Annotated in this window: 406 protein-coding genes, 1 tRNA gene, 1 other RNA gene and 4 pseudogenes (2 of these 412 running past the window's edge); 277 read left to right on the top strand and 135 right to left on the bottom strand. The window is 32.6% G+C overall.

Translation table 11 applies throughout. The annotated features are described in order from the left end of the window. The 32 genes from AC2TDS_RS05425 to AC2TDS_RS05270 form a co-directional block, all read left to right on the top strand. Positions 1–284, top strand: the 3' portion of a protein-coding gene (locus AC2TDS_RS05425; RefSeq protein WP_484738103.1) for a hypothetical protein. The gene continues 214 nt to the left of window position 1, outside the view; only the last 284 of its 498 coding nucleotides appear in the window; the start codon falls outside the window, past its left edge; its stop codon occupies positions 282–284. A 2-nt stretch (positions 285–286) separates the two neighbouring features. Further along, entirely contained in the window at positions 287–1,015 is a 729-nt protein-coding gene (locus tag AC2TDS_RS05420) for a lambda exonuclease family protein (RefSeq protein WP_484738102.1), read from the top strand. Continuing rightward, positions 999–1,169 (top strand): hypothetical protein, encoded by a 171-nt coding sequence (locus AC2TDS_RS05415; protein ID WP_484738101.1) that lies wholly within the window; start codon positions 999–1,001, stop codon positions 1,167–1,169. The genes AC2TDS_RS05420 and AC2TDS_RS05415 overlap by 17 nt, the downstream gene beginning before the upstream one ends. Before the next feature lie 92 nt (positions 1,170–1,261). After that, a complete protein-coding gene (locus AC2TDS_RS05410; RefSeq protein WP_484738100.1) occupies positions 1,262–1,522 on the top strand; it encodes a hypothetical protein in 261 nt (86 codons plus the stop codon). Continuing rightward, positions 1,497–1,730, top strand: coding sequence for a hypothetical protein (locus AC2TDS_RS05405; protein WP_484738099.1), 234 nt, complete (start codon positions 1,497–1,499; stop codon positions 1,728–1,730). Before AC2TDS_RS05410 ends, AC2TDS_RS05405 begins: the two co-directional genes overlap by 26 nt. Then, complete coding sequence (locus AC2TDS_RS05400; RefSeq protein ID WP_484738098.1) at positions 1,717–2,496, top strand: hypothetical protein; 780 nt, start codon at positions 1,717–1,719, stop codon at positions 2,494–2,496. The genes AC2TDS_RS05405 and AC2TDS_RS05400 overlap by 14 nt, the downstream gene beginning before the upstream one ends. Further along, a complete protein-coding gene (locus tag AC2TDS_RS05395; RefSeq protein WP_484738097.1) occupies positions 2,489–3,022 on the top strand; it encodes a hypothetical protein in 534 nt (177 codons plus the stop codon). The genes AC2TDS_RS05400 and AC2TDS_RS05395 overlap by 8 nt, the downstream gene beginning before the upstream one ends. A 4-nt stretch (positions 3,023–3,026) precedes the next feature. Then, the gene (locus AC2TDS_RS05390; protein WP_484738096.1) at positions 3,027–3,965 is read left to right on the top strand and encodes a hypothetical protein; all 939 of its coding nucleotides are present in this window, start codon (positions 3,027–3,029) and stop codon (positions 3,963–3,965) included. A 246-nt stretch (positions 3,966–4,211) separates the two neighbouring features. Continuing rightward, positions 4,212–4,487: a hypothetical protein gene (locus AC2TDS_RS05385; protein WP_484738095.1), complete on the top strand. Its 276-nt coding sequence runs from the start codon at positions 4,212–4,214 to the stop codon at positions 4,485–4,487. Positions 4,488–4,499: 12 nt separating this feature from the next. After that, entirely contained in the window at positions 4,500–4,835 is a 336-nt protein-coding gene (locus tag AC2TDS_RS05380) for a hypothetical protein (protein WP_484738094.1), read from the top strand. Between the two features lie 12 nt (positions 4,836–4,847). Beyond that, the gene (locus AC2TDS_RS05375; protein WP_484738093.1) at positions 4,848–5,342 is read left to right on the top strand and encodes a hypothetical protein; all 495 of its coding nucleotides are present in this window, start codon (positions 4,848–4,850) and stop codon (positions 5,340–5,342) included. Between the two features lie 16 nt (positions 5,343–5,358). Further along, positions 5,359–5,727: a hypothetical protein gene (locus tag AC2TDS_RS05370; protein ID WP_484738092.1), complete on the top strand. Its 369-nt coding sequence runs from the start codon at positions 5,359–5,361 to the stop codon at positions 5,725–5,727. A gap of 361 nt (positions 5,728–6,088) precedes the next feature. Further along, positions 6,089–6,634, top strand: a complete 546-nt coding sequence (locus AC2TDS_RS05365; protein WP_484738091.1) for a hypothetical protein — start codon at positions 6,089–6,091, stop codon at positions 6,632–6,634. A gap of 150 nt (positions 6,635–6,784) precedes the next feature. After that, a complete protein-coding gene (locus AC2TDS_RS05360; RefSeq protein WP_484738090.1) occupies positions 6,785–7,672 on the top strand; it encodes an XAC2610-related protein in 888 nt (295 codons plus the stop codon). Positions 7,673–7,884: 212 nt separating this feature from the next. After that, positions 7,885–8,541, top strand: coding sequence for a hypothetical protein (locus AC2TDS_RS05355; protein ID WP_484738089.1), 657 nt, complete (start codon positions 7,885–7,887; stop codon positions 8,539–8,541). 149 nt (positions 8,542–8,690) lie between these two features. Beyond that, positions 8,691–9,065, top strand: coding sequence for a hypothetical protein (locus AC2TDS_RS05350; protein ID WP_484738088.1), 375 nt, complete (start codon positions 8,691–8,693; stop codon positions 9,063–9,065). A 154-nt stretch (positions 9,066–9,219) separates the two neighbouring features. Beyond that, positions 9,220–9,915 (top strand): DUF4240 domain-containing protein, encoded by a 696-nt coding sequence (locus tag AC2TDS_RS05345; RefSeq protein ID WP_484738087.1) that lies wholly within the window; start codon positions 9,220–9,222, stop codon positions 9,913–9,915. Between the two features lie 163 nt (positions 9,916–10,078). Then, positions 10,079–11,593: an IS1182 family transposase gene (locus tag AC2TDS_RS05340; RefSeq protein WP_484737691.1), complete on the top strand. Its 1,515-nt coding sequence runs from the start codon at positions 10,079–10,081 to the stop codon at positions 11,591–11,593. A gap of 81 nt (positions 11,594–11,674) precedes the next feature. Beyond that, on the top strand, positions 11,675–12,418 hold the full coding sequence (locus tag AC2TDS_RS05335) for a hypothetical protein (protein ID WP_484738086.1): 744 nt from the start codon (positions 11,675–11,677) through the stop codon (positions 12,416–12,418). 710 nt (positions 12,419–13,128) lie between these two features. Next, entirely contained in the window at positions 13,129–13,692 is a 564-nt protein-coding gene (locus AC2TDS_RS05330) for a terminase small subunit (protein WP_484738085.1), read from the top strand. Next, positions 13,689–15,158 carry a phage terminase large subunit gene (locus AC2TDS_RS05325; RefSeq protein ID WP_484738084.1) on the top strand — a complete coding sequence of 490 codons (1,470 nt, stop codon included), beginning with the start codon at positions 13,689–13,691 and terminating at the stop codon, positions 15,156–15,158. Before AC2TDS_RS05330 ends, AC2TDS_RS05325 begins: the two co-directional genes overlap by 4 nt. Next, positions 15,155–15,697 carry a hypothetical protein gene (locus AC2TDS_RS05320; protein WP_484738083.1) on the top strand — a complete coding sequence of 181 codons (543 nt, stop codon included), beginning with the start codon at positions 15,155–15,157 and terminating at the stop codon, positions 15,695–15,697. The genes AC2TDS_RS05325 and AC2TDS_RS05320 overlap by 4 nt, the downstream gene beginning before the upstream one ends. A 1-nt stretch (position 15,698) precedes the next feature. Continuing rightward, the gene (locus AC2TDS_RS05315) at positions 15,699–16,199 is read left to right on the top strand and encodes a hypothetical protein (RefSeq protein WP_484738082.1); all 501 of its coding nucleotides are present in this window, start codon (positions 15,699–15,701) and stop codon (positions 16,197–16,199) included. A gap of 13 nt (positions 16,200–16,212) precedes the next feature. Continuing rightward, complete coding sequence (locus AC2TDS_RS05310) at positions 16,213–16,668, top strand: hypothetical protein (RefSeq protein WP_484738081.1); 456 nt, start codon at positions 16,213–16,215, stop codon at positions 16,666–16,668. After that, positions 16,668–16,910 carry a hypothetical protein gene (locus tag AC2TDS_RS05305; protein ID WP_484738080.1) on the top strand — a complete coding sequence of 81 codons (243 nt, stop codon included), beginning with the start codon at positions 16,668–16,670 and terminating at the stop codon, positions 16,908–16,910. Before AC2TDS_RS05310 ends, AC2TDS_RS05305 begins: the two co-directional genes overlap by 1 nt. Continuing rightward, on the top strand, positions 16,900–17,901 hold the full coding sequence (locus AC2TDS_RS05300) for a PKD domain-containing protein (protein ID WP_484738079.1): 1,002 nt from the start codon (positions 16,900–16,902) through the stop codon (positions 17,899–17,901). Before AC2TDS_RS05305 ends, AC2TDS_RS05300 begins: the two co-directional genes overlap by 11 nt. Positions 17,902–17,904: 3 nt before the next feature. Continuing rightward, positions 17,905–18,798: a hypothetical protein gene (locus AC2TDS_RS05295; RefSeq protein ID WP_484738078.1), complete on the top strand. Its 894-nt coding sequence runs from the start codon at positions 17,905–17,907 to the stop codon at positions 18,796–18,798. Then, a complete protein-coding gene (locus tag AC2TDS_RS05290; RefSeq protein ID WP_484738077.1) occupies positions 18,798–20,690 on the top strand; it encodes a hypothetical protein in 1,893 nt (630 codons plus the stop codon). Before AC2TDS_RS05295 ends, AC2TDS_RS05290 begins: the two co-directional genes overlap by 1 nt. Positions 20,691–20,693: 3 nt before the next feature. Further along, positions 20,694–21,233 (top strand): hypothetical protein, encoded by a 540-nt coding sequence (locus tag AC2TDS_RS05285; protein ID WP_484738076.1) that lies wholly within the window; start codon positions 20,694–20,696, stop codon positions 21,231–21,233. Further along, entirely contained in the window at positions 21,233–21,613 is a 381-nt protein-coding gene (locus AC2TDS_RS05280) for a hypothetical protein (RefSeq protein ID WP_484738075.1), read from the top strand. Before AC2TDS_RS05285 ends, AC2TDS_RS05280 begins: the two co-directional genes overlap by 1 nt. Continuing rightward, entirely contained in the window at positions 21,610–24,507 is a 2,898-nt protein-coding gene (locus AC2TDS_RS05275) for a hypothetical protein (protein ID WP_484738074.1), read from the top strand. The genes AC2TDS_RS05280 and AC2TDS_RS05275 overlap by 4 nt, the downstream gene beginning before the upstream one ends. Before the next feature lie 3 nt (positions 24,508–24,510). Next, on the top strand, positions 24,511–24,816 hold the full coding sequence (locus tag AC2TDS_RS05270; RefSeq protein ID WP_484738073.1) for a hypothetical protein: 306 nt from the start codon (positions 24,511–24,513) through the stop codon (positions 24,814–24,816). Between the two features lie 231 nt (positions 24,817–25,047). On the opposite strand, the gene AC2TDS_RS05265 is transcribed toward AC2TDS_RS05270, so the two are convergent. Further along, a complete protein-coding gene (locus AC2TDS_RS05265; protein WP_484738072.1) occupies positions 25,048–25,320 on the bottom strand; it encodes a hypothetical protein in 273 nt (90 codons plus the stop codon). Positions 25,321–25,390: 70 nt separating this feature from the next. On the opposite strand from AC2TDS_RS05265, the gene AC2TDS_RS05260 reads away from it, so the two are divergent. From AC2TDS_RS05260 to AC2TDS_RS05205, 12 genes are all read left to right on the top strand, one after another. Beyond that, positions 25,391–26,476, top strand: a complete 1,086-nt coding sequence (locus tag AC2TDS_RS05260; RefSeq protein WP_484738071.1) for an ATP-dependent Clp protease proteolytic subunit — start codon at positions 25,391–25,393, stop codon at positions 26,474–26,476. Positions 26,477–26,488: 12 nt separating this feature from the next. After that, a complete protein-coding gene (locus AC2TDS_RS05255) occupies positions 26,489–27,583 on the top strand; it encodes a hypothetical protein (RefSeq protein WP_484738070.1) in 1,095 nt (364 codons plus the stop codon). Between the two features lie 13 nt (positions 27,584–27,596). After that, positions 27,597–28,196 (top strand): hypothetical protein, encoded by a 600-nt coding sequence (locus tag AC2TDS_RS05250; RefSeq protein WP_484738069.1) that lies wholly within the window; start codon positions 27,597–27,599, stop codon positions 28,194–28,196. Between the two features lie 26 nt (positions 28,197–28,222). Then, on the top strand, positions 28,223–28,852 hold the full coding sequence (locus tag AC2TDS_RS05245) for a hypothetical protein (RefSeq protein WP_484738068.1): 630 nt from the start codon (positions 28,223–28,225) through the stop codon (positions 28,850–28,852). Positions 28,853–28,859: 7 nt separating this feature from the next. Next, entirely contained in the window at positions 28,860–30,278 is a 1,419-nt protein-coding gene (locus AC2TDS_RS05240; RefSeq protein WP_484738067.1) for a hypothetical protein, read from the top strand. Continuing rightward, the gene (locus AC2TDS_RS05235; protein WP_484738066.1) at positions 30,271–30,903 is read left to right on the top strand and encodes a DUF6712 family protein; all 633 of its coding nucleotides are present in this window, start codon (positions 30,271–30,273) and stop codon (positions 30,901–30,903) included. The genes AC2TDS_RS05240 and AC2TDS_RS05235 overlap by 8 nt, the downstream gene beginning before the upstream one ends. After that, a complete protein-coding gene (locus AC2TDS_RS05230) occupies positions 30,833–32,380 on the top strand; it encodes a hypothetical protein (RefSeq protein ID WP_484738065.1) in 1,548 nt (515 codons plus the stop codon). Before AC2TDS_RS05235 ends, AC2TDS_RS05230 begins: the two co-directional genes overlap by 71 nt. A 17-nt stretch (positions 32,381–32,397) precedes the next feature. After that, positions 32,398–32,811, top strand: a complete 414-nt coding sequence (locus AC2TDS_RS05225) for a phage holin family protein, TcdE/UtxA-related (RefSeq protein ID WP_484738064.1) — start codon at positions 32,398–32,400, stop codon at positions 32,809–32,811. Beyond that, complete coding sequence (locus AC2TDS_RS05220) at positions 32,798–33,214, top strand: TIGR02594 family protein (RefSeq protein ID WP_484738063.1); 417 nt, start codon at positions 32,798–32,800, stop codon at positions 33,212–33,214. Before AC2TDS_RS05225 ends, AC2TDS_RS05220 begins: the two co-directional genes overlap by 14 nt. Then, positions 33,211–33,840 (top strand): hypothetical protein, encoded by a 630-nt coding sequence (locus AC2TDS_RS05215; protein WP_484738062.1) that lies wholly within the window; start codon positions 33,211–33,213, stop codon positions 33,838–33,840. Before AC2TDS_RS05220 ends, AC2TDS_RS05215 begins: the two co-directional genes overlap by 4 nt. A gap of 125 nt (positions 33,841–33,965) precedes the next feature. Continuing rightward, positions 33,966–35,813 carry a P-loop NTPase fold protein gene (locus tag AC2TDS_RS05210; protein ID WP_484738061.1) on the top strand — a complete coding sequence of 616 codons (1,848 nt, stop codon included), beginning with the start codon at positions 33,966–33,968 and terminating at the stop codon, positions 35,811–35,813. A 193-nt stretch (positions 35,814–36,006) separates the two neighbouring features. Next, complete coding sequence (locus AC2TDS_RS05205) at positions 36,007–36,774, top strand: hypothetical protein (RefSeq protein ID WP_484738060.1); 768 nt, start codon at positions 36,007–36,009, stop codon at positions 36,772–36,774. Positions 36,775–37,360: 586 nt separating this feature from the next. Here the strand turns inward: AC2TDS_RS05205 and relB (AC2TDS_RS05200) are convergent. Beyond that, positions 37,361–37,621, bottom strand: a complete 261-nt coding sequence (gene relB / locus AC2TDS_RS05200; RefSeq protein ID WP_484738059.1) for a type II toxin-antitoxin system RelB family anti-toxin — start codon at positions 37,619–37,621, stop codon at positions 37,361–37,363. A gap of 165 nt (positions 37,622–37,786) precedes the next feature. Between relB (AC2TDS_RS05200) and AC2TDS_RS05195 the strand changes: the two genes are divergently transcribed. From AC2TDS_RS05195 to AC2TDS_RS05170, 6 genes are all read left to right on the top strand, one after another. Then, complete coding sequence (locus AC2TDS_RS05195; RefSeq protein ID WP_484738058.1) at positions 37,787–38,035, top strand: hypothetical protein; 249 nt, start codon at positions 37,787–37,789, stop codon at positions 38,033–38,035. Positions 38,036–38,053: 18 nt separating this feature from the next. Beyond that, positions 38,054–38,377: an SH3 beta-barrel fold-containing protein gene (locus AC2TDS_RS05190; RefSeq protein ID WP_484738057.1), complete on the top strand. Its 324-nt coding sequence runs from the start codon at positions 38,054–38,056 to the stop codon at positions 38,375–38,377. 193 nt (positions 38,378–38,570) lie between these two features. Continuing rightward, the gene (ariS, locus tag AC2TDS_RS05185) at positions 38,571–39,191 is read left to right on the top strand and encodes a dual-function phage regulator AriS (protein ID WP_484738056.1); all 621 of its coding nucleotides are present in this window, start codon (positions 38,571–38,573) and stop codon (positions 39,189–39,191) included. 133 nt (positions 39,192–39,324) lie between these two features. Continuing rightward, a complete protein-coding gene (locus AC2TDS_RS05180; RefSeq protein ID WP_484738055.1) occupies positions 39,325–39,999 on the top strand; it encodes a response regulator in 675 nt (224 codons plus the stop codon). A gap of 45 nt (positions 40,000–40,044) precedes the next feature. Continuing rightward, the gene (locus AC2TDS_RS05175) at positions 40,045–40,209 is read left to right on the top strand and encodes a hypothetical protein (protein ID WP_484738054.1); all 165 of its coding nucleotides are present in this window, start codon (positions 40,045–40,047) and stop codon (positions 40,207–40,209) included. Positions 40,210–40,258: 49 nt separating this feature from the next. Then, the gene (locus tag AC2TDS_RS05170) at positions 40,259–40,864 is read left to right on the top strand and encodes a hypothetical protein (RefSeq protein WP_484738053.1); all 606 of its coding nucleotides are present in this window, start codon (positions 40,259–40,261) and stop codon (positions 40,862–40,864) included. Positions 40,865–41,104: 240 nt separating this feature from the next. Here the strand turns inward: AC2TDS_RS05170 and AC2TDS_RS05165 are convergent, their stop codons facing one another. Beyond that, entirely contained in the window at positions 41,105–42,304 is a 1,200-nt protein-coding gene (locus AC2TDS_RS05165; RefSeq protein ID WP_484738052.1) for a tyrosine-type recombinase/integrase, read from the bottom strand. Between the two features lie 45 nt (positions 42,305–42,349). Further along, positions 42,350–42,423: transfer RNA gene (locus AC2TDS_RS05160), tRNA-Met, on the bottom strand. 104 nt (positions 42,424–42,527) lie between these two features. Between AC2TDS_RS05160 and AC2TDS_RS05155 the strand changes: the two genes are divergently transcribed. Continuing rightward, a complete protein-coding gene (locus AC2TDS_RS05155) occupies positions 42,528–42,908 on the top strand; it encodes an START-like domain-containing protein (RefSeq protein WP_484738051.1) in 381 nt (126 codons plus the stop codon). A 98-nt stretch (positions 42,909–43,006) separates the two neighbouring features. Then, positions 43,007–43,846, top strand: coding sequence for an aminotransferase class IV (locus AC2TDS_RS05150; protein ID WP_484738050.1), 840 nt, complete (start codon positions 43,007–43,009; stop codon positions 43,844–43,846). Here AC2TDS_RS05150 and AC2TDS_RS05145 read toward each other — a convergent pair. The 9 genes from AC2TDS_RS05145 to AC2TDS_RS05105 form a co-directional block, all read right to left on the bottom strand. Next, the gene (locus AC2TDS_RS05145; protein WP_484738049.1) at positions 43,843–44,406 is read right to left on the bottom strand and encodes a YqgE/AlgH family protein; all 564 of its coding nucleotides are present in this window, start codon (positions 44,404–44,406) and stop codon (positions 43,843–43,845) included. The two genes, AC2TDS_RS05150 and AC2TDS_RS05145, sit on opposite strands and share 4 nt — an antisense overlap. A 72-nt stretch (positions 44,407–44,478) precedes the next feature. Next, on the bottom strand, positions 44,479–45,228 hold the full coding sequence (locus AC2TDS_RS05140; RefSeq protein WP_484738048.1) for a LytR/AlgR family response regulator transcription factor: 750 nt from the start codon (positions 45,226–45,228) through the stop codon (positions 44,479–44,481). A gap of 1 nt (position 45,229) precedes the next feature. Beyond that, complete coding sequence (locus AC2TDS_RS05135; RefSeq protein WP_484738047.1) at positions 45,230–47,287, bottom strand: sensor histidine kinase; 2,058 nt, start codon at positions 47,285–47,287, stop codon at positions 45,230–45,232. Positions 47,288–47,486: 199 nt separating this feature from the next. After that, positions 47,487–48,578 (bottom strand): hypothetical protein, encoded by a 1,092-nt coding sequence (locus AC2TDS_RS05130; RefSeq protein WP_484738046.1) that lies wholly within the window; start codon positions 48,576–48,578, stop codon positions 47,487–47,489. A 3-nt stretch (positions 48,579–48,581) separates the two neighbouring features. Further along, positions 48,582–48,797, bottom strand: coding sequence for a hypothetical protein (locus AC2TDS_RS05125; RefSeq protein WP_484738045.1), 216 nt, complete (start codon positions 48,795–48,797; stop codon positions 48,582–48,584). Between the two features lie 348 nt (positions 48,798–49,145). After that, positions 49,146–51,341 (bottom strand): PepSY domain-containing protein, encoded by a 2,196-nt coding sequence (locus AC2TDS_RS05120; protein ID WP_484738044.1) that lies wholly within the window; start codon positions 51,339–51,341, stop codon positions 49,146–49,148. Between the two features lie 12 nt (positions 51,342–51,353). Further along, complete coding sequence (locus AC2TDS_RS05115; protein WP_484738043.1) at positions 51,354–51,845, bottom strand: DUF2271 domain-containing protein; 492 nt, start codon at positions 51,843–51,845, stop codon at positions 51,354–51,356. A 3-nt stretch (positions 51,846–51,848) separates the two neighbouring features. Further along, entirely contained in the window at positions 51,849–53,342 is a 1,494-nt protein-coding gene (locus AC2TDS_RS05110) for an ankyrin repeat domain-containing protein (RefSeq protein ID WP_484738042.1), read from the bottom strand. Between the two features lie 48 nt (positions 53,343–53,390). Further along, positions 53,391–54,296, bottom strand: coding sequence for a DUF6607 family protein (locus AC2TDS_RS05105; RefSeq protein ID WP_484738041.1), 906 nt, complete (start codon positions 54,294–54,296; stop codon positions 53,391–53,393). 53 nt (positions 54,297–54,349) lie between these two features. On the opposite strand from AC2TDS_RS05105, the gene AC2TDS_RS05100 reads away from it, so the two are divergent. From AC2TDS_RS05100 to AC2TDS_RS05090, 3 genes are all read left to right on the top strand, one after another. Beyond that, complete coding sequence (locus tag AC2TDS_RS05100) at positions 54,350–56,455, top strand: TonB-dependent receptor plug domain-containing protein (protein ID WP_484738040.1); 2,106 nt, start codon at positions 54,350–54,352, stop codon at positions 56,453–56,455. Positions 56,456–56,470: 15 nt separating this feature from the next. Further along, complete coding sequence (locus tag AC2TDS_RS05095) at positions 56,471–57,097, top strand: HmuY family protein (RefSeq protein WP_484738039.1); 627 nt, start codon at positions 56,471–56,473, stop codon at positions 57,095–57,097. Positions 57,098–57,388: 291 nt separating this feature from the next. Then, entirely contained in the window at positions 57,389–57,859 is a 471-nt protein-coding gene (locus AC2TDS_RS05090) for a hypothetical protein (RefSeq protein WP_484738038.1), read from the top strand. 132 nt (positions 57,860–57,991) lie between these two features. Here AC2TDS_RS05090 and uvrA read toward each other — a convergent pair whose 3' ends face one another. From uvrA to AC2TDS_RS05075, 3 genes are all read right to left on the bottom strand, one after another. Beyond that, complete coding sequence (uvrA, locus tag AC2TDS_RS05085; protein WP_484738037.1) at positions 57,992–60,784, bottom strand: excinuclease ABC subunit UvrA; 2,793 nt, start codon at positions 60,782–60,784, stop codon at positions 57,992–57,994. 509 nt (positions 60,785–61,293) lie between these two features. Further along, positions 61,294–62,034 (bottom strand): hypothetical protein, encoded by a 741-nt coding sequence (locus AC2TDS_RS05080; RefSeq protein ID WP_484738036.1) that lies wholly within the window; start codon positions 62,032–62,034, stop codon positions 61,294–61,296. After that, on the bottom strand, positions 62,018–62,662 hold the full coding sequence (locus AC2TDS_RS05075) for a hypothetical protein (RefSeq protein ID WP_484738035.1): 645 nt from the start codon (positions 62,660–62,662) through the stop codon (positions 62,018–62,020). Before AC2TDS_RS05075 ends, AC2TDS_RS05080 begins: the two co-directional genes overlap by 17 nt. Positions 62,663–63,440: 778 nt before the next feature. Here AC2TDS_RS05075 and AC2TDS_RS05070 point away from each other — a divergent pair. Then, on the top strand, positions 63,441–64,025 hold the full coding sequence (locus tag AC2TDS_RS05070) for an RNA polymerase sigma factor (RefSeq protein WP_484738034.1): 585 nt from the start codon (positions 63,441–63,443) through the stop codon (positions 64,023–64,025). A 263-nt stretch (positions 64,026–64,288) separates the two neighbouring features. Here AC2TDS_RS05070 and AC2TDS_RS05065 read toward each other — a convergent pair whose 3' ends face one another. Continuing rightward, positions 64,289–64,924: an endonuclease III domain-containing protein gene (locus AC2TDS_RS05065; protein WP_484738033.1), complete on the bottom strand. Its 636-nt coding sequence runs from the start codon at positions 64,922–64,924 to the stop codon at positions 64,289–64,291. A gap of 113 nt (positions 64,925–65,037) precedes the next feature. Between AC2TDS_RS05065 and bcp the strand changes: the two genes are divergently transcribed. Further along, a complete protein-coding gene (gene bcp / locus AC2TDS_RS05060) occupies positions 65,038–65,490 on the top strand; it encodes a thioredoxin-dependent thiol peroxidase (RefSeq protein WP_484738032.1) in 453 nt (150 codons plus the stop codon). A gap of 394 nt (positions 65,491–65,884) precedes the next feature. Here bcp and AC2TDS_RS05055 read toward each other — a convergent pair whose 3' ends face one another. The 5 genes from AC2TDS_RS05055 to AC2TDS_RS05035 all read right to left on the bottom strand — a co-directional run bounded on the left by AC2TDS_RS05055 (position 65,885) and on the right by AC2TDS_RS05035 (position 72,355). Beyond that, a complete protein-coding gene (locus AC2TDS_RS05055) occupies positions 65,885–67,162 on the bottom strand; it encodes a hypothetical protein (protein WP_484738031.1) in 1,278 nt (425 codons plus the stop codon). A 1,004-nt stretch (positions 67,163–68,166) separates the two neighbouring features. Then, on the bottom strand, positions 68,167–68,805 hold the full coding sequence (locus AC2TDS_RS05050; protein WP_484738030.1) for an alpha/beta hydrolase: 639 nt from the start codon (positions 68,803–68,805) through the stop codon (positions 68,167–68,169). Positions 68,806–68,809: 4 nt separating this feature from the next. Next, positions 68,810–69,142: a DUF4870 domain-containing protein gene (locus AC2TDS_RS05045; RefSeq protein WP_484738029.1), complete on the bottom strand. Its 333-nt coding sequence runs from the start codon at positions 69,140–69,142 to the stop codon at positions 68,810–68,812. A gap of 10 nt (positions 69,143–69,152) precedes the next feature. Beyond that, the gene (locus tag AC2TDS_RS05040; RefSeq protein ID WP_484738028.1) at positions 69,153–70,412 is read right to left on the bottom strand and encodes a dihydroorotase; all 1,260 of its coding nucleotides are present in this window, start codon (positions 70,410–70,412) and stop codon (positions 69,153–69,155) included. Then, on the bottom strand, positions 70,409–72,355 hold the full coding sequence (locus tag AC2TDS_RS05035; RefSeq protein ID WP_484738027.1) for a BatA domain-containing protein: 1,947 nt from the start codon (positions 72,353–72,355) through the stop codon (positions 70,409–70,411). Before AC2TDS_RS05035 ends, AC2TDS_RS05040 begins: the two co-directional genes overlap by 4 nt. Before the next feature lie 282 nt (positions 72,356–72,637). Between AC2TDS_RS05035 and bshC the strand changes: the two genes are divergently transcribed. The 20 genes from bshC to AC2TDS_RS04935 all read left to right on the top strand — a co-directional run bounded on the left by bshC (position 72,638) and on the right by AC2TDS_RS04935 (position 94,041). After that, positions 72,638–74,233: a bacillithiol biosynthesis cysteine-adding enzyme BshC gene (gene bshC / locus AC2TDS_RS05030; RefSeq protein WP_484738026.1), complete on the top strand. Its 1,596-nt coding sequence runs from the start codon at positions 72,638–72,640 to the stop codon at positions 74,231–74,233. Between the two features lie 125 nt (positions 74,234–74,358). After that, entirely contained in the window at positions 74,359–75,204 is an 846-nt protein-coding gene (gene rlmF, locus AC2TDS_RS05025) for a 23S rRNA (adenine(1618)-N(6))-methyltransferase RlmF (protein WP_484738025.1), read from the top strand. A gap of 463 nt (positions 75,205–75,667) precedes the next feature. Then, positions 75,668–76,234: a hypothetical protein gene (locus AC2TDS_RS05020; protein WP_484738024.1), complete on the top strand. Its 567-nt coding sequence runs from the start codon at positions 75,668–75,670 to the stop codon at positions 76,232–76,234. Between the two features lie 91 nt (positions 76,235–76,325). Then, a complete protein-coding gene (locus AC2TDS_RS05015) occupies positions 76,326–76,901 on the top strand; it encodes a Crp/Fnr family transcriptional regulator (RefSeq protein WP_484738023.1) in 576 nt (191 codons plus the stop codon). Between the two features lie 73 nt (positions 76,902–76,974). Then, positions 76,975–77,829, top strand: a complete 855-nt coding sequence (gene hchA / locus AC2TDS_RS05010) for a glyoxalase III HchA (RefSeq protein WP_484738022.1) — start codon at positions 76,975–76,977, stop codon at positions 77,827–77,829. 8 nt (positions 77,830–77,837) lie between these two features. Beyond that, on the top strand, positions 77,838–78,470 hold the full coding sequence (locus AC2TDS_RS05005; protein WP_484738021.1) for a nitroreductase family protein: 633 nt from the start codon (positions 77,838–77,840) through the stop codon (positions 78,468–78,470). A gap of 509 nt (positions 78,471–78,979) precedes the next feature. Continuing rightward, positions 78,980–79,405, top strand: a complete 426-nt coding sequence (locus AC2TDS_RS05000) for a hypothetical protein (RefSeq protein ID WP_484738020.1) — start codon at positions 78,980–78,982, stop codon at positions 79,403–79,405. A 192-nt stretch (positions 79,406–79,597) separates the two neighbouring features. Further along, on the top strand, positions 79,598–79,876 hold the full coding sequence (locus AC2TDS_RS04995) for a hypothetical protein (RefSeq protein WP_484738019.1): 279 nt from the start codon (positions 79,598–79,600) through the stop codon (positions 79,874–79,876). After that, positions 79,873–80,256: a hypothetical protein gene (locus AC2TDS_RS04990; RefSeq protein ID WP_484738018.1), complete on the top strand. Its 384-nt coding sequence runs from the start codon at positions 79,873–79,875 to the stop codon at positions 80,254–80,256. The genes AC2TDS_RS04995 and AC2TDS_RS04990 overlap by 4 nt, the downstream gene beginning before the upstream one ends. Before the next feature lie 258 nt (positions 80,257–80,514). Next, positions 80,515–82,884, top strand: a complete 2,370-nt coding sequence (locus AC2TDS_RS04985; RefSeq protein WP_484738017.1) for a TonB-dependent receptor — start codon at positions 80,515–80,517, stop codon at positions 82,882–82,884. 229 nt (positions 82,885–83,113) lie between these two features. Further along, entirely contained in the window at positions 83,114–83,494 is a 381-nt protein-coding gene (locus AC2TDS_RS04980) for a DUF7668 domain-containing protein (protein WP_484738016.1), read from the top strand. 11 nt (positions 83,495–83,505) lie between these two features. After that, on the top strand, positions 83,506–83,853 hold the full coding sequence (locus AC2TDS_RS04975; RefSeq protein ID WP_100925489.1) for a hypothetical protein: 348 nt from the start codon (positions 83,506–83,508) through the stop codon (positions 83,851–83,853). Between the two features lie 620 nt (positions 83,854–84,473). Beyond that, positions 84,474–85,067 carry a toxin-antitoxin system YwqK family antitoxin gene (locus AC2TDS_RS04970; protein WP_484738015.1) on the top strand — a complete coding sequence of 198 codons (594 nt, stop codon included), beginning with the start codon at positions 84,474–84,476 and terminating at the stop codon, positions 85,065–85,067. Positions 85,068–85,281: 214 nt separating this feature from the next. Next, the gene (locus tag AC2TDS_RS04965) at positions 85,282–86,796 is read left to right on the top strand and encodes an IS1182 family transposase (protein ID WP_484737691.1); all 1,515 of its coding nucleotides are present in this window, start codon (positions 85,282–85,284) and stop codon (positions 86,794–86,796) included. Between the two features lie 83 nt (positions 86,797–86,879). Then, complete coding sequence (locus AC2TDS_RS04960; protein WP_484738014.1) at positions 86,880–87,494, top strand: hypothetical protein; 615 nt, start codon at positions 86,880–86,882, stop codon at positions 87,492–87,494. A 73-nt stretch (positions 87,495–87,567) separates the two neighbouring features. Beyond that, the gene (locus tag AC2TDS_RS04955) at positions 87,568–88,302 is read left to right on the top strand and encodes a DUF7003 family protein (RefSeq protein WP_484738013.1); all 735 of its coding nucleotides are present in this window, start codon (positions 87,568–87,570) and stop codon (positions 88,300–88,302) included. Positions 88,303–88,977: 675 nt separating this feature from the next. Beyond that, entirely contained in the window at positions 88,978–90,348 is a 1,371-nt protein-coding gene (gene ltrA / locus AC2TDS_RS04950) for a group II intron reverse transcriptase/maturase (protein WP_484738011.1), read from the top strand. 182 nt (positions 90,349–90,530) lie between these two features. Continuing rightward, positions 90,531–91,085, top strand: coding sequence for a hypothetical protein (locus AC2TDS_RS04945; RefSeq protein WP_484738012.1), 555 nt, complete (start codon positions 90,531–90,533; stop codon positions 91,083–91,085). Positions 91,086–91,687: 602 nt separating this feature from the next. Further along, on the top strand, positions 91,688–93,058 hold the full coding sequence (gene ltrA, locus AC2TDS_RS04940) for a group II intron reverse transcriptase/maturase (protein ID WP_484738011.1): 1,371 nt from the start codon (positions 91,688–91,690) through the stop codon (positions 93,056–93,058). Between the two features lie 218 nt (positions 93,059–93,276). Then, positions 93,277–94,041, top strand: a complete 765-nt coding sequence (locus tag AC2TDS_RS04935; protein ID WP_484738010.1) for an Eco47II family restriction endonuclease — start codon at positions 93,277–93,279, stop codon at positions 94,039–94,041. Here the strand turns inward: AC2TDS_RS04935 and dcm are convergent. Further along, positions 94,014–95,258 (bottom strand): DNA (cytosine-5-)-methyltransferase, encoded by a 1,245-nt coding sequence (gene dcm, locus AC2TDS_RS04930; protein WP_484738009.1) that lies wholly within the window; start codon positions 95,256–95,258, stop codon positions 94,014–94,016. The genes AC2TDS_RS04935 and dcm overlap by 28 nt on opposite strands. Positions 95,259–95,590: 332 nt before the next feature. On the opposite strand from dcm, the gene AC2TDS_RS04925 reads away from it, so the two are divergent. The 3 genes from AC2TDS_RS04925 to AC2TDS_RS04915 all read left to right on the top strand — a co-directional run bounded on the left by AC2TDS_RS04925 (position 95,591) and on the right by AC2TDS_RS04915 (position 98,841). Further along, positions 95,591–97,105 carry an IS1182 family transposase gene (locus tag AC2TDS_RS04925; RefSeq protein WP_484737691.1) on the top strand — a complete coding sequence of 505 codons (1,515 nt, stop codon included), beginning with the start codon at positions 95,591–95,593 and terminating at the stop codon, positions 97,103–97,105. A gap of 88 nt (positions 97,106–97,193) precedes the next feature. Then, positions 97,194–97,577, top strand: coding sequence for a hypothetical protein (locus tag AC2TDS_RS04920; protein ID WP_484738008.1), 384 nt, complete (start codon positions 97,194–97,196; stop codon positions 97,575–97,577). 151 nt (positions 97,578–97,728) lie between these two features. After that, positions 97,729–98,841 carry a hypothetical protein gene (locus AC2TDS_RS04915; protein WP_484738007.1) on the top strand — a complete coding sequence of 371 codons (1,113 nt, stop codon included), beginning with the start codon at positions 97,729–97,731 and terminating at the stop codon, positions 98,839–98,841. A gap of 284 nt (positions 98,842–99,125) precedes the next feature. Here the strand turns inward: AC2TDS_RS04915 and AC2TDS_RS04910 are convergent. Then, positions 99,126–99,698 (bottom strand): annotated as a pseudogene (locus tag AC2TDS_RS04910) (IS91 family transposase); the annotation flags it as partial. A gap of 75 nt (positions 99,699–99,773) precedes the next feature. On the opposite strand from AC2TDS_RS04910, the gene AC2TDS_RS04905 reads away from it, so the two are divergent. After that, positions 99,774–99,902, top strand: coding sequence for a hypothetical protein (locus AC2TDS_RS04905; RefSeq protein ID WP_484736659.1), 129 nt, complete (start codon positions 99,774–99,776; stop codon positions 99,900–99,902). A 163-nt stretch (positions 99,903–100,065) separates the two neighbouring features. Continuing rightward, on the top strand, positions 100,066–100,962 hold the full coding sequence (locus tag AC2TDS_RS04900) for a hypothetical protein (protein ID WP_484738006.1): 897 nt from the start codon (positions 100,066–100,068) through the stop codon (positions 100,960–100,962). Positions 100,963–101,249: 287 nt separating this feature from the next. On the opposite strand, the pseudogene AC2TDS_RS04895 reads toward AC2TDS_RS04900, so the two are convergent. Continuing rightward, a pseudogene (locus AC2TDS_RS04895) lies at positions 101,250–101,822 on the bottom strand (IS91 family transposase); the annotation flags it as partial. Positions 101,823–101,897: 75 nt separating this feature from the next. Here AC2TDS_RS04895 and AC2TDS_RS04890 point away from each other — a divergent pair. The 4 genes from AC2TDS_RS04890 to AC2TDS_RS04875 all read left to right on the top strand — a co-directional run bounded on the left by AC2TDS_RS04890 (position 101,898) and on the right by AC2TDS_RS04875 (position 104,181). Further along, the gene (locus tag AC2TDS_RS04890) at positions 101,898–102,026 is read left to right on the top strand and encodes a hypothetical protein (RefSeq protein ID WP_484738005.1); all 129 of its coding nucleotides are present in this window, start codon (positions 101,898–101,900) and stop codon (positions 102,024–102,026) included. 302 nt (positions 102,027–102,328) lie between these two features. Further along, entirely contained in the window at positions 102,329–102,529 is a 201-nt protein-coding gene (locus AC2TDS_RS04885; RefSeq protein ID WP_484738004.1) for a hypothetical protein, read from the top strand. A gap of 261 nt (positions 102,530–102,790) precedes the next feature. Next, a complete protein-coding gene (locus tag AC2TDS_RS04880; RefSeq protein ID WP_484738003.1) occupies positions 102,791–103,006 on the top strand; it encodes a hypothetical protein in 216 nt (71 codons plus the stop codon). A gap of 71 nt (positions 103,007–103,077) precedes the next feature. After that, on the top strand, positions 103,078–104,181 hold the full coding sequence (locus AC2TDS_RS04875) for a thioredoxin-like domain-containing protein (RefSeq protein ID WP_484738002.1): 1,104 nt from the start codon (positions 103,078–103,080) through the stop codon (positions 104,179–104,181). A gap of 768 nt (positions 104,182–104,949) precedes the next feature. Here the strand turns inward: AC2TDS_RS04875 and AC2TDS_RS04870 are convergent. Together AC2TDS_RS04870 and meaB are read right to left on the bottom strand one after the other, a co-directional pair. Then, positions 104,950–105,291 (bottom strand): tRNA-binding protein, encoded by a 342-nt coding sequence (locus AC2TDS_RS04870; RefSeq protein ID WP_484738001.1) that lies wholly within the window; start codon positions 105,289–105,291, stop codon positions 104,950–104,952. A 44-nt stretch (positions 105,292–105,335) separates the two neighbouring features. Beyond that, positions 105,336–106,406 carry a methylmalonyl Co-A mutase-associated GTPase MeaB gene (gene meaB / locus AC2TDS_RS04865; RefSeq protein ID WP_484738000.1) on the bottom strand — a complete coding sequence of 357 codons (1,071 nt, stop codon included), beginning with the start codon at positions 106,404–106,406 and terminating at the stop codon, positions 105,336–105,338. Positions 106,407–106,505: 99 nt separating this feature from the next. Between meaB and AC2TDS_RS04860 the strand changes: the two genes are divergently transcribed. The 7 genes from AC2TDS_RS04860 to AC2TDS_RS04830 all read left to right on the top strand — a co-directional run bounded on the left by AC2TDS_RS04860 (position 106,506) and on the right by AC2TDS_RS04830 (position 112,420). After that, on the top strand, positions 106,506–107,054 hold the full coding sequence (locus AC2TDS_RS04860; protein ID WP_484737999.1) for an RNA polymerase sigma factor: 549 nt from the start codon (positions 106,506–106,508) through the stop codon (positions 107,052–107,054). Then, positions 107,047–107,622 carry a hypothetical protein gene (locus AC2TDS_RS04855; protein WP_484737998.1) on the top strand — a complete coding sequence of 192 codons (576 nt, stop codon included), beginning with the start codon at positions 107,047–107,049 and terminating at the stop codon, positions 107,620–107,622. The genes AC2TDS_RS04860 and AC2TDS_RS04855 overlap by 8 nt, the downstream gene beginning before the upstream one ends. Further along, the gene (locus AC2TDS_RS04850; RefSeq protein WP_484737997.1) at positions 107,579–109,066 is read left to right on the top strand and encodes a hypothetical protein; all 1,488 of its coding nucleotides are present in this window, start codon (positions 107,579–107,581) and stop codon (positions 109,064–109,066) included. Before AC2TDS_RS04855 ends, AC2TDS_RS04850 begins: the two co-directional genes overlap by 44 nt. 104 nt (positions 109,067–109,170) lie before the next feature. Continuing rightward, positions 109,171–110,649: a cysteine--tRNA ligase gene (cysS, locus tag AC2TDS_RS04845; protein WP_484737996.1), complete on the top strand. Its 1,479-nt coding sequence runs from the start codon at positions 109,171–109,173 to the stop codon at positions 110,647–110,649. After that, positions 110,650–110,907: a membrane protein insertion efficiency factor YidD gene (yidD, locus tag AC2TDS_RS04840; protein WP_484737995.1), complete on the top strand. Its 258-nt coding sequence runs from the start codon at positions 110,650–110,652 to the stop codon at positions 110,905–110,907. A 74-nt stretch (positions 110,908–110,981) separates the two neighbouring features. Then, positions 110,982–111,845: a prolipoprotein diacylglyceryl transferase gene (gene lgt / locus AC2TDS_RS04835; RefSeq protein WP_484737994.1), complete on the top strand. Its 864-nt coding sequence runs from the start codon at positions 110,982–110,984 to the stop codon at positions 111,843–111,845. A 161-nt stretch (positions 111,846–112,006) separates the two neighbouring features. Then, entirely contained in the window at positions 112,007–112,420 is a 414-nt protein-coding gene (locus AC2TDS_RS04830; RefSeq protein WP_484737993.1) for a DUF2541 family protein, read from the top strand. Between the two features lie 382 nt (positions 112,421–112,802). Here the strand turns inward: AC2TDS_RS04830 and AC2TDS_RS04825 are convergent, their stop codons facing one another. Together AC2TDS_RS04825 and AC2TDS_RS04820 are read right to left on the bottom strand one after the other, a co-directional pair. After that, on the bottom strand, positions 112,803–115,250 hold the full coding sequence (locus AC2TDS_RS04825; protein ID WP_484737992.1) for a TonB-dependent receptor: 2,448 nt from the start codon (positions 115,248–115,250) through the stop codon (positions 112,803–112,805). A gap of 12 nt (positions 115,251–115,262) precedes the next feature. Then, a complete protein-coding gene (locus AC2TDS_RS04820; protein WP_484737991.1) occupies positions 115,263–116,954 on the bottom strand; it encodes a M23 family metallopeptidase in 1,692 nt (563 codons plus the stop codon). Positions 116,955–117,101: 147 nt separating this feature from the next. Here AC2TDS_RS04820 and AC2TDS_RS04815 point away from each other — a divergent pair, with 147 nt between their 5' ends. The 4 genes from AC2TDS_RS04815 to rny all read left to right on the top strand — a co-directional run bounded on the left by AC2TDS_RS04815 (position 117,102) and on the right by rny (position 119,476). Further along, positions 117,102–117,392: a coiled-coil domain-containing protein gene (locus AC2TDS_RS04815; protein ID WP_484737990.1), complete on the top strand. Its 291-nt coding sequence runs from the start codon at positions 117,102–117,104 to the stop codon at positions 117,390–117,392. Positions 117,393–117,403: 11 nt separating this feature from the next. Next, complete coding sequence (locus AC2TDS_RS04810; protein WP_484737989.1) at positions 117,404–117,691, top strand: cell division protein ZapA; 288 nt, start codon at positions 117,404–117,406, stop codon at positions 117,689–117,691. A 63-nt stretch (positions 117,692–117,754) separates the two neighbouring features. Then, a non-coding RNA gene (ssrS, locus tag AC2TDS_RS04805) (6S RNA) lies at positions 117,755–117,863 on the top strand. Positions 117,864–117,910: 47 nt separating this feature from the next. Next, positions 117,911–119,476, top strand: a complete 1,566-nt coding sequence (rny, locus tag AC2TDS_RS04800) for a ribonuclease Y (protein WP_484737988.1) — start codon at positions 117,911–117,913, stop codon at positions 119,474–119,476. Positions 119,477–119,577: 101 nt separating this feature from the next. On the opposite strand, the gene AC2TDS_RS04795 is transcribed toward rny, so the two are convergent. The 3 genes from AC2TDS_RS04795 to AC2TDS_RS04785 form a co-directional block, all read right to left on the bottom strand. Beyond that, positions 119,578–120,711 carry a trypsin-like serine peptidase gene (locus AC2TDS_RS04795; RefSeq protein ID WP_484737987.1) on the bottom strand — a complete coding sequence of 378 codons (1,134 nt, stop codon included), beginning with the start codon at positions 120,709–120,711 and terminating at the stop codon, positions 119,578–119,580. Then, positions 120,711–123,515, bottom strand: a complete 2,805-nt coding sequence (locus tag AC2TDS_RS04790) for a hypothetical protein (protein ID WP_484737986.1) — start codon at positions 123,513–123,515, stop codon at positions 120,711–120,713. The genes AC2TDS_RS04795 and AC2TDS_RS04790 overlap by 1 nt, the downstream gene beginning before the upstream one ends. Before the next feature lie 205 nt (positions 123,516–123,720). Next, entirely contained in the window at positions 123,721–124,455 is a 735-nt protein-coding gene (locus AC2TDS_RS04785; RefSeq protein ID WP_484737985.1) for a hypothetical protein, read from the bottom strand. 228 nt (positions 124,456–124,683) lie between these two features. Here AC2TDS_RS04785 and AC2TDS_RS04780 point away from each other — a divergent pair, with 228 nt between their 5' ends. Next, positions 124,684–125,193: a DinB family protein gene (locus AC2TDS_RS04780; protein ID WP_484737984.1), complete on the top strand. Its 510-nt coding sequence runs from the start codon at positions 124,684–124,686 to the stop codon at positions 125,191–125,193. 56 nt (positions 125,194–125,249) lie between these two features. Here the strand turns inward: AC2TDS_RS04780 and AC2TDS_RS04775 are convergent, their stop codons facing one another. The 10 genes from AC2TDS_RS04775 to murQ all read right to left on the bottom strand — a co-directional run bounded on the left by AC2TDS_RS04775 (position 125,250) and on the right by murQ (position 150,499). After that, entirely contained in the window at positions 125,250–126,419 is a 1,170-nt protein-coding gene (locus AC2TDS_RS04775; RefSeq protein WP_484737983.1) for a T9SS type B sorting domain-containing protein, read from the bottom strand. Positions 126,420–127,018: 599 nt separating this feature from the next. After that, positions 127,019–127,777: a hypothetical protein gene (locus AC2TDS_RS04770; protein WP_484737982.1), complete on the bottom strand. Its 759-nt coding sequence runs from the start codon at positions 127,775–127,777 to the stop codon at positions 127,019–127,021. A gap of 149 nt (positions 127,778–127,926) precedes the next feature. Continuing rightward, positions 127,927–128,796: a hypothetical protein gene (locus tag AC2TDS_RS04765; protein WP_484737981.1), complete on the bottom strand. Its 870-nt coding sequence runs from the start codon at positions 128,794–128,796 to the stop codon at positions 127,927–127,929. After that, positions 128,793–129,509 (bottom strand): hypothetical protein, encoded by a 717-nt coding sequence (locus AC2TDS_RS04760; RefSeq protein ID WP_484737980.1) that lies wholly within the window; start codon positions 129,507–129,509, stop codon positions 128,793–128,795. Before AC2TDS_RS04760 ends, AC2TDS_RS04765 begins: the two co-directional genes overlap by 4 nt. Continuing rightward, positions 129,506–130,216 carry a phage tail-like protein gene (locus AC2TDS_RS04755; protein ID WP_484737979.1) on the bottom strand — a complete coding sequence of 237 codons (711 nt, stop codon included), beginning with the start codon at positions 130,214–130,216 and terminating at the stop codon, positions 129,506–129,508. Before AC2TDS_RS04755 ends, AC2TDS_RS04760 begins: the two co-directional genes overlap by 4 nt. A 33-nt stretch (positions 130,217–130,249) precedes the next feature. Continuing rightward, entirely contained in the window at positions 130,250–130,912 is a 663-nt protein-coding gene (locus AC2TDS_RS04750) for a hypothetical protein (protein WP_484737978.1), read from the bottom strand. Between the two features lie 347 nt (positions 130,913–131,259). Further along, complete coding sequence (locus AC2TDS_RS04745) at positions 131,260–148,275, bottom strand: phage tail-like protein (RefSeq protein WP_484737977.1); 17,016 nt, start codon at positions 148,273–148,275, stop codon at positions 131,260–131,262. A gap of 103 nt (positions 148,276–148,378) precedes the next feature. Further along, positions 148,379–149,437 (bottom strand): ATP-grasp domain-containing protein, encoded by a 1,059-nt coding sequence (locus AC2TDS_RS04740; RefSeq protein WP_484737976.1) that lies wholly within the window; start codon positions 149,435–149,437, stop codon positions 148,379–148,381. A 3-nt stretch (positions 149,438–149,440) separates the two neighbouring features. Then, positions 149,441–149,680 (bottom strand): DUF6095 family protein, encoded by a 240-nt coding sequence (locus tag AC2TDS_RS04735; RefSeq protein ID WP_484737975.1) that lies wholly within the window; start codon positions 149,678–149,680, stop codon positions 149,441–149,443. Between the two features lie 3 nt (positions 149,681–149,683). Then, entirely contained in the window at positions 149,684–150,499 is an 816-nt protein-coding gene (gene murQ / locus AC2TDS_RS04730; protein ID WP_484737974.1) for an N-acetylmuramic acid 6-phosphate etherase, read from the bottom strand. Positions 150,500–151,369: 870 nt separating this feature from the next. Here murQ and AC2TDS_RS04725 point away from each other — a divergent pair. Continuing rightward, positions 151,370–151,498 (top strand): hypothetical protein, encoded by a 129-nt coding sequence (locus AC2TDS_RS04725; RefSeq protein WP_484737973.1) that lies wholly within the window; start codon positions 151,370–151,372, stop codon positions 151,496–151,498. Between the two features lie 168 nt (positions 151,499–151,666). Here AC2TDS_RS04725 and AC2TDS_RS04720 read toward each other — a convergent pair whose 3' ends face one another. Further along, a complete protein-coding gene (locus AC2TDS_RS04720) occupies positions 151,667–153,907 on the bottom strand; it encodes an NADP-dependent isocitrate dehydrogenase (protein ID WP_484737972.1) in 2,241 nt (746 codons plus the stop codon). Between the two features lie 554 nt (positions 153,908–154,461). Next, complete coding sequence (rplS, locus tag AC2TDS_RS04715; protein ID WP_484737971.1) at positions 154,462–154,812, bottom strand: 50S ribosomal protein L19; 351 nt, start codon at positions 154,810–154,812, stop codon at positions 154,462–154,464. A gap of 663 nt (positions 154,813–155,475) precedes the next feature. Here rplS and AC2TDS_RS04710 point away from each other — a divergent pair. Further along, a complete protein-coding gene (locus AC2TDS_RS04710) occupies positions 155,476–155,664 on the top strand; it encodes a phosphatase PAP2 family protein (RefSeq protein WP_484737970.1) in 189 nt (62 codons plus the stop codon). A gap of 95 nt (positions 155,665–155,759) precedes the next feature. On the opposite strand, the gene AC2TDS_RS04705 is transcribed toward AC2TDS_RS04710, so the two are convergent. The 6 genes from AC2TDS_RS04705 to AC2TDS_RS04680 form a co-directional block, all read right to left on the bottom strand. After that, positions 155,760–157,238, bottom strand: a complete 1,479-nt coding sequence (locus tag AC2TDS_RS04705; protein WP_484737969.1) for a glycosyltransferase family 39 protein — start codon at positions 157,236–157,238, stop codon at positions 155,760–155,762. A 49-nt stretch (positions 157,239–157,287) separates the two neighbouring features. Continuing rightward, entirely contained in the window at positions 157,288–157,965 is a 678-nt protein-coding gene (gene trmD / locus AC2TDS_RS04700) for a tRNA (guanosine(37)-N1)-methyltransferase TrmD (RefSeq protein ID WP_484737968.1), read from the bottom strand. 30 nt (positions 157,966–157,995) lie between these two features. After that, positions 157,996–158,856 (bottom strand): RluA family pseudouridine synthase, encoded by an 861-nt coding sequence (locus AC2TDS_RS04695; protein ID WP_484737967.1) that lies wholly within the window; start codon positions 158,854–158,856, stop codon positions 157,996–157,998. A gap of 201 nt (positions 158,857–159,057) precedes the next feature. Next, positions 159,058–160,749 carry a gamma-glutamyltransferase gene (gene ggt, locus AC2TDS_RS04690; RefSeq protein ID WP_484737966.1) on the bottom strand — a complete coding sequence of 564 codons (1,692 nt, stop codon included), beginning with the start codon at positions 160,747–160,749 and terminating at the stop codon, positions 159,058–159,060. 16 nt (positions 160,750–160,765) lie between these two features. Further along, positions 160,766–161,359 (bottom strand): acyl carrier protein phosphodiesterase, encoded by a 594-nt coding sequence (locus tag AC2TDS_RS04685; RefSeq protein WP_484737965.1) that lies wholly within the window; start codon positions 161,357–161,359, stop codon positions 160,766–160,768. 69 nt (positions 161,360–161,428) lie between these two features. After that, positions 161,429–162,892 carry an aminoacyl-histidine dipeptidase gene (locus tag AC2TDS_RS04680; protein ID WP_484737964.1) on the bottom strand — a complete coding sequence of 488 codons (1,464 nt, stop codon included), beginning with the start codon at positions 162,890–162,892 and terminating at the stop codon, positions 161,429–161,431. Between the two features lie 176 nt (positions 162,893–163,068). On the opposite strand from AC2TDS_RS04680, the gene recR reads away from it, so the two are divergent. Further along, a complete protein-coding gene (gene recR, locus AC2TDS_RS04675; RefSeq protein WP_484737963.1) occupies positions 163,069–163,689 on the top strand; it encodes a recombination mediator RecR in 621 nt (206 codons plus the stop codon). Between the two features lie 151 nt (positions 163,690–163,840). Here recR and AC2TDS_RS04670 read toward each other — a convergent pair whose 3' ends face one another. Then, positions 163,841–164,221: a Fur family transcriptional regulator gene (locus tag AC2TDS_RS04670; protein WP_484737962.1), complete on the bottom strand. Its 381-nt coding sequence runs from the start codon at positions 164,219–164,221 to the stop codon at positions 163,841–163,843. 82 nt (positions 164,222–164,303) lie between these two features. Between AC2TDS_RS04670 and AC2TDS_RS04665 the strand changes: the two genes are divergently transcribed. The 10 genes from AC2TDS_RS04665 to AC2TDS_RS04620 all read left to right on the top strand — a co-directional run bounded on the left by AC2TDS_RS04665 (position 164,304) and on the right by AC2TDS_RS04620 (position 176,181). Continuing rightward, complete coding sequence (locus tag AC2TDS_RS04665) at positions 164,304–164,708, top strand: MerC domain-containing protein (protein ID WP_484737961.1); 405 nt, start codon at positions 164,304–164,306, stop codon at positions 164,706–164,708. Between the two features lie 757 nt (positions 164,709–165,465). After that, entirely contained in the window at positions 165,466–166,194 is a 729-nt protein-coding gene (locus AC2TDS_RS04660) for an aspartyl/asparaginyl beta-hydroxylase domain-containing protein (RefSeq protein WP_484737960.1), read from the top strand. Between the two features lie 628 nt (positions 166,195–166,822). Then, on the top strand, positions 166,823–168,325 hold the full coding sequence (locus tag AC2TDS_RS04655; RefSeq protein WP_484737959.1) for a M61 metallopeptidase family protein: 1,503 nt from the start codon (positions 166,823–166,825) through the stop codon (positions 168,323–168,325). A 121-nt stretch (positions 168,326–168,446) separates the two neighbouring features. Beyond that, entirely contained in the window at positions 168,447–170,348 is a 1,902-nt protein-coding gene (locus AC2TDS_RS04650) for a M61 family metallopeptidase (protein ID WP_484737958.1), read from the top strand. 413 nt (positions 170,349–170,761) lie between these two features. Beyond that, positions 170,762–171,667: a helix-turn-helix domain-containing protein gene (locus AC2TDS_RS04645; protein WP_484737957.1), complete on the top strand. Its 906-nt coding sequence runs from the start codon at positions 170,762–170,764 to the stop codon at positions 171,665–171,667. A gap of 169 nt (positions 171,668–171,836) precedes the next feature. Next, positions 171,837–172,415 carry an OsmC family protein gene (locus AC2TDS_RS04640; protein WP_484737956.1) on the top strand — a complete coding sequence of 193 codons (579 nt, stop codon included), beginning with the start codon at positions 171,837–171,839 and terminating at the stop codon, positions 172,413–172,415. 11 nt (positions 172,416–172,426) lie between these two features. Further along, the gene (gene mddA, locus AC2TDS_RS04635; protein ID WP_484737955.1) at positions 172,427–173,158 is read left to right on the top strand and encodes a methanethiol S-methyltransferase; all 732 of its coding nucleotides are present in this window, start codon (positions 172,427–172,429) and stop codon (positions 173,156–173,158) included. 8 nt (positions 173,159–173,166) lie between these two features. Beyond that, positions 173,167–173,622 carry a RidA family protein gene (locus tag AC2TDS_RS04630; RefSeq protein ID WP_484737954.1) on the top strand — a complete coding sequence of 152 codons (456 nt, stop codon included), beginning with the start codon at positions 173,167–173,169 and terminating at the stop codon, positions 173,620–173,622. Between the two features lie 279 nt (positions 173,623–173,901). Continuing rightward, entirely contained in the window at positions 173,902–175,482 is a 1,581-nt protein-coding gene (locus AC2TDS_RS04625; RefSeq protein WP_484737953.1) for a phytoene desaturase family protein, read from the top strand. A 114-nt stretch (positions 175,483–175,596) separates the two neighbouring features. Further along, positions 175,597–176,181: a Crp/Fnr family transcriptional regulator gene (locus tag AC2TDS_RS04620; protein ID WP_484737952.1), complete on the top strand. Its 585-nt coding sequence runs from the start codon at positions 175,597–175,599 to the stop codon at positions 176,179–176,181. Between the two features lie 44 nt (positions 176,182–176,225). Here the strand turns inward: AC2TDS_RS04620 and AC2TDS_RS04615 are convergent, their stop codons facing one another. Continuing rightward, complete coding sequence (locus tag AC2TDS_RS04615) at positions 176,226–177,203, bottom strand: NAD(P)-dependent alcohol dehydrogenase (RefSeq protein WP_484737951.1); 978 nt, start codon at positions 177,201–177,203, stop codon at positions 176,226–176,228. 325 nt (positions 177,204–177,528) lie between these two features. Between AC2TDS_RS04615 and AC2TDS_RS04610 the strand changes: the two genes are divergently transcribed. Further along, entirely contained in the window at positions 177,529–177,969 is a 441-nt protein-coding gene (locus AC2TDS_RS04610) for a DUF1353 domain-containing protein (RefSeq protein ID WP_484737950.1), read from the top strand. A 501-nt stretch (positions 177,970–178,470) separates the two neighbouring features. Here AC2TDS_RS04610 and AC2TDS_RS04605 read toward each other — a convergent pair. Together AC2TDS_RS04605 and AC2TDS_RS04600 are read right to left on the bottom strand one after the other, a co-directional pair. After that, positions 178,471–178,893, bottom strand: a complete 423-nt coding sequence (locus AC2TDS_RS04605; protein ID WP_484737949.1) for a hypothetical protein — start codon at positions 178,891–178,893, stop codon at positions 178,471–178,473. Between the two features lie 543 nt (positions 178,894–179,436). Further along, complete coding sequence (locus tag AC2TDS_RS04600) at positions 179,437–179,919, bottom strand: hypothetical protein (protein ID WP_484737948.1); 483 nt, start codon at positions 179,917–179,919, stop codon at positions 179,437–179,439. Between the two features lie 360 nt (positions 179,920–180,279). Here AC2TDS_RS04600 and AC2TDS_RS04595 point away from each other — a divergent pair, with 360 nt between their 5' ends. Then, positions 180,280–182,277, top strand: coding sequence for an LruC domain-containing protein (locus tag AC2TDS_RS04595; RefSeq protein WP_484737947.1), 1,998 nt, complete (start codon positions 180,280–180,282; stop codon positions 182,275–182,277). A gap of 1,035 nt (positions 182,278–183,312) precedes the next feature. Then, positions 183,313–185,310, top strand: a complete 1,998-nt coding sequence (locus tag AC2TDS_RS04590) for an LruC domain-containing protein (protein ID WP_484737946.1) — start codon at positions 183,313–183,315, stop codon at positions 185,308–185,310. Between the two features lie 138 nt (positions 185,311–185,448). Here AC2TDS_RS04590 and AC2TDS_RS04585 read toward each other — a convergent pair whose 3' ends face one another. The 4 genes from AC2TDS_RS04585 to AC2TDS_RS04570 are packed head-to-tail and all read right to left on the bottom strand — an operon-like array spanning position 185,449 to position 188,542. Then, entirely contained in the window at positions 185,449–186,036 is a 588-nt protein-coding gene (locus AC2TDS_RS04585; protein WP_484737945.1) for a CopD family protein, read from the bottom strand. Between the two features lie 51 nt (positions 186,037–186,087). Beyond that, positions 186,088–187,113 (bottom strand): ferrochelatase, encoded by a 1,026-nt coding sequence (gene hemH / locus AC2TDS_RS04580; RefSeq protein ID WP_484737944.1) that lies wholly within the window; start codon positions 187,111–187,113, stop codon positions 186,088–186,090. 12 nt (positions 187,114–187,125) lie between these two features. Continuing rightward, entirely contained in the window at positions 187,126–187,638 is a 513-nt protein-coding gene (locus AC2TDS_RS04575) for a TrmH family RNA methyltransferase (RefSeq protein WP_484737943.1), read from the bottom strand. Positions 187,639–187,657: 19 nt separating this feature from the next. Beyond that, positions 187,658–188,542 (bottom strand): helix-turn-helix transcriptional regulator, encoded by an 885-nt coding sequence (locus AC2TDS_RS04570; protein ID WP_484737942.1) that lies wholly within the window; start codon positions 188,540–188,542, stop codon positions 187,658–187,660. Positions 188,543–188,753: 211 nt separating this feature from the next. On the opposite strand from AC2TDS_RS04570, the gene hemA reads away from it, so the two are divergent. From hemA to AC2TDS_RS04520, 10 genes are all read left to right on the top strand, one after another. Further along, complete coding sequence (hemA, locus tag AC2TDS_RS04565; RefSeq protein ID WP_484737941.1) at positions 188,754–190,019, top strand: glutamyl-tRNA reductase; 1,266 nt, start codon at positions 188,754–188,756, stop codon at positions 190,017–190,019. Next, the gene (gene hemC, locus AC2TDS_RS04560) at positions 190,003–191,592 is read left to right on the top strand and encodes a hydroxymethylbilane synthase (RefSeq protein ID WP_484737940.1); all 1,590 of its coding nucleotides are present in this window, start codon (positions 190,003–190,005) and stop codon (positions 191,590–191,592) included. Before hemA ends, hemC begins: the two co-directional genes overlap by 17 nt. Before the next feature lie 63 nt (positions 191,593–191,655). Next, positions 191,656–192,621: a porphobilinogen synthase gene (gene hemB, locus AC2TDS_RS04555; RefSeq protein WP_484737939.1), complete on the top strand. Its 966-nt coding sequence runs from the start codon at positions 191,656–191,658 to the stop codon at positions 192,619–192,621. Positions 192,622–192,728: 107 nt separating this feature from the next. Continuing rightward, a complete protein-coding gene (locus AC2TDS_RS04550; RefSeq protein WP_484737938.1) occupies positions 192,729–193,319 on the top strand; it encodes a glycosyltransferase family 39 protein in 591 nt (196 codons plus the stop codon). A 298-nt stretch (positions 193,320–193,617) separates the two neighbouring features. Beyond that, a complete protein-coding gene (gene hemL / locus AC2TDS_RS04545; protein WP_484737937.1) occupies positions 193,618–194,907 on the top strand; it encodes a glutamate-1-semialdehyde 2,1-aminomutase in 1,290 nt (429 codons plus the stop codon). An 88-nt stretch (positions 194,908–194,995) separates the two neighbouring features. Then, positions 194,996–196,021 carry a uroporphyrinogen decarboxylase gene (hemE, locus tag AC2TDS_RS04540; protein ID WP_484737936.1) on the top strand — a complete coding sequence of 342 codons (1,026 nt, stop codon included), beginning with the start codon at positions 194,996–194,998 and terminating at the stop codon, positions 196,019–196,021. A 30-nt stretch (positions 196,022–196,051) separates the two neighbouring features. Next, entirely contained in the window at positions 196,052–196,666 is a 615-nt protein-coding gene (locus AC2TDS_RS04535; RefSeq protein ID WP_484737935.1) for a TlpA family protein disulfide reductase, read from the top strand. Between the two features lie 84 nt (positions 196,667–196,750). Continuing rightward, positions 196,751–197,497 (top strand): EI24 domain-containing protein, encoded by a 747-nt coding sequence (locus AC2TDS_RS04530; protein ID WP_484737934.1) that lies wholly within the window; start codon positions 196,751–196,753, stop codon positions 197,495–197,497. 28 nt (positions 197,498–197,525) lie between these two features. Further along, on the top strand, positions 197,526–198,434 hold the full coding sequence (gene hemF, locus AC2TDS_RS04525) for an oxygen-dependent coproporphyrinogen oxidase (RefSeq protein WP_484737933.1): 909 nt from the start codon (positions 197,526–197,528) through the stop codon (positions 198,432–198,434). Positions 198,435–198,705: 271 nt separating this feature from the next. Continuing rightward, the gene (locus AC2TDS_RS04520; protein WP_484737932.1) at positions 198,706–200,013 is read left to right on the top strand and encodes a dihydrolipoamide acetyltransferase family protein; all 1,308 of its coding nucleotides are present in this window, start codon (positions 198,706–198,708) and stop codon (positions 200,011–200,013) included. Between the two features lie 114 nt (positions 200,014–200,127). Here AC2TDS_RS04520 and AC2TDS_RS04515 read toward each other — a convergent pair whose 3' ends face one another. Continuing rightward, complete coding sequence (locus AC2TDS_RS04515; protein WP_484738919.1) at positions 200,128–202,104, bottom strand: alpha-ketoacid dehydrogenase subunit alpha/beta; 1,977 nt, start codon at positions 202,102–202,104, stop codon at positions 200,128–200,130. A gap of 1,228 nt (positions 202,105–203,332) precedes the next feature. Here AC2TDS_RS04515 and AC2TDS_RS04510 point away from each other — a divergent pair. The 7 genes from AC2TDS_RS04510 (at position 203,333) to AC2TDS_RS04480 (ending at position 210,208) form a co-directional block, all read left to right on the top strand. Next, positions 203,333–205,084: an amidohydrolase gene (locus AC2TDS_RS04510; RefSeq protein WP_484737931.1), complete on the top strand. Its 1,752-nt coding sequence runs from the start codon at positions 203,333–203,335 to the stop codon at positions 205,082–205,084. Between the two features lie 10 nt (positions 205,085–205,094). Further along, positions 205,095–205,928 (top strand): tetratricopeptide repeat protein, encoded by an 834-nt coding sequence (locus AC2TDS_RS04505; protein ID WP_484737930.1) that lies wholly within the window; start codon positions 205,095–205,097, stop codon positions 205,926–205,928. Positions 205,929–205,941: 13 nt separating this feature from the next. Beyond that, positions 205,942–206,586: a YiaD family glycine zipper/OmpA-like lipoprotein gene (locus tag AC2TDS_RS04500; RefSeq protein ID WP_484737929.1), complete on the top strand. Its 645-nt coding sequence runs from the start codon at positions 205,942–205,944 to the stop codon at positions 206,584–206,586. Between the two features lie 90 nt (positions 206,587–206,676). Then, on the top strand, positions 206,677–206,826 hold the full coding sequence (locus tag AC2TDS_RS04495) for a hypothetical protein (protein WP_484737928.1): 150 nt from the start codon (positions 206,677–206,679) through the stop codon (positions 206,824–206,826). A gap of 33 nt (positions 206,827–206,859) precedes the next feature. After that, complete coding sequence (locus AC2TDS_RS04490) at positions 206,860–207,501, top strand: hypothetical protein (RefSeq protein WP_484737927.1); 642 nt, start codon at positions 206,860–206,862, stop codon at positions 207,499–207,501. A gap of 374 nt (positions 207,502–207,875) precedes the next feature. Further along, entirely contained in the window at positions 207,876–208,793 is a 918-nt protein-coding gene (locus AC2TDS_RS04485) for a helix-turn-helix domain-containing protein (protein ID WP_484737926.1), read from the top strand. A gap of 152 nt (positions 208,794–208,945) precedes the next feature. After that, positions 208,946–210,208 (top strand): nuclear transport factor 2 family protein, encoded by a 1,263-nt coding sequence (locus tag AC2TDS_RS04480; RefSeq protein ID WP_484737925.1) that lies wholly within the window; start codon positions 208,946–208,948, stop codon positions 210,206–210,208. A gap of 32 nt (positions 210,209–210,240) precedes the next feature. Here AC2TDS_RS04480 and AC2TDS_RS04475 read toward each other — a convergent pair whose 3' ends face one another. From AC2TDS_RS04475 to AC2TDS_RS04465, 3 genes are all read right to left on the bottom strand, one after another. After that, the gene (locus tag AC2TDS_RS04475; protein ID WP_484737924.1) at positions 210,241–211,137 is read right to left on the bottom strand and encodes a TIGR01777 family oxidoreductase; all 897 of its coding nucleotides are present in this window, start codon (positions 211,135–211,137) and stop codon (positions 210,241–210,243) included. A 107-nt stretch (positions 211,138–211,244) separates the two neighbouring features. Further along, complete coding sequence (locus AC2TDS_RS04470; protein WP_484737923.1) at positions 211,245–212,573, bottom strand: M28 family peptidase; 1,329 nt, start codon at positions 212,571–212,573, stop codon at positions 211,245–211,247. 300 nt (positions 212,574–212,873) lie between these two features. Then, positions 212,874–213,254, bottom strand: coding sequence for a DUF6249 domain-containing protein (locus tag AC2TDS_RS04465; RefSeq protein WP_484737922.1), 381 nt, complete (start codon positions 213,252–213,254; stop codon positions 212,874–212,876). A gap of 138 nt (positions 213,255–213,392) precedes the next feature. Here AC2TDS_RS04465 and AC2TDS_RS04460 point away from each other — a divergent pair, with 138 nt between their 5' ends. Next, on the top strand, positions 213,393–213,977 hold the full coding sequence (locus AC2TDS_RS04460) for an RNA polymerase sigma factor (protein ID WP_484737921.1): 585 nt from the start codon (positions 213,393–213,395) through the stop codon (positions 213,975–213,977). Beyond that, positions 213,964–214,377, top strand: coding sequence for a hypothetical protein (locus tag AC2TDS_RS04455; RefSeq protein ID WP_484737920.1), 414 nt, complete (start codon positions 213,964–213,966; stop codon positions 214,375–214,377). The genes AC2TDS_RS04460 and AC2TDS_RS04455 overlap by 14 nt, the downstream gene beginning before the upstream one ends. Before the next feature lie 397 nt (positions 214,378–214,774). Here the strand turns inward: AC2TDS_RS04455 and AC2TDS_RS04450 are convergent, their stop codons facing one another. From AC2TDS_RS04450 to AC2TDS_RS04435, 4 genes are all read right to left on the bottom strand, one after another. Next, positions 214,775–215,641, bottom strand: a complete 867-nt coding sequence (locus tag AC2TDS_RS04450) for a TolB-like translocation protein (RefSeq protein WP_484737919.1) — start codon at positions 215,639–215,641, stop codon at positions 214,775–214,777. 197 nt (positions 215,642–215,838) lie between these two features. Beyond that, positions 215,839–217,626: a DUF885 domain-containing protein gene (locus AC2TDS_RS04445; RefSeq protein WP_484737918.1), complete on the bottom strand. Its 1,788-nt coding sequence runs from the start codon at positions 217,624–217,626 to the stop codon at positions 215,839–215,841. Between the two features lie 147 nt (positions 217,627–217,773). Continuing rightward, the gene (locus tag AC2TDS_RS04440; RefSeq protein ID WP_484737917.1) at positions 217,774–218,403 is read right to left on the bottom strand and encodes a 7-carboxy-7-deazaguanine synthase QueE; all 630 of its coding nucleotides are present in this window, start codon (positions 218,401–218,403) and stop codon (positions 217,774–217,776) included. Next, positions 218,375–218,629, bottom strand: a complete 255-nt coding sequence (locus AC2TDS_RS04435) for a hypothetical protein (protein ID WP_484737916.1) — start codon at positions 218,627–218,629, stop codon at positions 218,375–218,377. Before AC2TDS_RS04435 ends, AC2TDS_RS04440 begins: the two co-directional genes overlap by 29 nt. Positions 218,630–218,820: 191 nt before the next feature. On the opposite strand from AC2TDS_RS04435, the gene AC2TDS_RS04430 reads away from it, so the two are divergent. From AC2TDS_RS04430 to AC2TDS_RS04420, 3 genes are read left to right on the top strand one after another with little or no spacing between them, the layout of a single operon-like run. Further along, positions 218,821–220,341: a helicase HerA-like domain-containing protein gene (locus AC2TDS_RS04430; RefSeq protein WP_484737915.1), complete on the top strand. Its 1,521-nt coding sequence runs from the start codon at positions 218,821–218,823 to the stop codon at positions 220,339–220,341. Between the two features lie 47 nt (positions 220,342–220,388). Continuing rightward, positions 220,389–220,949 (top strand): hypothetical protein, encoded by a 561-nt coding sequence (locus AC2TDS_RS04425; protein ID WP_484737914.1) that lies wholly within the window; start codon positions 220,389–220,391, stop codon positions 220,947–220,949. A 38-nt stretch (positions 220,950–220,987) separates the two neighbouring features. Then, positions 220,988–221,353, top strand: a complete 366-nt coding sequence (locus AC2TDS_RS04420) for a cupin domain-containing protein (RefSeq protein WP_484737913.1) — start codon at positions 220,988–220,990, stop codon at positions 221,351–221,353. Between the two features lie 199 nt (positions 221,354–221,552). On the opposite strand, the gene AC2TDS_RS04415 is transcribed toward AC2TDS_RS04420, so the two are convergent. Both AC2TDS_RS04415 and AC2TDS_RS04410 read right to left on the bottom strand, forming a co-directional pair. Then, positions 221,553–222,239 (bottom strand): ZIP family metal transporter, encoded by a 687-nt coding sequence (locus AC2TDS_RS04415; RefSeq protein ID WP_484737912.1) that lies wholly within the window; start codon positions 222,237–222,239, stop codon positions 221,553–221,555. Continuing rightward, complete coding sequence (locus AC2TDS_RS04410) at positions 222,236–222,964, bottom strand: class I SAM-dependent methyltransferase (RefSeq protein WP_484737911.1); 729 nt, start codon at positions 222,962–222,964, stop codon at positions 222,236–222,238. The genes AC2TDS_RS04415 and AC2TDS_RS04410 overlap by 4 nt, the downstream gene beginning before the upstream one ends. 112 nt (positions 222,965–223,076) lie before the next feature. Here AC2TDS_RS04410 and AC2TDS_RS04405 point away from each other — a divergent pair, with 112 nt between their 5' ends. Continuing rightward, a complete protein-coding gene (locus AC2TDS_RS04405) occupies positions 223,077–224,246 on the top strand; it encodes a THUMP domain-containing class I SAM-dependent RNA methyltransferase (RefSeq protein ID WP_484737910.1) in 1,170 nt (389 codons plus the stop codon). Positions 224,247–224,272: 26 nt separating this feature from the next. Here the strand turns inward: AC2TDS_RS04405 and AC2TDS_RS04400 are convergent, their stop codons facing one another. The 6 genes from AC2TDS_RS04400 to AC2TDS_RS04375 all read right to left on the bottom strand — a co-directional run bounded on the left by AC2TDS_RS04400 (position 224,273) and on the right by AC2TDS_RS04375 (position 230,131). Further along, on the bottom strand, positions 224,273–225,370 hold the full coding sequence (locus AC2TDS_RS04400; protein WP_484737909.1) for a serine hydrolase domain-containing protein: 1,098 nt from the start codon (positions 225,368–225,370) through the stop codon (positions 224,273–224,275). Between the two features lie 44 nt (positions 225,371–225,414). Continuing rightward, positions 225,415–226,188, bottom strand: a complete 774-nt coding sequence (locus AC2TDS_RS04395) for a pentapeptide repeat-containing protein (protein WP_484737908.1) — start codon at positions 226,186–226,188, stop codon at positions 225,415–225,417. A gap of 116 nt (positions 226,189–226,304) precedes the next feature. Next, positions 226,305–226,577, bottom strand: a complete 273-nt coding sequence (locus AC2TDS_RS04390; RefSeq protein WP_484737907.1) for an HU family DNA-binding protein — start codon at positions 226,575–226,577, stop codon at positions 226,305–226,307. Between the two features lie 185 nt (positions 226,578–226,762). Further along, the gene (gene fmt / locus AC2TDS_RS04385) at positions 226,763–227,707 is read right to left on the bottom strand and encodes a methionyl-tRNA formyltransferase (protein ID WP_484737906.1); all 945 of its coding nucleotides are present in this window, start codon (positions 227,705–227,707) and stop codon (positions 226,763–226,765) included. Next, complete coding sequence (locus AC2TDS_RS04380) at positions 227,707–229,596, bottom strand: RecQ family ATP-dependent DNA helicase (RefSeq protein ID WP_484737905.1); 1,890 nt, start codon at positions 229,594–229,596, stop codon at positions 227,707–227,709. Before AC2TDS_RS04380 ends, fmt begins: the two co-directional genes overlap by 1 nt. Then, positions 229,589–230,131 (bottom strand): AAA family ATPase, encoded by a 543-nt coding sequence (locus tag AC2TDS_RS04375; protein WP_484737904.1) that lies wholly within the window; start codon positions 230,129–230,131, stop codon positions 229,589–229,591. Before AC2TDS_RS04375 ends, AC2TDS_RS04380 begins: the two co-directional genes overlap by 8 nt. A gap of 106 nt (positions 230,132–230,237) precedes the next feature. Between AC2TDS_RS04375 and AC2TDS_RS04370 the strand changes: the two genes are divergently transcribed. The 8 genes from AC2TDS_RS04370 (at position 230,238) to AC2TDS_RS04335 (ending at position 239,853) form a co-directional block, all read left to right on the top strand. Next, positions 230,238–230,519, top strand: coding sequence for a DUF493 family protein (locus tag AC2TDS_RS04370; protein ID WP_484737903.1), 282 nt, complete (start codon positions 230,238–230,240; stop codon positions 230,517–230,519). Between the two features lie 11 nt (positions 230,520–230,530). Beyond that, positions 230,531–232,144: a peptidylprolyl isomerase gene (locus tag AC2TDS_RS04365; protein ID WP_484737902.1), complete on the top strand. Its 1,614-nt coding sequence runs from the start codon at positions 230,531–230,533 to the stop codon at positions 232,142–232,144. 4 nt (positions 232,145–232,148) lie between these two features. Continuing rightward, entirely contained in the window at positions 232,149–233,006 is an 858-nt protein-coding gene (locus AC2TDS_RS04360; RefSeq protein WP_484737901.1) for a hypothetical protein, read from the top strand. Beyond that, the gene (locus AC2TDS_RS04355) at positions 232,969–234,351 is read left to right on the top strand and encodes a peptidylprolyl isomerase (RefSeq protein ID WP_484737900.1); all 1,383 of its coding nucleotides are present in this window, start codon (positions 232,969–232,971) and stop codon (positions 234,349–234,351) included. Before AC2TDS_RS04360 ends, AC2TDS_RS04355 begins: the two co-directional genes overlap by 38 nt. Before the next feature lie 82 nt (positions 234,352–234,433). After that, on the top strand, positions 234,434–235,387 hold the full coding sequence (locus AC2TDS_RS04350) for an AAA family ATPase (RefSeq protein WP_484737899.1): 954 nt from the start codon (positions 234,434–234,436) through the stop codon (positions 235,385–235,387). A gap of 465 nt (positions 235,388–235,852) precedes the next feature. Further along, positions 235,853–238,879 (top strand): aminotransferase class III-fold pyridoxal phosphate-dependent enzyme, encoded by a 3,027-nt coding sequence (locus tag AC2TDS_RS04345; RefSeq protein WP_484737898.1) that lies wholly within the window; start codon positions 235,853–235,855, stop codon positions 238,877–238,879. Positions 238,880–238,899: 20 nt separating this feature from the next. Next, the gene (locus AC2TDS_RS04340; protein WP_484737897.1) at positions 238,900–239,397 is read left to right on the top strand and encodes a ClbS/DfsB family four-helix bundle protein; all 498 of its coding nucleotides are present in this window, start codon (positions 238,900–238,902) and stop codon (positions 239,395–239,397) included. Positions 239,398–239,406: 9 nt separating this feature from the next. After that, positions 239,407–239,853 carry a YybH family protein gene (locus tag AC2TDS_RS04335; RefSeq protein ID WP_484737896.1) on the top strand — a complete coding sequence of 149 codons (447 nt, stop codon included), beginning with the start codon at positions 239,407–239,409 and terminating at the stop codon, positions 239,851–239,853. A 78-nt stretch (positions 239,854–239,931) separates the two neighbouring features. Here the strand turns inward: AC2TDS_RS04335 and AC2TDS_RS04330 are convergent, their stop codons facing one another. From AC2TDS_RS04330 to AC2TDS_RS04320, 3 genes are all read right to left on the bottom strand, one after another. Next, entirely contained in the window at positions 239,932–241,716 is a 1,785-nt protein-coding gene (locus AC2TDS_RS04330) for an aminopeptidase P family protein (RefSeq protein ID WP_484737895.1), read from the bottom strand. Between the two features lie 20 nt (positions 241,717–241,736). Then, on the bottom strand, positions 241,737–242,624 hold the full coding sequence (locus AC2TDS_RS04325) for a 3-hydroxybutyryl-CoA dehydrogenase (RefSeq protein WP_484737894.1): 888 nt from the start codon (positions 242,622–242,624) through the stop codon (positions 241,737–241,739). A 105-nt stretch (positions 242,625–242,729) separates the two neighbouring features. Continuing rightward, a complete protein-coding gene (locus tag AC2TDS_RS04320; RefSeq protein ID WP_484737893.1) occupies positions 242,730–243,689 on the bottom strand; it encodes a Gfo/Idh/MocA family protein in 960 nt (319 codons plus the stop codon). Positions 243,690–243,876: 187 nt separating this feature from the next. Between AC2TDS_RS04320 and AC2TDS_RS04315 the strand changes: the two genes are divergently transcribed. Then, the gene (locus AC2TDS_RS04315) at positions 243,877–244,518 is read left to right on the top strand and encodes a protein-L-isoaspartate(D-aspartate) O-methyltransferase (RefSeq protein WP_484737892.1); all 642 of its coding nucleotides are present in this window, start codon (positions 243,877–243,879) and stop codon (positions 244,516–244,518) included. 825 nt (positions 244,519–245,343) lie between these two features. Here AC2TDS_RS04315 and AC2TDS_RS04310 read toward each other — a convergent pair. The 12 genes from AC2TDS_RS04310 to rlmD all read right to left on the bottom strand — a co-directional run bounded on the left by AC2TDS_RS04310 (position 245,344) and on the right by rlmD (position 256,509). Continuing rightward, positions 245,344–246,300 (bottom strand): Rossmann-fold NAD(P)-binding domain-containing protein, encoded by a 957-nt coding sequence (locus tag AC2TDS_RS04310; RefSeq protein WP_484737891.1) that lies wholly within the window; start codon positions 246,298–246,300, stop codon positions 245,344–245,346. A 6-nt stretch (positions 246,301–246,306) separates the two neighbouring features. Further along, the gene (locus AC2TDS_RS04305) at positions 246,307–247,251 is read right to left on the bottom strand and encodes a phosphotransferase (protein WP_484737890.1); all 945 of its coding nucleotides are present in this window, start codon (positions 247,249–247,251) and stop codon (positions 246,307–246,309) included. A 12-nt stretch (positions 247,252–247,263) separates the two neighbouring features. Continuing rightward, positions 247,264–248,712, bottom strand: coding sequence for a threonine synthase (gene thrC / locus AC2TDS_RS04300; protein WP_484737889.1), 1,449 nt, complete (start codon positions 248,710–248,712; stop codon positions 247,264–247,266). 803 nt (positions 248,713–249,515) lie between these two features. Beyond that, positions 249,516–249,677 carry a hypothetical protein gene (locus AC2TDS_RS04295; protein ID WP_484737888.1) on the bottom strand — a complete coding sequence of 54 codons (162 nt, stop codon included), beginning with the start codon at positions 249,675–249,677 and terminating at the stop codon, positions 249,516–249,518. Positions 249,678–249,695: 18 nt separating this feature from the next. Next, on the bottom strand, positions 249,696–250,556 hold the full coding sequence (locus tag AC2TDS_RS04290; RefSeq protein WP_484737887.1) for a substrate-binding domain-containing protein: 861 nt from the start codon (positions 250,554–250,556) through the stop codon (positions 249,696–249,698). Continuing rightward, positions 250,557–251,426, bottom strand: coding sequence for a nucleoside phosphorylase (locus AC2TDS_RS04285; RefSeq protein ID WP_484737886.1), 870 nt, complete (start codon positions 251,424–251,426; stop codon positions 250,557–250,559). It lies immediately after the preceding gene. Next, positions 251,427–252,371 carry a DUF1835 domain-containing protein gene (locus AC2TDS_RS04280; protein ID WP_484737885.1) on the bottom strand — a complete coding sequence of 315 codons (945 nt, stop codon included), beginning with the start codon at positions 252,369–252,371 and terminating at the stop codon, positions 251,427–251,429. 164 nt (positions 252,372–252,535) lie between these two features. Next, positions 252,536–252,859 (bottom strand): translation initiation factor, encoded by a 324-nt coding sequence (locus AC2TDS_RS04275; protein ID WP_484737884.1) that lies wholly within the window; start codon positions 252,857–252,859, stop codon positions 252,536–252,538. Position 252,860: 1 nt separating this feature from the next. Continuing rightward, positions 252,861–253,808 carry an isopenicillin N synthase family dioxygenase gene (locus AC2TDS_RS04270; protein ID WP_484737883.1) on the bottom strand — a complete coding sequence of 316 codons (948 nt, stop codon included), beginning with the start codon at positions 253,806–253,808 and terminating at the stop codon, positions 252,861–252,863. A gap of 60 nt (positions 253,809–253,868) precedes the next feature. Next, the gene (locus AC2TDS_RS04265; protein WP_484737882.1) at positions 253,869–254,585 is read right to left on the bottom strand and encodes a DUF6048 family protein; all 717 of its coding nucleotides are present in this window, start codon (positions 254,583–254,585) and stop codon (positions 253,869–253,871) included. Then, complete coding sequence (locus AC2TDS_RS04260) at positions 254,566–255,051, bottom strand: DUF6452 family protein (protein ID WP_484737881.1); 486 nt, start codon at positions 255,049–255,051, stop codon at positions 254,566–254,568. The genes AC2TDS_RS04265 and AC2TDS_RS04260 overlap by 20 nt, the downstream gene beginning before the upstream one ends. 6 nt (positions 255,052–255,057) lie before the next feature. Further along, positions 255,058–256,509, bottom strand: coding sequence for a 23S rRNA (uracil(1939)-C(5))-methyltransferase RlmD (gene rlmD / locus AC2TDS_RS04255; RefSeq protein WP_484737880.1), 1,452 nt, complete (start codon positions 256,507–256,509; stop codon positions 255,058–255,060). 350 nt (positions 256,510–256,859) lie between these two features. Between rlmD and AC2TDS_RS04250 the strand changes: the two genes are divergently transcribed. From AC2TDS_RS04250 to rocD, 3 genes are all read left to right on the top strand, one after another. Continuing rightward, positions 256,860–260,534, top strand: a complete 3,675-nt coding sequence (locus AC2TDS_RS04250; RefSeq protein WP_484737879.1) for a zinc-dependent metalloprotease — start codon at positions 256,860–256,862, stop codon at positions 260,532–260,534. A 649-nt stretch (positions 260,535–261,183) separates the two neighbouring features. After that, a complete protein-coding gene (locus tag AC2TDS_RS04245; protein WP_484737878.1) occupies positions 261,184–261,678 on the top strand; it encodes a hypothetical protein in 495 nt (164 codons plus the stop codon). Between the two features lie 504 nt (positions 261,679–262,182). Next, complete coding sequence (rocD, locus tag AC2TDS_RS04240) at positions 262,183–263,427, top strand: ornithine--oxo-acid transaminase (RefSeq protein WP_484737877.1); 1,245 nt, start codon at positions 262,183–262,185, stop codon at positions 263,425–263,427. A 92-nt stretch (positions 263,428–263,519) separates the two neighbouring features. Here rocD and AC2TDS_RS04235 read toward each other — a convergent pair whose 3' ends face one another. The 4 genes from AC2TDS_RS04235 to AC2TDS_RS04220 form a co-directional block, all read right to left on the bottom strand. Further along, positions 263,520–266,492, bottom strand: a complete 2,973-nt coding sequence (locus AC2TDS_RS04235; RefSeq protein ID WP_484737876.1) for a DEAD/DEAH box helicase — start codon at positions 266,490–266,492, stop codon at positions 263,520–263,522. A 230-nt stretch (positions 266,493–266,722) separates the two neighbouring features. Further along, the gene (locus tag AC2TDS_RS04230) at positions 266,723–267,043 is read right to left on the bottom strand and encodes a CCC motif membrane protein (RefSeq protein ID WP_484737875.1); all 321 of its coding nucleotides are present in this window, start codon (positions 267,041–267,043) and stop codon (positions 266,723–266,725) included. Positions 267,044–267,046: 3 nt separating this feature from the next. Continuing rightward, the gene (locus AC2TDS_RS04225; protein WP_484738918.1) at positions 267,047–267,307 is read right to left on the bottom strand and encodes a DUF2752 domain-containing protein; all 261 of its coding nucleotides are present in this window, start codon (positions 267,305–267,307) and stop codon (positions 267,047–267,049) included. 30 nt (positions 267,308–267,337) lie between these two features. Further along, positions 267,338–267,661, bottom strand: a complete 324-nt coding sequence (locus AC2TDS_RS04220) for a YbaB/EbfC family nucleoid-associated protein (RefSeq protein WP_484737874.1) — start codon at positions 267,659–267,661, stop codon at positions 267,338–267,340. A 139-nt stretch (positions 267,662–267,800) separates the two neighbouring features. Here AC2TDS_RS04220 and AC2TDS_RS04215 point away from each other — a divergent pair, with 139 nt between their 5' ends. Both AC2TDS_RS04215 and capA read left to right on the top strand, forming a co-directional pair. Next, positions 267,801–269,897: a S9 family peptidase gene (locus AC2TDS_RS04215; protein ID WP_484737873.1), complete on the top strand. Its 2,097-nt coding sequence runs from the start codon at positions 267,801–267,803 to the stop codon at positions 269,895–269,897. Positions 269,898–270,006: 109 nt separating this feature from the next. After that, positions 270,007–270,999 (top strand): cysteate synthase, encoded by a 993-nt coding sequence (capA, locus tag AC2TDS_RS04210; protein WP_484737872.1) that lies wholly within the window; start codon positions 270,007–270,009, stop codon positions 270,997–270,999. 75 nt (positions 271,000–271,074) lie between these two features. On the opposite strand, the gene clpB is transcribed toward capA, so the two are convergent. Further along, positions 271,075–273,681, bottom strand: a complete 2,607-nt coding sequence (clpB, locus tag AC2TDS_RS04205) for an ATP-dependent chaperone ClpB (protein WP_484737871.1) — start codon at positions 273,679–273,681, stop codon at positions 271,075–271,077. A gap of 438 nt (positions 273,682–274,119) precedes the next feature. On the opposite strand from clpB, the gene ytxJ reads away from it, so the two are divergent. Both ytxJ and AC2TDS_RS04195 read left to right on the top strand, forming a co-directional pair. Continuing rightward, complete coding sequence (gene ytxJ / locus AC2TDS_RS04200) at positions 274,120–274,524, top strand: bacillithiol system redox-active protein YtxJ (protein WP_484737870.1); 405 nt, start codon at positions 274,120–274,122, stop codon at positions 274,522–274,524. Positions 274,525–274,582: 58 nt separating this feature from the next. Then, positions 274,583–276,139 carry a DEAD/DEAH box helicase gene (locus AC2TDS_RS04195; protein WP_484737869.1) on the top strand — a complete coding sequence of 519 codons (1,557 nt, stop codon included), beginning with the start codon at positions 274,583–274,585 and terminating at the stop codon, positions 276,137–276,139. Positions 276,140–276,309: 170 nt separating this feature from the next. Here the strand turns inward: AC2TDS_RS04195 and fahA are convergent, their stop codons facing one another. Continuing rightward, entirely contained in the window at positions 276,310–277,590 is a 1,281-nt protein-coding gene (gene fahA / locus AC2TDS_RS04190; protein WP_484738917.1) for a fumarylacetoacetase, read from the bottom strand. 203 nt (positions 277,591–277,793) lie between these two features. Between fahA and glyA the strand changes: the two genes are divergently transcribed. The 3 genes and pseudogenes from glyA to AC2TDS_RS04175 form a co-directional block, all read left to right on the top strand. Continuing rightward, positions 277,794–279,068, top strand: coding sequence for a serine hydroxymethyltransferase (gene glyA, locus AC2TDS_RS04185; protein ID WP_484737868.1), 1,275 nt, complete (start codon positions 277,794–277,796; stop codon positions 279,066–279,068). Between the two features lie 312 nt (positions 279,069–279,380). Then, positions 279,381–280,199, top strand: coding sequence for a transposase (locus AC2TDS_RS04180; RefSeq protein ID WP_484737867.1), 819 nt, complete (start codon positions 279,381–279,383; stop codon positions 280,197–280,199). 15 nt (positions 280,200–280,214) lie between these two features. Beyond that, a pseudogene (locus AC2TDS_RS04175) lies at positions 280,215–280,469 on the top strand (IS4 family transposase); the annotation flags it as partial. A 52-nt stretch (positions 280,470–280,521) separates the two neighbouring features. On the opposite strand, the gene AC2TDS_RS04170 reads toward AC2TDS_RS04175, so the two are convergent. Beyond that, positions 280,522–281,898 (bottom strand): DNA recombination protein RmuC, encoded by a 1,377-nt coding sequence (locus AC2TDS_RS04170; RefSeq protein ID WP_484737866.1) that lies wholly within the window; start codon positions 281,896–281,898, stop codon positions 280,522–280,524. A gap of 105 nt (positions 281,899–282,003) precedes the next feature. Here AC2TDS_RS04170 and AC2TDS_RS04165 point away from each other — a divergent pair, with 105 nt between their 5' ends. From AC2TDS_RS04165 to AC2TDS_RS04155, 3 genes are all read left to right on the top strand, one after another. Further along, the gene (locus AC2TDS_RS04165; protein WP_484737865.1) at positions 282,004–282,537 is read left to right on the top strand and encodes a 1-acyl-sn-glycerol-3-phosphate acyltransferase; all 534 of its coding nucleotides are present in this window, start codon (positions 282,004–282,006) and stop codon (positions 282,535–282,537) included. A 13-nt stretch (positions 282,538–282,550) separates the two neighbouring features. Beyond that, positions 282,551–283,498, top strand: coding sequence for an MBL fold metallo-hydrolase (locus tag AC2TDS_RS04160; protein ID WP_484737864.1), 948 nt, complete (start codon positions 282,551–282,553; stop codon positions 283,496–283,498). Positions 283,499–284,185: 687 nt separating this feature from the next. Further along, positions 284,186–284,428, top strand: coding sequence for a hypothetical protein (locus AC2TDS_RS04155; protein WP_484737863.1), 243 nt, complete (start codon positions 284,186–284,188; stop codon positions 284,426–284,428). Positions 284,429–284,529: 101 nt separating this feature from the next. Here AC2TDS_RS04155 and AC2TDS_RS04150 read toward each other — a convergent pair whose 3' ends face one another. The 4 genes from AC2TDS_RS04150 to AC2TDS_RS04135 all read right to left on the bottom strand — a co-directional run bounded on the left by AC2TDS_RS04150 (position 284,530) and on the right by AC2TDS_RS04135 (position 291,910). After that, positions 284,530–287,190: a TonB-dependent receptor gene (locus AC2TDS_RS04150; RefSeq protein ID WP_484737862.1), complete on the bottom strand. Its 2,661-nt coding sequence runs from the start codon at positions 287,188–287,190 to the stop codon at positions 284,530–284,532. A 122-nt stretch (positions 287,191–287,312) separates the two neighbouring features. After that, positions 287,313–290,240 (bottom strand): TonB-dependent receptor plug domain-containing protein, encoded by a 2,928-nt coding sequence (locus tag AC2TDS_RS04145; RefSeq protein WP_484737861.1) that lies wholly within the window; start codon positions 290,238–290,240, stop codon positions 287,313–287,315. A 17-nt stretch (positions 290,241–290,257) separates the two neighbouring features. After that, positions 290,258–291,259, bottom strand: a complete 1,002-nt coding sequence (locus AC2TDS_RS04140) for a FecR family protein (RefSeq protein WP_484737860.1) — start codon at positions 291,257–291,259, stop codon at positions 290,258–290,260. An 87-nt stretch (positions 291,260–291,346) separates the two neighbouring features. Then, on the bottom strand, positions 291,347–291,910 hold the full coding sequence (locus tag AC2TDS_RS04135; protein ID WP_484737859.1) for an RNA polymerase sigma factor: 564 nt from the start codon (positions 291,908–291,910) through the stop codon (positions 291,347–291,349). A gap of 153 nt (positions 291,911–292,063) precedes the next feature. On the opposite strand from AC2TDS_RS04135, the gene ychF reads away from it, so the two are divergent. Both ychF and AC2TDS_RS04125 read left to right on the top strand, forming a co-directional pair. Further along, positions 292,064–293,155 carry a redox-regulated ATPase YchF gene (gene ychF, locus AC2TDS_RS04130; protein ID WP_484737858.1) on the top strand — a complete coding sequence of 364 codons (1,092 nt, stop codon included), beginning with the start codon at positions 292,064–292,066 and terminating at the stop codon, positions 293,153–293,155. Positions 293,156–293,257: 102 nt separating this feature from the next. Beyond that, the gene (locus AC2TDS_RS04125) at positions 293,258–293,929 is read left to right on the top strand and encodes a DUF2461 domain-containing protein (protein WP_484737857.1); all 672 of its coding nucleotides are present in this window, start codon (positions 293,258–293,260) and stop codon (positions 293,927–293,929) included. A 261-nt stretch (positions 293,930–294,190) separates the two neighbouring features. Here the strand turns inward: AC2TDS_RS04125 and AC2TDS_RS04120 are convergent, their stop codons facing one another. Next, complete coding sequence (locus AC2TDS_RS04120) at positions 294,191–295,522, bottom strand: MATE family efflux transporter (protein ID WP_484737856.1); 1,332 nt, start codon at positions 295,520–295,522, stop codon at positions 294,191–294,193. Between the two features lie 108 nt (positions 295,523–295,630). Here AC2TDS_RS04120 and AC2TDS_RS04115 point away from each other — a divergent pair, with 108 nt between their 5' ends. The 5 genes from AC2TDS_RS04115 (at position 295,631) to AC2TDS_RS04095 (ending at position 303,155) form a co-directional block, all read left to right on the top strand. Beyond that, positions 295,631–296,023, top strand: coding sequence for an acyl-CoA thioesterase (locus AC2TDS_RS04115; protein WP_484737855.1), 393 nt, complete (start codon positions 295,631–295,633; stop codon positions 296,021–296,023). Positions 296,024–296,053: 30 nt separating this feature from the next. Further along, positions 296,054–297,172: a DEAD/DEAH box helicase gene (locus AC2TDS_RS04110; protein WP_484737854.1), complete on the top strand. Its 1,119-nt coding sequence runs from the start codon at positions 296,054–296,056 to the stop codon at positions 297,170–297,172. 1 nt (position 297,173) lies between these two features. After that, positions 297,174–297,809 carry a trimeric intracellular cation channel family protein gene (locus AC2TDS_RS04105; protein WP_484737853.1) on the top strand — a complete coding sequence of 212 codons (636 nt, stop codon included), beginning with the start codon at positions 297,174–297,176 and terminating at the stop codon, positions 297,807–297,809. A 249-nt stretch (positions 297,810–298,058) separates the two neighbouring features. Further along, positions 298,059–302,390, top strand: coding sequence for a glycosyl hydrolase family 18 protein (locus AC2TDS_RS04100; RefSeq protein WP_484737852.1), 4,332 nt, complete (start codon positions 298,059–298,061; stop codon positions 302,388–302,390). Positions 302,391–302,603: 213 nt separating this feature from the next. Beyond that, the gene (locus AC2TDS_RS04095; protein ID WP_484737851.1) at positions 302,604–303,155 is read left to right on the top strand and encodes a LysM peptidoglycan-binding domain-containing protein; all 552 of its coding nucleotides are present in this window, start codon (positions 302,604–302,606) and stop codon (positions 303,153–303,155) included. Between the two features lie 315 nt (positions 303,156–303,470). On the opposite strand, the gene AC2TDS_RS04090 is transcribed toward AC2TDS_RS04095, so the two are convergent. Beyond that, positions 303,471–304,529, bottom strand: a complete 1,059-nt coding sequence (locus AC2TDS_RS04090) for an endonuclease (RefSeq protein ID WP_484737850.1) — start codon at positions 304,527–304,529, stop codon at positions 303,471–303,473. Positions 304,530–304,555: 26 nt separating this feature from the next. Further along, on the bottom strand, positions 304,556–305,767 hold the full coding sequence (locus tag AC2TDS_RS04085) for an RsmB/NOP family class I SAM-dependent RNA methyltransferase (RefSeq protein WP_484737849.1): 1,212 nt from the start codon (positions 305,765–305,767) through the stop codon (positions 304,556–304,558). A gap of 430 nt (positions 305,768–306,197) precedes the next feature. On the opposite strand from AC2TDS_RS04085, the gene recG reads away from it, so the two are divergent. Together recG and AC2TDS_RS04075 are read left to right on the top strand one after the other, a co-directional pair. Then, on the top strand, positions 306,198–308,315 hold the full coding sequence (gene recG / locus AC2TDS_RS04080) for an ATP-dependent DNA helicase RecG (protein WP_484737848.1): 2,118 nt from the start codon (positions 306,198–306,200) through the stop codon (positions 308,313–308,315). Between the two features lie 875 nt (positions 308,316–309,190). Continuing rightward, positions 309,191–310,150 (top strand): hypothetical protein, encoded by a 960-nt coding sequence (locus AC2TDS_RS04075; protein ID WP_484737847.1) that lies wholly within the window; start codon positions 309,191–309,193, stop codon positions 310,148–310,150. Between the two features lie 1,214 nt (positions 310,151–311,364). On the opposite strand, the gene AC2TDS_RS04070 is transcribed toward AC2TDS_RS04075, so the two are convergent. Next, on the bottom strand, positions 311,365–313,833 hold the full coding sequence (locus tag AC2TDS_RS04070) for a TonB-dependent receptor (RefSeq protein ID WP_484737846.1): 2,469 nt from the start codon (positions 313,831–313,833) through the stop codon (positions 311,365–311,367). 695 nt (positions 313,834–314,528) lie between these two features. On the opposite strand from AC2TDS_RS04070, the gene AC2TDS_RS04065 reads away from it, so the two are divergent. The 28 genes and pseudogenes from AC2TDS_RS04065 to AC2TDS_RS03930 all read left to right on the top strand — a co-directional run bounded on the left by AC2TDS_RS04065 (position 314,529) and on the right by AC2TDS_RS03930 (position 339,315). Next, a complete protein-coding gene (locus tag AC2TDS_RS04065; RefSeq protein WP_484737845.1) occupies positions 314,529–314,708 on the top strand; it encodes a hypothetical protein in 180 nt (59 codons plus the stop codon). Continuing rightward, on the top strand, positions 314,705–315,199 hold the full coding sequence (locus tag AC2TDS_RS04060; protein WP_484737844.1) for a hypothetical protein: 495 nt from the start codon (positions 314,705–314,707) through the stop codon (positions 315,197–315,199). The genes AC2TDS_RS04065 and AC2TDS_RS04060 overlap by 4 nt, the downstream gene beginning before the upstream one ends. Positions 315,200–315,347: 148 nt before the next feature. Then, positions 315,348–315,845, top strand: a complete 498-nt coding sequence (locus AC2TDS_RS04055) for a hypothetical protein (protein ID WP_484737843.1) — start codon at positions 315,348–315,350, stop codon at positions 315,843–315,845. A gap of 267 nt (positions 315,846–316,112) precedes the next feature. Beyond that, the gene (locus tag AC2TDS_RS04050) at positions 316,113–317,294 is read left to right on the top strand and encodes an RHS repeat-associated core domain-containing protein (protein ID WP_484737842.1); all 1,182 of its coding nucleotides are present in this window, start codon (positions 316,113–316,115) and stop codon (positions 317,292–317,294) included. A 10-nt stretch (positions 317,295–317,304) separates the two neighbouring features. Continuing rightward, positions 317,305–318,033 (top strand): hypothetical protein, encoded by a 729-nt coding sequence (locus AC2TDS_RS04045; RefSeq protein ID WP_484737841.1) that lies wholly within the window; start codon positions 317,305–317,307, stop codon positions 318,031–318,033. Positions 318,034–318,168: 135 nt separating this feature from the next. Beyond that, complete coding sequence (locus AC2TDS_RS04040) at positions 318,169–319,032, top strand: RHS repeat domain-containing protein (protein ID WP_484737840.1); 864 nt, start codon at positions 318,169–318,171, stop codon at positions 319,030–319,032. Positions 319,033–319,228: 196 nt separating this feature from the next. Further along, positions 319,229–319,735, top strand: a complete 507-nt coding sequence (locus AC2TDS_RS04035; RefSeq protein WP_484737829.1) for a hypothetical protein — start codon at positions 319,229–319,231, stop codon at positions 319,733–319,735. 572 nt (positions 319,736–320,307) lie between these two features. Beyond that, positions 320,308–320,640, top strand: a pseudogene (locus tag AC2TDS_RS04030) (transposase); the annotation flags it as partial. Further along, complete coding sequence (locus AC2TDS_RS04025) at positions 320,633–321,352, top strand: hypothetical protein (protein ID WP_484737839.1); 720 nt, start codon at positions 320,633–320,635, stop codon at positions 321,350–321,352. The pseudogene AC2TDS_RS04030 and the gene AC2TDS_RS04025, both read left to right, overlap by 8 nt. Before the next feature lie 4 nt (positions 321,353–321,356). Next, positions 321,357–321,992: a hypothetical protein gene (locus AC2TDS_RS04020; RefSeq protein WP_484737838.1), complete on the top strand. Its 636-nt coding sequence runs from the start codon at positions 321,357–321,359 to the stop codon at positions 321,990–321,992. 159 nt (positions 321,993–322,151) lie between these two features. Then, positions 322,152–323,219, top strand: coding sequence for an RHS repeat-associated core domain-containing protein (locus AC2TDS_RS04015; protein WP_484737837.1), 1,068 nt, complete (start codon positions 322,152–322,154; stop codon positions 323,217–323,219). 568 nt (positions 323,220–323,787) lie between these two features. Continuing rightward, on the top strand, positions 323,788–324,903 hold the full coding sequence (locus AC2TDS_RS04010) for an RHS repeat domain-containing protein (RefSeq protein WP_484737836.1): 1,116 nt from the start codon (positions 323,788–323,790) through the stop codon (positions 324,901–324,903). A gap of 191 nt (positions 324,904–325,094) precedes the next feature. Beyond that, entirely contained in the window at positions 325,095–325,406 is a 312-nt protein-coding gene (locus AC2TDS_RS04005; protein ID WP_484737835.1) for a hypothetical protein, read from the top strand. Between the two features lie 173 nt (positions 325,407–325,579). Next, positions 325,580–326,623 (top strand): RHS repeat domain-containing protein, encoded by a 1,044-nt coding sequence (locus AC2TDS_RS04000; protein ID WP_484737834.1) that lies wholly within the window; start codon positions 325,580–325,582, stop codon positions 326,621–326,623. Beyond that, the gene (locus AC2TDS_RS03995) at positions 326,623–326,928 is read left to right on the top strand and encodes a hypothetical protein (protein WP_484737833.1); all 306 of its coding nucleotides are present in this window, start codon (positions 326,623–326,625) and stop codon (positions 326,926–326,928) included. The genes AC2TDS_RS04000 and AC2TDS_RS03995 overlap by 1 nt, the downstream gene beginning before the upstream one ends. A gap of 426 nt (positions 326,929–327,354) precedes the next feature. Then, positions 327,355–328,494, top strand: coding sequence for an RHS repeat protein (locus AC2TDS_RS03990; RefSeq protein WP_484737832.1), 1,140 nt, complete (start codon positions 327,355–327,357; stop codon positions 328,492–328,494). 2 nt (positions 328,495–328,496) lie between these two features. Further along, a complete protein-coding gene (locus AC2TDS_RS03985; RefSeq protein WP_484737831.1) occupies positions 328,497–329,102 on the top strand; it encodes a hypothetical protein in 606 nt (201 codons plus the stop codon). A 585-nt stretch (positions 329,103–329,687) separates the two neighbouring features. Then, entirely contained in the window at positions 329,688–330,746 is a 1,059-nt protein-coding gene (locus tag AC2TDS_RS03980) for an RHS repeat domain-containing protein (protein WP_484737830.1), read from the top strand. Next, positions 330,747–331,253, top strand: a complete 507-nt coding sequence (locus AC2TDS_RS03975) for a hypothetical protein (RefSeq protein ID WP_484737829.1) — start codon at positions 330,747–330,749, stop codon at positions 331,251–331,253. Between the two features lie 580 nt (positions 331,254–331,833). Next, a complete protein-coding gene (locus tag AC2TDS_RS03970) occupies positions 331,834–332,052 on the top strand; it encodes an addiction module protein (protein WP_484737828.1) in 219 nt (72 codons plus the stop codon). Next, positions 332,053–332,358, top strand: a complete 306-nt coding sequence (locus AC2TDS_RS03965; RefSeq protein ID WP_484737827.1) for a type II toxin-antitoxin system RelE/ParE family toxin — start codon at positions 332,053–332,055, stop codon at positions 332,356–332,358. Positions 332,359–332,546: 188 nt separating this feature from the next. Next, positions 332,547–333,512 carry a hypothetical protein gene (locus AC2TDS_RS03960; protein ID WP_484737826.1) on the top strand — a complete coding sequence of 322 codons (966 nt, stop codon included), beginning with the start codon at positions 332,547–332,549 and terminating at the stop codon, positions 333,510–333,512. Between the two features lie 4 nt (positions 333,513–333,516). After that, positions 333,517–334,101, top strand: a complete 585-nt coding sequence (locus AC2TDS_RS03955; RefSeq protein ID WP_484737825.1) for a hypothetical protein — start codon at positions 333,517–333,519, stop codon at positions 334,099–334,101. 425 nt (positions 334,102–334,526) lie between these two features. After that, positions 334,527–335,555, top strand: coding sequence for an RHS repeat domain-containing protein (locus AC2TDS_RS03950; RefSeq protein ID WP_484737824.1), 1,029 nt, complete (start codon positions 334,527–334,529; stop codon positions 335,553–335,555). A 63-nt stretch (positions 335,556–335,618) separates the two neighbouring features. Continuing rightward, complete coding sequence (locus tag AC2TDS_RS03945) at positions 335,619–336,152, top strand: hypothetical protein (protein WP_484737823.1); 534 nt, start codon at positions 335,619–335,621, stop codon at positions 336,150–336,152. Between the two features lie 243 nt (positions 336,153–336,395). After that, positions 336,396–336,827, top strand: a complete 432-nt coding sequence (locus AC2TDS_RS03940) for a hypothetical protein (RefSeq protein ID WP_484737822.1) — start codon at positions 336,396–336,398, stop codon at positions 336,825–336,827. Between the two features lie 168 nt (positions 336,828–336,995). After that, positions 336,996–337,817 carry an alpha/beta fold hydrolase gene (locus AC2TDS_RS03935; protein WP_484737821.1) on the top strand — a complete coding sequence of 274 codons (822 nt, stop codon included), beginning with the start codon at positions 336,996–336,998 and terminating at the stop codon, positions 337,815–337,817. Positions 337,818–338,322: 505 nt separating this feature from the next. Then, positions 338,323–339,315 carry a DUF1028 domain-containing protein gene (locus AC2TDS_RS03930; RefSeq protein WP_484737820.1) on the top strand — a complete coding sequence of 331 codons (993 nt, stop codon included), beginning with the start codon at positions 338,323–338,325 and terminating at the stop codon, positions 339,313–339,315. Positions 339,316–339,654: 339 nt separating this feature from the next. On the opposite strand, the gene yidC is transcribed toward AC2TDS_RS03930, so the two are convergent. Both yidC and pyrG read right to left on the bottom strand, forming a co-directional pair. After that, a complete protein-coding gene (gene yidC, locus AC2TDS_RS03925) occupies positions 339,655–341,544 on the bottom strand; it encodes a membrane protein insertase YidC (RefSeq protein ID WP_484737819.1) in 1,890 nt (629 codons plus the stop codon). 185 nt (positions 341,545–341,729) lie between these two features. Next, complete coding sequence (gene pyrG / locus AC2TDS_RS03920; RefSeq protein WP_484737818.1) at positions 341,730–343,343, bottom strand: CTP synthase; 1,614 nt, start codon at positions 343,341–343,343, stop codon at positions 341,730–341,732. Between the two features lie 216 nt (positions 343,344–343,559). Here pyrG and rpmH point away from each other — a divergent pair, with 216 nt between their 5' ends. The 4 genes from rpmH to AC2TDS_RS03900 all read left to right on the top strand — a co-directional run bounded on the left by rpmH (position 343,560) and on the right by AC2TDS_RS03900 (position 347,786). Continuing rightward, on the top strand, positions 343,560–343,721 hold the full coding sequence (gene rpmH / locus AC2TDS_RS03915) for a 50S ribosomal protein L34 (protein WP_105003207.1): 162 nt from the start codon (positions 343,560–343,562) through the stop codon (positions 343,719–343,721). 103 nt (positions 343,722–343,824) lie between these two features. Further along, positions 343,825–346,677, top strand: coding sequence for a carbamoyl-phosphate synthase large subunit (gene carB / locus AC2TDS_RS03910; protein ID WP_484737817.1), 2,853 nt, complete (start codon positions 343,825–343,827; stop codon positions 346,675–346,677). Between the two features lie 43 nt (positions 346,678–346,720). After that, positions 346,721–346,849, top strand: coding sequence for a hypothetical protein (locus AC2TDS_RS03905; RefSeq protein ID WP_484737816.1), 129 nt, complete (start codon positions 346,721–346,723; stop codon positions 346,847–346,849). A gap of 280 nt (positions 346,850–347,129) precedes the next feature. Further along, positions 347,130–347,786 (top strand): phage tail-like protein, encoded by a 657-nt coding sequence (locus tag AC2TDS_RS03900; RefSeq protein WP_484737815.1) that lies wholly within the window; start codon positions 347,130–347,132, stop codon positions 347,784–347,786. Between the two features lie 184 nt (positions 347,787–347,970). Here the strand turns inward: AC2TDS_RS03900 and AC2TDS_RS03895 are convergent, their stop codons facing one another. The 6 genes from AC2TDS_RS03895 to AC2TDS_RS03870 form a co-directional block, all read right to left on the bottom strand. Continuing rightward, positions 347,971–349,077: an exonuclease domain-containing protein gene (locus AC2TDS_RS03895; RefSeq protein ID WP_484737814.1), complete on the bottom strand. Its 1,107-nt coding sequence runs from the start codon at positions 349,075–349,077 to the stop codon at positions 347,971–347,973. A 37-nt stretch (positions 349,078–349,114) separates the two neighbouring features. Further along, positions 349,115–349,774 (bottom strand): YggS family pyridoxal phosphate-dependent enzyme, encoded by a 660-nt coding sequence (locus tag AC2TDS_RS03890; RefSeq protein WP_484737813.1) that lies wholly within the window; start codon positions 349,772–349,774, stop codon positions 349,115–349,117. Positions 349,775–349,784: 10 nt separating this feature from the next. Next, positions 349,785–351,026, bottom strand: coding sequence for a DUF1015 domain-containing protein (locus tag AC2TDS_RS03885; protein WP_484737812.1), 1,242 nt, complete (start codon positions 351,024–351,026; stop codon positions 349,785–349,787). Between the two features lie 9 nt (positions 351,027–351,035). Continuing rightward, the gene (locus AC2TDS_RS03880) at positions 351,036–351,989 is read right to left on the bottom strand and encodes a D-2-hydroxyacid dehydrogenase (RefSeq protein ID WP_484737811.1); all 954 of its coding nucleotides are present in this window, start codon (positions 351,987–351,989) and stop codon (positions 351,036–351,038) included. A 68-nt stretch (positions 351,990–352,057) separates the two neighbouring features. Next, positions 352,058–353,122 carry a 3-phosphoserine/phosphohydroxythreonine transaminase gene (serC, locus tag AC2TDS_RS03875; protein ID WP_484737810.1) on the bottom strand — a complete coding sequence of 355 codons (1,065 nt, stop codon included), beginning with the start codon at positions 353,120–353,122 and terminating at the stop codon, positions 352,058–352,060. A 49-nt stretch (positions 353,123–353,171) separates the two neighbouring features. Further along, a complete protein-coding gene (locus AC2TDS_RS03870; protein ID WP_484737809.1) occupies positions 353,172–354,233 on the bottom strand; it encodes an acyl-CoA reductase in 1,062 nt (353 codons plus the stop codon). Positions 354,234–354,304: 71 nt separating this feature from the next. On the opposite strand from AC2TDS_RS03870, the gene AC2TDS_RS03865 reads away from it, so the two are divergent. From AC2TDS_RS03865 to AC2TDS_RS03710, 32 genes are all read left to right on the top strand, one after another. Next, the gene (locus AC2TDS_RS03865) at positions 354,305–354,655 is read left to right on the top strand and encodes a 4Fe-4S dicluster domain-containing protein (protein WP_484737808.1); all 351 of its coding nucleotides are present in this window, start codon (positions 354,305–354,307) and stop codon (positions 354,653–354,655) included. Between the two features lie 249 nt (positions 354,656–354,904). Further along, complete coding sequence (locus AC2TDS_RS03860; protein ID WP_484737807.1) at positions 354,905–355,666, top strand: DUF6503 family protein; 762 nt, start codon at positions 354,905–354,907, stop codon at positions 355,664–355,666. A 119-nt stretch (positions 355,667–355,785) separates the two neighbouring features. Further along, positions 355,786–357,639: a sodium:solute symporter family protein gene (locus AC2TDS_RS03855; RefSeq protein WP_484737806.1), complete on the top strand. Its 1,854-nt coding sequence runs from the start codon at positions 355,786–355,788 to the stop codon at positions 357,637–357,639. Further along, a complete protein-coding gene (locus AC2TDS_RS03850; protein ID WP_484737805.1) occupies positions 357,626–358,093 on the top strand; it encodes a GNAT family N-acetyltransferase in 468 nt (155 codons plus the stop codon). The genes AC2TDS_RS03855 and AC2TDS_RS03850 overlap by 14 nt, the downstream gene beginning before the upstream one ends. A gap of 536 nt (positions 358,094–358,629) precedes the next feature. After that, entirely contained in the window at positions 358,630–358,818 is a 189-nt protein-coding gene (gene relB, locus AC2TDS_RS03845) for a type II toxin-antitoxin system RelB family anti-toxin (protein ID WP_484737804.1), read from the top strand. Further along, positions 358,812–359,192 (top strand): DUF4870 domain-containing protein, encoded by a 381-nt coding sequence (locus tag AC2TDS_RS03840; RefSeq protein ID WP_484738916.1) that lies wholly within the window; start codon positions 358,812–358,814, stop codon positions 359,190–359,192. The genes relB (AC2TDS_RS03845) and AC2TDS_RS03840 overlap by 7 nt, the downstream gene beginning before the upstream one ends. An 801-nt stretch (positions 359,193–359,993) precedes the next feature. Next, positions 359,994–360,182, top strand: coding sequence for a bacteriocin (locus tag AC2TDS_RS03835; RefSeq protein WP_484737803.1), 189 nt, complete (start codon positions 359,994–359,996; stop codon positions 360,180–360,182). A gap of 23 nt (positions 360,183–360,205) precedes the next feature. Continuing rightward, positions 360,206–360,382, top strand: coding sequence for a hypothetical protein (locus AC2TDS_RS03830; RefSeq protein WP_484737802.1), 177 nt, complete (start codon positions 360,206–360,208; stop codon positions 360,380–360,382). Positions 360,383–360,556: 174 nt separating this feature from the next. Continuing rightward, positions 360,557–360,811 (top strand): hypothetical protein, encoded by a 255-nt coding sequence (locus tag AC2TDS_RS03825; RefSeq protein WP_484737801.1) that lies wholly within the window; start codon positions 360,557–360,559, stop codon positions 360,809–360,811. A gap of 564 nt (positions 360,812–361,375) precedes the next feature. After that, complete coding sequence (locus AC2TDS_RS03820) at positions 361,376–362,101, top strand: YqjF family protein (RefSeq protein ID WP_484737800.1); 726 nt, start codon at positions 361,376–361,378, stop codon at positions 362,099–362,101. A gap of 365 nt (positions 362,102–362,466) precedes the next feature. Further along, the gene (locus AC2TDS_RS03815) at positions 362,467–365,184 is read left to right on the top strand and encodes a hypothetical protein (RefSeq protein ID WP_484737799.1); all 2,718 of its coding nucleotides are present in this window, start codon (positions 362,467–362,469) and stop codon (positions 365,182–365,184) included. Positions 365,185–365,192: 8 nt separating this feature from the next. Next, a complete protein-coding gene (locus AC2TDS_RS03810; RefSeq protein WP_484737798.1) occupies positions 365,193–366,194 on the top strand; it encodes an NAD(P)/FAD-dependent oxidoreductase in 1,002 nt (333 codons plus the stop codon). A gap of 386 nt (positions 366,195–366,580) precedes the next feature. Then, a complete protein-coding gene (locus tag AC2TDS_RS03805) occupies positions 366,581–367,219 on the top strand; it encodes a class I SAM-dependent DNA methyltransferase (RefSeq protein WP_484737797.1) in 639 nt (212 codons plus the stop codon). A 474-nt stretch (positions 367,220–367,693) separates the two neighbouring features. Further along, complete coding sequence (locus AC2TDS_RS03800) at positions 367,694–367,888, top strand: cold-shock protein (RefSeq protein WP_484737796.1); 195 nt, start codon at positions 367,694–367,696, stop codon at positions 367,886–367,888. Positions 367,889–368,758: 870 nt separating this feature from the next. Then, positions 368,759–369,919: an HlyD family secretion protein gene (locus tag AC2TDS_RS03795; protein WP_484737795.1), complete on the top strand. Its 1,161-nt coding sequence runs from the start codon at positions 368,759–368,761 to the stop codon at positions 369,917–369,919. Between the two features lie 58 nt (positions 369,920–369,977). Beyond that, a complete protein-coding gene (locus tag AC2TDS_RS03790) occupies positions 369,978–370,286 on the top strand; it encodes an HTH domain-containing protein (protein WP_484737794.1) in 309 nt (102 codons plus the stop codon). A 158-nt stretch (positions 370,287–370,444) separates the two neighbouring features. Further along, positions 370,445–370,582 (top strand): hypothetical protein, encoded by a 138-nt coding sequence (locus AC2TDS_RS03785; RefSeq protein WP_484737793.1) that lies wholly within the window; start codon positions 370,445–370,447, stop codon positions 370,580–370,582. A gap of 806 nt (positions 370,583–371,388) precedes the next feature. Beyond that, positions 371,389–371,526 carry a hypothetical protein gene (locus AC2TDS_RS03780; protein WP_484737792.1) on the top strand — a complete coding sequence of 46 codons (138 nt, stop codon included), beginning with the start codon at positions 371,389–371,391 and terminating at the stop codon, positions 371,524–371,526. Between the two features lie 199 nt (positions 371,527–371,725). Next, positions 371,726–371,866 carry a hypothetical protein gene (locus tag AC2TDS_RS03775; protein ID WP_484737791.1) on the top strand — a complete coding sequence of 47 codons (141 nt, stop codon included), beginning with the start codon at positions 371,726–371,728 and terminating at the stop codon, positions 371,864–371,866. A gap of 44 nt (positions 371,867–371,910) precedes the next feature. Beyond that, complete coding sequence (locus AC2TDS_RS03770) at positions 371,911–372,090, top strand: hypothetical protein (RefSeq protein WP_484737790.1); 180 nt, start codon at positions 371,911–371,913, stop codon at positions 372,088–372,090. Positions 372,091–372,572: 482 nt separating this feature from the next. Further along, the gene (locus AC2TDS_RS03765; protein ID WP_484737789.1) at positions 372,573–374,729 is read left to right on the top strand and encodes a peptidase domain-containing ABC transporter; all 2,157 of its coding nucleotides are present in this window, start codon (positions 372,573–372,575) and stop codon (positions 374,727–374,729) included. 996 nt (positions 374,730–375,725) lie between these two features. After that, positions 375,726–376,328 (top strand): hypothetical protein, encoded by a 603-nt coding sequence (locus AC2TDS_RS03760; protein WP_484737788.1) that lies wholly within the window; start codon positions 375,726–375,728, stop codon positions 376,326–376,328. A gap of 20 nt (positions 376,329–376,348) precedes the next feature. Further along, a complete protein-coding gene (locus tag AC2TDS_RS03755; protein ID WP_484737787.1) occupies positions 376,349–377,155 on the top strand; it encodes a CPBP family intramembrane glutamic endopeptidase in 807 nt (268 codons plus the stop codon). Between the two features lie 73 nt (positions 377,156–377,228). Further along, complete coding sequence (locus AC2TDS_RS03750; protein WP_484737786.1) at positions 377,229–377,384, top strand: transposase; 156 nt, start codon at positions 377,229–377,231, stop codon at positions 377,382–377,384. A gap of 205 nt (positions 377,385–377,589) precedes the next feature. Then, positions 377,590–378,054 carry an IS3 family transposase gene (locus tag AC2TDS_RS03745; protein WP_484737785.1) on the top strand — a complete coding sequence of 155 codons (465 nt, stop codon included), beginning with the start codon at positions 377,590–377,592 and terminating at the stop codon, positions 378,052–378,054. Between the two features lie 27 nt (positions 378,055–378,081). After that, positions 378,082–378,435, top strand: a complete 354-nt coding sequence (locus AC2TDS_RS03740) for an integrase core domain-containing protein (protein ID WP_484737784.1) — start codon at positions 378,082–378,084, stop codon at positions 378,433–378,435. A 28-nt stretch (positions 378,436–378,463) separates the two neighbouring features. Next, positions 378,464–379,036: a transposase gene (locus AC2TDS_RS03735; RefSeq protein ID WP_484737783.1), complete on the top strand. Its 573-nt coding sequence runs from the start codon at positions 378,464–378,466 to the stop codon at positions 379,034–379,036. A 184-nt stretch (positions 379,037–379,220) separates the two neighbouring features. Continuing rightward, complete coding sequence (locus AC2TDS_RS03730; protein ID WP_484737782.1) at positions 379,221–380,600, top strand: S41 family peptidase; 1,380 nt, start codon at positions 379,221–379,223, stop codon at positions 380,598–380,600. Positions 380,601–380,803: 203 nt separating this feature from the next. Continuing rightward, positions 380,804–381,448: an HAD family hydrolase gene (locus AC2TDS_RS03725; RefSeq protein WP_484737781.1), complete on the top strand. Its 645-nt coding sequence runs from the start codon at positions 380,804–380,806 to the stop codon at positions 381,446–381,448. A gap of 190 nt (positions 381,449–381,638) precedes the next feature. Next, on the top strand, positions 381,639–382,868 hold the full coding sequence (locus AC2TDS_RS03720) for an RNA methylase (protein ID WP_484737780.1): 1,230 nt from the start codon (positions 381,639–381,641) through the stop codon (positions 382,866–382,868). A 256-nt stretch (positions 382,869–383,124) separates the two neighbouring features. Continuing rightward, a complete protein-coding gene (locus tag AC2TDS_RS03715; RefSeq protein WP_484737779.1) occupies positions 383,125–383,343 on the top strand; it encodes a hypothetical protein in 219 nt (72 codons plus the stop codon). A gap of 14 nt (positions 383,344–383,357) precedes the next feature. Next, positions 383,358–383,909 carry a class I SAM-dependent methyltransferase gene (locus tag AC2TDS_RS03710; RefSeq protein WP_484737778.1) on the top strand — a complete coding sequence of 184 codons (552 nt, stop codon included), beginning with the start codon at positions 383,358–383,360 and terminating at the stop codon, positions 383,907–383,909. Positions 383,910–384,229: 320 nt separating this feature from the next. On the opposite strand, the gene AC2TDS_RS03705 is transcribed toward AC2TDS_RS03710, so the two are convergent. Next, complete coding sequence (locus tag AC2TDS_RS03705; RefSeq protein ID WP_484737777.1) at positions 384,230–385,072, bottom strand: DUF2911 domain-containing protein; 843 nt, start codon at positions 385,070–385,072, stop codon at positions 384,230–384,232. Between the two features lie 443 nt (positions 385,073–385,515). Further along, entirely contained in the window at positions 385,516–386,328 is an 813-nt protein-coding gene (locus AC2TDS_RS03700; RefSeq protein ID WP_484737776.1) for a DUF2911 domain-containing protein, read from the bottom strand. Between the two features lie 144 nt (positions 386,329–386,472). Here AC2TDS_RS03700 and AC2TDS_RS03695 point away from each other — a divergent pair, with 144 nt between their 5' ends. Then, positions 386,473–387,138: an aquaporin gene (locus AC2TDS_RS03695; protein ID WP_484737775.1), complete on the top strand. Its 666-nt coding sequence runs from the start codon at positions 386,473–386,475 to the stop codon at positions 387,136–387,138. A gap of 5 nt (positions 387,139–387,143) precedes the next feature. On the opposite strand, the gene gldG is transcribed toward AC2TDS_RS03695, so the two are convergent. From gldG to AC2TDS_RS03670, 5 genes are read right to left on the bottom strand one after another with little or no spacing between them, the layout of a single operon-like run. Next, positions 387,144–388,784, bottom strand: coding sequence for a gliding motility-associated ABC transporter substrate-binding protein GldG (gene gldG, locus AC2TDS_RS03690; protein WP_484737774.1), 1,641 nt, complete (start codon positions 388,782–388,784; stop codon positions 387,144–387,146). Then, complete coding sequence (gene gldF / locus AC2TDS_RS03685; protein WP_484737773.1) at positions 388,777–389,496, bottom strand: gliding motility-associated ABC transporter permease subunit GldF; 720 nt, start codon at positions 389,494–389,496, stop codon at positions 388,777–388,779. Before gldF ends, gldG begins: the two co-directional genes overlap by 8 nt. Before the next feature lie 6 nt (positions 389,497–389,502). Next, complete coding sequence (locus AC2TDS_RS03680; protein ID WP_484737772.1) at positions 389,503–390,033, bottom strand: GNAT family N-acetyltransferase; 531 nt, start codon at positions 390,031–390,033, stop codon at positions 389,503–389,505. Then, positions 390,033–390,329, bottom strand: a complete 297-nt coding sequence (locus tag AC2TDS_RS03675; protein ID WP_484737771.1) for a putative quinol monooxygenase — start codon at positions 390,327–390,329, stop codon at positions 390,033–390,035. The genes AC2TDS_RS03680 and AC2TDS_RS03675 overlap by 1 nt, the downstream gene beginning before the upstream one ends. Before the next feature lie 8 nt (positions 390,330–390,337). Continuing rightward, positions 390,338–391,204, bottom strand: a complete 867-nt coding sequence (locus tag AC2TDS_RS03670; protein WP_484737770.1) for an SAM hydrolase/SAM-dependent halogenase family protein — start codon at positions 391,202–391,204, stop codon at positions 390,338–390,340. Positions 391,205–391,323: 119 nt separating this feature from the next. Between AC2TDS_RS03670 and AC2TDS_RS03665 the strand changes: the two genes are divergently transcribed. The 9 genes from AC2TDS_RS03665 to AC2TDS_RS03625 all read left to right on the top strand — a co-directional run bounded on the left by AC2TDS_RS03665 (position 391,324) and on the right by AC2TDS_RS03625 (position 403,065). Beyond that, complete coding sequence (locus tag AC2TDS_RS03665; RefSeq protein WP_484737769.1) at positions 391,324–392,277, top strand: PhoH family protein; 954 nt, start codon at positions 391,324–391,326, stop codon at positions 392,275–392,277. Between the two features lie 426 nt (positions 392,278–392,703). Continuing rightward, the gene (locus tag AC2TDS_RS03660; RefSeq protein ID WP_484737768.1) at positions 392,704–393,654 is read left to right on the top strand and encodes a phosphoribosylaminoimidazolesuccinocarboxamide synthase; all 951 of its coding nucleotides are present in this window, start codon (positions 392,704–392,706) and stop codon (positions 393,652–393,654) included. 909 nt (positions 393,655–394,563) lie between these two features. Continuing rightward, positions 394,564–398,016, top strand: coding sequence for a pyruvate carboxylase (locus AC2TDS_RS03655; protein WP_484737767.1), 3,453 nt, complete (start codon positions 394,564–394,566; stop codon positions 398,014–398,016). Between the two features lie 74 nt (positions 398,017–398,090). Further along, positions 398,091–399,347, top strand: coding sequence for an aminotransferase class I/II-fold pyridoxal phosphate-dependent enzyme (locus tag AC2TDS_RS03650; protein ID WP_484737766.1), 1,257 nt, complete (start codon positions 398,091–398,093; stop codon positions 399,345–399,347). A 143-nt stretch (positions 399,348–399,490) separates the two neighbouring features. Beyond that, positions 399,491–399,949 carry an SsrA-binding protein SmpB gene (gene smpB / locus AC2TDS_RS03645; protein ID WP_484737765.1) on the top strand — a complete coding sequence of 153 codons (459 nt, stop codon included), beginning with the start codon at positions 399,491–399,493 and terminating at the stop codon, positions 399,947–399,949. A 131-nt stretch (positions 399,950–400,080) separates the two neighbouring features. Beyond that, entirely contained in the window at positions 400,081–400,845 is a 765-nt protein-coding gene (locus AC2TDS_RS03640; RefSeq protein ID WP_484737764.1) for a UbiA family prenyltransferase, read from the top strand. After that, on the top strand, positions 400,835–401,407 hold the full coding sequence (locus AC2TDS_RS03635; RefSeq protein WP_484737763.1) for a Maf family nucleotide pyrophosphatase: 573 nt from the start codon (positions 400,835–400,837) through the stop codon (positions 401,405–401,407). The genes AC2TDS_RS03640 and AC2TDS_RS03635 overlap by 11 nt, the downstream gene beginning before the upstream one ends. Before the next feature lie 52 nt (positions 401,408–401,459). Beyond that, entirely contained in the window at positions 401,460–402,410 is a 951-nt protein-coding gene (locus AC2TDS_RS03630; protein ID WP_484737762.1) for a transketolase family protein, read from the top strand. A gap of 49 nt (positions 402,411–402,459) precedes the next feature. Beyond that, positions 402,460–403,065 (top strand): porin family protein, encoded by a 606-nt coding sequence (locus AC2TDS_RS03625; protein WP_484737761.1) that lies wholly within the window; start codon positions 402,460–402,462, stop codon positions 403,063–403,065. A 135-nt stretch (positions 403,066–403,200) separates the two neighbouring features. Here the strand turns inward: AC2TDS_RS03625 and AC2TDS_RS03620 are convergent, their stop codons facing one another. After that, positions 403,201–404,103, bottom strand: coding sequence for a lysophospholipid acyltransferase family protein (locus AC2TDS_RS03620; protein WP_484737760.1), 903 nt, complete (start codon positions 404,101–404,103; stop codon positions 403,201–403,203). Between the two features lie 705 nt (positions 404,104–404,808). On the opposite strand from AC2TDS_RS03620, the gene AC2TDS_RS03615 reads away from it, so the two are divergent. Then, positions 404,809–404,949 (top strand): hypothetical protein, encoded by a 141-nt coding sequence (locus AC2TDS_RS03615; RefSeq protein WP_484737759.1) that lies wholly within the window; start codon positions 404,809–404,811, stop codon positions 404,947–404,949. A 194-nt stretch (positions 404,950–405,143) separates the two neighbouring features. Beyond that, positions 405,144–408,302 (top strand): TonB-dependent receptor, encoded by a 3,159-nt coding sequence (locus tag AC2TDS_RS03610; protein ID WP_484737758.1) that lies wholly within the window; start codon positions 405,144–405,146, stop codon positions 408,300–408,302. 146 nt (positions 408,303–408,448) lie between these two features. Here the strand turns inward: AC2TDS_RS03610 and pepT are convergent, their stop codons facing one another. The 3 genes from pepT to AC2TDS_RS03595 all read right to left on the bottom strand — a co-directional run bounded on the left by pepT (position 408,449) and on the right by AC2TDS_RS03595 (position 411,487). Further along, on the bottom strand, positions 408,449–409,687 hold the full coding sequence (pepT, locus tag AC2TDS_RS03605) for a peptidase T (protein WP_484737757.1): 1,239 nt from the start codon (positions 409,685–409,687) through the stop codon (positions 408,449–408,451). A gap of 134 nt (positions 409,688–409,821) precedes the next feature. Continuing rightward, complete coding sequence (locus AC2TDS_RS03600) at positions 409,822–410,376, bottom strand: hypothetical protein (protein WP_484737756.1); 555 nt, start codon at positions 410,374–410,376, stop codon at positions 409,822–409,824. A gap of 46 nt (positions 410,377–410,422) precedes the next feature. Beyond that, on the bottom strand, positions 410,423–411,487 hold the full coding sequence (locus AC2TDS_RS03595) for a DUF3810 domain-containing protein (RefSeq protein WP_484737755.1): 1,065 nt from the start codon (positions 411,485–411,487) through the stop codon (positions 410,423–410,425). 127 nt (positions 411,488–411,614) lie between these two features. Between AC2TDS_RS03595 and dnaB the strand changes: the two genes are divergently transcribed. After that, positions 411,615–413,141: a replicative DNA helicase gene (gene dnaB / locus AC2TDS_RS03590; protein WP_484737754.1), complete on the top strand. Its 1,527-nt coding sequence runs from the start codon at positions 411,615–411,617 to the stop codon at positions 413,139–413,141. 71 nt (positions 413,142–413,212) lie between these two features. Continuing rightward, positions 413,213–414,472: an asparagine synthetase B gene (locus AC2TDS_RS03585; RefSeq protein ID WP_484737753.1), complete on the top strand. Its 1,260-nt coding sequence runs from the start codon at positions 413,213–413,215 to the stop codon at positions 414,470–414,472. 247 nt (positions 414,473–414,719) lie between these two features. On the opposite strand, the gene AC2TDS_RS03580 is transcribed toward AC2TDS_RS03585, so the two are convergent. After that, complete coding sequence (locus AC2TDS_RS03580; protein WP_484737752.1) at positions 414,720–416,360, bottom strand: helix-turn-helix domain-containing protein; 1,641 nt, start codon at positions 416,358–416,360, stop codon at positions 414,720–414,722. 424 nt (positions 416,361–416,784) lie between these two features. On the opposite strand from AC2TDS_RS03580, the gene AC2TDS_RS03575 reads away from it, so the two are divergent. From AC2TDS_RS03575 to AC2TDS_RS03555, 5 genes are all read left to right on the top strand, one after another. Beyond that, positions 416,785–417,630, top strand: a complete 846-nt coding sequence (locus AC2TDS_RS03575) for a transketolase (protein WP_484737751.1) — start codon at positions 416,785–416,787, stop codon at positions 417,628–417,630. A 193-nt stretch (positions 417,631–417,823) separates the two neighbouring features. Further along, positions 417,824–418,954, top strand: a complete 1,131-nt coding sequence (bshA, locus tag AC2TDS_RS03570; RefSeq protein ID WP_484737750.1) for an N-acetyl-alpha-D-glucosaminyl L-malate synthase BshA — start codon at positions 417,824–417,826, stop codon at positions 418,952–418,954. Positions 418,955–418,965: 11 nt separating this feature from the next. Further along, complete coding sequence (locus tag AC2TDS_RS03565; RefSeq protein WP_484737749.1) at positions 418,966–419,535, top strand: sigma factor; 570 nt, start codon at positions 418,966–418,968, stop codon at positions 419,533–419,535. A 49-nt stretch (positions 419,536–419,584) separates the two neighbouring features. Continuing rightward, positions 419,585–420,496 (top strand): sterol desaturase family protein, encoded by a 912-nt coding sequence (locus AC2TDS_RS03560; protein ID WP_484737748.1) that lies wholly within the window; start codon positions 419,585–419,587, stop codon positions 420,494–420,496. Positions 420,497–420,542: 46 nt separating this feature from the next. Then, on the top strand, positions 420,543–420,668 hold the full coding sequence (locus AC2TDS_RS03555; protein ID WP_484737747.1) for a hypothetical protein: 126 nt from the start codon (positions 420,543–420,545) through the stop codon (positions 420,666–420,668). 37 nt (positions 420,669–420,705) lie between these two features. Here AC2TDS_RS03555 and aroB read toward each other — a convergent pair whose 3' ends face one another. After that, positions 420,706–421,764 carry a 3-dehydroquinate synthase gene (gene aroB, locus AC2TDS_RS03550; protein WP_484737746.1) on the bottom strand — a complete coding sequence of 353 codons (1,059 nt, stop codon included), beginning with the start codon at positions 421,762–421,764 and terminating at the stop codon, positions 420,706–420,708. A 105-nt stretch (positions 421,765–421,869) separates the two neighbouring features. Between aroB and AC2TDS_RS03545 the strand changes: the two genes are divergently transcribed. The 3 genes from AC2TDS_RS03545 (at position 421,870) to typA (ending at position 425,242) form a co-directional block, all read left to right on the top strand. After that, positions 421,870–423,033 (top strand): proline dehydrogenase family protein, encoded by a 1,164-nt coding sequence (locus tag AC2TDS_RS03545; RefSeq protein WP_484737745.1) that lies wholly within the window; start codon positions 421,870–421,872, stop codon positions 423,031–423,033. Beyond that, entirely contained in the window at positions 423,033–423,329 is a 297-nt protein-coding gene (locus AC2TDS_RS03540) for an LETM1 domain-containing protein (protein WP_484737744.1), read from the top strand. Before AC2TDS_RS03545 ends, AC2TDS_RS03540 begins: the two co-directional genes overlap by 1 nt. A 140-nt stretch (positions 423,330–423,469) precedes the next feature. Beyond that, on the top strand, positions 423,470–425,242 hold the full coding sequence (gene typA / locus AC2TDS_RS03535) for a translational GTPase TypA (protein ID WP_484737743.1): 1,773 nt from the start codon (positions 423,470–423,472) through the stop codon (positions 425,240–425,242). A gap of 152 nt (positions 425,243–425,394) precedes the next feature. Here typA and AC2TDS_RS03530 read toward each other — a convergent pair whose 3' ends face one another. Then, on the bottom strand, positions 425,395–426,423 hold the full coding sequence (locus AC2TDS_RS03530; protein WP_484737742.1) for a proline and serine-rich protein 1 family protein: 1,029 nt from the start codon (positions 426,421–426,423) through the stop codon (positions 425,395–425,397). A 901-nt stretch (positions 426,424–427,324) separates the two neighbouring features. Between AC2TDS_RS03530 and AC2TDS_RS03525 the strand changes: the two genes are divergently transcribed. The 11 genes from AC2TDS_RS03525 to AC2TDS_RS03475 all read left to right on the top strand — a co-directional run bounded on the left by AC2TDS_RS03525 (position 427,325) and on the right by AC2TDS_RS03475 (position 439,058). Continuing rightward, the gene (locus AC2TDS_RS03525; protein ID WP_484737741.1) at positions 427,325–428,854 is read left to right on the top strand and encodes a tetratricopeptide repeat protein; all 1,530 of its coding nucleotides are present in this window, start codon (positions 427,325–427,327) and stop codon (positions 428,852–428,854) included. A gap of 358 nt (positions 428,855–429,212) precedes the next feature. Beyond that, complete coding sequence (gene hisG / locus AC2TDS_RS03520) at positions 429,213–430,070, top strand: ATP phosphoribosyltransferase (protein WP_484737740.1); 858 nt, start codon at positions 429,213–429,215, stop codon at positions 430,068–430,070. A 15-nt stretch (positions 430,071–430,085) separates the two neighbouring features. Next, a complete protein-coding gene (gene hisD, locus AC2TDS_RS03515; RefSeq protein ID WP_484737739.1) occupies positions 430,086–431,375 on the top strand; it encodes a histidinol dehydrogenase in 1,290 nt (429 codons plus the stop codon). Next, a complete protein-coding gene (hisC, locus tag AC2TDS_RS03510; RefSeq protein ID WP_484737738.1) occupies positions 431,368–432,420 on the top strand; it encodes a histidinol-phosphate transaminase in 1,053 nt (350 codons plus the stop codon). Before hisD ends, hisC begins: the two co-directional genes overlap by 8 nt. A gap of 3 nt (positions 432,421–432,423) precedes the next feature. Beyond that, entirely contained in the window at positions 432,424–433,560 is a 1,137-nt protein-coding gene (gene hisB / locus AC2TDS_RS03505; protein ID WP_484737737.1) for a bifunctional histidinol-phosphatase/imidazoleglycerol-phosphate dehydratase HisB, read from the top strand. A 291-nt stretch (positions 433,561–433,851) separates the two neighbouring features. After that, positions 433,852–434,433 carry an imidazole glycerol phosphate synthase subunit HisH gene (gene hisH / locus AC2TDS_RS03500; protein WP_484737736.1) on the top strand — a complete coding sequence of 194 codons (582 nt, stop codon included), beginning with the start codon at positions 433,852–433,854 and terminating at the stop codon, positions 434,431–434,433. An 11-nt stretch (positions 434,434–434,444) separates the two neighbouring features. Beyond that, positions 434,445–435,158 (top strand): 1-(5-phosphoribosyl)-5-[(5-phosphoribosylamino)methylideneamino]imidazole-4-carboxamide isomerase, encoded by a 714-nt coding sequence (hisA, locus tag AC2TDS_RS03495; protein ID WP_484737735.1) that lies wholly within the window; start codon positions 434,445–434,447, stop codon positions 435,156–435,158. Beyond that, a complete protein-coding gene (hisF, locus tag AC2TDS_RS03490; protein WP_484737734.1) occupies positions 435,152–435,904 on the top strand; it encodes an imidazole glycerol phosphate synthase subunit HisF in 753 nt (250 codons plus the stop codon). The genes hisA and hisF overlap by 7 nt, the downstream gene beginning before the upstream one ends. Further along, positions 435,901–436,485, top strand: a complete 585-nt coding sequence (hisIE, locus tag AC2TDS_RS03485; RefSeq protein ID WP_484737733.1) for a bifunctional phosphoribosyl-AMP cyclohydrolase/phosphoribosyl-ATP diphosphatase HisIE — start codon at positions 435,901–435,903, stop codon at positions 436,483–436,485. Before hisF ends, hisIE begins: the two co-directional genes overlap by 4 nt. Before the next feature lie 198 nt (positions 436,486–436,683). Next, positions 436,684–437,652 carry a fasciclin domain-containing protein gene (locus tag AC2TDS_RS03480; RefSeq protein WP_484737732.1) on the top strand — a complete coding sequence of 323 codons (969 nt, stop codon included), beginning with the start codon at positions 436,684–436,686 and terminating at the stop codon, positions 437,650–437,652. Between the two features lie 251 nt (positions 437,653–437,903). Then, positions 437,904–439,058, top strand: coding sequence for a class I SAM-dependent methyltransferase (locus AC2TDS_RS03475; protein ID WP_484737731.1), 1,155 nt, complete (start codon positions 437,904–437,906; stop codon positions 439,056–439,058). A gap of 148 nt (positions 439,059–439,206) precedes the next feature. Here AC2TDS_RS03475 and AC2TDS_RS03470 read toward each other — a convergent pair whose 3' ends face one another. Next, on the bottom strand, positions 439,207–440,721 hold the full coding sequence (locus AC2TDS_RS03470) for a hypothetical protein (protein ID WP_484737730.1): 1,515 nt from the start codon (positions 440,719–440,721) through the stop codon (positions 439,207–439,209). A gap of 146 nt (positions 440,722–440,867) precedes the next feature. On the opposite strand from AC2TDS_RS03470, the gene yiaA reads away from it, so the two are divergent. Together yiaA and AC2TDS_RS03460 are read left to right on the top strand one after the other, a co-directional pair. After that, positions 440,868–441,359, top strand: coding sequence for an inner membrane protein YiaA (gene yiaA, locus AC2TDS_RS03465; protein ID WP_484737729.1), 492 nt, complete (start codon positions 440,868–440,870; stop codon positions 441,357–441,359). 153 nt (positions 441,360–441,512) lie between these two features. Beyond that, positions 441,513–442,436, top strand: coding sequence for an EamA family transporter (locus AC2TDS_RS03460; RefSeq protein ID WP_484737728.1), 924 nt, complete (start codon positions 441,513–441,515; stop codon positions 442,434–442,436). Here AC2TDS_RS03460 and AC2TDS_RS03455 read toward each other — a convergent pair. The 5 genes from AC2TDS_RS03455 to AC2TDS_RS03435 form a co-directional block, all read right to left on the bottom strand. Beyond that, positions 442,411–443,226: a DUF1853 family protein gene (locus AC2TDS_RS03455; protein WP_484737727.1), complete on the bottom strand. Its 816-nt coding sequence runs from the start codon at positions 443,224–443,226 to the stop codon at positions 442,411–442,413. The genes AC2TDS_RS03460 and AC2TDS_RS03455 overlap by 26 nt on opposite strands. A gap of 11 nt (positions 443,227–443,237) precedes the next feature. After that, positions 443,238–443,741, bottom strand: a complete 504-nt coding sequence (locus AC2TDS_RS03450; RefSeq protein ID WP_484737726.1) for an OmpH/Skp family outer membrane protein — start codon at positions 443,739–443,741, stop codon at positions 443,238–443,240. Positions 443,742–443,888: 147 nt separating this feature from the next. Then, positions 443,889–444,803 carry a tRNA (adenosine(37)-N6)-dimethylallyltransferase MiaA gene (gene miaA / locus AC2TDS_RS03445; RefSeq protein WP_484737725.1) on the bottom strand — a complete coding sequence of 305 codons (915 nt, stop codon included), beginning with the start codon at positions 444,801–444,803 and terminating at the stop codon, positions 443,889–443,891. Then, a complete protein-coding gene (locus AC2TDS_RS03440; RefSeq protein ID WP_484737724.1) occupies positions 444,800–445,621 on the bottom strand; it encodes an ion transporter in 822 nt (273 codons plus the stop codon). Before AC2TDS_RS03440 ends, miaA begins: the two co-directional genes overlap by 4 nt. A 418-nt stretch (positions 445,622–446,039) precedes the next feature. Beyond that, positions 446,040–446,444 (bottom strand): hypothetical protein, encoded by a 405-nt coding sequence (locus tag AC2TDS_RS03435; protein WP_484737723.1) that lies wholly within the window; start codon positions 446,442–446,444, stop codon positions 446,040–446,042. A gap of 82 nt (positions 446,445–446,526) precedes the next feature. Here AC2TDS_RS03435 and AC2TDS_RS03430 point away from each other — a divergent pair, with 82 nt between their 5' ends. From AC2TDS_RS03430 to AC2TDS_RS03385, 10 genes are all read left to right on the top strand, one after another. After that, on the top strand, positions 446,527–447,408 hold the full coding sequence (locus AC2TDS_RS03430) for a tyrosine-type recombinase/integrase (RefSeq protein ID WP_484737722.1): 882 nt from the start codon (positions 446,527–446,529) through the stop codon (positions 447,406–447,408). A 71-nt stretch (positions 447,409–447,479) separates the two neighbouring features. After that, positions 447,480–448,286: a hypothetical protein gene (locus AC2TDS_RS03425; RefSeq protein ID WP_484737721.1), complete on the top strand. Its 807-nt coding sequence runs from the start codon at positions 447,480–447,482 to the stop codon at positions 448,284–448,286. A 241-nt stretch (positions 448,287–448,527) separates the two neighbouring features. After that, positions 448,528–448,803, top strand: coding sequence for a hypothetical protein (locus AC2TDS_RS03420; protein ID WP_484737720.1), 276 nt, complete (start codon positions 448,528–448,530; stop codon positions 448,801–448,803). Between the two features lie 984 nt (positions 448,804–449,787). Further along, complete coding sequence (locus AC2TDS_RS03415) at positions 449,788–450,510, top strand: hypothetical protein (RefSeq protein WP_484737719.1); 723 nt, start codon at positions 449,788–449,790, stop codon at positions 450,508–450,510. Between the two features lie 85 nt (positions 450,511–450,595). Beyond that, complete coding sequence (locus tag AC2TDS_RS03410; protein WP_484737718.1) at positions 450,596–451,090, top strand: hypothetical protein; 495 nt, start codon at positions 450,596–450,598, stop codon at positions 451,088–451,090. 278 nt (positions 451,091–451,368) lie between these two features. Next, the gene (locus tag AC2TDS_RS03405; RefSeq protein WP_484737691.1) at positions 451,369–452,883 is read left to right on the top strand and encodes an IS1182 family transposase; all 1,515 of its coding nucleotides are present in this window, start codon (positions 451,369–451,371) and stop codon (positions 452,881–452,883) included. Positions 452,884–453,107: 224 nt separating this feature from the next. Beyond that, entirely contained in the window at positions 453,108–453,308 is a 201-nt protein-coding gene (locus AC2TDS_RS03400; RefSeq protein WP_484737717.1) for a helix-turn-helix domain-containing protein, read from the top strand. Beyond that, a complete protein-coding gene (locus AC2TDS_RS03395) occupies positions 453,305–455,113 on the top strand; it encodes a type I restriction-modification system subunit M (RefSeq protein ID WP_484737716.1) in 1,809 nt (602 codons plus the stop codon). Before AC2TDS_RS03400 ends, AC2TDS_RS03395 begins: the two co-directional genes overlap by 4 nt. Next, the gene (locus tag AC2TDS_RS03390; RefSeq protein WP_484737715.1) at positions 455,113–456,480 is read left to right on the top strand and encodes a restriction endonuclease subunit S; all 1,368 of its coding nucleotides are present in this window, start codon (positions 455,113–455,115) and stop codon (positions 456,478–456,480) included. Before AC2TDS_RS03395 ends, AC2TDS_RS03390 begins: the two co-directional genes overlap by 1 nt. A gap of 2 nt (positions 456,481–456,482) precedes the next feature. Beyond that, positions 456,483–459,488, top strand: a complete 3,006-nt coding sequence (locus AC2TDS_RS03385; RefSeq protein ID WP_484737714.1) for a type I restriction endonuclease subunit R — start codon at positions 456,483–456,485, stop codon at positions 459,486–459,488. Positions 459,489–459,872: 384 nt separating this feature from the next. Here AC2TDS_RS03385 and AC2TDS_RS03380 read toward each other — a convergent pair whose 3' ends face one another. The 3 genes in view from AC2TDS_RS03380 to AC2TDS_RS03370 are tightly spaced (at most 5 nt apart) and all read right to left on the bottom strand, a layout consistent with a single transcriptional unit that may run on beyond the window. Then, positions 459,873–461,021, bottom strand: coding sequence for an IS91 family transposase (locus AC2TDS_RS03380; RefSeq protein ID WP_484737696.1), 1,149 nt, complete (start codon positions 461,019–461,021; stop codon positions 459,873–459,875). A 5-nt stretch (positions 461,022–461,026) separates the two neighbouring features. Continuing rightward, the gene (locus AC2TDS_RS03375) at positions 461,027–461,365 is read right to left on the bottom strand and encodes a tyrosine-type recombinase/integrase (protein WP_484737695.1); all 339 of its coding nucleotides are present in this window, start codon (positions 461,363–461,365) and stop codon (positions 461,027–461,029) included. A gap of 5 nt (positions 461,366–461,370) precedes the next feature. After that, positions 461,371–461,373 carry the 3' end of a tyrosine-type recombinase/integrase gene (locus tag AC2TDS_RS03370; protein ID WP_484737694.1) on the bottom strand. Its footprint extends 414 nt past the window's final position, so the window shows 3 of its 417 coding nt (coding positions 415–417); its start codon lies off the right edge, out of view; it ends in the stop codon at positions 461,371–461,373.

The raw sequence follows: 461,373 nt of genomic DNA, 5'->3' as shown, positions 1-461,373 counted from the left end.
TTGAGCAAGTAGGAGAACCTAAAATACTAGGCAATAGCGTAGTAATAAGTGTTAATCTTAAAGTGTTTCACCCTCTGTTAAATCAGTGGCTTAATTACGCAGGAGTTGGCGCAGTACCTGTGGAAGTTAAAAGTGGAGCTCATCCAACTGACTGGACAAAGATAAATCCTAAAGCACTTCATAAAAACGTACCCGCTGCTTTAAGTTTTGCGGTAAGCAATGCTGCAAAGAAAATTGGAAAAATATTCGGAAGCCACCTAAACTCAAATGAAACAATGTACTAGTTATGGATTGGATTGATAATATAGGAAAGGATTTACCTCACGAAGATTTTACAGATGTTGTTAGTGTAGAAGATAATGAACTTAATTGGAGAAAAGACAGACTAGGGATGATAACTGGTTCAAACTTCGGCAAGCTAATAGTGAGAACCAGGGATAAAAAAGGATTTGAGCTATCTAAAGGACAGACAGCAGAGAAATTAATATACAAAATAGCGTGGGAGCGACTTCTACTAAGTGGAAATATTTCGGATGGTTTAGGGAGATTGAACATATCGAGTCGTGAAATGCAACATGGTAATGATTTTGAAGCTCCAGCGATACTGAGGTATGAAAAAGAAGAGGGGGTTACTGTAACTCGTTCACAAAGCTTCATAAAACACGATGAATTTGTAGGAGGTACGCCAGATGGCTTTGTTGGGGATGATGGGTTAATAGAAGTTAAGTGTCCTTTTAATGGCGGAAACCATTTAAAATCTCTTTTAACAGGTGAGATTTACAACAAGGAGTATGTCTATCAGATACAGGGTTATTTATGGGTTACAAAAAGAAAATGGTGCGACTTTGTCACCTACGATCCTGATTTAGTAGAAGGACTCCAAATAAACATTATAAGAGTAGAAAGAGATAACGAGACAATTGAAGCTATTGAACTGATAATGGAAAGCGTAAAGAAACGAATCGAGGAAATAATCAATAACGAAAAATTAAAAATAAATGATGAAACAAGGTAGAAACAGAACAATGAGTATTTGTTTATCGGATATTCCAAAAGACAAGCTTATAAATGATTTTAATCTAAATCTAAGCAGTCTTACTGAAGAGCTTGTAAAGAACGAGTTAAGCAAGATAAAAAAGGAAATAGAAATGTTAACTAAAATATTATGAAAGGAGGTGAGAAAATGTAAGAAAACAAAAGCTACGCCCTAAAAAGGCTAAGAAACTTATACAAATTTAATGTGCAAATGGTGATAAAATAAATGCGATTATACGTAGGTAAAATAACTCAGATAAGATATAGGAAACCATCTAAAGTTGAAATAAAGATCCTTGAAGAAAATGAGGATAGCTGGTGGATAGAGTTAAGGGGTAAGCTAATCGCTAAAGCAAAAGATTTAAAGGAAATGGACAAGGTAATTGTAAACGCTAAAGCAAAAGCATTAGAAACAGAAACAATGAAATTTAACAACTTAATAGCTAAAGATATTTTCACCTATGATTCCGCTTTTTACAACAGTTGAAGACTTTCAAATAACAAAAGTTTACTACGCTGCTCTAAAAGATTTTATAGCCCAAGGTGTACTAGAAAAGAGTTTAAAAGAAAAGGAGTTAATGCGTTTAGAAAAGGAAAAAGAGAGGTTAGAACAAGAAATTAAAAACAATTTGAAAGGAGGTGGTAGTTATAACCTTTTAAAGGTTTACTCAGGATTAAACTATGGCAAGAGATGATAGAGGTTTTATAGGACTTAACAGAAAGTTCTTCGATAATGAATACTGGCAACAGGAACGTACTTACAGTAAAGCTGAAGCGTGGATCGATTTAATACAATTAGCACGATTTGAAGCAGACCCACAAAATAAATTACTTTCTAACGGGAGAAGGATAACGGTCAAACGAGGCGAAATTCACGCAAGCTTGCGATACTTATCTAAACGTTGGAAGTGGAGTACGGGAAAGGTAAAAAGCTTTGTAGATTATCATAAGAAAAAAAAGGAAATAGAACACCGAATGGAACAGGGGGAATCGTTGCTTATGCTTTGTAAATACAGGGATTACAATACTTTGAAAAACAAAAATGAAACACCGATTGATACACCGACAGAACACCGACAGAACACCGACGAAACACCCATCGATACAAATACTAAGAAAGAAAAGAATAATAAAAAAACAAGCAAAAAAGATTTTGCGTTTGTTGATTTGAAATTTTACAATGAGATTTTAGAGTTCTTTTCGATAACCAGTGAAAGTCACAAGCAGAACGTTTATAAAACTCTGGTGCACAAAAATACACAAAATTGCATTGAAGATTTTAAACAACAAACGCAAGCGATGATGACTTGGAAGAAGAAAAACCCAAAGGAAAAGCGGTATCAAAAATGGAGCAGTTATGTATACGATTACGATTCAGGGGATTCTACTGATTGGGTAGGAAAGGTGAACCCGCCTAAAAAAACAATTATAACTCCTAAACAAAATATTCGATATGTCTGAAAAAAAAACAATGTTTAACGAACCATTATACCGAAACCACGGAGTCAAAGTACCGTTAGAGTTCGATATAAAAAAAGCAATAGAGCGTTTAATTTGGCGATTCAGAAAGAACGATGACGCTGGTAAAACAAAGCCTGTCTATCCTAACCATAACGATAGAAAAGCTTTGGAAGTAGTAGTTAACTGGATCGATAGGCAAAAGCAAGAGGCGCTAAAAAACAACCAGTTATTTGCGAAGCTTTACATTTATTTCCTAAATCAATCGATTAGATATTATGAGACTGATTTTTTAGATAACATAGCTCAGAAAGAGTTGTCTAGATTACTGGACATGCCGTTGGAGAGTTATTATAAAGCATTTGAAACAGAGATACGATCTGCTCAAATATCAAAATTATGTGAGCGATTAAAAGATGGCGAAGGGAAAGCAATATCTATCGAAGATTTTAATGCAAATTATGATTTTAAGTTTATAGAATCTAACTTAAATCACATGATTACAGAGGCTTTAAATAGATTTAGTTAAAAAGATGATTGATTTATTAGACCCTCTTTCTGAGTTCGACGATAAAGAAGATTTTGATTACAAGAAATATATCATAAGTCATGATAAAATAGACAAAGCGATTGAGGATTTTTTGAGCGGTAAAATCCCTAGGGGTTTTAAAATAGGGGTCTCTGCTTTAGATGATTATTTCGTTTGTAAAAAGAATGCTTTTTATGTTCTAACTGGAAAAAAAGGACAGGGCAAAACAACTATAAATCAAGCTTTGCAATTAATGTTTAGTATCGTAAATGGTTTAATATGGGTGGTTGCTTTTCAAGAGAATGACGAAATGAGTATGAAACTAAATTATGTAAGTTATTTGTTAGGGGATTACGCAAAAGATGTACGAAAAAGAAGTCCTCACTTATATCAAAAAGCCTTGAAATGGGTTGAGCTTCATTTTATTTTCTTAAAAGTGAGAGATATAAAAACAGCCACAGATGTGACCAAGTGTTTGATTGAGGAAGGTATTGATGTACACGCTCTATTATTAGACCCTATAAACTCTTTTAGCAGCGGTTGGCAAACTACAGGTAACAATTATGTTGACAGTAATGTAGCGGCGGAAGAGTTGCTTGATTTCAGTAAAAAGTACTGTTCAGTACACTTGTCGCAACACCCAATTATGAGTGCCCAAAGACAAGCAGGAATAGTAAGTGGTGCAGATGGTGAAGGGGGTTATTACTACAATAAAGCCTCATTCACTTACAGCATAAACAGAGAGAAAGGAAGTAATCAAAATGAGCTTACCGTTGGGAATGTTAGAAACAAACATACAGGGGGGATGGAAACAGATGTAGAGAACCCTGTTATAATCCATTGGAGTCCAACGAAAATAGATATAGAAACTAAGAACATGGGAAACATAGAGCGTGATGTAATAGGTAAGCTTAGAGATTTTTACAAACCTCTAAATAATTAAACAAAATCTAAAGAACAATATCAGTTTATAAAAAACTAACACATACGTTATTATGACACTAGAAAACAAAGAGAAAATATACTTTGAAAGCCTAACAGATTTGACGGACTTTTTTAAGGAGAAAGAACATCAGTGCCTGAATTATAATATAGAGTGTAAAATAGTTTTTGTGCTAACAAAACGGTAGTTACTCAACTATAAATCAAAATTAAATTAATCGGCCACATGGCCATAAAAAGTTAAAACATGAAAGAATTACAAACAAGCAGATTTACTGAGCAAATGGAAGGTATTTTAAATAGTGAGTTTTCACAAAAATTAGTTTTCAATAAGGAAATTGTAACATCGGCCAAGGTTAACACTAAGTCAAAATTAACAACTCCAAAGATTAATGCTTTAATGGCAATGTCCGAAAGTTGGGATTTTGATAAGGTAGAAATATCACGTTCAGGAGCAGGGTTAAAAATTGAGTTTTTAGACTACAATAAATCTAAGGCTGCTTCAAAGGCAATTGTTAATTAACCTGTAGAAATAATGACTACCAAAGAGAAAGTAATTCGAGAGAGTATTAAAAGAATAACGAAGAAATTGAATACTCTTGAAGATATACAAAATGCAAGTCCAGCAGTTGATTTAATGGGTGTTAGAAAAGAAGCACATCAACTATTAGAGAATAATAAGGGTATTGAAAAAAGAACTTCAAAATCTTTCATCGATAAAATGGAAGCTTTGTCTAAACGTGAAAAAGAATGTTGGAAAATGATCAATCGACAAAAGAAATGGCAAGAGGATTCCGATAAAATGGTGCGATTACAATCTGAATTATCAGACTTAAAAACTGAACTTTTTTATATAGAAAGAAATCAATAAACCTGTAGGATTATGAATAGAACTTTAAAAGCATATAAATGTGTTTTTCCTGACTTATTTATAGATGCGTACACGTATGATATGTGGGAAGACCCAAAACAATTTGAAGTAATATATGGTAAAAGCCAAAAGGAAGCTGTTAATGATAAATGTATGAATGATGAATGCTATCCGTTCTTTGAATTGAAGAAACATATTAGGACTAGAAGATTTCCAGAGGGAGATTTATATAGCCATGAAAAGAGTGTTTTGTTAAATGATTTATCAGAAAAGCAAATACACCATTTAACTCACTCTTTAGGTGTAAGAATAGGTCAAGTTTGCCCAGAGGATTTTTACAGAAACTATTCTTCTTATAGATCAAAAAACGAAAACTGTGAAAAGCTTGTTGATCTAGGTTTAATGGAGAATTACAAGAAGTTTAATAACCAAATATATTCAGTAACTGAAAAAGGAATTGAAGTGGTTAAAACACTTCTATTAACGACAAAACCAATATTAAACTAACAGTAAATAAACGGATATGAGAGAAATTAAAGACAAATACCCAGATTTAACCAAATTTGATATTTCTGAACAATTTGATGAAGTTAAACCACCAAAAGAAATGGTTGAACTTATTAAAGAATGGATACCTATCCATGCTTGTGTAGGAACTGTTTGGGGTAAAACTAAACCAATAGAACAAAGAGAACAAACCGAAGATTTAAGTGATAAGTGTAAACAGTTAAAAAAACGAATTTTTGAATTTGATTTTTATGGAAGTATAACTTTTGTGGTAAATGGAATTCCAGTTATACTACAAATTTACTTTGACGAAGATTTTCAAGAGAAAGATTACAAGTGGGTTGAAACAACTGTTGTCAATCTTGATTTTAAATGGATAAAATAAGTGTAGGTTCTTCGACACCTTAAAATCGGAAAAGTTCTTTGACATAATTGTGGTAAGTAAATTACAATAAGCGTTTATAGACGTTTATAAACGTCTATAAACGTTTATAAAACGGTTATTTGTAAACATATTATTATCTTTTAACATGATAAATTCTTTGGGATGATATTCATGTTTATTTCATATAGAAGTATAAATACTTGGAAATCAATGAAATTTTAGTAATTAGATGTTAAACTTAAACCTAGATATACAATCAACCCTAAAAACAATTTTAATCTCAGTCCTATTTACTTATATTTGAAAGGTAGATATGCGCAATTGTGCATATACACTAGTTACAAAAAATAGCTTATAGAAAATGAAACGTTTTAACATTCTCATATATCTCAGTATAGTTGGAGGACTTGGTGTTTATCAATTTTTTCCATTTCTCGAGTATTACTCAATTGGTTTGATAAATACAATTTATTTTTTGGGTTTATTAATATTATATATATGCTTGTTTCTTTATGAACGGTATTTAAATAAAGATGAAGTAAAATATGAGAAAAAGAAATTTGATAAATCATCAACTTGGCTAACTTTAATTTTATTTATTATATTAATTGTATTTAAAAATATAGAAATCTTTGAATCTGAAACCATTTTAAAAGCCGAAGAACTGAATAATCAAACACGTAAAGGTATATTAAATTTGAAAAGGAATGGAAAATATAAGTTAATTATGGATGCTAATTATGATGTTCATTTTTACAAAGGTAAATACTTACTAAATAATGATACTCTAGTCCTTTATGAAAATAAAAAATTAGCGATTAATGATTTTATTGACACTCTTTACGTTATTAAAAAGGATACTCTTATTCCAATTAATCATAAAATGAAATTTACAATTATAAAATAATTACGCTACATTTTGTAACAAAATGTATAATTAATTGCTGAGTTTAGGTTACTTCAGAAAGTGTTCGTTGAAACCAAAAACAATAATATTTGCTTAAATTTGGTAAAAAAATTCGCAACTAATCATACACAAAACGTTAGCGGTAACCGCATGAAGACGACAGTATACATATTAGCATTAGTAATTTTTACGATATTTTTTTCGTGCGAACAACCAAACGGAAAGAAGGAAAATACTATTGTCACCTCTGACACTTTACAGACAACTCTCGACAAAAAAGAGCAGAAACGTTTAAAGAAAAGGAGGAAAATTGAAGCGCAAGACTATGCAGACAGTTTAAGACTTGACAAGGTTCTACAAAAGGCTTTAAAAATTGCAAATCAAAATATCAATAAGGACAGGTTTATTGAGAAGTATGAAATTTCACCTGACAGTATTTCGGTGAGTGTGGAAATTAATTTAGGCTATCACTTTACAAATGCAAACCCTCACCTCATAATACGGAGATACGAACCAAGTGCCATTTATATTGACATCTATTCAAAAGTTGACAGTAAATTTGAAAAAGTAGTTTCTCATGAACAATGGACTATGACTTATGTAAATGACACAATAAAAGATATTAACGGTGATGGACTTAATGACTTTGTTGTTAATTGGTATGGTTCTAATGGCTGCTGCTTAAAAGCATTCAGCAATGTTTATCTGCTACGACAAGACAAAAAAACATTTTCAGAGAACTTTGAATTTATTAATCCAACCTTTTCACCAAAAGAAAAAATAATTAGAGGTATATGTTATGGTCATCCGGGCGAAACCGAGTTGTATAAGTATAAATGGAATGGAGAACAAATAGACACTTTGGAATATGTTTCTTACGAGAAAAATGACAAGGGTGTAAAGACAGGTAAGATTTTAATATCAACGGACATACCATTTGGCGACAAATTCAAAACATTAAAAGTTCTAAGTTCAGTCCCGACAGAATACAAAGTAATTCAAGGCTACGACTGGTTTACTGGAATGGGATATGAATAAAGGTATACCGCTAACACTGTATATAGCAAATAGGGCGTTCGGTGGTTTACGAAAGATCAGTGGTTATTTGAAACACCGCCAAATCGTTGATTTGGCTTTTAAGAATGAATAAAATAAAAACAAAATACAACGTTTTGGCTCAGTGCAAACTTGAAAGTTTATCGCTTTCTACTGCCCTACTTGCCATATACTAAACGTTACCTGCAAGCTAAATGAACAACAAGCTGAAAAAAATAACGCCATTTCTGATTTTATCAATTGCATCTATTGTATATGCGATTGTTATAGTGATAAAAGAAAGGAATTTAAGCTGGGGAATTTTTGTTGTTGTTGGATTAATAGTAATCGGAATTTTACTGTTTGGAATTGACTTTGGACTAAAAAAGTGGCTCAATAATTACAAAAAAATATTCCTGACTGAAATAGCATTAGCCCTGTTGGTAATAATAATCTATGGTTATAAGTTCAATCGGACTAAAACACTCATTATTCCAACTGAATTTAACGAAAGTTATGTGACAATAATTTATGGAGTTGAAAACTCGAAAGATTTGTCAATATCAGCTTTGACTTGGAATAAAAGCATAGAAATACCAAAAAGCGGAATTTTATTAACGTCTTCTGACTTTAATGAAAACCTTCGAGAAACAGAAATAAAAATGAATTCTGGAATTTTTTTAGGCTCTGACGAAACAGAAAAGGGATTTGTTAGAATGACAGAATCTGAATTCCAATCAAATGGACGGAATTATAAATTTCGGACTTGGAAAATACAAGACGGATTTTGTTGTATGTACACATCAGAAGAAGTGAAAAAATATAAAGCGGAATTGAAAACCGAATTTGAAAAAATAAAAACCAGCAGGTAACAATGTATAAAAATAATAGCGGTTTATTCGCTAAAAACGAAAGTAAGTAAATCTAAAAAGGTCGGTATTTAAAAGAAAAGTTAGTGGTTAAAAACCCGCTACTATTCTTATACTAGACCGTTGTGTGTAAGCCAAAATAACTAAATGAGATGACACATCCTTTACTAAATAATTCTCAAGAATATACAGAGGAGACTTTCAAGGAAGTTAAAACTAGATATGTTGAATTTGGCAAAGATTTATATGACATCTTAAGAGTGAATGAACCTAAAATATTTGATTATTTAAAATTCTATAAAGCTACTAAACTGATTGAAAAAACTAGTTGGGGTAAAGCTGAAACTGAAAATAGTTACGCAATATATGATGACGGAAAAAAATCTTTTGGAATACAATTAGAACCTATGACACCTGTTATTTGTTTGCATAATGAACTAACACAAATAGAAATTGGAGACTGGGGTGGAAATGATTATTATGCTGAATCTTTAAGATTTATTCGGAAAGAGTTATTAGGAATGTAATGAAAAAGCCTACACACAACATGAGGGTATAGTTCATTGCGGTTTATATCCTTTTTCAGAAAAGTAATTACTTATTAAAAGTTTTTGTTTTATTAATTTCGAGCCAAAACACCATAACAAACCATACCCCAAACGTTACCACCAATTAGGAAGAATGAAAATTATACCAATCATATCCGCAACTTTCTTTTTATTGAGTTGCAATGGAGTAGATAAAAACAATAATGAAATGGGAATATTTGACAAACTTTTAGGAAAGAATAGTCCGAGCAAAAAAGAAGAGCCTAAAACATTCAATCAAGAAATTGAGAAAACCAGTGAAATTTTAGACGAATCGATATTTTGGCAAATTGTAGATAAGTCGATTAAAAACAGTAATGATGAATCTGGACAAATGTCATTTCTGGTTAAAGAAATTGAAAAACTAACTCCAAAAGAAATAATTGGATTCAGATTGAGAACAGATAAACTTCTTTATGATACTTATAACTCCGAAATGTGGTGTGCTGGATATATAATGAATGGCGGATGCTCAGATGATGGTTTCGAATATTTTAGAAACTGGGTGATTTCTCGTGGCAAAGAAGTTTATTATAGTGCAAAGGAAAACCCTGACAATTTGATTTCTGAATATGTTGAAGATAAAGAATATTACGACTTGGAAGATTTTTGGTATGTAGCTCTAACTGCGTTTAATAACAAAACTGGAAAAGACTTATACGATTATATATCTGATGACTTTAAAACAAACGAAGGGAATTATCCGCAGTTTGAGTTCACTTGGGAAGAAGAAAAGCCAGAAACAATGAAAGCAATTTGTCCAAGACTTTTCGAAAAAATGTGGAATTAAAAAAGAAAAAAGGTGGTAACAATGTATAAGAAATCATAGCCGCCTAGCGGCAGGCTACGCTTCTTATACTAACCGTCAGACTGCGCAAAAACTCTTACTATAAAGGTTTTAAATTTGATTAACTATTCGTATTTTAATAGTGTAATTAAACACTAATTTTTATATGGATTTTATTCAAGGATTTGACCGAAATCAATTACAAATGATATCGTTTGATGAATTTGTAAAACAAGACTCTTGGGCTAGAATAGTTGATTTGTTTGTAGCGTGTTTACCAATAGATACTTTAGGTTTTAAGCATGAACATGCAAGTCAGGGACGTCCACCATATGCCACAACAGACTTATTGAAACTATTGTTGTACGGCTACAAAAATCATTTACGATCATCACGCAAGTTAGCACATGCCTGTCAGGTTAATATGGAAGTGATTTGGCTAATCAAAGGACTCAAACCATCAGCTCGTAAAATTGCTTACTTTAGAAAAGATAATTCAAAAGCATTTAAACAGGCCTTTAGATATTTTGTACTAATGCTTAAAGACATGGAGCTTATTGATGGTCAAACTATAGCAATAGATTCATTTAAAATTAGAGCTCAGAATGCACTCAAAAACAATTTTAACCAAAAGAAAATTGACAGGCATATCAAGTATATTGATGATAAAATAAATGAATACCTAAGTCAATTAGAACAAGAAGATGAGCTCGATAAACAAGAAAAAATCAAACATAAAATAGAGTATCAGCATAATAAAAAACTTAATTATATAAACATAGAAAAGCAACTTATTGATAGTGAACAAACACAAATAAGTTTAAGCGATCCAGATGCCAGAAGTGTGGTGCTACACCGAAACATCATCAATGTAGGTTATTGTATACAGGCTGGATGTGATAGTAAACACAACCTATTTATTAATAACGATACGGGAACAGTAAACGACACTCATGCGCTGTCTCCAATGGCTTTAGATGCAAAAAAAATACTAAAATTGAAACAGATGAATGTTTTGACAGATAAAGGTTATACAACAGGGAAGCACATTGATATTTGCACCAAAAATAACATTACAACATTTTCATCACCAAAGGCACATTCTTCTCAAAACAACGGCTTGTATGATATGCAAATTTTTAAATACAATCCACAACAAGACTATTATACCTGTCCTGCTAATAAACTACTTAAAACCAACGGAACTATTTACAATAAAAACAAGCATAAAGTAAAACATTATAAAAACCGACAAGCCTGTAAAAATTGTGACCTTAGAGCACAATGTACCACCAATAAAAACGGACGATTTATTGAACGATCCATTTACCAAGAAGCCCTTGAGAATAATAAAAAAAGAGTAGATTCAAATCCAGACTATTATAGGTTAAGGCAACAAGTAACCGAACATCAATTCGGCACTTTAAAACGACAATGGGGATTTACCTTTACACTTATGAAAGGCAAAGAAAACGTACTTTCAGAAGTTAATTTGATGATGATGGTTTACAACCTTAGAAGACTTATGTCTATTTTTACTCCAAACGATCTAAAAAACAAGCTAAAAGCGCTTGACCGACATATTTTGCACCTATACAAGCTATTTTTAGACTTTACAAGACCCTATTTATTTAAAAGTAACTTCCTCGTTGTAAATCCACTAATAATTAAGCACCCTTAGAACAAGCTAAAAAAGAAATAATAGCTACTTTTACAATAATAATCAGAGTTTGTGCGCAAACTCCCGTTGGCAACAATTAAAATGACAAAACTAATTACATTTATAATTCTGATTTCATCATTGACTAATTCTTTTTGCCAAGAAAAGAGTGTTTTTGAAATAGAAGAAATATTAATTAAAAGCAAATTTGATAAAATAAAAATAGAAAATGATACTGACAAAAGGAAAGTTCTTTTTGAAGATGAAAAATACATTATTAAAGGAACTTGTATGGGAGAATGGGGAGGAACTACTTGGTTTGAAAATAAAAAAACTGGAAAGATTTATTCTTGTCAATCTACTTGCCCAAAATCAGTAAATAAAATTGAAAATAAATACATAATAACAAATTCTTTAGCTCATATGAGCGGCTATTCTGAAATAATTGAAGTGGATAATCCTGAAAATTTAGAGATATTTGAGAAACCTAAACCTAGAAAAGATAAAAACGGAAATTCAATGTATTACGCAGGAGATTTTGAATCTAAATCAAGAAAAGGAATAACAGTTCTTTGGAGTAAAGACGAAATTTTGACTTTGGTAAGTTTTTTATATAAAAACTTACTTTTTCATATAATGACATTTGATAACGCTACTTATCTCACAAAAATTAAGAAAGGAAAAATTATAATTATTGACAAAGTCTCTGAAAAAAGAATTTGGAGTCATCATATTGGAAAAAGAATTAGTAAAAATCGCACTATCCTTTATTTGGGGAGGAAAACTGAAAAAAGTCAATATCTAGAAATAGAAAACAATAAGCTGAAATTAGTTAGAAATAAATAACTGTTGCCAATAACTAAGCATATGGCGTGCCGATAGGCTAACGCTATATGATTTGTTGGGCGCATAAGGAATAAAACATATAATATACTTACCACAAAACACCTTTTACGAGGTGTTTTTTTATGTCCAATATTTAAGTAAATGAATTATAGAATAATAGTTGTTCACTAGATCAAAACAGCTTTTCATTTGAATATCAGCTACTTATTTTGTATATTTGTATAAGCACATCGGGGCTTTTAAAATAATCCGATTCTTCACGGCGTGCAGCCATAAGCACAAATTACTTACAAATTTATAATGTTTGAAAAAACTAAAAGGCATTGATGGTCAATTAGATGATGCATGGAGTCTATTGGTCAAATTAAGAGCCAAGAATAAATGCGAGTATTGTGGGAAGACACCTCGACTAAACAGTCATCATATATTCTCTCGTTCTAAGCGTTCCACTAGATGGCTGCCTGAGAATGGGATTTGCTTATGTGTAGCTCATCATGTCTTTAGTGGTGTTTTTTCAGCACATAAGACTCCACTTGAGTTCGTTGATTGGCTAGAAAGATATAAGGGCAGAGACTACATTGACAGGCTTAGGATAAAGGCTAATACGATAAGCAAACTTCACGCTTTCGAAAAGAAGATACTACTTCAAGAGCTAAAAAAGGAAATCAAAGAACTTCAAGCAAGTGTAAAGTTGTTTAATTAATATAAAAATGGGAGCACCTAAGAAAAATCAGTTTTGGAAACTTAGAAGTAAACACGGAAGGAATAAATTATTTGAAACTCCAGAATTACTTTACGATGCTTGTTGTGAGTATTTTGAATGGTGTGATAACAATCCATTAATGGAAGCCCAAATTGTAAAAGGTAATAGAGTAGAAGAGATCAGCACACCTGTAAATCAAGATAAAGGGAAAACTTTTAATTCTAAAGTAAAAACAACGATTCCATATGATATTGCTGAATTACCTAAAATGCGTCCTTACACCTTATCTGGACTATGCCTTTATTTAGATTGTAATCAAGCTTACTTCAATCATTTTGAAAGGAGATTAGAAGAGATAAGAGAAGAAGAAAAGACTGAACTAGACAAAGATTTTTCTAAGATCATTACACGTGTGCGTGAAATTATCTATACTCAAAAGTTTGAAGGTGCAGCAGCAGGGTTTTTAAATCCTAACATCATTGCAAGAGATCTAGGCTTAGTTGATCGTAAAGAAAATAATGTTAAAGGCTTGGACTTAGGAGTGAGATACAAAGCTAAATACGAAAATTGAAGGCAGGCACGAACATACCGACAATTACTTATTCAAGGAAGTGGTTTAATCCTTTATTCTTTATTATAGAGGATATTATAGATAACATGCCAAAAGTGAAGAGGGTTTTTACTTATGGAGGAAAGTCTTCAAGTAAAACAGTGTCTATATGTCAAAATATTGCCAAAAAAGGTATTGAAGAAGGGAGAAGTTCAATTCTGCTTAGGAAAGAATCGGCTAGAGTTAAGACTACCATTAAGAAGTCTTTTGAGCTAGCTATAAAAACTAGTCGTTTACAAGAAGGATGGACGAAACTTGATCGTCAATTTAGATCCATAGCTGGTACAGAAGCGATTTTAACAGGTATAGATAACGAGGATAAGGCAAAAGGGGTTGAGGGGTATGACTTTATTTTGCTTGACGAGTTGGATCAGTTTTTTAAATCAGAATACGATCAAATAAACCTATCATTACGAGGAGAAGGGAGAAAAATATTATTTGCGACATGGAATCCAGTAAGTAAGAATAGTTGGGTAAAAAAAGAACTGGTAGATCAATATCAATGGTTACTCACCGATTATATATTACCTAATCCTAAGAGTTCGGTTAAAATATCAAGTTGCGGCACCACAATATTAATTCACACAAACTATTTAGACAACTATTGGACAATAGGAAGCCCTTGTGGTACTTATGGTTTTAAAGACGAAAGTCTAATAGCAGATTATAATATATTAAAGAAAACCAACCCTAACGCATATAAGGTAAACGTACAAGGGTTGTGGGGCAATGTCAGTCGAGGTGGCGAATTTTATAAGTCATTTGATTCAAACATTAACGTTGTAAAACACAAGTATAATCCAGAACTACCTCTACATCTTTCATTCGATGAAAACGTAAATCCATATATATCATTATCAGTATATCAGGCAGAAGGCAAGAAAGCTAGGAAAATCAACGAAATATGTTTGGAACACCCATTTAATACATTAAGACATACTTTGGATAAGCTTGTTAAGCTTTACCCTAACAATAATCATAAGATATACATCTACGGAGACCGCACTAGTTTAAAGGCTGATTCTAAGTTAGAAAAAGGTCAAAACTTCTTTACTATAATTGAAAACCATCTAAAAAAAGCAGGATATAAAACAGAACGTAGGTTGCCGAGCAAGAACCCTAACGTACAATTACGAGGGAGCTTTATGAACGATATTTTTTCAGGGTATATAGAGGGCGTTAGTTATTCGATAGATGAAGATTGTACTAAAACTATTGATGACTATGAATGTGTAAAAGAAGCCCCTGACGGCACAAAACATAAAAAGAAGATTAAACATCCTGTTACTAAAATCACATATGAAGAGCATGGGCATTTAACTGATACGGATGATTATTTCATGTGCGAATATTTTAAAGAGGATTTTGCAAAATACTCTGGCGCTGAAAGGAAACCAAGAAAAGCTAAACATTTAAAAATTAGATGAAAGTTAGAGAGCTTATAAAATATAGTGATGACGAACTAAAAGAAGTCGTAACACTCTCGAAGTTAATACCAGAAAGCGTGACTTCAATGTTTGATATAAAGCCTTTTATTCATTTGAAGTACGAAGATGTGATAAGGTTGAAAAGAATGATAGAGGAAAATAATATAGTAGATGATGATATGATAAAATTTGTAGCAAAATTGAATGGAGTAACCGTTAGGAAGAAGACCATTTATAATAGTAACATCAAAAACTATTTCAAGACAGTAAATATCATTGAAGCAAATTTTAAAAAAATAAACGAATACGAAAGGTTACTCGCCACCGAAACAGATAGTGAGTTATTATCCGCAGGAATTGAAAACTTGAATCAGTTTGGAGACTTAAACACGATAGATGCTCTTGCAGATGGAGATATATTAAAATGGGAATTGGTGTTAAAGATAGAATGGTGGGATGTTTTTAATAAGTTATACAAAACAAAGATTGAAAACGATATAAAGAGAAATTTAGAAATACAACGAGAAAAAAAACAGTAAAATGATTAATCAAACATTAACAAGTTTATTTAAAAAATGGAACACTGAACAAAAGTGCGGCAAATGTTGGGTATATGTTAAAACCTTCAATGATCATATAAAAGGCACTACAAACATCTATAAACCAAAAAAGGATAGCAAATGTTGTACTCATATTTTTCTGGAAGGTCTTGTAATAAAACCAAATAAAACAATAAATGACCTCACTGGTATAGCAACGATTACCCATTGCGATTACTTGTTGCATTTCAAAATAGTTGAACTATCTGATTTTCAAAAACAAAAAGGGACAGAGTTTAATTGTGATGAAGGTATTTATGATAAACACGTTGATCCATTAATGGATTGTATATCATGCAATTTTGAAGACGACATGTGTACAATGTTTGATGGAAATACGGGAATAGTGTTTAACGAAGAGACAAAACCGTTGTTTTCATTTGGAGATAGTAATTGGGCAGGTGTTGATTATAGAGTGACTGTTAGACAATATTTTAATTAATAATAAAACTACAATGGATTTATTAAAGACCATAGATGAAGCATTAGAAGTTGAGTTACTTGAAATTATCGAGGAACTTAAACAAAAACATATTGATTTAGGACAAAAAGCATCAGGTAAATGGATTGAATCTTTAGAGGTAGTCGTAAGTAGCGGTAAAGGAGTTATTTACGGAACAGACTATACTGAATACTTAACAAAAGGTAGACGACCTGGAGCGTTACCTCCAATAAGTCCACTAGAAGAATGGGTGAAAGTAAAGTTAAAGAAAACAGGGAAAGAGGCGTTAAATGTTGCTTGGGCTGTTGCGGTTAAAATAAGTAAACAGGGTACAGAAATATACAAAGATGGTGGAAGTGATTTGATAGACGGGGTAATAACAGATCAAAGAGTGCAGCAAATATATGAAAACGTAGGTCGAGTAGTCGCTTTTAAAATAGAAGAATCAATATTAAAAGAAGTAGCATAATGGAAAATGTAGAATCAATTACAGATAAAGAGATTGAACAAATAAAGTTAAATGTAAGAAAAGAGTTTGATAAAAAAACAAGGATACTTACTAAAGCAATTCAATTATCAATAATTGTATTAGGAGCTGTTTTTGTAGGGTGCACAGTTTATGTGCTTAAATGGCATGTTTTGACATTACTAGGAGTCTTAATTAGTATCAATTACGTAACACAATTAATATTAGATAGAAATGCCAACTGAGATAAAAGGAATCATATATCGACCTCTTGTATTGATTGAGGATGAGCGTTGTAAATTATGCCCTGAAATACCAACATCTTTATCTGTTAGCCCTGTTTTAATAGAAAGTGGAGAATCATTGTTTAGTATAGTTGGTTCTTGTATTGGCAATGACCTACCCCCAAAGTATTTCTACAATCTCACGGATTTGCCACTACCGATTGAGAACGAAGCGCTATTGACTTCCTTAAATGTAGGCACCGTTTTTACAAATTCAACAAAAGACCCTAAAACGGTTTATGTTTATATGAAATGTGAAGATAACGACGGTTGCGTAACATGGGATTCTACATCTTTTCAAGTTAATGGAATCGAGTTACCTGCCACACCTCCTGTAGCGAATGCAGGTATAGATCAAGTTGTGTCTTTATATGAAGTGGTTAGTTTAAATGGAACTGGAAGCACAGATAGTGACGGAACAATCGTCACTTATTTTTGGGAACGATTAAGTGAGGGAGCATCAACTATTACCAACCCACATTCAGGAGTAACAACTGTAACAGGATTACAAGAAGGAGCTTATATATTTCAATTAACAGTAACAGATGATAGTGGATTAACTGATACCGACACTATCCAAGTTGTAGTATTACCAGCAATATTGTTTCCTGGGGGAGAAAGAGATGAAGTGGAGATAATGTCGCAAAGCAATGATAGCTGTGGATCTTGCATGGCAGTTCAAGTTACAGTGCCCCAAGGAGAAACAAGAATAGTTACTATTACTAAAAGTGGAAGTGGAGGATATGGTTATCGAGGAGTTGCTTGTTTAACTAGTCTGAATCCTATCACTTCAAACATGACAGAAACTATTAGCGGAGATAAAGTATACACTTTTGGGATCGATGCTGCAACAGGAAATCAGCTAGCAATTACAACAATAACATTAAGTGTAACAGGGGGTAATTCTGTCACATTAACAAGAAGTCATAATTCACCAGTTCAACATTGTTAAAGAATGAAACGAGTAACAGCATATAATAATAACTATCATAAATACACGTCAAGTGTTCCTGAAGAAGCTGATTTCTCCGAAATTACATTCGGAGATATTAAATACATCCTTCAGCCTGATAGAAATGGTGTTTTTACCTTTAATACATATGAATTTTCAAGAGAACTTTTCAATTATTCTGACGATTTCAATTATACAGAAAGTATTATAGACAACAACCAATCAATACAAATAACCTTTAATATAAAAATTGTTTTACTTGATGGGGAAGAAGAACTAAGTACGTTTGAAGTGACTTTCTTTAATGGTGTATTTCAAAGATGGGAATGTCCATTTGTCGAGGATGGAGTAATAAACCTGTCTGATATTCAAATGCCATATTTTACTGGATACCCTTTTGAATATAGTGACGTATCAAACCACACTGTAACTCGAGTATTAATTGGTAACGGTAGCGATATTGGTGATGATACCAATGTTAGAAGTATCGATAAAAGCTGTGATGGATTTTATTTAAAGTGGCATAACTCAAGGTTTGGATACTGTTACTATTTGTTTGAAAGAATAGGTAAAGAGAAATTTAGCACCAAAAGCATAGGTGATTTAAGAGAGCATTTTTCTTCGACTGATAATTATTTAGATATAGGCAAATCTGGACAGAGAAAGATAGATTTATTTGCCAATATAGATTATAGAGATAGAGAGATTATAAAGTCACTCGCAAAATCTAATGAGGTTTATTTATTCACTGGTAATCGATTCGAAGAAGCTCACAAGGCTCTATGGTTAGAAGTTAAGATAGATAAAGTAAAGGTAGATGAAACCAATAAAAATAACACTTTTGATCAGTTGATTACAATAAATCTTCCAAAAGAAAAAATGAGAACTAGAATATAATGAGTGAAGTAAGATTATATTTAGATGGAGAGCTTGTCGACATTGACCCTAAAACGGAGATAGTGGAGACAAAACAGATAAACAACTTGTTTGAGCTGCGAGATAGGCAGACTTCGTTTACTAATTCTTTCACTCTTCTACTTACCAATGAAACGAGTAAATTACTTGATAGGGTTGGTGATACTTACAATACATCTAATAAACCTTATAGAATATTAGTCCCTGAAGTTTACAGGGGAGGAACACCAACAATAACAGACGGAAAGTTTGTTATTAAATCCGTGATAGAAAGAAAAAAAGTAAAGGGAAATATACAGGATGGTATTGTATCGCTTTTTGATGCAATGGGAAATAAATCTTTAGCTTCATTAAATTTTGCAGGAGTTTCACATGAATTTACTGCGTCTAATGTTCTTTCAAGTTTCACTAATGAATGGGAGGATGGATACATTTACTCTTTGGCTGATTATGGTTCGTTTAATGCAGAGAATATTGACTTAAGGTATCAAGTGCCTTCGCTTTTTTTAAAATGGATTTGGGAACAGTTGTTTATTGGTGCAGGGTTTACATATTCTTACAGAGGTTTTGAAAATCCATTAGAAAGTGAAGACTTTAAAAATAAAATATTAACATTAGACAAGGGATTCGTTTTTAAAGAAGAACCTCCTGCTCCTGAGCAGAAGTTGGAATTAAAAAGTATAGATACTATTACTGAAGATGGTAGAAAGTATATTCGTTTAATTGAATTGCTAGATACAGATGGTTGTCACAGTATAGCGTCATCACCAAACAACAATGAGAGCCTCATAATGATTACATCTAATAATTATTATGAAATAACAATAAACGGTGACCTCACAGGGGATGCTGTAATAGTCATTGAGTTAGATGATAACGAACTGTTTAAGGTGACTCCTTCTAAAGGTTTTGATGAATCTATACTGGTTTATTTATCCATAGACAGTAAGATAAAAATATACTCTGAAGGCGTTCCTGACTATTCCTATTCTTTTACGTTAAAGATGTTTAGAAGTAGTGGGGTAAATCATATTAATTTTAATTCATTTTTAAATAACATTAAACAAAAAGACTTCTTTAAAACAGTTTTACAGCTATATGGTTTAATGTTTCAAAGACAGAAAGGCACGAACAATTATGAGTTTATAAGAGTTGATGACTTATTTCTTAATAGGACAAATGCGCAAGATTTATCTGACAAGTTCTTTAGGTTGGAGGTTGAAAAATTTAAGTTTGGTAGTTATGGTCAAGTCAATGAGCTCAGGTATAACTATGATGATGCAGGGTCAACGTTTGCAAACGGATCTTTCTTTATAGATGACCAGACCTTAAAAGAAAATTCAGTTTTATTAACAGTTCCGTTTAAAGCTCCTAAAGTTGGTGCGACAGCATTTAATGGTGAGTTGATTTATGAGGCATCATTATTTAATGTTCAACGAAACGATGATGGAACAATCAAAGAAATAAAGCCCAAAAGCACAAAGCCCTACATCATGAACATCGTGAAAAAGATTGGAAGATTTGACTATAATTTAGGAGGTGTTATAAATACATATAATGGTTTAGTTGCAGTGTCAAATTTTGAGGGATTAAACTTTAACATACTGTTAGCGAATCATTACAGTTCATTCATTAGAACAATTAACAGAACAAAGGTTTATCAAGTAGAAATGGAGCTCACAGCTATGGATGTTTATCTGTTTGACTTTTTGAAGCTTGTTTACCTAGAGCAAGAACAAAAGTACTTCTATTGTAATAGGATAAAAAACTTCAGGGGTGGAAAAAAAACGAAAATAGAATTAATACACGTCAATACAAGTCGTCAAACAAAAGGTGAGTATAACGATGATTACAGTAATGATTATAATATTTAAGATATGACAAGAATTAGCAGAAATGAATTAATAGGAGCAAGTAATGATAAATTCCCTACCAATAGTGCAAAAACGATTAAAGCAGTAGATCATAGATCGTATAACTCTAATATGATTGATAGCAAATTTAATTGGGTTGACGATGAAATTAAACTTGTTTGGTGGGATAAAGATAATAACTTAACTCTAGCTGATTATTTAAGTCAGCTACAGGAAGATGCATACGCTCCTTTGGCTGAGGGAACTATAGATTTAGGAGATGTTAAGGGTCAACCAACTGGTAACATACCTGTTACGGGAGATTTTAATTCTGCAACAAAGTCTAGCCCTTATGGCGATGTTATTAACGTAACTATGGATGATGTAGGAACTTCTAATTATATAATAATTACGGAAGTTCACGCAAACTCACCACATCAATTATTATTACTTAACAACTGGACATCAAATAAGACAAGTACGTCATTCACTATCGGGATAGATGAGGCAGGGAGTATAGTTCAAAATATAAAGTTTGTTGTACAACTATTAAAATTCAATTGATGATGAGATACACAATAAAAATAAACGAACACAATAAGGTTATATCTGTAAAACGATGGAAACCTGAATATAAAACCGTTTTTAATAAAAAAGGATTGCCTATAGGTACTGAAAAAACATACAACATTCCCAGTGATTTAGAAGAGATTTCCCAGGATGTGTATCTGGATTTAACGCAAAGAACAGATTTACCTTTTATAAAGTGGGTAGATTCAAAAATTATTCAAGAAACAACTTTAGAGAGAGATACAAGAGAGAAGTTAATAATTGAGTCTCATAAAGATTTAAAAACAAAGAAGCTAAAACAACAATTAAAAGCATTATCAAAATATGTTGTTTTAACAGAAGAAGGCGAGAGCTTATTAAAACTAGATGAATGAAAAAAATAATAGCTGAATTTGAAATAGGTGCAGATGTGTTGTTGAAACAGGCATCGGACACCAAGGATGTTCTCGATCTTTTAATCAAACAACAAAAAAAATTAAAAGACTCCGGAGATACGTCTTCAGCTACTTTCGTTAAAAATGCTTCAGAAATTAAAAGGTTACGTTCTGAATATAATACATACACCAAAAGTTTAAGCGCTACTATTGATAGTACAAATAAGCAAGGCAGGACACAAGTCGTTCTAACTAATGAACTTAAAAAAACAGCTAAATCCGTTAACGGAGCAAAGCAATCTAATAAGGAACTCCTTAAAATACGAGACCAGTTAAACCTGTCCACCAAAGAAGGGGAAAATGCACAACAAGCTATTAATAAAAAGATCAATGAAAATAACAACTTCATAAAAGAAAATGTAAGTGAGTTAGAACAACAAAAAATTGGGATAGGAGGCTATGAAAGTGCTTTAACAGATGTTATTGATAAAAATGGACTGTTTGGTACGTCTCTAAAAGGAACAGCAACGGATCTAAAGAATGTTATTTCACCATTGTCAAATGCAGTGATTCAAATGTTTGGCTTAAGCAAGGCTCAACAAGCAACAACCTCTAAAACATCAAAAACTACAAAAGCATTACGAGCTTTCAAAATAGCTTTAATAAGTACTGGTATCGGTGCAATAGTGGTTGCTATTGGAGCTTTAGTAGCTGGGTTCGCGAGTACTCAAAAAGGAGCAGATGCAATAAGTAAGGCTTTAGCTCCCGTAAAAGGAGCTCTTCAAGGTGTTGTTTCAATTGTTCAAAAGCTGGCATTAAACCTTGGTGATATTGCTAAAAATGTGTTCGGTCAATTTAAGGATAGTTTTACAATTTTGTCTACAGGATTTATACAAGGAGCTAATCAAATGCGTCTTGTCTGGGCTAAAGTTTTCGGGACAGACAATGAGGTAAAAGAGATACAAAACGACATAACTAAAAGGCAGGAGGAATTTACTAATGCAGTTGAGAGAACAAAGCAAAGAGTTCAAGGGGTTAAGCAAGGCTTCAAAAATGCTGGAAAAGAAATAGCAGAGGCAGCTAAGAGACAAAGTGAGATTGTAGATAAAACCATTGCACTCGAAGAAGCTAACATTAGATTCGTTGGAGTTCAGTCAGAATTGAACAGACAAATAAAAGAACAAAACAAACTAGCAGAAGACACTAACAACACTTTAGCAGAGAGAGAAGCGGCTGCAATTAAATCCGTCAAATTATCGGAACAATTACTAATAGAGGAACAAAAAATAATTCAGGCAGAATTAGATATTTTAGATTTAAAAAACGCCCAGACAGACACTTCAAGAGAAGACCTGCAAGCTAGAGCGGATTTAGCGGCAAAATTAAACCAAGTGGAAACTGCTCAGTTAGAACTTCAGACAACGCAGCAAAACAAGGTAAATACAATTCGTAGAGAAGCAGAAGCCAAACGTCAAAAACACTTACAAGAAGTAGCAAAACAGCAACAAGAAGCTATTAAAAGACAGGAAGTCACACTGAAGTTATTTGAGTTACAAAACCAAGCAGAAGCAGATAATGCAGAAGAAAAAAAACAATTAATTGACGATGTTTTACAAAAAGAGCTTGCGATAATTGATGCTAAACAAAAAGCAGGTCTTTCCGAAGATGCAGCTGAAATAGCAAGAATAGAAGCTCGCAAGAAGTCTAAAGATAAAATAGCTGAGATTATTGAGCAAGAAAAAGAAATCGAGAGAAGTAGGTTAGAGTTTAAAACGCAGTTAGTAGAACAAGAGAAAAGACTCGAAACACAAAAAGAAAACCTTCTCCAATCTATAAGAAATGAAAAAAGACTTTTAGAAGCTGAGACACAGCAAGAACAGGCAGAGATCCAATTAGAGTTAGCAAATCAGCAAGCGCAGTCAAGGATAGAAAATGAACTTGTTAATTTACAGGCTGAAGAAGAAGCTAAACGTGAAAAAAAGTTAGAGTTCGAGTTAGAAAATGCAGAAACAGAAGCAGAGAGAGACGAATTAAAAGCAGAATCACAAACTGAAAAGTTAGCAAGAGACTTGGAATTTGAGGAGGCGAAAACCCTTGCTTTTCTGGAATTAGAAAACAACTATCAGTTAAAAAAGAAAGAACTTGAAGATAAGGCAAGGTTGGCAGAAACTATTGCTGACATAGAAAACTTCAAAAATAGGGTATCAATTGTTCAGAAAGGAGCAAATGATCTATTAACTATATCTAATGCTCTTTTTGGAAAGAGCAAAGCAGCTGCAATTGCTAGTGTAATAGTTGGTAGAGCGGCTGCAATTGGTCAAATTATAGCTAATACTGGGATAGCAAATGCAAAAGCTATTGCCGCAACTCCATTAACCGCTGGTCAACCTTTTGTTACAATCAATTCTATATCGGCAGGGTTAAGTGTTGGGGCGTCCCTAGCAAGTGGAGCAAAGGCGATAAGCGAAATATCATCAGCAAAAGCAGCAAAAGGTATAACCTTAAAAGGATCGTCCCATGCTAATGGAGGTGTTGGTCTTTATGACGAACTTGGAAACAAGGTAGTGGAAGCAGAAGGAGGCGAAAATGTATATGCCATTACTAATAAAGAAGCATCAAGTGTTATTAATAGACATGGTTTGCTAGGAGCATTAAGTATGATTAATCAAGGTATTGGAGGGGGGATACCGTTAAGTAAATCAGTAACGTACGCGCAGTCGGGTGGTTTAGTTCAAACTAGGTTACAATCCCCTACTAGTCAAAACCAATCGAACCGAGAAATAGTAGAAGGAATATCTGAAAACATCAACAATATAAAGGTGATTAATATAGCGCAGGAAACTGTAGATGTTGTAAATGACATTATAAATGTTGAAAATGAAGCTAATTTTTAAGATATGGGGGTATTAGAGAGAGCAAAAGCAATAACAAAAAAAATAGAAAGTGTAATCACTAAAAGAAGTGCTTTAGATGGTTTGTTTCAAGGAGTTTATCACTACAAAAATCCAAATCCTGTTGTCGAAGAACTTAAAGACAATAGAGCTGAAATATGTGAGACTTGCGATAGCATACAAGAAGATGATTTTCAAAAGATAGAAGACAAAGACAACAGAATAAGTGGTAAAATGTGTGGAGAATGTTTCTGTTCATTACCATATTTATTGAGACAAACGAAAAAGGGATGTGAATTAAATAAATGGTAAAAAGTGTATAAAGTATTAAGGAGGCTTGAGTGCATGGGTATGCTAAATCTTCTCATAAAAGAGGGGATAATCTCTTGTACTATAGAAAGTCATAAAACAATTTACGAATATTATTTAAAAGAGAAACAAAAAGGTATTGGTACTACACAAGCTGTCACCAATGTATCTGAAGTGTTTGGTAATTCAGAGACTCATATATATAATATTATCAATAAAATGAAAGGGTGATTTTTATTTATAGAATTTCTTGATTTCTTTTTCGAACCTAGCTTCTTCAGGTGTTTTTACTTTATCAACAGGCAATGCGTAATTGTTTTTATCTAGCCATTTTAAATATTCATCGTAATTCTTGTCATTTATTTGTCTTTTGGTATGATAATCAATATAAGGGTTAATCGGTTTCTTTTGCTTTCTGACTAACGAAGAGCCAAACAACCATAATAACGAATATCCTACGCAAAACGATACCAGTAAAAAGATCAATAAAACTATAACTAAATACATGTCGTAAATATACAAAATACTCAACAAAGTTATTGAGTAAAACATTGATAATCAGTGGTAAATTTACTGTATGCAAAATGATATTTATTTAATAGGTGAGGTAGGTTATGATATTACACTGGATAGTGTCATTAATCAAGTTAAAAATACCGACCAGAGTAAACCTTTGAATGTGTATATACACTCTCCTGGTGGCTCTGTTTATGATGGGTTAGCCATTTACAGTTACTTCAAAACACTAAAACAAGATGTTAATACCATTTCACAAGGTCTTGTTGCTTCAATTGCATCTATATTCTACTTAGCAGGAAAGAAAGAGACTCGAAAAATAAATAGCACTGATGGTTTTCTAATTCATCTACCTAGTAATATGGAATGGGGTAATGCGCAAGATTTAGAAAAAACAGCGAAAGAATTAAGAAGTATTGAGGATAAGCTATCCACTATTTACGCTAACGAAACAAACCTAACTAAAGAAGAAGCATTAGATCTAATGAAAAAAGATGAAATGTTAGATGTTAGTTTTTTAAAAGAACAGGGATTTGTGTCTGAAATAATTGAATTTAAAGCAGTGGCAAACTTTAAGAATAAACCAAAGAAACAAGAGAATAAAATGGACAAGCAAGAATATTCAAAAGAAGAAAAAGGCGCAATAGCCAAATTTTTAAAAGGATTGGGTTTTGGAAGAAAAGAAGAAGCCAAAAACATTATTGTAAAAACTGCCTCTCAAGAGGATTTGGATTTTTATGAGAAAGAAGAAGGAGAGCCTGTAAAAGGTGATAAAGCAACATTAAACGATGAAAAGCCAAATGGTGAAGTAGTTATGGCAGACGGTAGAATATTTGTCTTTGTTGATGGGGTTTTAGATGAGATTAAAGACGCTTCAGAAGAAGAGGATTTACAAGCGCAACTGGAAGCTTTAAAAAAAGAGAATACACGATTAAAACAGGAAATGGCTAATAAAGTAGAGAAATCAGAACTAGAATCTAAAAGGACTGAATTAGCAACGTTACAAAACACGCACAACGAGTTAGTTAATAAGCTAAAAGGATTCTCAAGTACAGTTACTGTTGATACTACAAATCGAACTCCAAAAACTGTTAATAATAAAAAGGAAACAGCAACAGAGCGTATGCAAAGATTAGCAAACGCATAAAACATTAAAAAAATGAAAATAGGAGGTATAGATTTTGACATTCAACCAATTTTAGACGAAATAACAGATGGTAAAAATGCTACGTCATTAGCGTTTAAAAACTTAATATATAAAGATTACCTAGAAGTTAGAGATGTAAAATTGTTTAACAAATTGGAAACAGGTGTTACTTGTGGAAAAAAGATAGGTTTTATAGATTTAGGTTATTCATATTCATTTATGAAATCTGCAGAGGATTTAGATAGTGGATGTGATTATAACGAATGTGACGTAAAAATAACAACTTCAACAAAAAAATGGGACACTCACGAATATAACTGTTCTACAAAATTTTGCAAAAAAAATATAGAGTGTGCTTTTGCTGAGTGGTTTGGGTTAAATTGTAATCATGGGGATGATCTGGATGATGCATTTGTGAAGTTTTTAGTCCACTGGTTTACTGAGCAGTTGAAAAGGTCGCTTTGGCGAAATGTGTGGTTTGCAGACAGCTCGAAAGCCCCATCTAGTTTATTGTACGGAAATGATGGGCAATGGTTACGTACCGTCGCTTCCGCTGCAGACAATAACAACCGTATAATAATTCCAGAGAACGCTAGCGCAGATTATAATGCACAAGATGCCTTAGCACCTGAACGTGGTTACGAAGTGTATTACGCTACTTATAAAAAATTGTTAAAGAATAGAAAATTAAAGAAAAGAAAAAAGCAGTTAGCAATTTTAACTACAGAAGAGTTGGCTCTTAATTATTTGGAATATTTAAGAGAAAACAATCAAGTAAAATGCTGTTATAAGCAAGATGTGACTCAAGAAGTATATACTCTTGAAAATCTAAATATTTACGGGCTACCTATTAAAGTGGTTGAGGAATGGGACGATATAATAAGGAGTGGCGAGTTTGTGGACTTAGATGATGGAAAAAAGTGGAATAGTCCTCACAGAGTTTTATTAACCTATAAAGAAAACATTCCTTTTGGCACTTGTGATGAAAAAATGCTAGAAGATGTAAGGCTGGTTTATGATCCTGTAAAAGAAGAACTACACATAAGAAGTAGTTATGATTTAGGAACAGAAGTAATCTTTGATGACGAAGTAATTATAGCAATTTAAAACAGAGAAACTTATGGGGGTTTGTGGAAAAATAAATACAGGGGCTGGTTATGATTGTGACCAGAAAGACACAGGAGGTATTGAACAGGTTGAAATTATTTTAATTAATAGAGGGGATATTGATTTATCAAACACTACGGTTAATCGTGATTCTAGTAATAAGCAACATAATATCTCTGAGTTAAATTTAGTAGGGGGTGCAGCTGCCTATAGTTTTCAGGGGATACCCTCTAAAAGGGTCTTAAGCGCATCATATACAAAACAGGACGGAGACTTTATAGATACAGTTGCACACACAGTGAATATAGCGTTTTACAATCAATGCGAGGAATCTTTAAACACGCTTAACCAATTTATTGATGGAGCGGAAGTTGTTGCTATTGTAGAGCAAAAGTCAAAAGGAAAAGACAATTCTTGTGCTTTTCAAATCTATGGTTTTGATAGAGGTTTGAAAGCAGGTGAATTAACATATAATTCAAATGAAAACAATGGTATTATTTTATTACCATTAACGTCAAGAGATCCTGATTTTGAGCCTTATGTTCCATATAAGTATGAGGAAGAAAACTATGCTAGCACACTGACCAAAATTGAATCATTAAAGTCAATGTAATTTTTTTAAAAGAACTATCGTATTAGATGTTAGATAAGGATGTAATAAATGAACGTCTGACCAACTTTGTTAGGTTGGATGTTCATTCTGTTTTAAAGAGTAAGGAATTAAGACAAGAGTATATTGACTTGCATGAACTTATAGAGGGTTATAAACCATCATGTACGGGATGTTCTGCTAAAAGTAAACTAGCTTCTTGGAGAGAGAAGTATTCAAAAGGTATTAAAATAGAAATTAAAAATCATACAAAAGTTATGTCAAATACATTTAAACTCAAAAAACAACATCCGAGATTAAGTATTCCTTTTTCAGGAGCAGTTATTACTCAATCTTCTCCTGACGATCTGGTTTGGTTTTACCTAGAACAGGCTAAAAACAAGAAAGAAAGGAAGCGAAGAGAATTATTTTTTGAAACACTTCCTGATGCTGATATTAAAGCAGAAAAAGAAGCAAAAGCGGAAGCCGAAAGAATTGCAAAGGAAAAGGCTGATTTAGAAGCAGAAGCGGAAGCCGAAAGAATTGCAAAGGAAAAGGCTGATTTAGAAGCAGAAGCGGAAGATGATATTTTAGATACAGGACATCAAAATACAGATAATAATCTTGTTCAGCGGACATCAGGAAACAAGAAGACAGGAAATAGAAATACTAGAAAATAGGTTTTAAATGTCAAGAGCAAGAACCATAGAGTTACACAGCAGGGAGATCATTCCAATATCTAAGGCTAAACGTAAAAATGTTTATACCAATGGTGACGATGATAACTATCCAGAACGAATAGAATTGTTAATTAATAATTCTGTTACCGCAAAAATGGCTGCTAACAAAATGGCTTCTTTCATAGTTGGGAAAGGTTTTGTAAATAAAGAACTGAACAATAAGATAGTTAATAAAAAGAAAGACTTAACTGCTTATGAGATTCTTGTAATGATTGCAAATTCTATAGCTAGACAAAAAGGCTCTTGGGTTCACGTTAATTTTAATGGGTTACTTCAACCAGATACCATGGATGTATTTCCTTATAAAAATTGTAGAAAAGAAAAGGAGGACGATCTGGATAATCAAGGTAAAATATATTACTCGAATCAATGGGGTGACACTAACTTTTCCTTCAATAAAAAAAGCGACAAGAGTAAGTGGTTCTACCCGTTTTCAAGAAGTGAAGATATAATAAAAGAGCAATTTTCAAAGGAAAAAATAGAGTTTAATGAAAACGAGGAGACAAATACAAATAGCTTTAGGGGGCATGTGTATTTTTTGAACTTGGAGCCTGAGAATGTTTATCCCTTAGCATTTATTGACCCAGCTTACAATGATGCCGATAGTGAATATCATAGCTCTATCCATAGGAACAACACGATTAAGAATGGATTTACTGATAAACAAATATTAGTCGCTAAAGAAAATAATGAGGAGGGGGATGATATAGAGGAAGCAGTTGTAAGCATGTTAGGTTCTGATGGTTCTAACATCGCCCTAATACAAGTAGGTAATGACGTCGAGGATTTAAGCAAAGAACTTTATGTACTAAGTATGGGTAGCGATGTTGATGCAGAGCGCTATAAATACTTTGACGAAGTGAACGAGTCTAAAATTTTACATTGTTTTGAAAACATTCCAAAAGCAATAGTGTTAGGAAATGACACAAGTTTACTGGGAGACGGAGGGAAAAAACTAACAGAGTTAAAACTAAATTACAGCCAAGATGTTTCATATATCAGAACAGCCATTGAACAGATGATGAAAAAAATATTTCCTGACGAGAATTGGGAAATAGCCCCATTGATAAAAGAAGATGACAACAAAGAATCTGGCACTAAAGAAGAATCAGGTTCAAAGAACCAGGAAGTTGATTCTGAGGTTTTAAAAGCTCAAGCGACTTTAAAAGGAAGTGTAGGAGGGGTTCAAGGAATCTTAGCAATAAAACAATCATTTAGTGAAGGAAATACAGATTTTGAAAGTGCTGTTACGATTCTTGTTGAAATATACGGTTTTACAAGAGAGGTGTCCATTGCTTTACTAGGTGAAATAAAAACGAAGGAAGAAAAACTCATTAAAGAACAAGAAATTAAAGAAAATGTGTGATAAAGATGACTTAATAATAGGTTTTGATGACTTCGGCTGTATAACTGACTTGGCAGAACACTGTGATATTGACAGGCTATGTCCGTACATAAGAGAAGCTCAAGAAACACATTTATCTAACAAGATTGGCTGGGGCTTACTCGACGAAATTTTAAACAATTTATCAGAGAGTAAGTATGAAGACTTATTATGCGGAGGGAGATTTGAGTATTGTGGGAAAAAGCAAAGGCATTTTGGGTTAAAAAGGGTTCTTGTTTATTATTCTTACGGGCTTTATAAGTATTCTGGAAACTACATAGACACACCTTATGGAACAGTATACAAATCAGTTCAGGACAGTGTTCCAGTAGATGACAAAACACTCACCAAAATGAGAGATGAGTACTTTAATCTTGCGAACGACTATTGGAAAAATGTAGAGAAATATTTATGTGCTAATAAAGAGATTTTTACAGAGTTTGACACTTGCAATTGTTCTTGTGAATGTGGTGAGTGTAATAATAAAACAGGATTAGGAAAATCAAGAATTAGAAAAATAAAAACATTTAAAAAGTATGGCAACAATAATAATAAAAACCAAAAGTGCCAACATGTTCACAAAAACAGTAGGTGTCATAAGTGCTAGTTATAATAGAGTTTACCATGCTAGAGAAACTACAGGCGGATATATTCGTGCTGAAATGGAAGGAACTGAGAAAAGTGATTTATTTAACCCTACTTATTTTTCAGAAATAGAAATAGACGGGATTATTTATTCAAATGCAAATGAAACAGTTTCCAAACTGAATGAGGTTATTTATAATAACTCATCAGAAAGCACTTCTACTAAATCAATTAATTTTTATAAAACAGAAATACCAATTACTATACATTCTGATGAAGAACTATCTGCAGATTCATCCTTTAATTTATTTGTTAAGGTGTCAGAAGAATTTGGAGATACATTTCCTTCGGGGATTACTTCATTTAATGATAGAGTTTACATTTCTGGCGCATTATCAAAATCAATTTTTGTGCTAGATACGAATGGCAATACACTAAACACACATAGCGTAGGAGAAAGTATAGCTGCATCACTTGCAAATGATGGGGAAAACTTATTCGTCCCTTTACAAACTAATCAAATTCTAGTATATGATTCTGATTTTAACTTAACCAACACTATAGCAATAAATGCTTCTGGAAACATATTTTACGGAGGTTTTGATTTTAACAAGGATTCAAACACGTTTTTGATTAATAACTTCGATGCCTCTTCTAATACAACAACGTTGCAAGAGTATGGTTTGGATGGTAATCTAAAATCAACCTTGTTTACAATTAATGGTAACAATAGAGGGGTGCAAATTTGGAATAATAAAATATGGATAGCTGATGTTGAATATCATTTTGATGGGAGCTTAACGGGCAACAGTGTTCCGGCGGGAAGCGCTCATAAAGTAGACTTCTCCATAAATAAAGATTTGAAGAGATATTATAGATTGTATGGGTCTTCTTCAGATTCTGTTTATTATTTAGATTTTAATGTTATTAAAGAAGCTTCTACTACTAACGGATCTCTAGTGAAACAATTTGATTCAGAAGGAAATGAAATGGTTGAGAAAAGAATATTCTATCATAAGGGTATTCCAATAGAAGAACCTTCTAATTGGATTGAATATTTAAGGGCTTTTAACAAAGGAGGGGCAGACGGCGAGGGGTCTGGGTTAGAGTCGGATTTTCAACCTAAACTAAGTTTGGGAGGATCTCTTTTCTGTGTATTTGCGGAAGAATCAAGCCCTTTGGGTAACGGTGTTTTTGAGTGGTCGTATGGAAACGGAGATGATTCGAATAATGGTTTTGGTATCACCTTACCTTTTGATTGCGAGTTAATTTCGCTAACACTTACAACAAGGCAAGGAAGTGCAACAGTACAAGCGTTCAAAAACATAGAAGATACAAATAGATCAGTAATGAGCGATAATGACACTCGAAGAGGGGTTAGTGATTTTAGAGATTCTCCGGTTGTTTTTAACCGTGGAGATTGTATAAATTTTAAAACAGATACTGCATCTGGTGTTACGCAGGGAGGTAAAGTTGCCGCTTGGTTTTTAATGAAATAAAATAAGAAATGATGGAGATGAGAACAAAATTAGCCGTAATATTTTTTTCAACTGGTGCTGTTTTTTCCGATTTGATAGCAACTTTCTTGAGTGCAAAATATCAATTTATTGCAATAGTGTTTGTGGTTATGTTGGATTTAATATTTGGTGTTGCTAAAGCAATAAAATTGCAGAATTTTGAGACAAAGCGAACTTTCAAATCCGTATTCATGATGGTTGCTTTTTGCTTGTTGCTGGCTACTGTTTTAACAATAGAAAAAGGATTTCCTTTTGCTTCTTTTTTGTCAGAAGCAATACTACTTCCTGTACTTCTTTTTCAGCTTCTTTCAATTTTAAAGAATTTACAGTTATTAGGGTTAATTAGTAATGAGGTATTGACGAAAATATTATCAAATATTGATAAATATAAGGAACAAAATGAAACATCTTGAATTAGCATTGTCACAAATAGGTATAAAAGAGATTGTAGGAAGAGAGGACAATCCAGCCGTTTTGAAGTACTTTAATGATTTAGGGTATAACGGCTCAAAATTAAAAGATGAAACGGCGTGGTGTAGTGCCTTTGTCAATTGGATTTGTAAAAACTCAGGACTTCCATACACAGGAAAGTTAAACGCCAGAAGTTGGCTAAAAGTAGGTGTGCAAGTGCGTACTCCACAGCTCGGTGATGTAGTTGTTTTTTGGCGTGAAAGCCCTGAAAGCTGGAAAGGACACGTAGCTTTTTTTATACGTGAGACGCCTAACTGGGTTTATGTTTTAGGAGGTAATCAAAATAATCAGGTTAAAATATCTGCTTACCCTAAATACAGATTATTAGAATATAGAAGACTGTGAAAAACGAGAAAATTTACATAGGGATTATCATTATTATACTCATACTATTATTTGGTAGCAACTTCGAGGTGTCTTTGAAGAAACCAAAGGATCAAATTCAAATTGATAGCACCTTAGTTATCAGAAATATCCCTGAGAAGAAAGGTAGTTTTAAAGTAGAGCAACCCAAACCAATTATAATAGTATTACCTAGCCAAAACAATTCTAACGACAAATATTTAACTGCTTTAAGAAGTGAGTTGTCAAGCATAAAAGACGTTAATAAAAAAAGAGACAAACTTCTTCAAGAATTGGCGCTACGTGTATATGAAAAGACGTATCAAGACAGCACTGTATCAATAACTGTAAGAGACAGCATAAACGGACATCTACAGAGTCAAAACGTATCATGGAGGGTGAAGCCTCAATCATTAAAATACTATGAAAAAACAATCACTAAAACACTTACACCTAAATACTCCTTGCTAGTAGGAGGTAAGCTCAACACTTCAACTGATTTCAATAGAACCTCGTTTGAGTTAAACACAGGATTTCAAAATAAAAAAGGCAATATTTTTGAGTTAGGCTACAATACTGACAAACAGTTTACAGTAGGCTATAAATGGAATATATTAAGAAAGTATTGAAAAGATTTGGGGTTATAGCCATGTTCATTTCATAAAACACTTTTAATCTCAGTCCTATTTACTTATATTTGAAAGATAAATATGCGCAATTGTGCATATTAAGTAGTTGGCATTAATAAAAAGCTATGAATAAAAAATTAACCGATAGAATAATTGAATATCTCAATTTAGAAACTAGCTATGCAGTTATAATAAATGGAGATTATGGAATTGGTAAAACTCATTATATAAAAAACATATTATTTCCTGTTATCAAAAAAACAGCTATTCCAAAAAATGAAAGTTCAGAAACTTTCACACCAATACATATTTCATTATTTGGAATAGAAAATATTGAAGATATTCAAAAACAAATTTTTGTAGAACTTTACCCGATTTTAAAATCAAAAGGCTTAAAAATTGCGGCGGATATATCAAAGAATCTTCTTAAAGTTTTTTCTGGTACAGATTTAACTGAACTAGCAAATAATACAAGTAATAACTTTCTTGATTTTAGTAAAATGTTATTATGTATTGACGATATAGATAGAAAAAGTGAAGCACTTAAATTACAAGAACTTTTTGGGTTCTTGAATAGTTTAGTTGAAAACAGCAATGCTAAGGTAATAATCATTGCAAATGAAGATGAACTAAAAAAAGAATTCAACACAAAAAAAGACTTTTATTCAACTTTAAGAGAAAAAGTAATAGGAATTTCCATTAACTTCAAATCAAATGTTTCAAACATTTATGACGATATTATAAAAGGAAAATATGAGAAAGAGAATCCTCAATATTTTAATTTTTTAAAAGATAATAAATCAAATATTTTAAAAATAATTGAAAAGAATAAAGATAATTTAAGAAATTTAATTTTTTTCCTTGAGCAATTTAAAATTATTTTTAATTCTACAAATTCTTTGATACAAGAAGATACTAATTTCAAAGACAAAATACTAGAGTTAATTTTAATTTTCTCATTACCAGTTGCAATAGAATACAAAATGGGAAGATTAAATTCGAGCAATTCTGATGACATTAAAAATTTACATCAAGAAGAAAATAATAATAAAATATTTTTCAAAAATAAAAACGAACCTGATAAGAAAGAAGAAAAAACTTACAAAGAAATTTATCGAGAAAAGTATCTTCTAAAGAATTCAAAGTATTACTTCAATTCAATTTATAATTATCTTATTGGAAACACTTCACTTGAACCTTCCGAACTAATAAATGAGTTAAAAGATTTTGAAAATAATACCATTCCTCATAGAGAAGAAATTTTAGACAAACTGAGCTATTGGAAATGCATCAATTTAGAGTATTCAGAATATCGTAAATTAACAAATGAAATGCTATCTTATGTAGATAAGGGCGAATATTTACTAAAACAATATGGTACTGCTTTTCATTTCGCAACAAGATTTAATAATACTTGCAATTTCAATTTAATAAAATTAAAGGAAAGATTTTTTAGAGGTATTTCAAAAGGAAAATCTAATTATAAACTTTTAGGAAGTTCAGATTACCGTTTTTTACTTGATTCTAACGGAGAATTTACATCAGAACATAATGAAATATTAGATTATTGTAAGAAAATAAATAAAGAAATTGAAGACGAGAAAGAAATGGAAGTTGTTACAGGTTTATTTGAACTCTTCGAGGATGACTTCCCCTCTTTTCTTGAAGAAATTCGCGATTCAAATGGTGATGCTAGATCAAAACCTGTTTTGTCTAGGTTTAATTTTAACAAATTTTGGAGAAAATTAATGAAACTAGATAATAATCAATTAATCGAACTTTCTCTTACATTTGAAGCTAGATATAGAAAGAATATATTGGATGGATTAAATCCAGAAAAAGAATTTCTTATAAAGCTTAAAAACAAATTATCATTGAAAAGTCAGCAAAAATCAACGAAAAAACTAAAAACATATGCTATAGATTTTTTAATAATGAGTATTGATAAATCTATAAACAATTTTACATTATGATTAGAATTACTAATACCAATAACTAAGTATATGGCGTGCCGATAGGCTAACGCTATATGCCTTGTTGACTGCTCCGTTGATAACAAGGAGTAAAACGATAAGTTGGTGCTGCTTTTGTATATTTGGTAAATCAAGTAATACAAAAATATAGAGATAGCTATCAGGCGCTACTCTACGGCACAATTAAAACCAAATGAATAGACTTATAATTTTACTTCTTTCAATATCCTTAATTAGTTGTTGTAATGAACCAAATTTGCTAAAAAACGGACTGACAAAAAAAGCGAATAAAGTTACGATTTACTATATCAAAGTTGAGAGTGATTCGTTTAATAAAAAAATTCAAGATACTATATCAATAAGAGAAAAAAAGTATAATAATAGTGACCAAATAGTTAATCTATTTCAAAAAACATTATTTGACAATGAAACATTAGAAATAGACTATATCTATAATGATTTGAACAAAATAAAAACTGAAATCGTAAAAATGTCAACCGACAGTTTACCTTTCAGAGTAAATTACATTTATAAAGACACATTGCTTTATCAATCAAAATCAATAGTTGAAAACACGAACGAGAAATTTGAACAAATTGAAACTTATTATTATCGAAAAGACGGAATTAAAGAAAAAACAATATCGACTCAAATATTTATAGATCTCGAATCAAAAGACACAATTAGAAACTCTGTTTCAAAAAGTTATTTTGACAAAAATGACCTTATTGATAGAATAGAAACAACTCATCAAAACAATCCAAATCGAAACCGAAAATCTGTATTTAAATATGATTGTGGAACACTGATAAAAACATTGGAATACAATTATAAAGATTCTTTAAATTCAACAACTGAATATAAATACAAGTTTGATATACTTAAAAATTGGATAAAGAAAGAATCGATTGAAAATAATAAACTGAATTATATCCAAACGAGGGAAATAGAATATAAATAACTGTGCCCAATAACTAAGCATATGGCGTGCCGATAGGCTAACGCTATATGATTGTTGTACACATAAAACAAAACATATAATGCACTTACCTACGTTCTTTAGGACTTGGGCGAAATATTTAAGGTACATGTTGCAAAATTAACAAGAGTATGATTTACCCCTTGCTTGCGTTTGTAGTATTAAATATATTTAGGAAATTCCAAAACGATTTCTTTTCAAATTCTTTTCCACACCCTTCACAAAGTAGGGACGGTGATTCGGGGTTCATTCCGTATTTGGGTGCGCAATTTTTACAGTATTCAGCCATGCTACTAATATAATAAAAAAACCACTCAATAAATTGAGCGGGAAAATTGCTATGAAAAAGAACTTAAGACGTCTCTTAAGTTTTACAAAGTTATGGAATTATTTTTGTATTTAAAACAAACAAAATGAAATCAACAAACAAATTCAGAACGAAAGTATTTAAGAGAGCGCACGAAATGGTAAGAAGCACAGGCAAGGGGTTTGCGGTGTAAACATAGTTTTAAATAAAAAAAACGGTATTCAATTAAGAGTACCGTTTTTTTTGTTATGTGTATTTGTATTATAGTTTTTCTTCTAGTCTTTTAAGAGTGTCTTTGATTTGATTGATTAACCTCTTTGATTCATTATGTTCATTTGTAGATTGAAACAAATCCCTAACATCAATATCTAAAGCCTTTGCTATTTCTGAAAGTGTATTAAGGGTTGGATTACCACTTATTTGCCTACTTACTGTCTCTTGCTTAACATTTAATTTTTCTGCTAGGTCTTTTTGAGTTAACCCTTTTTCTTTTAATATTTCTTTTATTCTGTCTTTAATCATGGGTATTGACTTATAATACATTTACAAAAATACATAAAATGACTTAGATAGTCATGTTTTAATCTTTAAAATGTCTTTTAATATCAAAAAATAATAAAAAACATTTTGTATTTATGTATTTTAATGTATATTTGCATTGTAATTATGTAATAAAAGTCAATTAAAATGAAATCATCAAAATTCAAATCAGAACTAAAAAGAGTAAAAGAAAACTTACGAGGAAAGAGTGTAAGAGTTGTTTTAAACGGTGTAAGTAGAAGATACAACACATTAAGAGATTTGGGTAATAGAATACTTGAATTAGAGAGTAAGGGGTGTTCATTTGAATTTTACAAGAATGATTTTACAACGATAATAGCAAACAACGGAATTAATATAGAGAGAGCTTTACAGTCTTTCGGAACAACAGCATAAACTATAAAAACAAATAAAATGAAATCAACAAACAAATTCAGAACCAAAGTATTTAAAAGAGCGCACGAAATGGTAAAAAGCACAGGCAAAGCATTTGCGGTATGTTTATCTAAAGCATGGGCAATTTACAGACTTGCTAAGAAATTGATAAGCAAAGACGAGGTATGTTTCACATACGAGAAGAAAGACGGTAGTTTGAGACGTGCTTACGGAACATTAAAAAATGTAGGTCAGTTTGTAAAGGGAACTGGAAAAACGACAGCAAAAGTATTTCATTATTGGGATTTAGAGGCAGTGGCATTTAGATGTTTCAAGATAGAGAATTTAGTAGCTGTGTTTTAGTTATGATAACTTTAAAAGAAAAAGAAGTACTATACATATTTAGTAAGACTTTACTAAGTGATGATGTAGTGAAAGAAACAGCAAAAAAGGAATATCCTTTAATCCTTTTTAATTGCGAGTGTTTTCATATTGTAGACGCGTTAACTTATAAGATTAGATATTATGAGTATAAAATAAATTTAAAACAGTCGTAATGGATGCGTTAATAAACATAACAGAAAAAGACGGTAAACGATTAGTGTCGGCTAGAGAGCTTCATAAATTTTTGGAAAGTAAACAAGACTTTTCTAATTGGATAACTAACCGAATTAGAAAATACGATTTTGAGGAGGGTTTGGACTTTACAATAATTTTATTGAAAAGTAATGTAGGTCGACCAAGCAAAGAATATGCGCTTACTTTAGATTGCGCAAAAGAGTTGTCAATGGTTGAAAATAATAGTAAAGGCAAGCAAGCACGAAAATATTTTATAGAGGTTGAAAAGAAACACAATCAACCTCTTTCGCAAATAGATGTTATCATCCAGTCTGCTCAACTGATAAAAGAAAACGAACTAAAAATACAAGAACACGACAGACGCATAGATTTACTCGAAGCCAAATCAATTACACGTCCCGAATGTTTCACAATTGCTGGGTATGCTTCACTAAAAAAAATACCCATGCCTTTAAGTCTAGCCAGTAAATTAGGAAGGAAAGCAAGTCAACTTTGTAAGAAACAGGGTGTTACTGTCGACAAAATAAGAGACCCCCGATTCGGTATTGTGAATATGTACCCTGAGAAAATACTTCATTCAATATTCACCGACAGATAATTGCATTTGGTCGAACCATCAGGGTAACAAAACGTTAAAAAATGTTAAAAAATATATATTGACCCCCTTGACTAAGGGTTTTGTCTACTACAAATAAAAAAAAACAATTTAGATTTGGTTAAAATTATGAAAGATGCAGAGAGAAATAAAAATACATATTGCTGAAGACCACCCTGCTATAAAGGAGGGAATAATCTCTTTGTTAGACGAAATAGATTATAGATTGGTTGGGTTTACTCAAAACGGAGTTGACACAATGAAGTGGTTTAAAAACAATCAAGCGGATGTGTTGATACTTGATTTAGGATTACCTGTTATTACAGGCATAGAGTTACTGAAACACTTCAAAGAAAATGATATTAAAGTAAATGTTTTGGTATTAACTGCGGATAGCCAGTCAACTGTGATAAAAGAAGTTTATAAACTAGGGGCTTTAGGGTATATTTTGAAAGAGGATTTTAGGTATGATTTTAATGAAGCTGTCATGTCTGTTTATAATGGGAATCATTTCTTTTCAGAAAGTGTTGATAGAAAGTTGATTCAAGAAGTAAATGACGAAATGATCGAAGAAAAACACTTAAAGGAAGTCTTAGAAAATTTATCTGATAGGCAGAAAGAGGTTTTAGAGAAAATAGGAGACTCTATTGACTACAACGGTGAAATCATTAGTACAAACTTAGGTATAGTTGATAGTACCTTGAGAAGTCATATTAGTAAAATTAAGAAGAAATTAAATATAGCGCCTAAAGCTAAATTCAAGTTTACTAGGATCGCTATTAATTTTGCAAGAAGCAAAAAAAGCAAGTAATTAATTATTTCGTAACTTGATGAGTTAATTTAAAAACTCATTAAAATGAAAAAATTACTTTTATTATTATTCGTTGTAAGCTTTGCTTTTGTTTCTTGTACTGATAACACAGAAGAGCATGAAGAATTATATCAAACACAAACGATCGACAAAGGAGGTAGCACTACCCTTGGAGACTCCGAAGAGGAGGCAAATACAGACGAGAGTTAAAAACTACTTATATTATATTGTATTTATATTTATTGGGTCTTTATTCTATATGCACAGCTTTATATCAAAGAATAGTGCTGAGTATTCTATTGTGAATGGAGAAACGAAAAAAGCCGTCAAAAAAAGGACTTTAGCATTAAATGAGGTAAAAGAGTATGCAAAAGGAACGGAAGTCTATGCAAAGTATGAGGCAGAAAAAATTAAAGTAGAAAAACTAAAACAGAAATTAAACAAAGCAAAAATTGATCAAAAGATTTTTGGGTTTAATTCGTTTCATTATTTTTTGGAAAGGTTTGGTTTGGCTTTAGTGATTTTTGGTGGGGCTTTATTTAATCTCATAAGAAGTTTTTACAGAGAGCCGAATGTTATTTTTCCTAAGGTTGTGAACACGTATTTATTATCCGTATCGTTGTTTTATTTCTATTGGATTTTTCAAAAATTTCAAGATGTTAGCAAGGTTAGCTACATTCTTATAACTCTATTTTCGGCGTTTTTCATATCCTTAGCTGTTTATTTGGCTACAAAACGTAAGAAGCTTTATGTCGATAGGGTTAAGGAGGATATGATGAAATTAGCTGAAAAAGCGATCTTAGATTCTCGACTAGAAAAAAGGGCTGAAATGTTGGATTTTATTGAAGAGCTTTCCAAGCGATAGAAATACAGAAAGAAAAAAGAATAAGAAATCTTACTAAAAATGAATGAAGATGTGATAATATTGGATCACTTAGGGGGTGCTTCGCAAAATTTTAAGGTAAATGAAGGGAGGAAACTAGTAGTTTTCTCTTATTCAGAAAGTGAAATTGACTTTTATAAAATCTTCGGTAAAGTACCTTTAAAGACTCAAGATTTTACTTATTACGATTCTCTCGGTAACTTTAAGTATAAAATGTACGAGTTAGATTTTAATCATGCTTGAGTAGTCTTCCGGCAATTCGGCATCAATATCTCTTAAGTACTTCTTGAGTGCTTCTAAAGTTGAGTGTCCCGTGATTAACATTAACTCATCCAGTGTTTCAGTTTTACTGGATTTTTTTCTTAATTCTCGATATAATTTTGTTATGAATGTGTGTCTAAAAGAATAGACCGTATACTCTTTCTCTATTTTTAGAATATCCTTGTGTTTTTTAAACCTTTTTCCCATGTAGTTTCTCTTATTATTTTCTTTTGTGGACCATTCGCCTACTCCTGAAGGAGTAAAAAGAAAATGCTCAGGATTTGATAAGTTTAACTTAACTAACTCTTTGATAAGAATGTCAGGAATAATCTTGGTTTTTCCAAGTTTGTTTTTGGCTTTAACGTGTAACGTCTTTTCTCTTAAATTAATATCTTTTACTTTCAACCTACACACCTCAATAGGCCTTAAAAAATTATAAGAAACGAACTTTATAAAAAGCAACATTAGTTTGTCGTTTTCTTCTAGATGCTCGTATATTGTTTCTACTTTTTCTGTTGAATAGGTTTTGTTTCTCTCTGGGTTAGTTTTTATATTTTTTATATTTTTAATGAAATTTCTTTGTATGATTTCATTATCCTCTAACACTGTAAACAGCGCGCTTAAAACAGTTTTTGTATTGTTTCTGTTTCTTGCACTTGAACTTAATAAGATAGAGTTTAGGTAGTTTGTTATAGTCTTCTTGTTGATATTTTCTATGCTAATATTATCAATATTTTTCTTTTCAAGAAACTCTATAAACTTGTTGGCTCTAGTACTGTAATCGTTGTAAGAACCTTCTTCCAGTGTTTCTTTTTTTATTGATAAAGCAAAATTCAATGCGGATTTAGCACTATATTTATCTTTAGTATCTTCGTTTTCGTAAGGAGAGAAACCTTCTTTAAGAGCTAGTTTGATTGCTTTCTGTAACCGTCTAAAAGCTTCAAGTCTTTCGTCTTTGGTTTTGTGTAATCGGTTTAGTTTACCGTAAACAGGAGGTTGCTGCGTCATTTTACCTGTTTCAGGGTTCAAATAAGAATAATAAACATACCATCTTTTTGATAAGTCATAACTTGGTCCACCATAATAAATTTTTGGTTCTGTGTACTTCTTCAAACTATTCGGTTTACTATTCAGTACTAATTTATGTAAAATTGAAGTCATAAAAAAATGCGCTGGAAAGCGCATTTTTATTGTGGTGGTTACTTGTAGCGAGGAGCAGATTTGAACTGCCGACCTCAGGGTTATGAATCCTGTGCTCTAACCAACTGAGCTACCTCGCCTGATTGCGGGTGCAAATATATATTTTTTTTTATTTCACTAATAAAAAAAAACCATTTTTTTTTAAAAAATATTTCTATATATTGGCAAACAAATGAAATAGTAAATGGATAAAGTTAAATTTGAATTAGAATTTCCAATTCATGCTTCCCCAAGTATGTTATATCAGTATATGGCTACGCCCGCTGGTTTAGAAGAATGGTTTGCTGATAGAGTGAATTCTAGAGGTAAATTAATTACCTTTATTTGGGATGATTCTGAAGAAGAAGCTAAAATTATAGCGAGTAAAGCTGATGAACGAATTAAATTTAAATGGACAGAGAGCCAAGGAGACGAAAGTTATTTTGAATTTAAAATACAAGTAGATCCTTTAACTAAAGATGTGGTAGTATTAGTCACTGATTTTGCTGAAAGCGATGAGCTTGAGGAGGCCAAGATGTTGTGGGAGAATCAAATAGAAGAGCTAAAGCATACGATCGGAGCATAGATTAAAAGGAATATGATAAAAACTCGGCAATTTTGTCGGGTTTTTTTTTACATATAACTTACTTTAATTAGTAAGTTTGCACTTGAAAAAAAGGAACAATGGTAAATTTTAATGGAGCAATAGTAGTACCAGAAAAGTTACAAATATCTCATGAAAACAGGGCTTTTAAATATGGAGATGGAATTTTTGAAACCATCAAAGTACAAAATGGCAAAATCGTTTTTTTTGAAGATCACTATTTTAGATTAATGGCGTCTATGCGGATGTTACGCATGAAAATTCCAATGAAATTTACATTTGAGTTCTTACAGGAAGAAATTTTAAAAACAATTGACAAGAATCACCAATCTATGAATATTTGGAGAGTAAGGTTAACGGTTTTTAGAAAAGAGGGTGGGTTTTATACACCAGCCACTAATGAAATTGACTATCTAATCGATGTTAAGTCGATAGAAGTAATTGAAGAGAAAAAGGCTTATAAGATTGATTTATATAAAGATTTTTATAATTACTCAGGCCTATTATCTACTGTGAAAACAACAAACAGAATGTTGAACACATTGGCATCTGTTTTTGCTAAAGAAAACGAACTTGATAATTGTATTCTGTTAAATGAGCGTAAAGGAGTTGCGGAAGTGGCTAACGGAAACATTTTTGTTGTTAAGGGAAATACGATAAAAACACCTTCTTTAACTGAAGGATGCATAAATGGCATCATTAGAAAGAAGATAATAGAGATGATAACTAAGCATCCTGATTATACTATAGAAGAAGTAACAATATCCCCTTTTGAAATCCAAAAAGCTGATGAAGTTTTTATCACCAATGCGATTATAGGAATTCAATCTGTAACAAATTATCGAAAGAAAACATTTGAAACTACGATAACAAACAAACTAAAAAACAACTTGAGAGTAACAAGTATAACAGCGAGTTAATTCATTTGAATATCGCTAGGGGCATTCGCCCAAATTTTGTACTCTCCACCTTTTTCAATCAGTTGATCCTTCCAAAAAGTTTCATCGTTAATGACAAAAATATTGGGATATTTGTTTTTTGTGATAAACCATGAATTTGTTTGAAGTTCATCTTCTAGTTGCTGAGGGTCCCAGCCTGAGTACCCTAGAAAAAAGCGAATGTCACTTGAATCTATTGTATGATTGTTTAGATGATCTTTTAAGTAATCAAAGTTTCCTCCCCAATAAATACCATCGTTTACTTCAATACTGTTTGGCAATAATTCAGGGATTTTATGAATAAAATATAAATTGTCTTGCTCAACAGGACCACCTTGATACACCCTGAAGTCACAATCGATCTCAGGAACTAGATCATTAATTGTATAAAGAAGTGGTCTATTCAGTATGAAGCCAACAGAACTCGTCTCTGAATGTTCTGTTAGTAATACGATTGTCCGTTTAAATGAATTATCATTTAAAATAGAAGGTTCAGCTATTAGCAGTCTTCCTTTTTCTGGTTTTAATACACCCGTGCCCATAGAATTGTATTTAAAACACCAATATAAACAAAATTTAATAAGAATTTAACATAGTGTAGTAAATATGTAGCATCATAATTTTTGTAATACATCAATTACTTCGTTTCGCTTACGCACAGAAACAGGGATAGTTTGATTGTTTTGTAGAACGATATAACCCCCATCAGATTTGATGAATTCCTTGACATACTGTAAATTAATAAGGTGACTTTGATGAACTCTTAGGAAATTATATTCCTTAAGAATATCGGTGAAATATTTTAATGTTCGTCCCACTAAAACCTTTTGTTTATCAAGCATATAAAATTCTGTATAATTATTATCCGATTTACAATGAACTATGTTGTCTAAGTCAACAACCAAAATTTTATCAGAGGTGTGTAAAGAAATCTTTTTAGGCCTTTGATTGGGGTGACTTATAGATTCTTGTAACACAGATAATTGTTCATGATTGGGTGCCAACTGAAGTTTTGCTTTATCAATAGCTTCAGACAAGTCAGAAGTACTATAGGGCTTTAAAACATAATCAATGGCAGCGAATTTAAATGCTTTTATCGCAAATTCATCACTGGCTGTTACAAAAATTACTTTTGAAGCCAAATTTGGATGAATTTCTAAAACATCAAAACCAGTACCATCTCCTAACATAATGTCTAAAAATAAAATATCGGGTTGCTGTTTTCCAAGTAATTTAGAAGCCTCTACAACGCTTTTAGCAGTGCCGATGATGTCAATATCTGGATGATTTTTTTTTATATCATTTTGTAACATTTCTAAGGCAGCAGGAATGTCGTCAACAAGAATGGCTGTGAGTTTGTTCATCTTAAAAATCGGTTTTTAATGGCACTTTGAACCAAACTTTGGTTCCCTTTATAGCATTATGTTCTTTTATTTCTCTTATTTCAATAGCATCTTTATAAGTTAAGTTTTTAATACGTTCTTCAGTTACTTTTATAGCTAAAGAAGCATGACTTGTGATCTTTTTGTTTTTTTGTGATTGGTGAATACCGATGCCATTATCTATAATTTCGCAATGCAAAAAATTATTTTGGTCATAGAAACGGATAGAAATCTCTCCATTTACATTGTTTTTTATACCGTGCTTGATACTGTTTTCTACAAAGGGCTGGATAAGCATCGGGGGAATCAAAATCTCTTCAGGATCAGCAGAAAGATCCGTGTGTATGGCATATGCAAATTTCGTTGCACTCATTTGTAGTTCTAAAGAAATATAGTTTTTAAGTGTTGCAATTTCTTCTGATAGATTGATTTCATCTTTTCGTGAAGCATTCAATATTGAACGAAGTAAATTTGAAAACCTACTAATTGTATTGTTTAATTCATCTAACTTCCCTAAGTTTCCAAGTGCTTTGATTCCATGTAAAACATTAAAAATAAAATGTGGATTCATTTGCAGTTGTAAAGCCTTTTGTTCAAGAGAGAGAAGATGGTTTTCTAATTGTAGTTTTTTGATCTTGGCTTCGGTCTTTGCCTTTGATTTTTGAATATAACGATATACTAAAAAAACAATAGAAAGCAACATAATACTTATACCAGTCCACTGAACCCAAGCTTTTTTAAGCAAAGGTTTGTCAATATAAAATTGAAAATGTATGGGCGTACTTTTTTGCTGATTAGCAATCATAGATTGAACAGAAAACGTATAACTACCAGATTTTAGATTGGCTAAGTTTATCGAATTGTTAGCAGTCCATGGGCTGAATTCACCATTTAATTTATGGCGATACAAAACTTTTTTTGGGTTATTAATGTCAACCGATTTATAGGTGAAAGTTAAATGATTTTTGTTAGGAGGTAGTGATAATACAGCCTCGTAATTATTTAAGTTTATACTATCAACTGTTTGATAAACTACTTCTAAATTTTCAAAAACAATTGAAGGTTTTAAATGCTTAGAGGGCGTTTTACTTTCAAATTTATAAATACCATGTGTTTTTGTAGCGATCCAAATATTGTGTTGATTGTCTTCAAAAATAGTCGAAATGGCGTTTGTTTTTAGGGTATTGTATTTGTTAATTTTCCGATCGAACAAAAAATTACTATCTAGTACTTCAATACCGTCTCTGTCAGAATAAACCCAAAATTGCTGATTGATTTTTTTTATGCCACGAATATTTTGAGTAGTCGAATGAATTGTGTTAAGGGTTTCGTTTTCAATGATTTTAATGCCTCTGTTTAAGGTGCTGGCTATTATTTTTTTGCCATTTATTAAGATGGATGTATAATTTGCAACATCGATTTTTTTAAATAGAGTCGGTTTTAATAAGTCGTCTATTTTCCATAGCGCTTTTTGTGTAGCAATCCAGAAAAAAGTACCATCAAATTGAATGTCATTGACACTATTTAAATCTATTTGAAAATTAAGACGGAGCGGAGAAAGAAATCCATCACGTAACCTGTAAACCCCTTTCTTTGTTCCCATGTAAATGGTCTTGTTAATTTGAGAAATACAGTTGATTTTTTGGTTTTCTATAAACTGGAATTGGTTCCTTGATTTTATAAGGAATGCATTTGGACCTGCAATTAACAAGCTGTCTTGAGCAATGCAAAGTTTCGAAACAAAGTTGGTTTCCAAGCCATCTTTTCGAGTAAAGTTTAAAAAATCTTTTCCATCGAAACGAGTTATCCCTTTGTCAGAAGAAAACCACAAATAACCAAGACTATCTTGTACAATATCTGTGATTGTATTACTTAAGATATCGTCTTTGGTTGTGTAAATTTTATAGCTTGATAAACTATCTTGAGTGAGATTGTTACTCGTTATTCTATAATTAGTGAAAGTAGTTTGGTTGTTTTGGGCAAAAAATAAAGCTCCCTTAAAGAGAAAAAACAAAAAACTAATGGACCCAAGGTGCTTCATAAAACAAACTTACTTAAATTATGTTAATTCAATTCTTCATGTTTTCTTAATATTTATGATTTTACGGTCGATTTTAACATCAACCGTAAAATTAACCCAAATTATGTGCGAGAAAGGCTGCTAAACCAATAAAAAACATGGTTTTATCAGTTTTTTAAATCTCATTTCGTGGGGCCAATGCACATAACTTAGGAGTATCTTATTTTATTGCGTATAGCCGTTTGTTAGCGGTATCTGGTTTTTCGTGTTGTAAATCACCATAAGGCTTAGTGATAGGTTTCAAAACACATAGTACAGTGGTTAAGCCTTTTATAGTTAGGGTACTATTTTTTACTTTTGAGCTCCATCTGAATTTGTCAATAGAAATACCAAGCTTTTTAAGTTCATTCGTGAGTTCATCATCATTGGCGATCCAATCCATGATTTCTTCTTGCATAGTAAATGAAGGAATTTCTTCATCTGAATTATGGTAATCAAATTTAAATGTAACGGGGATATTGTATTGGATTGTATATGGCTCTCCGATATAACGCTCCTTCTCATTGGTTAATGCTGAAAACCATTCTATTTCTTTTTCTTTAGGGTATTTTCTGGCTATTTCTTTGGAAAGATCTACTTTTCCTGGAGAATTAGCAGTAGGGTACAAAACATAATAGGGTTTGGCTAAATAATGGTTTGAAAACTCTCCTCCAAAAATAGTGAAAAAAGGAGATGCAATTATTTGCGGTGTTTCATCGGTAATAAAAACACCTTTTAGCGTATTTATTAAATGGGTATCTTTAGTTAACTCATTCGCATGAAATATAATTTTAGAGCGATTCGTAAGTATATTCTTAAGATTTGGAAGGCTCCCATTATGGATGCAATTTTGCAAAGAGGTATATGTTAGTTTTTCTCCGTTAACAACAGTTTCCAGGTCCATTCCGAGCCAAGGGTTATTGTTGTTTACAATATGAACTTCACCATATGGGTTATGAGTGGCATTGGTGTTTAACCACTCTATGATTTCTTCTAAAGAATACGCTCCTTCAACTATTTGATGATTTTTACCTTTAAAATAAGTTCTTGCCCCAGCATAGAAATTAGCGTTTTTCGTGTCATGCCCAGTTATAAATACCACTGGTTTTCTTGATGGGATTTCTTCTTTGTCTTTAACGGCTGTATTTCTCGATATTTTTTCTTCGTTTTGAAGAGAGGTTTCTGTCGATTTTTTACTCTTACAGCTCATAAATAATCCGATTAGTAATAACAATCCTATTGTCATTCCTGTTATTGTGATCTTTTTCTTCATAAATTATTGTTTTAAGATTATTACTATGTTTTTCGTTGTTTTAAAAAGGAGAGGTAGTTGATTTAAAATATTGCGTAAGTTTCTGTCCAGTTGCCAATTACCATTTGATTTTTTTTCTGTTTTTATGATTTTGCCATCATCTCCAACATGTATTTTTAACTGACGATACTTTTGTAAATATGGATCTAATATTATTGAATAACTATTTTCTAAGCACATAACTTGGTGGTTTTATACTTCAAAAGTAGCACAGGAAATAGGGAAGATTTTGAGATAATTAGAATTCGTTGGGAATGAATTAGAATTCGTTTATAGAAAGGTGAAATCCAATGTTTTTTGAAAACAAGAATATAATACTATGCTAACATTGTGCTTGATCTATAGATGCGTATTTATCATAAATAACTACGAACGGTAAATTTTTGGTGGAAATGCTATAACCTTGGGGGTGTACGAAGTCTTTTGATTCGTGAAACGTAATTATATTATTTCTGATAAAAATTTGTGAATCGCATTATGTAGCGTTCATTAAAATCTCATTTTGAAGTGCTAATACATAGTTCGGGTTTAATAGCAATCGGTTTTAATTTGATTGGATTTTTTAAAGGCATCTAAAGATATATTGAGTTCAGAGATTGTGATTTTTTCGAGAATGCTAAAGGTTGCATTCATCATAGCAACTGAACCACAAATCATAATAGAGCCCCCGTTTTTTAGGATGGATGCAACCATAGCTGCTTTTGTTAACACTAAGTCTTGTACATATTCTTTCGACTTGTTTTCTTGAGAGTAGGCGACCTGTACACTATGTAAATGGTTGTTTTTTAAAGCGTCATCAATTAATTCAGCATATATTTCATATGACTGTGTACGTCTTCCTCCCCAAAATAGATGTGTTTTAACTTGATTATAATTTTCATGTATCATTCCTAAAAATGGAGCAATACCTGTACCGTTGGCAATTAAAACAACTTCTTTAGTTTTTCTAGGGAAATAGAAATTTGAGTTTGCTTTTATGGATGCCCTTACGATGTCTGTATACTTTAGTTGACTAAAATAACGAGAGCAGATACCATATTCGTGTTTTTTGATGCTTAATAGAATATCGTTGTTAATTTTCCCAATTGAATATAGTCTTTCAATAGCATCTTGTTCAGGTCTAACGGAAAGCAAGTCTCCCGATGTAAATTTTAGTTTCTTAGAGGGTCGTAGTCGAATTAAAAAGGTACTGTCTGTATTGACTTCAGTAGTTTCAACAACTTCAAACGGATATTGTTTCTTTAATCGGGGTGTTTTTTGTGTTAGTTGTAGTTCCAAACCTAGTTGTTGACCAAATTTGATACTCCAGTTTTTAAAGCTATCAAAAGATTGGTTGTTGATTTTACAAACGGGTAGAATAGGGGAGCATTCGGGGTGTTTTTCTAGCATATGATCTACTTGAACAGCATATTCACAAAACTTAGGATAGGCTAGCGATCCAAAACCAACAACAGCAAATTTCATGGGTGTTTTTAAATGGGTATTTTGAAATGCAGATTGGAATTTAGTAGCATTTGCAGGAGGTTCCCCTTCACCATACGTAGCAGTTAAAATAATTAGATAATTGCATTTTTCATAAGTACTATAGTTGTTTAAATTACTAATAAACACAGTTTGGTTGTGTTCTAATAAAGCCTCATATAAAGAGATAGCGAAAGAATAAGTATTACCAGTTTCTGATCCTACAAGGATAATATACTCCGCAACATTTTTGTTGTATTTGTTTTTAGGAAGTAGACTTTTTCTTTTTCGATCATAGGTCATAGCAAAACCAGAGTACATAAAAAATAACAGTGCTAAACAAGATAGTAGTAGAATTATAGCCCAAACAAAGGTACCGTCACCAGTATGAATCATAAAACTCCAATTGAAGAATATACTGCTTAATGATACGTCTTCACTACTTATAATAGCTCCTGTGTACTGATGAATAATTAGTTCTTTGTTGGTTAGTTTCAAAAAGAAATAATCTTCCTGATCATCAGAAAAAGGAAATTCAATACTTTTTAGCGTGTTTAATTTGATGTTTTTAAAACTTTCAAAATCGGTGATCGCAATTTTTTTAGAGTTGTCCTTTTGGTCAAACTGTATAGAATGGTTGATTTTTTTGGAGGGTAGTAGTGAAAATTTGTCGAGTGATAAATAGATCCCAGTGATGGTAATGATGATAATGGGAATTAGGGTATATCTTCCAATGATAATATGGTAATATTGTTCAAAATTTTCCTTTACTACTTTTGAAAATAAATGAGTAATTCCCCCTTGTCTTTTACTAATTAAAAGTAGGCCAGAAATGGCAATTAGTAGGAGTAAAAAAGAAACAAAACCTATAATAAACCTTCCTGTAGTTTTTAAGAATAGTGATCTGTGTAAGCTCGTTGCAAATTTATAGATGGATTTCCTTTTTATAATATCGCCTAGCTTTTTGCCTGTAAGAGGGTCGATATAGAAAGAAGTACTTCCTTCTTTTTGAGTAATTACGGTAGCGGTTACAAAATTATTTCTATCTATTTCGATAGATACAATGTCATCATACCTTTTCTTTAACGATGTAATTGTCGTTGAAAGAGATGTGTTTTCTGTATGTTGAATACGGTAAGGTTCTAGCTGTTTTGAGATGGGCTCAAAGGCTAAAATGATACCTGTAACAGAAGCAATAAGTATAAAAATGAAAGAAGATATAGCCAGTGTCACATGGCTATATCTCCAAATAGAAATGGTCATATTTGTTTACTATTACTGAGGCATTAAACGAACGTAACGAATAAAGCCTTTTCCTTCGATTTTACCTTTAAGATGTTCAGAAGTAAGCTCAAACTCAATATCATTTTTATAATACTCTTGATCTTCTACTGCCGATTCAAACCGTATTTTGTAGCCACTATCAATTTTGTCATTGTTAATTTTTAGAAGGCTAATAGTTCTATTTCCACCACTAATGGTGGCACCGGTGATAGCATCAATATCGGTACGTTTTTTTCCTTGAAATTGCCACCATTCGGTAATGTCAGAATACCATTCATCGTCATCACCCTGAACATATAAGGTTTCAACATATTCTTCACCTTTTAATAAAGAAATGACAACATAGGCACCTTCACCAGTGTAATTTTTCATTTGTATCATACATTTAAACGTAGTGTTTTCATTTATTTTAGTAAAACCATATAGTCCAAAAATAAATGTCAAGCATAAAATAATGATGATGTTTAGTTTTGTTCTTTTCATAAATTATTTTAAAAAGGTTATATCAATATTTTGAGCATTTAATACTTCATTTTCTTTTGCTAAATCATACACATTTTCTCCAAAACTAGTGAGAATTGATTTATTGGCACCGATACTTAATAAATACTTTATAATGTCAGTGTCTTTTGCCTGCATTACTGCTTTGTGCAATACGGTGAGACCTTCATTATTTTTCGAGTTTACATCAATTCCTAAAGCATTCACTTCCTTTAATAAATCGGTACTGTTTTTATCTAAAGCGATATGAAATAACGTGTTTCCATTGTGTTGAACTTGTTTCAGGTTAACACCCTGTTCAGCAAGAAGCGTCATTTTTTCTTTAAATGTATCTGGAACTTTTGAATCGTAGCTTTTAACAAGGTAGTACGGTAAAGAGTTACCTTTACTGTCTTTTACAAAAACATCGGCTTTGTGTTGGATTAAATGTTTTACTACAGCTACAGAATTCCTTTGCACCGCTGCTGTAAGTGCGGAATTCCCCTTTTTGTTTTGATGGTTAATGTTTTCAGTTTTGTTAGACAAAAGTGAAATTACCTCCAAAGAGTTTCTTCCTGACGCATTTAACAAAGGAGTATTTCCATTTTTATCAGCAGTATCTACATTGGCTCCTTTACTAAGGAAATAAGTAAAAGTTTCTATATCCTTATTTCCGTAAGCTAAATTGTGTAGAGGGGTTTTACCTTCTTTATTTACGACATTAGGTTGAATTCCTAAGCCTTCTAAATAGGTAAAGAACGATAAAGAATTATAACCTTTTCTTGACCATTGTGTAGCCATTAACATGGCATTACCGTTATTTTTAGTTAGATTTTTATAAGGTAGACCTTTTTTTATTAGTAGGTTGAGGATGCCTTTGTTTTCTTTCTTAGCAGCATAGTTAAAAGCGCCATTTCCATTAAGATCAGTACTAAATAAGTCTAGTCCTTTTGAAACAAAATAGTCGACAAGTGTAAGATCTTTCAAATGTGGCATTAATAACAGTAAAGCATTGGCGCCAGATTCATCTTTATCAGTTGTTATATCAATACCATTTTCGATACAAAGATCATAAATTTCTTGGTTCGTTTGCCCTGTGGCAGCCGCAAAGGTTAGTACAGAAAAACCATGAGAATCTTTTAGATCCATTCTTGCCTTTTGAGCAATTAGATGCTTCATTAAGTCAATATTGTTTTTGTAAGCAGCCCAAAAAACATAGGTTCTTTTATCGTGAGTTATTTTGTTAACAGGATTTCCTTTTTTAGATAAAAGGTACTTGATTACATCATTTGGAGCTTTTTCTAAAATGGCATATACTACGGCATCAAACCCGTAAGTATTGAGAGCAGCTGGGTCATGACCTTCTGCTATTTTTTTATCAATTAACTCTTTTGATGGCGCTGTTTGCCAAAATTGTCTATCCAAAAAATCATTGTTGGTTTGGGAGTTTACTGCACTAATACATAGCAGAAACATCCATATTAGATTTTTATTTTTCATTGGTCAAAATTCAAATGGTAAATGGTACAACATTAATAAGCAAAAATATTATTTCTTAACAAAAGACTCGATGACTTCGTTGATCTCGTTTGTGTCGTTCATTTTTTCAGAAAACAGATGCTTGTATAAAGGCTTATTTTCAACTTTATTTTTTAGAGAAAGGTTTGTGTTTCGATTGTAAATGGCATCCCATTTGTTTCTTACCACTTGCCATTTATCCGTGTGTTTTTCCCACCAATCTTGCGCTCCTTTACATCTGCTATCAGGAACTCTAACATACGTGTTATATCCTTTTTCATGTGCAAGAATACTATCTTTTTCACCTGATTTTCGTATAACCTTTTTATTATCTTGATCATGTAGCCAACCATAATCAGTAACTTCATGCCTGTTACCTCTTACAGTTACGTTATAATCGCTTCTTTTAGTATATTCTCTTCTTGGAAGCGGGGCATCTGTGGTGTTTTCCCAGAAGCTTTTACCGTCAACATGCACCCAAGTACCTGATCCTTCATAGCGAGGGCTGTCATCTACTTGATATACTTTTTGTGTCCATTGTTTTTTTACATCAGAACGAGGTTTACTTTCATAAAGCCAGTTGTTGTCTCCGTTAAACATATAAAAATCAGTATTTTGATATACCCAATCTTGTCTCCAATGTTTGATGATATGTGGGCTTGAAGGATTACCTACTTGCAATAAGTGTTGAATAGAAATCTTATTGTTTTCATCGGTTATTAATTGTGCGTATTCTAAAGCTTTATCGGTTTTGGTTTTAGAAGGCTTATATAATGAGTCTTTACTAAAGTTAAACGTCTCAGCAAAATTGAAGGTTACTTCAAAACACCCACACATTTTTTTTATAGCGTCTCTGTCTTTGCTCTTTTTACTTTGTGCATTACTAAAAGTAACAAAAGTTATTGCGACAATAGATAGTAACAGTGATTTTTTCATTCTGTCTTTGTTTAGGTTAAAAATTTTTTACAAAAATATAAAATTAATTTAGAATGAATAAAAATAAGATATATATTTGCAGAAAATTATTAAGAATGTTTCTAAATAGGGTGCTGGTTATTGTTGTGGTGTTTTTAAGTGTTGCCGCTTTTTCTCAGAAGGAAGGCAGCGAAAAGGTTATAGACTCTATAAGTGTAAACAATTTAGATGAGGTTATTGTTACGGCAACAAGAACATCAAGGCAACTATCTTCTGTGCCGATGCCAGTGACATTAATTTCTAAAAAGCAGTTACAAAGATCAGGTTCTGTTAGATTAGGAGACATTTTATTAGAGCAAACTGGAATTACTGTTGTTAAGGATTTTGGCAATTCTGAAGGAGTTCAACTTCAAGGTATAGCAGCGGACTATACTTTAATTATGATTGATGGTGTGCCCATAGTTGGAAGAACATCAGGTAATATTGATCTCAATAGGATCACCGTTAATAATATAAAACAAATTGAAATTGTTAAAGGTCCATCTTCATCACTTTATGGTTCTGAAGCTATGGGAGGGGTTATCAATATAATCACTGAAAAACCGACCAAAGATCAACTTAAAAGTCAATATCAAATTTTAACAAGAGGAGGAGCTAAGAATGAGTTAGACATCAACGGTGACATTTCGTACCGAAAAAATAAGCTAGGCGTAATTGTAGGTGTCAATTTGAATTCAAGCGCAGGATTTGATTTAACCCCTCTAACAATTTCTAATACTGTATATCCTCATCAAAATTATACTGCGAACACTCAATTAATGTACGATTTAAGTAATAGCTTGTCGTTTGATGTGTCTGCACGTTACTATCATCAAAATCAGTATGTCAATACTGTTACCAATACGCAAACTGACTGGAATGTAAATAGTAAAATCACGCAACGTGTTACCGATTATTGGGATATTGATTATACTTTTTATGGAACCCGATTTAAAACAAAGAGCACTTTAAATAATTCAACGGCGTTATTTGATAGAAGTTTATTTAGACCCGAAATTAGAACAAAAATTGACTGGAAGAGCTCGGGTACTTTAATAGCTGGAGTAGGAGGTAATTTCGATGGTCTCGACAGATCATCAATAAATGGAGAAAAGCAATATAAAGCAGGGTACGCTTTTGCACAATACGATTTTTACCCTATTGAAAAATTAAATGTTGTAGCCGGTGCAAGACATGATTTTAGTGATAGTTATCAAGCTGCATTTAGCCCGAAAATATCTACAAGTTATGAAATCAACGATGTACTTACTCTAAGAGCTTCTGTAGGCTTTGGGTTTAAAGTGCCTGATTTTAGACAACTGTTTTTTGATTTTAGAAATATAACCAATGGTTATATTGTTTTAGGAACACATACGCTGCATAATTTGTATGGAGATGTCAGTAGTGTCGAAAATATTGAGAAACAATTGAAACCAGAAAGTTCTATAGGATACAATGTTGGTTTTCAATTGACTCCAATCCAAGGGGTAAAAGTGATGGTTAATGGCTTTCGAAATAATATCAAAGACCTTATTGATACTTTTGATACCCGTTTAGATCCTACAGATCTTGGGCTACCGGGAGCTACAAGAACCTTTTCTTATAGAAATATTAACACGGTTTTTACACAAGGTATTGAATTGGATATCAATTATAAAATGAATAATAATGTTCAATTATTAGCAGGATACCAATATCTAGATACAGGTAATCAAGAGGAAATAGATCGTGTTAATGAGGGTATTTTTTATAAAGACGCCATGGGAGTTTCTCAACAGTTAGATCGCTCCTCGTATTTTGGGTTGGTGAATCGATCAAGACATATGTTTAATGCAAAGGTATTCTATGAAAACTATCAACACGATTTCTCTGTAAATATTAGAGGGATTTACAGAAGTAAGTTTGCACCATTTGATTCAAACAATAATTCTGTGATTGACGACTTTGACAGTTTTGTAAAATCAAACACCCAAGTAAATATGGCTGTTGAAAAAACGCTATTGGGTTTTATGAATATATTATTCGGTGTTGATAATGTATTTAATTCAAACGGAAATCAAAATAAAGAGCTATTTGAAAACAATGACAGCTTTCTGCAGTTAGAAAGAACATATTACGGAAGAATACAAATTAATATTTAACAATAGGATTATCAAATGAGAAATTTAAAATCAATTTTAGTAGCTTTAACTATAGCTTTTGTTGTAACATCTTGTAGTGATGAGAACACAGATGAACCAATCATTAAACCTGTAGAGAGTAAAACTATAGAAAATTTTGCGGCGCTATCTGGAGGAGGTGGTGGAAATTATACTGGTGACTTTGCCAAATTTAGTTTTAAAGAAGGAAAAGAAGTTACCGATGATAATTGGGATATCGGCTTTCGTGCAACGCAAATAATTGTGAATGGAGGAGCAAATATAGAAAGTATAAATGAAGAGCCGAATAGAACAGGTAATGCTTCTTTGTCAGTGGTGTCGAATACATTTGCCAATGTAACAGAAGCGCCTGCTGATAGTGAGTTTAAACAAGACGCCAAAGATACATTTGCCTTACCAACAGGAAGTGGAAATGGATGGTATACTTATACAGGATCTCCACTTCATCAAATTCTTCCAACTGCAGGAAAAATTATCGTGGTTAAAACAATAGAAGGGAACTATGCAAAAATAGAAATAGTAAGTTACTATAAAGATAAAGATGCAAGCAACCCTGCCAATGGAAAATATTTCACTTTCAATTATGTGTATAACCCTAATGTAGGTGATAAAAGTTTTCAGTAAATATATTTATTGAATTTTGTTAGTTTTTGTTACGTTGAACAGCCTAGTTCCATATTGAACTGGGCTGTTCTTTTTTTAGTTCTTTGGAATATGTTTTCATGTTTATAAGTAAATACCGATCTATAGATGAGACATAAACATAACTACAAGGAAGTGGTTATGTAACTTTACCTAAGAATTGGCATTATTTGAATATATAATTGGTTTTTGTATGCATAATTTGAGTTTACATGGGTAATTATTTTCTATACCACATACTATAGGTTAGTTAACATTAAACAATTACTAATTATGGTCAAATATTTTAAAAGTAGAATGCTAGGAAAACGTTTCCTAAACAAAGCCTATTTAATGTTGTTAGTTTCTGTGCTTTTTATCGCATGTTCACCAAAGGAAGAACATTTACCTTCAGAAACTTTACAGCTAAATCAACCACCACTAAATTCAGCAAGAAGTCCCAAGAAAAATGTCAAATTTCCCACGATAGCTGTTCATTCAGTAACTCCTTGCGGCTATGGTTTTAAGGTTAAGTTTTATTATTTAGGAACAGGAGCAATGGCTATTGGAACTGTAAAGCCATATGAAATTTATAACTCCTTAGGGGTTATGGTTGATATTGGCAACGTTACTCATAACGGAAATACAAATTGGGTATTAAGCCCCTGTGAAACGTATACAATTTATATAGACGCAGGTCCCTTTACAGGCGTGGTGAGCTTCACTGTTACCAGTGATGGTTGCGGAGGAATGTTTATTTGCTAACATTGTTTCTTTGAAAGTAGTTATACCAGTTATTGTTTGAATTTACTATAAATTCAAACAATAACTGGTATTAAACAAAAAGATTGAAGTTGTGGTATATAGCATAGCTTCAATCTTTTCATTGGCTTCAAGTTAATGAATTATTTTTTCTTTTAAATAGGCAGCAGTATAAGACAATTTATTTTTGATTAATTCTTCTGGAGTGCCTGCAAAAATTAGATTTCCACCATGTATTCCACCTTCTTTACCCAGGTCTATAATATAGTCGGCACATTTAATAAGTTCGATATTATGTTCAATAACAATTATAGAATGGCCTCTTTCAATAAGTGCATTAAATGAATTTAGTAATTTTTTAATGTCGTGAAAATGCAAACCAGTAGTAGGCTCGTCGAAAATAAATAAGGCTTTGTCTTTAGTGGTTCCTTTAACGAGAAAAGAAGCCAGTTTTATACGCTGTGCTTCTCCTCCAGAAAGAGTTGAAGACGATTGCCCTAATTGAACATACCCTAAACCAACATCTTGCAGAGGTTTTAGTTTTTTAGCTATTTTCGGTTGGTTGTTTTCTGAGAAAAAATCGACGGCATCATCAATAGTAGAACTCAGGACATCATCAATGTTCTTTCCTTCAAAATTAATCTCTAGAACTTCTTTTTTAAATCGTTTACCATGGCAAGTTTCGCATTGTAAATGCACATCCGCCATAAATTGCATTTCAATAGTAACTTCACCTTCACCTTTACAAACTTCACAACGACCACCTTCTACATTAAAAGAAAAATGTTTAGGCTGATAGTTTCTGATTTTAGAGAGTTTTTGCGAAGAAAACAATTTACGGATGTCATCGTAAGCTTTAATGTAGGTTACAGGGTTAGAGCGCGAAGAGCGTCCGATTGGGTTTTGATCGATAAACTCAACATGTTTTAAAGAATCGAAACTTCCATTGATTTCGGTATGTTGACCGAGTTTATTACCATACCCTATAAGCTGCTTCTGCATAGCAGGGTATAAAATATTCTTGACTAACGTACTTTTACCACTACCAGAAACCCCAGTAATTACTGTCAGCGTATTTAGAGGGAAAGAAACATCGATGTTCTTTAAGTTATTTTCTCTGGCGCCAACGATATTAATGGTGTTTTTAGAGTTTCTACGTTGTTTAGGAATATCAATCATTAAATCACCAGATAAATACTTTGCGGTTAAAGAATTAGAGGTTAAAATTTCTTTAAAAGAACCCTCAGCTACAACGTTACCACCGTGAGTTCCTGCCTCAGGGCCAATATCAATAATATAGTCAGCTTCTTTCATAATGTCTTCATCATGTTCAACTACAATAACGGTATTTCCAAGATCACGAAGGCTTTTAAGTACTTGTATAAGTCTTTCAGTATCTTTAGGGTGAAGTCCGATGCTTGGTTCATCTAAGATGTACATAGAGCCAACTAAACTACTGCCTAGTGAGGTGGCTAAATTAATCCGCTGACTTTCTCCTCCTGATAAGGTGTTTGATGTGCGATTTAAGGTTAAATACTGCAAGCCTACATCTTGTAAAAATTGAAGTCTACTGTTAATTTCTGTAAGTAAACGCTTTCCTATTTTTGCTTCGTATGTATCAAGTTTTATGGCGTTAAAAAACACCGCTAGCTCATCTAAAGGAATGGTAACTAGTTCGGAAATAGTTTTTCCAAATACTTGCACGTAATTCGCTTCTTTGCGCAAGCGTTTTCCATTACACTCAGTACAAGTAGTTTTTCCTCGATAGCGCGAAAGCATTACTCGATTTTGTATTTTATAGCTTTTTTCTTCTAGTTTTTTAAATAAATGATGAATTCCTTTGAACTTTTTCGTTCCGTCCCAAACAAGTTGTTTCTGTTTGTCTGAAAGCTCAAACCAAGGTTTGTGAATAGGAATATCAAATTCACTGGCATTAAGAATTAAGTCGTTTTTGTATTTTTTATAACTATCAGTTTTAAATGGAAAAATAGCTTCTTGGTATATTGAAAGGCCCGTATTAGGAATAACCAATTCTTCATCAATACCAACTATATTTCCATAGCCTTCACAAGTTGGACAGGCGCCATACGGATTGTTAAAGCTGAAAAAGTGGGTGTTAGGTTCTAAAAAAGTAATACCATCTAATTCAAATTTATTACTAAAGGGAGTTGTTTTACTTGTTGATAAATCATCGATATAACAAATTCCTTTTCCTTCGAAAAAGGCTGTTTGAATGGCGTCAGCCAAGCGATTGTAAAAATCTTCTTCGTCTTTTACAACAATTCTATCAACTACCAAAAAAAGCGTATTTCCTTTAAAATCGTGTGTAGGAAAATCATCAATTCTGTATACAGTTCCCTTATATTTTAAACGAGCGTATCCCTGTTGGGTTAACACTTGTAAAACAGTTTCTAATTTCCTGTTTTTATTGATGGTGATAGGAGCAAGGAGCAAAAGCTTTGTTCGCTCGTCAAACTTCTTTACAAAATTAATAACATCGGTAACGGTATTTTTTTTTACTTCATTACCAGAAACAGGAGAGTAGGTTTTTCCAATACGAGCATATAACAATTTGATATAATCGTAAATTTCAGTGGAGGTCCCTACCGTTGATCTAGGGTTTGTTGAGTTTACTTTTTGTTCAATAGCAATAGCAGGTGCTATCCCTTTTATATAATCGACCTTAGGTTTGTGAAGTTTTCCTAAGAACTGACGTGCATATGACGATAAGCTTTCAACATAACGCCTTTGTCCTTCCGCATAGAGCGTATCGAAGGCTAAAGATGATTTTCCAGAACCTGAAAGCCCAGTAATTACTACCAGTTTATTACGTGGAATTACAACATCGATATCTTTTAAATTATGCAGTTTCGCACCTTTAATGATAATGTTTTCTTTAGGGTCGATAGTAGAAATGTCAATTTTCATTTACTCAAAAAAATAAGCGTTAAAAATACGGTTTTATCGGTTGAAATGAAATTAAAAAGCGTGTATAGATTAAAATTTTAAGTTTCTATAAAAGAATGCATCAGAATAGGGGTGAAGTTGGTTGAGGTAACACTTTGTGCACGAAACAACAGCATGTTCAAAAGAAATAGTATCTGTATTTAGCATCTTTTTATACAAATTTAACGCTATTTTTCACTAGTACTACGATGGTATAATGCCGATAGTTATTTGAAATTTTATATTGAGAATAGGAAATTTAAAAGTAATTTCAAATTTCAATAGTTACTGAATAAATATATACGTACCCAATGAAATCAAGATACCGTCCTAGTTCGTTATCTTTTTGAATCATGGAATATGCCGTGAATACTAAATGAAGTACTAATACCAGTTATTGTTTGAATTTACTTTTACGGTAAATCCAAATGGTAAATGAGATAAGATAGTTTTAGAATTTATAAACTTGAAATCTTTTTTAAAGAAAGCAGTTACCCAGAGAAAAAATCAATAGTAATATGATTATTTTCAATAGGAGAGAGGTTTACCATAAATATTCTCTTGTTATGCCAACGAGCTCTGAATTCATATTGGTTTCCAATTACGGACTTAAGGTTTTTTATGGGTTTCATATGAGGAGGGATGTTGTCAGGGTCTGTGTTTAGTGCTACAGGGACAACGGAGTCAATACCAAAAAAGCAATAAATTAAGCTGTTTTTTCCACTAGTATCTTTTAAGCGAATTGTGGTTAAACCTTTTGAGGTGTATTCAACCGAAGCGAATTGAGACAAAGTAACCATACCTGAATTAGAAATTATAGTATCAGCATTTTGGATAGGAGAGAATAGACCAACTTGTATATCATTTTTATTGCTATTTGATAAGTTTGCGATCTCATGGAAACCATCTTCTGCTTCTCTCCAAAAGGAGTAATTGATTGGAGTACCTTCAGCGGTATTTATGAGGGTATCCCAATTTGATGAAAATACAGAAATTTGGTGTTGGTAATTGTTGTTAACTTTTATAGTCCAAATTACTGGACAAGGAAGGTTAAGGTAAGTTTTAGCAGAATCAAATCTATTTAGTTTGGTCGTACTGTTAATTGCTAATTTTTTTTCTTTAACCGTAATAAAAGAATTGAGCAATACTGTTAGTAGGATAAAAAGCCCTATCGTTTTAAAAAAACGATAAGACCCTTTATTTGTTTTTAAATTCTTATTGAATTCTGGCATCAAATTTTGCTCCAGATGTCAAAGAAATGTTAACCATGTATACAGTTTGACCATAAAAGTTTTGTGATGTTTGATACGTGTTTCCACTTTCAAATATACAATTGTCAAGAGCTGCCCATTGTGGAGGTAATGTTGCTTTATCAACATTTAAAAAGACAGGAATTGGTTTGTTAGATCCTACTATAAGTAAAGCTAAAGTCGCTTCAGTGCTTCTTGCAGTTAGTGTTAATGTTTGGATGCTTGAAGTAGTTTGCCCACCTATAGACTGATACTGTCCTACAGGTTTATTTTGGTTGTTAATTTGGAAAGAAGGTGCCTCACTTAAAGAATACCATCCAGCACGAAAACTAGTACCTTCTTGTGTGTTTAAGTTTTGAACTTGAACAATATTGTTTCCGAAGTTTTGGATTAATGGGTAAACAACAGGTGATCCGGCTGGAACAGGAATGTTCTTAGAATCTCCACCATATTTAATTAAAGAATTTACAGAATAATTACCGCTAGGTGTAATTGTGATAACATTATAGCCTTCTGTTGTTTCTTGAGTTTGTACAGTTTCAGTAAAATTAACCACAGATGGTTTAGAATTTAAATGCATTACAGCATCTACTGATGTTAAAGTTGACATATTTATAGTTTTTATGTTTGGTTCCTACTCATATGGCTTTTCGGGAGCCGCCTCGTTTTTTAAAGTAGTTTCTGATCTCTACTTATTATAATCGAAAACTATAATAGAGCGCTCTAAAGTTTTCTTAAAATAGAATTAAATATTCCTTTCTATGTTATCAAAATTAGTTTATAACCTTTTGATTTACAATACCTATATACCCTAGTTGAATTCTAATGGTTTATACCTAGTGTTCTAGGTATAAGTATTTGGTTTCTTGTTTTTAAGAGTATTTGAAAAGGTTTTCTTAAAAGATGAAATTTGTAAAATAGTGAGATCCTGAATTTAGAAGGGCAGAGTAAGCGATGGTGCTAAACTTATGCATGCTAAGTTTTTTTCATTTTTATAGAGAGATCAGGTGTATTCCTCTTAAAATGAGACTAGATTTTTGATGAAAAGGTATCGGGGTCATAGGGAAACAGTGGGTAAACCTAGATACTTTTTTAGAGAAGTAACCTTAATTTAAGAAAAGACTGTTTTTAATAAAACAGTTTTAAAACCAGTTTTTTAGGTTGAAATATTACTTGCTTTTTATTGTGAATTTCTCCTAATAAAATAGATTAATTGTAATTTTTTTCATGAAAACATTGATAATATTTGCATTTCTACATAAAAAAGGCAATATTTGTAAATAGTTATTAATCAATATTTAACGCCTATAGAACATAATTACTTTTAAAAAAGAGTTTTACCCCTAACCTAAAAGAGAGTTTATTCTTTCTTTTATAAAAGTAATTATATGGACAAAAATGTTGTAGTAGATAGTGTTTTAGTAAAAGACTATATTAACGGAAATGAGATTGCTATAGAAATATTAATTAAACGTCACAAACAAAGATTGTATAGTTTTATATACAATAAAATTCAAGACAGAGACTCAACAGAAGATATTTTTCAAGACACCTTTATTAAAGTGATAAGAACCTTGAAAAGAGGTAATTATAATGAAGAAGGTAAGTTCTTGCCTTGGGTCATGCGGATAGCTCACAACTTAGTTATAGATTATTTTAGAAAGAGCAATAGAATGCCGAAGTTTAATAATTCTGATGAGTTTGATATTTTTTCTGTTTTGAGCGACGGTGCTTTGAATATAGAAAATAAAATAATAAAAGAACAAATTCTTGAAGACGTAAGAGTACTCATTGATGAACTTCCAAAAGAGCAAAAAGAAGTTTTGATGATGAGAATATACAACGATATGAGTTTTAACGAAATTTCAGAGAATACAGGGGTTAGCATTAATACGGCTTTAGGAAGAATGCGATATGCATTAATAAATTTGAGAAAGATCGTAGAGAAAAACAATATTATTTTAGTTGATTAGGCAATATTTATAGAACTACACCGTTATTTATTTTGGAAACAAATTAAATATGAATATATGACGGAACTCTACGCTAATATGTCCTCGGACTTTAAAATGAGACCAAAAAAAGAAACAATTCAGTTTTTGATAGATTATTCAAAAACATTGGAAGTGGTAAAAACAAAGTCAAATTATATTATTGAATTGAATTTGAATTAAGTGTGGAAAAAGCTTCAATCAACATTGAGGCTTTTTTTATGCAAAGAAGATTTTGTTATAAACTATTTTAATAAAGATTTTCTTCCGATAGTTTTGGTGATAACATCGTTGTTAATATCCCAACCTCTTGCAGGAGAATATTCTCTACCATAGTAAATAATTTGTAAGTGTAATTTATTCCATAATTCTTTAGGGAATAATCTTTTTGCATCTCTTTCTGTTTGAACTACATTTTTTCCATTAGATAAATTCCACCGATACATCAAACGATGAATATGTGTGTCAACCGGAAAAGCAGGAATGTTGAATGCTTGTGCCATCACAACACTTGCCGTTTTATGGCCAACCGCAGGGAGTTCTTCCAATGCCTCGAAATCTGCAGGAACCTTACCATTGTGCTTTTCAATTAAAATTTTAGATAAACCATGAATTCCTTTTGATTTCATAGGAGATAAACCAACAGGCTTTATAATAGCTCTAATTTCTTCAACGGTTAGTTTTACCATATCATATGGGTTATCTGCCTTTTCAAATAGTAAAGGAGTAATAGTATTGACCCTAGCATCGGTACTTTGTGCAGACATTAAAACAGCTATTAGCAAGGTATACGGATCTTTATGGTCTAGTGGTATTGGCGTTTCAGGATATAAGTCTTCTAAAGTGTTAATAACAAACTGTACCCTTGCTGCTTTTGTCATACGAATAAATATCAAAGTTAATTCTTACAAAGTTACAAAGTTATGAGCTTAGCTTTATAATTTCTTGACTAATTTGTAACTTTGGAATTCAAAAAATTAAAACACACATAAGAATGATCACATTAAATAAAGGAGATAAAGCCCCAAGTTTTGAAGCCAAAGACGAAAAAGGGAATGTTAGGAAGTTAACGGATTACGCAGGAAAGAAATTGGTGGTTTTCTTTTATCCAAAGGCTAGTACACCAGGCTGTACTGCGGAAGCGTGTAATTTAAGAGATAATTATGAAACTTTCTTGGCTAAGGGCTATGAGATTTTAGGAGTGAGCGCAGATAGCGCGAAACGTCAACAAAACTGGATTACGAAGCACGATTTACCATTTCCGCTTTTAGCAGATGAAGATAAAGATGTTATTAACGCTTTTGGTGTTTGGGGGCCTAAGAAATTTATGGGCAAAGAATATGATGGAATACATAGAACAACTTTCGTAATTGACGAAAAAGGAATTATAGAAGAAGTAATAACTAAAGTTAAAACGAAAGAGCACTCAAATCAAATTTTAGGGTAATCATTTTATACCAGTTATTGTTTGAATTTACCGTAAATTCAAATAGTAAAAGGTATTAGTTAGAAAACATATGTGAAATAAAGCCTTGGAGATAGAGAGATTTTTTAACTGTTTTTGTGCGGTGTCTTTCCTATTTATACACAGGGTGTCCGTTTAAATAGATCGAGATTTACCTGTTTAGGGTTGGTCAATGGTTTTATTTGGCGTATAAAACTAAAATAGATGCAGTATAATTTAAGTAAAAAAAGCAACTTCCTTATGTATTTTTGAAGTTGCTTTTTTTTAACGTTTGGTTCTTAATATCTTAAAACAAACTGAAATAGTTGGTAGAACCTTGTGTAACAACTATTTTCTATTAATTGACTGATGTCAAAAAACAGGGGTATACTATGAGTTAATGACACATAGTAGAATAAGTAGAGTTGTTTGCGATTATGTTGTTGTTTGTGATGGTGTTATATTGGTTTATGCAAATGTTATATAATTGTACGCTGCTATTAAAAACAATTCCATTTATAAAATTATTGTTAATATCATTATTCACAATTCTTACTTTCTGAACATTAAATAAGCTAATACCATTACCTCCTGAGTTGGAAAAGTCATTTGAATCTAATCTAACATTATATATTGCATTAGTATCATTCGGTTCTCCTATTTGAGGGCCGCCTCCGGGAGAAGTTAATGCAGCTATCTTACCACCATAGGTTTCTGTTATAAGTTTACATTTTTTAAACAATACATGTTTACATATATTTCTTATAATACCTCTTGTAGATTTTCTCCAATGAACATTTACAAATTGAATTCTATTGCTTTTAAATACGTCATAAGCTAGTCCAACACATTTTGATTTAATCGCTATTAAGTCTCCTTTCGATAAATAACTACCATTCTCGTTAAGAAGATTAACTCCTGACGTAATAGTAAACCTCCAGATATTTTCTTTAACATGAATTGGAGTATCCCATGCAAACAGTTCTCCATTTGCTTCAGTTTGAGGTTTATCATGTTCATTTTGACGTATATATCGTTTTAAATACCTGCCAGTATTCACTGGAACTTCAGGTGATAGTTGATATATTTCATTGGGCGTAGCAAAGCCATTTTCGATGGCTAATTCTATATAATGATTACCTTCTTCTTTATAGTATTGCTCAAAAACACCTTGACTAACAGATGCTTGAGATCTGTCAAAGGTGATTCCTTGAAATTTAATACCACTACTATTTTTTATAGACACTCCTATTGCTGTAAAATTATCAATTACCAATGTTACCTTATTTGGGCTAGCTCCTAGAAAAACGATGTTAGAATACATGGGTAATTTGATGTTTTCAATATGAATGGCACCTTCGTCTGAGTGATTACCGCCATTTATTTTATACGTGCCTGATGGTATTTTGATAACATATTCATAATAGGTATTGTTTCCAATCCAATTAGCTCCCCTTTCTATGGCCTCAGCAATCGTTTCTGAATTTACAACGGAAAGTGTTTCGGATGTTTTGGTGGTAGGCTCTTGAAAAAAGAATCTATCTGAGATATTTTTTGAAAGTAATTTGCTCTCAAGTTCATTGTTATCTGTAATGGAATTGTCTTCTTGGCAGGATAGGACTAAAATCATTAAAATTAGTAATATCCAGTAATTGTTTGTATTGAATTTTTTCATAAATTTTAAGTTGATATTCTGAATTGAGTTATTAGCTCACTGTCAGAAAACAGTAAAATTGTTTGTGATACAGAGTAATTAGAAAAGGTAATCGAAACAAAATCCAGAATAGTATTATGTCATTAGCATAAACTAAATTGAACGCAATTATGGTTCGAAAACATTAACTAAGTTTAATTAAGTGAAATGTAAAAGCTCATAGGCTTATTAAAAGAATCCCTAAATTGATGATGGGTGTATTTCTCAAACTCATTTATGTAGCTGCTAATGTTGTGGATTGAAAGTTTTCCGTCCAAGTTTTTGAAGAGTTTGAGTTGTAAAAAATTGTCGTTAACAATACTACAAGGCGTTTCAGTATTTACTTTTTTCATTGTACATCCTTATTAAAAGTTCATTAAAATACTTAATAGCGTAAGCTTGCTGCTTACATGTAAACGCTTATTTTTTATAGTAGTAGAAAATAGCGTTCTTTCTTTGTAGTAATAGTAGTTCTTATTTGTTGCTAAGTTAAACTATAAGTTGCTAAGTTAAACTATAAATAGGAGTTTAGTTGGTTTGTAAAATATTCCTATTTATGTTAAATTTTGTGCTAAGATACTTATTTTATTTCCAATTTCAAACGTTAGGATATAAATAACAGCTTCTTACTTGAGCCCATTTTTATGATTTTTGCTATTATCACGTTACTTTTAAGTTCAAAAAGTTGTTCTATACACAACGAGTATATAGTTATATTATTTACCATTTACCATTTTAATTTATCGTAATAAAACGTCCTTTTTCCAATGCTATTTCGATATAAAAAATCAATCATAGCTACTGCTATTATTGATTTTTTTATCTTAATATAAAGAAAAAACTATTCATTTTACAGTGAATTTAAATAATAACTGGTATAAAGAGTACCTTGATTTAATATATTAAACAAGTTTTTCTAAATAATTACATACAAACGTTTTTATGTAAGGTATTAAAAATTTAGAAATAATATGTTTGAACAATTATTAGAGTCTCTTTTGAATCCAATTTTTAAAACTGTAAAAGTTTTGTGGTGCAACACCATGACCTACAGGATATTCAGAATATTCATGTTGTAGGTTGTAATTAGATAAAAATATAGGAGCTTTTTTAGCCCAATCAACAGGTAATACTTGATCTACTGTGCCATGAGAAATATAGTAATCAGTATTAATTTCGTTACTAATATTTTCAGGAAGTAAATCATGATTTATATAACCACTCAAAGCAAGAACATGTTGAACTTTATTTGGATAATTTAAACTTAAGGCATAGCTTAAAATAGCCCCTTGACTAAAACCTAACAAGAATGTTTTTGTCGGGTTTGTATTGTGCTTCTGCTTCACACCGTCAATAAAGTCTGCGATCTTTTGAATTGATTTTTTTGCTTGAGGTATATCAGAAAATTTACCATTGTTAGCGTCTAAATTAATGGCATACCAAGCATAACTACCATATCCCATATCAAGCGGAGCTCGTGCGCTAACAATTAACAAATCATCAGGCAATTCTTCAGCAAAGGAAAATAAATCCTGTTCATTACTTCCGTAGCCGTGCAATAGGATTAACAAAGGAGGGTTTTTTACCTCTTTTTTAGGATTTCGAACGAGATATTGTAAGTCCATTTATTTATTGTAGTGATTTAAACCAGTTTTGAAAATGTTCTCCGAAAATAGGAACTAGTTTTTTGTCGCCTTTTAATGCGCCCATAAGTCCTATAAACCAAAGGGCAAAAGTAATAAAACCTATAAAACCGAAAGCCAACCATCCAAAATACTTATAAATTACCCATTGATTTAAAAAATAAAGGGCATTTAACCCAATGTTTTGTCTAATATGGAAACTGGTGAAAGAATTTCGTTTAGAATTGTTTAAAACAAACGCTATCAGTGTACCTATAACGGTTAAGTAACTTATTACAGCATTGGTTTTTCCTTCTTCTATGGTAGATAAATTACTCATAATTTTAGTTTTATTGATTTACTATTAATTGATCATTATTAAATATTCCATAAGCTTTTCCTTGTAATTTTTGGTTAAGGAAAATACTGTTTTTTGAAGTAGAAAGTATGTTTTGTTCAGTAAACACATATTCTCCTTTGGGGGTAAATAACGTTAGATCAGCTTTTTCTTCTTCTTTTATAGCAGTTAATTCAATGCCGAAACGCTCTTTAGGGTTTTTAGATAAACACCTAGTAATCGTTTCCAAATCTAAAATAGAATTTAAAGCACCGAAAGCACTCTCTAAACCAATAGTTCCATCTTCAGCAGTTGAAAATTCTACTTTTTTATACTCAATGTCAATAGGATTATGGTCGGTTGTAATGATATCAATTACGCCTTCTTTAACACCTTTTATAAGTGCAGTAACATCTTTTTTTGTTCGTAAAGGTGGATTTACTTTTTTGTTTCCATCAAAACCATGTAATTCGTCATCAGTCAAAAGTAAATTGTGTATAGCCACGCTACAAGTAATATCTAGGCCTTTCTTTTTGGCGTCTTTTATAAGTTTTACGGATTTTTCTGTTGAAATAGTTGGAATGTGTAATTTACCACCAGTATACTCTAATAAGAAGATATCACGTGAAACTTGCAGTTCTTCCGCTAAAGAAGGGCTTCCTTTTAATCCTAAAACAGTACTGTTTACTCCTTCGTTAGCTACACCATCACCAGCAATAAATGTATTTTTAGGAAAACTTAAAACCAGTCCTTCAAAGTTTTGAGCATATAGTAACGCTATTTTTAACAGATTGTCGTTAGTAACGGGTTTGTTATAATCGCCAAAAGCAATGGCACCAGATTGTTGCATGTCAAATAACTCCGCCATTTCAACACCTTTACTTTGTTGTGTCAATGCACCAATAGGATGTAAACGAGTTGCAAAACCATTGGCTTTATTAATCATAAACTCAATAGCAGCTTTGTTTTCGGTAATTGGGTGTGTATTTGGGTTGACTGCTATATTGGTAAAACCACTTTTAGCAGCTACTTGTAATCCATGTTTTAAGGTTTCTCGTTCTTCATAACCTGGTTCCCCTAAAGAAACGCTCGTATCAAACCAACCTGTAGAAACGTGTAGATCTTCTAGTTCAACTACTTGGTATTCTGGTTTTTTTGAGATGTTGGTGTTAATCTGAGTAATGATTCCATTTGTAATTAAGATATCCTTTATTTGATTGTGAAATGGACTTGAAGGGTCTATTATTGTAGCCGATTTTAGCAGCGTTGTCATGGTTTGAAGAATTTTAATATCAAAATTTCAAAGAACAAAGATACAATGGAAAGTGCTAAAAACCATTTCCAAAGCCATTGAACTTCATTTTTTTTATGGATATTTTCTAAGGTTTCTTTTACAGAGGTTGATACATCAATGTTATCTAGTTGGTTTTCAATTTCATGTATAGGCAAGTAATGTAGAGTGCTTTCTTCTTTAGGATAATTAAAAGCGATACTTTTTAAAGTATCATTTTGTTGTTTTATATAATGAAAACCAGCTTTCAATGGTCGGTTGGTGGTTGTCAGTCTTACTTTATTTTGATACACTTGCTGTAATGGGATAAATGATTTTTCAGTATTACTGATCGATAAAACTGCTTCTTTACCCAATTGTTTATTGATATCTATATGATTTGTATTCCCAACGATATAGTAAAGCTTTGAAAGTTGCAAACTCTGCTTACCTATATTATAAAAAATGGGAACGACAATAGGAGAGTTGGTAAAATTACTGTTTTCTTTGTTTAAAGATGAAGCCACCCAAAATAAATTAACATCCGATGATTTAATACGGGTGATAAAAGGTAATTTGTTTTGAAAAGATAAAATATGATTAGATTTTTTGAAAGTAGCTTTATAAAATGTAGCAACGCTTGGGTATTGAAAATTACGAACTCTTTTTTCAAAAACATTATTAAAAATAGGATGACTAAAATTGATGTCAGTAATTTTCAAACTATCTTTTTGTTGCTCTAAAACACGTCCAATATTTAAACGATCAAACAGTGTATTGTAGGATGAAATAGTAATATTGTCACTAGGAATAATGATTAAATTCCCTCCTTTTTTAGTAAAATCGACCAAACTAGCGATGAGAGTTTGCGGTAAATTTTCAATTTCATTTAAAATAATAAGTTCCTGTTTCGGAATGGTGTTGTAATTGATATGCTGGGTTGAGGAATATTGATAGTTAAATTCATCTTTTGTGTAAATCTTGGGTAAAAAAGAGGCTTGCTTGCCTATAGCAAGTACATTAATTTTTTCGTTAGAGGTTAGGGTAAAATAAAATGAATTATCAAATGAAAAAGTATCATTGAAGTTAAGGGAGATTTTACCCGAAAACGTAGATGATTTTTGAATAGAAAATATGACCTTTTGGGTGTTGTTTTCAGAAATGTCAAACGTTTGTTTGTTAATGAGCTGATTATGGTTATAAATAGCAATCGGAACATTGGTTTTAGCAGTTCCTTGATTGTTAACGATAATGTTTACCTCAAAATTAGTAGAACCATTGTCACTGATATACACGCTGTCAATAGCAAGGTTATCTTGTAATTGTGGCGTTAATTGAACAAGTGACACCTTTTCTTTAAAATTAGTGAAAATAGATTTTGGTGTATTTTGAAAATCGGAAATAATAATATTTTTTGCACCAGAAGCATATGCAAGAGTTTCGCTAGAAACTTTTAATAAAACATCTTTTAAACTTTTTCTCTCTGCAGTGTTTTTAATTTTTAGCAAAATATTTTTCAACTCAGAAGCTGATTTGTTGCTGTAAAAATGATCATTGGTTTGTAGCGAATAACTTGTTTGATCTGATAAGTTTTCTATTAATTCCTGTGCAGCGATTTGAAGCAAGTCTCCTTTTTTACCTTTTGTATTCGTACTTAAAGAGTTATCCAAATAAACAAAAAAGTGCTGTTCTTTGTCGGCTTCTCTAATACTAAAGTAAGGTTGCGCAAAAGCCAAAATTAAAAAGGTTAGAAGCAGCAAGCGCATCGCCAAAATCAACCACTTTTTAATACGAGAACTTTTACGAGTTTGCAATACTAACTTTTTCAAAAAAGCAACATTTGTAAAAGGGACTTTCACGAATTTTTGCAATTGAAAAAGGTGCACCAAAATAGGAATTATTAAAAGTGCTAAAAAGTATAAGACTTGAGGATATTTAAATTGCATATTTTTTTTAAAACTAATGGTAAAAATAACTAAAAACATCTTTAAAAAACAAACAAGTTAAAAATATGTTAGAACTGATTTCATTTTTCTGTTAAAGATTAAATTTTAGTATTTTTGAAGGATGACTACAAAAGAAAGTGATTGTTGTATCCCGAAAAAACTCCAGAACAAACACAACCGGTGTTCAACGCTTATCTTGGATACAGTAAACATGTCAGAAGACTACCGAAATGAGGCAATTGAAAACGTCTATTTAATTGATAAATAGTGTAAAACAAGTACATGAAAGTAACACAAATTCCTTTTAAAAACACGGGGTTTTTCTCTAAAACAATGCTTGATTATCTAGAGGAACAACCGGAAGTGCAAGCCTATTATCATAACTTTCCCTCTATAGAAGGTTTTGAGAAACAGATTAACATCAAAAAGACTTCTTTCGCTGGGAAAACGAGAGAAGTTTTGGTAACTGCGTTACAAAAGCAGTATACGAATGTTACCGCAACACAGAATACCTTAAAAAATATAGAAGCTTTACGGTTAGAAAATACGTTTACAATTACGACAGGGCATCAATTAAATTTATTCACGGGTCCGTTGTATTTTTTATACAAGATTATATCTACTATAAATTTATGTGAAGTATTAGCAGATAAGTTTCCCAATGAGAATTTTGTACCTGTCTATTGGATGGCTACAGAAGATCATGACTTCGATGAAATTAACTATTTTAATTTTAGAGGAAAAAAAGTACAGTGGAATTCTAAACAAACGGGTGGTGTAGGGCGTTTTTCTACAAAAGGCTTAGAAGAAGTGCTACGCATTTTTTCTAAACATCTAGGCACTTCTAGAAATGCCAACTATATCATTGAGCTTTTTGAAAAGGCTTATGTACAGCACCATAATTTAGCAGCAGCTACTAGGTTTATTGCAAATGAGTTATTTGGCACCTACGGTTTGGTTATTCTTGATGCGGACGATTCAGAATTGAAACGTCAGTTTATACCATATATATCGAGAGAATTGGAAGAGCAAGTATCGTATAAGAAGGTAAACGAAACCATTAACGGATTAGGTGAAAACTATAAAATACAAGTAACGCCAAGAGAAATTAACCTTTTTTATTTAACCGATGAAATTCGTGAGAGAATTTTGTTCGAAAATGGAAGGTATAAAGTTAATAACACCGATGTATCTTGGAGTCTTATTCAATTACAAGAACATATAAAAGAATGTCCAGAGCGTTTTTCACCAAATGTAATTATGCGCCCATTATACCAGGAAGTTGTTTTACCAAACCTCTGTTATATAGGTGGGGGAGGAGAATTAGCGTATTGGTTGCAATTGATGAATTATTTTGAAGAGGTGAACGTGCCGTTTCCAATACTCTTATTAAGAAACTCAGTACAGATAATATCAGAGAAACAAGCAAAAAAACTTGCTAAATTAGGAATAAGTGAAGAAGAATTGTTTCTAAAACAGAACGATTTACTCAAAAGAAAAGTTTTAGAAAATGCTGAGATAACGGTTGATTTTTCAAAACAAAAGGAATTTTTACTACAACAATTTATCGGTTTACGAGCAGTTGCCGAGAAAACAGATGTTTCCTTTATCGGAGCAGTAAACGCACAAGAAAAAAAACAACTGAAAGGACTGCAAAATTTAGAAAAACGTTTGTTACGTGCTGAGAAGCGCAAACAACAAGAATTAGTAAACGGAATAATCCAGTTACAAAATGATATTTTACCGAATCAGAGTCTCGAAGAACGTCAGCGAAATTTTTCCGAATACTGTTTAGAGTACGGTCCGGATTTTATAACTCTATTAAAAGAGAACCTGCACCCGTTAGATTTAAAGTTTACACTGGTAACTATGTCATAAAATTGGAAGTATGAAAACAACTTTGATAGAAGTTGTATAGCACATCGCTTTTACTGATTTTCTTTTTGTTTCTTTGCACAAAGAAAAAATAGCACCCGATAGCTAACAACCGATAATAAGTACCCATGAAATCATTACATCCAAAAAACGCACATATTAATGGATATGATTTTTCTTTTTTAGCAGAGAAATATCCAAAAATTAAGGAGTTTATTATTGAAAAGTATGAAAAAGAAACGATAGATTTTTCAAACCCGATTGCTGTAAAAACCTTTAATAAAGCCTTATTATCTGCATATTATAATATAGAGTATTGGGAGTTTCCAGAGGCCAATTTATGCCCACCAATCCCTGGTCGTATTGATTATATACATTATCTAGCTGATGTAATAGGGAATGCAAAGGAAGTGACGGTACTTGACTTAGGAACCGGGGCAACATGTGTTTATCCATTATTAGGAAATGCAGCATATCAATGGAAGTTTGTAGGTACTGATATTGATACACAATCGTTGTCTATAGCTCAAAAAATTATTGACAAAAATGCACTTTCAGACAAGATAGAGTTGCGATTTCAAAAAAACGAGAACCATGTTTTGAAAGGAATTCTTCATGAAGATGATTGTTTTACCATCACCATGTGCAATCCGCCATTTTATGCATCAGCAGAAGAGGCTAGGGGAGCAAATCGAAGAAAATCACGAAACTTAGGGAGTAATCCAGTACGCAATTTTGCCGGAAACTCTAATGAGTTATGGTATATTGGTGGTGAAAAGGCCTTTTTGCATACCTATTTATATGAAAGCTCACTGCACCCTGAGGCAAGTCAATGGTTTACCAGTTTGGTTTCTAAAAAGGAAAATGTTGAGAGCATGCAAAAATCAGCCAAAAAACTGGGGGCCGCCGAATTCAATATTATTCCAATGCACCAAGGTAATAAAGTAACTCGTATTGTTTGTTGGAGGTTTTAGTACCATACCATTTCTGTATACTGAAAAATTAGTTGAACATAGTCTTGATTGAGATAGAGTTTTTCATACCGTAATTTTCAATCATACCACATCTGAGGTTAATGTGTTGATCTTGATTGTTTATGGTGAATGCTGATCTATAGAAAACACACAAGTATAACTGCAAGGAAATAGTTGTGTAACTTTATCTAAGAATCGGTAGAATAGACGTTCTATTGCATAATTCGGGTTAAAGTAGTACCGTTTTTCAAAAAAATATATATTTATGAGTCTCAAAAATAAAGATATTTGAAATCTCAAGACAGAAAAAGAAATCCTTGACATATATATATTTAGAAGTAAAAAACAAGAATTACAAAAGAGATGAGATTCTTTTGATGACTTTACTATTTGAGTTATTTTAGCAGTATAACGACGTATTTTACATTCATATAAATAAGCTACAAGTGAGCTACAAAACGAAATGGAAGAAAGCATACTATTTGAAATATTAAGTAAATCAAAGTCTGAAAAGGAATTAATCGGAATTTGGCAATACGGAGAGGATAATGGTTTTTTAATGGGGTACGTTATTGACTTCAATGAAGATTTAGTTCTATTCCAACATTATACCAAGCAAGGAAAAAAAGACGGAATTATTACGCTCCAAGTTGATGGAATTAAAAACGTTGACTTTAATGATGACTATGCGAAAGCAATGGAATGCTTAATTGAATATTCAGACATAATTGACAAACAGCCTGAATTCAAATTAAAACTGAATAAAACTGAAGATTGGCAAATGGAACTGATAAAACAATTATCAGAAAATAGCGAGACTATTGTCAGTTTAGAAGTGAATAGTAGTTATTATTCAGGATATGTAACCAGAGCAACCGAATCTGATTTTGTTCTGCATTGTGTTGGTAAAATGGGAGAAGATGAAGGAAATGTTGTGTATCGAATTGAAGATGTGACTGAATTTAAAATTCACGACTTAGACGATCGAAAAAAAGATTTACTGTTTAAATGGAGAAAAGCCAGTTTGTAAACATGGGTAACTGTAATTAGTCGATAGCAGAAATTAACCTATGAATAAGCAGAACAGATGGTTATGCCGAATGTTAATATAGCATATAGAATTGAAAGAATTAATCACCAAAATAAAAAACCGTATTACACTAAGCACAAAAGCTGAAGAATATCTCTATGCCATTTCCAAAGAAAAAACCGTTTCTAAAGGAGAGATTTTAATTAGCCAAGGACAAACGGTGAAAAAAACTTTTTTCGTAACCGATGGTTGCCTACGGTCATACTGTACTGATAAAAATGGGAAAGAACATACCCTACAGTTTGCTATTAAAGATTGGTGGATTAGTGATTTTATTGCTATATACAATAATGAACTCGCAACACTTACAGTAGAATGTATCACAGATGCAAACATCATTGAGTTTAATGCTAAAGAACTAGAAAGAATACATTCACTGTTTCCTGAATTTGAAGCCTTTCAACGGAAAAATTTAGAGCGTCATATAGTTAGTTTACATAAAAGAATTTTAAATCAATTGCAATTAACTGCTCCGGAGAGATACGAATTATTTCTTGAACAATATCCCGATATAGAGCAATATACACCCAACTATCACATTGCATCTTATCTAGGAATCACGCAACAAAGCTTGAGTCGTATTAGAGTAAATAAAGTAAAAAAGTAGTTTTCTTACCATAGGGTAATTTTTGTATAAATCCTCTATATTATTTTTGAATCAAATTATTAGAGACAAAGTTATGTTTAAAAAATTATTAGGTATTGCTCCAAAACTTGAAGCAGACGGATCTTACAGTCCATCCAAACTCGCATTAAAACTAGCTACAGTTAATAAAACTGACTTTGAAAATATTTCATACAATAAATATCACGGTAAGAGGTCTAAAATTTTGGTGATTTTTACGGAAGAAAAAAATCTAAAAACAAAAAATAATAAATTGTTTTCTAGTGGAAATCATCCAGTAGAATCGCTGTTACCTATGCTTCATCTTAAAAATGCAGGTTTTGATTTTGAAATAGCGACACCAACCGGGAAGCCTGTAGTTTTTGAAATGTGGGCCTTTCCTGAAAAAGATGCACATGTGAAAACTATATACAATGAATTTAAGTCGAGATTTGAGCAACCGACGAAACTAGAAGATTTTATAGGTTCTTCATTTTCAGATGACTCATCCTATGCGGCTGTGTTTATACCAGGTGGTCATGGTGCCATGCTAGGAATTCCAGAAGACAAAAACGTAGGTGCAATCTTAAATTGGGCTCATAATAACGATTTGTTTACGATTACGATTTGTCATGGTCCAGCTTCATTATTGTCAACAACTTTAAACAACCAAAAATTTCTTTATGAGGGGTACAAGATGGCGGTATTTCCTGATTCAGTTGACAGAAAAACACCTATGATTGGTTATTTACCAGGACAAATACCTTGGGGTGTAAGCGAGAAATTGAAAAGTTTAGGAGCCAACGTTGTGAATACGAAGTCAGATAAAACTGTTTGTTTGGATAGAAAACTCATAACCGGCGCAAGTCCTTTAGCCTCAAATGAACTAGGTAAATTGGCTGCTGAAACGTTATTAAAAACTTTAAATTAAAAATAAATATGGAATTATTAGACAAATTAAATTGGCGTTACGCTGCAAAAGCAATGAATGGCAAAAAAATTTCTCAAGAAAAAATAGATAACATTTTAGAGGCGATATCACTAGCACCAACTTCAAGTGGCTTGCAACCTTTTGAAGTCTTTGTAATTACGAATCAAGAAGTAAAAGAAAAAATCAAACCAATTTCATGGAATCAGTCCGTAATAACAGATTGCTCGCATTTATTGGTATTTGCAGCTTGGGATACCTATACCGCAGATCGAATTAATAAAATGTTTGATTTAACAAATACTATTAGAGGGTTTAAAAATGAAGGTTGGGAAAATTATCGTCAAATGTTATTAAATAGCTACCCTCAAAAGGATGCTGAGGAGAATTTTAATCATGCAGCAAAACAAGCATACATCGCTTTTTCACAGGCAATAGCCGCTGCTGCATTTGAGCAAATAGACGCTACTCCGCTAGAAGGTTTTGACCCCGCTGCACTCGATGAAATATTAGGTTTAAGAGAGAAGGGATTACGAAGCTGTGTTATGTTGCCATTAGGTTATAGAGACGCTAATAGCGATTGGTTAGTGAATCTAAAAAAAGTTAGAAAAAGCAGAGAAGATTTAGTCACAGAAATTGATTGATAATAATTACCTATAACTAATCATATGGCGTGCCGATAGGCTAACGCTATATGATTGTTGTACACATAAACAAAACATATAATACACTTACCACAAGCACCTTAACTGAGGTGTTTTTTTATGTCCAAGATTTAGTAAACGAATTATAAATAAATAGTAGGTTCTTCGACACCTTAAAAGCGGAAAAGTTCTTTGACATAATTGTGGTAAGTAAATTATAATAAGCGTTTATAAACGTATATAAACGTTTATAAAACGGTTATTTGTAAACATATTATTATCTTTTAACATGATAAATTCTTTGGGATGATATTCATGTTTATTTCATATAGAAGTATAAACACAGGGGAAATCAATGAAATTTTAGTAATTAGATGTTAAACTTAAACCTAGATATACAATCAACCCTAAAAACACTTTTAATCTCAGCGCTATTTACTTATATTTGAAAGGTAAATATGCGCAATTGCGCATATACACTAGTTGTAGCTAATTACTTAAAATAAAATATGAAAAAACAAATAATTTTAATCCTACTATTGATAAGTTCAATTACATATGGACAAAACTTTTCTGAAAAAGAAATTATTGGAACTTGGACAGTGGAAAAAATATCTGGAGACTTCCCGAATATGTCTGCTGAACAACAAAAACAAATGGATGCACTAAAAACTGCATTTTTAAAATCTTCATTTGAATTTAAAAAAGACAAGACATTCAATTTCAATATTGACTTTATGACAGAGTTAAACGAAATGATGCAAAATGTTCATTGGAAATTGGACTCAAATAAAACTGAAATAATAATTCAGGAATGGAAAGACAAAGACACTGATAAGTATCATTTAATGGGAATTAATGTATCTAATAGAAATGGAAAGATTTACTTTATGATGACTGAATCACCTTTCATACTTGAAATGAAAAAAAACTAGCTACAACACGGTGTATAAAACATAGCTAATAAGTGCTTAACCGTAAGGTTTGTGTATATTTAGAAAGTCCGCCAAATTTTTAATTTGGCTTTTAAAAAGAGAAAATTAAAAACAAAATATAAAAATTCGGCTCTGTGTTTATCCGAAAAGCTAGTGTCTTTTTAAACGCTACGTTTCATACACAAGTTCGTTATGCGCAAGCAAAAAAAACGAGAATTGATTAAATCGATTTACTACATTTTACTGATTTTAGGATTAATAGGAATACCATTATTTGAGTTTTTCGCCTTTAACTCTATGGTCAGCTTAAAATACGAAACGAAGGAATTGACTGATTGTATTTCTCTCGTTTCTGGAATTGACCTCTGTAGAACGATAAAGGTTTTCCATTTATTAGCGATTATCAGCGGACTGACTTTTATCGGATTATTAATATTTAAGAAAAGAATTTTAAAAGACTTGAAAGATTGACGGACGAATTTACACCACCAATAAAAGAAAGAACAACGCAAGAATTACTAGAAATAGTAGGAGCGCCAGATAAGTGGAACCCAAAAGCTGTCAGATTTGCGAAAAATGAATTAATTGTACGAAAAGTTGAACCGAAAAAAATAGAAACTGCAAAATATCTTTCAAAAAAGAGAGACAAAGTTGAAAAGAAAATTAAGGCAAAGGAAAGTTATCACGTTTGTGATTTTATCTTAAATCCATTTCCGACTTTATTTGAGATAGTATTTTCGTGGGAACTTAAAAAAGACGGATTTCCTCGAAAAGCGAGACAACAAAAATACTTCCGAATTGTAATTGGAATAATAACACTAATTTGTATCGGATATTCTTATATTATCTGAATGAATTGGAATAATAGTACGCAGAAAGCCAGCGCATAACAATGGCTATAATTAATACGGGTTTGGTGCTTAGCCCAAAAGTAATTGCTATTAAACTAAGTCCGCCAAATCTTTTGATTTGGCTTTAGAATAAAAAAATAAAACAAAATAAAAAGTTTTGGCTAAGTGCTTAATCGGAAATTCAGTAGTTTTAATTCCCGTAATAACCATAGCCGAGACGTTGCCAATAATAGACTCACTCTTCTCAAACAAAACTTAATGAATAAACCTTTTTACCTTATTTTATTTTTTATTTCATCCATTTGTTATTCTCAAAATTCAATTTCTGGTCTTGTTATAGACAAAAATAATTCGCCTATTGAATTTGCTAATGTTTTTATTCAAAATGTAAAAACTGGTAATGAAACGTTTGGCTCAACAACAAATATTGATGGAACGTTTCTTATTTTATTAAATGAAAATGATAATCAAAATGAATATAAAATTACTGTAAGTTTTATTGGGTTTGAGGCTTGGACTAAAATAATGATTATAGATAAAACTATTGATTTAGATAAAATAATACTAAAAGAAAAGTCTTCTGAGTTAGAAGAAGTTATAATAACTTCAAAAACACCAACAATAATAAAGAAGCAAGATAAAATCATTTTCAATGTACAGAATAGCCCTTTAAAATCTGGATATGACGGAATAGAATTATTAAAAAACACACCAACCGTTTGGGCAGATGGTAGCGAGAATATATTAATTCGAAACGAAACAGCTACGATTTTAATTAATGGACGAAAAGTGAATATGTCTGGAGATAATTTAACAAACTATCTAACTAACTTAAACTCTAGTGCTATTAAAAGCATAGAAATTCAAACAGCGAAAGGCGCAAATACAGATGCTACATCAACTGGTGGTATCATCAATATAATTTTAAAAGAAAAATTACTAGGGTTTAAATCTCAAATTAATTTAGGTTATGTTTTTAAAAGAGAAAACTATTTCTCATTATACCCTAGTTTAAATGCAAGTTATGGTTCTGATAAATGGAATATTTATGGTAACTATAATTTAAGCATCAGAAATGATTATAAAGAACTAACAAATGATGTCTATTTTAATGATTTGAATAGGCTAAACAAATCTGAGAGAATACAGAAAGACAATACAAACAGAAACAGTTTTAAACTTGGTTTCGTAAGAGAAGTAAATGAAAACCATAATTTAGGAATAGAAGTTTTTGGAAGTTTTTATACAAACGATTATTCCGATTATGGTAATGCCTTTTATTATCTAGAAAACAGCTTAAATGATAAAGGAGTAAATAACACATTTGGTGATACTGATAGAAATAATATTAATGGAGTTATTAATCATTCTTGGAAAATATCACCAAAAGAAAAACTAAACACATTTATAGACTACTCTACTAGCAAATCTAATGATAACAATAGAGTAACTACAACTTATGAAGAATCTACATTTGAAGACAATATAAGCACTTATAATTCAAACACAAAAACTACGACTTATGCCATTCAAACAGATTATTCGAAAATTTTAAAAAATGATACAAAATTAGATTTAGGAGTTAAATACACACTTTCTAATAGAGACAATAGCTTATTGCCACAATTTTTTGAAAATACTGATTTTGTAATAAACACAGAGCAATTATCAAATTTCAATTATCGAGAAAATGTATTTGCCACATATTTTTCATTTGATAAAACCTTTAAAGAAAAAAATTATTTTAAAGTTGGAGTTCGTTTGGAGAATACCGATTTAAACAAAACTAATTACATTGACAACTCTAGTATTAAACAAAATTACACTTCCTTTTTTCCTTCATTTTATTTTTCAAGAAAAATAGCACCTTTAAAAACAATATCGGCTAGTTATTCTAGAACTTTGAGAAGACCTTCTTTTCGAGATTTAAATAATGATGTTATAAAAATTAATGATTTTCAATTTGTATTAGGAAATCCTGATTTACAACCAGAATTTATAGATAAATACGAGTTAAGTTATCAACTCAAAAAAAATAGCATTGCTCTCTTTTACAGCAAAACAAATGAAGCTATAAATGGTGTGTATTTTTTAGAAGAAGATATTGCTTATTATAAAAAATTTAATGCAGGCTCACAGCTTCAATATGGTATAGATTATAGTACTTCTACCAAAATAAACGATTGGTGGTATTTAAATTTTTCTTCTTATTTATTCAATCGAAAATTTATTGATGAACAAAATGAATCTATGTTTGAAAAAGCAACTTTAGGAATTAAATTTTATAATAATTTTAAAATTAATAAAACTACAAGTCTTGACCTTTCAGCAAAGTATAGGTCTCCAAAATCAGATGCGTTTTTCGAAACTTCTGAATATTACAGTTTTGATTTCGGGTTTAAAAAATCATTATTTAATAAAAAAGTATCTTTGAGAATTGATATTAGAGACATATTTAACTCTTTAGAGTACAACAACAAAAGAGAGTTTAGTAATTATAGAACAGTTGCAAATACAAAACCAATAACTAGATTTCTGTATTTAAGAATAGCTTATAACTTTTCTAATAATGGTAAAATATTAGGAAAGAAAAATAAATCTAAAAATGATAATTATAACAGGTTGTAGAATATTAAAAACACAACTACTATTGGCAACAATGGCTATAATTAATACGGGTTTTAGTGCCTAACCCAAAGTTTAGTGTATTTTTATGAAGTCCGCCAAATCTTTTGATTTGGCTTTAGAACCAAAAAAAGATAAACAAAATAAAAATTTTTGGCTAAGTGCTTAATCGGAAATTTATTACTTTTAATTCCCGTACTAACAATAGCCGAGACGTTAGCAAATATTGAGAATGAACGAAATTTTAGTTGAAAAAAACGAGGAAAAAGAGCTTCCGGTACCTCACATTTGGAGACCTACTTTTAAAGCAATTGCTAATGCTTTTGTAGAAAAAGATTACAGCCTCAAATCAGAAATCAAAAATGTAAATCCAATTTCAGTAGAAACTGCGGAGCAAATCAAAGAATACATTGAGGATTATGGAGAAGAGTTGATTGAACTTCCTAATGAAGCTTGGAACTCCTCAGTATATATCTGTTATGGAAACTATTGGAATATTCTAATTGACCTATACACCAAAAATGAAGGATTAAGTGACTTAGTTCTTAATGCAGAAATTCGGGAAAGAGACAATGAATATATAATTGATATTAAATCAGTATTTGTACCATAAATAGAAAAAAGATGAAATACGGAATAGTTTCCATAATATTAGCTTTGGCTGGAATTTCATTTGTTATTTGGTTTAACATTGAAATTTCGGAGTTGTTTAAAGCTCATTTTTTAGAACAGATTGGACAAAACAAAATGGATTTGAATCCAGCAGTATACACAACTGGAAAAGGATTTAAAATTATTGCATTTGTAATAGCTACAATTGGTATTATACTCGGAATAAAAGCTTTAAGAGAAATTAAATGGATTGGAATTATTGGAATAATTTTATCTGCTTTTCTGAGTTTTTTGGCATTCTATCCGATGTGGAAATACTTTGTTCAGGATTTAGCTATCGATGTTAATTTTGCGAGTTAAAAACATTTGCTAACATTGGCTATAATTAATACGGGTTTTGGTGTTTAATCCAAAAGTTAGTGTATTTTTATAAAGTCGTCAAATCATTTTGATTTGACTTTTGAATAAGAAAAAATAAAAGCAAACAAAATGCTTCGCCTTAGTGCTAAATCGGAAAGCCTCAGCTTCCCTATTCCCGCACTAATCATAGCCGAAGCCGTTATGTATGACCGCTCTGAATGGTTTTGAAAACAAATAAATTCCAATTTGGGTGGATAGAGGATAAGAACAAAAACTAAAAATTGCTTACTATAATGAATGAGAATAAGACTGTAATTTTGTAAGCATTTATAAAGATTTTAGGATTGATATTAAACGATAAAAATTAAGGTCAGAATTATAAAACCTATTTTTTATCTTTGGTTGAGTTAGTTTTGTATAAGCCAAGTGTAGGCTTCGGCTTTTGTACAAAGTTTCTTTAAAAAAAAATAAAAGTTATGTGTGTAATTGTCGCCAAGCAATACGTGTCGCTATTCATACATAACAACATGTAAAACCAATGCCTGCCTTTGCGCGCTAAGTTCCAGCCGCATTTCACGGCACTGTTATTACACAAACGTTAGGCACAATTTAACAGACCTATGAGATTTTCAATTTTAATTTTATTATTTATTACTATTTCTGGGTTTGGTCAAGAAATAAAATATAGCCTTTACTTACAAGACCCTTGTTCAAACAGAATTGAGAAAAGTTTGAACTATCATCTAGAGAAGAATGAAAATAAATATGAGATATTGGACTTCGAGGGAACAATTTTACTTCAGGCAAAAGGAAAATACAAACTTATTGCACCTGAACTAGATGAAGAGTATGATATAATTATTGACAAATCTATTGACTCTGACACTATAGTTTTGCCAAAGGTCTTGGAAAAGATAATTTGGCCACCTCATTCAATAAAAGCAGGTTTAGACAAAGAAGTTGAAAGAGAAATTAAACAAAAGAATCTTCCTTCATTTTGGGTATGTGATATCAAATGCAATGGAAAATTAAATGACTATTATTCAAATGGCAACAAGAGGATTTCAGGAGCTTTTGTTAACGGACTCCCTGTTGGAGAATTGAAAAGATATTATCAAAATGGAAAAATAAAAGAAGTGTCAGTTCACGATAAAGACGGATTTTTGATTAAAAAAACTTTGTATAACCAAAATGGAAAGATTGTAACAGAATAAGAACTGTGCCTAACAACGGGTATTAGCAATGGCTCTGTTCAGGCAACCAAACAAAAATGAATCAGATTAACAACATAAAATATAAAAACAACATCGGTGATTGAGCCACTGCTCATACCCAAACCGTCAGACTGCGCAAAAACTCTTACTATAAAGGTTTTAAATTTGATTAACTATTCGTATTTTAATAGTGTAATTAAACACTAATTTTTATATGGATTTTATTCAAGGATTTGACCGAAATCAATTACAAATGATATCGTTTGATGAATTTGTAAAACAAGACTCTTGGGCTAGAATAGTTGATTTGTTTGTAGCGTGTTTACCAATAGATACTTTAGGTTTTAAGCATGAACATGCAAGTCAGGGACGTCCACCATATGCCACAACAGACTTATTGAAACTATTGTTGTACGGCTACAAAAATCATTTACGATCATCACGCAAGTTAGCACATGCCTGTCAGGTTAATATGGAAGTGATTTGGCTAATCAAAGGACTCAAACCATCAGCTCGTAAAATTGCTTACTTTAGAAAAGATAATTCAAAAGCATTTAAACAGGCCTTTAGATATTTTGTACTAATGCTTAAAGACATGGAGCTTATTGATGGTCAAACTATAGCAATAGATTCATTTAAAATTAGAGCTCAGAATGCACTCAAAAACAATTTTAACCAAAAGAAAATTGACAGGCATATCAAGTATATTGATGATAAAATAAATGAATACCTAAGTCAATTAGAACAAGAAGATGAGCTCGATAAACAAGAAAAAATCAAACATAAAATAGAGTATCAGCATAATAAAAAACTTAATTATATAAACATAGAAAAGCAACTTATTGATAGTGAACAAACACAAATAAGTTTAAGCGATCCAGATGCCAGAAGTGTGGTGCTACACCGAAACATCATCAATGTAGGTTATTGTATACAGGCTGGATGTGATAGTAAACACAACCTATTTATTAATAACGATACGGGAACAGTAAACGACACTCATGCGCTGTCTCCAATGGCTTTAGATGCAAAAAAAATACTAAAATTGAAACAGATGAATGTTTTGACAGATAAAGGTTATACAACAGGGAAGCACATTGATATTTGCACCAAAAATAACATTACAACATTTTCATCACCAAAGGCACATTCTTCTCAAAACAACGGCTTGTATGATATGCAAATTTTTAAATACAATCCACAACAAGACTATTATACCTGTCCTGCTAATAAACTACTTAAAACCAACGGAACTATTTACAATAAAAACAAGCATAAAGTAAAACATTATAAAAACCGACAAGCCTGTAAAAATTGTGACCTTAGAGCACAATGTACCACCAATAAAAACGGACGATTTATTGAACGATCCATTTACCAAGAAGCCCTTGAGAATAATAAAAAAAGAGTAGATTCAAATCCAGACTATTATAGGTTAAGGCAACAAGTAACCGAACATCAATTCGGCACTTTAAAACGACAATGGGGATTTACCTTTACACTTATGAAAGGCAAAGAAAACGTACTTTCAGAAGTTAATTTGATGATGATGGTTTACAACCTTAGAAGACTTATGTCTATTTTTACTCCAAACGATCTAAAAAACAAGCTAAAAGCGCTTGACCGACATATTTTGCACCTATACAAGCTATTTTTAGACTTTACAAGACCCTATTTATTTAAAAGTAACTTCCTCGTTGTAAATCCACTAATAATTAAGCACCCTTAGAACAAGCTAAAAAAGAAATAATAGCTACTTTTACAATAATAATCAGAGTTTGTGCGCAAACTCCCGTTGTAGCCAATTAGAAAATGAAATCACGAATGGCAATTGGAATTATAATAGCATTATTCGCTTTGATATATTTTACAAAGCCGAATAACAAAACTGAACATTCGAAATTGACAAACACAGAATATAGGGCGAAAGGAACAATTTTTTATCACGAAGACGATTTCTGTCAAATTGAGATTGTCCCAAAAGAAAACCTATCTGACTTATTAAAACAAGAGGATAATATCGCTGACTTTTCTGCCGAAAATGGATATTCGGACATCTATGTTAGAGATGAAAACAAAATCAGTTTAAAAAGTCGAGAAATAAACAAAACGGAACTGGAAAAACTGTTGACTGAACTTGGAACTGAAAAACATACAGAAGTAACAACTGGATATGGAAGTGAATATCGAGTGAAAAGTGAAAATACTGTTGGATTTGGGAAAGAATATTCAGCAGTCTACTTTAATTTTGAAAATGATAAAGTCAAGAATATTTGGACTACAAATCTATTTGGACTAAATAATGAAAAAGTTGTTGATGTCCTTTCCACAATTGGAGAAAAATGGAATTTAGTTTTGATGGATTGGAACCGTTCAGAACTCATTGACTTGTCGAATAAAGAAATGATTAAAAAATATCTAAAATAACTGGCTGCAACAAAACCTATACGCAATACCCTTCGGGATACTGCGCATAGCCAAACCGTTACCATACATACCAATGAACACCTTCGGATTTAAGAAAAAACAGGAATATTCAGCAAAGGAAATACTACAGCAACTTGACAAGTGTGCTGAAGATTTCACGTTTCCAATGTTGGACAATGGATACGTTTATCCCATTCACTCAAAAATGAGTGCTTACCGTGATGAAAAACGTTGGGCTTTAATTATCGAAGTAATCGGATTTAATTATCGTGGCGGAGGACATGATGGAATTTCCAATTGTCTGCACATTTTTGGCAACTGTATAGATACAAAGCCCGGAACTGACAACGCAAACTTTTTATACATAACGGATAATAATACTGAAAACTCAACTTTTGACGAAGAATATTTGGAAAGCCTAAACCCACAGGCAAAAACGATGCTTTTGCGTGGAAAAGAATTGAGTATTAATCACAATAGAGAATTTTACCTGAATAAAGGGATTAAACTCGAGGAGAAAGACAAAATTTTCATTTGGGAATTTATGAGAGGTTTAGAGCCTGAATACAACAATGAATTAGAAGCAACCGAACAAGAAATAAGAGAACGAATTCCATCGGATATATCAAAAATTATGGAACTGACTGAATGGTGTCATCCAGATTGTGCTGATTCTGAAATTCCAAGTAAAAATGAAACGTTTAGGCAAATAGCCAAAGTTTTGGAAACCGGAAAAACGGAATTCTACAAACCAACTAATGAACCGAATAATCATTGGAGAAACTGGCCAGATGGAGGAACGTTGTAAAAAAGTACGTATGGTAACAACGTTTATAAAACATAGCTATTAAGTGCTAAGCCGTAAGGTCTGTGTTTATTTGCAAAGTCCGCCAAATTTTTAATTTGGCTTTTAAAAAGTGAAAAATTAAAAACAAAATATAAAAATTAGGCTCTGTGTTAATCCGAAAAGTTAGTGTCTTTTTGCACGCTACGTTTCATACACAAGTCCGTTAGTGTGCCACGAAGTTGTGTAAATCCAGTGGGTGTAAATCCCACCAGAGTAATTGGCTGTTCACTCTGAAGGAATCTAGACAGTTAGACTCGTGAGGGTTTTGCTGAAGCTCTAGAGGACAAATAATCAAGCCGTAATGTGTAATACGTGAACCCATAGTAGCTTCGATAGGTGTACTCGCAATTTGGGGAGAGTTTTGACGGTCTTCGAACCCTGTCACTTCCATAGGATAAACAGTCGCGAGACTATGGAAGAGTTGCCGGAGTCATAGGGATGGCGTGATTATAGATGGATTTATACGGAACGTGGGAGGTCTCTTATAATAAGCATTGGCAAGGCAAAACATGCTGGTATAAGTATTACGAAATCCAGCAATGGTTATAAGAGAAGTCGGAGGAGCTCATAGTACCGATAATTATAGGGACAACATAACCCTATTTAGGAAAGGGGCTCTACTTTAGAGAAGCTTATATGAAAAACAGAACGACCTATATTGATGAAAATCTATTAGTAAGTCCATCGTTATGCGATGAGAAAGTTCGTGTTTTTCAAAGGAAGCTATACATTACAGCCAAGAGAGATAGCAGTTTTGTAGCACATAGTTTGTATGATAAAATATGTTTAGACTATTTTCTAATCACTGCATTCTATCGAGTTAAACAAAACTACACAAAAGGAAGGGGAGTAGATGGTGTTAGTATTGCTAGTATCGAGCAATCAGGTCTACAGACTTACTTAACAAACTTACAAAATGAATTAAGGGAGAAACGGTACCGAAGCAATTTAATTAAACGAGTTTTGATACCAAAAGAAGAGAAAGGATCTTTTCGGTCATTAGGAATACCTACCATAAAAGATAGGATAGTTCAAATGGCAGTAAAAATGGCCATAGAACCGCTATGGGAAACTGAATTTATAGCTACGTCTTATGGGTTCAGGCCCAAGCGAAGTGCCAAAGACGCAATAAAGCAGGTAAAGACAAATATCTACGAAGGGTATCAATTTGTACTGGATGCAGATTTATCGAAGTACTTTGATAGTATCCCTCATGACCGCCTGTTTATTTGCTTAAAGCGAAAGATTTCAGATACTTCGATACTTGGATTAATTCACCAATGGGTAAGAGCTCCTATACAATTAGAAACAAAGGAGTTATTAAAGAGTAAACAAGGAAGCCCACAAGGAGGGGTAATCTCTCCACTACTATCAAACATCTACTTGCATGAATTAGACAAAATAGTAACAAATCCAAAAGGTAAATTTGCCCACTCACAAATTCGTATAGTACGTTTTGCAGATGATTTTCTTCTAATGGGGAAATGGTATTTCAGTAAAGATATACTAAGTTATCTAGGTAAAATAGTATCGAATATGGGACTAAGATTAAACGCGAATAAAACCAAGTTATTACATACGAGCAAGAGCAGTCTCTACTTTCTAGGATTTGAAATTAGGAGTATACGCTCGAAATTTAGTTGGAACAAAAAGAAGTATACCAATATTCGTCCTAGTAATAAATCACGGAGTAAACTATTCCGAAAGCTTCGGGATACATTATATAAACGACGGCATTGGACTATACCCTGGATTGTATGGAAACTAAATAAGGTAATTCTAGGTTGGTTAAATTATTACTCAATAAGTAAAACGACCCATATTTGGGAAACGATCAAGGTTATAAAGAAACAATTGGATTACCAACTGTTTAAATGGATGAAAAGAAAAGGTCGAAAAGCACATCGGAAGCTTCGCCAGCGTCCCTATGAGACATTAGTTAGATTGTATAATCTTCTAGACATAGAAAAGTATGCTCGCTTAAAGACACTCTCGAAAGCGGAATGAAGAACTCTATTCGGTAAGCCGTATGAGGGAAAACTTCATGTACGGTTTGATGAAGGGGGCACTGATAGCTATTTTGTTTTTGTATATTTGGTAAAACAAGTAATACAAAAATATAGAGATAGCTATCAGGCTCTACTCTACTAAGCAATTTGACGACAAGAAATTACATACCTCTGGTTCTTTTGATTTTCTTATTTTCATGTCATAATCGTTTAATTGATGAAAAATATGATCATAAAGAAACTAAAAAATTCATCAGACAATTAATAGTAAACGAAAAAGAAGTTCATCAAGAAAAGAGTTTCATTAATGCTACTTGTATTCTAGAACATCCTGAATGGAGATCGTTTGACAATGAAGTCAAGCTAAAAATTCAAGAGGAATTAGGAATTGAGAATAAAGCATTTCTAGAAAATCAAATTTATCTATTTAAAAAATTCAAAATAACTAAAGAGTTAACGCTTCAAAAAAACATTATCACTGATCAAGAATATATTCAATTTAACGAATCATTCAATAAAAACGAATTTACTTATTTAAATTGGTTAGATAAAATGAATTGCAAACAAGGTTTTTCATCTATTTCCAAACCTTTATTTAATGAGAACTATGACCTTGCGATAGTTCGTTTTGAAAAAATTTGCGGACCATTATGTGGAGGAGGGTTATTAGCCCTATACGAGATAAAAAAAGGTAAATGGAAACAAAAGAAAATATTAGACAATTGGATATATTAAAAAGCTTATAACAAAGCGTATAGTTAATTGTTATTCCTTGCTAAACCGAAGGTAAGTGATTTTTTATAAAGCTAGTCTTTAACTCTAAATTTTGTACATTTAAAGACGCAACTAACCATACACAAACCGTTGGTGTGCCACGAAGTTGTGTAAATCCAGTGGGTGTAAATCCCACCAGAGTAATTGGCTGTTCACTCTGAAGGAATCTAGACAGTTAGACTCGTGAGGGTTTTGCTGAAGCTCTAGAGGACAAATAATCAAGCCGTAATGTGTAATACGTGAACCCATAGTAGCTTCGATAGGTGTACTCGCAATTTGGGGAGAGTTTTGACGGTCTTCGAACCCTGTCACTTCCATAGGATAAACAGTCGCGAGACTATGGAAGAGTTGCCGGAGTCATAGGGATGGCGTGATTATAGATGGATTTATACGGAACGTGGGAGGTCTCTTATAATAAGCATTGGCAAGGCAAAACATGCTGGTATAAGTATTACGAAATCCAGCAATGGTTATAAGAGAAGTCGGAGGAGCTCATAGTACCGATAATTATAGGGACAACATAACCCTATTTAGGAAAGGGGCTCTACTTTAGAGAAGCTTATATGAAAAACAGAACGACCTATATTGATGAAAATCTATTAGTAAGTCCATCGTTATGCGATGAGAAAGTTCGTGTTTTTCAAAGGAAGCTATACATTACAGCCAAGAGAGATAGCAGTTTTGTAGCACATAGTTTGTATGATAAAATATGTTTAGACTATTTTCTAATCACTGCATTCTATCGAGTTAAACAAAACTACACAAAAGGAAGGGGAGTAGATGGTGTTAGTATTGCTAGTATCGAGCAATCAGGTCTACAGACTTACTTAACAAACTTACAAAATGAATTAAGGGAGAAACGGTACCGAAGCAATTTAATTAAACGAGTTTTGATACCAAAAGAAGAGAAAGGATCTTTTCGGTCATTAGGAATACCTACCATAAAAGATAGGATAGTTCAAATGGCAGTAAAAATGGCCATAGAACCGCTATGGGAAACTGAATTTATAGCTACGTCTTATGGGTTCAGGCCCAAGCGAAGTGCCAAAGACGCAATAAAGCAGGTAAAGACAAATATCTACGAAGGGTATCAATTTGTACTGGATGCAGATTTATCGAAGTACTTTGATAGTATCCCTCATGACCGCCTGTTTATTTGCTTAAAGCGAAAGATTTCAGATACTTCGATACTTGGATTAATTCACCAATGGGTAAGAGCTCCTATACAATTAGAAACAAAGGAGTTATTAAAGAGTAAACAAGGAAGCCCACAAGGAGGGGTAATCTCTCCACTACTATCAAACATCTACTTGCATGAATTAGACAAAATAGTAACAAATCCAAAAGGTAAATTTGCCCACTCACAAATTCGTATAGTACGTTTTGCAGATGATTTTCTTCTAATGGGGAAATGGTATTTCAGTAAAGATATACTAAGTTATCTAGGTAAAATAGTATCGAATATGGGACTAAGATTAAACGCGAATAAAACCAAGTTATTACATACGAGCAAGAGCAGTCTCTACTTTCTAGGATTTGAAATTAGGAGTATACGCTCGAAATTTAGTTGGAACAAAAAGAAGTATACCAATATTCGTCCTAGTAATAAATCACGGAGTAAACTATTCCGAAAGCTTCGGGATACATTATATAAACGACGGCATTGGACTATACCCTGGATTGTATGGAAACTAAATAAGGTAATTCTAGGTTGGTTAAATTATTACTCAATAAGTAAAACGACCCATATTTGGGAAACGATCAAGGTTATAAAGAAACAATTGGATTACCAACTGTTTAAATGGATGAAAAGAAAAGGTCGAAAAGCACATCGGAAGCTTCGCCAGCGTCCCTATGAGACATTAGTTAGATTGTATAATCTTCTAGACATAGAAAAGTATGCTCGCTTAAAGACACTCTCGAAAGCGGAATGAAGAACTCTATTCGGTAAGCCGTATGAGGGAAAACTTCATGTACGGTTTGATGAAGGGGGCACTGATAGCTATTTTGTTTTTGTATATTTGGTAAAACAAGTAATACAAAAATATAGAGATAGCTATCAGGCTCTACTCTACGCACACATTAAAAACCAAAATTTCGCAAAACCAATAATATTCTCTAAATTCGTCTTACCTAAAAGAGGAATTGAAAAATGGCGAATAAATATTTAAGTTTTATATCTGACGAACACCTATTATCTTGTATTGGGAATCTTCACAAATCATATTTAAAAGCCAAAGCTAATGTGAGTAAAAAAAAATTCTATAAAAACAAGATTGACACTATTAAATTAACTTTTGATGCTAAATTCAACGATTTAGATGAAGAAACATTGATTAAAACAGAAATCAATCGCCAAATAGATAAATCTATCAACAACTCTATAGGTACTTTTCACGAACAAATATTAGGAGGGATTACAGGGTTTGAAATGGGAAACCTAAGTGGGTTTGATATAAAAGCAACTGATAACACTTTGTTTGCCGACATTAAGAACAAGCACAATACTATGAACAGTAGTTCTGCTGAAAGTTTGTTTCAAAAATTAGCAAAATATGCAGATACTTACAAACAAACTAAATGTTACTGGGTTCAAGTTTTAGCCAAAAATAGCTTTAACGAAAAATGGTTTGGAGAAATTAACGGAAAAGAATATAGTCACAGTAGAGTTTACAAAATATCAGGAGACCAATTTTATAAATTACTATCAGGAAAAGAAAATGCTTTATTTGAATTGTATCAAGTTTTACCACAAGCTATTTCTGATTATTTGAGCAAACAAGAAAATGAGAAAATACAAAGCAACTCAGCTCTTGAAGAAATTTCAACAAGTTCTAAAGAATCAAATAGAAGTATCTTAGATGAAATTACTTTTGAAAACTACAGCTACTATTTAGGTTTTGACAAGCTTAAATAGTAAGCATTCAAGAATTTAATTATCGAATAACCTATTTCTTGCCCTAAATTACAAGGAACGGCATTTCCAATTTGCTTGTATTGTTGAGAAACTGAACCCATAAACTTCCAATCATCTGGAAAAGTTTGTATTCTCGCATATTCTCTTACGGTAAACGGACGTGTTTCCTCTGGGTGGCATCTTTCAGTTTGTTTTTGGGCTGGACTACAAGTAAGTGTTAAACTTGGCTCATCCCAACCTATTCTTCGTGCAATACCTGTTTTCCCTCCTCCTAAATAAAAACTTTTCCCCATATATTCTTTTTGAATATCTAAAGGTAAGTTTCTCCAATACCCTTTTTGAGGAACTAAATCTAAAACAGCTTTTTTATGTTCAGGATATTTTGAGCCTTCAGATTTTGGCACATTACAATCATATAATTCCCCTTTTTTAAGAGCATCAACTAAATTATAGATTTTATTATGTGGTTTTGGATATTCATATTTCAAATCAATATCCTTACGAATTCCAACTAAAATTACACGTTCTCGTTTTTGAGGGACTTTATAGTTAATAGCTTTTAAAACCTGTACAGGAACAACATTGTAGCCAATTTCATCTAAAATTGAAATCATTCCCTCAATTGTTTTTCCTTTTTCGTGAGACAACAATCCTTTAACATTTTCTCCAATACAAATAAGTGGGTTAACCTCTTTTACTGCTCTTGCAAATTCATAAAAAAGCGTTCCTCTTGCATCTTGAAGTCCTAATTTTTTCCCTGCATAACTAAATGCTTGACAAGGAAATCCACCTGTAACAATATCTACTTGATTATTGTATTCTGTGAAGTCAAAAGATTTAATATCCCCCTCTAAAACATTCCAATTCGGTCTATTTTCTCTTAGTGTCTGGCAAGCCCATTTATCAATTTCATTTAAGGCTACACATTTAATACCTGCCTTTTCCATACCTACAGCTAAACCTCCTGCTCCTGCAAATAATTCTAAAACTTTAAATTCTTGAATTGGTTCAACAAAATTATCAACAGTATCTTCATAATCAATAGATAACTGTTTTAACAGCGTATTAATCTGTTCTTTTTTGTAAATTCTATATTTACTAATAGGTTCTCTAACAGCAGAAAACTTACCTTCTCTATCCCAACGTCTTAGAGTTTCTTTACTTTTTCCTAAAATTTGAGAAACCTCATTTAACGAATAATACTCTTTTGTAACCATATTACACAACCTTATACATTGGTTACAAATTTACAATAAAAATCGGAAAAATAAAACGTGTGCCAACAATGTATATAAATAATAAGGGTTCTATCTATAACCCAAAGGCATTGCTAATCTAATAAGTTCACCAAATATACAATATAAGTATTTAGAAAAAGATAAAAACTAAATTGTATATTTGGTTAATTCATAAACCGAAAAGTAAATACATTTTAATCCCTTACTATTCATATACTAACCGTCAGACTGCGCAAAAACTCTTACTATAAAGGTTTTAAATTTGATTAACTATTCGTATTTTAATAGTGTAATTAAACACTAATTTTTATATGGATTTTATTCAAGGATTTGACCGAAATCAATTACAAATGATATCGTTTGATGAATTTGTAAAACAAGACTCTTGGGCTAGAATAGTTGATTTGTTTGTAGCGTGTTTACCAATAGATACTTTAGGTTTTAAGCATGAACATGCAAGTCAGGGACGTCCACCATATGCCACAACAGACTTATTGAAACTATTGTTGTACGGCTACAAAAATCATTTACGATCATCACGCAAGTTAGCACATGCCTGTCAGGTTAATATGGAAGTGATTTGGCTAATCAAAGGACTCAAACCATCAGCTCGTAAAATTGCTTACTTTAGAAAAGATAATTCAAAAGCATTTAAACAGGCCTTTAGATATTTTGTACTAATGCTTAAAGACATGGAGCTTATTGATGGTCAAACTATAGCAATAGATTCATTTAAAATTAGAGCTCAGAATGCACTCAAAAACAATTTTAACCAAAAGAAAATTGACAGGCATATCAAGTATATTGATGATAAAATAAATGAATACCTAAGTCAATTAGAACAAGAAGATGAGCTCGATAAACAAGAAAAAATCAAACATAAAATAGAGTATCAGCATAATAAAAAACTTAATTATATAAACATAGAAAAGCAACTTATTGATAGTGAACAAACACAAATAAGTTTAAGCGATCCAGATGCCAGAAGTGTGGTGCTACACCGAAACATCATCAATGTAGGTTATTGTATACAGGCTGGATGTGATAGTAAACACAACCTATTTATTAATAACGATACGGGAACAGTAAACGACACTCATGCGCTGTCTCCAATGGCTTTAGATGCAAAAAAAATACTAAAATTGAAACAGATGAATGTTTTGACAGATAAAGGTTATACAACAGGGAAGCACATTGATATTTGCACCAAAAATAACATTACAACATTTTCATCACCAAAGGCACATTCTTCTCAAAACAACGGCTTGTATGATATGCAAATTTTTAAATACAATCCACAACAAGACTATTATACCTGTCCTGCTAATAAACTACTTAAAACCAACGGAACTATTTACAATAAAAACAAGCATAAAGTAAAACATTATAAAAACCGACAAGCCTGTAAAAATTGTGACCTTAGAGCACAATGTACCACCAATAAAAACGGACGATTTATTGAACGATCCATTTACCAAGAAGCCCTTGAGAATAATAAAAAAAGAGTAGATTCAAATCCAGACTATTATAGGTTAAGGCAACAAGTAACCGAACATCAATTCGGCACTTTAAAACGACAATGGGGATTTACCTTTACACTTATGAAAGGCAAAGAAAACGTACTTTCAGAAGTTAATTTGATGATGATGGTTTACAACCTTAGAAGACTTATGTCTATTTTTACTCCAAACGATCTAAAAAACAAGCTAAAAGCGCTTGACCGACATATTTTGCACCTATACAAGCTATTTTTAGACTTTACAAGACCCTATTTATTTAAAAGTAACTTCCTCGTTGTAAATCCACTAATAATTAAGCACCCTTAGAACAAGCTAAAAAAGAAATAATAGCTACTTTTACAATAATAATCAGAGTTTGTGCGCAAACTCCCGTTGTAAACAATTTAAAGCATTAATGACGAAAAAAGAAATTGATAACATTCTGAAAAATGAATCTGGGATTATCCTGTTAGAAAAGGAATCTGAACAGTCTTTTTTTGAATCAGTTCTAAACAACACTATTTCGTTAATTTCTGCCATATATTTCTTGACAAGAAAAAAACTTGATTCTTTAATTCTGACCGAAAAAAGAATTTTACTAATAGTGCGGAACAAAATTCAAATTGAAAAAAAATTAAATGGAAGTGAGTCATTAATTTACAATGGTGTTAAATCTGCATTAGAAATAAATGACAAAAATGAAAAATCTATTATTGGATTGAAAAAATTGCGTGTGAGTTATGAAGAGGGAAAATTAATAAGACAAAAAATAACCGAATTTGACAATAGAACTGAATAATAAACAGTTTACAACAATATATAACCGCAATTACGGCGGATTCGACTACGTCCAAATCCACTTGGAATTGCTAAATACAGTGCTTAACCGAAAATTAATTTAACTTTAACCCGCAACTGACGGTTATACGAGACCATTACTCAGAATTAAAATGCAAAAAAAAACAAAATATATCACATTACTAGTAGTTGTAGCTTTAGCTTCACTTTTCTTCTACGGGAGAGGAGTTTTTGAGACTGATAAACAAATATTTTTAGAGATAAAAAAATTAGCGGAAAATGGAAAAATTAGTGATGCTATTAATGAAATGGAAAAAAGAAAAGTTTCCATTTTGCCTCCTATTAATACTGCCTATGATAAGTGGATAGAAAAATTTGATTCAAGATATATAACTCAAGATGAGATTATTGAAAACACTTCTGAAAACAAAATTGTAAACGATATTTCTAATATTTATCGTAAATATTGGAGAACCGAACTTTTAAAGAATAATCTAGAAAACAAAACAGATACGTTACTTTATAAAAATCTCACAAATTATTTAGTATCAAATAATTTAACAATTCTTTCCCAAGACAGTTTATCTGAAAACATTAGAAATCACCAAGAACTCAAAAGAATAATTGAAGGAGAAGGTTTTAAAACAAGATTTTTAAATAGAAATGGATTTGAAGAAGTATTTATTTGGGATAAAGAAACAATTAATTGGTATAATGTAATACTACCTAGAGACACAACCTATATCAAAGTAATATTTATAGAGAATTATCATTTAAATGGCTATGATAATTTCTCCACTTTTGGTGTTTTACAAGTTGGAGGTTGGGCTCTTAAAGAATCTGCTACCTTATACTGTAATAAAAGTGAATACAATTTGACTTCTGAAAAGTTTATGATTTCCTATTTAAAGCACGAAACTTTACATTTTACTGACTTAAACGATTATCCAAATTTAAGTTTTGCCGATTTAGAATATAGATCTAAAGTTATTGAGTTAATATATTGTACTGAAGAAACTATATACGATATAATCGCACAATTTATATATACGGCAGATTCAGCAAATAGGGAGTATTCTCACTCATATGCTAATTATATATTAATTAAAAATTTATCACAATTGATTTTCAATTCCGAATACGAAACAGATATTAATAAATGGAAAGAAATACCAGTTGAAGATATTAATACTGCAGCATTTTCTTTATACAAAAAGAGTGAACTAACTTTGGAAAAAGAAAATGATATGACTGAAATAATATAAAAAAAGTGGCTAATAACTAAGTATATGGCGTGCCGATAGGCTAACGCTATATATCCTGTTGACTGATCCGTTGACAGTAAGGGGTAAAACGATAAGTTTATGCTGTTTTTGTAAGTGAAGATTCGTTATTTTCTAAGAGAAGTTTAGCTATTTTTATGTGTCTTAGTTTATAATTTGCTACTTTTTCTTTCTGATTGTAAAATTTATAGCTTAATCTGCTTGTTTATTTGGTTTTTTCTTAAATATAGGCATTAATTGTCTAGGACACTTTTTAGTGTCATTTTTTAAGTCATGTATTTTTGAATTTTCTGATTAGCCAACCGTTTATAATTTTTAGGAGGCCCTCTAGAGCCAAAAGTTAGCAATGTAATTAAGCTTGCTTTTTTACAACTCGGGCAACATCTGTGTACACTTTTCTCAGTAGGGATAAATAGGTCAATAGTATCTAGCTCTTTATCTGCTAATAGCAATTGTAATCTTGGTAACTTTACTTTTTTCCAACTACTACTTAAAATTCCATAATGTCTAATTCTGGTAAAGCCTTTGGGTAGAATATGCAATTGAAACCGTCGAATAAACTCTTTAATCTTTAAAGTTAGGATGGTTTTTCGTCCATTTTTACGATAGTCTTTGATACGAAAAGTCACTGTTTTCTCTTCTTTATTAATAGCTATTATTCGGTGATTACTAATGGCTATTTTATGAGTATATCTCCCTAAATATTCTATTACATTTTCTGGTTTTCCAAAGGGAGGCTTTGCATAAACAACCCATTTATTTTTAAACAAATCATCATATAATGATTGGCCTACATCTGGAATTACTTTTCGTAGTTTAGCCATAAAGACACCTCTAAAATAAGTAAAACGACCCATATTTGGGAAACGATCAAGGTTATAAAGAAACAATTGGATTACCAACTGTTTAAATTGATGAAAAGAAAAGGTCGAAAAGCACATCGGAAGCTTCGCCAGCGTCCCTATGAGACATTAGTTAGATTGTATAATCTTCTAGACATAGAAAAGTATGCTCGCTTAAAGACACTCTCGAAAGCGGAATGAAGAACTCTATTCGGTAAGCCGTATGAGGGAAAACTTCATGTACGGTTTGATGAAGGGGGCACTGATAGCTATTTTGTTTTTGTATATTTGGTAAAACAAGTAATACAAAAATATAGAGATAGCTATCAGGCTCTACTCTACGCACCAATTTGACCACAGAAATATGAAATGGACTTTAACAGCAATTCTTACAATCTTAATCTTGACCGATTTAATTGCGAGTCCTCAAGTTCCTGATTATATTATTTACAAAAACGACACAATTCCGACATACAACTTATTGGTCGAACAATATCTACAAACTCAGAAAGATGATAATGGAAGATTATTTGATTTGAGTTTCAGAAACTCAATAGATGGTCAGTTAGGGACTTCAATGAACTGTTGGAGAGGATATCAAGCCATTTACAAAATAGAAAATGACAGTTTATTTGTAAGTGCAATAATTGACTGCCATTCTCTGGAAAATAAAAATCAAAAATCAAATAACTACGTCAAAAAAGTATTTGGAGATAAAGTCAAATATGACAAAGTTTTTATAAACTGGTATAGTGGAAATATAAGTTTTCCAGAAAAATCTAAAGAAAACAAAATCTTACGTTGGGATGGAGTATTTGAAAGAGTTTTTCTCTATGAAACAGCTATAAAAATTGAAAATGGAAAAATAATTGAGATTAGTAACGAAGAACACTATGTCGATTTAGAAAATGGAATAGATAGAATGAAAAGAGATTCTATCAGCAACATTTTATTTGACCATATCAAGAATTACAAATGGACTAAAAAGGTCAAATTTGACTGTGGGGAGAGATATACAGTCGTAATTGGAAAAAACGGAAAAATAAGAGATGTGATAATGACTGATTATCAAACCAAGGAAAATATTGAAGAATATTGGGACACCAAAAGAGAGTACAGTTTTTGTGTAAAATCTGTAGAAAAAGCACTATCTGAATTGCAGTTTGACGTGCTAAAACGGAAAGGAAAACCGATAGAGGAAAAGGTGTTTATCGAAATTTGGTTTAATGAAGATGGAACAATAGAAAACTGGACGGATTAAAAAAAAACTGGTGCCAATAACTAAGTATATGGCGTGCCGATAGGCTAACGCTATATATCCTGTTGACTGATCCGTTGACAGTAAGGGGTAAAACGATAAGTTTATGCTGTTTTTGTAAGTGAAGATTCGTTATTTTCTAAGAGAATTTTAGCTATTTTTATATGTCTTAGTTTAAAATTGCTACTTTTTCTTTCTGATTGTAAAATTCATAGCTTAATCTGCTTGTTTATTTGGTTTTTTCTTAAGTATAGGCATTAATTGTCTAGGACACTTTTTAGTGTCATTTTTTAAGTCATGTATTTTTTAATTTTCTGATTAGCCAACTGTTTATAATTTTTAGGAGGCCCTCTAGAGCCAAAAGTTAGCAATGTAATTAAGCTTGCTTTTTTACAACTCGGGCAACATCTGTGTGCACTTTTCTCAGTAGGGATAAATAGGTCAATAGTATCTAGCTCTTTATCTGCTAATAGCAATTGTAATCTTGGTAACTTTACTTTTTTCCAACTACTACTTAAAATTCCATAATGTCTAATTCTGGTAAATCCTTTGGGTAGAATATGCAATTGAAACCGTCGAATAAACTCTTTAATCTTTAAAGTTAGGATGGTTTTTCGTCCATTTTTACGATAGTCTTTGATACGAAAAGTCACTGTTTTCTCTTCTTTATTAATAGCTATTATTCGGTGATTACTAATGGCTATTTTATGAGTATATCTCCCTAAATATTCTATTACATTTTCTGGTTTTCCAAAGGGAGGCTTTGCATAAACAACCCATTTATTTTTAAACAAATCATCATATAATGATTGGTCTACATCTGGAATTACTTTTCGTAGTTTAGCCACAAAGACACCTCTAAAATAAGTAAAACGACCCATATTTGGGAAACGATCAAGGTTATAAAGAAACAATTGGATTACCAACTGTTTAAATGGATGAAAAGAAAAGGTCGAAAAGCACATCGGAAGCTTCGCCAGCATCCCTATGAGACATTAGTTAGATTGTATAATCTTCTGGACATAGAAAAGTATGCTCGCTTAAAGACACTCTCGAAAGCGGAATGAAGAACTCTATTCGGTAAGCCGTATGAGGGAAAACTTCATGTACGGTTTGATGAAGGGGGTACTGATAGCTATTTTGTTTTTGTATATTTGGTAAAACAAGTAATACAAAAATATAGAGATAGCTATCAGGCTCTACTCTACTCAAACAATATAAATTAATCTATGAAAGGAATTTACATAACAATTATAGTCTCTGTTTTTTTAAAGTTGTTCTTCATCTCAAAAAACTGCCAGGAAAATAAAATATCTAAAATTTTATAAAAATAAATTTACTGAAAATTATACATGAAAAATATATAACTGTGAATGGTAAAGACACCGCAAAAATTAATGAAATTAGATATGAATGTGTTTATTCTTCTCTTTACACACACAAAGTGATGTATGATAAATATGGGAAATGGGATTTGGAGATTTTTCCAAGTAACAGCAATCACCCAATACTAATGTCTGGTGCTTTTGATACAGTTTCTTTAGGGATTACGCATTTTTATATGAGTTGAATTTGAACGCCTTTTTAGGTGTTTTTGTTTTTGATAAGTATAATTAATTTTCAATTTATAAACTAAGTTAATAATAAAACAAAAAAAATATTTGTGATTTTAATAATTTTGTTGATATAAATGAAAATATGTTGATTAAATTGCTGACTGATTGAATTGCTGACTTTTCATTTTTTTTATTAAAACTAAAATTTTATCGCGATAATAGGTGGAAACTGAAAAGCCTTTAACAGATTAAGTGACATTTTAAAATTTTTAATTATGAAAAAAATGAAATTTTTTAGTGATGCTCTTTCAAGAAATGAAATGAGACACATTAAGGGAGGTAGTGGACCATGTAGAGATGCATATCCTGACCAAGGTAATGGATGCAAATGTCAGCGTAATGACCAATGTGCTTCAGGTTATTGCGGTCCGGATTCAAGTAGTGGCTGGTGGGGAAAATGTGCAGACAAACCTAGTTTTACACGCGCTTAATGTGTGTTTTACAAAAAAAGAATCCAAGAAATTATTTCTTGGATTCTCTATAAGTATAAATTTATATAATTATGAAAATACTTTTTTTAACAATATCTATAATTCTATTGTCTTGTAAAAAAGAAATACCTAATGATTTTGAATTATTAGGAGAAATAGCAGATTTAAAAAATAATTCTAAAATAAAACTGTTTGACTATAATCAGTTTAAGGTAATTGATTCAACTTTTTCAAATAACGGAAAGTTTAAATTTACAGGAAATTTAGATTATCCTTTTGAAGCAGGTTTATTAATTGAGAATGAAAAAATATTAGTTCAATTTTGGATTGAGGAAGGTTTAATTACCCTTAATTCAAATAAATTAAACTTAAAAAATGAGCAAGGAGAATTTAGTAAGAACATTAAAGGAAATAGAATAAATTCAATAGCTCAAAAGTATATTTCATATATGAAACCATATCAAAAAGAAAAAGCAAAAGCTTATTCAAAAAAGGAAAAAGGGTTGATTAATGAAAAAAGTTATAAAAGTTATATAGATAGAGTTTATAAAAAAGCGTACCAATTTTTAATTAAAGATTCTAATAGTGATAATTATTTTTCTTTAAATGAAATTATAAATTTAAAAAGAGGCTATTCTAAAACTGAATTAAAAAAATTTTATGATAAACTTTCAGTAAATATTAAAGAATCACCAAAAGGAATTACTTTAAGAGAATATATTGAATCTTCAGGTGTAAATATTGGAGAATTTGCGCCAGTTTTTTCAGGAACAAATATTGAAGGAGATTCAATTTCTATAAATAATTTTAAAGGTAATTATATATTATTAGATTTTTGGGCATCATGGTGTTCACCTTGTATTAAAAAATTAGAAAAAGATTTTCCAGAAATTAAAAAGAGATATGCAGATAAAAATTTGAAGATTATAAGTTATTCATTTGATGAAGATAAGCAGATGTGGGAAAAGATTAGTAACTCTTTAAATATTGACTGGATAAACATCTCAAATTTTAAAAGAATGAAGGAGAGCTTAATTGCATTTAAATATGGCGTTGAAGAATTGCCCACAAGTTTTTTAATTGACACTAACGGGAAAATTATAAAGCAAATAAACTATAATGATAATTTATTGATTGAATTAGAAAAAATAATTGTAAAAAAATATGAAAGATGATAAAAACAAATACTTCTTATATAGATATTTAGAAGTGTTTTTTATCCTATGAAAAGTATATTTAAGCATTTTGTGAATTAGAAAAGGCGCAAGATCTCTTTACCTCTATTTTTGTGCAGTAAGAATAGTAAATAAGATAATTAAGAAAAAGCTTAGGTTTAAAAAGCTCCCGAAGGAGCCATACTAGATTAACTTGATCTATACGACTTCCCCTTAAAAAGTCACATAAAGTGCGTGAAGATAAAGTATTAATAGGTCAGCTTAAACAGGAAAAACCCCTATTTAATTTTGAGTGAGAAAAATAGCAATCTATAAAGAAGGGCTAAGGTCCGATTATACAAGGAAAATCAATCTTTTTGAAGTGTTTTTAGATCATAAAAAAAACGTAATTATTGGTTCGCTTGCAATTCGACAACGTAAATATTGTGTGTTAATTGATATTTTGGAGTTTCGTTTTTGTATGTGATTTTGTTCGTTTTGATCACGTAGACAAAAAAATGATATAATTTAGAAGTGTAATCTCATTTTTAGTCAATAAAAGGAAGTCAAGATAAATCATGTAGGAAAATAAAGAAAGGATGAAACTTCCTTAAATACAATCAGTTTTCGTTGAGTAAGGATTTTTATACTAGATTTTGTAACCTGTAATTCAAAATTAGTCACAGATCTATAGTACTCGCAATTCATAGAAGTAACTAAGGACTTCATAGCAGCAATATTCTAACTAGATAAGTCAAGGCAAGGTGGTTTCGCTGTTCTTAACAAGAACTAACCTATTTTAGTTCCATTTTTAATGTTGCGTTCTGGAGTTATCAAAGTAACCTCTTTATTATCACCAATACCACCCAATACAAGACATTCACTCATTATGTTAGCGATTTGCTTTTTAGGAAAGTTTACTACAGCAACGACTTGTTTTCCAATTAATTCTTCAGAAGAATATAATTTGGTTATTTGTGCTGAGGTTTTTTTTGTGCCGAATTCACCAAAATCAATGAGCATTTTGTAGGCAGGGTTTTTTACCTCTTTAAAAATTTCAGCACTTATAATAGTACCAATTCGCATTTCAACTTTGGAAAAATCATTCCAACTAATTTGATCATTTTTCATTTCTGTTAACATTACAAATGATATATGTTTTTTAATAATCGAAATTATTTTTTCAACAAGCGTTTAGCTGCGCTAAAAGGAGTTGTTTTTCCGTTTTCAAGCTTAGCTATTTCTTGCTCCAATAAATTCTTAATTTTCGGGTTATGATAAAAATCAGCTTTTAACTGCTGATTAATAGTTTCTAATAACCAATATTTATTTTGCGAGTGTCTTTTTTTGTCAAAGTACACGTTTTGTTTACTATTTATAATATATGCATCAATCATAGTGTATATAGTATCTATTCCTTGGTTAAGCAAAGCACTAGCGACTAAAACTTTTGGAATCCAACCATTTTCTTTAGGGGGGTATAGGTGTAGAGCACGATTGAACTCTACCTTAGCAATTTTTGCGTTTTTAGCATTATCTCCGTCAGCTTTGTTAATTACAATAGCATCTGCCATTTCTATGATACCGCGTTTAATACCTTGTAACTCGTCACCAGCCCCAGCCAATTTTAACAATAGAAAGAAATCTACCATAGAGTGTACTGCGGTTTCCGATTGTCCAACCCCAACGGTTTCAATAATAATACTATCAAAACCTGCCGCTTCACATAAAATAATAGTTTCACGTGTTTTTTGAGCTACACCACCTAATGAGTTTCCAGAAGGAGAAGGTCTAATAAAAGCATTTTCGTCAGTTACTAATTGCTCCATTCTTGTTTTATCTCCTAAAATACTTCCTTTATTTATGGAACTACTTGGATCAACTGCTAAAACGGCAACTTTTTTTCCAAGAGAGGTTAAGTGCTTTCCAAAAGATTCAATGAACGTGCTTTTTCCTACGCCGGGAACTCCCGTAATTCCAATCCTGATAGAACTGTTAGCATGGGGTAAACAAGCCTCTAAAATTTGATTAGCTTTTTTTTGGTGTTTAGGGTTGGTGCTTTCCACCAAAGTAATAGCTCTGCTCAAAAAGGTAATATCACCAGCAAGTATTTTTTCAATAAATTCGTTTGCAGAAGTTTGTTTTCTTCTATTAGACTTGATTTTTTGAGCCGATTTTTTGCTGGTAGTTTCCGGTTGAGAAATTCCATCTTTTTCTGATAATGCCGATTTGTTTTTTGCTGTCATGAAAGTAAAAACGAAATGTTAATGTAAATTTAGAAATAAAATTTCAAGAAAAATGCAACGCAAGAGAAAAAGAATCGTCTTTAAGATAAGAAACCAAAAATGAAAACAACCAAACACTTACATCAATCAATTATTGAGGCTTGTAAACTAAATGACGCAAAGGCACAAATGCAATTATATGATTTGTACAGTCAAGCTATGTTTAGGGTGGCTCTTAGGTATGTAAAAGATGTTTCTGAAGCGGAAGATATAATGCAAGAAGCGTTTATAAAAGCGTTTAAAAAAATTCATTCATTTAAAGAAGAAGTAACCTTTGGGGCTTGGTTAAAAATAATTGTTATTAATCAAAGTATTGATTGGTTAAAAAAGAAAAAAATAGACATAGTATCTATAAATGAAGAGATAACATCATTGGTAGAAGATGAAGATTGGAGTATCGCTTCTAATATATCTTATGATGATATTGTTCACTGTATTGAAAGATTAAAAGAAAAATACAGATTGGTAGTGGTATTATACTTGTTAGAAGGGTATGATCATAAAGAAATCTCGGGTATTCTAGGGATCACAGAAGCCACTTCAAGAACTCATTTGATGAGAGGAAAAAGACAAGTACAAGAAACTTTAAAAAGAAGGTATTATGCATAACGACATAAGAAAATTATTGAAAAGTAGCACTGAACATAAAGTTGAATTACCAGTAGGTCATAGAGTACGTTTTGAACAAAAATTAATGAATGAGTTACATGGAGAGAAATCAGTGGTGAAAAAAACATATAGTTGGTTCAATATAGCTGCTTCAATTATTTTATTGATAGGGTTAGGAAGTACATTTTATTTGAACAGAACAAATGTAAACCCAGGTTTTGAAAATACCTTGAACTCAACACACTCGAATCAACTAAGTTTGGGAAGTATCTCACCAGAATTAAAAACGATTGAATCATATTATATCAACACGATTAATTATGAATTGAGTCAACTAGAACTTACCAAAAACAATAAAGAATTATTTGATGGTTATTTGACACAACTGAAAGAATTAACCGAAGAATACGCGGCGTTAACCAACGAGCTCAATACAAAAGGTGTTAACGACGATACTATCAATGCATTGATTGGAAACCTGCAATTGCGTTTACAGTTGTTAAAACGTATGCAAAAACAATTACATGAATTTAAAAATACAAATCAAAATGATACGCAAGCCATTTAAGATAAGTGTTCTATTGCTCATAGTCACAAGTACACTTATTGCTCAAAAAGTAGAAAAGAAGTTTAAAGAGAAATTTTATACAAACCAAGACGTGGTTATCGATATTAATGCATCTAATGCGGAAATAGAAGTAACTACATGGGATAAAAATGAAGTTCTAGTTGAAGGGAGTATTCAAGTAGAAGGACTGGATAAAAAGGAAGCTGAAAAGTATTTAAATCATTGGGAATTTGAGGCTTTAGGGAATAAAAAAACAGTGCAAATAACAGCAAAAACTAGTGCGTCCTTTCCGTTTGAAAAAAATAATGTCTTGTTTTTCAATACCTTTTCAAATAGTAGTTTCCCTGGAGGGTTTCATATAGATATCAATGATGATGAAATGTTTGAGTTTCCAGAGATTAGTTTGCCTGATATTGATGGTATAGTTTCAGACCTAGAAAACATAGATTTTGACATGATCAGTGTGCTTTCAGGATTGGAAAACATAGAATTTGATTTTGATAAATATGCCAAAGACGGAGATACGTATTTTTTTCAATGGAAAGATGGGGTAAATGATATCAAGATAAAATCGAAAGAGGAATGGGAGAGGTTTAAAAAATCAAAAAAATATAAAAGGTTTAAAAAGAAACAAGAAGAACTCAAAAAAGAAGTAAAGAAAAAAAGTAAAGAGTTGATGAAAGCTAAGGTTGAGCAAAGTAAAGCTGTGGCCAGAGCTAAAACAGAACTGAGTAAAATAAAGAGAAAAGAAGTCAAAGAAGCTTTGGAAAAGGTTCGTAAGTTAGGGTATTTTAATACGAGCTTTTCAAATATGGGTAATACAGTAGTGAATGGAAAAGAAATTAAAATAGTCAAAAAAATAAACATTAAAGTACCTAAAAAGGCAACGTTTAATCTAAATACTCGTCATTGCAAAATTAAACTACCAAAAACAAAAGTGAATGGAAAAGTTAGTTATGGGGTATTTAAGGCGGAGTCTTTAAACGGAGGAGAATTAAATGTTTCCTTTTCACCAGTTACTATTAATTCATTAGATACTTTTACCTTGTTTTTAAATAATGTAACCGATGCTCAAATAGCATCGGTTACAAATACAAAGGTTCATTCGAAGTCGTCAGTAGTAAATATTGACCATGTCTATAAAGATGTAGAAATCGTTAATAATTATGGGGAATTGCGTATTCAAAAAGTAAGTGATCATTTTGACACATTTTACGTGGTTTTAAATTATGCGAATGCGTTTATTAATTTACCAAATATGGCAGGAAATTTGTCGTATTCAATAGGGAATAAATCACCATTACTTCCCCAAAAGCCTTCTATGGAGTTTTCATTGCATAGTGAAACAGGAAAGAAAGCATTAAATGGTAATTTTCTTATAGCTTCAAAAAATCATAAGATTAAAATAAAAGGAAAGTATTCGCAATTAACGGTTCTTGAATAGGCTGCTTAAAAAATTGTTTATTGACTCAAAATTTCACTTAAATTCCATTTCTCTATTCTTTATAAAGTGCCTATATTTAGCATCTGTAAATAGTCACTTTTTCTATGGAATTATATAAAGAAAATCAACTTAAAATATACAACTCGTTATCAAAAAGCAAAGAGCTTTTTAAACCTGTAATTGAAGGAAGTGTCGGGATGTATGTATGTGGTCCAACCGTTTACAGCAATGTACATTTAGGTAATATTCGAACCTTTATGTCTTTTGACATGGTGTTTCGATACTTGTTACATTTAGGCTACAAAGTTAGGTATGTTCGCAACATTACTGATGCAGGCCATTTAGAAAATGATGCAGATGAAGGGGAGGACAGAATAGCAAAAAAGGCACGATTAGAAGAAATTGAACCGATGGAAGTTGTGCAACGTTATACTGTAGATTTTCATACAGTAGCGGCAAAATACAATTTTTTACCACCAAGTATTGAACCTACAGCAACCGGGCACATTGTAGAACAGATTGAAATGATAAAGCAGATCATAGAAAAAGGATTTGCTTATGAAGTTAATGGTTCTGTATATTTTGATGTGTTAAAATACAACGAAGATCATAATTACGGAATTTTATCTGGTCGTACCATTGAAGACGCTATACATAACACAAGAGTATTAGATGGTCAATCAGATAAAAAGAATCCACAAGATTTTGCTTTGTGGAAAAAAGCAGATGATCGTCATATTATGCGTTGGCCTTCACCTTGGAGTGATGGTTTCCCAGGATGGCACCTAGAGTGTTCAGTAATGAGTTCTAAATATTTAGGGGATCAATTTGATATTCACGGAGGAGGAATGGACTTAAAGTTCCCACACCATGAATGTGAAATAGCACAATCGCACACCTGTTCTGGAGTACAACCCGTGAATTACTGGATGCATACAAACATGCTATTGCTCAATGGTCAAAAAATGGCGAAATCTACCGGAAATTATATTTTACCGGAAGAAATTTTAACAGGAGATAATGATATTTTACCAAAGGCATTTAACGCAGGAGTAATCCGTTTCTTTAATATGCAGGCACATTATCGTAGTATTTTAGACTTTTCAAATGAGGCGTTATTGGCTTCTGAAAAGGGATATAATAAGCTGATGGAAGCTGTGAAGGTTTTGAAGTCTATTGAAGCGAGTGCGATTTCTGATTTTGATGTACATGCATGGAAACAGAAATGTTACGATGCTATGAATGATGACTTTAATACGCCTGTGTTAATAGCACACTTATTTGAAGCAGTGAAGTTTATTAATTTGGCAAAAGATAAAAAAGCTCAAATTACAGTAGAAGATTTAGAGATTTTAAAATCAACTTTGGATATTTTTGTTTTTGATGTGTTAGGTCTTTTAAATGAAAATAAGCAACAAGGCACTGATAAAATTGACGGTGTGGTTGAGTTGTTAATAAAACTAAGAAAAGAAGCAAGAGAAAATAAAGACTGGGCACTTTCAGATCAAATTCGTGATGAATTATTAGCTCTAGGAATTCAATTAAAAGATGGCAGAGAAGGAACAATATTTACAATTAATTAAGTGAAGAAGATTCTAACATATCCATTTATAGTACTAGTTCGTTTTTATCAAACAGCAATATCTCCGTATACACCATCAACTTGTAGATATACTCCCACCTGTTCGCATTACACAGTGGAAGCATTACAGAAACATGGGCTTTTTTATGGAGGCTGGTTAGCTATAAAAAGAATTTTCAGCTGTCATCCATGGGGAGGTCAGGGGTATGATCCTGTTCCCGAAAAAAAAGAAATTAACAATCGTCAGCAAAAAGAGTAGAAAACGACAAGGTAAACTTTTTAGAGTAGGCAATTATTTTGTGTTACTTGTAATGACAAATAAATTAAGAGTATATGACTTTTTTATCCATAGTTTGGGATTGGGATCCCGAAATTTTTAAAATAGGTAGTTTTGGTATTAGATGGTACAGTTTAATGTTTGTGCTAGCCTTTGTGCTAGGATTGCATTTAATGAAAAAAATATTTATTGAAGATAAAATTTCAGTTGAAAAATTAGACCCGCTTTTTATGTATGTGTTTGTTTCTATGTTGATAGGGATGCGTTTGGGTGATGTTTTATTTTACAGTTGGGATTATTATCAACATAATTTATTAGAAATTATTTTACCAATTAAAAAACAAGAGGGGGCAACCGCTTTGTTTGGATTGTTAAAAGGATGGAGATTTACCGGATTTACTGGGTTTGCGAGCCATGGAGCGGCAATAGCCATACCTATTGCATTATACTTTTATGCAAAAAAGCATTTGCAAAAGTCGTGGTTGTTTATTTTAGACCGATTGGGAATTATGGTGGCTTTGGCTGGTTTTTTTATTCGTTTTGGTAACTTTTTTAATTCTGAAATATATGGTAAACCAACAGGATCAAGCTTTGGGGTAATCTTTAAAAGAGCAGGAGAAATTGAAGCTCGTTACCCTACACAGTTATTTGAAGCATTTAGTTATTTAGCTTTATTTTTTGTGCTTTGGTTTTTTTATTGGAAAACAGATAAGAAGCAACAAAAAGGATTTTTATTCGGAGTATTTATGGTAGGCTTATGGTCACTTAGATTCTTTATAGAGTTCTTAAAAGAAGCGCAGGTGAAAGGTAGAGAAGATTGGGTGTTTAATTCGCTAAATACAGGGCAGGTTTTAAGTATTCCTTTAGTTTTAATTGGGGTGTGGTTAATGTTTAAAAAATCGAAAAACACAGATTCATAAATTGATATAGATACACTTAATTTTAAACTTTTTTTTTGTTTCGAGGTCTAAAGGGTAAACCCATCAATACTATCGATGATTTTTTTCTAGTGAAAAAGAAAGAGAAAAATAACATTTAGTACACTAATTTTAATGGGTAAATGGTTTAAAAAACAGATGATATGAGATTAACAATTTTATGGACCATAGTAATTGGTTTAATGTGTAGTAATACTACGCTAGCAGAACAGGGAAAAATAGTTAAAGCTGAGGTAAACGACTGGACGCTTTTAGGGAGTAAGTTAGTAAGTAAGAAGCTTGAGAAAGACGTGTTATATATTGGAAGTTCAAAAGGTAAATTCTCCAAATTAAAGGTCAAAGTAACAGGTGGCAAGGTGTTTATGACTAGAATGGTTGTTGTTTATGGAAATGGAACCAAAGAGGAAATTCCTTTAAAATATGTTTTCAAGAAAGGAGCGGAATCAAGAATAATCGACTTAAAAGGAAAAAAGCGTTTTATAAAAAAAATCACCTTTATATACGATCGAAAAAATAATGCCAGAAAAGCGAAAGTTTGGGTGGCAGGAAAACGTTAGTAAAGTATTTTCTATTTAGATAAAAAAGTATCAAAGTGGGTCTAGCTCTTTATCGAGTTGAACCCGCTTTTTTTTACCCGAATTATGCAATAGAACTCGTTATGAGAAAGATAAGAGCAATAAAAGCAGTCCTTTCTCTGTTTTTTTTACACCCACTATGCTAAATTTTAAAGTATAACGAAGTGGTTGGTTTTACAACGGTTTCGTCCTAAAATAGATTTTCTATTGCATAATTCGGGTCTAATGTATTGTTTGGATAGAATACGGAGGTTTGTGTTCTTAATATAACGGTATTTAATATTGTTTTCTAATAGCTTTGGTTGCTACTTATGTATTGCTATCAATCAAAGTATAACGGCTCTTAGAGGTGTTAAAAATACACCTACAACTTCATTTTTACATTAAAATTTAAAACCCTTCCTGTCATGTAGTTAGGGATTCCGTATTGGCGTTTGCTATAGGCGTCTCTAACCCAAGTATTTGTAATGGCATTTCTAATGTCAAACATATTAAAAAGTTCTAAACCAACAGTAAACTCTTTAAAACGACTTAAAAACCCAGAAGATATCCGTTTATTATAGTCTGTCAAAACATAAGAAACACCAAGATCCGCTCTCTTGTAGTCATTTAATCGATTTTGGAATTGATATACATCGGCATAGGCAGGTGCACCGCCAGGGAGCCCTGTGTTGTAGACAATATTTAGGTAAGCTTTTAAATCAGGCAAATTGGGAACATAATCTTGAAACAATACCCCAAATTTTAAACGTTGGTCTGTTGGCCTGGCAATATACCCCTGATTATTGATGTTCTCTTCAGTTTTTAAATATCCAAAACTAACCCAACTGTCATTGCCTGGTACAAATTCACCATTTAGTCGAACATCTACTCCATAAGCATAAGCTTCGGTTGCATTATCAGCCCTATAACGTATACGTACATTGTCAATTGAATAGGCATTAACATCGGATAAGTTTTTATAATAGATTTCAGTGGTTAACTTAAAAGGACGTTTCCAAAGATCAAAACTATAATCGTTTCCTACTACCAAATGTATTGATTTCTGAGCTTTGACTTCTGGATGTACCTGCCCATCATAATCACGAAGTTCTTTATAGAATGGAGGCTGTGCGTACCAGCCACCAGAAACTCTAAACAGCATATCTTTGTCCCAATCAGGTTTTATAGCAAGTTGAGCTCTTGGGCTGAATACAAGATGGTTTATAGAGGTTTCATTTTGAGATGAAACGCTCCATTGATGAGCCCTAATACCAGCATTAAGCCAAACTTTATGATCTTCCCAAGTAGTTTTTCTACTAAATTGAATATAGCCTGATAGGCGATTAATATCGATGTTATTTTTGGCTTTTACGTTTTGATAGGGTTCTATTTCACCTGTAAAAGGTTCGTAAGGTTGATTGTTATTGATATGGTGATGAGGAGGGCGAACTGAAAAACCTAACGAGTCAATAACCTCCCATTCGTTAATTCGATCTTTTATATTTTCTCGTTGATATTTGATGCCAGCCCTCCATTCGTTGTTGCCATCTTTTAGTACAGCTCTTACTTGTGCAGAAGTTATTAAAGCATCCAGATCATTTCGGGCATGGTTAATTTGTGAACCGATTCCTTGAGAGAATTCTACTTCCCCAAAATTTTCGGAACCAATATTACTGTCTACCTCGCCTAAATTGTAGGCGGCTGCTATATCAAAATATTCCTCTTCTTGAGTGTTAAAAGACGAGAGCGTTCCTGTGATTTTTAAATCTTTATTGATTTGATAATCAGCTGAAAAAGCTCCGAACAGCGTCATGAACTGATCTTTCTCTTGACCTCTATAAAAAACGATTAGTTCTAATGGATTGGCAATGGTACCAAAGCGAGTTTTTCTGGTTAAGGGCTTATAGTTATAATTGTTTAGAGAGAAATTTCCTAAAAAATTTACTGTTAATTTCTCCGTTGCTTTGTATGATAGAAAAGTTTGCACATCGGTAAATTGTGGTCGAAAATTAACTTCAGTTTGTTTGCTGTTAACAAACAAACTATTATCACGGTATCGCACTCCTATAAGAGTACTCAGTTTTTTTTGAGCAAAATTGTCTTCCAGTGTTATACTTCCTCCTAATAAACTCAAGTCAATATGAGCTGCAAACTCTTTTGGTTTTCGGTAGGTGATATCTAATACTGACGATAATTTGTCACCGTATTTTGCTTGAAAGCCACCAGCAGAAAACTTAATATTTTGAATCATGTGGGTATTGATAAAACTCAAGCCTTCCTGCTGACCTGATCGGATTAAAAAAGGTCGATAAATTTCAATACCGTTTACATAGACTAAATTTTCATCAAAATTACCGCCTCTAACATTGTATTGGGTACTTAGCTCATTATTATTGCTTACACCAGGTAACGTCATTAAAACATTTTCAACACCAGCATTTGCTCCAATAAGGTTTTTAACCTTGTTAACATTGATCTTTGTAATTCCTTCTGCTTTTTGTCGGTCGTTTTTTACAACTACTACTTTGAGTTCTTGATTTATAGCTTTTAAGGTTGGTGAGAAATTAAAAGTTTTTTCGCCTCTTGCCGTAAATTTTTTCGATAGGGTTTTATAGGAAATATGTGTGAATATAACGTTTACCGTTTTGCGAATAGGAATAGAAAACTGATAGTTTCCGTTCTTATCAGTGGTTGTTCCTCTTTGTAAATATGATATAGCAACGCCTTCTATAGGAACATTGTTTTGATTAGTAATTGTACCCTTTACGAAAGCCGTTTTTTGTGCAATTATATACGTTGGAAATAAAAGTAGAATGATTAGTTTTTTCAAAATAGGATGTATTTACTTTTTAAAAAACGTAGCTTTTAATGTTTTCGTATTTCCTACGTTGTCAGAAACTACAATGTTAAAAATATGTTTGCTACCGACCAACTTTTTATCGCTAAAATCGTAGGTTAAAATTCCTTTTTTATGATTGTATTCCATTAAAACCCACTGATCATCTATGGTTGCTCGATAATCTCTAATTCCTGATTCTTGATCTTTTATTTTAACTCGCAAGCTTTTATTCTTAGAAACCCACTGACCGTCATAAAAATTGATCAATTTTATGATAGGTTTTTTGGAGTCATAGCGTAAAGTGTAATTCCCCAATACCTTTGTAGAGGTGTATACTTTATCTGCTTTTTTCTTCGTGGAAACATACCTTGGATATTTAAGGGTATTGATGTTGGCAATATACACTTGTTGTTTTTGCATGGCTGTTAAATGCGATGTATGAAACGTTAACGTATAACGTTTGTCTAATGGAATGGTAGGTTCATGAATTTTTGCAATTCCATTTTCTACGGTAAAATTTAAAAAACAATTTTCATAAAAGGTGTTTTTGGGAAAGGCAACTGTAATATTTTGTTGTTTAAACTTCACAAAGTTAGTGGCTACAATTTTGTAATTGGTGCTATCTCTTTGCTGGAAAATGGAGTTGCTCTTTATTCCTTTAACTGGAATTTTAACACGAGTGGTATTATTTTTTAAATCTTTGGCTATGATTTCAATATTGTAATTAGCGTTTTTGTCAACAATAATTTTTCCGTCATTTACTAAATCTTGGTATAAACTTAACTTATTGAATTTAGATTTGTGAGTTTTTTGATACCTTTTTTTGTACTTCTTGTAATGTTTGTAATCTATTAATAAGTTAATATATTTACTCTCGGCAAACGAAAATGTTTCAACATCATGATAGTAAACTCTACTGCCATTTACTTTCATTTCTAAGCTATAGATGCCGTTTTTGTTTGTGGCGCCATTAAGTCTATCAAAAACACGAATACCAAAACCAATGGTTCCGCTAGCATTTATTCTGTTGGTTACAAATTCGCCTTCTTTGATTTTTTTTAATTCCAACGTGGTTTTAGCAGCGCCGTTATTTATTCTAGCGTCATAGCTAAGAGGATAGGCAATTACGCTTTGAATAGTTGGCTTTATATGGTCTATGGGCTCTATTCCGAAAAGCAAAGGGTTTATGATTTTCTCTGTGGCGGAATCTCTTATTTCAAAATGTAAATGTGGGCCACCAGAACTACCAGTATCACCAGTATAGCCAATGAGTTGCCCTTTTGTGATAGGGAACGTATCTGGAGTTGGAAAGAGGTTTCCGATAGCATACTTTTCTTTTTTATATTGGTTTGTTTTTACGTATTGCTGCATGGAATCCTCAAATTTTTGTAAATGAGCAAATACCGTGGTGTATCCGTTTGGATGATCTATGTATAAAGCCTTACCAAAGCCATATTGACCGATTTTTATTCTAGAAACATAACCATTTGCTGGGGCATATATAGGGATGCCTTCTTTCCCTTGTGTTTTAATATCTATTCCTGAATGAAAATGATTGCTTCGTAATTCGCCAAAAGTACCAGATAAAATGACTGGAATTTTTAAAGGCGGCGTAAAATAATCTGTAGGATATTGTTGTTGAGCATGGCCAAACAGACTGATTAGAGTAACAAAAAGAGTAAAGTAAAGTTTCAAAATTGCAATAGTTTTTAGCAAAATTAGCAAAATTATTATAAAACTTCAGTATGTTAAAAGTCAGAAACTTACTAAAAAGCTGTAAAAATTTTGTTAACTTGATCTATATTGATAACTTTGTAAAAATAGTTTTATTCTCAAAGATAGATGAGTAACACTCAAGAAGCGGTTCATTTACTGGAAATTAAGCTAAAAAAGCTGTTATCCAATTATGAGTTTTTAAAGGAAGAAAATAAGATTTTGTTTCGAAATAATGCAAAGTTACATCATTTATTACAAGAGAAAGAGCAAGAATTAAAAGCAAAAGAAGAACAATATGATTTGTTAAAAGTTGCGAAAACTATTGAGGGCAGTGATAAAAACATAAGAGAAACAAAATTTAAAATAAATGCTTTGGTTAGAGAGATTGATAAATGCATCAAACTCTTGAGTACCTAAACGTTCTTTAGATGACAAAATTAAAAGTTAACGTTGTTATAGCTGGTAGAACTTACCCTTTGAGTGTGAATAATACTGAAGAAGAGGAAGGTATGCGTAAAGCAGCTAAGAATATTAACGAGCTAATTGCGAAATTTGAACAAAATTACGCAGTAGCAGATAAACAAGATGTGTTAGCTATGAGTGCGTTACAGTTTGCTTCTAAATTGGAAGTGATGTCAATAAGTAATGAAAAAGAGGAAAAAGAAGCATTGAAGAAAATAAAAGAGTTAATTGAGTTGTTAGATACTCAATTGTAAGAGTAAAGTTCTTTAAAATACAAAATATTAATATACTGCCTACATTAATACCTAGTTTAATAAACTCAACACTATTAAATTAAAAAGGATAAGTCGTGATTAGTAAAGTGAGCCAGCTTTGTTTTGGATTCTTGATCAATCAGTTAGTCCTAAACCTGTTTACCAGGAGTTTATAAAACCTTATTAATGTAGGCTTTTTTATACAATCAAATCAAAATTATGGAAGGAGTATTATTTCCTGTTTTAGCAGGAATTATAGGTTTGGCAATAGGTTTTCTTATTGCTAAAATGTTAGAGAAAACAAAAGCAAATAAATTAATACAAGAAACAAAAAAGGAAGCAAGAGGGATCGTAAAAGAAGCAAAGGTAGAAGCAGAAGCGATTAAAAAAGATAAAATATTACAAGCTAAAGAAAAGTTCATTGAGTTAAAAGCTGAGCATGAAAAAGTTATACTAACTAGAGAAAAGAAAGTATCGGATGTAGAGAAAAGAATTCGTGATAAAGAAAGTCAAGTGTCATCAGAGTTAGATAAGAATAAAAAGCTGAACAAAGAATTAGATAAGAAAGAGGCTGATTATGATTATAAAATTGGATTTCTAGAAAAGAAAGAAGCGGAAGTAGATAAAATTCATAAACGTCATGTGGATATGCTAGAGCAAATTTCTGGGTTTTCTGCAGATGAAGCTAAAACAGAATTAGTAGCATCGTTGAAAGAGGAGGCTAGAGCTGATGCCATGGCCTTTGTTCAAACGACAATTGAAGAAGCTAAAATGACTGCGCAACAAGAAGCACGTAAGGTGATTCTAAATACGATCCAACGAGTAGGGGTAGAGCAGGCTGTTGAAAATTGTGTTTCGGTATTTAACCTAGAGTCTGATGATGTGAAAGGTAGAATTATTGGAAGGGAAGGACGTAACATTAGAGCCCTTGAATCGGCTACAGGAGTAGAAATTATTGTTGATGATACCCCAGAAGCTATTATTTTATCTTGTTTTGATCCTGTACGTAGAGAAATAGCTAGGTTATCAATGCACAAGTTGGTTACAGACGGAAGAATTCATCCAGCTAGGATTGAAGAAATTGTTCGTAAAACAGAGAAGCAAATTAATCAAGAGATTATTGAAGTAGGAAAACGTACAGTTATTGATTTAGGAATTCATGGTTTACATCCTGAATTGATTAAAACGGTAGGTAGAATGAAATATAGATCTTCTTACGGGCAAAATTTATTGCAACACTCTCGTGAAGTAGCCAACCTTTGTGGAATTATGGCGGCAGAAATGAAACTTAATGTTAAAGCGGCAAAAAGGGCTGGTTTATTACATGATATAGGGAAAGTTCCTGAAACTGAAAGTGAATTACCGCATGCTTTATTGGGGATGCAATGGGCAGAAAAATATGGAGAAAAAGCTGATGTTTGTAATGCAATTGGTGCCCATCACGATGAAATTGAAATGAAAAGTTTAATAGCACCCATAGTCCAAGTTTGTGATGCGATTTCAGGAGCACGTCCAGGAGCTCGTAGACAGGTGTTAGATAGTTATATCCAACGTTTGAAAGATTTAGAGGATATTGCTTTTGGGTTTACAGGTGTGCAAAAAGCCTATGCTATTCAAGCAGGTCGTGAATTGCGTGTTATGGTTGAGAGTGCTAAGGTGAATGACACCAAAGCTGCTGAGTTATCATTTAATATTTCTCAAAAAATTCAAAATGATATGACCTACCCAGGTCAGGTGAAGGTAACTGTGATTCGTGAAACTAGAGCGGTTAATGTAGCCAAATAGATAGAGTATCAGAAAACAAAGATGTGACGTACTGAAATAGCGTTATAAAAATTACTAATTAAAAAACCCTAAGTTCACAACTTAGGGTTTTTTAATTAGTGTTATAGACGTGTGGTGATTTCTTCTATTCTAATTACTTTTTCACCTTTACATTTGGGGTATTTACAAGTGTTTAAATCGTAACAATTACCTGTAAAGGTATAGTCAATTTCGCCAGCTACAAGAACCCCAATTACAGAATGAGTGTTAAAATCGAGTACAGGAGAGCCTGAGTTTCCTTGAAAGGTATCTAAACTAGTGTAAAAATATTGATAATTACTATTGTTAAGAATGCCTGCATTCAGGGCGATTTTTTTGGGTAAGCCAGATGGATGCCCGATAGAATATATTTCATGATGTTTCTTCAAATTTCTTGAGTTGCCATAGACTAAAGAAGAACGTTCAGTTTTTCGATTAACCTTAAACATTAAAATATCAATATCGTCAAAATTATGAGTGATTTTGGTAGGGAAGAAAACTTTTTCTTTTGGGATGTAACTTTCGGTTAACTCTGGGTTTAGTTGATCGATTCCAAAAACAATAACATAGTCTGTAATTGGCCGCTGTATTACGTGTTTTGCAGTTATAAATTGATTGTTCTTAACGACAAAAGTAGTGCCTACACCAATAATCGGTTGATTAGAAAAAGGCAATTTATCGCATAAGTTTAAGACATCCTTACTTTTATTACTTTGAGTTTCTACTTTGTAATAATCATTTGAAATTTTAGCGATATTTTCTTTTTCTATGATCATAGCGACAGATTCATTCGCTAAGAGTAGTTCGTATTGCCAATCAATTTTCGGGTCTAATTGAAAAATCTCTATTCTACTGTCAAATGAAGAAGGACCTCTTAGTCTATTTTTGTTTGGTTCCACCTCCTTAGGACTTTCAAACACGCTTTCGTATATAGCCTTAGTAATTATTTCTTCCTGCTCTTCCTGCTCTTCTTGTTCTTGCTTTTTGCTCTTACTTTTTTGTTGTGATTGAATAATTTTTTTTAGTGCTCTTTTGTTATACGTTTTTAAGTCTATTTTTTTAAATGTTTCATTTTTTATGAAAAAAGCTCTTTTTTTTTCGTTGGAAAGAGCGTTAATTTCTTTTTTAGTTGAAGTCGTTTCTTTGTCTTCTTTCTCTTGACTAAAAAGGGCATTCCAGGATATTAATAATAAAATGATCATCGCATTTTTCATCATTACTTTCTGGGTTTATTGTGTAAATTGAAAATAGGAATATCCAAAACAACACCTATATTAAAGCTCCATGTTTCTCTTTCTTTAGAGTTTACCAAATCGTTATTTTCATAATCCAATTCAGGCCCATATTGAGTTCCTATGTTTATCGCAAAAGGTGATCTTGCTATAGGTAAGCTGAGGTATACCCCGGGAGAAAAGATGTTTTTAAAAGTATATTCTGAAGTACTTTCTACAGTGTCGTCGGTATTATTAAATCTAAATTTTAGAGGAGCAGCAATATCTATAATAGGAACAAATACATGCATTCCTTCAAAAAACAAATATTTCCCAGAAAAAAGTTTTGTTGAAATACCCACTGGCGCTGTTATTCCAGCCGATAAATTTGCTGATGTATTTGTTTCAATCCCTCCAATTAATCCGGGGTAGGAGTTAATAGAAACGTAACTACTGGCTTTTCGTTTTATAGCATAACTTCCTGTAGGTAATGCATAGGTGTATAAAGCTTTTTTTACATCGTCTGAATTTTCTGCATTGGCAATATTTCCTATAAATGAAATGATTTTCAGTGCATTTTTATTTTGTATTTTAATTGAATTAGCAACTATTGTTGGTAAATGAGTTTGTATAAGAGTTTTTAAGTTTTCCAATTCAATTATCGCCTTTTCTTCGTTTAGAATGTAGTCTTTAGCTGTTGTTAACAGGTAGATTTTAAATGAGTTGTTTATTTCATCGGCTACTTTTGAATCCAATTTGAAGGTCTTTATTAATGGATCCGTTATATTTATTGAAATCTTATTTGCTGTTAAGATGGTTTCTGTAATTTCTGTTACATCACCACTTATTTGTGTAGTAAATATATCTAGTTTATTTTTAATTGTATCAATCTTATCAGTGTTCAAACAAGTGTTTTTTAATTCTGTTATATTGTTTTTTAGAGTATTTAAATTCGGGTTTTGGCCAGTTGTATCAATATTCTCAATTAAATTGCTTACAGAGACAAGAATAAATCGAAAGTTATTTAGATCTTCTTTTTTTAGGTCATTGAAGTCATTTTTAAGTATTCTGAAATAACGGAGTAAATGTATGTTTTTTACTTCTTTAGCAAATTGATCGTAGTTACTTATAAAATCATCGTTTGTGCTTAATTTATAGGGTAATTCTAAAGTTTTGGTAATGGCACGGGCGTATCTTTTTTTCTGTAAGTCAAAGACGATTGCATTGACATTTTTTGCAGTGGAAATATAATTGTTAATACCATTTGATGTTGTTTCTCCTTGATTGGTTTTGATTTGTTGAATAAGTAATTGACCACTGACATTAACTTGATGAACAAAATCGATAAAATCATTTACAAAATTATACGTTTGTTCTGGGGTTACTTTTTTAGTATCGTCTTTGTTTATACTTTTAATGGTTTTTGCTTCTTGATAAATTTTTTCGGCATTTTTTACAATGCTAGAAAACTGATTGGTAATGGTTTTTACCTTATCGATATTTTGATTAATTTTTTTTACGGATAGATTGTTTGTATTCCATAGCTTAAAAAGCTCTTTTTGGGTAGTTGTGTTTTCAAATTGTATATTGTAGAATTTAATATCTTGTTGGTGTAAAAAGCCAAAGAAGAGCATAAAAAAGGTAGGTTTAGAACCATAATTACTCATGAATTTGGTAGTAACGAAACGTAGTTCTCCATTTTCGACGATGGTCAAACTATGTGCTAATAAATTAATTAATTTAATGGAGTTTACAATGTTTCTTCTGTTAGCATCTTTAGCGTTTTCACCCCATTTCATAATTTCTTCATTTTGCAAAAGTAAATCAAAAAAATCTACTGGATTTTCTAGTTTTGAAAACTCTGGGAAAATGTTAAAAGCTTCAAATGCCAGCGTTAAATCTGGATTTTGATCAATTAATTTTTCGAAACGATAGGTGTTCTTTAAATTATAAGCATTATGCAATAAGTTATTTAAATCTTCTTCAATATGTTGTTTTAGATTATTTGTTAAATTTAGGATCTCATTAGCATCAAATTGGTTAATGAAATCTACAGTTTTTGGTAATAAAACGACTAGATCGTTTAAAATACTGGTAGGCGCTGGGTCTTTCAGTTCAGATTGAATGTTTTCAACTACGTAGTTGGTTAATTCTTCTTTAATGCGTTCTGCTAAAAATGTACTCAAACCATCAATTAGAGTTTCGAAAACTAAGCTACCACCAATAAAAGGTATCGATTTTTGTATAGCTGCATTGTCATTAATAGTAGCAAACTGATCGCTGCCATCTTGAATAATGGTTTTGTATTTCGTTATGAACTTACTGAGGATGTAGCTTAAATAGGTATCGTTGTTATTTGTACCTTTATAAAGTATTTGTAATTTTTCTAACTCTGTATTATTTTTTTCAATTTTCAACGAATCAATTTCTTTTTCAAGTGAAGCGATATCATCAAATAATTTTCGTTCCTCTTTGCTTACATAGTTAGAAATTCTCCCATCAAAGTAGCTTTTATTAAGCTTTTTTTTAGAAGTTAACTCTGTGTTTTTAGAGGTGATCTTATTATTAAGGACTTTCAAATCAGAAATATCAAGAGAATCATTATTGGCTAAGTAGTTCTTAAAAATACTAAGAACAGTTCTTTGATTATCAATAATAGGTTTAAGATCTAGGGTAGCGTCAGAAGAAGAATAGTCTTTCTCTAATAAATCAATTAAGGTAGCACAATGGCCAGATATAGGAGCTGATTTTTGTGAAAAAGTAAATTGAGTGAATGTTAAAAAAACAAATAGTAGCTTGTAGGTTTTCATAGTTAGTTAACTGTTAGGTCGATATAAATGTATTTATTATCAATTGTATAAACAAATATTTTTTAGAACTTATATCCTAGGGGCTCAAAACGAAAACAACCATCAAAACTTATTTTTGATGGTTGTTTTATAAAACTCTTATTAATATTTTGTTTTTATGAAACGGAAAATATTAAGAGGAGTTTATTGAAATGGGTTTTACTTTCTATCTATTTCTTCTCGATTTTCCAGTTTTTTCAGAATTGGTTTTGTTACGATTTGAAGTATTGCTATTTCTTTTACTTTTTCTTCTCTTCAAAACTTTACTTCGTTTACCTATTGTAGCATTAGGAACAGCTTTATAGTAGTAGAAATGTTTATCTTCTTTAAATTTACGGTAATTATTTCTAAAATCTCTTCTGTAAAAATAGACGTCATCATACTCATATATTGTGCCTATATTAATGCCGATATCGAGATTAAAATTAGGGTCGTAAGTATCGTAACAACCATTTTGGAAAGCTTTAACACGTCCTTTATAGTAAGGTACTCCGTACCTGTCATAGTTTACATGTAAATTTCCAACTTTAGTCAATAGCCCTCTTCTATATCTTATGAATACGTTTCCAATTCTTGTCACATTGCCTTTATAACTATAGTTAACAAACACATTTCCAACACGTCTAATTCTGCCTTTATAATCGCGTTCTATACGAATGCCTCTGTTGATTTTTGTTCTTCTACCAGAATAATCTATATATCTTGTGTTTTTATAATGTGCATTAAAGTCAAAATCGCCATTTAAAAACACATGGAATTGTACTCCTCTTTCTATAAAGGTTACGGCGTCATTGTTGTAACGAATGTTCTCCTCAATTTTGAAGCTTGAACTTTCTAGATTATTTGCTTGTATAGGTACAAATAACATCGTTGTTAATAAAAATAGAATTCCTGTTTTCATAATTCATTCATTTTAGGATGATGCTTACTCTATTTGCTTTTCAGCCTCCGCATGTCTTGTTGTTTTTCAAATTGTGTGCCAAAAAAATGTAACAGAGCTAACGAAGCAGTTTTTTTGTGATTAATATGTTCTTTTGTAGTGTTTTATAAATGAATTAAAAATGTTTGTAAATTACTTGTAAAATACGCTATATTTATACGACATACTTTTAGAAATTAATTTTTTAGAATGATTGAAGCTATTGATACAAACTTAAGACGTGGTATAAAATTATTGAATAACATTTCAGATAAAGAGTATAATAATACATCTGTAGCACCTTACTATTCTAGTATTGGAACACATATGCGTCATGTGCTGGATCTATTTTCTTGTATTGTTATAGGATGGGAAGATTCAAGTGTTGATTTTTCTAAAAGAGAAAGAAATAGGTTGGCGGAAGAAAAAATAGTTGAGGGTATTCAATATTTCGAAAAGGTACTAGCAGATTTAAACAGGTTGAAATCCGTTGATTTTAATCGACTCATTGATGTAACTGATGATTTAGGAACGGGAAGCGTAACCGTTAAATATACTTTAGGAAGTGCTTTAATTCAGGCTCACAGCCATGCCATCCATCATTTTGCAAGTGTAGGTTTTATAATTCATCAATTAGGAATTGAATTACCAGATGCTGATTTTGGCTATAATCCTACCACTCCCAAAGTAAAATCAGTAGATAATATACTTTCTAAGTAGATTAACAAATGTTGTTTTTAATTAATTACTAAATAAAATACCTATTATTGGATTAATTATCTATGGATGTAAATCCACCCTTTTCTGTTTTTGGTCAAATTATCATCATCACCTAGTTCGAGCGTATAGAAGTAGGTACCAACAGGTAAATCCTTTTTCTCATCTATAGTTGCTCTACCTTGCGATTTCCCTCTCCAGTCATTTTTATAATTGGTTGCTTTATAAACTACATTACCCCATCGATTGAAAACAATTAACTCATTACTGCTGTATTGTTCTAAGCCTTCAAATACAAGTGTATCATTATCAGAATCTCCGTTATTTGGAGTGAAAATTAAATTAATATCAGAAAGTTGACCCCCATCATATTCAGATCCTATAGTTATGATTTCATAATCGTCAGGTATAAATGTATTAGAAGTTACTTTACCGCTAGAAAGATCTCCTTCAACAGCAGTTCTTCCTAAATCAACCCATATATTTTCAAGTTTACTCCAACCAACTACTCTAAGATTACCAATGTTAGGGTTGATATCACTAATATTGCTATTAGTATCCCAAGTTAATGAAACTGTTACTTCAGCTAAACCGTCTAAATCCCAAAATTCTATAGTACTTATGTTCTCAATAAATATTTGTTTTTGTGATGTTGTAAAGGCTTGAGAGTAATAACCAGGAGGTGTACTAGGGTTGTAAAAAAAGTATGCGCCATTAAAGAGGTTGTTTTGATTATCACAAGAGATAATCATGGGTCTTATTCTGTTATCATCACCAATAGGAAAAGTGAATTCATTCGAACCTGTAACAGAAGCATAACCGTCTACATGTCTTAGATCATCTTCACCCACATATAAAAGATGATTGATATAATCCAGCGAAACGTTATTACCATTTCGAGGGGTAAAAACTTTACCTGTTAGAAAAGTCATTTCATTAGTTACACCTAACGAAGTATACAATTCGACATCATTAATTGCATCTATTTCTACATCGTGAAATACAGCTCTATTGTTACCAGAAACACTTCTTATTTCATTATCGCTGTAAAATCCAGCAACCCCAGAATTGTCGTTGTCAAAGGTACCGTCATTAATAAAATCTGTGTGAAACCCGATACCAGCATCTGCATGCATTTTTATTTCACCAAAATTGTGAAAAGCACTTTGTCCGATGACAAGTGAAGGCATAGCTATAGCTATAGCCCATATAGATAAAAAATTCTTCATAATACCCCCGTATTTTTGTTATTTTTTATTGTTATTGTATGTATTAATAATTTACATATTCATATTTTTAATAATCAATAGTTTAGGTCTGTCATTTTAATAGAATTACAAATGTACTAATAATTTTCATTACACATAATTTAGACACCATTTTTTGGGGAGAAAATGACAGAATATTTTGTTTTTTCATAATTAGAACCTGTTTAAAACAGTAAAATTCAAATAAATACAATTTTAAAATCGTACTCGGATAGATGTATTCATCATATAGCGCACCGTTTTTCTGGTATTTCAATGTTATTCTGATGTACACATTGTAGTGGGGGCTACTATTATTAACTAGAATTTCATATTCATGCACGTACATTACGCTCTATTAAATCACTCTAAATAAAAAAGGTCTTTTTGAAGGGATATGTTATAAAACCAAACAATGCAGTTTAGTATTCATATTTGTAATAAGCCTTTTATTAAGTTATTATTACATTGGAAATGTAAACCTAGTTATTTTTATGATAGTTCGAAGAGATGTTTCGATAATTTACATGTTAACTTCGATTAATGGATGTCATGTTAGCTCTTTATAAACATCCGTTTCGCTATAAGCCCCAAAACAGCATTGAGTTATTCTCAATTCCTTGATATTCGACAGCACTGATATTTGTGCTATACATAATGAATTCTCTAAAACTGGTGGTAGAGTGATGTGACGGTTGACTTCCATTGGCCCAGCCTATAGTAAAATCTTCAGTTCTACTACAACTATTCGTTGTGAAGATTTCATTAAACAATTCAACGCCATCTGATCTAATTATAGAGTTCGTGCCTGTTTTTATAAACGTGTATAGCTTCCATATTTCTGCATTCGTGTTATTTTGTGCACTCCGTGTTGCAGTACAACAATATCCTGGGTCAAAATAGATATTATTATCAGTCCAATTAATATGTGCTGACCATCTGTCCAAGCCCCATAAAACACCAAAAGAATGTTGCGGTCTATGGGTTGCTTTTGCAATCGTAATAACTGTTCCTTGATTCCCCGCATTTGTCACATCTTGAATGCCATTAGGTGTGTCAATAAGTAAATGATCATCAGAACCATCTCCTTGAAAATAAGGAGTGGTTGCGTCAGGGTAAAAACGAGGTTGTCTATTAATATCAGTTTGAATGGCATCTCTGTTTAAACCACTCTGGTCGTACCAAGTATGAACGTACACATTACTCGAATTTCTCCAAGTATTGATAGCGTCAATATCTACAATATCATTGTCATCCCACCCAAAATCTTGTTCAGCATCATCACTAGTTCTTCGTAATCTAATAAGAGGCCCATCATAATCACTTTCTAATACCCTCATTGAAAAGGCAAAACTAATATTAGTTAGTTTTGCATCGAGTATATGAGAAGGCTTTAATGTTGGGTACTGGTTATAATGTGCAATTTGACAATGGATACAAAAAGAAACAAAACAGAAAATTAGGGTGATAGTCCTTTGTTTAATCATCATTACCTTCTTAAATCTCCCGTTAAATGAAAATTGTTCGTACCGGTGGCTAGCAGACCGGCTCCAGCGTCTTTACCTGCAGTTTTAAAGCGTAAAAGTCTATTCAAAACGGACACACCTCCACTACCATTTATGGTAATTTTACCCGTGTTTATTTGATAAATGCTTATATTAAATCCAACAGGTAATCCGTTAGGTACTGTTAATGTTAGATCTGTAGTACTGTTAAAAGTAAATACTTTTCCGTTGTCTGCTGCTGTTAATGTGTAATCTGCGGTTTTATTAACCACTTCAACAGATAAATCTTTCCATATGGTCCCTGTAGCTGTTGAAGTTAATATTTCTCCATTGTTTCCAGTGGTACCATTACTGTCAGTATATGATCCCATAACAATAATGTTATTGCTAATTGTGGTATCTCCATTCAGTGTAATACCATTGGCTGTTGCCGTTAAGGTGAGTCCAAGCGCTCCAGAAACTTGAGTCGTACTTCCTGTGGAACTGAGTTCTAAGGCTCCCGTAGCAAATAATTGCGACGAGTTAGTACTAAACAGCTGGAAAGAATCTAAATTGTTAAATGTTAAAGAATTTCCTCCACCATTTAAAATTCTTGAATTGCTTAAGGTGCCATCAGTATTATAGATGTTTGTTGAAAAACCGGCGGGGTTTACCCAAGTTGTGCCATTAAAAAAATAGATGTTTTTTTCCGCTAAATTGTAAAGAAAGGAACCTTCTCTAACTCCGGTAATTCCGTTCATTTCACTGTTGTCTGTTGCGGTTGGGATTCCCATTACGGAGTTAGCGTCAATTTGAGCTACAACGTATTGAGTAAAAAATAAGACTGCTACTAGAAATAATTTTGACTTTCTCATAATCCTAAATAAATAAATGTGTTAACGATTAAATAAGGTTGATATCTTTCAAAAGCTTGGTTATTTCCTCCGCTATTAACCGTAACTGTATGGTTATGGTCACCGGAAGAATTAGTAGTAGTATTTCCGTTTTGATTAAAAAACGTTCTATTGTCGTCGGCATTGTTTCGTACTCTTTGGGCGCTTATAGTTCTGTTTATATTGTGTGTGTGGTCGCCGTCGGTAGTTGTTGTGCCGGTAAAATTAATATTTGGTAAGTTTTCTTGAATTAAAATAGTGTTTACTTTACCTCCTGTATCAGCAATATTTTGACCAAGTGAGGGGTGTTTTAATATTCTATCTTCAGAATTTGGAAGATTCGACGCAAAACCCAAGTTTGTGGCATTAGTTTGGGCATTTGCAGGTAATGTGTTTATAGCCCTACCATCAAGGATATACCATCCTGAGTGGTCAGCGGTTTGTATGCCATATTTAATTTCTCCAAAGGATATGTTCACCTGATTAACCATGATCCAATTAGTACCATCGAAAATATGAATTGTTTTATTATTCATGTTATAAACCATTGACCCTTCTGCTACTACTCCTGTTACACTGTTCATACTGGTATTATCAGATACAGTAGAGGTACCTATTACGGAGCTAGCATCAATCTGAGCAATTATTAATTGCGTAAAGAAAAGGAAAATAATATGATTAATATAATTTTTCATGAACCTAGGTAAATAAATGTATTAAAAACTATATAGGGTTGATACCGCTCAAAGGCTTGATCACCACCTCCGCTACTTACGGTAACCGTGTGGTTATGATCTCCAGAGCTACTTGTATTCGTGTTTCCATTTTGATTGAAAAATGTTCTATCGGCATCGCTGTTGTGCCTTACTCGATCTGTACCTATCGCTCTATTTATGGTATGGTTATGGTCGCCATCAATCGTTGTTGTTCCTGCGAAGGTAACATTAGGAAGATTTGCTTGACTTAAGGTGGTGTTTGCTTGGCCTCCTGTGTCTCCAATATTCTGACCAATAGCGGGATGTTTTAATACTCTGTCTTGAGCATCTGGTAAATTCGTGGTAAAACCCAAAGTAATAGCATTGGTCTCAGCTGTGGTTGATAAAGTGTTTATCGCTCGGCCATTAAGTATATACCATCCAGCATGATCAGCCGTTTGAGCACTGTACTTTATATCTCCATACGTGTTTTTTTCTTTATTTACTGAAGTCCAGTTAGCTCCGTCAAAAATGTAAATATTTTTTCGGGCAATATTATAAACCATTGAGCCTTCAGATGCTCCAGTAATGCCATTCATTTCAGCATCGTTAACCGTTGTTGGTAACCCAATAAGAGAGTCGGCATCTATTTGTGCAACAGCGCCGAGGTTAATCAATCCTATAATTCCAAAAATAATACTCCTCATAGTTATAGTTAATATATTCTAAGATAATCTATTTTATTTGTATGCAGTAAATAAAACTACCAAATTTTCCGTATTGGTAGCACCGGTTTTAGTGATGTCCAACGTAAAACCATCTGCATTAAATGATGTTAAGGAAGCGCTTATGATACCCAGATTATCACCATTCTGATTTGCATATCTTATAGCAATACAGTTTGAATCACTAGCGTACCTTGAGATATCGTTAATTGAATTTCCACTTCCTCCAACATATATAACCTGTTCTGTGATTATACCACCGGTATTTCTGGCAAAACCATTCATAGAGCCGTAAGCATTATTAACGCCTGAATTATTGTTACCCACTCCGTTATCACTGTTTAGATTTAAGGTTTCTACATTGGCGTGTGCAGCGAAAGTAATTTGAGATGGGGCAAAAGGTAAGCCGGTCACCGCTTGATTACCGGCATTTGTTATAATAAATGCTCCTACGTATACATTTGGCGAAATGCTCATTTCTTGCCAGCCAGAACTTGTGTATTCTACAACTCGATCTTTATCAGTATCGAAAGCCATGCTTCCTAGTTCTGGTGATGCTATTGCGTTTAATTCTGTCGTAGTTGCTTGAGGTAAGCCAACAAGAGAGCCCTCATCTATTTGTGCAATTGATTGTTGAACAAAGAAATAAACTAACAGAATGTAAATTTTTTTTGTCATTTTATTATTGTTGTTTTGCCAAGAAATCTTCCCATTTTAAATCCGAATGGTTTTATTATTCCATGACCTTTTTGTCATTATTAGATTAAATTTTTAAGATTGGGTGTTATACTTCTATTTTATATTCATAAATATTTTTTGTTAATTAACCCACTAGTATTACTCAGAAGCATGGATAAGAACGTTTGAATGCTATTTTGAATTCTAAACTCCATCATGTTACGTATAAAAAGTGATTCTATATGGTATGTTATTAGAGAATTTTCTTTTACTAAACTAGGATCCATAAGATTTGTCTTTGGATAAAAACTAAGGGTTAATATAAGGGGTAACTTGTTCATTAAATATTAAAAATCAATTATAGTAAACATAAATTCTAAGTCTATATCATCTTTTGGGTTAGTACCATTATCACTATCACCAATGTTTATTTTAAAACCTCCAGTTTGTTGATCGTAATATGTAACTCCCGGATCGTCGTAGTCAGCACCTGAATTACCTGGGCAATCACCACCACAATCTTTTATAGACACTTGTATTATATAATTAACATCATCCATTGGAGTATCAAAGTTTACTTGATAATCACCTTCATCTATTCTTGTTACTGATAGAATATTATATTGCTTAGCTATGGCATGTGAATTATAAGTACTTGTAGCATCTGCATTGTAGGTCATGGTAACCTTAGCAGCAGCTACGATTGTCGGTCCTGCAAAGTAAGCTCCTCCATTTGCACCGACAGTGATGTTATTGTCTGTTTCAGCAGCAACAACATTGGCTGTTTGATCTGTGTCATTTTCATCTGTATATGTAATTACTCCAGTACCTGTATCTTGAGATAAAGAGGTTACTGTTTCTATAATATTAGTTGAAGTAGCTCCGTTATTATGCGTTGCAATGGTATTACCTGTTGTTACTACCTGACTAACGGTTGAGGTCAAATTAGATTTATCCTCCCACTGAACGGTTCCTGTTCCGGTTGTGGTTAATACTTTATCATTACCACCAGAAAGTATGTTTTCAGTTTGTACAGCATTATTAGCAATTTTAGTATTGTCTATTGCGTCTGTGTTAATTTTAGCAGTAGTAATTCCCAAGTCTTTCACTTGTACACCGTTTGTAGGATCAACTTCTAAGGTTGCGTCATCGACATTCACTTCAAGATTCATTGAAGCCAGCGCGGCATCATTCGCTACCCCAGTGATAGAGTTATCAGCAGAAGTTACATTTTCAGTTGCGATATTGTTAGCGTCTAAAGTACCCCATTCAGTTGCGTTTCCAGCTGCATTTGTTTTTAATACTTGATTAGCAGTTCCGTTATTAATCTTAGCAGTAGTAATTCCCAAGTCTTTCACTTGTACACCGTTTGTAGGATCAACTTCTAAGGTTGCGTCATCGACATTCACTTCAAGATTCATTGAAGCCAGCGCGGCATCATTTGCTACCCCAGTGATAGAGTTATCAGCAGAAGTTACATTTTCAGTTGCGATATTGTCAGCATCTAAAGTACCCCATTCAGTTGCGTTTCCAGCTGCATTTGTTTTTAATACTTGATTAGCAGTTCCGTTATTAATCTTAGCAGTAGTAATTCCCAAGTCTTTCACTTGTACACCGTTTGTAGGATCAACTTCTAAGGTTGTGTCATCGACATTCACTTCAAGATTCATTGAAGCCAGCGCAGCATCATTCGCTACCCCAGTGATAGAGTTATCAGCAGAAGTTACATTTTCAGTTGCGATATTGTCAGCATCTAAAGTACCCCATTCAGTTGCGTTTCCAGCTGCATTTGTTTTTAATACTTGATTAGCAGTTCCGTTATTAATTTTGGCAGTAGTAATTCCCAAGTCTTTCACTTGTACACCGTTTGTAGGATCAACTTCTAAGGTTGTGTCATCGACATTCACTTCAAGATTCATTGAAGCCAGCGCGGCATCATTTGCTACCCCAGTGATAGAGTTATCAGCAGAAGTTACATTTTCAGTTGCGATATTGTTAGCGTCTAAAGTACCCCATTCAGTTGCGTTTCCAGCTGCATTTGTTTTTAATACTTGATTAGCAGTTCCGTTATTAATTTTGGCAGTAGTAACACCTTTGTTATTAATCTTAGCAGTAGTAATTCCCAAGTCTTTCACTTGTACACCGTTTGTAGGATCAACTTCTAAGGTTGTGTCATCGACATTCACTTCAAGATTCATTGAAGCCAGCGCGGCATCATTTGCTACCCCAGTGATAGAGTTATCAGCAGAAGTTACATTTTCAGTTGCGATATTGTCAGCATCTAAAGTACCCCATTCAGTTGCGTTTCCAGCTGCATTTGTTTTTAATACTTGATTAGCAGTTCCGTTATTAATCTTAGCAGTAGTAATTCCCAAGTCTTTCACTTGTACACCGTTTGTAGGATCAACTTCTAAGGTTGTGTCATCGACATTCACTTCAAGATTCATTGAAGCCAGCGCGGCATCATTTGCTACCCCAGTGATAGAGTTATCAGCAGAAGTTACATTTTCAGTTGCGATATTGTTAGCGTCTAAAGTACCCCATTCAGTTGCGTTTCCAGCTGCATTTGTTTTTAATACTTGATTAGCAGTTCCGTTATTAATCTTAGCAGTAGTAATTCCCAAGTCTTTCACTTGTACACCGTTTGTAGGATCAACTTCTAAGGTTGCGTCATCGACATTCACTTCGAGATTCATTGAAGCCAGCGCAGCATCATTTGCTACCCCAGTGATAGAGTTATCAGCAGAAGTTACATTTTCAGTTGCGATATTGTCAGCATCTAAAGTACCCCATTCAGTTGCGTTTCCAGCTGCATTTGTTTTTAATACTTGATTAGCAGTTCCGTTATTAATTTTGGCAGTAGTAACACCTTTGTTATTAATCTTAGCAGTAGTAATTCCCAAGTCTTTCACTTGTACACCGTTTGTAGGATCAACTTCTAAGGTTGCGTCATCGACATTCACTTCAAGATTCATTGAAGCCAGCGCGGCATCATTTGCTACCCCAGTGATAGAGTTATCAGCAGAAGTTACATTTTCAGTTGCGATATTGTTAGCGTCTAAAGTACCCCATTCAGTTGCGTTTCCAGCGGCATTTGTTTTTAATACTTGATTAGCAGTTCCGTTATTAATCTTAGCAGTAGTAATTCCCAAGTCTTTCACTTGTACACCGTTTGTAGGATCAACTTCTAAGGTTGCGTCATCGACATTCACTTCAAGATTCATTGAAGCCAGCGCGGCATCATTCGCTACCCCAGTGATAGAGTTATCAGCAGAAGTTACATTTTCAGTTGCGATATTGTTAGCGTCTAAAGTACCCCATTCAGTTGCGTTTCCAGCTGCATTTGTTTTTAATACTTGATTAGCAGTTCCGTTATTAATCTTAGCAGTAGTAATTCCCAAGTCTTTCACTTGTACACCGTTTGTAGGATCAACTTCTAAGGTTGCGTCATCGACATTCACTTCAAGATTCATTGAAGCCAGCGCGGCATCATTTGCTACCCCAGTGATAGAGTTATCAGCAGAAGTTACATTTTCAGTTGCGATATTGTCAGCATCTAAAGTACCCCATTCAGTTGCGTTTCCAGCTGCATTTGTTTTTAATACTTGATTAGCAGTTCCGTTATTAATCTTAGCAGTAGTAATTCCCAAGTCTTTCACTTGTACACCGTTTGTAGGATCAACTTCTAAGGTTGCGTCATCGACATTCACTTCAAGATTCATTGAAGCCAGCGCGGCATCATTTGCTACCCCAGTGATAGAGTTATCAGCAGAAGTTACATTTTCAGTTGCGATATTGTCAGCATCTAAAGTACCCCATTCAGTTGCGTTTCCAGCGGCATTTGTTTTTAATACTTGATTAGCAGTTCCGTTATTAATTTTGGCAGTAGTAACACCTTTGTTATTAATCTTAGCAGTAGTAATTCCCAAGTCTTTCACTTGCACACCGTTTGTAGGATCAACTTCTAAGGTTGCGTCATCGACATTTACTTCAAGATTCATTGAAGCCAGCGCGGCATCATTTGCTACCCCAGTGATAGAGTTATCAGCAGAAGTTACATTTTCAGTTGCGATATTGTTAGCGTCTAAAGTACCCCATTCAGTTGCGTTTCCAGCGGCATTTGTTTTTAATACTTGATTAGCAGTTCCGTTATTAATCTTAGCAGTAGTAATTCCCAAGTCTTTCACTTGCACACCGTTTGTAGGATCAACTTCTAAGGTTGTGTCATCGACATTCACTTCAAGATTCATTGAAGCCAGCGCGGCATCATTTGCTACCCCAGTGATAGAGTTATCAGCAGAAGTTACATTTTCAGTTGCGATATTGTTAGCGTCTAAAGTACCCCATTCAGTTGCGTTTCCAGCTGCATTTGTTTTTAATACTTGATTAGCAGTTCCGTTATTAATCTTAGCAGTAGTAATTCCCAAGTCTTTCACTTGTACACCGTTTGTAGGATCAACTTCTAAGGTTGCGTCATCGACATTCACTTCAAGATTCATTGAAGCCAGCGCGGCATCATTTGCTACCCCAGTGATAGAGTTATCAGCAGAAGTTACATTTTCAGTTGCGATATTGTTAGCATCTAAAGTACCCCATTCAGTTGCGTTTCCAGCGGCATTTGTTTTTAATACTTGATTAGCAGTTCCGTTATTAATCTTAGCAGTAGTAATTCCCAAGTCTTTCACTTGTACACCGTTTGTAGGATCAACTTCTAAGGTTGTGTCATCGACATTCACTTCAAGATTCATTGAAGCCAGCGCAGCATCATTCGCTACCCCAGTGATAGAGTTATCAGCAGAAGTTACATTTTCAGTTGCGATATTGTCAGCATCTAAAGTACCCCATTCAGTTGCGTTTCCAGCTGCATTTGTTTTTAATACTTGATTAGCAGTTCCGTTATTAATTTTGGCAGTAGTAATTCCCAAGTCTTTCACTTGTACACCGTTTGTAGGATCAACTTCTAAGGTTGTGTCATCGACATTCACTTCAAGATTCATTGAAGCCAGCGCGGCATCATTTGCTACCCCAGTGATAGAGTTATCAGCAGAAGTTACATTTTCAGTTGCGATATTGTCAGCATCTAAAGTACCCCATTCAGTTGCGTTTCCAGCGGCATTTGTTTTTAATACTTGATTAGCAGTTCCGTTATTAATCTTAGCAGTAGTAATTCCCAAGTCTTTCACTTGTACACCGTTTGTAGGATCAACTTCTAAGGTTGTGTCATCGACATTCACTTCAAGATTCATTGAAGCCAGCGCGGCATCATTTGCTACCCCAGTGATAGAGTTATCAGCAGAAGTTACATTTTCAGTTGCGATATTGTTAGCGTCTAAAGTACCCCATTCAGTTGCGTTTCCAGCTGCATTTGTTTTTAATACTTGATTAGCAGTTCCGTTATTAATCTTAGCAGTAGTAATTCCCAAGTCTTTCACTTGTACACCGTTTGTAGGATCAACTTCTAAGGTTGCGTCATCGACATTCACTTCGAGATTCATTGAAGCCAGCGCAGCATCATTTGCTACCCCAGTGATAGAGTTATCAGCAGAAGTTACATTTTCAGTTGCGATATTGTCAGCATCTAAAGTACCCCATTCAGTTGCGTTTCCAGCTGCATTTGTTTTTAATACTTGATTAGCAGTTCCGTTATTAATTTTGGCAGTAGTAACACCTTTGTTATTAATCTTAGCAGTAGTAATTCCCAAGTCTTTCACTTGTACACCGTTTGTAGGATCAACTTCTAAGGTTGCGTCATCGACATTCACTTCAAGATTCATTGAAGCCAGCGCGGCATCATTTGCTACCCCAGTGATAGAGTTATCAGCAGAAGTTACATTTTCAGTTGCGATATTGTTAGCGTCTAAAGTACCCCATTCAGTTGCGTTTCCAGCGGCATTTGTTTTTAATACTTGATTAGCAGTTCCGTTATTAATCTTAGCAGTAGTAATTCCCAAGTCTTTCACTTGTACACCGTTTGTAGGATCAACTTCTAAGGTTGCGTCATCGACATTCACTTCAAGATTCATTGAAGCCAGCGCGGCATCATTTGCTACCCCAGTGATAGAGTTATCAGCAGAAGTTACATTTTCAGTTGCGATATTGTCAGCATCTAAAGTACCCCATTCAGTTGCGTTTCCAGCTGCATTTGTTTTTAATACTTGATTAGCAGTTCCGTTATTAATCTTAGCAGTAGTAATTCCCAAGTCTTTCACTTGTACACCGTTTGTAGGATCAACTTCTAAGGTTGCGTCATCGACATTCACTTCAAGATTCATTGAAGCCAGCGCGGCATCATTTGCTACCCCAGTGATAGAGTTATCAGCAGAAGTTACATTTTCAGTTGCGATATTGTTAGCGTCTAAAGTACCCCATTCAGTTGCGTTTCCAGCTGCATTTGTTTTTAATACTTGATTAGCAGTTCCGTTATTAATTTTGGCAGTAGTAACACCTTTGTTATTAATCTTAGCAGTAGTAATTCCCAAGTCTTTCACTTGTACACCGTTTGTAGGATCAACTTCTAAGGTTGCGTCATCGACATTCACTTCAAGATTCATTGAAGCCAGCGCGGCATCATTCGCTACCCCAGTGATAGAGTTATCAGCAGAAGTTACATTTTCAGTTGCGATATTGTTAGCGTCTAAAGTACCCCATTCAGTTGCGTTTCCAGCTGCATTTGTTTTTAATACTTGATTAGCAGTTCCGTTATTAATCTTAGCAGTAGTAATTCCCAAGTCTTTCACTTGTACACCGTTTGTAGGATCAACTTCTAAGGTTGCGTCATCGACATTCACTTCAAGATTCATTGAAGCCAGCGCGGCATCATTTGCTACCCCAGTGATAGAGTTATCAGCAGAAGTTACATTTTCAGTTGCGATATTGTCAGCATCTAAAGTACCCCATTCAGTTGCGTTTCCAGCTGCATTTGTTTTTAATACTTGATTAGCAGTTCCGTTATTAATCTTAGCAGTAGTAATTCCCAAGTCTTTCACTTGTACACCGTTTGTAGGATCAACTTCTAAGGTTGCGTCATCGACATTCACTTCAAGATTCATTGAAGCCAGCGCGGCATCATTTGCTACCCCAGTGATAGAGTTATCAGCAGAAGTTACATTTTCAGTTGCGATATTGTCAGCATCTAAAGTACCCCATTCAGTTGCGTTTCCAGCGGCATTTGTTTTTAATACTTGATTAGCAGTTCCGTTATTAATTTTGGCAGTAGTAACACCTTTGTTATTAATCTTAGCAGTAGTAATTCCCAAGTCTTTCACTTGCACACCGTTTGTAGGATCAACTTCTAAGGTTGCGTCATCGACATTTACTTCAAGATTCATTGAAGCCAGCGCGGCATCATTTGCTACCCCAGTGATAGAGTTATCAGCAGAAGTTACATTTTCAGTTGCGATATTGTTAGCATCTAAAGTACCCCATTCAGTTGCGTTTCCAGCGGCATTTGTTTTTAATACTTGATTAGCAGTTCCGTTATTAATCTTAGCAGTAGTAATTCCCAAGTCTTTCACTTGCACACCGTTTGTAGGATCAACTTCTAAGGTTGTGTCATCGACATTCACTTCAAGATTCATTGAAGCCAGCGCGGCATCATTTGCTACCCCAGTGATAGAGTTATCAGCAGAAGTTACATTTTCAGTTGCGATATTGTTAGCGTCTAAAGTACCCCATTCAGTTGCGTTTCCAGCGGCATTTGTTTTTAATACTTGATTAGCAGTTCCGTTATTAATCTTAGCAGTAGTAATTCCCAGGTCTTTCACTTGCACACCGTTTGTAGGATCAACTTCTAAGGTTGTGTCATCGACATTCACTTCAAGATTCATTGAAGCCAGCGTGGCATCATTTGCTACCCCAGTGATAGAGTTATCAGCAGAAGTTACATTTTCAGTTGCGATATTGTTAGCGTCTAAAGTACCCCATTCAGTTGCGTTTCCAGCGGCATTTGTTTTTAATACTTGATTAGCAGTTCCGTTATTAATCTTAGCAGTAGTAATTCCCAAGTCTTTCACTTGCACACCGTTTGTAGGATCAACTTCTAAGGTTGCGTCATCGACATTCACTTCGAGATTCATTGAAGCCAGCGCAGCATCATTCGCTACCCCAGTGATAGAGTTATCAGCAGAAGTTACATTTTCAGTTGCGATATTGTTAGCGTCTAAAGTACCCCATTCAGTTGCGTTTCCAGCGGCATTTGTTTTTAATACTTGATTAGCAGTTCCGTTATTAATCTTAGCAGTAGTAATTCCCAAGTCTTTCACTTGTACACCGTTTGTAGGATCAACTTCTAAGGTTGCGTCATCGACATTCACTTCGAGATTCATTGAAGCCAGCGCAGCATCATTTGCTACCCCAGTGATAGAGTTATCAGCAGAAGTTACATTTTCAGTTGCGATATTGTCAGCATCTAAAGTACCCCATTCAGTTGCGTTTCCAGCTGCATTTGTTTTTAATACTTGATTAGCAGTTCCGTTATTAATTTTGGCAGTAGTAATTCCCAAGTCTTTCACTTGTACACCGTTTGTAGGATCAACTTCTAAGGTTGCGTCATCGACATTCACTTCAAGATTCATTGAAGCCAGCGCGGCATCATTTGCTACCCCAGTGATAGAGTTATCAGCAGAAGTTACATTTTCAGTTGCGATATTGTCAGCATCTAAAGTACCCCATTCAGTTGCGTTTCCAGCGGCATTTGTTTTTAATACTTGATTAGCAGTTCCGTTATTAATTTTGGCAGTAGTAACACCTTTGTTATTAATCTTAGCAGTAGTAATTCCCAAGTCTTTCACTTGCACACCGTTTGTAGGATCAACTTCTAAGGTTGCGTCATCGACATTTACTTCAAGATTCATTGAAGCCAGCGCGGCATCATTTGCTACCCCAGTGATAGAGTTATCAGCAGAAGTTACATTTTCAGTTGCGATATTGTTAGCGTCTAAAGTACCCCATTCAGTTGCGTTTCCAGCGGCATTTGTTTTTAATACTTGATTAGCAGTTCCGTTATTAATCTTAGCAGTAGTAATTCCCAAGTCTTTCACTTGTACACCGTTTGTAGGATCAACTTCTAAGGTTGCGTCATCGACATTCACTTCAAGATTCATTGAAGCCAGCGCGGCATCATTTGCTACCCCAGTGATAGAGTTATCAGCAGAAGTTACATTTTCAGTTGCGATATTGTTAGCATCCAAAGTACCCCATTCAGTTGCGTTTCCAGCTGCATTTGTTTTTAATACTTGATTAGCAGTTCCGTTATTAATCTTAGCAGTAGTAATTCCCAAGTCTTTCACTTGTACACCGTTTGTAGGATCAACTTCTAAGGTTGCGTCATCGACATTCACTTCAAGATTCATTGAAGCCAGCGCGGCATCATTTGCTACCCCAGTGATAGAGTTATCAGCAGAAGTTACATTTTCAGTTGCGATATTGTTAGCATCTAAAGTACCCCATTCAGTTGCGTTTCCAGCTGCATTTGTTTTTAATACTTGATTAGCAGTTCCGTTATTAATCTTAGCAGTAGTAATTCCCAAGTCTTTCACTTGTACACCGTTTGTAGGATCAACTTCTAAGGTTGCGTCATCGACATTCACTTCGAGATTCATTGAAGCCAGCGCAGCATCATTTGCTACCCCAGTGATAGAGTTATCAGCAGAAGTTACATTTTCAGTTGCGATATTGTCAGCATCTAAAGTACCCCATTCAGTTGCGTTTCCAGCTGCATTTGTTTTTAATACTTGATTAGCAGTTCCGTTATTAATTTTGGCAGTAGTAACACCTTTGTTATTAATCTTAGCAGTAGTAATTCCCAAGTCTTTCACTTGCACACCGTTTGTAGGATCAACTTCTAAGGTTGCGTCATCGACATTCACTTCAAGATTCATTGAAGCCAGCGCGGCATCATTTGCTACCCCAGTGATAGAGTTATCAGCAGAAGTTACATTTTCAGTTGCGATATTGTTAGCGTCTAAAGTACCCCATTCAGTTGCGTTTCCAGCGGCATTTGTTTTTAATACTTGATTAGCAGTTCCGTTATTAATCTTAGCAGTAGTAATTCCCAAGTCTTTCACTTGTACACCGTTTGTAGGATCAACTTCTAAGGTTGCGTCATCGACATTCACTTCAAGATTCATTGAAGCCAGCGCGGCATCATTCGCTACCCCAGTGATAGAGTTATCAGCAGAAGTTACATTTTCAGTTGCGATATTGTTAGCGTCTAAAGTACCCCATTCAGTTGCGTTTCCAGCTGCATTTGTTTTTAATACTTGATTAGCAGTTCCGTTATTAATTTTGGCAGTAGTAACAGCTTTGTTATTAATCTTAGCAGTAGTAATTCCCAAGTCTTTCACTTGTACACCGTTTGTAGGATCAACTTCTAAGGTTGCGTCATCGACATTCACTTCAAGATTCATTGAAGCCAGCGCGGCATCATTTGCTACCCCAGTGATAGAGTTATCAGCAGAAGTTACATTTTCAGTTGCGATATTGTCAGCATCTAAAGTACCCCATTCAGTTGCGTTTCCAGCGGCATTTGTTTTTAATACTTGATTAGCAGTTCCGTTATTAATCTTAGCAGTAGTAATTCCCAAGTCTTTCACTTGCACACCGTTTGTAGGATCAACTTCTAAGGTTGTGTCATCGACATTCACTTCAAGATTCATTGAAGCCAGCGCGGCATCATTTGCTACCCCAGTGATAGAGTTATCAGCAGAAGTTACATTTTCAGTTGCGATATTGTCAGCATCTAAAGTACCCCATTCAGTTGCGTTTCCAGCTGCATTTGTTTTTAATACTTGATTAGCAGTTCCGTTATTAATTTTGGCAGTAGTAACACCTTTGTTATTAATCTTAGCAGTAGTAATTCCCAAGTCTTTCACTTGTACACCGTTTGTAGGATCAACTTCTAAGGTTGCGTCATCGACATTCACTTCAAGATTCATTGAAGCCAGCGCGGCATCATTTGCTACCCCAGTGATAGAGTTATCAGCAGAAGTTACATTTTCAGTTGCGATATTGTTAGCGTCTAAAGTACCCCATTCAGTTGCGTTTCCAGCTGCATTTGTTTTTAATACTTGATTAGCAGTTCCGTTATTAATCTTAGCAGTAGTAATTCCCAAGTCTTTCACTTGTACACCGTTTGTAGGATCAACTTCTAAGGTTGCGTCATCGACATTCACTTCAAGATTCATTGAAGCCAGCGCGGCATCATTTGCTACCCCAGTGATAGAGTTATCAGCAGAAGTTACATTTTCAGTTGCGATATTGTTAGCGTCTAAAGTACCCCATTCAGTTGCGTTTCCAGCGGCATTTGTTTTTAATACTTGATTAGCAGTTCCGTTATTAATTTTGGCAGTAGTAACACCTTTGTTATTAATCTTAGCAGTAGTAATTCCCAAGTCTTTCACTTGTACACCGTTTGTAGGATCAACTTCTAAGGTTGCGTCATCGACATTCACTTCAAGATTCATTGAAGCCAGCGCGGCATCATTTGCTACCCCAGTGATAGAGTTATCAGCAGAAGTTACATTTTCAGTTGCGATATTGTTAGCGTCTAAAGTACCCCATTCAGTTGCGTTTCCAGCGGCATTTGTTTTTAATACTTGATTAGCAGTTCCGTTATTAATCTTAGCAGTAGTAATTCCCAAGTCTTTCACTTGTACACCGTTTGTAGGATCAACTTCTAAGGTTGCGTCATCGACATTCACTTCAAGATTCATTGAAGCCAGCGCGGCATCATTTGCTACCCCAGTGATAGAGTTATCAGCAGAAGTTACATTTTCAGTTGCGATATTGTTAGCGTCTAAAGTACCCCATTCAGTTGCGTTTCCAGCGGCATTTGTTTTTAATACTTGATTAGCAGTTCCGTTATTAATCTTAGCAGTAGTAATTCCCAAGTCTTTCACTTGTACACCGTTTGTAGGATCAACTTCTAAGGTTGTGTCATCGACATTCACTTCAAGATTCATTGAAGCCAGCGCGGCATCATTTGCTACCCCAGTGATAGAGTTATCAGCAGAAGTTACATTTTCAGTTGCGATATTGTTAGCATCTAAAGTACCCCATTCAGTTGCGTTTCCAGCGGCATTTGTTTTTAATACTTGATTAGCAGTTCCGTTATTAATCTTAGCAGTAGTAATTCCCAAGTCTTTCACTTGTACACCGTTTGTAGGATCAACTTCTAAGGTTGCGTCATCGACATTCACTTCAAGATTCATTGAAGCCAGCGCGGCATCATTTGCTACCCCAGTGATAGAGTTATCAGCAGAAGTTACATTTTCAGTTGCGATATTGTTAGCATCTAAAGTACCCCATTCAGTTGCGTTTCCAGCGGCATTTGTTTTTAATACTTGATTAGCAGTTCCGTTATTAATCTTAGCAGTAGTAATTCCCAAGTCTTTCACTTGCACACCGTTTGTAGGATCAACTTCTAAGGTTGTGTCATCGACATTCACTTCAAGATTCATTGAAGCCAGCGCGGCATCATTTGCTACCCCAGTGATAGAGTTATCAGCAGAAGTTACATTTTCAGTTGCGATATTGTCAGCATCTAAAGTACCCCATTCAGTTGCGTTTCCAGCTGCATTTGTTTTTAATACTTGATTAGCAGTTCCGTTATTAATTTTGGCAGTAGTAACACCTTTGTTATTAATCTTAGCAGTAGTAATTCCCAAGTCTTTCACTTGTACACCGTTTGTAGGATCAACTTCTAAGGTTGCGTCATCGACATTCACTTCAAGATTCATTGAAGCCAGCGCGGCATCATTTGCTACCCCAGTGATAGAGTTATCAGCAGAAGTTACATTTTCAGTTGCGATATTGTTAGCATCTAAAGTACCCCATTCAGTTGCGTTTCCAGCTGCATTTGTTTTTAATACTTGATTAGCAGTTCCGTTATTAATCTTAGCAGTAGTAATTCCCAAGTCTTTCACTTGTACACCGTTTGTAGGATCAACTTCTAAGGTTGCGTCATCGACATTCACTTCAAGATTCATTGAAGCCAGCGCGGCATCATTTGCTACCCCAGTGATAGAGTTATCAGCAGAAGTTACATTTTCAGTTGCGATATTGTTAGCGTCTAAAGTACCCCATTCAGTTGCGTTTCCAGCGGCATTTGTTTTTAATACTTGATTAGCAGTTCCGTTATTAATTTTGGCAGTAGTAACACCTTTGTTATTAATCTTAGCAGTAGTAATTCCCAAGTCTTTCACTTGTACACCGTTTGTAGGATCAACTTCTAAGGTTGCGTCATCGACATTCACTTCAAGATTCATTGAAGCCAGCGCGGCATCATTTGCTACCCCAGTGATAGAGTTATCAGCAGAAGTTACATTTTCAGTTGCGATATTGTCAGCATCTAAAGTACCCCATTCAGTTGCGTTTCCAGCTGCATTTGTTTTTAATACTTGATTAGCAGTTCCGTTATTAATCTTAGCAGTAGTAATTCCCAAGTCTTTCACTTGTACACCGTTTGTAGGATCAACTTCTAAGGTTGCGTCATCGACATTCACTTCAAGATTCATTGAAGCCAGCGCGGCATCATTTGCTACCCCAGTGATAGAGTTATCAGCAGAAGTTACATTTTCAGTTGCGATATTGTTAGCGTCTAAAGTACCCCATTCAGTTGCGTTTCCAGCGGCATTTGTTTTTAATACTTGATTAGCAGTTCCGTTATTAATCTTAGCAGTAGTAATTCCCAAGTCTTTCACTTGCACACCGTTTGTAGGATCAACTTCTAAGGTTGTGTCATCGACATTCACTTCAAGATTCATTGAAGCCAGCGCGGCATCATTTGCTACCCCAGTGATAGAGTTATCAGCAGAAGTTACATTTTCAGTTGCGATATTGTCAGCATCTAAAGTACCCCATTCAGTTGCGTTTCCAGCGGCATTTGTTTTTAATACTTGATTAGCAGTTCCGTTATTAATTTTGGCAGTAGTAACACCTTTGTTATTAATCTTAGCAGTAGTAATTCCCAAGTCTTTCACTTGTACACCGTTTGTAGGATCAACTTCTAAGGTTGTGTCATCGACATTCACTTCAAGATTCATTGAAGCCAGCGCGGCATCATTTGCTACCCCAGTGATAGAGTTATCAGCAGAAGTTACATTTTCAGTTGCGATATTGTTAGCGTCTAAAGTACCCCATTCAGTTGCGTTTCCAGCGGCATTTGTTTTTAATACTTGATTAGCAGTTCCGTTATTAATCTTAGCAGTAGTAATTCCCAAGTCTTTCACTTGCACACCGTTTGTAGGATCAACTTCTAAGGTTGTGTCATCGACATTCACTTCAAGATTCATTGAAGCCAGCGCGGCATCATTTGCTACCCCAGTGATAGAGTTATCAGCAGAAGTTACATTTTCAGTTGCGATATTGTCAGCATCTAAAGTACCCCATTCAGTTGCGTTTCCAGCTGCATTTGTTTTTAATACTTGATTAGCAGTTCCGTTATTAATCTTAGCAGTAGTAATTCCCAAGTCTTTCACTTGTACACCGTTTGTAGGATCAACTTCTAAGGTTGCGTCATCGACATTCACTTCAAGATTCATTGAAGCCAGCGCGGCATCATTTGCTACCCCAGTGATAGAGTTATCAGCAGAAGTTACATTTTCAGTTGCGATATTGTTAGCGTCTAAAGTACCCCATTCAGTTGCGTTTCCAGCTGCATTTGTTTTTAATACTTGATTAGCAGTTCCGTTATTAATTTTGGCAGTAGTAACACCTTTGTTATTAATCTTAGCAGTAGTAATTCCCAAGTCTTTCACTTGTACACCGTTTGTAGGATCAACTTCTAAGGTTGCGTCATCGACATTCACTTCAAGATTCATTGAAGCCAGCGCGGCATCATTTGCTACCCCAGTGATAGAGTTATCAGCAGAAGTTACATTTTCAGTTGCGATATTGTTAGCGTCTAAAGTACCCCATTCAGTTGCGTTTCCAGCGGCATTTGTTTTTAATACTTGATTAGCAGTTCCGTTATTAATCTTAGCAGTAGTAACAGCTTTATTTTCAATTTCAGTAGTCTCAACCGCATTATTAGTGAGGTCAATTACACCTAAGTTAGATATTGTGGCATCACCAGACGGAGTGACTCCAGTAGCTTGGTTCGCTATATTACCTACATAAATTTGACTATTATTTAATGAAGCACCAGCATCATCATCTGCTACCCATTCAACCCCATTCCATTTAAGTATTTGTCCGTTAGTGGCTGAGTTCTGAGCAATGTCTTCCGCGAGTATAGTTGCGTCAGCAATGTTTTCAGTTTGTACGGCATCGTCATCGATATCATTATTTGTAATTCCATTTGGTGCAACATCCAAAGTATAAGGATTAGCATTAGTACCATCACCACTTCTGATTAAAGTAGCGTCAGTAGCATTAGTTATTTCATTTCCAATAACACCGTCTACTTCAGTAACAGCGATTACATAAGGACTAGTTGTAGTTCCAGTACCTGAAACCATTACGATACCAGTACCCGTAACAATGGTTTCCGTCCCGTCTGCAACTAATGCCGTTAGATCCACAGAAACGGAACTTCCATTTTCAATTTGAATGGTTAAAATATTACTAGCATCAATAGTGGCAGAAGTAAGATTTTGGTTATCCGTATTATCAAGATAGTTAGAAAGGTCTACGGTTACAGGGTTACCATTTTGAATAGCAATAGTTAGTATATTGCTAGCATCAATAGTAGCTGAAGTAAGATTTTGATTGTCTGTATTGTCAAGATATACCGAAAGGTCTGCTGTTGTATCTGGACCTGTGCCATTAGCAAGGGTTAGTGTATTCCCAGAAAGAGCAATAGTTTGCTCATCTGTATTAACCACGTACGGAGAGAGATCCACAGAAACGGGATTTCCATTTTCAATTTGAATAGTTAAAATGTTGCTAGCATCAATAGTGGCAGAAGTAAGATTTTGGTTATCCGTATTATCAAGATAGTTAGAAAGGTCTACGGTTACAGGGTTACCATTTTGAATAGCAATAGTTAGTATATTGCTAGCATCAATAGTAGCTGAAGTAAGATTTTGATTGTCCGTATTGTCAAGATATACCGAAAGGTCTGCTGTTGTATCTGCCCCTGTTCCATTAGCAAGGGTTAGTGTATTTCCAGAAAGAGCAATAGTTTGCTCATCTGTATTAACCACGTACGGAGATAGATCCACAGAAACGGGACTTCCATTTTCAATTTGAATAGTTAAAATATTGCTAGCATCAATAGTTGCAGAAGTAAGATTTTGGTTATCCGTATTATCAAGATAGTTAGAAAGGTCTACGGTTACAGGGTTACCATTTTGAATAGCAATAGTTAGTATATTACTAGCATCAATAGTAGCTGAAGTAAGATTTTGATTGTCCGTATTGTCAAGATATACCGAAAGATCTGCTGTTGTATCTGGCCCTGTTCCATTAGCAAGGGTTAGTGTATTCCCAGAAAGAGCAATAGTTTGCTCATCTGTATTAACTACGTACGGAGAGAGATCCACAGAAACGGGACTTCCATTTTCAATTTGAATAGTTAAAATATTACTAGCATCAATAGTTGCAGAAGTAAGATTTTGGTTATCCGTATTATCAAGATAGCTAGAAAGGTCTACGGTTACAGGGTTACCATTTTGAATAGCAATAGTTAGTATATTGCTAGCATCAATAGTAGCTGAAGTAAGGTTTTGATTGTCCGTATTGTCAAGATATACCGAAAGATCTGCTGTTGTATCTGGCCCTGTTCCATTAGCAAGGGTTAGTGTATTCCCAGAAAGAGCAATAGTTTGCTCATCTGTATTAACCACGTACGGAGATAGATCCACAGAAACGGGACTTCCATTTTCAATTTGAATGGTTAAAATGTTGCTAGCATCAATAGTCGCAGAAGTTAGGTTTTGATTATCTGTATTATCTAAATAGCCCGATAAGTCAATTGAAGTAGCTGAGTCATTTTTTGTAATTGTTAAAATATTACCAGTTAATTGTAAATCTTGGACTTCATTATTGGGGTCGCTATCTGCATCATCTATTAATGAACCTAGGTTTACGGTTCCAAGGCCTTCAATTGTTAACTCATTCGTAATGGGGTCAAAGAGCAACTGTTTAATATTGCTGGCACTACAAAGGCTTATCCACGATGTCCCATTATATTGAAAAACACATTGTTGATCTGTATTATAAACGAGTGCTCCATCCAACGGAGTAATACTGTTCATCTGAATATCTGTAATTCTGGTAATAACAAATACCTTGTTGTTACTTTCTAACTCCAAGATTGAGCTACCGTTAATTACATCAGGATTGTCTCCAACTTTAATTTGTGCGTAAGTAGTAGTTGATACAAATAGAATCAAAACTAATAAAGTAATTATTTTTCTCATAATATCACGATATTTACATATTGAGTTTTTTAATTTCAATATATGCATGGGGAATGTGTGGTTTGTAATAGTAGTTTTCCTTAATAACATACAAATATAAGGGTTAATTTAAGTTTTTAATATTTGACATATAGTTTTTTAGATGCATAATTTCTTTAGTAAACTCTTTTGGGTTTTTATAAGGAGTTTTTAATGTTTTATGATTAGTAATAGCTATTTTGTATAGTCCTTTCCAGTGGGTTCTTATCTCCTTAAGAGCCTCGAAGTAGGAGCAGTAGGTGCTGTCGTATATGTGTGTAGGTTCTGCTATAATGCCATTTATTTCTAAAATCTTCATATTTTTTCCTTTTTCTAAGTCTTCAAAAGAGTTGTATTTAATATCTAATCTTCCATAATACCATCCTTCTATAGATTTATTAATCTGGTCAAAGGTTTCATGCAGTTTTTTGCTGATTAGATTGTTTCCATTAATAAATTGAGTTCCTTTAGAATGGTTTCCTATTACAGATAAATTAACTAATTCATTTTTTTTAGGGATAATGTTTAATTTAGCCGATTGCGTTTCTTTTATTGTGTCTAGGTAAAATTTAGCTCTATTATCCATTAAAATTAGGTCTTCTACCTTTGTTTTTCCGTCACCTGTAACGGATAAGAATTTTTTTAAAGTTATGGAGGTTATTTTTCCATGAGATTCCTCTGGGCTTCTAAGGTAAAAGAGCCCACACTCATAGTTGTAATCGATAAATTCTTGAATAATAATATCGATAGGATGTTTTCTAAGATGTCTTAGGTATTTTTTAAGTTCAGTTGAGGATTTTATTTTTTTTACTAACAGTCCTCTAAAGCCAATATCAGGTTTAGCGATTACAGGATAAACTAATTTTGCTTGATTCATTTTTTCTTCAACTGTAGCATAGTTTGTTTTTGATTCTACCAATATAGATTTTGGTCTATACTTTTCAGGAATTAATTGCAGTGTAGTAAATTTACTTTCTGTACCATTTCCCGAACTTTTGATACTAGGGTTAGCAGCGGTAAAGAAAGTAAGGTGTTTGGCTTTGTATGCTAAATAAAACGCATACGGAAGATTAGGGATATAAAACATTGGCGTAGGCCAATATTCCCACTTGAAAATTCTTTGAAATTTATTCTTAATATTCAATCGTTATTTTTTAAAAAGTGAATCTAAAATACCTTTAAAGGTTTTAAACCCGAAATAAACAGTATATAAAGTTACTAAAATACTGGTAATTAATAAAAAATATGCGATGAAAATCTTTGGTTTGTCGGTGAAAATGTTTATTGCCTTAAATGAAATGCTTAAAAGTATAGGTGAAAATAGTAGTAAACCAAGTAAAATAAGCAGTCTTTTCAAGCTTTGATCTAAGGTGGTATTCTTCGTCATTTTTTAGTCGTTTTTATATTTTTTTATAGCGTCTCTTACGTTTCGATGTGTTTTTAATAAATCACTTGCTTTTTGTGGGGTGATGTTTAGTTCAGAAACTAACATATTCACACCTCTTTCTACAAGTTTGTTATTAGATAGTTTCATATCAATCATTTTATTACCTTTTATTTTTCCTAATTGGACCATACTTGCGGTAGAAATCATATTAAGTACTAGTTTTTGAGCAGTACCAGCTTTCATACGAGAACTTCCTGTTACGAATTCGGGCCCAACGATAACAACAACAGGGAAATTTGCAGTGAGGGCTAGTGGGCTTTTATGGTTACAGGTAATACAACCAGTTGTAATTCCTTCAATATTACATTTTTCTAGTGCAGAAATAACATAAGGTGTTGTTCCTGAGGCAGCAATGCCAATTACAATATCATTCTTGTTAATTTGATGGTTTTGTAGGTCTATCCAACCTTGATTGGTTTCATCTTCAGCAAATTCAACTGCTTTTCTAATAGCAGTATCACCTCCTGCAATTAAACCGACCACCAATTCATGTGGTACTCCAAAAGTAGGAGGGCATTCACTCGCATCCACTATACCTAATCGTCCACTAGTACCTGCTCCAATATAAAACAACCTGCCACCTTTTTTTAATTTAAAAACAACCTGTTCCGTTAGTGTTTGAATTTCGGGTAAGGCCTTTTCCACGGCAAAAGGAACGGTTTTGTCTTCATTGTTAATATTGGAAAGTAACTCAGAAACACTCATTTTTTCTAAGTTATTGTATTCAGAGTCCTGCTCTGTCGTCTTGATAAAATTCATAGGTCAAAGTTACGAATATTGCTGTAAACTAAGGGTTAAATAACTGTGACTCTCAAAAAAATGAGTGCCTTACTTGTTAAAATTATTTAAAAATTATAAGATATAGAGGCAACATAAAACGAACTGATTAATTTTACAACTCATTTACTTTAGAAGTTGGCAACAGGGAAGGAAGACTTTTAGGGGCTTTAGCGGTTTTAATTAGTGGTTTATGGGGGGTAGGGTTTTAATATAGAAAATTTAAAAAGTTCTTGAAAAAGAGTGTGTTGTCGATGTTTTATACGATTTACAGATACATATTTAGTATATAGGTATTGAATTATTTTAAGTTAGTTTAAGGCATAAAACTTTAGCATAGCCAAGCTATGGTTACGTTTTATAACGTAAAAATAGCTGCAAAAGAAATAATAGATATGCGAAATATGTATTTGTAAATCGTATTACAGTTTTTTTAATTGCTTTTACGTCGCTTACCGCTCTCATGACAAAGTTTTATTGCATAGTAAGCGTTTAAGGTTGGAAATTTGATTAATACGATCCATTTGAATTTACCGTAGTAAAACGTCCTTTTTCTCTTTCAATAGATAAAGAAATCATAGCTATTGCTATTGTTGATTTTTCTATCTTTTATAAAGAAAAATCACTCATTTTTTTACAGTAAATTCAAACAATAACTAGTATAAGACTAATGAAGGGTTCATCCGGATTTGTCAAAGAAGTTTTGGTTTTTGTGGAGGTTATAGATACCTATTAAAGAGAAACGTAGATTATACCGAATTCAGTCATTATTTCTGATAAATCTTAAATAGGTGTTTTTACGTATCGATGATTTTTTTACCGTTCGATAAGGGGTTGATATAAAAAAGTGAAATGAATTGTATTGTATTGAGTGTGCTAAATAAAGAAGTGATTAATTTAATAGACGGGAGAGGAGGAGGAGCTAGGGTTGCGGTTAATAATTTAAGTGAAAATAGTATCGAATTATTGGTCTTACCTTAGGTGTAATGTGAAAAACTATTAGGGTGCTGGGAAAGAAATTGTTAAACAACTCGTAAGTGCTGGGTTTGATATTTCTTTACTACAAAGAATGGTTGCTATGGTTAAATGTCGTATGTGAATTTATAGCACAAGAAAAAGCAGGTGAAAATCACCTGCTTTTTTTGAGTTTTATATTGCAATTAAATGAACGGTGTCTAAAATTGAATTTAACGTTTTGCTAGGTCTCATTATAGCATCGGTGAATTCATCGTTTGGGTAATAATACCCTCCAATGTCAGCAGTTTTTCCTTGGACATTATTAAGCTCATGTACTATGGTAGCTTCGTTTGCTTCCATTTTTTCTGCAACAGGAGTAAATTGATCTTTCAATTCGTTGTCTTTATCCTGTGAAGCTAATGCTTGTGCCCAATATAAAGCTAAATAAAAATGTGAACCTCTATTGTCTAATTCACCCGTTTTTCTAGAAGGTCCTTTTTTGTTGTCCAATAATTTATCGGTAGCATTTTCTAATGTTTCAGCTAGAATTTTTGCTTTCGGATTGTTATTGGTTTCTCCTAAATGTTCTAAAGAAACAGCTAATGCTAAAAATTCTCCCAGAGAGTCCCAGCGTAGGTGGTTATCTTTAACTAATTGTTCTACATGTTTGGGAGCAGACCCACCAGCGCCTGTTTCAAACAATCCGCCTCCATTCATTAATGGCACGATAGATAACATTTTCGCTGAAGTTCCTAATTCTAAAATAGGAAATAGATCTGTTAAATAATCACGTAAAACATTACCGGTAACAGAAATAGTGTCTTTTCCAGCCTTAACTCTGTCTAAAGTGAATTTTGTAGCTTCAACTGGAGATAATATTTTTATATCTAAACCAAAAGTATCGTGGTTTGGTAAATATTTTTCAACTTTTTTGATGATTTCAGCATCATGAGCTCTGTTTTTTTCAAGCCAGAATACGGCAGGGGTATTAGATGCTCTTGCTCTTGTAACAGCTAGTTTAACCCAATCTTCAACAGGTGTGTCTTTAGTTTGGCACATTCTCCAAATATCACCTTCTTCGACATTATGTTCTATTAATATATCTCCATTTGAATCGATTACCTGTACTTTTCCATTAGAAGAGATTTCAAAAGTTTTATCATGAGATCCATATTCTTCAGCTTTTTGAGCCATGAGTCCTACGTTAGGCACTGTTCCCATTGTTGAAGGATCAAAAGCACCATTTCTTTTACAGAAGTCTATCGTTTCCTGGTATAAACCAGCGTAAGAACTATCAGGAATCACAGCCTTAGTGTCTTGTTGTTTTCCGTCTTTATTCCACATTTGTCCCGAGGTACGAATCATAGCAGGCATTGACGCGTCAATAATAACATCAGAAGGAACGTGTAGATTGGTAATTCCTTTATCTGAATTTACCATTGCTAAATCTGGGTTATTGCTATTGATTGTTTGGATGTCGTTTAAAATTTCATCTTTCTGATCTTGTGTAAGTTCGTCTAGATTACTTAGTAAGTTTCCAAACCCATTATTCACATCTACTCCAATTTTTTCAAAAGTTTCATGGTGTTTAGTGAACAAATCTTTATAGAAAACTTTTACAGCATGGCCAAAGATAATAGGGTCTGATACCTTCATCATGGTTGCTTTCATATGCAGAGAAAAGAGTAATCCTTTTTCTTTTGTGTCAACTACCTGCTCTTCTAAGAAAGCGACTAGTTTATTTTTGCTCATTACTGATGCGTCAATTACTTCTCCTTCTAGTAAGGAGATACCTTCCTTTAAGGTAGTTGTATTACCATCGCGATTGGTGTGAATAATTTTTACAGCAGTAGGGTTTTCTACGGTAACCGATTTCTCATTATGAGCAAAGTCACCTTCACTCATCGTAGCAACATGTGTTTTAGAATCGGTACTCCAAGCTCCCATTGAATGAGGGTTCTTTTTAGCGTAATTCTTTACTGCTTTTGGAGCACGTCTGTCAGAATTCCCTTCTCTTAATACAGGGTTTACTGCTGAACCTTTAATTTTATTATAACGAGCTAAAATAGTTTTTTCTGTATCTGTAATTGCTTCTTCAGGATAGTCAGGTAAAGGATACCCTAAATTTTGTAGCTCTTTAACCGCTGCTTTTAATTGTGGTACAGAAGCTGAAATGTTAGGTAGCTTAATGATATTTGCTTCCGGTTTTTTAGCAAGTTCACCCAAAAAAGCTAATGCATCTTCAACACGTTGTTCTTCTGTTAAATAGTCAGAAAAGTTAGCTAGAATACGACCAGCAAGAGAAATATCTTTGGTTTCTATAGCTATGTTAGAAGATTTAGTAAAAGCTTTTACTATAGGTAAAAACGAATGAGTGGCCAAAGCCGGAGCTTCATCCGTTTTTGTATACATAATTTTAGCCTTTTTATTCATAAGTAAAAATTAAATTAGTTATTTTGAAGTGAGGCAAATTTATGAATATCTAGTGGAATTTTTAGTGAAAAATTCTTATAAATTGGGTGTTTATAATGAGAATATGTGAATTTTAGTTGTTTTTTTTGGTGATTTATTATTAAAAACAAAAGCCACATCAAATTTTTTAATTTTGACACGGCTTTTGGAAATAGTCTTTAGCTTTTCTAAATGCTAAGAATTGGTAACTATTTCAATAGAAACGAACTTGCTTCTATTTTACTAAAGTAAATTACTTCAATTATTTCAATAACTATTATTACTTCATTGAGACGTATACTTAACAAATACATGTTTGATATAACATCTTTCGTGTTAACATGAAAAATTGACTATTTACTTTAATGTATATGTAAAAGATCTTTGACAGTTACAATATACAACATATTTGTTAATTTTTAAACGAAATAACTTTTTTAAAAGTTAACAATGTATAAACAGAGGTTATTAACAATTGTTAATAAAAAAAGCACTATGCTAAACATAGTGCTTTATAAGTTATAAAAAAAAAGGGATTAGCTTCTTTTTTCTCTGATTCTTGCTTTTTTACCAGTAAGACCTCTAAAGTAGTATATACGCGCTCTACGTACTTTACCTCTTTTGTTTATTTCAATTTTTTGAATTGAAGGTAAGTTGAGAGGGAAGATACGCTCTACCCCAATAGTACCTGACATTTTTCTAATCGTAAATGTTTCTGAACTACCATTACCTCTTTTTTGAATCACCACCCCTCTAAAAAACTGAGTACGTGTTTTATTACCTTCTTTAATTTCATAATAAACGGTAATAGTGTCTCCAGCTGCAAATTCTGGTAAATCGTTCTTTGCTACAAATTCGTCTTGTACAAATTTAATTAAAGATCCCATTTTAAATAATTTTTTATGGTTTACTTAAAAACAACATACACGATTTTCGTCAGAGGTTGATTTTGTGCGTGCAAATTTAAGATTTTTTTTTAATAATAAAACGTAAACGCTTAATTAATTTTAGGTTATCCGTTTTTTAGTTTTTCTTTAAAAAAAGGTTATTTAAAAATTGATTAAACTGATTTAAAATTGGTTTAATGTTATTGAAACAAGAAGAAGGTAGTTTTAACATTCATCAAAGCTGTTTATTGATAAATGTAAATATTGTTCTTAAAGTCAATCATAAAAGTAAGTTTTTTCTAGATTGCAAGGGGGCAGGTTTGTAATTATAAACCTCATGAAGGGTATTAAAAAACAGACATATGTACTTTATGGAGTTTTTATCACTTTTTTACTACTTATTACATTGTTTAACAAGTGTTTTATGCACAAAAGAATGAATCATTATTGCATTACTTTTTTAAATACACCACCTTTTTGGGTGACGGAATTATGTTTGGTCTTTTTATATTATTAAAAGAAAAATGACTCTTGTATTTTTAGTTAGTGGGATGTGAACCTTAATAATCACGCATTTTTTTTAAAAAAGTATATTCAAAAGGATTCCAATACCTGTTAGTGTTTTAGGTGAAGGCAGCTTGACATTTAATTGAAGGCGTGAAAATGGCCTTATGGAATTCTTTTCCGTCAGGGCATACGATTACTACTTTCGCTGTTTTTACAATTTTGTGTTTGTATTTTACCGATATAACGCCATTTACCATAATAGTAATGTTCGGTAAATTAACAATATCGGAAAAGGTATTACAAGATGAATCCACTGTAAAATCTACTACTCCGTTGTGCTTTTAAACTTAGTCGTAGCGATGCTATGCTAAAATTGAGAAAGGAGCCGCTTTTATTGCCCTTACCTTTTTCATGACGAAGTTCTATTGCATAATTCGGGTTTAAGGAATAGCCTGGTAGTTTTCACAATAAAATACCCAGAACTTTCGGATGTCTTTTCCGTTTTTGGTAATTATAATAGGTTTTAATTCAGAAATTTTTGAAAAGTATTTTTCTAGAGTATGATCAATATTACCTTTTTTATCATTGTTTTTAAAACGAGTGTCCGAATCTATAAAAATGGCATTCTTACCATTTAAAGAAGTCAAGTCATCACCTAGATAGTCAAAATGTAAAGCGTGCTTCCCAATAATATTTTGTGCGTATACTTTCTTTGTCATAAAGAAATTTAAGGCTGCTGAAGTTTTATATTTATCATCAGAAAAAACAAAGGTATTCTGGTATTGATCTTGTATTTTTTGAGTTTCCATAGCAAGCTCTTTCCAACCGACCCAGGTATCATCACTTTTAATAGGTACTAAATAAAATAAAACCTGAAAAGCTACTAATACGTGAAAAATAATAGAAATAATTAATTGAGCTTTTAGTTGCTTTTGAGAAATAAACATTCCAGCTAGAATGATACCGGTAATATAGGAAGGCATCAACCAGTTTAGTTTTACCCAATAAAAGGGGGTTAATGATAAAAAACCAACAAAAGTAGGGATGAAAAATGCTAATAAGAACAATGTTTTTGCATTAGGAAGCTTAAATTGGATCAAAGCTCTCTTGATGTATTTAAAGGTAAAAACCACAAAAACACTGAATAAAACAGGTAGTAGCAGAAATAGTTGATGGCCAATAGCTCCAAAGAAAAAGGCTGGATTAAACACAAAGCTAGAAATAGAACTTGTTCTGTTTGAAGATTGAAATAAGAAAGAAACAAAATTATGCTGATAATTCCACCACCAAACCGGGAAGGTAACAGCCAGTGAAATTAATAAACTAGCCCAAAACCATGGAGAGATTAGTAATTTCCTGTGTTTCTGTGAAAAAAGAACAAAAGCCATCAATCCAAATTGCAATAACAATGCTGTATATTTACTATTGAATGCCAATCCCATTGCGATTCCTCCATAAACCCAAAACCATTTTTTTTGTTCAAAAATAGCTTTGTATAAATACAGAACACTCAAGGTCCAAAACAGCATTAATGGAACATCAGGAGTGGAGTTAAAAGATAAAATAGAGATGCATAAAGTAGAGGTTATTAGTAAAATAGCTCTTTGTAATTTTTTTGTTGATAAGAAAAGAGCAGATAATTTGTAAAAACTTACTAAAGTGCATGAAGTAACGATAAAATCCGCAAGTTTTACTACAAAAATAGTCTTTCCAAAGATCTCAGTAAATCCACGTAAAATATATCCAATCATTCCAGGGTGGTCAAAATACGATAAAGATAGGTTTTCACCGTAAAAGTGATAGTAAGCATCTTGCGGCATTAGCCCCATAAAAGGAAGCAATATCAATCTGAATAGTTGGAAAGCAATAACGATCGTTATTGCAGGGTGTTTTTGAGCGAAAGTTTTAATAGTATTCAAGGAGCGTTGCTTTAACTTGTTTAATTCATGATTTTTTTAACATGCTGCTTTATTCGTCTAATAAATCAGGACGAATCAGTTTTGTGCGTTCATATGCTTTTTCAGTTCTCCATTCTTCAATTTTAGGAAAATTACCAGATAATAAAATTTCAGGAACTTTTATGCCTTGGTAGTCAGAAGGTCTAGTGTATACAGGAGGGGATAAAAGATGGTCTTGAAAAGAGTCTGTTAAGGCTGAAGTTTCATCTCCTAGAACCCCCGGGATTAAACGGATTACAGCGTCGCATAAAACTGCTGCTGCTAATTCACCACCCGTCAATACATAGTCTCCAATTGAGATTTCTTTAGTAATAAATTTATCACGAACACGTTGATCAACACCTTTGTAATGTCCTGTTAAAATTATAATATTTTGTTTTAAAGAAAGTGTATTAGCAGTTGCTTGATTTAGAGTTTTGGCATCTGGAGTCATATATATAATTTCATCATATGATCGTTCAGATTGTAGTTTTTCTATACACCGAGCTATAGGTTCTATCATTAAAACCATTCCAGCACCTCCGCCAAACTGATAGTCATCTATCTGGCGATAGTTTCCGAAACCAAATTCACGTAAATTGTGCAAGTGTACTTCTGCTAACTTTTTTTCAATGGCCCTTTTCATCATTGAGTTTTCAAAAGGACTTCTTAATAAATCTGGTTCAACGGTAATAATATCAATTCGCATAAGCGCAAAGATATATTTTTTAAAGGAAAGTTATGGTGTGAATATCTTTTTGAATTTCTTAGGTAGTTCTTTTGTGATGAACATATTCCCTTTGGTGATAGGGTGAGTGAATTTTAATGTTGATGCATGTAGATATAAGCCTTTTCCTTTTAAAAGCAGGTCAGAAGTACCGTATTCTTGATCTCCTAAAATAGGATTTCCAATACTTAATAAATGTGCTCTAAGCTGGTGTTTTCTTCCTGTTTTTGGTGAAAGTTGAACTAAGTTTAGATGTTTAAAACGTTTTGAGGGAACAGTTTCTATAACCTTGAAAGAAGTGTAAGCTTCTTTGTTATTGATGGGGGTATCGAGGATTCCGTGTGAGGGCATTGTACCGATGGTTACGGCATGGTATGTTTTTTGAATTGATTGGGTTTCAAACAACTTATTCAGTGAAATTATGCTGGAGTTGGTTTTACCTACTAAAAGTAAACCAGTAGTAGGGTAATCGAGTCGATGAACTGGTCTGGGTATGGTGGTATCAAATTGTGTACTTGGTTTTAGGTTTAGATCCAGTGCATTGTCAATTGTGGCAAAGGAGTTTCCACTTACTAAAATACCTGCGGGTTTGTTGATTACAGCTAAATAGTCATCTTCAAAAAGCACTTCAAGTGTTAAGTTAAATTGTTTTGTCGAGCTGTTTTTCTTTTCCTGGTAGAGTTCAATTACTTCATGGCCTTTAATGAATAATGCTGTCGTTGCCGTTTTTCCGTTAACCAAAACAAGTCCTTTTTTTATCGCTTTTTTAATCCCGGATTTCGTTGGAATTGTTTTAAAAATACCCACTGCATATTCTTGTAAACGAATGGGTTTCTTTTGTTGGGGAGAGATATGTGTTTCTAAAATATTCAAAAAATAAACGTTAAAATAAAAAAGGATTCATATTTAAAATAAGTTATCTACTTAAATTGTTAATTGTTTTTGCATGGTATGGTTTTTTCTTAAGGTTGCGATTAAGTCATTTATATTTTATAAGAAGGGTAGGTATGTGAACGAAAGGTAAGTGATGCAGTTTATATAATACAAGCACTCATTTCCATAATATATTGATTTTTAAAACCCAACAGCTGTATCATCTCCTCTTGGGTCAGCACCTCCTTCAAGTTTACCGTCAGCACGTACTAAAATAGCATCTACTTTACCAATTACCGGAGCATTTGTTTCATCTATAACATATCCAATTTGCTTTAATTTATTTTTAATCTCTTCAGAAAAACTATTAGGTTCCATTTTAATATCGTCTGGTAACCATTGATGATGAAATCTAGGTTGATTTACTGCTTCTTGCATTCCCATTTTAAATTCATGGACATTTAAAATAGTTTGTAATACAGAAGTAATAATAGTAGAGCCACCAGGGGTACCAACAACCATAAATAATGATCCGTTCTTTTCAACAATACTTGGAGTCATAGAGCTTAACATTCGTTTTTCAGGAGCTATTTCATTGGCTTTAGAACCCACCAAACCAAACATATTTGGAACTCCAGGTTTACTGCTAAAATCGTCCATTTCATTATTTAAAAAGAAGCCTAATTCTGAACAATACAGTTTTGAGCCATAACCACCATTGATAGTAGTGGTCACCGAAACGGCATTTCCAAATTGATCTATAATAGAATAATGAGTGGTTTCATTGCTCTCAACGATTTCAATATTTCCATGCGATATTTCTTCAGAAGTAGTAGCCTTGTCAAAAGAAAAATTACGCATTCGATAGGCGGAATAATCTTTACTGATTAAATCAATAACAGGAATTGAAACAAAATCAGGATCTCCTAAAAAATAACTTCTATCCGCATAGGCTCTCCGTTCAGCCTCTGTAATTACCTGAATTGTTTTCGCTGAATTATGTCCGTATTGATCTAAGTCAAAAGGCTCGATACTATTCATTATTTGAGCTAAGCAAACACCACCACTTGAAGGAGGTGACATGGAAATAATACGTAAGTCGTCGTAGGTAAAAGTGATTGGACTACGCCATTTTGCTTGATATTTTGCCAAATCTTCTTCGGTGATATAGCCACCATTTTCTTTTAAGAATGCTACTAGCTTTTTAGCAGTTTCTCCTTTGTAAAACTCATCTCTTCCGTTTTTTTGTATGCTAGCCAAGGTGTTAGCTAGGGCGTGGTATTTTATAGTATCTCCTTTTTTCCATGATTTATTAAACAGGATACTATCCTTATTAGCCTTTAGGAAATCAGGCTGATATTTTAATAGGCGTTTTTCTTGTTTTTGAGTAACAATTACTCCTTTTCGAGCTAAGTCAATAACAGGTTGGATAATTTCTTTCATCGGAAGACTTCCAAATTTTTTATGCACTTCAAAAACTCCTGCAATGATACCCGGTACGCCAACAGCAGTTGCTCCAATAGTACTTTTATCTTTAATCACCTCTCCATTTTCATCTAAGTACATGTCTTTATACGCAGCTAAAGGAGCTTTTTCACGGTAGTCTAGAGCGCCAATGTTTCCATTGTCTTTTCTGTAAACCATAAAGCCACCACCTCCAATATTTCCTGCATAGGGGTAAGATACAGCTAAAGCTAACTCTGTAGCAATCATGGCATCAAAAGCATTACCACCTTGCTTTAATATTTGTGTTCCAATGTTAGAAGCTTCTTCTCTAGCCGAAACCACCATGGCTTTTTCGGTAATCAAACCGACACTGTTTTTGGGTGTTTTAGTAGTTGTTTTACAGTTTAGAAATAAGGCAAATGCGATTAAAAAATAAGCGTATCTCATTACAGCGTATCTGTTTTTAATTATTTTGGATTCGTTCAATTGATTGGTTTGAAAAACTTTCAAGATCTTTAAAGAATGTGGTGAAGTCTTCTTGAAATTGATCGTAATGAATTAACAAGTCTTCAGAAGCTAAATTCATTTTAGATTTTCCTTTGGTTCTATGATTCATTCCGTTTAACACCTCTTGAATTCCTTGAGCATATTGGTAATTGTACAACCAGTTATGTTTTATCATGAAGGGCAGCATTTCTCGAGTTTTTTCAGGAAGAATTTCGAAATTTTGTTGCAAAAGGTTATACACAGAGCTTACATATACATTCAAAGGAGTTTCTGAATATTCTTTCCAATTAATAGCTAAGAAATGGTCGTAAAATATGTCAATAATTACACCATCGTAGTGTCTATAACGTTCGTGAAGTCTACGTTTGCTTTTTCTTACAACTTCATGAGCATCGGTAAACGTATCTATTTCACGATGAAAAAGAATACCATCTCGGATACTTTTTGTATAATGTGAGAATTTATTCCCTTTAATGTGATCGGCAATAAAATTTCCTATCATTACATTTTTATTATCCTTAGAAAGATATAAATGAGCTAAAAAATTCATTTAGTAAATGTAATCAAAAAAACCACAACTTTAAAGTTGTGGTTTTGACAATCATTTATATTACATTGCTTAATTTTTCGTTGGGATATTTTTTAAAATTTCTATCAAAAATTTCCAGAACTTTTGTGTTGATGTGATTTGTGCACGTTCATCAGGTGAGTGAGCTCCTCTGATATTAGGGCCGAAAGAAACCATATCCATGTTAGGGTAGTTTTGTCCTAATATACCACATTCTAAACCAGCATGACAGGCTGCTACATGTGGCTTTTCATTATGTAGCTTTTCGTACAAATTAGTTACTAGATTCAGTATTTCAGAATTAATATTGGGTAACCAACCTGGATATGATCCAGAGAACTCAACATCAAAACCAGCTAATTCGAAAGCAGAGCGTAATGAATTTGCTACGTCCCATTTATTGGTCTCAGAAGAAGAACGTGTTAAACAACCAATTTTTATACTACCTTCTTTTATAATAATTCGCGCTACATTGTTTGACGTTTCTACTAAGTTTTCAATATCGGGGCTCATTCTGTAAACACCATTTAAAGCGGCATATACAGCTTTTATAAATCCTTCTTGAACACCTAAATCCATAACTCTTTCAGGAGTAGGAACTTCTTTAAGCTCAATGGAAAGATTTTTTTCAAGACTGCTGAACTCTGATTTGATATTGCTAATAAGTTCGTTGAACTCAAATAAAAACGGTTTTTTTGAAACACTATCAATTACCACAGTAGCAAAACTCTCTCGAGGAATAGCGTTTCGTAAACTACCACCATTGATTTCGGAAATACGCAAACCATAATTTGTAAACGCGTCAAATAATAAACGATTCATGATTTTATTTGCGTTGCCCAAACCTTTATGAATATCCATTCCTGAATGCCCTCCGTTTAAACCTGTTACAGAGATTTCAAAAGCGGTTACATTTTCAGGGGAAGCCTCCTCCGTGTAAGTTCTTGTTGCAGTGATATCCACACCTCCTGCACAACCCATACCTATTTCATCATCTTCCTCGGTGTCTAGGTTTAATAAAATATCACCTTTTAAGATGCCTCCTTCTAGGCCCATGGCACCAGTCATGCCTGTTTCTTCATCAATTGTAAATAAGGCTTCTATGGCTGGGTGAGCAATGTTTGTTGATGATAAAACAGCCATAATTGCAGCAACACCTAGACCATTATCTGCTCCTAAGGTAGTTCCTTGCGCTTTGACCCAGTCTCCATCAATAAACATTTTAATCCCTTCTGTTTCGAAATCAAAAGTAGTATCTGCATTTTTTTGATGAACCATGTCTAAATGACTTTGCATGACAACAGTTTTTCTGTTTTCCATACCTTTCGTGGCTGGCTTACGTATAATCACGTTGCCTACGCTATCAACCATGGTTTCTAGATTTAGGTTGTTACCAAAATCAACCATGAACTGTATAACTCTTTCTTCTTTTTTAGATGGACGTGGAACTGCATTTAAATCAGCGAAATGACTCCAAACAACTTGGGGTTCTAGACTTCTTATTTCTGAATTCATTATGAATTGTTGGTTTTTATTTTTTGACAAGCCAAAGGTAATTATTTTAAAGAAACGACCATAATAAAAAGAGGAGGAGTACAGGTTATGTTCTCTAAATGTAATGTTTATAAATAAAATGTTTTTCCTAGTGATGAATTGGGGTAACTAAAAATCAAAAGTTGTAATTTTGTAGCATGAGTTTTTCTTCAAAATTTCTTGAAAATGCGGTGAATGAGGTAAGCCGTTTACCGGGTATTGGTAAGCGTACAGCGCTTCGTTTAGTTTTACATTTGTTAAAGCAACCAGCAGAGAATACAAAATACCTAACTGAAGCTTTAAGCTTGTTGCGGAATGAAGTGAAATCATGCAGAAAGTGTCATAATATTTCAGATACGGTTTTGTGTGATATTTGTGCAAACCCCAATAGAAACGCTGGAGTGATCTGTGTTGTGGAAGATATAAGAGACGTAATGGCCATCGAGAACACAGCGCAGTATAAAGGAGTATACCATGTGCTAGGGGGGAAAATATCACCAATTGAAGGGGTGGGACCTCAAAATTTGCAAATAGAATCATTAATTGATAAGGTACAAAAAGGGGAGGTTAAAGAATTGATATTTGCATTAAGCTCAACAATGGAAGGTGATACTACAAATTTTTATATATATAAACAGGTTGAAAAATACAATATCGTAACATCTACCATTGCTCGGGGGATCTCCGTAGGAGATGAGCTTCAATTTACGGATGAAGTGACCTTAGGAAGGAGTATTATTAATAGAATTCCTTTTGAGGGGTCTCTGAAGGGAGATTAGGTGGTGATGGTTTTAAATGCGTTTTTGCGTTGTTCGATAGATATGAATGACACCGTGCATTATTATGTAGGTGTATGTTGTTTAAAATAAATGGTTTATCTTTTACCAGATTACTTCTGTATTGCTGGTCGTATATGATAGTTAAAAGTGATTAACCCAAACAGGTGTTACAGGTTCCTTGAATGAGAACATGAGAAGCGATTACTTCACGATTAGGGATTTTAGGAATGTTAATATTGACATCTAAACAATCGACTTTTCCGCAATTTAGGCATTGAAAATGAGGGTGTACATCAGTGTGTTTTGACTTTGAGCACCCATTACATTTTGCATACCATTTAATCCCGTTTATTCCAAGAAAAGAATGTAAAATACCATCATCTTCAAGTTTATCTAAAACACGATAAATAGTGGTTTTATTGAAATAAGAACCAAGACGTTTAATTAATTCGATCGTAGAAATTGCGCTTGAATCTTTTTGAAATTCGTTTAGTAATACCTCTACTGATTGTGTTTTCCTTATAATTCCCATCCTACAAATTTATTACAACTAGGTTGCAATAACAAATATAATATTTATATTTGCAACCGAGTTGCGTTAACTAGAATGAATAATGAAATTACTTTTATATAAACCAGATACTATCGGTGTTATTGCAAGTACACTATGCGTAATACATTGTCTTGCCACACCGTTACTTTTTATAGCTCAAAGTTGCTCAGTCGGTGGTTGTGAATCAACCCCATTTTGGTGGCGAAACATAGATTATTTGTTCCTAGTGATTTCATTTATTTCTGTATACCGAACAACTCAAACTACCTCACGTAGAATCATGAAACCGGCATTTTGGTTAAGTTGGGTTTTTCTGTTTTTTTTAATAGTAAACGAAAGGCTAAAATGGCTCTCCTTTCCAGAAACGGCTACATATCTTATAGCGTTTACTCTCGTGGGATTGCATCTGTACAATCTGACTTACTGTCAATGCAAAACTGATAAATGTTGTATGAAAAATGGATAAATCCCAATTGAAATAATAAACGACAACCATATTTATTCCTGATTCATTTGATAAATTTGGCTACTGAAAAACAGAAAATATTCAACATTACTTTCAAAGGATAATGGAATAAGTTTCTATTTAAGAGGTGTTTATGGTCGATTTTGAATTTACTGTTTTGTTGGTTCAGGTACTTGTGTAGGTTTACAAACTTAACTAAGTAGTAGGGTCGTTAAAACCTAGGTAAATAAATCTTGTTTTTACTATATTTGAACTCAAACCCGAATTATGCAATAGAACTTTGTTATGACAGAGGTAAGCGCCATAAAAAACAAGCGCTTTCTCAATTTTTAGCATAGCACCGCTATGGTTAAATGTACAAGTACAACGAAGTGGTTGGTTTTACAGTGGTTTTATCTTGTAATGCTGTTTACGATGGTAATTTACCAAACATAATTGTTATGGTAAATCCCGATCTATAGGTAATAGTATTTTAATACTGACTTTTCTCTATTAGTTTCGTGGTATCGTACTGATGCTTATTTGAAACCTTTTAATGAGTGAAGCGAAATTAAGAGGTAATTTCAAATTCGAATCGGTATAAAACGCAAGTATGACTGGAAGGAAATTATTGCGTAATTTTACCTAAGAATCGGTATAATAGATTTTCTATGGCATAATTCGGGTTAAAGGAGTTTGTAATAAGCTATCATTTATCTAAAACGAAGTTTGGATATAGACTCCAATGGTGTTTCATTAAAAAAGAGTAAGATTGATCATGCAAAAAGTAACAAAATATCTGAAGCTACCTTTTCAGTTTAACAAAGAAAAATTAATTCATGATTTATCCTTAATTCTCAACAGAGAATGGGTTCCACATTTTAACACTGCTGGTTATACTGGAGATTGGAAAGCTATTTCATTGTATGCTGATGATGGTGATGAGTCTAATATTTTTGCATTTTCAGGAGTCAATTCAGTTTCTGAAACAGCAATACTCAAAGAATGTTACTATTTTAAAGAAGTTATAGGGGCTTTTAAGTGCTCAATACTGGGGGCTCGTCTTTTGCGTCTTGGTGTTGATGCTGAAATTAAACCACATAGAGACCATGAATTAGGTTATGAGGATGGAAATTTCCGGTTACACATACCTATTTTGACCAATGCAGATGTTCAATTTGTATTGGATGGAAATGAGTTAACCATGCTACCCGGAGAATGCTGGTATACCAATGTAAATTATATTCATTCAGTTAAAAATTCAGGCATGTCAGACCGAGTTCACTTGGTAATAGATGGCGTAAGAAATGAATGGTCCGATGTATTGTTTTATTCATTAGCTCCTGAGGAAAGTTTTCAGCCAGAACCTAAAGAACATGATTCACCTGAAACTATGAAGCGAATTATAGAAGAATTAAAATTCAGTAATGAGCCAGCTGCGAAACAATTAATTATTGAATTCCAGCAGAAAATAATGGATGTAGAAGGAAAAAAAGCCCCACAATAAAATCCATGAAATCTGGCTACTGTATAGCATGTAGGCAAACATTTAAAAAGATACCTACTCACTTCAATTGGAATTCTAATCTTAATGATCTCTTGCTAATGTCAATACAGTCAGTAAGTTGATGTGAGTAAAAGAATTTATAAAACGTAGTTTTTTGTAAAATATAAAATTTCAGTATATTTGCTTCACTACTAGAACTATGATTTTCAGTAATATATATATGATGACAGTCGATTATAGACAACGGTTTTGATGTATGTTATTGATTTACAGTAATTTAATTTTTAAAAGGAGTAAGCTTTAATAGAAATATAAACAATTCTATGTATTACTCCGTTGTTTGTCATTTGTAAATTCATTTAGGACTCATAGCATATTAACTAGCTAAAAGGTATAAAATAAAAAACTCAATAAACGTATCTAAATAGGTAAGGATATTGAGTGATTAGTCATTGATTACTGTGGTTTCTTAATTTTTAACTGAAAAACAGCTGTAAAGTAATAAGTTTTCATCTTACGGGGTGTTGATGTTAAAAACTTCAAATCTATTTACAACAAAAGATGAACTTTATTAAAATGAAAGGCTATATGAACTATTATGTTTTATACCAACTAAATAAATAAATAAATGAATAAAATACTTTCAATTGTAGCCTGTTTCCTTTTAATTTTGGGCTGTGCTACGAAAAACAAACCAGACTCTATAAAAACTATAAAGTATACTTTAACCTGGGAGGGAAAGTCTTCTGAAGTTAATGTTAATTTAAAACTACCAACTCTGGGTAAAAAAAAGATTCAGTTCGATTATATCCCGAGCCCATTCAAAATGGATTTCAATCCAATTACCAGTTTTGAGACAGTTGAAGATGTGGTAATCACGAAAGAAGGGAATAGCTATTTTCTTCAAAACAAAGATGAACTTGAGGTCATTGAAATCAATTATACGATTAATGGAAAAAACGCAAATGATGAAGAAGAAGTTAGTTTTTATCAAGCTCTTTCAGCACATGAAGAGCCAAATGTAAAGGAAGGGCACTTGCAATTACTTGGACGACATTTCTTATTATCACCTTTGAATGAAGATATTTCGGCTTTGGAACATACCGTTTCTTGGTCAGGGCTTCCTGCTAATTTTAAGAAGTTTGATTTAACAAAAGATAAGAAAGTAACCCTGTCTGAAATTTATTATTCGTTATATCTTCTCAGTGAAGACTTGGAAATAGATTCCTTTGAGGTTAAGAATATACCCCATTATATATTAAGTACAGGAAAGAGAGATGTAGATAATCATAGAATGATCAAAAAAGCTGTTCAGAATGGAATACCGCAAACAATGCGGTTTTTCAACGACTATGATTTCCCGTATTATTTTATTTATACAAACCATAGTACAGCAATTCTGAAAGAAAACCCTACAAAAGGTAGAATAGGCGCTGAAGCATTAACCAATGGGTTCGTTGGAACGTATATTGGAAAAATTAGTACTGAAGAGTCAATGACGGTGATACATGAGTCTATTCATAGATGGCTTACTTCTTTAGAAGGTAATGGGCAACATATATGGTTTAATGAAGGATTCGATGAATACATTACGCTCTACGTAGCTGCTAATTCTGACTTCGTCGATCTAGAAGGTTTTGAGCGTTTTTTTAATAGGCAACTCAAAGATTATTACGGAGGGGCAAAACAGCGACCTCCAGTGCATCGGAGTAACGAATTTATAAAGGAAAATCTTAATAGCACCATGTGGATTAATTATTCCAAAGGATTTGTTTTTGCTTTTTATTTAGATAATAAAATTAGGTTAGCCACGGATGGAAACAAGAACATTAGAGATTTAATGATTGCCTATAATAAAAAAAGAAAAGAGTCTGATTTTCCTGATGATAAGAACATCTCTTTAGAAACTTTTGAAAATCTAATTGCTGCGTATTTACCTATTTCAGATGTTAAATCAGATGTTCAGAAGTATATGATTGATGGGAGTTATATCGATTTTAGTAAGGAAAAGTTAATCGATGGGGTTGTATTCAGTACTAGGGTGATCGATCTAAGAAATAAAACAAAGGACACCATTCCTTCATTTAAGTTTGCAGAAAAAAAAGATTTAAAAAGAATCTATTCATTTTAAATATCAGAGCGTACCAAGGTCTTTTTAGGATCGAGAATTAAGAAAATACAAGGATAAGTAAATGCCATGAAAATAGGTGTTTATCCAAAGTTTTTAAGAGATAACAGTAAAGTATAGACAAATGAAAAAACACAGAGTATTAAACGTATCTTCAAACATAATTTTACTCTTGATGGGGTGTCTTTTGAGTGCTTGTAGTGTCTCAAAATTTAAAAAAGGAGCTACTCCTTCAATAGACGTATCAATAGATTTAGTTGAGGTAGTTGACGATAAGATAAAAGTAGTCATAGAACTACATGGTTTAATACCCAATACAAGAACTTTTTATATACCAGAAACGATTCCTGGTACGTATTCGGATTATGATTATGGTCAATATGTGACGGACTTCAAGGCTTTTGATCAAGAAGGGGATGTGTTGGTAGTTGATAGGAAAGATGATAATTCTTGGCACATCCCTGATATGGATGAGTTGCATAAAATTACGTATTGGGTAAATGATGTTTTCGACAGAGAGAATGAAAATAAACGACTGGATGGTATGTTGACCACGGTAGGAACAAACTTTGAAAAAGGAGATAATTTTTATTTAAATATGCACAGCGTAGTAGGTTACCTAGATCAGTATACAGCTCTTCCGTACCATATAAAAATAGTATATCCTAGTAAGCTGTTTGCTACAACATCTTTAAACGAAGTGAAAACGATCGAAGAAGGTGATACGAAAATATCTTATTACCATGCAGATAAATATTTTTCTGTAGTAGACAATCCTATACTCATTCAAAGAGATAGTAGTATCCAGTTTAAAGTAGATAATATGGATATTAAATTGGCTTTTTATAGCAAGTCTAAAAAAGTTGACCCTGCGCAACTAGCAACGATGCTACAAAAAACAATGAAGGCGCAAAAACAATATCTAGGAGATTTCAAAACAACTAGTAATTATACAGTTTTACTCTTTGGTTTACCTTCTTCAACCTTTCAAGGAGCAGGTGCTCTGGAACATCATACTTCTATGATTGGTGTTTTTAACGATGATTATGAACAAGAAACCTTAACAGAAATACTTAGAAACCTAATTTCTCACGAGTTCTTTCATATAGTAACACCACTTCAATTACACTCAGAATATATTCATGACTTTGAATACAATGCTCCTAAAAAAATGTCAAAACATTTATGGTTATATGAAGGGTTAACAGAGTATTTTACTAATATATTTCAAGTAAATCAAAAACTGATTACTGAAAATGAATTTTTAGATCGAATGATGAGTAAGATCAATCAAGCAAAAATGTATTCAGATACTATTTCTTTTACAGAGATGAGTGAATATATTTTAACAGATGACTATAAAGACCAATATATGAATGTATATAATAAAGGTGCTCTCATTGCAATGGCTTTAGATATACAACTTAGAGAATTGAGTGATGGTAAGCATGGAATTCTGGATTTAATTAAAAAATTATCGGAAAAATATGGAGCAAACCGTCCATTTAAGGACGATACATTTATAGAAGAAATCACTGCGTTAACGGCTCCTAGTATTGGTGCTTTTTTTAGAGCTCATGTTCAAGGAACCTCACCTATTTCGTATAAAGCACTATTCACTAAAGTAGGTGTTACTTTGGAACAAAAAGAAGTGAATACATCATACTTTTTACATTCTAATGATGGACAGTTAGCACACTTTGGTTATACCCCTCAAAAAGGCTTTTTCGTTGGTGGACCTCTTCCTCTAAGTACTTGGCTTAAAGAAATGGGTATTCATAAAGGTGATGTTATTGTGTCTGTCAATGGTAAACCATTTGACATGAAGAACTTTAGAGAGATTATCAGGGATTCTTTTTCATGGACAAAAGGAACAAAAGTTACTTTGATTGTCAAGAGAGGAAGCGAAGAATTGGAAATGATAGGAAATGCTTCACCTCCTAAAGTGATTGAATCAGTTTTAGCAGTTGATTCCAATGTTTCTGAAAAAATAAAAAGAATAAGAAACGGATGGTTCTTTAACTAAGTAGCCCTTGATTAACATAAATACCGTTTGAAATAAAGACAACCTTTGCACAAGACACGTAAAACGGTAAGATAGATCGCTTGTTTTGAAGGTTGATTTCTTTTTATATTGAAATAGAAAGATAAAAAGGACGTTTTATTACGGTAAATTCAAATGGCATAAATAGCTCTTCAAAATTATGCCTAGCCTATGAAAATCAAAATTTACTGTGAGTGTAAGATAAACCGAACTCAGGTTTTTTAGTATATTTGATGTGAGTAGTTTGTTTAGAGGTGGTTAGATGCTGTTTTAAAAACTAAAAAGTATAGATGCCTAAGGCTTCATAAAGAAATGAAGTGATATGATAACTTTTAATTGAACTTGGGCTCTTATAAGACTTCCGTTTAACAGAACTTAAAATTCAAGAGAAAAAAGTGATTAATGCATACGAATATTTTAAAAACCATTCAAAATTCAACAAACTAGTTGGGGATGATTTTTTATTTGTAGAATACAAGTGCCCTCTCAATATTGAAGAATATCAACTGTGGGTAGAGAACCATTTAATTACGCATGTAATTAGTGGTAAAAAAGACTGGATTACATCTAAAAAAACATATAGTCTTAGCGCAGGAGATACCCTTTTTGTTAGAAAGGGTGTATATACAACAAAGCAATATTTAGAAAACGATTATTGTGTGATGTTGTTTTTTATCAATGATACATTCATCAAAAGATTTATTGCAGAGAACCCATTTTATAAAAGGGAACTAGATCAGAAAGAAGTATATGATCAAGTTTTCGATATTTATACCGATGATGCTTTTAAAGCTCTGATAGAAAGTGTATTTCATTACTTGAAACAAGGTGCTAAAATCCCGAGAGAACTAGTAGAGATTAAGTTTAAAGAATTACTCTTCAATATCGTATTGAATTCAAAAAATAGCGAGTTATTATTGTTTTTCAATTCAATATCTCAAAAAACTAAAACCAATATTGAACATATAATGTCATCGAATTTTCAATACGATTTAAAAATAGGTGACTATGCTAAACTCTGTGGTAAGAGTTTATCTACATTTAAAAGAGAATTTGGAGAGAACTTTAATACAACACCAAACAGATGGTTAATAAATAAAAGATTAGAATATTCGAAAACCTTACTTCTAGGTACTGGCTTAACTGTGAGTCAGATAGGGTATGAGTGTGGTTTTAAAAACAATTCACACTTTATTCGCGTGTTTAAAAAGAAATTTGGAATAACTCCCAATAAATTTAGAACATCCCAAAAAAAAAATAATACCGATTCTTCGGTAAAATTACTCAATGATTCCTTGTAGTCATGCTTTTTTCATCTATAGATCGGCATTTACATAAACAATTATGGTTGATAAATAATATTATTAGATGAATTGACCTTTAGAGAACATTATTTGAACTTTTAAGAAATCCTTAAAAACATTTTAAGGCTGTTCTTTGCATTATTAACTAACTGTAAAAATTAGTAATATGGAAAGTCAGGAACATCCAATAAGGAATCTAAAGTCTAAAAAACATGGTTCTGTAGTATCTCAAAGACATTTAATTCTTCACAAAAAGTACGAAGATAGCCCTGAATCAGCTTGGATTACTGATTCTTCTCAGGTAATTGGCATAAATCTTAAGGATCCATTTAGAACCTCTGTTTTGATAAACGATACAATGAAAGTTCCGTTTAGAGTGGGCGTTCATGAAGCTGTTGGTGGTGATCATGATTTTCCAAATCCAGGTGATTTATTGTGTGCTTCTTTAGCATCTTGTTTTGAGAGTACCATTCGGATGATTTCCAATAAACTGAAAATAGAACTCTTTGAAACGAATATAAAAGCAACTGCTCAAGTAGATGTACGAGGAACATTAATGATTGATAAATCCATTCCTGTAGAGTTTCAATCCATGCATATTGATGCCTTAATTATTACTAAAAACACCGATGAAAAACGTTTGAATACCTTAATAAAGGGAGTAAAACAGAGCTGTATTATTTATCAAACGATAAAAAGAGGCATTCCAATTACTTTGAACACGAATTTTAAAAATAATAACTAAAAACAAAAATGATGAAAAAATCAATTATTTTCATTTACGGAATTGTTGCCTATGTCATTTTTCTAATTACATTTTTATATTCCATAGGTTTTGTTGGGAATATTATGGTGCCAAAATCAATAGATTCTGGTACGGAAACATCCTTATTATCATCCATAATAATCAATATAGTTTTGTTAAGTGTATTTGCTTTACAACATAGTATAATGGCTCGACCTACCTTTAAAAAAAGGATTACAAGAATCATTAGCCCGGCAATGGAAAGAAGTACGTATGTTCTTTTAACAAATTTGGTGCTAATTTTGATTTTTTGGCAATGGCAACCCATAAACACGATTGTGTGGAAAGCTGAAAATGAACTTGTAAGTATTGCGTTAAAAGGATTGTTCTTTTTTGGGTGGTTAATTGTACTCTTATCAACGTTTATGATAAGTCATTTTGAACTTTTTGGCTTGACTCAAATCTTTGATAATCTTAAAAATAAACATACACCTATCCCTAAATTCCAAACCAACTATTTTTATAAAATTGTAAGGCATGCTATTATGCTTGGGTTTATCATTGCCTTTTGGGCAACTCCAACCATGACCGTTGGGCATTTATTATATTCCGTAGTGACGACTCTATATATTCTCATAGCAGTAAAGCACCTAGAAGAAAAGGATCTTCGCCGAACTTTAGGCGAGAAGTATGAAAAGTATCAAAAAGAAGTGCCAATGATTGTACCGTTTACGAAAAAATAAGGGAAATTATGAGTAAAATAGAATCGAAACTAGTTGAATTGGGTATTGAATTACCTGAAGTTCCTAAACCAGTTGCAAATTACGTTCCAGCAAAGCGAACAGGAAACCTAATTTATACGGCAGGACAAATCCCTGTTCATCATGGAATTATTCAAAAAGGGAAGCTTGGAAAAGACATTACATTAGACCAAAGTAAAAATGCTACAAAACTATGTGTAATTGGATGTTTAGCTGCCGTTAAATCAATTTGTTCACTTGATAAAATAAGCAGTATTGTAGCTATTCATGGGTTAGTTAATTCTACATCGGAAAACACAGAACAAGCTGAAGCAATGAACGGTGCCTCAGATTTTATAGTGAAAGTTTTTGGAGAAAAGGGAAAGCATACTCGAACAGCTGTTGGTGTTAGTGTACCAAAAAATATTGCAGCATCGGTTTATATGATCGTAGAAATAGAAGACTAATGTTTAAATGACAAAAAAGATATTTTGTATAGCAAATCATTATAAAAAAACAAGGTTGAGGTTTACTTGCAAAGTTTGCGAAACAAGAGAGGGTGCGATGGCAACCATATGATGGTTTCATAAATTAAGGTATTGAACATTCATTAAAATCAATCGGTATTGAAGTTGTTCAATGAACGCATAAGATACTTTCCTATTCGTTTTTTTTCACTACATTGAGATCGTAAAAATGCTACTAACCATATATAATTATTTTGTAGCACCATAGAAAACTACAACATGATTCAATCGTATAAAAAGAAGCCATTACTACAGGAAAAATATGATACTATTATTATAGGTTCAGGAATGGGAGGTCTTGCTACGGCTGCTATTTTGGCCAAAGAAGGTCAAAAAGTGCTAGTTTTAGAAAAGCACTATGCACCTGGTGGTTTTACCCATGTTTTTAAGCGTAAAGGTTACGAATGGGATGTAGGAATACACTATGTAGGAGAAATGCAGCGAGAGAAAAGTATCTTAAAAAAACTCTTTGATTATATCACTGATGGAGAACTAAAATGGGCAGATATGGGAGAGGTTTATGATCGAATTGTTATAGGCGATGAGCATTTTGATTTTAAAAAAGGGGTTACGAACTTTAAAAAACAAATGATAACTTATTTTCCCGAGGAAAAAGAGGCGATTCTCGCTTATGTAGATTTAGTGTTTAAGGCGGTAAAAACAAGTAAAAACTACTATATAAGTAAAGCCATTTCACCATTATGGAATACTTTGTTCGGGAAGGTGCTTAAACGTCCATTTTACAAATATTCGGATAAAACAACCTATGAAGTTCTTCGTTCGCTAACGAAAAATGAAACACTCATAAAGGTACTTACAGCTCAATATGGCGATTATGGTTTACCTCCAAAGCAAAGTAGCTTTTCCATGCATGCTTCAGTAGCACGGCATTATTTTGATGGCGGTAGTTTTCCTATCGGGGGATCTTCTCAAATTGTAAAAAAAGTAGCCCCAGTAATTAATGCTTCTGGCGGAACCATTATGGTAAGTGCAGAGGTAGAAGAAGTAATTATTGAAAGAAATACAGCTGTAGGTGTTCGTATGAAAGATGGAAAAGTACTGAGTGCGGAAAACATTGTGAGCAATGCAGGAGTAATGACAACTTACAACAAATTATTACCAATAAAAACAGTTGAGAAACACCGATTAAACAAACAATTGCAAAAAGTAAAGCGATCTGTAGCTCATGTCAGTTTATATATAGGTTTAGATGGCTCTCCGGAAGAGCTGGGAATTCCAAAAACGAATTATTGGGTGTACCCTAAAGATGGCGACCATGATACCTGTGTTAAAAACTATTTAGAAGACCTATCTCAGCCCTTTCCATTAGTGTACCTTTCTTTTCCGTCTGCAAAAGATCCAGACTGGTCCAATCGTTATCCTGGTAAAAGTACTATTGATGTTATTACACTAATTCCATACGAAACATTTGAAAAATGGGAAGGGACACCATGGAAAAAAAGAGGCGAAGCATATGAAGCTAAAAAAGAAGAAATAGCACAACGTTTATTGAAAGAAGTATATAAACAATTACCACAGGTAAAAGGAAAAATAAACTGTTACGAATTATCCTCTCCCCTTACAACACAACATTTTGTGAATTACGAAAAAGGAGAGATTTATGGATTAGATCATAGTCCATCTCGTTACAGGCAATCTTTTTTAAAGCCCAAAACTCCAATTAAAAACTTTTATTTAACAGGGCAAGATATCGTAACAGCTGGGGTAGGAGGGGCATTGTTCTCTGGAATATTATCCACCATGGCAATTACGGGGAAAAACGTACTGAAAAAAGTTTAATCAAGTATACCTCAAAGTAAAGAAGCTAGTAAGTCTATCTGAGTTGTATTTGAATAAAAAAGAAGTTGACATGTATATGCCTATTGTAGTACATTAGAAAAAATAAAGAAAGTGATGAAAGAACTAATTGACTTCTTAGAAAGCTTTAAAATTCTCAGAAAAGAGGAAATTGATATAATTGCTGAACATACTCAAGTACGGGAGTTTGAAAAAGGAACCATTTTGCTAAAAGAAGGGATGGTTTCAAGAGATTGCTATTCAGTAATAAAAGGATGTGTTCGTGAATATTATATCAAGGACGGAATAGAAAAAACCACTAATTTTTTTACCGAAGGACAACCAATTACTTCTTTTACGAGTTATACTATGGGAACAGCTTCTAAACATTACCTCATTTGTTGTGAAGATTCAACACTAACGGTAAGTAATGAGTCTTTAGAACAGGAAATATGCAGAAAAATTCCTCGGTTAGAATCTGTAATACGACAAGAAGTAGAAAAAAATACAGGGAAGCTACAAGATCGATTATCCTTTTTTATGACCACCACTCCCGAAGAACGCTTTATTAAATTACTTGAAGAACAACCAAGTTTATTAAACCGAGTACAACAACATCAAATTGCGAGCTATATAGGGGTTACCCCAGAATCGTTCAGTCGAATTAAAAATCGAGTGTATACAAAAAGGAAGCATGTATAATACCATTTGGTATTTCAAGTGATAAATGGTATTTCATTCAAAGATTACTCAAAAAGGAGAACAATATTCCCTTTTTTTCGTCCTGAATCAATATATTGATGTGCTTCCGAAACCTGATCAATCGTATATGTTTTATCTAGAACTATTTTTAATTGCCCTTTATTTAGTAAGATAGTTATTTGATCTAAAAACGTACGTAAATCATCCGTTTTTCGTAATCCCGTTGCCTGAAATATAGCTTTTTTACATCCAAATAAACTCGTTGCTATCATCGTAAATAGTAATGAAAAATTCAAAACGGGAGAAAGGTAAATCCCTTTTCTTTTTAAAGAGTTTTTCGATTTATAGTAAGAACTGCTACCTATCGAGTCATAAATGATGTCAAAGGCGTTCTGATACTCAGTAAAATCATTTTTTGTATAATCTATAACGTAGTCCGCTCCTAAACTTTTAACAAGCTGAATATTCTGTGAGCTACAAACAGCGGTTACTTTAGCACCTACGCTTTTTGCAATTTGAACTGCTGCTGTGCCCAATGAACCCGAAGCGCCATTTATTAAAACATGTTGACCAGCTTTTAATTTGCCAAGATCAATTAAAAAGTTGAATGAGGTTAAGACGCCATCGCATATAGGAGCTGCTTCCTTATAACTAATTCGTTCTGGAAGAAACTGAATTATATCTTTTTCAGCATTAACACAGACATACTCGGAGTTTGCTCCAAAATTAAGAGTGGTTTCTCCGTAAACGCTATCTCCAACATTAAAACCTAACACATTTTTTCCAATTTGGGTTATTATACCTGAAAATCCAGTTCCGATAATATTCTTTTTGGGTGCACGTAACCCTAAGAAAAGTCTACCAAGTTTAGGTTCTCCTTTTCGAATAAAAGTATCTGCTTTAGTTACGCTAGAGGCATAATTTTTAATTAAAATATCATTATCCCCTATAGGGGTTAAGTCAATTTCTTTAATTTTTAAAACTTCTGGACCACCATACCTATTATAAAATACTGCTTTCATTGTTATACTATTAAGTTATCAATGGGCAAATCTAGAAGCTAATAATTAGTGATTCATTGACTTTAGATAAGAAATGCTCTTTAGGTAAAATGTAGAAGTGATGTAGAATACAATGTAAATAAAACAATAATCAATTTTGGATTTAAAAAGTGAAAGTGAATTTTTAGTAGTGTTTGGGAAGAATGATAATGTTTAGGATTTATCAGGTTCACTGAAAAAATGTATTTGAAAAGCATAAAGATATTGCAAAAAAAATATTATCTTCTAATAGGAATAGATAAAATAGAAAAGTATCTGTTGAAGTGTAATGAATTACTATTGTAAAATGGAAGTTATTAGGATAAAATATTTAGAAAATCCTGTTAATATACCTTTAGCATATTTACCAAATGAAAGAAGAGAACGAATTTTTGAAACCACAAAAGTTATGGTAGTAAGCCTTTCAAATGGATTTGAGTTAAAAATACCTAAAGGTTTTAAAACAGATTTGTCATCAGTGCCCAGCTGGGCATGGTCATTTTTTAAGCCTATTGATAAAGCATTTATAGGAGACCTAATTCATGATGCTTTATGGATTAACAAAGCAGAACAAATAGCATTTTTTAACGGTAATACGTATAAAGCAAGGAAGTTCGCCGATGAAGAAAGGTTAAGATGGAGAAATGCACTAGCTCCGAAAAAGAAATTTAAGAACTATTTTACGCACTATGTGGTGCGATTAATTGGTGGGCCATACTACAAAGGGAAATTAAAACTACCAAAGTAACCAGATAAGACTTTTGATGGTTAATTGAAACAAAGCTTTATTTCATGGAATTATTATGGCATCTTTTCGGGATATAAAAATGGTGCTTTTTTAAAAGAAAAGATCATAGGAGTTATTCCTAGGGTTTCGAGCTTTTACAATTCAATAGTCAAATCAAGAATATTATGATTTCAAAGAATAAGATTCATATGTTTCACGGGTGATATAGGAAGACATTTAGAAGTATCCCTGAAAAGAGGGTGCCATCTATGTTAAATGTTTTTATAGTTTTAAATAAGGCTATATTACAAAAGTAAAGGTATAGAGTCTCTTTTAAAATTGCTTTGAAAGGATGATCTATACCTTTAATAGTGTGATTTAATTACCTTATAATTAATGTGTAAGATGAGTTTTTGAAAATGTGGGTAATTTGTTAACTACCTTGTTTTTGTTTTTTAATGGTTAAATAATGAAGTGTAACCTGTTGATCAGTTATTAATGAAATACTACTATCAATATTCTTTACTCTTCTTTTTTGTATACAGTTTCTGATTCTATCATGATTTCTACACCACTTTTGGTTGTTTCCATGTAAGAACGTGTAATGATAAAATTATTCTCATTTATTATGGCATTTTCAGAGCCATTATCATAAATGATTTCATAGGTACTATTTTCTATAAATGTCCAATTTGCTGTGTTGGTTATAAGAATACAGTTGCTATTCGGATTGATTGCTCTATGTGTTTCAATAAATATAGTTCCGTCTTCATTGGCAATGAAAACATTTTTTTCCATACATTGTTCAATAATGTTAGCTCCGTTTTTGGTAATTTGGTGAAGCTTCCATTTTCCAACAATAGGATTTTTAAATTCAATATTATCATTAGGGCTTGAACAGCTGGCTAATAATAACACTGCGATTAATAGATGGGGGAGTCGCATAAGCGTTTGGTATTTGAATTTCTATGTATTGTATTTTTTGTGTACCTCTATTAAGGTTGTTTTTACTTAGGTTGCTTAAGTAGTGGGGGCACTTTTCGTTATGTGTTTCTGTTTTATAGAAAGTGGGGGGACCATCTTCTACATGAGAAAATCTTAGTTAAGTATCATAAGAGTTGATTTTAATCGATATGTTTTTATATGTAACTCGCCGAATCAAAAATAATTGACGACAGACCATGACATAGGAAAAATAGTATATCCTACAGTGCCAAGTTTCCTTTCAGTATTTAGCTTACCACTTTTATAAAGTATGTATACAAATACCGATGCGATACCTTTGAGCCATTGCCATAACAGATGGCAATAATTCATTTATTAAGAGAGATAAAAGGAAGAAATTGTGTTAACAGAACCTAGATATACTTAAATATTCAGCTGTTCTCTTTGGTTTATTGGGGTATGTACTCCATAGTTTCTTTTAGTTATAGTTAAATAAAAGAAAGGGGCATTTTTGGAATTTGTCCAAAAAATTAAGGGTTATTATTATTGTTGTTGTTCCTGAATAAGATAGAAACTTTTTGTTTGTGGGGCGTAAGCCATTTTTAAATTATAAATTAGTGCGTTGTTTTCTACATTAATACAACTATGCAACATGTTACCACAAGAAAACTTCTCATCACATGTTTTTATCCAACTGTTAAATCCAATACCGCGATTATCACAATAAACTTCATATGTATTGTCGATCAGCCTTTTTGCGATATTTTCTTTTTGATGTAAAATGAAAAAGTCCGGTTCTTTTTCAATTGAACTAATATATTTAACAGTGTTTTTACCGCTGTCGAATTCATAATCAATGTAAATAAAGTTTTCATTTGAAGTTTTTAAATTCATTGATGTAACTATTTTAAAAAACTCACTGAATGACATTTGTTTCGTTTTTAAATTATGTAATCCATTTTCTTTTTGACAGGAAACAACTGTCAAAAATAAAAATGTACAGAGAGTAATAATTAGTTTATTCATACATAAGTTTTTTACTACCATGAAATTACTAATTTACCAGAACCTGACAAATACCTAGTGTTACTATATGCAATTAAGTAAAAACCCTTAAGAGGTCAGGGGTGTTATTATCGATAATCAAATAAGTGTTTTTACTATAACAATAAATTAACATTGAAAGCTGAAGTCATTTTTCTTTCTGTTAATTTACTTACTTTAAAAATATAGAACAAAACGAACTGTCTTAATAGAAAAGCATACTGTCGATGTGAGCATGTTAGTGGCAGATTAGTTTAACAATCATGATATTTTATCTATATATTGATTCAAAATTGTGTACTCATCATTATAATAAATTAATTCAATAAACACATTAAAATAATGAAAACTCGTATCTATATTTTAGCCATATCGTGTATTTTAACGTTACATTTTAGTAGTTGTAAATTATTTCCTGAGATTGTTCAGCAATCCGATGTAGTTGGCAATGTACTTGACATTCCTGATGGTTTTGATTTCAGTACTTCTCACGATGTTAAAGTTACGATTAACGATCTTGAAGATTATGTCAAATATGACATATTTGTATATTCTGAGGAATTGTATTTTCTAGGAAGTCAAACCTATGAAAATAACGCAGGAGAAACAGTAACAGAAGATATGTATAGAAATGATATCTTAGATAAATTAGTTTTTTCTGGGGTACCAAACAATGGTGTTTTGACGCAAGTAATTAACTTACCGAAATATTGTAATAAGCTGTATGTTAGAAGAAATAAGAACTTGAATTTTTCATCTTCAGTCGTGGATATTATCAACCAAGAAGCCTTATATACTTATACCACTAGGGTGGTCACACGAAATTACAATTCAAAGGCGGATATCAATGATTATTTGTATTGTGTAAATGTTTCTTCAGAGTTGTTTCAAATAGACCCTTTGGATGGAACGCTTACGTTATTGTCTAATATGCCTATGGCGAGTTCCGCGTGTGCAATTGATCAGGCGAATAAAATGTTATATGCAATAGGAAAAACCAGTCCGAATCCTTTAATGAAGTATTCCATAGAAACCGATACATGGACAACTGTCGCTAATATTGGTGTTACCGGCCCTAGATTAGGTCATAATGCTACGGATGGTTTACTGTATTTTTCAAAAGATGATAAATTACATACCTATGATCCAGCTGATGGAGCGAATCTTGATACTTGGGATATTATTGGATTGCATAATGATAGTGGTGGTGATTTATCCTTTAAAGATGATGGAACGTTATTCTTATCTACTTTTTCAGGGCTTTATAGATTGGATTTAGACGGTAATAATGATTATCAAAGTACACGTATTAGTTCTGATAATTTACCGTTTACACCTACTTCAATGACTTTTGACTCTAATGAAGAATTATGGTTGTCAAACAATGCAGCTAGCTCAGATTTAATTATTATGGATACAGAGACTGGTGGATGGCAATATGAATATGGAGTTAATGCAGGAAACAATACAGATTTTGGTAGAACTATTAATGACCTTGCAACATTTACAGTAGCGAATGAGTCATACGTAGCGACTGATACAGATGGTGATGGTATCATAGATATAAATGATGCCTTTCCAACCGATCCTGAATTAGCTTTTGAATTATTTTCTCCGAGTAAATATGGTACAGGAACCGTTGCTTTTGAAGATTTATGGCCTGCTATTGGAGATTATGACTTCAATGACGTAGCATTAAGCTATCAAACAATCGTTTATTTGAATGCTCAAAATTTGGCAGTAAAGTTCGATTTCATTTTTTCAATGAAGTCATACAGAACAGGATTTAAAAATGGTGTTGGTTTTGAATTAGAAGGCTTAACACCTGCACAGATTGAGAGTGTAACTTTTACTGATCAGAATATGTTTTTTAACTATATAACGTTTAATGCAAATGGTACAGAAGCCGGTCAGAATAAAGCAGTTATTATCATCACAGATGATGCGCATATGATGTTTAATGAATCTACAATAACCATTAATCTTACCACCCCCGTTAGTACAAGTACACTTGGTACCGCTCCGTTTAATCCATTTATTATCGTTAACAAAATAAGAGATAAAGAGGTGCATTTACCAAATGGAAACCCTACAACTTTAGGTGATAATATTGTTACAATGAGTGGTTTAAATAGTGACCCGGACGGTGATTATGTTTCAGCAACTGGTTTTCCATGGGCCATTAGCTTTGTACATGATTTTAAAGTTCCTAAAGAGGCAGTAGCCATAAACTCAAGTTATAACTTTTTTAATACATGGGCCACTTCAGGAGGATCGCAATACGATGATTGGTATAAAGATAATCCAGGATATCGAAATACCGAATTAATAGAAGACTAACATCATCTCTTTTGCAGTAAGCCTTTGGCGTCTGTTTAAAGTTAATCTAGTAATCTGGTTTTGAAATGTAAAGATTAAATTAAGGTGTAAATAAAGTTTCATAGAGCAACTTAAAAGAATGTTATTTGTTTTTTTACCGCAAAGCATACTGATTTAATTGATATCAAAGAAACCTTATAATTTTAAAAGACATAGAAATACAGAGTAATTAAAATCGAAAATATTTGTCATTAGTAAAAAATTTCATGAATGAATTTATCACCTCATTCATGAAATTTTTGTTGGTTTCAAGTAAATCAGAATTTGTCTTCGATCTTAAGTTTTTATTAAGTAATATAGAAATTGAAAGAATATGTATAACTCAACAGATCCAATTCATAGTGATTTTTAATACTGGATAAAAGTAGTAAAAAGTTTGATATTCATAATCTAAAAAAAATGAATTTATAACAATACATAAGTACTTTTACCTACTTATTATTGCAAATAGATGAACCTGTCTCGAGTTCTTTCCATATTGTCATCAAAAACGTGTGTTTTCTTTCTATAGATGCCTATTTTAAGATGTTTAAGCAATTAGAAACAAAAACAGGAGTAAGCTGTAGCGGAACTTTTGACACGATCATTCCCTGCTTTATTTGCGATAGTGGAATCTCTCTAGTTAGTTAACTATAATTTAGCCCTTAAATGATATCGAGAGGAATTAGAAGTATGGAGTCAAAAGGTGTTTTTTTAAGTAACTAATTAGGAATATGTTGCCATAAGTATGAATTGTTTTTTTTCGGAGAGGTGTTCTTTATTGTCTGTTCATAGAGCTTATCGAGATGTATCTCCGAAACAAATTATCTTAATAAAAAAGCATATTATCGACGTCAAAATGTTAGTTATAGATTAGTTTTTACAATTTTATCGATATATCTATAAATTTGCTTCAAAGATATTTTACTAAGCGTATAACTAAATTATTCAGTACTTTTTTAAAGTATTGAGCCTATAAACTATTTAAAGTATTGAGCCTATAAACTATTTTAAAAAATGAAAAACCGTATTTATATATTAGCCATAATGTGCGTATTATTGTTGTTATTTAATAGTTGTAAACTCTTTCCTGAGATTGATCATAAAAATGATGTTGTAGGTAATGTACTTGATATTCCTGATGGTTTTGATTTCAGTACGTATCACAATGTGAAAGTTACTATTAACGATCTTGAAGATTATGTTAAATATGACATATATGCATATTCTGATGATTTCCATTTTCTTGGAAGTCAAACCTATGAAAATCAATCGGGAGTAATCGAAACAAAAGACATTTTTAGAAATGATATTCTGGATAGATTAGTTTTTTCCGGTGTACCCAAAAATGGAGTTTTGTCTCAAACAATTAATTTACCTAAATATTGTAATAAACTCTATATTAGAAGGAATGAAAACTTAAAATTTTCGGCATCTATTGTTGATGTCATCAATCAAGAGGTTGTTTTTAATTATTTAGATACGGCTAAATCAAGAAGGAATACATCAACAACAGATGTTAATGATTATTTGTATTGTGTAAATGGTTCCGCAGAGTTGTTTTTAGTAGATCCTTTGAATGGGAATCTTACATTTTTATCTAATATGCCTATGGGGAGTTGGACATGTGCTATTGATCAAGCTAATAAAATGCTCTATTCAATAGGGAAAACTAGTCCTTATCCTTTAACGAGGTATTCCATAGAAAACGACACATGGACAACGATAGCTGATCTAGGTATGGGTGGTCCTAGATTAGATTATAATGATACAGACGGGTTATTGTATTTTTCGAGATCGGATAAACTCTATACTATCGATCCGTCCGATGGAACCATTCTAAGTACTTGGGATATTATCGGATTGCATGACCTTAGTGGTGGAGATTTGGCTTTTGCAGAAGATGGAACGATTTTTTTATGTACTTTTTCAGGGCTTTATAGATTGGATTTAGATAGTAATAATGATTACCAGAGTACACGAATTAGTGCAGATAATTTGCCGTTCATGCCTACTTCAATGACTTTTGATTCTAATCAAGAATTATGGTTAGCAAATAGCGCGGATAGTTCTGATTTAATTATTATGGACACCCAAACAGGTGGATGGCAATACCAATATGGAATTAATGCAGGTAATTATACCGATTTTGGTAGAACGATTAACGATCTGACTACGTTTAGAGTAACCAATGAATCGTATGTTGAGACTGATACAGATGGTGATGGGGTTTTAGATAAAGATGACGATCATCCGAACGATCCTGAAATTGCTTTTGAAGTATATACGCCAAGTAAATATGGAAAAGGAACCGTTGCTTTTGAAGATTTGTGGCCTATGATTGGTGATTATGATTTCAATGATGTCGCTTTGAGTTATAAAACAATCGTTTATACAAACGCAGATAATTTGGCTGTAAAATTAGATTTTATTTTTTCGATGAAGTCACATAGAGCTGGGTTTAAAAATGGTATCGGATTTCAAATAGAAGGATTAATTCCGTCACAAATTGAGAGTGTAAGTTTTTCTAGGCAGAACATGTTTAGCGATTATATAACGCTTAATTCAAATGGGACAGAGGCAAACCAAGACAAAGCAGTTATTATTATCACAGATGATGTACATATGATGTCGAGTGAAACAACAATGACGATTACATTTACCAACACAATTACCACAAGTACTCTTGGGACTCCTCCGTTTAACCCATTTATTATAGTTAACAAAGTAAGGTCTAATGAGGTGCATTTGCCAAATAAAAACACAACATCTTTAGGAAACAATATTGTTCAAGTGAGTGGCGTAAATAGTGATCCTGATGGGAACTACATTTCATCAACTGGTTTTCCGTGGGCTATAAGTTTTGTACACGATTTTAAGGTCCCTAAAGAAGCGGTGGCTATAAACGCCGTTTATAATTTTTTCGATACCTGGGCTACCTCTGGTGGTGCACAATATGAAGACTGGTATAAAGATAATCCTGGATATCGAAATAGTGAGTTAATTGAAAATTAAATCCCTTTTACTTATCAGAGTATTTTAATGTAAGTTCAAAGACAACTTGGTGGCACTAATGTTGGATTAGTATGGATTGAGTTACACTGATTTTTAGGTAAATTCACACAATCATTTCCTTACAGTTTGTTAAGTTGTTTATGAGTTTTTTGTGTCCTCTTCAATTAAGTCTTTTTCATAACGTTCCCAACTCTTCTTTGACCTTATTTTTTTATATAAGCGAATACTTAACATTAATAATACGGAAACTAAAACAATACCTATAACTCCCCAAATCCAATTAATAGCACTTTTTAAAACAACTAAAAACACAATAGCAAAAAGTATGATGGTTGCTACTTCATTCCAAATTCGTAGTTTTAAAGAAGAATATTTCACCTTGTTATTCTGTAATTGTTTATATATTCTTTGACATGCGCCATGGTAAAAATATAAAGCCAAAACAAATGAAAGCTTTACATGCATCCAAGGCATTTTGAGGTAAATAGGATTTTTAAACAGCATCCAAAAAGCAAAAAAACTAGCCAGTATAGCTGAAGGCCAGGTGATAATATACCACAAGCGCTTTTCCATAAGTTTGTATTGGGTTTGCAGTATTTCCTTAGTAAGTTCATCCTTTTGTTCGGCTTCTACATGGTAAATGAATAAACGAACAATATAAAAGAGCCCGGCAAACCAAGTGACTACAAATATGATATGTAATGCTTTTATGTATAAAAAATCCATGTTGTTAAAGTACAAATTGTAAATGAGTAATACTGCTATTAGTGTAATATATTAGTTGCTATTTTCGGAAAACTCATGGATCCATTTAGCAAGTACTTTTACCCACTCATCATTATCGTTAATACATGGAACTGTATGAAACTCTTCTCCTCCTGCTTCCAAAAACTCATGTTTTCCTTCCATAGCTATCTCCTCCAGAGTTTCTAAGCAGTCAGAAACAAATGCGGGAGTCACTATAGCAAGTTTCTTGATACCGTCTTTTTCCGCTTTGTTAACAATAGTACGGTCTGTATATGGTTGTAACCAAGGGTCAACACCCAAACGAGATTGAAAAGAAGTAGAAACTTTAGTGCTGTCTAAATGTAGTTCTTCAATGACATTTTTAGTAGTCTGATAGCATTGGTGTCGGTAGCAAAATTCATGAGAAGGAGAAGGTGTGTTGCAACAACTCCCGTCAATCTTACAATGAGACTTCGTAATATCAGATTTTCTTATATGGCGTTCCGGAACTCCGTGATAAGAGAATAGTACATGGTCATACTCTTTATCCGATAAATACGTTTTAATACTGTTAGATAGTGCTTTGATGTACTCTGGCTTGTTGTAAAAAGCAGGTACACTAGTTATTTTCATGTCAGAAAAATATTTGTTCTGCAATGTATTGGCTAAGACCAAAATCGTTTCGGTGGTCGCCATAGCGAATTGTGGGTAGAGTGGAATTAATAAAACATCTTTTACTCCTTTGTTATATAATTCCTGAAGCCCCATTTGTATCGAAGGTTTTCCATAGCGCATTGCTAATGATACTGGAAGATTTGTTTCTGCTTGAACTTTATTTTTCAAGCGTTCCGACAATACAATTAAAGGTGAACCTTCTTTCCACCATATTTTCTGGTACGCCTCTGCAGACTTTTTAGGGCGCGTATTTAAAATAATACCTTTTACAATAAATGTACGAAGCCAGAGAGGAACGTCAATAACACGTTCATCCATTAAAAATTCACCTAGATACTTTTTTACATCTTTTGGATCTGTACTATCCGGAGATCCTAAGTTTACTAATAAAACTCCTTTCATAGAGTAATGACATTAAATTTTATTGTTTGACAATTGGTTGGTTACTTCATATAAAGTAATTGCTAAACTATGAACTACGTTCATGGATGAATTTCGTCCGTACATTGGTATAGCAACCGTTGTATCAGCAATCTCAATATCTTCAACACCGTGTCTTTCGCTTCCCAAAAGTAATACAATTTTTTCATGTGCTTTAAAATCGTAATTGTTAATATTTATACTTTCATCAGTGACTTCAATACCAACGATTGTATTACCTTCTTGCTTTAGTTGGGATATTAAACAGCAAAAATCGGTATATTGTTCATGTTGTATTTGACTTATAGTATTCCTAGCAGTCCGTTTAACAATTCTATTATCGATAGAAGGAGAGTTTTCATGTAAATAAATTTTAGAAACTCCAAAACTTTCCGCTATTCTAAAACACATCCCAATATTCTCTGGGGTTCGAATAGCATCACATACAATGGTAATCGGAAAGAGTGTTGTGTCATTTTTGATATCGTAATGAGTTAATTGCTTCATTTAGTAATACTACGCTTCTTTATTGGTTTAAGTTAATTACATATTGTTTAGGGGTCGTGCCAAATTTCTTTTTAAACGCTGCAATAAAATGACTCGAAGTACTATAGCCTACTTGTAAACCAACTTCATTTACGTTATGTTTACTGGTTTCTAGCAGTTTACGAGCGTATTCCATTTTGTAATCAAATAGGAAACTATACACTGTATCACCATAAATTTGTTTAAACCCTTCTTTTAATTTTTTTAAATTAACCCCCACTTCATTAGCAAGTTCTTGTAAGGTAGGGGGTTCACTCATTTTAGAAATGATAATATCTTTGGCTTTTCTAATTTTTAAAACTTCACGATCATCAACAAGAAACGGACAGTATTCGTCATTAGTACTTTCACCACTGTCAAAATGCAAGCTTAGTAATTCGTATATTTTACCTTTTATATAAAGATTCCTTACCGAACTATGATTCTTTGCTGCAAAAATTTGCTGGAGTACAATTAAAAGATTGCTTTTTATTTCAGTATTGTCATAATATTTCTTGTTTTTGTTGTTTTCACTCAAAAAAGGAATGTAGCCCGCTTCTTGAGAAAATAACGAATGAAACTTTTCAATAGAGATTAAAACAGAAATTAACGATGTTTTTGGGAGGATTTCTAAATTAATAGGAAGTTTTTGTTGTGGATTATATAGTAAAATTGAATGTTTGTCAAGTACATTAAAAGTGTATGTATTGTTGTTGAAATGGAACTTGCAATTTCCTTTAACACAATAATGTAACTGAATATACGTGCTGTCAATATCTCTATTATATTGCTCCGTTTTATTCGTGTCATTTTGGAACTTTAATACGAAAAAGCCTTTTTCAAAAACAATTTCGTTAAAAGTACTTTCTGCGACATTTTTTGACATATACAACAAAATTAATTAATATATTTTTATTTAGAATGATTCTATATAAAACCGCTCCGAACAGTCGAGTTTGCTGCAAATTTAAGGTTTTTTCCAATGTTTATCAGTAATAAATGTCTAAAATCCCTGAAACGACATTAAAAGTTCTTTTGGCGATACTTTTAATGAATGAAACTTTATATTTTTGAATGTTTTTTGGAAGCAGATTTTAATGTATACAGATAATAGACCTACGAAATTTTACAATATTGGAGTCAGTTATGTAAAAGCTGATGCGGACACAAGAGGAAAGTTCTCTTTGTCCAAAGAAAGTCAAATAGCTCTTTTACAGAAGGCAAAGGAACGCGGTTTTGAGGGTGTTTTTGTGCTTTCGACATGTAATAGAACCGAAATTACTGGTTTCGCTGAGCATCCTTTTCAATTAATTAGTATGCTTTGTGATCATTCTCATGGATCGGTTGAAGAGTTTGCAAAAGTTGCCTATATCAATAAAAATCAAGACGCCATACAACATTTATTTAGAACAGGTACTGGTTTAGATAGTCAGATCTTAGGAGATTATGAAATTGTTGGGCAGTTGCGCCAAGCTTTTAAATTGGCTAAAGAGATAGGAACAACAAATGCTTACCTAGAACGTCTGCTTAACTGCGTTATGCAAGCGAGTAAACGTGTAAAAAATGAAACAAAACTTAGTTCAGGTACTACTTCCGTGTCATACGCGGCTGTGCAGTACTTGATTAAAAACTTACCCAGTTACAATACGAAGAATATTTTGGTTTTCGGATTAGGTAAAATGGGGAAACATACCTGTAAGAATTTAGCTGAATACACAAAGAATAAAACCGTTAGTTTAATAAACAGAACGGAGGAGAAAGCAATGGCATTTGTCAAACAACATCCATTCATAAATCAAGCTAAATATGAAAATTTAACTGAAGAAATTAAGAATAGTGATGTGTTGATTGTTTCAACAGGAGCAGATAAACCTACTATTGTTAAACAACATGTTTCGGATAAAAAAATACTAATTCTTGATTTATCAATGCCAGCAAATGTTTCGAGTGAAGTGGCAGAAATGGAGAATGTAACTTTAGTTAATGTAGATGAATTGTCTAAGATTACAGATGAAACATTATCGTTAAGACAACAAGAAATTCCTTTTGCTGAGGCCATAATAGAAGTGTATAAAGAAGAGTTTAATGAATGGTTAAATCATAGAAAGTTTACACCGGCTATTAATGCGTTGAAACAATCTTTATTAGCAATTCAAAAAGATGAAATTAGTTTTCATAAGAAAAAGCACCAAAATTTTGATGAAGCACAAGCAGAAGTAATCACATCAAGATTTATTCAAAAAATAACCACACAATTCGTAAAACATTTAAAAGATGAGAATACTTCAATAAATCAAAGTATTGAAGTAATGTCAAGAGTGTTTGGAACAACTTTACAATCAGTAGATGCAGAAGACAATTAGAATCGGTACACGCGATAGTGAACTAGCCTTATGGCAAGCTAACAAAGTAAGAAAACAGTTAGAAGAATTAGGGTATATTACCCAAATAGTACCGATAAAATCAACAGGAGATATTGTGCTTGATAAGCCTTTATACGAGCTTGGTATTACAGGGATATTTACTAAGAATTTAGATATAGCAATGTTAAATGGCGATATTGATATAGCCGTACATTCAATGAAAGATGTTCCAACAATTTTACCCAAAGGAATTGTGCAGGCAGCTGTGTTAAAAAGAGCTAACCACAATGACATATTAGTGTTGACAGACACAGAAGAATTTATGGGGCAAAAGAAAGGAACCATTGCCACAGGAAGTTTGCGTAGAAGAGCGCAGTGGCTAGATAGATATCCTACTCATGATGTGGTCGATTTACGTGGAAATGTTAACACTCGCTTAGAAAAGTTAGATAACAGTGATTGGAATGGTGCTATTTTCGCAGCAGCAGGTCTTGAACGTATAGGGAAAAGACCAAAAGGAGCGATTTCTTTATCATGGATGATCCCTGCCCCAGCTCAAGGGGCGATTATGATTACAGCTTTGGAAGAGGATACCTATGTTAAAGAAGCGTGTGAGCAAATTAATGATAAGGATACGGAAACTTGTACAGGTATAGAACGTGAATTTCTAAGACGCTTAGAAGGTGGGTGTACTGCACCTATCGGGGCGTTATCGTATATAAATGAAGTAGAAAAAGAAGTTCATTTTAAGGGAGTTTTACTGAGTAGAGATGGAAGTAAAAAAATAGAGGTAAGTAAAAAGGTGCCCTTAGGAAAACATAAATTTTTAGCAAAAGATTGTGCAAATTATGTGATTGATAAAGGGGGGAAATTAATGATGATTGAAGATGAAGGAATTGAGCGAGCCTTCTCTATTTATTCAACAAAAAAATTATCGGAAGCTCAAAAAAAACTATTACCTAATACGGTTAGTGTACAAGATAGCGATTTCATAAAAATAAGATACAATCGCATCCCCTCAAAAGTTATTAAACAGCAAATCGATAATGTAATCATAACCAGTAAAAATGGTGTTGAAGCAATTTTACACAATTTTAGTAAAGACGAATTACACTTCAAAAATATCTATTGCGTTGGTAGAAGAACTAAAAAGTTAATAGAACAAAAAATAGGAAAGGTTGCCCATACTGAAAACAATGCGAAAAAATTAGCAACGTATTTAGGAGAAGTATTAGAAGGTGAAAAAGTCACTTATTTTTGTAGTAATTTACGATTAGATACGTTACCGACACTTTTAAAGGAACGTGGAGCTGAAGTTAACGAGGTAGAAGCATATAAAACAATGTATAGCCCTGTTAAAATTGAAGAGAAAGTGAATGCAGTGCTGTTTTATAGCCCATCTACTGTAGAAAGCTATTCACAAAAAAATGCTGCTGATGAAATGGCTTTTTGTATTGGTGATAGCACAGCAAAAGAAGCGCAGAAGTATTTTGAAAATGTGAAAGTAGCTAAAGTGCCAACGGTAGAAAGTGTGTTGGAGCTTGTGAACTTACATTACGCAAAAGAATCGTAACAAAATTATTTTAAAAGGTAACAAGTAGTGTTTTTACCTTTTCTTTAGTATATACCATAGTAAATGTTTAGAACCCGAAGACTAAGAAAGACAGAGAATATTCGCAGATTAGTTAGAGAAACTAAATTGTCAGTAGATGATTTTATATATCCTTTATTTATTGAAGAAGGAACTGGGATAGAAACGGAAATCCCTTCGATGCCAGGAATTAATCGTTATTCATTAGACACTATTTCGAAAGAATTAGATGAAGTGACTGATTTAAATATTCCAGCAGTATTACTGTTTGGAATTCCATCTAAAAAAGATGAAGAAGGGACCGAAACATGGAATGATAATGGAATAATGCAACAAGCGATACGATTTATCAAAAAAAACTATCCAAGTTTGTATGTAGTGACCGATGTGTGTTTTTGTGAATACACTTCACATGGTCATTGTGGAATTATTCATGACAATGATGTTGATAACGATGCTACCTTAGTCAATTTAGCAAAACAAACAGTATCACATGCTAAGGCAGGAGCAGATATGGTAGCGCCATCAGGAATGATGGATGGAGCTATTGCTATGATGCGTGAAGCTTTAGATAACACCGGTTTTGCGAACTTACCAATTATGGGGTATTCAGTAAAATATGCTTCAGCATTTTATGGGCCTTTTAGAGAGGCTGTTGATTCTGCGCCGTCATTTGGAGATAGAAGAACCTATCAAATGGACCCTTCTAATAGAGATGAAGGATTGAGAGAAGCTACTTTTGATGATGAAGAAGGAGCCGATATTTTAATGGTGAAACCGGCCTTATCATATTTAGATATTATCAGAGATTTGAAAAATGGTTTTGATCGTCCTATTGCCTGTTATAATGTGAGTGGAGAATATGCTATGGTGAAAGCAGCGGCAGAAAAAGGATGGATTGATGGAGAAAGAGTAATGATGGAGAGTTTACTCTCTATGAAAAGGGCAGGAGCGGATATAATTATAACTTATTTTGCAAAAGAAGCAGCGAAATTAATTTTAAGAAAATAGAAGAGAGTTTAACTTTAGACGCTATTTGAATTTAATTAAAAGGTCGAGTTGTAAAAGTGTAAAACTTATTAACAAGCTCTTCTAGGTAAGTAGTGTAAGATTATAGTATGGAAAACAGATATAACATTAAGTTAGATTATTATTGGTTGTTTATCATTCTTGTAGTTCTATTACTTTTAATACCCTCTCTTATAGTGAAAGGAATATTTTTGGATGGGATTACCTATGCGGCAATATCCAAAAATTTATCCAATGGGCTATGGACGTTCGCTAGACCTTATTATACACAAATATTATATCCAGTATTTTATGAAGATCCTCCTCTAGTTTTTTGGATTCAATCTGGGTTTTTTAAATTCTTAGGAGAGCGTTTTTTTGTAGAGAAGTTATATTCTATGATCATAGGCTTGTTTATAGTTCGGGAAACTGTGTTACTCTGGAGTCTTTTTGAAGAAAAAAAACATAAAAAATTTAGTTGGGTAGCTGTACTTTTATGGGGTGTTACACCCATTGTTTTCTGGGCGTATCCAAACAATATTTTAGAGAATATATTAGGGGTTTTTACAATTTTTTCTGTACTATATTCGTTAAATCTTGTCAAAAACAACAAAAGTAAACAGCTAGTTATGGGTGGTTTTTTTATAGTGCCTTTAGTGATGCCCAAACTTGTGATGTTCTCTGATCAGAACATAGTATAAGAACTAAATTTAGTTTTGCTAACTTTAGTGATTAGTTTTTTATTGTTTAATAAGTATAGGAGAGATAAAGGAAAAAATGAGGATATTAAAAGAGTAGCAAAAGCACTCGAAAAAAACACCATACTATCAGTATCGGATGAAAATTAAAATCAATGGTACACAATTGCTTATTTTGCAAGAAAAAAATAGTATTTATAATAAAGAAAGAGAAGTTAGGTACAGGAGTTCTTGAAAATCTTGAGGAACTCGATTTAAGTTTAACTATCTATGACACATACAAGTTTAAAAATAAAGAGGAATGAAGTTTCGTAAATCACAAGAATTATATAATCAAGGATTAGAAAACTTGGTTGGAGCAGTGAATTCTCCAGTTAGAGCGTTTACTTCCGTGGGAGGAAATCCGTTGTTTATAAAAAAAGCAAAAGGAAGTAAAATTACGGATGTTGATGGTAATTCATATATTGATCTAGTACTATCTTATGGGCCGATGATCTTAGGACACCGTCATAAAAAAGTACAGTCTGCAATACAGAAGGCTTTAAAGAAAGGCTATTCATTTGGAGCTTCTACTAAAAATGAGATTAAGTTAGCAAAGATTGTATGCAATGCTTTCCCAGGAATGGACAAAGTGCGTTTTGTTAATTCAGGAACTGAAGCTGTATTAAGTGGAATTCGTTTGGCAAGAGCGTATACAGGAAAAGATAAAATAATAAAATTTTCAGGTTGTTATCACGGGCATCAAGATGCCTTGTTAGTAGCGGCAGGCTCAGGCTTGGCTACATTGAGTTTACCGGGAAGCAAAGGAGTTCCAGAAGGAGCAGTTCAAAATACGCTAATAGCAAACTATAATGATTTAGAGAGTGTAAAAGCTCATTTTGAAACCCACCAAGATATCGCTGGGGTTATTTTAGAACCAGTTGCAGGTAATATGGGAGTCGTGACACCTCAAAACAACTTTTTAAAAGAATTAAAAGAGTATGTAAAGGCTAAAGGAGCCTTATTAATTATAGATGAAGTTATGACAGGGTTTCGATCTAAATTTGGCGGAGCACAAGAGCTTTTTGATGTGGAAGCGGATATTACATGTTTAGGAAAAGTAATTGGTGGAGGCTTCCCTGTGGGTGCATACGGAGCTCGCAATGAAATTATGGAAATGGTAGCACCTTTGGGTGGAATGTATCAAGCAGGAACGTTAAGTGGGAACCCAATAGCAATGGCTGCTGGAATATCCACATTAACAGAGCTAAAGAGGCAAAATCCGTATGAAAAGTTTAACGAAATAGCTCAAATTATAGAGGTGTTTTTAACGGAATCAGCAAAAAAATATGAGGTAGATATTACCGTAAGTAGATTTGGATCAATGATTAATCCATTTTTCACGACAAAAAAAGTTACAAACTTTGAAGAAGCTCAGACTTCGGATACTGAAAAATTTGCAACATTTTTTTGGGAAATGATAAAAAACGGAGTGTTTTTACCACCATCACAGTTTGAAGCGTGGTTTTTATCGTCAGCGATTTCAGAAAAAGATATTAAAAAGATAGCGTACGCAATAGATAAAGCAATGCAGGCGGTAGCTAAATTATAATAATAAAAACATTACCACTCAAAGGCAGAAAGTATATTTCGAGTAGTAAAATTTACTTTATAACCTTAGTGGTGACATAGAGAACACAATGATAAAAAACGATTTATTTTTAAGAGCGTTAAAAGGAGAGGTAGTTGAACGTCCACCAGTATGGATGATGCGTCAGGCAGGGAGATACTTACCTGAATTTATGGAGATACGTAAAAAGTATGATTTTTTCACAAGATGTAGAACCCCTGAGTTAGCTTCAGAAATTACAGTTCAGCCTATACGAAGATATGGTATGGACGCCGCAATATTATTTTCTGACATATTAGTGGTACCCCAAGCAATGAATGTTGAGGTGGAGATGAAACCAAACTTCGGACCATATTTACCAAATCCAATTAGAGATAGAAAAAGTTTAGATCAAGTAGTGATACCTGATGTTAACGAAGAATTACAATATGTAATGGAAGCAATCAAAGCAACCAAAGAGAAGCTGAATGATGAAATTCCATTAATAGGTTTTGCAGGATCTCCTTGGACGATTTTGTGTTATATGGTGCAAGGTCAAGGGTCTAAAAATTTTGATAAAGCAAAAGAATTTTGCTTTACTCAACCTGTATTAGCGCACGAATTACTTCATAAGATAACAAAAACAACCATTGCTTATTTAAAAGCAAAGGTAAAAGCCGGTGTCGATGCGGTTCAAATTTTTGATTCTTGGGGAGGAATGTTATCTCCCACAGATTATCAAGAGTTTTCATGGCAATATATTAACCAAATAATAGAAGCTTTAAAAGATGAAATCCCTGTTATTGCTTTTGGTAAAGGATGTTGGTTTGCACTAGATGTGATGGCAAAATCAAATGCATCTGCTCTTGGAGTAGACTGGACATGCTCTGCTAGAAATGCTCGTTATTTAACAGGAGGGAATATCACATTACAAGGAAATTTTGACCCTTCAAGGTTATTATCACCGCCATCCGAAATTAGAAAAATGGTAACCGAAATGATAAATGAGTTTGGTAAAGACAAATATATTGTTAACTTAGGGCATGGAATTTTACCAAATATTCCGGTAGAAAATGCGAAAGCATTTGTAGATGCAGTGAAGGAATATAAAATATAATACATAACCAACCACCTTAAATATTTAATTATGAAGAAATTGTTACTTGTATTATTGATGATAACAATGCAACTTGGTTTTTCTCAAGATAAAGAGTTTTATAAAGATGCTGTTAATGATTGCATAGTAAATTCGAATAAAGATGCTGCTATGTTAGACGATATCGTTAATAATTGTATAAAAGGAAAGTATATTTCTAATTATGACTTCACAACAGTCAATGGAAAAGTGATAAGTACTGATAAAATTGAAAAACCTATTTTATTAGTAGCCGCAGCAACTTGGTGTGCACCATGTTGGGGTGAAATACCTGCTTTAAATAAAATGGTAGAAAAATATAACGAACAAATGAAATTTGTAATACTTTTCTGGGATAAAAAGGAAGGAATAGAAAAAATGTCAGCAAAGTTGGACAAGAGAATACAATTAGTGGTTTCTCCTGAAGAAACTACTGATAAATCTACGATTCAAGTAAATGGATTTGTTCATAAAATGGATTATCCAACAGCGTATTTGATCTCAAAAGATAAACAAATTGTTAATTTTAAAAGAGGAGCAGCTTCTCCATCAAAAAAAATGACTTGGGAACAAGTGAATGAAACGAATGAAAAGCAACTAGAAGAATTTTTGAAGCCTGTTTTGTAACGGTAACATGTCTTTCTGAGAAATAATACAATCCTCTTTCTAGAAATAGAAAGAGGATTGTAAATTTATAAACTATATAAAATTATGATTAAAAATATACTCTATGGAATTAGAGCTTATGGAGGTACAATTAGCTTAATATCGAAATTAAAACTGTGGAAGTTCTTTTTGGTTCCAGTTTTTATAAGTGTTTTAACAGCAATCGTTATTGTACTATTAGCCTATTCTTTTTCGGATAATATTGGGCATTATATTGCTAATTTATGGAAATGGGAATTTGGCAAGCAAACATTTGAATTAATTAGTACCTTCTTAAGTGCTACTATTATTGTGGTCATCGGATTGATATTATATAAACACATTATAATGGCATTGTCCGCTCCTTTTATGAGCCCTGTTTCTGAAAAAATTGAAGAATACTATTTAGGAAGAACGCATCAACATAGAACAACATCTTTCTACGAACAATTAATAAGAGGTATTCGGATAAATGTAAGAAACTTAGTGAAAGAGCTTTTACTAACAATACCGATTTTATTTTTAGGGTTTATTCCAGTAATTGGGTTACTCTCAACAGTTTTATTGTTTTTAATGCAAGCTTACTATGCTGGTTTTGGGAATATGGACTACACACTTGAACGCCATTTTAAATATAAGGAAAGCGTTGATTTTGTTAGTAGAAATAAAGGAGTTGCTATAGGAAATGGAATTGTTTTTATGTTGTTTTTATTAATTCCAGTGATTGGAGTTATAATAGTTCTACCACTTTCGGTAACTGCAGCTACTACAGAAACAATTAAAAGAATTCAAACAAACGAATTGGTAGAATAATTATTTTTGCATTTCAATATTTATATAGATGAAAGACCAGTTTTACACTTATATTCAAAAATTACAGGATACAATCACATCAAAATTAGAAGAAATAGATGGTAAAGAAACGTTTAAGGAAGATATTTGGAAACGTGAAGAAGGTGGTGGAGGAAGAACAAGGGTAATTGAAAATGGAAATGTTTTTGAAAAAGGAGGCGTAAATATTTCAGCGGTTAATGGAGAATTACCAGAAGTACTGCGAAAGCAATTTGGTGTTGAGCATGGTAACTTTTATGCATGTGGGTTAAGTTTAGTTATTCATCCTAAAAACCCATTCGTTCCAACCGTGCACGCCAATTGGCGATACTTTGAAATGTATGACGCAACGGGTGAAATAGTTACGCAATGGTTTGGTGGTGGGCAAGATTTAACACCCTATTACTTGTTCGATGAAGATGCAATCCATTTTCACACAGTTTGTAAAGAAGCTTGTGATAAACATGATCATAAGTTTTATAAGAAGTTTAAAAAAACCTGTGATGAATATTTTTGGAATGCACATCGAAATGAGGCTAGAGGTGTTGGGGGGTTGTTTTTTGACTATTTAAAAGAGTCAGAAGAGTTTTCGATACAAAACCGATATGATTTCGTTACAGAGGTAGGTAACAGTTTTTTGAACTCATATATTCCCATTGTAGAAAAAAGGAAAAATATACACTACACAGACAAGCATAAGAGCTGGCAGGAGGTTAGGAGAGGACGTTATGTTGAATTTAATTTAGTTCACGATAGAGGAACATTATTTGGACTTAAAACTAACGGAAGAATAGAAAGTATTTTAATGAGCTTACCGCCTACAGTTCAGTGGAAATACAATCACCACCCAGAGGAAGGTACTGACGAAGAAACATTGTTAAATGTATTGAAAACCCCAAGGGAATGGATATCGTTGTAACGATTGGGGGCGCATGGTTTTTGAAACTATTTTAGTGTAAAAACTTTTAATGAAAGAATATTCACTGATTGTTACTTGATAAAACTAAAGAATGATAAATGTTTAAAGAATATTCGTTTTTAGGTTTTTTATCGTAAAAAAAAGCTTTAAATAGCGGTTTTATTGTGAATAATGTAAATTAACAAGAGAGGTGCCTAAATGTTTTTTAGTTAAAACTGTAAAAAATCATTAGTTTTTAGTACCTTCGCAAGCATTAAAAAATCATACACTTATGGCTAGATATGAATTGAAGCTGCCTAAAATGGGCGAAAGTGTTGCTGAAGCAACCATTACTTCTTGGGTAAAAGAAGTAGGAGAAACTATTGAAATAGATGATACTGTTGTTGAAGTGGCTACTGATAAGGTAGATAGTGAAGTACCTAGTGAAGTTGAAGGAAAACTAGTTGAAATATTATTTAATCAAGACGCTGTTGTCCAAGTTGGTGAAACAATTGCCATAATAGAAACAGAAGGTAGCGAGGATAATTCAACAGATTCCTCAGAAATAACAGAAAACGTGAAAGAGTCTGTTGTTGAAATCGAAAAAACAATTGAAGAAGTAAAAGAAAACGCAGTCACTAACATAGATACATCATCAAGTGATCGTTTTTATTCACCATTAGTAAAGAGTATCGCTCAAACTGAAGGAATTTCGATTGGCGAGTTAGAAAATATACAAGGTACAGGAAAGGAAGGAAGAGTTACTAAAACCGATATTTTAGGGTATTTAGAAAACAGAGGGAAGCAACCAAAAGTAGTTAAAAAGCCAGCGACAGAACCAGCAAAAGATACCCAACCAAAAACTGTTTCTACACCAATAACATTGAGCGGAGAAGATGAGATTATTGAAATGAGCCGCATGGGGAAACTTGTAGCCAAGCATATGGTTAATTCTGTACAAACTTCTGCTCATGTTCAGTCGTTTATAGAGATAGATGTAACCAATATTGTTAACTGGAGAAATAAAGTAAAAGACGCATATCTTAAAAGAGAGGGAGAAAAGCTTACGTTTACTCCAATATTTATGCAGGCTGTAGCACAGACGATTAAGAAACATCCATTAATTAATATATCTGTAGACGGAGATAAAATCATTAAAAGAGGAAATATTAATTTAGGAATGGCAGCAGCCTTACCAGATGGTAACTTAATAGTTCCAGTAATTAAAAATGCTGATCAACTGAGTTTAGTTGGGATGACTAAAAAAGTTAATGATTTAGCAAATAGAGCGAGAGGAAACCAATTGAAGCCAGATGAAATTCAGGGAGGAACCTATACGGTTACGAATGTAGGAGGTTTTGGTAGTATGGCTGGAACTCCGATAATAAATCAACCTCAAGTAGCTATTTTAGCTTTAGGAGCGATTATAAAGAAACCATCGGTTATTGAAACACCTGAAGGTGATTTTATAGGAATTCGCCAGAAGATGATTGTATCACATTCGTATGACCACAGAGTTGTAAATGGTGCGCTTGGAGGAATGTTTATAAAAACCTTAAAAGGAATATTAGAATCTTGGGATGTAAATCAAGATTTTTAAGAGAAGTAAGTACCTATACTATTATATGATAAAGAAAATGCTCACAATTTTGTGAGCATTTTTTGATACATTTATTATTGATTTAGTTTCGTTAATCCCTATTTTTTCAAGGATTTAATAATCTAATAGTTTTAAAAGTTCTTCTTCAAACCTATATTTTGGTAAGTATTCCTTTTCAAGGTTTGGAGCAAAAGGAATAGGAGTTTCAAGACTTGCCACTCGTTTTACTGGAGCATCAAGATATTCAAAACAATTTTCCATAAGTAATGAAGAAATATCTCCAGAAATACTTCCGAATAATGAATCTTCCTGAAGAATGATTACTTTACCAGTTTTCTTGACAGAAGTATAAATCGTTTCAGTATCTAGTGGTTGTAACGATCTTAAATCAATTAAATCTGCTGAAATATTTTTGAGTTTTTCAAGTGTTTCCAATGCCCAGTGTACGGCCATACCAAAAGAAATAATAGTAACATCATTTCCTTCTTTTAACAACGAAGCTTTCCCTAAAGGAAGCGTATAATAATCTTTAGGAACATGCTGGTATAAACTACGATATAAGGCTTTGTGTTCGAAAAATAAAACAGGGTTAGGGTCGTTAATTGCCGTAGCCAATAAACCTTTTGCATCGTAAGGAAAAGCAGGGTAAACCACTTTTAAACCAGGTGTTTTGGTAAACCATGCTTCATTTGTTTGTGAATGAAAAGGCCCAGCACCAACACCAGCACCACATGGCATTCTTATGACAATATCAGCTTCTTGATTCCATCGATAGTGCGATTTAGCCAATAGGTTTACAATTGGATTAAATCCGGTAGAAACAAAATCGGCGAATTGCATTTCCATCACAGATTTCACCCCTTTAACGGAGAGTCCATAAGCAATAGATACAATAGCAGATTCGCAAATTGGCGTATTACGCACACGCTCTTTTCCAAAAGAATCGATAAAGCCTTCGGTAATTTTGAATACCCCCCCGTATTCGGCAACATCTTGCCCCATTATTACGAGTTCATCATGCCTTTCCATTGCTTGCCTAAGGCCTTTAGAAATAGCATCAATTAAACGAATATTTTCGGTTTCAGAATTTTCTTTAACTTCAACATATTCAAAATCTTTATAAACATCACGCAATTCGTTAGAAATTGTCGAGGTGATCTTCTCTTCTTTAAAGGTTACATCAAGATCATGTTGAATTTCTTCTTTCATTGCTTTTTTAAACTTCTCATCTAACTCAGGGGATAGAATTTTTTCAGCAATTAAAAAGTTTCTATAATTCTCAATAGGATCTTTAGAGGCCCATTCATCCATAAGTTGTTGTGGAACATATTTTGTACCACTAGCCTCTTCATGACCTCGCATTCTGAAGGTTTTGAATTCGAGTAAAATAGGTCTTGGATTTTTCCTTACACTTTCTGCGATCTCAGAAACTTTAGTGTATACTTCTAAGATATTATTACCATCAATAATATGAGACTCCATACCATATCCTTTTCCTCTATCAGCAATATGTTCACAATTGTACTGTTCCGAAACGGGTGTTGATAAACCATATCCGTTGTTTTCAATGCAAAATAATACAGGTAAATTCCAAACAGAAGCAACGTTCAAAGCCTCATGGAAATCACCTTCACTCGTTCCTCCATCACCAGAAAATACCGCACAAACACTCTTAGTTTTCTTTAGTTTGTTTGCTAAGGCAATTCCTGAAGCAACACCTAATTGTGGACCTAAATGTGAAATCATTCCTACAATTTTGTATTCCTGCGTTCCAAAGTGAAAACTTCGATCTCTCCCTTTTGTAAAACCATTGGCTTTTCCTTGCCATTGAGAAAATAATCTATGTAAAGGAATATTTCTACTTGTAAAAACGCCCAAATTCCTGTGCATGGGTAAAATATACTCATCTTGTGTTAATACTGAAGTAACCCCTATTGAAATGGCTTCTTGACCAATTCCACTAAACCATTTTGAAATTCTACCTTGACGCAATAGAATGAGCATTTTTTCCTCGATCATTCTAGGTAATAACATCTGTTTATAAAGATCAATGAGCGTTTCATTGCTAAGATTTTTCTTATCGTAATTCATTACTGCATTGGATTTTATATATGTGTTTAAATTAGATGAAGTTTTCATATGATTATAAATAGTTGGTCAAATGTGATTAAAAAAAAGATATAATCAAAGTAGTATCGAATAAAAATTTTTTAATTCGAAAAAACAGGCCTTTTTTTTTATGTAAAATGAAAAAAATGTTAATTTTTATTCTCAATTATAGAATATTTTGATTGTAGGCTAGAGGATACTTAAATTTTGTGTCGGCGGATGTTGATAGCACCCCAATTACCTACTCTTTAGTTTTGCTAGATAAAAACATGTAGTTTCATATATCAAAACGCTTAGTTACTATGAGTAAATCTATAAAAGAACGTTAACAGCGTAATTTCGTGTAAATGCGTAAAATAATACCAGTTATTGTTTGAATTTACTGTAAGAGAAAATGATGATTTTTCTCTTTATAAAAATTAAGCGTATTCTTAGTTTATGGTTGCTTTTTCTAATGTAGAAGAAAGGGTTAACAGGTTGTTTTATTAGGGTGATTTTAATTTGTAAAGGGTATTAGAGTATTGAAATTTAGTTTTTTTGATCTCGCATATTTTTCGTGTTGTGAGAAAAATAATTATGATTTTAACATTTTTTTTAATAATTTCGGAATGGAAAAAATTGAGTTTATTTAAAGTATAGATAAAGTACATAAAACGGCTTAGATTCATGAATTTATGTTTTGAAGTCTTTATAATTATAATGTTTTTGGTTGTTTTGAAAACAATGAATAACTCCAGATTAATGAAAATAAAAAGAAAACTAATTAAATATTACCAAAACATGTCATGGTATTCGAAATTGATTGATTTAACAGTGTTATTTAATTTCAGCCTGATTCTTCGTGATAATCATAAAACTTCTTTTTGTAGCAATTTAATTTCTTTTTTGATTACTAAAAATGACTTAATTGTATCTTCCAAGACCCAAACCTTTTAATTAATCGACCTATATGCTTCCTTAAAGAAAATCATAATAATTTAAAAAGTACTGTTCGTTTTTTTTTATTACCTGTTATACGTACAAGTTTAATGAACAAGAATCTAAAATACATAGAATGCTAAAGGAGCTATTGAAGTTATACAACTTGTAGACCTTTGTTAAACTAAATAAAGAACCCTTTAAAAATAGACAATAATACTATTGTTAGATACCGTTGTTTCGATTACAATTAAAGAGGGTACTGTTTTTAAAAGTAAAGAAATACTCTGGTATGAAGAATTTAGTATTACTAATTACACTAATGTTATTACTTGTTACATGTAATAAAGCTAAACATCAAAAAGAAAGACTTAAAAAAAAGGGGAAAGAAATTACCCTATACTTTGGTGGAGATGTTGTAACGATGGATGGAGATTCGTTGCAAACCAAAGAGGCCGTTGTAACTCATAAAGGCAAAATTATTTTTGTTGGTAATAAGAATGATGCTGTTCGTAAATATACAAAGGCAAAAAAGCATGATTTGAAAGGAAAAACCTTAATGCCTGGTTTCGTTGAACCTCACGTACATCCATCTATTTCTGCAACAATGCTACCTAATGAAATTATAGCACCATATGATTGGGTGTTACCACATGGTGTTAAAAAAGGAGCCTCAGGGAATAAAGAATATTTGAAAAGAGTTACCGAGTCGGTTGATAAAAATGCAAAAACAAATGAAATTTATTTTATCTGGGGATATCACCAGTTATGGCATGGAGAGCTATCAAGAGAGATTATAAATCAAATTTCTAAAAACAAGCCTGTTGGAATTATTCATCGTTCATTTCACGAGATATATTTGAATGATGCAGCTATTAATTTGATAGGAATAAAAGAGGAAGATTTTAAAAATAATCCTCAAGTTGAATGGAGTAAAGGACATTTTTATGAAGGAGGTTGGCTTGCTTTAGTTCCAAAAATGGCTAAAACATTACTTGATTCTGAAAAATACATGAAAGGCTTAGGTATTATGACGCAACTAATACGGAAAAATGGAATTACCACGATAGCAGAGCCAGGTTTTCCTAGTGCAGATTTTACCATGGAATATACTCTACTTAAGAGAGAAATGGATAAGAACCCTCCTTATGATGTATATCTTATTCCTAATGGAACTCAGTTATATGGTATGAAAGGAGGAAATGAAGAGGCAATGACTTTTATGGAAACCTTAAAAGATAGTTTTGATACTAATAATATTCATTTTTTACCGAAGCAAGTTAAGCTTTTTTCAGATGGGGCAATTTACTCTCAACTGATGCAAATGAAAGAAGGTTATACAGATGGTCATCACGGAGAATGGATGACACCTTTACACTTATTTAAAAAGCAAATAAGTCTATATTGGGATCATGAGTATAAAATTCATGTGCATTCAAATGGAGATAAAGGAATTCAACAAGTACTTGATTTTTTAGAAAATGATCAAAAGAGAAATCCAAGGAATGATCATAGATTTACACTTCATCATATGGGGTATTTTACAGATCAAATGGCAGAACAGATTTCAAAGATGGAAATTGAGGCTTCTGTAAACCCATATTATCTTTGGGCACTTTCAGATAAGTATAGTGAAAATGGATTAGGTAAAGAGCGTGCTGAGAACTTGGTTAGGATTAATTCGTTAGTAAAAAGAGATATTCCTACGTCTTATCATTCCGATTTTTCTATGGCCCCCATGGAGCCATTAACTCTTGCAGCTACAGCAATAAATAGAGTAACCTCTGATGGGAGTAAGTTTTCACAAGATCAAAGAGTACCAGTATATGCAGCTATGCGAGCAATCACTATTGATGCAGCAAGAACTTTAAACCTTGAAAATACTATAGGCTCCATAAAAGAAGGGAAAATAGCAAACTTTGTTATTTTGGATAAAAACCCTTTCACGATAGACCCTAGTAAAATAAACGAGATAAAGCCTCTAGGAATCATTTACAGAGGTGATTTTTATATGAATAAAATAACTAATTTAAAGAATAATTAAAATTGAAAATATGGCAAACACGAAGAAAGTAATGATTTTTTGTATGACTACATTTTTAGTATCAACGAGTTTGAAAGCACAAACGTTTACCATGGGTAAAAAATGTAGAGGCTATTTAGAAAGTGCTGAAAACGCGGTTGAAAACAAAGTGTATGATAAAGCCCTTGAGTTATTTGATTTCTTTCGCTCAAAGTGTAGAACGAGAGATGCGAAAGAAAGAGGTGCCTACGGTAAGGCTGAAGCCTTGAATGGTTTGCAACGTTATAACGAGGCGCTTAATGAGGCTAATTATGCTATTAAAATATCAAAAAACAGAAGTTTAAGTGGCCATTTTCAAAAGGCTACAGCTCTCTATGGTTTAGGAAATACAATGGAGGCAAAAGAAGAACTAGAGCAAGTAATAACGCTTACCGAAATGAATGAAAATAGTATTCAAAGAGCTTCTAATTATGCTCTTATGAGTGCTTTTTTTGAACGTAAAATTGAACAAGTTGATTCCGCCCAAGTATATTTAAACAGAGCGAAGAACTTAGATCCTAACAATGAAAAGTATCTTATACAAGAAGGTAGTATGTACGGCAATTTAGGAAGATATGAAATTGCATATGGTGCTTATAAAAAAGCGGAGTTAATGAATCCAAACTCATTGGAGTTGTTTCTTACCAGAAGTAATATGCAATTTAAACAGATGAAAGAGAAGTACGGAACCACAAAAACTCAGGAATTAAAAAATAAAATGAATTCAACAGAAAAAAGCAAGTTGTGTTCGGATTTAAAGAGAGCAAAAAGTCTTGGTTACAAAGATTTAAATAAAGATTTGTTCATAGCAATAGTGTGTAATTAAAAATAAGTATAAAATGAAAAAAATTATTATATTAAGTTTAGCTTTTAGTATCCTAACAGGATGCGGTAGTTTAAATAAGCAACAAAAAGGAACCATTGCAGGTGCCGCAGGCGGAGCACTTTTAGGAGCTGCAGTTTCAAAGGGTAGTATTTGGGGTATTTTGGCTGGTGCAGCCGTAGGTGGTACAGCAGGAAATCTTATTGGAAAAAAAATGGATAGGCAGGCACAAGATATATCACAAGCGATTCCAACAGCCGAGGTTAACAGAGTAGGAGAGGGGATTAATGTTACCTTTGATTCTAGCTTGGCATTTAGTATAAACTCATCCAAATTGAATAGTAATTATCAACAAGAGTTAAAAGAATTAGCAACTGTTTTTAAAAACTATCCAGATACAGATGTTTTAATAGAAGGGCATACTGATGATAGTGGAGCAGCGGATTATAATATGACTTTATCACAGAAAAGAGCAAAGTCTGTTTCAGGTTTTCTTATTAACCAAGGAATTAGTAGTTCTAGGTTAATTGTTAAATGGTATGGAGAAACGCAACCTAAGTACGCGAATGATACTGAAAATAGAGCAAAAAATAGGAGGGTAGAGCTGGCGATATATGCAAATAATGAGATGAAAAATAACGCCAAGCTTGGAAAGCTATAAAATTATACTAATTATAACTTGAAATAGTACAAAGTAATTCTTTTAGAAAAAACAACGGATATTTCAATAGGAGTAGTATTGATTTTACCAATGAATACAAATACCTGTTCTGGAGAGTTTAATTTTAAAGATAACGTAAAACCCAATATGTTGAAGGTAATGGGGTATTTACCCAATTTTACTGGAGATGTAAGTACATTTCGTTTAGGGGAAACGATATTCTTGAAACAGGAAAATTGAAAATTAATATAAATACAATAAAAATAAGTATACATGAGAAAAATTATGTTGTCACTGGTAGTAATGTTTTTTATCGGCTGTGCACCAACCATGGAATATGTATGGTCTAAAAAAGATTTTGAAGGTAAAAAATTTGAGAAATTAGCTGTGATTGTAGTCAGTAAAGATTATGCTTTAAGGAGTATGGTTGAGCGTAAAATAGTTAAAGATTTACAACGTGAAGGTTTCGAGGCAATAAAAGGGATAACATTTTTAACACCTGATTCATCAAAAAAAGACTGGGAAACTAAAAATATAGCCGAAAAACTGAGATCTCTTGGGGTTGATGGGGCAATAGGTGTTAGTTTGGTTAATGTTCGTGATAAAACCGATTATGTTCCTGGAGAAAGTTATATTTATCCGAGTGGATACTATAGATATGGGAAATATATATATAGAAATTATAGTAGGGTATATACTCCAAGCTATTATAAAGATGTAAAAGAATATGTAGTTGAATCTAATTTATACGACGTAACTGTAAAAACCGATAAAGAACATGCTTTATTGTGGAAAGGTCAGTCAACAGTTCATGACCCTACAAGTATGAGTAGCGGAGCAAAATCATATGCAGATAACTTAGTGAGCTACTTAGTTAAAAATAACATTATACGCTTTAGTTTAGATACTAATTAGTAATAATTAGGTTCTTTTTTTGATAAGTGTCTTTACAGGATATTATGACTATTAATACCCAATAGTTGATTGCATTTATAGAATCTAGTGTATGGAAGGAGGTATAGGAAAGTCTTAATTATTAAGGTAGCTGTTAACTACGTCAAAATAATAATTACTTCTAAAAAGGAGTATTATATACCTAAAGTCCAGAAAATTTTCTGGACTTTTTATATTTTTGTGTTTTATTTTTTATGATTTTGGAATTAAATAACTCACTACTTTTTTTCTTTTGCTCCCTTGGCGTTTTTAATGGTTTTTTACTTAGTGTCTATTTTTTAATTTTCTATAGGCACAAAAAAGCGCAGTATTTATTTTTAGGACTTTTATTACTTATGTTAAGCATAAGAATAGGAAAGTCTGTTTATGTAGTTTTCACGAACTATAATGAAAGAAGTTTAGGTATTCTTCAAATAGGCCTATCAGCTTGTTTTTTGATAGGGATTTCCTTATTCTTCTATATTAAATCAACGTTAGAGAACCCAAATAAGTTACCTAGAATATGGAAAATTCATTACCTTATTTTAGTAATACTTATAATTTCTATTGGAATATTGAGACCCTATGAGACGAATATTGATTTTTGGAGAGCATACTTTATAAAATTTATATATACTGTTTGGGGAGCTTATATATTGGCTTCTGCTTTTTTGTTAAAACCATCCTATACAAAAATTCTTAAAAGAAAGGAGTTGAGCACCTCAGAGCTATGGCTTTTGGCCGTATTGGTAGGAAACATTTTAATTTACATAGCATACATAATTGGATATTTTCGTTTATATCTAATAGGTACATTGACATTTTCGTTTGTGTTTTACGGTTTGCTTTTTTTCTTATTATTTAAAAAAAACAGAGAAACTATTTTTCGTGAGATACCTCTAAAATACAATGCGAAACGAATAAATACTACAGAAGCTGAGGGCTTATTAATTAAATTAAAATGGTTGATGAATGAAGAGGTAGTTTTTAAGAATCCAACAATAAAATTAAAAGATGTGGCCGATAAGCTTCACATTATGCCTCATAAGTTGTCGCAACTTCTAAATGACAATATAGGAAAGAGTTTTTCTCAGTTTATAAATGAATATAGGGTAGAAGAAGCAAAGAAACTACTCAAGAATCAACCCCATTTTACACTCGAATCTATTGGTTATGAAGCAGGTTTTTCTTCTAAATCTAGCTTTTATGCTACTTTTAAAAAAATAGCAGGAAAAACACCATCTCAATATCAAAGCTCTTTACCAGAGAAATAACACAATTTAGATGTTATAATATAACGATCCTAATTGTTTATAATAATTGGGATACAAGTCCTAAATTATAATTCAGGACACCTAGATTATAATCCAAAATTCATTTGATAGATAGTTTTATCAGTTTTGTTTTAAATTAAAAAACAGTTAAAATGAAAAAAGTAATTATGGGTGTACTAGGGGTGTTCTGTCTCGCTACATTTTCTCAGAACTCAGTGGCTATAGAGCAGGGTCTTCTTTCCAATATTTATGGAAATAAAATGAAAAAGAACATTATTAATTATGATAAGAGTTTTGTGACCGACGATAAACTTTATTATAAAGGCTTAGAAGAAAATGTTGGTTATTATGAAAATGATAGCGATTTGATAAAAAAAACACTTACGAACTATATAGAAGGAAGTTCGTATAACAAACCCAATCTTTTAAAAAATGCATTTATAGAAGATGCAGCACTTTATTTAACATCAAAAAGTGGATTTAAAAAATTTTCCATAGACCAATATATTGGGTTTTTTAAGAATAGTCCTCAAAACGAATTTAATGGACGATATGGAAAAATAGTGTCAATTGATATTAAGAACGATATTGCCAATGCTAAGGTAGAGATTACAATACCTAAAATAAAAAAGCGCTTTTTAGATTTATTTTTGTTGAAGAAGACGTCTTTGGGATGGAAGATTATTAGTAAAACAGCCACCCAGTATGATAGCCCTAAACACAAAGTACTATTTATAGTATCTAATGCCCATTTTTATGGAGATACTAGTTTGCCAACAGGAAATAGCTTTTATGAAATAGTCAATGCCTATGATGTTTTTATCAATAATGGTTATGAAGTCGATTTTGTGAGCCCTTTAGGAGGCGCTGTTTCGTTAGCTTATATTAATACCTCTTATAGTTTAGCAAAAAAGTATTTATATAATTCAACCTTTATGAACAGGTTAAAAAACACGAAAAGTCCTGATGAAGTAATTTCTTCAGAGTATAAGGCAGTTCAGTATATTGGAGGTGGTAGTGCAATGTTTGGAGTGCCTATGAACAAAAAAATAGCAAACATATCGATGGAAATTTATGAAGATAATAATGGAGTAATATCATCAGTTTGCCATGGAACCGCTGGAATCGTAAATCTAAAGAAAAAAAATGGTCAGTATCTCGTCCACAATAAAAGAATTAGCGGGTATCCTGATGCGTATGAAAACCCAGCGAAACCATATTTTAAAACCTTTCCATTTTTAATAAAAAAAACCATAGAACAGCGAGGAGGGATATTCAAATTCTCTAAAAGAAACACACCCCACATAGAGGTTGATGGGAGACTTATTACTGGTCAGAACTACTTGTCTTCTGCATCAGTATCACAAAAAGTTGTAGAGCTGTTAGATATGCAGAAAAGTAGCGCTAACAACTAGAACATAAGCTATAGAAGCAATGAACAATTGGTTTAGGTCGGTGTAGAAGTAAACAAATTTTTCAGCGCTAATTTTAATGTTGGGTATACAAAGGTATAAGAGTTTTCTGTTTTATTGGTAGCTACTCTACTACCATTTAAAAGAATAACAGAAAGCTCTCCCAACATTATTTTCAGGATCAATGAAGGTACTTTTATTGGGAGGAATATTTTATGAATTTCTCTAGCTAACGTTTTAGTGAAAGAAAAATTAGTATGATGCTCAGGAGCAACAGCATTATAAACGCCATAAAACGTATCATTATTAAGGGCTTCAATATATAAATTACAAAGATCATCTATATGAATCCAAGGCATATATTGTTTCCCGCTTCCTAAAGCACTTAAAAAGAAAGGGGTATTAATTTTAGCTAGTGCCCCACCATGTGCGCTCAGCACAATTCCGGTTCGTAAAATAGTTACAGGAACACCAATTTCAGTAAATTGATTGCTCGCAATTTCCCATTCAACACAAACTTTAGAAATAAAATCATTCTCTGGAGGATCAGTTTCCGAAAATATATTTGCCGATGTAATCGCGCCATAATACCCAATACCCGAAGCAGCAATAAAACCTTCTAGTTGGGTATTTGTTTTTTTTATAAAATCAAACAATAAATTAGCCGATGTCACCCTACTATCAATAATTTCTTGTTTTCTTCTTTTTGACCATCGCTTGTCAGCAATTCCAGCCCCCGCTAAATGAATAATATGAGTCGTGTTTTCAAATGCCTTTCTGTCAATATACCCTTCCTTTATATTCCAATGAAATTCATTCTCTTTTTTAGGGTTTCTTGTTAATATAACGACTTCAAAACCATTGTTTTTTAGGGCTTGTTGAAGATGACTCCCTACCAGACCTGTGCCCCCAGTAATTAAAACTTTTTTCATAGTATAAAAATAAAAAAATCATTAATTAAAACACTGCAGTTTTGCTAGATTATTACGCAAAGGATGTACCTCTTGTTGTATGAACTTATGAAGGTAATAAAATAATATTATCTCATTATTTTGGTTGGAAAAGCGATAGTACTTTCATACCCATTTTCACCAACAGCAGCAACACCAAAAAAGAAGTTATCGATAACGATTCCGTTCAAAGTAAATTCAGACTTATTTCCTACATACCTGCTGTTATCCCATGTTGGAGAGGTCGTTTCTCTCCAGTAAATTTTATAACCTTTGGCATGTTTGACGGTATCCCATTTAAGCTTAACCGACGGTTCCACAATACCACCAATCGCAACATTTTTTGGTGCGGTGGGAGCAGAGGCTAAACAGGCCAAGTTGATGGCATTAACAGCAGTTAATTTTTGAGCGTATTCAACATTGACAAATTTTAGTTGATCACCGTATTCAATTCCGTTTTCAATTCGGGTATCTTGGTGTTGTTGTGTGTAGTTTTCATGGGCTTCCATAATTCTAATTCCTGCAAAGCCTTCATCATTAAAAGGACGGTGATGCCCACCACGCCCGAAGCGATCAAGACGGTAAATCATTTTTGGATTCATTTCAGGCATGTACTTCTTTGTTGTATTATAAACATATCTTGCTAGTTGACGAGAAATACCATCAACTTCACCTCCATAAAATCGTCTGGCTTTACGTTGCCTCTCGGTTTCAGTAGGAGAGGTGGGCTCAGAAAATATCCTGAATGTTCTATTGTCAATTACGCCATCTACGCCTTTAATATTTCCAATCATATCATTGTTCATCACCCCAATTATATTCCATCCCTTTTTTTTTGCGTAAGAAGCTAAGCTTTTTCCTCCAAATAATCCTTGTTCTTCACCAGAAAGCCCAGCATATATAATACTGTTATCAAATGTATAATTGCTTAAAACACGAGCAGCTTCCAGTGTTCCAGCCATGCCTGAAGCATTATCATTAGCTCCAGGAGCATCGTCAGTAAAATTATTGGGATTTGATATTCTCGAGTCAATATCACCACTCATAATTATGAAATTGTTGGGGTTTTTAGCACCTTTTTGTATGGCAATAACATTTACAACCCAAACATCTTTTGTTATTCTTTGGTTAGTTCCTTTCGTTACCAAATCTTTTTGATAGAATACATCCAAACAATCATTGCAATTTTTTGAAATCGTATTGAAAGTCGACTTGATCCACCTTCTTGCAGCTCCAATACCACGTGTAGTAGAAATAGTATCACTTAAGGTATGACGTGTTCCAAAATTTGCTAATGTTGTAATATCGGATTTAATTCTATCTGAGGAAATGGTATCAACGATATCATAAATTGTAACATCAGTTTGAGCATGTACTGAAAAAGAGCTGATAAGAATTAAATATAAAATAGTTTTCATAAGTTATGGTTTGAAATAATAATAAAAGCCAATGTTTTTTGTTTTAGCACTGTTATGGAGAAATCATAAAAAAAACGAAGTATGCTTTTGAAGTCACTTTAAGACATGATTAATTATAGTTCGAATCTAGAATTCAGCCTTAAATATACGGAGTTTTATAAAAAAACAAAACCGTTTCATATTTTGAAACGGTTATAATACCAATTTATCGTTTGAATTTACGGTAAAGGAAAAAAGGACGTTTTATTACCGTAAATTCAAATGGTAAATGGTATAACATATGTAAGCGTATTTGTGATATTAGTCCTCTAGTTTTTTAGTGAGATTAAAACCGATCAATAATCCACCGCCACCGCATAAGAAAATTGAAGAAACATAAAATACTTCTGGTGAAATATAGTTGTCTGGACGATCACTCCATGGACCATTGTAGGCAAAGTTATAACTCAACAAAGCACCTAATAGCACGCCAAAACCAATTCCCATTATCAAGAGTGCCAGATTTAATACAATGACCCTACCAGTTAGTGTTGATTTTTTTCGTTCTCCTTTCATAAAAATTTTAGCATCAGCACCTTTTTCTATGAGCGCTAAACGTTCTTTATTTCGAGTTGAATAAAACAGATAAAATATTCCAAAAATTACTGCGAATAAGAACATAAATACAATTGCTACTTCCATAATATATAAATTTAAATGATTATTTTTAATGTGTTGCAGGTATGACGGTAGTGTTTTAAAAAAGGTTACAGAAAAAATAAAAATAAAATGATAAAAATAATGTAACCTTTTAGACGATGCAACAGTCAAAAAGAAACCATGACTATTATCGACGACGAACTGTACATAAAAAAAATATTAAAAGGGAATACCAATGCTTTTGCTTTTTTAGTAGAAAAGTACAAAAACATGGTATTTACCTTAGCCTTTAAAATGTTAAAGAGTAGAGAAGAAGCTGAGGAGGTTTCTCAAGACGCTTTTATAAAAGCATATAAAAATCTCGTGAAATTTAAAGGAGAGTCAAAGTTCTCTACTTGGTTATACAAGATTACTTATAGAGCTTGTTTAGACAGGTTAAAGAAAAACAAAGAACGATATATGATGGATACGATTGATGAAATAACAATAAATAAAATTAGAGCATCGGAAAGTGTCTTAGAAGGAATAGAGCGTAAAGAGAGAGCAAAAATAATGGATGAATGTTTGCAGAAATTACCGCATGGAGAACGTACAATACTTTGGATGTTTTACTTTCAAGAATTAAGCTTGAAAGAAATTATTGACCTAACTGATTTATCAGAAGCCAATGTAAAAGTAAAATTACATAGGGCTCGGAAAAGATTATTGACAATAGTAGAAAAACAAGTAGAACCAGAATTAATTAAATATTATGGGAGAAAATAAACATATTGAAGAGCTGGATATATTTGCTCAAAAATATATTAAAGAAATAGAGTTAACATCTCCTTCGGCTGATTTTACAAAACAGATAATGCAAACCATTGTAGAAACTGAAAAGAGCGATGTTTACAAAGCAGTACCGCTAATATCGAAAAACACATGGGTTGTTTTGGTTGGTGTTTTGGTAGCTTCAATAGCTTATGTTGCTAATGGAAGCTCTTTAGGTTGGTTGAAAATGCCGAAAATTAATTTTGAATTTGTAACTAAAATTAAAACACCCAACTTCATTCAAGAGATAACAATATCGAATATAGTAATATATGTTTGTTTGTTTTTTACTCTAATGATTTTGGTACAAATTTATTTTCTAAAAGAGTATTTTACTCGAAAGTTCGATTTGTAATTGTTTATGGTAAATGGTATAATACGATTTACAGATACATATTTCGTATATAGGTATTGAATTATTTTAAGTTAGTTTAAGGCATAAAACTTTAGCATAGCCAAGCTATGGTTAAGTTTTATAACGCAAAAATAGCTACAAAAGAAATAATAGATATGCGAAATATTTATTTGTAAATCGTATAATATTGTCTTTTTCTATTAGTTTCAAGGTATTATGTCCATGGTTATCTGAAACCTTTTAATGAGTGAAGCGAAAATAAGAGGTAACTTAAAATTCCAATTTGTATAAAATACAAGTGTCACTGCAAGGAAACGATAACCTTGCCCAAGATAGGGTAGGGTTGAGTAATTTTACTTAAGAACAGGTATTAAAGGCTACTCACTATTTTTTGTATTTATTTTTTTGATGAGGTCTCGGCGACGAGTGCTAATTTTGTTCCATGTTCGTTTACTGTTATCCTTGAAATATCATGTATATTTTCGTCATTGAACCGATGAAATATTGTTTTTTGTTTGTCTTTTTTCGGGTGATATTTTAGAATCGTTTGCTTAGATGCTATAAGCATTGTTCCATCAGGGAGCCAACAAATATCTTCACTTTTTCCTGTAGCTGTGATTTTTTTGGTTTCTCGATTTACAGGGTTTAATGACCAAACCTCCCATGAGTCTCCATTTTTTTTCATAAAGCTTACCAAATTTGTTTCTGGGATTTTATGAAGTGAACGACCTGTTTGTTTAGTGATTAAAAGATTTGTTTTTTCACGGATATTACTAAGGTATAAAGCAAGTGTATCGTTTACAATTACAGATGAGATAAGCGTGTTTTTATCGTGCCAAGTAGGATAAGCTACTACTAAATTCTTAATGAGTTCATGATCTTTACCTGAAATAAAATCATATTCGTAGAGGCGTTGTTTGCCATTTTTATCTAACCGTACTGCAGAAATTTGTGTTGACTTTGGAATTCTTTGTGGTGAATATTCGCCTCCATGAGGTGTATTACTGATAAAAAATTTGTTTCTAGAGATGAGGTCGTATTTGATGATATCGGTTTGACCATTTCTATTCGAAGAGAATAAAATAGTATTAGCGTCATAAAAATGAGGCTGACTATCATATCCCACGTTATTTGAAATATTTTCACCTTTTTCAACAACCCATTTATCATTTTGATTAGATATATCAAACAAATGAACTTCTGTATCGACTTGAGAAAATACCGTAGTTATTGCGCTAAAAATAAAGAATATATGTTTTTTCATGATCTGCTAAATTGGGGTTCTAATACAGTTATTGTTTGAATTTACTGTAAAAAAAATGAGTGTTTTTTTCTTTATATTGAAATAGAAAGGTAAAAAGAACGTTTTATTGTGGTAAATTCAAATGTTAAATGGTATAAAATACTTAAAATCCACTTTGAAAACTAAAAGCGGATTTTAAATGTTCTTTAAAATGGATTTTATTTTTTAGAAGAAATCCAGTCGTTAATTTTATCTTCTAATAAAGCTAAAGGAATACAGCCAGTTTCGAGCACTTGATTATGGAATTCGCGAATATCAAACTTATTCCCTAGTTCTTCTTTCGCTTTAGCACGTAACTCTCGTATCTTCAATTGTCCTATTTTATAAGATAAAGCTTGTCCAGGGTTCGCCATATAACGTTCAATTTCAGAAATAATACTAGCTTTTGGTTCAGCTTCATTTTCTAAAGAATATTGAATTGCCTTTTCACGACTCCATCCTTTGGCGTGCATTCCGGTATCAACTACCAAACGGATTGCACGATGCATTTCCATACCTAACATTCCGAAATACTGATAAGGATCAGTGTAGAGGCCTAGTTCTTTACCTAAATTTTCAGTATATAAAGCCCAACCTTCTCCATAAGCACTATACCAAAGTGTTTTTCTAAAACCTGGTAAATCTTGGTTCTCTTGAGTCAATGAAATTTGATAATGATGCCCAGGAATCGCTTCGTGTAAAAATAAAGCTTCGTCAGAAAAAACATTGTATTTGGAAGCATCTGGAATAGGGGTGTAAAAAACGCCAGGACGGGTTCCATCTATAGAGCCAGGATTGTATTCAGCGCTTGCTGAAGCTTCTCTAAATTTTTCAGTTTGTTTTACGATAAATGGAGTTTTAGGTTTTTTGCCAAACAACTTTTCTAATTGTGGTTTCATTTTTTCATGAATCGTATTAAAATTGGCAATGATTTGTTGAGGTTCTGTATAGGGCATTAACTCTTTATTAGTTCTTACAAAATCGAAAAATTCTTTGATAGAACCTTTAAAACCAACTTGTGTTTTTACCTTTTCCATCTCTGATAAAATTCTTGCAACTTCTTTTAAACCCAATTCATGAATGTCATCAGCCGTCATATTGGTTGTGGTATAGCTTTTAATAGAATGGTTGTAATATTCTGTACCTTGAGGTATACCGTCAATTCCACTACTTTGTCGACCAGAATTTAGATAGTCTGTTCTAAGGAAACTGTAAATTAATTTGAATGAAGAGATTAGCTTTTTACTCAAGATGTTATGAGCGCCTTCAACGATAGCTTTACGATCTGCTTCCGCAAATTCTTCGGGAATATTTTTAAACGGAGTATAAAATAAATGATCTTGTATTTCAGTAGTTGCTAAAACTTTAAACTGAGGAATTACTTTGTTAATCAATGATATCGGTAAAACATACCCCTCTTTAATTCCTTCTTCCATTCTTTCTTTAGCTGTTTGTAGCCAAAGATTATAGTGTTCCAACCTGTTCAGCCAATTCGTGTAATCTTCAACAGTATTGAAAGGTTGTGCACTACTACCACTGGCTAATTGCCCCATGGTTAGGTTAACTGTCCACATTTGATTTATAGGAAGTAACACATCATTTTTAAAAGTAGCTTGCGCTAATGCCATATCACAATCCCAAATCAACACAGCCTTACTCATTTGTTCACTTTCATTTAAGTCGCTGTTCTTAAATTGGGTTACGCTATCCTTAAAAGTGGCATAAAAAGCAGTTAATTTTTGTTGGTATGCAGCAGATAAGAAGTTAGGGAATTGATCATTAAAACGATTGTCTCCAGCAAAAGTTGCATTTAATGGGTTTAGTTGAAGTTTCCCTTCATTGTAATTATCTAGTAATTTATTAAAAGTGGTATTTTTAACTGGTTCTGTGGTAGTTTCTTTTTTTTCTTGTTTACAAGAGATAAAAAGTAGCGTAGCAGTGATTACTGATACAAATATTTTTTTCATGATGTTGCTCTTTGATTGTGAGCAAATATACCAAAAGTAATTTTTTAATTACGTACGCTAATTACATAGGAGAAGAGTAGGTCATTATCAAATTTTAAATGAACGTTACAATTCTTTTTCTTAAAGTATTGTTGATTTTTTTTAAAGTTACGGTATATTTAGGTATTTATGCGTTTGTAACGAGATTCTCCATTTAGGGTTTTTCATGACATAATCAATAATTAAAGGTGTCATTTTCTCTTTTTTACTCCATTCCGGTTGTAAAAACAAGTTACATTTCTCAGATACTTTACTAGCTTGCTCTTCTGCAAATAGAAAATCACTTTTATTATGAATAATCATTTTTAACTCATCAGCTTCTTCGTAAGCTCGTGATAAAGGTAATTTGGTTTTCTTAGGAGATAAACAAAACCAGTCCCAAATCCCTGAAAATGAATAGGCACCTGAAGTTTCAATATGGGTTCTTATGCCGTTTTGTTGTAGTTTTTCAGTGATATAATCTAAGCTCCACATTAGAGGCTCTCCTCCTGTAATAACAACAGTTTCTGCATGTTTTTTAGTGTTTGTAATAATGATATCTGCATGGGTAGGTGGGTGCAAATCAGCATTCCAGCTTTCTTTAACATCACACCAATGGCATCCAACATCACAGCCTCCGATACGAATAAAATAGGCAGCCGTACCCGTATGTGCTCCTTCACCTTGAATTGTATAAAACTCTTCCATTAAGGGAAGCATTTCACCTTTATTAATTAACTCTTGCGTCTTTAAATCCATCTGCTTTTACTACTATTATGTCAATTATATAAATTGGCTGTAAAGGTAGCTCTTGCTGATTTATTTTAGGAAAATAATTAGAAAAAATTGCAGTAAAAGCTTGAAAATAGTCACTAGGGAATATAAATATGCAGTTTTTTGACCAATTCGATACTTCATTTAGGTTCTTGGCAAACATTTTTCGATACATAGGCCTGTCCGTATGGGATGTATTTTGTGGAGTCAATCTTACAAGTATTTATGAGATAAATTTGTATTTATGGCGTACAAAGGATAAGCTATATTGAGTGAAAGTTAAAGGGAAATGACCTAAAATAAGTATTCTACATGAATTAGATGAAGAATTCGTAAATAAAATCATATGTGATTTTTGAAATGGTAATATTAGTAGTATTTTTAGCCAAATTATACACGAAAATGAGTAACAAAGAAGCTTTTTTAAATCATATTACGGAAGGATATAAATGTAAGGGTGAATTTATTACTTTGGGAGCAGGAATGTTAGGAGAAGAGACTGTAACCAACGCCTTGGTGAATATACCGTTAAAAATGTTAAACAGGCATGGTCTTATTGCTGGTGCAACAGGTACAGGTAAGACCAAGACATTACAAGTTTTGGCTGAAAACATGTCAGAAAAAGGTATTCCGGTATTGTTAATGGATGTAAAAGGTGATTTGAGTGGGTTAGCCCAGGCAAGTTCAGGACATCCGAAAATTGATGAACGTCATGAAAAGATTGGGATTCCTTTTGATGCTAAAAAGTTTCCTGTTGAAATTTTAACTATTTCAGAGCAAAATGGGGTTCGTTTAAGAGCAACAGTTTCAGAATTTGGACCAGTTTTACTTTCTCGGATTCTTGAATTAACAGAAACTCAATCAGGAATTGTTTCAGTTATTTTTAAATATTGTGACGATAATCAATTACCGCTATTAGATTTAAAAGATTTCAAGAAAATACTTCAATTTATAACGAATGAAGGTAAGGAAGCTATTCAAGAAGAATATGGAAGAGTCTCAACAGCAAGTACAGGAGCTATTTTACGTAAAGTAGTGGAGATAGAACAACAAGGAGGAGATTTGTTTTTTGGAGAAAAATCTTTTGATGTAGATGATTTAACTCGTATTGATGAGAATGGAAGAGGAATGATTTCTGTACTACGTTTAACAGATATTCAAGATAAACCGAAGTTGTTTTCAACGTTTATGTTGCAATTGTTGGCAGAAGTTTATGAAACTTTTCCAGAGCAAGGAGATAGTGGAAGACCGGAGTTAATTATTTTTATTGATGAAGCTCATTTAGTATTTGATGAAGCTTCTAAAGCGCTTTTAAATCAAATTGAAAGCATTGTTAAGTTAATACGATCAAAAGGTATTGGTTTGTATTTTGTGACGCAAAACCCAAAAGATGTTCCAGAAGATGTGTTAGCCCAATTAGGAATGAAAATACAACATGCTTTACGAGCCTTTACCGCGAAAGATCGGAAGGCCTTAAAATTAGCAGCCGAAAATTATCCTGATTCTGAATACTATGATACAAAAGAAGTGCTAACACAATTAGGAATCGGAGAAGCATTAGTATCTGTATTAAATGAGAAAGGTATTCCTACCCCCTTAGCTAGAACAATGCTTAGAGCTCCGATGAGCAGAATGGATGTACTCACAGAAAAAGAAATAGGAGAAGTATTAGGTACGTCTAGCTTAATTTCAAAATATAATAAATCAATTGATAGAGAAAGTGCTTATGAGTTGTTACATAAAAAAATTGAAAGCATCAATAGGAAAAAAACAGAAGAGGATGCAAAAGAAGAACGAGAGAGAACAAGAAGAAGATCTTCCTCAACAAGAGCCAGAAGCACACGAATGAACCCCATCGTAAAAGTATTAACCAGTGCAACATTTATTAGAAGTGTATTCGGAATATTAAAAAAAGTGATGTAGGGTATAATTTTTTAAAACAGAAAACCGTTATAACAAAAATAAAACAAATGATAAAACAATATAGAGTAGGAGTAATAGCATTGATTTCAATGGTATTTGTGCAATGTAGCAACAATAAGTTTGACTTAGCAAAAGGAAAAGTAGGGGAGTTGACTACAACAACCAAAATTCAAGAAATTGATAAAATCTTCACCAATGATTCGGTGGTTAAAGTATTAAGTGAAGGATCAAAGGGAACTAATTTCTTTCAAGAAGATGATAAGTACTATGTATACGAAAAAGGAGGAAAGCATTTGTTAACTATAATACCGAAAGAACAACTAGACTCTACTTCTACCATAAAAAGTATTGAAATTTTTGATGATAGATTTCAGACGAAGTCAGGAGTAAGTATTAATTCAACTTTTCAACAAGTTAACGCCAGTAATAAAATTAATAAAGTGGAATCGACCTTTTCATCCGCAACATTGTTTATTGATGAATTAAATGCTACAATTACCATTGATAAAGAAGATTTAGGATTAAAAGATTTTAGTACTCAAAAAGTGAGTCTTGAACAAATTCCAGATCTAGCAAAAATTAAGTCATTTACTATTTGGTTTAACTAAAAATATAAAAAACCGAACGTTGTTTCGAACTAACTTTTATGATGAGTAAAAAATATACTATTCAAAAGAGCCCTTTTACAGTGCCAACGGATGATGGTAAGTTAATTCAAGAACATTTTGGAAATGCTACAAACCAAAAATCGGATATAAGTATTGCTTATATGAGAGCTCCATCGGGTTGGAGTGAGCCTTTTCAAACTCCTAAATTTGAGGAGTATACTTATATTATTAAAGGCAGAAAACAATTCAATATAGATGGCGAAATTGTCGTGTTAGAAGCAGGGCAATCAATTAAAATTAATAAGAATATTAGAGTTCAATATTCAAACCCTTTTGAAGAAGATTGCGAATATTTGGCTATATGCTTACCAGCGTTTTCTTTAAATTTGGTAAATAGAGAGTAAGAATTAAATGGTATTAGTACCATGAAGCACCTATTTAAACAAAGCTGAAATCTGTGATTTTAGCTTTGTTGCTTTTATGATTATTTTTGATATGCTTTTCTGTGGTTTATGTTTTTGTATACATTAATAATACTATATCGATGCTAATAGATGATAGGATTATAATTAGAAACCTCTCACGAAGTACAAGATGAAATTATTATAAAGGAAGAATCGTAAGAATAATACCTAATAAAATTGCAGCAAACTTTTGAAAGTTAAATTTATGATTTTCAGAACTTTCAAAAAGAATGATGGTGGAAATATGTAAGAAGATACCAATGGTAAACGCGGTGATTTCTACATGATATTCAGTGAAGAAAGTAACTTTCTCAGAAATTAAAATACCTAAAGGACTCATTAGCGCGAAGACACTTAAAAAAAGAAAAATAGTTTTTTTCGTGTAAGCTGTTTTTACTAGAAAAGTAGTTAAAATAATGGCTATAGGTATTTTATGTATAAAAATAGCCCATAACAAGTTATGGTGATGCCCGTTATGTTCATGAATCGGCAGTCCTTCAGAAAAAGCATGAATACTTAAACTAACAAAAAGTAACCATGGAAACTGATTTTTATCCGAATGGATATGTACATGTCCATGTTCAGCACCTTTAGAAAATGATTCTAAAACAGATTGTATAAGAATTCCAACAAGAATAAGCATTCCGGCTACTTTAACATTTGTAGAATGTGAATAAACTTCAGGTAATAAATGGAGTACTGTTACTGATAATAAATAAGCACCGCTGAAAGCCAGTGACAAGCGCACAAACTTATCGTTGGGCTTAAGAAACAAAACGATTAATGAACCTAATAAAACAGATAGTATTAATAGTATTGAACTCATTTAGCAACCAGAATTAATCGATCAGAAGTTTCGTTGTTAAAGTTTTGGAGGTCGTAATTGCCAAAAACATGTTGAATTTGTAAACCTGCCTTTTCAAAATAGTAATTCATCTTATCTAAAGTTAAAAACTTTACCTGTTCAGTATAGGAATGTTCTATATTTTGATCAACGAATGAAATATGTTTCAAAATAAAACCATCTCTGATCTCTCTGCTAATGTGAAACTCGATATCATCAATTATCTTGGTTTCTTTAGGAATTAAATTCTTTTCGACCTTCGCTACATTTAAAAAATCAAGAACAAATATTCCTTCTGATGATAGTCCGTTTTTGAAATTTTTTAAGACTAAAATATCATCATTGTCATCATTAAAATAACCAAAGCTAGTGAATAAGTTAAAAATAGCATCGTATTTATTCATGATTTGGTCACGCATATCCCATATTTCAAATGTTAAGGAATTATTTTCAAATTGTTTAGCATGTGCAATACTGTTAGGACTTAAATCACCACCTTTAACATTAAAACCTAGAGAATTCAAGTAAACAGAATGCCTGCCTTTACCGCATGGTACATCAGCAATAAAACTGTTTTTTTTGAGCTTTAAAAAAGAGGTGATATTGCGCATAAATACCTTTGCGTCATTCTCATTTCTATGTTTGTATAGAATATGATAATAAGGGGTGTTAAACCATGATGTAAACCAATCCTGTTTTGTTTCCATAATATTTGAGTGTGCAAAAATAGTGAAATCTTACGTTTATTAAGATGAAACAATAAAAATTCATAACTACATAAATTAACAGTACTTTTGCAGTGAAATTTTATAGGTAGATATGGAGAAAGATTTTAAAATGACAGCCATTACAATGGCTGGTTTAGAAGAGGTTTTAGCAGATGAATTAAGAAAACTTGGAGCAAAAGAAGTAAAAGAAGGAATACGAAACGTTGCTTTTAGAGGTGATACAGGGTTCATGTATAAGGCAAATATTGCTTTACGTACTGCTATTAGGATATTAAAACCTATAAAAAGAAGTAAAATTTTTGATGAGGAAGATTTATATGAAGCAATTCAAAGAATAAAATGGGAACGTTATTTAGATGTTGATGGAACTTTTGCCATAGGTTCGGTTGTGAATTCTAAGAATTTTACGTCAAATTCACATTATATAAGCTTAAAATCTAAAGATGCGATAGCAGATTATTTTGTTCATAAATATAAGAAACGCCCTGATGTAGATTTGAAATACCCAGATGTGAAGATACATATTCATATTCACAAAGAGTGGTTAACTATTTCTCTTGATTCATCTGGAGAATCGTTGCACAAAAGAGGCTATAGAAGTGCTACGAATATAGCACCTATAAATGAAGTGCTGGCAGCAGGGCTATTATTACTTTCTGGGTATAGAGGAGAAGAGAACTTTATTGATCCTATGTGTGGCTCAGGAACTATACTTATTGAGGCTGCAATGATAGCTAATGAGATACCTGCAAATATCAATCGTAAGCATTTTGGTTTTGAGAATTGGAAAGATTATAATGAAGATTTGTATTTTATAATTCAGGATTCATTACTTAAGAAAATACGTAGTTCTCATTTTAAAATTATGGGATTTGATAAAGCACCTTCTGCGGTAACAAAAGCGCAGCAGAATGTTATTAATGCCAATTTAGAGGAGTTTATCGGTGTACATCATGTTAACTTTTTCAATTCTAAAAAGGAGGTATTCGGGAAAACGACCATTTTATTTAACCCGCCTTATGGAGAACGTTTAAATATCGATGTTGCCGAATTCTATAAAAAAATTGGAGATACTTTAAAGCATAACTATCCTAACTCTACAGCTTGGTTAATTACCTCAGATGTTCAGGCGCTAAAGCATGTTGGACTGAGAACGTCAAAGCGAATACCTCTTAAAAATGGTGATTTAGATTGCCGTTTTGTGAAGTATGAACTATATGAAGGAAGTAAAAAAATAAAAAAAGAGGAACCAATAGAGTAAAAAAGTTCGTTTTAAACGAACTTTTTTTATTTGGTATCGGAAAGAATAATGTTTGCTATATTGGCGCTGATTGTATTAGGTCTTTGTTTCCATTCTTTTGCGCCGTTGGTTAGTAAAATTACCGTGATACTTTCTTTTAAACCCTTGCCATAAAAGTGTCTAAGTGAAGATATCCCAGCACCGCCATGTCCTACAGCATTGATAGAATTTCCAACGGAAAAAACTTCCCATCCTAATCCAAAATAACCCGATTTTCCATTAGATAATTTCACCGGAGTCCAAATTTTTTGTAGTTTTTTTAAAGGAACTATAGTTCCTTTTAATACGTGCTGAAACCAAAGGATTAAGTCATCAATTGTTATATTCACCCCAGCGGCAGCATACATTGATGAAGAATAGTTCAAAGGAAGTAGTTCTAAATTTCCATCAACATTTGTGTAATTGGTTACTCTATTCGGAACTATTTTTTTAAAACCACCATAATTTGCAGATTTCAATTTGAGTTTTTCAAAATATTTATTTTTCATATGGTTTTCAAATTTTTCTCCCGATAATTCTTCAATAATCAATCTAATAAGGAAGTACCCTGTTGCATTATATTTCGACTCTTTACCAGGTTCAGAGCTAAAAGATTTGTCTTTCATTGAATTGATAATGAATTCATCACTCTCAGGAGCTAAGTATATCTTATAATCTATCTGATCAGGTATTCCAGAAGTATGTGATAATAGTTGTTTTACGGTTAAATTTTGCCATGTAATAGGTAAATCCAATCTATTAGGTAAAAAATCGTTCACCGTTTCATCTACAGTTCTTTGATGCTTATATAGTAATTTATGAAGCGCCATAGCACTAAACAATTTCGAAATGGAAGCTATAGCAAATAGGTTGTCTATTTTCATAGGAGTTTGATACTCGATATTTGCAATTCCCATGGTTTTTTTATGTACAATTTCACCTTCTTTTAAGATGGCGTAATTGAGTCCTATTATGCCGTTAGATTTCATTATGTCAGCGACATAAGAGTCTGTTCTGTTGAATACGCTATCTGACGATATTTGTGCAAAAGTTGTTGAACAAAAAGTTAGAGCAAAGGTTAAAAATACAACCGATGATGTTTTCATTTAAAGACTTTTTAAAATGTTTGTGCTTAATTGAGAAGATTAAACTACCTGTTCTTAAGAAGGTACTTACTGAGGCTATTTCCATTGATACTAGTGTATTTTGCATCGATATCAAAGATAACTTCCATATTTTGTATGTTAAACTCTCCAGTAACCGTTGTGTATTTTATATTTAAGTCTCCTTTAAATTTAGTATTGTTAAAAGTGACACCTCCATTGAATTTTGCATACTTAAAAGTAGTGGACTCTTTAAATAGTGCGTTTTCAAAGTTGGCAAATTTTTTAAAGTCGGTGTATTTGAAGGTAGCCAGCTCTGTAAAAATGGTGTTTTTAAAAGTAATGTTCCTTTCAAAATTTGCGTATTTAAACGTAGTATCATTATTAAACTTCGCGTCAGAAAAATCAGTGTTTCTTAGGAAGTTAGAATATTTAAACATGGCTTTTTGTTCAAAAGTACAATTTTTGAAAATCACGTCGTTTTCAAAATTGGCAACGAAGGTATAGCCACTTTTTTCATGTGGTATGTAGGCGAGTACATCATCTTTAAAAACACAATTATTAAAGAGTATTGATTGCGTTATTTGCTTTTCGACTGCATTCGAATTATTATCTTTCCACCAACGATTTCTTTTAGGAAGCTTTCCGATTGCTTCGTCCATAAAAGTAAAGTCTAAAACACCTTCAATAGTAACGTTTGAAAATTCAATAGTATTTCCAGCTTTGATGTTTCTCATAATGTCAGAAGCCCTTACTGACTTTTGAGCAAAACCAAATGTTGTAAATAAGAAAAGAATGAAGAAGGTAATTGAATTTTTCATGAAAGGTTTTTTTGTGTTATACCTTATAGACAGTCTAATTTTTAATATGTGACACTAGCAAAAAAAAAACAGCATTTAGTTGACTAAATGCTGTTATATTAATATGATATAAAATCTTAGTTCACAGAATCGCTTAAACCAGCACCTGCTTTGAACTTAACAACGTTTTTAGCAGCAATTTGAATTTCTTTACCAGTTTGTGGGTTTCTTCCTGTTCTAGCAGCTCTTTCTGATACAGACCAAGTTCCCCATCCAACTAAAGCAACCTTACCTCCATCTTTTAAAGTATTTGTAACGTTGTTAGTTAATGACTCTAATGCAGCTTTTGCAGCAGCTTTTGAAATTCCTGCGTCCGCAGCCATAGCATCGATTAAATCTGATTTGTTCATAATTTTAATGGATTTTAAAAATTAATTAATGTTTTTTGCTAAATAGCTCAACAAAAATAGACGGAATGCGGTATTGTGCAACATTTGAGGCTAAAAAAGTGAATATTTGTTAATAAAAAAGCCTTAATTGTTAATAACCTAGAATATTTAGTTGTTGAAAACTCCAATTCCCTATAAACAAAGGGCTAGAGAGCGATTGCTCCATCTGAAAACTCAAATCCGTTTAATAAACTTTTAGTATCCATCATTTTTTTACCAGAAAGTTTGATTTCGTTAACAATAAGAAATCCATCTTTAACCGCAATTTTCATTGATGTTTTCGAAACAATGATTTCTCCGTTCTTATAATCGTGATCTACAAATTCCATTGCCACATTATACAGTTTAGCAGTAATTTCTTGTTTGTTTGTATGGATCGTAGTCCAAGCAGCAGGGTATGGGTTTAACCCTCTAATATGATTATAAACGCTATGTAATGGTTTAGACCAATCTATTTTGCAATTGTGAGGAAAGAGTTTATACGCTGATTTTTCTTCTAGTTCTGGCTGTTTTCTTGTATGGATGTTTCCTATAGCTATTAAATCTACCGTTTCTTTAACGAGGTCAGCACCTAAATACATTAATTTATCGTGTAGTTCGCCAACCGTTTCCTCTTTTTTGATCGTTGTTTCTTTCTGTAAAATAATTTCTCCAGTATCAATTTTATCATCTATAAAAAAGGTGGTGACACCTGTTTTGGTTTCACCATTGATGATAGCCCAGTTAATAGGCGCGGCTCCTCTGTATTCGGGTAATAAGGATGCATGTAAGTTAAAGGTACCGTATTGAGGCATCTCCCAAACCGATTTTGGTAGCATCCTAAATGCAACAACAATCTGTAAATTCGCATTCCATTTTTTTAATTCAGCCTGAAATTCCTCACTCTTTAAATTGGTGGGCTGTAGAATAGGTAGATTTTGAGATAGTGCATATTTTTTTACGGCTGATTGGTTTAACTTTCTTCCTCGTCCTGAAGGTTTATCCGCGGCAGTAATTACTCCAGCAATGGTATAATTATTTTCTACAAGATGTTTTAAGATGGTTACAGCGAAATCAGGGGTTCCCATAAAAACAATACGTAAATCTCTCATTATTTTATAAAGTATTTATTATAATTTGTAACACCAATAATTTCATTGGCTAGTAATTTCCGCAAATGTATTAAAATGTCTTTTTCTTTTTCGTTAATTAAGAGGCAGATTTCTTTTGAGGATAGTTCTTTATGCTGTTTTAGCGTTTTTACTATAGCTTCTGAGGTGTTTTGTGGTGTTTTTTTTGTTTTCAAGCAAACATCGCAGATACCGCATTCTGTGCTTGTTTTTTCATCAAAATAATACAATAATTGCACATTTCTACAAATAAAATCATTTTGTACATAGCTAATTACATCGTTAGCTTTTTGTTTTTTTTGTTTAAAAAAGGCCTTTACGCTTTTTGAAATACGATTAATTGTGAGGTCATCTTCTCTTGGGTGTAAAAAACAAATACTACTGTTTTTTGATGCTTTTTGGTATTCTATATAGTCTTTTTCAGCTAAATCATCTAATTGTTTTATAACATTCCAAGAAGTTGTTTCTAATTTTTTAGCAATATAAAACTCATCGATTTTTACTGCTTGCTCAAAAATACCCCCGTACATTCGTAGTAAGGTTTGAATAAATTTTTTAGTTAGATAAGAATGTTGTGAAGATGAAATCAATTGATGGCTTGTTACTGAAAATTGAATCGTTGATTTTTGATTGAAATTGGAAGTAAGTTCAATAATACCATTAGAATTTAATATTTGGAGAGCATTTAATGTTTTATTGGGGGTGAGCTTATACTTATTACAAAAAGCTAAAAAATCGAACTCAAAAGGAGTTTCAATAAATTCTCCTTTGGCAATTTGAAAATGTTGATATAATTTTTGATGAGTAAGCTTTACTTCATCTACGGATGGAAATTGATTTTCCTGAAACTCTTTAAAAAAGTCAATATCGTTTTGGTTGGTAAGTACAACCGAAAAAGCCTTTTTACCATCCCTACCAGCTCTACCTGCTTCCTGAATATAGTTTTCTATAGAAGAGGGGAGGTTTAGGTGAACAACTACTCGTACATTTGATTTGTCAATACCCATTCCAAAGGCATTGGTGGCAACCATTATAGGTGTTTTCTCAGTAAGCCAATGATCGAAAGCAATTTTCTTTTCAAGAGCAGTTAAACCTCCGTGATAAAAACTGCTATTAAATCCACTTGCATTTAGATAGGCACTAATCTCTTTAGTTTTGTTTCGTGAAGAAACATAAACGATACAAGGGGCTTTTATTTTATGAAATATTTGAGTTATTTTATAAAGTTTATCTTCAGTTCGGAATATTTGATAGGCTAAATTTTCTCTAAAAAAAGATTTTTTAAAAACGGCAGGAGATTCCATCGTTAAGTACTTAGCAATATCAGTAATTACGGTATCAGTAGCCGAAGCGGTTAGAGCGATTATAGCAACACTCGGATGTAGTTGCCTTAGAATATTAATATGCAGGTATGAAGGTCGGAAATCATGCCCCCATTCAGAAATACAATGGGCTTCATCAATAGCAATAAGGGAAACTCGTAATTGTTTGATTTTGTCCTGTATGAACTTTGATTGAAGACGCTCTGGTGATATGTATAGGAATTTATAATTTCCAAAACGAATATTGTCAAATAAGGTGATAATTTCGTCTTGAGAACTACCTGAAACAATAGTTGTTGCTTTGATGCCTTTTTTTACTAAACTTTCAACTTGATCTTGTATCAAAGCAATTAATGGAGAAATAACAATGCAAACTCCATTGTTGATTAATGCAGGAATTTGAAAACAAATAGATTTTCCTCCACCAGTAGGCAAAAGAGCTATAGTATCTTTTCCGTTTATAATTGATGTGATAATCTCTTCCTGTGGTTCTCTAAAAGATGTGTGGCCCCAGTATTCTTTTAACGTATGTAATTTCTCATTAAACATCGTTTTGTAACGATTCTAAAATAAAGTTACAACGCTCCTTTACCGAACCAAAAGGAACGTCGAGTATGTTATAGCCAATATCTTGGTAAGCTTCTCTTAAATAACGGTCTATTTGCACTGCTTGATCAAAACTTTCATAACGTTCATTGTCAGTTTTATATATTTTTTCCCAAGGCGCGAGCATAAATACTTTATCGTAAAGAAATGTATTGCTTTTTTCAATAAAGGTTTGTGGATAATCTGTCCCTACATAATTCATGTAGGCATGAATATCAGGGATTCCTCTATCAAAAAAAATGATCTCCGTATTTGATAAAGCTGCATTTAAATATTGTTGCTCCCTTTCTTCTAGTAACATTTGACTAAACAGTAAAGGTTTTTCTAAAAAAAGTTGGTCAATTCCTTCTCTTTGAGCCTTTAATGTTACTTCTCTTGAGATTTCAGGCATGCACTCATATCCTCTTTTTATAAATTCTCTTAACACTGAAGATTTACCCGTTCCGGGCCCACCAATTAGAACTATTTTTTGTTGCATTGTGCAAAAATAGAAGTTTCAATTTATAAATTTAATAAATAGTGTAATTTTGTGCTTCGTCAGATTAAATATATTCTGTTCGAAAAATAGGGTAAATGAAATAATTATGTCAGATAGAGAAGCATTTTATAATAAATTAAAATTACAGTTAGAGGATACAACTAGTTTTCCATCAAAATATTTATATAAATTTATAGTTCCTACTGGAGGAGATCAAGTTTTGGAGGTTCAGGGCTTGTTCGATAATGGAGGAGCTGTTATAAATACTAAAAAATCAAGAACAGGAAAGTATATTAGTGTATCTGTTCAAATAACAGTTAAAAGTTCTGATGAGGTAATTTCATATTACAAGAAGGCAGAAGCAATTAAAGGTATTATTTCTTTATAAATAAGTATTTTATGAAAAAACAAATTTTAGGTATTATTGTTTTGTGCAATTTTTTGTTGGCGACAGCTGTAGCGCAAAATAAAAAGGAACTTTTTAGCATTAATGGAAAACCTGTTCCCGTTTCCGAATTTCAAAGAGTTTATGAAAAGAACTTAGGTTTAGTTGTAGACAACGATTCAAAAAGCATAGACAAATACCTTGATTTATACATCAATTATAAATTAAAAGTAAAAGAAGCTTATGCTTTAAAGTTAGATACTGCTCGTACTTATAAAAGAGAATTAGAAGGCTATAAGAGGCAATTAATGGCGCCTTATTTGCAAGATCAAGAGTCAGTAAATAAGCTTGTTCAGGAAGCTTATTTCCGAACAAGAAATGAAGTGAGAGCAAGCCATATATTGGTCATGCACTCAAATAAAGGAACACTTAATGATACAATAGACGCATATCATAAGATTTTAGAAGCTAGAAAAAGAATTTTGTCAGGAGAATCATTTGAAAAAGTAGCAAAGGAGGTCTCAGAAGACCCTTCGGTTAAGAAGAATGAGGGAGATTTAGGATACTTTTCAGCATTTAGGATGGTCTTCCCTTTTGAAGAGAATGCCTATAAAACTAAATTAGGGCAAGTATCACAACCTTTCAAAACACGCTTTGGATATCACATTTTAAAAGTAACGGGTAAACGAGAATCAAAGGGTAAATTTGAGGTGGCACACATTTTGTCAAAAGACCGATCAATTGTTGGAAAAGTGAAAATAGATTCACTTTACGAGCAACTAAGTTATGGAACTTCTTTTGAAGAAGTAGCAAAAAAATATTCTGATGATAGAGGTACTGCACGTAACGGAGGTAAATTACCGAAATTTGGAACTGGAAGTATGGTTGTTGAATTCGAAAATGCAGTTCATCAATTACAAGAAGTTAATCAGATAAGTAAGCCATTTAAAACAAAATACGGATGGCATATCGTAAAACTACTCAAGAAATTTCCTGTAGGGAGCTTTGAAGAGGAGAAGAAAGATTTAGAAAGAAAAATTAAAAGATCAGATAGGTTAAAGTTATCGCAAGAAGCAGTTTTAAAGAGAGTTAAGGGCGAGTATGAAATCAAAGTAAATGAAAAAGCCTTAAAAGCTTTTTATAATACAACAATAGCTGAGCTGTCGAAAAACAAATTAACGGAATGGTTATTATCTATAGAGGATAAAAAAATTCAACAAAGTACCTTTTATGATTTTATTAGGTTTAGAAGAGATTTAGATATTAATGTCTATTTTAATGAGTTTAAAGACAAAGAAATATTGAGTTATTTCAAAGATGATTTAATCAATCGAGAACCAGAATACAGAAATACCTTAACAGAGTACCAAGAAGGATTACTATTGTTTGAATTAATGCAGCAAAAAGTTTGGAAAAAATCAGCTAACGATTCTATTGGTTTACAACAATTTTTTAGCCATAATAAAGAAAAATATAAGCAGAAGAAGTTAGCGGATATAAAAGGAGTTGTGATGAGCGATTATCAGAAACAGTTAGAAGAAAATTGGGTTAATGACCTCAGAAAGAAAAATAAAGTTAGCATAAAAGAACAAGAATTAAAAAAATTAAAGAAAACATTTAACCAATAAAATAGTGAAAAAACTTTGTCTAATATTGAATGTGCTATTGTTTTTTTCTTGTGATTTAATTACTTTTAAAAAACAAAGAACCCAAGAGGAAAAGCCGATAGCCTCGGTTTATAACAAACACCTGTATAAAAAGGATATTGTAAACTTACTTCCCAAAAAAATATCAAAACAAGATAGTTTAGTTGTTGTTAAGGGGTTAATATATTCGTGGGCCAAACAACAAATGTTTTTAATTAAAGCAGAAGAGAATATCTCGGAAGTAAATAGCTTAGAGATTGAAAAACTGGTTAATGATTATAAGTCGAGCCTCTATATTAATGGCTATAAAGAAAAGCTAATAAAGCAACGATTGGATACGATTATTTCCAATGAAGAGGTATCGCAGTATTATGAAACAAACAAAGATAATTTTAAACTTAGTGAGGAATTACTGCAATTCGATTATGTTAATTTAGGAAAGGATCACCTAGAGAGGGATGAGGTTGTAAAGAGCTTTAAATCACCTAATTTAGAAGATCAAGTAGAGTTGGAAAAATACTTCCTAAGTCTCAAATCATATAGGTTACAAGATAGTACTTGGGTTACAATCAATTATTTGAAAGAAAAAATCCCGCCATTTCGTGGAGAATCGAAAGAAAAACTGTTAAAAATATCAAAATTCATACAAAAAGAAGATAGTTTAGGAGTATATTTGGTCGCTGTAAAAAATATTTTGCAAAAAAATCAAACAGCTCCTTTGAGTCATGTTATTAGAAGGATTAAGCAAATTATTTTACATAAACGGAAATTAGAATTAATAAGAGAGATTGAAAAAACGCTGATAAATGATGCTATTCAAAACAAAAACTTTAAAGAATACTAGCCTTTTAATACTGTTATTTTTAACAGTATTTATATCAAACGCACAGCAAACTGAGCAAACTAAGATTGATGGTGTAGCTGTTGTCGTTGGTAAAAATATTGTTTTAGATTCTGATATAGAAAAATTCAAACAAGAAATAAAACTTCGTAGTGAAGGAAAGGTTGATATTTCGGATTGTGAAATGTTGGAGGAATTAATGCAACAAAAGTTGTTAGCACATCACGCAATTATTGATAGTGTTACGGTTTCACAAAGTGAAATAGATGCTAAGGTAGATCGTAGTATTGCCTATTTCACAAATGAATACGGAAGTGAGGAAAAAGTTGTTGAAGCCTATGGTTTTAATGGGATAGAAGACTTAAAGAAGGAATTAGCGAGAGTACAAAAAGAAAATGTACTCATAGAAAAAGAGCAAGAAAAAATAACGGGTAATATTGATGTAACACCAGAAGAGGTTCGTGTATATTTTAATGGGTTGAAAGAGAAAAATGAACTACCTGAAATCCCTGCAGAAGTAGAGTTAGCGCAATTAGTATTGTATGCAAAAGCAACAAAAGGAGAGAGTGAGCGAATTGTTGCCAAATTAAACAAGATAAGGAAAGAAGTAGAGAACGGAGCTAGCTTTAAATTAAAAGCAATTATCAATTCTGATGACCCTGCGGTTACCACAAATGAAGGTAAATATACGATAACCAAAGACAGCCCTTTTATTAAAGAATTTAAGGAAGTAGCTTTTTCTTTAGATGAAAACCAAATCTCTGAGCCTTTTAAATCAAATTTTGGGTATCACATTATCCAATTACATAAAATCAAAGGAAATCAAAGAGAAGTGTCGCATATTTTGATGCAACCTGAAATTTCGGATGAAGAGTTAAAAGAAACAAAAGAGGCTATAGAGAAAGTAATGGTAGAGGTTAAAGAAGGTAAAATAACTTTTGCAAAAGCAGTTGCCAAGTATTCTGAAGATAAAGACACAAAACTTAGTGGGGGAATATTAATGAACCCTTATACAGGTGAACCGGTATTTGAGTTAACAAGAATGCCTCCGGACTTATTTGGAAGAATCAGTGAATTGAAGCAGGGAGAGTTCTCAGATGTTTTTTACGATGAAACTAGAGAAGGAGAAAAAATGTACAAGGTTATCTATATGAGAAATAGAACAGATACGCATAAAGCAGATATTGTAGATGACTATGTAAGAATGCAACAATTTGCCTTAGTAAAGAAAAAGGAAGAAACGATAACAAATTGGTCGAAAGAAAAAATACAAGAAACCTATATTAAATTGGGAAGTGATTATAAAAAATGTATCTTTAAAAAAGATTGGAAAAAAGAAAATAAATAATAAAAGTAGTATCTGTTTAATTATTTTGAGATCAAATCTTACATTTGAATAGATTCTGTATTATGTAAAAACTGTTTATAAGATGTCAGATGTAATTGCTGTTAATAATTTAGTAAAAAAATATACGCAACTTCAACAAGAAATAGGTAAAGTAATTATTGGCCAACATGAGGCGGTTAACTTTACATTATTATCAGTATTCTGTGGTGGACATTCCTTGTTAATAGGCGTTCCTGGTTTGGCGAAGACCTTACTTGTAAATACAGTTTCTAATGCATTAGGGTTAAATTTTAAAAGAATTCAATTTACACCAGATCTTATGCCTTCTGATATTTTGGGAAGTGAAATATTAGATGAAAACCGTCATTTTAAATTTATAAAAGGACCTATCTTTTCCAATATTATTTTAGCAGATGAAATCAATCGTACGCCTCCAAAAACACAGGCGGCATTGCTTGAGGCGATGCAAGAACGATCGGTAACCATTGCGGGCCAACACTATAAACTAGATCTACCATTTTTTGTATTAGCGACGCAGAACCCAATAGAACAGGAAGGAACGTACCCCTTGCCAGAAGCACAACTTGATAGGTTTATGTTTTCTATTAATCTTGAATATCCAACTTTTGAAGAAGAAGTTGAGGTTGTAAAGAGTACAACATCGATAATTAATCAAACCGTAGACTCTATCTTTTCGGCTGAAGAAATTTTAGAAGTACAAAATTTGATACGAAAAATTCCTGTAGCAGATAATGTTATAGAGTATGCGGTGACTTTAGTTGGAAAAACAAGACCTAGGTCTAAAGAAGGAACCGATTTTATTAAAAAATATATTGACTGGGGTGCTGGACCCAGAGCATCGCAAAATTTGATTTTAGCAGCCAAGGCTCATGCTGCGGTTCTGGGGAAGTATTCTCCTGATATTGAAGATGTCCAGGCGGTGGCAATTCCTATATTATCACATAGAATTGTAAAGAATTATAAAGCAGAAGCCGAGGGTATTACCATAAAGGAAATAATTAAATCGTTATTTTAAGCATAAATAACCACCTACTTCATAATTTTATAAAAGGGAAAATATAAGTATTCTCTTAAATAGTCAGTAATAGAAAACACTAATTTTAACCCTAAATCTAGGGTGTAATTTATCAGTTATAATTGTTGATAGTAAATCCTGATCAAAGGGGAAATATAGACATAAGAGTAAGGAAATAATGACATAATTTTACCCAAGAATAGGTGAAATATTGTTGCTAATTATTTCTCGAGAAAGTCGTTTTGGCAAAGGTGTTTTTGGAGGGTATTGTCCTGAGGACGATAGTTTAAAAACTATCTGAATGAAATAGAAAACGATAGCTTTTGTACATATACTTCGCAAATTGTTAAAGTGATAAAGTATTTTTTTCCTTAAACTTAGATTCAGTAGATTAGTCGCGCATTAATATGTCGATTAATTTTTCTTATTTAGTAATTTGGCTAAAGGGTTTAAAACAGGATTATAATGAACAATATAGGTATAAAAATTTTCAGGGAAGAAGCTGAAAATATTTTACAAGAGTTTTTTGGTATAGCAGGAGAGGTATCCGAATTACCAGGTGAAATTGATTTTAATTTTAAAGTTAAAATTGATGGGCAAAGTAGTTATATTCTTAAAATATCAAGGCCAAATGAAAATCTAGCGTATTTAGAGTACCAACAGGCTTTATTAAATCATGTAGATGGTAAAGTAGGTAGCTCTCCCAGAATAATAAAAGACAATCAAGGAAACCAAATAGCGCTAGTTAGAGATGAAGCTGATAATATACGATATGTACGTTTGCTAACATGGTTAAGTGGTAGATTATGGAGTAATGTTAATCCTATAACCAATAGCTTACGTTTAAGTTTAGGAATGGAAGTAGGAAAATTAACGAAGGCATTACAAGGGTTTTCTCATCCGCAGGCAAATAGAGATTTTGTTTGGGACATCGCTAAGGGATTGTGGACAGAAGAATATGTAGACATATTTTCATCTAAAGAAGGTAATATTGTTAAGTACTTTCACAATAGATTTAAAAACAAACAGAAGGGGTATACCAAACTGAGAAAGGCTGTAATACATAGCGATGCGAATGATAATAATATTCTAGTTTCGGAAGATTTGCTAAATCCACAAGTAACCGCTATCATTGATTATGGAGACGCCATTCATACACAAATAATTAATGATCTAGCAGTGGCTTGTGCCTATGCTATTATGGATTTTAATAACCCTTTAGAAGCAGCTTTACCTATAGTGAAAGGATATCATAGTGAATTCTCGTTAATAGAAGAAGAGCTAGCTTATTTATACGATGCTATTGCAATGCGTTTGGTAATAACGGTTACAAAATCTGCTATTGCCAAACAAAAGGAACCTGATAATGCGTATTTATTAATATCAGAAAAACGAGCTTGGGACGTATTAAAAAAATGGCGTACTATTTCCTCAGAGTTTGCAGAATTTTCGTTTAGAGAAGTTTGTGGATTCACGGCGCATCCAAATGAGCAAGAATTTGAAGAGTGGATGGCAGATCAAAAAATTAAAATAACTACTTTATTTCCTACCATTAATCGAGAAGTAATACAAGCCGTTGATATGAGTGTTGAAAGTTTGTGGCTAGGGAATTACACTAATTTTAATGACTTAGAGAACTTTCAATTCAAAATAGATCAACTTCAAAAAGAATATACAACAAAGGTTTTAGCGGGTGGGTATTTAGAAGCTAGATCCTTATATACTTCCAATGAATACGCCACTATCGGGAATTATGGAAGGGAAAGTAGATCCATCCACTTAGGGATAGATTTTTGGTTGCCATCCGAAACTGCTGTTCACATTCCTTTTGATGGAGTTGTGACAACCGTTACGAACAATGACAAAGAGAAAGAATATGGAGGTCTTATCATCGTAGAACATAAAGCTAACGCAATACCTTTTTACACACTATACGGTCATTTATCATTGGCAAGTTTAAACAAGGTAAAAGTAGGGGATGTTGTTAAAAAAGGGGAGTGCATAGGATATCTTGGAAATAGTTCAGAAAATGGCAACTGGGTTCCACATCTTCATTTTCAAATTATGCTTTCTATGCTACATTACGAAAATGATTTTCCTGGAGTCGTTTCTCATGCCGATGTGAATGTTTGGAAAAGTATTTGTCCAAACCCAAATTTGTTGATTCAATCCAAAGCACTAGACACGAATGTCAAAAAAACCAATGAAGAAATTTTAAATTACCGAAAACAACACTTAGGTAAAGGATTGAGTTTACAGTATAAAGTTCCTGTAAAAATGGTACGAGGACAAGGAATTTATTTGATAGACCAATACGGTAACCAATATTTGGATACTGTGAATAATGTTGCACATGTTGGTCATGAGCACCCTAAAGTAGTAAAAGCAGGGCAAGAGCAAATGGCTGTTCTCAATACCAATTCACGCTACCTGCATGAAAATATTAATCAGTTAGCACAAGAATTGATTGAAACGTTTCCACCAGAATTAAATGTTGTTCATTTTGTAAATTCAGGATCAGAAGCAAATGAGTTGGCTATTCGGATGGTTAAAACTTGTACAAACGAAAAAGATATTATCGCTTCAGAATTGGGTTATCATGGTAATACCAATATGTGTGTTGATATTTCATCGTATAAGTTTGATGGTAAAGGAGGAACAGGAGCGCCAGAGCACACACATATTTTTCCGTTACCAGACATGTTTAGAGGAAAATACAGAGATGAAAACGCAGCTATTAGTTACGCTAAGGAAGTGCTTAAACAAATTATTAAAATTAAGGAGAAAGGAAGAAATGTTGGTGCTTTTATCATTGAACCAATACTTTCTTGTGGTGGACAGATAGAATTACCAAAAGGCTTTTTAAAGAAGGCATATGAGTACATTAGAAATGAAGGTGGTCTATGTATTTCTGATGAAGTTCAAACAGGTTGTGGTAGAATGGGAGAAACATTTTGGGGATTTCAGTTGCACGATATAGTTCCAGATATTGTGACTATAGGAAAACCATTAGGAAATGGACATCCACTAGCAGCTGTCGTTTGTACACAAGAAGTAGCGAATAAGTTTGCTAATGGAATGGAGTATTTTAATACCTTTGGAGGAAATCCTGTTTCATGTGCTGTAGGAACGGCAGTTATACAAGCAGTTAAAAAGGAAAAGTTACAAGAAAACGCATTCAAGGTTGGTAATTATTTGAAGAATGAATTAACCAAATTAGCAAAGGAACACCCAATTATTGGTGATATTAGAGGGCAAGGATTATTTTTAGGAATAGAATTAGTTGATAGTGATAAAAACCCATTAGCGGAACAAACATCGTATTTGGCCAACAGAATGAAAGAACATAAAATATTAATGAGTATTGATGGGCCTGATCACAATGTATTGAAAATAAAACCTCCATTAGTGTTTTCTAAACAAAATGCTGATGAGCTACTGTTTTTTCTTCAGAAGATATTTAAAGAAGATGTAATGCGATTTACTAGTTAGAGATGAATTAAAATAGTACAATGCCCAAACCAACGAATAAAGAAGAATTGATTTCTCAGAGTAAGGAGAATTATCAAAAACTGCTCAGTCTAATAGCCTCCTATTCAAAAGAAGAAATTGAACATGAATTTCCTAAAGGAACATTGAATAGAAATGTAAGAGATGTATTGACACATTTGCATCATTGGCATCTTCTATTTCTGAAATGGCATGAAGTAGGAATGAGAGGTGATAAACCCGAAATGCCTATGAAAGGGTATACTTGGAAAACAGTACCTGATCTGAACAAAAAGATATGGCAGGAATATCAAACAACCCCTTTAAGTATGGCGATTGAACTTTTTGAAGAATCCTATTTGCAAATTCAACATGTAATAGAAAGTTATACTAATGACGAACTATTTGAAAGAAAGAGATATCATTGGACAGGCACTACATCATTGGGAGCCTATTTAATATCTAATACTTCTAGTCATTATAATTGGGGAATAAACATAATAAAAAAATCACTTAAATAGATAGATCAGATGAAAAAAGGAATCCTTTATTTAATAGGACTGTTAATCATAGTGTCATGTAAGAAAGAAGTTATGAATCAAACTTCAGAAGAGAGGGATAAGCAGGAAATTTTGGGAATAATGAAAGCTCAGGAAAAAGCATGGTCAAGTCATGATTTAGAAGGGTTTATGCAAGGTTATTGGAAGAGTGATTCTTTGAAGTTTTATGGAAGTAATGGTATAACGTATGGCTGGAACAAAACCTTAGCTAACTATAAAAAGGGATACCCAACAAAAGACTATTCAGGAACTTTAAGTTTTGAAATAAATGATATTTCTAAAATAAATAATGAGGCCTATTTTGTAATGGGGAAATATCATTTAACCAGAAAAGTAGGAGATGCCAATGGTGTATTTATGATTGTCTTTAAAAAGATCAATGGAGAGTGGAAAATCATTGCTGATACTTCATGTTAAATACACAACAAATGCGGTACTCTAAAAAGGGCAATGAAATAGCTCGGAAATAATTTCAGAGCTATTTGTTTCATATGATTATATAGCATTACATTTTTGGTGTAACCACGCCGCTTCTTCTTTACTTAATAGAGGAGAAAGCTTGTCGAAAACTAGTTGATGATAATTGTTTAACCAAGAAATTTCATTTGAAGTTAATAAGGTACGATCAATCAAGTTAGTGTCGATATAACATAAAGTTAAAGGCTCAAAACCTAAAAACTCACCAAAATTAGTTTTATGAACCACCTTGGAAAGAACAATGTTTTCGGTTCTAATACCAAATTTATTGGTAACATAACAGCCAGGTTCAATTGTAGTTAGTTGATTGGCAAAATGAGGTGTAGTACCTCTTGTTGTTGTAGCACCGGTAGCAAAACCTTGCCCAGGCTCATGTACCATACCAAAGCTACCTATACCATGACCTGTGCCATGTGGAAAATTCAAACCGTTTTTCCATAAATGAATACGAGCGAAGGCGTCAATTTGAGCACCAGTAGTTCCTGTTGGAAATTGTAACTGCTCTAGTTCAATATATCCTTTTAAAACAGTGGTATACGTAATTTTCAGATCATTATTAGGGGTGCCACCTAGCCAAATAGTTCGGGTTACATCTGTAGTGCCATCGTTGTATTGTCCACCACTATCTATTAGTAAAATTCCCTCATTTGTTACCATTGCGGATCCTGTTTTCGGTGCTGTATAATGAATAATAGCACCGTTCCCTTTATAGCCAACAATTGCCGCAAATGATTCCCCTGTATAATATTCTTGTTGTTGTCTAAAAGAATCTAGTTTTCTCCCAATTTCATATTCAGAAATCTCGCACTTTTCAAGCTCTTGTTCTAACCAGATAAAGAATTTAGTTAGGGCTATACCGTCTTTTAGCATAGCATTTTTAGCACCGCTAATTTCTATTTTGTTTTTTATCGCTTTTAATTCTTTAACTAAAGAGTTTTGGTAGATAAGTTTCCCATTTATAGCTTCGAAACATGCATAATTCAAGCTGCTTGGATCCGTAATTATGCTGGTGTTTGTTCCTAAACTTGGTAAATAGGAGATAATAACATCATAATTTTCAATGGTAATGTTTAGTTTTTTGAAAACGGAAATAGTGTTTTCTGAAAAGCGATTTTTATCACAGAAAAGGATACTAGAGTTTATACCTACTAAGGCGTAAGCAGTAACTAAGGGTGTAAAATCTACATCCCGAGAACGAATATTGAACAACCAGGCAATTTCATCTAAAGAAGAAAATAAATAATAATCAGCTTGTTGTTTTTTAAGCTCAGTTTGTATTTTGTCTAATTTGGAAGAAGTTTTTTCTCCAGAAAACTCAAAGGGGTGTTTGTCAATAGTATACTTAGGTAAATTGGGTCTATTACTCCAGATTTTTTTTGCAAAATGTATTTCGTTTTGAAGTTGAATGTTTTTTGAAGAAATAACCGTCAAAATATAATCAATTTGCGACTTTGAAAACTGTCGGTAATCAATACCGATTAAGGCACCTTCTTTAAGTAGGTTACACAACCAAACTACGTGTTCTGGAGCATGCGGAATAGATTGTTTACAGAGTGTTATTTCGGTGTTTTTACATTCTTCTTCGAATTGTAAAAAATACCTTGAATCAGTCCATAAAGCAGTGGTGGTTTTTGTAACAATCAAAGTACCTGCAGATCCCGTAAACCCTGAAAAGTACTCGCGTAATTTCCAGTAGTCAGCTACATATTCTGATTGGTGAGGATCCGTAGAGGGAATAATAAAGGCATCTAAATTATTAGATGCCATATAGTTTCTTAATGCTTGTAATCTTTCAGCAATCATTAAAGTGTCATATTTTTAGGTTATGAAAACTGCTTAGCTACTTTTTCAGCTTTTCTATTTTCACTATAATCATAAAAACCTTCACCAGACTTTACGCCGAGTTTACCCGCCATTACCATATTCACTAGCAAAGGGCATGGTGCATATTTAGGGTTTTTAAACCCATCGTACATTACATTTAAAATAGACAAACACACGTCCAGTCCAATGAAATCAGCTAATTGTAAAGGTCCCATTGGGTGTGCCATTCCTAATTTCATTACTGTATCAATTTCAGAAACCCCAGCAACACCATTATACAAGGTTTCAATAGATTCGTTGATCATTGGCATTAAAATACGATTGGCTACAAAACCAGGGTAATCGTTTACTTCAACTGGAGTTTTGTTCACTTTCTTCGTTAAATCAACTATCGTATCCATTACTTCATCAGAGGTATTATATCCTCTAATAATTTCTACTAATTTCATGATGGGTACAGGATTCATAAAGTGCATACCAATAACTTTTTCAGGTCTACTCGTTACGGCAGCTATTTGTGTAATTGAAATAGACGAGGTATTGGTTGCTAAAATTGTATGTTCACTACAAGCGTCATCTAAATCTTTAAATATTTTTAATTTTAAAGTAACATTTTCAGTAGCTGCTTCAATCACTAAACCAACATTTTGAACACCTTCTTGAATACTGGTAAAGGTTGTAATGTTGTTTAACGTATTGTTTTTGTCATTTTCTGTAATTTTTTCTTTCGACACCATTCTATCTAAATTTTTCGTAATGGTAGCCAAACCTCTATCTAAAGCAGCCTGAGAAATATCAATTAATTGTACATTGTATCCAAATTGTGCAAATGTATGGGCAATTCCATTTCCCATAGTACCAGCACCAATTACAGCTATATTTTTCATGTGTATCGTTTATTATGGTTCAAAATATTAGTTTGTTGTCTGTTTTTTATATGTAATTATACAAAATAGCCAGCGCTATACGCTAAGTATATAGTGAGTATAGTATTAAAAACAATCGATTATTTGTTGTGCTACACGAAGGGCTTCCGTTCCTTGACTTAACGATACAATAGGTGTAGTATCACTGTTAATGGCATCAGCAAATGATTCTAGTTCATCTAAAATAGCATTGTTAGCGGTTACATCAGGGTTGTCAAAATAAATTTGCTTTTTAACTCCTTCGGCATTTTGTAAGATCATGGCAAATTCATCTGGTTTTTCAGGTACATCTTTCATTCTTACCACTTCCGAGTTTTTTTCTAAAAAATTAACAGAGATATATGCATCTTTTTGGAAAAAACGAGATTTACGCATATTCTTCATAGAAATTCTACTAGAAGTTAAGTTAGCAACACAACCATTTTCAAATTCAATTCGGGCATTGGCAATATCGGGAGTATCGGAAATGACAGAAACTCCACTAGCGTATACATTTTTTACTTTTGATTTAACGACTGATAAAATTATATCAATATCGTGAATCATTAAATCTAATACAACAGGAACATCTGTACCTCTTGGATTAAACTCAGCCAATCTATGTGTTTCAATAAACATAGGGGTGTCGATCATGTCTTTTACTGCAGTAAAAGCAGGGTTAAAACGTTCTACATGCCCTACCTGTCCTCTTACATGGTATTGACTAGCTAAGGTTCTAATAGCTTCGGCTTCTAATACTGTATTGGTAATGGGTTTTTCAATAAAAATATGTTTGCCTTTTTCAATGGCTTGTTTAGCACATTCAAAATGAGAAAGAGTAGGGGTGACAATATCAACAACATCAACAGCGTCAATCAACTCTTCAACGGAGTCAAATAAAGTATAACCAAACTCTTCAGCTACTTTTTTAGCGTTTTTTGTAAAAGGATCATAGAATCCTATTAATGTATATTTTTCTGATTGTTGTAATAAACGCAGGTGTATTTTTCCTAAGTGCCCAGCTCCTAAAACTCCAGCTTTTAACATGATTTTTACTGATTTTTGTTACCACGAAACATCAAATAATCATAGTATAAATGAGTTACCTGCTGTATTTTCGTAATGAAAGTGTTATTTTTTTAGTTAGTGATTTTTCACAAAAAATCAACGCGAACAAAGATACAATTTTAAACATATTTATTACTACTTTTAACCCAATGAAATTAACATATTCGTGAGAGATACTACCAAACATCAAGGGCTTAGAAATCAATTAGTAAATGTTTTAGAGGGAAAAGGGATTACCGATGAAAAGGTGTTAAATGCTATCAGAAAAATTCCTAGACACTTATTTATAGATAGTAGCTTTGAAGAACATGCCTATCAAGATAAAGCATTTCCAATTGCTGCTGAGCAAACCATTTCGCAACCCTATACAGTGGCATTTCAAACACAGGTTCTAGAGGTAAAAGAAGGTGAAAAAATTCTTGAGATTGGCACTGGATCAGGGTATCAAGCAGCGGTGTTAATTGAGTTAAAAGCAGAAGTATATACTATAGAGCGCCAACAGGAGTTGTTTAAAAAAACCTCTTTGTTTCTTCCTAAATTGGGGTACCGTGCAAAGCGATTTATTTTCGGAGATGGTTATAAAGGGTTGCCAAAAGAAGCTCCTTTTGATAAAATTATCGTTACAGCAGGTGCTCCTTTTGTACCTAAGGCGTTGTTAGGACAAATAAAAGTAGGCGGTAAATTACTGGTTCCAATTGGTGAGGGACATCAAATAATGACCTTATTTATACGTAAATCTCCTTTAGAGTTTGAAAAACATGAATTGGGAGATTTTAAATTTGTACCCATGTTGAAAAAGAAAAATTAGACTCAAATTTTTTTATGCCATTTGGAATGGCTGGTAATTATTTTTTCTAATACTATTTCTGACCTCAATTCATGCATCCTAATTGTTTTATGGTGAATACCGATGTATAAGTAACACAGCAAGTAAGGTCTCAAGGAAAGGGCTGTGTAACGTTGCCTAAGAACCGGTATTACAAGATGAAATCACTGTAAAATCAACCACTTCGTTTCCTTTTTAAATTTTAGCATAGCATTGCTATGCTAAAATTTAAAAAGCTCTTATTTTAATGCGTTTAACTATCAGAAGATAAAGTTCTATTCTATAATTCGGGATAAAAAACGTGTTTAATACCATTTGAATCTACCGTAATAAAACGTCCTTTTTCCCTTTCTATTTCAATATAAAAAGAAATCATAGCTACTGGCAGTATTGATTTTTCTATCTTATACGGTTTACAGTTAAATATTTCGTATATAGGTATTGAATTATTTTAAGTTAGTTTAAGGCATAAAACTTTAGCATAACTTTGCTATGCTAAAGTTTTATAACGCAAAAATAGCTATGAAAGAAACAATAAATATGCGAAATATTTATTTGTAAATCGTATTATATAAAGAAAAGAACACTCATTTTCTTTTACAGTAAATTCAAACAATAACTGGTATAAAAATAAGGTTACAGCGATGAGTTTACCTAAATGATGTATTGAAGCTTTGAAAAAGAGACGTAAGTTATAACAACAAAAGCGAATGTTTTTTTTAAACACTGTTATGGTAAAATCAAAAATGCAACCAAGCCTTTTGTTTTGAATCTATTTCAGAGGTCATGTTTTTTAACGCATATTTTTTAGCTATTCTTTATGGAATGATTGTTATACACTTCACTAGCAATCATAAGATCTTGTACAGCAACTCCTGTTAAGTCGGCAATGGTAATTTGTTGACTATTTGTTCGTTGGAGTTTGTTGTTTTGAACAGCATTACCGAGTTCTGTGATATCATTGATACTGATTGAATTATCCGACATGGCTTTAAAAACTTCTCCTCTACTTTTACTTTGAGAAATACTATCGACCACCACCACATCTGCTTTTTTCAAAATCAAAGTATCTAACTCTTGTTTTTCTGAAGTGTCTGAACCAATGGCTGTAATATGAGTACCTGGTAAAATATCTGCAGCTTTTAATAAGGGTATTTTGGACGGCGTTGTTGTTACAATTAAATTACAGTGTTGGGCGAGTTCGGTAGTTGATTTTGCAATATGCATAGTGTATTTATCCTGAAATTGTTCTGCAAATTTCTGTGTTTTTTCTGTATTTCGTCCCCATACCCATACATGTTCAAAAGAGTGATTTTTCTCTAAAAACTCTAGCTGTAATTTTGCCTGACCACCAGTTCCTATAATACCAACCCCTTTTATATTCTTTGGAGCAAAATAATAGGCTACCAAGGCTCCGGCCGCTGCGGTTCTTATGTCAGTTAAGTATCCTTCGTCAAGTAGTATTGCTTTAATTTGTCCTGTTTGTTGGCTAAACAAGAGCATGAGTCCTTGAGAGGAAGGAAGACCTAATACGTGGTTTTCATAAAAACCACTCGCAATTTTAATTACGTAATCGGCTTTGTTTTTTATATATCCATATTTAATATGAACATCACCTGGAGGATTTTCAAAAACTAATTCACCTACAGGCGGAATAACTGCATTGCCTAAACTGTACTCTATAAACCCTTTTTTCATGGCGTCAAGAATATCAATTTGTTGGATGGCTTTTTGTATTTCAGGTAACCTTATAATTGAAGTCATTTGATTTTATATTAAATTTATAAAGTGATCAGGGGTATATGCTAATACATTGTCGGCAATAGTTTTCATGACCAGATAACTGTCTTTCATGGATTCGTTTGGATAATGATAGTTAAATTGCCTGTGTCGCCAAAAAGCGGTGGCTGTGGCAGCATATATCGTTGCATGTTGTATGTACTTCTTTTCTATAGGAAGAAGTTTATTTTTATTTTCATACCCCTTCAATAAAGCTTTAGTTTTGTCTATATTGATGGTGTTATTAGTGATGCAATTACCTACGATAGCCATTCCAAGATCAAAAACCTTATAGTAATAACAAGATTCTTCAAAATCCATCAATATGGTTTCAGTAGTTAGATTTTTATGACTTACTAAAATATTACTGTCAAATAAATCTCCATGGATAAATGATTTAGGTAATTTTTCCCATGGAACCGATTCAATATAATCAGTCATTTTAGTGATCCATTTACTAAAGTCAGTATTTGAGGCATATTCACTTACTTCTGCAAAATACTGAATACCATAATTGAATTGTTTTGGAACCCAATTTAAGGGTTTGATATGGTGTAACTCACCAAGTTTTTCACCAATCAATAACAGTTCTTTAGTGCTAAAATCAGACAGTACTTCCCCATGAATAAATTCTTTAACAAGAATGGGTTTGTGATTCCAAACAGATGTTAATGTATTGTTTTTTGTCAGTACAATTTTTGAAGTATTAATACCATTTCTGATTAAATGTTCTAATAGTTCTGCTAAATTGTTAACATCTGTATCACTTTTTTTTTCAAATAAAGTGACAACATATTCTTGGTTTGTTGATTTTACGTAATAATTAGAGTTTTCAAGCCCTCCACTCAATACCTTATAAGATTCTATGGTATCGTTTGAGTAGTGACTTAAAATTGATGTTAAATCTTCTTTTGATAATTTTGAATATAGTGACATACTAGGTTTTATTTATTGGTTTAAATTCCAATTATCCTCCATGGATTTTCGCAGTGATTTTTCTAAATTTTCATGGGTACATAGGTACAGTTTTTCACAACATTGTTTTTGATCTTCAATACGCCAATGTTTAGCTGATGCTGGTAGTTGATCAATAGTATGCAATGATTTTTGTATGATTTCAGGAAACTTTGCTGGGTGAGCCGTGGCTAAACAAATTAATTTGGTGTCTTTAAGAGAATTTTTCAATTTATCGCTTACAACCATGGCTACAGCGCCATGTGGATCCAGAAGATATTTTTCAGAATTATAAATTTCGTGAATCATGTCATAGGTTTCAGTATCACTAGCTTTTTCTGATAAAAAACCGTCTTTTATTAAGTTGTAAGAATGAGAATCGAATTCAACAAATCCTTTAGTGTCGAATTGTTGTTTCCAGTGTTTGATTTTTTCGGTATCCATACCTGTTTTGAAATAGAGGTACCTCCAAAAATTGTAAGGAATTAGAATATCAATAGCCGAAGAAATTGTTTGATGCATTGCTTGTTTAGATAGCTTTCCACTTGAAAAAATACGATGTAAACTATCGTTTTCATTGCTACAGCTGATATAGGTATTTATAGGGAGTCCCATTTCTTTTGCAATCGTTCCAGCACCCAAATTTCCAAAACCACCTGACGGTACAGCGATATTAACGGGCTCACCAATATATTCTGCGACTTGAAAATAGCCATAAAAATAATGAATCATTTGCATAAGAATTCGGCCCCAGTTAATAGAGTTAACACTTGAAAGTTTAAGTTTGTTTTTAAACGCATCGTCTTCATAAAATTTAGAGATTACTAAATCTAAATCGTCTCCTCCATCAGGACAGTTATAAACCCCAACAGGGTGTATATTCTGATGTGGTAAAGAGGTCATTTGTCTTTCTTGTTCTGGAGTAATCATATTTTTAGGATAGAGTACCCATGTTTGAAAAGTCGATTTTCCAGCTGCAAAATGAGCAGCAGCAGGGCCAGTATCACCTGTGGTGGCCAAAATGAGTGTGCGCTTTTCTTTCTTTCTTTCGAGAAAAAAATGGAGTAGATTAATTAGAAAAGATTGTCCGATATCTTTAAATGAAAGAGTAGGACCATAAAATAGCTCCATAATGTAGGTTTCTTTTCTACTCTTAAGCTTGTGTAGTGGAATAATTTCCTCTCGTTCAAACTCACTATAGGCATTAGTCAATAAGTTTTTCAACTCAGTTTGCGACATCGTTTGCTTGTCTATAAATAGAGATAATACTTCAAAGGCTAAGTCTAAATAATTCAGTTTAGACCAGCTAAGTAATTTTTCCTTTGAAACTTTTGGTATAGCTGTAGGCATGTAAAGCCCTCCATCTGAAGCAAAACCATCTAAAATAGCGGTTTCAAAATCTACAGTTTTTTCTCCGCCTGTAATACTTTTATATTGAATCATTATAAGTGTAAAATTTTAATTTAGTTGTTAAATGAAGGGTGATTTTTGTTGTGAAAGTTTTGTTTGTTTAACTGATAGTTGTCCGGATTATTTCCAGAGTTTTATTTTAAAACTATAATTTGATAAGAATTTTTGAAGTTGTTATGGTTGATTTTCTCATAATTTATTTTTATCGTGTTTCTACAATTTTGGGTTCTTTGTATTTAAATTTTTTGAAGATTCATATACTCCATTTTTTTTGCATAACGCAGATGTTATTCCGTGGTTAAAAAATAGACAATGTTTTTATAGCTCTTATATTTTTATTCGTGTTTAATTATTTATAAAACTAACTTGTTGTGATTCAGTAAATCAAATGTAATATAATTAGAGTTTAATATTCAACTATTTATTTGAAAAAAAACGGAAATAGATGTTAAAGTTTTGCATGCGAAAATTGAAAGAAGTAGTTCATGATGGTTTCATACCGTGTCGTAGGTGACGTTACACATCCATTTCATTACGGTCATGCTTGCGTTTTACCTATAATACGATTTACAGATACATATTTCGTGTATAGGTATTGAATTGTTTTAAGTTAGTTTAAGGCATAAAACTTTAGCATAGCCAAGCTATGGTTAAGTTTTATAACGCAAAAATACCTACAAAAGAAATAATAGATATGCGAAATATTTATTTGTAAATCGTATAAGTGGTATTAATTATAGGAAAACTCTTGGAGCTGTGTGGTATTTAAGAGAAATAAGAAAAATGATAAATCCACTCAAAAAGTGGATTTATTGAATTTGAATAAAGAAATCAACCTATTCAACGGTCGTTTCTACTTCCGCAACTAATACTTCTGACTGATTAGAGTTAGAGTGTTGCTTTGTTTTATTAGCTAAACCACAAGGGCTTGTGCTACCACATGAAGAAAACCCCACTAAACTGATTACACAAATTGCAATAAATACTATATTTTTCATTTTTAATATTTTAAGAGTTTAAAGATACACATTTCTGATTAATTTACCAGAATCTTCTTTCTTTTCAATAACGTTAAAAGAGACCATTTTATTTTGGATTTCTGTAATTAAATCTTTAGAAACAGGATTTCCACTGTTCCATTCAGTTATAGATAACCATTCTCTAATATCTTCTATCTTTTGTTCGTATCTGATCGCTAGTACTTTGTCGATATTATCGATTTTTTTAAAATTTTCCATCCGATTATTGATAATATCTAGTACTTTTTTGACTTCGTCAAAATGATTTTCTAAAACTTCATCACGTACGGCAACAACAAAGCAAGGCCAAGGTGTTGGGCAGTTGCCTAGGCGTCTAAAAGTATGATTATCTACCAAAGGCTTCGTGGTAAAATGTTCCCACATGAAATAATCAGCCTCACCATTGGTTAGTGCATCAATTCCACCTTGTAAATTACCAACGACTTTAAATTGTAGCTTGTGGATATCCCAGCCGCAGTTATGTGCGTTAACAATGGCCATTAAGTGTGATCCTGACCCGAACCTACTGATGGCAACAGTTCCGTTTTCTAAGTCTTCAATTTTTTGAAATGTAGACTTAGCCCCAACATGAATACCCCAAACCAGCGGGCTTTTTACAAAGGTTTGTGTTATTTTAGAAGGGTTACCATTGATAATATCTTTAATGATTCCTTCAGTGAGCACAATAGCGATATCAATTTCACCTAAGCGCAATGCTTTACACATATCACCAGTACCGCCAGGGAAGTCTTGCCATCGCAAATTAATATTGTACTTGGTGTATTCTTTATTTTTTAGGGTAATGTACCAAGGATAATTAAAATGTTCTGGTACGCCACCAATTTTTAAATTCAGCATTTATTCAACTAATTTGTTTAACGTGTACACAATTAAATCTTCAATAGTTTTGTTGGGGTTTTTACTAAAACTACCAGTGGCTCTATTGGCTATAATAGCATTCATTGAAATAGCTCTATGCCCTAACAGTTTTGATAAACCATAAATGGCTGAGGTTTCCATTTCTAAATTGGTAATGCGATTACCAAGGTAGTTAAAACTATCAATTTTAGCATTTAAATCATGATCTTGCAATTCTAGTCGTAACACTCTGCCTTGAGGTCCATAAAAACCGCCTGCAGTAGCAGTTATACCTCTGTGAATTTTGTCAGTTAAGAATTTGCTTTCTATCGATTGATCGTTTTCAATAATTAAGGGGCGCGCTTTTTTTGTACTCCAATTGGTGTGGCTTATAAAGGCTGTTTCGATTTCAGGGTTGGCTATTTTATCAATTTGATAAGAATGTAACATCCCGTTCATATCAAGAGCATGCGAGCTTAATAAAAAGCTGTCAACTGGAATGTCTGCCTGTAAAGAACCAGAGGTTCCTATTCTTGCAATATTGAGTGATGTGTGTTCTTTTTTTACTTGACGTGTATTCAGGTCTATATTGACGATAGCGTCTAATTCATTTAAAACGATATCAATATTATCAGGTCCGATACCTGTTGAAATAACCGATAAACGCTTGCCTTTATAGGTGCCTGTAACTGTTTTGAATTCACGTTTCTGTGTTGTAAATTCAATAGTGTCAAAATGTTTAGTTACTTTATCTACTCTGTATTGATCACCTACAAAAATTACATCGGTGGCAATGTGTTCGGGTTTTAAATTTAAGTGATAAATACTTCCGTCTGAATTTAAAATGAGTTCAGAATGCTGTATGTTCATTTACGATGTTATTTTTAATAGTTTCTTTGTATCATTTACATACAAATAGCTATATTTTTTAGAACCGCCAAGATACGAAAAATCAGATCGTATTTTACCATAGTAATTTACCTGATTGTCTAATACTTTTTTACCAATTTTACTCAATTTAACAGGATCAAAAGAGGTAAATAATTTTTTTAGTTGTTGAAGTTTATTTAAGTATTGTACATCACCAAATCCGTAGATATGTTGATCAGCTATAATAGCATCTACAAACTCATTTTTAGTCGTATGTTTTTGTTGGCTTGCAACTTTTAAAATATGGTTTTCAAGCTTATTGAGTCCGTTGTTAATGGAAGGGAACCTTTGTAAATGAACTTTGATAGCTTTTTCTAGGTGTATAAAAGGAGACTTTGGGTTAAAGGTATATACAGCTTCTAACCGTAAAGGACTGTCTGAACAGTATAGTTGCCATATGTAATCGGCATACTCTACGTCATCTTGATTTAAAACCACTCTATTGCCATAGTGATTTAGTATTTCTTCTTTTGACAATTCGTTCAATCTAAGCAAGTTTTTTTTGTTTTTGGTAGCACCGAAATCAACAAGCGAGATCGTTCTTCCCTTTCGGTAACGTTTTAACCAGCTGATAACCGCCAGCATATTTATTTGACAAAATAAATCATGCTCAAACCATAATACAATTTCGTCTTGTTTTTTTTCATTACAAAGATTTCTATATTCTTTTAAGGTGTAATCAATAAATGTTTTTTTGGTGGTTTTATAAGACGATTTTAAAAAGTCAAATCTTGTTTTCCAAAAGCTTTCACTACCTACGTCAATGGTGGTCTTTCCTTCACAAAGCATTTCACGCCAAGTGACTATAGCGTCGCTAAAATTTAATTTGTCTAATACTTTTGTCGTACTATCTCCGTTTGTGATGTGTAGTGTTGAAGATGCCATATTTCTGGGGGTAATTTAAGTTTCTTTATAGTGTATGGGTTATATAAAATAAACGTATTAAATTCTTTTATATTACTAAGACGTTTGCTTTTAATAGTTTGTAATGATAAAACAAAAAAACAGAAAACAAAAATACTAAGAAATTTTTCTTAGTATTTTTGTTTTCATCCACCAACTCTTTTTACCTTAAAGCCTTTGTCTACTAGGATTTTCATGATATGATCTCTAAAATCTCCTTGAATAATAATTTTATCATCCTTAAAACTTCCTCCAACACTAAGTTTGGTTTTAATTTCTTTTGCTAACTTTTTGAAATCGGAGGTTGCTCCATTATAACCATCTATAATGGTAATAGGTTTTCCTTTACGTTTTTCATATTTACACAATAAAGGTTCATCTTGTAGCCAGATAGTTGGTTTTTTTTCTACAGGTTTTTCCTCGAATTCATGATCGGGAAAAAGATTTTTTAATTGGTCTTGTAAATCCATGTTATTTTATTAATCCTAACTCACGCAAACGTTCGTTAAGGAACTCACCAGCTGTAATATCTTCATGTTTTTTAGGGTTATTTTCATCAATACAGTTTTCTAAAACATCTAATTTCATTTCAGAAATAGGATGCATAAAGAAAGGTATGGAGTATCTTGAAGTTTTCCATAATTCTTTTGGAGGGTTTATTACTTGGTGAATTGTAGATTTTAATTTGTTATTGCTGTGACGAGATAGCATATCTCCAACATTGATCATTAATTCATCTGGCTCCGCAATGGCGTCTATCCATTCCCCTTTGTGGTTTTGTACCTGTAACCCTCTACCTTGAGCTCCCATTAATAAGGTAATCAAATTAATATCGCCATGTGCAGCTGCTCTAACGGCTCCTTTCGGCTCTTCTATAATAGGTGGGTAGTGAATAGGGCGTAAAATACTATTTCCATTTTTAATATACTGGTCAAAATACGTTTCTTCTAAACCTAGATGTAAGGCCAGTGAGCGAAGCACGTATTGCGCTGTTTTTTCTAGCATCTGGTATGCTTTTTTACCAACCTCATTAAACTTTGGTAATTCTTTTACTTCAATATTAGAAGGGTATTCAGCCTCTAATTTAGGATCGTTCTCAACGTACTGACCAAAGTGCCAAAATTCTTTTAAATCACCTTCTTTTTTGCCTTTAGCAGATTCTTTACCAAAAGACACATAGCCTCTTTGTCCGCCAATACCAGGGATTTCATATTTTTTTTTAATGTCTACGGGTAAATCAAAAAAGTTTTTTATTTCCCTATACAAATCTTCCACTAATTCATTGTCCAAAAAGTGTCCTTTTAAGGCAACAAAACCTATATTCTCATAAGCGTTTCCAATTTCATCGATGAATTTTTGCTTTCGTGTTTCATCTTTTGATAAAAAGTCCTCTAAATTTACGCTTGGAATTCTATTCATTGTTAATAAGTTTTATTTTTTAGGGTGTAAAGTTAGTGAAATCAGTCGTGTGCTGGAAAATTACTTATTAACAAAAGGTATTAAGTATGAAATGGAATAGAAAAACCCAAAACCAGTATTACTCTCAAATACTCTATTAAAGCCAGGAGTGTAAAGTGTTTTGAAATTTGTTTGGTCATCAACACTGATCATTATTTTGTATGAAAACCCTGCTCCTAAAAATAAATTTTTAAAAGTTTCTACTTTCATCCCTAGTTGAGCTTCAATCCAATGAGCTGTTAGTCCGGTGTCTGTATGAGGTGTGTTTATTGTTTCAGCAGGGAAGTAGGGTGGAGTTCCTTCAATTCCTGTAGTGACATTAGGGGTATAACTATCCAACGAATGGTCAAATAGCGCAAAACCATAGCGACCTCCAATATAAATTTCATTATTCATATCGAGCCAATTCGTGTACGCATTATAATTAGCTCCTAATCTTAGGTAACTTCCTTTAGCTGTAGAGGTAGTGAAATCTTCAAAAGTGGTTTCTTTTTCATACCCCAATTCAGCAGCTGCATACCAGTTTTTCGAGATTCTATAATCTCCAAGAAGTTCTAAACCACTGTAACTCTTGTCAACAGCAGCAAGTCCAGGTTTACTTAGGTCAATACCTAAACGCAATCCATATCCTGTTTTATAAATGATGGTGTCTTTTTTGATAGATTCTTCTTGTGCTTGTTGACTGTATGCATGAAATATCACAAAAACGAAGCAAAAACTAATGAAAAACTTGTACATGCGCTTGAGTTTGATTATTGATAATAGGTATTTCGGTTGTAGAGAGATCACCTATCCAAGAACTATCAGAGTTACTAATAGTAACATCTTGAAAGGTAAAACGATATCCGCAAGATCTCGATATATATTCTTCTTCTGGGGTATATTGAATGGTTAATGTTGCAGTTTGGGTATTGGCAATATCATCATCTACATCATTTTTAGTTAATATGTAAACGGTCTCATTAGTTAGGCTATTTAGAGGTATGGCTATTGAATCTATGGTTTGATTTTTTATCAAGCTGTCAGACATTCCTTGAGCGTAAACAAATAGCCTATTTACGCCTTTAGTTTGGGTAATATCTTCATTATCATAAAAACGTAATACCAAGTTTGGGGTAACAGGCGTTTGCGTGCAAAAGTCATCTTTTTCACAGGATAATAAACTCATTACACCAATTAATATAATATATGCGTATTTTTTCATTTAGTATTATTTTTCAAATAAAACAACAGTTTCTATATGAGATGTATGCGGAAATTGATCAACTAAACTAATTTTTTTGAGAGCATACCCCGCTTTTACTAATTCTTCAGTATCTCTGGCCTGCGTTGCTGGGTTACAAGATACATAAACCATTCTATCTGCATTTAAATTTATGATTTTTTTAAGTGTCTTGGGAGCAATTCCGGCACGAGCTGGATCGAGAATAATAGTTCTTATTTTGTTTTTAAATTCTGGGTGTTCTACTAAAAACTTTCCAACGTCAGCTGCATAAAATTCAACACCATGTATGTTGTTTCTCAGGGCGTTTTTTCTTGCATCTTTAATGGCCGAAGAAACAATATCAACACCAACGATTTTTGTGTTATCTGTTTCTGATGCAATGATTTGACCAATAGTTCCTGTACCACAGAACAAATCCATCACAACCGTATTATCAATGGCGTCTTTATTCTCTAGGGCGTATGCGACTACTTTTGAATATAATTTTTCTGCAGCTTTAGGATTCGTTTGAAAAAAGCTCTTCATGCTAATTTCAAAGTCTAAATTTAGTAGTTCTTCTACAATTTTTTCTTCCCCATGAATCAAGGTTACACTTCCGGTTGTAGACATAGTTCTATCTCCAATTTCGTCATTTATTGTATGTAAAAAACCAGCAACTCTATTGCCAAAAAGCTCCACTAAAAATTGAGAGAACTTTTTTAAATCAAACTTAGGTAGATCATAAGAAGTGGTAACTAGGTTAAATAATAATTGGTCGGTTTTATATGATTTTCTAACTACGAAATATCTAAAGAACCCTTCTTTTCTAGGGGCGTGCCAAGGCGCTAGCCCTGTGGCCTCACAATATGTTCTTATTTTATGTACATTATTTTCAAATTCGGCATCAAAAAGCCCACTATCTTTGTTAAGGTTTTCTCCGATCCACCAGGTACCTCTCCTTTTGAAACCTAAGGTGAACTCATCAACATCCGTTTTATTTTTATTGTCGTAGCCAATAGCAGAAAAACTATATTCCATTTTATTTCTGTAGTGAAATGCGTTGGGAGACGATACAAATTCATCAAAATAAGCTTCTATATCTTCCACTTTCCCTATTCTTTTAAATAAAGACATGGTACTCTCATACTTGTATTCATGTTGCTTTTCTATGGGTAGTTTGATATAAGGAGCACCAGGTATTTCTTGATAAGGTGAGGTTATTTCATCATCAGAAATTTTAATAACTTCCAGTAGTTTACATTCTGCATACTTCTTTTTTGACTTGTCAACTCTAACCTTAACGAATTGCCCTGGTAGGGTATTCGGTACAAAAACTACAAATTCACCCAAATCAGAACGAAGACGTCCTATACCTTTACCGCCAAAGGCATAATCTTCAATTAAAATTTCTAAAATTTGGCCTCTTTTTACAAACTTATTACGTTCTCTTCTTGGCATCTTAAACGATTAATTAATACTTAGCAAAATTAGGGAAAGTAGATAGAAAAAGCATAGGGTTAGAGATGCTTTTACGAAAACATAGTAATTGCGATTCGATTTTATCAAATTGATTCGAATTTTTAGGGTGTCGTTACCTGTATTTTTACTGATTTAGGGTCAAAAAATCATAAAGGAAATGAATAGTTTTTAAACGAATATTAGAATAAGTATCGTCTATGCTTAAGATCAGTTTTTGAATGCGTGTGTTTTTTTTAATAGAGTAGCTATGAGTAGTCAATTTCAAAAATAAATTTTAAAAGACGGAGCAAAAGCGCTAACTTTCAGCGGATTAAATAATTATATATACAATGAACTTAAAATTATCTTACGCAATTCTGCTGGTGTTTTCGCTGTTTACGAGTTTTCTCTATGCACAAGAATACTGGTCTGAAATGGAATTTAGTGATGGAGAATATGGTATTTCTCTTGAAGAGTTAGACAAGAATGACTATAGCGTTTTTCGGTTAAAAATTAAGAACTTAAAAAAACAATTAGTTAATGCACCTTTGAAAAGTCAATTTAGAGGTGAGTCAAATACCGTGGTTAGTTTTCCGGATGAAAAAGGAAAGATGACTGTGTATCGTATTGTAGAAACCTCCGTTTTTTCAGACCCAGTTTATGCGGCAAAAGAACATCCTAAAATTAAAACCTATGCTGGCTATAGTGATTTAGGTTCTAGAGTTACGTTTAGCGTGACACCATTAGGATTGATGGGGATGTTGTCTTATCCAGAAGGAAAAACTGTTTATATTCAACCAATAGCTAAAAATTCTGAAGGGATATACCTCGTTTATGATAACCTTATAGGTCATTCTAGTTATCCTACTCTTGCAAGATCTAAATGTCAGCGAGCATTGGGTGGGGGGATAATAGGTAGAAAGTCTGAAGTACCTCCAACAAATGCTAATGATAAAGTATTAAGAACCTATCGCATAGCCATTTCTACTACCAGTAAGTATACTAAATTCATGGATGATGGAAACCCTAAAAACGGAAATGCTAAAAGAGATGCGTTAGCGCACGTTGTTTCTACCTTGAATCGGATGAATGCTATGTATGAGGCAGATATGGCTATCAGGTTTGTATTAGTGAATACAGCAGACGATCCGGCATTAGATTTAATATATTCTAAAAATGACAAGGATCCTTACAATTTGGATGAGGCTGTTGGTGGCGTACTAGAGGAAAACTTAAAAATACAGTCAAATTTAGATAAGGTTGTGGGTGATTCAGATTATGATATTGGACATTTATTGATTTATGGAACAGGAAATTTGGGAGATCAAGGATATGTTGGTGGGGTATGCCAAACTGGTAAAAAAGGAACGGGTTTCTCTTCTTTTACAGATATTCCAAATAGTACTGACAATGGTCCTATATCTATTGGAAGAGTTGAAGGACCTTTTCTGTATGATAGATTTGATGTCAATATAGTTGTTCATGAAGTAGGACATCAAATGGGAGCCACTCATACTTCACAAGTTGGTTATCAAGTTCCGCTTCCAACGGTAGGGGGTGTATTAGATGATGCACAATTTGAACCAGGAGAAGGGTCAACTATTATGGGATATGCAGGGCAAGGTCTAGCTGATAATGAATTTGTTCAGCTCAACGCTGATCCGTATTTTCATCACTATAATATTTCTCAAATTCTTAATCATGTGAAAAGCTTTTCCACTTGTGCTGAAACGATACCAATAGAAAATAATCCTCCAGATGCCGATGCAGGAAAAGATTACCATATCCCCCAGGGAACCGCTTTCGTCCTTAAATCAATAACAAACACGAAAACTAACAATAATGGTTTAAGAACGTATAGATGGGAACAGCATGATCGTAGTAAAGATATAGGTTGGGGTAATTTTGGTCCCACCCAGACGGAAGGAGCATCATGGAGATCAAGGCCTGCAACCACAAGTCCATTCAGATATATGCCTACCTATAACAGAGTTTTGGAAGGGAAATTAACAGAAACTAATCCTGATAAGCTTGACAATTCATCATGGGAAACAGTTTCTACGCAAGCAAGAGAGTTGAATTTTGCTTTAATCGTTACGGATTGGCCAGCGACCAATGGAATGGGGCAATACCCCCAATCAGATTCCGATTTTATGAAAGTGATTGTTGAGGATGGGGAGGCGTTTACGATAGATTCTGTGCCTGTGTTTTGGTCTTCAAGATCAGGACAAACAGTAAAATGGACTGTGGGAAACACTAATAATAAAACAATTAATTGTCAATTCGTAAATATTAAACTTTCTAAAGACGGAGGGAAAACATTTCCAATTACTTTAGCTTCAGCTACCGATAATGACGGAGAAGAGTTTATCCGTTTTCCAGAGGGATCTACTGATGTGGATGACGCGAGAATTATGATAGAACCTACAGATAATATATTTTACGCGATATCAAATAGCTTCAAAATCTCAAGTAGACCTGATTTTAGTATTTCTATCGATTCCAAAACTAAAACAGTTTATTGTGGAGCTACTTATGATGCGGTGTCGTATAATGTACAATTAGACACGATAAATGATTTTTCCGATACAGTTATACTAAAAGCATCTGGTTATCCAGAGGGAACAACAGTAACGTTTTCTCCTACTACTTTAGGGGGCAATGGTAGTAGTTCATCTGTTATGAAAATAGCAGGCTTGAATACATTGCTTTCAGGAGAATATACGATGATGATTCATGCAGAATCAGCATCATTAGCTCCGAAAACGGTAGTTGTAGAGCTTATAAAGAAAACCACCTGCTCTTCAGGGAATTTTACCGAGGAGACGGCTACCGCCACAACTTTAGTGCAATTTGCTGAGATATATAACAGCTCTGAAAAACCGAATGGTTATAGTGATTATAGAAATATATCTACCAGAGTAAAACGAGGAGAAATGTACCCTTTTACCAATGGTGTAGATACTGGTGGAGGTTATGAATGTTATACAAGTGTTTATATAGACTGGAATCAAGATTGTGTTTTTGATACTGATGAATTTTATGATTTAGGAATGACTGAGGTGAATGGACCTACTTCAAATTCACCATTGAGTATTACCGTACCAGAGCATGCGCTATTAGGAAGTACAACTATGCGTGTAATAACAAAATATTATAGTAGGGCCGCAGGTTCTTGTGAAAATAATTTCGATGGAGAGACAGAAGACTATACCTTAGAGGTAGTCTCTTCGATACCAGAAGAACAGGCTACTCTTTCCAAGGGGTTCTTTGAAACTGGCTGGGATGAATGGAGGAAAGGAGGTAACAATGCCCATCGAATTAAAAGCCCGGAAAATTCCTTTGAAGGTAAGTATTCTATTAGGTTACGAAGTAAGAGCAGCATGGCATCTTCAATGACACATTCAATATTGAATTTATCTGAATACAAAAAGGTAGTGGTCAGTTTTAATTATAAAGCAATTGGGATGAATAAGAAAGAAGGGTTCTTTTTACTTTATAACGACGGGACATCTTGGAAAACAATTAAAAAATTTGTTAAAGGAAGAGATTTTGTGAATAATACTTTTTATAAAGCAACACTTACGCTTGATGCAAAAAAACAAGGGTTTAGCAATATAGCCAGATTTAGAATACAATGTAATGCTTCCGATAGGTCGGAGATGGTTTTTATAGATGCGGTTACCATAAAAGGAGTCAAAAAAAATCATGGAAGAGAGGCGCTCGGTCGCAATTTTGCTACTGTAAACAATACGAAAGTAAAAGCAGCAGCTGATCTAGATGAAATAACCAATCTATCGGTGTATCCTAATCCTGCAACGACTAGTTTAATTATAAGAGACAATAAAATCGGGTGGCAATCTGTCGATATCTATGATGTTCATGGCAGACACATGAAATCAGTGTCTTTAAAAGCCACTAGCTTGGTACATCAATTAGATATTAACAATTTATCAGCAGGAATCTATTTTATAAAATTACAATCCGAAAAATCAAAACAGGTTAAGAAATTCATTAAGAAATAAATGTATATTTCTGCATGGTATGCGTGCGGTAGCATAGGAGCCACATTATAATTTTTATAGTGTGGTTTTTGTTTTAATACGGACTCTTCGATGAAGTCAGTTTTTAGTATTTAAGTAATTAAGTTCCATACGGTCATTACGAGAAGTGCCTACGATGATATAATCTTTTTTTTATCAGTTTTCAATGTTCAGAGATCAATTATTAGTTTTAGGTTAATAAGTTTATGGTATGAATAATTGTAATCAAGACAAAGGGATTAAAGAGTTTTTAAAAGAGATTATAACTTCAATATTAATTACTGCTATCTTTGTTTATTGATAGATTTCACTCCTGACATGATAAAAAACAAGTAAAAAGTGATAAAACTATAGGCAATAGTTTTTCACATAAGGCTGTTGTTTTTTAATTACAGCTTGTTGTTGGTTTTGGTAGAGGTTTGATTAACAACGGTATAGGGGGTGTATTGAAATTTACGAGCAGTACCGCATTATCAATTACCCCAGCGTCGGTCAGACCGATTAACCCTAGTCAAATAAGTCCAGAACCATTTGTGCTAGGAAGTTTAAAACCATTTAATCCTCCACTACCTGTATTTAAGCCACCAAAAATGGATTAGAGATATAAAGTTTTGATTAATTATAAAGTATTATGAAGACAATAATAATTTTGAGTTTAATATTTTTTCTAGGCTGTAAGAAATCATCAAAATCGAATGATTCAATAATTTCTAATGACATTCAAGAAGTTAAAAATATTGCAGACAAAAAACATGAGGATACGCAAACTTTTGAAAATTGTAATGAGATATTTGAAGAGTTTTTTGAAAAATTTGCGAAAGACAGTGTTTTTCAGAAAAACAGAATCAAATACCCTTTAAAGCTTCTGTATAATGATTATGAGGTAGATAGTATAGTTGTAGTAAAAGAATTTGGTAATAAAGATGATTATAAATACTTTAATTTTACAGAGGATAAAAAAGCAATGGAAAGGGAAAGTGATAAATATACTGTTGAGATGGAAAAATTAGATGATGTTGTTAAATATAGTCATTTGGGTTATGATAACGGAATTATGAATACATATACCTTTAAATTAATCTCCAATTGTTGGTATATGGTAGAGATATTAGATGAATCAACATAAGAAGGTGCGCGAATGACAAAGTAATTGCTGCCGATCGTGTTCTTACGAGTAGCGAGTAAGAGTTTACAATGAGTAATTAGCACTTGTCAATAATAAAAATAAAACCACCTCCAGTCACGTTAAACGGGATTAAACATACATTGGGCGGCGGAGTAGGAGGAGTGCTAGGGAACTAATCTCAATTTTTTCAACCTGATACGTTGTAATAACAAATTAATATTTGATCATCAAGGTGTTGAGAAGTTGGTTGTATGATAGGATATTAAATTAAATCGGGAATAGATAGTTAAAATGTACTGCTAATTAAAGGGCTCTTGATATCTGAAAGTAAGTTTTATTAGAATCGTCAAAGAATCTCGGAATAAGATTTCATCAAACAGTGAATATTTAGTAATTTGCGGGTCTTTAGGGATGATTTCTCTCCCACGCTGCTTTTTCGAGTTCTTCGAAAGAATAAAGGTACAGTAGGAATGGTTATTTTATGAATTTTTAAAAATTAAAGAAATGGCTGTTTTAGAACAATTAACTTCACAGCAAGTAATCGATTTAGAGAATAAGTATGGAGCTCATAACTATCATCCATTACCAGTGGTGTTAAGCAAAGGAGAAGGAGTATATTTATGGGATGTTGAAGGGAAGAAGTACTACGATTTTCTTTCAGCGTATTCAGCGGTTAATCAAGGTCACTGTCACCCGAAAATAGTAGGCGCAATGGTTGATCAAGCGAAAACCTTAACCTTAACATCTCGTGCCTTTTATAATGATATGTTAGGGCATTATGAGAAGTTCACTACAGAATTTTTCGGCTTTGATAAGTTGTTACCTATGAATACAGGAGCAGAAGCTGTTGAAACTGCGTTAAAGCTTTGTAGAAAATGGGCTTATGAGGTAAAGGGAATTAGTGAAAATGAAGCTGAGATAATTGTATGTAAGAACAATTTTCACGGAAGAACAACGACTATAATTTCTTTTTCTAACGATCCAGTAGCACGAGACAATTTTGGACCATTTACAAGTGGTTTTATCAAAGTTGAGTATGATAATTTGAAGGAACTAGAGGAAGCGTTGAAAAACAATTCGAATGTAGCAGGTTTTATGGTTGAACCAATTCAGGGTGAGGCAGGAGTTTATGTGCCTTCTGAAGGGTATTTAGCTGCGGCTAAGGCACTATGTGAAAAACATAATGTTTTGTTTATAGCTGATGAAGTTCAAACAGGAATTGCCCGTACAGGGAAATTACTGGCTGTAAATCATGAAAATGTGCAACCAGATATTTTAATTCTAGGAAAAGCCCTTAGTGGAGGTGCATACCCTGTTTCTGCAGTTTTAGCGAATGACAATATTATGAATGTTATTAAGCCAGGAAATCACGGATCTACTTTCGGTGGAAATCCAATTGCAGCAGCAGTTGCTATTGCCGCTTTAGAAGTAGTAAAAGACGAAAAATTAGCCGAGAATGCTGAGCGTTTGGGTAAGATTTTCCGTGAAGAATTAACTACGTTTGCTGAGACAAATGACTTGGTAACTTTAGTTCGAGGAAAAGGTTTGTTAAACGCAGTAGTTATTAATGATTCTGAAGACAGTGATACTGCTTGGAATATTTGTATGAAATTACGTGATAACGGATTGTTAGCAAAACCAACGCATGGAAATATCATTCGTTTCGCACCGCCTTTAGTGATGAATGAAGAGCAACTAAGAGATTGTTTATCAATAATAATGAAAACGATTTCTGAGTATAAGCAGTAAGTAATACTGATTCTTATTGGATACACTATATATTGAATACAAAAAAGAGCCGTTTTGAATGGCTCTTTTTTTGTGCTTATACCATTTCTTTTTTAATTTACCATGTCATAAATATTTAAATGCTTTTTCAATAAACCAGAAGGAGTGTTCTTTGTTTCGTCTAAAATTCGGGTGTCTCCAAATAAGATAAAACTATCTTTAGCTCTTGAAACAGCAACGTTTAGCATATTGGGTTTATTGTCTTTGTCAAAAAACATGGTTCCTTCATCTTGAGCGCTGTATACAGAGCTAAATAGAATAATATTTCGTTCTGCACCTTGCAAAGCGTGAACAGTTCCAAGTTTTATATGACCAACGTTAAATCCTGCTTCAGACAATGCCTTAGAAAGCTCTCCCTTTTGGCTGGCAAAAGGCGTAATAATTCCCAATATACTCTCAACAGAATCAACAGAATAGGCATTTTGTATTTCTTCTTTGTTTTGTTGAAGCCATAGAATAATAGCATTGACTTCGTTTAAATTACAACGACTGTTGTATTTGCGTTCACTAATACCTTCTATATGATAGGCTACCATTGATGGGAAAACCTGACTATCTTTTGCTTTTCCTTTCATTGGTTTTAAAATGCCTCCATAAGCAAGCTCATTACAAAAACCAATAATTTCGTCATTACACCTTCTGTGTTCTAACAACACCAAACCATTTTCTTTTTCAGATTGTAAAAGTGTTTCGTATTCACAGGCATTTTGAGCCATTTTCATGATACTTCCTCCTGAAGCAAGAAAACCAATATTCTGTAAATATTCATATTCATTAAGCTCATCAATGATTTGTAAAGATTGTAGGTTTCCGATATCAATCTTTGGAGGGATAGACCAAATAGGTTCAATTTGTTTTAAATCGCCCACAACAAAAGCCTTTTGTGCCAGTGAGAACAAAGGGATGCTAACCTCTGGGGTAACCTGCCCTGCTTCGTCAATGATAAGAAGGTCAATAAAATTGAACAGAGGAAGGTATTCAAAAATAGGTTTTCCTTCTTCATTTTGACCTTGAAACTGACTGTAGACGAAATGTGAGGGAGCCATATAAAAGGTGGCTACAAAACAAGGGGTCAACATAGCTCTTCTTTTCCATTTGTTTTTAATGGAAATTTCACCAGTTCCTTTTTCTGTATCGCTTTCAATTGCATTAAAGGTTTCCAGTAACCACCTAGCTTCCCAATAATGAGTAGCAAGCAAGAAAGCTTTATGACGTAGGGTAACATCTATTTCATCAAAAAAATATCGATGACTTTTGTCGTTGTTTTTGATTTTCTCATACTCAAAATCCCACATCTGCTCTTCTGAAATAAAAGGGTAGCCTTTTATATCGTTGTCTAGTTTCCATTTATTGAGTTTTAAATTGGACTGCAATAAGAGGTTTAAATGGGCGAGAAACTGTTTGATAAATGAAAATGAGGTACGCTTTTCAGCAAGTGTTTCTTGAGGGATTTTAAAAATATGCTCGTCATTTACGGCAACGGAACTCGTTGTGAAATAGCGACTGATTTTATCCATAAAATCAGTGTCTTTATGACTGGATTTAATATCGTTTAAAATAGTTCTCCATTCATGTATTTTAGCGATGTTAAAGGTATCTTTTTGTAGGTGATCTTCTTGATTAAGTAATATATTGTTAATACTTTCTATAGAATTTAAGTAATCTGTAGAAAAACGGACGCTGTCTATGAGTTCGTCTTCAATGGTGATTATTTCTTCTTGAAGATGGATACAAGCTTCTTCAAGAGAGGCTTCCTGAGAGTTGAAATATTGATTGTATTTGTCGAGAAAATAGTATTCGGCATTATACAAATATTGCTCATTTTCTAAATCACATAAAGTACCTTCATGACCAAATAAATTTCCTTTGAGATAGTTGATGTTTTTTAACGACTTTTCTCCTTTTGAATTGGAAGGCAAATAGGTGGCGTATCCGTTGAAATCTGGAATCCAACGCTCCGATAAATTTTCAAATGTACTAACAGAATTAATAAAACTATCTATAATATTGGTAACTGCTTGGTTATTATTAGAGCAAGCTAAAATTACAGGAGCATCTTCACCGTTGATGGCCGATTTAACCACTTCGGTAGCAACCAAACTTTGTAACAATGTTGTTTTTCCGGTTCCAGGCGGACCATTAACAGCCATAACCGTGCTGTCTTCTGCTGTTAAATACGATAATAATGTTTTGCGCTGGCTAATAGATAATGGAAATTCATTCGACATTTGCCCCAAATGAAGATAATTGTAATGTAAAAAGCCTTCATCGGTAATAGGGTTTCTTCTGTCTTTATAACCAGGATTAATTATTTTTGAGAGTAGTGGAAGCTCTTCTGCTGTATCGAGTAAGTTCTCGTATAGAAAAAGGATGCTCTTTGCTGTTGATATTTTAGAACTAACAGCGAAATAGGTGAGTTTGTATTGGGTAGTATATTTTTCAGCCTTGTAATTATAAATAGTATGATAGGTGATTTCAGAAAAAACCTCGTTTACATAATTCCAATAATCATCCCATCCAACGGCATCATCTTCGTATAACGATGTTGGCTTTTCAATTTCCCTGGCTCCTGTAACATTATCAATTGAAGAAAATATAAAATCATTTTTTGCGTCCGCTATAGGATCTAGATAGTTTCTTACGATAAGAGGGAAAAGTTCTTTAGGAGACGATAATTGTCCTTTACGATCTACTGTAGCAGTAACCCAAAAAGGATAAATTGTACGTTGTTTAAATGCTGAATTATCAGATTGATATTCTAAATGAAAAGGGGCGATCATTATTTGAGTTTCGGTTATTTCAAACCAGCTCGGACTATCTCTTTTTGTGGCCCCTCTCATTCTATTAATTCGTCGTTCTTCAATATCTAATAATTCACTTGCTTGTTTTGAGTTTATAAGCGGTGTGTTTAAATCAGAAGTGTTTTGACGGAATAAGTTTTTGATTCGTGAAATGTCTATCGCTAAGTTTTCACTGTCAAACAAGCTGTTTTTATAGTAAAGTAACCAGTTTTTTTCGTTATTCATTACTGCTTTATATCTTCGAAATTAATAGTATTCTTTGGGGGAAGGAGCGCGAAAATAGCAGAATTAATTTTCTTTTTTGAGAAAAAAAACAGGTTTTTATAAAACAATAATAATGGCCAGAATTAATTATTTTAAAGTCAGTTCATTGCAAAAAAATAACGTATGACCCCTGCGGAATTAAGGTCATACGTTATTTTAAATAGCACATAAACAGCTAGCTCTAGCTATTCTTATTGTTCGTATTGCTCCATGAGTTGTCTCGACTGTTCCATTAAATTATCCCAACCGATGGTGTATATTTGATATATGGTATAGGTAAGATATAAAACATTGATTATTAAAATAACCAGAGCAACTATTTTACCGGTGTAAATGGTATCTTGATTCGTATAATCATCTGGGTTTTCATAATATTTTTTTAATTCGGTATGCGCAATAAAAAAGGCAATCCCTGCGGGTATAATTCCTATACCAGCACAACAACATAAAGGGAGTCCTAAAATAGCTAAAGTGTAAATCAGTGGAGCGTATTGTAATTGTTTAGATTCCATAAATTATAGTATTTTTAAAAGAAAGTTTCCTACGATGAGAACTAAGTTAAGAACTAGTAAGAAACGAATTATTTTTTGAGAATTATTAAAATTGAATTTAAAGTTTAAGAGTAAATAGCCTACCAGAAAAATAAGAGAATACATAGCAGGATACATATAAAAGGCGCTTATAAACTCACCTTTGAAAAGAAGTACAAGGGCTCTTTGAAAACCACAACCTAAACAATCTAAACCAAATAGTTTCTTGTTTACACACGGTAGCATATAATCTTCTAATTTCAAAAGAGATATTTATTAGTTAAATAAATCCATTCCAGGAATATTAGGCATACCGCTTTTTGCTGCCATAGCCAATTCCTGTTCATTGATTTCACCAGCTCTTTTTAGAGCCTTATTTAGAGCTAGAATTAGGTAGTCTTCTAATGCCTCTCTGTCTTCAAGCAGAGTGTCATCAACGTTGATCGCTTTTATTTCTCTGTTCGCTGTCACGGTTACCTTTATATTTCCATTGGCAACAGCTTCATCAATTAAAACAGTATCGAGTCTTTTTTTTGTTTCTTCTACTTTTTTCTGGGTTTCTTTTAATTTTCCCATCATACTTGAAATATCTCCAAACATTGGTTTTGTGTTTTAACATTTTTATGTTTGCAAATTTAGTACTTTCACAAGGAATTTAATAAATCTAATTAAAATGAGAAAAATAATGCTAATTGCTTGCGCTTTTAGTCTTATTTTTGCAGCCTGCAAAAATGAAAAGATGAATAAAGTTATAGAAGCACCAGTTGCTGAAAAGCAAGCAACTAAGTTAGAAAAACACGGAGATGTTAGAGTAGATAATTATTTTTGGATGCGTTTGACGGATGAGCAAAAAAATGCCGAAGTTAAAGACGAGCAGACGCAAAAGGTATATGATTATTTGAATGCTGAAAATGAATATTTTGAAGAAATGACTTCAGAAACTAAAGAGTTTGAAGAGAAGTTGTTTCAGGAGATTAAGGGAAGAATTAAAGAAGACGATGAGTCAGTTCCTTATAAAGATAATGGGTATTACTATATAACACGTTATGAAATAGGGGATCAATACCCAATTTATAGTCGTAAAAAAGGAACCTTGGAAGCTGAAGAAGAGATTTTATTTGATGTTAATGAGGAGGCAAAAAACCATGAATATTTTCAATTAGGTGGGGTTAATATTTCTTTAGATAATAAATTAGTAGCATTTGCTATTGATACTGTGAGTCGCCGTCAATATACTATTCATTTTAAAAATTTAGAGACGGGTGAGATTTATGAAGATAAAATAGAAAACACTACTGGGGGCTCTGTATGGGCAAATGACCATAAAACGCTGTACTATACTAAAAAAGATCCAGTTACGCTACGTAGTTCTCAGATATATAAACATATTTTAGGTACTGATGTAGCCAAAGATGAACTTGTTTTTGAAGAGAAAGATGAAACTTTTGGAGTGTTTGTTACTAAGTCGAAGTCTAAAAAATATATTGTTATAGGGTCATATAATACCTTGTCAACAGAATACCGTGTACTAGAGGCTGATAAGCCAGAAGGTGCTTTTAGAATTATACAACTTCGTGAAAGAAACTTGGAATACGATATAGCGCATTACGAAGATCATTTTTACATTAGAACAAATAAAGACGGGGCTACGAACTTTAAGTTGATGAAAACTCCTGAAGATAAGACTACCAAAGAGCATTGGACAGATGTTATTCCACATAGAGACGATACTTTATTTGAAGACTTTTCAATTTTTAAAGAATATCTAGTTCTTGAAGAGAGAAATGAAGGGCTAAATAAAATAAGAATCAAGCGTTGGGATGGAGCTGCCGATTACTATTTACCATTCGAAGAAGAAACCTATTCTGCTGGGGTGTATTTCAATCCTGAGTTTGATACTGATATTATTCGTTATTCATACAACTCCATGACTACGCCAAGATCCGTGATTGACTTTAATATGAAAGACAAGTCAAAAGAGGTGAAGAAAGAGCAAGAAGTGTTAGGAGGTAAGTTTGACAAAGCTAATTATATCAGCAAGCGTGTTTGGGTGACAGCAAGAGATGGTAAAAAGATAGCCTTGTCGATGGTGCATCATAAAGATACAGAAATTAATCAAAACACTCCCGTGTTACAATATGCTTATGGATCATATGGATATACGATTCCTGATGGATTTTCTAGCTCTAGATTGAGCTTATTAGATAGAGGTTTTGTATACGCTTTGGCGCATATAAGAGGGAGTCAGTATTTAGGACGAGAGTGGTATGATGACGGAAAAATGCTGAATAAAAAGAATACGTTTACTGATTTTATCGACTGTTCTAAGTATTTAATTGATAGTGGGTATACCTCACCAGAGCATTTATATGCGATGGGTGGGTCAGCAGGTGGCTTGTTAATGGGAGCAATTGTAAACATGAACCCTGAGTTATACAATGGTATTATTTCGGCAGTGCCTTTTGTTGATGTAATATCAACCATGTTAGATGATAGTATTCCTTTAACTACAGGAGAATATGATGAATGGGGGAATCCTAACGATAAAGAGTATTATGACTATATAAAATCGTATTCTCCGTATGATCAAGTAGAGGCGAGGTCGTATCCGAATATTTTAGTAACTACTGGTTTACACGATAGTCAAGTTCAGTATTGGGAACCAGCAAAATGGGTTGCGAAGTTAAGAGAGTTAAAAACGGATAGTAATTTATTGTTGTTACATACAAACATGGACGCGGGTCATGGAGGTTCTTCTGGAAGATTTGAGGCGTTGAAAGAAACAGCAGAAGAGTTTACGTTCTTTTTAATGTTAGAGGATAAGTTAGAAAAATAATTATATTTTTGCGCTCGAAAAGGGTAGGGCGTCATGGAGAGAATAGGTATATTAAAAGTTTTAATTTCGCTTTCTTTTCTCACAATGACCCCTTTATTAGTATATAAGAATGAGACACGCTGGTATTACCAATACGATTTTAGATTTAGTCGGACAAACACCTTTAGTAAAATTACATAATATAACCAAAGAGTTACCAGGGAAGTATTATGCCAAGATTGAGGCTTTTAATCCAGGGCACTCTGCTAAAGATAGGATAGCACTTCATATTATTGAAACGGCAGAGAAAAAAGGAATTGTTAAAAGAGGAGATATTATTGTAGAAACAACCTCTGGAAACACAGGGTTTTCTTTAGCTATGATAAGTATAGTTAAGGGCTATAGATGTATTTTAGCAGTAAGCGATAAGTCATCTCAAGATAAAATTGATATGTTAAAAGCCATGGGGGCTGAAGTTCATATCTGTCCTGCTAATGTACCAGCAGAAGATCCTCGTTCGTATTATGAAGTAGCCAAAAGATTACACAAAGAAAACCCGGGGTCTATTTATATTAATCAGTATTTTAATGAGCTTAATATTGAAGCACATTATGTGAGCACAGGTCCTGAAATTTGGGAGCAAACAAATGGAGAGGTGACGCACTTAGTTGCGGCGAGCGGAACTGGGGGGACTATTTCGGGTACCGCACAGTATTTAAAGGAGAAAAACCCTAATATTAAGGTTTTAGGAGTGGATGCAATTGGATCTGTAATTAAAAAATACCACGAAACAGGAGAGTTGGATACAAGTGAAATTAGCCCGTATAAAATTGAAGGCTTAGGAAAAAATTTGATTCCTACTTCTACCGATTTTGATGTGGTTGATATTTACGAAAAGGTATCTGATAAAGCATCAGCACTAAAAGCCAGAGAACTGGTAAAAACAGAAGGGATTTTTGCAGGATATACCTCTGGAGCAGTTTTACAAGGAGTGCAACAGTATGCTGATAAAGGTTATTTTGATGAAGCTAGTGTTGTGGTAGTTATTTTGCCAGATCACGGATCGCGTTATATGAATAAGATTTATTCAGATAAATGGATGAAAGAACAGGATTTCTTATAAGAAGGTTAATTAAATCTCAAAAAAAAACTCGAATTTGTATTTGCAAATTCGAGTTTTTTTTTGAGATCTTTAAGTTTATATGTTTTCGATTAAATGGGATTGATTTCTAAAAACTAAGGTGTCATTGAAAGCATCTAAAAGGATGATGCTGTCTGTAGTTACTTTGCCAGATAAGATCTCTTTGGATAGTGCGTTTAATACTTCCTTTTGGATGATACGTTTAACTGGTCTGGCACCAAACTCTGGTTGGTATCCCTTCTCTGCTAAATATGAGATAGCCTCTTCGGTGGCATCAATGGTAATATGTTGTTTTGCTACCATCGTTTTAACATTGTTTAATTGTAGTTTAACGATACTTCTAATGTCTTTTATTGATAAAGGAGTAAACATAATAATATCATCAATTCTGTTTAAAAACTCGGGACGCACCGTTTGTTTTAAGAGTTCAAGAACTTCATTTTTCGCAAGTTCCAAGGTGGTGTCAATGTCATTTTTTAAGGTTTTAAATTTTTCTTGAATAATATGGCTTCCCATATTCGAGGTCATTATGATAATCGTATTTTTAAAATCGGCAACACGACCCTTATTATCGGTTAATCGACCCTCGTCAAGTACTTGTAGTAAAATATTAAAAGTATCTGGGTGGGCTTTTTCAATTTCATCTAATAGTACTACTGAGTATGGTTTTCTTCTTACAGCCTCAGTTAATTGTCCTCCCTCATCATAACCAACATATCCTGGAGGTGCTCCAACCAACCTGCTAATAGAATGACGTTCTTGATACTCACTCATATCAATACGGGTCATAGCACTTTCGTCATCAAACAAATAGTCAGCTAAAGCTTTAGCTAATTCTGTTTTTCCTACCCCCGTAGTGCCTAAAAACAAGAATGAACCTATTGGTTTATCGGGGTTTTGTAATCCAGCCCTAGAACGACGAACAGCGTCAGATACGGCAATAATACCTTCTTCTTGACCAACAACGCGCTTATGCAGCTCACTTTCTAATTTTAACAACTTTTCACGTTCTGATTGTAGCATTTTTGTAACAGGAACACCTGTCCATTTTGCAACTACTTCAGCGATATCATCATAGGTTACTTCTTCTTTGATCAAGGCATTTTCACTTTGATTTGAAAGAACCTCTTGTTGCTTTTCTAAAGCTTCTTGCGCTTCTTTAATTTTTCCGTAGCGAAGCTCAGCTACTTTACCGTAATCACCATTACGTTCTGCTTTTTCAGCTTCTAACTTAAAGTTGTCGATATCTGATTTTAACTGCTGTATCGCATCAACTACATTTTTTTCTGACTGCCATTTAGCATTAATTTCATTTCGTTCTTCCTTTAAATTGGCTAAGTCAGCATTCAATGATTTTAGCTTAATATGGTCATTTTCACGTTTTATGGCTTCTATTTCAATTTCTAGTTGCATGATCTTGCGATCTAATACGTCTAATTCTTCTGGTTTTGAATTGATCTCCATACGTAATTTAGACGCCGCTTCATCCATTAAATCAATGGCTTTATCAGGTAAAAAACGATTGGTAATATAGCGTTGTGATAATTCAACAGCACCTATTATAGCGTCATCTTTAATTCGTACTTTGTGGTGTGTTTCGTATTTATCTTTAATGCCTCTTAGAATTGAAATAGCACTTTCTGTATCTGGCTCATCTACTACAACTTTTTGAAAACGTCGCTCTAAAGCCTTGTCTTTTTCGAAGTACTTTTGGTATTCATCTAAAGTAGTCGCTCCGATAGCCCTCAGTTCGCCTCTTGCTAAGGCAGGTTTTAGGATGTTAGCAGCGTCCATGGCTCCTTGTCCACCACCTGCACCAACTAAAGTGTGAATTTCATCTATAAACAAAACGATATCTCCTTCAGAAGTAGTAACCTCTTTTATGACGGATTTAAGACGTTCTTCAAACTCTCCTTTATATTTAGCTCCTGCAATAAGAGCTCCCATATCTAACGAGAAAATTTGCTTGTCTTTTAAATTTTCAGGAACGTCACCACGAATGATTCGATGTGCTAAACCTTCTGCAATGGCTGTTTTTCCTGTGCCAGGTTCTCCAACCAAGATTGGGTTGTTTTTGGTTCTTCGTGATAAAATTTGCAATAAGCGTCGTATCTCTTCATCTCTGCCAATCACAGGGTCTAATTTACCATCTTGAGCAAGTTGGTTTAGGTTTTTAGCGTACTTATTCAATGAATTATACGTCTCTTCTGCATTTTGTGAAGTGACTCTGTCACCTTTTCGAAGTTCATTGATGGCGGTAGTGAGGTTTTTTTCTGTAACCCCCTGGTCTTTTAGTACTTGTGCGATTTGACTTTTTGATTTGAAAATAGCCAAGATTAAGTGTTCAATAGATACATACTCGTCATTCATTTTTTTAGCAATTACAGAGGCTTCAGTAAGGCTTTTACTGGCTTCTCTAGAGAGCATCAATTCTGCGCCAGTTACTTTGGCTAAACTGTCTAGTTGCTTGTCGAGAATTTGTTGAATAACACTTACAGTTACATTCAGTTTTTTTAGTAAAAAAGGGAGTACGTTTTCGTCAACTAAAAATAACGCTTTAAAGAGGTGTTCATTTTCAATTTGGTTATGTTGATAGCTTTGCGCTAGTTGCTGCGCATGCTGTATAGTTTCTTGAGATTTTATGGTATAATTGTTAAAATTCATAATTAGAGGTTTTGAGTACTTACGTATTCAAAAGTAATACCAAGGCCTATAGAATAATTAGAGGAGTCATAATGACAGTTGTCGTGGTGTTTTGTATGACTTTTTGGCTGTTTTGTTTTTTGTAAATGTGTTTTTGTAAATTCTTAGTAAGGATTAAGGAAAGCTAAAGAATTATAATAGTACTTATAAATTAAAAACACTGCGATCAAATTCATTTCTTATGCTTTTTTTGAATATACAAAGAAATGGTGGTTATTGTTATCTCAAATTTTTGTAATTTGTAGAAAGAAAAATAGTTGTTACGTAAGAATCATGTTAAATAGTAGATTACACGAAATAGGTTTGTTTGAAAAGAAAAGTTTTAATGCCTAAATTTGTATCCGCTAGTTAAACACATTCTAAAGGAATTAATTTTTGTAACTGATAAAAAAAGTAGTAATGGGAATATTGAAATCACTTTTTGGGAATTCATCATCTGAAAATAATGAAAAACCGTCACATGTTAATTGGATTGAATTAAATAATATGGATCAACTCCAAGAAATAGAGATGTTATCTAAAGAAGAACCGATTGCTATTTTTAAACATTCAACACGTTGTGGAATTAGTAAAATGGTAATTAAACGTTTTGAAAACAATATTGATGAAAGTTTAAAAGATTTTAAAATATACTATTTAGACCTATTGAATTATCGTGAAATATCAGATGAAATAGGTGTTAAATTTCGGGTACTTCATCAGTCACCTCAATTGTTAGTAATCAAGAACGGGGAGGCGGTAGCACACGCTTCTCACCATGATATTATGAGTATTGATTTAAAAAAAATGAAAAATTTATATTGATTATACTGGTATTTCCTTAAATAGATCGTATTTTTGCTCTCTTCAAAATAGAATAAAATTGAGTAAAGAAACGACGACGACCCAGCAAATTGTAGGTAAAAATTTATATGGTTATCAAAAGGAAGCGTTACATAAAATTTTTAAAAGTTTTGAAAACGCCCCTGAAAATTACCATCTCTTATATCAATTACCAACAGGTGGAGGTAAGACAGTTATTTTCTCTGAAATTACGCGACAGTATTTAAAGCATTATAAAAAGAAGGTGTTGATAATGACACACCGTATTGAGTTGTGTAAGCAAACCGCGAAAATGCTTAGCGAGTTTAAAGTGGAGAATAAAATTATTGATAGTAAAGCTAGTCTAGACGATCAAGGTGAATACGGCTGTTTTGTTGCCATGGTAGAAACATTAAACAATCGTTTGAACGATGATATGCTTGATATTTCCAATGTAGGATTGGTTATTATCGATGAAGCCCATTATAATTCATTTACAAAATTATTCAAGTTTTTTGACAAATCGTTTGTTCTTGGAGTAACAGCAACACCGTTAAGTTCGAACATAAAGTTACCCATGAAAAACAACTATGATGAGCTCATAGATGGGGAAAGTATTACGTCTTTAATTGAAAATGAATACTTAGCTAAGGCAAATGTATATTCTTATAATGTTGGGCTAACCTCATTAGAAGTTGGTGCCAATGGTGATTACACTGTTAAATCTTCTGAAGATTTATATACGAACACAGATATGCTGTCTAAATTACTACAAGCATATGAGGAACGAGCAAAAGGAACAAAAACGTTAATTTTTAATAATGGTATTAATACATCTTTGCATGTATATGACACCTTTAAAAGAGCTGGGTATCCAATAGCACATTTAGACAATACAAACACAAAAAAAGAACGAGATTTTATATTAAAATGGTTTCATAAAACACCCAATGCCATTATTACTTCTGTGAGTATATTGACAACTGGGTTTGATGAGCCTTCTGTAAAATCTATAATCTTAAATAGAGCCACAAAATCCTTGACGTTGTATTATCAAATGATTGGTAGAGGTTCACGTATTTTACCGGGTAAGTCAGAGTTTAATGTTATTGATTTAGGTAATAATTTTCATCGTTTTGGTCCGTGGGGAGCCGATCTAGATTGGCAAAGAATGTTTAGAGCTCCGAGTTTTTATTTAGATAATTTATTGTCGGATGAGGAAATTGAAAATGAGTTCAGGTATGAACTTCCAGCCGATGTTAAGAAAGAATTCGCGAATTCTAAAGAGTTATATTTCGATGTAAAGAAAGTGTATATTGAAACCATACAAGCTGGTCAGTCATCAAAGAAAGTATTGGAAAAATCTATTGAGCATCATGCCAAATTATGTGTGGAAAATAGTGAAGATGTTTTTGATGCGTTGATATTGGCTAAAAAATTAGGAGGTGATATTGATGATAGAATCTACAGATATTCTAAATGTATTTGTAAAAGTACTCATAATTTTATTGATTGGTTGCAAGATGACTATCGTAAAAAATTAAACACGTATTTGCGTGGCAATTTCGATGAGGTTTATGAAGATATTCACGGGCATCCACCACCGGAGGAAGAATAAATAAAAAGCATAAAAAAATGATCTTTTACTTATACCATCTATGATTTGAAATTACTGTAAAAGAAAACGATGGTTTTTCTTTATGAAAATTAAGCATAGCCTTAGTTTTTCCTTTCTTTTTCTAATGAAGAAGAAAGGAAAAAAAAGGTGTTTTATTACGGTAAATGGTATTATTCAATTGCAGGTAAAATTTTACCATTACATTCTCCAAAACCAATACGTACTTTATCGTTTTTAGCGTATCCTCTCATAATAACCGTATCGTTATCATTAATAAACTTACGTTCAGAACCATCGTTCATTTTTAAAGGATTTTGCCCTCTCCATGTTAATTCTAACATAGAACCAAAACTATCTTGCGTTGGACCAGAAATTGTACCACTACCCATCATGTCACCTGCATTTACAGGGCATCCATTTACTGTATGGTGTGTTAGCTGCTGAACCATGGTCCAATACATATACTTGAAGTTAGAATTACAAACAACCGTTTCGTCAGTATTCTCTGGTTTGATGGCCATTTGTAAATTGATATCATAGCTATCTTTACCTTCCTTATGTAGGTATGGTAGTGGCTCATGAACTTGTTTTGGGTTATCTACTCTAAAAGGCTCTAAAGCATCTAAGGTGACAATCCAAGGAGATATCGTTGAAGCGAAATTTTTACCTAAGAATGGTCCCAGAGGAACATATTCCCAAGCTTGAATGTCACGAGCAGACCAGTCGTTAAATAATACTAAACCAAAGATGTAATCTTCTGCTTCTTCAATAGGTATTCTTTCTCCTAAGTCATTTGCTACCGTGGTTATAAAGGCCATCTCTAATTCAAAGTCTAATAATTTTGAGGGGCCAAAACCAGGTGTGTTAGTGCCTTCAGCAGGTCTAAATTGTCCCACAGGACGACGAATAGGTGTTCCTGAAGGAATTATAGAAGAACTTCTACCATGGTATCCAATAGGTATGTGTAACCAGTTCGGTAAGAGTGCGTTTTCAGGGTCCCTAAATAAAGAACCTACATTAGTAGCGTGTTCTTTACTGGCATAGAAATCAGTATAATCACCTACACTAACAGGTAATTGCATTTCTACCTCGTCCATTCTAAAAATTACTTTATCCTTATGTTCAGCATTGTCACGTAAGTTACTATTAGTAACATCAAAAATATCAGCAATTCTATTACGAACTAGGCGCCATGTTTTACGACCATCCGCAATAAAATCGTTCAATGTATCTTGTAAAAAAATATCGTCCGTGAGAAGAATACCCTCAAAGTATCCTAATTGATGTAAAGCACCTAAATCAATGGCATAGTCACCAATTCTTGTTCCTATGGTAACAATATCATCTTTCGTTAAAAAAACACCAAAAGGTATGTTTTGAATAGGGAAATCAGAGTCTTCCTTAACAGTTAGCCACGATTTTCTATTAGGATTATTTGCTGTTATCTCCATGTAGTTATATTGTTTAATTTTCATCAAACCTACATATTTTTTTCAATTTAGACTAGAGTAAAAATTAAAAAATGTAAAAAAAAAGTATAGATTATAATTATATAGTATCAATACGTAAGCAATGTATTAAAATACTATCAAGGTCAACATTATTTACTCATAAAATGATTACATTTGGCAACAAAATTTAACAAAACACAACGATGCAAAAAGATCACCAAATTTTTGACCTTATCGCTGATGAAAAAAAACGTCAGTTAAACGGTTTGGAGTTAATAGCTTCTGAAAACTTTGTCAGTGAGCAAGTCATGGAAGCACAAGGTTCAGTTTTAACAAATAAATATGCAGAAGGGTACCCAGGTAAACGTTATTACGGGGGCTGTGAAGTAGTCGATATTGTTGAACAGATCGCAATTGATAGAGCAAAAGAGTTATTTGGAGCAGCGTATGTTAATGTGCAGCCACATTCTGGAAGTCAGGCAAATACTGCGGTGTTTGCGGCATGTTTGCAGCCAGGAGACACTATCTTAGGGTTTGATTTGTCACATGGAGGTCATTTAACACATGGTTCACCAGTAAATTTTTCAGGTAAATTGTATAAGCCTGTATTTTATGGTGTTGATAAAGATACTGGACGTATAGATTATGAGCATATAGAGCAACAAGCAAATCAACATAAACCGAAATTAATTATTGCAGGAGCTTCTGCATATTCGCGTGATATAGACTTTAAGCGATTTAGAGCTATAGCAGATAGTGTTGGTGCAATTTTAATGGCTGATATTTCACATCCATCTGGGTTAATTGCAAAAGGAATTTTGTCTGACCCACTACCGCATTGTCATATTGTAACGACTACAACACATAAAACCTTACGTGGTCCACGTGGAGGAATGATAATGATGGGTAAAGATTTTGATAATCCATTTGGATTGACCTTGAAGAGTGGTAAGCCTAAAAAAATGTCTACTTTATTAAATTCAGGAGTTTTCCCAGGGAATCAAGGAGGACCATTGGAGCATGTTATTGCAGCCAAGGCAATTGCTTTTGGAGAAGCGTTAACTGATGAATTCTTAGAATATCAAATTCAAGTACGTGAAAATGCTAGAGCCATGGCAACAGCGTTTATGGAGAAAGGATATGATATTATTTCTGGAGGTACCGATAATCACATGATGTTAATAGATTTACGTAATAAGGATATAACTGGTAAGGATGCTGAAATCGCTTTAGGTAAAGCAGAAATTACTGTTAATAAAAACATGGTTCCTTTTGATACGCAATCCCCTTTTGTTACTTCTGGAATTCGTATCGGAACAGCAGCAATTACAACTCGTGGTTTAGTTGAAGAAGATATGGTAACTATTGTCGATTTAATTGATGAAGCTATTATCAATGCAGATAATGATGAGGCTTTAGAAGCAATTTCAGACAAAGTATACGATTTAATGCACCAAAGAAGATTGTTTGTAGGTTAAAAACAATTTCTTTTTCATATGAAGAAAGCGACCATTTAGGTCAGTCATGGTCGGAAGATTTTTCTTCCGACTTTTTTTTGTTTTATAGAGTATAAAACATTGATTTAATAACTTGATTATCAAGGGGTTGTCTTTTTTTTGTGATGTAATTTCCGTATCTTAATATCTGATAATCAATCTATTATATCAGTATTTAAAGATCACAAAATTTCAGTAAGTCAATTATTAAGCGTTATTCCAGAGGCACTATTATCCAAATTATCGATAACTACCAAAGTCGATTATTATGCAAAGGTTCTTCATGGAAAAAAAATGTTTTATTTGCTACTCTATGGTATTTTAGAGAATGAAAAGCTAAGTCAGCGTACTTTAGAAGATACTTTTAATGATTTTCTGTTTAAAACGCTTTTTGATTTAGACAAATCCGAAACTATAAGACGAAGTTCTATCTCAGAAAGGTTATCTAAAATCGATTCTGATTACTTCCGTCAAATATACCAATGTGTTTACCAGCAATTTCACGATGCCTACCCTAACAAGGATAAGGAAAAACATCATTTAATACATGTAGATAGTTCTATGGTTAGTGAGGCTTCTGCCAAACTATTAAAAGGTATTGATCATAAAAACGGGAAGAAATCTGTTAAATACAGTATGGCTTTTGATGGTTTATTACCTTGTCATTCAGAGGTGTTTACCAAGGCGAAGTATGCTAGTGAAGATATGGCTCTATCCAAGGCTATACGCAATCATGTAAAGCAAGAAACACATCATCAAAACATCTATGTTATTGATAGAGGGCTTCAGTCTACAAGAACAATGAACTCATTTACTAATGAGGCTGTTACTATTATTGTTAGAGCAAAAGAAAACCGAAAACATGTAGAACTACAATCTTTAGTTAAGCAAGCTCAAGATTTAGATTTAGGAGAATTAACCCTTATCAAAGATAGTAAAGTACAACTTTACACAGGAAAACCAATCCATAACAAAAAAGGAAATGTACATTATAGAGAAGAATTAATAGAAACTCCTTTTCGTTTAATTGTAGCGAAAACAAAAACAGAAGACCCAAAGGACTTTTGGTTTATTACCAATGATTTTGATTTATCGGCTAAACAAATAGCATAAGCCTATCGAAGACGATGGGATATTGAGGTGTTTTTTCATTTTATAAAACAAGAACTCAATGTAAGTCATCTGGTCTCATTGAATAAAAATGGAATAGAAGTTATCCTATATATGACTCTAATCGTAGCCATGATAATTTTAATCTATAAAAAAGCAAACCAAATAGGTTATAAAACTGCTAAAAGAAGATTTAAAATGGAGCTCAGAAATTTAGCTATAGCTATGATTGTTGTAGACTGTGAAGGAAATTTAGACCATTTTGAAACTTAAAAAAAATGCACGGAATTTCTTCCGACCATGACTGCCATTTAGGTCGCTTTTTTTAATCTTCTTCTTGAGCTCTTTCAATAATTTTTTCTGGAAGTGCCTTTTTTGCCTTTGCCCCCATTTTCTTGAGTTTTTCTACGCTATTAATTAAGTTACCTCTTCCTTCAAAAAGTTTGTTCATGGCCATGCTATAATCAGACTTCGTGGCATCTATTTTTTTACCTATACTAACCAAGTCTTTCAATAGGCCGTCAAATTTATCGTATAATGCCCCAGCTTGTCTTGCAATTTCTATAGCATTGCGTTGTTGCTTTTCGTTATTCCACATAGTGTCTATAGTGCGCAATGTTGCTAAAAGCGTTGTTGGAGTAACAATAACTATGTTTTTTTCAAAGGCTCTGTTGTATAGCGTATTGTCTTCGTTTAGGGCAACGGCAAAAGCAGGTTCAATAGGAACAAAAAGCAACACGAAATCTGGAGACTCTATTTTATAAATGTCTTCGTATTTTTTATCAGAAAGTTGCTCAACATGGCGTTTTAATGAGTTTACATGTTCTTTAACAAAGCGTTCTCTATCGTTGTCGTCTTCCGTGTTAATATATTGCTCATAAGCAGTTAAAGATACTTTGGAGTCAACAATCATTTTTTTGTTATCTGGTAAATGGATAACAACATCAGGTAAAATACGTTTCCCTTCTTCGTTCGAAAAAGATTGTTGCACAAAATACTCTCTATCTTTTTCCAATCCCGATTTTTCTAATACCCGTTCTAATACTAACTCTCCCCAGTTTCCCTGAGTTTTACTATCTCCTTTCAGAGCTTTTGTTAGGTTAATGGTTTCTTTACTCATTTGAGTATTTAGCTCCTTTAGCCCTAGTAATTGTTCTTTGAGAGCAGAATGCATTGAGATACTTTCTTTTTGAGAGTCTTCAACTTTTTTTTCAAAAGTTTGAATTTTTTCTTGTAAAGGGTTTAAAATAATTTTTAAGTTTTCTTTATTTTGCGCGGTAAATTTAGTAGACTTTTCATCCAGTATTTTATTGGCTAAATTCTCAAATTCTTTGGTGAATTTATCTTGAAGATTTTCCACCTCCTTTTTGTTTTCATTTAATTTTAACTGAACATTTTTTAACTCCTCATTTTTTCTAGCAAGTTCTATAGTAGCAAAGTCTTTTTCACGACGGAGTTCATCTGCTCCTTTAAGAGTATCTGATAAACGTTGAATAAAGTCGTTTTTTTGCTGTGTAAAGCTTTGTTCTTTTTCTTTTTGCTGTATTTCTAAATTGGATATACTTGAAAGTAATTGGTGGTTTTCTCTTTCAAGGTCATTCGTAGCCTTTCTTAAAGCTAATTTACCCCATAAGTAACCGATAACGGCTCCTAAAGCTAATCCTAAAATGGTAGTAACAATTAATAACAAAGTTGTGTTCATTAGACAATAAAAATTATTAGAATAGACAAATATAGGACAAGATATCATAAATATGTTTGTTATTATTATTGAAAACCGTATCATTGAGCTTTATTTTTCTTAAAAATGATATCTAAGTTTATTTATACAAAAGTATTAGGGTGGAAATTGGTTGGTAAGTTTCCTGAAGATGTAAAGAAGTTTGTAACCATTGGGGCGCCTCATACCAGTTGGAAAGATTTTCCTATTGCTATTTTGGCGAGAAACTCTTGGGGCATAAAAATTAATTTTATTGGTAAAAAATCATTATTTAAGCCTCCTTTTGGGTTTATATTTCGCTGGTTAGGTGGTACACCTGTTGACAGATCAAAGAGTAGTAATAGCGTAGATGCTATTGTTGATTTGTTTCATAAAAAAGATGAATTTCGTTTGGCATTATCACCAGAAGGCACTAGACGCAAAGTTGAGCAATGGAAAACGGGTTTTTACTATATAGCAAAAGGCGCTAAGGTACCGATCATAATGTTTACATTGGATTTTGGAAGAAAACAAATGGCTGTTTCAGAACCTTATTATCCGACTGATAATATACAAAAGGACTTTGAAGTTTTTCATGAGTTTTATAAAGATGTTCAAGGAGCAAACCCAGAATTATTCTAAATACCTATATATAATGCTAAAAAGAGTAGTATGGTTGTGTTGCCTTGTTGGAGTTTTATCATGTGACACAGAAACAAGCAATTCAACAAAAACAACAAATTCTAAAGCTCCTTTCTTCGTAGTCTTAGGGGTAGCTCAGGATGCAGGATACCCACAGATAGCTTGTAAAAAAGAATGCTGTTTAAGAACGTATAAAGACCCTAGTTTAAAAAGAATGGTGAGTTCAATAGGCTTGGTTGACCCCCAATCTAATGAGAGTTGGCTTTTTGATGCAACTCCTGATTTTACTGAACAGGTACGTTTACTTTCAAAATTTACGAAACAAAAGAAACTACCTGATGGTGTTTTTTTAACCCATGGGCATATTGGTCATTACACCGGATTAATGTATGCTGGTAGAGAAGCTATGAGTGCTAACAGTTTACCTGTTTATAGTATGCCAAGGATGAGAAAATTTTTATCCACAAATGGTCCATGGAGTCAATTGGTAGCCAATACGAATATTGAATTGAAAAGCTTAAAGAAAGATTCGACCATTATATTAAATGATCGAATATCGGTTACTCCAATTTTGGTACCACATAGAGATGAATATACGGAAACCGTTGGATATATAATTAACAATACCAAACAAAAGGCATTGTTCATACCAGATATAGATAAATGGGAAAAATGGGATAGAGGTATCGTGAACTATATTAAACAGGTTGATATCGCTTTTTTAGATGCTACTTTTTTCAAGAATGGGGAGATAAACAGAGACATGTCGGAAGTTCCACATCCTTTTGTAGAGGAGAGTATGTTATTAATGAAAAACCTTAGCGAGAACGATAAAAAGAAAGTGTATTTTATACATTTTAACCATACCAATCCATTGCTACAAGAAGGAAGCGCAGCTCAAAGAAAAGTTATAGATAGTGGTTTTAATCTAGCAAAACAAGATCTAGTGATACCGTTTTAGTTAAAAAACAGGATAAAATAGACCCCGAGAGTAGGGGGAAACATCTCGAAGTTTTGGTATATATAATGAGAACAATTAAATTCTTTTCTTAAAACGTATAGTTCACAGATAAATTAAACATGGAACCTAACTGACTAAAATGATATCTATCATACGTCATTTGTGAATAACGTTGGTTAATAAATGTGATTAAGTTGGATGGTGAATTAACTACAGCCTCGGTTCCATTTAAAATATTCGTTCCTGTAGAGTTAGTCTCAATAAACTTCCATTGAGGTAATTCATTTAAAATATTATTTGCATTAAAAGAAACCGTCCAACAATCATTAATACGATTTACAAATAAATATTTCGCATATCTATTATTTCTTTTGTAGCTATTTTTGCGTTATAAAACTTAACCATAGCTTGGCTATGCTAAAGTTTTATGCCTTAAACTAACTTAAAATAATTCAATACCTTTATACGAAATATTTATCTGTAAATCGTATAACAGTGTAATTAACACCTAATTCAGTTACAAATTTTTAGGAGTAAATTCTGTTCTTAAGTTAGAATCTAAACCAGCTTGTTTAAACGTAGTGGTTCCGAAGTATGTGTTGTTTAGCGTAAATCCAAACTTAGCAACATCATAAGTAGCTCCTAAAATCCATTTCGTTTTGGTCTAGAAGATAATAACAGAGCTTCTTGAGTTGCATCTATCAAAGCATCTCCATTATCATCGGTTCTACCATTTTAAATGGTATAGTTACTTTTGTAGAGGAAAGTATGTCATTAATGAAAAACCTTAGTGAGAAGGATAAAAAGAAAGTGTATTATATACATTTTAACCATACCAATCCATTCCTACAAGAAGGAAGCGAAGCTCAAGGAAAAGTAATAAGTAGTGGGTTTATTCTAACAAAACAAGATTTAGTGATACCGTTTTAGCTAAAAAATGGGATAAAATAAACCCCGAGATTAGGGGAAAACATCTCGAGGTTTTGGTATATATAAAGTGTATATATAATGAAAACAATTAAATTCTTTTCTTAAAACTTATAGTTCACAGATAAATTAAACATTGAACCTAACTGACTAAAATGATATCCATCATACGTCATTTGTGAATAACGTTGGTTAAATGTGATTAAGTTTGATTGGTTTTTAACTGCAGCAGCATCATTTAAGAGTGCTTCACCTGTTGAATTCTCTGCTTTAAAGCTCCATTCAGGTAATACATTTAAAATATTATTTGCATTAAAAGAAACCGTCCAATGATCATCAACATTGTAATTAACACCTAAGTCAGTTACAATTTTAGGAGTAAATTCTGTTCTTAAGTTAGAATCTAAACCAGCTTGTTTAAACGTAGTGGTTCCGAAGTATGTGTTGTTTAGCGTAAAACCAAACTTAGCAACATCATAAGTAGCTCCTAAAATCCATTTCGTTTTTGGTCTAGAAGAAAATAAAAGAGCTTCTTGAGTTGCGTCTATCAAAGCATCTCCATTATCATCGGTTCTACCATTTTCAATGGTATAGTTACCAGATAAATTTAATCCTAATTTACCGTTTCCTAATTCTATGTTTTTATAATTTGCTACAAAGTCGATTCCAGAAGTTCTAGTATCTATTGCATTAGAGAAGTAACTAACCGTTCCAAAAGAAGTAGCTAATTCATTACTTAATACAATTCTATCTTCAACATCAATATTATAATAGTCAAGAGTAAAGCTAAAGTTCTTAAAAGGTTTACCCCCCATACCAATAGTGAAGTTAGTTGATTCTTCTGCTTTTAATTTTGCAACTCCTAATTGTCTAGCTTCTCTAGATACATTATTAATTAAACCACTTACTTGGATACCTTCCCCAGGAACGAAACTATATTGTTTCTTTTGTGTATAAATTTGGTGTAAGGTAGGCGCTCTAAATCCAGTAGAAACAGAAGCTCTTAAGGTATATTTATCGTCAGCAAATTTGTAACGAGAACTCGCTTTCCATACAAATGTACTTCCGAAGTCTGAATAGTTTTCAGCTCTTATAGTTGCGTTGATCAAGAAATCTTTATTAACATCCCAGTCAGCACTAAAATACCCACCTAAATTGTAACGATTAAACTGTCCTGAATTTTCTGGTCTGTTACCGGCAAAAGAATCAGCTCCGATACCATCATAAGACGCAAGATCACCTTCTATAACTTCAAAGTTTTCTGCTCTAAACTCAGTTCCAAAAGCAATAGAAACTTCATCAGATAAAATTCTAGAGATATCAATATTTCCAACTACATGGCTAAAGGCAGTTCCTCCTGGTTTGAATACTATAGGACTATTTTCTCTGTAGATATTTTCATTGTTGCTATCTAGTATGGTACTTCTATTGTGAGAATTACTTACCGTATATGTTTGTTCGTTTCCTCCTAGTGTAAGACTACCGTCTACATTCCAGTCATTTATGGTTGTTTTGATTCCTACTGTAGCATTGTAGTCTCCTAAAAGACCTTCAAATGTTGGTAAATACCCGTCGTAACCTCCTGCGTTATTAGGATTCTCTCCAGGAAAGAAATTGGCTAAGTAAGGAAAGTCTGTTACTGTTCTCCAATAAGGAGTTCTGTAATTAGCAAAACTATTTACCATTTTGTACACATAAGCAGCATTAAAGTATAGGTCTGTTTTGTCAGATAAGTCATAACTACCGTTGATTAAGAATTTAGCAGCTGTTGTTTCTGGTGAAGCATTGATATTTCCAGCATCTGGTTTTCTCGCTAAAAACTCCTGTACATCGCTAATATTAGCACCAAAATCGGCAGCTTCTCCGGCCGCATCTACGGTACCAGGTCTGTTCGCCATTTGTGTTTTAGAGAAATCTATTGTGTAGTTAATAAAACCTTTATCATCACCGATTTTACTTCCACTATTTATGCTTACTCCTAACATTTCTCCATCGCCTTCACCTGTAATTCCAGACCTGAAGGTAGCTGAGCTATTTTTGTAATCATCTTTTAAAATAATGTTCATTACCCCGGCAATTGCATCAGAACCGTATTGCGCAGAAGCCCCATCACGAAGAATCTGAATACTTTTAATTGCATCTGTTGGTATAGCAGAAATATCAGCACCTGTTTCACCTCTACCAGGAGAAGTTTGTGTATATAAAAGAGAACTTAAATTTTTACGTTTACCGTTTATAAGGATCAAAGTTCTACTAGGTCCCATGTTTCTAATCTCATACGGATCAAGTAACGATGTTGCATCATTAACTGGAGTTTGTACCGTATTAAAAGAAGGAATTTTGTATTGCAATGCCTTGTCAAATGTTGGTTGACCTGTTGATTGTAATTCTTTTACGCCAACAATGTCTACAGGTAAAGGACTAGAAGTATTACTTCTTGCAGGTGTTCTACTACCCGTAACGATAACCTCATCTAATTGCAATCCTTCTTTAAGAACAATATTTAATATTTTTTTTCCATCAACAGCAATTTCTGTTGTTTCAAATCCAGAGAAACTGATAACCAACATGGCTCCTTCCTGAACTGTAAGTCTAAATTTTCCGTCAAAATCTGTATTAGTACCATTTTGAGTACCTTTTTCAACAACGTTTGCTCCTGGCAAGGGCTCATTATTGGCATCTTTGACTGTACCTGAGACCTGCATTTGCGCCCATGTAAAACTACTAAATACAATAGTAAAAAATAGTGTGAAAAGTTTCTTCATAAAAATAATTTTAGTTAATAATTTTTGGATAGTAATTGTTATTTTAATATAATATTAACAATTGCCTTATACTATTACTAAAGTTTCATTTAACTTTTATATACTCTAAATTTTTTAAAAAATTAAAATGTGATTAACAATTTGGAGTAGTAAAAAGAGCCATTACTACCCATTTGAACAGCATCCCACAAGCCTCCACTATCAGTGTTTCCGCCTTGTTCAGTAGGATAGGTGTTAAACAAATTATTAACGCCAATTTGGAATGAAAAATTATTAGAAAGTTTATATGAAAAGTGAGAGTCTAGTGTAAATTTGGAACTATAGTTATCAATAGCAGCGTTAAATCTTTCTTCGGTTGAGTCATTGAATTCACTTAAAGGAGCGTTTATTTGCCAGTCCATTAATTGGAGACTGCTATATTTTGTTAACGTATTACTGAATGAAAAACGATCGTTAGAATAGATCATATTCAATATAAGCTTGTATTTAGGAGCCGAGGCAAGTAAAAAATATTGTTCACGAGTTCCAAAAAAAATTTCTGAATCTAATCCTCTATTTTTGATGTCAGTAATTTTCATTTTATTTAGATTGCCTAAGAAATTAACAGACAAGGTTGAATTGGAGATTTTTTTGTGCCAGTTAATTCTGAAATCTAGACCATATGTTGACGTATTTACACCATTGGCGAAAAATTGTACTTTTTGAACATTTGAATTTAAACTAGAGGCATCGAAATTACCACTCAGTATAATTCTATCTTTAATGAAAATATGATAAGAATCAATAGAGAATTTTAAGTTGTTTTCTAATGAATGATTTAGACCTATACTATAATTTAAGGCTTTTTCTTCACGTAATTGTTTAATGCCAAATTGTTGAGTGATTGGATTGTTATTTGCTATTAAATAGGACTCTACAGGCTGTTTATCTATGTAGTTGGTGAATTTTAAGTTATAGTAGATTTGTGCTAAAGAAGGAGCTCTAAAGCCAGTACTAAAAGAGGTTCTTAAATCTGTTTTTGAGGAGATTTTAAATTTAGAAGCAAGTTTGGTATTTATGGTACTTCCGAAATCACTGTAGTTTTCATATCGAAAAGCAGTTGCTAAAATCCATTTTTCAGAAAAATCAATTTCACCATCAAAATATAAGCTAAAACTAATTCTGTTTCTGTCTACCTCATTGATGGGAGCGTACCCAGGAAATCCTTGAGATCCTCCGGGTCTAATTTCATCATTAAATACAGGGATGTCATTCATTGGAGTATTATTGGTAACTACGTTTCCGTTTATATCATACGATTCGTACGACCCTTGTTCTCCAGAAAAAATCGTATAATTTTCTATCCTGTTTTCAAGTCCAAAAGCAATATTAAGTCCTTTTAAAACAGAAGAAAAATAATTTGAAAAATCTATATTCGTGGTATTTTGACTTAAACTATGACCACCTGCATCAAACTCCTTTGGTGATTTTTCAAGTAAAGTAGCGTTTAAGGTTTTCTTGATAAAATAATGAAAAAAGTTTTTTCCATACGTATTACTGAAATCAACATTCCATCCTTTAAAATTTCCTTTGAGACCTAATGTAAAAGATTTATCGGATATATTAGACGTTATTAATGGGTTGAAACCGTCAGGATAAATTTCTAGTACGTTTCGTTCACTCATGGCAGGCCTGGTAAATGCAAACGCTTTTGTGTTTTTAAAACTATATCCACCGTTTGTGTATATCTTCATTGATGGAGAAACAGGGATCTCAGAATTAAAGAAAAGTGAGCTACTACTTGATGAAGCATCACCATATTGTTCTCGTATATCAGTACCTCTTCTGAAGGTATGTCCTTTGGTTAGAAATTCTGCAGATAAGTTAATAAAACCGTTTTTATAGATTGACGTTCCATAATTAATATCGGCTTTATAAGTAATTCCATCAATTCCTTTTCTGTCCTTATTGGTATTATTATTGGCATTAGAAAAACCAAAGGTAGAATTAACGTTCGTTTCGTTCGCAGAATCTTTTAAAACAATGTTTATAACACCAGCGATAGCGTCCGAACCATATTGCGCAGAAGCACCATCTTTTAGAACTTCTATCCTTTTAATTGCCGAAGTAGGAATTGCATTCAAATCGGTACCTGAGTTTCCTCGACCTCTGGTTCCATACAAATTAATCAAAGAGGCTTGATGTCTTCTTTTACCATTAATTAAAACTAAAGTTTGATCTGGACCTAGACCTCTATATGTTGCAGGAACAATATGGTCTGCACCATCGGAACCCGATTGTTTTGTAGCATTAAAAGAAGGTATTTCATTTTGAATAAATTCATTTACTTCTAAAAAATCACTCTTTTTGGCAACGTCGGTTGTTTCAATGATGTCTGTAGATACAGGAGAATCTACTTTTTTTCTTTTGTTATTTCTTGATCCAACAATCAATATTTCATCGAGTTGAACTCCTGATGTTAAAACTACTTTCATAAATGAATTTTTGGGTTCAATAATCTCCGTTTTGTAACCTACGTGCGTAAAAGTTAGGAGGTTGTTTTCTAGTAGTTTTAATTCAAAAGTACCATCATTTTTAGTTATGGTTCCATTAGTGGTATTGTTTTCAAGAATGTTTACTTTGTCGATGGGCTGATAATATTGATCTAGGGCAATTCCTCGAATAGTAATTCTTTCGTCTTTCACAGTATAAACACTGTCGTTTGATACTTGATATTGATGGTTAAATAAATCGTTAGTACGGTGTTTATTTTTATCAAACGAATAGATAACGTAATAATTATTTCCTAAATACTCAATGTTATAAGGAGTGATTTTTTTTAATAAATCGATTGATTGATCAAGGTTCAACCCATTAAAAGAAGTAATGTTGACTTTTTGATCTTTTATGGTTACGGGGTTATACGTGAAAAAAATCTTATGGTTATCGCTTAAGATACTTAAGGCTTTAGAAAGAGATAAGTGTTCGTCAGTTTGCGAAAAAATATTTTTAGTGTAACAAAAGAACACAAACAAAAGCACAAAATGTAAGATTGTATTCTTTTTGGTCATTAAAAAAGATAGTTTAATTAGTTTTTATAAACGACTAATTTACTGTTTTCTTTTTTAATGGTGATGTTGGCAGACTTTTTTATTGCCTTTAAACAGATATCTAAGTTCGTTGTAGGAACGGTTCCTGTAATTAGGATATTCTTGGCATCAGGGTGTTTGTATGAAAAATTAACGCCGTAAGTATCTGATACTTTGTTTAGTGATTGTTCTAAAGTGAAATTATTAAAAACTAATTTCCCGTTTTTCCATGCTATTTGTTCTTCATTAGAAATTAAATTTTCATCAATAAGAATTTTTTTGTCTTCTGATGAATATTCAATATAACTACCAGGACTCATTTTTTTCGATTTCCCGTTGTTTAAGGTTAACCATATGTTTCCTTCCTCTAAATAGACTTTTGTTTTTTGTCGTCGAGTATTAACATTAAATTCAGTTCCGTATACTTCAACGATTAAATCATCAGTATTAACCCAAAATTTAGCATGTGTGGCTTCCTCTTTGTTTACCTTAAAGTAAGCTTCTCCCTTTAACCAAATTTTTCTAACATCATTCTTTTTATAAGAAACACTCGAGTTTGAGTTCACTGTAACCAGTGTTCCGTCTTTTAGTTTTAAATTTAAAATTTCACCATATGCTGTTTTATGGGTAACATATGAATCATCTAGATAATTGAATAAAACAAAAGATATAAATAATAAAATACTTGCGGCTGCTACGATTTTTCCAACTATATCATTTTTGAAAAAATCTACAATATTTTTTTTATGTTGTGTGGTAACTATTTTTGACTCAAGTTTAGCCCATTCTAGTTCCAGTTTTTCATCAGAAACTGGTGTTTTTTTGAAATTAATTCCTAACAATATATCACGAGCTTCATAAGCCATGTCTTTTCTTAAGGGGTTGTTTTTTAACCAAAAATCCCAAAAAGAAACATCCGACAATTGACTGTTGAAAACCCAGTTTTTAAATGAGCTATCATTCAAAAAATCATGGATTGTATTATACGTCTTTTTAGCCATCAGAATAAAATCATACTTAGGTATATAACTACATAAGTATGTAACTTTTTATATATACCCCTTTTCGTACTGCAAATTTATGAATTATCAATTTAATAGTTGTAATACAGCTACATCTTCTCGTAAACTTTTAATCGCTTTATGAAGAGTGTTGACTACACTTTGGTAATTTATGTCCATGGTTTCGGCAATTTCAGATGCTTTTAAATTACAATGAAATTTTAAATAAATAACCTCTCTTTGCCTTTTAGGGAGTTCATTAACCAGTTTGGCAAGGTTTTTATTTCTAAAAGTAGTTGATTCTTGATGGGTTATAAATTCGTCTGGAGTAAAATTAATATCAACTATATTTTTATCGATATTCCTAATGATAGAATATTTTTGAAGCTTATTTATTTTTTTTATAATAAACCTTCTGTAGGATGAAAACAAATAGGGCGCTATAGAATTTAAATCGCTTAGGTTTTCTTTGTGTTCATAGATATATACAAAAAAATCTTGTAAAGAATCATCTGTAATAGCTACGTCTCTTGAAATCTTTAACCCATAGCTACGAAGCCCAGGATAAAACTTTTTAAAAAGAACGGAAAAAGCTTTTACATCACCTTCCTTTAATGACTTCCATAAAATCTCATCAGATAAATAATTCATTAATCATTAGTTAATTCTCGCCTAAAGTAATAAAAAATAATTAAAACATAAAAAACTGTTAATATCATTTATTTTGTTATTGAGATATTTAATTAAAAAAAAAGAAGTAATGTGCTATATTTGCACTCGCAAAAAATATCAATAAATATTATAATGAAAGCAGGAATTGTAGGATTACCAAATGTAGGAAAATCAACATTATTTAATTGTTTGTCGAATGCAAAAGCACAAAGTGCTAACTTTCCTTTTTGTACTATTGAACCTAATTTAGGAGTCGTAAATGTACCTGATGTAAGGTTAGAAAAATTAGAAGAATTGGTTAACCCTGAGAGAGTAATCCCTGCAACGGTAGAGATTGTTGATATTGCAGGATTAGTAAGAGGCGCAAGTAAAGGTGAAGGATTAGGAAATCAATTTTTGGCAAATATTCGTGAAACCGATGCTATTTTACATGTATTGCGCTGTTTCGATAATGATAATATTGTGCACGTAGATGGTTCTGTTGATCCTATTAGAGATAAGGAAACAATTGATATAGAACTTCAGTTAAAAGACCTTGAAACAGTTGAAAAAAGCTTAGAAAAGGTGAAACGAACGGCTAAAACTGGTAACAAAGAAGCTCAAAAAGAGCTAGAAGTGTTAGAAAAAATACAAGAGGCTCTATTGACAGGTAAATCTATTAGAACGCTGGAGTTTGCCGAAAAGGAAGAAGAATTTGTTAAGTCAATGCATTTCATTACAGCAAAACCAGTGATGTATATCTGTAATGTAGATGAATCTTCAGCAAAAGAAGGAAATGCGTACGTAGATAAGGTAAAAGAAAACATAAAAGATGAAGATGCTGAAATAATTGTTTTAGCAGTAGCTACTGAAGCTGATATTGCTGAGTTAGAAGATTATGAAGAACGTCAAATGTTTTTGGCAGATATAGGTTTGGAAGAACCCGGAGTATCACGTTTAATTCGTTCAGCATATACACTATTAAATTTACAAACCTATTTTACTGCTGGGGTAAAAGAGGTAAGGGCATGGACAGTTTTGGTAGGGGCAACAGCACCGCAAGCAGCCGCTGTGATACATACTGATTTTGAAAAAGGGTTTATACGTGCAGAAGTTATTAGTTATGATGATTATGTAACCTATGGTTCAGAAGTTAAAGTAAAAGAATCAGGAAAGATGAGGGTAGAAGGAAAGGAGTATATTGTTGCTGATGGTGATGTTATGCATTTTAGATTTAACGTATAACTTATAATTAGATATAGAAACTATCATATAGATATTTAAGAAAACTCTATTGAACTTATTTCATTAGAGTTTTTTTGTACTTTTAAACCAAAATTTTCTACGATGCAATTTGATGAGACTAGTTTTCAATTTTTAAAGGACTTAAAAGAAAACAATACTAGAGACTGGTTTGCCGAGCATAAAAAAGAATACACAAATGCTCAAAATAACGCGAAATCTTTATATGCTTCTATAAGAGAACGACTAGAGGAGCACGACGATATCGATAAGTTTAAATTATTTAGAATTTATAGGGATGTCCGTTTTAGCAAAGATAAAACACCGTACCAACCACATTTTGCGGGGTCTTTTTCAAGGAAAGGAGTGCACCTTAGAGGGGGGTACTATTTACGGATTAGGCCGGGAGAAAGTTTTTTAGCGGGGGGCTTTTGGCAGCCTAATAAAGAAGATTTATTTCGTATCCGAAAAGAATTTGAAATTGACGATAGTGAAATTAGAGAGATTTTAGCTGAAGAGAATTTCGTGAATTATTTTGGAGCTAAATTAGACGGATCGGAATTGAAAACTGCACCGAAAGGGTTTGATAAAGAACATGTAGCAATTGATTTAATACGAAAAAAAGGATTTATTGCGATTCGAAACTTTACAGATAAAGAAGTGTTGTCGGAAAACTTCTTGAACGAAATTAATAAATCGTATTTAGCACTTCGTCCATTTTTTAATTATATGAGTGATGTTTTAACAACCAACTTAAACGGTGAATCAATAGTTTAAAATTTAATAGTCAAAGAATTGAGCTATTTTTTATTCTGACCTAATCTAAGTGTATCGTCAACTACAAGTTCAATACCATTAACAAACGAGACACTATTGTAAGCTGAGGATGAACGATATTTATTATACCAGTAAATTCATATGGTAAATGGTATTACGTCATAACTTTTATATGAAAGACTTATATAGCTTGTTCAACCACTTCGTTTTGCTTGAAATGATCGCTTCAAATCACAAAGTAAAATTCAAAGAAAAAAAAGGTTAGGTGCTTAAATTAAGTTTAACTTCTTTTTGCAAGACGATAAAAGTAACAAGAGTCGATAAAATATCGGCTATAGGAAAAGAGAACCATATACCATTTACACCGTAATATTTTGGTAATATGTATACTAAGGGTAACAAGAAAACTCCTTGTTTTAATAACGCTAGTAATAGGGCAGGCATTGATTTTCCTATTGCTTGAAAATAGGCAGATCCGATAAGTTGTGTTGTAATTAGAGGGGTTGCCATAAAACATATGATCAACGCTTTACTAGTTAGGGAAATCATTTTTTTATCATTGGTAAATATCTGAACCAATTCAGAAGAAAAACTTAAGACGATCATAAAAAGAAATGTAGCTATTCCAGTACCAAATAAGATAGATTTCTTTATTGTTTCTTTGACTCTTTTAGGGTCATTAGCACCGTAATTGTAGCCAGCAATTGGCAAGAACCCTTGAGTAACCCCTAAAACAGGAAATAAAGCGAACATCATAATCCTATTGATAATTCCATATATAGAAATAGAAATGGTACATCCGTATTTAAATAGACTATAATTCAAAACAATAATTAAAATACTAATGGCACCTTGACGAATAATTGTGATGCCCCCCAGTGAAACTATTTCTTTTATTACAGATAATTTAATAAGCACATATGTACGTTTAATTTTCAATATATTATTCTTAAATAATAGGCAGAAAAGAACAAAAACACCACTTACAATGAATGAAATAGTGGTAGCTAAACCGGCTCCATACATTCCTAAGTTAAAAAACTTAATGAACACTATATCAAGAGAAATATTTACGATTGCTGAAAGAATTAAGGTAAACATAGCGACGTTTGGTTTTCCTATAGCTCTTAGAATAGGATTGCCCATCATTGCAAACGTTAAAAAGGGTACTCCCCAAATGATAACGTTAAAATAGTCTGTAGCTGGACTTAGAATAGCCCCTTTAGCTCCGAAAAGTTCTAATAAGGGAATACCGAGTAATATTCCTACAAAAACGAATAAAACGGATATACTTATGGTTAAGAATAGTTGATTTACAAATACCAAGGACGCTTTCGAATTGTTTTTTTTACCTAGTGACCTCGAGATAATAGAACTTCCTCCGATACCAATCCCCATTCCTACTGATGATATAAAAAAAGCTATAGGAAGTACTACGGTAATAGCAGCAATGGCTAAAACACCTATCCATTTACCTACAAATATAGTGTCTATAATCATATTTAGAGACATCGCCAAAATACCTATGGAAGCAGGAACTGCCTGTTTAAGGATGAGAGAGTTTATGTTTTCTACCCCGAATTTGTTGGTCATATTATTAATTTTAGAGTTGAAATTTCAAGATCTCTTTTTGTTTAGTATTAAACAAATACGATTGATAGTTTTATGTAATAATTAACATGATTTACGTAAGTTTGTTAAATGAATGTTTATGAAAAGAGACGTATTGTTCAACGAAATGAAATAGATGAATATGATCATGTAAACAATGTGGTGTATGTACAATGGGTCCATGAGGTTGCCGATGAACACTGGAAGTTACTAATCAAAAATATGGCTAAGCCAGATTATGTTTGGTTTGTTGTACGGCATGAAATTGATTATAAAGGGCAGGCTAAGCTAGGAGATGAGATAACTATTAAAACATGGGTAGGAAAAACAGCGGGTGTAAAATCGGAAAGACATGTTGAGATATGCAGAGGGAATATGTTGCTGGTAAAATCGAAAACAATATTTTGTTTGATAGATGGCGAAACTTCAAAACCTAAAAGAATTACAGAAGAGATTATTAATTTATTATTACCTGAAAAATAAGCAATACCTTTGTGCCTTTAAAGGTTATATATGACAACATTTCTATCATTAGGAGTTAAAAAGGAGTTTGTAAAAGGATTAAAAGAATTAGGTATTGAAACCCCTACAGAGGTTCAGAGCGAGGTGATACCTTACCTTTTAGAAAACAATGCTGACTTTATTGGGTTAGCGCAAACAGGTACAGGTAAAACGGCGGCTTATGGTTTACCAATTCTTCATAAAACAGATGCTTCTAAAAATCACGTTCAAGTGCTAATATTGTCTCCAACAAGAGAGTTGGTGCAACAAATAAAAAAGCAGTTATTTAAATACACTAAGTATGTTGAGCAAAAAATATTTATAGAGGCGGTTTATGGAGGTGAAAAAATAGAAAGACAAATTAAAAACCTGCAAAGAACAACGCATATTATCGTAGCCACTCCGGGACGTTTATTAGATTTAATAGAAAGAGGTGCTGTAAGTTTAAATCAACTTGAAACCTTGGTACTAGATGAGGCAGATGAGATGTTAAGTATGGGGTTTAAAGAGGAGTTAAATCGCATATTGAAATATACATCAGGTAAACGAAAAACATGGTTGTTTTCAGCAACAATGCCCGAAGAAATAAGAAGCATTGTAAAAAAGTATATGAGTTCTTCTGCCAAACAAGTTGAAATCGATAGAAATACGCTAGTAAATGCCAATATAATTCATCAGTATACGGTAACAACTATTCCTGAAAAAATAGAGAAGATTGTAGGGTTTCTTGAGACGAAACAAGAGGAAAGAGGAATTGTTTTTGCTAGAACAAAAGCAGGAGCTCAAAAACTGGCAAAATTATTACAGGAAGAAGGATTTTCTGCCGAAGCTCTCGAAGGTGATATGCAACAAAAGGAACGTGATAAGGTGATGCGCGCATTCAAGAATGAAAATATTCAAGTATTAGTATCTACTGATGTTGCAGCCAGAGGAATTGATGTACACAATTTATCGTTTGTAATTCATCATCAGTTACCCGAAAAATTAACCTATTATACCCATCGAAGTGGTAGAACAGCTAGAGCTGGAAAAAGAGGAGTATCTTTAGCATTAATTATTGGGCAGGAAAGGCCCCGAATTGTAGAAATAGAGAAATCATTAAATATTAAATTTTCAGAATTAACGGTATAGTATGAGCGTAATTTATGCCATCGATATGATAGGTACGTTTGCCTTTGCAATTAGTGGAGCACTAGTTGCTATAAAAAAAGAGTTTGACGTATTTGGAGTTATAATTATTGCTTTTGTAACTGCTGTAGGCGGTGGTATGTTACGAGATATTTTAATTGATGCGCATCCAATCAACTGGATTGGTGATATTAATTATATCTGGACGATTTTAACAGCTGTAACAATTACATTTTTATGTAAAACTAAAATAGCCCCACTTCGTAAAACCATGTTTTTATTTGATACCATTGGTATTAGCGTTTTTACATTATTAGGACTAAAAAAAGGATTGAGCTTTGATCTTCATCCTTTTGTGGCTTTGGTAATGGGTATGGTTTCAGCTGTTTTTGGTGGGGTAATAAGAGATGTCTTAACAAGAAAGATTCCTTTGATATTTAAAAAAGAAATCTATGCTTCAGCGTGCTTATCTGGAGGTCTTGTATATCTCATCTTAGGTGAGTTTGCAATAAATGAAGATTTAAACTTTGTCATTTCAACTGTTGTGATTGTTTTTGTTAGAACGTATTCAGTGATCAACAAGTATGAGCTTCCCAAAATAAAACGAGACCTGTTTTCAATTCATAAAAATAGCCAATAAACTATGGTTACGATAATTTCAAATTGATATACTGTTTTTTTTATTCTTTAATGAAAAAACACACTTCTTAAGAAAGTTTTAATAAGGAGAAAACTGTTTTAAGTTGTTGGTTTTATGTTGTTTGTCGATTTTTTTTTAAGTATGGGTGAATAATTCACACATTGAAAGAAACAACAAAAACAGTAATATTTTATGAAACCCTTCTCAATTTTTATCCGAAAGAGGATACTAATAGTATTCTTCTTCTTCATGAGTACATTTATGTTCACCCAAGTCAATACGGGCGGAACAGCAACAACTTCAAATCATCAAAAACAAGTTATTGGTTATATAACCAATTGGGATGCCTGGAAAAACAATACGGCTGGAGTGCCTGGAGCAGGAGCACTTACCCATTTGAACATTGACTATGCAAAGTATACTATTTTAAATTATTCGTTCTTTGGAGTAGCGAGTGATGGGTCGCTGCACAGTGGTGATCATAGGAACAAAAATATTTATCAAAGTGGTGCTTCTCAAGATCCAGCAGATATCTTTTTTACGGATGTTTACAGTAGCTGGGATATGCACATATTATTTGGAGAAATAGATCCTGTTCAATATATTAATCAAGAGGTGAAAACACGTGCTGAAGCACAGGGTTTTGAGGTAGAGTTAAATGGAACTTCTTGGACCCATCCAACATGGGGGTTGAGTGGAAGTCTTCCTTTGCCATTACATAAAGAATCGGGTGCCCCCGGACTGTTAGAATTAGCACACCAAAAGGGAGTAAAAGTAATGGCGTCTATTGGTGGTTGGAGTATGTGTAAGCATTTTCCTGAAATGGCCGCAGACCCCGTGAAAAAAGCAAAATTTATTGAAGATTGTAAAAAATTAATAGCGACAGGATTTGATGGAATTGATTTAGACTGGGAGTATCCAGGGCCTTATTCAGGGATGAATTTTACCGGAACTGAAGCTGATTTTGCCAATTTTGAAATCTTGGTAGAGGAAATTAGAGCAGCTATTGGCCCCGATAAATTAATTACAGCAGCCATGTCAGCAGATCCAAGAAAATTAAATGGTTACAATTGGACCAGATTGGCAAGTAGTATGGATTATTTTAACATGATGACTTACGATATGAACGGTGGATGGTCAAATATTGCAGGTCATAATGCACCAGTTTATCCTTATTCAGGAGCTGAAGTTTCGTTTTTTAATTGGCAATCTACACTACAAAAATTATTAGAAAAAGGTGTTCCTGCAAACAAAATTTGCATGGGAGCTCCTTTCTATGGCAGAGGTGTAATTACTGAAGCTAATGCAGATTTGAATGTTAAAACAGTAAAACGTTCGGAAACAGTCCAACCAGACGGTCCAATAACAACTGCTGCGGATTATACCAACTGGCCCAAAGAGGTGTATGATGGAACTCCTAATTATTTTTATATCAAACAAAAAGCATTATCAGTGAATAGTGGCTGGACAAGAAAATGGGATAATGAAGCAAAAGTTCCTTATTTGGTCAAAGAAAACTATTTTTTAAGTTATGATGATGAAGAGTCTATAGCTATCAAGGCACAATTTATAAACGACAATAACCTTGCAGGTACCATTGTTTGGACTGTTTTTGGAGATCTTGAACTGGGAGGTACGGTAACGTCTTTTGGAAGTAAATTAAAACGATGGTCTAATGTAAAATCACCTTTAGTAAATAAGATAAACGAAATTTTTGCGAATAGTGGGGTAGGAGAAAATACGCCGCCAATTGTTAATATAATCACTCCTGCTAATAATGCCGTTTTTACAACAGGAGATACCATTACGATAACCGTAAACGCCACTGATAATGATGGTAGCGTTACTAAAATAGAATTTTATAATGGAACCACAAAGTTAGGGGAGGATGTAACAGCTCCATATTCTTATGTTATTTCAAATGCGATTGAGGGTAGTTACAACCTAACAGCCAAAGCTACGGATAATGAGAGTGCAACAACCGTATCTTCAGTTGTTGTTATATCTGTAAACGACGGAACGTCGAATATTCCACCGAAGGCAGTTATAGTTTCTCCAAACAATAGTGATACTTTTATAGAAGGAGAGGTAATAACAATTACTGCCAATGCATCTGATGATGATGGCACGGTTACCAAAGTTGAGTTTTTCAATGGTTCAACAAAATTAGAGGAAGACACTACAAGTCCGTATACCTATGCTTGGAGTAATGTTGCTGCAGGGAATTATTCACTGACAGTAAAAGTAACGGATGATCAAAATGAAAGTACAACATCTACACCTGTAACCATTGAAGTAATTAAAGATTCAGTTGATGTTTGTAATGAGTTTCCTGAATGGTCATCTATTGATGTGTATCTCAAAGATAGTGACGTAAAATTCAATAATATTCATTACAGAGCTAATTGGTGGACCAGAAATCAAAATCCGGAAACAAATAGTGGTCTGTATCAAGTTTGGCAGCGAATAGGCAAATGCGGAGGTTCTACTGACCCGAATCAATCACCAGAAGTACGTATGCTTTCACCGGCTAATAATGCCAATTTTAATAAAGGTGAATCTATAGAAATTGCTGTAGATGCAACAGATAGTGATGGTGTTATTGCTAAAGTTGAATTCTTTAATGGGGCAATCAAATTAGGAGAAGATATCACAAGTCCATATACGTATACGATTGTAAATGCTGATGAAGGAACTTACGCGTTATCAGCAAAAGCAACTGATGATAAAGGAGCTTCAAGCGTATCAACTGTTGTTGAGGTTCTGGTTACTGACGGTACTACAGGAGGAGATTGCGGAGGAGTTTCTCAATATACTTCGGGAGCATCGTATGGTCAAGATGAAGAGGTTCAGAATGAAGGAGAGAAATTTAAATGCAATGTGTCAGGGTGGTGTTCATCATCTGCTGATTGGGCGTATGCTCCAGGAACAGGAGCACATTGGCAAGATGCGTGGACAAAAACAGGAAGTTGCGATAGTGGGAGTGGAGGAACTTCACCTGTCGTTAATATCATATCGCCAACGAACGGATCTAGGTTTACGAAAGGCAGTTCTATTGTTATAAATGCGACAGCAACAGATGATGAAATGGTTTCTAAAGTTGAATTTTTTGATGGAGCCATAAAGTTAGGAGAAGACACGGTTAGTCCTTATACATTTATGATTTCAAATGCACAGTCTGAAAGGTATTCATTAACTGCGGTTGCAACGGATAATAAGAATAACCAAACAACCTCTGAAGTAGTACTAATTAGAGAAAGAATACCTGGAAATAGTGATGTTCCAGATAAAGTTTTAGTTGGTTATTGGCACAATTTTGATAATGGTTCAACGACCCCTAAATTAAATGAAGTGTCTGCCGATTGGGATGTAATTTGCGTGGCCTTTGCAGAACCGAAAAGAGGAAGTAATGCAGACATGGAATTTTTTCCATATGAAATTTATGGTGCTAATACGGAAGACTTTATAAACGATGTTACTACTCTAAAAAGCCAAGGGAAAAAGGTGTTGATTTCCATTGGAGGGGCCAATGCCAGAGTAGAGTTGAATAGCAATTCAGAAAAGGAGTTATTCATAAGTTCTATGACCAATATTATCAATACATATGGTTTCGATGGAATGGATATTGATTTAGAAGGAAGTTCTCTTTCTTTAAACAGTGGAGATACTGATTTTAGAAATCCTACAACCCCTAAGATTGTAAATCTTATTGCGGCAACAAAGTCAATTAGAAATAATGTAGGCGCCAATCAATTTGTGCTGAGCATGGCTCCTGAAACGGCCTATGTTCAGGGGGCTTATGGAAGTTATACCGGAGTTTTCGGAGCGTATTTACCTGTTGTTCATGCCTTACGGGATGAGATGAATTATATCCATGTTCAACATTATAACACCGGCTCTATGTATGGTGGTGATGGGAAAATATATCAGCCAGCTACGGCAGATTTTCATGTTGCGATGTCGGAAATGCTAATTACTGGATTCCCAGTAGCACAAACAGGGGGCATATTCCCAGGTTTAAGAGCGGATCAAGTAGCTATTGGATTACCATCAACATCACAAGCTGCAGGTAGTGGTTATACTTCTGAAGTAGTGGTACAACAAGCACTAAATTATTTAATTAAAGGAGTTTCTTACCCAGGCAGAACCTATACAACCAGTGCAACTTATCCTAGTTTTAGAGGGTTGATGACTTGGTCTATAAATTGGGATTTGGTTAATAAATCAACATTTTCCTCAAGCCATAGAGGATATTTAGATGAATTAGGGAATCAAGCGAGGAACGCTGTGAAAGAAGAGGAAACACTTGACGTAAATAACACGCTTAAAGTGTATCCTAATCCAGTAGTTGAAAAGCTAACGTTAGCACACCATGACAATGCCAATTTAGCAAAAGGGACTTATACAGAAGCAACATTTCATATAATGAATAGTAAGGGGATGAAAGTACATACTACGCATATCCATTTGATTGAAAAGACAACTAGCCTTGATGTAAGTTTTTTGAAAAGCGGATTGTATTTCTATTCACTGGAGAATAATACCCAAAGATACATAGGGAAATTTGTGAAAGTAGACTAAAAAGTAACTCGTTCTCATTTATAGTAAAATCCCATATAGCCAATTTGTCTATGTGGGGTTTTTGGTTTGCACCAGTTATTGTTTGGATTTACTGTAAAAGAAAATGAGTATTTTTATTGCATAATTTTAATTTGTAAATGGTTTGTGAAAAGGATTAGGCAATTCTAATATTTTAAAGATTGGTATATTTGAAAGAGAATAAAGAAATACATTATGAGTAGAATTTTTCTAGTAATATTACTAATGGTTATTGGTAGTAATTCAATATACAGTCAATCTAAAAAAATACCAGATGGTTGGGATACAATAGTATTAGATGGAAAAACAGCATATATGAATCTGGTAACAGGAGAGGTTTCAAAAAAGATGCCTGATAAACCAGCCGCAAAACCTGAAGAGAAGATAGAGTTTGACCCTACAATAACCCATAAAGTAGAAGAGGGAGAAACATTGAGTATAATTGCAAGAAAATATGGATTAGAGCTTAGTAGATTGTATCAATTGAATAGCTTAGTGAATTTTGATGTTATTGAAGAAGGCGAAGAAATTGTTATAGGATACGCACAGTCAGCACAGGAGAAAAAGAATTATTTTAATCAAAAGATAAAACAAGGTAATGAAGAGAAAGGTTATCATATTGTTGGTTCAGGAGATACCTTGTTTAATATTGCACAGCGTTATGGTTTGACTGTTAATCAACTAAAAGAGGCAAATGATTTAGAGAGTAATGTGATTTATGTCGGACAACGATTGTCCGTAAAGTAAAAATCTTAAAGTACTGTTAAATTGAAATAGTAAATGTAACTATGAACGTAATTGATCGTCATATTAATAGATTACTTTTTAAAAAAGTAGATGGTTAGTTAGTTTTTAATAGTTGATTGAGAAAGGCTCAAGAATAATTCTTGAGCCTTTTTATGTATGCTATACTCTTCTGATGTTAATTGAACGATCATAATTTTTTATGGTAAATGGTGATCTATTGGTAAAACACAAGCATGACTACAAGAAAATGACTGTGTAACTTTATCTAAGAATCGGTATTAACTATACGCAAAGTAGTAAAGTTTTTTTTAGCATCTACAGAACAACAATTTTTTTCGTAATACTAACCGCATCGTTCGATAATTTTAGCAAGTAAATCCCTCTTTCAAGAGCATCGATGGTGTAAAGCCCACTGTTTGATGTTGGATTTGTCGTAGCGTATACTTTTTCACCTAAAATTGAATATAGACTAATAGTGTTAATAGCGATGTTGCTAGGCGCTTTTACAAATACTTTTTTAATGGTAGATGGATTTGGATAAATTTTTGCGCTAGTTAGTACGTTTTCGTGAATACTTGCTGTAGCCCATCTATTTTCGGCTTCGGCACCACCCCAAATTTTTGTCGCTAAATAAGGGTTATCTATAAAAGGATTTCTATTACCCTGAGCATTGGAGTTTGACGAATTTTCATGGTATGTATTTCTGTTATCTTCTACCTCTGAAACAGGATCATCTGCATTCCATTGCAAAAATAGATCGATCATGTCAACATCATTAGTAACAGCAGTTCCAATCCCTACATTTATAGGTAAACACTGACTTCCGTATCGTAAATACATGTACATGATCATACGAGCTACATCACCTTTCCATTCATCTCCAGGATACCAGCCATTGGTAACATCACCAGAGTTTCCCGAACCCGATGCAAATTTTTTGTTGCTTCGTTGGGCGTTATAACTAACATCACAGGGTCTTAGGTGATGTGCGTCGGCTCCAGGGCCTGAGGTTCCTAAATTAGGATTTCCTAAACTTTTAGGAAAAACATGTTCGCGATTCCATTCACCACTATTTCCTCCATTATTGTTTATTCCTCTAGTTTTAGCCGTGGTGCCAGAACTACTATATCCATAAATTAGCAGTATCTCAGAACTGTTGTCAGGATTCACATCGGTTGCTTTACAAGCTTCCCAAACACCTGGAGTGTATGAGAGAGTTCTAGTATGGGTATTGGATATTTTAACTGCTAATTCATCTTTTAAAGCTATGCCAGTTTTAGACAAATCAACATCGTTATAATAGCTTTGTTGAGCTATTATACTAATACTAATACTAAAAGTAAAAATAAATAAGTAGCGTAACTTTTTGGTCATAGTAGAAAGATTTTTATTAGGAGTTATTATTTTTTCTCTAATAAGGCCATATAAAATCCATCAAAACCCGATTTATGAGCTAAAACTTTATTATCTTTTACTAAGGCGAACTCATTTCCAGCTTCTGAGGATAAAAAGGTATTAATTTGTTCTTGATTTTCTGAGGGTAACACGGAACAGGTTGCATAAACCAGCTTTCCGCCAGATTTTACCATTTTAGAATATTGTTGAAGAACCTCTTGTTGTGTTTCTTTAATTCTATCTAAAAACTCAGGTTGTAATTTCCATTTACTATCGGGGTTTCTACGGATAACGCCTAAGCCAGAACAAGGAGCATCAATCAGCACTCTATCTGCTTTGTTATGGAGTTTTTTAATCACTTTTGTTGAATCGATTACCCGATTATCGACATTATGTACACCATTTCTACGGGCGCGAACCTTTAACTTTTTCAACTTACTTTCGTAAATATCCATAGCAATAATTTGCCCTTTATTTTGCATTAAAGAGGCCAAATGCAATGTTTTCCCTCCAGCGCCAGCACAAGTATCAACAACCTTCATTCCTGGTTCAACATCTAAATATGCAGCTACTAATTGAGAAGAAGCGTCTTGTACTTCAAAATATCCTTTCTTAAAAGCGTCTGTTTTAAAAACATTAGCGCGTTCTACCAGTTTCAAAGCATCGTCATAGCCTCTTATGAATTCGGTTTCAATACCTTCGGTTGCTAAAATTCCCTGTAACTTTTCTTTGGTAATATTTAAGGTATTTGTTCTTAAAATTACATCTGCTTGTTTATTAAGAGCAGCAATTTCTTTGGTCCAAACATCTTCTCCTAACTCTTGCAAACCTATTTCGTCAATCCAATCAGGTATAGACTCTCTAAATTTTCTAATTCTTGAAAGCTCGTCAAATCGCCCTTTTATACGTCTGTTAGGAGTTGGTTCAATCTGGTTCCAATCAGGTAGTTGAATCCCTTTTAGTACACACCAAACAGCAAACATACGCCATAAATCTGGACGAGAAAACGGGACTTTTACATTTGCGATTTCAGTATATAAACGTTTCCAACGTACAATATCATAAATAGTTTCGGCAACAAACTTTCTATCACGAGCTCCCCAACGTTTGTCTCTTTTTAGGGCTTGCTCAACAGCTTTATCGGCATACATATCCTCATTAAAAACATCACGTAAGCTGTCAATAACCGCGTAAACCAAATTTCTATGTAATCTCATTTAATCAATTTAAGTTTGCAAATATAGCTGAATTTAGTGGTTTTTTGTATTTTCGTTAGGAGTAAAAAAAAATGCTAATACATCTATTGATGAAGTTGTTAATGTTAATATTGTTCTTAGGTTTAAGGAGTACTATAAACACAATAGCTACAAAAAATCATATAAAAACATCAAAGGAGTTTGTAAACATCGAAAAAGTATCTTTATTTCGCAATGCTAGCGCTGTAGTAGGAGAGTCTACTTCAATAGTAGTATCAGAAGGATATTGCTTTATAAAACAGCGTTGTTTTACTTACTAATTGTAGAAAAAGGATGAAAGGTTAAATGAAAACATCAATAGTAGAAGTTTACCATGGCAGTCAAAGATGTTTGACAAAGAAAATAGAAGAGTTTAATAGACATAGATAAAGAATAGCGTAAGGATAAATTTATGAACTTAAATCATCCAGTAACATATATAAAAGGAGTTAGTGTAGCAAGAGCAGAATTGTTATATACTGAACTAGGAATAAAAACATGTAGAGACTTATTACATTTGTTTCCGTTTCGATACGTTGATAAAACGCAGTTTTATACCATTAATCAACTGCAAAAAAACTCTTCAGAAGTTCAAATAGTAGGAAAAATAACAGCTATTAAAACCGTAAAACAAAAAAGAGGGAGCAGGTTAGTAGCCACATTTGTTGATGCAACCGGAACTATGGAATTGGTATGGTTTAAAGGTGTAAAATGGATAAAAGATACGTTAAAAACAAATGTTCCATATGTAATTTATGGGAAGCTAAACTGGTATAATAGAACCGCCAGTATGCCACATCCTGAAATGGAAACCATTGAGGCGTATAAAAGTAAGTTGCAATCAGCCATGCAACCAGTGTATCCATCAACTGAAAAACTCACAAACAAAGGAATTAGCAATAAAGTAACCCGTACAATAATTCAGCATTTATTTGAACAAATTTTTGGAGCTATTGAAGAAACGCTGCCTTCTTATATACTCGATAAACAACAACTAATTAAAAAACAAGAAGCCCTATTAAATATACATTTTCCTAAAAGTCAAGAGCTATTGGCGAAAGCACAATTTCGGTTGAAATTTGAAGAGTTGTTTTTTATTCAATTGCAGTTATTACAAAAAAAACTCATTCGAAAGGCGAAGCTACGAGGATATGTGTTTGAAAACGTAGGAGCACATTTTATCGATTTTTACAATCACTATTTACCTTTTGATTTAACGGAAGCGCAAAAACGAGTATTAAAAGAAATTCGGAAAGATGTTGGCTCTGGTGCTCATATGAATCGATTATTACAGGGTGATGTTGGATCAGGAAAAACAATTGTGGCACTGTTAACCATGCTACTGGCCATTGATAATGGATACCAAGCAACTATTATGGCGCCTACAGAAATTTTAGCGATACAGCACTATAACGGCATTGTTGAATTGTTAGAAAAAACAGAAATACAAGTTGAGTTGTTAACAGGTTCAACAAAAACGAAGAAGCGACGAGAAATCCATGAAGGTTTAACAGATGGAACTTTGCATATTTTAATAGGAACCCATGCTATTTTAGAAGATAAAGTACAATTTCAAAACTTAGGGATTGCTATTATTGATGAACAGCATCGTTTTGGGGTTGCGCAACGCTCTAAACTTTGGCAAAAAGGAAGTCAAGAAAATGAAGAAGGTAAAGTACCTCCCCACATTTTGGTTATGACGGCCACACCAATTCCTAGAACCTTGGCCATGTCAGTATATGGCGATTTAGATATTTCTGTTATCGATGAACTACCACCAGGAAGAAAGGAGATAAAAACGATTCATCGATATGATAGTAATCGTTTAGGAGTTTTTAAGTTTGTCAAAGACGAGATAAACAAAGGGCGACAAGTATATATCGTTTATCCGTTAATCCAGGAATCAGAGGCAATGGATTATAAAGATTTGATGGATGGGTACGAAAGTATTTCTCGTGAATTCCCTACACCAAAATATCAAATAAGTATAGTACACGGGCAAATGAAACCTGCTGATAAAGATTACGAAATGGAACGTTTTGTTAAGGGAGAAACACAAATTATGGTAGCAACAACAGTTATTGAAGTTGGGGTGAATGTGCCCAATGCTTCGGTAATGGTTATTGAAAGCGCAGAGCGATTTGGTTTAAGCCAATTACATCAGTTGCGCGGTAGAGTAGGGAGAGGAGCTGAGCAAAGTTATTGTATTTTATTGTCGAGTTACAAATTGTCTTCTGACGGAAAAACAAGGTTGCAAACCATGGTAGAAACTACGGATGGATTTAAAATAGCAGAGGTTGATTTAAAACTTCGTGGACCCGGAAATATTATGGGAACGCAACAAAGTGGTGTTTTAAACCTTAAGATAGCCGATGTGGTGAAAGATGCTACAATACTGCACCAAGCGCGTCAGGTGGCCATTGCTATTTTACAGGAAGACCCTAGCTTGTCTACAACCAAAAACGCTAGCTTACGCAAAGTATACACGCAGCTTCAAAAGAAAACGGGGATATGGAGCAATATAAGTTAACTCTTAATGCTACATAAAACTTCGAAACACTGCGGATTTAACTTTGTGTTTTTATTTATAGTAAGGTATGTATCCGTAATGAGTTGATAGTGATATTGATAAAGCCTCAGGATTTGATGCGCTGTGATAAAGAAGATAAGAAGTATTAAGAAAATACTTCTTATCACAAACAAACTAAACATTGAAAAATGAAATTCAAGTTTCAAAATTGCAGGATAAAGGTACTTTATGAAACTGTTGATTCATAGAAAGTTAGTTGAAAGGTATAGATGTGTAGCTATAAGACGTAAATATGTTTCTAAAATGTAGTATTTACATTGAATATGAAAAAATAGTATATACCGTATCTTATAAAATCACTGCATAATTTGCTTATCGTTATGCTTGTGCTTTATACCGATTGGAATTTGAAATTACCCTTTAATTTCTTTTTACTCATTAAAAGATTTTTTTAGCCTCTTTTTGTTCTTTCCTGATGCATCTTTAAATTTAATATATTACGAACTTAGGATGGTATTAAAGGACTACTAGGATAAAAATAACTCTCGTAATTAGTAGTTATTTTTATTCTAAAAATCAGTAAAGCTTTAATGCGTGCTTATGGGTTAATAATACTCGTAAAAGCTTGAGTAAAATTATGATATATAGTGGTTTATGGATGTGGCTGGAGGGGACTTTAACATAAAATCTGCGGTGTATCCAAAAAAATGCCGTAATATGCAGTTGTTCCTTGTAAAACAGTGATTTGTATACCTTAAGGATGCTTGCATTCTATATCTAAACATACTTTACCTTAAAACAGGTAGAGGTTCGCTTATTTTGTTGTTTAGTTCAACTGGTGTTCTCAGTATATTCTCACACAAATATCAATTCCAATGAAAATAATAGTACACAAAGTATTCTTAATTTTGATTTCTATTCTTCTTATTAACTGTAAAAAAGATCAATGTAGTCTTGAACAAGTTGTTGTTCCCGATTGTAATTATCAACAAGACTCAGACATTCCTGTTAGTTTAGCAAGCGATGCATCATTAGATTTGTTACATTCTGAAGCTACTACTTATGTCAATTGTTTTTACATCGATAAAGAATGGGGAGAAAATGTCGAAATAAATACAAGTGTTCTTGATTTCGATATGATAAATGAGGAGGAAAGCGAGTTTATAAAATTCCAACACTTTCTTATATCAACGAATTTTCTGGGTTTTTATCAAAGAGGTTTTTATGTTGCCAAAGGGCAGAACACCGCTAATTTCATGATTTTTTCGTACTATAGCTTCTACGGTGAAGAACTATATACCAAAGCTTTAAATGAAATGGGACGTGAAGCCTGTGTATGGATATTAGCGCATGGTATACATCACGGTTATAGTGATAGAAGAATCTTTGACGATCATCCCTATCAAGAAATTTATAGACGTCTAGAATTTGAAGCAGATGGATTTACAGGATTTTATTTTGGCAGTGGAAAATATGATATATCATGGAATAAATCAGCTTCGGTGATGAATTATGTATCCCTTTTGCGAGAAAAATCTTATTTTAATTCTACATTACCCTGTATTCGAGCAAAACACCGTGCAGCATTCCGTCTTGGATATCTATTTGGAGAATTTTATGACATCAAGCCTTTTAATTATGTTTACTTTGGTGTTTCTACGCCATACTTTTCATATTACTTTGAAAACTATGTGCTTGTAGAAGATCTTCCGGATAATATTGAAAAACCTGATGGTTTCGATGCCGAAGTTCATGAGTTTATTATATCGAAAATTCAAGAGTTACGTGATATAAGCACTGGTGTTATCTCTGCAGAAGAGTATGAAACACTATAATTCAATTTTTATATTCTTTTTAAAATATCATTAACTAATAAAGTGTGTGTAACAAAGAAATCCTCAAATCTTGAGGATTTCTTTGCAATATTACTTAAGCATTCCATAGTACTCTCGCTAGTGTTGTATACCTCGAACGAATACATAAAATTCAACGTTAAAATAGTATCACCTATCGATCTGAATTTGCCTCAACAATTATAGTCTCCAAATTAACATTAGAAATAGTATTGTTAGCTGGCAAAACCGTCTACTTCATTTTCAATGTATGGCTGTGAAGTCAAGATCTTATTGTAATTATTGATTTTGATACATACCATCTATAGACTGCGCTCGAGAAAGGATTATGATTTTTTCATGTGTTTAGATAGAATTTCCATGTTTTTGGAATGAACAAACGCGAGATTTGTTTGGATCATTAGAGGGCGAAAAAAAAGTATTCCCCCAGTGGAATACTTTTTTTACAAACAAACTATAAAATTATAAAAAAAATTAAGTATAAAAACTTTTAAATTTTATACTAAAATACTAGAAGAGTTAAAAGGTTTTGTAGCAATTAGTTGAAAGCAATATTAGTATAGACGAATGGTACTAAATGACGGTATGGACTACTTAATAAATTTGGTAGTGTTATTTAAGTCGCATTTTTAGAGGTAATCATTGTAATTTCTAGGCCTCTATCAGTAGGAGTTTTAAACCCTATTGCTCAGTATATCCTTTTATAGTTGTAGTATTGTATGTACTCTTGAATAGTTTTAAAGTCTTGTAAAGATGTTTTAATTCGATATCTATGAGTATATTCAATTCATATTTAAGTGTTTTAAAGAACTAAAAACCGATAAGCCTTAACCGATAATTGTAAAACTGACAACTGGCAATTCACGGTTAATACGCCCGCATCATTGGGAATGAAATGAAGCAATCTTATTAATTCTAACGCTCAATAGAAAGGGGAAAAAGGACGTTTTATTACGGTAAATTCAAATGGATGACATTACATCAATTTGAAACGATACATGATATAAAAAGAAATAAGAAGCAATCCCCCCGGAAATACTTCTTATTAAGTTGATAAACAATTAAAAACTATATTTTTAAGCTTTAAGGTAAAAATAAGATCAATTTAAGCTAAACTCTTCAAAGAATAGACAAAGCACCAATCCCTATCGATGGTGGGTAGGTAAATGAAGATACCTCTCAAAAACTATGAAAGATTACCCTCCAAACTCTTCACCTCCGTCGTTATTCTCTCTTCGTTGAGATTGACGTTTTTTCTTTTGATTAAATCGATAGGTAAAACTTAATGATATTTGACGTTCTCTCCATTGAAAAGCCCCCTCTGATATAGAACTAGGGTTTTCTCTTCCTCCATAATATGTAGTATTTTCTCTTTTACGAGAATTAAATAGATCGCTTACATTGAGCACCAAAGAAGCTTTCTCTTTAAAAATATCTTTACTAAATGATAAATTCGTCACAAACATCCCCTTTCTATTCGATTGAGCTGTTTCTTGCGGACCTCGGTACATAATGCGAGTTTGCCATTGAATTTGACCAGGTAACGTAACCCGAGCATTAAAACGAGTAAACCAACTACTATTATTAACTTCAGCTAAATTGGTTGTTATTTCATCGCCATTAGCAGCGGTATATACATAAGAAAAGGCTTCTGTATTAAACTTAAAATAATTAAAAGTTGCCGACAATCGCATCCATTTTGCAGGATTATAATTTGTGGTTACTTCAAAACCATAACGATTTTCATCATTTAAATTGGTGGGTTGACGAACAAAAACATTCGTAGCAATACCATTAATTTCTCGCTCTTCAATAATAGAAACAGATTGAATAATATCAGTAGAATATTGATAATACAAAGAAGAATTTAAGGTCAACTTACTAATTTTTGTAGTGTAACCTAAATCAAAAGAGTTGGTAAAGGTAGGGTTAATATCAGGATTCCCTCTAAATACATTGGTAGCTGAACTTCTTGACTCAAAAGGGTTTAAAAACCAATGTCTTGGCCTTCTCAATCTTCTGCTATATCCTAAAGTAAGATTATCTGTTTCATTTAATTCATACCCTAAATTTACAGTAGGAAACCATTCGGTGTAATTTTTGTCTGAAAATTGATCGGTTGTTAAAACACGTAAATCGATATCTGTAATCTCAGTTCTAAGTCCTAGCAAATAAGAAAAACTATTAATTTTACTACCATATTGAGCATAAAAAGCATAAATATTTTGCTTAAAGTCAATAGCATTTGATGGATCAAAAGGAAGTGGGTTTCCATTACCATCACGCACCCTAAAGTCAGAATGCAGATCTTGCAGCATGGTTTTGTGTCCCATTTCAAACTGATTATCCTCACCAATAGGCAACACATAGTCAATCTGAAAAAGCTGATCTCTAGAACTTGTTATTTGCGAATTCTGTTCAGTAAGGAGATCATTCACTGTAATTGGTGAAATTTCCGTTTCTTCACTATCACTATACTGATAATCAATGACTAACTTTTTTCCTTTTCCGTCAAAATTATTCGTATAATTTAAAGAATACTGTCGGTCAATATTATCCTCATTTTCATTTTCAATTCGATATTCTGTAGACGTTAACAATTGAGCCGCATCAAAGTTCGTAGTAATGTTTGTAGCCACATCTTCACCCTTTGATTTTCTATAAAAAAAACTCCCTGTGACCGAACTATTTTTAGTAATGTAATACTCAAGACCTATAGAACCATTGTAATTATTGTTTGTGCGATCAAAAGTTCGGTCTTCATTTCGGTAACTATCAATAGCACCATTCTCAAAATTTGTAAAATAACTTTGCGAATTACCTGGGCCTTTACGATACGAATAACCAAAATTTGAAAACAGATTAATTTTTTTAGTTCGGTAGTTTAAGCTCGGAGCAACTTTAAACATAGTTGGATCTCCGCCGGTTACATTCACAGAACCATTAAAACCAGCTAGTTTTCCTTTTCTAAGAATAATATTTAAAATACCCGCAGTACCCTCCGCGTCGTAACGTGCCGAAGGGGAGGTAATTACTTCTACTTTTTCAATAGCTTCAGCCGGCAAGTTTCTTAATGCATCTGTACCATTGAGGCCTACTAAAGCAGAAGGTTTTCCATCAATTAAAATGCGAACATTTTCATTTCCTCTAAGGCTAACAGCTCCTTCTGCATCTACATTCACTGAAGGAACATTGTCCAATACATCACTGGCATTTCCTCCTTTGAGGGTCATATCTTTACCCACATTATATATTTTTTTATCGAGACGTATTTCAACAGTAGATTTTTCAGCGATAATTTCAACCTCGTCAAGACTCTCCGCATCTTCACTTAGTGAAATCAAACCTAAATCCGTGTTTTTAATAAGTCGTTGACTAGCAAGATCTTTTGTTTTAAATCCGATATATTCAACCTTTATAGCATACGCTCCTCTCGGAACCGTAATTTCAAAATACCCGTTGGTATCGGTAATACCTCCAGTGATTTTTTTTCGTCTTAAATGTGTCAAAACTACCGTGGCATACTCCAAAGGCTGTTTTGTTGCGGTTTCAACAACCCTTCCTGTTAATGTAACTGTTGGTACAGAACCTTTGAAATTAGGTCTTTGAGCAAACAGAATTGTATTTAAAAGTAAAAATAATACTAATGGGATGGTGTTTTTCATTGAGATTTGATTCTAATTAAGAATTAGACCATTGGGTATAAAGATGGTTTAAAGTGGCTTTGTTAAAGCTTTGTTAAATACATTCGACTACAAAAGCTGGACGTTAAAGCGGGTTGGTATACTACTCTCTAAACATTAAAATGTTTCATTTAAACCTGAATTATACAATAGAATATCTGTTATACCGATTCTTAGTAAAATTACACAACTATTTCCTAAAAGTCATGCTTTCGTGTTACTTCTACATCGGTATTTACCATAAACAATTATGTTCGGTAAATTAACATAGTAAGGTATTACAAGATGAAGTCACTGTAAAATCAATCATTTCGTTGTACTTTTGGATTTGACTATCGTGTTGTTATGTTAAACGAGAGAAAGCACTTACTTTTATTGGACATACCTCTCTTATGACGAAGTTCTATTGTATAATTTGGGTTTAAATAGTATGTTTCCCGATAGCAGGAGATTAGCGGTAGTATTGGGTCAAAAGCATGGTTTTAGTAAAAATTACTCATATGGAAATAGATTTACCCATACAGGAAATAATACCAATATAAACATAAAGATCATTTACATATAGGACGATGAGAAAAATAGATAAATTATTGATGGTTACTTTTTTTATTAGTTTTTATTGCTCGTAATAAAAAAGTTGGTAAAAATAAAATAGATCAAAAAGAAAAGCCGAAAGTATGAGTGAAAAAGAAAGAGGAAATAGAAGTATCAGCGATTATGTTGATTTTAGAGGAGAAAGTAGAGCTGTTAATAACGCAAATATTCTTAGAAACCGAAGAAGAAAAAAACTAAGGACAAAATATAATGGTGTTACCATATTAAAAAATATAAAATCATCTGTAAAATCGCCAAAATGATGAATTTGAAATATAAAATTAAAGGAAATATTTACATACTATTACTATTAATTATTTATCCATTATATAAATCTTATGCTAGGTTATTTAGTTTTGGTATTCATAAGGGGCGAAGAGAAAATATTTACGGTCAACCAGATAGTCTTATGCGACTAATAATTTATAGCTTAATTCTTTCGATGTTATTTTTTGGTTGTGTATTGTTTTTTAAGAAAATAAAAGTTAGTATTACGCTAATAAGAGGATCCTTAATTACTATAATTATTTACCTTTTGGTTAAAATAATTGTAAGAGCTTCTTATTACATAGGATATGTGGATTTTGTAGAAGTTTTAATTGTCTTTTTGGGAGTTTTTACTTTATTTAATTTAAGAAATAAAAATATTTTTATTTTTTTTAAAAAAGAAAATTCGAGCCGTTATACTAATTGGTATTTATCAATTGGTATTTCAATATTGCTTTGCTTATTATTACTTTATGCTTATTGGTAGCCCTGGCGCGAGAATGAGAAAGTAATTGCTACCGCTCGTGTCCTTACGAGTGGCGGTTAAGAGCAAGCAACATTGCATTTTCAGAACGCTACAGAAGTTAATTCTCCTCAAACAAATAGAAGATTTAGAAACGGTAGAATAATAACAAATGAATAATAATATTAAATTTTTATTACTAATTATTTTAGCTTTATATAGCTATGCTCTTGTAGCACAAGAAGAATATAATTTTTTTGTTGTAGATACAATTAGTTTGGATAATCCTATAGTTTTTAATTTACCTAAATATGATGGGGAGTTTATAATTGAAATGCAAAAATTGAAAAAGAATAGGGATAAGAAAAAATTGATAAGGCAAGGAAGTACTTATATATATAGCAACAATTTTTATTATTTTTTAAGCAATAATAAAATTAAAATATATAACTATCCTGACGATGGAGGCTGCAGTAGTAAAAAAGAATTTGTTAGAAATATGAATTTATCGTTTGGTAAATTTATAAATAATCCTAAAAAATTTATAGTATGTTTAATTAATGCTTCTTATTACAATGAGAAGACTGCAACAGCTGATATAGGCAAGACTTATTACCATAAAAGAAATAAAGATAAGTATTATAAAATACTGTTCCCATTATGTGAATAATAAAACACCACCTTTAACGAGGTGCTATTTACGTGACGTTTTTACAAATAACTGTCCTGGCGCGCGAAAGACAAAGTAATTGCTGCTACCCAGATGCCGCGCGAATGAGCGATAAAAATTAGTGCTACCGCACTGCCTGTTCCGCTTATTGGAAAATCCTTTCGTGTGGCGAATACGAGTAAGGCAAACAATAAGTTATAAAAGCTACTTTACATTAGATGGTAAGGTAGTTTGTTGTTTAATAAAAATAATAGGAATAAAATAAAAATGGTTGCCATTACAAATGACAACCTGCGTTTTTTGTATTTTAGTAGCGCTATGAGTAGAAAATACAAATTCATTTACGAAAACCAACAGTTAAAAGAATTACCAATATATGGAGCATCCAGATTGGGAATATACAATAAAGCCACAGGAACCAGCGTTTATCAACTAACAGACCATTTAGGAAATGTCCGTGCTACAGTAGGTAAAACAGCTAGAGGAGAAGTACTAACAGCTGGCAGTAGCGCAACGGATTACTATCCCTTTGGTATGCCAATGCCAAATAGGCAAATCATTAATGGAGAACCGTATCGTTACGCCTACCAAGGACAAGAAAAAGATCCTGAAACTGGAAAGGAAGCGTTTCAATTACGCTTATGGGATGCTAGGATTGGTAGGTGGTTGACGACCGATCCTGCTGGACAATACCATTCGCCATATATGGGGATGGGGAATAATCCAATATCGAGAATAGATCCTGATGGTGGAGAAGATACCGATTATATTTACACTGATGAAAATGGTGTGACTCATACAACACATGTAAATGATGGTATTAATCAAGTGGTTGAGTTAAATTCATATAACGCATTTATGACAGCTAGTTGGTTGTCAAGAGTTTTTGATTCTTCAAATGATAATCATTTACGCATTAGAAATTCATTAAGTAGTTCAGAACATGGAAAAATTAGAAATGACTTATTTTCCACTATAGAAAATGTTATTGAAGGTCAGAGAACAGTGAGGTACAGTGAAGTAGGTGATTGTGAGGGCGCAGCGAGATCACAATGTAACAAAGCTGGTGCTTATCCTGATTGGGTAAACGGGGGCTATTATTTGATCGTTGACAACAATATACAGAAGTCATATCAAGGACGAAATTTACCGTTAAGTAGACCCTTAGCTGTGTCTACTATAAATTCAGAGTTAGAGTTAGGAGCTCCTTTGTTGACGGGGTTGTCATACCTTTATGAAGGTAAACCATCTGTTGGAGACACATACAATACAAATAAATTAGTAGGTCACTTCGTAACATTAGTAGGAAGAGGTGATGATATTAATGGAAATTATTTTATTTATTTAGACAATGTAGATGGTTTAAAACATAAATTACATTTTAATAATAATTCATATTCAAATAATGAATTTATTCTTACTGAAATTAGACCTAACCTAAGGAATTAAAATATTTATTATGATGAAGTATTGTTTAATTTTTGTTTTATTTTTCTTTTTTTCATGTGAAAAATATACTCAGGATAAAACTAAAGAAAAAGCAAAGAATACACCTTATATTGATTTAAATTTTGAGTTAATAGATAGTATTTCAATTAAAAATATAGATGTTAAAAAAGTCTATAACTTAATAAAACATAAAAACAATGAAGATAAATATTTGGATTCACTATTCGTTATAAATTATTTATGTGATGTTAGTAATATGTGTTTTGATAGGTACGACGGAACTAAGTATTTTCCATTAGGAAGAATTGATTTTAATAAATCAAGAACAATATTATTATATGAAGTATTTAGAAGTAAAAAATTCCCTAAACTTTTAGAAGAAGTTTATGCTGTAATATATAATCGATCAACTAATTCTATTGAGGATAAAGTTTTAATTTATAAAGACAGCGATATTGGTAGTTTAGGTTGCGGAGATATTGATTTTTCTATTAATAATAGTCAATTAGAGATATCAAAAAAAATCTGTAAAAAATTCCCTCCAAAAAATCAAAAGCAAGTGTTTTACAGGAACATGATATTTAAAAATTCTATTTATACTTTCGGAGAGAATAAATTTAAGTTATTAGCCGAGGAAGAATATTTTAAAATTTTTGATTCTGAAAATAACAAAATAATAGAAAATGTTAACCCGATAGCGCGGACTTGCAGTCCGTGCGCCCCGCTCGCGCCCGAATGACTAAATAACAAGTAACGGCTAGTGCTCGACTCTGTCGGGTACCGTACCAGCTAAGCCATAACAGATACACAAACAAAAAAGTAAGCTACCTTAATTATAGATAATTGAGGTAGTTTTTTGTATTTTAGTAGCGCTATGAGTAGAAAATACAAATTCATTTACGAAAACCAACAGTTAAAAGAATTACCAATATATGGAGCATCCAGATTGGGAATATACAATAAAGCCACAGGAACCAGCGTTTATCAACTAACAGACCATTTAGGAAATGTACGTGCAGTAATTGCTAAAAACGGAAGTCAAGCGATAGCAACCAGTACAACGGATTACTATCCCTTTGGGATGCCAATGCCAAACCGTCAGATAATAAATGGTGAACCTTATGGATATGCATATCAAGGACAAGAAAAAGACCTTGAAACTGGGAAGGAAGCGTTTCAATTACGTTTATGGGATGCTAGAATTGGTAGATGGTTGACTTATGATCCAAAACATGAGTTCGATAGTCCTTATCTAGGTATGGGAAATAGACCAACTGTCGCTATTGATCCAGATGGTGGTGATATTATTATATTAACTGATAGTAAGGCGGTAGCAGGAATGGGGCATGGAGCTGTTTTAATAGGAAATGAAGAAGAAGGATGGAGGTATCTTTCGATGAATGGTACGAGTGCTAATGGAGAAGGAGGTGGTAGTGCCTATGGAGATAGTGTTTACCCAGATTTGGGAAATTATAAAGTGGGTGATAATAAATATATTGTTAATGATTTCAGAGGTACGGGTATGACTGCAGAACAAGTTATGGTCGCAGTTAATAAATCAAATAAAAAGCACACGCATCATTATGATAAATATATTAGGATAACCACTAGTCAAACTGAGGATAATTTAGCATTTGATGCTGCAAGAGATCAAGCATCTCATAAAAAAATATGGGATTTGTGGTGCTTCTTGTATCGATGTACCGCAAGAGACTCTTGCCCGAGTTTTTGCACATAGAAAAGGTAAGGAGAGCTTAAATTGGTATGAAGAGACAAGATATGGCTTTGATATTCTCTTACCCAATTCGTGGAGATCTGATTTACTTACTGAACTTTTAAAATCTATGAATAAGAGTATTTTCAAATCAACAGGAAGTAGAAATGATTTTAAATATACTCAAGGTAGAATTGTTTCACCTAGACACTTTAAATAAATGAAAAAAATAATTAGAATAATTGTATTAGTATTTTCAATTAGTGTAATAGTTTACCTTATAATCGGACGTATAAATAGATATGTTGGTTGGGATGCAAGAGAACAATGGAAGTACAGACGTTCTACCTACGGAAATATAAAAGAATCCATTGAAAGAAATATAATGGTAAAAGAACTTAATTTTGGGTCTAATTTAGATAGTTTAAAATTTGATTGTTATATAGAAAAGGGGTTTACCTACAGTAAGAAAAGTATGTTTGAAACTGATACTTCTTTAAAAAGTAAATTTCCATATCAAGTTTCGTGTCCTACTGGTTTGAGAATTGGTGAAACGAGTTATATTTTGTCTATTTCTAATGCAGAATTTTTCGACTCCATTTCAAGTGAATTGTTAAGTCCACAAGTATTTCTTAAAGAGCCTAAGTTAAAGGACACATTGGTTTTTAAGATAATAGAATTTGATAAAAACAGAAAAGAGGTTGGGTATATAAAAGTATGGGAATAGTTGCCCTGTTCCCCGCTCGCGCCCGAATGACTAAATAACAAGTAACGGCTAGTGCTCGACTCTGTCGGGTACCGCACCAGTTAAGCCATAACAGATACACAAACAAAAAAGTAATAGCAGAAGCTATGATTTCTTATTATATTGAAATATAAAGGGAAAAAGGCTACAGTTTTATTACGGTAAATTCAAATGGTAAATGAGTTATACAATTATTTTACTTCCATTGTTTAACATATCGATTTAGAGAGTTTACCCCCGCTCGCGCCCGAATGAATAGATAAATGTAATGGCTAGTGCTCGACTCTGTCGGGTACCGTTTATTAGTAAGCAAAATTAGTTTAAAAACAATATAGAAACTACCTTATACCAATTCGGACATAATATAATCGTTAAAACGTATTTATTTACAACCATTTTATATCCGAATTGGTATTACATTATTTTGTGAGGTGTTTTTTTGAAGAAAGAATTAAAGAAAATGAAAGTATACTAAAGCACTCGACAGGAGTCGATCGCTAGCTTATTATTTTATTTGGAATAGCTTAAAGAAAATTTTTATATTTGGATAAGCTATGAGTAGAAAATATAAATTCCATAATAAATCAGGATTATACTTTGTGAGTTTTGCTACAGTATATTGGGTAGATGTATTTACTAGACAAATATACTTTGATGTGTTAGCAGAGAGTGTAAGTTACTGTAGAAAAGAAAAAGGAATGGAAGTGTATTGTTATTGTTTTATGCCGAGTCATGTACATTTTATATTTAGATCGAACAAAGAGTAACCAATGGAGCTATTAAGAGATTTTAAGAGGTATACAAGTAAAAAAGTTATAGAAACTATAGAAAGTAACCCACAAGAAAGTAGAAAAGAATGGTTGTTATTTAGTCATCGCAATGGGAAATAACTGGGTAAGTAGAATAGATCCTGATGGGGGTTATAGTCCTCCTACTGATTTCATAAATAAAGAGACAGGGGAGCATAAACATGTTGACGATGGAATAAATCAAATTGTCTTAGTTGAAAATTCAGATTGGTTTAATCTTTCATTATATTCAAATATGGCAGATGGAAATATAGGGTTTGGAGACAATCCGATTAAACCTAATAATTTTGGAATGTTTAGATTTCCAGAATCAGGAAAAGGATTTGCTCGTTATACAGATTGGGCAGGTAATAATAACGGAAATAATGAGAATTATACTGTTTTTGGAGGAGAAACCCATACAGGAGATAATTATATTAGTAAAAGCACATTTTTAAGTTTATATAAAACTTTTGTAGATTTTCATGATTTAACTAAAAGTGTTATGACAGGAAACGGAGGTTTTATTGTACACTATGGGGATATTTCTGCATATAATCCATCTCATAATTTAGGACATAGTACACATTATACAGGAGAATCAATAGATATTCATTATTTTACAGGAAGTGGTACAGAGCTAAGAGGGAGAGGAGCTTATTTATCGGCGGGTATACAGAAAACTAATTTATTTTTTCAAACAGCTCAAAAGCATGGTTTTAGTAAAAATTACTCTTATGGAAATCGATTTACTCATGTAGGAAATAATAATCAGTATAAGCATAAGGATCATTTACATATAGGACAATAGGACGATGAAAAAAATAACAATGATAATTTTTCTTCTTTTAGTAATTGCTTGTAATAAAGCAGAAAAAAAAAGAGAGGTAGTATTAGATAAGAATAAAGTAACTACTGTTGACCTTATTAAAAAGAATGGTAAGAAAAATGAAATTAAAAAACATAATGAAAGCAAGTTTATTGGGTGTAGTTATGTTAATCAAGGTTCTAGCTTAGGAATAGGTATTTTATTATGGAATTACGATTGCGAAGAAAAGATTATTTTTTATAAAGACAAAAATTTATCAAACAGGCAAGAAGAATTGAACTTTTGCGGAAAATTTAATCGATTAATATGTCCTCTTTTTTATAAGCCTGATTATGGTATAATGAATTTTGTAGTTTTAAATGAGAATAGGAAGTCTTATGAAGTTTTGTTTAATAAAAATGAGAAAGTGTTTATAGCAAAACAAAGCCCTTTTGAGTTTACTCAATGGAAAGTGTTTTTTGAAAAACACGTAGAGTCTATTAACAGTTTAGGTGTCAATTATACTGTTAAATCTTATGATAGGGATTATTTAATTTGTGTAAATGTAGAAAACCAAAAAGAAAAAAGAATAAGATGGAGAAAAGAAAATTCTATTTTGATTGATATAGCCTTATTGGTTTAGCCTCCCCCGCTCGCGCCCGAATGACTAAATAACAAGTAACGGCTAGTGCTCGACTCTGTCGGGTACCGTACCAGTTAAGCCATAACAGATACACAAACAAAAAAGTAAGCTACCTTAATTATAGATAATTGAGGTAGTTTTTTGTATTTTAGTAGCGCTATGAGTAGAAAATACAAATTCATTTACGTAAACCGCCAGATTATAAATGGAGAGCCTTATAGATACGCCTACCAAGGGCAAGAAAAAGACCCTGAAACTGGGAAGGAAGCTTTTCAACTGCGTTTATGGGATGCGAGAATAGGGAGGTGGTTGACGACTGACCCAAAAGGTGAGTTTAGTTCACCTTATTTAGGTATGGGAAATAATCCTATGAATAAGATTGCCCCTGATGGAGGGAGTACAGATGATTGGGTAAGTAAAGATGGGAAGAATTTTTATTGGGACAAAAGCATAACGTCTAAAGAACAAGCGCAGGCTCAGGGGTTGGTATACGGGGGAAAAACAATGCTAGAAACAAGAGACATGTTCAAGTCAAATTTAGGTTTTTTCGATAGATATTTTTCTGCTAATGGTCCGTCTTTTGATTATGAAAGTTATTTAAGGTCAGAAGCAACCCCTATAGCACTTGAAGCAATTGATATTACAAAAAGACATTTTACTGATTATAAAAGAGAAAATGGAGAGGTTTATGTAGGCGATGAAAGACTTTGGAATACAGGACTAGGATATCCAAGAGAACAGGCATTAAGTCTATCAGGATTAGAAACTAAAGGTAGAGGGACTTGGTCTGACGTGGTAGTAATAAATAATAGGAAAATGGAAGTATCCTTTCAAACACCAGGAGGAAATTATATGGATAGAACATATTTTAGACATAATGTTAAACCAGATAATCAACGTTGGTTAAAATTCCTTCCATTTCGGAAAAAAATTAATCTCTTTAAGCTAACGTTTAGAAGGAAAAAGGAGAAAAAATACATCCGAAAACCAGAATCTTTAACCACTGGTTTTCAAAGCATTATAAAAACGTTAGTCAGAATTACTAATGGAGGAGGAACTATGTTCAAAAACACTTTAATATTTACCAATGAAGGTAAAAAAGAAGATGGAATTTTGTACATGACGATATACCTTTTCCAGATCAACATAAAATTAAAGACGAATAATGCGAATACTGGAAAAAATACTAAGCTTTTTAATTTTTATAAATTCTATTTTTTTTATTAGAAAAGGATTAAATAATTTTTTAACCTATATCCAAGATGGATTATTTTTATTTATTGTTAAAGAGGCTTTCACATTTAGGTTGTTATTATTTGGGGGACTAGGTTCTTTAATTGCGGTTAAGATCTTTATTAATAAAAGATGGGATGTTAAAGATAGAAGATTGGTTTTATCGTACTTAATAATTTTACTAATATATCCTGTATTATTAATTCCAGTTATAGATCATGTTTCCTTTTTGAATATTGATTACATTCAGATCGCCTTAATACTAATAATAATATTTACTGATTATAGTGACTATAGAGAAGTAATTAAAACAGATCATAAAAAGATTTTGCTTTATATTGTTTTCCTAGGGATAATTCCTTTTTTTATATCCTTATTTTTTGATTATAGTTGGTTTAGGTAGCCCCCCCCGCTCGCGCCCGAATGACTAAATAACAAGTAACGGCTAGTGCTCGACTCTGTCGGGTACCGTGCCAGCTAAGCCATAACAGATACACAAACAAAAAAGTAAGCTACCTTAATTATAGATAATTGAGGTAGTTTTTTGTATTTTAGTAGCGCTATGAGTAGAAAATATAAATTCATTTACGAAAACCAACAGTTAAAAGAATTACCAATATATGGAGCATCCAGATTGGGAATATACAATAAAGCCACAGGAACCAGCGTTTATCAACTAACAGACCATTTAGGAAATGTACGTGCAGTAATTGCTAAAAACGGAAGTCAAGCGATAGCAACTAGTACCACGGATTACTATCCTTTTGGTATGCCAATGCCGAATAGACAGATTGTTAATGGAGAACCATATCGCTATGCCTACCAAGGACAAGAAAAAGATAAAGAAACAGGAAAGGAAGCGTTTCAATTAAGACTATGGGATGCTAGAATTGGTAGATGGTTGACTACAGATCCGAAAAAAGGAGGTTATTCTCCCTATTGGGGAATGAATAATAATCCTATTTCTAATATTGACCCTGATGGAGGGAAAATCGTATATGATAAATCCTTTGGTTTTTGGGATAAAGTAGGGCTATGGTTTTCTACACTTCCGAGACGTTTATTTTCTCCTACTTTTAGAAAAAATTGGAAAACACTAAGAGAGTCAGATTTAACTTATACCATCACTTTTGACAATGCTGGGGGGGATTATGTAGCAGCTTTTTTGCCAGAACATCCTTATGATATTGATGTAATTGGGGAAGATGGTTTGGCCGCACCAAAAGACCCAAGTAAGGCGGGAGGTAAGATACATATTAACAAGAAATATATGAAAGGTAAGAAATTACTAGGAGAAGCTTTTACTGAGGAAATAGTGCATGCCAATCAATTTGAATTTTATGTAGGTTCAGAAGCTGCTAGAAATTTTGAGTATGATCATGTTTGGAACGTATCCCATGGTGCGGATTTTGGTAATATGGAATTTGAAGCTAAAATGATAACAGGTGTTATTAATAATGAAGCTGGTATTCCGTTTTATAGAGATAAAGATAGTGCTCTTAATTTTGCTCAGAAATATGGGGTTCATTTTAAGAATCATAAATCTCCTGGACTGAATGAGTATTTTGATAAGTTAGAACAATGGATTCATGAGGAAAAAAAATTAGGAACATCATATGGAGGCGCTACTTTTAATAGAAATTGGGAGCCCTATTATTTCAATCACTTATTTAGATAATAATGTTTAGAAGAATTTTCTTTGTCGTATTTTTTTTCTGGGTTCTGTTTAGTTTATATAGTCAATCAACAAAAAAAAAGAATATTGTTTGTAAGGAATCTCATTTTGTAGTGGGTGTAAAAAAGAAATTTGAGTTGAATTGCAAATATGAATATAAAACGTTTAAACTTAATGATTCTATTAGCTTTAATATGTCGAAATCATTATGTCAGATATTTAGTAATGAACTAAAAAAAAAGAAAGAAATAAAATTATCATTTGATTGTATTCTATTGGACGGATTCATAAAACAAAAGACTTATCAATTTTTGGTAATGAATAATGACGGAACTATCTTTAGCAGGGGAAGCGGAGGAAATTTTTCGATGCCGTTTTATCACAAAAAACATGCAGACGAAATAAGATTAGACCTAATGAATTTAAAACTTAAACTTCATGACAGATTAAATCTAAAAAGAATGAAAAAACAAATGGGTTTACATCTTTTTTTTGTCATTCGTTAAGAGGTAAGTGATAGTATCCCCCGCTCGCGCCCGAATGACTAAATAACAAGTAACGGCTAGTGCTCGACTCTGTCGGGTACCGTGCCAGTTAAGCCATAACAGATACACAAACAAAAAAGTAAGCTACCTTAATTATAGATAATTGAGGTAGTTTTTTGTATTTTAGTAGCGCTATGAGTAGAAAATACAAATTCATTTACGAAAACCAACAGTTAAAAGAATTACCAATATATGGAGCATCCAGATTGGGAATATACAATAAAGCCACAGGAACCAGCGTTTATCAACTAACAGACCATTTAGGAAATGTACGTGCAGTAATTGCTAAAAACGGAAGTCAAGCGATAGCAACCAGTACCACGGATTACTATCCTGGCGGGATGGCGATGCCCAATCGAAATGTTGTTGGAGATTATAGGTATAACTACCAAGGTCAAGAGCTTGACAAAGAAACAGGAAAAGTTGCGTTCGAGTTAAGGCTTTACGACCCAAGAATAAATAGATGGCTTACCACAGACCCAGCGGGGCAATTTGATAGTCCTTATCTAGCAATGGGGAATAACTGGGTAAGTAGAACAGACCCAGATGGAGGCTACAGCCCACCAACTGATTATGTAGATTCAGAAACGGGAGAAACTTTAGGCACTATAAATGATGGTAAAACAGGCACTCTTCATGTAACCAAAGACCAATATAATAGTTTGCTCAATACATTTAATTCTGGTAATTTAGATGCTTATTGGGGGCAAATTGGAAATTTTTTAGGACCTGGTGTTGACCATTATAGTGAGTCTGTAACTTGGGATGAATTTAAACAAATTAATCAAGGAAAATCATTTTCTGAATTAGCAAATGAAAGACCAGCCGGAAATATAATTACTGAAAGAGGTGGTCCAAATCTTGAATATAGATATGTTTTAGACCCTTCTGTAAAGAATAGGGTTATTGATATGAGGCATGCTTTAGTTATTGGAGCTTATGGTCAGTTGAATGGTTTATTAACTGAAATAGGTCAAGGTCTTTTAGGTTATTGGGATTCTGCTTTTCAGCCCCAAGATTTTTATTCTAATAGAGTTGGAGAAGGATTTTTTGATGTAATCAGAAGTGAAGCATTAGAATTTGAAGGGATTAAAAGAGGGTTGTATATACACAATGCATTAAATAATAAGAATTTCATAAATAATTATAGTAATTACTTGACTAATCCGAATAGATAATGAAAAAAATATTAGGTGTAGTATTTTTGGTTTTGATGTTAAGTTGTTTTGATAATACAAAAGAGAACCAGAATTTAGAGAATTCTAAAAGCTTAAAAAAAGGGATGAGCTTTAAAAAGGCAATAGATATTATGGGGCAACCTATTTCTGTAAAAAAAACTAAAAATAATTCATTTTATAATTATGATACTGAATTAGATTCTATTTATGAATTCTTTTATGGACGTCCAACAGGAGCATCTTCTGGAATTTTATTTAAAACAGATTCAATAAAAATATTGAAGGTATACAATAAGTTAGATTAAAAAAAGACCCGATAGCGCGGACTTGTAGTCCGTGCCCCTGATGGCGCTAGTATGTCAAAGTAATGGCTACCGCTAGTTTGCAACTAGTGGCAAGTAAGAGTAAGCCAAACAGAAAAAAATATAAAGCTACTTTACATTAAATTGTGAGGTAGTTTTTTGGTTTAAGAGGAGTAAGCTTTTTTAGCGTTACCCCTGATGGTGCTAGTATGTTACGTAATCGCTAGTGCTAGTTTGTAACTAGTACCGTTTATGAGTAAGCTTTAACGTATCCCCCCGCTCGCGCCCGAATGACTAAATAACAAGTAACGGCTAGTGCTCGACTCTGTCGGGTACCGTACCAGCTAAGCCATAACAGATAGACAAACAAAAAAGTAAGCTACCTTAATTATAGATAATTGAGGTAGTTTTTTGTATTTTAGTAGCGCTATGAGTAGAAAATACAAATTCATTTACGAAAACCAACAGTTAAAAGAATTACCAATATATGGAGCATCCAGATTGGGAATATACAATAAAGCCACAGGAACCAGCGTTTATCAACTAACAGACCATTTAGGAAATGTACGTGCAGTAATTGCTAAAAACGGAAGTCAAGCGATAGCAACTAGTACCACGGATTACTATCCTGGCGGGATGGCGATGCCTAATCGTAAACTTACTGATGGAACATACAGATATGGGTATCAAGGGGAATATGCTGAAACTGACCCGGAAACTGGGAAAGTAGCGTTTGAATTAAGATTGTATGACCCACGTATAAATAGGTGGTTAACGACAGACCCAGCTGGACAGTTTCATAGTCCATATATGTCAATGGGAAATAACTGGGTAAGTAGAGTTGACCCTGATGGAGCTTTTAGTCCACCTACAGATTATTATGACCAAGATACAGGTGCGTATTTAGGAAATATAAATGATGGAATTGACCAAGTTGCTTTTGTTGATTCAGGAGTATTTGGAACATTATCCTCATTATGGACAGGAGGTCATGAATCAGCATATTGGGGGCATTTATCAGATAATAGTCAAATTATTAGAATGGGACACGCAACATTCAAGGACATTGCAGGTACTTTGTTTGCAGAAGGAAGTACCCAAATGACTTCTGATGAGGCAGCTGGAATATATTCGGTAATGGAAAATCGAGCCACAGCTGACGGAAAGACCATTTTACAAGTAGCATCAGGAGGCGGTATTTATGGTTGGAGTGAAAGAGATAAAATAAATAGTATTTATGCAAATAAGGCACAGGTAAATAATGCTTACTTAGGAGTAATGAAAGGTTATTTTAATGCTGATTATTCAGGAGGTGGGTATTATTGGCATGGTGTTGATTTTGCTAAAAAAGTAAATTATTCTAAGGCTCATGAAAGGTTTTATCTTACAGGGTTTAAATTTACTGATACGGCACATGATTTATGGAATTTAGGAAATCATAAATCTAAGCATAGTTGGATTTATAAGTATGAGTCGACTGGAGCTTCAGGAGGAACAACCTTTATGCGTTTAACTAATGCATGGATGCAATCAGCGGGAAATAATACAAGATGGAACGGAAATCAATAATTATGGGTAAACTTTATATATATATTAAATATTTCTTTACAATTTTTATTATAACTTCTATGGGGTGTAAAGAAATGAAGAGCGAAAAGCTTATCCTTAATAAGGAAAAAAAAATAAATATTAGTCAAAAAAAAAACTGTCTAGATTCGATAGTTAATATTAGAAAACCCATTGTTACCAATTACATTAAAATAAAAGATGTAAACCTTTATTCAGATAATGATATTTTAAAAGATTGGAAAAAAGGAATAGATAGTAGTTTTTTGGAAGCATATAAAATAAATAGATTAAATAATGAATTTTTATTATTCTTTTCTTTTAATAAAGAATCAACTGGTTTAATGGCTAATTTTTATCAGATATTGGTAGTTGATTTAGTTCAAAATAAATCTTTTATTATAAACAGTTTGTCAGATAATGTAAGGTTATTTTACATAGATGAATCTAAAAATTTAAATTATTACAAAGTAAACTATAGTGAAAAGTTTATTTTAAATAAAGATTGGGATAATCCTTCTTTGAAAATTGAAAAAATCAAACTCTCAACAAATTTTACGCCTAAAATAGAAAAAGAAATCGTAACAATTTGTAACCCCAGATGGCGCTAGTATGTCAAAGTAATGGCTACCGCTAGTTTGTAACTAGTGGCGAGTAAGAGTAAGCCAAACAGCAAAAAATATAAAAAGCGCTAGTTTGCAACTAGTGGCGAGTACGAGTAAGCAAAACAGCAAAAAATATAAAAACTACTTTACATTAAATTGTGAGGTAGTTTTTTGTTTTAAGAGGAATAGGCTTTTTTAGCGTTAAAGTCTCTTAAAAAAGCTTCTAGCATCCTATTAACACAGTCTCTTTCTTCTTTTGGTAGTTTTTGAATATCAGCAACTTTTTTAATAAGAGATTTATCTAAAATAATATCAGACTTGCCGACCAAATAATCTAAAGATACCCCAGATGGCGCTAGTATGTCAAAGTAATGGCTACCGCTAGTTTGTAACTAGTGGCGAGTAAGAGTAAGCCAAACAGCAAAAAATATAAAGCCCCCGCTCGCGCCCGAATGACTAAATAACAAGTAACGGCTAGTGCTCGACTCTGTCGGGTACCGTGCCAGTTAAGCCATAACAGATACACAAACAAAAAAGTAAGCTACCTTAATTATAGATAATTGAGGTAGTTTTTTGTATTTTAGTAGCGCTATGAGTAGAAAATACAAATTCATTTACGAAAACCAACAGTTAAAAGAATTACCAATATACGGAGCATCCAGATTGGGAATATACAATAAAGCAACAGAGACCAGCGTTTATCAACTAACAGACCATTTAGGAAATGTACGTGCAGTAATTGCTAAAAACGGAAGTCAAGCGATAGCAACCAGTACCACGGATTACTATCCTTTTGGTATGCCAATGCCAAATAGGCAAATCATTAACGGAGAACCATATAGATATGCCTATCAAGGACAGGAAAAAGACCCTGAAACTGGTAAGGAGGCGTTTCAACTTCGTTTATGGGATGCTAGAATTGGTAGATGGTTGACTTATGATCCAAAACATGAGTTCGATAGTCCTTATCTAGGTATGGGAAATAGACCAACTGTTGCTATTGATCCAGATGGTGGTGATATTATTATATTAACTGATAGTAAGGCGGTAGCAGGAATGGGGCATGGAGCTGTTTTAATAGGAAATGAAGAAGAAGGATGGAGGTATCTTTCGATGAATGGTACGAGTGCTAATGGAGAAGGAGGTGGTAGTGCCTATGGAGATAGTGTTTACCCAGATTTGGGAAATTATAAAGTGGGTGATAATAAATATATTGTTAATGATTTCAGAGGTACGGGTATGACTGCAGAACAAGTTATGGTCGCAGTTAATAAATCAAATAAAAAGCACACGCATCATTATGATAAATATATTAGGATAACCACTAGTCAAACTGAGGATAATTTAGCATTTGATGCTGCAAGAGATCAAGCATCTCATAAAAAATATGGGATTTGTGGTGCTTCTTGTATCGATGTACCGCAAGAGACTCTTGCCCGAGTTTTTGCACATAGAAAAGGTAAGGAGAGCTTAAATTGGTATGAAGAGACAAGATATGGCTTTGATATTCTCTTACCCAATTCGTGGAGATCTGATTTACTTACTGAACTTTTAAAATCTATGAATAAGAGTATTTTCAAATCAACAGGAAGTAGAAATGATTTTAAATATACTCAAGGTAGAATTGTTTCACCTAGACACTTTAAATAAATGAAAAAAATAATTAGAATAATTGTATTAGTATTTTCAATTAGTGTAATAGTTTACCTTATAATCGGACGTATAAATAGATATGTTGGTTGGGATGCAAGAGAACAATGGAAGTACAGACGTTCTACCTACGGAAATATAAAAGAATCCATTGAAAGAAATATAATGGTAAAAGAACTTAATTTTGGGTCTAATTTAGATAGTTTAAAATTTGATTGTTATATAGAAAAGGGGTTTACCTACAGTAAGAAAAGTATGTTTGAAACTGATACTTCTTTAAAAAGTAAATTTCCATATCAAGTTTCGTGTCCTACTGGTTTGAGAATTGGTGAAACGAGTTATATTTTGTCTATTTCTAATGCAGAATTTTTCGACTCCATTTCAAGTGAATTGTTAAGTCCACAAGTATTTCTTAAAGAGCCTAAGTTAAAGGACACATTGGTTTTTAAGATAATAGAATTTGATAAAAACAGAAAAGAGGTTGGGTATATAAAAGTATGGGAATAGTTGCCCTGTTCCCCGCTCGCGCCCGAATGACTAAATAACAAGTAACGGCTAGTGCTCGACTCTGTCGGGTACCGCACCAGTTAAGCCATAACAGATACACAAACAAAAAAGTAATAGCAGAAGCTATGATTTCTTATTATATTGAAATATAAAGGGAAAAAGGCTACAGTTTTATTACGGTAAATTCAAATGGTAAATGAGTTATACAATTATTTTACTTCCATTGTTTAACATATCGATTTAGAGAGTTTACCCCCGCTCGCGCCCGAATGAATAGATAAATGTAATGGCTAGTGCTCGACTCTGTCGGGTACCGCACCAGTTAAGCCATAACAGATACACAAACAAAAAAGTAATAGCAGAAGCTATGATTTCTTATTATATTGAAATATAAAGGGAAAAAGGCTACAGTTTTATTACGGTAAATTCAAATGGTAAATGAGTTATACAATTATTTTACTTCCATTGTTTAACATATCGATTTAGAGAGTTTACACAAAACCATTCATGCCTATCACCCATTTAGTCAATGCATATGGAACAGAAATTGTATATTTGTATATGTAAAAACACGAATGTTATGGATTTATCGTCAAGAAAATACCACTTTATACAAGAGCTAATTAATGTTGATAAAGAAAATATTATGGATGCTTTAGAACGTGTTTTAAAAAGTGAAAAAGAAGCTCATCAGGAAATTTCTACAGCACATAAAAAAGAGTTAGACAATCGTTTAGAAAGCTATAAAAATAACCCAACGGATTTATTGGATTGGGATGCTATAAAAAACGATTGGTAAATGAGTTACACAATTAAATTACTACCTGTTGTGTACAAAGACTTACAAAAGGCAAAAAAATGGTATAACGCCCAACGACAAGACTTAGGAGAGGAATTTAAAACAGAAGTTAACAAGGAGTTAGCGTATATAAAAGAATATCCAGAACACTACCAAGAGAAATACAAAGAATTACGTCAATCTTTAGTTACTCGTTTTCCATACGCTATATTTTACTTAGTTGAAGAAGAGAAGAAACGAATTATTATTTTTGGGGTATTACACACACGAAGAAATCCAGAAATAGCAAGAAAGCGAATAAAATAGAGCTTCGCAACCCCCGCACCTTGGCATTTATTCCCCAGCTCGCGCCCGAATGACTAAATAACAAGTAACGGCTAGTGCTCGACTCTGTCGGGTACCGTACCAGTTAAGCCATAACAGATACACAAACAAAAAAGTAAGCTACCTTAATTATAGATAATTGAGGTAGTTTTTTGTATTTTAGTAGCGCTATGAGTAGAAAATACAAATTCATTTACGAAAACCAACAGTTAAAAGAATTACCAATATACGGAGCATCCAGATTGGGAATATACAATAAAGCAACAGAGACCAGCGTTTACCAACTAACAGACCATTTAGGAAATGTCCGTGCTACAGTAGGTAAAACAGCTAGAGGAGAAGTACTAACAGCTGGCAGTAGCGCAACGGATTACTATCCCTTTGGGATGCCAATGCCAAACAGGCAAATTGTAAATGGTGAACCCTATCGATATGCATATCAAGGTGATTATGCTGAAAAAGAAGAAGTTGGTGCTACCAATTCATTTGATGAAAGGTTATGGGATTCTGTATTGTATTTATCTAATAATGGAATTAATAGTGTTTACAGTGATGCTATGAATAAAATTTTATTAAATAATTCAACATTTATTAGCCCTACTTCATTTTCTTTTAGTAGCGCAGATTTGGCATCTGCTCAATCTTATCAAAAGTGGAATACTGGTAGAGGGGGAAGTAGACACGATTGTTTAACAACAGTATGTGGTGCTACTAAGAAAATTTACCCAGGAGAAAATTTAAATTTGGGATTAGCAATGACTATGAATTTACCAGGTAATGCAGATGGTAATAATATGAATAAGACTATGCAACATTTACTTAATATAGGGAAAGCAGGGGGAAGCCAACTAACTTTTAGTAAAAGAACTGGAGGAAACTATGGAGATATAGGTTCACAGTTATTGGGAAGAACAGCATTAAATAGTTCTTCTGTTTGGGGGTTAAGTTTAAGTAATGCATATCATAGTTTGATGGTTTATGTTGAAAGGTCTAATGGGCATACAAAATTTCATTTAGTTGATCAGTTTAAATTTAAATCATTTTCTAATATATCATCATTCAATAAGGCAGTAGAAAATCATTACCATGGACCTTGGAATAATCATAAAACCATATTTACACAATATCAACATTAGAATAATGAAATTTTTACTACGCTTATTTGTTATTATAGTTTTTATAATTAGTTGTAAAGGCAGAAAAGAAGATAAAAAACAAAATGAAATTAAAGAATCAAAACCTTTAGTGACAGAGATAAAAATAGTGAAGAAAGATAATAATGAAATTGATAATTGTTTTGAATCTCTTTTTAATAAGTTTTTAAAAGGATATAAGGTTGAAAAAACTAAAAGTTTAGAAATAACAAGAAAGGGTGTTTTAGATTGTTTTCTTAAAAAGAATAAAAACTCTTTTTCTAAATTAAATATGGAGTTACTTTTTAAACTCTCAGATTCAACAAGTAAAAAGGAAATAATCAATATTAAAAAAATGATTTTTGCCAATAAAAGTATTGCTGATAAAATATTTATAAGTTATTCTAAAGGGTTTTATAATGATTGTATTGCGATAAAAGAACCTAACTTTATTATTAAAGAAAATAATATTGTATATGTATTTTTTGCTAGAGCTGAATATTATCGAAATAAATTAAAGGATTTTAAAAAAATATTACAAGATGATATTTTTTATAAATGCCCCAATATTAAACAAGGAGAGTGTAGATAAGTGATAGCAATAGCTAGTTTGTAACTAGTACCGTTTATGAGTAGGCTTTAACAAAAAGCTACCTTAATGTAAGAATTAGGGTAGTTTTTTTGTATTTAGGAGTAAGCTTTTTTAGCGTTAAAGTCACGAATAAGAGCATCAATAACATTAAATAGTTGTGTTTGTTCGGTATTAGGCCCCCTGATGGCGCTAGTATGTCAAAGTAATGGCTACCGCTAGTTTGTAACTAGTGGCGAGTAAGAGTAAGCCAAACAGCAAAAAATATAAAGCCCCCGCTCGCGCCCGAATGACTAAATAACAAGTAACGGCTAGTGCTCGACTCTGTCGGGTACCGTACCAGTTAAGCCATAACAGATACACAAACAAAAAAGTAAGCTACCTTAATTATAGATAATTGAGGTAGTTTTTTGTATTTTAGTAGCGCTATGAGTAGAAAATACAAATTCATTTACGAAAACCAACAGTTAAAAGAATTACCAATATACGGAGCATCCAGATTGGGAATATACAATAAAGCAACAGAGACCAGCGTTTACCAACTAACAGACCATTTAGGAAATGTCCGTGCTACAGTAGGTAAAACAGCTAGAGGAGAAGTACTAACAGCTGGCAGTAGCGCAACGGATTACTATCCCTTTGGGATGCCAATGCCAAACAGGCAAATTGTAAATGGTGAACCCTATCGATATGCATATCAAGGTGATTATGCTGAAAAAGAAGAAGTTGGTGCTACCAATTCATTTGATGAAAGGTTATGGGATTCAAGAATTGGAAAATGGTTGAGTCCTGATCCAGCGGGTAAAGGGGATTCTCCTTATACAGGAATGTATAACAACCCTTTAAAATATGTAGATGTGGCAGGGAGAGATACGTTAATATTCCATCAAAGTAAACGTTTAAATGTTCTTGGACGTTTTGATGTTCATATGTTAACTTTCTCGATCGAAGTAAATGGAAAAAGAAAAGCTTTGAACCACAACTACCTTATGGTTGCAAACAATCTATCTCAGCAGAAAAAAGGTAACGATCTTAGAGGATATTCACATTTACATCCCATAGCGAATAAGGAAATTTTAGATATCAGATTCGAGAAGATGTCGAGCCACACATTTATAAATTCAATATATTTAGCTCCAGGAGGAAGAAATAAATATGGGCACGCTGGAAATGTTGCTGGAGATTGGGATGGATGCTGGGGGATTTGTCGAGTAGAAGATTTAATAAAAAGAGACAATTTTGCGATGAGTATAGCTCTTGATAAATCGGATACATATGAAATAGCAGATGGGAATAGAGCTAGATTTCAAGAAATCCGGAATATATACGAGCGTGTAAAGAAGTTATACAATTTAAATGGTCAACATATATTGCTAGAATTAAATTCTAATGCTGTGCGTTCACCATTAAATCATTCATTAAAGCCAAAAGGAATTAAATCACCTCGTTTTTTTTAAAAGTTACAGTTTATGAGAGTTTTTTCGTTACTAATTATATTTTTTTACTCCCTTAACTGCTGTATGGCACAGAGTGTCGAATCTAGAAGTAAGCTACTTATTGAAATTAAAAATAAACTCGTAGCAAATATTGATTCAGTTTCTTTGCAAGATGAGTATTTGAAGCTATTTCCATCTAACGAAAAAGAATTTAAACAGATTTTCCATTGTAATGAGAGTCTTTTGAAGAATAAAGAGTCTACTTATACTTTTCTTCTTGGCGCAATTCTTAAAAACGACCCAAATGTTATAGGGTTGAGAATAATGAATATCGGTATAGATTTCCCAGAATGGAATAAAGGAAAATATGATGTAGGTGTATTAAGGGAGATAATACTTATTTACGCATATAGATTTTCAGACAGTTTTATTTTAAACTTTAATAAGTTAACAACTAAAGAACGAAGAAGGTTATTTACATATTTAGCAGATATTGAAAATCATGAATTTTACAAAGCATACCACATGGTAGTTGATAAATATAAATCACTTAATAGTGAAATTGCTGATTATTTAATAAAATATAGAAATTTAAGAATTGAAGGACGTCCTCATTAGCATAGTTGACCCAGATACCGCTAGTATGTCAAAGTAATGGCTACCGCTAGTTTGCAACTAGTGGCAAGTAAGAGTAAGCCAAATAGTAATAAATATAAAAGCTACTTTACATTAGATGGTAAGGTAGTTTTTAACTGATTAATAATAATTTAGGGTTATGTAGTCGGTTGCCATTGCAAATGACAACCTGCGTGGGGGAAGTTGGTGGCATTTCATGAAAGGTACTAATTAAAAATATTAAACATGTTACGTTATATAGTAAATACAAAGGGTAAAGAGAAATATGTGGTTGATAATGAGTGGGTAAAAGATAAATGTGATATTAAAAGCGATGAGATAGGTGACAATAATATGCTAATTAATTATCTAGAGGAAGCAGATTATATAAATATAATTCTTGATAAATCAATTTGTATTTTTTCTGGAGATTATATTCCTCATTATCAGACAATGAGAACAGATGGTTTTTGGGCTTGGAGTTCTGATCTGTTACACTATACGAAAAAATATAATTTTCAATGGCCTATTGATTTTGTGAAGCATGTACATTCTAATTTAGGTGTTACTATTGATATTAATGAGGACTACAGTAAGTTTTTAGAGGAAAATTTTAGCTATACTGCTTTACAAAAACAAGATAGTCCTGATAGTTCCGCCCCGCTCGCGCCCGAATGACTAAATAACAAGTAACGGCTAGTGCTCGACTCTGTCGGGTACCGTGCCAGTTAAGCCATAACAGATACACAAACAAAAAAGAAAACCACCTTAATGTAAGAATTAGGGTAGTTTTTTTATTGGTCTTCACTATTTAGTTATTTTTATCAAAAAAAGAGATAAATAAAAATGAAATTAAAATTTAACTTTCAGCATGGTGAAGTAGAGGGAATTCTAAGAACGAGTGAAACTAGCGACGTCATGGTTATTATCACGAATGGACACAATGGTTTTTATAACTACGGAATGTTTCCTTTTATTCAAGAAGAACTATTAAACAATAATATTTCGTCATTTAGCTATAATTTCAGTCATGGAGGAATCATTGGTGATGCTGATGTATTTGAGGACTTAGAAAAGTATGAAAAAAACTGTATGCGCCTAGAAAAGCTAGATTTTGTAGAAGTTCATAAAGCTATGGCATTCAAATATCCAAAAGAAAAAATATTTCATTTAGCACATAGCTTAGGAGGAATATCAACTACTTTCGGAATTTCAGAATTAGAAAAGCAACATATAACTATTGCTGGTGCTGTGTTACTAGCCACCGTTAAAAAGTTAGACATTTGGCCAAAAGAGGTAGTGGAACACTGGAAAAATAACAAAATTCTCTACAAAAAAAATAACAGAACAAAACAAGAACTACCCCAAGGAAGCGAATTCTTAAGTGAAATTTTAAAGGCAAAAAGCGATTGGAATTTAGAAGACACTTTAAGTAAAATTCAAACACCATTTTACTATATTCATGGAAAAGATGATGAAGCGATTCCTTATGAACATAGTGTAAATCAATTTTTATGGAAAAACTCTAATTCAGAATTAAGTTTAATTGAAAAAGGAACACATACATTAAATACAAAACATCCTTTTGAGGGAGCTTCTCCTCAATTATTAGAATTTCTTGCTTTAACAGTCAACTGGATTAATACAAAAGCAAAAAAAGGCGACTAGTTTTTTTCGCCTTGACATAAATTCTTTTGTCTGGTGAGTAAGAGTTAAGCGGTTACAATGCTCAGTTTTCAATTATCAATTATTAGTTGTCAGTGATCCTCCCGCGGTTACAATGCTCAGTTTTCAATTATCAATTATCAGTTGTCAGTGATCCTCCCGCTGGGTCATAGAATGTCAGCGTAACGGCTAGTGCTAGTTTTAAAAACTAGTACCGAGCAAGAGTAAGCAAATAGAAATTAACTTTTAAAAATAATAAAGATGAAGCCACAGCAGTACTGCTGTGGTTTTGTTTTTTTAAGAGTAGGCTTTTTTAGCGTTGTAATCACGTATTATTACCGTAAATTCAAATGGTAAATGGTATATATAAGGCAATTATTTTTTACTTGTTTTCGCTGATAATTACAAATTCCACTAACTAATAACCTGTAAATCTGTTAGTTAGTTTGTATCTAAGTCATGATTGTTGTGTTAAAATTTGTATGTTTGTTAGCAAAAACGCATTATTATGAGTATACAATATAAATTAATCATTATTCTTATTATGTTAAAAGGTTTGTCTGTTTTTGGGCAACATACATTTTCTATGGTCGCAGTTGATCCAGAAACAGGTGAAATAGGAAGCGCTGGAGCTACTTGTATTGCTGCAGAGGGTGGTGCACAAGTTGTAAGTGATATCATCTTAGGAGTCGGTGCGATTCATACACAGTCGTATTGGAACCTAACCAATCAACAAAATGCTAGATCCCGAATGGAAGCGGGAGATTCGCCACAAGAAATTATTAACTGGTTGATTGCGAATGACGTATATAATAACCCATCACAAAGACAATACAATATTGTAGACTTAAATGACGGAAGTCCCAGGAGCGCTGCTTATACAGGCGCTAATTGTTCCCAAGAATTTATCCATATAACTGGAGAAAATTATGCTATCGCAGGGAATATATTAATTTCTGAAGATGTGATAATAGATATGGAAACCAATTTTTTAAATACTGATGGAACGTTAGCAGATAAACTTATGGCGGCTCTTCAGGGAGCTAAACGACCCGGTGCGGATAGTAGATGCTTAGGAAATGAAATAAGTTCTTCTTCTGCATTTTTAAGAGTTGCAAACCCTAGTGATACCGACAGTAGCTATGGAAATCTTTCTTTGGATTTAAATGTGTGGATTACCACTACAGTTTTTGAACCTATAGATGCTCTTCAGGATGCATATAATAGTAGTTTATCCGTTTCAAAGTATGCCAGAGAATCGAATGGTATTGAATTATTCCCAAACCCATCTGATGGAACGGTTACAATTAGAAGTGACAAGGCCATGATTACCTCGTACAAAATATCTAATATTTTAGGAGAATTAATAACAAAAAGAGAAATTGTATCACCTAAAAATAATGTATACTTAGATGTTATAAATTACTCCAAAGGAATTTATTTCATAAGTATTTATAATCGAGATCATAAGATTAAAACGAAAAAACTAATCATTAAATAAGCTGATTGACTATTGAAAAGATAATGTTGTTAATAGAAAGTTTATACTGTCGATTACAATTGTCAGCTATCAGTTTTTAGTGTGTAAGTAGCTAATTTCTACACGGTCATTACGAGGAGTGCACACAACGAAGTAATCGTTCTATTTAAGAGTTAGACTTAGTAAGCTTGCTTCATTTCAATTGCAATGGCAATAGAATATTAATTGTAAATCGTATTATAAGTGTTTAGGTTATAGGGAAACATTAATTTGTACATGGTCTAAAATAACTTTACCAAGAAAAAACCGTCTAAAACTTAATTCAGACGGTTTTTAAAAAGATTAAGATAAATATATCCTTTATTTTTTACTTTTAGCTTTTTGTTGCACAGCTTGTTGCTCCTGAGCTTGCTTCATCGCGGTATCTAAACGCTCACGGAACTTACTCTTTTTAACAGGCTTCTTTTTGTTTTCTTCAATTTGTGCATGAATTTTAGCTTCATCAATTACGAAGTTCTTAATAACAAACATAATAGCGATGGTTAACAAGTTTGAAATGAAATAATACAAACTTAATCCACTAGCATAGTTATTGAAGAAGAATAGCATCATAATAGGAGAGAAGTAAATCATATACTTCATCATTTTACCCATATCAGGCATGCCCTCTTGAGTCGGTGCTTGCATGTTAGCCTGTTGACTCTGGTTCATTTTCATATAAAAGAAAATAGCAATGGAGGCCAAAATAGGAAATAAACTTACGTGATCTCCGTAAAATGGAATCTCAAAAGGAAGCTTATAGACAGTGTCGTAAGAAGACAAATCATTAGCCCATAAGAAACTTTTCTGTCTGAAATCGATATTCGTAGGAAAAAATTTAAATAAGGCAAAGAAAACAGGCATTTGGAGTAAGGCTGGAATACATCCAGACATCATACTAACACCAGCTTTTCGTTGAACAGCCATAATTTCTTGTTGGCGTTTCATTGCATTTTCTTTTCCTGGATATTTTTTATTAATGTCCTCCATTTCTGGACGAATAACTTTCATTTTGGCACTTGATAAATATGATTTATAAAGCACAGGCGACATAATGATACGCACTACAATCGTCATTAAAATAATAATTAAACCGTAGTTACCGATAAATCCTTTTAATAGATTAAATACAGGGTAAAATACATAGCGGTTCAACGTACCAAAAATACCCCAACCTAAATCGGCAGTTTCATCTAAGCCCGTACCTTTATAGGTTTTTAATAAGTTATAATCTGTGGGTCCATAAAACCATTGCATAGAATAATCAAGCTCACCATTGTTTAAGGCTAAAGGAGTTTTTAAGTCATAAGCTTTGGTAAATACCGAATCTTTTTCCTGACCTTCAGCTAAATCGGTAGACGTTAAGGTAGCATTGTTAAATGACGTATCACTAATTAATACAGAAGAGAAGAAATGTTGTTTAAAAGACACCCAATTAACATCATTTATTACTTCAGAATTTCCAGGTCTTAAATAATCAACTTCATCATCTGCTTTATAATAGTACCAAGAGTACATTGTGTTCTCGGTTTTCATGCTTTTTTCTTGGCGGAAAGCTTTCAGATGCCAATCTAAATTAACCTGTTGAGAACGGTTGATTACATTGTTTAAGCCTTGTGAACGCACAACGAATCCAACTCTGTAATCATTCTTTTTTATCTCATAACGATACTCTAAAAACTTATCCTCGGCAACTTTTAGCTTCATGGAAAGTATTTGTGTATCACCATTTTTAGATAGTGTAGGGACAAACAATAAGTCGGTCGTATTTAAAATACGATTATCCGTAGTACCAAAATTAATATTAAAAGAAGCATTCTTATCTTTGATTAAGTACAAAGGCAAAGAATCATGGGTTTGGTAGTTTTTAACCAAAGCCTCGGTAATTTGTCCACCTTTATTATCAATCGTTAATTTGAGTAGGTCATTTTCTAAGGTAGTATTTCCCTCTTTACTGGTCATAGCACCATAAGCAAAAGCACCTAATTTATTTTGAAGTGCAAGCTGTTTTAGTGAGTCGTTTACAACGGTAGCAACTGTACTAATTTCTTGTGCTGGTGATGTACTAGCTTTTGTAACCTGTTCTGTAGTTGTTTCCGAGGCAGGCTCTGGAGTTGTTTCAGGTTTTTGAGTGTTCATCCACCAAAGTAGAATTCCTCCCAATAAAAGCATCCCTATAAAAGAGTTAAAATCGAATTTTTTTTGTTCCATTGATATATTGTATAAATGTCAATCTGTCAGTAAGTGTTTTTCTCCATAGTTGAAAAACGCGACAAATGTAGTAAAACCATTACTATTTTGTAGGTATTACCAGTATTAATTTTCTTACCTAGTATAGTTCAAAGGTCGTTCCAATGTCAAAAAAAACCTGCAAAAATTACTTGCAGGATGTTTTTTTATTTTTTCGATTGCTTTAGCGCAGCCTTAATAAAACTAACGAATAAAGGATGTGGACTCAAGACCGTGCTCTTGTATTCTGGATGGTATTGGACTCCCACAAACCAAGGGTGTGATGGGATTTCAATAATTTCCACCAGGCCGGTGTTAGGATTAACTCCTGTTGTTTTCATACCAGCAGCCTCAATCTGCTCCTTAAAATCGTTGTTAAACTCATAGCGATGACGGTGACGCTCACTAATCAATTCCTCTTTATAAGCTTCGAAAACCTTTGAATCTTGTGTTAACTGACAATCCCAAGCTCCTAAACGCATGGTACCGCCTTTTTTAGTAACATTCTTTTGTTCTTCCATTAAATTAATAACAGGATGCTTTACCTTAGGATCCATTTCGGTAGAATTGGCGCCTTCTAAGCCTAAAATATTTCTAGAGAATTCAATGACAGCCATTTGCATTCCTAAGCAAATTCCTAAGAAAGGAATATTTTGTTCACGCACATATTGAACAGCAGCAATTTTACCTTCGATACCACGATCACCAAAACCTGGAGCAACTAGCACACCATTTAAACCACTTAATTTTTCAGCAGCATTTTCAGGAGATAATTCTTCTGAATGGATCCAACGAACGTTTACTTTTGTTTTGTTAGAAGCACCAGCATGAATAAAAGATTCTGTAATTGACTTGTATGAATCGTGTAATTCAACATACTTACCAACCAAACCAATTTCTATGGAAGAAACAGGGTTCTTATGTTTTTCAAGAAACTTGTTCCAAGCTCTTAATTTAGGTTGTTTTCTTGTTGATAAACGTAATTTTTCCAAAACAACATAATCCAAACCTTCATCGAACATCAAATTAGGTACGTCATAAATGGTTTCAGCATCAATTGACTGAATTACATCTTGTTTTTTAACATTACAAAACAGGGCTAACTTACGTTTGATTGTATCGTTGATTTCATGTTCAGAACGACAGACCAAAATATTTGGGCTTACACCACTTTGCATTAACATTTTTACGGAGTGCTGCGTAGGTTTTGTTTTTAACTCACCTGCAGCAGATAAATAAGGAACCAGGGTTAAATGAATAACAATTACATTTTCTTCACCCAATTCCCATTGCAATTGACGAACCGCTTCTACATAAGGTAGCGATTCAATATCGCCAATGGTACCACCAATTTCAGTAATGACAATATCATAATCACCAGTATTTCCTAAAATTTTAATTCGGTGTTTAATTTCATCAGTAATATGAGGAATTACCTGAACTGTTTTACCTAAAAATTCACCCTTGCGTTCTTTGTTTATAACCGATTGATATATTTTACCAGTGGTAACATTATTTGCCTGTGAAGTAGGAATGTTTAAAAAACGTTCATAATGACCCAAATCTAAATCAGTCTCAGCACCGTCGTCGGTTACATAACATTCTCCGTGTTCATAGGGGTTGAGTGTGCCTGGGTCAATATTAATATATGGGTCAAGTTTTTGTATCGTGACAGAAAATCCTCTTTCTTGCACTAATTTAGCTAAAGATGCAGCTATAATTCCTTTACCAAGTGATGAAGTCACGCCTCCTGTTACAAAAACGTATTTAGTCTTATTCATGATGTCATTAGGTTTGCGCAAAAGTAAGAAGTCTGATAAATTCAGCAAACAAAAAAGTGGAAAAAGATATACATTTATGAAAATTGGTTTTTTTTCAAAAAAAAGGAAAATAGGACTTGTCATACTAAAAAACTGTTGTATATTTGCCAACGCTTTTAGCAGACGGAATTTCACTAAAGCAAGAATTAACTAAAGAAGATATTAAGATATATTGTAATGAGTAAAAGAACGTACCAACCATCAAAACGTAAGAGAAGAAACAAACACGGTTTCAGAGATAGAATGGCTTCTGCTAATGGACGTAAAGTATTAGCTAGAAGAAGAGCAAAAGGAAGAAAGAAATTGACTGTTTCATCTGAAGCAAGACCAAAAAAATAATGATTTTTAATCATTAATATAGAGGTGTTACTGTTAACTAGTAACACCTTTTTTTGTACCCAAGCAAATTTTATTTTACCACAACCATACAATACATTAAGTAATGCCTAAAAGACAAGACCTTAAGTCAATATTAATTATCGGATCAGGACCTATCGTTATTGGTCAAGCATGTGAGTTTGATTATTCTGGATCGCAAGCACTGCGATCGTTACGTGAAGACGGAATTGAGACTGTTTTGATCAATTCGAATCCAGCGACTATTATGACGGACCCTTCAATGGCCGATCATATATATCTTTTGCCATTAACAACAAAATCATTAGTTAAAATATTAGAGGAGCACCCACAAATTGATGCTGTATTACCTACTATGGGAGGGCAAACAGCATTAAACCTTTGTATTGAAGCTGAAGAGAAAGGGATATGGAAAGATTTTGGAGTAGAAATTATCGGTGTTGATATTAGTGCAATTAACATCACAGAAGATCGAGAAAAATTTAGAGAGTTGATGTTGGATATTGGAATCCCAATGGCCCCTCAAGCAACAGCTACCTCTTATTTGAAAGGAAAAGAAATAGCACAAGAGTTTGGCTTTCCTTTGGTAATTAGAGCTTCTTTTACCTTAGGAGGAGCAGGAGCTTCTATTGTACATAAACACGAAGATTTTGATAAGTTATTAACACGTGGATTAGAAGTGTCTCCTATTCATGAGGTAATGATCGATAAAGCACTATTGGGCTGGAAAGAATATGAACTAGAGCTTTTGAGAGATAAGAACGATAATGTTGTAATTATTTGTTCTATTGAAAATATGGATCCAATGGGAATTCATACAGGTGATTCTATTACGGTTGCACCTGCAATGACCTTATCAGATAAAACATTCCAAAAAATGCGCGATATGGCTATACATATGATGCGTTCTATTGGTGATTTTGCCGGAGGTTGTAATGTGCAATTTGCAGTTTCTCCAGATGAGAATGAAGATATTATAGCTATTGAAATAAACCCACGTGTATCACGTTCATCTGCCTTAGCTAGTAAAGCAACAGGGTATCCAATTGCTAAAATCGCATCGAAGTTAGCTATTGGTTATACGCTAGATGAATTAGATAACCAGATTACCAAATCTACTTCGGCCTTGTTTGAACCGACATTAGATTATGTAATCGTAAAAATTCCTCGTTGGAACTTTGATAAGTTTGAAGGGTCTGATAGAGAATTGGGCTTACAAATGAAGTCGGTAGGTGAAGTAATGGGAATTGGACGTTCTTTTCAGGAAGCTCTCCACAAAGCAACGCAGTCATTAGAGATTAAGAGAAATGGTATTGGAGCTGATGGTAAGAGTTACACAGATTACAATCAAATTAAAGACAAGTTAAAATACGCTTCTTGGGATCGTGTATTTGCTATCTATGATGCAATTCAAATAGGAATGCCATTGAGCAAAATACATGAAATTACGAAGATTGACATGTGGTTCTTAAAGCAATATGAAGAGTTACATCAACTAGAAAAAGAAATATCGAAGTATAGTATTGATACCTTAGAAAAAGAGTTATTACTCGAGGCTAAGCAGAAAGGATATGGAGATCGACAAATAGCGCACATGTTAGGGTGCTTAGAAAGTCAGGTCTATACAAAAAGAGAAGAACTAAACGTTAAACGTGTATATAAACTAGTAGATACCTGTGCGGCTGAATTCACCGCTAAAACACCGTATTACTACTCAACGTTTGAAAGTGAGACTGAAGCAAAAGATGGTACGTTAACTGTGTCAAATGAAAGTGTTGTTTCAGATAAGAAAAAAATAATAGTTTTAGGTTCTGGACCTAATAGAATCGGACAAGGTATAGAGTTTGATTATTGCTGTGTTCATGGGGTGTTAGCGGCAGCTGAATGTGGTTATGAAACCATCATGATTAACTGTAATCCAGAAACGGTTTCTACTGATTTTGATACTGCGGACAAACTGTATTTTGAGCCTGTTTTTTGGGAACATATTTACGATATTATCAAACATGAGAAGCCAGAGGGTGTTATTGTTCAATTAGGTGGGCAAACGGCATTAAAACTAGCAGAGAAGTTAGATCGTTATGGAATTCCAATTATAGGAACCAGCTATAAGGCGCTTGATTTAGCCGAAGATAGAGGTAGTTTTTCTTCATTGTTAAAAGATAATAATATTCCATATCCTAGGTTTGGAGTGGCAGAAACAGCTGAAGAGGCGTTAGCGTTAGCAGATGTATTAGATTTCCCTATTTTAGTTCGCCCTTCTTATGTGTTAGGAGGACAAGGAATGAAGATTGTCATTAACAAAGAAGAATTATTAGAGCACGTTGTTGACTTGCTAAGAAAAATACCTAATAATAAACTATTATTAGATCATTATTTAGAAGGAGCAATTGAAGCTGAAGCAGATGCTATTTGTGATGGAGAAAATATATACATCATTGGTATTATGGAGCATATTGAGCCTTGTGGAATTCATTCTGGTGATTCAAATGCAACATTACCAGCATTTAACCTAGGTGAACTTGTTCTTGAACAAATTAGGGAGTATACGAAAACAATTGCCTTAGCCTTAGATACCGTAGGACTGATAAATATTCAGTTTGCAATTAAAGACGACGAAGTGTTTATTATTGAAGCAAATCCGCGTGCATCTCGTACTGTTCCTTTTATAGCCAAAGCGTATAAGGAGCCTTACGTAAATTATGCAACCAAAGTGATGTTAAGAGAGAAAAAGGTAACAGATTTTACTTTTAACCCTCGATTAGAAGGTTTCGCGATTAAACAACCAGTGTTTTCATTTAATAAATTTCCAAATGTAAATAAGAAACTAGGACCAGAAATGAAAAGTACTGGAGAAAGTATTCTATTTATTGATAATTTACGAGACGATCAATTCTATGAATTATACGCCCGTCGTAAGATGTATTTAAGTAAGTAAAATATATAGAACATTATAATAAAAGCCTCATTTTAGTACTAAAATGAGGCTTTTTTCTTTGTATACCTTTAACCCGAATTATGCAATAGAAAGGGAAAAAAGAGGTTTTAGTACGGTAAATTCAAATGGTATTAATATCGGAAATGGTATTATAAGAGGAAAAACAGGGTAAGATTAACCACTTCTTTTTGTTTTTAAATTGAATCATGGCGATGCTATTCTAAAATTGAGAAAGTAGTTGTTTTTATTGCGCTCACCTCTTTCATGAGGAAGTTCTATTCCATAATTCGGGTTTAATTGTTAGCTGAATTTCATTAGTTTACCGAATTTATCTTTATTTTTGTAAAAGGTGTTAGGATGAATTTTTATGAGAGTTCTGGGTATCTATATGGTATCGTTATACTATTGAAACCTTGGTTTATAAATAAGATGAGCCCCTTTTATTTTTTGATATGAATGCTTTTAAGCAATTGATTGTTGTCACATTTTTTTTAGTATGTTCTTGCCAAATTGGACAAGCACAAATTGATGCGAATGCTATTTTTTCAATACCAAGAGCCACCAATGTAGAAATGTTAGGGGTAACCACTCCTCAAGTAGGAAGCTTACTGTATAACACGGATGACAATAATATTTATAAATTTAACGGGACGGATTGGTCAAAAATTGATGATACACCGAAGTTGAAGTCTATTATTTTAGATAGAAATGGAGGATATACTTTACCGAATGCGACAAATACTTATTTTGATTTTCCAATAAACGATGCCCATACGCAGTATATAGATACCGATGTTTTTGAAATAATAAGTGACGGAACTATTCGCATTTTGCAAGATGGTGTTTTTATGATATCAGCAGAATTATCCACCTCTAATATGCCAGCAGGCGATACAAAGTACATTTTAGCCGCTTTTAGAAATGGTGCTATAATTGCGTATTTAACTAGAGGGTTTGCAAGCTTACCGGGTCCAGACTGGTGGGGAGCAACAGGAGTTGTTATGTACAACCTTAGTACTAATGATGAAATAACTATTAGGTATGTTTTAAATGCAGGCACAACCCTTGATGGGCGCTTAATGAACATTGGTATTACAAAAATGAATTAGCGTTTTACAAGCAGCGTTGTAATTTCAAAACGCTATTTCAATTAAAAATCGAGTTTAGATAATGAGGTAGAGCGAGGGAAGCGTATTTTGTATTGGAAATCTTAAAAGCAGAATTGTAACTTTAAAATGAATCATGTCTTCCATCTAGGCTTCAGTATTGAACTAAAGTAACGTTACCAAAATCTTAATCGCCCATCAAACTATTATCATTGACGAAACGGACAATTTTTGTCACGTTGTTTTTTAGTATATAATTTTTTATAATTGTTTTAGCTAAGGTCTTATTCTCAATGGGGGTCAACATAGATTTTAGTATGTTAATTTGAGTTTCCTGAAAAGCCAAGTTTGTAAAAGCGTATCCTATTACTTCGTTGTTTTCTATTAAAATAACTGAATTTTCTTCAGGAATTCTACCTTTGTCAATGATTAAAAAATTATCGTTGTTAAAGCTTTTAGACAAATTCTTTCTTTTGCGTATAATATTATATTTAGGACGAATATTGTCTAAATCTAAATGATATTTTAAGCGAGTAAGAAGTGCATTTCCAGTTTCTTCATAGTTTACTTCAGACACTCTTTTTAATACTCTTTCAGCCTTGGTTGTTTTTTTTAAAAACTGTTTATTAACTTCAGATTTTAGGTTGGTACCACGTCCCATATAAATAATATTCCCCTCTTCGTTGTAAATATAAAAAACACCTTGTGTTTCAGGTAATTTATCTAAAATTTTAATAACTCGTTGCTTTTCGTGTCTGTTATCAAAATATTGAACTGATTGTGAGACTATTTTTTTATCAACATCTTTATCTAATAATAGTTTAAAAAGTTTGGTAGTAGCGAAGGCATCTCCATTAGCCCTATGCCTATCGGTGACCGGAATACCAAGAAATCTACATAATTTTCCTAGACTGTATGAAGGTGAATCGTCAATTAATTTTTTGCTTAGAGCAACCGTACAAAGTGTGTTTTTTTGGTAGTCATAACCCAATCGATCAAATTCCGTTTTTAAAATTCGGTAGTCAAAACTAGCGTTATGTGCCACTAAAACACAATTGTTTGTGATCTCAACAATACGTTTAGCAACTTCATGAAATTTGGGAGCATTACTGAGCATCTTTTGATTAATACCAGTAAGTTTTACCACAAATTCTTGAATTTCTCTCTCAGGGTTTATGAGGCTAATAAATTGATCTATTATTTCGTGTCCATCGTATTTATAAATAGCGATTTCAGTAATACCCTCTTCATTAAATTTTCCTCCTGTCGTTTCAATATCTAAAATAGCGTACAATTCTTTCTCTTTTTAAATTAAGCTCGGTTAGGTAAATTTAAGCAATATAATTCCTAACGCCAAATATTGAGCTACCAATTCTTACCATGTTACTGCCTTTTTCAATAGCTAAACGATAATCACCACTCATACCCATCGACAGTACTTTTAAATCAGGATTTAGTTGTTGTTGTTCTAGAAAAAATGTTTGAAGCCTTGTAAACTCTTCGCTCAATTGCTGCTCATCATCGGTAAATGTTGCCATACCCATAAAACCAACGATTTTAATGTTTTTCAATGTTTCTAAGCTGCCTGAAAGTAGTATTTCTTTAATTTCATCAAAAGATAAACCAAATTTCGTGTCTTCTTTTGCAATTTTAGCTTGTAGGAGACAATGTATAACCCTGTCGTGCTTTCGTGCTTGTTTATTTATTTCTTGTAAGGTTTTAACGCTATCAACACCATGAATTAAAGATACGAAATGAGCCATATATTTAACTTTATTTCTTTGAAGGTGTCCAATCATATGCCATTCGATATCCTTTGGTAGTGCGTCGTATTTAGACGCCATTTCTTGAATCTTATTTTCTCCAAAAATACGTTGTCCAGCGTCATAAGCTTCTTGAATAGCAACAATTGGCTTGGTTTTAGATACTGCCACTAGCGATACATGCGTTGGTAATTGACCTTTTATATGTTGTAAGTTTTTTTGAATCATTTCACTACTGTTAATATAGCTCATAAATAGTAAGAGCACTTCTTAATTTGGGTTCTATATAGGTGGTTTTAGGCGGCATCATTAGGTCTGCATCTACAATTTCTTTTAATTCAGTAATATCTGTAGGCAGCATGCCAAAAGATACTTTAAAAGAACCTTCATCTACCTTTGTTTTTAATTCAAGACTTCCTGATTTGTTTTGAGAGTAGATAATTTTTGAGTTATTCCGTATATCGTTTATTCCTAAAATAGGCTTAAGAACAGTTTGGTATAAAATCTGTGCATCTAAACTACTGAGCTCGTCGGTAAATTCATACGCTGATTTTCGTAATGTCAATGAATAAAAACTACCATTAAGATACATGCTAAACTGGTGTCTATTTTGTGGTTTATACAATTCATCACCTTTATTTTCAATTTTGAAAATCATGTCCAACTCAATTAAAAACTCTTCCGTGCTAAGACCATTGAGGTCTTTTATAAACCTATTAAATTCGTAAATACAAAGTTGGCTTTCTGGAAGAAGGTAGCTCATAAAAAAATTATAAGCTTCATTCCCTGTGTGCTTTGGATTGCTTTGGGCTAGGTTTTCGGCTAGCATACAAGAAGAAGTTGAACGATGGTGCCCATCTGCTATATACAAGATTTTTATTTGTTCAAAAGCATTCGTTATTTGTGAAACATCTGATGGTTCAGTGATCATCCACAATATATGTAAATCTTTATCGGTGGTTGTAAATTCGTATTCTGGTTTGGTATGTTGATATTTTTCTAGTATTGAATTTATATCAGAATTATCTGGGTATGTTAGCAGAACAGGTTCAGCATTAAACCCAGTGTTTTTAAGATACTGTTCAAACAAGAGTTCTCTGCGATGCAGGGTACATTCATGTTTTTTTATAACGTTGTTATGGTAATCGTGAACAGAAGTGGCTGCAATTATTCCGCAAAAAGTGTTCGTTTGCGTAACCTTTTTATAAATGTAAAAAGCAGGAGCGGGATCTTGCAGTAAATATTCATCTTCTTTGAATTCTAAGTAACGATTATGAACTAATTTAAAGCGTTGATCTCCTGTGATTTCATGTTGGTGGTATTTAAATCCAGGGTTAATAACATGCAAAAAGGTATACGGATTGAAGGCTAATTTAGCATTCAGTTCCTCTGAAGGATAAGTTTCGTAAGATTTAGATGAAACTAAGGCTACTTTATCTTTGGTAGCCCTCACTGCTTTAAAAGGTTTAACAATTGCCATAAGGTAGGTTTAAGAAAGAAGTTCAATAATTTGTTTTGCTAATTCAAGTCCAGTTCTATGTTGAGCTTCTATGGTTTCCCCTCCAATGTTTGGAGAGAGTGAGATATCAGGGTTCATTAACAATTGAATCTCCGGACTTGGTTCGCTTTCAAATACATCTAAAGCAGCGTATTTAACTTTACCGCTCTCAATAGTGTTTACTAATGCCACTTCGTCTAAAACGCCACCACGAGAGGTGTTAACAATACCGACATTATCTTTCATCATTGTTAGTTGCTTCTCTCCGATAACGTACTGGTCAAGTAAGGGGGTGTGAATTGTAACAAAGTCTGATGTTTTTAATACTTCTTCTAGCGAGTTGTTTTCTACTTCAATATCGATTGATTGACCATTATGGAACGGAATGTTAATAATGGTGTTTTTCTGTTTAGTAGCGCTGGCAGCAATCACTTTCATTCCAATTCCCAGTGCTATTTTTGCCACATTTTTCCCAATACGTCCCATACCTATAATTCCTAAGGTTTTGCCTCTCAGTTCTATTCCATCAGCATATTGTTTTTTTAAGGCCTTGAACCTCATTTCTCCTTCCAAAGGCATTTCTCTATTGGCTTGATGTAAAAAACGAACCATGCCGAAAAGATGTGCGAAAACAAGTTCAGCAACAGAATAAGAGGAAGCATTTGGAGTGTTTACTACATGAATTCCATTTTCAAGTGCAAAATCAACGTCAATATTGTCCATGCCAACACCAGCTTTTCCAATTAACTTAATACTAGGACAAGCTTCTAACAATTCCTGACGAACCTGGGTAGTACCTCTAACTACAATAGCATCTATGGTATGTTGGTTTATAAAGTTTTCAAGCTGCTCTTGCGCTACTTTAGTTGTTAGCACTTCGAATTCTGCTTTTTTTAAAGCATCAATACCGTTTTGAGAAATTTTGTCATTTATTAATATTCTCATATTATATATTTTATTAAATATTTATGTAATTATCACCGTACTAATGATAGCTACGCATCCATTTTTTTTTAGGCTGTTCTTTCCAGCTCTTGCATAACATCTACTAAAGCCTGAACACTATACAAAGGCAATGCATTGTACATGCTAGCTCTGTAGCCACCAACACTCCTATGTCCATGTAATCCGTTGATATAAGCATCTTTCCACAAGGTGTCAAATTTTTCAATTAAAGAGTGATCAGTTAAACTAAAAGTAGCATTCATTGTACTTCTATCTTCTTTTTCAACTAAACCATTGAATAGAGGATTTCTATCGATCTCGTTATATAATAAACTTGATTTTTGCTCATTTACTTTTTCAATAAAGGGAATCCCACCTAAATCTTTTAACCATGCTAAGGTTAACATAGATACATACACAGCAAAAACAGGAGGCGTATTAAACATACTGTCTTTTTCTATGTGTGTTTGGTAGTTTAACATGGAAGGAATAGCACGTGTTACTTTACCAAGAATAGCTTCTTTGACAACTACAAGAGTCGTTCCTGCCGGTCCCATATTTTTTTGCGCTCCCGCGTAGATCAAGTCAAATTGGCTAAAATCTAATTGGCGAGAAAAAATATCTGAACTCATGTCACAAACTAGAGGAACTGAAGTTTTTGGAAAACTTTTCATTTGTGTTCCATAAATAGTATTATTACTGGTGCAGTGAAAATAATCTACATCCGTTGGGATCTCATAATTTTTCGGAATATAAGAGAAATCTCTGTCTTTTGAAGAGCCCACCTCTATTAAATCACCAAAAAGTTTCGCTTCTTTAATAGCTTTACTGCTCCAAGTTCCTGTATTTAAATAGGCAGCTTTTTTATGTAATAAGTTATACGCTGTCATTAAAAATTGAGCACTAGCGCCTCCTTGTAAAAACAAGACTTTGTACCCTTTGTTTTTTAATCCTAATAACTCCAAAACCAGGTCTCTAGCATTTTCAATAACATCAACAAAAGGTTTGCTTCGGTGCGATATTTCAATTAACGATAAATCATCATTATTGAAATTAAGTACCGCTTCGGAGGCTTTTTGAAGCACTTCTTCTGGTAAAATACAGGGGCCAGCACTAAAATTATGTTTTTTCATTTTCATGATATGTTAATTGACAAAGATGCAAATTATACAGATGTTAACCTTACAGATTGGCTAAAAAATCAAGGGTATTAATGCCATCGGCATAATCCCATAATTCAGGATGTTGGGTTTGGCCAAAAGGGATTTCATTTGGCATAAAATTTTTAGCAGCAACACATTGTATTTGCGTTCTATCTTGGTATAGTTTAATTTTTAAATTATCAATAGAATCGTAATATTCGTAAAAAACAGTAGCAATAGGAGAAGCGTAACTTTCGTCTTCTTTAATCATCAAGAAACCATTCTCTAAAACATCAAACTCGCTCATCAAATAAACAGCTTTATTATAATCATAATTGTTTGCATATTTTGTGTTGTTGATGATTTCATGACGTTTGTACATTCCTTTAAAAAAAGTTTCGAAGTCATAGTTCTTCGGAACAAATAATTTTGAAACAGAGCGACATCCTAAACCAAAATACCTAAAAATATCTTCACTTAAATTCTCAAAATCTTCTATCGTTTCGTTACCTGTAACTACGGCAATTGAATTTCTGCTTTTCCTAATAATATTTGGTTTGTTCTTAAAATAATACTCAAAATATCTAGCGGTATTATTGCTTCCGGTTGCTATGATAGCATCAAAATCAGGTAGCTTCTCATCGGTAAAAACAATTTTTCCTTTTAGTTCAGGCAATACATACTCTAAATATTTCGCCAAAAAAGGCAGCAAATGCTTGTCATTTGAGGATTGCTTTACCAGTACTGAATGCCCTGAAATCAAAACTGATAAAAAATCGTGAAATCCCACTAAAGGAATGTTTCCTGCCATAATCACAGCTACATTTTTAGCAGTATTTTCACCAATCTTTTCATCATTGACCCATTGATTCAAATTATCTAGAGTTAATGCTTTCGACCAGTTTTGAATGGCAAAAAGCAAATTTTCCTTGGTAAACCAAGTATTATTTTCTTCCGCTATTTTTAATTGATGCTTAAAACCGTCGAAAAATAAATCATTAAAAGGAATATGTTGTTTTTGTGCTATTTCTTCTACTGAAAACTGACTTAGAAAGTGGCCTAACGTACCAAAAGCTTCTATTCTGTTTTTTATGTTATCCATTTATATTGGTTCTAAATTAAATTGGCGCTATTTTTGCAACTGCAAAGTTACAAAACTGAAAGAGATTTATTATGGCAATTATAATAACAGATGAATGTATAAACTGTGGGGCATGTGAACCTGAATGTCCGAATACAGCAATATACGAAGGAGCAGATGATTGGCGTTATGCAGATGGTACTGATTTAGAGGGAGATGTTGTTTTACCTAATGGTAAAAATGTTAATGCTGAAGAAGAGCAAGAGCCTGTGTCAGATGAAATTTACTATATAGTTGTTGATAAATGTACCGAGTGTAAAGGTTTTCACGAAGAACCTCAATGCGCGGCTGTTTGTCCTGTTGATTGTTGTGTTCCTGATGAAGATAACGTGGAAGCTGATGAAGAACTATTAGCTAAACAACGATTTCTTCATAACGAATAATGAATTTAAAAATAATTAAAAAACAGAAATCCTGAGTTATGCTCAGGATTTTTATTTTTTAAAAGTGTAACTTTAGCTCGTAGTTTTAACTCGAATGATGTATTGAAGCTTGAGGATGGGTCTTGAAATAAGCCTGAGTACAATAAAGTGATTGTTTAATTAAATTTACGAATCGCTATGATTTAAAGAGGAGATGTGTTTTCGAGTTTATAATTAGAGGTTCAATAAAGAATAAACTCTCAATAAACAATGAAGAAAATAATATTACTAATGCTACTTTGTTTGACTAGTTTTTCGTGCAAGAAAATAGAAGATAAAAATATAGTAAAGAGAGAGGGGAAAGTAGCGGAAGTCAAACCAAGTCAAAACCTTAATAAGGTGGTTGATAAACATGGTGGTATTGAGCTATGGAAAAAAGCCAAAACCTTGAGGTTTTCTTTAAAGGGGGAGAAGCATACTGTAGACCTGCATTCTAGAAGAACAATGGTGAAAGCTGATTCTTACACTGTAGGTTTTGATGGTGAAAATGTATGGTTAAATCAACAGGATTCAACCGCTTTTAAAGGAACTCCGGAGTTTTATTACAATCTGTACTTTTATTTTTATGCAATGCCTTTTGTATTGGCTGATGAAGGCATCGTATATTCTGAAACAAAACCATTATCATATAAGAACGTCTCTTACCCAGGGATAAAAATTTCTTACAAAGCCAACATAGGAACTTCTCCCGATGATAATTATTACCTATATTTTCACCCAGAAACCTATCAAATGCAGTGGTTGGCCTATACCGTAACTTATTTTTCTAAGAAGCCATCTGATAAGTTTAACATTATTCGCTATAATGATTGGCAAAATGTTAACGGTTTATTATTACCTAAATTCATAACTTGGTTTGATAAAGATAAATATGGTAACCCATTAAGCCCCAAAGGTAATCCAGTTCAGTTTTCTTCAACATCTTGGAGTGAAGAGGCTTTATTAGCTAGTTTTTATAAGAAACCAAAATGATAAAAGTTATATGACCCCTAAAAAAAATCATTGGAAACGTGAGTATACGGTTGTTCTCGTTGCTAATTTAGTTTATATCTCACTGTTTTATATAATCATGAATAAATTTACTGGATAAGATGCATACTATTGATTGGATTGTGCTTTCCATAACCTTAGCATTTATTGTTGTTTACGGGGCATGGAAAACGAAAGGAAGTAAAAACGTTGAAGAATATATAAAAGGAGGAAGTGAAACAAATTGGTGGACTATTGGGCTATCGGTAATGGCAACCCAGGCGAGTGCTATTACATTTTTGTCTACACCAGGGCAAGCTTTTCATAGCGGAATGGGCTTTGTTCAGTTTTATTTCGGATTGCCTATAGCTATGGTTATCATCTGTTTGGTCTTTATTCCGATTTACCATAAACTGAACGTATACACAGCGTATGAATATTTAGAAGGCCGATTTGATAAAAAAACAAGAACCTTAACCGCTATTTTGTTTCTAATACAAAGAGGATTAGCAGCAGGTATAACAATTTTTGCGCCTGCAATTATTTTATCTGCAGTTTTAGGGTGGGATTTAGTTACCTTAAACATAATTATTGGGGTTTTAGTGATTATATATACGGTTTCAGGAGGTACAAAAGCTGTTAGCGTTACGCAAAAACAACAAATGGCGGTCATCTTTGCAGGAATGTTTATCGCTTTTTACTTAATTCTTCAATATTTACCAGATGATATAACTTTTATAAAGGCATTGGAAATCGCTGGTGCTAGTGATAAAATGGAGGTGTTAGATTTTTCTTTAGATCTGAACAATCGTTATACCGTGTGGACAGGGATTTTAGGAGGTACTTTTTTAATGCTTTCGTATTTTGGAACAGATCAAAGTCAGGTGCAAAGGTATTTGTCTGGTAAATCGGCTAGAGAAAGTCAATTAGGTCTCATTTTTAATGGTTTGTTGAAAGTGCCAATGCAATTTTTTATTTTGCTAGTAGGAGTCATGGTGTTTGTGTTTTATCAATTTAACAATTCTCCCTTAAACTTTAATCCAAAAGCACAAGAAGCCGTTATTAATTCTGAGTATGCTGCGGAATACAAGACTTTAGAAGCCGAACATAGACAAATAGAAAACGACAAGAAAATATTGATATATGATGGGTTAACCTCCGAGAATAAAAAAGAACTTCAGGCTTTAAATGAAAAAGACAAAGATTTGAAAAAACAAGCACGAGCCGTTATTAAAAAAGCAGATGATTCCGTTGAAACTAATGACAAGGATTACGTGTTTATTCAGTTTATTTTAAAGTATTTACCGAAGGGATTGATAGGGTTGTTACTAGCGGTAATTTTATCAGCGGCGATGTCATCAACAGCGTCTGAATTAAATGCATTGGCATCAACAAGTACTATGGATCTTTATAAAAGAAATGTTACGAATGTGTATTCAGAGGCACATTATGTTAACATGTCGAAATGGTTTACCTTAGGCTGGGGTATTTTGGCTATTTCAGTTGCTTGTGTCGCGAATTTATTTGACAATTTAATCCAGTTGGTGAATATTATCGGGTCTATTTTTTATGGAAATGTTTTGGGGATTTTTTTACTGGCTTTTTTCTTTAAAAAAGTTAAAGGAAATGCGGTGTTTATAAGCGCATTGATTACTCAGTTAATTATTTGTTTGATTTATTACTTCGGAATATATAATCTAGAGCAGAAAGGTCTTGAACCTATTGTAAGTTATTTGTGGCTAAACTTTATTGGGTGTATTTTAGTACTGTATTTTTCATTGATGTATATCTTTAAAAAGGTTAGTACGAATAGTAAAATTACACTACTACTTGTTTCTATTGGAATTTTAAAGGTGGTGTACGACTTATTTAATGGAAGCCCATTGAGTGTTTTTCATGTGGTGTATTTAATTATTTTATTTATTTACTTAGGAATAGTTAATATTGAAAGACCCTCAATTAATGATAAAAATTAGAAAAGCAACCCTTAAAGATTTACCTGTACTATTAGAGTTTGAGCAGGCATTAATTCAAGTAGAGCGTCCTTTTGATGTAACGTTAAAAGAAGAGAAAATATCCTATTACGATATCAAATCGATGATTTTATCAGAGAGGGTAGAGGTGTTGGTAGCAGAAGAAAATAATGAGCTACTCGGCTCTGGTTTTGCAAGTATTGTAACTCCGAAATCGTATTTTAAATTTGATAAGTTTGGTTATTTAGGGTTCATGTATACTAGGCCTTCTTGCAGAGGAAAAGGGGTCAATAAAAAGATCATTGAGTCTTTACTTACTTGGGTTTCTTCACATGGTATTGATGAAGTAAGGTTAGATGTTTATTCTGATAATATGGCTGCCATCAAAGCGTATGAAAAAGCAGGGTTTAAAAATCATTTGTTAAAAATGAGAAGATCTATAAAAAGTATTGAATAGTAATTGAAAGTTGAAATTAGCTTTTCATAACTATTTCTAATATTAATGTACCCATATACTTATGTAATACCAATTTGTTTTACAGTACATTCAAATAATAACGGATATAAAATATGTGAAGCAGTATTCTATGATTAAAATATCTAATTAAACCAACATAAAAAACACCTTTATTTAAGGTGTTTTTTATGTTGGTTTAAATCGACTTTGATTAGGAAGAGGCACCCTTTACTTACCTTGTTAACTAACTCTCGAAAGCAGCATGAAGAACTCTATTCGGTAAGCCGTGTGAGGGAGAAGTTTATGTGCGGTTTGATGAAGGGGGCACTGATAGCTATTTTGTTTTTGTATATTTGGTAAAATAAGTAATACAAAAATATAGAGATGGCTATCAGGCTCTACTCTGCAAGCACATTTGAAATGAACATACGTAATCAACAGAAAGACAAGAATGCCGTATAAATGTCGCAAACAAACCGTTATCATTATGATTGATTCATAAGTAGTTTTGTCGAAACAAGAAAACAAAATTAACAATGAACGAAATCGGAAAAAAAATTAAAGAAGTAAGAAAAACAAAAGGACTTTCTCAAGAGGAATTGGCCGAATCTGCAAAAGTGAACTTAAGAACAATCCAGCGGATTGAAAATAATGAAAGTGAACCTCGTGGAAAAACCTTGAATTTAATTTGTGAAGTTCTTGATATTATGCTGAAGACATTTTAGATTATGGAAAAAAAACAGACAAAAGTTATCTAATCATTTTTCATCTATCAGTAATAATCTTTTTAGCTATTCCAGTCGGAAATATAATTCTACCTCTGATTTTATGGATGAATAAAAAGGATAAGATAATTGGATTAAAAGAAGTTGGAGCAAATCTTTTAAATTTTCAAATAGTCTGGTCAGTTGTAACCTTTATTTCGATTACCGCTTTTGCGTTGTTTAAAATAATGCATTACGGAACATATGAAATTCTATTTTATGTATGGATTGGACTTTATGCTTTAAAGATTATATTGCCGATATTATTTGCTGTTAAAACGAATAATGGAAGTACTGAAAAGCTTTACCCGAAAATAATAAATCTGATAAGATAACTGGTGGCAATCGAGTAGACGGCTCTCCTCGTTAAAGAAGAGAGTGCGCCTCTCACACCACCGTACATACGGATCTCGTATACGGCGGTTCGTATATCATCACATTAAAGCTTTTTTCTCCTTTAACGTTATCCTTTATTTAAGCATAGGCTACACAAGGTGCTCCTATGCGAATTTCAAGGAAATATACGTTCCGTCCTTCCTTACTTGTAAGACCTCTTTATTTTTATCAAAGCTCGTTTGCTGTAAGTACTATGACTTCTGCTGACTTCTCCATAGAGTCACACGTGACTTTGGAGACCTCCCCAGGTAATGGCATCTTCTTTCCCTCAATTCCTGCCGTATCTACTAATAATACCCTTTCTTGTGGACGTTAGTATGATGTGCTACCTTATCCAAATACTACTAGCCTCTGTATACGATTTCTGTTCGTCAGTACCGAGTTTTGCAGTCTCGCTTCCTTCTGATAAACCCTCACGGATTCCACCCTTGCGACTTGCTAATAGTTATGGGCGTTACCCCAACCCATAAGGGGCTTGCACCCTCTAGATTAATATTTTATCTTGCGATAAAATAAAGATGCCCATGCTGGGCACACACAATAGGCATATTTCATAGCTTCCTAACGTCAGCTACGACAATATACCCGAGACGTTGTGCTTAATGCTGATAAGCTATAATCTAAAAAAAGTGCTTACTGCAAGGTTTTTGCAGTGAACTAAAAGACATTTGCAATATGAAAATAAAAACGCGCATTTAATCTATTTTCAAAAACAATGTATAACTTTTAAATAATTAAAAATGAAAAATTTTGAAAATTATGGAGTAATCCAATTGAATTCAAATGATTTGATTGAAACAGATGGAGGATTTGTCCCTTTAGTAATTTGGGGTATTGCTATTTCTGCTAAAGCTGTTGCTGGAGCATGTGTTGGAGCATTCGCTGCAGGAGTAGGGATTGGAGCTGCAGCATATTTAGCAGGTAAATAAAATAAACTTAAAAACGAAAAAAAATGGATAATATTTTAAATTATAATGTAGATTCATTAAATGAATCTGAAATGAGAGAAATAAATGGAGGAGCAGTACCTCCATTATTAATAGCTGCAGCTGCAGTAGGTGGTGCGTTTGTTGTTGGTTTGGCAATAGGTGCTTTAGCTGCTTGGGCTGTTTATAAATTAACTCACTAGTAATCTATAGAACCGTAAATTAATTACCATTAATTTATGGTTTTAAATTTAAAATAATAGCGATATGGGATTATCAAAAGATTTAAAAAAACAAATAATTAAGTATTCTTTCATTGCGTTTGCTATAGGTATGATGATTGGAGCATTTATTTTATTGAAATCAATATAGAGAGAATGAATCAGCAAGAGGTATTGAAAAGAGAGTTTGAAAAAAAGAAAGTATTAATAGAAAATGAATTAATTACTTTTAAAGAGGGTAATGTGGAAATTTTGATAAAGCTAGATTCTCAAATAGAGAAACTTTTAATTAATGGTAAATATTTAGAGCCAAGTATAGTGTCTTTAATTAATAAAGCAATTACTAATTCTAAAAATAGTTTTGAAAAAAAATGGGCAGAATATTTATCTAATTATGGTATAAAATTTTAGTTGTTGTAAAAAACACTAAGCACAATCGAGTAGATGGCTCTCCTCGTTAAAGAAGAGAGTGCGCCTCTCACACCACCGTACATACGGATCTCGTATACGGCGGTTCATTATATCAGAACTTTACTTTATGGTAATACCCTAACAAAACATATAATTCAACTTACCAAAAAGCACCATAACCAAGGGTGTTTTTTTATGTCTAAGATTTAGTAAACGAATTAAAAACTAATAGAAGGTGCTCCGATACCTAAAAAACAGAAAAGTTCTTTGATCTAATTGTTGGTAAGTAAATTACAGTAAGCGTTTATAAAACGGTTATTTGTAAACATATTATTATCTTTTAGCATGATAAATCTTTTGTGATTATACTCTTGTTGATTTCATATAGAAGTATTAACACAGGTGAGATCAATGAAATTTCAGTAATTAGATGTTAAACTTAAAACTAGATATACAATCAACCCTAAAAACACTTTTAATCTCAGCTCTATTTACTTATATTTGAGAGGTAAATATGCGCAATTACGCATATACACTAGTTATGGTGCATTAAAATCAAACTAAATGAGCTTTCTAAAAGCAGAATGGAGAAAACTTGCATTAGCGAATTATATAATAGATAAAAAATTACTAGATAAATACGTGCCTATTGGGACTGAGTTGGACTTGTGGAATGGAAAGTGTTATGTTAGTTTGGTCGGATTTATGTTTATTAACACTAAACTTTTAGGACTTAAAATTCCATTTCATACAAATTTCGAAGAAGTTAATTTACGATTTTATGTTAAACGATACGATAATGGGGAATGGAAACGAGGTGTCGTATTTATTAAAGAGATTGTGCCGAAACTGGCTTTGACTTTTGTGGCAAATACAGTTTATAATGAAAATTATGAAACATTGCCAATGGAACACTCTTGGATTTCAAACGAAAATAGGGGAACGGTTAAATATAGATGGAAGAAATCAGGTAAATGGAATTCAATAAAAATTGATGGGAGTATTGAAAAATTCAAGATTGAATCGAATAGTGAAACAGAATTCATTACTGAACATTATTGGGGATATGCAAAAGTAAATCAAAGTATATCTAATGAATATGAGGTAACCCATCCAAGGTGGGAAGCATATAAAGTGAAAGATTATGAAATTGATATAGACTTTGGAACTGTATACGGAAAAGAATTTGAATGTTTGAATTCAGTCAATCCAATTTCTGTAATGTTAGTTGAAGGATCAGAAATTACGGTAGAAAACAAAAAAAGAATAAAAAAAACGACACCACAATAACTAAGCATATGGCGTGCCGATATAACGCTACATACCTTGTTGATTGATACATTGACAGTAAGGAGGAAAACGATACGTTTGTGCTGTTTTTTGTAACTGAAGCTTCGCCAGCGTCCCTATGAGACATTAGTTAGATTGTGTAATCTTCTGAACATAGAAAAGTATGCTCGCTTAAAGACACTCTCGAAAGGAGTATTAAGAATTCTATTCGGTAAGCCGTGTGAGGGAGAACTTCATGTACGGTTTGATGAAAAGGGGGTACTGATAGCTATTTTGTTTTTGTATATTTGGTAAAATAAGTAATACAAAAATATAGAGATGGCTATCAGGCTCTACTCTACGCATTCATTAAATATTAATTCAGAATGAATCGAAAAGAATTTATAAAGAAATCAATTGCAGCAGGAGTCTGTTTTTCTGCAATCCCAGTTTTTGACATTTTTGGCCACCAAGCTTATGGTGCGAATAGCATCAACGGTATGAATGACATTTCTCAATCTGACCAATTAAAAATTAATGCAGTTTTAAATTGGTTAAAATTAAAACATTGGGACAGATATCTTCTAAATGTACTTAGAATTCAAATCACGTTAGACCCAACCAAGACCGAAGAACTTACAAAACCACTTGTAAACATAAGTGAAATAAAAAAAATAAAAGGGTGTGAAGACTTTGCTGGTAACAAATTAATTGAACCTGGTAAACCTTCAATGAGTCTTCTTTACCATTTACTTGCATCTCCGAGAATAAAGTCGGAGATATTTACTTCTTATCCTAGTATTGAAATTCTAGATCAATTAGAAGATTATATATATTCTTTTGTTGCTATCGACTCTTTCAATTATATAAATAAGGATAATGTATGTCTTGCTGTTCTTGCATATGAATATCGACCAGCGTTTAAGACTCCTCCATTTGAATCATGGAAAACAGACATTAACCGATCAGCACAAATGGTTTTTTCACGATGTGGAATTGCAAGAATTGGAACCCATCCCGAAAATTACGATTCAGAAAATAGATGTTTTTCAAATTTACCCCTTGAAAAAAAACAAGAAAAAAATATTGCTGTCATGCCAGCACGGTATGCATTATTTGTTGTCGAACTCATAGATGTATCTGAATTGAAGATTCAGATAATGAATGAACAAAAAAGTGAAAAAACCAATTTGGGTGCACGACACTTTATCCAACCAATTAAAAAGATATCAAATACAGATAGTTTCCAAATTCAATATGGGGAATATCATCTAAATGAAAAACTCAAAAGGTTGGCATCTTATTCATATAAAGATGATAAAATACATTTAAACGAAAAATTTGACCTTGACTCTCCGCCTTTTACTAGAATCAACTCAACTCTTGATAGTGGTGAAAAAACGAAATATCATAACAATGACGAAGAACTTGTTAAACTCAACAGAATTGGCTCAAGTGTATTAATTAATTCTGTACCTCGTCCGCTTATTAGAAGTGCAATGCAAAATAATAAGCAAATAAGCTTTAAAGTTCCCGATTATAGAGGTGGAAGCCATTATAACAGGAGATACGGAGCCTATAAGATGCCCAATGAAGATGGTCATGAAACAACGAATGTAGTAATAGCAGATATTTTAGGAAGAAGGGATAGGAGAACTACAGCATTTAAATCTCCTAAAGTATCTCCTTTGTTTGCAAACATTAAATATGAACAGACCAGTGATGGCATACAACACATAAATGGTGAGTCTTATAATAATCGTGCTTTCGAAGAAAAAATAGAAAAAGGAGGTTACTATGCTGCTCTATTTGAAGATACCATTTGTGATGGTTGTATTTCTGCAAATATTATACTAAAAAGTGAAGTCAGTCATAATTCAATACTTTTAAACGCTCCTATTTTGTCGGCATTTTCATTAGTTACCGCACCCGATTTTTTTCCTTATATCGATAGTAATGACATTCGTAATACCTATAATAGAAAGGAACCAAAAGTTAATACCGATCAAGACTTTTTTGAAGGTGGTACTATGAACTTAAGTGGAATTAGGCAAAGAGGCAACCCCAATATATTTAACCCATTCACTAATTCTAAAGCATTTAGTGACAGCTTCCTTGAAGACAAAAGTTTTGATACAATAACTGCTGTAGTAGGTCTAAAAAATGACCTAACAAATAATAAGAAAAGTACTAATCTCCTTTACAATTTTAATAGAGATTATTATCAAACTAGTCACTTGCCAGATACTGGGACAGGTGTTTTTTTTCCTGGTTGGGATGTCACCTACTCAGGGCCTCAAAAAAAACCATATTTATCAACATTTGGATTAGGCTCACCTTTTCCAGAAGATATGAAACTTTGTGCTGCTGCAAATGGTATGTGGCCAGTTACTTCTCCAGATGCAGGACGGACTTTCCAAGGTTCACTGGAGTCCATACTTGGAAAAAAACCAAATACCGCCATACCTCTCATGGATAGAGAAATCGGTATTCATAAGAATTCACCTCACGTTGAATTTAACGGAATAGAAGAGTCTCTAGGTTGGGATGGTGAGCAAGGACCATTTATTCAAGTTGCAGACAATAAAATTCAAATAAACTACACAGACATAGAGCGAGCAGATTACTTACAAAACCTTTATGATCCTAAAATCGGTTTTGATGCATCAATTTTGAGAAAACTAGAGTCGAAAGAAATAATTCAAAGAATGGATGCCCAAAGATTTTGCGTCAAAACTATAGATAAGAAGAAGGTTTGGTCTACTCAATTATGGCTGGTATCTGCATTAAAGATTAATAATTGGGAAGAACAAATAAATGTTACTTGTCTACCTAAAAACAAACTATTCGATTCTTTAGATGTAACTTCTAGAAAAAGTAAGAATTTGAAAGGAGAAGGATACCTTTTTGTTTATGTACGTACTGTAAAAAACAAAAAAAATCCAAAGGGCAATTTAATGGATATGGATAAAGACCCTATGCAGAAACGAAGAGTTATAGATTGTAAGGATCTTTGGATTTGTCAAGTTACAAGGAAAGCCATTGCTTATATCAGAGTTAAAGATGATAAAGTTGGAGATTGGGAAACCAAAAGCTATAATTAATCGAAGTCTTGTTTGATGTTATTATCATAGGAGCAGGGCCTGCTGGAGTAGCGGCTGCGATTACTTGCAAAAGAGCTAATTTAAAAGTTTGCGTAATTACTCGATCAATAAAAGCAACAAATAAAACTTTGGTACAAAGTGTTCATCCTGGTGTGCTTTCGATTTTAAGCGATTTAGGTTTAAGCGACTCAATTATCCATAGCAAGAACAATGTTTTTAAAGAAATATACATCAATAATAATGCAAACAAGTTGAGTATTGAGAGAGATCAAGATTGGTTTGGTTTTCACATTGAAAGATCAATTTTTAATCAAAAATTGTTAGACAAATTACATCAAGACGAAATACCTGTTTATAAGAACGTAATTTCTGTAAAAGACTTTAAATTTTGCAATGAATATACTACTGTGTTTTTAGGAGAAACGGAGTTAAAATGTAAGTATTGTATTGATGCGAGTGGCTATAATCGAGTATTAAAAAGACATATAGATCATCAAGATGTTAAATATTCTTCTCCTCTCTTTTGCTGGTCAGGTAATTCAAATAGAAATGAAAATATAGACCACAATAAAACTCAATTTATCCCAAGAAATAATGGATGGTTATGGATAGCTCCTAAAGCCCAAGGTGAGTTCAATTGGACATTGTTAACAACAAAAAAAGAAAATAGCTTAAACTTTCCGTACAATCTATTGGAAACCAGTAATAATTATTCATGCTATAACGTACAATGGAGATTAACTAGACCATTATTCAATGGTAAAGTCGCATTCTGTGGTGATGCAGCGGGATTGTTAGACCCTGCATCTGGTCAAGGTATATTGAATGCACTTATATCAGGAATTATGCTATCGAATAGTTTAATAAAATCTAACGAAGAGAAGGACAGCATGAAAAAACAAATTCCTTTTTTAGAATATGACCAGTGGTTTATTGATTATTTTGAAAGCAAGCTATCATTATTAGTAAAAAGCTACAAAGAATATGGTATTAAAATCGGAACTAGTTAATTAAAAAACGAAAAGCCAATAACTAAGCATATGGCGTGCCGATAAGCTAACGCTATATGCCCTGTTGACTGATCCGTTGACAGTAAGGGGGGAAACGATACGTTTGTGCTGTTTTTTGTAACTGAAGCTTCGCCAGCGTCCCTATGAAACATTAGTTAGATTGTATAATCTTCTAGATATAGAAAAGTTGCTCGCTTAAAGACACTCTCGAAAGTAGCATGAAGAACTCTATTCGGTAAGCCGTATGAGGGAAAACTTCATGTACGGTTTGATGAAGGGGGCACTGATAGCTATTTTGTTTTAGTATATTTGGCAGAACAAGTAAAACAAAAATATAGAGATAGCTATCAGGCTCTACTCTACGCATAAATTAAGATAAACTAAAAATGAGCATTGAAAAAGCATACAATTCTTGGGCTAAGCAATATGATACGAATGATAATAAAACTCGTGATTTAGATGTAATTGCTACAAAGGAAACGCTTTCAAGATATAGATTTAAAAATGTGTTAGAGCTTGGGTGTGGTACTGGAAAAAACACCAGTTGGTTACTAGATAGAGCAGAACGAATAATTGGTCTGGATTTTTCCTCTGAAATGCTAAACATTGCCAAACAAAAAATAAACGATCGTAGAGTAGAGTTTAAAATAGCAGATCTAAATCAAAAATGGGAAGTCGAAAATCAATTTGCAGACTTATTAACTTCAAGTCTTACACTTGAGCATATTAAGGATTTAAACCATATTTTCAACCAAGCAAGCAATAAGATTAAGGAAAACGGCCTATTCTTCATATGCGAGTTGCACCCCTTCAAACAATACATTGGAAGTAAAGCAAAATATGAGTCAGACAATGGTATTGAAGAGTTGACCGTATTTACTCATCACATTTCGGACTATGTTAAAAATGCAGAGGGGAATGGGTTTGAATTATTGGAAATAAAGGAGTGGTTTGACGAAAAGCCAGAAAAAGACATTCCACGACTTATTTCGTTTGTGTTTAAAAAGAAAAACTATTGCCAATAACTAAGTATATGACGTGCCGATAGGCTAACGCTATATGATTGTTGTACATATATGGAATAAAGCATATAATAAATACTTACTACAAAACACCTTTTTCGAGGTGTTTTTTATGTCGAAAATTTAAGTAAACAAATTATAAAATTAGAATAGGTTTTCAGCCCTTCAAAAGTGAAAAAAGTTCTTTGACATAATTGTGGTAAGTAAAAAGATAATTCTTTAATTTTAAACCGAGTTGTAGACTTTAATAAAAATTACTTATATTTGCACTGTTCAAGTGGAACACATTTCAATTTTAAGGTAGTATATATCAATAAGTTTTTCGAGTTTTTCTCTTCATTTCTATTTTTATTTCAATAAATCTTTTTTTTAAAGTGTACATTAATCACCTGTATTTTGTGACTTTGTTTTACAATGATATACATGATTGTTCTTCTTAAACTGATATAATATTTAATAATTTAAAATTTAAAAGAGATGCAAGAAGGCACAGTAAAATTTTTCAATAGCTCAAAAGGATTTGGGTTTATTACACCATCAGAATCAGGACAAGATATTTTTGTTCATAACACAGGTTTAATTGATGACATTAAAGAAAACGACAAGGTACAGTTTGAAACTGAAAGAGGACAGAAAGGAATAAATGCTTACAATGTAGAAGTAATCAATTAAATATTTTACTTAAAATATTTAATATTTCCATAAAGTAGTAGAAAAGAATTGTTAAAAAAGACATTCTTTTTATTAAACATACTTACGACAAAGCACCTTTTACGAGGTGTTTTTTTATGTCCAAGATTTACGTAAACGAATTATACAATAAGAATAGATTCTCCGGTACCTCAAAAAAGGAAAAGTTCTTTGACATAATTGCGGTAAATAAAATACAATAAACGTTTATAAAATGGATAATTCTAAAACTATGAATTTTGTTTTATTTCAATGGTTTAAAATATTTAAGCATTGATATTTAATTACATATAAGTCATTTGTGTGTGTGGAAGTTTTGAAAGCTACATTTAAATTACTACCTTTCAAGGTGATATATGTGAAGTTGTATTATGTATGCTTTCGCTGCCCTGTATTGAAAACAATTAACTAAAGGGAGGGGTGAAAAAAGCGCTTATTCCGATGGAATGAAGATTGACTATGATAACGGAAGTAATACAGTGATGGATTTTTATAAAACCAACCTAAATAAAAATAATTTGCTATCCTTGAGGTGCTATAGTTTTACATTTTAATAATTTAGACGTGGTGCAGTGTGAAAATTAAATTGCAAATAGAAAGAAATTAACGTGTGTGTTTTGCCATAAAGTAGAACGTGTTACTTTACATACATTACAGCGTATAAAATTAATTGCTAAGACTGTTTTTGGTATCAAAAACCAAACCGTTATCTATTTTAGTTTTATGTTGTTTATTTAGATTAGTGATAACGCAACTAATACTATACGGAACGTTGTACGCAAGTTCTGACCGAAACCAATAGTCTGTAAAAGAGCTTTCACTCAATAAACCAATAGTTTGAAAAGAAAAAATATGAAAAAACAATTATTCCCAAAAGAGATTATTGATAATACTCTTGAAGTACATCAGTTTAAACACACTAATAAGAGTAAAATTATTTACGGCATTATTTTGTTGAGCTTAATTACTGCGTTGATTTCTTTACCCTTTATCAATGTTACTATTTATAATACATCTCAAGGATTAATAAGAGCTGATAAAGAGAGAATACTTTTAGAAAGTAGTAATAGTGGGAAAGTAATTTTTCATCAACTAAGAAATAATCTTCAAGTAATAAAAGGAGATACATTATTAATGATTAACAATTTAGCAATTACTCAAAAAATAAATACAATTGAAAGTCAATTAAATGAAACAAAAACCTTTATTGATGATTTGAGACTATTATCTAGTCAAAAAAGAATTACTAATAACTTAAACTCGCTAAAATATAAACAAGAATATAACTTCTTTCAACAAAAAGTAAATGAATTAAATACTCGGTATCAAAAAATAAAAGAAGACTATAATCGGAATCGAAAATTATTTGATAAAGGAGTAATAGCCAAAGTGGAACTAAATAACAGCAAGCTAGAATATGATTTATCTTTAAATGCTATTTATCAATATAAGAAACAACAAAACAGTAGTTGGCAAGCAGAATTAGTTAACCAAAAAAACCAATTAAAAGAATTAGAAAACAACCAAGTACAACTAGAAGAAACGAATAATTTATCTGTTATTAAGGCTCCAGTTTCAGGAACTTTATTAAATGTAAAAGGAATTGAAAAAGGAAGTTTTATTCAAAATGGAATTCAATTAGCAGAAATTTCGCCTAAATCAGATTTAATTGTTGAATGTTATATAAATCCAAAAGACATCGGTTTATTAAAAAAAGAAAATAAAGTAAACTTTCAAGTGAGTGCTTTTAATTATAATCAATGGGGTTTAGCCAATGGAAAAATTGAAGAAATTGGCAACGATGTAGAAATGATTAACAAAACACCAATGTTTAAAGTTTTATGCTCATTAGATCAAAATTTTCTTGAGCTAAAAAATGGATTTAAAGGACAACTAAAAAAAGGAATGTTAGTAAACGCTCGTTTTGAACTGACACAACGTACTCTTTTTGATTTATTGTATGATAAAATGGATGATTGGGTTAATCCTTCAAGTCAAATAGCAAAAAAATAATACTAAACATCACTTCGTGAGCAGTCGAAAAGTCTTAATACATAAAAATACAAAATCTATGAGAAATTTAAAAACACTAGAACGCCTACAGCAATTACACAAATTGATAGCCAATGAGAATTCTGGCACACCAAAAGAATTGGCAACCTTAATGAATATTAGCGAACGTTCTATACATTTACTAATAGAACAATTAAAGGATTTTAGTGCTATCATTTACTATAGCAGAAGTAGAAAAACTTACTGTTACTCCGATGATTTCGATTTACAAGTATCTATTTCTGTAAAAGTATTGACGAATAATGAAGTAACTAAAATATTTGGTGGTAGTTACTTTTTACAAAATAATTTACACATTGTAAGTTAGTTGCGGTGAGTGAATTTGTATTTGAGGTATCAAAACAATACTAGATGGATATGTTAGGGTTTTAATATGGATTGTAAAAAACTTACAACCAAAAACAAATTAATAATTTTTAAAAACGTATTTTTATTAGAAATTTACAAAATTTTGGTGTTCAAGAGTTGAGTGGTAAAGAAATTAAAGAAACTAATGAAGGTCTGCTTATTACAGCTATAGCCATTGGTGGTTTTTGGTTAGCAAGTTTTACTGTAGGCTGGATGATAGGTACAGCATTAGGAGAAAAATCTAGGAGAGAATAATTAATAGATTTATGGATAATACAAAACAAAGAATATTGAAGATATATCGTAGAATTGCTTTAAAATTTTTTATCATAGCCTTTTCAATACTATTTGTGATAGCTTTTTCATTTTATATTTTATTTAAATATAATATAATATGAAAATAGATTTTATTTAAAATCACATTCAGTTTGGAAAAAACCTTAGTGTGATTGAGTTTTTAAGGCAAATCTATAGTTAAGTTAATCAAGCCTCTTTGATAAACTTAACTTGAAAGAGAATTGATAGTCTATTATCAATTCTCTTTTTCTTCTATATTTTAAACGTACAAACTTTAAGAGATAATGTCATAGAATGATTTATTCTGTCTTTATCAATACAAACCTATGAAAAATGACTTCTCATTACCTGGTTATACTAGAGTGCTTCTTTTGATTATTCCATACTTCTTTGTTATAGGATTTTTTCAGTTCATTGGATTGTTGTTCGCAGAATTAAATAATAAAAAAATAGATATTAATGAGATATCAACTCAACAATATCTTATTATTTCTTTTTTCGGTTGTATTGGTACTTATTTAGTGCTTTGGCTATTTATGAAATACATTGATAAAGAGCGTTTTATTTTGAGACGGAACGATTCTATACTTGTTGTCATAAATTTGCAAATTTAGACATAGCGCTATGAGTGTCTTTAAAAAAATTGTAGAAAATATTAATTTTTATAAAGTATTATGTTAAAAATTTTATTGCTATTAATACTTTATATTTTAGAACAAATTTTATTATAAAAAAATTAGAATTAAATCAAATGGAGAATTTTATTGGGATCTGGACAACTACAAGATTGTATGATTGATGGTGCTTTAGTTACCGCTGGACTTTTAACTTCTTTTTGGGGTGGATGGACAGTAGCTTTAATGGGGATTACCTTTGCTGCTAAAGATGGTTGTTTTGACTAATAAAAATAAATTATATTAATTAAATACTTTAATAGCATGAAAAAAATAATAGGTATATTACTAATAGCATTTTCAATTATAGTTTTAGGTATATATGTGCTTACCGATTTTCTGAATGAAAATCAAAATATCTTCAATAAAATTTTAATAGCTAGTATGCCATTTGTAATGCTATTGGGTTATAAACTATTAAAAAAAGATGAAAAATTTAAGTAATATAAAAATGGAGGTAATAAGTGGTGGCGCTAAACCTTGGGATTGTTTTTGGTCAGTGCCTAAACTACTTTTAGATGCAAGTTCACCTTTTACCTTATTCCTTGTGTTGGTGCACTTGGATTAGGAGTTTATAACGGATATCAAAACGCAGCTAAAAAATAATTTATTATGAATACACTAAATTTTAACATACAGGAACTTAGGCAAGAAGATTTAAGAAATACAAACGGTGGATTTCTTGCTTTTATCCCTGTTATTGCGGGGCTTTATGTCGCTACTCAATTGATTGGAGCTTGTTACAGTGCAGGAGAGAAAATAGGAGAAGCAATTTATCATGCAACACATTAAAAATTATGCAAATAAAAAAAAAACATGAATTATTTATATCTTTTAGTAGGAACATTTCTTTTTATTTTGGTTCTCGGTAAATTCTATTCTGCTGGTGAAATATTGGGTGAGTTAGCATATAAAATATTAAACTAATTTTTTATTTGATAATAATAAAAAAGCCTAAATTTTTTTAGGCTTTTTTTTAACTCATATTTTCATTAATATTTGTTTTGAAAAAATAAACATTAATAAAAGGTCAAATATTTTTGACTAAAACTAAAAATATCAGGTCTAATAAATAAAAAAGAGTTTCCTAAAATAAATAACTTTAGTTACCATTTTTAAACAAATTATCTTTTCGCCAAAAGTTATACTTATTGTTTTAACTCAGTAGCTAATCTAAAAGATTATTTATATTTTTAAGATTATTATAATAATTATCTTTCCCTGCAAACAATTTGCAGTAAACAACCCTTTCTTTGCCATAAGAAATAAATAATATGGCAAAAATCACCGTAAAACAACACGATATTACAGATTGCGGTGCAGCGTGTTTAGCATCCATTTCTTCTCACTTCAATTTACAACTCCCAATTGCACGTATTCGTCAATATGCTGGTACAGATAAAAAAGGCACAAATGTGTTAGGTCTTATTGAAGCATCTGAGAAATTAGGTTTTGAGGCAAAAGGTGTACGTGGTGAATTAGACAGTTTATTTAAAATACCAAAACCTGCTATTGCTCATATCATTGTAAAAGAACAGTTACATCATTATGTAGTTATTTACGAAGTAACCAAAACCTACATTAAAATTATGGATCCTGGAGATGGTAAAATCCATAAAAAAACACATGAAGAATTCTTAAAAGAATGGACAGGTGTTTTAGTATTATTGCTACCAAAAGAAGAGTTTGCACCAACGAATGAAAAAGTATCTGTTTTAAAACGTTTTTGGTTTTTATTAAAACCGCATAAGTTTGTGTTATTACAGGCTTTAGTTGGAGCAATTATCTATACTTTATTAGGTTTTTCAACCTCTATCTATATACAAAAGATAACAGATTATGTATTAGTTGGAGGTAATACTAAACTCTTAAATTTATTAAGTATTATAATGCTTCTATTATTGGTTTCACAAATTATAATAGGTGTTTTTAAAGATGTCTTTTTAATTAAAAGCGGTCAACAAATAGACGCTCGTTTAATTTTAGGTTATTACAAACATTTGCTAAAACTTCCACAGCAATTTTTTGATACGATGCGTGTAGGAGAAATTATTTCTCGTATCAATGATGCTGTTAAAATTAGAACTTTTATTAATGATGTATCATTAAGTTTAACAGTAAACATACTCATTCTGTTTTTTTCTTTTGGTATTATGTTTATGTATTACTGGAAATTGGCTTTAATTATGTTATTGGTTATTCCTTTATATTTAGTTGTATATCTTATCATAAATAAACTCAACAAAAAAACAGAGCGTAAAATAATGGAGAGTTCAGCAGAATTAGAAAGTCAGTTAGTAGAGTCTTTAAATTCGGTAGGCACTATAAAACGTTTTGGTTTAGAAAATTTTGCTAATATTAAAACAGAAACACGTTTTATAAATTTGTTACACATTGGTTATAAATCTGCATTAAACTCAGTTTTTTCAGGTACTTCTACTACTTTTATTGCACAATTATTTACCATTGTCTTATTATGGAGTGGTTCTTATTTTGTTATTGAAAGAGAAATTACACCGGGAGAATTGTTATCTTTTTATGCAATTATAGGTTATTTTATGAATCCTGTGGCAAATTTAATTGGTGCAAATAAACAAATACAAAATGCATTAATTGCAGCAGACAGATTGTTTGAAATTATGGATTTAGAACGTGAAGAAAATACAGAAAAAGTTGTATTGAAAAAAGAAAAGATTGATGATATAGAATTTAAAAATGTTGCTTTTAGGTATGGAACAAGAGTGCAAGTTTTTACAGACTTTAACTTAAAAATTAAAAAAGGGAATATAACTGCAATTGTTGGTGAAAGTGGTTCAGGAAAATCAACTTTAATTTCGTTACTCCAAAACTTATACCCTATACAGAAAGGAGGTATTACAATTGGAGATTTGGATTTAAAATATATTCAGCACGAAAGTTTGAGAGAATTGGTAAGTGTTGTGCCTCAAAAAATAGATTTATTTGCAGGTAATGTAATTGACAATATTGCTGTTGGAGATTTTTCTCCTGATATAGAGTTGATTATTGGTATTTGTAAATCTATCGGTATTTTAGAGTTTATTGAAAGTTTGCCTAATGGTTTTAACACGTATCTTGGAGAAAACGGGGCTACACTTTCTGGAGGACAAAAACAACGAATTGCCATTGCAAGAGCTTTATATAAAAAACCAGAAGTGTTGGTTTTAGATGAAGCGACTTCTTCTTTGGATTCTGCTTCAGAAAATTATATTCAAAAAGCAATAGAAAGTTTACGACAAAACAATAAAACGATTATCATCATTGCACATAGATTGAGTACAATAGTTAACGCAGATGAAATTGTAGTACTAGAAAAAGGAAAAGTTTTAGAACAAGGAAATCATAAAGAATTATATACTGAAAAAGGGCATTATTATAATTTATGGCAGCAACAAATACCGAAGATGGAATAACAAAATACTACCGCGAATAACGAAGTATATAGGGTGTGATAGTCTAACGCTATATGCTATATGATTGTTGGACACATAAAGAATAAAACATATAATTCAACTTACTAGAAGCACCTTTTACGAGGTGTTTTTTTATGTCAAAGATTTACGTAAACGAATTATACAATAAGGGTATATTCTCCGATACCTAAAAAAAGGAAAAGTTCTTTGACATAATTGGGGTAAATAAAATACAATAAACGTTTATAAAATGGATAATTCTAAAACTATGAATTTTGTTTTATTTCAATGGTTTAAAATATTTAAGCATTGATATTTAATTACATATAAGTCATTTGTATGTGTGGAAGTTTTGAAAACTACATTTAAATTACTACCTTTCAAGGTGATATATGTGAAGTTGTATTATGTATGCTTTCGCTGCCCTGTATTGAAAACAATTAACTAAAGGGAGGGGTGAAAAAAGCGCTTATTCCGATGGAATGAAGATTGACTATGATAACGGAAGTAATACGGTGATGGATTTTTATAAAACCAACCTAAATAAAAATAATTTGCTATCCTTGAGGTGCTATAGTTTTACATTTTAATAATTTAGACGTGGTGCAGTGTGAAAATTAAATTGCAAATAGAAAGAAATTAACGTGTGTGTTTTGCCATAAAGTAGAACGTGTTACTTTACATACATTACAACGTATAAAATTAATTGCTAAGACTGTTTTTGGTATCAAAAACCAAACCGTTTCCTATTTCAGTTTTATGCTGTTTATTTAGATTAGTGATAACGCAACTAATACTATACGAAACGTTATGCCACATAAAATCCAACTAACGGTCGAAAACGGACTGACTATCCAAAATCGGAAAATGTGAAAGTTGAAACCGAAATAAAAGAAAAAGTAAAACGAGTTGCGAAAATCGAAAGAGTAGAAATTGCTGTAAATCAGAAAAATTCTAAAAAACAAAAAGGATTTTTCTCAAAAAAACCAATAAAAAATGAAATATTTATTAAAATTTACATTCGCTTTATTTTTAAGCCTAATGTTTTCTTCTTGCAGTAACGATGAAACTTCAACAGAAACATTAGCTTTATCATTTGACGAATCTGTTGCTATTATACAATATGGTAATAATACATCATCAAAAGCTAAATCATCCAAAGAAGCAATAATTATTAAAATTAAAAATTTTAATTCCGATTTAGTTTTAAAAACACAATATTATATTGATGGTATTCAGTATACAGATGATGGACAATTTAATGACGAGATTGCCGGAGATGGATTATTTACATCAATTCAAACTTATTTAAGCAAAAACCTAAAGTCAAGTAACAATCAAGATGAATTAAATTTAGGTCAAAATTTTAAATTTAATAACGAGTTGAAATCCTTTCTAAAGGAAAAATACGATTATAATACTACTACAAATAACTCTGGTAAATCTGTTGCTCGAAAATCTAAAATAAAATTTGGTTGTAAGTTAAGAACTGCTGTATGTCCAGAAACTAGCTGGTGGAATTCTTGTTGGCCATTAAGTAGTCCTTGCACTTGTGTTGAGTTCTATGATTGTGAAGCATCAATTGAAATTGATTTTTAACATACATGTTTCTATCAAATATGAAAAATAATTTAAACAATATAATTTTAATATTAGTGGCTATTTTAGCCACTAATATTCTATTTAAAATTGTAAACTTTCATTTATCTGATAGTACTCTAGAAGGTAAAATTATTTCAAAAATAGCACTGTCAATTATAACTATACTATTGATATTTAAATTTGGTTTTATTAATAAACTAAAACCTACAAAATACACATTACTATTTATACTTATTTCTCTGTTTTTATTAATGATTTCTATTATTCAGATAAATTCAACCATTATACAAGAAGGTTTTGAGATAAAAACATATGACCATTTTATTTTCATGACATCCTGCTTATCTGTTGGTTTATTTGAAGAATTATTTTTTAGAATTTTTATATTCTATTCTATCTATAGTATTTTTAAAAAGAAGAAAAATAACTTGATTTCATCTATTCTATTTAGTTCTCTATTATTTGGTTTTTCACATTTAACAAACCTTTTTAATCCTGATTTTCATAAAATTTCCGTAATTAATCAAATTTTACTAGCTTTTTCATTAGGAGTGTTATTTCAAAGTATCTACTTAAAATACAATAGCATAGCATTAGTAATTACACTTCATTGTTTGGTTAATTATTTTGGTGCATATAAAAGATATCTTTTGAAATTCGTTGATAATTCAAACGAGACCTATTCTATTAATGATTTTATCACAACATTTATTTCAATTTTTCTATTTTCTATTTTTATAATTATTCCTTTAAGTTATTTATTTATTAGAAAAGAATTGAAAGCACAACGTGGCATAATAACTAAGCATATGGCGTGCCGATAGGCTAACGCTATATGCCCTGTTGACTGATCCGTTAACAGTAAGCTTTTAAATTTCAAACTAATATATTTGAGATATGAAATACAAGAAATGGAGTTTAGCTCAGAAGTTGGAAATACTATCTAGTTCAGAAGAGATAGGTATAGTAGAAGCTTGTCGAAAGTATGGAGTTAGTACAGGTACTTTTTATAGTTGGAGAAAGAAGTTTGACCACCAAGGAGAAGCAGTTTAAAAGTTACTTATGAGACTAAGAGTAAAGAATTAAGAGCTGCAGAAGAAGAGAATCGAGTACTCCGTAAATTACTTAGCGATAGAGAGATTGAACTAGAAGTACAACGAGAACTTTTAAAAAAAAAGTTTGGGACGTCAGATCCAAGAAAGATTTAGTAGATCTTACTTATAAAAAGCATAAGTGTAGTAAAACTAAAATCATTAAAATGGTTGGTATGGTAGAGAGTAGTTATTATAGAGCACCTAGTGGTGGTAAGAAAGGAAATAAACCTTCTAAACATACTTATCATAACACTAAAGGGCTGGTAGACCAAGCAGACGTTATAACTTCAATTAAAAATATTTTAAGTCATGAATTTATAGACTGTGGATATCGATTAATGTGTTCTTATTTAAAGAAAGAAGGTTATATGATAAATCATAAAAAGCTGTATCGAATAATGAAACAAGCTAATATGTTGAAATTAGAACACAGAATAAACAGAAGTGGTTCTGGTCGGAAGTTTGTGAAATATAGAAAAGTAATCACCTCACGTCCAATGGAGTGTTTAGAAATGGATATAAAGATGGTATGGATTCCTAGTGTAGGTAAAAATGCTTATTTACTCTCGATAATTGATGTACATACTCGTAGAATCTTAAAAGACTATTTTTCTTTTTCTATAAAATAACAACAAGTAATAACACTCCTTTTCCTTATGCTTAAACAATACCAATATCCTGAAAACATTGTTATTAGAAGTGATAATGGAAGTCAATTTATAGCTAAAAGTGTTCGTGAGTACTTAGAATTAATAGGTGTGAGCCAGGAGTTTACTCATGTAGCTACACCAGAAGAAAATGCACATGTAGAAGCGTATCATGGAATACTGAAAAAAGAAGTCTTTCAACGATTTGAGTATAGAGCTTTCGGAGAAATAGAACAAATACTAAAAAGGTACGTGATTTTCTATAACAACACAAGGCACCATGGGCCATTAGGAAGAATAACTCCTATGGAAAAATGGAACCAAGACAAACGCTTAATTTTAATGCAAAAAACAGTAGCTTAATTAATAATCGAAATTTAAAAGATTACTCTTGTTTTATAGGGGTCAAAACACCTATACTTGTCCGGCAGACGAAGTACTACAAACCAACGGAAGATATTACCATAAAAAACTTAAAAATGGGAGAAAATCATATCAAGTAAAACACTATAAAACCAAAGCCTGTAAAGGTTGTGTGTTAAAATCTGAGTGCACTACCAATAAATTAGGAAGAACTATTGAAAGAACAGAATACCAACAATACATAACAGAGAATAATGAAAGAGTAAATGCAAATCCAAGTTATTACCGCACAAGGCAACAAATTATAGAGCATCAATTTGGGACCTTAAAACGGCAATGGCACTTTGATTACGTGTTAACAAGAGGGAAAGAAAAAGTAATGGGTGAGGTTTATTTGGCATTTACCACTTACAATCTTAGGAGACTTATGTCTATTTATGACTTTAAAACGATAATAAGCAAGTTAAAAGCTCATTTAGGTCTTTATTTCGTCGAAATAAAGACTTTTTTACCTCTAAAAAACTCATTTTCAGAAATTAAGTTCAATTTTTATCTTTTTAACAATAGAAATAATAAATCTTTTTTATTTTCACCAAACTAATAGGAGTTATTACACAGACTCACGTTAGGGGCAATTCCTTCCATTTCGGAAAAAAATTAATCTCTTTAAGCTAACGTTTTGCGAAGGAAAAAGGAGAAAAAATACATCCGAAAACCAGAATCTTTAACCACTGGTTTTTAAGGCATTATAAAAACGTTAGTCAGAATTTGACACAACAACCGAAATGAAATTAAACTACCTATATTTTTTAATATTTACAACACTTGCATTTCATTCGTGTAATGCACAAAAACAGGAGGTTGATAGTAGACTTTACGGAATTTGGAACTCAATTGGTTACGGACAACAATTGGAAATTTCAAAAAAGGGTGTTTTAATACGCGACACTTACGAAAGTGGATGTAACCTAAACACAAAAATCCCAACAAAATATTTAGAAGAATTCTATACTATAAACAACTTGACAAAAGACAGCCTACAAATAAAAGTAGGCTTTACAAATTATAACTTCGTTCGTTCCAAAGAATCGGAAACTTGTGAAAAAAGTAAAAACAATCCTTTATCAAATTTTGACGCATTATGGGAAACTTTTAATGAAAACTACCCCTTTTTTAATTTGCGAGAAGTTGACTGGAACAAACTAAAAGATAAATATCGTAATCGCTTGTCAAAAAAATCATCAGATTTTGAACTCTATACAGTTCTTAATGCAATGATTTCTGAATTAAAAGATGGACACGTGTCTATCGAGATACCTGATTCGCTGGAAGACAAAATTGAAGAAAATGATGAGGACACAGATGATTTAAGAGAAAAAGTTATTTATTCAATAACTCGAAAATATATTCCTAATTATAAGACATACAATATGGGAATGATAAATTGGGGATTTATTAATGACAGCACCAGCTATATTCAGTTTAATGACTTCGAGGATTTAGCAAATTATAATATTCCTGACGAACTAACAACCGAAAAATTTGCCGAACAATATTGGGAAAATGCAGACGAAAGTTCGAATTATACGAAAGATGTTCTGACGAGTTTTAAAAAACAAATGCCAATCATTTATGATAATATTAAAAATACAAAATCCTGTATTATAGATGTCAGATTTAATGGAGGCGGATTTGACCAAATTGGATTAGAAATTCTAAGCTACTTTACAAACAAAAAAAGAATTGCCTTTTCAAAAAAAGCTAGATTAAAAAACGGATTTACAAATACTCAAAATATCTACATTGAACCAAAGGAACTGAATTACAAAGGAAACCTTTATTTACTAACAAGCCCTCAAACAGCAAGCGCAAGTGAGACCTTTATTTTGGCATCTCAAAATATTGAAGGTACAATCCGAATTGGCTCTAATACAGAAGGGATTTTATCAGACGTACTTTCTAAAAGATTACCGAATGGATGGGAATATGGACTCTCAAACGAGATATACGAAAATATTGATGGGAAGAATTATGAAATGACTGGAATACCGCCAAATTACGAACTGAATTATAGCAGAAATGCAAAGGAATTTTATATAAGCTTACTAAAAGAATTGAAAACTAATGACAAGGCTATTGAAAAAGTTATTGAATTGAATAAATAAAAACTGCCCCTAATAACTAAGCATATGGCGTGCCGATAGGCTAACGCTATATATCCTGTTGACTGATCCGTTAACAGTAAGGGGTAAAACGATAATTTTGCGTTGTTTTAGTATATTTGGTAAAACAAGTAAAACAAAAATATAGAGATAGCTATCAGGCTCTACTCTACGCATTAATTAAAGACAAGCTCGCTTTAGACTGAATGAAATATAAATGTATAATTTTTGATTGTGACGGAGTTCTTGTAGACAGCGAAGGAATTTCAAATACGATACTTATTGAAATGGCAAATTCTGTTGGAGCAGGAATTAAAATGAAATATGCTCTGGAAAATTTTGCAGGAAAATCATTAAAAAGTGTTTTTGAACATATTGAGAAGTTAATAGAAAAAGAATTACCTGATTCCTTTGAGAAAGAGTATAGAGGAAGAACTTTCAAAGCTTTCAAAACAGAATTAAAGCCTATTAAAGGAATACATAATTTATTGGACAAAATATCTATCCCATATTGTGTAGCATCAAGTGGGCCAATCGAAAAAATAAGACTGAATTTAACTACGACTGAACTAATCGAGAGATTTGAAAATAAAATATTTAGTTCTTATGAGATTGGAAGTTGGAAACCGAGTCCAGAAATATTTGAATATGCTGCTAAAAAAATGGGTTTTAAGCCAAATGAATGTGTAGTAATTGAAGATAGTATGGCTGGAATAATAGCTGCAAGAAAAGGCGGATTTGATGTATTTGTATTTACTAATGAGGAGAATCGGAATGATTTTGAAAAAGAAGGAGCTAAAACCTTTTCTGATATGGAAAAACTGTATGAATTATTAATTAAACAAAAATAACTAAGCATATGGCGTGCCGATAAGCTAACGCTATATGCCCTGTTGACTGATCCGTTGACAGTAAGGGGGAAAACGATAATTTTGCGTTGTTTTTAGTATATTTGGTAAAACAAGTAAAACAAAAATATAGAGATAGCTATCAGGCTCTACTCTACGCCAACATTAACAACAAACGAATAATTTATAAATCATGAATCCGAGTACTTGGAAATCTTTTTTAGATGACTCTAATAATCTTAGTAAACCTGCGCAAGCAAAAAAATTAGTTTCAACGAAGGATATCGCAGAAATAAAGTTATTATTAATTAAGGTTTTGAAAGGCTTTTTGGCTAAGGAGAACCTGCACGTTGGTTTAAAAATCTATATCAATAATGAACTTCGAAATGATCTTATTGAAAAAATGGCAGCCAACCCTCCTAGTTTGGAGCATTCCTTTAAAGATTGGTCTCAACAAATTTTTGGTGACCAGAAGTTTGGGATGATACTCATAGGTTTGGAAGAATACAGTAATTCTTTTGCCGAAAAAGCGGTCACTATTGTTCGTCCCCTGCTGGAAAATGCAGGATTGCCTCTTGATGGTTTGTCTTTCCTTTTTTTTATGGGAAACTATGGTTTCACACCATTTGGGGTTCATAAAGAGTCTACTGGAGAGGACGGAATTTTATTTCATTTAGGACCGGAGAATAAAGAATTCTATACCTGGGATGATCCAAAATACAACTCAATCGAACATAACTCTGAAGTTTTTCATAATGTTTCTGAAAAGCTCAATGAAGGTAAGTTATATGAATTAGAGCCAGGTGACGCCATGGCTATTCCGCATTATGTATATCATATTGGTAACACTCCAAAATTTTCTTTAAGTGTTGTATTGGACTATGTCAATCCCCCAAAAGATCGATTCGAAAACGAACTCATAAAGACAACGGCAGAAGAAGTATTATTAAGTCATGATGAATATGAAAAACCAATAAAATTGAATGCTCCTCAGTCTGCCTTGAATGATGTGCTCGATTTACATTCTATTCAGAAAAAGATGGAAATTGCATTAACTAGAAAAATATTAGGTTTGAAAAGTAACGGAGGTATTCGAAGAATATCAAATACTACACATACCAGAATCCCTCAATCGGGAACTTTTTCGATTAAAGGCAAAGAGATATTTCCAATCTATTTAGATGTACAAGACAGCAAAGAAACTTTGATTTTCGCAAGAGGTCATCGCATAGTTTTAAAAAACCATCCCATGCTACCACAATTGATTGGTCAGTTGAATAAGGGGGAACACATCACGCTAAACTCCATAAGACAACTAATGGAGCCAATATGGGATTTAGTAGACGCTTATAGTTTAATAGAACAACTATTGAGAGTAGAAGCAATCGTAATAAATGGAATGAATAATGAAAACGTTGGCTAATAACTAAGCATATGACGTGCCGATAGGCTAACGCTATATGCTATATGATTGTTGGACACATAAAGAATAAAACATATAATTCAACTTACTAGAAGCACCTTTTACGAGGTGTTTTTTTATGTCAAAGATTTATGTAAAATAATTATAAAATAAGAATGGTTATGCTTGGGCTTCATATATGGTTAGTTCATCGAAAATAGCAAAGTGCTGAGTAGCCCTGATCTACCTTTAGTTGTTAGACAAATAAAGATTTATTATGAAAAAATATATTCCAAATAGTGTCAAAAAAGTACTTAAGCAAATACTTAGGTTTGTTAATACGAATCTGAATTCAGGTGATAAATATACTTGTCCTATTTGTAATTTTAATTCAAGTAATCTTGCTAGTGTAGGTTTTGATATACCGATATTAAAAAAAAAAGCATCATTGGATCTGGCCTCAGAAATGCAGGGTGTTATAGTTGCAGGTCTATAGATAGAGAACGACTAGTGTATACTTATCTTAAGTATGAAGAAAATATTTTTGAACATAATACAAAGAGAATACTACATTTTGCTCCAGAAGAAAATATTTCAAAGGCATTTATCAACCATAATTTTGAAAACTATTTTTGTGGAGATTTATATACTGAAGGATATAGCTATCCTGAACATGTTAAAAATATGAATGTATTGGACATCCCATTTACAGATAATTTTTTTGATTTTGTTATTTGTAATCATGTTCTTGAACACGTTAATGAAGATATTTTGGCTATAAAAGAAATTGCTAGGGTGTTAAAAAAGAAAGGAAAAGCAATACTTCAAGTTCCAATTGCTAAACATATATACCAAACGTATGAAGACTTTTCAATAATTACTCCACAAGAAAGGGAACATTTTTTCGGTCAATACGACCATGTTAGAATTTATGGTCAAGATTATATTGAAAGAATTAAATCTACCGGTTTAAAAGTTAAAAAAATTAATATTTCAGATAAATATCCAAACTATGGACTAAATCCAGACGAAGATTTATTCATAGCGGTCAAAAATAACTAGTAAATTAATAGAGTTGGTTCCTAAAATGAGCTATTTTTAGAGTCCTTAGTTTACATTTTTATACTTTAACATGAGTTTGGTGTACTTGTATTGTACACCTTTTTAAAATCGAGCTATTCACCGCGAAGAAACATAGTGCAACGGAGTTTTTGTGGCGGTTTCTTCATCCAAAACGATTACGTCAGCCTTAACAAGACTTCGTAATGGCCTGTTTTATGGATATTTTATCGGACCTCAGGTTTCTATAAATAAAAAAATAAAAGTAAAAAAAGCCCATAGGTGTACCTATGGGCTTTTAAGCTAAGTGTTCTAGTATAAAACTATTCCATGTCAGCTAAAAATTCTTTGTTCATTTTTATATAATCAGCATTTCCTCTTTTTTCTGCTCCTGCCAATGACGCTTTTGCTGCTTTAATGGCACCTTGTTTATCTCCTGCTTTCGCTAATATTAACGACTGTTGGCGTAAATACCAAAAACGAGGCTGATCTTTTGTAAGAGCTACCGCCTTATTTATCCATTCTTTTGCTTTGTTAATGTCTTTATTCTCATTTAAATAGTAGACAGCAGAAGAGTAATAGTCACCTGCAGAAGGTCCATTCATTGTTTTAGCAATACTTTCCTCAACATTTTTGTCTGTTGGTGTGTTAAATTTCACTCCAACATATACATTTTCCCATAACAATCCTAAAACAGCCGAGTTATTGGTAATGTCATCGAAGGTAATGGTGAAGGTTTCTATTTTCATAGGAAGCGTTTCAACTTTTACCGTAGTCTTTAATACAGCTTTTTCATCTTTCCATTCTCTTGGAGTGCCCCAATTGTTTGTGTCAGCATAAAAAATAACTTCCCAAGCGTCTTTGTTTGGTTTGGTAAAAATAGCATAAGACCCTTTCTTCAATTCTTTCCCATCAATAGTTACATCATCATTAAAGGTAATTTTTGTATTTTCATTAGCACCTGTTCTCCATAATTTACCATAAGGAACTAGGTTGCCAAAAATAGCTCTATCTTTCATTCCAGGTCTAGAGTATTCAACAGTTACCTCTGTTAAACCTACTGTTTGTTCTATTTTCGAAGCTGGGCTAGGAGCTGGTGTTTTTAACTGAGCGCTTACATGGGTAGCAATTGCTACAACAAACAAGCATAATAGTGTTTTTCTCATTTTTTAGTGGGTATAAGTTTATTTAGAATTATAAAATTAAGGTTAAAATTTATAGTATATGTTAACAAAAACTTAAAAGAATGAAATATGTCTATATGGTTATATAAATACTTAATTATTAGTGGGTGGTAGTGGTTTTATTTTTTTGGAAATTTATAAAGCTAGTTTTAATAGGTGATACCAGTTATTGATTGAATTTATTGTAAAAGAAAATGAGTATTTTATTCTTTATATCAGATAGAGAAATCAATAATAGCAGTAGCTATGATTTCTTTTTATATTGAAATAGAAAGGGAAAAAGGACGTTTTATTACGGTAAATTCAAAGGGTAAATGGTATGAGGTATCTCTGAATAATTATAAAAGTGTGGGATGGTATAAGAAACTACAAAGCGCATAATGATCATTATGCGCTTTGTGATTTTGTAGGAGTATCGCTTCAGCTTATTGTTGATGTTTTGCTATAAAGGATTGAGCTGAGTTTATGATGCCAGGATTATTTTCTTGTCTTGCTAATTTTAACGCAGTTTTCGCCATTTCCAAAGCTTTATTTTTGTGACCTAATTGACTATAAACAAGCGCTTGTTCATTCAAAAAATAAGAGCGAGGATTGTCTTTCGTCATGGTCACCGCTTTGTCAATCCATTCTTTAGCCTTGTTCATATCTTTGTTGTTCTGCAGGTAATATTGCGTTGCCAAAAAATAATCGACTGATCTAGGTGATTCCCCAGTCAATGTTTTCGTGATGTTCTCTTCAACCAATTTGTCTGTAGGAACATCAAATTTTACACCCACGGAAGTATTTTCCCATTGTAAGGTTAAAACAGCAGAGCTATCGGTGATCTCTTCAAAACTGATAGTAAACATCTCCACATTTGTTGATAAACGATGGCTCTTTACATTCGTTTTAATAGCAACTTTTGTGTCATCCCAATTTCGTGGAGTACCCCAATTGGATGCATCACTATAAAAGATAATATCCCAAGAAGATTTCCCAGGAACAGTGAAGACTGCATAGCTTCCTGCTTTCAATTCTTTACCGGAAACGATAACATCATGACCAAATGTAATTTTGGTATTTCTATTAGCACCTGTTCTCCATAACTGGTCATAAGGAACCAATTCACCAAATATAATTCTTCCTCTAACGCTTGGCCTAGAATACTCTAGAGAAACATCAGTAAGTCCAATTTTCTGTTCAACTTTAGCTAACGGACTAGCTTGTGGTGTTCTGATTTGTGCGTTTACTATAGTCACTATTGCTATAGCTAAAGTGCTTAAAAATAGTTTCTTCATAATTTTGAGGTGTTTGTTTAAACATAGTTGTTTGTTAAAATTACAACTATAATTAATTGCATATAGTTAACAAAAACTTAAAAGATGAAATGTATCTTTGCCCTTATGAAACGATACATATCTGAATTGATAGGAACTTTTTCCCTTATTTTTTGCGGAACTGGTGCTATGACCGTGAATGAGATCACAGGTGGAGCGGATTTAACACATACGGGAGTTGCCATTACATGGGGGCTTATTGTTATGGCGATGATTTATGCTTTTGGTGAAATATCGGGAGCTCATTTTAACCCAGCGGTTACCATTGCTTTTGCTTACGCAAAGAAGTTTTCTTGGAAAGAAGTACCGAAGTTTATAGTGGCACAATTAATAGGAGCATTACTCGCTAGTTGTTTGTTATGGGTTATTTTTCCTGAAAGTGAATATTATGGAGCAACCATTCCTACGTTAATCCCATGGAGGGCTTTTGTATTAGAGCTTTTATTAACGTTTTTCTTAATGCTAACCATAATAAACGTGTCTACAGGAAGTAAAGAAGTAGGTGTTATGGCAGGAATCGCTATCGGTGGTGTTGTGCTATTAGAAGCGATGTTTGCAGGCCCTATGACAAAAGCCTCTATGAATCCGGCAAGGTCGATAGCGCCAGCCATAGTTTCTGGTCATTTTGAACACTTATGGTTATATCTTTTGGCACCTGTTTTGGGAGCTCTTTTAGCTGTTGTTTCTTGTAAATTGGTAAAAGATGATAATTGCTGTGATGGCAATTGTTAAGTTGGTTAGCGATATTTCTTTCTCTTCCAATAATTAAAAGCAACTCCAAAGAAAGTTAATAAAACTAATGGTAAAACAATATTTAAAAACTGCCAAAAACGTTTTTCACTATAGGCACGGTCTTTGTTTAAAAGGTTTATTTTTAGTGTTTTATTTCGTAGCTGTATAAGTCCCGTATCGTCCAATAAATAATCAACAGCATTAAATAAGAATTCTTTATTTCCATAATAAGCGCCAGTCCATTTGTCTTTTGAAAGATCGTAAGGTTTACCTTTCAAAATCTGATTTTTAGCAATGTCACCATCGGCAATAACAATCATTTTATTCAAATGCTCGTCTGTGGTGAAAACGGTTGATTTAAAAGGTTTCACCCTGTTTTTGTAAGCTGATGAGAAAGTTCCTTCTAGTAAAACAGCCAATAGTTGCGGTCCGCTTACATATTGATCTTGTTGTGGTTGTTTTGAAATACTTTGTAGTTCAATAAAACGAGGAGTTCCTACTTTTTTAGTTAATTCAGAAGAAACAAGCAAAGGAGTTTTCTTAATAGCTCCTTTTAACATATCGATTTGTGTAGTAAATTGAAATCTTACAGGAGCAATGTTCCTAGTGATAGGATGGTTTGGATTACCACTTACTAAGGGATGGTAAAACCAGTTTAAATGTTGAAATTGGGTTTGATTACCAACATTTCCAGTAGCTAACGGAATTTTAGCGCTGTACAGATCTTGAATAAGCTTATGGTTAATTCTAACTTCATAACTAAACAGTAAATCAGTTAAATTTAAATCGCGAGGAGAAGCCATCATAACGCCTTGGTTATACAAACTATCCGTGTCGGAATAGTTATTGTCAACCATCCATAAACTTCTACCTCCTTTAGTGATAAATTGATCCAATACGAATTTTTCTTTTTCTGTGAACCTCTCAGTAGGTTTAGCAATTATAGCCAAATCGTATTTTGTTAAATCGTTTAATGTTTTTTGTGGAGCTTTCTCTACACTGTCTAAGGTGAATTTACCTAATCGATATTTACTTCTTAATTTAGATAGTATGCTGTATAGATAGATATCTTCTAGTTCACCATTTCCAGTAACTACAGCTATTTTCTGTTTAGACTCTTTGGTAAGTAAGTGAAAAGCACTTGCAAAAGAATATTCTAATTTTTCAATCGCATTTTGAAGCTGCGCTTCTTGCGTTTTCAAAGCAGAATCGGGCAACAAAGATACCAGTTCAGTTTTATTTCCATAGGTGATTTCTGCCCAAGGAAAAATAATAGCTTCAGAAAGATTTCCATCTTCTTCAACGGTCAATTGACTCGGGAGCATTCCTTTCTTGATAAGGCGTTCTCTAATATTGTCAGGTTTGATAAAACGGAAATATATAGTGGAATTTTTCGCTTTCAGTTCTTCTAAAAATTGCCTTGTTTCTATTTGTAAACGTTTAAATTCGGAAGGAAAGTCTCCTTCAAGGTATACATTTATTAAGACATTACTGTCAAATTCATCGACAAGATCAATGCTCACTGGAGAGAGGGTGTAACGTTTGTCGAAAGTTAAATCTAAACGTTTGTAAATGCGCTGACTAATACTGTTAATGACAATTATAGCCGTTAAAAGTAATAGTGTATGTTGTGTCTTTTTATTCATTGCTCAATTTTTGTTTAGTGATGAATAAAAAGAAAAAAGTAATACTTAGGAAGTAGAGAATATCACGTGTGTCTATTACGCCTCTACTAATGCTTTTATAGTGCTCATTAATTCCAAATTTTTGTAAAAAGTACCCCGAATTTCCTAGTGAGTTAGCTATTGCCTCCACACCAAAAAACAAAATAAAAGTAATGAATACAGCCAAAATAAATGCGATAATCTGATTGCTTGACAAGGTAGAGGTAAATAAACCTATCGCAGTATAACTGGCTGCTAGAAAGAGAAGTCCAAGATAGGACCCTAAGGTACTACCAGTGTCTATATTTCCGATGGGATTACCTAAACTATAAATGGTATAAACATAAGTTAAGGTTGGTGCTAGTGCTATGGTTACCAGTAGTAAAGAAGCAAAAAACTTGCCCAAAACAATTTGCCAGTCACTTAAAGGGGTGGTTTTTAATATTTCGATGGTTCCATTGTTAAGTTCATCGGCAAAACTTTTCATTGTAATGGCAGGGATTAAAAATAAAAATAGCCAAGGGGTCAAATAAAAAAAACTATTTAAATCAGCAAAACCAGCATTTAAAATATTTAAATTGTCTTTAAACACCCACAAAAACAAACCATTTACAAGTAAGAAAGCTCCTATTACCAAATAAGCAATTGGTGAAGCAAAAAACGAGTTAAATTCTTTTTTTAATATTGGAAACATACAATGCTATTCGTCTTTTTTTTGAAGGTTAAAAATAATATTATTCTCAAAATCGATATCAATTTTTTCAGGTTGATGGATAAAATTGTGGTTTTTTAATAAAGTGATAGAAGCTAGGTTTTTACAATGCGTGTAAGCCTCAATTTCCTTTAAATTAAGAGTGTTAAAACTAAAGTTTATGACTTCCTGTAGGGCTTCACTCATAAAACCTTTTCCATGAAAATCAGGGTGTAATTCGTAACCAATTTCACCATAGGAAAAATGGTCGTTAAAATGGCGTAATCCAATAGATCCTATCATGTCATCACCATGTTGAATTACCCAAAAAACCCCCTTGTTACAATGTATTAACTCATCAATCATTTTTATAAAGCCTTCAACTTCCAGAATGTTTTCCGGAAGTTTCCTGTCAATATATTGATTAACAACGGCGTTAGAACGTATTTTAAATACAGTCTTTAGGTCGCTATAATTGAGTTTTCTTAAAATCAATCGGTCTGTTGTTAAAACAGGAAAGGGATTAAATAATGATTTCATTAAGGTAACGATGTTATTTTATCTACACTCCAAGCAACGGGTTTGTCATTAAATAATTGTTTTGTCCTAGCCCAAATATCTTTAAATAGTTCTGAATTTCTATAATTTTCTAAATCTTTTTCCTTTTCCCAGTAACTATAAGTAAAAAATATGTTTGGATTTGTTTTATCTCTATAGAGTTCTAATAAACAGCAACCTGATGAATTTCGTATATCCTCTTTTTTCTCGTTAAAATTTGCTAAGAATTCTTCAATTTTTTCGGGTATAAAACTCATTTTTACAATGCGTACAAACATAATTGTGGTTATAGGTTTACGGGAGTGAACTCGGGTTTAACAATCTCTTCAAATTCAATAGTAATGGTATCACGGTATTTTAAGCCCAGTAAAGTTGAGGCGCCACCAACAGTTTCTAAATTGCTTCTGTAAATAGCTATTTCCAAAAAACCAGCTGAATTAAAAATAGCTAATTTATCACCATCGTATTGCCTTCTTTCTTCAGGAAGAGAGAAATCAACAATTTCATTATAGCGATTAAAAACAGTTTTAAACTGATGTCGCTTTGCTGTAATCGTAAAACTTCGACCCTTACCAATAGTAGTAAATAATTTTTTATCTATGTTGGTTATTACATTACCGTAGTTATCAATATAAATAACGCCCCCTTTTATAATATTTTGTTGTTGATTTATTTTGGGTTGTATTTCTATTAGCTTTTTGTAGGAAGAAATTTCTTTGCCTATAACATTTAAATTACCACCCCGGGCAATATGAGTTGCCGCTTTTACAAAAACATCCAAAACAGGAAAACTGCTACTCACATGATTATGAATGTTTATTTCTACTATTTTCGTTGGATTTACCTCTGAAGCGATCATAGATATTAAACCGTTATCAGGGCAGATAAAAAATTGATTATCCAGCTCAATAGCTATATGTTTATTTTCAACACTTAATTCAGAATCCACACCAACAATATGGATAGTTTTATCAGGAAAACTCTTGTAGGTGTTTTTTAATATATACGCAGTCTCCGTTATATTAAATGGAGATATATGATGTGTTATATCTACTATAGTAGTGTCTGGCAACTCAGAATAAATAGCTCCTTTTACAGCACCTACAAAGTGGTCTTTTGTTCCAAAATCAGTAGTTAATGTAATGAGAGGCATTAATTTAGTTCCTTGTTAATTATTTTGTGAAAAATTATATCAAATTTAATAGCAAAACTACGCAATTCATTAAAAATAATCGTTATTTTTAAACTGAATAATAATAAAACATATAACATTTGAACGAACGTATTATTGAATTAACAGAAATCGACCCAAATGATTTTTTTGGTGCTCAAAATAGTACAATAGACCAATTAAAAACATACTTTCCCAAAATAAAGATAGTTGCTAGAGGAAACAAATTAAAAATTTACGGTGAAGCTGAAATTTTAGACGAATTTGAAAAGCGTCTTGAAATGCTTGTGAAGTATTTTAATAGGTATAATAAATTGGATGAGAATAGCATAGAACGCATTTTAACATCTACAGGAAAAGAAGAGGAGATACGGAAAAATGGTAAAAACGAAGATGTTCTTGTTCACGGTGTTAGTGGCAAACTTATAAAAGCTGAAACAGCGAATCAACGTAAAATGGTAGTGTTGATGCAGCAAAATGATATGCTATTTGCTGTTGGACCAGCGGGTACGGGTAAAACTTATACAGCCGTAGCTTTGGCGGTAAGAGCACTGAGAGAAAAAGAAGTGAGAAGAATCGTTTTAACTCGCCCAGCTGTTGAGTCTGGAGAGAATTTAGGTTTTTTACCAGGTGATTTAAAAGAAAAATTAGATCCGTATATGCAACCGTTATACGATGCTTTAAGAGATATGATTCCTCCTGAAAAACTGCAAGCTTACCTAGAAAATGGAACCATACAAATCGCTCCATTGGCTTTTATGAGAGGACGTACCTTAGACAATGCTTTTGTTATTTTAGATGAAGCTCAAAATACAACGCATGCACAAATGAAAATGTTTTTGACGCGTATGGGAAGGCATGCCAAGTTTATCATAACTGGAGACCCAGGGCAAATTGATTTACCACGTAAACAAGTTTCAGGTTTAAAAGAGTCACTCTTAGCCTTAAAAGACATTGAGGGCATTGGGCATGTTTATTTAGATGACAAAGATGTTATTAGACATAGATTAGTGAGGAGGATTATTAAGGCTTATAAGAGTATTGAAACGGAATAATTCTCGTATTGTGATGTGACAATCAGAAATAGAGTATATATGAATACCTAGGTTTTTTATCGATTTATTTGAGCAATGTAAAAAAAAGAAAGCAACAAAAAGTAAGATTTGAGGAAATATTACCCATCGAAAGCTCAAAGAAGTATACTACTATCTGTTTAACTATGGAATGTGATGAAATTAGGGGTTTCATCTTTTGAAAATAAATTAGATAGCCGTTTTATAAGAACTTATAAATTAGTGATCATAAATCGGTAGAAAGCAAAGTATATAAAAAAAGGATGTACATGAGTTATTACATGCTTAAATATATTAATAGAGAGCTGTTATCGTTAGTTTTGACATGTGTTTTTTGCAGAAAATAAAATTCTAATTTCTTTGCTAAAAAACTTACATTTGCACACTACAAAGCAACAACAGCAACAAATGAATACAATAAACGAAACCAATTTTCAGTTTCCGAATCAAAAAACAGTTTACAAAGGCAAAGTAAGAGAAGTTTATAATATTAATGATGCATTGTTAGTGATGATCGCTTCTGATAGATTGTCGGCTTTTGATGTAATATTACCTCGACAAATCCCTTTTAAGGGGCAGATATTAAATCAGATAGCAACGAAGATGATGAACGAAACTGCTGATATTGTACCCAATTGGTTAATAGCAAATCCTGATGAAAACGTTACTGTAGGACATTTATGTGAACCTTTTAAAGTAGAAATGGTGATTCGTGGATATTTATCGGGGCATGCAGCTCGTGAATATAAAGCTGGAAAGAGAATGCTTTGTGGCGTTGAAATGCCAGAAGGAATGAAAGAGAATGATAAGTTTCCTGAACCGCTAATAACTCCATCAACAAAAGCAGATAATGGAGAGCACGATGAAGATATTTCTAGAGAAGAAATTTTGGCAAAGGGTATTGTTTCAGAGGAAGATTATGTAGTGTTAGAAGAGTATACCCGAAAGCTCTTTCAAAGAGGAACCGAAATTGCTAAAAAACGAGGACTTATTTTAGTGGATACCAAGTATGAGTTTGGAAAATCCAAAGAAGGAAAAATTATGCTAATTGATGAAATTCATACACCGGATTCATCACGTTATTTTTATGCAGATAGATATGAAGAATGCCAAGAACGAGGTGAAGAGCAAAAGCAATTATCAAAAGAGTTTGTGCGTCAGTGGTTAATTGAAAATGGATTCCAAGGAAAAGAAGGACAGCAAATTCCTGAAATGAAGGATGATAAAATTACAGAGATATCGAATAGATATATCGAGTTATTTGAGCAAATTACAGGGGAAGCTTTTGTAAAAGCAAACACAGGAAATGTATTAGAACGAATACAGAAAAATGTGACGTCGTTTTTGAACGAAAGGTAGCATCGTAGATGTTTCCTATGCTAATGCCAAACGGAGCTTATAGAAAAGTAGTGTAATCATTATCAAAATAAAATCGTATACAGCACTAAAGACGTTACGAAATTATGCCTTCGGTACTTCGTGTCTATTTATGAATATATGACCTAGGTCTGATCCTTCTTATAAACACAGAAAGTAATACGGGGTAAATCATATTTGTATGTGACTTATAATAAAAATGTAAACTAAGGAGCTAGGCTCTTGAAGAACTGTCTCTATGTTGATTTAATCAATGGTTTTTGTTTGTTATCTGTTATATAAAAACATTTATGATATTAATGTATCGATCGTAATTTTTAGGGTCAATGCCAATTTATAGGTGATCGTATTTTAATACTAACTTTCCTCTGCTAATTTCATGGTATCATGCCGATCGTTATTTGAAACTTTTTAATGAATCAAATGAAATAAATAGGTAACTTTAAATTCCAATTGGTGTACTACATGAGGCCTGATTGAGGAATTCTACCTAAGAACTGCTATTATTGACTTTTCTATCTTATAGAAAGAAAAAAACACTCATTTTCTTTTACAGTAAATTCAAACAATAACTGGTATAACTTTTGTAAGGAATAAATAATACTTAAGAGGAAAAAATGGAACTATACTAAAAGTGGCTTATGAAAAGATATCTTTTTTAAAACGACCATCTCTTAATATAAAATAGTAGCAAATTTGAAATCCATTTTCGTAATTTATCTTACATAAAAGCAATTAAATCGTTTGATATTATTTAAATTTTATGCTTTTTGTGTTATTTAGTTTAAAATTTTAACCAAATTAACAAATTAATGTAAAAAAAATAAAAATTAAATAACTTTGTAGGGTAACTAACAAAACACAATTATTAATTATCATAACATTTGATCAATGAAAATAAAAAAAGTACTCGTTGCCAATCGAGGGGAAATTGCTATTAGAGTTTTTAGAGCCTGTGTAGAAATAGGAATAAAAACCGTTGGAATTTACACATACGAAGATAGATACTCACTACACCGGTATAAAGCTGATGAGTGTTATCAAATTGGAGAAGACAACGAGCCTTTAAAGCCTTATTTAGATATTGAAGCGATTATTCAAGTAGCTAAAGAAAACAATGTAGACGCTATACATCCTGGATATGGTTTTTTATCAGAAAATGCAGAATTTGCACAGAGATGTGATGAAAATGGAATTATTTTTATTGGTCCTAAAGTTTCTGTATTAAAGGCATTAGGAGACAAAATAACAGCAAAAGAAGTAGCTGTAGCCAATAAAGTGCCCATAATTCAGAGTAGTAAAGAAGATCTTACATCCGTAGATGTTGCACTAAAGGAAGCATCGAGAATTGGATATCCAATTATGATGAAAGCTGCCTCAGGAGGTGGAGGAAGAGGAATGAGAGTTATCAGGAATGATGATGAATTAAGGAAAGCATTTCCTGAAGCCAAAAGAGAATCGTTAAATGCTTTTGGGGATGACACTGTATTTTTAGAAAAATATGTTGAAAATCCAAAGCATATTGAAATACAAATTGTTGCTGATACCTTTGGAAATATAGTTCATTTGTATGAAAGAGATTGCTCAGTTCAAAGACGATACCAAAAGGTTATTGAATTCGCTCCTTCGTTGGGCTTGTCTGATGATATTAAGAATAAACTGTATACCTACGCGATTGATATTTGTAAAGCAGTTAACTATAATAACATTGGTACTGTTGAGTTTTTAGTGGATAATAAGAATACTATTTACTTTATTGAGGTGAATCCAAGGATTCAAGTAGAGCATACAGTTACTGAAATGGTTACCAATATTGACCTAGTTAAAACACAAATTTTTATAGCTGGTGGATATACGTTAGGCGATAAACAAATAAAAATACCAAGTCAAGAATCAATTAAGATAACAGGCTACGCGTTGCAATGTAGAGTGACAACTGAAGATCCAGGTAATGATTTTAAACCAGATTATGGCACGGTAACGACTTACCGAAGTGCCTCAGGTTTTGGAATTCGATTGGATGCAGGTAGTATATATCAAGGAGTAAGAATATCTCCGTTTTTTGACTCTATGCTAGTTAAGGTTTCTGCTAGAAGTAGAACCCTTGATGGGGCGTGTAGAAAAATGATAAGAGCCTTGGCTGAATTCAGAGTTAGGGGAGTAAAGACGAATATCGCTTTTCTAGAAAATATATTACAGCATCAAGTGTTTAGAGATGGTGATGTTACGGTAAATTTCATCAAGAATGAACCTAAGCTGTTTGAGTTTAAAGAACCGAAGAATAGAGCTAATAAACTCATTAATTTCTTAGGAGAAGTGGTGGTAAATGGAAACCCAGATGTAAAAAAAAGACATGTAAACCATCAATTTACCAGCCCCAAAATACCTGAATACCCAAAGTTAGAGAAGTATCCAAAGGGAACAAAAAGTCTACTGACAGAATTAGGGCCAGACAAGTTTTCAGAGTGGTTGAAAAATGAAAATAAAATTCATTTTACAGATACCACCATGCGCGATGCACATCAAAGCTTACTGGCAACTCGCATGCGAACAACAGATATGTTAAAAGTAGCTGAAGGATATGCTAAAAATCATCCTGAAATATTTAGTATGGAAGTATGGGGAGGTGCAACCTTCGATGTATGCTTACGATTTTTACATGAAAACCCATGGGAGCGATTAGCATTGTTAAGAAAAGCAATGCCCAACGTATTATTGCAAATGCTCATTAGAGGTTCAAATGGGGTAGGGTATACAGCATATCCGGATAACTTAATACAAAAGTTCGTTGAAAAATCATGGGAAACAGGGGTAGATGTTTTTAGGATTTTTGATTCGTTAAACTGGATGAAATCTATAGAACCTTGCATAAATCATGTGAGAACCAAAACAAAAGGGTTAGCAGAAGCTTCTATTTGTTATACAGGCGATATTTTAAACCCTAACAAAACAAAATACGATTTAAAATACTATCTACAGTTAGCTAAAGATATAGAAAATGCAGGAGCTCATATTTTAGGAGTGAAAGACATGGCTGGATTGCTAAAACCTCAGGCAGCCTATGAATTAATTTCCGCATTGAAATCTGAAGTCAATATTCCTATTCACTTGCATACGCATGACACTTCTTCCGTGCAATCAGCAACATATTTGAAAGCAATTGAAGCAGGTGTAGATGTCGTTGATGTAGCTTTAGGAGGGTTGTCTGGGTTAACATCGCAACCTAACTTTAATTCTATGGTGGAAATGTTGCGATTCAATGAAAGAGAAAATTTGTTAGATACAGGAAAGCTTGCTGAATATTCAAATTATTGGGAAACAGTTAGAGAGTATTACTATCCTTTTGAATCAGGTCTTAAATCAGGTACAGGAGAGGTATACGAACATGAAATCCCTGGGGGACAGTATTCGAATTTAAAAGGTCAAGCAAAAGCATTAGGCTTAGAAGATAAGTTTACTGAAGTGACTAAAATGTATGGAGAGGTAAATGAAATATTTGGAGATATAATAAAGGTAACACCGAGTTCAAAAGTTGTGGGTGATATGGCTCAATACTTAGTAAGTAATAATCTCAGTGTTCAAGACGTTATGGAGAAAGGAGAAACGATCTCATTTCCACAGTCTGTAATTAGCTTTTTTAAAGGAGACTTAGGTCAGCCAGTTGGTGGATTTCCAGAAAAATTGCAAAAAATAATTTTAAAGAATGAAAGGCCATATACAGAAAGGCCTAATGCCCATTTACAACCAATTGATTTTGAAACTGAATTCAACGAGTTCAGAGAAAAATTTAAAAAGGGAATGGGAAGGAAGCTAGAAATTACAGATTTCTTATCGTATAGGTTGTATCCTAAAGTATTTGTTGACGCTCATAACAATCATTTAAAATATGGTAATGTTATGCATATTCCAACAAAGAATTTTTTCTTTGGGATGGAAATAGGTGAAGAGATTATGATTGATATTGAACCAGGTAAGCGCGTATTAATATCATTAATGCAAAAGAGTGAACCTGATGAGAATGGATTTGTAAGTGTTTTCTTTAAAATTAACGGGCAAATGAGAAATGTTTTAATTAAAGACAATTCAATCACGGTCGATAAAATAGAGAATCAAAAAGCAGATTCAAAGAATGAAAAGCAAATAGGCGCTCCTTTACAAGGGTTATTATCTACAGTATTAATAAACACAGGAGATGAGGTAAAAGAAAACCAACCTCTATTTGTTATTGAGGCTATGAAAATGGAAACAACGGTAACAGCGGTAGCCTCCGGAGTAATTGATAAAGTTGCATTAGAAGCAGGAGCATTAGTAGATGCTAATGATTTAGTAATAGAGTTGCAATAAGTCGTTGACAAGTTGTTTTGATATACTCTTAAAAAAGTTTAATTTCGCACCGATATTAAAAACAAAAAGTAAAAATGGTTAAAGATTTATTTGAAAGAATCAAAGGAGATAAAGGTCCACTAGGGAAATGGGCTGATAAAGCAGAAGGATATTTTGTATTTCCTAAGTTGGAAGGGCCAATATCAAACCGAATGTCTTTCAATGGTAAAAAAGTAATTACTTGGAGTATTAATGATTATTTGGGCTTAGCCAATCATCCAGAAGTTTTAAAAGTAGATGGAGAATCTGCTGCCACTGATGGAATGGCCTATCCAATGGGAGCACGTATGATGTCTGGTCATACAAAATATCATGAGCAGTTAGAAGAAGAATGTGCTGAGTTTGTTGGTAAAGAAGCTTCTTATTTAGTAAATTTCGGATATCAAGGAATGGTATCGGCAATTGATGCTTTAGTGTCAAAAGATGATATTATTGTTTATGATATGGATACGCATGCATGCATAATTGATGGAGTCCGTTTGCATGCCGGGAAACGTTTTGTATATCGTCATAATGACATTGAAAGTTGTGAAAAGAACTTAATGAGAGCAACGAAAATGGCGGAGAAAACTGGTGGTGGAATTTTACTAGTTTCAGAAGGAGTATTTGGTATGCGAGGTGAACAAGGTAGAATAGCCGAAATAGTAGCATTGAAGAAAAAATACAACTTTCGAATTTTAGTTGACGACGCCCATGGTTTTGGAACACTTGGTGAAGGAGGAAGAGGTACTGGATTTGAACAAGGCGTACAAGATGGAATTGACATCTATTTTGCAACTTTCGCGAAATCTATGGCAGGAATTGGAGCATTCTTTGCTGGAGATAAAGATGTGGTTCAGTATTTACAGTACAATATGCGTTCTCAAATGTTTGCAAAATCATTGCCAATGCCTATGGTAAAAGGTGCATTGAAACGTTTAGATATTATTCGTAAAACACCTGAATTAAAAGATAGACTTTGGGAAATAACAAATTCGTTACAATCTGGTTTGCGTGACGCTGGATTTGATCTGGGAACGACGCAAACTTGTATTACTCCAGTGTATTTAAAAGGTGATATACCAGAAGCTATGGCTATGGTTCATGACCTGCGTGAAAACCACGGTGTATTCTGTTCTATTGTAGTTTACCCTGTTATTCCAAAGGGATTGATTATATTAAGATTGATTCCAACAGCACGACATACTATAGAAGACGTAAATGAAACGATAGAAGCGTTTTCTCTTATTAGAGAAAAGCTAGAAAACGGAACCTACAAAAAAGTAGCTGAAGTTTTAATGGCTGAATCGTAAGCCAAAGTTTAAATAATATATAAAAAGCTCTGAGGTTTTTCCTTGGAGCTTTTTTATGAGCTAACAGATATAAAGGATAATAAAAAACATAGGGTAGTATTTTATTTATAACCTTAAATTTATAAGTATATTTGCTCTTATTTATGCAAAAAAGAATTAACATACAAAATAAAAAGGCTCGTTTTGAATACGAAATTTTAGATAAATTGATCGCTGGTATCCAACTTACTGGAACGGAGATTAAATCTATACGTCAAAGTAAAGCGAGAATTACAGAGAGCTTTTGTGAGTTTAATGACAAAGGAGAACTCTTTGTGATAAATATGTATATCGAAGAATATGCTTTTGGTAATCAGTTTAATCATAAACCAAAAAGCGAAAGGCGTTTATTACTTACAAAAAGAGAACTTAAAAAATTGGCTCGCGAGGTTGATGTCAAAGGAAATACCATTATTCCATTAAAACTTTTTATAACTGAAAAAGGTTGGGCAAAATTAGAAATAGCACTTGCCAAAGGAAAAAAAACACATGATAAACGTCAAACGTTAAAAGATCGTGATAACAAGAAAAATTTGGCAAGAATAAAAAAGAGTTTTAATTAATGTACCTTGAGTTTTTTAACATAATAAAATGGAAAAAATTAATCTATATTGTGATTATTCAATTTCTATTCAAATTATGTTTTTTATTTAACCAAGGGTTTGAAACTAGACTTTCATTTTTAGAGTTTTCAATGCTATCAATTTCAACCATTGGTATTTTGGCTTCTGGATATTTGACCAGTTATAGTGTTAGAAAGAATAAAAACAAATATTTGAAATACCCTCTGAAAAGGGCAGTATTAGGTGCCTATATAACTGGTTTTTTAAGTCTTTTTTTATGTGTTTTAGTCTCTTTTTCTATCGGAATGCCTTTCTATAGTCTAATTGGAGTTTTTTCCGCGTTATTTGTAATAATATACTCTTTTTACGTAAGGAAAAAGAGCTTATCTACCAATATGGTAAATTCATTCATCAAGTCATTTAGTATTTTAATAATTTGGTGGTTCGATGCTCCAATAAATTTAAATGATACCCAATGGGAATTGTTTTTTAAACTAGAGTTAATAACAGTATTTTATATATCATTATCGTTTGTATATAATATTGTTAGAGAAACGATAAAAGATATTGTAAATATTGACTATGATTACGCTTTCGGTCATAAAACCATCCCCATTTTATTTGGTAGAAAAAGAGCAAAGTCTATTATTTTAACGATGTCTATATTAGGATGTATAGGTCTTTTTTCTTTAGCGGTCATTTTTGTAAAGAAAAAATTTATACTTCTTACAATATTATCTTTAGGTACTTTTCCTGGATTATATTTTATTCATCACTTGATGAAAGCAAAAACAGGAAAAGATTTTGAATCATTATTGAAAACATCAAATTTTCTTTATGTTTTAGGTATCCTAAGTGTACCTGTAATCGCTTATTATTTTAGATATGTTATCTAGTAAATACAATATTATATTAGCATCTGGATCACCCAGAAGACAGCAACTTTTGGCCGATATGGACATTGAGTTCGAAGTTCAGTTAAAAGAGGTAGAAGAAATTTATCCTAAAGAATTGAAATCTCATGAAATCACTGATTTTTTAGCAGATCTAAAATCAAAACCATTTGAGAACGTTATTTCTGATAGAGATCTTGTTATAACCTCTGACACCATTGTTTGGATAAATGATAGGGCATTGGGAAAACCAAAAAATTACCAAGAAGCTTTTCAAATGCTTACCAAGTTATCCAACAAATCACATAAAGTGATTACTTCAGTTTGTTTAACAGGTAAAGGATTTAAAAAGATAATTCATGATACGGTTACTGTTTATTTTAAAGAATTATCTGAACAAGAAATTGACTATTATCTACATACCTATAAGCCATATGATAAAGCAGGAGCTTATGGTATTCAAGAATGGATTGGCAAAATAGGTATTACTAAGATTGAAGGAAGTTATTTTACAGTGATGGGCTTACCTGTTCATAAACTTTATAAAGAATTAACGAAATTATAACTTATATATTTTTTAAAAGAGTATTTTTGAACCGTATTTAGAACACAAACTAATGAAAAAATATACATATACAGAAAAAAAAGACACTCGTTCTGGTTTTGGTGACGGGTTAACTGAATTAGGAAAAACAAATCCTGAAGTGGTGGCTTTATGCGCCGATTTAACTGGATCACTAAAAATGAATGAGTTCGCGAACAACAATCCTGAACGATTTTACCAAGTTGGTATTGCTGAAGCAAACATGATGGGAATTGCAGCTGGTCTAGCCATAGGCGGAAAAATACCGTTTACAGGTACTTTTGCCAATTTTTCAACAGGTCGTGTATATGATCAAATTCGTCAATCAATAGCCTATTCTGATAAAAACGTGAAGGTATGTGCTTCACACGCCGGATTAACTTTAGGAGAAGATGGTGCTACTCATCAGATATTAGAAGATATTGGATTGATGAAAATGTTACCTGGAATGACAGTAATTAACACCTGTGATTATAGCCAAACAAAAGCGGCTACAATGGCCATTGCTGAGCATAAAGGACCAGTATATCTTCGTTTTGGAAGACCAAAAGTACCGGTGTTTATGACTGATCAACCCTTTGTTATAGGGAAGGCAGTTCAACTTACTGAAGGAACAGATGTAACTATTGTTGCTACAGGGCATCTAGTATGGGAGGCTTTACAAGCATCAGAGCAATTAGAGGAAAATGGAATTTCTGCGGAAGTAATTAACATACATACGATAAAACCATTAGATGAAGAAGCAATACTAAAATCTGTAGAAAAAACAGGATGTATTGTTACCGCTGAAGAACACAATAAATATGGTGGTTTAGGAGAGAGCGTTGCTCGTTGTTTAGCTACAAAAAATCCAACACCACAAGAGTTTGTTGCGGTAAACGATAGTTTTGGTGAGTCAGCTACTCCAGACGAGTTAATGGCTAAATATGGTTTAAATAGTGCGGCTATCGTAGAGGCTGTTCAAAAAGTAATAAAAAGAAAATAATATTTTAAGAATAACGTTTAAGATAGAAACCTAAAATAAAATCTAAAATATGAAAAAAATAATATTACTAGCGCTGTTGTTTGCAGGAGTAGTTCAAACTACCCAATCGCAAATACATTTTGGTATTAAAGGTGGAGTGAACTATAATTCGGATTCTTTCCAAGAAGTGAGTACAGATATTCTGGAAGGAGCTGAAAGTAAAACTGGATTTCATGCTGGTATTTGGACTCGTATTAAAGTGCCTGTTATAGGATTGTACATTCGTCCTGAGTTAGTGTATACTAGCCTTAAAAGTGAATATACTGAATCAACGACAAGAAAAGTAGCTACCTATAATTTTCAAAAGATTGATATCCCGGTGTTGTTAGGTAAAAAGTTTCTAAAAGTAGCCAACGTTTTTATAGGACCATCTTTCCAATATATCATTGATGGTGATTTTAATCTAGATACCCTTGGTGAAATTGTTACAGAAGCCGATGGTTTTACAGTAGGACTGCAAGTCGGTGCTGGAGTTGAACTAGGAAAGTTAGGATTAGATGTGAGATGGGAAAGAGCATTTTCCGATACGGAATCAAAATTCATCAGCGGAGGAGATACAGAAAAATTTGACACTAGAATTAATCAAATAATAGTAGGTTTATCTTACAGATTTTAGTAAAATAAGAGCTGAGTAAAAAATAAAAAATCCGAGTTTAACTCGGATTTTTTATTTCTATTAATCAATGTTATTTATAACTTGAATTTACCAAAATACTCTTATAGAGTAAGTTTAAATCACAAACGATAACGGTTATTTCTTTCTTTTTTCAAGCCACTCAGCGTACTTATCTCTGTGCTTGAAACGTTTATGAGACCATAAATAGTAGCCAGGTTGTTCTTTAACAGCTTTCTCAGTAATAGATAAATAGTTATCAGTAATTTGATAATTATCATACTCTTTTGGACTATCGGTGATTAGTGTAAATTCAGTTTCATAAAAACCTCTTTTAATTTTTTTGGTGGTATAATTAACAACGGCAAAATCGTACTTTTTAGCAAGAGCTTCTGCTCCTGTATGTACAGGAACTTTGATACCAAAAAACTCCTTCCAATAATGAGTTTTATGAAGCATGGGAGATTGATCACTCAATAAAATATATAAAGATTGGATATTGTTTACATGATTTTCATGAATTTTCTTTACTGTTTCAGAGGTCTTTACTCCAATAACGCCAAACTTTGTTCTGGTTTGTCTTATTTTTTTTTCAAAGTAAGGATTTGCCAATTTAGTATACGCACCAAATATATCTATATTTAGAACAAGAGGTAGGCTAAAAGACCATTCCCAATTCGCTTGATGTGCTCCTACCAAAGCAATGCTTTTACCCTGTTTGGCCAGATCATTAATTAGCTCAGGATTGGTATAGTTATAGTGTTTTAAAATATCTTTTTCGTTAATAGAAAACGTTTTTATACTTTCTACCATAAGGTCAATAAAATGACCAAAAAATTGTTTAGATAATCTGATGATTTCTCGTTGATTTTTTTCCGGAAAAGCCATAGCTAAATTAGCAACCACAATTTTCTTCCTATAACCAATTATGTAATAAATTATAAGATAAAAAAAATCTGAAATTACATACAAAACTCTCAAGGGGAGCAAAGAAAAAATCCAGATAAAAGGATAAAAAACAAAATAGGTAATAAACTTCATAAATAGGTTTTATAAACAACAAATATCTAATATTCTAGCTTAAGATAAAAAGAAGTAACAGTTAATTAATTCAAATTATTATTTTAATTCAATCTCTGTGTGTTAGTAGATGTAATTATAGGAAAGTTGTCCGTTTTCAGCGGTGAAACTTAATAATAAGTGTTTTTCCTAGTAGTTACGTTGGATTTAATCATTAAATTTGACTAGTAAGAAATTGGTAATCCCCCGATTTTTAGCGGTCTTATTCTAATAAAAGCTCTCCAGTTGAATATAAACTGGAGAGCTTTTATCATTTTCAGGCAACTAATTTTATTTTAGACATGTCTTTATATTTGAAATCACTATAATATTTGAATACATATAGCGTTCGACTTTTCAAAAAGCAAAACATTATCAGACGATCGAATAGTAGATAGAACTCATGACGCAATAAGAATTGGAGTAGGCGGATTCTTTGGAGGTAATACCATTAATCATTTGAATTTACCGTAATAAAACGCCCTTTTTTCCTTTCTATTTCAATATAAAAAGAAATCATGGCTACTGCTATTATTGATTTCTCTAGCTTATATAAAGAAAAAAACACTCACTTGTTTTTACAGTAAATTCGAATAATAATTGGTGTAAATTAGTGATTAGACAGTACATTGAATTTGAAAGTGATGAATCTATAAGAGTCGAAAAGTACAAAAAGGCGACTTTAATATGAATACCATAAACTACGGCATAAGTACCTATCTTGCGTATCAAGGTTTAGGGCTATATGCAAAATATGATTTGAATGCAGTATTTCGAAACGCAAAAACAAAAAATATTTCTTTAGGTATTCCTTGGGATTTTAACTAGAAAAAATTCAGTTGTAGCTTTCTTATAACCTAAGATATTTATTTTTCAGATCAATTTTGTGTTTAATACACTGTTTTTTAGGAGTGAAAGCTTTGGTTTTGAGTCTTTTTTATGACCGATGATAGAATTAAAAAAAAAGTTAAATTAATGTTAATTATTTTCTAAATTTGCCTGACAAATTTAAAATATAGGACATGAGAAAATTTTTAATGTTTTTTTTTCTGTTAGGAAGTATCTGTGCTTTTTCACAGGTAACAACCTCTAAAATTAAAGGAACAGTAACCAGTACCCAGGGTGAACTATTATTTGGGGCAAATATTGCTGTAGAGCATATACCCACAGGAACTTTATCGGGAGCGATGGCTCAAGAAAACGGAAGGTACACTATACCAAATTTAAGAGTAGGAGGGCCTTATAAAATTACATTTAGTTACGTTGGATTTAAAAGTTACGAGGTTAATAATGTATTTCTAACCTTAGGAAAGACAACAATCATAAATGGAAAATTATCTGAAGGAGGAGAAGAATTAGAAGAAGTTGTTATTTCAAGTACAAGAAATAAAACTTTCAATAGCGATAGAACTGGTGCACAAACGAGTGTTAGCGCTGTACAATTAAAAACATTACCAACAATTTCTCGTTCTGCATCAGATTTTACAAGATTAGAACCAACTGCAAGTAACGGTTCATTTGGAGGAAGAAACGACCAATTCAATAATTTCTCTTTGGATGGTTCTATTTTTAATAATCCTTTTGGTTTAGATGCCGCAACACCTGGTGGGCAAACGGATTCTCAGCCAATATCATTAGATGCTATAGAGCAAATTTCGGTATCTACAGCACCGTATGATGTGACATTATCTGGATTTACAGGAGCATCTGTGAATGCAGTAACGAAGAGTGGAACTAACGACTTTAAAGGAACGGTTTATGGTTTTTATAGAAACCAAGATTTAACTGGTGGTAAGATAAATGGAGAAGAAGTTGTAAAACCTAAATTATCACAAAACCAGTATGGTGTTAGTATTGGTGGTCCCATTATAGAGGACAAGTTGTTTTTCTTTGCAAATTTTGAAAAAGATGAAAGAGAAGATTTAGGAACAAATGGTTGGGTTCCTAACAATAATGATGGAGTAACAGCAGTTAATGAATCTTCAGTACTAGAATCAGACTTAATGGCGGTAAGCTCGGCTTTAAGAAATTTAGGATATGAAACAGGTGCCTATAAAGATTTTACCTATGGTTCAGGATCTACTAAAGGAATTTTTAAATTAGATTGGAATGTTAATGAAAAACATAGATTAGCGTTAATTTATAACTTTTTAAGAGCATCTAAAGAAAAACCAGCGCATCCAACTGCTTTAGGTTTAAGAGGTCCAGGAGCAAATACATTGCAATTTGAAAACTCAGGATATGAAATCAATAACAACATTGATTCGTTTTTATTAGAGTTAAATTCGAGTTTTAATGAAACTACTACAAATAAATTACAAATAGGGTATACCTATTTCGACGATTTCAGAAACCCTTTATCAACTCCAGCCCCAGTTATTGCAATACAAGATGGAAATGGAAGTAATCATATTATCGCTGGACACGAACCTTTTTCTATTAACAACCAGTTAGACCAAAGAGTATTTCAAGTAACAAATAATATGAATTTCTTTGAAGGAGATCATACGTTTACTGTTGGGTTTTCATTTGAGAAATTCATGTTCCAAAACTCTTTTAATTTAACAAACTACGAGTCGTTTAACTTTGGTATTTTTCCTTACTACGGTTTATTTAATGCTTATCCAGATGTGGCTACTTTCCTTGCCAATGCTCAACAGGGCGGATTAGTAGATCAATATTTAACAGCAACTCAAAACGCGTATAATTCCTTTAATAATAATCCAGTGGGCACAGATGGAGGTTGGAAATTGTCTGAGTTAAACGTTGGACAATTGGCTTTTTATGTTCAGGATGAATGGGAAGTAAACGATGAGTGGAAATTAACGTACGGTGTTCGTTTTGATAAGCCTTTGTTTTTCAATACATCAGAATTGATCCAAAATTATATTGACACAGATAATGGAGCTTCAAGAGACAATTCTGTAATGTATTTTAATCCAAATACCAATGAAGAAGTAGCTCTAAACTCGACAAAAATGCCGACAAATCAATGGCTTGTTTCTCCAAGATTTGGCTTTAATTGGAATGTAAATGGTGACAGTAAATTACAAATTCGTGGAGGTACTGGTGTATTTACAGGACGTTTACCTTTTGTTTGGTTAGGAAACCAAGTGAGTGGGGCAGATGATGGCTTTTTCCAAATTGTAGATCCAGATTTTAAGTTCCCACAGGTTTGGAGATCGAATCTTGGTGCAGATTATAGATTTGAAGACGGATTAGTGTTAACAGCTGATTTGGCGTATACAAAAGATATTAATGGAGCACATGTACAAAACTGGGGATTAAGAAACCCTACAGAGAGATTAGTTGGTGTAGACAACAGATATTACTACACTGACAAAGGAAATAATGCATATGTATTTACAAATTCTGATAAAGGAAGAACGTATAACGCTTCTTTCAAAGTTGAAAAATCATTTGAAAATGGATTGTATGCTAATTTAGCGTATAGTTACTTGAATTCAAAAGACGTAAACTCTATTGAGGCAGAGATTACAGGTGATGCTTTTGCTTTTAACCCGGTGGTTGGTAATGCTAATAATGACGTGCTAACGTATTCAAAATATGGAGATACACACAGAGTTATAGGTGTTGCTTCTAAAAAGTTTACCTATAATGGAGGTAAAATGGCAACAACGATATCTACGTTTTTTGAGTATGCAAAAGGAGGAAGATTTAACTATACTTATGGAGGAGATATTAATAATGATGGATCTGGCGTTAATGATTTGATTTATGTTCCTACGGCTTCTGAATTGAATCAAATGCAATTTACTAACCCAGGAGAAGCAGCAGCTTTTGAAACCTATATACAGCAAGATGAGTACTTAAGTTCAATAAGAGGTCAATATGTGGAGAGATATGGAGCTTTAGCACCTTGGAGAGGAAGATGGGATATGAAAATATTGCATGATTTTAACTTTAACGTATCAGATAAAAAACAGAATACAATTCAGTTAAGTGTTGATGTTTTGAATGTTGGTAATTTAATCAATTCTAATTGGGGAGTGGTTCAGAGACCAAATAACGTTCAACCATTAGGGGTTTCGTTTCCTGGAGGTGACTATACTCAAGAGCCTGTTTACAGCTTCAATTCTAATTTGAAAGAGACATTCAATTCGGATAGTAGTTTACTATCGCGTTGGCAAATGCAATTAGGTTTACGTTATATTTTCTAGTAAAATTAAAATCAAATAGCAATTGATATAAAACGCAAAAGAATATTATCAGTTCTAAGAAAAAAAAATCCGGTGATGTTAGTCACCGGATTTTTTATGTATAATATCTTTTCGAATGCTAATTTACCAACCATAATTATTTATGGTTAAGCAAACTTTTCAGATACTTTTTGTGCAATACCAACAATCACCTCACTAGCCTTTACGATACTTTCAGCTGGAACGTATTCATATCTACCATGAAAATTATGACCTCCAGCGAAGATGTTAGGACAAGGTAAACCTTTATAAGATAATTGAGAACCATCCGTACCTCCTCTAATAGGTTTAATTAATGGAGAAATCTCCATATCTTTCATTACTTCCTCAGCGATATCAATAATGTGCATCACAGGAGTGATTTTTTCTTTCATGTTGAAATACTGGTCTTTAAGTGTGATCTCGATTAAATCTTTACCCAGTTTTTCATTCATCATACGTGCTAAATCTAACATAGCCTGCTTACGATTTTTAAACAAATCCATATCGTGGTCTCTGATGATGTAATGTAGGGTTGTTTTCTCAACAGTACCTTCCATATCATGTAAATGGAAGAAGCCCTCGTAACCAGTGGTGCTTTCTGGTACTTCATCTTCTGGTAACGCATTGATAAATTGACTAGCAATGGTCATCGAATTCACCAATTTTCCTCTAGCGTACCCTGGATGCACCATTTTACCATGTATGGTAATTTTTGCACTGGCGGCATTAAAGTTTTCATACTCCAATTCACCAATTTGACTCCCGTCCATCGTATAAGCCCAATCAGCACCAAAAGCGGCTACATCAAATAGATGTGCTCCTTTACCAACTTCTTCATCAGGAGTAAAACAAATACGTATTTTCCCATGTTTAATTTCAGGATGTTGAATCAAATACTCCATAGCTGAAACTATTTCTGTAACCCCAGCTTTATCATCAGCACCTAATAGTGTAGTACCATCAGTGGTAATAATAGTTTGTCCTTTGTACTGGAGTAAATCTTCAAAATAATCAGGAGAAAGAACGATGTTCTCTTCTTTATTCAAAAGAATATCTTTTCCATCATAGTTCTCATGAATTTGAGGCTTTACATTAGTACCAGTAAAATCAGGACTGGTATCTATGTGTGCAACAAACCCTACGGTGGGTACTTCATAATCTAAATTACTAGGTAAGGTTGCCATTATGTAACAATTTTCATCCAATGTAACATCGGTCATCCCTATCTCTTTTAACTCTTTCTCAAGAATTCTAGCAAGATCCCACTGGTTTTCAGTACTGGGAAAAGCAGGGTTGTTCGGATCACTTTCAGTATCAATAGTTACGTATTTTATAAATCTGTCTATGATATGTTGTTTGTTCATGAAGTTAAATTTAAAGCCCAAAAATAGGAATACCAAATGAATTTTGAAATGAACTATACAGTAAAATATTTTATAGTAACAGTTTATACTAAAGGAAGCAAAACAATAAAAGTGATTTTAATACCCGAAAAAGACTATTTTAAACGTACCTTATCTATTAAATTAACGGCTTTGCAAATCCGTTCATCAACTAAAGAATCGCCATATATTTCTGTTTTAATATGTAAAAAATTATCGCTATTCACTTTGGTAAAAACGTTCAATATATGGTAAGGATATTTTCCTTTTTTACCCTTAGCTAAACTGTAATAAGAAGTATTTTGATTGAGTTTAAAATCTTTCACCCTTATTTCTTGTAGTTTCATATGTGAATTATCGTTCGAAATTTTTTGTTTAAACGATGCGTCAATAGCAATTGGAGAATGAATTAAAGAAACATCAAACAAGGTTGCTTTCGTTAAATTTAAGGTGGTGTCTGCGGCATAAATTGATGTTTGAGTATCGTCGAAATATAAGTTTATTTTCCAGTTTTTAGGCAGTGATACAATGAATAGATTTCTAATGTCTTCTATGTCAGATAAACCAGTGTATTGAGAAACGCCAGAACATTGAAAATCTTTTTTTAGTTCAGAAGAAGAATGACAGCCGATAAATACTAAAAGAGTAAAAAAGAGAATGATATTTTTCATAAATCTATAGAATATTCGTGTTTCGTAATGATTGTGATTAAATGTATTATTTGTTAAAATAAGCGATCAACAAATCTACCACATAACTGTAAGAATTAATACCATTGATTTGATTGTTTGCTTTTAAATATGAATGATACCCTTTTTTAAAATAAGGCTCAATGGGGTTTTCAAATTGTTTCCAATGTAAATAACTATTTCGATAATCCTTAAAAATGCCTTTATGGACGGTTTTTTTAAGCTCTCTAGCCAAACGAGAGTCTCTCTTTTGTAATTCATGAATACAATATTGAAAAGCCATGCGATAACCAGCATACTTAAAATAAATATCTTTATTATGAATACAAGCCAAAAAACCAACAAAATTAGCATCGTTTTCAGCAGCCCAACCAATTTGATGAGCCATTTCATGACAGGTAGTCGAAGCATATCCTGTTTTTGGAATTTGGTGGTTAATTTGTGCCTCACCAGTTATTGGATTAATATACCCTGAAGTACCATTATACGACTGTAATAAACTAACCAAAGAACTTTTAATAGAAGAAGTGGTGTACTTTAATTGAGGGTACACCTTTGCCAGTTCTTTAAAACCATCAGGAGCTCTCGTATATATTTCTCTTGAAGAATAAGGAACAATGACGACTAATGAATCATTAGCTGTAATGTCAAGATGAACTGTATTCAAACTATCAGCTATTTTTTTTGTAGCCAAATACAGTTGTTCTGTACTGTATTCAGCCTGTTGTAATCCTAAATTTTTAGCTAAGGGTTCTCTAAAATAATTGAAACCCCAGAAAGTATAAAAACAAAAGTGAATAACAGATATAAAAGCACCTAACTTTAATACATGTGAAAGAAAGTTTCTAAATCTAGTTTTTATTAATGAAAATAAACTTTTCATTAATAGGAATACTAAAAAAAAACCTAAAATATCTCCTATAGAGAAAGGAATCCACCCTAAAATAATACGCAGAAATTTAGAAATATATTGATAAATGCCATCACTATAATACTGTTCTATCCACCTTGGGTTTTGACTTACAAATTGTACAAAAATGTATTGAACAGGCAGTAAAATAATTAATATAATATTCGGTTTTGAGTACTTCATAAGTACCAAAAATAAGAAAGATGGAACGTTATTAACAAGTTAATAACAATTTTGTTCACCAAAATGTGTAAAAAGAAAGTTAGGATTGATATCAATAAATATCATCATAAAATCTACATTTGTAGTCATGGGAAAAATACAATCAGTAAGAGGGACAAAAATTGATAAGGCTCGTATTATAAATTTAGAAAAAGGGAAGTTACCACCACAAGCATTAGACCTAGAAGAGGCGGTTTTAGGAGCAATGATGATTGATAAAAAGGGGATTGATACCGTTATTGATATTTTGCATCCAGAAGCGTTTTATGACAAACGCCACCAAGAAATCTACACAGCTATTTACGCACTTTTTCAGAACTCAGAACCTATTGATTTATTATCAGTGTCAAATCAATTGAAAAAAGAAGCAAAGCTAGACATTGTCGGTGGAGACTTCTACCTGATCGGATTGACACAAAAAGTAGCTTCTTCAGCCCATATAGAATTTCACTCAAGAATCATTCTTGAAAAATACATACAACGTACCTTAATTACTATTTCTTCTGAAATTATTGAAAATGCCTATGATGAAACGGTAGATGTATTTGATTTACTCGATGATGCGGAAGGGAAATTGTTTGAGGTAACACAAGGGAACCTTAAAAAAGGAGCAGAGAAGGCAGATTCTTTAGTGCAACAATCAATCAATAAAATACAAGAAATCTCTACAAAAGAAGGTATGAGTGGTTTAGCTACTGGTTTTACCAAGTTAGACGCTTTAACTTCGGGCTGGCAACCTTCCGATTTAATTATTATCGCAGCACGTCCTGGTATGGGAAAAACGGCATTTGTAATTTCAATGGCAAAGAATATGGCTATCGATTTTAATCATGCGGTGGCTGTTTTCTCGTTAGAGATGTCATCGGTACAGTTAATTACACGTATGATATCTTCTGAAACAGGGTTAACTTCAGAAAAATTACGTAAGGGAAATTTAGAACCTCATGAATGGGAGCAGTTAAATGTTAAGGTCAAAAAGCTATCTGACGCACCTATTTTTATTGATGATACGCCGGCATTGTCTATTTTTGATTTACGTGCAAAAGCACGTCGTTTAGTTTCTCAACACGATGTTAAAATATTAATTATTGATTATTTACAGCTAATGACGGCTGGTGGAGCAGGAGGAAATCGTGAACAAGAAATCTCAAGTATTTCTCGTAATTTAAAAGCATTAGGAAAAGAATTGAATATACCGGTAATAGCCTTGTCGCAGTTGTCACGTTCGGTAGAAACCCGTGGTGGAAGTAAACGCCCATTACTATCGGATCTTCGTGAATCTGGTGCCATTGAGCAGGATGCCGATATTGTTTCGTTTATTTTTAGGCCTGAATATTATGGAATGACCGAATGGGATGATGATGATCATACACCTTGTGAAGGTCAGGGAGAATTTATTGTTGCGAAACACCGTAATGGTGGTTTGGATAATATTCGATTGAAATTTACTGGGCATTTAGCTAAATTCTCAGATTTAGAAGAAGGATTTAGCAGCGAGTTCCAGTCAAGTATGAACACAGGCTTTAATGACGAAGTATCGTCGAGTAATTTTGCTTCTCCCGAAGATGCTTTTGGGGCACCCGATAATGGAGGTGTAGATGATGTGCCTTTTTAAATATAGAAAATGCTAAAAAAGTTTACATACACAATTAAATGAGTATAATTGTGTATTTTTAATTTCTAACAATGAAGAAAATTTTACACATAATTGTATTGGCGTTTTTCTCAAACTCACTTTGGGCATCTTTTATTTATGTTCCTATGAGTCATGAGAACCAGAAAAATCATTTAAAAGCCTATGGTATTGTGTATTATGCTTTACAGAATGGTTTAAAGGCAAAGTGGTTATTAAACTATGACGGAGGTGCTTTTTTGATAGAAAATAACGAAGTAGTAGAAAAAGAATGTAAAATAAGAGGCGTTTCTTATCAAATAATTTCTGATGTAAAGTCACAGTTGATATTAGAAGAAATTTCTTCCCCATCAAGAAATCAAGAAGCTGTAACACTTGAGAAAGCACCGAAAATAGCTGTGTACTCTCCGAAAGATAAAATGCCTTGGGATGATGCGGTAACTATGGTACTAACCTATGCCGAAATTCCGTTTGATGTGGTATATGATAAAGAAGTGCTAAACGATAAGTTATTATTGTATGAATGGTTGCACCTGCACCATGAAGACTTTACTGGGCAATATGGTCGTTTTTACGGAATGTACAGAACAGCACCTTGGTATATTCAACAAAAGAAAGATGCAGAAGCATTGGCAACGAAACTAGGGTACAAGAAAGTATCAATAGAGAAAGGGGCAGTAGCCAAGAAAATAAGAGATTATATAATTGGAGGTGGATTTATGTTTGCGATGTGCTCTGCCACTGATAGTTTTGATATTGCACTAGCTGCTGATGGTGTTGACATCTGTGAAAGTATGTTTGATGGTGATCCTTCAGAACCTAGCTACCAATCTAAAATTGATTATACCAAAACGCTTGCTTTTAAAGATTTTGAATTAATTCGAAACCCAACAATGTATGAGTTTTCTTCAATTGATATGACCCGAAAACGAAAAATTAATAAAGAAACCGATTATTTTACCTTGAAAGAATTTTCCGCAAAATGGGATCAGGTACCTACCATGTTAACTCAAAATCATACCCAATTAGTAAAAGGCTTTATGGGGCAAACAACGTCTTTTGATAGAAATACGATAAAATCAACAATTATGGTTTTGGGTGATAGTAAAATGAATGGAGAAGCACGTTATATTCATGGAACCAAAGGAAAAGGAATGTTTACTTTTTATGGAGGCCATGATCCTGAAGATTATCAACATAGAGTGGGTGATCCAAAAACTGAATTAGATTTACATCCTACCTCTCCAGGATATCGTTTAATTCTCAACAATGTGTTATTCCCAGCTGCAAAAAAGAAAAAACAAAAGACTTGATGTATTAAAGCAGGTTGAAAAGTTTTGCTCCATGTCAGGCAGCGATCATTTTTAGTATTATGATAAAGTAACAACTTTTGTCTTTTCTAACGTGTCAATAAAATAAGGCAGTTTTAACTCGGTGAATTTCAAAAACCTTTAGAAAAGGATTGTGATTTTTATACCCAACTTTCAAATGGTATAAGATAAATAGCAAAACTCTTATTGGGCAATTCATATTTTTAAAAGTACATTGGTATCTCGTGTTTTAAAGAATGGTTGATTTTTCTAATTCCTTAATAAAATAGGAGGGTTTTAACTCAGCAAATTTCAAAAAAGCTTTAGAAAAAGATTCAGTATTTTTATAACCGACTTCATTTGCGATCGCTTTTACGGTGTATTTTCTCCATACAGCATCATTTTTTAGACGAATTACCGTATATTCAATTCTAAGCTTGTTGATATAATTTGTAAATGTCATGTTTTTATGCTGATTAATAACTTTCGATAAATAATTGGCATTGGTGTTAAATTTGGCAGCCAAATTTTGAAGATTGAGGTTGTTGTCTAAATATTCTTCCTTTTGTTCAAATTGTATGAGACAATTAAGAAGAAGCCTAACTGTTTTATCTGAAATATTAGAAGTAGTCTCTCTCGGAGTTAGATCTGTTATTGGTTCCGAATGATGGCGTACCAAACTCTTTTGTTGAACAAGATGTAAGAAACGTTTTTTATAAACACGTTTCCTTCGTATTAAGTAAACGATTAGTATTATGGAAACAAGTAATACAGAAATAAAAAGAAACACATTTCTCGCAGCTTGTTGCTTTTCAAGTATTAGCTGTTTTATAATTGTATTCTTTTCCAACTGTAATTTAGGAATGTCATATGCATCCGTAAATGTTTGTTGCGTTTTGTTTGTTTCTAATAGATGATGCTCTTTCAACTCTAAAAGTTTATTGGTGTAGACCAATTGTTTTTCTAAGTTATTTTTTTGCTTATAATAATCTATCAAAAAAATAAAGCTTTTTGTTAGACCAGGGGATTTAATTTTTTCTAAATTATAGATAGAGTCCGCTTTAATATGGTACATATAGGCTTGGTTATAATTATTTGTTTTTTCATAGGCGGAAGCGATATTGGCATAAGTATAAATTAATATTCTGAAGTTTTCATCATTAATCAGAGAAGGAATGGCTTTTTGATATGAAACAATCGACTTATCATAATGTTTTTGATTTGATTCAATGTGACCTTTTATATAATATGTGTATCCTAAACGAACTTCATCATTTATAGTGTTATATAGTTTAATAGCTTTTTTATTATAGAAATAAGCGGAATCTAATTCATTTAGTTTAATGTAAATACTGGCGATATTTAAAGGTAGAGATAAAAATTCATAGTTATTAGTGAAGTGGTTGTTGTTATGTATATATGCATAAGCTTTTTTATAAAAACTAAGAGCTTCCTTTGGTTTTCCAATAGAATTTTTAGCCAGTCCAAAGTACATGTTTTTCATAGCTGATAGGCTATCATTCTTGATTTTTTTTAAAGAGCGTTCTGCTTTGATTAACTCTTTTGCCATTTTATTCGTTTGTCTTCTATCATGATGAAATTTTAACTTTCTTAAATAAATGGCAGTAGGGAAATTTTTGTTTGGTTTTTGTTGATAGACTTTAATTAATGAATCACAAAAATTCAGATAAAGATTATCCTGCTCCTTAATATCTGCCAAATAATACTTTCCGCGTATCATTTTCATCGTGTCATTTTCCTTTTGAGCTTTTAAAAAATAAGCCTTGGCACATACAACAGCCTTTCTTGTGTCTGCTTTACTCTCATAAAACAGATCGCCTAATTCTTGATATTTTTTTTTAATTAAAGAATCCGGAAATTGCGTTGTCATTTGTGCGCTTGTTTGCATACAACATACAAGTAACAAGCAAAAACTAAGAAACATTTTTATAGATAACGGCATAAATGATAATTAAGGGGGTCAAATCTACCTATTTTGTAGGAATAATACAGATATAGCTGCTTTATTTAAGGTGCTTGTTATTAGTGTTTTGTGTTTTTTTACAGTCTGTTTTCATGAAAACAGACTGCAATAGCTTGTAAAAAAGAAAAAGAATGAGGTACTTTGAATCACGTAAATATATGAAGGGTTCAAAACAATTTATTAGATAGGGAAAATTAATTGAAAAAGACAACTGTTGAACATATGAACCCTTTTTTTTATCTTATGGTTTGGATTTCTTTCTAGAAATAAAAAAAGTAATTGTCAATTCTTATTTAAACAATTACTTTTGTCATTATAAAATAAAATAATAATGTCAATAACACAAAAACTACAAGATTTTACGCAACAAGTTCGCAGAGATATTGTTCGTATGGTTCACGCTGTAAATTCAGGTCATCCAGGAGGTTCATTAGGGTGTGCTGAATTTTTTACTTGTTTGTACCAAGAAATCATGGATTATTCTACTGATTTTAATATGGATGGTAAAAATGAAGATGTATTCTTTTTATCAAACGGACATATATCTCCAGTGTATTACAGTGTTTTAGCTCGCAGTGGTTTCTACCCAGTTGCAGAGTTAGCTACGTTTAGAAAACTGAATACACGTTTACAAGGGCATCCAACTACGCACGAGCATTTACCTGGTATTCGTATTGCTTCGGGATCATTAGGTCAAGGAATGAGCGTAGCCATTGGTACAGCTGAAGCTAAAAAATTGAACGGAGACAGTAAAATTGTTTATTCTTTGCATGGTGATGGAGAATTACAAGAAGGTCAAATATGGGAAGCTACCATGTATGCCGCTGCTAAAAAAGTTGATAATCTAATTGCTACAGTAGATGTAAATGAAAAGCAAATAGACGGTACCACGGATGAAGTATTAGCCATGGGAAGCTTAAAGGCAAAGTTTGAAGCTTTTGGTTGGGATGTACTGGAAATAAAAGAAGGAAATAATTTACAGGCCATTTTAGATGGAATGGCAGAAGCTAAAAGACGTACAGGAAAAGAAAGACCAGTTTGTGTATTGTTATACACAGAGATGGGGAATGGAATTGATTTCATGATGCATACACATGCTTGGCATGGTAAAGCACCAAACGATGAGCAATTAGAATCTGCATTGGCGCAAAATCCTGAAACTCTTGGTGATTATTAGAAAGTTATTAGAGTAAATAACGAAGTCATTATTTATAAAACGAAACGTCATTGTCAATATGGGTGAAATAATCTAATTAATAGATGATTTCAATCTGTTCATGATGACGCTTTTTTGTGAAAACAGTTAAAATAAAACGTTTTTAATACTGTAAATTTACAACGTTAACCTTAGATAAAATAAAATTCAAAAAATGAAAATAGGCATTGTATGTTACCCGACATTTGGGGGTAGTGGAGTCGTAGCAACTGAACTTGGAATGGCGCTAGCTGATAATGGGCATGAAGTACATTTTATAACATATAACCAGCCAGTTCGTTTAGATTTTATTTCGCATCGTTTACACTTTCATGAGGTGAGGTTAGAAGAATACCCCCTATTTCAATACCAACCTTACGAACTTGCCTTGTCGAGTAAAATGGTTGAAATTGTGGAGAAGTATCAGCTTGAAGTGTTGCATGTGCATTATGCAATACCCCATGCCTATGCAGCGTATATGGCAAAAAAGATGTTACTTGATAAGGGGATTAAAGTAAAGGTAGTTACCACCTTACATGGAACTGATATCACGTTGGTAGGAAGTCATCCAACGTATAAAACTGCTGTGGAGTTCAGTATCAACAAATCGGATGAAGTTACTACAGTTTCCAATAGTTTAAAAGAAGACACCTTGCGTTTATTCAATATTGATAAAGAGATAAAAGTAGTCTATAATTTCATTGATGGTAAAAAGTACAACGCTATAGATGAAGAAGAATGTAAAAGAGGTGCTTTAGCTGATGAATCTGAAAGAATTTTGACACATATTAGTAATTTCAGACCAGTGAAACGAACGGAAGACGTTATTAAGATATTTAATAAAGTACAGAAAGAGTTACCTTGCAAGCTTCTAATGGTAGGAGATGGGCCGGAACGTATAAAGGCAGAATATTTAGTAAAAAAGCTCCAATTAGAAGAGAAAGTTATGTTTTTAGGTAATAGCGGTGATGTTGCTAAAATTTTATGTTTTTCAGATGTTTTTTTACTGCCCTCTGAAACGGAGAGTTTTGGGTTGGCGGCATTAGAAGCCATGGCGGCAGGAAATGCTGTGATATCAACTAATTCCGGTGGGTTACCTGAAGTGAATAGTCATGGTAAAACAGGGTTTTTAAGTAATGTTGGTGATATTGATGATATGGCCAAAAATACCATCCATATTTTAAAGAGTGACACGCTATTAAATGAGTTTAAACAAAACGCGAGAGAACATATCAAAGCTTTTTCACTAGAAAATATTTTGTTGCAGTATGAAACAATTTATAAAAGTTGTTATGCTGATAATTAGTATGATATAAAATGGATTTTAATACAATTTGGAATACTTACCAAAGTCAGATTTTTAATTTTATAAAAACGAGAATAAATACGGTAGCTCATGCAGAAGATGTGTTACAAGAAGTTAGTATTAAGCTATTCACGGCACTTAATAATAAAACTGACATCTTGAATTACAAGGCTTGGCTATTCAAAATAACAAGGAATTTGATAGCAGATTATTATAGAAAAGAGGTGCCGATGTATTATGGTGAATTTGACTTTGAAGCCAGTGAAGAGGGACCTTGTGTTTGTGATTTGTCAGGTTTTGTGATTAAAAACTACTTACCTGGTGATTATGGTGTTCCGTTATACATGAGTGATATAGAAAGAAAATCACAAAAAAGAATAGCTAAAGAATTGAACTTAACAATTCCGGCAACAAAATCAAGAATACAAAGAGCTAGAAGAAAACTTCAAGACTTAATAGTAAGCTGCGTTGATATAACCCGCAATAAAAAAGGTAAAATCATTGATTACCAACTAAAAAACAGCTGCGTACTTCCGTCTGAATTGCAAGAAGAAATAAAAAACATAAAATTAGTAGTATAAAGCTGCATCTTTTTAGACCCTCATTACGTCTTCAAAATAAAGTATAGTAATGAGACCTTATAAAATTTTACCAGTTATTGTTGTTCCTTTGTTATTAACAATTGTTTCATTAATCCTTTATTTAGTGATACATAAAGAGATGAATTATGAAATAGCTACGTATATAATTTTCGTTTTTACGACATTGTATATCTTAATATTTGAAAAGGTAATACCGCTTAAATCTTTGTGGATGCCATCAAAAAATAATAATTTTATAGAATTAAAACACTTTTTCATATCTACTGTTGTTTTTGATGCTTTAGGTAAAGCGCTTACCCTGTTATTTGTTTTATACATTCATGAGGTTTATTTTGAACCATATTATTTTTGGGAGCAATTCTCTTTCAGTCTGAATTTTGTACTAGCTACGATTATAGGAGAGTTTCTACCTTATGTTTATCATAGAATAAGTCATATTGGAAGAGAGAGCTCAAAAACCAGTTTGTTTTTATGGAAAGTCCACGCAATACACCATATACCTACTCGTTTAAATTGGTTTAAAACGAATTGGATTCACCCAATCAATACATTGATCAACGTGTTTTTAAAATTAGTACCTCTTTTATTATTGGGTTTTAGTAAGGAAATAATTTTTGTAGTGAATAGCATACATATAGTAATCGCTTATATGTCTCACGCCAACATGAAAACCATTACGGGTATTTTAGACTATTTCATAGTAACACCGCAAATACATCATTTTCATCATAGTAAAAATAAAGAAGAAGCGAAAAACTTTGGAAATAGTATTCCGTTCTGGGATTTAGTTTTTGGAACGTATTATAATAGGAAAGGAGTGGTAGAAAATGTTGGAGTCATGGCGTCTAAATTATTGAACTATCCAAAAGAAGGGAAATATATAAAACAAATGTTATTCCCTTTTCCATCTGAAAAATGTTGCTGGAAAAAAATGAAATAATTTGTTAATACCGGTTATTGTTTGAATTTACTGTAAAAGAAAATGAATGTTTTTTTCTTTATATAAAAAAGAAAAATCAATAGTAGCAGTAGCTATGATTTCTTTTTACATTGAAATAGAAAGGGAAAAAGGATGTTTTATTACGGTAAATTTAAATGGTAAAATGGTATAACTAGAAATCGGGAGAGATTCTCCCGTTTTTTTATATGCTATGAATTATAAAAAAGTAAACTATCGTTTATAAGCTCATGGGGTACTTTACAATCGATTTTAAAATCTTCATAATCGTTCAATAAAACAAAATTAATTTCTCTACCAACATTTTTCTTATCATGCTTCATGAAATCAATAATAGAGTTAACCTCGCTTTCTAAAATAGGAGTTTTACCATAAATAGCAATCATAGCATGCTTAATTTCAGCTACTTTTTTTTCTGGAAAACCTAAAAATTTGGAAGAAATATAGGCTTCGCAAATCATTCCAATCGCGATAGCTTCACCGTGCGTTAAGTTTTCTTTATGGTCACTTTTTAAAAAATAAGACTCTACCCCGTGTCCAATAGTATGCCCCCAGTTCAATACTTTTCGAATGTTTTTCTCTTTAGGGTCTTTTAGCACAACCTCGTTTTTGATTTCTATAGAACGATGGATTAAATCGATAATATCTAAATCAGTGTTGTTGTTAATTTGTTCGAATAGTCGAATATCGTGCGTCATCCCATATTTAATAATTTCAGCAGTACCAGAACGAATTTCACGAGGGGTAACCGTGTGTAAATATTCAGGGTCAACAACAATCATTTCAGGATTAGCAAACACGCCAATTTGATTTTTTAAAACTCCTAAATCAATTCCAGTTTTACCACCAACAGAAGCATCTACCATACTTAACAAGGTTGTAGGAACGTTGATAAAATCAATACCTCTTTTAAAAGTAGAAGCAACAAAACCACCTAAATCAGTAATAACACCACCTCCTAAGGTAATTAACAAACTTCGTCTATCTGCACCTAATTCAGTCATAACATTCCATATACCAACACAAGTTTCTATGTTTTTATAAACTTCACCTGGGTTTATTTGAACAACCTCTAAAGGTTTGTTGGTGTCAAGTAATTGCATAAAACGAGGATAACAATATTCTAACGTATTATCATCAACTAACAGAAAAATAGATGAATAATTTTTATCAACTATCATTTTTGCCAATTCTTCGTAAGCTTTTTGTTGAAAGTGAATAGGATACGTTACTGCCTGAATAGATGTCATTTCGCATTATTTTATAAGGGCGCAAATTAAATAGAAAAAATTAAAAAATATCATACTAGACAAGTATATTTGTTTCACAAATGAAATAATAAGATTACTTGGTTCATGAAACTATTTGACAATACAGAAACAGCTTTTAAACTGAAATCGGACTCAGAGTTAGAAAGGGCATATTTTTTATTTAAGATGATACAGAACCAGCCAATGGTTCGGATAGGTACAGCAGTAACAAACTTTGCATTAAAAGCACATTTACCGGTAGAGGGCTTGATAAGATCTACGGTATTTGATCATTTCTGTGGAGGTGTAACAGAAGATGACTGTTTACCTAACATAGAAAAAATGTTTGATAAAGGAAATGTGCATAGTATTTTAGACTATTCGGTAGAAGGTAAGGAAGACGAAGAGCAGTTCGATAATGCCTTAGAAATGACCTTGAAAACCATTAATTTTGCTGAGGAGAAACAATCTATTCCGTATGCCGTTTTTAAGCCTACAGGATTTGGAAGATTCGCTTTATATCAAAAGCTATCGGAAGGAGGCGAATTAACAGCAGAAGAAGAGATAGAATGGCAGAGAGTAGTAGAGCGCTTTCATATTGTATGTAAAGCGGCTGCTGAAAAAGATGTTCCTTTGCTAATTGATGCCGAAGAAAGTTGGATGCAAAATGCTGCCGATGATTTGATCGAAGAATTGATGGAAATCTATAATAAAGACAAGGCTATTGTATTTAATACCTTGCAAATGTACCGTCATGATAGAATGGAGTATTTGAGAAACCTTTACCAAAGAGCCTATCAAAAAGGGTATCATATAGGAATGAAAGTTGTTCGCGGAGCATATATGGAGAAAGAGAGAGCTAGGGCTGAAGAAAAAGGATATAAATCTCCCATTTGTGTTGATAAAGAGGCAACGGATAAAAATTATGATGCAGCGGTTACCTATATGATGGAGCATAAAAATATGGCAATTTTTGCAGGAACACATAATGAAGAGAGTTCATACTTGTTAATGGACTTAGCCAAAAAACATAATATTGATGCAGATGATAAACGAATGTGGTTTGGGCAATTATACGGAATGAGTGATCATATAAGCCTTAATTTGGCAAAAGAAGGATACAATGTAGCAAAATACGTTCCTTTTGGCCCTGTCAGAGATGTGATGCCATATTTAATTCGTAGAGCAGAAGAAAACACTTCTGTAGCCGGACAAACCTCACGCGAGCTAAACCTTTTAAAAACTGAAAAGGCACGTCGAAAACTGTAATGAGTACAGTTGAAGAAATAAAGGAGGCTATAGACAAAAACAAAAAACGTTTGGCAAAAGAGCTTCAAGAAAGTAAAGAATTAGTGTTTTTGATAAAAAAATCATTAACTACTTCTTTAACAGATGAAGAGAAAAGTAAAGTGAAGATGCAAATGTTAGATATTTGTAAAGCGATCCCGGCGTTTACTGTTTTTATGTTACCAGGTGGAGCCTTATTACTGCCTTTGTTAATCAAGTTAATACCAGACATTCTTCCTAGTGCATTTCGAGAAGATAATGATATCCCAAATAATTAGTAACACGTAAATAGTCATAATTTTATGATTGTTTACGTGTTAATAACGTAACTTCTGGTGATGTTTTTAAATTCGTAATTAGAAATAGGTATTTTTTAAATAATAATATACTACTTTTGCGCCAAATTTAACGTAGCAAAATGCAATCAATTAGAAATATCGCTATTATAGCACACGTTGACCACGGAAAAACTACCTTGGTTGATAAAATTATAGATCAAGCTAAAATTTTAGATGAGCGTAAAGAGCGTACAGATTTATTATTAGATAGTAATGATTTAGAGCGTGAAAGAGGGATTACTATTTTATCTAAAAATGTATCTGTCAACTATAAAGGAGTAAAAATTAATGTAATCGATACTCCTGGGCATGCCGACTTCGGTGGTGAAGTAGAACGTGTATTAAAAATGGCGGATGGTGTTTTGTTATTAGTTGATGCTTTTGAAGGGCCGATGCCGCAAACGCGTTTTGTGCTAGGAAAAGCGGTAGAGCTTGGTTTAACGCCTATTGTGGTTGTGAACAAAGTAGATAAAGAGAATTGTACACCAGATATAGTACATGAGAAAGTATTTGACTTAATGTTTGCTTTAGAAGCTAGCGAAGATCAGTTAGATTTTACCACGATATATGGATCAGCAAAGAATGGCTGGATGAGCACTGATTGGAAAAAACCAACAGAAGATATTATTGCTTTATTAGATGCTGTTTTAGAAACAATACCTGAAGCACCATATCGCGAAGGAACTCCGCAAATGCAAATTACCTCACTAGACTATTCTTCTTTTAAAGGAAGAATTGCTATTGGTCGTGTATACAGAGGTGATTTAGAAAGAAATAAAGATTACATGCTTTGTAAAGCTGATGGAACTACTAAAAAAGTACGTGTTAAAGAATTACACATTTTTGAAGGAATGGGTAAGGCAGCAACAGAAAAAGTGCGTAGTGGTGATATTTGTGCAATTACTGGGATTGAAGGTTTTGATATAGGTGATACTATTGCAGACATTGATGCACCCGAAGCATTGCCTAGAATTGAAGTAGATCAGCCTACAATGAGTATGTTATTTACAATTAATAATTCACCATTTTTTGGTAAAGAAGGTAAATACGTTACTTCGCGTCACCTGCGTGATAGATTGTTCAAAGAAACAGAGAAAAACTTGGCATTGCGTGTAGATGAAACGGATAGCGAAGATAAATTCAATGTTTTTGGACGAGGAGTGTTACATTTATCAGTGTTGATTGAAACGATGCGTCGTGAAGGTTATGAATTGCAAGTAGGACGTCCTCAGGTGATTTTAAAACAAATAGATGGGGTGAAGAGTGAACCTTACGAAACACTTTCTATTGACGTTCCTGAAGAAGTGGCTTCTAAAGCTATTAATTTAGTTTCTTTGAGAAAAGGAGATTTGTTGGTGATGGAACCTAAAGGAGATTTACAGCATTTAGAGTTTACAATTCCATCAAGAGGATTAATAGGCTTGCGTAACAAAATATTAACGGCAACAGCAGGACAAGCAATAATTAATCATAGATTTAGTGAGTATGGCCCCTTTAAAGGAGAATTCTCTGAAGATTTAAAAGGAGCTATTGTTTCTTCAGAAACAGGGAAAGCTACCGCTTATGCAATTGATCGTTTACAAGATAGAGGTCGTTTCTTTATTGACCCTAATCAAGAAATTTATAAAGGTCAGGTTGTAGGAGAAAATGCCAAAGCAGATGATATGGCGGTAAACTTAATTAAAGGAAAGAAATTAACAAACGTTCGTGCCTCAGGTTCTGATGATGGTGTTAAAATTACTCCAAAAGTCGATTTTTCGTTAGAAGAATGTATGGAGTATATTAGAGCAGATGAATACTTAGAAGTGACGCCAGAAAGTTTACGTATGCGTAAAATTAATTTTGTGAAATAAATACACAAAAAATACAAATAAAAAAACCACCTTTTTTAGGTGGTTTTTTTATTTGTATTTTTGATTCTAATACCAGTTATTATTTGAATTTACTGTAAAATAGAATGAGGAAAAGGACGTTTTATTACGGTAAATTTAAATGGTAAATGGTATTATTTTTGATTTAATAGAAAAGTATCAAATTCTTGTTTGTTTTTAAGAAAAGTCAAAAGCGTTCTTAACTTATAGAACTCATTTTTATTGTCAACATGCTCATAGCTGAATTTAAGAAGATTTAACTTATCATTATCAAAAGAAAACTTAGTTGCAATAGCAGTAATTTGGGTTAAGTTCAAACAATTTTTGGTTATGTGCTGTTTTGCAAGTGTTAGTTTCTTTTTAGAAAAACGCTCGTCTTCAATTGTTTTTATAATATAGGAAAACTCAAGCGGTTGGGTGTGACAATCATCCATTGAGTTTTGTGAGATAATTTTAGTAATTTTATCATTAATAAAATCGTTCAACTGTTTTTTATATAATCGACCCCCTATTAATTGTTCTGTAAAATGATAGTTTTCAATATCATAAGCGAAGTCAAAAGCATGAGTGAAAAACGTAAAACGATTAGATGCTTGTCGTAGCTTTTTTGCAAGTAACATAATTTGCTTTGTAGATAAACAATGACGACGTACTGCGTTTTTTAGGAATTGTAAATTACTAAAGTCGTTGTTTGCTGTATTTACAGAATTTTGCAGCCTTTTAAACATAAAAGAATCCATTGGTTTTTCACAAGAACTATTTATGATTCCTGTATACCTAGAATGATCAGGATACTGAATTAACTGTTGTGATGTTGCCTGAGCTTGGGTGGAATGATATAGTCTTATAGCGAAGGCAAATGAATCAAATACATCGTAAACTTTAAAAAAACTCCTTTTATCTATAATACTAGGATAGGCGTTTAAGCATACCTTATATTTCAAATGTTCACTAGGGAAATAACTACAAAGGTCAATTAAATCATCGACATAAATTTTATTTTCATTAAAAAAAGAAAGCGCTTTAGTCAAAGCAATAGTATGATCTTTACTGTGGTTTACTTTATGTATTTCACGCTTAAAATTTTGATAATTTGATTTCTTTTGGCTAAAGCCAAAAGAACAAATAAATAACAAGTATAGTAGTATAGTTTTTTGTTTCATAAGAACCATTTTGAAATTATGTTAGCATTCTAGGCAAAGAATGTGCCAAGAATATAAAAAACAAATTTAAGAAAGGTTACTGAATAACATTTTTTTTACCAAAAAAGATAAATACTTCAATTAGAACAAACAAGAAATATACAAATAGTTACATCACTACTTTGAAACTAAAACACCATCTTTATAAAAGAAGACTCTGTAGCTATAAAGTTTTAGTAAAATAAATTTTTCATAGAAAAAAGAAAAGTTACCAAAACTATAGTTGATTGAAATAATAATGGAAAAACATATTTCTTTGTTTTGGTAACTAATAACAGTTAATAAGGGGAACCAATTAACTGACAACAAAAATATAAGATTAGTTGAGCAAAAAAACATATGTAGTAGTTTTGAAGTATATTTACACGGACTATTTTATAATAATTAGTAATTTTGTGAAATAGATCAATAGTTTTTATGTAAATTGTAGTATGTTTTTTTAATTGATAGCTAAAGTTAATTATCATAAATAAATAACATAGCTAAAATAAAAGTAGGTGACCAAAGGTGTTTCGATTAGGTTAGAAATCGATACATCAACATAAAAAGATCACCTAGAATATAAAACCAATTTATATAGATACTTATCGAATTGGTTGTAAGACTGAAAGGTCATAGTAATATACTAATTACTATCAAATTGATAAAAAAGACAATAAATTAGGGGCATTCAAAATTTTAAAACTATAGCATATCCTTTCAATTAATAACTAAGAGAAATGCATAATAATTTGTTTTAAAATGGATGTAGTATTTTTGATTGAAATTTATATTGGAATTTTTCAAATTAATTGAATAATAGCGCTTTATTGAAATGCGTATATTATTCTTAACGTATTAAAAATGTTAATTAACAATGAGAATGAACAAAGTATTTTTCCTTTTCTTAAAGGTCTTCTTTTTTGGCGTAGTAAATTTGTTCGCACAAGAAAAAGAAGGGGGGATTACTAAAGAAAACTACAGAGAGCAAATTACAAAACAGTATTACCTGTTTCAGAAAACAGAAGATGAGGAACTACTTGATAGTATACTTAACTTCGTTAAATTGAACGAGGAACTTATTGTTGAAGATTCAATTCAAAGTAAAATGCTTTATTTAAAAGGGGTAAAAAGTATTTTGCTCAACAGGTATGATAAAGCAAATGAATTTTTTTTAAAATCATATGATTTAGCTGACAAAACAAATGACCTACTCTTAAAGGGAACTATTTTCAACTCACAGGGGGTTATTTTTTCTTTTATGGATGAAGAAATAGATGTGGTGGATTATTACTACCATAAGGCGCTAGAGAATTTTAAGAAAATCCCACAGAGAGAATTGCAAATTGATTCCTATTATAATTTAGCAGTAAATGCAAGAAAAAGAGAAGAATGGAAATTGTCGTTACAATATGCTGATACTTGTATTTCTTTAATAAAAGAAACTAATATTAAAAAGAGTCGATTAAAATATCTGTACTATTTTTTAGCAGACGGGAGCCTAGAATTACAATATTACAATAAAACAATCGATAATTTAGAAAAGGCAGAAAAACATAGCGCTTCTAAACATAGCTACGCAAGTAGTTTAATCAACAAAACATATGCGAAATTGTACGAAAGAAACGGACAGTATCGGTTAGCAGTAGAAAAGTATAAAGAAGTTAATCAGAATTTGCAGGAAACACATATAAAGAATCAAAGAAAGGTTAAGGATTTGTTTGTAAGGGAGTTAGATGTGGAAGATCAACTAAATCAAAATAAAAACCTAGTAATTGCAAATCAAAGAAATTTATTGATATTAAGTATAATAGCAATTTTATTGTTTATCCTCCTTACAAGTACTTTAGTTGTATTTAGTAAGAGAAATCAAAGTAAAAATAGACAAATAAGTATACTAAATAGTGAGCTAAAGAGTCTAATAACAAACCTACAAGAGAAAAATACTGACTTAGTAAACAAAAAGTATGAAATAGAAAATTTATTGAAATTAAATGAGCAGGCTTTGTTTTCAAGAGTGTTAAAAATCTCTACCTACAATGATACCATAAGAAAGCTAATAGATGATATAGAACACCATGTTGACAATAATTCGAATTCATCAAGCTATTTATTATCCTTAAATAAGAAATTGTATGGATTGATTTCAGAAGATGAATTATGGAAGGATTTTAAAATTCAATTTGAAAAAATAAGACCTGAGTTTTTTGATAAATTGAAAAAAGTTGCGCCGAATTTGTCGATTAATGATTTAAAACACTGTACCTACATTGTTGCTAATCTAAAGAGTAAAGAGGTAGCGCAATTGATAAATGTTTCACCAAGGAGTGTCGAAACAACAAGGTATAGAATTAAGAAAAAAATGGGATTAGAAAAAGACGATAATTTGTATAATCTATTAAGTACCCTTTAGGTGTTCTATATCTTTGCTTGAAAGAAGATATAGTTTATTTACGTTAATAATAAGTTGATTAAATTCAAAATAATGGTAGCTCGAGAGCTTAAGTGATTTAACCCTAAATAAAAATAGTTTAAAAATTAATTGTGTTATTCGAAAAATATTTATAATCTTTGCTGCAATCAAAAAATAAAAAATGAATTTTATTCAGTTACATCATCATCATCATACTTGCACTCAAGCGAGCTGAAGATGTATTGAATAAAAACAAGATATATTTTAATCCCGTTTGAGTAAATCAAACGGGTTTTTAATTTTCAAATATCTGAAAATTGACTTGTTGAAATGATTTACTCAAACAAAATTTTTCAACATGAGTAAATTAAAAATAGCCATTCAAAAATCAGGAAGACTTAATCAAGATTCCTTACAAATTTTAAAAGACTGCGGTATTTCCATTGACAATGGTAAAGATCAATTAAAAGCCTCAGCTAGTAATTTTCCAATAGAAGTATTGTATTTAAGAAATGGAGATATTCCTCAATACTTAAAAGATGGTGTTGTTGATGCAGCTATTATAGGAGAAAATTTATTAGAAGAAAATGGTGAGGGTATTCAATTTGTTGAAAAGCTAGGATTCTCTAAATGTAGAGTTTCTCTTGCTATCCCTAAAGGAGAACAATACTCTGGGGTGTCGTATTTCAAAAACAAAAAAATAGCCACATCATACCCTGCAACAGTTCAAGACTTCCTAGTAAAAAATAAGATAGATGCACAACTCCACATCATTAATGGCTCTGTTGAAATAGCACCCAACATTGGCTTAGCGGATGGGATTTGCGATATAGTTTCAAGCGGATCTACGTTATTTAAAAATAACTTAAAAGAAGTAGAAGTACTCTTAAAATCAGAAGCTGTTTTGGCTGTTTCTCCAAAACTTAAAGTAGCACAAAAAATAATTCTTGACAAGTTACAATTTAGAATTCAAGCGGTATTAAAAGGAAGGCAGTCTAGATATGTGTTATTAAATGCGCCAAATGATAAACTAGAAAAAATAATAGAAGTACTACCTGGAATGAGAAGCCCTACTGTATTACCATTGGCACAAGAAGGTTGGAGTTCGGTTCATTCTGTATTGAATAAAAATGAATTTTGGGAAATTATTGACGAATTAAAGAATAATGGAGCAGAAGGAATTTTAGTATGTCCAATAGAAAAGATGGTCGTTTAAATAGATAGCTTAGATATGAAGATTATACGATACCCAGGAGTTGAAAATTGGCCCTTATTATGTAAACGGGCGAATATGAACGCAAATACATTAGAACAGACTGTAGAGAACGTTTTACAAAATGTTGAAGATAATGGAGATGAGGCGCTAATGAAATACACTGAGTTATATGATAAGGCTGTTATAAGTTCTTTCGAGGTAACCAAAAAAGAAGTGGAAAAAGCATACAATTTTATTAGTGATGACTTGAAGGCGGCTATTCAATTGGCAAAATCAAATATTGAAGTATTCCACAAGGCGCAAATAGAAGAAGAAAAAAAAGTGGTCACAACAAAAGGTGTAACCTGTTGGAGGAAAAGTGTCGCCATAGAAAAAGTAGGGTTATATATTCCAGGGGGGTCAGCACCATTATTTTCAACCATTTTAATGCTAGGTATTCCAGCTAGAATAGCAGGATGCAAAGAGATAATTTTATGTACACCTCCTGATAGCGATGGTAAAATAAACCCAGCAATACTGTATACAGCAAGTATAGTTGGAGTTACCAAGATTTTTAAGATAGGAGGAGCGCAGGCTATTGCTGCTATGGCCTATGGAACAGAAACAATACCAAGAGTTTATAAAATTGTGGGTCCAGGGAATCAGTATGTAACCAAAGCAAAAGAACTAGTACAAAAAAGAGGTGTAGCTATTGATATGCCAGCAGGACCTAGTGAAGTATTGGTAATCGCCGATGAAACATCAAATGCTGAATTTGTAGCTTCTGATTTATTATCACAGGCAGAACATGGACCAGATAGTCAAACGGTATTGGTAGTAACAGACGAGAATAGAGCACTGGATATTATTACTGAAGTTGAGCAGCAATTGACCAAGTTACCTAGAAAAGAAATCGCACAAAAAGCTTTACAAAATAGCTTTGCAGTGATCGTAAGATCAAAGGAAGAATGTATTGCTTTTAGTAACGAATATGCTCCTGAACACTTAATTATAGCTTCCGAAAGAGCGGAGGAATACACGGACCAAATTAGAAATGCAGGCTCTGTATTTCTTGGGAATTATAGTTGTGAAAGTGCGGGAGATTATGCAAGTGGAACCAATCATACACTACCAACAAATGGATATGCGAAGAATTATAGTGGTGTATCACTCGATAGCTTTGTGAAAAAAATCACTTTTCAAGAAGTTACCAAAGAAGGTATTAATAATATAGGTAAGGCTATTCAACTCATGGCACAGACCGAAGGTTTAGCAGCTCATAAAAATGCTGTAACCGTTAGATTAAAAGAAATTACCAATGTTTAGTTTAAAAAAGATAATTCGTTCCAATATCCAAAAACTTCAACCGTATACATCCGCTAGAGATGAATTTAAAGGAGTTGCCGAGGTGTATTTAGATGCAAATGAAAATCCGTTTGGCACCTTAAATCGGTATCCAGATCCACAGCAGCAAGAGGTTAAAAAACGCTTGTCAATTATCAAAAATGTACAGAAAGAGCAAATTTTTATTGGAAATGGAAGTGATGAGGTTATAGATTTAGCTTTCCGTATTTTTTGTGAACCTAGACAAGATAAAGCACTGACGTTTGTGCCCTCTTACGGAATGTATAATGTTTCGGCGAGTATTAATGATGTTGAGCTCATAGAATTACCACTAACAACTGAGTTTCAAATCGACGTAAAGGAGGTCGATAGATACATCAATGATGAGCGTCTGAAACTTATATTTATTTGTTCGCCTAATAACCCAACAGGGAATTGTTTTAATGATGATACTATTCAATACCTTCTTCAAAACTTTAAAGGCATTGTAATTATTGATGAAGCATATATTGATTTTAGCACTCGAGCATCTTATAGCTCAAAAGTTAATAAATATGAAAACCTTATAGTGAGTCAAACCTTTAGCAAAGCTTGGGGGTTGGCAGGGGTCAGAGTTGGCGTGGCTTATGCAAATACTGCAATTATAGAGCTGTATAACAGGGTAAAACCTCCGTATAATATAAGTACACTAAATCAGGAAGCAGTATTACTATCACTCAACAACTTACAAGAGTTTGAGATGCACAAGCATAGGATTCTATGTGAAAAAAATAATCTGATAGCACAGCTACAAACTATAGAGAGTATCCAAAAAATATATCCAACAGAAGCAAACTTTATTTTGATTCAAGTAAACAATGCCGATAGGATATATAATGAGTTGGTAGCCATGAAGATTATAACCAGAAACAGAAATAAGTTAGTCAATAACTGTATACGAATTACCATAGGAAGTACTCAAGAAAACCAACAATTAATTAAAGCGTTTCGCACATTAAAATGCGACACAATGATAGAAAAAAAATAAAAAATGAAACAAAAGGTATTATTTATAGACAGAGACGGAACCTTAATTAAAGAACCTTCTGATGAACAAACTGATTCATTTGAGAAATTACAATTTTACCCTAAAGTTTTTCAAGGTTTGTCTAAAATAGCCAATCAATTAGATTTTGAATTGATTTTAGTAACCAATCAGGATGGATTAGGAACGGAGTCTTATCCAGAAGAAACCTTTTGGCCGGTTCATCATTTTATCATGAATACGTTGAAAAATGAAGGCATTATTTTTTCGGAAGAAATAATTGATAGAACTTTTGCTAAAGACAAGCAACCTACAAGAAAACCGAACACAGGTTTGTTAACTAAGTTTTTTTCGGAAGAATATGATTTAGAAAATTCTTTTGTCATAGGAGACCGTTTAACCGATGTAGAGTTGGCAAAAAATCTTGGAGCGAAAGCAATTTACATAAACGATAAAACTTATTTAGGAACAGACGAGGTCACTGTTAAAAGAACTGAACTGAACGAATTTATTAGTCTTGAAAGCAATGATTGGAATGCGATTTATGAATTTTTAAAATTAAAAGAAAGAACCGCTAAAGTTGTTCGAAACACCCATGAAACAAAAATAAAGATAGGGTTAAATATAGATGGGGTAGGTAAAAGCAGTATTGATACAGGAATTGCGTTTTTTGATCATATGTTAGATCAAATAGCACGTCATGGCCAAATGAATTTAGATATTAAAGTAGCGGGAGATTTACAGGTTGATGAGCACCATACAATAGAAGATACTGCTATTGCCTTAGGAGAAGCATTTCGTAAAGCTTTAGGAGATAAATTGGGACTAGAACGTTACGGGTTTTGTTTACCAATGGACGATTGTTTAGCACAGGTAGCTATTGACTTTGGTGGAAGAAACTGGTTGGTGTGGGACGCTGAATTTAAAAGAGAAATGATAGGTAAAATGCCTACTGAAATGTTTTTTCATTTTTTTAAATCTTTTACAGACGGAGCTAAATGTAATCTTAATATTAAAGCAGAAGGAATCAACGAACATCATAAAATAGAGGCTATTTTTAAAGCATTCGCTAAAGCGATAAAAGCAGCTGTTAAAAGAGATGTAGATAAAATGATTTTACCATCGACTAAAGGAACGCTGTAATACCATTTCGTAGGTTAATTTACCGACCATAATTGTTTATGATAAATGCCGATCTATAGGTGATAGATGCATTGTCCGCTGAATTTCATCTATTATTTTGATGCTATCATGCCGGTGGTTATTTTAAACCTTTTAATAAGTGAATAGAAATTAATAGGTAACTTCAAATTCCAATCGGTCTAAAACAGAAGCATGACTGCAAGGAAATGACTGAGTAATTTCACCTAAGAATCAGTATAATTGAGTACGAATCGTAATGAATAAAAAAGAAATAAATTCATAATTGATAGAATGATCGCAATAATAAAATACAACGCAGGGAATATAAGATCTGTGCAAAATGCCATTACGCGCTTAGGGTATGATAGTGTATTAACGGATTGCCCTGATGAAATAAAACGAGCTGAAAAGGTTATTTTTCCTGGCGTAGGTGAAGCAAGCTCTGCAATGGCTTATTTAAAAGAAAGAAACTTAGACACGCTTATATGCTCACTTGTGCAGCCGATGTTAGGGATTTGTTTAGGGTTGCAGCTAATGTGCAAATCTTCTGAAGAAGGTGGTGTCCCATGTTTAGGAATCTTTGATACACTAACCAAGAAGTTCCCTCCATTAGCAAAAGTACCACACATGGGATGGAATAGTTTCTCCGAGATAAAACCGGCTCAACTTATGTGTAATATAAACCTGTCAGATGATGTGTATTATGTACACGGATACTATGCAGAAATTTGTACATATACCATAGCTACTTGCAATTATATCCAACCATTTAGTTCGGTAATGCAAAAAAACAATTTTTATGCAATGCAATTTCATCCAGAAAAATCGGCCAGTGTAGGAGCCCAGTTACTAAAGAATTTTTTAGAACTCTAAAAACAAAACAAATGAGAATAATACCAGCGATAGATATTATTGGAGGGAAGTGCGTACGCCTGACAAAAGGAGATTACACAACCCAAAAAATATACAATGAGAATCCAGTTGAGGTAGCGAAGGAATTCGAAGATAATGGAATTCAATATTTACATTTAGTAGATTTAGACGGTGCAAAATCGAAGCATATAGTAAACTACAAGATCGTAGAACAAATTGCTACAAAAACCAATCTAAAAATAGATCTTGGAGGAGGATTAAAATCAGATGAAGACTTACGAATAGCTTTTGAAAGCGGTGCCCATCAAATTACAGGTGGAAGTATTGCTGTTACAGATCCGAATACCTTTATAAGGTGGTTGACGAAACACGGAAGTGATAAAATAATTTTAGGAGCAGATTGCAAAAATAGAAAAATAGCCACTCATGGTTGGTTAGAAACATCGGAAGTAGATGTAATAGACTTTATAAAAGAATATGAAAACAAGGGAGTACTAAATACAATTTGTACGGATATAACCAAAGACGGCATGTTGCAAGGACCTTCGATAGGTTTGTACCAGGAAATTTTAAAAGAAAGTGCTGTTAACCTTATAGCTAGTGGAGGAGTTTCAAGCATTGAAGATCTTATAAAGTTGAAAGAGATAGGTTGTGAAGCAGCAATATTGGGAAAAGCCATTTATGAAAGATATATAACATTAAAAGAGTTGCAGGAATTATGTTAAAAAAAAGAATAATACCTTGTTTAGATATTCAAAATGGAAGAACAGTTAAAGGGGTAAATTTTGTTGATATTATAGATGCTGGCGACCCTATAGAATTGGCAAAAAGATATGTGCAGCAAGGAGCCGATGAACTTGTGTTTTTAGATATTACAGCAACACTCGAAAACCGAAAAACATTAGTAAAACTTGTAGAGCGTATAGCAAAAGAAATAAATATTCCGTTTACTGTAGGAGGAGGGATTAGTACTGTTGAAGATGCCTTGGTTTTAATAAATGCCGGAGCAGATAAAGTAAGTATCAATTCATCCGCAGTAAAAAATCCAGAGCTTATAGTTGATTTAAAGCAACGGTTTGGAAGTCAGTTTGTAGTGGTAGCCATAGATACTAAAAAGGTAGATGAGGTATGGAAAGTTTTTACAAAAGGAGGTACCTATCAAACCAACCTTGAAACCGTAACATGGGCAAAAAGGGTAACAGCGTTAGGAGCAGGAGAGATATTACTTACTTCTATGAACAATGATGGAACAAAAGCAGGCTTTGCAATTGATATCACAGCACAAGTAAGTAAAGCCGTAAACATACCAGTAATTGCCTCTGGAGGAGCAGGAAAGGAAGAACATTTTAAAGAGATGTTTTCCAAAACAGAGGCGAGTGCAGGGCTCGCAGCTAGCATTTTTCATTTTGGAGAAATTCCAGTGCCACAATTAAAAAAGTATTTACAAGAACAAAATATATCAGTGAGATGAATATAGACTTTACAAAAGGAAAAGGCTTAGTGCCTGTAATAATTCAGAATAATGCCACACTTCAAGTATTAATGTTAGGGTATATGAATGAAGAAGCGTTTTTAAAAACACAGCAAGAAAATATAGTAACCTTTTTTAGTAGAAGTAAAAATAGGTTATGGACCAAAGGTGAAGTATCAGGTAATTTTTTAATGGTCAAAGAGATACAATTAGATTGTGATAATGACACACTATTGATAAAAGTTGTGCCTAAAGGACCAACTTGTCATCAAGGAACTACGTCTTGTTTCGGGAAAGAAACCTCCAAAGGGTATATATATGAATTAGAAAAAACGATCAACGAGAGGATTGATAATAATGTAGAAGATTCCTATACCAATACACTGTTTAAGAGAGGGATAAATAAAGTAGCTCAAAAAGTTGGGGAAGAAGCGGTAGAATTAGTGATTGAAGCGAAAGATGATAATGAGAAGTTGTTTAAGGATGAGGCAGCAGATTTGCTATACCATTATTTAATTTTATTAAAGGCTAAAGGCTTCTCTTTTCAAGATGTCGAAAGCGTTCTTGAAACAAGAAAATAATTTTGTTTAATATTTTATTTATTTTGTTAAACAAAAATTGTATATTTGGATAACGTTTTGAAGATAAAATCGATAAACGTTATTTTTTTAAACAATTTTATTTTGTTTAATGTATTATTAAAAAAGTTAAACAAAAGTCTGAACATACCGAATATAGACTATAAATAAGAAGTAGGAACTAACTTAATTCAATAAAAAATGTGTACTAAAAACCTTAAAAAACTATTTATTTTAGGAATTACTTTTATGTTCGTGTCATTCACTTCTTGTAATGATGACAATAATGACTCAAATATTGATGCACCAAAGAATATTGTAGATTTGGCTTCAGCAACACCAAGTTTAAGCACCTTAGTTGCGGCTGTTCAAAAGGCAGGACTGGTTGATGTATTAACAACAAGTGGACCTTACACGGTCTTTGCTCCAACAAACGACGCTTTTCAAGCTTTACTAGATTCGAACAGTAGTTGGGACACACTGGATGATATTCCATTAGATGTATTGACCAATGTTCTTAAGTTTCATGTGCTTGCATCGGAGGTGAAATCGTACGATCTTTCTGATGCCTATGTGTCTACTGTAGCTGTTGGTCCTAATGATGAAAATTTATCATTACAAATAGTTACAACAGGAGAAGTTGCGTTTAATGGAGATGCTAAACCTTTAGCGGTTGATGTTGATGCAAGCAATGGAGTTGTTCATATAATAGATAAAGTTATGCTACCGCCCAATGTTGTTTCATTAGCAATTAACAATAATAATTTTTCAATCTTGGTTGCCGCTCTTACTGACAGTAGGCATACAACTGATTTTGCATCGATATTGTCAGAAGACGGTCCTTATACGATTTTTGCGCCAACAAATGATGCATTCCAAGCACTTTTAGACAGTAATCCTTCATGGAATGGTTTGGAAGATATTCCAATAGCCACATTAGATACAGTATTGAAATACCATGTTGTAAATCAGGCTAATGTGCAAGCAAAACAATTACAAAACAATCAAGAAATAACGATGTTGAGTAGTGATAAGGTAACTGTAGATTTGGCTAGTGGTGCGAAGTTAAAAACATCAAGTGACCAATCGGTACATATTACCGCTACTGATATCCAAGGAGCAAATGGCGTTATTCATGCTATCGATAAGGTATTATTGCCTGGGAATTAGAAATTTCTAGTACTTGCCATAGTGTATAAAACCGACGATGTTTTTTCTTGAAATGTCGTCGTTTTTTAATGATATAACATGGTCTGTATATATTTCTGGTAGATTATTTAGACAACCATGACCGAATTAAAATTTCTAATTTAATTAAACTAGAGCTCCTGATAGAAGTAACAAAATTAAAAAATGAAACAAAATTAAGCAGATGTAAGAATCTCATTGAAATACCGCGTTATATTCTTTATTTTTGCATTATGAAAGAAGCTTTACAACCACTTTTTACAGAATTTCAAAATAGTATCACCAATAATATTTTTGTAAAATTAACGATCAGTAAACCGATTAGAAAAAGTGACGAATTCCCCAATGTCTACATAAGGCAAATTCAACTAAAAGGAGACGTCTATTTTCAGTTTTTATATAGGTATAACACCAATGATCAAGTAAAAAATTATTCGATTGAGGCGTGTCTTGAGGAACTAGAACTTTTATTATCTAACAAATTTAGAGCGGCTATACTGTTTACTTTAGAAAACGATTTACAAACTTTTATTTCTAAAAAGAAAAAAGTAAGTTATAAAACTACCCGACCAAGTTTTAAGAACAAGCTACCAGAGAACCATGATAAAGTAAAAGTAAAAAGAGTTGAGAAAAGCCCGTATTTACAATACTTAGGAATTACAGATAAAGAACACGATGTAATTCCAAAAATGGCTGATAAATACCGTCAAATAAATAAGTATTTAGAAATAATTGAAGCGCAGCTTAAAACCGTAAAATTACCCCAAAAAATAAATATAGTAGATATGGGGTCTGGTAAAGGATATTTGACCTTTGCACTTTATGATTATTTAGTTCATCAAAAAGAATATGAAGTAACGGTTACGGGTATTGAGTTGAGAGAAAGCCTAGTTAACTACTGCAATGATGTTGCAAAAAAATGTGAATTTACCAATCTTCAATTTGTGGCACAACCTATAGAAGAATATGATAATGATAAAATTGATATTTTAATTGCACTACATGCTTGCGATACAGCTACAGATGATGCTATTTTTAAAGGTTTGATATCCAATGCTAAATTAATCATTTGTGCTCCGTGCTGTCACAAACAAATTCGTCAGCAAGTAAAAGGAAAAGAACAAGAAAGCCCCTTATTAAAATACGGTATTTTTAAAGAGCGTCAGTTTGAAATGGTAACAGATACTATTCGTGCACTGATTTTAGAGAAGAACAACTATAATACTAAGGTTTTTGAATTTATTAGTAATGAGCATACACGTAAAAATATAATGTTGGTAGGCGCGAAGTCATCTAAACAAATAGATACTAGTAGGATAAATGAAAAAATTAATGCTTTAAAAACGACATACGCTATCGATAGCCATTATTTAGAAACTTTAGTATAACACCGATCACTTGAAGTAGGTGTAAAAGAAAATGATGATGTTTTCTTTATAAAAAGTAAGAGTAGTTTTATATTATGGTATTTTTCTCTAATGAAGAAGAAAGGGCTTTTTATAGAGGTAATTTGAAGTGGTAAATTACTACCCTAAGTTAAAACTCACGTTGTGCCTGTTTAATTAAGTCAAGAGTCACGGCAAAAATAGGTTGTTGTGTCATCTTGCTTTTTAACCAAGCATAAAAGCTCATTACAAAAATATCTTCGCGTTTGGATCCAACAAACTCAAAAGAACCTTCTACTTTTTTTACAAAGGCACTCGTTGTAACTATTGCTGGAGTTTTGTAATAAAGTTCTACAAATTCTAGATATGTAAGCACCCTAAATTGCTGTATTTGTTTTAGGTATTTAGAGTGCTTTCTTTTGAAACTTAAAAGTCGAGATTCGAACAAATCAATATTGCCCAACTCTAGGTGTAACAATATTTCAATTAACCCTTTTTTAATGGTCCATTCAATACCGTTTTTTTCGATATACCAATTATCGGAATGGTTAAACTTAGAAAACAGACTAAAGGCCATTTTTAGTTGATTATTCTGGAAGTAAAACACGAGTAAACTTAATTGAATATCTAACGTTATAGCAAGGTTTGAATGTTTCTTGTCGAGGTGTTTTTCTAATAGATCGATCGCTTCAGTTTGATGGTTGGTGTAATTTTTGTTCAATGCCAAAAGCAAGGAATGTTGAGCTTCGTAGTTTTTATAGTACTTCTTCTTGTTCAACATCATATGATGATGCATACTATTTAAATAGGTCAAAGATTCTGTGAACTTTTTATTTCTGAATAGCGTATTTGCGATTAAATAAAGTACGCTAATATGGTAATATAGTTGCTTGTTAGCATCTTTTTTAGTTGTTAACTTTTCATAGGTTTTAATTAAAAAAGATTCGATACTTAAATAGTCCTTATTTACAAAAGCAGAAATGCTCACTATGGCGATGAGTTGGTATAACGATTTAAAAGACATGGAGTCATTAATATTAATATCATGCTCTTTAAAAATGGTATTGGTAATAGTTTCGAAATCTAGAAGATTTGTACCCGATCGATTTATGGTATTCAAAACATGTCTTATTTTGGCATATACGATATTTAACTCTTCCTCTACATAATGATTTCGTTGGTTTTCTTTAAAGTTTATTATGGTTTCTTCAAGATTAACAGAAGTATTAGTGTATGCATATTCGATTTTAGTATGATATATCTCATTTAAAATAGTAAATAATTGATGTTCCTTGGCTAAAGCTTCTGCTTTATTAAGAATTTTGTAGGCAGCCTTAAAATTTTTATGCATTAAAAAATCTCTTGCCGCTAATATGTATTTTACGATGAGCATATCTACCGAGTTTTCTCCTTGTAGTTTATTATGTGCAATAAAATCGATAAGAGAATTGTATAATCGTTGTTTAAGAACATAATAAGCATCTTTTTTAGCAGTCCCATAAAGAGTGCGACATATCACCTCCGTAGAACGCTCTCCTTGTAAGAGAAGTTTAAATAATAATATATTTTTAGCATCTTTTCGTTTGTTCCTTTTTTCCAAGTATGCTGTGAATCGTTGTTGCTCTTCTAAAGAAAAAGTAAAAATTATATTAATTATTTCTTTCATTAAGTCGTTAGTTTTGTATGAGGTAAATTCAATAAAATTAGCAGTAAATATACTATTTAACTATAATAAGTCATTAGTTTTTTGAAAATGTTGTTTTTTTGCTTTTCAGGAAATGTGTCATTTTTGAGGTCTAATTCAAAATAAAAATGGACAATCAAAAAACAATGAAAGAGGATCAAAACGTAACATCTACGATTAAAAAGAAAGACAGCCATAAAGTTTTTGATCAAAAACCAACACCTGCATTTATTGGTGCTTCATGGGCGGTGTTAATAATAGGAATAAGTTCATATTGTATCGGGCTTTGGAATTCTGATATGTTATTGAATGAAAAAGGATATTATTTTACAGTGCTCTTATTTGCTCTCTTCTCGGTTATTTCGGTTCAAAAGTCGGTTCGAGATAGGTTAGAAGGGATTCAGATTACTGAAATGTATTATAGTTTAAGCTGGTTTACTACGATAGTTTCTATCGTTCTCTTGGTAGTGGGTTTATGGAATGCTGAGTTGCTTCTGAGTGAAAAAGGATTTTACGGAATATCCTTTACCCTAGGGCTTTTTGCCGCAATATCGGTACAAAAAAACACGCGAGATATAGCCTATATTAAAACCCATCAAGTAGCTCATGAAAAAGATTAGATAAAGTAAAGTGATACCATTTACCATTTTCTTTTACAGTAAAATCAAACTCGTATGCCATAGATTTGGCATACGAGTTTGAAATGATTTTTACAACTCGTATTGTCATAAAGTAAAACTTTATTGTACATTTAGCGCCTTAAGTCAAGAGATATGAAGAAATCTACTTTGCTAGTTGTGCTAGCTTTTTTTTCAATTTATATTATTTGGGGGTCTACCTATTTGTGGAATAAAATTGCAGTATCTGAAATACCACCTTTGTTATTAGCTTCCATTCGATTTACGGTTGCGGGAGTCTTAATCATGATAATTGCAAAAGCGATGCGTAAATCTTTAGCGATCAGTAAAAATCAATTAATGAATTCTACCATAGCGGCAGTTCTCTTTTTGGTGTATGGTAACGGTGTTTTTGTTTGGGCTTTAAAGTTTATAGATAGCGGTTTTGCAGCACTATTGGCTTCGACGCAACCTTTATTTGTATTGTTTTTAATGAGACTGATCGACGGAAAACGAATGCAACGAAAATCAATAATAGGTGTGTGTTTAGGTGTTTTTGGAATGTATTTATTGGTAAGTCAAAGAGAAATCACAACATCTGAAGGGAGTATACTGGGGATTTTTATGATTTTTACTTGCGTGCTGAGTTGGAGCTATGGGAGTGTTTTTGTTTCAAAAGCAAACCTACCGAAAAACTTTTTTGTAAGTACGGGGTATCAAATGCTTATTGCTGGCGTGCTTTTATGTTTCTCTAGCTTACTGTTTAACGAAACATGGAGTTCACCAACGAACTGGACGTATAAAGCCCAGGTATCAATGATTTTGCTCATAATTTTTGGTAGTATTGTTGCCTTTACTTCTTTTAATTATTTATTAAAAGTCGTGTCACCTGAAAAAGTGGCCACCTCTGCCTATGTAAATCCTGTGATAGCCTTATTGTTAGGGTGGTATTTTTTAGAAGAGAAATTAAACGTGCAATCGATCATCGCTTCTGTAATATTGCTTACAGGCGTTTATTTTATAAATACGAGAAAGCGACTGGGAAAAAACAAGGTTACCACCAAACCACAAAAAGTTTAATTAATTCGCCATTGGCTTTTTTCATCCAGCATAACGGAGCTTGTTTTCGAGTCATAAAAGTGTCAACTCTTTCTTTGAATAGTGAAAAATTCAACCAAGCTACGTTTGGATGTGGTAACATCAGCCAATCAAGTTTTGTAGGGATAAAAAACTTACAATAGGCAAATGCCTGTAGCTCCTGAGCAGTGCAATAAAATCCTGCAATACAATCTGTATTGATTTGCGGGTATTGTTCTGAACTATTGTTTAAAGGAACAAACAGTTGTGCCTTAAAATATACTTTTTGTTGTATGGTTTGAATATTAAGATTCAATTGCTTTACATACGCATTGCATTCAGAGGAGTAGAGAAGGGGCAGCTGTTTTTCTTTTAGTTTGGTGAGCTTTTGAACGAATGAATCCTTTCTATTAGGGCCAATCCAATGATCTAGCTCGGAAGAACCTACCGTAGGATCGTACAAATAAAATTTATATACAATTTCTACATGTATAGGTATAGTATTTTGAATTAACAAACAATCTAGTTCCCCCAATGTTAATTGTTGTTGTTGAATTTGAATGTTTTCAGCAACAATACGTATTGAATTGTGCTGTTGTAATTCAAAAGAAACAAAACGTTCTACTAGTTTGCCTAAGGGTAAGTTGTTTGTAATAGCACCAGTAAATGGAGCTATGTTTGAATTCTTGACGTCGAATTGAATTAAATCGAAAACACCTTTTCCATTCCAAAGAAAAGGTGTTTTCGAAAAACCGTGATATTGTAATTGTAAATTCTTAAAGTTTCGGAGCATCCATAAAAATGTTATTCATTGATTCCTAATTTCGCTAAAACTTGTTTTGTGATATCAAAGCGTTCGTCAATATACGCAAATTCATTACCATTAACGGTTAATATCTGTGTGTAACCATTCGCTTTAGCTACTTCTTCAACGACTTCGTTTAGTTTTTTATATAATGGACGCATGTATTCATCTCTACGTAACTGAATTAATCGTGAGCCATTTTGGCGAAATTTTCCCATATCTTGCTCCATAGCAGTAATTTCTTGTATTTGGGTCTTCTTATCTTCTTGAGATAAGGTTTTTTCTACCTTTTTATAGGCTTCAATTTTGTCACTGTAACCTTTCGTTTTTACTTGAAAAGTAGAATCTAATTGTTTTGCATAATTGCCAATTCTGCTCACAACATTTTTCGTTTGAGGCATTTTTCCAATAATCAAATCAGTATTAATGGTACCTATTTTGGTTTGTGAAAAGTTAATAGTAGATAAAAAAAGTGTAGTTAAAAGTAAAATTTTTGACTTCATGTTCTCAAATTGTTTTGCACAAATATATAAAAGTGGGTACGCTAGACAATTAAAAAGAGTTAAATTTTATTTTTATATGTTTGAATCTTAGAGGTCATTTATAAGAATATCAAGTTTACTATTTGAAGAACAATTGTTGAGGTGAATTTAAGAACGATCCATAATTTCCTGAATTTCCGTAATTATTTCGCTATGCGGTTTTTCAAAATTAAACCATTCGATAGTAGGGTCTTTTCTAAACCAAGTGCCTTGGCGTTTGGCAAACCTTCTGGTGTTTTTTTTGATTTCTTCAATAGCAAATTCTTTCGTGAAATTTCCGTCGAAATGGTCAAAAAGCTCGCGGTAACCTACCGTTTGTAAGGCATTAAGATGGCTGTTCGGATACAGGGCTTTAGCTTCATCTAATAACCCGTTTTCCATCATAATATCTACACGACGATTTATACGGTTGTACATAATTTCTCTGTCAGCTCTTAAACCAATTTTTATACTTTTAAAATTTCTTGGAGTTTTTGGTTTATTTTTAAAAGAAGAATAGGTACTACCAGTAGCTAAGCAAATTTCTAAAGCACGTATAAGTCGATGAGGGTTGTCAATGGCAATGGTTTTAAAGGTTTCAAGATCTAGTTCTTGCAACTGATTTTGCAAAAAAGCAATACCCTTTTCTTCCAATTGCTGCGTAAGCTCTTTTCTGTATTTAGGGTCAACATCTGGAAAATAGTCGAGTCCTTTGATCACGGCATCCACATATAAGCCACTACCGCCCACCATGATTTGAACTGGGTTTTTCTGAAAAAGAGTTTCCAATGTAAGCAGCGCATCCCTTTCAAACTGCCCAACATTATAATCTTCAAAAACACTTCTATTTTGAATAAAATGATGCGGAGCTGCGGCAAGCTCGTTTTCATCGGGTACCGCCGTACCAATGGTCATTTCCTTGTAAAATTGTCTAGAATCACAAGAAAGTATATCACAGCCAAAATGTGCTGCTAGTTGTATACTTAAAGCAGTTTTTCCGATGGCGGTTGCTCCAACTATAGTAATGAGTGTGTTGTTTGTCATGAATCGTGAAGTTTACTTCCACAATGGTTGCAAAAAATAGCGTCATCATCATGCCCTTCGCATGAGCAGTGCGGGCAAGACTGTGTATTTAAATGAAGATCCTGAGCCCTCACTATTTCCGAAGATACGATACCTGTAGGTACTGCGATAATCCCATATCCTAAAATCATGATAACACTGGCAATAAGTTGTCCAAAAGGTGTTTGAGGAGCAATATCTCCATACCCAACGGTGGTAAGTGTTACGATGGCCCAGTAAACACTTCTTGGAATGCTTGTAAAACCATTTTCACCCCCTTCAATTAAATACATAACCGTACCCAGTATGATACAAAGAATAAAAACAAAAAACAGAAAAACGACGATTTTCGTTCTACTAGCTTTTAAGGCTTTTATAAAATTATTGGACTCTCCTATAAAACGTGCCAATTTTAATATTCTAAAAACACGCAACAGTCGTAAGGCTCTTAACGCAACCAAACTATGTGTTCCGATAAAGAAAATAGATAAATATTTTGGAATGGTTGAAAGGAAATCAATTATACCATAAAAGCTAAAAATATATTTGAATGGCTTGTTTATGGAAATAATTCTAAGGATGTATTCTATAGAGAAAAGAATGGTTAAAATCCACTCTCCGATGTTTAGAAGAGAACCATATTTTAGTTGTATATCAACAACACTTTCTAACATAACAAAAACAACAGAAGATAAAATAGCAATTAATAAAATGATATCGAACAATTTTCCTTCAGGGGTATCTGCTTCATAAATAATTTCATGAAGTTTTTCTTTCCAGTTTTGTGATTGCTTTTTCAAAAAATGAATTTTGTTAGAATATGTATTACAAAAGTATGTTATTGAAACTGGCTTACCAAATTTCAAAACAGTATAAAAACCTCACCAGTATGGTAGTCTGTTATAACTTGAAATAGAAGTGGTAAAAACAACTTTTTTTCAGTTCTATTTGGGTTTATATGATTATTTTAACTTTGGACGATTTTTTTAGAGTAATTAAATATTAAAGCCCTGTAAGTTACATTTACCATTAATACTATTAGTATTATTTACCATTTGAATGTACCGCAATAAAACGTTCTTTTTTCCTTTCTATCTCAATATAAAAGGAAATCATAGCTACTGCTGTTATTGATTTTTTTATTTTATATAAAGAAAAGAACACTCATTTTATTTTACAGTAAATCAAACAATAACAGGTATAAGTATAGAATTATTCTCAATGTCGATACCGCCAAGGATTAAAATTACTAGTTTTCATGTATTCTTGTTTTTGAACAATTATTAATTTTTCTATTCCTTTTTGGTCAACAAAGGGTAAAAACCCGTAATCATAACAAAAATAATAGCGTCCTTTATTAAAACTGAAAATATGTGTAAAGGTAGCTGGTAGAAAGCCTAATTCTTCGGCTACTTCTCTACGTATGGTAGCTTTACCGCTTGGACAGAAATAGGCCAGTATAGCTCTGTTTTTACGAAGTTGTTTATTCATTTCTCGTATGATGAATTCATATTGCCCTCTATTTCTATTATGATATAGATTTCTACATTGAGCATCACAATATTTTTTGTCCGTTCTACCTATTAACTCTTGTTCACAGGCTAAGCAATTTTTCTTTTTCATAAATAAGCGTTTAAAAACGTTTATAAACGTATATAAACGTTTATAAAACGGTTATTTACACAAAAATACAAATATTTGTCACATGGGATTATCTAAATTTCAGCACCATAGTCACATTAAAAAGGAGTACCGAAAAGCAGTTGCAGATTTGACTGATTTATTAATCAGAAAAAACTACAGTCAAAGTACTCAAAATAGCTATGTGCATATGTTTACTCTTTTTTTACGGAATATGTATCCTACGCCTATTCATGCTATTCATATGGATGATATTAAGAGGTATCATAGAGAGTTAATAACAGAGCATCAGAAATCTGTTTCTTATCAAAATCAAAGTATTAATTCAGTTAAGTTTTATTTAGAAAATGTATTGAAATATCCTTTTGAGTATATTGATTTGGAAAGGCCGAAACGGGCGAAGAAGCTGCCTAGTGTTTTATCTGCAAATCAGGTATTACAAATATTAAATGTAACGAGTAATTTGAAGCATAAAGTCATCTTAACCCTTATTTACAGTGCAGGGCTTAGAATTTCTGAATGTATTAATTTGGAAATTAAAGACATTGACTCAGATGTAATGCGTATTTGGGTAAGAAATGGAAAAGGGAAAAAGGATCGAATAACTTTGTTATCTCCCAAAGTTTTACAGCAATTACGTGTTTATTATAAGGTATACAGGCCAAAAAAATGGCTTTTTGAGGGACCGAACCAAAAGAAATATAGTGCTAGTAGTATTCGAAGTATATTTAACAAAGCTAAGAAAAGAGCGAAAATTACTATGCCAGCAACGGTTCATACATTACGACATTCTTTTGCTACTCATTTATTAGAAAACGGAACCAATTTACGTTATATACAAAAACTTTTAGGACATAATTCAAGTAAAACTACTGAAATTTACACACATGTAGCCAGTGATATGCTTACAAATATTAAAAGTCCTTTGGATTACATTGAGAAATAGGGTTATATTTGAAAGGTAGATATGCGCAATTGTGCATATTAAGTAGTTAGGCACAAGCTGAAATCACTCAAATGAATAAACGAATTTCTAAAATACCGAATGATGTACAAGACAGGAATTCTGTTGCTTGGAAAAAACTGTGTGAATATATTGATGTAGTTGCGGAAAATGGTACTGATGAGTTTGTACCGAGAGAAGCTATAGGAGATGAATTGTTTTCGCAGATTTATACTCTGCCCGAATCTATTTCTAAACTTAAAAAAGTAAAGAAAGTTGGACTTTACGGAAGTAATTTAAAGAGAATTCCGCCTGAAATTGGTGAAATGGAATCACTCGAATACTTTGACCCATACACTTCTTACGATTTGAATTGGTTTCCATTCGAGATTTCTAGATGTAAAAAACTAAAAGACAGCCGAATTAGTACGAGAGCACTTTATGGAAATTATAAAAACCGAATGGGATTTCCGAAACTTGACCATAATCCTGTGAAACATTTTGGAGATAATCTAAAATGTAGTGTATGCGATAAAAAACTAACAGACGAAACGACAAACCAAATGTGGATTACTGCACATATTGGAACTGACACTATTCCTATGCTCGCAAATCTATGTTCTAAAGAATGTGAAGCGCATTTGCCGAAACCACCTAAAAACTATGTTCAGTTTGCGCATAATGGTGGTGCTGATTTAGTTCAACCACCTGACGAAGACGAACTATGGGAAATTGAAATGGCTGAAAGAGAAAAAGCGGAGAAAGAAAACAAAAATATAACTGAACAACCTGAACCAGTTAAAGAGAAATCTAAAATTGTAGAAAAAGAAAAGTTTAAATTTCCTTTGATTAAACTTGTTCGGAAAATTTGGGAGAAATAAATAAAGCCAGATGCCTAACAATGGCTATAATTAATACGGGTTTTGGTGCTTAACCCAAAGTTTAGAGCTTTTAACTAAGTCCGCCAAATCTTTTGATTTGGCTTTAAAATGAAAAGATAAAACAAAATAAAAAGTTTTGGTTTAAGTGCTTAATCGGAAATTAATTGCTTTTTAATTCCCGTACTAACCATAGCCGAGACGTTGGCTTTAATGCCCAAACCAGAATATAAAACTAATTTGAATGGATAGGAAAACACTTTCTGAATTATCGAACGAAGAATTGATAATTGAAAAAAAGAAGCTGAAAAAGAGAAAAGTAACTAATGCATTAATAATTGGTTTTTTGACTGGAATTATTGCGGTTGGATTTATGGCTTGGTTCTTAGGTTCAAAAAAGAACTTTATCGCTTTTCTTCTTCCAATGATTTTTCCGATTTACTTCATATACTTAATTATCAAAAATTCTAAAAAATATAAGGTGTTGGAAATAGTTCTAAAAGAACGAAAACTAAGTTGAGAAATTGATTAATGATATCCATATTGGATTATTATGCAGAATTTGAAAGAAAATGGAAAAACATAAAATTAAGTCTGACTTGCACTCGGATGTAAAAAGAGAAAAGCACTAAAAGCCAACAATGTTTATAGTGCATAGCACCCTCCGGGATGCTACGACACCATACACGGAACGTTATGTATGACCGCTCTGAATGGTTTTGAAAACAAATAAATTCCAATTTGGGTGGATAGAGGATAAGAACAAAAACTAAAAATTGCTTACTATAATGAATGAGAATAAGACTGTGATTTTGTAAGCATTTATAAAGATTTTAGGATTGATATTAAACGATAAAAATTAAGGTCAGAATTATAAAACCTATTTTTTATCTTTGGTTGAGTTAGTTTTGTATAAGCCAAGTGTAGGCTTCGTCTTTTGTACAAAGCTTCTTTAAAAATAAATTAAAAGTTATGTGTGTATTTGTCGCCAAGCAATACGTGTCGCTATCCATACATAACAACATGTAAAACCAATGCCTGCCTTTGCGCGCTAAGTTCCAGCCGCATTTTACGGCACTGTTATTACACAAACGTTATGTATGACCGCTCTGAATGGTTTTGAAAACAAATAAATTCCAATTTGGGTGGATAAAAGATAAGAACAAAAACTAAAAATTGCTTACTATAATGAATGAGAATAAGACTGTGATTTTGTAAGCATTTATAAAGATTTTAGGATTGATATTAAACGATAAAAATTAAGGTCAGAATTATAAAACCTATTTTTTATCTTTGGTTGAGTTAGTTTTGTATAAAACAAGTGTAGGCTTCGGCTTTTGTACAAAGCTTCTTTAAAAAAAAATAAAAGTTATGTGTGTATTTGTCGCCAAGCAATACGTGTCGCTATCCATACATAACAACATGTAAAACCAATGCCTGCCTTTGCGCGCTAAGTTCCAGCCGCATTTCACGGCACTGTTATTACACAAACGTTAGCAATAATATGAAAAGAATAATTTTAAGTTTAGTAATAATTGTACTTTCCTGTAAAAAAGAGTTGAAAAAGGGATTTAAAAATGAAAATAGTAAATTTGAAAAATCTAAGGTTTTAAATGAAAAATCGTATTCTGACTCATTGAATAAAAGAAAAACTTCTATTTCGATTAAAGATTCTATTTTAGATGTAAATTATATTATCTCAAAAACATCAAAATTATCAAGAAAAATTAATGTAAAACATAATTATACCCAAACTAAAAGAAGGAATAGAATATCTAAAAGCTTTCTTTCAAAGTATATAACACCTCATAAGATTGATTTTGGATTTCCGGATAATTTGCCCAGTGATTACCCCGAATCTTATTGCTTCCAAGAATTTAAAGAGTATCCTAATTTTAACCTTTTTACTTTTACTTATGATGACGAGAGTTGCTGTAAAACCTTGTATGCAGCAACAACAAGGAAAGATAGAATTGAAATAATTAGTATTGGAGTTATAGGCTATGAAGGCGGTGATGGAGGTTGGTCTGGTAAAAAATATGGTGAATGGTATAGTGATTATGGTCTTTCTAGCACTGAAATATCAAATTATAAAGATCCTTTAGAAGATAGTAATGAAATAGAGACAGATACCATTTGGTCAGAAGTTCAATTAAACAACCAAGGGATTTTGAATTATATTGAACACCATAAAGTTAAATATATAGGAAATAAACAAATTGAGTAATACTATTGCTAACAACACCTAAACTGCATTAAAACGCAGCTTAGCCAAAACGTTGTAGCTAATTAAAGCCCAAAAAAACATAGCAATGAAAGTAATATTCACAATACTTATTCTGACTTCACTATTTTTAGTTGGTTGTGGTAATAAAAATAAAAACACAGAATCTAAAAATGTATCAGAGAAAACGGAAATTGAACCTAAATCATTATTAGATAATGTAAAACTTGCTATAAATCCTAAATTTAAAGACTGGGTATTGTTTAAGAATGGAACTTATATAATATTCGATGATATCACCCAAGTTGAAAACATTGAAAGAGAAGCAATAAAACTTATGGAAAAATTCGGACCAGTATTTGCTGGTGGACCTGCTGGAGATTTTAATGTTATTACTTTAAATCAAACAGAAGGCTGGATAGTTTCAGGACACGGATATGGAATGTACACGTATGTTAATCCGACGGAAATAGAATCAAAATCACCTAACGATATTACAATTGGACTCTGTGGACGTTCAAAACGAAATAGTGATGGAGAAAATCCGATTATAATTCATATTAATAGTTCTGAAATCAACTAGCTACAACAATGGCTATAATTAATACGGGTTTTGGTGCTTAACCCAAAGTGTAGTGCTTTTTAACTAAGTCCGCCAAATCTTTTTGATTTGGGTTTGAAATAGAAAATATAAAACAAATAAAAAAGTTTTGGCTAAGTGCTTAATCGGAAATTCATTACTTTTAATTCCCGCACTAACCATAGCCCAACCGTCAGACTGCGCAAAAACTCTTACTATAAAGGTTTTAAATTTGATTAACTATTCGTATTTTAATAGTGTAATTAAACACTAATTTTTATATGGATTTTATTCAAGGATTTGACCGAAATCAATTACAAATGATATCGTTTGATGAATTTGTAAAACAAGACTCTTGGGCTAGAATAGTTGATTTGTTTGTAGCGTGTTTACCAATAGATACTTTAGGTTTTAAGCATGAACATGCAAGTCAGGGACGTCCACCATATGCCACAACAGACTTATTGAAACTATTGTTGTACGGCTACAAAAATCATTTACGATCATCACGCAAGTTAGCACATGCCTGTCAGGTTAATATGGAAGTGATTTGGCTAATCAAAGGACTCAAACCATCAGCTCGTAAAATTGCTTACTTTAGAAAAGATAATTCAAAAGCATTTAAACAGGCCTTTAGATATTTTGTACTAATGCTTAAAGACATGGAGCTTATTGATGGTCAAACTATAGCAATAGATTCATTTAAAATTAGAGCTCAGAATGCACTCAAAAACAATTTTAACCAAAAGAAAATTGACAGGCATATCAAGTATATTGATGATAAAATAAATGAATACCTAAGTCAATTAGAACAAGAAGATGAGCTCGATAAACAAGAAAAAATCAAACATAAAATAGAGTATCAGCATAATAAAAAACTTAATTATATAAACATAGAAAAGCAACTTATTGATAGTGAACAAACACAAATAAGTTTAAGCGATCCAGATGCCAGAAGTGTGGTGCTACACCGAAACATCATCAATGTAGGTTATTGTATACAGGCTGGATGTGATAGTAAACACAACCTATTTATTAATAACGATACGGGAACAGTAAACGACACTCATGCGCTGTCTCCAATGGCTTTAGATGCAAAAAAAATACTAAAATTGAAACAGATGAATGTTTTGACAGATAAAGGTTATACAACAGGGAAGCACATTGATATTTGCACCAAAAATAACATTACAACATTTTCATCACCAAAGGCACATTCTTCTCAAAACAACGGCTTGTATGATATGCAAATTTTTAAATACAATCCACAACAAGACTATTATACCTGTCCTGCTAATAAACTACTTAAAACCAACGGAACTATTTACAATAAAAACAAGCATAAAGTAAAACATTATAAAAACCGACAAGCCTGTAAAAATTGTGACCTTAGAGCACAATGTACCACCAATAAAAACGGACGATTTATTGAACGATCCATTTACCAAGAAGCCCTTGAGAATAATAAAAAAAGAGTAGATTCAAATCCAGACTATTATAGGTTAAGGCAACAAGTAACCGAACATCAATTCGGCACTTTAAAACGACAATGGGGATTTACCTTTACACTTATGAAAGGCAAAGAAAACGTACTTTCAGAAGTTAATTTGATGATGATGGTTTACAACCTTAGAAGACTTATGTCTATTTTTACTCCAAACGATCTAAAAAACAAGCTAAAAGCGCTTGACCGACATATTTTGCACCTATACAAGCTATTTTTAGACTTTACAAGACCCTATTTATTTAAAAGTAACTTCCTCGTTGTAAATCCACTAATAATTAAGCACCCTTAGAACAAGCTAAAAAAGAAATAATAGCTACTTTTACAATAATAATCAGAGTTTGTGCGCAAACTCCCGTTGTATGCCATTGGAAAAAAGAAAAGCCACCGCACGTTCAAGCACATTTGTCGCTTCGTGCCTCAGCACCACCCAAACTGAATGATTATTTTAATACTCATTTAATGAGATATTGAAATATAATTCCTATTTTGAGGGCTGAATAAAACAATTCAAAAATGAACCGAATAAAAGAGGTTTTAGAAAACAAGGGAATTAAACAAAAGTGGTTGGCTGAACAACTGGGTAAAAGTTACAATATGGTAAACTCATACGCCCAGAACAGAAGACAACCAAGCATTGAGGACTTATACAGAATTGCAGAAATATTAGGCATTGAAGCCAAAGAACTATTAGTAGAAGCGAAAGACAAAAAATGAATTTAGATACACAAAGTTTACAACCTATTATCAATTTTATCTGGACCGTAGCAGATGATGTATTGATAAATAAATACCTAGAAAACCAATACCAAGACGTTATCCTACCAATGACGGTTTTAAGACGTTTGGATTTGGCTCTAGAACCAACCAAAGACCAAGTACTAAAAACGTACAACGAGTTTAAAAGTAAAATGGATAACCTTTCTGGACTACTAACTAGTAAGGATCACGGATCAGGATTAGAATTTTACAATACGTCTCCATATACAATGAAAAAGTTGTTGGACGACCCTAAAAATATTGATGCAAACTTTTTAGATTACTTAAACGGATTTTCTGAAAATGTACAAGACATCATTCAAAAATTTAAGTTTCGGAACCAATTAGAAACCTTTGAAACTACAGGGATTACCTTTTCTTTACTTGAAAAATTCTGTAGCCCTAAAGTAGAACTTCGCCCAGAGAAAATTTCGCCAATGGCAATGGGTTATATGTTTGAAGACTTGATTCGTAGGTTTAATGAAAAAACCAATGCAGCCGCAGGACGTCACTTTACCCCTAGAGAAATTATTGAATTAATGACGCACTTGGTTTATTTGCCTGTAAAAGACAAAATACAAAAAGGAACTTATTTAGTATACGACCCTTGTGCAGGTTCTGGAGCAATGCTTACACAATCTAAAAAGTTTGCCACCAACCCTGATGGGGAAATAAAATCGAAAGCTAGTTTCCATTTATACGGACAAGAAAACACAGGCGAAATGTATGCGGTTTGTAAATCGGATATGTTACTAAAAGGTGAAGATCCAGACAAAATACAATTTGGCTCTACGCTAAGTAAATATGGTTTTGACCCTAACCTTAAGTTTAACTTTATGCTTACCAACCCACCGTATGGTACAAGTTGGAAAGAAGACCAAAAAGAACTAAACGTAGGTACAGCAAAAAAAATAGAAATAAACGACACTCGTTTTAACCTAGAGATTAAAAATTTTAAAGGAGAACTAGAAAAACAATGTTTGACTTCTCGTAGCAATGACGGACAGTTAATGTTTATGCTACATATGTTGTCTAAAATGAAAGACCCCAAAGATGGTGGTAGCCGTATTTCTTCTGTACATAATGGGTCTGCATTATTTACAGGTGATGCAGGTAGTGGTGAAAGCGGTATACGCCAATACATTTTAGAAAACGATTTGCTAGAATGTATTATACAACTACCAAATGATATGTTTTATAACACAGGTATTGCTACTTATGTTTGGTTTTTAAGTAACAATAAAAGTGAAGAACGTAAAGGGAAAGTACAGTTGATAAACGCTTCTTCAAAAGCATTTTACAAGAAGAGAAGAAAACCTTTAGGAAGCAAAAGAAACGAACTAGACTCTGAACACATTTTAGATGTTCAGAATTTGTATTTCGATTTTGAAGAAAATGAATATTCTAAAATATTTAACAATGAAGATTTTGGCTTTTATCAAATAACGACTCATAGACCTGAAAAAGACGAAAACGGAACTATTGTTACCGATAAAAAAGGAAATCCAAAATCAGACAAGAATTTAAAGGATTCTGAAAATGTTCCAATGACTGAGAATATTGACGACTATTTTGCTCGTGAAGTCTTACCCTTTGCTGAAGATGCTTGGTACGATAAAAAGAAAATTAAAGTTGGTTATGAAGTTCCTTTTAGTAAATATTTTTATGAATATCAGTCATTAAGACCATTGGATAATATTGCAAAAGATATTCTTTCCTTAGAGAATGAAACTGAAGGACTGTTAAAAGAAATCATTGACTAATGAAGAAATATTCAAACTATAAAAGAACTGATATTTCTTGGCTTAAAGAAATTCCAGAGCATTGGAAGGAGTTAGACACAAAAAGATGTTTTGAGTTTCCAAAATTAGTTGTTGGCGAAGACTTTCCAAACTATAAGGTACTATCGCTTTCTGTGAAAGGAGTGATTTTTAGAGATATGGAAAGTAGAATGGGTAAACACCATTCAGATATGGGAACTTATCAAATAATTGAACCTGATTCAATTGTTCTATGTTTGTTTGATATGGATGTTACTCCAAGGATTGTAGGTCATTCTAACAAGACAGGAATTATAACTTCTGCATATACAAACATTAAACCTAGAGCTAATGTAAGTAGTAGATATTACTATTATTACTATTTACTTCAAGATTATAATAACTATTTGTTTTCACAAGGCACAGGAATAAGAACTACGTTAACCAGAGATCAATTTGGTGCTTTAAAAATTGCTCTTCCTCCTTTATCTGAACAAACCGCTATTGCCAATTTCCTAGATTACAAACTAGAAAAAATAGACCGTTTTATTACTAAGAAAAAACAGCTAATAGAACTCCTTACAGAGCAAAAAGCAGCAATCATAAACAAAGCGGTTACCAAAGGTATTAACCCTAATGCCAAACTAAAACCTTCTGGTATTGAATGGCTAGGTGATATTCCTGAGCATTGGGAGTTTACTAAACTTACTGGAGTATGTAGTTTTGTTAGAGGAAATTCAAGTTTTAAAAAAGATGAACTACTAAACAATGGTAAATATGTTGCTTTGCAGTATGGAAAGACTTATAAAGTTGATGAAGTTAATGAAGAATTTGAATTTTATGTTAATGAGGAATTTTATAAGGAAAGTCAAATTGTAAGTTATGGTAATGTAATAATAGTTTCAACTTCTGAAACTATTGAAGATTTAGGGCATGCTGTTTTTTACAATAGAAATGATTTGGGCTTATTAGGTGGAGAACAATTAATATTAAAACCATATAGCAAAATTGTGTATGAAAAGTATTTATATTATTCTTCAAAAATATTTACAAAAGAACTTCAAAAGTATGCAACAGGTGTAAAAGTTTATAGATTCAACATTAATGATTTAAAAACAATATACACAACAATTCCATCCATTGAAGAACAAAAACTAATCGTCAACTATATAGAAAACGAATGTAAAAGAATCGTAAAAACCATTTCCACCATAGAAAAGGAAATCACTTTAGTTGAAGAATACAAAACCGCATTAATTGCAGAAGCAGTTACAGGTAAAATAGATGTAAGAGATTTTAAAGTACCAAACACAGAAGAACCTTTGGAGATGGTAGCAGAAGAAGCGTCAAATTATAATAAAGCAGATTAACAATGAGTAAAACCACTAATACGAAAGAAAACGGCTTTGAAAAGCACATTGTAGACCATTTGGTAAATACTAATGATTATGTTTTGCGTACATCACAAGATTACGACAATGTAAATTGTGTAGATAGTGAACTCTTGTTTCAATTTTTAGAAGCTACCCAACCTAAAGCAGTAGAAAAACTAAAACGCTACCACAAAGACCTGTACCAGCAAAAAATACTAAAACGTATCAACGACCAAATAAAACTAAAAGGTATTATTGAAGTCTTGCGTAAAGGGGTTACTGATGGTTTTACAGATACTAAAATTCGTTTGTTTTATGATAAACCTGTTTCTGCGTACAACCAAAGTGCAAATGAGTTGTATCAAAGTAACTTGTTTTCTGTAATGCGTCAGGTATATTATTCAACTAAAAACAAAAACTCTTTAGATGTAGTTAGTTTTATTAATGGTTTGCCAGTCATCAGTTTTGAACTTAAAAACGAACTCACCAAGCAAAATGTAAAACACGCCATAAAGCAATACAAAACAGATCGTGATCCTAATGAGGAATTGTTTCGTTTAGGACGAATGGTGGTGAACTTTGCAGTAGACACAGAAGAAGTATGGATGTGTACAGAACTAAAAGGTGACAGCTCTTATTTTTTACCGTTCAATAAAGGAAACAAAAACGGAGCGGGTAATGAACCTAATGGTGGCATAAAAACAGATTACCTGTGGAAAGAAATCTTAACTAAAGAAACACTTACCAATATTCTTCAGAATTATGCCAAATTAATTACAGAAGAAAAAGAATACAAAGACGCAAAGGGCAAGAAGAAAATAAAGAAAAGTAAAAAACTAATTTTTCCACGTTTTCATCAATTAACTGCCGTCTCTAAGCTCTTAAAAGATGCACAAGAAAAAGGAGCAGGTCAAAAATATTTAATCCAGCATTCAGCAGGTTCTGGTAAAAGTAATTCTATCTCTTGGTTAGCACATCAATTAGTGGGTTTACACGACAAGGCAGGTTCTAAAACTATTTTTGATACCGTTATTGTTGTTACAGACCGTAGAGTATTAGACAAACAAATACGAGAAAACATAAAACAATACCAACAAGTAAAAGGTGTTGTAGAAGGCATTACAGAAGGCAGTAAGCAATTAAAAACTGCTTTAGAAGAAGGTAAAAAAATCATTATTACTACCATTCAAAAATTCCCACATATCGTTGAAGATATTGGAGATTTACCAGGGAATAATTTTGGAATCATCATAGATGAAGCACACAGTAGTTTAAGTGGTCAAATGGCTCGTAAACTAAACGAAACATTGGCTAAAGTAACTGGAGAAGAACAACTTCAAAGTGATTTAGAAGACTATGACGAAACAGAAAGTGATGAAGTAACAGGTGAAGACTTTATTAGAGCAATGGTAAAAGCTCGTAAACTATTACCTAATGCCAGTTACTTTGCTTTTACAGCTACACCAAAAAACAAAACCTTAGAGTTATTTGGAGAAGCCTTTGAACAAGATGGTAAAACTAAATATGCAGCGTTTCATTTGTATTCTATGAAACAAGCCATAGAAGAAGGTTTTATAAAAGATGTATTGCAGAATTACACTACATACCAAAGCTTTTATGCCTTACTTAAAAAAGTAGAAGAAGACCCAGAATACGATAAGAAGAAGGCTCAAAAGAAATTAAAAGCCTATGTAGAAGGTCACGACCACGCCATAAAAAAGAAATCTGTTTTAATGATAGAACACTTTATGGACAATGTGGTAAAAAAGAAAAAAATGGGTGGTAAAGCAAAAGCTATGATGGTTACAAGTAGCCGAGCTAAAGCCGTTCAATACAAACACGCTTTTGATGAATATTTAAAATCTATCAATAGTCCGTATAAAGCAGTTGTAGGTTTTTCAGGAGAAATTGATGGAGAAACAGAAGCTAGTCTAAACGGTTTTCCTAGTGGAAATATTCCTGAAGAGTTTGAAAAAGACGAATACAAGTTTTTATTAGTTGCAAACAAATTCCAAACAGGATTTGACCAACCACTACTCCATACAATGTATGTAGATAAAAAATTAGGTGGTGTTAATGCAGTACAAACCTTATCTCGTTTAAATAGAAGTCACCCGTTAAAGCAAGATACTTTTGTTTTAGACTTTGCCAATTCATCAGAAGATATAGAAAAAGCATTTACTCCTTATTTTGAAAACACCATTTTAGGAGAAGGTACAGACCCAAATAAGTTATTTGATTTACAAGATGCTTTGGACAATTACCAAGTGTATTCTCGTGAGCAAGTAGAGGACTTTTCAAATAAGATATTAGCAAACGTATCGGTAGATCAATTACACGATATTTTAGACCAATCTAGTGCTGTTTTTAGAGACGAGTTAGAAGAAGAGCAACAGGCAGACTTTAGAGCTAAAGTAAAGACTTATGTGCGTTTGTATATCTTCTTATCTCAAATTGTAGATTTTGAAAATGCGTATTTAGAGCGTTTGTATATTTTCCTAAATCACTTACAAAACAAACTTGTAACAGAATCTGAACCAGACTTTTCACAAGGTGTTTTAGATAATATTGATATGGATAGCTACCGTTTGCAACTAGAAGCTACTACCAATATTGCAATGGAACAAGGAGAAGATTTACAGCCAATTCCAACGGATATGAGAGGTGGCGTAAACGAACCTGAAATCGACCAATTATCGAATATCATAAGCACTTTTAACGACCGTTACGGAACTGAATTTGAAGATGCGGATAAGGTTAGACAAATGGCTGAAAGCATTGTAAATGGAGTTGCTAAAAATGAGGATATGCTAAACTCAATTCATCATTCAGATGAGCAAAATGCAAGAATTACAAGCGATAAAATTGCACAAGATGAATTGCTTAAACACGTAACAACGAACTTTGACTTTTATAAAGTGATAAACGATAACCCAGAAGCTAAAGAAGAATTTAATTCAATGGTTTTTGGAATGGTAAAGGAATTAATGAGAAAAGCAGTATAGTAAAGCCAACGCAAGTGCAAGCACATTTAAAGTTTGCTCGTGCCTCACAAATTTAAAAGAGCTTTTACGCCACCGCTGAAAACGAAATGAATAAAATAAAAACGGCATACAATAACTAAGCATATGGCGTGCCGATAGGCTAACGCTATATGCCCTGTTGACTGATCCGTTGACAGTAAGGGGTAAAACGATAATTTTGTATTATTTTAGTAATTGAAGATTCGTTATTTTCTAAGAGAAGTTTAGCTATTTTTATGTGTCTTAGTTTATAATTTGTTACTTTTTCTTTCTGATTGTAAAATTCATAGCTTAATCTGCTTGTTTATTTGGTTTTTTCTTAAATATAGGCATTAATTGTCTAGGACACTTTTTTAATGTCATTTTTTAAGTCATGTATTTTTTAATTTTATGTTTAGCTATTTTTAGATAGTTTTTTGGAGGTCCTCTAGAGTCAAAAGTTAGCAATGTAATTAAGCTTGCTTTTTTACAACTCGGGCAACATCTGTGTACACTTTTCTCAGTAGGGATAAATAGGTCAATAGTATCTAGCTCTTTATCTGCTAATAGCAATTGTAATCTTGGTAACTTTACTTTTTTCCAACTACTACTTAAAATTCCATAATGTCTAATTCTGGTAAATCCTTTGGGTAGAATATGCAATTGAAACCGTCGAATAAACTCTTTAATCTTTAAAGTTAGGATGGTTTTTTGTCCATTTTTACGATAGTCTTTGATACGAAAAGCCACTGTTTTCTCTTCTTTATTAATAGCTATTATTCGGTGATTACTAATGGCTATTTTATGAGTATATCTCCCTAAATATTCTATTACATTTTCTGGTTTTCCAAAGGGAGGCTTTGCATAAACAACCCATTTGTTTTTAAACAAATCATCATATAATGATTGGTCTACATCTGGAATTACTTTACGTAGTTTAGCCACAAAGACACCTCTAAATTTTATACTTATTGCCTTTACACTGAATAGGAAATCGTCTTTGTGGTTCCCTTTTTTCCAATATCCTGCTTTAGTAACACCTCCTTTGGGAACAATACAATGCAAATGTGGGTGTAAACTCAGATTTTGCCCCCAAGTATGTAATACGGCTATCATTCCCATTTTAGCACCAAGATGTTTGGGGTTATCACCAAAAGCAGTTAAAGTTTCCCAAGCGGCATCAAATAGCATTTTATAGATCTGTTTAGGATATTGAACAGCTACTGGATTTAGAGTATCGGGTAAGGTAAACACCACATGAAAATAGGGCACCGGTAATAGTTCTTTGGTTCTAGCTTGAATCCATAGTTGTTGTTTATGTCCTTGGCAAGTGGTACAATGCCTATTACGACAGGAGTTGAATTGTAAATGTAATTTGTTACAGGCTTTACACCAATCTAAATGTCCGCCAAGGGCTTTGGTACGGCATTTTCTAATGGCGTGTAAGGTTCTTTCATGCCAGCTACTGCTGGTTAATTCTTTTAGATGCTCTACTTGTATATTCAATACATCCGCTACGGTATGTTTAGGGAACATTACCTTTAGTATAAGGTGTCTAAGGGACTAAATTTTCTGGAACTTCCTGTATTGGCAACATGCAGATAGATGATAGTGGTTTGTATATGAGCGTGGCCTAGGAGTTCCTTAACACTCATGATATTAAGACCATCTTCTAATAAGTGTGTAGCAAAGGAATGACGTAGGGTGTGGGCTGTGAATTTTTTTTTGGTATTGACCTTAGCGCTACTTTCTTTAATAACCCATTGTATGGCTCTGACAGATATAGGTTGAGGGAGTCCATTTTTAGTGACTTGACTGTTAAAAAGGTATTTAACAGGTTTTTCTGTTTCGAGGTAATTCTGTAATCCTCTAATTAGCATTTTACTTA

This window comes from Tenacibaculum profundicola (genome assembly GCF_057220795.1).
The sequence above is the reverse complement of the archived record's forward strand: the minus strand, read 5'-3'. Positions and strand labels throughout refer to the sequence as shown.

Excerpts from the sequence above, each read along its gene's own strand:
- AC2TDS_RS05420 (WP_484738102.1), top strand. The coding sequence starts at position 287 with ATGGATTGGATTGATAATATAGGAAAGGATTTACCTCACGAAGATTTT.
- AC2TDS_RS05415 (WP_484738101.1), top strand. The coding sequence starts at position 999 with ATGATGAAACAAGGTAGAAACAGAACAATGAGTATTTGTTTATCGGAT.
- AC2TDS_RS05410 (WP_484738100.1), top strand. The coding sequence starts at position 1,262 with ATGCGATTATACGTAGGTAAAATAACTCAGATAAGATATAGGAAACCA.
- AC2TDS_RS05405 (WP_484738099.1), top strand. The coding sequence starts at position 1,497 with ATGATTCCGCTTTTTACAACAGTTGAAGACTTTCAAATAACAAAAGTT.
- AC2TDS_RS05400 (WP_484738098.1), top strand. The coding sequence starts at position 1,717 with ATGGCAAGAGATGATAGAGGTTTTATAGGACTTAACAGAAAGTTCTTC.
- AC2TDS_RS05395 (WP_484738097.1), top strand. The coding sequence starts at position 2,489 with ATGTCTGAAAAAAAAACAATGTTTAACGAACCATTATACCGAAACCAC.
- AC2TDS_RS05390 (WP_484738096.1), top strand. The coding sequence starts at position 3,027 with ATGATTGATTTATTAGACCCTCTTTCTGAGTTCGACGATAAAGAAGAT.
- AC2TDS_RS05385 (WP_484738095.1), top strand. The coding sequence starts at position 4,212 with ATGAAAGAATTACAAACAAGCAGATTTACTGAGCAAATGGAAGGTATT.
- AC2TDS_RS05380 (WP_484738094.1), top strand. The coding sequence starts at position 4,500 with ATGACTACCAAAGAGAAAGTAATTCGAGAGAGTATTAAAAGAATAACG.
- AC2TDS_RS05375 (WP_484738093.1), top strand. The coding sequence starts at position 4,848 with ATGAATAGAACTTTAAAAGCATATAAATGTGTTTTTCCTGACTTATTT.
- AC2TDS_RS05370 (WP_484738092.1), top strand. The coding sequence starts at position 5,359 with ATGAGAGAAATTAAAGACAAATACCCAGATTTAACCAAATTTGATATT.
- AC2TDS_RS05365 (WP_484738091.1), top strand. The coding sequence starts at position 6,089 with ATGAAACGTTTTAACATTCTCATATATCTCAGTATAGTTGGAGGACTT.
- AC2TDS_RS05360 (WP_484738090.1), top strand. The coding sequence starts at position 6,785 with ATGAAGACGACAGTATACATATTAGCATTAGTAATTTTTACGATATTT.
- AC2TDS_RS05355 (WP_484738089.1), top strand. The coding sequence starts at position 7,885 with ATGAACAACAAGCTGAAAAAAATAACGCCATTTCTGATTTTATCAATT.
- AC2TDS_RS05350 (WP_484738088.1), top strand. The coding sequence starts at position 8,691 with ATGACACATCCTTTACTAAATAATTCTCAAGAATATACAGAGGAGACT.
- AC2TDS_RS05345 (WP_484738087.1), top strand. The coding sequence starts at position 9,220 with ATGAAAATTATACCAATCATATCCGCAACTTTCTTTTTATTGAGTTGC.
- AC2TDS_RS05340 (WP_484737691.1), top strand. The coding sequence starts at position 10,079 with ATGGATTTTATTCAAGGATTTGACCGAAATCAATTACAAATGATATCG.
- AC2TDS_RS05335 (WP_484738086.1), top strand. The coding sequence starts at position 11,675 with ATGACAAAACTAATTACATTTATAATTCTGATTTCATCATTGACTAAT.
- AC2TDS_RS05330 (WP_484738085.1), top strand. The coding sequence starts at position 13,129 with ATGGGAGCACCTAAGAAAAATCAGTTTTGGAAACTTAGAAGTAAACAC.
- AC2TDS_RS05320 (WP_484738083.1), top strand. The coding sequence starts at position 15,155 with ATGAAAGTTAGAGAGCTTATAAAATATAGTGATGACGAACTAAAAGAA.
- AC2TDS_RS05315 (WP_484738082.1), top strand. The coding sequence starts at position 15,699 with ATGATTAATCAAACATTAACAAGTTTATTTAAAAAATGGAACACTGAA.
- AC2TDS_RS05310 (WP_484738081.1), top strand. The coding sequence starts at position 16,213 with ATGGATTTATTAAAGACCATAGATGAAGCATTAGAAGTTGAGTTACTT.
- AC2TDS_RS05305 (WP_484738080.1), top strand. The coding sequence starts at position 16,668 with ATGGAAAATGTAGAATCAATTACAGATAAAGAGATTGAACAAATAAAG.
- AC2TDS_RS05300 (WP_484738079.1), top strand. The coding sequence starts at position 16,900 with ATGCCAACTGAGATAAAAGGAATCATATATCGACCTCTTGTATTGATT.
- AC2TDS_RS05295 (WP_484738078.1), top strand. The coding sequence starts at position 17,905 with ATGAAACGAGTAACAGCATATAATAATAACTATCATAAATACACGTCA.
- AC2TDS_RS05290 (WP_484738077.1), top strand. The coding sequence starts at position 18,798 with ATGAGTGAAGTAAGATTATATTTAGATGGAGAGCTTGTCGACATTGAC.
- AC2TDS_RS05285 (WP_484738076.1), top strand. The coding sequence starts at position 20,694 with ATGACAAGAATTAGCAGAAATGAATTAATAGGAGCAAGTAATGATAAA.
- AC2TDS_RS05280 (WP_484738075.1), top strand. The coding sequence starts at position 21,233 with ATGATGAGATACACAATAAAAATAAACGAACACAATAAGGTTATATCT.
- AC2TDS_RS05275 (WP_484738074.1), top strand. The coding sequence starts at position 21,610 with ATGAAAAAAATAATAGCTGAATTTGAAATAGGTGCAGATGTGTTGTTG.
- AC2TDS_RS05270 (WP_484738073.1), top strand. The coding sequence starts at position 24,511 with ATGGGGGTATTAGAGAGAGCAAAAGCAATAACAAAAAAAATAGAAAGT.
- AC2TDS_RS05265 (WP_484738072.1), bottom strand. The coding sequence starts at position 25,320 with ATGTATTTAGTTATAGTTTTATTGATCTTTTTACTGGTATCGTTTTGC.
- AC2TDS_RS05260 (WP_484738071.1), top strand. The coding sequence starts at position 25,391 with ATGCAAAATGATATTTATTTAATAGGTGAGGTAGGTTATGATATTACA.
- AC2TDS_RS05255 (WP_484738070.1), top strand. The coding sequence starts at position 26,489 with ATGAAAATAGGAGGTATAGATTTTGACATTCAACCAATTTTAGACGAA.
- AC2TDS_RS05250 (WP_484738069.1), top strand. The coding sequence starts at position 27,597 with ATGGGGGTTTGTGGAAAAATAAATACAGGGGCTGGTTATGATTGTGAC.
- AC2TDS_RS05245 (WP_484738068.1), top strand. The coding sequence starts at position 28,223 with ATGTTAGATAAGGATGTAATAAATGAACGTCTGACCAACTTTGTTAGG.
- AC2TDS_RS05240 (WP_484738067.1), top strand. The coding sequence starts at position 28,860 with ATGTCAAGAGCAAGAACCATAGAGTTACACAGCAGGGAGATCATTCCA.
- AC2TDS_RS05235 (WP_484738066.1), top strand. The coding sequence starts at position 30,271 with ATGTGTGATAAAGATGACTTAATAATAGGTTTTGATGACTTCGGCTGT.
- AC2TDS_RS05230 (WP_484738065.1), top strand. The coding sequence starts at position 30,833 with ATGGCAACAATAATAATAAAAACCAAAAGTGCCAACATGTTCACAAAA.
- AC2TDS_RS05225 (WP_484738064.1), top strand. The coding sequence starts at position 32,398 with ATGAGAACAAAATTAGCCGTAATATTTTTTTCAACTGGTGCTGTTTTT.
- AC2TDS_RS05220 (WP_484738063.1), top strand. The coding sequence starts at position 32,798 with ATGAAACATCTTGAATTAGCATTGTCACAAATAGGTATAAAAGAGATT.
- AC2TDS_RS05210 (WP_484738061.1), top strand. The coding sequence starts at position 33,966 with ATGAATAAAAAATTAACCGATAGAATAATTGAATATCTCAATTTAGAA.
- AC2TDS_RS05205 (WP_484738060.1), top strand. The coding sequence starts at position 36,007 with ATGAATAGACTTATAATTTTACTTCTTTCAATATCCTTAATTAGTTGT.
- relB (WP_484738059.1), bottom strand. The coding sequence starts at position 37,621 with ATGATTAAAGACAGAATAAAAGAAATATTAAAAGAAAAAGGGTTAACT.
- AC2TDS_RS05195 (WP_484738058.1), top strand. The coding sequence starts at position 37,787 with ATGAAATCATCAAAATTCAAATCAGAACTAAAAAGAGTAAAAGAAAAC.
- AC2TDS_RS05190 (WP_484738057.1), top strand. The coding sequence starts at position 38,054 with ATGAAATCAACAAACAAATTCAGAACCAAAGTATTTAAAAGAGCGCAC.
- ariS (WP_484738056.1), top strand. The coding sequence starts at position 38,571 with ATGGATGCGTTAATAAACATAACAGAAAAAGACGGTAAACGATTAGTG.
- AC2TDS_RS05180 (WP_484738055.1), top strand. The coding sequence starts at position 39,325 with ATGCAGAGAGAAATAAAAATACATATTGCTGAAGACCACCCTGCTATA.
- AC2TDS_RS05175 (WP_484738054.1), top strand. The coding sequence starts at position 40,045 with ATGAAAAAATTACTTTTATTATTATTCGTTGTAAGCTTTGCTTTTGTT.
- AC2TDS_RS05170 (WP_484738053.1), top strand. The coding sequence starts at position 40,259 with ATGCACAGCTTTATATCAAAGAATAGTGCTGAGTATTCTATTGTGAAT.
- AC2TDS_RS05165 (WP_484738052.1), bottom strand. The coding sequence starts at position 42,304 with ATGACTTCAATTTTACATAAATTAGTACTGAATAGTAAACCGAATAGT.
- AC2TDS_RS05155 (WP_484738051.1), top strand. The coding sequence starts at position 42,528 with ATGGATAAAGTTAAATTTGAATTAGAATTTCCAATTCATGCTTCCCCA.
- AC2TDS_RS05150 (WP_484738050.1), top strand. The coding sequence starts at position 43,007 with ATGGTAAATTTTAATGGAGCAATAGTAGTACCAGAAAAGTTACAAATA.
- AC2TDS_RS05145 (WP_484738049.1), bottom strand. The coding sequence starts at position 44,406 with ATGGGCACGGGTGTATTAAAACCAGAAAAAGGAAGACTGCTAATAGCT.
- AC2TDS_RS05140 (WP_484738048.1), bottom strand. The coding sequence starts at position 45,228 with ATGAACAAACTCACAGCCATTCTTGTTGACGACATTCCTGCTGCCTTA.
- AC2TDS_RS05135 (WP_484738047.1), bottom strand. The coding sequence starts at position 47,287 with ATGAAGCACCTTGGGTCCATTAGTTTTTTGTTTTTTCTCTTTAAGGGA.
- AC2TDS_RS05130 (WP_484738046.1), bottom strand. The coding sequence starts at position 48,578 with ATGAAGAAAAAGATCACAATAACAGGAATGACAATAGGATTGTTATTA.
- AC2TDS_RS05125 (WP_484738045.1), bottom strand. The coding sequence starts at position 48,797 with ATGTGCTTAGAAAATAGTTATTCAATAATATTAGATCCATATTTACAA.
- AC2TDS_RS05120 (WP_484738044.1), bottom strand. The coding sequence starts at position 51,341 with ATGACCATTTCTATTTGGAGATATAGCCATGTGACACTGGCTATATCT.
- AC2TDS_RS05115 (WP_484738043.1), bottom strand. The coding sequence starts at position 51,845 with ATGAAAAGAACAAAACTAAACATCATCATTATTTTATGCTTGACATTT.
- AC2TDS_RS05110 (WP_484738042.1), bottom strand. The coding sequence starts at position 53,342 with ATGAAAAATAAAAATCTAATATGGATGTTTCTGCTATGTATTAGTGCA.
- AC2TDS_RS05105 (WP_484738041.1), bottom strand. The coding sequence starts at position 54,296 with ATGAAAAAATCACTGTTACTATCTATTGTCGCAATAACTTTTGTTACT.
- AC2TDS_RS05100 (WP_484738040.1), top strand. The coding sequence starts at position 54,350 with ATGAATAAAAATAAGATATATATTTGCAGAAAATTATTAAGAATGTTT.
- AC2TDS_RS05095 (WP_484738039.1), top strand. The coding sequence starts at position 56,471 with ATGAGAAATTTAAAATCAATTTTAGTAGCTTTAACTATAGCTTTTGTT.
- AC2TDS_RS05090 (WP_484738038.1), top strand. The coding sequence starts at position 57,389 with ATGGTCAAATATTTTAAAAGTAGAATGCTAGGAAAACGTTTCCTAAAC.
- uvrA (WP_484738037.1), bottom strand. The coding sequence starts at position 60,784 with ATGAAAATTGACATTTCTACTATCGACCCTAAAGAAAACATTATCATT.
- AC2TDS_RS05080 (WP_484738036.1), bottom strand. The coding sequence starts at position 62,034 with ATGCCAGAATTCAATAAGAATTTAAAAACAAATAAAGGGTCTTATCGT.
- AC2TDS_RS05075 (WP_484738035.1), bottom strand. The coding sequence starts at position 62,662 with ATGTCAACTTTAACATCAGTAGATGCTGTAATGCATTTAAATTCTAAA.
- AC2TDS_RS05070 (WP_484738034.1), top strand. The coding sequence starts at position 63,441 with ATGGACAAAAATGTTGTAGTAGATAGTGTTTTAGTAAAAGACTATATT.
- AC2TDS_RS05065 (WP_484738033.1), bottom strand. The coding sequence starts at position 64,924 with ATGACAAAAGCAGCAAGGGTACAGTTTGTTATTAACACTTTAGAAGAC.
- bcp (WP_484738032.1), top strand. The coding sequence starts at position 65,038 with ATGATCACATTAAATAAAGGAGATAAAGCCCCAAGTTTTGAAGCCAAA.
- AC2TDS_RS05055 (WP_484738031.1), bottom strand. The coding sequence starts at position 67,162 with ATGAAAAAATTCAATACAAACAATTACTGGATATTACTAATTTTAATG.
- AC2TDS_RS05050 (WP_484738030.1), bottom strand. The coding sequence starts at position 68,805 with ATGGACTTACAATATCTCGTTCGAAATCCTAAAAAAGAGGTAAAAAAC.
- AC2TDS_RS05045 (WP_484738029.1), bottom strand. The coding sequence starts at position 69,142 with ATGAGTAATTTATCTACCATAGAAGAAGGAAAAACCAATGCTGTAATA.
- AC2TDS_RS05040 (WP_484738028.1), bottom strand. The coding sequence starts at position 70,412 with ATGACAACGCTGCTAAAATCGGCTACAATAATAGACCCTTCAAGTCCA.
- AC2TDS_RS05035 (WP_484738027.1), bottom strand. The coding sequence starts at position 72,355 with ATGCAATTTAAATATCCTCAAGTCTTATACTTTTTAGCACTTTTAATA.
- bshC (WP_484738026.1), top strand. The coding sequence starts at position 72,638 with ATGAAAGTAACACAAATTCCTTTTAAAAACACGGGGTTTTTCTCTAAA.
- rlmF (WP_484738025.1), top strand. The coding sequence starts at position 74,359 with ATGAAATCATTACATCCAAAAAACGCACATATTAATGGATATGATTTT.
- AC2TDS_RS05020 (WP_484738024.1), top strand. The coding sequence starts at position 75,668 with ATGGAAGAAAGCATACTATTTGAAATATTAAGTAAATCAAAGTCTGAA.
- hchA (WP_484738022.1), top strand. The coding sequence starts at position 76,975 with ATGTTTAAAAAATTATTAGGTATTGCTCCAAAACTTGAAGCAGACGGA.
- AC2TDS_RS05005 (WP_484738021.1), top strand. The coding sequence starts at position 77,838 with ATGGAATTATTAGACAAATTAAATTGGCGTTACGCTGCAAAAGCAATG.
- AC2TDS_RS05000 (WP_484738020.1), top strand. The coding sequence starts at position 78,980 with ATGAAAAAACAAATAATTTTAATCCTACTATTGATAAGTTCAATTACA.
- AC2TDS_RS04995 (WP_484738019.1), top strand. The coding sequence starts at position 79,598 with ATGCGCAAGCAAAAAAAACGAGAATTGATTAAATCGATTTACTACATT.
- AC2TDS_RS04985 (WP_484738017.1), top strand. The coding sequence starts at position 80,515 with ATGAATAAACCTTTTTACCTTATTTTATTTTTTATTTCATCCATTTGT.
- AC2TDS_RS04980 (WP_484738016.1), top strand. The coding sequence starts at position 83,114 with ATGAACGAAATTTTAGTTGAAAAAAACGAGGAAAAAGAGCTTCCGGTA.
- AC2TDS_RS04975 (WP_100925489.1), top strand. The coding sequence starts at position 83,506 with ATGAAATACGGAATAGTTTCCATAATATTAGCTTTGGCTGGAATTTCA.
- AC2TDS_RS04970 (WP_484738015.1), top strand. The coding sequence starts at position 84,474 with ATGAGATTTTCAATTTTAATTTTATTATTTATTACTATTTCTGGGTTT.
- AC2TDS_RS04965 (WP_484737691.1), top strand. The coding sequence starts at position 85,282 with ATGGATTTTATTCAAGGATTTGACCGAAATCAATTACAAATGATATCG.
- AC2TDS_RS04960 (WP_484738014.1), top strand. The coding sequence starts at position 86,880 with ATGAAATCACGAATGGCAATTGGAATTATAATAGCATTATTCGCTTTG.
- AC2TDS_RS04955 (WP_484738013.1), top strand. The coding sequence starts at position 87,568 with ATGAACACCTTCGGATTTAAGAAAAAACAGGAATATTCAGCAAAGGAA.
- ltrA (WP_484738011.1), top strand. The coding sequence starts at position 88,978 with ATGAAAAACAGAACGACCTATATTGATGAAAATCTATTAGTAAGTCCA.
- ltrA (WP_484738011.1), top strand. The coding sequence starts at position 91,688 with ATGAAAAACAGAACGACCTATATTGATGAAAATCTATTAGTAAGTCCA.
- AC2TDS_RS04935 (WP_484738010.1), top strand. The coding sequence starts at position 93,277 with ATGGCGAATAAATATTTAAGTTTTATATCTGACGAACACCTATTATCT.
- dcm (WP_484738009.1), bottom strand. The coding sequence starts at position 95,258 with ATGGTTACAAAAGAGTATTATTCGTTAAATGAGGTTTCTCAAATTTTA.
- AC2TDS_RS04925 (WP_484737691.1), top strand. The coding sequence starts at position 95,591 with ATGGATTTTATTCAAGGATTTGACCGAAATCAATTACAAATGATATCG.
- AC2TDS_RS04920 (WP_484738008.1), top strand. The coding sequence starts at position 97,194 with ATGACGAAAAAAGAAATTGATAACATTCTGAAAAATGAATCTGGGATT.
- AC2TDS_RS04915 (WP_484738007.1), top strand. The coding sequence starts at position 97,729 with ATGCAAAAAAAAACAAAATATATCACATTACTAGTAGTTGTAGCTTTA.
- AC2TDS_RS04905 (WP_484736659.1), top strand. The coding sequence starts at position 99,774 with ATGAAAAGAAAAGGTCGAAAAGCACATCGGAAGCTTCGCCAGCGTCCC.
- AC2TDS_RS04900 (WP_484738006.1), top strand. The coding sequence starts at position 100,066 with ATGAAATGGACTTTAACAGCAATTCTTACAATCTTAATCTTGACCGAT.
- AC2TDS_RS04890 (WP_484738005.1), top strand. The coding sequence starts at position 101,898 with ATGAAAAGAAAAGGTCGAAAAGCACATCGGAAGCTTCGCCAGCATCCC.
- AC2TDS_RS04880 (WP_484738003.1), top strand. The coding sequence starts at position 102,791 with ATGAAAAAAATGAAATTTTTTAGTGATGCTCTTTCAAGAAATGAAATG.
- AC2TDS_RS04875 (WP_484738002.1), top strand. The coding sequence starts at position 103,078 with ATGAAAATACTTTTTTTAACAATATCTATAATTCTATTGTCTTGTAAA.
- AC2TDS_RS04870 (WP_484738001.1), bottom strand. The coding sequence starts at position 105,291 with ATGAAAAATGATCAAATTAGTTGGAATGATTTTTCCAAAGTTGAAATG.
- meaB (WP_484738000.1), bottom strand. The coding sequence starts at position 106,406 with ATGACAGCAAAAAACAAATCGGCATTATCAGAAAAAGATGGAATTTCT.
- AC2TDS_RS04860 (WP_484737999.1), top strand. The coding sequence starts at position 106,506 with ATGAAAACAACCAAACACTTACATCAATCAATTATTGAGGCTTGTAAA.
- AC2TDS_RS04855 (WP_484737998.1), top strand. The coding sequence starts at position 107,047 with ATGCATAACGACATAAGAAAATTATTGAAAAGTAGCACTGAACATAAA.
- AC2TDS_RS04850 (WP_484737997.1), top strand. The coding sequence starts at position 107,579 with ATGAATTTAAAAATACAAATCAAAATGATACGCAAGCCATTTAAGATA.
- cysS (WP_484737996.1), top strand. The coding sequence starts at position 109,171 with ATGGAATTATATAAAGAAAATCAACTTAAAATATACAACTCGTTATCA.
- lgt (WP_484737994.1), top strand. The coding sequence starts at position 110,982 with ATGACTTTTTTATCCATAGTTTGGGATTGGGATCCCGAAATTTTTAAA.
- AC2TDS_RS04830 (WP_484737993.1), top strand. The coding sequence starts at position 112,007 with ATGAGATTAACAATTTTATGGACCATAGTAATTGGTTTAATGTGTAGT.
- AC2TDS_RS04815 (WP_484737990.1), top strand. The coding sequence starts at position 117,102 with ATGAGTAACACTCAAGAAGCGGTTCATTTACTGGAAATTAAGCTAAAA.
- AC2TDS_RS04810 (WP_484737989.1), top strand. The coding sequence starts at position 117,404 with ATGACAAAATTAAAAGTTAACGTTGTTATAGCTGGTAGAACTTACCCT.
- rny (WP_484737988.1), top strand. The coding sequence starts at position 117,911 with ATGGAAGGAGTATTATTTCCTGTTTTAGCAGGAATTATAGGTTTGGCA.
- AC2TDS_RS04795 (WP_484737987.1), bottom strand. The coding sequence starts at position 120,711 with ATGATGAAAAATGCGATGATCATTTTATTATTAATATCCTGGAATGCC.
- AC2TDS_RS04790 (WP_484737986.1), bottom strand. The coding sequence starts at position 123,515 with ATGAAAACCTACAAGCTACTATTTGTTTTTTTAACATTCACTCAATTT.
- AC2TDS_RS04785 (WP_484737985.1), bottom strand. The coding sequence starts at position 124,455 with ATGAAAACAGGAATTCTATTTTTATTAACAACGATGTTATTTGTACCT.
- AC2TDS_RS04780 (WP_484737984.1), top strand. The coding sequence starts at position 124,684 with ATGATTGAAGCTATTGATACAAACTTAAGACGTGGTATAAAATTATTG.
- AC2TDS_RS04775 (WP_484737983.1), bottom strand. The coding sequence starts at position 126,419 with ATGAAGAATTTTTTATCTATATGGGCTATAGCTATAGCTATGCCTTCA.
- AC2TDS_RS04770 (WP_484737982.1), bottom strand. The coding sequence starts at position 127,777 with ATGAGGGTATTAGAAAGTGATTATGATGGGCCTCTTATTAGATTACGA.
- AC2TDS_RS04765 (WP_484737981.1), bottom strand. The coding sequence starts at position 128,796 with ATGAGAAAGTCAAAATTATTTCTAGTAGCAGTCTTATTTTTTACTCAA.
- AC2TDS_RS04760 (WP_484737980.1), bottom strand. The coding sequence starts at position 129,509 with ATGAAAAATTATATTAATCATATTATTTTCCTTTTCTTTACGCAATTA.
- AC2TDS_RS04755 (WP_484737979.1), bottom strand. The coding sequence starts at position 130,216 with ATGAGGAGTATTATTTTTGGAATTATAGGATTGATTAACCTCGGCGCT.
- AC2TDS_RS04750 (WP_484737978.1), bottom strand. The coding sequence starts at position 130,912 with ATGACAAAAAAAATTTACATTCTGTTAGTTTATTTCTTTGTTCAACAA.
- AC2TDS_RS04745 (WP_484737977.1), bottom strand. The coding sequence starts at position 148,275 with ATGAGAAAAATAATTACTTTATTAGTTTTGATTCTATTTGTATCAACT.
- AC2TDS_RS04735 (WP_484737975.1), bottom strand. The coding sequence starts at position 149,680 with ATGACGAAGAATACCACCTTAGATCAAAGCTTGAAAAGACTGCTTATT.
- murQ (WP_484737974.1), bottom strand. The coding sequence starts at position 150,499 with ATGAATTTTATCAAGACGACAGAGCAGGACTCTGAATACAATAACTTA.
- AC2TDS_RS04725 (WP_484737973.1), top strand. The coding sequence starts at position 151,370 with ATGAATTGTATTGTATTGAGTGTGCTAAATAAAGAAGTGATTAATTTA.
- AC2TDS_RS04720 (WP_484737972.1), bottom strand. The coding sequence starts at position 153,907 with ATGAATAAAAAGGCTAAAATTATGTATACAAAAACGGATGAAGCTCCG.
- rplS (WP_484737971.1), bottom strand. The coding sequence starts at position 154,812 with ATGGGATCTTTAATTAAATTTGTACAAGACGAATTTGTAGCAAAGAAC.
- AC2TDS_RS04710 (WP_484737970.1), top strand. The coding sequence starts at position 155,476 with ATGGCCTTATGGAATTCTTTTCCGTCAGGGCATACGATTACTACTTTC.
- trmD (WP_484737968.1), bottom strand. The coding sequence starts at position 157,965 with ATGCGAATTGATATTATTACCGTTGAACCAGATTTATTAAGAAGTCCT.
- ggt (WP_484737966.1), bottom strand. The coding sequence starts at position 160,749 with ATGAGATACGCTTATTTTTTAATCGCATTTGCCTTATTTCTAAACTGT.
- AC2TDS_RS04685 (WP_484737965.1), bottom strand. The coding sequence starts at position 161,359 with ATGAATTTTTTAGCTCATTTATATCTTTCTAAGGATAATAAAAATGTA.
- AC2TDS_RS04680 (WP_484737964.1), bottom strand. The coding sequence starts at position 162,892 with ATGAATTCAGAAATAAGAAGTCTAGAACCCCAAGTTGTTTGGAGTCAT.
- recR (WP_484737963.1), top strand. The coding sequence starts at position 163,069 with ATGAGTTTTTCTTCAAAATTTCTTGAAAATGCGGTGAATGAGGTAAGC.
- AC2TDS_RS04670 (WP_484737962.1), bottom strand. The coding sequence starts at position 164,221 with ATGGGAATTATAAGGAAAACACAATCAGTAGAGGTATTACTAAACGAA.
- AC2TDS_RS04665 (WP_484737961.1), top strand. The coding sequence starts at position 164,304 with ATGAAATTACTTTTATATAAACCAGATACTATCGGTGTTATTGCAAGT.
- AC2TDS_RS04660 (WP_484737960.1), top strand. The coding sequence starts at position 165,466 with ATGCAAAAAGTAACAAAATATCTGAAGCTACCTTTTCAGTTTAACAAA.
- AC2TDS_RS04655 (WP_484737959.1), top strand. The coding sequence starts at position 166,823 with ATGAATAAAATACTTTCAATTGTAGCCTGTTTCCTTTTAATTTTGGGC.
- AC2TDS_RS04650 (WP_484737958.1), top strand. The coding sequence starts at position 168,447 with ATGAAAAAACACAGAGTATTAAACGTATCTTCAAACATAATTTTACTC.
- AC2TDS_RS04640 (WP_484737956.1), top strand. The coding sequence starts at position 171,837 with ATGGAAAGTCAGGAACATCCAATAAGGAATCTAAAGTCTAAAAAACAT.
- mddA (WP_484737955.1), top strand. The coding sequence starts at position 172,427 with ATGAAAAAATCAATTATTTTCATTTACGGAATTGTTGCCTATGTCATT.
- AC2TDS_RS04630 (WP_484737954.1), top strand. The coding sequence starts at position 173,167 with ATGAGTAAAATAGAATCGAAACTAGTTGAATTGGGTATTGAATTACCT.
- AC2TDS_RS04625 (WP_484737953.1), top strand. The coding sequence starts at position 173,902 with ATGATTCAATCGTATAAAAAGAAGCCATTACTACAGGAAAAATATGAT.
- AC2TDS_RS04620 (WP_484737952.1), top strand. The coding sequence starts at position 175,597 with ATGAAAGAACTAATTGACTTCTTAGAAAGCTTTAAAATTCTCAGAAAA.
- AC2TDS_RS04615 (WP_484737951.1), bottom strand. The coding sequence starts at position 177,203 with ATGAAAGCAGTATTTTATAATAGGTATGGTGGTCCAGAAGTTTTAAAA.
- AC2TDS_RS04610 (WP_484737950.1), top strand. The coding sequence starts at position 177,529 with ATGGAAGTTATTAGGATAAAATATTTAGAAAATCCTGTTAATATACCT.
- AC2TDS_RS04605 (WP_484737949.1), bottom strand. The coding sequence starts at position 178,893 with ATGCGACTCCCCCATCTATTAATCGCAGTGTTATTATTAGCCAGCTGT.
- AC2TDS_RS04600 (WP_484737948.1), bottom strand. The coding sequence starts at position 179,919 with ATGAATAAACTAATTATTACTCTCTGTACATTTTTATTTTTGACAGTT.
- AC2TDS_RS04595 (WP_484737947.1), top strand. The coding sequence starts at position 180,280 with ATGAAAACTCGTATCTATATTTTAGCCATATCGTGTATTTTAACGTTA.
- AC2TDS_RS04590 (WP_484737946.1), top strand. The coding sequence starts at position 183,313 with ATGAAAAACCGTATTTATATATTAGCCATAATGTGCGTATTATTGTTG.
- AC2TDS_RS04585 (WP_484737945.1), bottom strand. The coding sequence starts at position 186,036 with ATGGATTTTTTATACATAAAAGCATTACATATCATATTTGTAGTCACT.
- hemH (WP_484737944.1), bottom strand. The coding sequence starts at position 187,113 with ATGAAAGGAGTTTTATTAGTAAACTTAGGATCTCCGGATAGTACAGAT.
- AC2TDS_RS04575 (WP_484737943.1), bottom strand. The coding sequence starts at position 187,638 with ATGAAGCAATTAACTCATTACGATATCAAAAATGACACAACACTCTTT.
- AC2TDS_RS04570 (WP_484737942.1), bottom strand. The coding sequence starts at position 188,542 with ATGTCAAAAAATGTCGCAGAAAGTACTTTTAACGAAATTGTTTTTGAA.
- hemA (WP_484737941.1), top strand. The coding sequence starts at position 188,754 with ATGTATACAGATAATAGACCTACGAAATTTTACAATATTGGAGTCAGT.
- hemC (WP_484737940.1), top strand. The coding sequence starts at position 190,003 with ATGCAGAAGACAATTAGAATCGGTACACGCGATAGTGAACTAGCCTTA.
- hemB (WP_484737939.1), top strand. The coding sequence starts at position 191,656 with ATGTTTAGAACCCGAAGACTAAGAAAGACAGAGAATATTCGCAGATTA.
- AC2TDS_RS04550 (WP_484737938.1), top strand. The coding sequence starts at position 192,729 with ATGGAAAACAGATATAACATTAAGTTAGATTATTATTGGTTGTTTATC.
- hemL (WP_484737937.1), top strand. The coding sequence starts at position 193,618 with ATGAAGTTTCGTAAATCACAAGAATTATATAATCAAGGATTAGAAAAC.
- hemE (WP_484737936.1), top strand. The coding sequence starts at position 194,996 with ATGATAAAAAACGATTTATTTTTAAGAGCGTTAAAAGGAGAGGTAGTT.
- AC2TDS_RS04535 (WP_484737935.1), top strand. The coding sequence starts at position 196,052 with ATGAAGAAATTGTTACTTGTATTATTGATGATAACAATGCAACTTGGT.
- AC2TDS_RS04530 (WP_484737934.1), top strand. The coding sequence starts at position 196,751 with ATGATTAAAAATATACTCTATGGAATTAGAGCTTATGGAGGTACAATT.
- hemF (WP_484737933.1), top strand. The coding sequence starts at position 197,526 with ATGAAAGACCAGTTTTACACTTATATTCAAAAATTACAGGATACAATC.
- AC2TDS_RS04520 (WP_484737932.1), top strand. The coding sequence starts at position 198,706 with ATGGCTAGATATGAATTGAAGCTGCCTAAAATGGGCGAAAGTGTTGCT.
- AC2TDS_RS04515 (WP_484738919.1), bottom strand. The coding sequence starts at position 202,104 with ATGAATTACGATAAGAAAAATCTTAGCAATGAAACGCTCATTGATCTT.
- AC2TDS_RS04510 (WP_484737931.1), top strand. The coding sequence starts at position 203,333 with ATGAAGAATTTAGTATTACTAATTACACTAATGTTATTACTTGTTACA.
- AC2TDS_RS04505 (WP_484737930.1), top strand. The coding sequence starts at position 205,095 with ATGGCAAACACGAAGAAAGTAATGATTTTTTGTATGACTACATTTTTA.
- AC2TDS_RS04500 (WP_484737929.1), top strand. The coding sequence starts at position 205,942 with ATGAAAAAAATTATTATATTAAGTTTAGCTTTTAGTATCCTAACAGGA.
- AC2TDS_RS04495 (WP_484737928.1), top strand. The coding sequence starts at position 206,677 with ATGAATACAAATACCTGTTCTGGAGAGTTTAATTTTAAAGATAACGTA.
- AC2TDS_RS04490 (WP_484737927.1), top strand. The coding sequence starts at position 206,860 with ATGAGAAAAATTATGTTGTCACTGGTAGTAATGTTTTTTATCGGCTGT.
- AC2TDS_RS04485 (WP_484737926.1), top strand. The coding sequence starts at position 207,876 with ATGTTAAGCATAAGAATAGGAAAGTCTGTTTATGTAGTTTTCACGAAC.
- AC2TDS_RS04480 (WP_484737925.1), top strand. The coding sequence starts at position 208,946 with ATGAAAAAAGTAATTATGGGTGTACTAGGGGTGTTCTGTCTCGCTACA.
- AC2TDS_RS04475 (WP_484737924.1), bottom strand. The coding sequence starts at position 211,137 with ATGAAAAAAGTTTTAATTACTGGGGGCACAGGTCTGGTAGGGAGTCAT.
- AC2TDS_RS04470 (WP_484737923.1), bottom strand. The coding sequence starts at position 212,573 with ATGAAAACTATTTTATATTTAATTCTTATCAGCTCTTTTTCAGTACAT.
- AC2TDS_RS04465 (WP_484737922.1), bottom strand. The coding sequence starts at position 213,254 with ATGGAAGTAGCAATTGTATTTATGTTCTTATTCGCAGTAATTTTTGGA.
- AC2TDS_RS04460 (WP_484737921.1), top strand. The coding sequence starts at position 213,393 with ATGACTATTATCGACGACGAACTGTACATAAAAAAAATATTAAAAGGG.
- AC2TDS_RS04455 (WP_484737920.1), top strand. The coding sequence starts at position 213,964 with ATGGGAGAAAATAAACATATTGAAGAGCTGGATATATTTGCTCAAAAA.
- AC2TDS_RS04450 (WP_484737919.1), bottom strand. The coding sequence starts at position 215,641 with ATGAAAAAACATATATTCTTTATTTTTAGCGCAATAACTACGGTATTT.
- AC2TDS_RS04445 (WP_484737918.1), bottom strand. The coding sequence starts at position 217,626 with ATGAAAAAAATATTTGTATCAGTAATCACTGCTACGCTACTTTTTATC.
- AC2TDS_RS04440 (WP_484737917.1), bottom strand. The coding sequence starts at position 218,403 with ATGGATTTAAAGACGCAAGAGTTAATTAATAAAGGTGAAATGCTTCCC.
- AC2TDS_RS04430 (WP_484737915.1), top strand. The coding sequence starts at position 218,821 with ATGAGTAACAAAGAAGCTTTTTTAAATCATATTACGGAAGGATATAAA.
- AC2TDS_RS04425 (WP_484737914.1), top strand. The coding sequence starts at position 220,389 with ATGATAAAACAATATAGAGTAGGAGTAATAGCATTGATTTCAATGGTA.
- AC2TDS_RS04420 (WP_484737913.1), top strand. The coding sequence starts at position 220,988 with ATGATGAGTAAAAAATATACTATTCAAAAGAGCCCTTTTACAGTGCCA.
- AC2TDS_RS04415 (WP_484737912.1), bottom strand. The coding sequence starts at position 222,239 with ATGAGTTCAATACTATTAATACTATCTGTTTTATTAGGTTCATTAATC.
- AC2TDS_RS04410 (WP_484737911.1), bottom strand. The coding sequence starts at position 222,964 with ATGGAAACAAAACAGGATTGGTTTACATCATGGTTTAACACCCCTTAT.
- AC2TDS_RS04405 (WP_484737910.1), top strand. The coding sequence starts at position 223,077 with ATGGAGAAAGATTTTAAAATGACAGCCATTACAATGGCTGGTTTAGAA.
- AC2TDS_RS04400 (WP_484737909.1), bottom strand. The coding sequence starts at position 225,370 with ATGAAAACATCATCGGTTGTATTTTTAACCTTTGCTCTAACTTTTTGT.
- AC2TDS_RS04395 (WP_484737908.1), bottom strand. The coding sequence starts at position 226,188 with ATGAAAAATTCAATTACCTTCTTCATTCTTTTCTTATTTACAACATTT.
- AC2TDS_RS04390 (WP_484737907.1), bottom strand. The coding sequence starts at position 226,577 with ATGAACAAATCAGATTTAATCGATGCTATGGCTGCGGACGCAGGAATT.
- fmt (WP_484737906.1), bottom strand. The coding sequence starts at position 227,707 with ATGAGAGATTTACGTATTGTTTTTATGGGAACCCCTGATTTCGCTGTA.
- AC2TDS_RS04380 (WP_484737905.1), bottom strand. The coding sequence starts at position 229,596 with ATGTTTAATGAGAAATTACATACGTTAAAAGAATACTGGGGCCACACA.
- AC2TDS_RS04375 (WP_484737904.1), bottom strand. The coding sequence starts at position 230,131 with ATGCAACAAAAAATAGTTCTAATTGGTGGGCCCGGAACGGGTAAATCT.
- AC2TDS_RS04370 (WP_484737903.1), top strand. The coding sequence starts at position 230,238 with ATGTCAGATAGAGAAGCATTTTATAATAAATTAAAATTACAGTTAGAG.
- AC2TDS_RS04365 (WP_484737902.1), top strand. The coding sequence starts at position 230,531 with ATGAAAAAACAAATTTTAGGTATTATTGTTTTGTGCAATTTTTTGTTG.
- AC2TDS_RS04355 (WP_484737900.1), top strand. The coding sequence starts at position 232,969 with ATGATGCTATTCAAAACAAAAACTTTAAAGAATACTAGCCTTTTAATA.
- AC2TDS_RS04350 (WP_484737899.1), top strand. The coding sequence starts at position 234,434 with ATGTCAGATGTAATTGCTGTTAATAATTTAGTAAAAAAATATACGCAA.
- AC2TDS_RS04345 (WP_484737898.1), top strand. The coding sequence starts at position 235,853 with ATGAACAATATAGGTATAAAAATTTTCAGGGAAGAAGCTGAAAATATT.
- AC2TDS_RS04340 (WP_484737897.1), top strand. The coding sequence starts at position 238,900 with ATGCCCAAACCAACGAATAAAGAAGAATTGATTTCTCAGAGTAAGGAG.
- AC2TDS_RS04335 (WP_484737896.1), top strand. The coding sequence starts at position 239,407 with ATGAAAAAAGGAATCCTTTATTTAATAGGACTGTTAATCATAGTGTCA.
- AC2TDS_RS04330 (WP_484737895.1), bottom strand. The coding sequence starts at position 241,716 with ATGATTGCTGAAAGATTACAAGCATTAAGAAACTATATGGCATCTAAT.
- AC2TDS_RS04325 (WP_484737894.1), bottom strand. The coding sequence starts at position 242,624 with ATGAAAAATATAGCTGTAATTGGTGCTGGTACTATGGGAAATGGAATT.
- AC2TDS_RS04320 (WP_484737893.1), bottom strand. The coding sequence starts at position 243,689 with ATGTTAAAAGCTGGAGTTTTAGGAGCTGGGCACTTAGGAAAAATACAC.
- AC2TDS_RS04310 (WP_484737891.1), bottom strand. The coding sequence starts at position 246,300 with ATGACTTCAATTATAAGGTTACCTGAAATACAAAAAGCCATCCAACAA.
- AC2TDS_RS04305 (WP_484737890.1), bottom strand. The coding sequence starts at position 247,251 with ATGTCACTATATTCAAAATTATCAAAAGAAGATTTAACATCAATTTTA.
- thrC (WP_484737889.1), bottom strand. The coding sequence starts at position 248,712 with ATGATTCAATATAAAAGTATTACAGGCGGAGAAAAAACTGTAGATTTT.
- AC2TDS_RS04295 (WP_484737888.1), bottom strand. The coding sequence starts at position 249,677 with ATGAAAAATATAGTATTTATTGCAATTTGTGTAATCAGTTTAGTGGGG.
- AC2TDS_RS04290 (WP_484737887.1), bottom strand. The coding sequence starts at position 250,556 with ATGCTGAATTTAAAAATTGGTGGCGTACCAGAACATTTTAATTATCCT.
- AC2TDS_RS04285 (WP_484737886.1), bottom strand. The coding sequence starts at position 251,426 with ATGAACATACAGCATTCTGAACTCATTTTAAATTCAGACGGAAGTATT.
- AC2TDS_RS04280 (WP_484737885.1), bottom strand. The coding sequence starts at position 252,371 with ATGGCATCTTCAACACTACACATCACAAACGGAGATAGTACGACAAAA.
- AC2TDS_RS04275 (WP_484737884.1), bottom strand. The coding sequence starts at position 252,859 with ATGGATTTACAAGACCAATTAAAAAATCTTTTTCCCGATCATGAATTC.
- AC2TDS_RS04270 (WP_484737883.1), bottom strand. The coding sequence starts at position 253,808 with ATGAATAGAATTCCAAGCGTAAATTTAGAGGACTTTTTATCAAAAGAT.
- AC2TDS_RS04265 (WP_484737882.1), bottom strand. The coding sequence starts at position 254,585 with ATGTACAAGTTTTTCATTAGTTTTTGCTTCGTTTTTGTGATATTTCAT.
- AC2TDS_RS04260 (WP_484737881.1), bottom strand. The coding sequence starts at position 255,051 with ATGAAAAAATACGCATATATTATATTAATTGGTGTAATGAGTTTATTA.
- rlmD (WP_484737880.1), bottom strand. The coding sequence starts at position 256,509 with ATGCCAAGAAGAGAACGTAATAAGTTTGTAAAAAGAGGCCAAATTTTA.
- AC2TDS_RS04250 (WP_484737879.1), top strand. The coding sequence starts at position 256,860 with ATGAACTTAAAATTATCTTACGCAATTCTGCTGGTGTTTTCGCTGTTT.
- AC2TDS_RS04245 (WP_484737878.1), top strand. The coding sequence starts at position 261,184 with ATGAAGACAATAATAATTTTGAGTTTAATATTTTTTCTAGGCTGTAAG.
- rocD (WP_484737877.1), top strand. The coding sequence starts at position 262,183 with ATGGCTGTTTTAGAACAATTAACTTCACAGCAAGTAATCGATTTAGAG.
- AC2TDS_RS04235 (WP_484737876.1), bottom strand. The coding sequence starts at position 266,492 with ATGAATAACGAAAAAAACTGGTTACTTTACTATAAAAACAGCTTGTTT.
- AC2TDS_RS04230 (WP_484737875.1), bottom strand. The coding sequence starts at position 267,043 with ATGGAATCTAAACAATTACAATACGCTCCACTGATTTACACTTTAGCT.
- AC2TDS_RS04225 (WP_484738918.1), bottom strand. The coding sequence starts at position 267,307 with ATGCTACCGTGTGTAAACAAGAAACTATTTGGTTTAGATTGTTTAGGT.
- AC2TDS_RS04220 (WP_484737874.1), bottom strand. The coding sequence starts at position 267,661 with ATGTTTGGAGATATTTCAAGTATGATGGGAAAATTAAAAGAAACCCAG.
- AC2TDS_RS04215 (WP_484737873.1), top strand. The coding sequence starts at position 267,801 with ATGAATAAAGTTATAGAAGCACCAGTTGCTGAAAAGCAAGCAACTAAG.
- capA (WP_484737872.1), top strand. The coding sequence starts at position 270,007 with ATGAGACACGCTGGTATTACCAATACGATTTTAGATTTAGTCGGACAA.
- clpB (WP_484737871.1), bottom strand. The coding sequence starts at position 273,681 with ATGAATTTTAACAATTATACCATAAAATCTCAAGAAACTATACAGCAT.
- ytxJ (WP_484737870.1), top strand. The coding sequence starts at position 274,120 with ATGGGAATATTGAAATCACTTTTTGGGAATTCATCATCTGAAAATAAT.
- fahA (WP_484738917.1), bottom strand. The coding sequence starts at position 277,590 with ATGGAGATAACAGCAAATAATCCTAATAGAAAATCGTGGCTAACTGTT.
- glyA (WP_484737868.1), top strand. The coding sequence starts at position 277,794 with ATGCAAAAAGATCACCAAATTTTTGACCTTATCGCTGATGAAAAAAAA.
- AC2TDS_RS04180 (WP_484737867.1), top strand. The coding sequence starts at position 279,381 with ATGTTTTATTTGCTACTCTATGGTATTTTAGAGAATGAAAAGCTAAGT.
- AC2TDS_RS04170 (WP_484737866.1), bottom strand. The coding sequence starts at position 281,898 with ATGAACACAACTTTGTTATTAATTGTTACTACCATTTTAGGATTAGCT.
- AC2TDS_RS04165 (WP_484737865.1), top strand. The coding sequence starts at position 282,004 with ATGATATCTAAGTTTATTTATACAAAAGTATTAGGGTGGAAATTGGTT.
- AC2TDS_RS04160 (WP_484737864.1), top strand. The coding sequence starts at position 282,551 with ATGCTAAAAAGAGTAGTATGGTTGTGTTGCCTTGTTGGAGTTTTATCA.
- AC2TDS_RS04150 (WP_484737862.1), bottom strand. The coding sequence starts at position 287,190 with ATGAAGAAACTTTTCACACTATTTTTTACTATTGTATTTAGTAGTTTT.
- AC2TDS_RS04145 (WP_484737861.1), bottom strand. The coding sequence starts at position 290,240 with ATGACCAAAAAGAATACAATCTTACATTTTGTGCTTTTGTTTGTGTTC.
- AC2TDS_RS04140 (WP_484737860.1), bottom strand. The coding sequence starts at position 291,259 with ATGGCTAAAAAGACGTATAATACAATCCATGATTTTTTGAATGATAGC.
- AC2TDS_RS04135 (WP_484737859.1), bottom strand. The coding sequence starts at position 291,910 with ATGAATTATTTATCTGATGAGATTTTATGGAAGTCATTAAAGGAAGGT.
- ychF (WP_484737858.1), top strand. The coding sequence starts at position 292,064 with ATGAAAGCAGGAATTGTAGGATTACCAAATGTAGGAAAATCAACATTA.
- AC2TDS_RS04125 (WP_484737857.1), top strand. The coding sequence starts at position 293,258 with ATGCAATTTGATGAGACTAGTTTTCAATTTTTAAAGGACTTAAAAGAA.
- AC2TDS_RS04120 (WP_484737856.1), bottom strand. The coding sequence starts at position 295,522 with ATGACCAACAAATTCGGGGTAGAAAACATAAACTCTCTCATCCTTAAA.
- AC2TDS_RS04115 (WP_484737855.1), top strand. The coding sequence starts at position 295,631 with ATGAATGTTTATGAAAAGAGACGTATTGTTCAACGAAATGAAATAGAT.
- AC2TDS_RS04110 (WP_484737854.1), top strand. The coding sequence starts at position 296,054 with ATGACAACATTTCTATCATTAGGAGTTAAAAAGGAGTTTGTAAAAGGA.
- AC2TDS_RS04105 (WP_484737853.1), top strand. The coding sequence starts at position 297,174 with ATGAGCGTAATTTATGCCATCGATATGATAGGTACGTTTGCCTTTGCA.
- AC2TDS_RS04100 (WP_484737852.1), top strand. The coding sequence starts at position 298,059 with ATGAGTACATTTATGTTCACCCAAGTCAATACGGGCGGAACAGCAACA.
- AC2TDS_RS04095 (WP_484737851.1), top strand. The coding sequence starts at position 302,604 with ATGAGTAGAATTTTTCTAGTAATATTACTAATGGTTATTGGTAGTAAT.
- AC2TDS_RS04090 (WP_484737850.1), bottom strand. The coding sequence starts at position 304,529 with ATGACCAAAAAGTTACGCTACTTATTTATTTTTACTTTTAGTATTAGT.
- AC2TDS_RS04085 (WP_484737849.1), bottom strand. The coding sequence starts at position 305,767 with ATGAGATTACATAGAAATTTGGTTTACGCGGTTATTGACAGCTTACGT.
- recG (WP_484737848.1), top strand. The coding sequence starts at position 306,198 with ATGAACTTAAATCATCCAGTAACATATATAAAAGGAGTTAGTGTAGCA.
- AC2TDS_RS04075 (WP_484737847.1), top strand. The coding sequence starts at position 309,191 with ATGAAAATAATAGTACACAAAGTATTCTTAATTTTGATTTCTATTCTT.
- AC2TDS_RS04070 (WP_484737846.1), bottom strand. The coding sequence starts at position 313,833 with ATGAAAAACACCATCCCATTAGTATTATTTTTACTTTTAAATACAATT.
- AC2TDS_RS04065 (WP_484737845.1), top strand. The coding sequence starts at position 314,529 with ATGAGTGAAAAAGAAAGAGGAAATAGAAGTATCAGCGATTATGTTGAT.
- AC2TDS_RS04060 (WP_484737844.1), top strand. The coding sequence starts at position 314,705 with ATGATGAATTTGAAATATAAAATTAAAGGAAATATTTACATACTATTA.
- AC2TDS_RS04055 (WP_484737843.1), top strand. The coding sequence starts at position 315,348 with ATGAATAATAATATTAAATTTTTATTACTAATTATTTTAGCTTTATAT.
- AC2TDS_RS04050 (WP_484737842.1), top strand. The coding sequence starts at position 316,113 with ATGGTTGCCATTACAAATGACAACCTGCGTTTTTTGTATTTTAGTAGC.
- AC2TDS_RS04045 (WP_484737841.1), top strand. The coding sequence starts at position 317,305 with ATGATGAAGTATTGTTTAATTTTTGTTTTATTTTTCTTTTTTTCATGT.
- AC2TDS_RS04040 (WP_484737840.1), top strand. The coding sequence starts at position 318,169 with ATGAGTAGAAAATACAAATTCATTTACGAAAACCAACAGTTAAAAGAA.
- AC2TDS_RS04035 (WP_484737829.1), top strand. The coding sequence starts at position 319,229 with ATGAAAAAAATAATTAGAATAATTGTATTAGTATTTTCAATTAGTGTA.
- AC2TDS_RS04025 (WP_484737839.1), top strand. The coding sequence starts at position 320,633 with ATGGGAAATAACTGGGTAAGTAGAATAGATCCTGATGGGGGTTATAGT.
- AC2TDS_RS04020 (WP_484737838.1), top strand. The coding sequence starts at position 321,357 with ATGAAAAAAATAACAATGATAATTTTTCTTCTTTTAGTAATTGCTTGT.
- AC2TDS_RS04015 (WP_484737837.1), top strand. The coding sequence starts at position 322,152 with ATGAGTAGAAAATACAAATTCATTTACGTAAACCGCCAGATTATAAAT.
- AC2TDS_RS04010 (WP_484737836.1), top strand. The coding sequence starts at position 323,788 with ATGAGTAGAAAATATAAATTCATTTACGAAAACCAACAGTTAAAAGAA.
- AC2TDS_RS04005 (WP_484737835.1), top strand. The coding sequence starts at position 325,095 with ATGTCGAAATCATTATGTCAGATATTTAGTAATGAACTAAAAAAAAAG.
- AC2TDS_RS04000 (WP_484737834.1), top strand. The coding sequence starts at position 325,580 with ATGAGTAGAAAATACAAATTCATTTACGAAAACCAACAGTTAAAAGAA.
- AC2TDS_RS03995 (WP_484737833.1), top strand. The coding sequence starts at position 326,623 with ATGAAAAAAATATTAGGTGTAGTATTTTTGGTTTTGATGTTAAGTTGT.
- AC2TDS_RS03990 (WP_484737832.1), top strand. The coding sequence starts at position 327,355 with ATGAGTAGAAAATACAAATTCATTTACGAAAACCAACAGTTAAAAGAA.
- AC2TDS_RS03985 (WP_484737831.1), top strand. The coding sequence starts at position 328,497 with ATGGGTAAACTTTATATATATATTAAATATTTCTTTACAATTTTTATT.
- AC2TDS_RS03980 (WP_484737830.1), top strand. The coding sequence starts at position 329,688 with ATGAGTAGAAAATACAAATTCATTTACGAAAACCAACAGTTAAAAGAA.
- AC2TDS_RS03975 (WP_484737829.1), top strand. The coding sequence starts at position 330,747 with ATGAAAAAAATAATTAGAATAATTGTATTAGTATTTTCAATTAGTGTA.
- AC2TDS_RS03970 (WP_484737828.1), top strand. The coding sequence starts at position 331,834 with ATGGATTTATCGTCAAGAAAATACCACTTTATACAAGAGCTAATTAAT.
- AC2TDS_RS03965 (WP_484737827.1), top strand. The coding sequence starts at position 332,053 with ATGAGTTACACAATTAAATTACTACCTGTTGTGTACAAAGACTTACAA.
- AC2TDS_RS03960 (WP_484737826.1), top strand. The coding sequence starts at position 332,547 with ATGAGTAGAAAATACAAATTCATTTACGAAAACCAACAGTTAAAAGAA.
- AC2TDS_RS03955 (WP_484737825.1), top strand. The coding sequence starts at position 333,517 with ATGAAATTTTTACTACGCTTATTTGTTATTATAGTTTTTATAATTAGT.
- AC2TDS_RS03950 (WP_484737824.1), top strand. The coding sequence starts at position 334,527 with ATGAGTAGAAAATACAAATTCATTTACGAAAACCAACAGTTAAAAGAA.
- AC2TDS_RS03945 (WP_484737823.1), top strand. The coding sequence starts at position 335,619 with ATGGCACAGAGTGTCGAATCTAGAAGTAAGCTACTTATTGAAATTAAA.
- AC2TDS_RS03940 (WP_484737822.1), top strand. The coding sequence starts at position 336,396 with ATGTTACGTTATATAGTAAATACAAAGGGTAAAGAGAAATATGTGGTT.
- AC2TDS_RS03935 (WP_484737821.1), top strand. The coding sequence starts at position 336,996 with ATGAAATTAAAATTTAACTTTCAGCATGGTGAAGTAGAGGGAATTCTA.
- AC2TDS_RS03930 (WP_484737820.1), top strand. The coding sequence starts at position 338,323 with ATGAGTATACAATATAAATTAATCATTATTCTTATTATGTTAAAAGGT.
- yidC (WP_484737819.1), bottom strand. The coding sequence starts at position 341,544 with ATGGAACAAAAAAAATTCGATTTTAACTCTTTTATAGGGATGCTTTTA.
- pyrG (WP_484737818.1), bottom strand. The coding sequence starts at position 343,343 with ATGAATAAGACTAAATACGTTTTTGTAACAGGAGGCGTGACTTCATCA.
- rpmH (WP_105003207.1), top strand. The coding sequence starts at position 343,560 with ATGAGTAAAAGAACGTACCAACCATCAAAACGTAAGAGAAGAAACAAA.
- carB (WP_484737817.1), top strand. The coding sequence starts at position 343,825 with ATGCCTAAAAGACAAGACCTTAAGTCAATATTAATTATCGGATCAGGA.
- AC2TDS_RS03905 (WP_484737816.1), top strand. The coding sequence starts at position 346,721 with ATGAGGCTTTTTTCTTTGTATACCTTTAACCCGAATTATGCAATAGAA.
- AC2TDS_RS03900 (WP_484737815.1), top strand. The coding sequence starts at position 347,130 with ATGAATGCTTTTAAGCAATTGATTGTTGTCACATTTTTTTTAGTATGT.
- AC2TDS_RS03890 (WP_484737813.1), bottom strand. The coding sequence starts at position 349,774 with ATGATTCAAAAAAACTTACAACATATAAAAGGTCAATTACCAACGCAT.
- AC2TDS_RS03885 (WP_484737812.1), bottom strand. The coding sequence starts at position 351,026 with ATGGCAATTGTTAAACCTTTTAAAGCAGTGAGGGCTACCAAAGATAAA.
- AC2TDS_RS03880 (WP_484737811.1), bottom strand. The coding sequence starts at position 351,989 with ATGAGAATATTAATAAATGACAAAATTTCTCAAAACGGTATTGATGCT.
- serC (WP_484737810.1), bottom strand. The coding sequence starts at position 353,122 with ATGAAAAAACATAATTTTAGTGCTGGCCCCTGTATTTTACCAGAAGAA.
- AC2TDS_RS03870 (WP_484737809.1), bottom strand. The coding sequence starts at position 354,233 with ATGGATAACATAAAAAACAGAATAGAAGCTTTTGGTACGTTAGGCCAC.
- AC2TDS_RS03865 (WP_484737808.1), top strand. The coding sequence starts at position 354,305 with ATGGCAATTATAATAACAGATGAATGTATAAACTGTGGGGCATGTGAA.
- AC2TDS_RS03860 (WP_484737807.1), top strand. The coding sequence starts at position 354,905 with ATGAAGAAAATAATATTACTAATGCTACTTTGTTTGACTAGTTTTTCG.
- AC2TDS_RS03855 (WP_484737806.1), top strand. The coding sequence starts at position 355,786 with ATGCATACTATTGATTGGATTGTGCTTTCCATAACCTTAGCATTTATT.
- AC2TDS_RS03850 (WP_484737805.1), top strand. The coding sequence starts at position 357,626 with ATGATAAAAATTAGAAAAGCAACCCTTAAAGATTTACCTGTACTATTA.
- relB (WP_484737804.1), top strand. The coding sequence starts at position 358,630 with ATGAACGAAATCGGAAAAAAAATTAAAGAAGTAAGAAAAACAAAAGGA.
- AC2TDS_RS03835 (WP_484737803.1), top strand. The coding sequence starts at position 359,994 with ATGAAAAATTTTGAAAATTATGGAGTAATCCAATTGAATTCAAATGAT.
- AC2TDS_RS03830 (WP_484737802.1), top strand. The coding sequence starts at position 360,206 with ATGGATAATATTTTAAATTATAATGTAGATTCATTAAATGAATCTGAA.
- AC2TDS_RS03825 (WP_484737801.1), top strand. The coding sequence starts at position 360,557 with ATGAATCAGCAAGAGGTATTGAAAAGAGAGTTTGAAAAAAAGAAAGTA.
- AC2TDS_RS03820 (WP_484737800.1), top strand. The coding sequence starts at position 361,376 with ATGAGCTTTCTAAAAGCAGAATGGAGAAAACTTGCATTAGCGAATTAT.
- AC2TDS_RS03815 (WP_484737799.1), top strand. The coding sequence starts at position 362,467 with ATGAATCGAAAAGAATTTATAAAGAAATCAATTGCAGCAGGAGTCTGT.
- AC2TDS_RS03805 (WP_484737797.1), top strand. The coding sequence starts at position 366,581 with ATGAGCATTGAAAAAGCATACAATTCTTGGGCTAAGCAATATGATACG.
- AC2TDS_RS03800 (WP_484737796.1), top strand. The coding sequence starts at position 367,694 with ATGCAAGAAGGCACAGTAAAATTTTTCAATAGCTCAAAAGGATTTGGG.
- AC2TDS_RS03795 (WP_484737795.1), top strand. The coding sequence starts at position 368,759 with ATGAAAAAACAATTATTCCCAAAAGAGATTATTGATAATACTCTTGAA.
- AC2TDS_RS03790 (WP_484737794.1), top strand. The coding sequence starts at position 369,978 with ATGAGAAATTTAAAAACACTAGAACGCCTACAGCAATTACACAAATTG.
- AC2TDS_RS03775 (WP_484737791.1), top strand. The coding sequence starts at position 371,726 with ATGAAAAATTTAAGTAATATAAAAATGGAGGTAATAAGTGGTGGCGCT.
- AC2TDS_RS03770 (WP_484737790.1), top strand. The coding sequence starts at position 371,911 with ATGAATACACTAAATTTTAACATACAGGAACTTAGGCAAGAAGATTTA.
- AC2TDS_RS03765 (WP_484737789.1), top strand. The coding sequence starts at position 372,573 with ATGGCAAAAATCACCGTAAAACAACACGATATTACAGATTGCGGTGCA.
- AC2TDS_RS03760 (WP_484737788.1), top strand. The coding sequence starts at position 375,726 with ATGAAATATTTATTAAAATTTACATTCGCTTTATTTTTAAGCCTAATG.
- AC2TDS_RS03755 (WP_484737787.1), top strand. The coding sequence starts at position 376,349 with ATGAAAAATAATTTAAACAATATAATTTTAATATTAGTGGCTATTTTA.
- AC2TDS_RS03750 (WP_484737786.1), top strand. The coding sequence starts at position 377,229 with ATGAAATACAAGAAATGGAGTTTAGCTCAGAAGTTGGAAATACTATCT.
- AC2TDS_RS03745 (WP_484737785.1), top strand. The coding sequence starts at position 377,590 with ATGGTTGGTATGGTAGAGAGTAGTTATTATAGAGCACCTAGTGGTGGT.
- AC2TDS_RS03740 (WP_484737784.1), top strand. The coding sequence starts at position 378,082 with ATGCTTAAACAATACCAATATCCTGAAAACATTGTTATTAGAAGTGAT.
- AC2TDS_RS03730 (WP_484737782.1), top strand. The coding sequence starts at position 379,221 with ATGAAATTAAACTACCTATATTTTTTAATATTTACAACACTTGCATTT.
- AC2TDS_RS03725 (WP_484737781.1), top strand. The coding sequence starts at position 380,804 with ATGAAATATAAATGTATAATTTTTGATTGTGACGGAGTTCTTGTAGAC.
- AC2TDS_RS03720 (WP_484737780.1), top strand. The coding sequence starts at position 381,639 with ATGAATCCGAGTACTTGGAAATCTTTTTTAGATGACTCTAATAATCTT.
- AC2TDS_RS03715 (WP_484737779.1), top strand. The coding sequence starts at position 383,125 with ATGAAAAAATATATTCCAAATAGTGTCAAAAAAGTACTTAAGCAAATA.
- AC2TDS_RS03705 (WP_484737777.1), bottom strand. The coding sequence starts at position 385,072 with ATGAGAAAAACACTATTATGCTTGTTTGTTGTAGCAATTGCTACCCAT.
- AC2TDS_RS03695 (WP_484737775.1), top strand. The coding sequence starts at position 386,473 with ATGAAACGATACATATCTGAATTGATAGGAACTTTTTCCCTTATTTTT.
- gldG (WP_484737774.1), bottom strand. The coding sequence starts at position 388,784 with ATGAATAAAAAGACACAACATACACTATTACTTTTAACGGCTATAATT.
- gldF (WP_484737773.1), bottom strand. The coding sequence starts at position 389,496 with ATGTTTCCAATATTAAAAAAAGAATTTAACTCGTTTTTTGCTTCACCA.
- AC2TDS_RS03680 (WP_484737772.1), bottom strand. The coding sequence starts at position 390,033 with ATGAAATCATTATTTAATCCCTTTCCTGTTTTAACAACAGACCGATTG.
- AC2TDS_RS03675 (WP_484737771.1), bottom strand. The coding sequence starts at position 390,329 with ATGTTTGTACGCATTGTAAAAATGAGTTTTATACCCGAAAAAATTGAA.
- AC2TDS_RS03670 (WP_484737770.1), bottom strand. The coding sequence starts at position 391,204 with ATGCCTCTCATTACATTAACTACTGATTTTGGAACAAAAGACCACTTT.
- AC2TDS_RS03660 (WP_484737768.1), top strand. The coding sequence starts at position 392,704 with ATGAATACAATAAACGAAACCAATTTTCAGTTTCCGAATCAAAAAACA.
- AC2TDS_RS03655 (WP_484737767.1), top strand. The coding sequence starts at position 394,564 with ATGAAAATAAAAAAAGTACTCGTTGCCAATCGAGGGGAAATTGCTATT.
- AC2TDS_RS03650 (WP_484737766.1), top strand. The coding sequence starts at position 398,091 with ATGGTTAAAGATTTATTTGAAAGAATCAAAGGAGATAAAGGTCCACTA.
- smpB (WP_484737765.1), top strand. The coding sequence starts at position 399,491 with ATGCAAAAAAGAATTAACATACAAAATAAAAAGGCTCGTTTTGAATAC.
- AC2TDS_RS03640 (WP_484737764.1), top strand. The coding sequence starts at position 400,081 with ATGCTATCAATTTCAACCATTGGTATTTTGGCTTCTGGATATTTGACC.
- AC2TDS_RS03635 (WP_484737763.1), top strand. The coding sequence starts at position 400,835 with ATGTTATCTAGTAAATACAATATTATATTAGCATCTGGATCACCCAGA.
- AC2TDS_RS03630 (WP_484737762.1), top strand. The coding sequence starts at position 401,460 with ATGAAAAAATATACATATACAGAAAAAAAAGACACTCGTTCTGGTTTT.
- AC2TDS_RS03625 (WP_484737761.1), top strand. The coding sequence starts at position 402,460 with ATGAAAAAAATAATATTACTAGCGCTGTTGTTTGCAGGAGTAGTTCAA.
- AC2TDS_RS03620 (WP_484737760.1), bottom strand. The coding sequence starts at position 404,103 with ATGAAGTTTATTACCTATTTTGTTTTTTATCCTTTTATCTGGATTTTT.
- AC2TDS_RS03615 (WP_484737759.1), top strand. The coding sequence starts at position 404,809 with ATGAATACCATAAACTACGGCATAAGTACCTATCTTGCGTATCAAGGT.
- AC2TDS_RS03610 (WP_484737758.1), top strand. The coding sequence starts at position 405,144 with ATGAGAAAATTTTTAATGTTTTTTTTTCTGTTAGGAAGTATCTGTGCT.
- pepT (WP_484737757.1), bottom strand. The coding sequence starts at position 409,687 with ATGAACAAACAACATATCATAGACAGATTTATAAAATACGTAACTATT.
- AC2TDS_RS03600 (WP_484737756.1), bottom strand. The coding sequence starts at position 410,376 with ATGAAAAATATCATTCTCTTTTTTACTCTTTTAGTATTTATCGGCTGT.
- AC2TDS_RS03595 (WP_484737755.1), bottom strand. The coding sequence starts at position 411,487 with ATGAAGTACTCAAAACCGAATATTATATTAATTATTTTACTGCCTGTT.
- dnaB (WP_484737754.1), top strand. The coding sequence starts at position 411,615 with ATGGGAAAAATACAATCAGTAAGAGGGACAAAAATTGATAAGGCTCGT.
- AC2TDS_RS03585 (WP_484737753.1), top strand. The coding sequence starts at position 413,213 with ATGAAGAAAATTTTACACATAATTGTATTGGCGTTTTTCTCAAACTCA.
- AC2TDS_RS03580 (WP_484737752.1), bottom strand. The coding sequence starts at position 416,360 with ATGACAACGCAATTTCCGGATTCTTTAATTAAAAAAAAATATCAAGAA.
- AC2TDS_RS03575 (WP_484737751.1), top strand. The coding sequence starts at position 416,785 with ATGTCAATAACACAAAAACTACAAGATTTTACGCAACAAGTTCGCAGA.
- bshA (WP_484737750.1), top strand. The coding sequence starts at position 417,824 with ATGAAAATAGGCATTGTATGTTACCCGACATTTGGGGGTAGTGGAGTC.
- AC2TDS_RS03565 (WP_484737749.1), top strand. The coding sequence starts at position 418,966 with ATGGATTTTAATACAATTTGGAATACTTACCAAAGTCAGATTTTTAAT.
- AC2TDS_RS03560 (WP_484737748.1), top strand. The coding sequence starts at position 419,585 with ATGAGACCTTATAAAATTTTACCAGTTATTGTTGTTCCTTTGTTATTA.
- AC2TDS_RS03555 (WP_484737747.1), top strand. The coding sequence starts at position 420,543 with ATGTTTTTTTCTTTATATAAAAAAGAAAAATCAATAGTAGCAGTAGCT.
- aroB (WP_484737746.1), bottom strand. The coding sequence starts at position 421,764 with ATGACATCTATTCAGGCAGTAACGTATCCTATTCACTTTCAACAAAAA.
- AC2TDS_RS03545 (WP_484737745.1), top strand. The coding sequence starts at position 421,870 with ATGAAACTATTTGACAATACAGAAACAGCTTTTAAACTGAAATCGGAC.
- AC2TDS_RS03540 (WP_484737744.1), top strand. The coding sequence starts at position 423,033 with ATGAGTACAGTTGAAGAAATAAAGGAGGCTATAGACAAAAACAAAAAA.
- typA (WP_484737743.1), top strand. The coding sequence starts at position 423,470 with ATGCAATCAATTAGAAATATCGCTATTATAGCACACGTTGACCACGGA.
- AC2TDS_RS03530 (WP_484737742.1), bottom strand. The coding sequence starts at position 426,423 with ATGAAACAAAAAACTATACTACTATACTTGTTATTTATTTGTTCTTTT.
- AC2TDS_RS03525 (WP_484737741.1), top strand. The coding sequence starts at position 427,325 with ATGAACAAAGTATTTTTCCTTTTCTTAAAGGTCTTCTTTTTTGGCGTA.
- hisG (WP_484737740.1), top strand. The coding sequence starts at position 429,213 with ATGAGTAAATTAAAAATAGCCATTCAAAAATCAGGAAGACTTAATCAA.
- hisD (WP_484737739.1), top strand. The coding sequence starts at position 430,086 with ATGAAGATTATACGATACCCAGGAGTTGAAAATTGGCCCTTATTATGT.
- hisC (WP_484737738.1), top strand. The coding sequence starts at position 431,368 with ATGTTTAGTTTAAAAAAGATAATTCGTTCCAATATCCAAAAACTTCAA.
- hisB (WP_484737737.1), top strand. The coding sequence starts at position 432,424 with ATGAAACAAAAGGTATTATTTATAGACAGAGACGGAACCTTAATTAAA.
- hisH (WP_484737736.1), top strand. The coding sequence starts at position 433,852 with ATGATCGCAATAATAAAATACAACGCAGGGAATATAAGATCTGTGCAA.
- hisA (WP_484737735.1), top strand. The coding sequence starts at position 434,445 with ATGAGAATAATACCAGCGATAGATATTATTGGAGGGAAGTGCGTACGC.
- hisF (WP_484737734.1), top strand. The coding sequence starts at position 435,152 with ATGTTAAAAAAAAGAATAATACCTTGTTTAGATATTCAAAATGGAAGA.
- hisIE (WP_484737733.1), top strand. The coding sequence starts at position 435,901 with ATGAATATAGACTTTACAAAAGGAAAAGGCTTAGTGCCTGTAATAATT.
- AC2TDS_RS03480 (WP_484737732.1), top strand. The coding sequence starts at position 436,684 with ATGTGTACTAAAAACCTTAAAAAACTATTTATTTTAGGAATTACTTTT.
- AC2TDS_RS03475 (WP_484737731.1), top strand. The coding sequence starts at position 437,904 with ATGAAAGAAGCTTTACAACCACTTTTTACAGAATTTCAAAATAGTATC.
- AC2TDS_RS03470 (WP_484737730.1), bottom strand. The coding sequence starts at position 440,721 with ATGAAAGAAATAATTAATATAATTTTTACTTTTTCTTTAGAAGAGCAA.
- yiaA (WP_484737729.1), top strand. The coding sequence starts at position 440,868 with ATGGACAATCAAAAAACAATGAAAGAGGATCAAAACGTAACATCTACG.
- AC2TDS_RS03460 (WP_484737728.1), top strand. The coding sequence starts at position 441,513 with ATGAAGAAATCTACTTTGCTAGTTGTGCTAGCTTTTTTTTCAATTTAT.
- AC2TDS_RS03455 (WP_484737727.1), bottom strand. The coding sequence starts at position 443,226 with ATGCTCCGAAACTTTAAGAATTTACAATTACAATATCACGGTTTTTCG.
- AC2TDS_RS03450 (WP_484737726.1), bottom strand. The coding sequence starts at position 443,741 with ATGAAGTCAAAAATTTTACTTTTAACTACACTTTTTTTATCTACTATT.
- miaA (WP_484737725.1), bottom strand. The coding sequence starts at position 444,803 with ATGACAAACAACACACTCATTACTATAGTTGGAGCAACCGCCATCGGA.
- AC2TDS_RS03435 (WP_484737723.1), bottom strand. The coding sequence starts at position 446,444 with ATGAAAAAGAAAAATTGCTTAGCCTGTGAACAAGAGTTAATAGGTAGA.
- AC2TDS_RS03430 (WP_484737722.1), top strand. The coding sequence starts at position 446,527 with ATGGGATTATCTAAATTTCAGCACCATAGTCACATTAAAAAGGAGTAC.
- AC2TDS_RS03425 (WP_484737721.1), top strand. The coding sequence starts at position 447,480 with ATGAATAAACGAATTTCTAAAATACCGAATGATGTACAAGACAGGAAT.
- AC2TDS_RS03420 (WP_484737720.1), top strand. The coding sequence starts at position 448,528 with ATGGATAGGAAAACACTTTCTGAATTATCGAACGAAGAATTGATAATT.
- AC2TDS_RS03415 (WP_484737719.1), top strand. The coding sequence starts at position 449,788 with ATGAAAAGAATAATTTTAAGTTTAGTAATAATTGTACTTTCCTGTAAA.
- AC2TDS_RS03410 (WP_484737718.1), top strand. The coding sequence starts at position 450,596 with ATGAAAGTAATATTCACAATACTTATTCTGACTTCACTATTTTTAGTT.
- AC2TDS_RS03405 (WP_484737691.1), top strand. The coding sequence starts at position 451,369 with ATGGATTTTATTCAAGGATTTGACCGAAATCAATTACAAATGATATCG.
- AC2TDS_RS03400 (WP_484737717.1), top strand. The coding sequence starts at position 453,108 with ATGAACCGAATAAAAGAGGTTTTAGAAAACAAGGGAATTAAACAAAAG.
- AC2TDS_RS03395 (WP_484737716.1), top strand. The coding sequence starts at position 453,305 with ATGAATTTAGATACACAAAGTTTACAACCTATTATCAATTTTATCTGG.
- AC2TDS_RS03390 (WP_484737715.1), top strand. The coding sequence starts at position 455,113 with ATGAAGAAATATTCAAACTATAAAAGAACTGATATTTCTTGGCTTAAA.
- AC2TDS_RS03385 (WP_484737714.1), top strand. The coding sequence starts at position 456,483 with ATGAGTAAAACCACTAATACGAAAGAAAACGGCTTTGAAAAGCACATT.
- AC2TDS_RS03380 (WP_484737696.1), bottom strand. The coding sequence starts at position 461,021 with ATGTTCCCTAAACATACCGTAGCGGATGTATTGAATATACAAGTAGAG.
- AC2TDS_RS03375 (WP_484737695.1), bottom strand. The coding sequence starts at position 461,365 with ATGCTAATTAGAGGATTACAGAATTACCTCGAAACAGAAAAACCTGTT.